Below are 461373 nucleotides of genomic sequence, written 5' to 3'. Positions count from 1 at the left end.
TTCAAATGAATAAGTTATTTACTAAAATCAAATCCACTTGGAATAAAAACAGTGAAATGACAGAGGACAAGCTTATGTCTCTACTAGCAAAAGTTGATGTCTTGATTATCGATGACTTTGGAGCGGAATTCACAGAGAAAGATAAAGAAGGCGTAACTTGGAAACAAACGAAGACAAATGAAATTGTAGATAGCCGTATAGGTAAAAGTACTTTATTTACTACTAATTTTACGATTGGTGAATTAGCAGGGATGTATGGAGAACGTGATTTTAGCCGAATGATGGAAAACGCTGAAATGCTAGAAATGCATGGGGATAATTATAGATTACGTAATTTCAAAAAGGGGGAATAAGAATGTGTGCATTATGTCATGATACAGGAATTATTCGTAAAGAAACTTATCCAGGTGTAATTGAAACGAGCGGTTGTAATTGTGAAGTGGCAATACAGCAGCAAGAAGAAAACGATAAGCGTTGGAATGCGTACTTAATTAAATTCGAGTCAATGAAACAAGAGTTGCAACGGAATAAACAACAAAAAGTAAGTTAAAAAGGGGGAGCAAGTTATGAAAAATACAGGTGTTGTAAGAAAAGTGGACGAGCTAGGGCGAGTAGTAATTCCAGTTGAGTTACGTAGAACTTTGGGTATTGCTGAAGGGACAGCGTTAGACTTTCATGTTGACGGGGAAAACATCGTTTTAAGAAAACCAGAAAAGTCATGTTTTGTAACGGGTGAAGTTTCTGAATCAAACATAGGGTTGCTAGATGGTCGGATGTTTTTAAGTAAGGAAGGTGCAAGTAAGTTGCTGGGCGTCATTGAGAAGAGTGGGATTGTAAATGCCTAAACAACTCAATATTTTCGATGTAGAACCGGAAATTTGTCAGTTCGATGTAATGAAAGCAAATGTAAAAAGAGGAACTGGACGCACTACATACGCTGATGTACGCGTTCATGTTCCTAAAAATGCAAAATGTACAGATGAGTTACCACGTAAAACGAAGCCAGATGAACGTTATGAATTATTTGAACAATACGCAATGGCAATTTGGCGATATGAGCGATCAATTGATAGTTCGTGTAATTGGGAAACAGCCGAGGAATTATGCAAGGCAGCACGAGATAAAAAGGAAGATATTCCAGTAAGGATTTATTTAGGCAGTGGATTCAAGCCAGATGTCGTTCAGTACATGGAGTGAGCAAAAGGGAGAGGGACATATGAAAAAAATAGAAATTGATGTTAGTAGCAACAAACTATTAATAGTGAAGGACGGAAATGTTACAGCAGTTAATCCACCAATGAGCGGATTTGGTGAGCAAGTTGCGGTTTGGGTAAACGGTAAAGTTGATCGTGTGGATACTAAGTTTACTGAAAAGATAAAATAATCATTTTTAGAAAGTAGGTTCGCTTATGAGTGTAGCAAGAAATCATGAAGCGATGAAGGAATCACGTTTAAAAATATACATCGCTTTAGAAGAAGCTAACTTCATTTGGGATGAAAGAGATGTAGTACGTTTTCGTGAAATGTGGAGTCAAGGTATGAGCTTGCCAAAGATGGCAAAAGCGTTAAGGAGACACCAAGCGGAAGTTGCGCTTCTTGTAATAGATCAGGCTGATAAGTATTTAATTGAAAATCGTCCGATAGGATTAGGTATTTGCTAAATAGGAAGGGGAAATCAAAATGAAATCAATGAAAAACGGTGTTTTGGAAGTGACTAAATTAATTAGTAAATCAAAGGAAGGACAAGCTGTAATGAACGACAATCAAATTTGTGAATTAGATCAATATCAAGAAGCGGCATTACGTACATGGAATACAAATCAGGATTTTGGTGGACGTGTTTTAAATGCAGCATTAGGACTTTCGGGAGAAGCTGGTGAGGTCGCTGATATTGTAAAAAAAGCTATTTTCCACGGTCATGGATTTGATCCGGCTCATTGTCCAGGAGAAGAAGAAGGGAATACGCATAAAATCGCTTTAGAGTTGGGAGACATCTTGTACTACATTTCGATCATGTCCCACGAAATGGGATATACCTTAGAAGATATCGCTCAAATGAATATTGTGAAATTAGCTAAAAGATATCCGGATGGTTTTAGTAGAGAAGCAAGTCAAGCACGTGTAGATGTAAAGTAAGACAAAATTTGAATTTTGTAGAGAAATGAGGGGTAGAGATGGGTAACGGGTTAACAGGGTGGCTTTCTCCAGACGGCGTATTCCTTGTTTGTCAATACGGAGAGCATTATCAAACAGCATACGAACTTCTTAGTTCAGATGATCATCTAAAGAAAGAACGTGTTCGATTAAATTACGAAAGAGGAACAGTTGTACATCAAACGGAGGTATTGAAAGAATTACTATGGATACCTATGGGAGTTCCGAAATGGGGACCACAACCAAATATGGATTATATATTTATATCGTATTTAGGGAGAACTGATAAACAAGAAAAATGGTTATCAGAGCATTATGATGAATTGTCGGAAACACAACAAAAAATGGTGGATGAGTATAACGATGATTTAGCATTCAATAAGAAGCATGGTATAGGGTGAAACAAAACTTAACAAAAGCGTTATTTTAATCGAAAAGGGGAATGGATATGAATCTTTCAGAAGCCTTAAAGAAACGTGATGCACTCAAGAAAAGGGCTGAAGATATTGAAGCGTGGATTTTACATCAGAAGTGGACAGAAAAATCAGTTCCTTGGTATGAGGTAGATAGAGCAATACAAAATGTAACATGTGATATCTATGAAAAATATAACGAGTTAGATGAAAAAATTGAAGAAGCGATAAAAGACATAGAAATTTAAACAAAATAGTTATTTTGTGTTAATCAAAAAAATAGAGAGCTCTTTTTAAAGAGCTCTTGACCAAAAGTGATCTTGAATATGAATACGCACAATATTGTATGCGTGCTATTCAGGTAGGTGCAAATTTAAAACAAAATTCTTATTGTATGAGCAAAAATAAAAGAACCCGTTTGTTATAAACGGATTCTTCCCACAAGGTGTGCAAGAAATTCAAGGTAACTGGACCAGAGCTACCTGTGGAATTCCTTGTGATAATACTGTATGCAAAGGAATCAATAAGGTTAATGAAATTTAAACAAAATCTTTATTTGAAAGTAAATAAAAAAGAGCACACATGTAAGTGTGCTTCTAGACTAAAAGGTTTGAACGTATGGACTGGAGTGCCCTACACAATAATATATGCTTGTCTGATTAAAAGGTGAAAAAAATTATATAAAATCGTTATTTCATAGTAAGTAAAAAGGAGCACACATATAAGCGTGCTCTTAGATTAGAAAGGTAAGAATCTTATGAGTGGAGATTCTTCATACAATAACATATGCTTGTCCAGTTTAAATGTGAAAAGTTTTTAATGAAAACGCTATTTTAGTAGAACCCCCTTTTTAAAAGGCCTGTTGTGAGGGTAGGCCTTTTTAAAAAATTAAGGGTAAAGTTTTACATGGAGATACATTATATATTACTAGATTTAATTCATAAATCCTGTATCTAAAAAACTTATGTATTTAACAAAAACTTCACTTTGTAGAAAAATGCCCAGAGTAAAACGAGCACTTGTTCCAGAGTGCTCGCTTAAAAAGCATTCCATGTATTGGTTATGTTTGTAAATCATGAACCAGTAAATGACTGAAAAATAAGGTTCAAGATAGTTTATTCACTTTAGAGTAAATGGGTACCTGTACGGAAAAAAGAGCAGCTAGCAAAAGCTAACTGCTCCAAACAGGGATGTAACTTTAGATATATGTATAGTATCGACGAAATATTGAGTTTTATTCAGGAGGGAGAGAAGTAGGCCATTAACATGAAGATGTGCCAATTCATATCCTGTAAGTACTAAATTAATGACGGGGTAGATTGAGAATGGATGATCCGATTAAGGAGATAGTTGGTGCTTGGTTTGTTGCAGTAGGAACAATTATTGCTGCGATTGGGAGTACACCTTTAAAAAGATTGAATAGCGAATTAAGAAAAGACTTGAACATATGGGGGAATGTATTACAGGCAACGGGGAATGGTCTGGAAGCTGATGGACAAGGAGAAATATCCCTTGAATTGATTGGGAACGAAATCCAATCAATTGGTAATGTAACGGTTCTAACAGGACTCATTATAGAATTTGAAGATGAAACACAAAAAAAATTAGTGATTGCAGGAAATTGGATACAAGCATTAGGTGGTGTTACATCAATAGGTGGGGAAATAGAGGATAGTTCCAATATAGATGAATCGTATAACATTGTCGGGAATGTGTTACAAGCGACTGGTAATTCATTACAGGCAATAGGCGGAATTGATGAATTGAAAGCTAGTCGGGATAAAGTGGAGGGAATTTCGGAAGGCGATGATGAGGATGGACAGCTTATAGTGATTACGGGGAGTTGGGTCCAAGCGGTCGGTTCAGTAGTTTCATTAATCGGTCAAATAAGAGAAGAAAGCCAAGAGATAGAGGGAAATAATTCATAGAAAACCTAATAAAATAATCCTTTTAATAGAAAGCGAGGTTAGGATAATGACTAATTTAAAGAAAAGAAAAATTAGAAAAGCTATCGCGCGTCGCACAAAGGCAGTAGAGAAATATCAAGTTGATAACGCTTGGAGAAATATTTTTGTGAAAGCTGGAATAATAAAATAACAGTACTGGAGGGATAGAAAATGAATGGTAAACAGTTTTTCGGAATGTATTTGGCTCTTTACTTAATCATCATGTTTGTGACCTTTAGTAATGCGAAAAGCTTCATACAAGCTGGAATTATTATGGTACTTGTAATTTTGATTTCAGAAGTTGATCATAGATATGGATTTTATAAGGGAAGCAAGAAAGCTAAAAGCAAACAAATATAGTCCGGCTAGAAAACTAGAGGACACCAATTCATTAAAGCAGCAATAAAAGCTGTTTTAGGAATAGGTGTCCTTTTTATTTTGAAAAGGGAGATGGGGAAATGAAGGGGTTAAAGGATCAGTTACGTGAATGGAAAAAGCAATCGAATCAAGCAAAAAAGAAAAAGAAGAAAAAACGAAAAGAGAAATTTAGCACTCGTGAAATTGAGGATTTAATGGGGATGCATAGACCTTGTTATGAACGTAGACGTGGAGCAATAAGACAAAAGTAATTTAAAAATAAAAAGGAGTGGTCTTACATGACTAAACAATTATCTTTCTTACCAAAAATTGATAGAACAGCGACACAAGAGGAATTAGAAGGTGTGTTGGAAAGCGTACGTATACATAGACAATTTGGGATGATGCGTAAAGAAATGAAAGTCACTCCTTCTTATGAAATACGTGAGCATGGTCCTACACATACCGTTGGAAAACCATTAGAAGATGTTGCTCTAGCAAATATCCAACAAAGTAAACGAGAAGAGTGGCTTGAAAGAATGTCAGTACGTATAGATCAGTTTCTAAATCGATTAGGGAACGGACGTGCAGGAAGCATTCAAAGAGATATTATTTATAAACGTTATTTAGAAGAAGAGGACGTATGTGATTACATGGTTTATAACGAAATAGGGATGTCAGAACGTACTTATCGACGTTGGAAGTCTAAAGCGTTTTATAAGCTTGCTTTTGCACTTGGATTAGAAGTTTACGAGACAGAAGAAACGGGAGGTAATGAATAATGAATTTTGTTCAACCGATACGTGATCCGGAGCAAATACAGCAGTTAAAAGATTATTTTAAGGAAAAGAGCTTACGTAATTACATTCTCTTCATTATGGGAATCAATACAGGCCTGAGAATCTCGGACATTTTGAAATTGAAGGTAGGAGATGTCAAAGGTAGTCATATATCTATGAGAGAAAAGAAAACAGGGAAACAGAAACGAATACAAATTACTGCAGCATTGAAAAGAGAACTTAAATGGTTTATTGAAGAAAGAGAAGACAATGAGTATTTATTACAAAGCAGACAAGGTAGGAATCGCCCAATCGGTCGCAGTATGGCATATAAGATATTAAGTGGAGCAGCGGCAGATTTTGGGCTAGATGAAATAGGAACACATACACTGAGAAAGACGTACGGGTATCATATGTACATGCAAACGAAAAACATAGCATTACTTATGGAGATATTCAATCACTCGTCAGAGAAGGTCACGTTACGTTATATAGGTGTAAACCAAGATGCAATGGATAAAGCAATGACTAGATTTAAAATTTAATCATTGCTTATCTCTTTTTAAATCTAGAGTTATTGCAGCATTTTGGAAAAAACTACGCTAAGAGTTTGCAAGGTTTTATACAGTTCCAGTAACAAACAAGAACCCTAAAAATGTGCTAGGATAGGAATGTATAGAAAAATGCATAGATCCATAGAACAAAAAAAGAAGGTTCCTTGGTGAGCGTGCGGTTTCCTCTTTTCATTGATACCGATAATGAGACGTTATGTTAACTCGATGTGAATAGATTATACAATCTAAAAAACGCGATATATGTCTTTTTCTAAATGGTATAATGAAGAAAAAGTTATTTATTTCCCTCTTTTTGATATACAGTCTGTTTGGTTGTAATCAAAATCATCAAAATATGGTTATAAATAAAAAGAAAACAAAGGAGAAGATTCATATGTCTAATACATCTCAAAATCAAAAAATGGATGAGAATGAGTTCTGGAAAATTATTGATATGTTTGATTGGGATCATGAAGGTGATGACGAAACAGTTTTGGAAGAGGCGGTAAACTATTTAAGTAAAAGTTCCAACGAAGATATATTTGCTTTTGAGGACATACTCTCGAAATTGCTTTACGATTTGGACGGTATTGAATATGCAAAGAACATTGGTGAGTATGCTTATGTAGACGAAGAAGAATTTTTCTCCGTAGACAACTTTTTGTATGCAAGATGTGTGGTTGTAGCAAATGGACGGAACTTCTATTACGAAGTGTTACAGAGTCCTGAGGAAATGCCACAGGACATAGAGTTTGAATCCTTATTGGGTGTAGCTAGAGAAGCATATGAACAGAAAAATGACGAAGAATTTGATTATATGCCAAAGTTTGATTATGAAACATATAGCAATAAAGGCAAATGGAGAGAATAAATTCCTAAACTTGAACAAATACATACAAACCTGAACTTCCGCTAACGAAAATTATGTAAATAAGCTGTCCACATGGGCAGCTTATTTTATTTTTCCGCATAGCGTAGGTTGTTTTGCAAAATGTTGGTGGTATCCCTATACAGTTACTCATAATTTTCGTACTGTGTAACTCGAAAGAGAAAGTTAAATGAAACCATTGATACCAAGGGACTCAGCGAAGGGATCAGTTACACACAATATAAGATATGGGTAAGTCAATACTATTAATTCAATAGTTTGATTTGTTAGAATTGAATGGTAAGGAGGTGATGAAATGACGTCATATATTGTGAAAAACTTATTTGTAAATGGATTAGATAGAGAGATTCAATTTGATAGAGCTTACTTATATGTACATGAAGTCGGTGGTTTTATAAGTTGGAGTTTGGAAGTTAATGGAGTGGAACAAATTGATATTTTTGTCCAAGCGAAAAGGAACAAAGAGCGCTTGAACATCAATTTCTCTACTGAGTACATGAATGGATTATCAGGTAATGTAACGGTCTTAAATGATTCTGTTGAATTAAAAGGAACGGGCAGATTAAATGGATTTAATGACTAGTAAAATAAGTGGCAGAGTCATGGCCGTTTTTTGGCAGTAAATGTGCCGGTTGTTTTGGAATTGACGTGATATATTTGTATTGTGAGAAGTGGCGGAAAACACAACTCACTATGTTGTTCTTAAATTTCTAAACGGTTCATAAAGACGGGTGCATAAAATCCGAAACCAGCAGATGGTAATGATTGAATGATACCGTTATTAGGGAGGGCTTTTGCTCTTCTTCCAGTTACTTAATGAAATTATATATATTAGGTGATTGGAAGAAGTTTAAAACTTCACGTACCAGATTCTATATCTAAAACACTCCAAATGTATTCATAAATTAGATTAAGGAAATGGACGGGATGACAAATGTTGAATCAAGTATTTAATATGGATTGTTTAGAAGGTATGAAGATGATTCCAGATAAAAGTGTAGATATGATTTTATGCGATCTACCTTATGGGACGACAGCGTGTAAGTGGGATAGTATTATTCCTTTTGATTTATTATGGAAACAGTACGAAAGAATAATAAAAGATAATGGGGCGATCTTATTAACAGCAAGTCAGCCATTTACAACTAAGCTGATTGCTTCAAATATGAAATTGTTTCGTTATGAGTGGATCTGGAAAAAAGGAAATCACGTAACAGGATTTCCAAATGCAAATAGAATGCCGCTAAAGAATCACGAAAATGTTCTGGTATTCTATAAAAAGTTACCTAAGTATTATCCGCAAGATTTGATTTTATTGGATAAACCGATCCAAAAGAAACAAATAAGAAACATGAAGGTATTAGGTAAAAGGAATAATGAATCTTTAAATAATGTATATGTAAAGAAATATACTAACTATCCAAAATCAGTTATTGATTTTCCACGTGACAGTAAAACGTTTCATCCTACACAAAAGCCTGTAGCTTTATTTGAATACTTAATCAAGACCTATACAAAAGAAGGAGAAACAGTATTAGACAATTGTATGGGTAGTTTTACAACTGCTATAGCGTGTATTAATACTAATCGTAATTACATTGGTTTTGAGATGGATGAAGAATATTGGAAGTTAGGTAACGAAAGAGTTAATACACATATCGAATCATTAAAGCACTCGTAAAGGGTGCTTTTTATTTTGGTGAAGGAGTGAGGACAAATGAAACTAAATAAACCAGAACAAACAGTGGTTGTCGGTCATTTAATCAACAATGTTATTGGAATGGAATTAGTAAAGCAACACATTGATCCACAGAAATTAGAAAAGGCTGTAGCTTTACATAATGAGATCAATGATGATATGACACCAAAACAAACAAGAGAATCGCTTATTAGTGTACTGGATAAGGCGATAGATGAATTCTTAGAGAGTAAGGAGTGAAGATAAATGGACAGCATTTTAAACGGTAAGATTGCTGCACTTGGTCTTATGTCTATTGATAAGAAAGCATATATCAGATACCTTAAACCATATGAGAAAGTATACAAGAAGGCTGGGATTGATGTTAATCGATTCAAGTATTACAAATTGTATGGAGAGAAGCACATGCTTTACTCTGTGGAATATCTCATGCAAACACCGATAAAAGATTTATTGGAAAGAGATAGAGGGAATCAAATGCATTGGGTAAAGACAGATGAATGAATATAAAACAAAACAACAGAAGCGTAAGTTCTATGACAGTGGTGAATGGAAGAGTATACGTGAACAAGTAAAGAAGAGAGACAACTATGAATGCCAAGAGTGTAAGCGCAATGGTAGTGTTTGTGTGGACACCAATGAATACAGTGAGAGTGCCAAGCGTAAGAAGATACAACTTGTTGTCCATCATATAAAAGAACTCGAGCATCATCCAGAACTTGCATTAGAAATAGATAACTTAGAAACAGTCTGTGTGGATTGCCATAATAAAGAACATGGTAGAGTGTTTGTTAAAAAGATAAACAAATGGGAAAACGATGAAAAGTGGTAAAAATGATTCGATAATAATACCCCCCGGTTCGAGAATTGGGCTTTTTTTTCGTCTAAGGGGCACCGGAGGAGGGGGTTAACTGTCAGGTTTTTTTCGAAAATACGCGCGTAAGGGGGGGTGGGTAGATGGCTGTTAGTATTGTAAGGTTAAAGGAACAGTTAATGAATAGTATTGATACGACAGATTTAGTTGAAGTTGAAAAGGTGGAACGTTATATTGATCTAGTTAAAGCATTTCGAAAAATTAATAAAACGATAACTAAAGAAGGGGAATCTGTAACAATCAAAAATGGAACCCAAGTTTTCGTTAAGGCCCACCCTCTTATAAGTGAGAGGAATAAAATTAACAGTTCTTTAATTGCGTTAGGGAGAGATATAAAGTTTGTTGTTAAGAATACTATCCCTGATACAGGATATAACAAAAGTGATCTTACATGATTAAGCAAAAATATGTAGAAGAATATATTGAACTTTATCGAAGTGGGAAAGTGAAGTTCAATAAAGAAAGAGAACTGTTAATTGGATATCTAGAAAAATACGTTCTAAATAGAGACGATTTGTATTTTGATGATGAAATGATTGAGGATTGTATTAACTTCGGTGAGAAGTGGTATTTTCCGATGCAACCATTTCAAAAATTCTTAATAGCATTCGTCTTTTTGTTTTATAAGAAAAATGGACGTGTATTTTATCGTAAATTCCTATGGATGTTAGGGCGTGGCGGCGGTAAAAATGGTCTGATTTCTGTTATTATTCATTTTTTAATTAGTGAATTACATGGCATTCCAGAGTATAACATTTCAGTTGTTGCGAATAGTGAAGAACAGGCGAAAACAAGCCCTGATGAAGTTCATAAATGTGTGAAGAAGAATGAGGTCTTGAAGAGGGCCTTTAAAACAACGTTAACTCAAACGGTTTCAAAGGCTACTGAAAGTGTACTGAAGTTTAGGACTTCAAACGGTGATACAAAAGATGGTTTGCGTGATGGTGCTGTAGTATTTGATGAAATACATCAATACGAAAGTAATAAAGATGTCCGTGTTCATATCAGTGGTTTAGGGAAAAAGAAAAACCCACGTGAATTTTACATTGGTACAGATGGATATGTTCGTGACGGTTTCTTAGATAAGCAAAAAGAAAAGGCAATGAAGGTATTGAACGGTGAAGCACGTCCGAATGCTGTCTTTCCTTTTATCTGTAAATTGAATGATGAAAACGAAGTGGATGATATTGATAATTGGGAACTTGCTAATCCTATGTTATCTAAACCATTGAGCGAATATGCTGAGGGGTTACTTGAAACTATAAAAGAAGAATACGAAGATTTGGAAGATGACCCAAGTAATAGAGAAGAATTCATGACAAAACGAATGAATTTACCTGTTACAGATTTAGAAAGGTCAGTTGCAAAATGGGAAGAGATTGCGGCAACTAATCGCGAATTGCCAGATTTACAAGGTCATGAATGTATCGGCGCACTTGATTATGCAAGTATTCGTGATTTCGCAGCATGTGGATTACTTTTTAGAAGTAAGGGTGATTATTTATGGAAATCTCATTCGTATGCTAGAAAGGAATTCGTTGATAAATATTATAGTTATTCCAAAAAGCATGATGCTGAAATTGCAGGTAAGAAAAAGTTTGCACCAATTAGAGAATGGGAAGAGCAAGGCCTTCTGACAGTTGTGGAAGGAGAAACAATTGATCCGCATACCATCGTTGCTTGGTTCGTTGAAATGCGAAATTATTATGATATCAAAAAAATCATAATGGATAATTATCGTGCGGACTTACTAAGAACACTTTTTGAGGATGCTGGATTTGAAGTTGAAGTAATTAGAAATCCGAGAGCTATTCATGGTTTGCTTGCTCCTAGAATTGAAGTTGCATTTGCACATCGCCAAATTGTATTTGGTGATAATCCAATAATGCGTTGGTATACCAATAATGTACTCGTTGTTATTAAAAAAGATGGAAATAAAATGTATGAGAAGAAAGAACCAGTTCGCAGAAAAACAGATGGATTCCAGGCATTTGTACATGCTATGTATCGAGCGGATGAGGTAAGAGAAACAGATGTTGGTGCAGCGCTAGACTTGCTGAATGCATTGAACTTCTAAGAAGGGGGTGAAGGGGAAATATGAGTTGGTTGTCGGATGTACTTGGTAAAAATAAAGAGATTAATATGATGCTAAATGATTTTGATTTCTTTGGTATTGAAACGAATCAAAGAGCGTATTTAAAAAAGGTAGCATTAGAAACTTGTATTAATTTTATTGCTCGAACCGTTTCGTTGTCTGAATTTCGGATGATGAAAAAGGATACACGTCAATATAATGATTGGCATTACTTATTGAATATTAGGCCCAATACAGATCAAAGCGCAGCTGATTTTTGGCAAGATTTTGTGTATAAATTGATTCTTGATAATGAAGTGTTGGCAATTCTTACAGATCAAAATGATTTACTCATTGCTGATCATTTTGATCGTGTTGAATATGCAGTATATCCTGATGTGTTTAAAAATGTAACCGTAAAGGATTATACATTCCAAAGGTCATTTCAAATGGACGAGGTTATTTACATTACTTATAACAATGAAGAATTGACAAAATTTATGAGTGGAATATTCAAGGATTACACTCAACTTTTTAGTCGTATGATTGAGACAAATATGTTTTCTAATCAAATACGTGCAACTGCCGAGATGGAATCCGCACAGAATTTGGAGGGGGAAAACCTTACTAAATTACAAAGCTTTATGGATAAATTGTTTGGGGCGTTTCGGAAAAACGCTTTTGCAATCGTTCCAAAAATAAAAGGTTTTAACTATACGGAAATTGCCGATGGTTCAAATAATGGAAGGTCTGTAGAGGAACTATCAAAATTAAAAAAAGATTTAATAGATCATGTGGCTAATATTTTAGGTATTCCTACGGCATTAGTTCGTGGTGATATGGGAGACTACGAAACATCAATTAAAGCCTATATAAAGTTCTGTATTAGTCCTCTAATTAAAAAGATTGAAGATGAATTAAATGCGAAATTAATTGAAAAAAAGAATTTCCTATTAGGAGAAAAAATTGAAGTAACTGGTGTGAAAGAGAAAGATATTATAGATCATGCTGAAGCTGTTGATAAATTAGTAGCAAGTGGTGCATTCACTAGAAATGAGGTGAGGAAGTTGTTTGGTGCTGAACGCTCTAATAATCCAGAACTAGACGAATTTGTAATTACGAAGAATTATCAATCTGCAAATTCAATTGAAGGAGGTGATAAGAATGAAAAATAAAATACAACATATTCCTTATCAGTTTTCTAATGCAGTTAATCCAGAAAATGATGAGCACGAAATGGTGTTATCAGGTTATATCGGTAGTAGCAGTTGGTGGTACGATGCTATTAGTGCTGAAAGTGTAAGAAGCGCTTTGAAAGAAGTTAGAGCATCTACAGTTAAAATTAAATTAAACAGTGGTGGTGGCGATGCCGATCAAGGTGTTGAGATTTATAATTACTTAAAGGACTTAGATAAAAAAGTCATTGTGGAAGTTACATCACTAGCAGCTTCTGCTGCATCGATTATTGCAATGGCTGCTGACGAGATTGTTATGCGCACAGGCTCACGAATGATGATTCATGAAGCGTCAACAATAGCTTATGGAAACAAGCAGGATATTCAAAAAACATTGAATGCACTCGAAGCGTATGATGAGTCGATAGTTTCAATTTATCAGCAAAAAACAGGTAAAAGTCGTGAAGAGATTACAGATTTATTAGAAGCTGAAACGTGGTTTACTGCTGAACAAGCAGTACAAGAAGGTTTTGCTGACAAAGTAGAATTTGATAATCGAGAAAGTGATAGTGGTATTACTGATGAACAGTTGGAACAGATTATTAATAGGGTAACGAATAACTTACAACAAAATATGAATTTATCAAATAAACCTAATCCAGAACCACCACATTTACAAGTGGAGGGCAATCAAAAACGGAAAAGGTTTTTTTAATTCTCAAAAATTAGGAGGAAACAATTATGGTTATGAAAATTAAAGGTACAATGGAAAACTTTGAAGCGAAAAAACAAGCATATATGAATCTGGTGAAAGCGGAAGATACAAAAATGGAGGATTTATCTGCAGCATTTGATGATATGTTTGATACTCTTGTAACGGATTTATCAGAAAAAATTTCAGCACAAGCACGTATCGAAGCGCAAGACGCTCAAATTTTGACGTCACGTGGACAAAACGTTTTAACGTCTGAAGAACGTAAATTCTTTAATGCAGTTGTACAAGATGGGGGATTTAAGGATGATTCAATTCTTCCATATACTACACAAGAACGTGTATTTGAAGATTTAGTAACTGAACATCCATTACTTGAAGCAATTGGAATGCAAGATTTAGGAGCAGTAACGAAGTTTATTTATTCTGACGCAACAAAAGCGTATGCATGGGGAGAATTATTCGGTGATATTAGAGGACAAATAAATGCAGCCTTTAGAGAAGAACAAATTGGACAACTTAAATTAACTGCATTTAGCGCTGTTCCAAATGACATGCTTGAATTAGGTCCAGTATGGGTTGAGCGTTACGTTCGAACATTATTAGTAGAAAGTTATTCTGTTGGTTTAGAGTTTGGCTTTGTAAATGGTGGCGGATCAGTAGCGCATCAACCAGTAGGTTTAATGAAAGATGTAAATGCAACTACAGGCGCAGTTACTGATAAAAAATCATCCGGCACATTAACATTTGCTCCTTCTGAAAATGGTGAAGTAATTGCTGGTGAGCTTTATGAAGTAGTAAAAGCTTTATCTGTTGATGGAAAAGGAAAATCTCGTAAAGTGTTAAATAAAATTGTGATGGTTGTCAATCCTGTAGATGCAATTGGTGTACAAGCACGTAACACAATTCAAACTGCTAATGGCCAATGGGTAATGGCATTACCTTATAACATTCAAACTGTTGAATCTGAAGAAGTTCCAGTTGGAAAAGCGTTATTCTTTGTGAAAGGACAATATATCGCAGCAATAGCAGGTGGATACAAACTTAAAAAGTTTGACCAAACATTAGCGATTGAAGATGCTACGCTTTATACAATCAAACAGTTTGCTAATGGTAAACCAAAAGATAATAAAGCGGCTCTTGTTTATGATTTAAAAATTTCTTTTACACCACCAACTCCACCAGCAACTAAATAAGGAATGATGTGAATGGATAAGGTAATTTCAAATGAAATATTACAGCAATTCAAAGATAGGATGCGATTAGGTGATGATGAAGATGACAACCTGAGACGCATCCTATTTGCATCCAATGAAGATTTAACTAGGGTTTGTGGTAATTACAATCTTAATATTGACGAGGTGTTCAAGGAATTAGTCTTTGAACGTTCTCGTTATGTTTATAACGATGCCTTAGAGTATTTCGATAAGAACTTTTTAAGCCAGATTAATAGTTTAAGCATTGGAAAAGCTTTAGAAGAAATTAAGTTGGACGGTGATTAATATGCGTCCTTTTCAGTATAAAAAACCATTAAATACAGGTGATTTCAGGAATCGAATTAGCATTGAACAACCTGTAGTAATAAAAGATGAATTAAACCAAGTAATCGAAACATCTTGGCAAGAATTAAAGAAAGCCTGGTCAATGATAAAAACGGTGAAAGGTTCCGAGTACATTGAAGCTTCGGCTTCACAAGCTACACGAGTTTATCGTTTTGTGATTCCTTATACTTCTGATATTACAGAATTAATGCGAATTAAAATGAAGGATCGTATCTTTGACATTATCGAACCGCCAATGAATGATGATGAAATGTATCAAACATTGACTATTATCGCAAAGGAGCATGTTTAATATGAACGATTTTACGAGTGAACTTGCTAGAGAATTACAAAGATATGCAAATGTTGTGGAAGAAGATTTGGAAAATGAAATCGATGAAGTAGCAGATATTGCTGTAAGTAAATTGAGGCAAAGTGGTCCTAAAAAAACAGGTGCTTATCGTAAAGGGTGGCGTAAGAAAAAAGAGGGAAATGGCGTTGTTCTTCATAATACAAAAGGGCAATTAACACATCTCTTAGAAAATGGGCATGCGAAAGTCGGTGGAGGTCGAGTGCCAGCACAAGTGCATATTCGCCCAGTTGAAGAATATGTAATCGATGAATTACCAAGACGTATGGAAAGAGTGATTCAACAATGACATTAGGTGAATTAACAAAAATCCTTGAAGCTACAGGTTATCCTGTGGCTTATTCTCATTTTACAGCAACACCGACCAAGCCGGTTCCAGCGCCACCTTATATTTGTATCCTTGTTGATGGATCAGCAAATTTAATGGCTGATAATAAGGTGTATCACAAGATAGACGATGCAAATATTGAACTTTACACAACTAAAAAAGATTTAGTTGCAGAAGCAAAACTTGAAAAAGTCCTAGACGATCATGAGATTCCTTATGACTCGTACGGGACTTTTATTGAATCTGAAAAAATGTATCAAAAAATATATGAAACGAGGTTGTTGTAAATGAATGAAAACAAGGTAACATTCGGTTTGAAAAATGTACATTACGTGCCATTTGATATTAAAGATTTCTTAGTTACATTTGGGACACCAATTCCATTACCTGGTGGAGTGGAACTAACATTTGAGCCACGTGGTGATTTAATTGAATTCTATGCAGATGACATGCTTTATTACGCGGCAAGTAATAATCAGGGTTACGATGGAACATTAAGTATTGCTACTATCCCAGAAAAATTTGCTATTGATGCACTCGGTGAAGAATTAGACGAAACGGATGGTGTATTAAATGAATTGGCTGATGCAAAAGGGAAACCGTTCGCATTATTATTTGAGTTTGATGGTGATGTCAATGCAACTCGACATGTTATGTATAACTGTTCAGCAAGTCGTCCAACACTTGCATCTAAAACAAAAACAAGTTCAGCTGAACCAAATACAAATGAACTGAAGTTTGTTTCTAGTCCAATTGTTTTAGCGCCAGGGGGAAGACCTATGGTTAAAACGAAAACGACTGCTAAAACAACGCAAGCAATTTATAACGACTGGTACAAAAAAGTATATGTAAAAACACCAGCAACACCAAAAGGAGCGTAATAGTAAATGGAAAAGACAATTACAATAGACGGAAAACAAGTCCGATTAAAAAGTACAGCAGCTACTGTTAAACGATATAAAGCGCAATTCAGACGTGATTTATTTGCTGATATGTTTAAGTTAGGGATTTTGTCTCCTTCAAATCCTCAAGAGGGTTCACTAGCCACTATTGATTTAGCAAATGCAGATTTAAGTAAGTTAGATTTTGAAGTTGTTTATGATTTAGTTTGGCTATACGCGAAAACAGCAAATCCAGAAATTGCTGAGCCGATTACATGGTTAGACGGTTTTGATGAATTCCCTATTTCAGAGATTATTCCGGAAATTATGGATATGATTCAAAGTACGATGGGCGCAAAAAAAAAATAAAGAAAAGTAATGGAGAGCAAGGAACGTTCAGTGATGAAGAATTAACCACTGACACGTTCCTTGCTCTTTGTTATAAGGCGAAATTAACGCATTGGGATTTAGAAGTTATGACAATTGGTGATTGTTTTGATTACATTGCTGAATTTGCTGAAATGGAGAAACCAGATAAAGACAAAACTCGTAAAGCGAACCAAAAAGACTTCGATACATTCTAAGAAAGGGGTGAGATGATGGCAGGAGGAAGAATTAAAGGGATTACAATTTCTATAGATGGAGAAACTACGGGTCTTCAAAATGCCTTGAAAGATGTAAATAAACAAAGTGATTCTTTGGCTAAAGAGTTAAAAGATGTTGAGCGTTTATTAAAATTTGATCCAGGTAATGTTGAAGCGCTTGCTCAAAAACAACAGTTACTCACACAACAAATAGACAATACAACGCAGAAATTAGATAAGTTAAAGGCAGCAGAACAACAAGTGCAAGCCCAATTTCAAAACGGTAAAATTTCTGAAGAACAATATCGTGCTTTTCGACGTGAAATTGAATTTACAGAAGGATCTCTTAATGGACTGAAAAATAAACTTGGAAATATGAAGGCTGAACAAGATAATGTAGCGAGTTCCACAAGGCAATTAGAAACATTGTTTAGCGCGACTGGGAAAAGTGTTGATGATTTTGCAGGAGCATTAGGGAATCGTCTTGTGAATGCAATTAAAAGCGGCACAGCAACAAGTAGACAATTAGACCAAGCAATTGGTCTTATTGGTCGTGAGGCGTTAGGAGCGGAAGGCGACATTGAAAAATTACAGCGAGCGCTACGGTCTGTAGATTCTGGTAATTCTATTCAACAAGTACGAAATGAATTAAGGGACTTACAGCAAGAAGCTGGGAGAACTGAGAAAAAGTTTGAAGGATTAAAAATAGGGTTGGAAAATGTCATTGGTGGTATGGCAGCTGGTGGCGGTATTGCTAGTGCAGTTGAAAAAGCAATGGATATGTCAAAATTGAAAACTAAGATTGATATCACTTTTGATGTTCCAGAGTCTTCGAAAAAATCAGTGGAAGAAGCTATTAGGGGCGTTAGTACTTATGGTATTGACGCTGAAGAAGCATTAGAAGGTGTTCGCAGACAATGGGCATTAAATAAGGATGCTTCGGATGAAACAAATGCCGCTGTGGTTAAAGGGGCAGCGACTATTGCAGCATCCTATGCTGGAATTGATTTTAATGAACTTATACAAGAAACCAATGAGATTGGTGCAACGTTAGGTATTACTAACGAGGAAGCATTGGGGCTAGTTAATACATTATTAAAAACAGGATTTCCACCAGAACAATTAGATATTATCGCTGAATATGGGGATCAAATGATTCAAGCTGGATTTTCGGCTAAAGAAGTCCAAGGAATTATGTCAGCAGGGGTAGATACTAAGAGTTGGAATATCGATAACCTATTAGATGGTGTGAAAGAAGGACGTATCAAAATGGCTGAGTTTGGTGCGGGTGTAGATAAATCTATGCAAGAGGTTTTAGATAAAACAAAGATTTCGGCGGATCAGTTTGGAAAATGGGGCCAAGCTATCGCTCAAGGTGGCGAAGGTGGACAAAAAGCGATGCTTGAAGCCACGAAAGCTTTAGCTGGTGTTGAAAATGCAACAGACAGAAATGCACTTGGCACGAAGATGTTCGGTACTCTTTGGGAAGACCAAGGAAAGAAAATCATCGACACTATTTTGAAAGCAGAAGGAAAACAAGTTGATTTAAAAAAAGGGGTAGAGGATTTACATGGTGCTACTTCTAAAATAGATGCAAGCCCAGCAGTTAAGTTTCAAAAAGCAATGCAAGATTTACAAGTAGCTCTCAAACCAGTTCTAAGTGTTATAGCTGATGTTGTTGCTAAAATTGCGGATTGGATTTCTAATAACCCAAAGTTAGCAGCTACATTAGCAGCTATAGCGGTAGCTATAGGTGTAATTTCAGGAGCATTTATGGCTTTAGCGCCAATAGTTGTTGTCATAAAGGGTATAGGATTGGCCATGACGGGATGGATTGCTCTCATTCCAATAATAGTAGCGGCTGTTGTCGCTTTAGGGGTAGTTATTTATCAAAATTGGGATTCTATAACGAAATGGACCATTGATGCCTGGAATGCAATTGGAGAATTCTTAGTAGGAATATGGGACGGGATTGTGCAATGGGCAAGTGAAGCGTGGAATAGTATTAGTGAATCTACATCAGAAGCTTGGAACTCAATTAAAGAATATTTAATAGAGCTATGGAATGGAATAACGGAGTCATTAACTGAAACATGGAACACAGTGGTTGAAGCTACTCAGGAAACATGGAATTCAATCATTGAATATTTGACTGGGATTTGGAATGAGGTAGTTGAGACGTTGTCAGAAGTTTGGATTAGTATCAGCCAAACCACTTCGGAAGTGTGGACAGCGATTAGTGAGTTTTTCATTAGCACCTGGAATGGACTAGTTGCTTTTATAACTCCTGTACTACAAGGAATTGCTGATTTCTTTTCTATGATTTGGAATGGAATTTCAACAGTTATTCAAACCGTATGGAATTTCATTACTCAATATTTACAAGCAATTTGGACAGCAATTCTATACTTTGCTACTCCAATTTTTGAATCTATACGAGAGTTTTTAGCTTCGATATGGGAAACTATTAAGCAAAAAGCTATAGCGGTGTGGGATGCACTTGCAAATTTCTTAACGACTTGTTGGAGTGGAATAGTTTCAATTGCGACAACAGTATTTGATTGGATTAAAAATACAATTACAACTGTTTGGAATGCAATCAGTTCAGCAACAATGACTGTATGGAATGCAGTGAAAAACTTCTTGCAATCATGCTGGAACGGACTAGTTTCTTTTGTGGTACCAATTTTTAATTCGATAAAAGGATGGATTATAAATACATGGACCACGATTAGTTCTACAACAAGTACGGTATGGAATGCTGTAACAAACTACTTATCTAGTTTATGGAGTTCAATCGTTTCTATAGCAAGGGCTATTTTTAACAACATTAAAGAGGCTATTTCAACAGTTTGGAATATGATTAGTAGTACTAGTGTCAGCGTATGGAATGGCATTAAATCTACTCTTGTGAGTATTTGGGAAGGGATTAAATATACAGCAGCATCAGTCTGGCGTGGATTGATGGATGCAATTATGACACCCGTAAATTGGGTGACAAGGGCTGTTATTGGCGCGTTCGAAGGTATGCAATCAGCTATACTCGCTGTGTGGAGTGGCATTAAAAGTGGTATAAAAGCAGCCATCAACGGACTTATTTATATGATAAATAAGTTCATTTATGCATTTAATACACCAGCACAATTATTAAATCGAATCCCTGGTGTGAGTGCTCCTACGATTCCATATGTTCCAATGCTTGCTAAAGGTGGAAAGCCTGTAGGTGATGGTTCATTTATTACCGGAGAAGCCGGACCAGAATTATTTACTAAGAAAGGTAATTCCATTACGGTTACACCTTTATCATCAAAAGAAAAATCGCTTGGTATAACAGGAACAATGAATCAATTGATGGGGGATATGAGTCGTATGATGGCTAGTTCTATGAGTCAGTTGTCAGGGCTAAAGACTGTTATGAGTGGTGTATATGGAAATATGTCAAATAGTAGACAAGCTATGACCAGCGGCGTTGCAAATCAAGTATTCAATTACTCTCCTGGATCATCCGGTGATAATAGGGTACCAATGCAGGGTGGCGACTTAGTAGTTGAAGTTCCTGTTGTTTTAGATGGTCGAGATGTGGCACGCGGTACTTATCGCTATACAACCGAATATCAAGAAAGAGAAACAAAAAGAAACGCAGACTTTTAGGTTTGGGTTTCTTTTATTTTATAAAGAAATGAGGTGTCAAAATGAGCTCTTTCAAATTTAACAATGAACGTAAAAGGTATATCCAAATTGCAAAAGGTTGGAAAAGACCAACTTGGGCACCATTGAAACGGAATTTTCTAAGTACCCCAGGATATCCAGGGGCAAGATTATTAAATACACAAACAGAAATGCGTGTTTTATCAATTCCTGTAGGGATTATAGTTCCTGATGATGCTGATTTAGAAATGGTAAAAGAAGAAATTGCAAGTTGGTTAATAACAGATCAACCAGTAGAGCTTATTTTTGATGTAGAACCCAATAGAACATATTTAGCAGTTGTGGATGACAGTTTTGATCCAGATGAGTTTGTAACACTTGGAATAGGAACACTTAAGTTCATTTGTCCAATGCCATATAAGTTAGGTCCTGTACAAAGTAAAACCCTTGCTATTGAGAACAGTGACTTAAAGTCTAACTTTATTAACAAAGGATCTGTAGAGTCTAATCCAATTATTGATATAACTGTAGGGGCAAAGAGTCCTTTTCTGGATGTATGGAACGGGCTAGAGTACTTCAGACTTGGTTATCCAGTCCCAATACAGACGGTTGTGGTATCTAGAGAGGAACGTATTTTATGGGATGAAATGACGGACTTAGCCAAATGGACACCGTATACTCAAAAAATCGGTTATATTCAGCCCGCAGGTAGTTTTAAAGTATGGCAAGGTTACGCATTCTATGCTGAAGATTATGGTAATGGTACCGCATGGCATGGACCTGTAATGACTAGGGCAATCCCTCAAGATGCTACTGATTTTATTTTAGATTGTCAATTCACACTACAATCTACTAGGGTTGGTCAAATGGGTTCTGTAGCTGTATTTCTTCTAGGAGATAATGATGAAGTTATGACTATGCTGGATTTAACAGATTACTACAATACTATGCAAAACATCAATGGTAGAGTAGGCGTAGGTTGGATGGAATCTGAGGTCAATAAAGATAACTATAGAATCATAGAATCCACAGGTGGTATTCGTGAAGGATCGTTCAATGATTTTAGAGGTCACTTGTCAATGAAGCGTGAAGGTAACAAGTGGTCTGCTAAGGTATCTAAATACAGAGCGAATACAGAGATTGATAACGATACTGAATTAGATTATTGGATAGACATAAGCAATACATCTAAATATACAAGTATGAAGCCGAAAAAAATTGCTGTAGCAGTTACTAAATACGGAAATAATGATGCGATGGAAGTCGCGTTTGTTGAAGATGTTAAGTTTTACAAGATTAATCATTTCGATAAAGATGTAACACCTTATATTTTTGATATAGGAGATAAAATTCAAATAGACACAGAAAGATCATTAGTAACAATCAATGGAACAAATGCAATTGCACTAAAAGATATATTTAGTTCATTCCCTGTTATAAAGAGAGGGAAAAATGAAGTCATAATACGTCCAGCAAATGTAGGAATAGCAAAATTAACGTATAGGGAGCGATTTAGATGAGTACACCAAGTGGAGACTTACATGTTGTTGATTTTAAAACAAATCAAATCGTTTCAGCTATACAACCTAAGGACTATTGGAATGACAAACGGCATTGGGAAATTAAAAATAATATTGATACTCTAGAGTTTAGGGTATTTGAGAATACAGATCATGCAGCAACACTTGTACAGCAAAATTTAGTATTAAAAGAAGTACGTGGCGGTAGAATCGTTCCGTATGTCATTACAGAAACGGAAAAGGATTCTAAGGATAGATCATTAATGGTTTATGCATCTGGTGAATGGATTCAGCTTGCTAAAGCAGCAATTATAGAGCCACAAAAATTGGAAAGCAAAACATTAAAACAGTGTATGGAAATAGCTCTTAAAGGGACGAAGTGGAAAATAGGTAAAACCGAACATGACGGAGCACATTCAATGGAAATTGAAGAATTTACAAATCCATTGGATTTTCTTAAACAAATTGCCGCTTCATTTGAAATAGAAATTCAATATCGAGCTGAAGTTGTTGGTTCTAAAATTGTTGGTCGTTATGTGGATATGGTTAAGAGACGAGGGCGAGATACAAGAAAAGAAGTAACCTTTGGTAAAGATTTAATAGGAATTAAACGTATTGAGAACTCTCAAAACATTTGTACAGCCTTATTAGGTTTTGTGAAAAAAGAAAATGGAGAATTTATTACAATCTCATCCATAAATAAGGGTGTTCCTTATCTTGTGGATGATGCAGCTTATCAACGCTGGAATGAGAACGGAAAACATAAATTCGCTTTCTACACTCCACAAACAGACGACCAAAATATGTCTCCAGAAAGACTTTTAACTTTAATGAAAACGGAAATGAGAAAGCTTGTGAATGCTTCCGTTTCTTATGGAGTCGATGTACAAAATATAGCTAGAATACCTAATTTATCACATGAAGAGATCAATGAAGGAGATACAATTCGAATTATAGATGAAGGGTTTACACCTAAGTTGTATCTTGAAGCGCGAGCTATTGCTGGTGATGAATCTTTTAAAGATCCTATACAAGATAACTATGTATTTGGTGATTATCGTGAAATCGTGGATCAAAATGATGAGTTGCGAAGATTATACCAAAAGATACTCAGTTCATTGTATGACAAGGTTCCGCAGGAGTTATTTGACCAATTAAATAATAAAGTAAAGGAACAAAACAAAGACATCATTGATGCTAAAGATAAAGCTGATCAGGCTCAAAAAGAAAGCCAAACAGCAAAAGACTTGGCAGAAGCAACACAAAAATATATGAATCAAAATCTTGTAGATATTATAGAAGGAGCTAATCCACCTACTACTAATCTTAAACCTAATAAAACACTATGGCGTGATATTAGTAATGGTAAGCCTGGTATTTTAAAAATATGGACAGGTGTATCGTGGGAACCTGTTGTTCCTGATACAGCTCCATTACAGCAAAGTATTAAAGATGTTAAGAAAGATATTGAAACAGCTAAAACGGAATTAAATCAAAAGGTTCAAAGTGTGGAAGGTAAAGCGCAAGAGATAGCTGGACAAATAGTGGATGTTCAAAAGCAAGTTAATGGCAAAGTGGATCAAACATGGATTAATACACAGTTAAAAGATAAAGCCGATAAATCTGGAGTGTTTACAAAAGAGGAAATTAACAATGGTTTTATAGGGAAACAAATCTATGAAACTGATAAACAAGGGAATGTACAGAAATTCAAGGATATTAATACATCGATTGGTCAAACAAATGAAGCTCTTACACAGAAAGCGGAGAAGTCCGAATTAAAGAAAACGAATGAAGGCATGTCACAGTTGGAGCAGAAAACAAACGAGATTAAGACAACAGCTGAGGGGACGAAACAGACTCTTACAGAACTTAAAACGCAAGTAGATAATACAAAACTAGATGGACGAAATTCGCTTAAAAACTCTAATTTTTCTAGTTATATTGTTAATGATTCTATAAGTTGGGACAAATCGTTAAATGGTAATCTTCAGGCATCTGGTTGGGGAAGTGGGTATAACGGTGGTGTAGCAGATCCAACAAAAGGTTATCATGCCCATCTAGATATAACTACTTTCGGTTATCCAGTTGTAGCGTTTATTAATAAAAACAGTATTATCGGTCAAAAAAATAGATGGCTGGGTATCGCTGAAGATGTGGTTGCAGAATTTGCGAGAAATAATGTCGCGGGTAAAGAAATTACTATTAGTATGGATATTTGGTCAGATACAAAAGGTTTCCGTATAAACGGTGGGTTACATCATTTTATTGAAGGTAACACAGCACAAAGCTTTCACAGTGGTCAGTATGTGTTTAACGTAAGTGAAGTTAATAGATGGGAACGCTATACGTTTACCATGAAACTTCATGAAAAATTTGACGTTACTAAAGCTGTTAGATTGTATATATATGGTGGCGAAGGTATTGAAGGTACAGCGTATGTAAAAAACGTCAAACTTGAATTATCTAACGTTGCTACAGCATGGACACCAGCTCCAGAAGATCAAGTAACAACAATTGATTTTACTAAAAAGACGGTAGAAATTGAGACTACTATTAAAGGGATTAACACGACGGTTTCTAATATTCAAAATGAACAAGGAAAGCTTACTGAACGTGTAACGAAATCAGAGCAAACCGCAGATGGATTTAAAACTTCTATTGAATCGTTAACAAAAAAAGATACTGAAATCAGTAATAAATTAAATACGGTTGAATCCACTGTGGAAGGTACGAAGAAGACTATTTCTGATGTGCAGCAAACAACAAGTGAGCTTAAGAAAACAACAACTGAAATTAAAGAAGAAGCAGGAAAAGTCACTGAGAAGTTGAGTAGTGTGGAAAAAAAGTTTGATGATATGAAGATTGGCGGACGTAACATTCTGTTAAATACAGGTGGCACACTTAAATCTGACACAGGAACAACGGTGTCTAATATAGTAAATAAGTCATTTAAAATTGTGCCGGATGCTTTATCGATGCTACAAGGGCAGCAGTTTACTATTAGCTTTAAAGCAAGAACTATTGGATATGAAAAGGGAACACCGAATCCATGGGCTGGGGTAGAAGTGTGGATAAAGTATAAAGATGGTGAACAATTATGGCCTGGTGTTCGTTGCGAAAGTGATGTTAGCGCAAATCAAGAATGGAAAACATATTCCTTTACTTATAATCTTAAAGATAAAGCAATTGAGGTTTTCAATTCGCAAACGCTATTACGTAATGTTAAAGGCATGATCGAATTAAAAGAATGGCAAATTGAAATTGGAAATAAAGCAACAGACTATAAACCAGCAGCAGAAGATCAAGTAACAACCGATGAATTCACGAAGAAAACAACCGAAATCGAAAAAAGTGTGGATGGTGTAAAAACTACTGTATCAACTGTTCAAAAAGACCAAGGTGCAATGCAAACTACCTTGAATCAAGTTAAACAAACAACGGATTCTAATTCACAAACCATTACATCTCTATCTCAAACACAAGGCAAACAAGGAGAAATTGTACAACAAAACACGAGTGATATCACACAGTTGAATAATCAAATTAAATCCAAAGTAACAGATACTCAAATGCAAGAATATGTAGGTGGATTAGGAAGTACGAACTTACTATTTAATACTGCATTTGAAGATCGAGTAATAAACGCTACTACAGGAGCTGTAACGAGTAGAAAACCGAGTATTTCTAAATGGGGTGTCGGTCCAAACGGCAGTAACTTTACAGCTGTACCAGAAACAGCGAGAAACCATGACGGTATGAATTCCGTTAAATTAGAATCGTCCGGGCAGACAGTAGACAGAAATGCAGCGTTCTATCAATCATTACCTGTATCTCCTAACTCAGGTGATTATGTGTTATCTGCATGGTTTTACACAGATGCAGTTGCTACCATAGATAATACAGCATTTGTAATGATTGAATTTTACAATGGTTCTACTTGGGTTACGAATAAAGTCGTACAACTTGTACCATTACTGACTAATGGATCATGGAAATTTGTTAGTGTAACTATGCCATCTCCTGCATCTGGTGTTACTACGATACGTTTCGTAGTGGTTATTAGAAAAAACGGTAGACTTTGGGTATCGCAACCACAATTACAACAAGGTATTACACCTTCTAGTTTCATGGAGAATCCGAAAGACTATGCCAACTATGACCAACTTGTAGGCGAAATTGCAAAGAAAGTGGCTACTTCTGATTTTGATAGTAAAGTTTCTAAAATGGAAACAACGATCAATCAGCAATCTAACCGTATTGACTTAAAGGCAGAGAAAACGGATGTATACACCAAAACAGAAGCGAACGGTCAATTCGGAAGTAAGGCAATGGTGGAAAAGCACGAAAGCTCTATTACATTAATGTCTAATGAAATTAATTCAACAGTCAAAAAAGGCGATATTATCTCGACTATCAATCAAACAGCAGAAGCAGTTAAAATTAGTGCAGGTAAAATACAATTAGATGGAACAACAATAGCAAAGTATTTAGAAGCACAGGAACTTAAAGGTACAACCATACGTACAGACAATGGTTCTAATTATGTTCACATTCAAAAGCAATTTATACGTTTGATGGAGTCGAATTTAAATCGAATGTTTATTGGTTATTACAAAAGAGCTGTTGATAGCCAAATACAACCAACAATACTTATGCATGATGATGTGGATACATCACGTTTCCGCGATGGTACTTTAACAATATCTCAATTCCCAGTGAAAGGAGAAAATTACTATACCGGTAGCTTTGGTATTGTTAAAGGTTATGATGCGGATAAAACTCCACATTATTGCGCTAAATTAAATGTGGATACAAAAGGGGATGTATCTCTTAATGGAGATAACTATATTTATATTACTGGTAATAACGGAGTTACCCTAAGGTCTGATAAACAATTTAGCGCTTATACTAATACAATTCGTTTAGATTCTGTTAGCCACTTAGATATTCTTACTGGTGGGGCTTTGTTTATGAAAAGTAATCAGAATACAGAGGTCAATTCTGGTGGGCATACAATTATCACTTCTGGAAAAGGTATAAGTCAGTATGCAAAAAATGGATCATATTGGGTTGAAGTAGCAAACGGTGCTACCTTCACAGTATCTAATCCATCGAACGCATTTTGGGTAGACTCTGCTGGTGGAATAACATTAAAAGGTGGATCTAAATCCGTATGGATGGACAGTCAGTCTTCCATTGTATTCAACTTAAAAGGTAAAAATATGCTTGATATAGTTGCAACGCCCAACGCTGAAACAGACCTTCGATTCCAAACAGTAATGCTACGAAATGGTAACGTTGAGGGATATAAAACACTTCAAGTTAAAGATGGAACAGGGAATGCCTTTAATGCTGTTACGGCATCAGCTTTCCAAACAGCATCGAAACGTGAATACAAAACAAATATTCGTGATGTGCAGTTTAGCGCAATAGAAAAAATTATGGCACTTCAAATCCAACAATACAACTTGAAAACAGATATAGAAGACTTATATGAGAAGCGAATGAATCGTGTTGAAGGTGATCCAATCCTTACAACAAAGGATATAGAAACTCACTATGGGTGGATTGCAGATGATGAAAATACTCCTGAGTGTTTTGTTACAAAAACAAGAAATGCAGCTGAAATATATTCTTCAGTAGCAATTCAAATAAAGGCATTTCAAGAAGAAAAACAAGCTAAAGATGCTGAAATTCAAGAATTAAAAGAAGCGAATAAACAAATGAACAGTAGAATTGAAGTTTTAGAACAACTGTTACTTCAAAATTTAATTGATAAGAAACCAGAGCAGCTATAGGCTGTTTTTTATTTTGCATAAAATACGGCTTTTATAAGAAAAGCGGGACAAATAGATGTCTCTCTTTTTATTTTGAAATGAGGTGGTCAAAGTGGAAGGGTTACAAGAAGTAAGAAGTGATGTTCAAGAAATAAAGCAAGATATTAAGGACATTCGCTTAGAGATTAAAAGTTTAGAAATGCGGACAACAGGTAACGAGAAAGACATTATCAATATCAATAAGCAATTAGATAAAATTAGCGCTAATACTACCTGGATCTTGCGACTTATTGTAGGTGGAATTATAGGCGCAGCACTCACTTTCTTAATGAAAGGAGGTGGTATGTAATGTTTGAAATTACTGTAATGATTGGAATTGTAGTTGGTCTTTCACAGATTGGAAAAACAATTGGATTACAAACAAAATATGTTCCGTTACTAAATTTAACGCTTGGCATTGTGCTAGGCGTTTTATTTTTGGGCGGAGATATCAAAACAAATGTATTTCAAGGAATCATCATTGGATTGTCAGCAAGTGGATTATTTGACCACACAAAAATTATAAAAAAGGATGTTGATGCTAAATGAAAAAGACAATGAAACATATTACCTCGTTCCTTATGATTCTAGTACTTGTTGGTTCTTTTGCTACAAGTGCTTTTGCTGATAGAACGCTTATTATCCCTGATTTACCAAAACAACCATACCGTTATGGTGTAGGTGCTTATGAGGGAGTTGTAGCACATTCTACAGCAACTCCAGAAGCTCCAGCTATTAACATTCAAAAATATGAGTCTCGTACATGGAGAAATGCATTTGTTCACTATGCAGTCGATTGGGATGAAACAATCCAAATTGCTGATACAAAATACATTGCTTATGGTGGCGGTCCTGCTGCTAATAAACGATTTGTACATGTAGAGTTATGCGAAACAGCGGACTATACAAAATTCAAACGCAGCTATGACAAATACGTTAAGTTACTAGCTAAAATCTTACGTGACCGTGGGTTATCTGTAGAAAAAGGATTGTGGACACATAGCGATGTAACTCATTACCTTGGCGGTACGGATCATGAAGATCCAATTGATTACTTAAAGTCTCATGGCGTTTCAGAAGCTCAATTTAGAGCAGATGTACAACGAGCATATAATAATTCTAGTGTGGATGTTTCTGTTCCTGAGAAGCCATCTAAACCAGCGGAAGTACCAACAGCAGTAACAGACGGTATCGCCTATATTGAAGGTTACAACGTTAACTTACGTAAAGGACCAGGTACAAGCTATTCTAAGATTAGTCAATTAAACAAACCAGAATCTTATATTGTGTGGGCGGAAAAGGATGGTTGGTTAAATCTTGGTGGAGATCAGTGGATTAAGAACGATCCATCTTATGTGAAGTTTAATAAGAAAAGCACCGTAGATTCTTCTATTGTTGGAAAGCGTGTTGTCTCAAAAGTTAACAATCTACGTTTCTATGATGCTCCATCTTGGCAGGATAAAGATGTGGCTGGTTCTGTAGATGCAGGATTAGGATTCACAATTGATGCAAAAGTAAGTGTTAATGGTTCACCACAATATAAAGTTCACAATAGCAAAGGTAAAACATACTATGTAACAGCTATTGAAGCTTATGTCTATGTGAGGTAAGGTGAAAAAAGGTTCTCAGTTAAGAGAACCTTTTTATTTATCTCCAACGCCATTCTATTTCATTTGAATCAAAGTAGACGGCAGGTATTCCAATTCCCTCTAATTGATTATTTTTAGATACAAACCAATTGTTTTCATCCAATAGGATTGGATTTACATCATCTAAAGGCGGATTATTTTCATCAACCATTTTGTTAAGAAACTCTTTGAAATCAGAAATATTATTAGTGAAATTAATATTCCCATACATCCAAAAACCATCACCATTTGCATTTGAAATGTCACCTAAATGTATGTCTTTAAAGTATAGCTTCATAGCGAATATCCCTCTCATTTCTTAATGTTAAAGTATTTACTAGGAATTTCCCCTCTAATAAGGTATTCAGTATCCCTTTTAGTCCAATTTAAAGCGAGATTTTTCCAGTGATCTGTAGTTGCGGAATCTTGCTTTATTAAACGCTCTATTTGCTTAGGGCTTAAAATAGCAACATCTTTTACTTCACCTTCTCTAATCCCTTTTCTTAAAGCAGGTAAATCAATATCAATAATATTTTTACCATAATTACTTGCAACCTCAGGGTTTATCGAGAAACTAGTATAAGGACTATTATGTTTTGCTCCTCTGCGATATCCACCTAAGATATGTTCGGTTACAGTTACTTGTCGGCCCTTATACATCCCTTCTTTATTTGCTGGAATTAAGTTGCCGTTCTCACCGATATGTGGTTTACCAATACCATTTGGTCGTGTTGCTGATTTTAAGTAATCCTCTCCTCGTAAAAGATTTTTACTTTCTATTGCAGCATGCGTCATCTTAACGCCTTTTCCTACTTTAGCAATTTTACCAATGGGTGTTAGTCCGGCAACTGCCATTCCACCTGCAAAAATTCTATCCCAGGTTGACAGTTTTTCTCCGGTAGAAGGATCAACTCCATCCCAAGCTCTTCTAATATCATACTCACCAGTTAATTCACCAGTAATATCTCGAGCTAGTTTACTGCCATCAAATCCTTTTTCTTCAGAAGAGGGTTTACCACACATTGCACCTTCTTCCATTGTAACATCTTGATTATCTGTGTTGCGGAATTTTTCGGCAATGCGTTTCAAATCCTCTTCCACTTGTATAATTGAATTGATAGATGTAAAAACTTTTGGTCTCGCATCATTGAACATTTGAATGAACTGTTGATTAGAGGCCCCAATCCATTGAAAACACAAATGATCAATTTCATTACATAAATTATTATGTATAGATTCTAATGCGATTCGGGTATTACTTGCACGATTCGCAACTGCTTCTAGCATTTCAGGTGTTACTTTAATTTGAACCATTTTTCTCCTCCCTTTCCCAATTAAAATTATGAAATAAAAAGAAAAAAATGTAAATGCAGAAATTTTAGATAAATTCAAAGTCTTTATATAAACTAAAACCTGTTTAACAGCAAATGAAACCTATGTATATGTGAAGTAATTTTCTATAAAAGAATAGTTTTATAAATAAAAATATTATCTGATTCTATAAGTAGGTAATTATATCTTGAATTTCAGATTTATAAATGTTAGTGTAAATATACACCGTTTCTTATTTATCTATGAACCAGTATCTGTAGAACAAATAGATTAATTTAAAAAATCCCCTTTTGCATCCATATGCAGAAGGGGATTTTTATTTTTATGAGATTTAAAATTTACTTTTAGATAATGCTTTAAGTACGGGTTTTACAATTAAACCTATTAAACGAAATCCTTTGAATATAGAGCGTACAACCTTCATAATATACCCTCCCTAAAAAATGGTCATTCTATTTATTCATTTTATTTAAAGCTTTATCCATTTGGCGTTCGTTTGCTTGTGTAGCACTACTTGTCGCATTTTCTACACCGCGGTAGTTGTATTTAGAGTTTTGCCAGAAGTCGAAAGCGAAATCTTTTAATGGCTTTTCTGATGCATTTTTATCAACAACTTGTGATTTGAAAATATTCGTTAACATGTACTCATGGTTAGAGATATCTTTAATATAATTTTTATCTTTATATTCTTTAATAATGGCATCGCCAAACTGTTTTACTTCATCTTTAGATGGTTTGTAATCGTGAGCATATCTACTCACTTCATCAAACTTTTCATTTGGATTTTTATTACTTGATGCAACTTCTTTAATTTTTTCTTCCCATTTAGCTGTTGTTGTAACAGCTTCCTTTGTTTTATCTTTTGATTTTGGGTCGTCATTAGCAATATCGATAATCATTATGACAACAAGGATTGCAAAAATCGCAATAATACCTAGACAACCAAATTTGAAAAATTTCTTCATAAATTGTTCCCCCTAGTTAATGTTAATAACTGTATCATTATATCAAATTTCAAGGATTTCTGTATTATCTAAATAAAAACGAGCTGAATGGAAGTCCAACTCGTTTTGTCCCTTTTCCCCAGTGACGCCCCACCTTTGCCCCACTTTATAGAAAAAGATAGAAAATGATTAGAAAAGCTCATGGACTAAAACGTTGATATAGCAAGTTATTTGTAATGATAAAAAAACAAATAAAAGGGGTGCATGTATATTTAGGACAAGTATAGAAGAAATCATAAAGCCTAGTGTAGTTCAAAAAATTTAATTCTGTATGCGTTAACGGGAATAGTAAATGGGAATACATATAGGAAGAGAGTGATCGTAAACGACCACTCTCTTTTGACCACGCAGACCACATTGACCACAACTTGTACCACATTTATTATTTACTTTATGTCCATTTTGTCTAAAATAGAAAATATAGCTGGACAAAAACACACGTTTTAACACATAATGGACACAATGCTTCTTTAGAGGTGTAAAGAAAAAACATTGACAAATATAAAATGGCTAGCTATAATTTTGTTTGTTGCCTTGAGGTGATATGATATGAAATGGTCCATCCATCAATTGAATAAATTGAGAAATAAAGGATTGACATTGGATGAGATGGTAGATGTAAGTGAGCTAAAAGAGGTCGAGAAAGATATTCGTGAAATTAATCCTGTTCATGTAACGGGAAGAGTTGATTTTGGCTCCGGTAAGTTTACGTTTCATCTACATATAACTGGAAGCATGGTTTTACCATGTTCTCGCTCTTTAGTAGATGTGACATTACCATTTGACATTAAAACAACTGAGGTGTTCCAAACTTCACAAGAAGAATTTGAAACTGAAGCTGAAATTCATTGTTTAGAAGGAGAAGTACTTGACTTACTGCCCGTAATCAAGGAAAATATACTTTTGGAGATTCCAATGCAAATTTTCAGTGATGATGTTTCTGGTGGAGCACCGACGCAAGGTCAAGACTGGCAAGTGATTTCGGAAGAAGACAAAGAAAAGACTGTTGATCCAAGATTGGCAGGACTTGCAAAGTTTTTTGACAAATAATCGGAAGACTGGTTCAGGCCTTCATATGAAAATAACTATTTCTTTTAAGGAGGTGGGAAGAATGGCTGTACCTTTTAGAAGAACTTCTAAAACAGTAAAAAGAAAGCGTCGTACGCATTTCAAATTATCAGTACCTGGTATGGTAGAGTGCCCAAGCTGTGGTGAAGCGAAATTAGCTCACCGTGTATGTAAAGCATGCGGTACTTACAAAGGTAAAGAAGTAATCAGCAAGTAATTGCGGGAAAATAAACGCAGAAGATATCTTCTGCGTTTATTTTTTTTGTCTTAATCTTTAGTTGTTGTATTCTATCTTTTCTAGTAACTGCATATGCTTAATAAAAAATGCATAGGGAGGACTAGAGAAATGGCGACAACAAGACAAGATGCTTGGACTGATGATGAAGATTTGCTTCTGGCAGAAGTAGTACTCCGGCATATTCGAGAAGGTGGAACACAACTTTCTGCCTTTAAGGAAGTGGGGAAAAATTTATCTCGTACACCAGCAGCATGTGGATTTAGATGGAATTCTTACGTAAGAAAGCAATATAAAGAACGTATTGAGGAAGCGAAGCAACTTCGTAAAGTAGAAAATTATGAAGTGAAAGAGACAAAAGTGTTAGAACCTACGTCAATTACGTTGAATGATGTTATTGATTTCTTGCAAAATTATAAAGATGAAAACTCTTTAACGGTGTTGCAACAACAAGTTGAAGCATTACAAACAGAAAGAGAGCGTCTTCTGGAGCGATTATCAGTATATGAGGAAGAGTATAGAACATTGCTTGATTATATCGATCAAAAAAGAAGTGTAATGGTAGCGGAAAGAAACAATGCTCGCTCGACTGAGAAGTTAGAGAAGCTTAAGAAATAAAAAAACAGCTGTTATACAGCTGTTTTTTTTATTTCTTAAGCCGATTCTTCATTTGTAACCGCATTCAAATTTGTTTCTGGATGCCAAATATAAAAATCTCCATCAGTTACTGATACGGGGCTGAAATTTAATTTATCCCAAAAACCAGCTGAATGAATACGCGCTATCGTTTTAATAGGAAATTGGAGTTGCTTCGCATGATTTACAAGCATTTGTCCGAATCCTTGTTTTTGAAAAGTTGGTAATACTTCAAGTTTATAAAGTTCTAGGTAAGGACCTGTAATTTCGAATGGTTCTCCGCCGTTTCTTTTCATATATAGACTCATACGTGCGATTAGTGATCCGCCATAATAAATACCGTAAAATGGAGATTCACTGTCGTTTTCAATAATGTTTGCTTGCAATTCTTCCAGCATAGATAGTTCCTGGGCTCCGCACCCTTTAAATTTTTTGAATTCATCTAACGTTTTATAATTGATGAGCAAGCGCTCAACTTTTGGGAATCCCATTACATCACATCCTTTTCTTATCTCGTTGAATGCAGAAAAGTAAAAATATTTATAATAATAGTATAACTCATTTTTTTATTTTTATGAAGAAGATAGTATATTTCTTTTATTATTTTTTTGAGGATTTGCTAAACTAAGAGTATAAGCGTATTAATAGGCAGTATATACATAGTGAAAAGTGAGAGTGTATTTGTTTGGCAGAGGACAACGAAATTATAGGGTGTGCTTATGTACTTTAAAAAGATATAAAAAAGGGGGGGAGGCAAGGGCGCTTAATGTGAATCCCTTGTGTGAAAATGAAAATTGGAATTGTCGGACCAGGTGCTATTGGTCTATTGTATACATTTTATTTACAAAAAAGTAACCAAGATGTTACGTTGTTTACAAGAACAGCTAAGCAAGCTGAAGAGTTAAATGAAACAGGTGTAACTTGTATTAGAGATGGAAGATGTGAAACAGTATATCCAGCTGTTTTACCGATAGAAAGTATGGTAGCGCAAAATTTAGATTATATATTTATTGCTGTGAAGCAATATCATATAGATGACATACTACCGTTTGTGGAAGGTGCATCATCATTAATCTTTTTGCAAAACGGAATGTCGCATCTTCCAAAGATGCTGCAAATAGGGAGTGAAAATATAGCTGTTGGTATTGTAGAACATGGTGCGAAAAAAGAGGGAGGGCACATCGTTCATCATACTGGAGTAGGTGTAACGAGATTTGGAGTGGTTTGTGGCCAATCTATACATTTTAAAAAAATATTTCATTCTTTTCCGGTTGCTTATTTTCCAGTTCAAATAGAAACAGATTGGGAAGAGATTATGCGCAAAAAATTAGTAGTAAATGTATGTATCAATCCGTTGACAGCGTTATTGGGAGTTAAGAATGGTGAATTAATCACGAATCGTTTTTTTTATCAAATGATGGAGCAAGTGTTTCAGGAGGTCGCATTTCTTATTAGAGGAGAAAAAGAAATGGTATGGCAAATGGTACGAAATGTGTGTGAAGGAACGTCTCGTAATACATCCTCTATGTTAGCGGATGTAAGAGCGAATAGACAGACGGAAATTAATGCGATTGTTGGGTATGTATTAGAAGAGGCTAAGAAACAGCAACGACCAGTTCCGACACTTCAATTTTTATTTGATGCAATAAAAGGGTTAGAAACAAGAGTATAAGTGTTATTCTTTGCTTTTACGTGAAACATTGACTACAATGTGGATTGGTGAGAGAACTGGATACGAAAGGAAGAATTATATGGAGATAAAAGAAATCTCTGTTCCGCAACAAGGTGTTGTAGCGGACTATATGAACGGTAAACAAGAGATACAGTCATGTTTTGATTATATGTTAACAGAAGATGCTTTTAAACAACGTTTACATGATTTGCGTGAAAGGGAGTTTTTCCGCCAAGATTTAGTAGCGCATTTATTAGAATATAATACAAAATTACAAGCGGGAGAATCTACACTTCAAAATGTAAAAGCGCTTGGAGATGAAAATACATATGTTGTTATAGCTGGACAACAAGCGGGGTTATTAACTGGACCGCTTTATACAATTCATAAAGTTATTTCAATTTTACAGCTTGCAAAGGAAAAGGAAGAAAGTTTAGGAGTTAAAGTTGTCCCTGTCTTCTGGATTGCGGGTGAAGATCATGATATGGATGAGATTAACCATACTTTTGTAGCGAAAAATAAAAAGATGAAAAAAACTATTTTTTATGATCGTAATCCGAAAAAGGCGAGTGCTTCTGAGTCTGAACTTTCTGTTGAAGATTGTAGAAGTTGGATTGAAGAGATTTTTAAAACATACCCAGAAACAAATTTTACAAAGGATGTATTAAAATTTGTTGATGATGCTTTGAAAAAATCGAATACGTATGTAGATTTCTTTGCTCATCTTATTACGAAAATCTTTGCTAATTCTGGTTTAATCCTTGTTGATTCACATCATCCTGAATTAAGAAAGTTAGAAATTCCATTTTTTAAGCGAATTATAAGTAAGTATAAAGAGGTGCAAGAGGGGCTTCGTAATCAGCAGGAAGTAATTAAAGAACTAGGATACAAACCGATTATTGAAACGAAGTCTCATGCAGTGCATATATTCATGGAAATAGATAATGAACGAGTATTGCTTGAAGAGCATCAAGGTAAGTTTGTTGGAAAGGATGGGGCGCATTCCTTTTCATATGAAGAGTTGATTGAAGAAATGGAGAGAAATCCGGCACGTTTTAGTAATAATGTTGTAACGCGTCCTCTTATGCAAGAGTATGTATTTCCTACGCTCGCATTTATTGGAGGGCCAGGGGAATTAGCTTATTGGAGTGAATTACAACAAGTATTCCATACTGTCGGTTTTCAAATGCCACCTGTCGTTCCTCGTCTTACAATTACTTATGTGGAGAGAGATATAGCGACAGATTTATTCGATCTGCAATTGAGAGAAAGTGATCCGTTTTTAAATGATGTCGATAAACTGCGTGAAAACTGGTTGTCTAATCGAGTAGAGGAACCGATTGATGATCATTTTGAAAAGGCGAAAAAAGAAATTGCTGATATTCATATATCTTTACAGCAATTTGTAAAGAAAATAGAGCCAGGATTAGGTGCGTTTGCAGGGAAAAACGAATTGAAAATTAATGAACAAATTGAACTGCTGGAAAGAATGTTGAAAAGAAATGTTGAGAAAAAGTATGAGGTTCAGCTAAATAAATTCCGCCGTATACAATTCGCACTTCGTCCATTAGGTGCGCCGCAAGAACGTGTGTGGAATGTATGTTATTATTTAAATCAGTTTGGTTTGGATTTCGTTGATCGTGTAATGGAAAACCCTTTTTCTTGGGACGGAAAACATCATGTTATAAAACTATAAAATCTTGCTCTTTGGAGCAGGATTTTATTTTTATTCCGTTGAATTTACTGTGAAGTGATTTTTTTCTGAATTATCAATCAAAAAAATGTTGGATATGGTAATTGTGTTGGATACTTAAATATATGACAAAATAGCACAAAATGTAAACGTATTATTCGCTTTTTCGACAGTTTTTTATTTAAATTCCCGCAAAAGATGATAAAATTTAGTATATAATAAAAGAAAATAGCGATTTGTATAGTATGTTGCCTTTGTTGGTAAGTTAAATGAGTCGTTCTTTCGTATTATTTCATTCTCTAAGCGTGAAATATGTGCTTAGAGGAAGGGATACATTCAACATAATTAATTGGAAAAAGAGTAGGTGCAACAATGTTTAAACACGTAACAGTGCTTTTAAAGGAAACAGTAGACGGCTTAGATATAAAGCCAGATGGTACATATGTAGATTGTACACTGGGGGGAGGAGGACATAGTTCTTATTTATTATCCCAATTAACTGAAGGTGGAAAATTAATAGCGTTTGATCAAGATGAGATAGCGATTCAAAACGCGAAAGAAAAGTTCTCTTCATACGGTGAACAGTTTATAACAGTAAAGAGTAACTTCCGTTATTTAGCTGAAAAACTGCAAGAAATAGGTATAACAGAAGTAGACGGTATTTTATTTGATTTAGGTGTTTCATCCCCACAATTAGATACACCAGAACGAGGCTTTAGTTATCATCATGATGCACCGCTAGATATGCGGATGGATCAAGATGCCCCATTAACAGCGTATGATGTTGTAAATAGCTGGTCATATGAACAACTTGTAAGGATTTTCTTCCAATACGGTGAAGAGAAATTTTCAAAACAAATTGCAAGAAAAATTGAAGCTTATCGTGAGAATAAAGCTATTGAAACGACAGGAGAATTAGTAGAGCTAATTAAAGAAGGTATTCCGGCTCCTGCTCGTAGAACGGGTGGGCATCCTGCTAAGCGAGTGTTTCAGGCAATTCGTATAGCTGTAAATGATGAATTAAAAGTATTTGAAGAAGCATTGGAATCTGCTATTGAGGTGGTTAAGCCAGGTGGAAGGGTTAGTGTTATAACATTCCATTCATTAGAAGATCGTATTTGTAAAACAACGTTTAAGCGAAATAGTACAACGCCACAATTGCCGCCAGGATTACCGATTATTCCTGAAGAATTTAAGCCGAAATTAAAGCTTATTACAAGAAAACCGATTTTACCTTCTGATATAGAGTTAGAAGAAAATAATCGTGCGCGTTCTGCGAAGTTGAGAATCGCTGAAAAACGATAAAAGGGAGAGAGAGGTATGACTAATTTAGCTGTAAAGTACAAACAACAAGCGCAAGAAGAGGTGCAAATTCAAACGCCCCCACAGCAGATGGCTAAGCCGAAGGTTAAAGCGAAAATTACAAGAATCGAAAAACTGTTGTATGTAGCGTTTATTGGCTTTTTATTGTATGCCTGTGTCGCGTTTATTGGAAATAAAGCAGGCCTTTATCAAGTTAATGTAGAAGCAGCGACGATAGAAGAAAAAATTGTACAGCAGCAAAAAGAAAATCAAGAATTACAAGCTGAAGTAGAGAAGTTAAGTCGCTATGAACGAATCGCTGAAGTTGCAAAAAAACATGGGCTAGAAATTAATGCGAATAATGTGAAAGGCCTCAAATAAGGCAATAGGTGTGAAGGAACGATGAAGAATATGACTAAATTTCATACCAATAAGGGAGCAGGTTATTTTATGATATTTTTCCTCCTGCTCTTTTTGCTGTTATTAGCCCGATTTTTTTACATACAATCAACAGGAACAGTTCATAATCAGGATTTAGATGCACTTGCTAAACAAAAGCATAGTAAAACAGGAGTTCTTGAAGCGAACCGAGGAACCATTTATGATCAAAACGGTCATGTGTTAGCGCAAGACGCAAACTCTTACAAAATGGTAGCTGCACTAAAAGGTGCTAACTCAGTTGAGAATAAAGAAGATACTGCAAAGAAAATTGCAGGAGTACTTGGAAAAGGCGAAGAGGATATTTTAGCCACGTTAAATAAAGATAAAAGTCAAGTGGAATTTGGGAAGATAGGTAAGGGCTTGACGAAAGAAAAGAAAGAACAAATAGAAGCATTGAAATTGCCAGGGGTTTCTTTTATTACCGAAAATGCGAGAGTTTATCCAAATGGTGATTTCGCATCTTATGTTATAGGGCATGCGAAACCGAATGAAGATGGAATTGCAGTAGGTCAATTTGGATTAGAAAAAAGTTTGGATAAATATTTAGGAGCTTCAAATGGAGAGGTAGCTTATACAGGTGATCGTAGGGGGGTATCTCTTGACGGTGGGAAAGTGAATGTGAAGGCACCTAAAAATGGAGATAATGTATATTTGACAATGGATCAACGTATTCAAAGTTATTTAGAAGACGCGATGAAATCGGCGAGTCAACATTATGAGCCGGAAAGTTTAATTGGAATTGTGGCGGATCCGAAAACGGGGAAAATATTAGCAATGTCTAGTAAACCTAGTTATGATCCGAACATAGAGAATAATAAATATTTTTATAATGACGCAATTGCCAATGCATTTGAACCGGGATCAACAATGAAAATTTTCACGTTAGCGGCAGCTATTAATGAAGGTGTGTACAAAGGGCAAGATTATTATCAGTCCGGGACATATCAAGTCGGAAATAGGAAAATAAAAGATCATAACGGTGGTGCTGGTTGGGGCTCTATCACGTTTGATGAAGGGGTAGAGCGTTCTTCAAACGTAGCGTTTGCAATTTTAGGAGATCAAAAACTTGGTCCAGAACGTTTCCGAAAATATATTCATAGTTTTGGATTAGATGAAAAAACGAACATTGATTTATCAGGTGAAGGATCGAATACAATTTTATTTGATCAGCAAATACAACAAGTGACAACAGCTTTTGGACAAGGTTCCACTGTAACACCAATTCAGCTTGTACAAGCTGCAACGGCCATTGCAAATGATGGGAAAATGATGAAACCTTATGCAATTGATAAAATTGTAGATCCAATAACAGACAAAGTAAAATTAGAACATAAGCCAGAAGAAGTAGGAAAACCTGTTACAAAGGAAACAGCAGCGCAAGTAAGACAGTTATTAGAACGTGTTGTTACATCTCCGAAAGGTACAGGGACAGCTTATAAAATTGATGGATATTCAGTTGGTGGTAAAACAGGTACAGCGCAAATTCCGGATGGAAAAGGCGGCTATATGACAGGAAGACAGAATTATATATTCTCATTCTTAGGTATGGCACCAATGGACGATCCACAACTTGTTGTGTATGTAGCTGTTAAACAGCCGAAATTAAAAGATGATGAGAACGGCGCACAACCTTTAGCTGATATTTTTAAATATGTAACAAAAAATAGTTTAGAGTATTTAAAGATTAAGCCAAATGAAGTGAAAGATCCGAAAAAACATCTGAAAGAACAACAAACTACTGTTCCAGATGTAACTGGTAAAACGATGGCTGAAGCGGGGAAAGCGATTGATAAAGCAAAACTTCGTCCAATCGTACTAGGTGAAGGGAAAGTACAGCAACAAGTACCAAAAGCGACTGAACAAACATTAAAAGGCGACCGAGTCTTCTTGGTAGGAGATAAGCCTACAATGCCAAATATACAAGGATGGGCACTGCGTGATGTTATGAATTTAGCGAAGACATTACAGCTTAACTTGAAACCTTCTGGTACAGGATACGTAACAGAACAAAGTGTGGCGGAAGGAACATTATTACAACCTGGTACAGAATTAGGTGTCACACTCGTACCGCCACTCGAACCACAACAAGAAGCAGAAAAGCCGTAATGGTAAAAGAGAAGAAGTTCTAATTAAATAAGTACAAGCATATATTGGAACAAGCTAGGCGTAAGGGAGGCTTGTTCCGATATGCGTGTATCAAATGTAACAGTTAGAAAACGACTTATTTTTATACTTATATCAGGTATACTTATTTTCACTATTATCGATATTCGTCTTGGATATGTGCAATTTTTTCTTGGGAATATGTTAACGGATCGTGCGAAAGATTCATGGAGTCGTAATATTACTTTTGAACCCGAACGTGGGAAAATTTTAGACCGAAATGGTGTGGAACTTGCCACGAATAAAAGTGCTCCAACTGTCTTTGTTGTACCAAGGCAAATTGAAAAACCAGCAGAGACTGCAGAGAAGTTAGCTGCAGTATTAGGTGTGGAAAAAGATGAGATTTATAAAAGAATTACAAAAAAAGAATCGATTGTAAGGTTAGATAAAGGCGGAAGGAAAATATCACATGACAAAGCGAAAGAAGTACGAGGATTAAGTTTGAAGGGCGTGTATATCGCAGAGGATTCTATCCGGTACTATCCATTTGGAAACTTTTTATCACATGTATTAGGTTTTGCTGGTAGCGATAACCAAGGTCTTATGGGACTAGAAAAATATTATGATAAAGAGCTAAATGGAGACAAAGGTCATGTGCGTTTTTTTGCAGATGCGAAAGGGCAAAGGATGCCTAATGTTGGTGATGATTTCAAAAAACCAGAAGCCGGTTTAAATTTAGGATTAACAATCGATGCGCGTATTACAAGGATTATGGAAAGAGAAATGAATATTGCGGAGTCAACTTATAATCCAGACGGTATGATTGCAATTGCAATGAACCCTAAAAATGGTGAAATTTTAGGGATGTCTAGTCGGCCGAGTTTTGATCCAGCGGATTTTCAAAGTGTCTCTCCAGAAGTGTATAACAGAAATCTACCTGTGTGGAGTACGTATGAGCCTGGTTCAACATTTAAGATCATTACCCTAGCTGCAGCATTGAATGAAAATTTAGTAGACTTAGAGAAGGATACGTTTTATGATGATGGAGCAGCTGAAGTCGGTGGAGCTAGATTGAAATGCTGGAAAGCAGGAGGTCATGGCAGTCAAACGTTTTTAGAAGTCGTTCAAAACTCATGTAACCCGGGATTTATTGAACTTGGTGATCGCCTTGGTAAAGACCGATTATTTAAATACATTCGTAATTTTGGTTTTGGGCAGAAGACTGGGATTGACTTGCAAGGTGAAGGCAGTGGGATTTTATTTAATTTAGATAAAGTTGGTCCAGTAGAGCAAGCGACAACTTCATTCGGCCAAGGGGTTTCTGTTACACCAATTCAACAAGTAGCAGCTGTAGCGGCGGCTGTAAATGGTGGAACATTGTATCAGCCGTATATAGCTAAGGAGTTTATTGATCCGAAAAATAATCAAGTTGTTAGTAAAAAGACACCTGTTGAGAAAAGAAAAGTTATTTCCAAGGAAACTTCAGAAAAAGTTCGTTATGCATTAGAGAATGTTGTAGCGAAAGGTTCTGGTAAAGGTGCTTATATTGATGGATATCGTGTAGGTGGAAAAACGGGTACTGCTCAAAAGGTGAAAGATGGTAAATATTTAGAGAATAATTATATTGTATCTTTTATCGGATTTGCTCCAGCGGATGATCCAGAGATTGTTGTGTATGTTGCTGTTGATAATCCAAAAGGGGTTACACAGTTTGGTGGAGTGGTAGCAGCTCCAATTGTCGGGAATATCCTTCGAGATGCGCTTCCTGTTATGGGAGTGAAACCGAGAAAAGAACAAGTTGAAAAAGAATATAAATGGGGCGATACACCAACTGTGGAAGTTCCGAATTTAATTGGAATGAAAAAGAAAGATTTACAAACACAACTCGTCGATTTGCAGCTTGATATAAGTGGAGATGGAGAGAAAGTAATTAAGCAATCACCAGAAGCGGGAGCTAAAGTAAAAGAAGGCTCAAAAATTAGAATTTACTTCGGGAATTAAAGGTAACATAGTACGTTTTATGGTACAATTGGTGGAAGTGAGTTCTTTATAGAACAGTTACTTAACTTGAGACAATAAGTGTCTCAGTCATAAATAGGCCAGTAGCACTTACCTCCTTATATAGGAGGTAATGTGTTGCTTACTGAAAAAAAGATAAATAAACAATGTAGAGAGGGTTTAGTGAAATGAAGTTGCATACACTTTTATCATGTTTGCATGATTTTCCAGTTGTTCCAAAAGAAAATCCAGAAATCACATCTATAGAAGCTGATTCACGTAAAGTGAAAGAAGGAAGCTTATTTGTATGTATGAAAGGATATACGGTTGATAGCCATGATTTTGCTAAGCAAGCAGCGGCACAAGGAGCGGCTGCTATTGTTGCGGAAAGACCAATTGATGTTGACGTTCCAGTTGTACTTGTGAAAAATACTTTTCGTTCGTTAGCGGTTTTAGCTGATTATTTTTATGGTCAACCGACACACAAGTTACATTTAATCGGAATTACAGGTACAAATGGAAAGACAACAACATCGCATATTATGGATGAGATTATGCGAGCACATGGTCATAAAACAGGGCTAATTGGAACGATTAATATGAAAATCGGTGATGAAACATTTGAGGTGAAAAATACAACACCAGATGCACTAACACTTCAACAGACGTTTTCAAAAATGGTTGAACAAGGTGTGGACAGCACGGTAATGGAAGTTTCGTCACATGCGTTAGATCTTGGTCGTGTATACGGATGTGATTACGATGTAGCGGTGTTTACGAACTTAACACAAGATCATTTAGACTATCATAAAACGATGGAAGAATATAAACATGCAAAAGGGTTACTATTTGCACAGCTTGGCAATAGTTATAATCATAATCGTGAAAAGTACGCTGTGCTGAATAGCGATGATAATGTAACAGAAGAGTATATGAGAAGTACTGCAGCAACTGTTGTAACATATGGTATTGATACAACAAGTGACATTATGGCAAAAAATATCGTTATGACGAGTGGCGGAACTACATTTACCCTTGTCACACCGTATGAAAGTGTAAATGTTACGATGAAATTAATAGGTAAATTTAATGTATATAACGTACTTGCAGCAACAGCAGCAGGACTTGTTTCGGGTGTGAAATTAGAAACAATCATTGCTGTTATAAAGGAACTAGCTGGGGTTCCAGGGCGTTTTGAAGTTGTTGATGGAGGACAAAATTATACAGTTATTGTTGATTACGCACATACGCCGGATAGTTTAGAAAATGTATTAAAAACTGCAAAACAATTCGCAAAAGGTGATGTGTATTGTATCGTTGGTTGTGGTGGCGATAGGGACCGAACGAAGAGACCGATAATGGCAAGTGTTGCAACAAAATATGCAACTCATGCAATTTACACATCAGATAATCCAAGAAGTGAAGATCCAGCGGCTATTTTAGATGATATGGTACATGGTGCAAGTGGAAATAATTATGAAGTGATTATTGATAGAAAAGAAGCGATACACCATGCAATCACTAAAGTAAAAGCAGATGATATCATTATTATTGCTGGTAAGGGTCATGAAACGTATCAAATTATTGGTAAAGAAGTTCATCATTTTGATGATCGAGAAGTTGCGAAAGAAGCAATTACAGGGCGTTTAAACAACGAAGAGTAACAACGTGAGAGGAGGACTACATGTGCTTGAGCAAGGTTTATTAGTAACGGCTGGGGTAGCATTCTTAATTTCTGTTGCCCTTTCGCCATTGTTTATTCCATTTTTAAGAAAATTAAAGTTCGGACAGAGTATTCGTGATGAGGGACCAAAGTCACATCAAAAAAAATCAGGGACACCGACAATGGGTGGTATCGTCATATACGTATCTATGATGGTAACTTCACTTATTATGGCGATTAAGTTTAATTATTTAGGTGCAGAGGTTTCGTTATTACTATTAGTGACGTTTGGTTACGGATTAATCGGATTTTTAGATGACTACATAAAGGTAGTTAAGAAGAGAAATCTTGGTTTAACATCAAAACAAAAATTAGTAGGGCAGCTTGTTATTGCTATTGCATTCTTTTTAATTGGAAAAGGGCAAGCGTTCCACACATACATCATGATTTCGGGAACGGATGTTAAGTTTGAATTAGGTTGGGCGTATTTTGTACTTGTACTATTTATGCTTATTGGTGGATCAAATGCAGTTAACTTAACTGACGGTTTAGATGGTTTATTATCAGGAACAGCTGCTATTGCATTTGGAGCATTTAGTATTATTGCTGTGGCACAAGAGCAATTTGGAGTAGCGATATTCTGTATGGCAGTGGTAGGAGCTGTACTTGGATTTTTAGTATTCAATGCGAATCCAGCAAAAGTGTTTATGGGAGATACAGGTTCATTAGCTTTAGGTGGAGCCATTGCAGCTGTAGCGATTTTATTAAAACAAGAATTGCTACTTGTAATTATTGGCGGAGTATTCGTCATGGAAACTTTATCGGTTATTATTCAGGTCATTTCATTTAAAACAACAGGAAAACGTGTCTTTAAAATGAGTCCATTACACCATCATTATGAATTATGTGGTTGGTCAGAGTGGCGTGTTGTTGTGACGTTTTGGTCTGCAGGATTTTTATTAGCTGTGTTAGGAATTTATATCGGGGTGTGGATGTAATTGAAAACTGTAACTGAATTTCAAAATAAGAATATTCTTGTATTAGGCATTGCAAAAAGTGGTTATGCAGCAGCTACATTGTTACAAAAGTTAGGGGCGAATGTCATTGTAAATGACGGAAAGCCTTTAGCTGACAATGTACTTGCTGCAGAATTACAAGCAAAAGGAATGGACGTTGTATGCGGTGGCCATCCTTTAGAATTATTAGAGAGAAATATTTCTCTTGTCGTTAAAAATCCAGGAATCCCGTATTCTAATCCAATATTAGTTGCTGCGAAAGAAAAGCAAATTCCAATTGTTACGGAAGTTGAATTAGCATATCGTATTTCAAAAGCGCCATTTGTTGGAATTACAGGATCTAATGGTAAAACGACGACAACAATGCTGACATTTGAAATGTTAAAAGAAGGACAAAAGCATCCTGTTATTGCAGGGAATATAGGAACTGTAGCTTGTGAAGTAGCACAGGATGCAAAAGAAAATGAAGTTGTAGTTACAGAACTTTCATCGTTCCAATTGATGGGAGTAGAATCGTTCCAGCCTAAAATTGCAGCGTTCTTAAACTTATTTGAAGCCCACTTAGATTATCATGGGACGAAGAAGGAATATGGTTTAGCAAAAGCAAATGTTTTTAAAAACCAAACAGAAAACGATTATAGTGTAATAAACGCGGATGATGCAGATGTGATGGCTTTATCTGCGGATACTAAAGGTCAAAAAATCTTGTTTTCGACAACGAAAGAAATTGAAGATGGCGCGTGTATAAAAGATAACGCTCTTTATTTCAAAGGTGAAAAAGTTGTTGAAGTAAGCGATATCGTTTTACCTGGTCAACATAATCTAGAAAATATTTTAGCTGCGATGAGTATTGCGAAATTATTAGGTACTTCTAATGAAGCAATTACGGTCGTGTTAAAACGTTTTACGGGTGTAAAACATCGTTTAGAATATGTAACAACGATTAACAACCGTAAGTTTTATAATGACTCAAAAGCAACGAATATGTTAGCGACTGAGAAAGCACTATCTGCGTTTACACAACCGATTGTGTTACTAGCAGGTGGGCTTGACCGCGGAAATGAATTCGATGATTTAATTCCGTATTTCAAAAATGTAAAAGCGATTGTAACATTTGGACAAACAGCTCCCAAACTAGTAAGAGCGGCAGAAAAAGCGGGATTAGATATAATTGAAAGTGTCGATACTTTAGATGAAGCAGTGGTGAAAGCTTATGCTCATTCTAAAGAAGGTGATGTTGTTCTTCTTTCTCCAGCGTGTGCAAGCTGGGATCAATTTAAAACATTTGAAGAAAGAGGAGACATTTTTATACAAGCTGTGCATAAACTTATATAAAGTAAATCAAAACATCAGTAGGCTAACACCTACTGATGTTTTGTTACATAGGGCAAAAGGTTCTGCCTAAAGAGGTGGTGTTTGTGGGTAATGAAGAAAACGCCTGATTTTATGCTCATCATCGTAACACTTTCATTGTTGACAATCGGAATGATTATGGTTTATAGTGCGAGTGCAGTTTGGGCCTCTTATAAAATGGGGGACTCATTCTTTTTTGCAAAAAGACAATTACTGTTTGCGGGTCTTGGTGTAGTAGCTATGTTTTTTATTATGAAAATTGATTATTGGGTGTGGCGTACGTATTCAAAAGTAATTTTGCTAGTTTGCTTCATTCTTCTTATTCTCGTTCTTATTCCTGGAGTAGGTCTTGTTCGAGGAGGAGCACGAAGTTGGATTGGGATCGGAGCATTTTCGATTCAACCATCAGAATTTATGAAGTTTGCGATGATTATTTTCTTGGCGAAGTTTTTAGCGGAACGGCAAAAATTGATCACATCTTTTAAACGTGGTTTATTACCGGCTCTTAGTTTTGTGTTTCTTGCTTTTGGGATGATTATGTTACAGCCAGACCTTGGGACAGGAACGGTAATGGTTGGGACATGTATCATTATGATATTTATTTCGGGAGCGAGGGTCTTTCACTTTGCAATGTTTGGTTTGATTGGTGTAGCGGGATTTGTAGGATTAATTGCATCAGCACCGTATCGAATGAAACGCATTACATCATATTTAGATCCGTGGTCAGATCCGCTTGGAAGTGGATTTCAAATTATCCAATCATTACTCGCAATTGGACCTGGTGGATTATTTGGGCTTGGACTTGGACAAAGTAGACAAAAATTTCTTTATTTACCTGAACCACAAACTGACTTTATATTTGCGATCTTATCCGAGGAATTAGGTTTTATTGGTGGTTCATTTGTGTTATTATTATTTAGTCTATTATTATGGCGCGGGATTCGTATCGCATTAGGAGCGCCAGATTTATATGGTACGTTTTTAGCAGTAGGTATTGTGGCGATGATTGCGATTCAAGTAATGATTAATGTTGGTGTTGTAACAGGACTGATGCCTGTTACGGGTATTACCTTGCCGTTTTTAAGTTATGGTGGATCAAGTTTGACATTAATGTTAATGGCAGTAGGTGTATTATTAAATATAAGTCGCCATTCTCGCTACTAAACCCTGTTTATAAGACAGGGTTTTTCGTATGTGTGTAAAAATGCAATATGTATATAGAAATAAATATAATGGAAATAAGAAAAGAGAAGCGGAGGAGTTAGTAGTGCGTGTATTAGTTAGTGGTGGGGGTACTGGTGGTCATATTTATCCAGCTCTTGCTTTAATTAGAGAAATAAAAAAGTTAAATCCAGAAGCAAGATTTTTATATATTGGTACGGAAAATGGACTAGAGAGTACAATCGTTCCAAAAGCAGGTATACCATTTCAGTCTATTGTTATAAGTGGATTTAAACGAAAAATATCATTAGATAATGTGAAAACAGTAATGCGTTTTCTAAAAGGTGTACAGGATAGTAAACGATATATTCGTCGTTTTAATCCGGATATCGTAATTGGAACGGGTGGATATGTATGTGGACCAGTTGTATACGCTGCAGCCAAATTAGGTATTCCAACTATTGTACATGAACAAAATAGTGTACCAGGTGTAACGAACAAATTTTTAAGTCGTTATGTTGATAAAGTTGCTGTTTGTTTTGAAGCAGCTACAGAGCATTTTCCAGAGTCAAAAGTGGTAATGACAGGTAATCCGCGAGCATCAGAGGTAATGGATCAAAATGGAATGAAAGGGAAACGTTCAGTTGGGCTTTCTCTTCCTAAAAAGTCTGTACTTATATTTGGTGGAAGTCGTGGAGCTAGACCGATTAACGATGCCTTCGTTGAAGCAATTGAACAGTTTGGGAACAAAAGCTACGAAATACTATATGTAACAGGTGAAGTACATTATGACAAAGTGATGGAAGCCGTGAAGCAAAAAGGGAACCCGAACAATGTTATTATTAAGCCGTTCATTCATAATATGCCAGAGGTACTAACTGGTGTAGACCTTGTTGTTTCAAGGGCTGGGGCAACAACACTTGCAGAATTAACAGCGTTAGGAAAACCAAGTGTGTTAATACCGAGTCCGTACGTAACAAATAATCATCAGGAAAAGAATGCACGTTCAGTTGTTGATAAAGGAGCGGCAAAAATGTTACTTGAAAAAGATTTAACAGCTGAAACGCTTATTCGTGATATTGATGAGATTTTATTGGATGCACAAACATTACAAAATATGAAGCTAGCTGCTAAGCAACTAGGTATTCCAGATGCAGCAAATAAGCTGTATGAAGTAATGAATAAGCTTGTAAAAAAATAAAGTGAGGCTTTAATCGGTGGGGAGTGATTCTTTCTCGTTGATTATTACCTTTCACTAATCGGATGTTTACTGGCATCCCGATTCTCGCCTAACTTCTTTGTTACCGCCGAATTTTGATTTAGGAGCTGTACTGCCCGTAAATAGAGGGATAACGTTAGGTGAACGCCCTGCATATTATTGTCATAAGGAGACTTAATATGGGGGAGATTGTCTATGGAACAATTAGTAAATGAGCTTATAGAAGCAGACGTTGGTCATGTTTTAGTTAACGAGTCGTTAGCACGTTATACAACTATGAAAATAGGTGGACCAGCGGATATTTTAATTGTGCCAAAGCATGTAGCCGGTATTGAAAAAACATTACAGTTAGTAAAGCAATACAAAACGAAGTGGACTGTAATTGGGCGCGGTTCAAACCTTCTTGTATCTGATCAAGGCATAGAAGGTGTTGTTATTCGTTTAGGAGAAGGATTAGATCACTTAGAGGTCGAAAAACATAAGGTAAGAGTTGGTAGTGGATATCCTCTTATTAAATTGTCAACTTTACTTAGTCGTCAAGGGTTAGCTGGATTGGAGTTTGCAAGCGGTATTCCAGGAAGTGTCGGTGGTGCAGTATATATGAATGCAGGTGCACATAAATCGGATATATCGAGTGTATTATCGAAGGCTCTCATTCTGTTTGAAGACGGTACAATTGACTGGTTAATGAATAAAGAACTGGAGTTTTCTTATCGGGCATCTGTATTGCAAACGAAACGTCCTGGTATTGTTTTAGAGGCGGAGTTTCAATTACAGGCGGGAAAACGTGAAGAAATTGTACGTAGCATGCAAAATAATAAAGATTACCGCCGTGAAACGCAACCATGGAATCACCCGTGTGCAGGAAGTGTATTTCGGAATCCAATCCCACATTTTGCAGGAGATTTAGTAGAAAAAGCAGGGCTTCGTGGTTATAGGATTGGTGGAGCTCAAATTTCTGAAATGCATGGCAATTTTATTGTTAATACCGGGGGAGCTTCAGCGCAAGATGTATTGTCCTTAATTGAATTAATAAAACATACAATTAAGGATAAATTTGATGTAGATATGCATACAGAAGTAGAAATCATTGGAAGATAACGGTTATTCGTTCCGCTCATTATCATTTATGTTATAATAAGAAGATAAGAACGGCATGAGGAACATGCCGTTCTTTATGTTACATAGGGGGATCGTACATGAATAATAGTAAAGTGATTAAACTACAAGATCGTGTACCAAAATTGAAAAATCAAAAGAAAAAAAACAAAAAAAATGTTAATCATCGATTGATTTTATACATATCAATTTTATTTTTATTAGTGCTCTTTTTAATTTATTTTCGGTCTCCGCTTAGTAATATAAAAAAGATTAGTGTGTTTGGAAATCACTATATGACGGATGAGCAAGTAATGAAGGATTCAGGCGTGACATATGATACAAGTTATTTCCGAGTGACAGCACATAAAGCTGAAGAAAACTTAACGAAGCGAAAAGAAATTAAAGCAGTAAATGTAAAAAAACGTTTTCCAAACAAGATTGATATTCATATCGAAGAATATTTAACGATTGGTTATATAAATAAAGAGGGAAAATTACAACCGTTATTAGAAAATGGAAAAACGCTTGATGTACTACCTAATGGAAAACTTCCTGTTGCAGCACCGATTTTCGAACCTTTTAAAGAAGAGAAAATGAAGGAGTTAATCGCTGAACTAGAAAAATTAACACCAGCTATTTTAAAATCTATTTCGGAGATTCGCTATTCACCAACGAATGCGAATGAAGATCATCTTACTTTATATATGAATGAAGGTTATGAAGTGAGCACTACGATTCAAAATTTTGCAAAACGTATGGAAGCCTATCCGCTTATTTTAAAAACAATTGAGCCAGGTAAGAAGGTATTAATTGACTTAGAAGTAGGTGCATATACGAAAGAATTAGGTGCGGAAGAAAAAAAAGAATAGAATGGTAGTTTTCGTTGATTATAGCAGAAAAAACAAAACGAATGTTCTATTATATGTATACGAATTTAGAAGAATGGTTCATTTGATGAAAAATATGTAAAAATTCTTAGATTCATACTAGTATTGGTACAAGTTTCACTTTTCTATGAGTACATCTTAGTGTAGACTTATACTTGGCGGTAAACTTTACACTCGAAATAGAATTATTTCAAGATAAGCAGTTATTCATAGTTTACTGCGATATTCTTAATTGAATGCTAAATAAAAATAAGAAAAATATAGGGTTAAAAAAGGGAAACGTATAAAGACGTTGAATATTTTTCTTATAAATAGTAAAGTTGCGATTGTTGTTCCATATATTGAGTTGTATGGTATAAATAAAGAAGGAGGTGCCAAAGAATGAACAGCAATGAAATATATGTTAGTCTTGACATCGGTACATCCAATGTTAAAGTCATCATTGGTGAAATGGTTAATGACAGCTTAAACATTATTGGTGTTGGAAATGTAAAATCAAATGGTTTAAAGAAGGGATCGATAGTTGATATAGACGAGACTGTTCGATCAATTAAAAAAGCAATTGAACAAGCTGAGCGCATGGTGGGAATCCACATTGAGCAAGTTGTAGTAGGTGTCAATGCAAACCAGGTACAGCTACTTCCTTGTCACGGAGTAGTCGCTGTTTCAAATGAAGATCGTGAAATCGGGAATGAAGATGTCTTACGCGTTCTAGATGCAGCACAAGTTGTGTCAATTGCTCCAGAACGTGAGTTTATTGATGTGGTACCTCGACAGTTCATCGTAGACGGTCTTGACGAGATTAACGATCCACGCGGGATGATCGGTGTAAGATTAGAAATGGAAGGTACACTTATTACAGGCTCGAGAACTTTACTACATAACCTACTTCGTTGTGTAGAAAAAGCAGGTCTTGAAATTGTTGATATTTGTCTTCAACCTTTAGCGGCTGCAACAGTTGCTATATCTTCAGATGAAAAAAATAGAGGAGTAGCCCTTGTTGATATGGGGGGAGGATCTACAACTTTATCTATTTTTAAAGATGGAGAGTTACAAGCGACGAGCGTATTACCATTAGGTGGAGACCATATAACGAAGGATATTGCGATTGGGTTGAAAACTTCAACAGAAAATGCAGATCAAATTAAGTTGAAATATGGACATGCTTTTTATGATACAGCATCTGAAGAAGAGATGTTTACGGTTCCTATTATGGGAAGTGATCAAACAGAACAATATTCTCAGTTGGAATTATCGGATATAATAGAGGCTCGTGTAGAGGAAATTTTAATGTTTGTTCAAGATGAAGTGCGTAAGTTAGGAGTAAAGCAAGTGGCTTCTGGTTATGTACTAACTGGTGGAATTGCTTCTATGCCAGGTGTTCTTGACCTTGCATATGATATTTTACATGAAAATGTTCGTGTAGCAACTCCTGATTATATTGGTGTGCGTGAGCCCCAATATACAAGTGGAGTTGGATTAATTAAACATTCTTATCAAAAAGCTAAATTACGTGGGAAAAATGTGCAGGAAAAGCAAGAGCATTTTGAACCAGTACCAGCACCAGCACCAACGCCGGTACAACAGCAACCTGCAAAACAAAAAACTCGTAATCAAAACAATAATAATCAAAATGATGACCGCATGATGTCAAAAGTAAAACGTGTATTCCGTTATTTATGGGATTAAAATTGGACACGAAAAATGAGGTTCTAGGGGGATTTCGACATGTTAGAGTTTGATACTACTCAAGATCAATTAGCGAATATAAAAGTTATCGGTGTCGGCGGTGGCGGAAACAATGCTGTAAACCGTATGATTGAACACGGTGTACAAGGTGTAGACTTTATCGCTGTGAACACTGATGCACAAGCATTAAATCTATCAAAAGCTGAAACGAAAATGCAAATTGGTGGAAAATTAACGCGTGGACTTGGTGCAGGCGCAAACCCTGAAGTAGGGAAAAAAGCTGCAGAAGAAAGTAAAGAACAGATCCAAGAAGCACTTCGTGGTGCGGATATGGTCTTCGTAACTGCCGGTATGGGCGGTGGAACTGGAACTGGTGCAGCTCCAGTTGTTGCTCAAGTTGCAAAAGAATTAGGTGCTTTAACAGTTGGTGTTGTAACACGTCCATTTACTTTTGAAGGACGTAAGCGTGCGACGCAAGCAGCATCTGGTATTGCAGCATTTAAAGAAAATGTAGATACTCTTATTGTAATTCCAAACGATCGCTTATTAGAGATTGTTGATAAAAATACGCCAATGTTAGAAGCATTCCGTGAAGCTGATAACGTATTACGTCAAGGTGTTCAAGGTATTTCGGATTTAATTGCAACGCCAGGTTTAATTAACTTAGACTTTGCAGACGTAAAGACAATTATGTCTAATAGAGGCTCTGCTTTAATGGGTATTGGTTCTGGTAACGGGGAAAATCGTGCTGCAGAAGCTGCGAAAAAAGCGATTTCTAGTCCATTACTAGAAACATCTATTGATGGAGCTCAAGGTGTTATCATGAACATTACGGGTGGAGCTAACTTAAGCTTATATGAAGTACAAGAAGCGGCAGATATCGTAGCTTCAGCTTCAGATCCAGAAGTAAATATGATCTTCGGTTCTGTTATTAACGAAGGATTAAAAGATGATATCGTTGTAACTGTAATTGCAACTGGTTTTGATGATAGCATTGCAACTCAACCACCAAAACCAATTATTCGTCCGAATGCGAACCACACGCAACAACAGCAACAACCAGTAGCTCAACCTTCAAAACAACGTGAAGTAAAACGTGAAATGAAGCGTGAAGAGCCAGTTGTACATGAGCGTCATTCAGATTCAGATGATATCGATATTCCAGCATTTTTACGTAACCGTCGTAGACGATAAAAAAAGGAGCTTTCATGCTCCTTTTTTGTTTTTTAAATGGAAAAGACCTGCTAAGCAGGTCTTTTTTTATTTCGTATATTTCAATATATTTTGTTGGTGAAAATAAGAGTATATCATTCTATGAATTTGTACTTTTATTTTTTACCGACAGATTATGTCTAGAAATCACAAAATAACAAAAAAACACCTCCGCAAATTGACACACTTTCCTATTGGATATGCATTATACTAGTCTCAACTTGAAAAAAGAGGTGAATTGTTTGGTTGTTTACGCCGACGTTGTTTGGTTGTTAAACGCCTGCATTGATTTTCTTTTGCTTTTATTAACAGCTACCGTGTTAAAAAAGAAGATCAAAAGATGGAGGCTTGTGTTAGGGGCATTTATAGGTTCAACTATTGTTATTTTTGCCTTTACTCCTTTTGCTTCTATGATGACACATCCAATTATGAAACTACTGTACTCGTTACTTATTGTGTATACAGCATTTGGGTTTACAACATTTAGAAATTATGCACAAACTGTTTTTACTTTTTACTTTGTAACCTTTATGGTTGGCGGAGGATTAATTGGAACTCATTTCTTTTTGCAAACGAATGAAATGGTAAATGGATTGGTTCAATCTCAGTCAATTTCTTACGGCGATCCAATTAGTTGGTTATTTGTTATTTTTGGTTTTCCGGTAATTTATTATTTTTCTAAAAAGCGTATTGAAAGCGTAGAGGTCACGAAAATATACTATGACCAAATTGTGAAAGTAAAAATTCAATTAGCGGAAGAAGAACTAGAACTGGCAGGTCTTATTGACAGTGGGAACCAACTTTACGACCCATTAACAAAAACACCCGTTATGATTATGCATGTTTCATCATTAGAACATTGCTTACCATCTTGGTTAACAGAACAAATTTATTCCAAAACAGAAATTCCTCAAATACCAGAAAATGATTCTGGTTGGGCGACAAAATTACGTTTAATTCCTTTCCGTGCAGTAGGAGTAGAAAGTCAATTTTTGTGGGCAATTAAGCCTGACAGTGTGCAAGTTGATCATGAAGGTAGTTCTATTGTTGTAAACAAAGTATTAATTGGATTAAATACACAACAACTGTCTACTAATGGGGAGTATCAATGTATTGTGCATCCAAAAATGTTGATTTCACAAAAAATGGTGATCGCTTAATAATGAGAGGCGGGATAATATGATGAAATTAAAATTTTATTTAGTATACCTTTGGTATAAAGTATTGCTGAAATTAGGAATTAAGACCGATGAAATTTATTATATTGGTGGAAGTGAAGCGTTGCCACCACCGTTAACGAAAGAAGAAGAGGAAGTTCTTTTGAATAAATTGCCAAAAGGAGATCAGGCAGCAAGGTCATTACTTATTGAACGCAACTTAAGGCTCGTTGTATATATAGCAAGAAAATTTGAAAATACAGGGATAAATATTGAAGATTTAATTAGTATAGGAACAATCGGCCTTATTAAAGCGGTAAATACATTTAATCCAGAAAAGAAAATAAAATTAGCAACATATGCATCGCGTTGTATAGAAAATGAAATTTTAATGCATTTACGTCGGAATAACAAAAATCGTTCGGAAGTTTCTTTTGATGAACCGCTAAACATTGATTGGGATGGGAATGAACTATTGTTGTCTGACGTGTTAGGTACAGATGATGATATTATTACAAAAGATTTAGAAGCTACTGTAGATCGTCACCTTTTAATGAAAGCATTACACCAATTAAATGATCGTGAAAAACAAATTATGGAACTTCGGTTTGGGCTTGCTGGAGGAGAGGAAAAGACGCAAAAAGATGTGGCGGATATGCTTGGGATTTCACAGTCATACATTTCGCGTTTAGAAAAAAGAATTATAAAAAGATTACGAAAAGAATTTAATAAAATGGTGTGAAGAATAGGACCAGCCGTTATGTAGGCTGGTCTTATTCTATTTAGTTGTATTAGGAAAGATAATTTAAATGAAAAATCGTGAAAAAACCATATGCATAAAATCCCCTTCAAAGGAAATACTTTACACTGTACAGCAACTCCCGATAGGAGGGAACACTTTGACGAGAAACAAAGTAGAAATTTGCGGTGTTGATACAGCTAAACTTCCAGTATTAAAAAATGAAGAGATGCGTAAATTATTTCGTGAAATGCAAAGTGGAGAGATAAGCGCAAGAGAAAAATTAGTGAATGGAAACTTACGTCTTGTACTGAGCGTCATCCAAAGATTTAATAACAGAGGAGAATATGTTGACGATTTATTCCAAGTTGGTTGCATCGGACTTATGAAATCAATTGATAATTTTGATTTAGGCCAAAATGTAAAATTTTCAACGTATGCTGTGCCGATGATTATTGGGGAAATACGCAGATATTTGCGTGATAATAATCCGATTCGCGTATCGCGCTCATTGCGAGATATTGCGTATAAAGCTTTGCAAGTAAGAGAGAAGTTAATTGCAGAAAATTCAAAAGAACCAACAGCAATGGATATTGCAAAAGTGCTAGAAGTAACTCATGAAGAGATAGTATTTGCTTTAGATGCAATTCAAGATCCAGTTTCATTATTTGAACCGATTTATAATGATGGAGGAGATCCTATCTTTGTTATGGATCAGTTAAGTGATGAAAAACAAAAGGACGAGCAGTGGGTTGAAGAACTAGCATTGAAAGAAGGAATGAAGCGTTTAAATGATCGAGAGAAAATGATTATTAGAAAACGTTTCTTCCAAGGAAAGACACAGATGGAAGTTGCAGAAGAAATTGGGATTTCCCAAGCTCAAGTATCACGTTTAGAGAAGTCAGCCATTAAACAAATGAATAAAACGATTCAAGGATAAGGTCTCACCAATTATGGTGAGACCTTTTTATATGTAATATGGTTTGTGCTCATAGTAGGGGATTAGTGTTCATATAATGAAACTAGCATGGTGTTTCGTATAGGTGGCTTCCTGTAAATATGAGAAACAGCTTCCAATTCGTCATATAAGGGAGAGGGTAAAAATGGTGATACGAATTTCAGAGTTACAGATGAAGGATGTTATAAATATTTCAGATGGAAAAAGGATTGGGAATATTGGAGATATTGAAATTGATATGAACACAGGGCAAGTTTGTTCTGTTATTATTTCCAAACAGACACGTATGCTAGGTATTTTTGGAAAAGATGTTGAGATTGTAATTCCTTGGAAGGAAATTGTGAAAATTGGGGAGGATGTCATACTTGTAAGAGTAGATCCTGTTAATACTGTAACAGAATCAATACAAACACCGACAATTTCATAAAGAATATTACAAATTCCTCTTTTTTTTCTGTTAGGATTATGAAAAAATAAAAGTATGGTAAAATAGACAGGAAGTACCATGCTTTTTTCTGTTATTTTAATTAAAAGGAGCCGCTTTATTATGAGAGAACCATTTAAATATGTGGACGGTATACTGTATTTACAAGCGTGGAAAGAACTTGGAAACATTACTGCTGGATTTACGACAAAAGATGGTGGGATAAGTACGGGCTCCTTTCATGCGATGAATTTAGGATTACATGTGAATGATATCGTGGAGAACGTTCATGAAAACAGACGCATTTTAGCAAATAAGTTACAAAAACCATTAGAAAACTGGATTTGCTCTGAACAAGTTCATGATCATCATGTTGAAAAAGTAGGGCAACAGGAAAAAGGAAGTGGCGTTTATTTATATGAGGACGGCATTTCAAAAACAGATGGCATTTATACGAGTAATGAAGATGTTCTGTTAACGTCTTGTTACGCGGATTGTGTTCCGCTCTATTTTTATGCACCATCACATGGTATGATAGGACTTGCGCATGCTGGATGGAAAGGCACTGTACAAGAGATTGCAAAGGAAATGATTCAAAAGTGGAATGCAGAAGGTATTTCAAGTGATGAAATTCATGTTGCAATTGGACCGTCGATTGGATCTTGTTGTTATGTTGTGGATGATCGTGTATTAACAGCAGCACAGAAAGTAATTAACGGTGCTGTTCCTCATCAAAAAATTTCTGACGGGCAGTACGCAATTAATTTAAAAGAAATTAATCGTATATTATGTGTACAAGCAGGCATAAAAGAAGAGCATATTGTAATGTCATCTCTTTGTACAAGCTGTGAAGAGCAACTATTTTTCTCTCATCGTCGTGATCAAGGTAAGACAGGAAGAATGTTGAGTTTCATAGGTTTTAAGGAGGAAGGAAGCAAGTGACAGTACAAGAAAATTTAGTAATTGTAAACGAAGCTATTAAAGAATCTTGCGTTCGAGCTGGACGTTCGTTGCAAGATATTAAACTTGTTGCAGTGACAAAAACTGTAGGGATTGAAAAAACAAACGAAGTAATTGAAACTGGAATTATCGATTTAGGTGAAAATAGAAATGAAGGTTTCTTACAGAAATATGAGCATTTCGGTTCAAAAGTTAATTGGCACTTTATTGGCTCATTACAAACGAGAAAAGTAAAAGAAATCATTAATGAAATTGATTATTTACATTCGTTAGATCGTCTTTCCCTGGCGAAAGAAATTCAGAAACGTGCTGATAAGAAAGTGAAATGCTTTATTCAAGTGAAAACCTCATCTGAAGAATCGAAGCAAGGATTAGCAATAGAAGAGGTTGTTTCTTTTATTCAAAGTTTGCAAGAATTCGATAAAATTGAAGTGGTTGGACTAATGACGATGGCTCCATTTACAGAAGAAGAGGAAGAAATCAGACGCTGTTTTAAGGAATTACGTATGTTGCAAACAAAGGTGCAGGAGCTAGAGTTATTACATGCGCCATGTAAAGAATTATCAATGGGAATGTCCAACGATTACACGATTGCAATTGAAGAAGGGGCTACATATATTCGTTTGGGAACGATTTTAGTAGGAAAAGCGTAAAAGGAAGGAGAATCTTATTATGAGTTGGTCAAAAGTAAAATACTTCTTTTTTGATACACCGGAAGAAAAAGAAGCAGCTCAATATGGTTATGAAAAGGAGCAAACAGACATGAAAAAGCAGCAAGATCCACCAGAACAACAAGATGTTACGTTTCCAAAAGCGCAACCGAAGCAAAATGTTGTGAGTATTGAAACAGCAAAACAATCTTCAAAAGTTGTTTTATTAGAACCACGCACATATTCGGAAGCACAAGGGATTGCGGACCACTTAAAAGGTAGACGAGCTGTTGTAATTAATTTGCAGAGAATGTCTACTGATCAAGCGGTACGTATCGTTGACTTTTTAAGTGGTACTGTATACGCTATAGGCGGGGACATTCAAAAAATAGGACCAAAAACATTTATGTGTACACCTGAAAATGTTGATATTGTTGGTGCAATTTCAGAGTTATTCGGTGAAGAAGAAGAAACAAATATAAAGAGGTGGTAATACGCCATGACAACAGTTTTAATGGTGTTAAGTTCTGCTATCGAGATTTACTCGTGGGCACTGATTATTTACATTCTCCTATCATGGTTTCCTGGTGCAAAGGAATCATCTTTTGGAGAGTTCTTGGCGCGAATTTGTGAACCGTATTTAGAACCATTCCGCAGATTTATTCCGCCGCTTGGTATGATTGATATTTCTCCACTCGTTGCGATTTTTGCGTTAAAACTTGCTAAAAGTGGTTTGTTCAGTTTGTTCAGCTATTTCTTATAGTAAGAGGTTAAATACATGAGCATTTACGAACATTTTAGGCCTGATGAAGAGGTCTTTGTAGATAAAGTGCTGGAGTGGAAGCGAACAGCGGAGTACCATCAAGTGAAATTAACAGATTTCCTTGATCCAAGACAGCAACAAATTGTTTCTATGGTAATTGGACAAGGAGATGTCGCTGTGCAATTTGGTGGTGCAACGCCTAATGCAGAGCGTAAAAGAGCACTCATTTATCCAGACTATCTAGAATTAAATGAAGAAGAATTTCAAGTAGAAGTATTAGAAATTGACTATCCTTCCAAGTTTTATACGCTAGAACATAGGCAAATATTAGGTACATTTATGTCTCTTGGTTTAACGAGAGAAAAATGTGGTGATATTTTGCTGCAAGAAAATCGTGCCCAAATTGTAGTTGCGAAAGAAATCGTATCGTACATTGAGATGAACTTACAAGCAATAGGAAAAGTAAAAGTCTCCTTATCAGCAGTGCAAGGAGAACAAATTCTACAAATACATGAAACGTGGGGGGAGAAATCTGGAACGGTTTCTTCACTTCGTTTAGATGTTATGTTAGCTGAAATGTTACATTTATCTAGACAGAAAGTACAACCTTTCATAAAAAATGGTTTAGTAAAAGTCAATTGGAAAACAGTGGAGCAAACTTCTTATGAATGTTATCCAGGAGACGTTTTTTCTGTTAGAGGATATGGCCGAAGTAAATTATTTTCTGTAGAAGGTAGAACAAAACGCGACAAATGGAGAATTTTGTATGGTATACTAAAATGATTGGTTTTTTAGAAGGAAATCCTCCTATTTTGTCGAAGAAAAGATATAATTGAAAGAGGAAATTTAGATAACTACTTGGAGGTGGCGTTGTGCCGTTAACACCATTAGATATTCATAACAAAGAATTTGGTCGCGGATTCCGTGGCTATGATGAAGATCAAGTAAATGAGTTTCTTGATCAAATTATCAAAGATTATGAATTGGTCATTCGTGAGAAAAAAGCTTTAGAAGAAAAAGTTGCGCAGTTAGAAGGGAAGTTAGATCATTTCTCTAATATTGAAGATACGTTAAACAAATCTATCGTTGTTGCGCAAGAAGCAGCGGAAGAAGTAAAACGTAATGCGCAAAAAGAAGCGAAATTAATTGTGCGTGAAGCTGAAAAGAATGCTGATCGTATTATTAACGAAGCATTAGTAAAATCAAGAAAAGTTGCTTTTGATATTGAAGAGCTAAAGAAACAAGCGAAAGTATTCCGAACTCGTTTCCGTATGTTATTAGAAACACAGCTTGAAATGTTAAACAACGATGATTGGGATAAACTAATTGAGTTAGAAGACGAAGTAGATGAACTGTTGAAAAAAGAAGAAACAGTGTAAGCTTGACGTTTTTCTCATTATTACATATAATTTTAAACAACATATTTATTAAGAAAAACGAAGATAGGGATAAGTACCTTTTCAAACCTTATATAGCGAACTGAGGATGGTGTAAGCTCAGGATAAGGAGATAGTGGGAATATCACCCTGGAGTTCCGCGCTGAACAAATAGAGTAAGCGTAGGCGTGTATTCGCGTTAAGAATATAAAGAGGATTCTATACATATGTATATGATCTACTAGGGTGGTACCGCGGGAGACTTTCTCGTCCCTTTTTGGGATGAGAAAGTCTCTTTTTTATTCCGTTTTTTAAGTATTTCTTTTATACATGTAAGGAGGAATTGAGCATGGAGTACAAAAATACATTACTGATGCCGAAAACAGAGTTCCCAATGCGTGGGAACTTACCAAAACGTGAGCCTGCAATGCAAGAAAAATGGGCTGAAATGAATATTTACGAAAAAGTACAAGAACATACAAAAGGTCGTCCTTTATTTGTATTGCATGATGGACCTCCATATGCGAATGGTGACATTCATATGGGACATGCATTAAATAAAGTATTAAAAGACTTTATTGTTCGTTATAAATCAATGACTGGTTTTAGTACGCCATATGTTCCAGGATGGGATACGCACGGTTTACCAATTGAACAAGCTTTAACAAATAAAGGCGTAAAGCGTAAAGAAATGACAGTTGCTGAGTTCCGTAAGTTATGTGCAGAGTATGCATATGAACAAGTAGAACGTCAACGTGAACAATTTAAGCGTTTAGGTGTACGTGCAGATTGGGATAATCCATATATTACTTTAGAGCCAGCTTATGAAGCACAACAAATTAAAGTGTTTGGTGACATGGCGAAAAAAGGTTATATCTATAAAGGTCAAAAACCAGTTTACTGGTCTCCAACGAGTGAATCTGCTTTAGCAGAAGCTGAAATTGAATATCAAGATAAAAAATCAGCATCTATTTACGTAGCATTCCCTGTAAAAGATGGAAAGAATGTATTAGAAGGTGATGAAAAGTACATCATTTGGACAACAACACCTTGGACATTACCTGCAAACTTAGGTATTTCTGTTCACCCAGAGCTTGAATATAGTATTGTAAAAGTAAATGATGAGAAATATATCATTGCTTCTGAGCTGTTTGAGACAGTTGCAAAAACGTTAGAGTGGGAAAATGCTGAAGTTGTGAAAACAGTAAAAGGTAGCGAACTTGAGTACACAGTTGCAAAACATCCATTCTACGATCGTGATTCATTAGTTATGCTAGGAGATCACGTAACAACAGATGCAGGTACAGGTTGTGTTCATACAGCACCAGGACACGGGGAAGATGACTTCGTTGTTGGTAAAAAGTATGGATTAGAAGTACTTTGCCCAGTCGATGATAAAGGTGTATTAACAAATGAAGCACCTGGATTTGAAGGCTTATTCTATGATAAAGCTAACAAGCCAATTACAGAAAAATTAGAAGAAGTAGGCGCGTTACTGAAACTAACATTCATTACACATTCATACCCACATGATTGGAGAACGAAAAAACCAATTATTTTCCGTGCGACAGCACAGTGGTTTGCATCTATTGAAGCATTCCGTAAAGAATTAATAGAAGCTGTAGCGGAAACGAAATGGGTACCAGCATGGGGAGAAACTCGTCTTCATAATATGGTTCGTGACCGTGGTGACTGGTGTATTTCTCGTCAGCGTGCATGGGGTGTGCCAATTCCGGTATTCTATGCTGAGAATGGTGATCCAATTATTACGGATGAAACAATTAACCATGTAGCAGATTTATTCCGTGAACACGGTTCTAACGTATGGTTCGAGCGTGAAGCGAAAGATCTATTACCAGAAGGATTTACACATCCGGGTAGCCCAAATGGCGAATTCCGTAAAGAAACAGACATCATGGATGTATGGTTCGATTCAGGTTCTTCTCACCAAGCGGTATTAGAAGAGCGCGAAGATTTACAGCGTCCAGCTGATTTATATTTAGAAGGATCTGACCAGTATCGTGGTTGGTTTAACTCTTCATTATCAACAGCAGTTGCTGTAACAGGTAAAGCTCCATATAAAGGCGTATTAAGTCACGGTTTCGTACTAGATGGTGAAGGACGTAAAATGAGTAAGTCGATTGGAAACATCGTCGTACCGAAGAAAATTATGGATCAATTAGGCGGAGACATTTTACGCTTATGGGTATCTTCTGTTGACTATCAATCTGACGTACGTATTTCAGATGATATTTTAAAACAAGTAGCAGAAGTGTATCGTAAAATCCGTAACACATTCCGTTTCTTATTAGGAAACTTAGACGACTTTAAGCCAAGTGAAAATGCAGTAGCTGTAGCTGAACTTCGTGAAGTAGATCGTTACATGTTAGTGAAATTAAATGACTTAATTACAAAAGTTAAAGAAGCATATGAGACATACGACTTCGCTGCTGTGTATCATGCAATTCATAACTTCTGTACAATTGATTTAAGTTCATTCTACTTAGACTTTGCAAAAGACATTTTATACATTGAAGGTGCAAATCACGAAGATCGTCGTGCAATTCAAACTGTATTATATGATGTTCTTGTTGCGTTAACAAAACTTGTAACACCAATCTTACCGCATACAGCTGATGAAGTATGGCCATACATTCCAGGCGTAACAGAAGAAAGTGTACAATTAACTGATATGCCAGAAGCTGTACAATTAGATGACGCGGAAGCGTTAAAAACAAAATGGGATGCATTTATGACATTACGTGATGACGTGTTAAAAGCACTAGAAGTAGCTCGTAATGAAAAAGTAATCGGTAAGTCATTAAATGCAAGCATTACGCTATATCCAACTGCAGAAATGAAAGCTATGTTAGAGTCTATTAGCGAAGACTTAAAGCAATTATTCATCGTTTCTGAGTATAAACTTGGTGGTATGATGGATGAAGCGCCAGCAGATGCACCGAAGTATGAACATACAGCGGTTGTTGTTGCTCAAGCAACTGGTGAAACATGTGAACGTTGTTGGGTAGTTTCAGAAACAATTGGTAAAGATGCTGAACATGAAACATTATGTGAGCGTTGTGCAACAGTTGTTAAAGAAAACTATGTAAAATAATAAAAAACTGACTGCTATTCATGCAGTCAGTTTTTTTGTTGATGGCATATCAAAAAAACTTTTCAGACTCTTTCCTGTGAAGGAAAAATGTGTGTGAGGTAAGCAAATAAATTTCGGACACACTAACTGTACATTACAGCTAGGAGGAATGTACACGTGAATGAAATTTACATGGAAATAAAAGAAGAATTGCAATTGATGAGAAAAGAGTTGCAAGAGAGACTAGCTAAAGAAGTAATGCACAAATATGATGTCGAGTTCAGCCAAGAGCTTGGATATGAAATTAAGGAAGAGATAAAGAAAAAATTGCTATTACATGATATAAAAGAGGATTTAAAGGATGTAGAACGCGCATTATTTAAAATGGAAATAGACATGTACGGTATTTGTGAAGAGACGGGGAGATTAATTTCGACAAAGCAAATGAAGACAATGCCGACTGCTCGTACGATTCATGAATTCTTCTATGAAAAGGTAAATGTATGAATACGCACAACGATATTATATTACCTTTTTTTAATTTATTTTATTCTTCTATAAAGGTTCATTGTGAAAAGGTAGCAGCTATGCTAAAATTTTGAGGTACACTGTCTTTGTGGGGGAAATGAAAATGATATATTATGTAATAGCGTTATTTGTCATTGCTATCGATCAAATATCGAAGTGGTTAATTGTAAAGAACATGGAATTGGGTACGAGTATTCCGATTATCGACAATGTATTATACATAACATCACATCGAAATAGAGGCGCTGCTTGGGGTATTTTAGAAAATAAAATGTGGTTCTTCTACATTATTACAGTTGTTTTTGTAGTGTTTATCGTATTTTATATGAAAAAGTATGCGAAAACAGACAAGCTTCTAGGTATTTCGTTAGGTCTAATTTTGGGCGGGGCAATTGGTAACTTTATTGATCGTGTATTTAGACAAGAAGTAGTGGATTTCATTCACGTGTATATTTTCTCGTACAACTATCCAGTATTCAATATAGCTGATTCAGCATTATGTATTGGTGTTGTATTAATTATTATTCAAACATTATTAGAAGGCAAGAAAGCGAAGGAGTAATTGAATGAGTGAAGTAGTACAAGTAACAGTTGCAGCAGAGCAAAAAAACGAGCGAATTGATAAATTCGTTACAGGGATAAATAACGAATGGTCACGTTCACAAGTACAGCAATGGATTAAAGATGATGTTGTGACAGTGAACGGGAAAGCAGTAAAAGTGAATTATAAAGTAAAAGAAGAAGATGAAATTACAGTAACGATTCCTGAGCCAGAAGCGCTAGATATTCAACCAGAGGATTTAAATTTAGAAATTTATTATGAAGATGCAGATGTGCTTGTTGTAAATAAGCCACGTGGCATGGTTGTACATCCAGCACCAGGGCATACAAGTGGTACACTTGTAAACGGCCTTATGCACCATTGTACAGACTTATCAGGCATTAACGGTGTAATGCGTCCAGGTATCGTGCATCGTATTGATAAAGATACATCTGGACTATTAATGGTTGCTAAAAATGATATGGCACATGAATCGCTTGTAAATCAGCTTGTAGCCAAAACAGTAACGAGACGTTACAAAGCGATTGTACACGGTGTGATTCCGCATGATAAGGGAACTATCGATGCACCAATTGGTCGTGATAAGAAAGAGCGTCAAAGTATGACAGTTGATGAAAATGGTAAGAACGCTGTTACACACTTCCAAGTGTTAGAACGTTTTAAAGACTTTACACTTGTAGAATGTCGCTTAGAAACGGGACGTACGCACCAAATTCGTGTTCATATGAAATATATTGGCTATCCACTTGCAGGAGATCCGAAGTATGGTCCGAAGAAAACGTTAGATATGAATGGACAAGCACTTCATGCGGGTATTTTAGGCTTTGATCATCCTCGTACTGGTGAATATATTCAGTTTGAGGCACCGATTCCAGAAGTGTTTGAAGACGCATTAAATATTTTACGAAAATAGTATTGACAAATCATAAGAAAACTGAGATACTGACAACAGTTAAATAATGATCCTTTAACACAGCCCCGTGAGGTTGAGAAGGTAACGGTTTGAAATACTTAGGGTATGTTGTACCCTTTTTTTCAAAAGTCCTCTCGCACACGCTGAGAGGACTTTTTTTATACCATTACTCTCACGCAAGAAAAAAAGCTTGGAGGTGTAGAGCATGCAAGAGAAAGCTGTCGTTTTAGATGACCAAATGATTCGCCGCGCTTTAACACGAATTAGTCATGAAATCGTGGAACGAAATAAAGGTGTCGATAATTGTGTTCTTGTCGGAATTAAAACTCGTGGAATTTTTATTGCACAACGTTTGGCAGAACGAATTGGTCAAATTGAAGGAAAAGAAATGGAAGTTGGAGAGTTAGATATTACGTTATATCGTGATGATTTAACACTACAATCCAAAAATAAAGAACCACTTGTAAAAGGTTCTGATATCCCTGTAGATATTACGAAGAAAAAAGTTATCCTCGTTGATGACGTATTATATACAGGAAGAACAGTTCGAGCAGCAATGGATGCTCTTATGGATTTAGGTAGACCATCTCAAATTCAATTGGCGGTTCTTGTTGATAGAGGTCATCGTGAATTACCAATTCGCGCTGATTATGTAGGAAAGAACATTCCAACATCAAGTGAAGAGCGTATCGAAGTTGATTTGCAAGAGACAGATCAACAAGATCGAGTAAGCATATACGATAAGTAAAGCCCTTTTAAATGTAGTCCTGTGAGGCTGCCAAAGGGTCTTGGCTTTCATATGTCAAATTTGGCATACGAAAGTATAGGACTCTTTGTGCACAGGCACAAAGAGTTTTTTTTATTGCAAAGATTTAAACTGAAGGAGGATGTAACAATGGAACAAAAGCCAGTGTTAGACGTTAATGAAGTACCGAAACCGGGAAAATGGTTATTTTTAAGTATACAACATTTGTTCGCGATGTTTGGATCAACAGTGCTTGTTCCGTTTTTAACAGGACTGAATCCATCAGTAGCATTAATATCAAGTGGATTAGGAACGCTAGCGTTTCTTCTTATAACGAAAGGTCAAGTACCAGCATATTTAGGATCATCATTCGCCTTTATCGCACCGATTATAACAGCGAAAACGGCAGGTGGGCCGGGAGCAGCAATGCTTGGTGGTTTGCTAGCAGGGCTTGTGTACATCTTAATCTCACTCGGAATTAAGAAATCAGGATCAGAGTGGATTATGAAACTACTACCACCAATCGTAGTTGGTCCAGTAGTAATGGTAATCGGTCTAGCTTTAGCACATACAGCAGTTAACATGGCGATGAACGGTGCGGATGGCAAATACAGCTTTACACATTTTTCAGTAGCATTAGTAACATTAGCAATTACAATCATTTGCTCGATATTCGGAAGAGGATTTTTCAGTATCATACCAGTGTTACTTGGCATTATCGGCGGATATATCTTCGCTTACTTCCAAGGGCTAGTAGACTTAAAGCCGGTAGCTGAGGCAAAATGGTTTGTTGTACCAGATTTCACAGTACCATTTGTAACATACACACCAGAGTTTTCATGGAAGATTGTACTCTTGATGGTACCAGTTGCACTAGTAACAATATCAGAACATATCGGACATCAAATTGTACTTGGAAATGTTATTAAAAGAGATTTAATTGAAAAACCAGGTTTACACCGTTCGATCTTCGGTGACGGAGTAGCAACATTAATTGCATCACTAATCGGTGGGCCACCGAATACAACGTATGGTGAAAACATCGGTGTGCTAGCAATTACGAGAGCATACAGTGTATACTTATTCATCGGTTCAGCAGTATTCGCAATCATGTTCGGATTTATCGGTAAGATTTCTGCACTGATTCATTCGATCCCAACACCAGTTATGGGCGGGGTATCAATCTTACTATTCGGTGTAATCGCATCAAGCGGATTACGCATGATGGTAGATGATAAAACAGATTTAAGTGACAAACGAAACTTAATGATTGCATCAGTAATACTAGTAATCGGTATTGGTGGAGCGGTACTTCACGTAGGGGATTCATTCCAAGTCGAAGGAATGGCGCTTGCAGCAATTGTAGGTGTACTGTTAAATCTACTACTACCAGAATCAAAACAAGAAAAACATACAAAACAATCTAAGCAGATTGCTTCATAAAAATAACCTTTTAATTCAGTCCTGTGAGACGGAAAAGGGTGGCTTCTTCCTTGCACCCTAGTCTTACATGACTAGGGTGTTTTTATGCAAAGGTTGTTATAAAAATACAAAAGTGGTAACATAAAAATCAGAAAGATGAGGGATGACGATGAGCCATTTGTTAACGATGAGTGAATTATCGGAAGTAGAAATTTCAGAAATCCTAAAAGACGCAGAAGATTTTGCGAATGGAAAAGAGAGCAAAACGACAGAGCAAACTTTTGTTGCAAACTTGTTCTTTGAGAATAGTACGAGAACGAGATTTAGCTTTGAAGTTGCTGAGAAGAGATTAGGACTAGATGTTTTAAACTTTTCAGCTGATGCATCTAGCGTACAAAAAGGAGAAACTTTATACGATACGATAAGAACACTAGAATCAATCGGAACAAAAGCAGTGGTCATCCGCCATGAGCAAGATCGCTACTTCGATGAACTAAAAGATCAGGTGAATATCCCGATCTTAAACGCTGGAGATGGATGTGGAAACCACCCAACGCAGTGCCTACTCGACCTTCTTACAATTAAACAAGAGTTTGGAAGATTTGAAGGTTTGAAGATTGCAATAGTAGGAGATGTTCGTCATAGCCGAGTAGCACGTTCTAATGCAGAAGCATTAACGAAGCTTGGTGCAACAATTTACTTTGCAAGTCCAGAAGAGTGGAAAGGTGAAGACAACACATTTGGAACATACAAACCATTAGATGAACTTGTTCCAGAAGTGGATGTAATGATGTTACTCCGTGTACAACATGAGCGTCATGATCATTATGAAACAGACATTATGAAAGAATATCATGAGAAACACGGATTAACAGTAGAAAGAGAAAAGCGTATGAAAGAAGGAAGCATTATTATGCATCCAGCTCCCGTAAACCGTGATGTTGAAATTGCAAGTGAACTTGTTGAGTGTGAGCGTTCACGCATATTTAAACAAATGGAAAATGGAGTTTACGTAAGAATGGCTGTACTAAAACGCGCCTTACCAAATGTATTAGGAGGAATGAAACATGAATTACTTGTTTAAAAATGGTCGTTATATGAATGAAGAAGAAAAAATTGTAGCAACAGATCTTCTCGTACAAGACGGTAAAATCGCTAAGGTAGCAGAAAATATTACGGCAGATAATGCTGAAGTAATCGATGTGAACGGAAAGTTAATCGCACCTGGATTAGTAGATGTACACGTACATCTTCGTGAACCAGGTGGTGAACATAAAGAAACAATTGAAACAGGTACACTAGCAGCGGCAAAAGGTGGATTCACTACAATTTGTGCAATGCCAAATACACGTCCGGTACCAGATTGCAGAGAACATATGGAAGACTTGCAAAATCGTATTAAAGAAAAAGCACATGTCAACGTACTACCATACGGAGCAATTACAGTACGTCAAGCTGGTTCTGAAATGACAGATTTCGAAACATTAAAAGAACTTGGAGCATTTGCTTTCACAGATGACGGCGTAGGCGTACAAGATGCGAGCATGATGTTAGCGGCTATGAAACGTGCAGCAAAATTAGATATGGCAGTAGTTGCGCACTGTGAAGAGAATACGCTTATTAATAAAGGTTGTGTACATGAAGGGAAGTTTTCTGAGAAACACGGATTAAACGGTATCCCATCAGTATGTGAATCTGTACATATTGCAAGGGATATATTGCTTGCGGAAGCAGCAGATTGTCACTATCACGTATGTCACGTAAGTACGAAAGGTTCAGTACGTGTAATCCGTGATGCGAAACGCGCTGGAATTAAAGTAACAGCAGAAGTAACACCACATCACCTAGTGTTATGTGAAGATGATATCCCATCAGCTGATCCTAATTTTAAAATGAACCCACCGCTTCGTGGAAAAGAAGACCATGCAGCATTAATTGAAGGTTTATTAGATGGAACGATCGATATGATCGCAACTGACCATGCACCGCATACAGCGGAAGAGAAAGCACAAGGAATTGAAAGAGCACCATTCGGAATTACTGGTTTTGAAACAGCATTCCCGCTTCTATACACAAACCTTGTGAAAAAAGGAGTTATTACGCTAGAACAGTTAATTCAATATTTAACAGAAAAGCCAGCTGATACATTTGGCTTAGAAGCAGGTCGCCTGAAAGAAGGTAGAACAGCTGATATTACAATCATTGATTTAGAACAAGAAGAAGAGATTGATCCAACAACATTCTTATCAAAAGGAAAAAATACACCATTCGCAGGTTGGAAATGCCAAGGATGGCCGGTAATGACAATCGTTGGTGGTAAGATCGCATGGCAAAAGGAGAGTGCATTAGTATGAAAAGACAACTTATCTTAGAAGATGGAACAGTATTAATTGGAAAAGGTTTCGGAGGAGAAATCGAAAAGTCAGGTGAGGTTGTATTTACAACAGGAATGACTGGATATCAAGAAACATTATCTGATCCATCATATTGCGGTCAAATCGTAACATTCACGTACCCATTAATCGGAAACTACGGCATTAACCGTGACGATTTCGAATCGATTCACCCATCTGTAAATGGTTTAATCGTAAACGAGATTTGTGATCATCCATCAAACTTCCGTAATGAAATTTCGTTAAATGATTACTTAAAAGAAAGAAACATCCCGGGATTAGCAGGAATTGATACGAGAAAATTAACGAGAAAAATTCGTCAATACGGTACATTACGCGGACGCCTTTGTAACATGGATGCAGATGTAGAATACATCGTGAGCCAATTAAAAGCGACAGTATTTACAGATCACGTGAAACGCGTATCGACGAAAGATCCATACCCAAGTCCAGGACGCGGACACCGAGTTGTACTTGTAGACTTCGGAATGAAACATGGTATTTTACGAGAATTAAATAAGCGTGACTGTGATGTAATTGTAGTTCCTTACAACACAACAGCAGAAGAAATTTTACGCCTTAGCCCAGATGGAATTATGTTAAGTAACGGACCTGGGGATCCAAAAGATGTACCAGAAGCAATTGAAATGTTAAAAGACATTATCGGTAAAGTTCCTTTATTCGGAATTTGCCTAGGACATCAATTGTTCGCTCTAGCATCTGGTGCAAATACAAGTAAGTTGAAATTCGGTCACCGTGGTTTAAACCATCCAGTAAAAAATCTTGCAACTGGAAAAGTAGCAATTACATCTCAAAACCATGGTTACGCAGTAGAAGAAGAATCAGTTGAAAATACAGAGCTTGAAATTACACATGTTGCTTTAAATGATGGAACAGTAGAAGGTCTTCGTCATAAGAAGTTCCCAGCATTTACAGTACAATACCATCCAGAAGCTTCAGCAGGACCTGAAGATGCAAATGATTTATTCGAAGATTTCTTAGCAATGATTGAAAACTTCAAGAAAGAAGGGGAAGAGTTATGCCAAAACGCCTAGACATTAACACAATTTTAGTAATCGGATCAGGACCAATTGTAATTGGGCAAGCAGCGGAGTTTGACTACTCTGGTACACAAGCTTGTCAATCTCTAAGAGAAGAAGGTTACAAAGTAATCCTTGTTAACTCTAACCCAGCAACAATTATGACAGATACTGCAACAGCAGATAAAGTATATATCGAACCATTAACATTAGAATTCGTAAGCCGTATTATTCGTAAAGAACGTCCAGATGCAATCTTACCAACATTAGGTGGTCAAACAGGGTTAAATATGGCTGTTGAACTTGCGAAATCAGGCATACTTGAAGAATGCGGAGTTGAAATTTTAGGAACGAAATTATCAGCTATCGAGCAAGCGGAGGATCGCGATTTATTCCGTACATTAATGCAGGATTTAAATGAACCAATTCCATCTAGTACGATCATTCATACGCTGGAAGAAGCACATGAATTTGTAAAAGAAATTGGTTATCCAGTTATTGTTCGCCCAGCATTTACAATGGGAGGAACAGGTGGCGGAATTTGTAGTAATGAAGAAGAACTAATTGAAATCGTATCCGGTGGATTAAAACATAGTCCAGTAACACAATGTTTATTAGAAAAGAGCATTGCTGGTTGTAAGGAAATTGAATATGAAGTAATGCGTGATTCGAATGATAACGCGATTGTAGTATGTAACATGGAAAACATCGATCCAGTTGGGGTTCACACAGGTGATTCTATCGTAGTAGCACCAAGCCAAACATTAAGCGACCGTGAATATCAAATGTTACGAAACACTTCATTACGAATTATTCGTGCATTAGGAATTGAAGGTGGATGTAACGTTCAGCTTGCACTAGATCCACATAGCTTCCAATACTATGTAATCGAAGTAAACCCACGTGTAAGTCGTTCATCTGCACTAGCATCTAAAGCGACTGGATATCCAATTGCAAAATTAGCAGCGAAAATTGCAGTCGGCTTAACATTAGATGAAATCATAAACCCAGTAACACAAAAAACTTACGCTTGCTTCGAGCCAGCATTAGACTATGTTGTTTCAAAAATTCCACGCTGGCCATTTGATAAGTTTGAATCAGCAAACAGAACACTTGGTACACAAATGAAGGCAACTGGTGAAGTTATGTCAATCGGACGTAACTTAGAGCAATCATTATTAAAAGCGGTTCGTTCTTTAGAGCTTGGCATTTATCACTTAGAATTAGACCACTTAAAAGAACTTGATAAAGAAACAATGAAAAAACGCATTATTAAAGCAGACGATGAGCGACTGTTTATTGTAGCAGAAGCAATTCGTCAAGGTGTAACGAAAGAAGAAATCAACGAATGGTGTGAAATGGACTTCTTCTTCTTACAAAAAATTGAAAACATCGTAAATATGGAACGCGAAGTAAAAGTGAATGTAGGAAATATGGAAGTACTACAAGCTGCGAAAGAAATGGGCTTCAGTGATCACTACATTGCAGCTGCTTGGAACAAAACGGAGCGTGAAATTTACGATATGCGTAAAGAAAGCAATATAACTCCTGTTTATAAAATGGTAGATACTTGTGCGGCAGAGTTTGAATCTGCAACACCATACTACTACAGCACATATGGTGATGAGAATGAATCGGTGATAACAGATCGTAAGAGTGTTGTTGTACTAGGGTCTGGTCCAATCCGTATCGGTCAAGGGGTTGAGTTTGACTATGCAACAGTTCACTCTGTATGGGCAATTAAAGAAGCTGGATATGAGGCAATCATTGTTAATAACAATCCAGAAACAGTTTCAACAGACTTCAGTATTTCTGACAAATTATACTTTGAACCATTAACAATCGAAGATGTAATGCACATCATTGATTTAGAAAAACCAGAAGGCGTTATTGTTCAGTTCGGTGGACAAACGGCAATTAACTTAGCGGCGAAATTAGAGGCTCACGGTGTGAAAATCTTAGGAACATCACTTGAAGACTTAGACCGTGCAGAAGATCGTGATAAATTTGAAGCTGCTTTAACAAAACTTGGTATCCCGCAACCAGTTGGTAAAACAGCAACGACTGTAGAACAAGCGGTAGCAATCGCAGAAGAAATTGGTTATCCAGTATTAGTAAGACCATCTTACGTACTAGGTGGACGTGCGATGGAAATCGTATATCGTCAAGAAGAACTGCTGCACTACATGAAAAATGCAGTTAAAGTTCATGCAGATCACCCAGTATTAATCGACCGTTACATGGTTGGTAAAGAAATTGAAGTAGATGCAATTTCAGATGGTGAGAATGTATTCATTCCAGGTATTATGGAACATATTGAACGCGCTGGAGTTCACTCTGGTGACTCAATTGGAGTATATCCACCACAAAGTTTATCTGAAAAACTAAAAGAACAAATCATTGAACATACAATTGCACTTGGAAAAGGATTAAACATTGTTGGATTACTAAATATCCAGTTTGTAGTATTCAAAGATCAAGTGTACGTAATTGAAGTAAACCCACGTGCAAGCCGTACAGTACCGTTCTTAAGTAAAATTACAGGCGTACCGATGGCGAATGTTGCAACGAAAGTTATTTTAGGGCAAGACCTAGTAGAGCAAGGATACGGAACGGGCTATCACCCAGAAGAGAAAGAAGTATATGTAAAAGCTCCGGTATTCTCATTCGCGAAACTACGTTCAGTTGATACAACATTAGGACCTGAAATGAAATCAACAGGGGAAGTAATGGGTAAAGACTTAACGCTTGAAAAAGCATTATATAAAGGATTAGTTGCTTCAGGAATTAACATCCCAACGCACGGATCAGTAATCATTACTGTAGCGGATAAAGATAAAGAAGAGGCGATGGAAATTGCAAAACGTTTCCACGAAATCGGCTATAACTTATTAGCAACAGCTGGAACAGCACAATCATTAGAAGAGCAAAATATCCCAGTACAAGTTGTAAACAAAATTGATTCTGAAGACTACAACTTACTAGATATTATCCGTCAAGGAAAAGCACAGTTTGTAATTAACACATTAACAAAAGGTAAACAACCAGCGCGTGATGGTTTCCGCATTCGCCGTGAATCAGTAGAAAATGGTGTGGCTTGCTTAACATCACTTGATACAACAAGAGCAATCTTACGAGTATTAGAATCTATGACATTCTCAGCTCATTCAATGAAAGAAATTACGCAAACAAAGCGTCACGAGGTGGTACATGCATGATGCAAAAGCAAAATATGATCGTCGTTAATCAAAAAGAAATCGCAAAAAACATTTACGAGTTAGTGCTTCAAGGAACTTTAGTACAGCAAATGAACGAACCAGGGCAGTTTGTACACATTAAGGTAGCAGAGGGCATTGCGCCCCTTCTGCGCCGCCCGATTAGTATTTGTAATGTAGATCAAGAGAAGAACGAATTTACAATGCTATATCGTGCGGAAGGACAAGGGACAAAAACATTAGCAACTAGAAAACAAGGTGAAATGGTAGACGTACTAGGACCACTAGGACACGGTTTTCCTGTAGAAGAAGCAGAAGCTGGTCAAACAGCTTTACTAGTAGGCGGGGGGATTGGTGTACCACCACTTTATGAACTATCACAGCGCCTCGTTGCAAAAGGTGTACGTGTAATTCACATCTTAGGTTTTCAAACGAAAGATGTAGTTTTCTATGAAGAAAAATTTGCAGAACTTGGTGATACGTACGTTGCGACAGTAGATGGTACACACGGTACAAAAGGATTTGTCACAGATGTAATTGATAATTACGGAATTGACTTTGATATTCTTTATTCATGTGGTCCGTTAGCGATGCTTCGTGCATTAGAAGGACGTTACAAAGAGAAAAAAGCCTATATTTCATTAGAAGAACGTATGGGCTGCGGTATTGGAGCTTGTTTCGCATGTGTATGCCACTTACAAGAAGATCCAAGTGGACATTCTTACAAGAAGGTGTGTAGCGACGGACCAGTATTTCCAATCGGGGAGGTTGTACTATGAACAGATTGCAAGTTGAATTACCAGGATTATCATTAAAAAATCCAATTATACCGGCATCTGGATGCTTTGGATTTGGTCGTGAATATGCACAGTTTTACGATTTAAGTGTACTAGGATCAATCATGATTAAAGCGACGACAGAACAACCACGCTATGGAAATCCAACACCTCGTGTTGCTGAAACACCGGGCGGCATGTTAAATGCGATCGGACTTCAAAACCCAGGGTTAGAAAAAGTAATGAATTCTGAATTACCATGGTTAGAACAATTTGACCTTCCAATCATTGCGAACGTTGCAGGCTCACAAGCTGAGGATTATGTAGCGGTTGCAAAGGAAATTTCTAAAGCGCCTAATGTCCATGCACTAGAATTAAATATTTCTTGTCCGAACGTAAAAACAGGTGGTATCGCCTTTGGTACAAATCCTGAAATTGCTGCTGATTTAACGAAGCGAGTAAAAGAGGTTTCTGAAGTACCTGTATACGTGAAGTTGTCACCAAACGTGGCAAACATAGTGGAAATTGCAAAAGCGATTGAAAATGCAGGTGCAGATGGTTTAACGATGATTAATACATTGCTTGGTATGCGTTTAGATTTAAAAACAGCTAAACCAATTTTAGCAAACCGTACAGGCGGATTATCAGGTCCTGCGATTAAGCCAGTAGCAATTCGTATGGTACATGAAGTAAGCCAAGTGGTTAACATTCCAATTATTGGAATGGGTGGTATTGAAACAGCGGAAGATGTAATTGAATTCTTCTACGCTGGCGCAAGCGCAGTTGCAGTAGGTACAGCGAACTTTATCGATCCGTTCGTATGTCCGACAATTATTGAAGAGTTACCAGCATTACTAGATGAATTAGGATTTGATCACATTTCGGAATGTCAAGGAAGGAGCTGGAAGCAAACATGTCACAGTCGTTAATCGTTGCACTAGATTTTCCAGGGAAACAAGATGTAGAACAATTCTTGCGCCACTTTGAAGGGGAAGAGTTATTTGTCAAAGTTGGTATGGAGTTATTTTACAAAGAAGGCCCTGCAATTATTACGTACTTAAAAGAAAAAGGACATAAGATTTTTCTAGATTTAAAACTTCATGATATTCCGAATACAGTAAAAAGCGCTATGCGTAGCCTAGCTAGTCTAGATGTTGATATGGTAAATGTTCATGCTGCTGGGGGAAGCAGCATGATGAAAGCTGCGATTGAGGGATTAGAGGAAGGTAAGCAAGAAGGAAAAGAGAGACCGATTTGCATTGCAGTTACACAACTAACAAGCACTTCGGAAGCTATGATGAAAAAAGAGATCGGCATTGAGAAGACGTTAGAAGAAGCGGTTGCTCATTATGCAAAACTAACGAAAGAAAGTGGACTTGATGGCGTTGTTTGCTCAACGCTTGAAGTTCCAAAATTACGTGAAGTATGCGGAAATGAATTTGTAACAGTAACACCGGGGATTCGTCTTGCAAGCGATGATGTAAATGACCAGGTGCGCGTAGCAACACCGAAACGTGCGAGGGAACTTGGCTCAAGCTACATCGTAGTTGGACGTAGTATTACAAAAGCAGAAAATCCGCTTGAAGCGTATAAAACAGTAAAACAACAGTGGGAAGGTGTAACAGTATGAAAAAAGAAATCGCATCGCATTTATTAGAAATTGGAGCAGTATTTTTACAACCGAATGATCCATTCACATGGTCTTCAGGTATGAAATCACCAATTTATTGTGATAACCGTTTAACTTTATCTTATCCAAAAGTACGTCAAGCGATTGCAGCTGGATTAGAGGAGTTAATTAAAGAGCACTTCCCAACTGTAGAAGTTATTGCAGGAACAGCAACTGCTGGTATTGCGCACGCTGCATGGGTAAGCGATCGTATGGATTTACCAATGTGCTACGTACGTAGTAAAGCAAAAGGCCACGGTAAAGGGAATCAAATTGAAGGAAAAGCTGAAAAAGGTCAAAAAGTTGTAGTAGTAGAAGACTTAATTTCAACTGGCGGAAGTGCAATTACATGTGTAGAAGCACTTCGCGAAGCTGGCTGTGAAGTATTAGGAATCGTATCAATCTTCACATACGAGCTAGAAGCAGGAAAAGAAAAGCTAGAAGCAGCTAACGTAGCATCATATTCTTTAAGTGATTACAGTGCATTAACTGAAGTTGCAGCAGAAAAAGGTATGATCGGACAAGCTGAAACGAAAAAATTACAAGAGTGGCGTAAAAATCCAGCTAACGAAGCTTGGATCACAGCGTAACATGAAAAAAACGACCGCGGGGGAACGCGGTCGTTTTTTATATTATTGTTAAAACTTCATGTAAAGAACAGATAGTAGGAATATCGTACTTGAGTTGTGAGTTATCTCGATTTAACCATATCCCTTGCATCCCAGCTGCTGTACTATTAATCGCATCAGTCTCTAATCGATCGCCAATATAATAGCAATCTTTCATTTCAAGGTTCGATTGTAATACGGTTCTGTGAAAAATTTCAGGATCTGGTTTCGATATACCAAGTTCACTAGAAGTAAATATATATTTGAAATGTTTTAAAATGTTTAGGGCAGTTAATTTTTCGACTTGTTGTTCATAGTCACCATTACTAATGATACCTAATGAGTGACCGCCTTGCTGCAAGTTCTGTAATGTATAATGTACATCTTCAAACGCGGTCCAGTTGTTCTTATATAGTTCTATATATTGATTGAATCTATGCTGAGATTCTTTGGGTGATAGGTTTACTCCATATGTTTTAAATAAATGATACATTCGCATTACTTGTTGTTCTTGAAAAGATAATTCCCTGGATAAAAATTTGTTGAAATATTCTTCTGATAATTCATGCCAGACTTTCGTCGCCTCTAATTCATTGCCTGAAAAAATAGTATTATATATTTGAAAAAAATCTATAATACCATTTCTTTCAGCAGCCTCATAATCAAGTAAAGTTCCATCAATATCAAAGAAAATCATATTGCTGTCTCCTTGCTAACAACTATTTAGCGTTTTCAGCAACCTCATATCCTTTCACAAACAATAGCGTCATATAAGAAACGATAAACGAGAAGATGCTGTACATGCCAACCCAAAAGAAAAATTTTGGAGTAAAGGCGATAACACCTATTATTAAAAAACTAGCAAACGTTACAATCGGCATTACGTAATACGTTTTCGTTTTGCGTGTTCCAATAACAGATACGATAAAGATAAATAATGGACAAATTAATAAGACGAAAATCAATTCATTCATAGGTATGTCCCCTTTTCTAATTGCAGTAATCTGTTTCTCGTAAACGTTTTGAAATAATTACTCTCCTAATATAATTTCGCTAAGTAATAACGAATCCCTCTTGAAAACTGATAATTCATGATGAATTTTACAAGCAAAAAACGTAAGCAAGAGAACACTTGCTTACGTTATAGGATAAACATCGCAACGATCGTGGTGACAATTAAACCGATAACAACCGGTAAAAAGTTTCGGCGTGCAAGTTCAAATGGATCGACTTTACAAATCGCAGCAGCAGGAATAAGTGCCCAAGGAATTAGCGTCCCGCCCCCGGTCCATATAGCTGCAATTTGCCCGAGTGCTGTTAATGTAGCTGTTCCATGGCCAAGTGCTGTTCCAAAAAGATTGGCAATGGAACCAGCAAGTGATATACCTGAAAAACCTGATCCATCTAAGCCGGTAATGACACCAACGATGGTTAATGTCCCTGCCGATACATATTGATTTAAAGGGACAGTTTGAGATAAAGCGATGCCTAAATCGTTAATGATTCCATGTGAATCTTTCGGTAAATAGTCCCCGATAATTTTCACAAAGCCACTATCTCCTAAATAAAAGAGTGCAGCGATAGGAATAACTGGTCCGAAAATTTTAAAGCCAAATTGGAGCCCTTCTATGAAATAATCGGTCGTTTTATTCAGTCCATTACCTTTGTAGGCGATGAGAGAAATGATGATAATCATAATAACAGTTGTTCCGCCGATAAGTGCAGTTGCGTCGCTTCCTTGTAGTTGAAATTGAATCATGCAAAGGATATCAATGATATATACGATAGGGATACAAATAGCGAGCCATTTCTTTGTGCGAGGAGATAATGAAGTGAGCGTTTTAGAAGACTCAGTTGATAGAATAGATTCTTGTATAGCTAAGCCTGTATGAAACTCTTTTCGTAAGAAGAAAAAAGCGACGGAAGTTGTCACAACGCCCATAACGATAACGAGTGGAACACTTGCAGATACGACGCTGGAAACAGGGAGACCAGCAGCGTCTGCGGTTAATTTTGGTGCGCCTTGTATAACGAAGTCGCCGGATAAAGCAATCCCATGACCGAATAAGTTCATAGCAATTGCTACTCCAATTGGAGGAAGACCGACACGTACAGCAACCGGTAATAAAATAGCTCCCATTAAGGCGACAGCGGGAGAAGGCCAAAAGAAGAAAGAAATTGTCATCATCAAAAGGCCAATAATCCAGTAGGCGAGGGTAGGGGTACGGATCATCTTTGTAAATGGTGAAATCATCGTATCATTTATGCCGGTATGAACGAGTAGGTTACTCATCGATACGATAATAGAAATGATTAATATAGTTGGTAATAGCTCAGTAATGGCGTAAATAAAACTTTGAAAAATGCCGCTAACGGCAAGAGGGATAGAACTTGTAGCAGTTAATGCTAATAAAAAGATAAAAACGATACAAATAATTGTAGTATCTTTCCGGAGAATAAAAAAGGTAATAATAGTGAGTAAACAAATAACATAGAGAGCGTGTAATAGCGTTAATTCAACTCCCATAACATTCACATCCTTAGGCAATCGTGTAGTTTATTGTATGAAAGTAGGGAAAGTATGTGAGTATAAGAAACAGAAAAAAAGGTAAAATTTCATGTACTGCAATGGTAAGGATAGAAAATGGATGTTACAACACAATTAATCCTAAAAATGGAATTCAAGGAGGGCTTATGCACAAAAAAATTGGATTTTGGGGGTTTATCATATCTTGTAGTCTATTAATCATTTTAAAGCTATTTACAAACAATGAATGGATAAGTATTATACTTGTTTTCGGGTTTGTATTTATACTTTTATATAACTGGGATGGTATGAAACAATATAGTAAGAAAAGTATTGGAATTATGATAGGTATCATTGTTGTTTGCTCATTGTTCGCAGGGGTTATTTTAATAGAGGGTCAGAAACAAATGGAGAAAATGTCTATTTTTCAAGAATGGATGTCTTCTGCAAACGGTCTTTATCTTGTAATTATAGTTGTTATTTTTCTAAGAATTGTTATAAGTATAGCAAGTTACATATTAAAGGAGAAGTAGAATGGGGGAGTACGAATGAGAGAAAAAATAGGATATTATGGTGTGCTAGTTTGTTTACTATTATCAGTTATTTCAGGACAATTTCTTAACAGTGAATGGGTACCAGTTATATTATGTATAGGAGTATTGATTTTTGCTCCTATGTATCGCTGGAATGAATGGAAAGCATATAGTCGAAAAAAGAAAATGGTTTTCAGCATCGAATTTGTCATTATAATTAGTACAATTCCGTTTTTGTTATGGAAAGGAAATGAGATAATAGATGGAATTGTAATGTTTCAAGGGTGGTTGTTTATTGCGAAAATGCTATATTTAATATGCATTTTAATGTTGGTAGTGGTAGTCACTAAAATAGTAAACGAAAAGCTATTCGTTAATGAATAAAAGAAAATGCCACCTTATTCGGTGGCATTTCCTCATTTTACTGCAGGAGCTTTTTGCATCTTTTTAATTAAACGAATTTGTCCACGATGATTGATTTCATCTTCAAAAACGTGAAACCACTTAAAATAGTTATTTGCTGGTTTGTCATACCAAAAGTCTGTCGTTTTAAATAACCATTCATCAGGTAACGATTGAAAAGTCTCGATTGTTTTGGAACGTACTTCTTGTAATGTATTTATGTAAAATTCTATAGCGTTTCCTTTTATTTTCTCACGTCCAAGATCGCCTAATTCAATGCCAGGTAACCAGCGTTCTAATTCAGCCTCCGTTGGTTCACGGTCTTCAAAAGTATGAATCTGGTAGTAAAATTCAATAGCGGCCATATGGTACAATAACATGCCAATTGAATTTGTGTCCTTATCATATAAATAATCAAGTTCCTCAATTGTTAAACCTTCCACCCCTTGCATTGTTGTATAGCGAGCGTAATTCATCATGGAAACAAGATTTGAAAATTCAGGCTGTAACCCATCTATCTTATCAATTACAAAATTCAATTTAAATTCCCCCTCTTAAACGATGACTCCAGAGAAAGAATTCTATGTGCAACGAAAAACTCCTTTAAAAAAGGTCGTGATTTCAACAAGGAATAACAATTAGTTCTCGATTTGATTTTGTAATAACTTCATATCCATCTTTTGTAATGACGATATCATCTTCAATTCTACAACCGCCCCAGTTCGGAATGTAAATACCAGGTTCAACTGTAACAACCATACCTTCTTCTAAAGTAGCCGTACTTTCTTGAGATAAGCGAAGAGGTTCATGTATTTCTAACCCAAGACCGTGCCCAGTAGAGTGGCCAAAGTATTGACCGTATCCATGTTCTGTAATGTAATCCCTCGTTATATCATCGATACTTTTCGCAGTTTCTCCAGGCTTAATCGCTTCAGTCCCACGTTTTAACGCTTCTCGTACAACATTGTATATTTTTTTGAATTCTTCCGATGGTTCCCCTATTGCTACAGTACGTGTTATATCGGAACAATATCCGTCGTAAAGTGCACCGAAGTCTAATGTAACGATATCCCCTCGTTCGATTATTTTATTTGATGCAACTCCATGGGGAAGTGAAGAACGAACGCCTGAGGCTACAATGATTTGGAATGAAGAAGATGTAGCCCCTTTTTTTCGCATGAAAAATTCTAATTCATCTCGTACAGCATTTTCACTTATTCCTGGTTTTAGAAACGTAAGAATGTGGTGAAATGCTTCGTCCGCGATATTAGCTGCAATTTTCATTGTTTCTATTTCAGGCGTGTCTTTAATGATACGAATATTTTCGATAATTTCGCACACTTGAATCATTTCCGCCTGTACGTATTTTTGCAAGTTTTTATATTGTTGCAATGTCATGTTGTTTTCTTCAATTCCAAGTTTTTGAATGTTTAATTTCGATACTTGATGTGCAATTTCTTTTTCTAAATTTCCTTTATGCATAATAATTTCAGCATCTTTTATTTGTGATTTCGCTTGATCTACATAGCGGAAATCAGTGATAAAAACAGCTTGATCGGCAGAGATTAAGACGACGCCAGCGCTACCTGTAAAGCCTGTTGCATATTGACGGTTTTCTTTCTTTGTAATAAGTAACCCGTCGATTCCGTAATTATGTAGTTGTTTTTGGATGTTAGTTATTCTTATATTCATTTTAATTCCTCCTTTTTACATTAATAAAGCAAGAATTGTGCCAATATATTTATTTAGAATAAAAGAGAAGAGGGTAGCTGTGTGTCAAAAAAACTAGACGGATGTAAAATAAATATATATAAAATTTTTACAGTAAGTTTTTATGTGAATGAACAATAATGTAAACTTGCAAACAAAATCTTTTTAATTTAAGTATTATATTTTTTGTATAAATAAATTAAAAAATTGGTATAATAAGGGATTGTTACGTTTTTTTGTAGGTAAAGAGATGTAACGAAAAAATTGGGTTAAGGAATGTGAATGTATGAAGAAATTAAGTAAAGTAATGTCATTTTGTTTGGCCGCTAGTATGCTTGTTATAACGGGGTGTGAAACAAGTGAAAACAAAGTTCAAGTGAATAAAATGATTGACCAGCTTGATGAAGCGCCAGAAGTGACAGAAAAAGAAGCAAAAAAGATTGTAAGAAAGAGTGTAGATGGAATAGCAAATGCGTTTAGTGAGATGGAAAAAGAAAATGGATGGAGCCGAAATAATCCTGGGGATTTAGAGACAGCTAAAAAAGGAGTTAAAGGATTGGTTTCAGAAAAGTTTGTAGAGAATCAGCTTCCTGAATTGCTTGCTAACTTTAATAGATCGAGAGAGACTGATATGTTACCATTCCCAAATTATTTTCAAACTGAAATAAGATTTTCTTCTTCACAAGATAAAGAAAATTTAACGGTACATACATTAAGTTTAGAAGATGAAATAGGTCATGCGGCCCAAGATTGGGAATTTCATTTGGTGTATAAAGAAGGGGAATGGTTAATGGATAAATGGTCATTCGTTTTTCCTGAAGATTTAAAACTTACAAAAGAAGAAGCAAATAGAATTTTAAAAATGCCAGACGATAAGAATGTGTCATTTGTAAGTGAAGAAAATAGTGGCGATAAGAAATACATATTCAAAGATAGTAACGGATTAATTACTGTAAATGCGAAAACATCTCTTATTTCATACAATGTAGATAAAAATAGGTATGAAAAGGTAACGAAAGAAAGAAATATTCAAGAAACAGAACAAGTACAGAGAAAGGATTCGAGTGCGTATACAGGCTCAAAAGAAGAGAAACAATCGCAAAAAGAATCTTCTTCAAAGATAGATAGAGCAAATGTTTTAAGTGAATTAGCTGCTATAGATAAACAAGAAAAACATACGAATGCTATGTCAACCAATGATATAGTAAATGAAATAGAAGGAAATTATGAACTGTGGGATAATAAACTAAATGAAATTTACAGTAGATTAAAAAGTACGATGTCACCTGATGCGTTTCAGTCGTTAAAAACGAAACAAATTGCGTGGGTTAAAGAAAAAGAAAGTAAAGTTAAAGCAATTGGTACTGATACAAATAACGGAACGATGAGGCGTATAGAAGCTTCAGAAGAGAAATATAAGATGACAAAAGCAAGATGTTATGAATTAGTAAATGGGTATATGAACTAGTGTGAACGAATATAAAAAATGCGTTGCTTATAAGCAACGCATTTTTGTATTTACGCTTTTAATTTCATTACAATATCAGCATCTGGTGTTACATATACGGTTTGCTGATTGTCGTACGTAACAAAACCAAGTTTTGCACCACTCGGTTTTTTCACATGGCGTATTTTAGTGAAATCAACAGGTACAGAGCTAGACTCTTTCGCTTTACTGTAATAAGCGGCAATTTTGGCAGCTTCTAGTAAAGTTTCTTCAGCAGGCTCTAAAGAACGAATGACAACGTGAGAGCCAGGTATGTCTTTCGTATGTAACCAAATTTCATCACGGCGGGCAAACTTCGTTGTTAAATAATCATTTTGTTTATTGTTTTTACCAACGAAAATCTCTGTGCCATCACTTGCTAAATATTTATCTAATACTGGCTTAGTAGGCTTTTTCTTTGCGTTTTTCGTTTTGCGATTGCGCACATAACCTTCTTCAGCTAATTCCTCACGAATTTCTTCAATATCTTTTGAAGAAGCAGCTTCCATTTGTTGAAGTAAGCTATCAAAATAAAGAATTTCTTCATTGGTTTTTTCGATTTGTTCTTCTACAACAACAACTGAATTTTTTGCTTTTTGATACTTTTGGAAATAGCGTTGTGCATTTTCAGATGGTGTTTTTAAAGGATCTAATGTGATTTTTACAGTTCCGCCATTTTCATCGTAATAATTAACGACCTCAATATCTTTATCGCCTTTTTTCAAAGCGTACATATTAGCTGTAAGTAGCTCTCCAAATAGTTGATATTTATCTGCTTTTCCAGCATCTTGCAGTGTTTTTTCGAGTTTAATGAGTTTTTTCTCGTTTTTATTTTTTTCATTTTGCATAAAGCGTTCTAAATCATGAGCTTGTTGTTTTACACGATCGCGCTCTGCTTTTCCGAAAAAGAAACGATCAAGCAATTCACTAACAGATGAGAACGTCTTATCTTCTCCTTGCAAGTGTGCAAGAGGGAAAAGATAAAAGAATTCTTTCCCATTTGAAGTAGTCATCGCTGGTGAATATGTATGAGTTAATAATGGTTTTTGTATGGAGAAAAATGCATCCGCTAATGCTTTTTCATTTACCATACCAGCTTTTTTCACTACTTCTTTTGCGAATAACGGGGATATTCCCGTAAAGGTGCCGACAAGCTGTTTATCCATGTTTCCAGATAGAAAGTCTAGTGGTCTAATAAATTCATCATTTGTTTCAATCTGAAGTGGGTTAATTTTATGTTGTGCTGGTGGTGCAATATATTCAGCTCCAGCGTATACAGTACGATGGCGGTTTACCGCTAAAGATATGTGTTTTAAGCTATCTAAAATAACGTTTGTTTTCGTATCTACTAAGATAATGTTACTATGTCGGCCCATTATTTCGATTACTAATGTTTTTAATGATTCGTCTCCAATTTCATTCCGACTGCGAACTGTAATTTGAATAATACGTTCTAAGTCAATTTGTTCAATTTTTTCAATAAACCCACCTTCTAAATGTTTACGAAGAAGCATACAAAACATTGGCGGTATTGCTGGTGAATCGTAGTTTTGATTCGTTAAGTGCAGACGCGCATATGTAGGGTGAGACGAAAGAATTAGTTTTTGGTTCTTTCCGTTTGCTCGAATATGTAATAAAATCTCATACTTTGAAGGTTGGTATATCTTGGAAATTCTTCCTGTGTAAAGAGAATTTGTAATTTCATGTGTAATTGCTCTTGTAAATAATCCATCGAATGCCATAAATGAACACTCCTTTCTAACTAAAAGTTAATTATAGCATTTTTTTGGACGAGGCTGAATAAGCTTTCAATAGAGTATGTCTGGAATCAGGAGGTCGATGGCAGGATGAACTGGTATGGAATGCGGGCACATGAAGTGGAAGAAAGAACGAATACGAATGTAAAGGTTGGACTTACAGAGAAAGAAGCAGAAGGGCGCGTAAAGAAATTTGGTACTAATGAATTAGAAGAAGCAAAAAGGCCTTCTGCACTAATGGTATTTTTAGCACAGTTTAAAGATTTCATGGTACTCGTTTTGTTTGGAGCAACAGTTGTTTCTGCGTTTTTAGGTGAATACATTGATTCTATTGCTATTGTTGCCATTGTTATTATCAATGGTATTCTCGGATTTTTTCAAGAAAGAAAAGCTGAAAAATCATTGGAAGCTTTAAAGGAACTAGCCGCTCCACAAGTTACTGTAATGCGGAATGGAAAGTGGGTAAAAGCACCATCTAAAGCACTTGTTTTAGGTGATATTATTAAGTTTTCCAGTGGTGATCGTATTGGGGCTGATGTGCGTCTTGTTGAAGCATCAAGTTTATATATTGAAGAGTCTGCTTTGACAGGGGAGTCCGTACCTGTACAAAAGAAGGTAGAAGCATTGCAAGGGCAAGATGTTGCAATTGGTGATCAAAAAAATATGGCTTTTATGGGGACAATGATTACGCGAGGATCTGGTACAGGAGTCGTTGTAGCAACTGGTATGAATACAGCGATGGGGCAAATTGCAAATATGTTACAAAATGCAGAGCAAATGGAAACACCACTGCAAAGAAGGTTAGAACAGCTCGGAAAAATATTAATTATTGTGGCTCTTATTTTGACAGCACTCGTTGTATTAGCTGGTGTGTATCAAGGGAATGAAGTATATCATATGTTTTTAGCTGGTGTCTCTCTGGCTGTTGCGGCTATTCCAGAAGGGTTGCCGGCAATTGTTACAGTAGCTTTATCACTTGGTGTACAGCGTATGATAAAAAAGAGAGCAATTGTACGAAAGTTACCAGCCGTAGAAACGTTAGGTTGTGCTTCCGTTATATGTTCTGATAAAACGGGAACAATGACGCAAAACAAAATGATGGTAACACATATGTGGTCAGGCGGAGAATTGTGGAAAGTGACAGGGCAAGGATATGAACCTAATGGCTCTTTTATGAAAGGTGAAAAAGAAGTGAATCCAGCTAAGACAAAAGCACTTTATCAGCTACTTACATTTGGTTCACTATGTAACAATGCAAATATTATTCAAAAGAAAAAGGCGTACGTATTAGATGGAGATCCAACAGAGGGAGCGCTTGTAGCTGCAGCAATGAAAGCTGGGATAACACGTGAGGCATTGAAAGGGAAATTTGAAGTTATTCGTGAATTTCCATTTGATTCAACTCGAAAAATGATGAGTGTTATTGTACGAGATCGAGAGGGGAAAAAGTTTATTGTTACGAAGGGAGCACCGGATGTTCTTTTACAAATGAGTCAAACGATTTTATGGGGGGATAAGCAACAGCCGTTAAGTGAGCTATATAGAAAAGAAGTACAGGCGGCTATTCATAGTTTAGGTAGTCAAGCGCTTCGAACAATTGCAGTTGCGTTTAAACCTTTAAAAATAACGGATTCTATTGAACATGAAAGAGACGTTGAAAAAGATTTTATGTTAGTTGGGATACAAGGTATGATTGACCCACCAAGACCAGAAGTGGCGCAGGCGGTAAAAGAGTGTAAAGAAGCTGGTATTCGAACAGTAATGATTACAGGTGATCATAAAGTGACAGCAATGGCGATTGCTGAACAATTAGGAGTTTTGCCACCAGATGGACGCGTTGTTGAAGGAGTAGAACTCGCGAATATGGATGTGGAGGAATTGGAAAATGTTGTAGAAGATACGTATGTATTCGCTCGTGTATCACCTGAACATAAATTAAAAATTGTTAAGGCACTGCAAAATCAAGGGCATATAGTAGCGATGACAGGTGATGGAGTGAACGATGCTCCAGCTATAAAAACAGCGGATATTGGGATAGCGATGGGGATTACAGGGACAGATGTTGCAAAAGAAGCCTCTTCACTTGTTTTACTAGACGATAATTTTGCTACAATTAAGTCAGCGATTAAAGAAGGAAGAAATATATACGAGAACATACGTAAGTTCATCCGATATTTATTAGCATCAAATGTTGGAGAAATTTTAGTTATGTTATTTGCGATGTTACTTGCATTACCCCTGCCGATGGTTCCTATTCAAATTTTATGGGTGAACTTAGTTACTGATGGTTTACCAGCGATGGCATTAGGTTTGGATAAGGCTGAAGGAGATGTGATGAAGAGAACGCCGCGCCACCCGAAAGAAGGGGTATTCGCTAGAGGGCTTGCGTGGAAAATAATAAGTCGAGGTTTTTTAATTGGGGCAGTGACGTTAGTAGCGTTTATTATTGCGTATAACCAACATCCAAATGAACTGAAATATGCACAAACTGTAGCGTTCGCGACGTTGGTACTTGCTCAGCTTATTCATGTATTTGATTGTCGTAGTGAGCATTCTGTCTTTCATCGTAATCCATTTGGGAACGTGTATTTAGTAGGGGCGGTTATCATTTCATTACTACTCATGCTAGTGGTGATATATTATCCACCGTTACAACCGATTTTTAGCACAATGCCGATACAAGCAAGAGATTGGTTATTAATTGGAGGTTTGTCATCAATTCCGACTTTCTTACTAGTAGGTTCTTTATTAACAGGGAAAAAGGCGAAAAAGAAAAAGCCAATGTTATATAAGAAGGGATTAAACTTGAAATAGTCAATGTTATGAAAATGTGATATAATTTACAGAAGGTAGTAGAGCCTTGTCTCTATTACCTTTTTCATTGAGTTATTTTATGGCTTGGATGTGATAAAAATGATTTCTAGTATGACAGGGTTTGGAAGATCGAAAGTAGAAAGTGATACTTTTCAAATTACAGTAGAAATGAAATCGGTGAACCACCGTTTTTTAGAGATGAGTATTCGACTTCCTAAGCAAATGATGGTATTTGAGGACAAAATTCGTAAAATAATTGCACAGCAAGTTCGACGTGGACGCATTGAAGTGTCTATTAGTATAGCAGGTGAAGGACTTGTTGAAAGAAAATTAAGTGTGAATTGGTCACTTCTTGAGCAGTACCAATCGATGATGGAAGATATAAAAGGAAAGTTTCAATTACAAGATTCTATTACACTCGAGCAATTAATGGCAATGCCAGAAGTAACAGCAATTGAAGAAATAGAAAATGTAAATGAACATTTTGAGAACAGTTTATATGAGGCTGTTCGTCAAGCTGCTCATATGTTGAAAACGATGAGAGATGACGAAGGAGAACGATTACATAAAGATATAGCGTATCGTTTACAAGAGATTAGCAATTGTGTAAATGCAATTATTCCACATGCACCAATTGTTACACAAAAATATCGTGAACGATTAGAAAATCGCTTAAAAGAATTACATAATCAAGAGTTAGATGAACAAAGATTGCTAACAGAAGTCGCAATCTTTGCAGAGCGTTGTGATATTCATGAAGAGTTAGTTCGTTTGCAAAGTCATTTAGAGCAATTTCGTGAAACATTGCAGATTGAAGAGCCTGTTGGAAGGAAAATGGATTTCATCGTGCAAGAGATGCATAGAGAAATTAATACGATTGGTTCTAAGGCAAATGACTTAACAATTTCAAAATATGTTGTAGAAATGAAAAATAACCTTGAAAAAATTCGTGAACAAGTACAAAATATTGAGTAGCTTTCAAAAAATATATAAAGTTATACGTGGTGGAGAAATCGGATAGACTTACTAGGAGGCGCAAACTATGGCCATGCGGTTTTTAAATATTGGATACGGAAATATTGTATCTGCTCATCGAATTATTGCTATTGTAAGTCCGGAGTCAGCTCCTATTAAACGAACAGTACAAGAAGCACGCGAACATAATGCTTTGCTTGATGCTACGTATGGGAGAAAAACAAGGGCGGTTATTGTTATGGATGATGGGCATGTTGTATTAAGTCCAATTCAACCAGAGACGATTGCACATCGTTTGAATAATAAAGAAGATTTAAGTGAGGAAGGGTAGGTTTTACATATTTATGAGAAGTAGAAGAGGATTGCTCATCGTTCTTTCAGGGCCTTCTGGGGTTGGAAAAGGAACGGTTCGTAAAGAGTTGTTTAGCCATGAGGATACACGTTTTCAGTACTCTATTTCAGTAACGACACGTAAGCCGCGTGAAGGTGAAGTAGATGGTGTGGATTATTTCTTTAAAGAAAGAGAAGAATTTGAGGAAATGATTCGTAATGAAAGATTACTTGAGTGGGCTGAGTTCGTAGGTAATTATTACGGAACACCAATTGACTATGTTGAAAAAACATTACAAGAAGGAAAAGATGTATTCTTAGAAATTGAAGTGCAAGGAGCAATTCAAGTTAAGAAAGCTTTCCCAGAAGGTGTATTTATTTTCTTAGCACCTCCAAGTTTATCTGAACTAAAGAGCCGTATTGTCGGACGTGGTACAGAGACTGAAGATGTTATTGAAAATCGTTTAACTGTAGCGAAAGAAGAAATCGAGATGATGGACGCTTACGACTATGTAGTAGAAAACGATCAAGTTGAATTAGCTTGTGATAGAATTAAAGCGATTGTGGTTGGCGAACATTGCCGCCGCGAAAGGGTAGCAAAATATTATAAAGAAATGACGGAGGGTCTATAATTATGTTAAATCCATCAATTGACTCATTACTACAAAAAATCGATTCTAAGTACACATTAGTAACAGTGGCTGCAAAACGCGCACGTGAAATGCAACTTGCTAATAACTGTGTTGTAGAGCAACCTGTTTCTCATAAATGTGTAGGTAAAGCATTAGAAGAAATCGATGCAGAAGCATTAAGCTACGTACCAAGTGAAGATAAAGTAGCTGAATAAGCCTTTGCCTTCGACAAAATAAAACATAGACTTTATAATTTTCTATGTAACGGTAACAACCTATTTACAAGTAGGTTGTTATTTTTTTACGAAAGGAATGAAATATTGGTACTGACGAGCTGGGAATTCTATTTCAGTATTATAAGTTTGAAAAAGAAAGAGGACGAGTCATATGCTAAAAGGGAAAAAGATACTTCTATGTGTAACAGGAGGCATTGCGGTTTTTAAAGCAGCTGCGTTAACGAGTAAATTGACACAATCTGGCGCGATTGTAAAAGTAATGATGAGTGAGTCGGCAATGAAGTTTGTTACGCCTCTTACATTCCAAGCGCTTTCTCGCCATGATGTATATACGGATACGTTTGATGAGAAAGACTCGGCTGTTATTGCTCATATTGATTTAGCAGATTGGGCGGATGTTGTACTTGTCGCACCTGCTACTGCCAATTGTATTGGAAAGTTAGCTGGTGGTATTGCAGATGATATGATTACAACTACTCTGTTAGCTACTACAGCCCCGGTATGGATTGCGCCTGCTATGAATGTGCATATGTATGAAAATAAAATTGTTCAAAAAAATATGATGACATTGAAAACGCTAGGATATACATTTATTGAGCCTGGGGAAGGCTTTTTAGCATGTGGATATGTAGCGAAGGGACGACTAGAAGAACCTGAAGCGATTATTGCACGGTTAGAGGAAGCTTTCTCAGAACACAAACCATTGCAGGGAAAAAGAATATTAATAACTGCTGGCCCAACACGTGAAAAAGTTGATCCAGTTCGTTTTATGACGAATTTTTCTTCTGGAAAAATGGGGTATGCGATTGCAGAAGTGGCGGCGAATTTAGGCGCTGATGTTATACTCGTTTCAGGACCGACAGCATTAAATCCACCGTTACATGTAACGACAGTGCAAGTGGAATCTGCACAAGATATGTTAGAAGCAGTTCTTCAACATTATCAAAACGTAGACGTTGTCATTAAAACAGCAGCAGTTGCAGATTATCGTCCGAAATATGTTCATGATAATAAAATGAAAAAGCAAAATGGTGATGCTGTCATTGAACTCGAAAGAACGGTGGATATTTTAAAAACGTTAGGTCAGAAAAAGGATAAACAGTTACTTATCGGTTTTGCTGCTGAAACGACAAATGTAGAGGAATATGCAACGAAAAAACTACGTGAGAAAAATGCAGATATGATTGTCGCGAATGATGTAAAAGCGCAAGGAGCTGGATTTGGCACGGATACGAATATTGTAACAATGTATAGAAAAGATGGAAAAGTTATTGAGTTACCACTTTTACTGAAAAAAGAGGTAGCTCGTGAAATATTAAAGCAAATTGAAATGATGTTAGAAGATGATCGTTTATGAAATTTGCAAGTGTAATTGTTGATGTACCTGCCCGTCAGACAGATCGACCATTTGATTACATTATCCCTGAAAAATGGGAAGATATTGTACAGACAGGAATGCGTGTAGTAGTTCCGTTTGGGCCAAGGAAATTACAAGGTTTTATTATTGGGATTAAAGATTCGGTGGATGTAGAAAGTAAGAAGTTAAAGACAATCCATGAAATATTAGATGTAACACCGGTTTTAAATGATGAATTATTAAAGCTTGGATATTGGCTTACAAGTGAAACGTTATGCTACATGATTTCAGCTTTTCAAGTGATGCTTCCAACTGCGATAAAAGCAACGTATAAAAAACGTCTACAACTTTGTAAACAGGAAGAAATAGCATCTGAAATACTATATTTATTTCAGGATAAAGAAGCAATTGATTTTGAAGTAATCGAGCAGCAGCCACATTTATACCGGACTATTCAACAAGAAATTAAAAATGGTACGGTTGAAGTCGTTTATCAAGTGAAAGATAAAGTACAAAAGAAGAAGCAAAGAGTTGTTCAGCCGGAGTTGCCAGAAGATAAATTGGAATTAGCGGCATTTGAACTGAAAAGTAAAAAACAACAAGATGTACTTTATTATTTTGTGGAAAATTATAAAAGTGTACCGTTGAAAATAATTACAGAAGAGTTACAAATAACAGATGCTCCAATAAAAGCACTTGTTAAAAAGGGCTTCATTTCAGAAAAGTATGTGGAAGTATACCGAAATCCGTATGACGATGATGATTTTGAACAAACGAAACCATTTCCACTTACGGAGGAACAAAAACAAGTTATTACACCGATTTTATCATCAATTACAAATGAAACTTATAATCCATTTTTACTATATGGTGTTACAGGAAGTGGAAAGACAGAAGTATATTTACAATCTATAGCAGCAGTGCTTGAGAAAGGAAAAGAAGCTATCGTTCTTGTTCCTGAAATTGCACTAACGCCCCAAATGGTGGATCGTTTTAAAGGTAGGTTTGGCTCGCAAGTTGCAGTTCTTCATAGTGCGTTGTCTGTTGGAGAAAAGTATGACGAGTGGCGTAAGATTTTAAGAAAAGAAGTGAAAGTTGTAGTTGGTGCGCGTTCAGCCGTTTTTGCGCCTTTTGAGAATTTAGGGATTATTATTATTGATGAAGAGCATGAATCAAGTTACAAACAAGAAGATAATCCGAGGTATCATGCAAGAGATGTAGCTGTCTGGAGAGGGCAATATCATAAATGTCCTATCGTTCTTGGTAGTGCGACACCAACACTTGAATCGTTTGCAAGGGCGAAAAAAGGTGTTTATAAACTACTAACAATGGAAAGACGTATGAATGAACAAGCTTTACCAACGGTAGAGATTGTTGACATGCGAGAAGAACTTCGTGACGGGAATCGATCAATGTTTTCTAAGGCGCTGCATGAAAAAATAGCAGATCGATTAGAAAAGAAAGAACAAATGGTACTCTTTTTAAATAGAAGAGGTCATTCTACATTTGTTATGTGCCGTGATTGTGGGTATGTTGTACAATGTCCGCATTGTGATATTTCATTGACATATCATAAAATGAATCATCGTTTAAAATGTCATTATTGTAGTTACGAAGAGAATATGCCAACTGAGTGTCCAGCTTGTCAAAGTACATACATTCGTTTCTTTGGTACAGGTACACAAAAGGTAGAAGAAGAAATTACAAAACTATTTCCAGAGGCGCGAGTCATTCGAATGGATGTAGATACGACAAGTCGAAAAGGAATGCATGAAAAATTATTAAAGGCGTTTGGGGAAGAAAAAGCAGATATACTACTTGGAACACAAATGATTGCTAAAGGATTAGATTTTCCGAAAGTAACTCTTGTTGGGGTTTTAACTGCAGATACGATGCTTCACTTACCTGATTTTCGGGCAAGTGAAAAGACATATCAGTTATTGACGCAAGTAAGTGGACGAGCGGGTAGACATGAATTGCCAGGGGAAGTTGTGATTCAAACATATACGCCAGAACATTACAGTATAGAGTTAGCGAAGAACCAACAATATGATGTGTTTTTTGACCAAGAAATGCAAATGAGGCGAACAAGACAATATCCCCCATATTACTATGTTGTACTTGTAACTGTATCTCATCCTGAATTATTAAAAGCGGTGCAAGTGACGGAAAAAATTGCCTCGTATTTACGAACGCATTGCTCACAGCAAACAATGGTGTTAGGACCAGTTGCTTCAGCAATTCCAAGGATAAAAGATAGATATCGTTATCAATGCATGATAAAATACAAACGGGAACCAAACTTAAAGAACGTGCTCAAAATGGTAAATGAACATTATCAAGCAGAAATGCAAAAAGAGCTACAAATCTCAATTGATTTTAATCCAACAATGTTAATGTAGCGGAGGGAAATATGGCAGTTTTAGAAATAATCAAGCATCCAAATGAAGTGTTAGAAACACCATGCGAAAGAGTAATTAACTTTGATAAAAAGTTAGTGAAATTGTTGAAAGATATGCATGAAACAATGTTAATTGCGGACGGAGTCGGTTTAGCTGCGCCTCAAGTAGGTGTAAGCTTGCAAGTAGCGGTTGTTGATGTCGATGATGATACTGGGAAAATCGAGTTAATCAATCCATCAATATTAGAAAAACGTGGTGAACAAGTAGGTCCCGAAGGCTGTTTAAGCTTCCCGGGACTTTATGGTGAAGTAGAACGTGCCGATTATATTAAAGTAAGAGCGCAAAATCGCCGTGGGAAAGTATTTTTATTAGAAGCGGAAGGATTTTTAGCGCGTGCAATTCAACATGAAATCGATCATTTACACGGTGTTTTATTTACATCGAAAGTGACAAGATATTATGAAGAAAACGAACTAGAATAGGTGTTAAAAGGAGCGGTTTTTAAATGATAAAAGTAGTGTTTATGGGAACACCGGACTTTTCAGTGCCGGTGCTTCGTCGTCTTATTGAAGATGGCTATGAGGTAGTAGGTGTTGTGACGCAACCTGATCGTCCAGTAGGTAGAAAAAAAGTATTAACACCTACACCTGTTAAAGTTGAAGCGGAAAAACATGGTATCCCTGTGTTACAGCCGTTAAAAATTCGTGAAAAAGATGAATATGAAAAAGTATTGGCATTAGAGCCAGATTTAATTGTAACAGCTGCATTTGGTCAGATTGTACCAAATGAAATTTTAGAAGCACCGAAGTATGGATGTATTAATGTCCACGCTTCTTTACTTCCTGAACTTCGTGGTGGTGCACCAATTCATTATGCAATTATGGAAGGTAAAGAAAAAACTGGTATTACAATTATGTATATGGTAGAAAAATTGGATGCTGGTGATATCTTAACGCAAGTGGAAGTGGAAATTGAAGAGCGTGAAACGACAGGCTCATTATTTGATAAATTAAGTGAAGCTGGAGCACACCTTCTATCTAAAACAGTACCTTTATTAATTCAAGGTAAGTTAGAACCGATTAAACAAAACGAAGAAGAAGTAACGTTTGCTTACAATATAAAACGTGAACAAGAGAAAATTGATTGGACAAAAACAGGTGAGGAAGTATACAATCACATTCGCGGATTGAATCCATGGCCAGTTGCTTATACAACTTTAGCAGGACAAGTTGTTAAAGTATGGTGGGGAGAAAAAGTGCCTGTAACTGAACCGGCTGAAGCAGGTACGATTGTTGCAATCGAAGAAGATGGTTTTGTTGTAGCAACTAGTAATGAAACAGGTATTAAAATTACTGAATTGCAACCTTCTGGTAAAAAGCGTATGAGTTGTTCACAATTTTTACGTGGAACAAAACCTGAAATTGGAACGAAGTTAGGAGAAAATGCATGAGACAAAATGTTCGTGAATTAGCTCTTGATGGTTTAATTCAAGTGGAAAAAATTGGTGCATATAGCAACTTACTTTTAAATAATCTAATTGAAAAAAGTGCAATTGATAGAAAAGATATTGGTTTATTAACTGAAATTGTATATGGAACGATTCAACGTCGTGACACATTAGATTATTATTTACAGCCTTTTTTAAAAAAGAAGGTTGAGGCGTGGGTAAGGGTATTGCTTCGCTTATCTTTATATCAAATGATTTATTTAGACCGAGTGCCAGAAAGAGCGGCTATTCATGAAGCGGTTGAGATTGCAAAGCGTCGCGGGCATAAAGGAATTGCTGGTATGGTGAACGGTGTATTACGTTCGATTCAGAGAGAAGGTGTACCTTCTGTAGATGAAATCAAGGATCCAGTAGAACGTCTTGCAATTGCGACGAGTCATCCAGTTTGGCTTGTACAAGAGTGGACTTCTGCATATGGCTTAGAAACTGCAGAGAAAATGTGCGAAGTAAACATGTTACCACCTGTACCAACAGCACGTGTGAATGTTGATAAGGTAACGGTAGAAGAAGCGATTGAGTTGTTGGCAAGTGAAGGTATAGAAGCAAAACGTGGTGACTTGTCAGATGATGCAATTCAGATTGAAAGAGGAAATGTAGCGCATACAGAAGCGTTTAAAAAAGGATTTCTTTCTATTCAAGATGAAAGTTCTATGCTTGTAGCACGCGCTTTAGAACCGAATACGGGAGATGCAGTTCTTGATAGTTGTGCTGCTCCAGGCGGAAAAACAACGCATATCGCGGAACGATTAAAGGGAACTGGTAAGGTCATGTCCCTTGATTTACATGCACACAAAGTACGTTTAATTAAACAGCAAGCAGAGCGACTTGGTCTAGAAAATGTTGAAACAAAAGCGCTAGATGCTAGAAAAGTGCAAGAGCACTTTGCAAATGAAACGTTTGATAAAATATTGGTAGATGCACCGTGTTCTGGATTTGGTGTAATTAGACGTAAGCCTGATATTAAGTTAGGAAAAGATAAAGGCGATAGTGAAAGATTATCGACGATTCAACTTGCGATACTAGAAAAAATAGCACCATTATTAAAACAAGGCGGTCGTCTTGTTTATAGTACGTGCACAATTGAGAAAATAGAAAATGAACAAGTAATAGATAAATTTTTAAAAGAACATCCTGAATTTGAATGGGATACTACGATAAAAGAACGTATGCCAGAAAAATTAAGTCCGTATATTAATGAAGGTCAAGTACAAATTTTACCGCATTATTTTGCAACGGATGGCTTTTATATTGCTTGTTTAAGGAAGAAGGTGTAGCATCATGGAAACAACTGTAAGAAAACAAAAGAAAAATGTAGAAACGAAGAAACCATCAATTTACTCTTTACAACTTCATGAAATGCAAGATTGGTTAAAGGAACAAGGAGAACCGAAGTTCCGCGCTGGACAAATTTTTGACTGGCTATATAAAAAACGTGTAAAAAATTATGAGGATATGTCAAACCTTTCTAAAGGATTGCGTGATAAATTGTCGAATTCCTTTGATATTACTACTTTAAACACGTTAGTAAAACAAACGTCTTCAGATGGAACGATTAAATTCTTATTCCAATTATATGACGGATATTCTATTGAAACGGTATTAATGCGACATGAATATGGAAATTCCATTTGTGTAACAACGCAAGTTGGTTGTCGTATTGGATGTACGTTCTGTGCTTCGACACTTGGTGGACTAAAACGAAACCTAGAAGCTGGAGAAATCGTAGCGCAAGTAGTAGAAGTTCAGCGTGCGCTTGATGAAACAGAAGAACGTGTAAGTTCTCTTGTTGTTATGGGAATTGGAGAACCATTTGATAACTACGATAATTTAATGGGATTCTTACGCATCACTAACCATGAAAAAGGACTTCATATTGGTGCTAGACATATGACTGTTTCGACGAGTGGAATTATCCCGAAAATTTATAAGTTTGCTGAAGAAGAACTACAAATTAATTTTGCGATTTCATTGCATGCTCCAAACTCAGAATTACGTTCAAAGTTAATGCCGATTAACCGTGCTTATAAATTACCGGATTTAATGGAAGCTATTAAATACTATGTAAATAGAACAGGGCGCCGTATTACTTTTGAATATGGATTATTTGGAGGAGAAAATGACCAAGTTGAGCACGCTGAAGAGCTTGCTGCGCTCTTAAAAGGTGTAAAATGTCATGTAAACTTAATCCCGGTAAACTACGTACCTGAACGTGATTATGTACGTACACCACGTGAGCAAATTTTCTTGTTCGAGAAAACGTTAAAAGATCGTGGAGTGAATGTAACGATTCGCCGTGAACAAGGTCATGATATTGACGCAGCCTGCGGTCAGTTGCGTGCGAAGGAGCGCAAAGAAGAGACGAGGTGACGAGATGAAAGCCGTATTTCTATCGGATAAAGGAAAAGTTCGTCAACATAATGAAGATAGTGCAGGAGTTTTTCACAATTTAGATGGAAATGTTTTAGCGGTAGTAGCAGATGGAATGGGAGGTCATCGAGCTGGTGATGTAGCTAGCTCGATGGCCATTCAATTATTCCATGATTATTGGAAGCAAACGCATAATATGAATGAACCGAAAAAAGTAGAACAATGGTTACATACTAGTGTTGGGATTATTAATGAGCGCATATATGAATACGCTCAGCAAAATGTAGAATGTAATGGTATGGGAACAACGCTTATAATAGCTGTTTGTACACCAAGTTTTGTGACGATAGGGCATATAGGAGATAGTCGTTGCTATATGGTATCAGAAGGAGAAATGACGCTTGTAACGGAAGATCATTCGCTTGTAAATGAGCTTGTGAGACATGGTGAAATTTCAAAGGAAGATGCAGAGTATCATCCGAAAAAGAATGTGTTATTAAGAGCGCTAGGAACAGAAGAAAAAGTTGGATTAGATGTTAAAACGTTGGTGCTTGAGGAAGATGATCAATTACTTCTTTGCTCTGATGGGTTATCAAACAAAGTTTCTATTGATGATATGCAACAAATTTTACAGTTAAATGAACAGCTTGAAGGTAAAGGGCAGCGTCTCATTCAATTGGCGAATGATCGCGGTGGAGAAGATAATATCACACTTGTTCTTATTGATTATGCGGGTTCGACAAACGAAAGTAGGTGAAGTGCAACGTGCTGATTGGAAAACGCTTAAATGACCGTTATAAGCTGCTGAAAATGATTGGTGGTGGCGGAATGGCCAATGTATATTTAGCTCATGATGATATACTTGGCCGAGATGTAGCGGTAAAAATATTAAGACTCGACTACTCAAATAACGAAGAGTTTATTAAACGTTTCCATCGAGAAGCGCAGTCTGTTACAACGTTGTCGCATCCAAATATTGTGAATATGTATGATGTCGGAGAAGAAGATGGTATATATTATCTTGTCATGGAATATGTACCCGGGCAAACATTGAAGCAATACATAATTGAGCGAGGTATGTTACCTATAGGAGAAGCTCTTGATATTATGGAGCAGTTAACATCCGCCATGGCACACGCCCATCATTTTGAAATTGTGCATCGTGATATAAAGCCGCACAATATTTTAATTCGAGCTGATGGAATAATAAAAGTAACAGATTTTGGAATTGCGACAGCTACAAGTGCAACAACAATTACACATACAAATTCAGTACTGGGCTCAGTCCATTATTTATCACCAGAACAGGCACGTGGCGGGATAGCAAATAAACAATCGGATATTTATTCTCTTGGAATAGTTATGTTTGAATTGTTAACAGGAAGACAACCGTTTTCTGGCGAATCTGCTGTTGCTATAGCTTTAAAACATTTACAAAGTGAAATCCCATCACCAAAAAGATGGAATGAAAATATTCCGCAAAGTGTTGAAAATATTATATTAAAGGCAACTGCAAAAGATCCTTTCCATCGATATCAATCTGCCAATGCGATGAAGCGAGATATTGAAACTGCGCTATATCCAGAGAGGATAAATGAGCAACCATTTTACATACCAGAAGATATGGAAGCGACGAAAGCGATTCCGATTATTCAACAAGAACAATTATTTGAAAATGTAAGTGATGAAACGATTGTTTTAAAAGGGAGTAAGGTGGAAGAACCGATAAGAGCAGAAGCAGCTGAGTTAGATAAGAAGAAAAAACGGAGTAACAAGTGGCTTAAAGTTTTAATTTCAACATTTTTATTTTTAGCAATAGGAATAACATTAGCGCTTACGGTTATTCCAGGATTATTTATTCCGAAAGATGTGAAAGTTCCTGATGTGGCTGGTATGAAATACACGACAGCTGTAAATACGTTAGTAGAAAAGGGCTTTGAGGTGACGGAGCCTAATATTGTATATACAGATGATATTGAAGTTGGGGATGTAATAAAAACGGAACCTGTAGCAGGAAGAGTCGTAAAAGAAAACGCTAAAATTACTATCTATCAATCAGGTGGAAAAAAGAAAAGTAAGATGGCGAATTTCACAGGGAAAAACTTTGAGAGTGTAAAAGCTGAGTTAGAAGAAAAATATAAACAAGTTACAGTAAATTATATTGAAAATGATAAGCCGAAAGGTGAAATTGTAGAGCAAATTCCGACGCCTGATCAAATGGTTATAGAAGCGGAGCAAGAACTGAAAATCTGGGTAAGTAAAGGTCCTTATCAAATTAGACCAGGTGACTTTTCGGGGTGGACTGAAAATAGTGTAACTGGTTATTTGAATGAGAGAAAACTAACGTCAGATATAAAACGAGAGTATTCAGATTCAGTCGAAAAAGGACTTGTAATTTCGCAATTTCCAAAACCAGGTACACCATTAAAAGAGGGAGATAAAGTAACTATTATTATCTCTGATGGTCAAAAGCCTAAAGTGACTAAAACGGTAAAAGTGGACAATATCTCTATCCCATATGAGCCTGCTGTAACAGGTGAAAAAAAGCTGCAAACAATAGAAATTTATAAAGAAGACATGCAGCAAAAAATGGATAGACCGGTTGAAACGAGAACAATTACTGAATCAGCGACTATTTCTTTAGAATTTGTAATTCAAGAAGGTTCAAAGGGACACTATAAAATTGTACGAGATGGAGTAACGATTATTGATAAAGAAGTACCATATCCAACTCAATAATAGTGAAAGTCTACTTATTATTATTATTATTATTATTATTATTGCCTGTTATGCTGTCTACAAAGTGGACGGTATAGCAGGCAATAATATATGATTCAAAAAGCTAGTAAAGTGATGCAGCTGTAAATATTTTTTTGCATTTAATGGGAAATTTAATGTATATTAGCGAAAGTATATATGGTAGGTTTTGAAATCGTTATTTGGAAAATTTAAATCCATTCATTTTTAAATTCAGCATCACCTTATACAAAAAAAGGAGAATTCTATGCCAGAAGGAAAAATTATAAAAGCTTTAAGTGGGTTTTATTACGTGCAGCATGAAGAAGGGGTTACGCAATGTCGTGGGCGAGGTGTATTTAGAAAAAATAAAATTACACCACTTGTAGGAGACCAAGTTGTTTTTCAGGCAGATAATCCAACTGAAGGTTATGTGCTTGAAGTGTTTGATCGAAAAAATGAACTTGTTAGACCTCCTATTGCTAATGTCGATCAAGCGATCCTTGTGTTCTCTGCAGTAGAACCAGATTTTAATCCTGGACTGTTAGATCGATTTTTAGTGCTGATTGAATATCATAACATTAAGCCAATTATTTGTATTAGCAAGATGGATTTAGTAGATGAAAAGATGAAAGCAACTGTTGAAGCTTATGCGAATGATTATCGTGAGATGGGTTATGATGTTTTATTTACTTCTATTAATACGTCAGAAAGTATTGATATATTAAAACCATACTTAGAAAATTGTGTTTCTGTCGTTGCGGGTCAATCTGGTGTTGGGAAATCTTCAATGCTTAATGTGCTACGTCCAGAATTAGAGCTGAAAACAAATGATATTTCCTCCCATTTAGGACGCGGGAAGCATACGACAAGACACGTAGAATTAATTGCAATTGGGAGTGGACTAGTAGCAGATACACCGGGTTTTAGTTCACTAGATTTCATTGATATAGAAGTAGAAGATCTTACATATTGTTTTCCAGAGTTGAAAGAAGCGAGCCAATACTGTAAATTTAGAGGGTGTACACATCTTTCTGAACCGAAATGTGCAGTGAAAGCTGCGGTTGAAGAAGGGAAGATTACAGAATATCGCTATAAGAACTATAAACAATTCGTAGAAGAAATTAGAGAGAGAAAGCCGAGGTATTAGTTATGATTAAAATTGCACCATCGATTTTATCAGCAGATTTTTCAAAATTAGGGGAAGAGATTAAAGATGTAGAAAAGGGCGGAGCGGATTACATTCACGTTGACGTAATGGATGGACATTTCGTACCAAATATTACGATTGGACCATTAATTGTAGAAGCTATCCGTCCAATTACATCATTACCATTAGATGTACATTTAATGATTGAAAATCCTGATAACTATATCCCGACTTTCGCACAAGCGGGAGCGGATATTATTACTGTTCACGTAGAGGCGTGTCCACATCTGCATCGTACAATTCAGTTAATTAAATCTCACGGTATTAAAGCGGGTGTTGTATTAAATCCACATACGCCAGTTTCAGTGATTGAGCATGTATTAGAAGATATAGATATGGTATTACTTATGACAGTAAACCCTGGATTTGGTGGACAGAAGTTTATCCATTCTGTATTACCGAAAATTAAACAAGTTGCAGACATGGTGAAAGAGCGCAATCTAGAAGTAGAAATTGAAGTTGATGGTGGTGTAAATGCTGAAACAGCAAGACTTTGTGTGGAAGCAGGAGCAAATGTACTTGTAGCTGGATCAGCAGTATACAATCAAAAAGACCGCGGTGAAGCAATTCGCGTAATTCGTGGGTAGTGATGAACTTTTATCCTAGTAAGGTATTCATAGGATAGGGTAAAAATATGTAAAAAGGCAATCTACCGAATGGCAGATTGCCTTTTTACAATGGAAGGGGAAGAAAAAATGATTATTCATATTTTGGCAGGAGGACCTTCGGAATATTGCGCAGATTTTGCTCGATATGAGAATGAGGAAGTAGTGTGGGCTGCGGTTGATAGGGGAGTATACCGTCTATTAAAGAAAGGGATTACCCCGGCTGTTGCGTTTGGAGATTACGATTCAGTTACTGAAGAAGAATTAGTATGGATGGGACAGCAAACGAACGAATTACATATTGTTCCGCGGGAAAAAGATCAAACGGATTTAGAAATTGCAATCAACTGGGCATTAGGACAGAAGCCGGCACTAATTCGTATTTTTGGTGCTACCGGTGGAAGACTTGATCACGGTTTGGCAAATATACAAATGCTTTTAAAAGGGTTAGAAGTAGAGATAGAAATGTGTATTGTGGACAATAAAAATGAAATAACAGTTAAAAAAGTGGGTACACATATAATTGAAGAAAATAAAAATTTTCCTTATGTATCTTTTGTACCAGTTACTGAAATAGTGGAAGGGATTACATTGTTTGGTTTTAAGTACCCTCTTACTAATAAAACAATAGAGTGGGGATCAACACTTTGTATTAGTAACGAACTCGTTGAGGAAAAAGGTACTTTTTCATTTACTTCTGGCATATTAATGTTGATAAGAAGCACTGATTGAAGAAACAATTTTGCTCCTTACATCATATAGTGACCAAGTGGAGTAATGGGGATTAGGAGGGAAACCATGAGATTTTATACAATTAAGTTACCTAAATTTCTTGGTGGAATTGTTCGTGCAATGTTAAATACCTTCAAAAAAGATTAAAAAAAGCACCTATCACCGGTGCTTTTTCCATTGTTATAGTAAAAAAAGAGCCTATCGGCTCTTTTTTTTATTATTAAACACGTTCGATTTTGCCAGATTTTAATGCTCTAGCAGAAACGTAAACACGTTGAACTTTTCCGTCGATGCGTACGCGAACTTTTTGAAGGTTAGCGCCCCACTTACGTTTTGTAGCGTTCATTGCGTGAGAACGAGAGTTACCAGAACGAGCTTTTCTTCCAGTAATAGCACAAACACGAGCCATTTATATTTCCCTCCCTTGATACCTTACCATACGTAATTTTTCAATGTTAGTCTTTTATGCGATGCTAAAAACACTACTATAATTTAACACAACTAAAAAGAGAATGCAACACCGTAGAAAAAAGAAATCAAGAAAATTTACTTGACACTATATGTCAATGAAGAAAAGTTAAAATCCATAAAAATTGCTTGACATATTATAGTGGTACATGTTGTATAATAACAATGGACTATTTTGCTCATCATAAAAAAGTGTAATTTAAAACATAAAATATGAGAGTGAAAAGAAAGAACGATGGAATTTTCTTTAAAAAGATTATATGATAGTAACTAAAGTAGTCTAGCTCACTTTCACCATTTATGAAGGGGGAAACGAGATGTCAATTGAAATTAAAACGAAGTACGGTCAAATTGATATTAGTACAGATGTAATTGCAACAATTGCTGGAGGTGCCGCGGTAGATTGCTACGGTATCGTAGGTATGGCATCAAAAAATCAGTTAAAAGATGGATTAACAGACATTTTACGAAAAGAAAACTTCACTAGAGGTGTTATTGTTCGTAAAGATGAAGATGAAGTACATATTGATATGTATATTATTGTGAGCTATGGTACGAAAATTTCAGAAGTGGCACATAATGTGCAGACGAAAGTGAAATATACATTAGATCAAACTGTAGGACTAGCAGTAGATTCTGTAAACATCTACGTACAAGGAGTTAAAGTAATAAACTTGTAATGTGCATTAAGGAGGAAAATCTGTGTCAATTCAAAAAATTGATGGAAAACGTTTATCACAAATGATCATGCAAGGAGCGAATAATTTAACAAATAATGTTCAGCTTGTTGATGCATTAAACGTATTTCCAGTTCCAGATGGCGATACCGGTACAAACATGAACTTATCTATGACTTCAGGTGCGCGTGAAGTGAAAGCAAATCCTTCACAGCATGCTGGTAAAGTCGGCGTAAGTTTAGCCAAAGGATTATTAATGGGAGCTCGTGGTAACTCTGGAGTTATTCTATCTCAGTTGTTCCGTGGTTTCTCTAAATCCATTGAACAAAAAGAAGAATTAACAACAGTTGATTTTGCTGCAGCACTAGAAGCTGGAGTAGAGGCGGCTTATAAAGCGGTTATGAAACCGATTGAAGGAACGATTTTAACGGTTGCAAGAGAAACGGGTAAATATGCAGTAACAGTTGCGAAAAAACAGCGCGACTTTGTTTTGTTTATGGAAGACGTTGTGAAAGAAGCAAACGCATCGTTAAATCGTACGCCAGATTTATTACCTGTATTAAAACAAGTTGGCGTTGTAGATAGCGGTGGTAAAGGTCTTGTAGTAGTATACGAAGGATTTTTAGCTGACTTAAAAGGAGAAACGATTTCTTCTGATGCACCGACGCAAACATCTATGAATGAGATGGTACGCGCAGAACATCACCGTAGTGTACAAAGCCAATTGAGTACAGAAGATATTAAGTATGGATATTGTACGGAGTTCATGGTGAAATTAGAGGCTGAAAAGGTGAAAGAGCATAATTTCTCTGAACAAAAATTCCGTGAAGATATTAGTGTATATGGTGATTCTCTACTAGTTGTGTCTGATGATGAAATTGTAAAAGTTCATATCCACGCAGAACATCCTGGAGACGCTATGAACTACGGGCAAAAATACGGTAGTTTAATTAAGATCAAAGTAGAAAATATGCGTGAACAGCATACTGCTTTATTAGATGAACCTGCTATGGTTCCTGAACAACCAGCTCAATCGAAAGAAAAACAACCATATGGTATCGTAACTGTGGCAATGGGGTCTGGTATTAAAACTTTATTTGAGAGCATCGGCGCAACGAAAGTTATCGAAGGTGGTCAAACGATGAATCCAAGTACGGAGGATATCGTGAAGGCAATTGAAGAAGCAAATGCTGAAAAAATCATTATTTTACCGAATAACGGAAATATTGTAATGGCAGCAGAACAAGCGGCATCAGTTGTAGATCAAGAAGTTATTGTTGTTCGTTCGAAAACAGTTCCTCAAGGTATGGCAGCAATGTTAGCATTTAACCCAGTTGGAACGTTAGAAGAGAATGAAGAAAACATGCAAGAAGCTTTATCTCATGTGAAAACAGGTCAAATTACGTATGCTGTACGTGATACGGAAATTGATGGTGTAGCAATTCAAAAAGATGACTTCATGTGTATTGCAGATGGAAAAATTGTATCTACAAATGCTGAAAAAGTAGGAGCTGCGAAGCAATTACTAGAAGCGCTTATTGATGAAGATTCTGAAATCGTAACGATTCTACAAGGTGAAGATGCAACTGACGAAGAAGTAGCGGAGTTAGTTGAATTTGTAGAAGAGAAATTTGAAGATGCAGAAGTAGAAGTGCATGCTGGAAACCAACCAGTGTATTCTTTCATCTTCTCTGTAGAATAAGATAAGATTCGTTTTGAAAATAAATGGATTACTTACTTGCTAATGGATAAGAAGTAGTAATATGAAGTTTATTACTAGTTTTTATTCAAAAGGCTAGCATATTGAAGAGAGAAAAGAGCCTTGCTGCTAATAGTGAGGCTCTTTTTTACTTGTTTTATATAAGGGATTTGAGTAGTTTCTCTTAGAATGCCTATGATAGAATATATAAGGTGAAAGAGAGCGATTACAGATGCTAATTGGTACTCAAATAAAATGCAATAAAGAAAATAATGTGACGGGGTGTGAGAATCTTGAATGATGTTGTACAAGTTCCTGTTACGGATGTAAAGGGGATCGGAGGAGAAACATCTGAGTTACTACATGAGATGGGGATTTATACAGTTTCTCATCTATTAGAACATTTTCCGTACCGTTATGAAGATTATGCGATGAAAGATCTTGCTGAAGTAAAGCATGATGAACGTGTAACGGTTGAAGGGAAGGTTCATAGTGCTCCTTTGCTGCAATATTATGGTAAGAAGAAATCGCGTCTAACAGTTCGTGTTCTCGTCGGTCGTTATTTAATTACGGCGGTATGTTTTAATAGGCCTTACTATAAGCAAAAATTAACGTTAGATGAAACGGTAACGATTACTGGTAAATGGGATCAACATCGTCAAACAATTGCTGTATCAGAACTTCATTTTGGGCCAGTTGTACGTCAACAAGAAGTGGAGCCTGTTTACTCAGTAAAGGGGAAACTTACAGTAAAACAGATGCGTCGTTTTATTGCTCAAGCGTTAAAGGAATATGGAGATTCTATAGTCGAAGTGTTACCGGATGGTTTGTTAGGCCGGTATAAATTATTACCAAGATATGAAGCACTTAAGGCTTTGCATTTTCCGGTAGGACAGGAGGATTTAAAGCAAGCGCGTCGCCGTTTTGTATATGAGGAATTTTTCTTATTTCAGCTGAAAATGCAAACACTGAGGAAAATGGAGAGGGAAAATTCAAAAGGGACGAAGAAAGAGATTCCGTCAGTAGAATTACAAGAATTTATCGATGCATTGCCGTTCCCGTTAACTGGTGCGCAGCGCCGAGTTGTAGATGAAATTTTAAAAGATATGACATCTCCTTATCGGATGAACCGACTATTACAAGGTGACGTTGGTTCTGGGAAAACAGTTGTTGCTGCGATTGGCCTTTATGCATCGAAATTAGCTCATTATCAAGGTGCTTTAATGGTTCCTACAGAAATTTTAGCTGAGCAACATTATCAGTCGCTTGCTGAAACGTTTTCGCATTTTGGTATGAAGGTGGAACTGCTAACAAGTTCTGTTAAAGGTGCAAGACGCCGAGAAATTTTAGCGAAGTTAGAACAAGGAGAAATAGATATTCTTGTTGGAACGCACGCTTTAATTCAAGATGAAGTTATATTTCATAGGTTGGGTCTCGTTATTACAGATGAACAGCATCGATTTGGTGTAGCGCAGCGCCGAGTTTTACGGGAGAAAGGTGAAAGTCCAGATGTATTATTTATGACAGCGACACCAATTCCGCGTACGCTTGCAATTACTGCATTTGGAGAGATGGATGTTTCGATAATCGATGAGATGCCAGCAGGTAGAAAGGTGATTGAAACATACTGGGCAAAACATGATATGTTAGATCGCGTCCTCGGTTTTGTTGAGAAGGAAATAAAAAAAGGAAGACAGGCATACGTTATTTGTCCTCTAATTGAAGAATCTGAGAAACTTGATGTGCAAAATGCTATCGACTTACATAGTATGCTGACGCATCATTACCAAGGGAAATGCCAAGTTGGATTGATGCATGGGAGATTATCGTCTCAGGAAAAAGAAGAGATAATGGGCCAGTTTAGTGAAAATAAAGTGCAAATTCTTGTATCGACAACAGTTGTTGAGGTGGGTGTGAACGTACCGAATGCGACTGTGATGGTTATTTATGATGCAGAACGTTTCGGTTTATCGCAGCTTCATCAGCTTAGAGGGCGTGTCGGGCGTGGTAGTGAACAATCATATTGTTTATTAATAGCAGACCCTAAATCAGAAACAGGAAAAGAAAGAATGCGCATAATGACTGAAACAAATGATGGATTTGTATTGTCAGAAAAAGATTTAGAATTACGAGGTCCTGGAGATTTCTTTGGGAGTAAGCAAAGTGGCTTACCAGAATTTAAGGTTGCTGACATGGTACACGATTATCGAGCGTTAGAAACAGCAAGGCAAGATGCGGCGATACTAGTAGATTCAGAAGCATTTTGGCACAATGATCAGTACGCTGCCTTGCGTACGTATCTTGATGGGACAGGTGTGTTCCAAGGAGAGAAGCTCGATTAAAGGGAGTCAACAAAAATTTTTGTTGCATTCTACTTTTAATGATTATATACTACTGTTAGTACCTAGTCATAAAAATGGATGGTGCGGTATGAAGAAAAGAAGAAGTAAAAAAGAAAGACAAGAATTATTACAACAAACAATCGAATCAAATCCTTTTATTACGGATGAAGATTTAGCGGAAAAATTTCAAGTGAGTATACAAACAGTACGACTGGATCGTATGGAATTGTCTATTCCTGAATTAAGAGAGAGAATTAAACATGTAGCTACAAAGCAACATGAAGAAGATGTGAAATCTTTACCGTTAGAAGAGGTTGTCGGAGAAATTATTGATATTGAATTAGATAGACATGCAATCTCTATCTTTGAAGTAAAGGTAGAACATGTATTTAAAAGAAATCAAATTGCCCGTGGGCATCATCTGTTTGCGCAAGCAAACTCACTAGCTGTTGCGGTTATTGATGAAGAATTAGCTTTAACTGCAAAGTCTACCATTCGATACATTCGCCCTGTGAAATTAGGAGAGCGTGTTGTTGCAAAAGCGCGCGTTGAAGATGTAGAGAATGATAAGGGACGGACGGTTGTCAAAGTGCGTAGCTTCGTTGGAGAAGAACTTGTTTTTACAGGCACTTTTGAAATGTATCGATCTAGTAATTATAGTGAGGAAGGTAACAACTTATGAAAATCGCAATAGATGCAATGGGCGGAGATCACGCTCCAAAGGCTGTAGTATTAGGGGCAATGAAAGCTATTAAGGAATATTCTGATTTACATATTACGTTAGTAGGGAAAGAAGAGGAAATTCGTCAATATTTAACGAGTGATGAACGAATTACTATTCTTCATACAGACGAAAAAATAGAATCGACGGAGGAACCAGTAAGAGCGGTTCGTCGAAAAAAACAAGCTTCAATGGTACTTGCGGCACAGCAAGTAAAGGATGGAGAAGCAGACGCTTGTATATCCGCAGGTAGTACAGGAGCTTTAATGGCAGCTGGATTATTTGTTGTCGGTCGCATGGAAGGAATTGAGCGACCAGCTTTATCGCCTACAATGCCAACTGTAGATGGAAAAGGTTTTGTTATGTTAGATGTTGGAGCAAATGTTGATGCAAAACCAATTCATTTATATCAATATGCAGTAATGGGATCTGTTTATGCTGAGAAGGTAAGAGGAATTGAAAATCCTCGTGTTGGACTATTAAACGTTGGAACAGAGGATGGGAAAGGAAACGAGCTTTCAAAGCAAGTATTTGCAATGCTTAAGGATGCGCCAATTAATTTCGTTGGGAACGTTGAATCAAGAGATTTATTGCAAGGTGTAGCAGATGTTGTTGTATGTGATGGTTTTACAGGGAATGTAGCGTTGAAATCATTAGAAGGAACAGCACTTGCGCTATTCTCTATGTTGAAAGAACAACTAATGAGTTCGTTTACGAGCAAATTAGCAGCGGCGGTATTAAAGCCAAAACTTATGGTATTAAAAGATAAAATGGATTATTCGGAGTACGGGGGAGCTGCATTATTTGGATTGAAAGCACCTGTCATTAAGGCTCACGGTTCTTCTAATGACCAGTCGATATTTAGTGCGATTCGTCAAACGAGAGAAATGGTAGCGAAAGAAGTAATTCCTACAATTTCAAGCGTAATGGAGAAAGAGTCACTCCAATAAGAGGAGGATTTGAAATGGGAAAAATAGCATTTCTTTTTCCGGGCCAAGGTTCACAGGCAGTTGGAATGGGTAAACAATTAGCAGAGAATAATAAAGAGGTTGCAAAAGTGTTTGCAAAAGCAGATGAGGTGTTACAAGATTCACTTTCAGAAGTGATTTTTGAAGGACCGCAGGAAAAGCTTACATTAACAACAAATGCTCAACCTGCATTATTAACAACGAGTTTTGCTATTTTGACAGCTTTGAAAGAGTATGACATTACACCTGACTTTGTCGCTGGTCATAGTTTAGGTGAATATAGCGCTCTTGTAGCAGCTGGTGCATTCACTTTTGAAGATGCGGTATATGCTGTAAGGAAACGCGGGGAATATATGGAAGAAGCTGTTCCGGGCGGGGAAGGTGCAATGGCAGCTATATTAGGTGCTGACCCACATATGCTGAAACAAGTTACAGAAGAAGTAACAAGTGAAGGATATGCAGTGCAAATCGCTAATATGAATAGTACGAAGCAAATTGTAATTTCTGGAACGAAGCAAGGCGTAGAGCTTGCTTCTCAAAGAGCGAAAGAAAATGGTGCAAAGAGAGCAATTCCACTAAAAGTAAGTGGGCCATTCCATTCTTCACTTATGAAGCCGGCAGCTGAGAAGTTCAAAAGTGTTTTGAATGAAATTACAATTCATGATACGAATATTCCTGTTATTGCAAATGTTACGGCGGATGTTATTACACGTGGTGCCGACATTCAAGAAAAGTTAATCGAACAGCTTTATTCGCCTGTATTATGGTACCCGTCTATTGAATGTATGGTGAAGCAGGGAGTAGATACATTTATTGAAATTGGACCTGGAAAAGTACTTGCTGGACTTATGAAGTCAATTGATTCATCAGTAAAAGCATATGCGATATATGATGAAGAGACATTAAAAGATACCATTTCAAATTTGAGAGGAGAAAACTGATGTTAAAAGGGAAGGTAGCATTAGTAACTGGCGCTTCACGTGGAATTGGTCGCGCGATTGCGATCGATTTAGCGAAACAAGGGGCAAATGTAGTAGTAAATTATGCAGGTAATGAACAAAAAGCAAATGAAGTAGTAGATGAAATTAAGAAATTAGGTTCTGATGCGATTGCGGTAAAAGCAGATGTTGCAAATGCTGATGATGTTACAAATATGGTGAAACAAACAGTAGATACATTTGGACAAGTTGATATTCTTGTAAATAATGCTGGTGTAACAAAAGATAATTTATTAATGCGTATGAAAGAAGAAGAATGGGATACAGTTATTAATACAAACTTAAAAGGTGTATTCTTATGTACAAAAGCAGTATCTCGTTATATGATGCGTCAACGTCACGGTAGAATTATAAATATCGCTTCTGTTGTGGGTGTTATAGGAAACCCAGGGCAAGCTAATTATGTTGCTGCTAAAGCGGGTGTTATTGGATTAACAAAAACATCTGCAAAAGAGTTAGCAAGTCGAAATATTACTGTGAATGCAATTGCGCCAGGCTTTATTGCGACTGATATGACTGATGTACTAGATGAGAATATTAAAGCCGAAATGTTAAAAGTTATTCCAGCTGCTCAATTTGGTGAAGCGCAAGATATCGCGAATGCTGTAACGTTTTTTGCTTCTGATCAAAGCAAATATGTTACAGGTCAAACGTTAAATGTTGATGGCGGTATGGTAATGTAATAAAAGAATCGATTTCACCTAGTTTTTTTGGTCAATATTTAATATAATATTTGAGGGGAGGTGAATGGAATGGCAGATGTTTTAGAGCGCGTAACAAAAATCATCGTTGATCGTTTAGGAGTAGAAGAGACTGAGGTAGTACCAGCTGCAAGCTTCAAGGAAGATTTAGGAGCAGACTCCCTAGATGTAGTAGAACTTGTAATGCAATTAGAAGATGAATTCGAAATGGAAATTTCTGATGAAGATGCTGAAAAGATTGCTACTGTTGGCGATGCTGTGACTTACATAGAGAGTCATCTATAATGCTTAAGTGAAGTCCCGTTTTTTAGCGGGGCTTTCTGGCTTATATCTGGAGGGACCTATGCCGTACCGAAAATATAGAGAAAAAAAATACGAAACAAAATATCGTGAAGCATTTAAAGTGTTTCAAGAAAAGATAGGTATTACGTTTACAGATGAAAAATTATTGATTCAAGCATTTACGCATTCATCGTATGTGAATGAGCATCGAAAAAAACCGCATGAAGATAATGAGCGTCTTGAATTTCTTGGAGATGCAGTATTGGAACTTACTGTATCGCAGTATCTGTTTCAAAAATATCCGACAATGAGCGAAGGAGAGTTAACAAAACTACGTGCAGCTATTGTATGTGAGCCATCTCTTGTTCGTTTTGCGAACGAATTGTCATTTGGTAGCCTTGTTTTATTAGGAAAAGGTGAAGAAATGACAGGTGGACGTGAACGACCAGCTTTATTAGCGGATGTCTTTGAAGCGTTTATTGGTGCCCTTTATCTTGATCAAGGGTTAGAAACAGTTTGGGAATTCTTAAAAGAAATTGTATATCCGAAAATTAATGAGGGTGCTTTTTCTCATGTGATGGATTATAAGAGTCAGTTACAAGAATTGATTCAGCGTGATGGTAGTGGCAATGTTGAGTATCAAATTTTGCAAGAAAAAGGACCAGCTCACAATCGAGAATTTGTGTCACGTGTTACGTTAAATAACGTAGCTTTAGGTCTTGGTAGTGGTAAGTCGAAAAAAGAAGCAGAACAACAAGCTGCTGCAGAAGCATTGAAAAAATTAAAAGAACAACTATAAGGAATCCCCCTTTGAATGAGGGGGATTCCTTGTGCATAGAATGAAACTTTCTTTTTGTTTGTAAATAAAAAGAAGGTAAATCCGTATAATAGCTTGTTTTTGTATAGAGAACATTTATAAAGACGGAGAATAGGAGGAAGGCCTTTCGTGTTTTTAAAAAGATTAGAAATAGCAGGGTTTAAGTCTTTTGCTGAGCGTGTATCTGTTGATTTTGTCCCGGGTGTAACTTCTGTAGTAGGACCTAATGGAAGCGGGAAAAGTAATATTACTGATGCAATTCGCTGGGTACTTGGTGAACAATCTGCAAAATCATTACGTGGTGCAAAGATGGAGGATATTATTTTTGCAGGCAGTGATACGAGGAGAGCGGTTAATGTTGCTGAAGTAACAATAACTTTAAATAATGAAGATCAACGTTTACCAATTGAATACAATGAGGTGTGTGTAACACGTCGTGTATCTCGTTCAGGTGAAAGTGATTTTTATATTAATAAACAATCATGTAGATTGAAAGATATTATTGATTTATTTATGGACTCTGGTATGGGAAGAGAAGCTTTTTCAATTATTAGCCAGGGGAAAGTGGAAGAGATTTTAAGTAGTAAGTCAGAAGAGCGTCGAGGTGTATTTGAAGAAGCGGCAGGCGTACTAAAATACAAACTTCGCAAAAAGAAAGCTGAAGGAAAATTAGAAGAAACACAAGAAAACTTAAATCGTGTACAAGATATAATTCATGAATTAAGTAGTCAAGTAGAACCTTTAGAAAGACAAGCTTCTATTGCGAAAGATTATCTTGAGAATAAAGAAGAATTAGAGAAAGTAGAAGCTGCGCTTATTGTCCATGAAATTGAAGAATTGCATGAGAAATGGGAAGCACTTCGAAATCAGTTTGGGCATAATAAAAACGAAGAAGCTAAAATGTCAACGAATTTACAAAAAAGTGAAGAAGAACTTGAGGAATTACGAGGACAATTACAAGCGGTAGATGAGTCTGTAGACTCGTTGCAAGAGGTACTTCTTCTTTCTAGTAAAGAGCTAGAAAAACTAGAAGGGCAGCGCGAGTTGTTAAAAGAGAGAAAGCAAAATGCTACGACGCATTGTGCGCAACTTGAGCAGTTAATTGTTGAATTAACAGAGAAAGCTAAAATTTACGATGGTGAGATTGAGTCAAGTACAGAAGCTTTAATGCAATTTGTGAATGAAGTAAAAGAGTTGGAGCAAAAATTGCATGATAATGAGCAATTGCTTGCTACTTTTGCTGACAATTTAGAGGAACAGATTGAGAATTTAAAAGGTGACTATATTGAACTTTTAAATCAACAAGCTAGTCATCGCAATGAATTATCTATGATTGAAGAACAATCTAAACAGCAAACGTCTAAAAACGAGCGTCTAGATGAAGAGAATGCGAAATATGTAGAAATGCGTATGGAAATTACAGCGAAAAAGACGAAACTTGTAGAAAGTTACGAACAAGCGAAAGAAAAAGTAGCTGGCATTCTCTCAAACATACAGAAGACAGAGGCGGCACTTGGGAAATGTAAGACGCAGTATAGTGAAAATGAAACAAAACTATACCAAGCATACCAATTTGTGCAACAGGCACGTTCTCGAAAAGAAATGCTTGAAGAGATGCAAGAAGATTATTCTGGCTTCTATCAAGGTGTACGTGAAGTATTGAAAGCTAGAGAAAATAGGTTGCAAGGTATCGAGGGTGCTGTTGCGGAACTGTTAACGGTTCCGAAAGAATACGAAGTTGCAATGGAAATCGCTCTAGGTGCAGCGATGCAGCATATTGTTGTACAAACAGAGGAGCATGCTCGTAATGCGATTGCATTTTTAAAGCAAAATAAACATGGACGTGCAACGTTTTTACCGCAAGCTGTTATTAAAAGCAGATCGTTATCATTTGAGCAATTACGCATTGTAAATCAACACCCATCGTTTGTAGGTGTGGCGGCAGAACTTGTGCAGTACAACAATAAATATGAAAATGTAGTTTCAAATTTATTAGGTACTGTTATTGTTGCGAAAGATTTACGCGGAGCAAATGAGTTGGCGAAACAACTGCAATACCGTTATCGCATTGTAACAATTGAAGGTGACGTAGTGAATCCTGGCGGTTCTATGACTGGTGGGGCGGTAAAACAAGCGAAATCTTCTTTATTAGGACGCCAACGTGAACTGGAAGAGTGGACTCGCAAGTTAACTGATATGGAAGAAAAAACAACGAAGTTAGAAAACTTTGTTAAAGCAGTAAAACAAGAGATTCAAGAAAAAGAAGTGAAAATACGCGAACTAAGGCAAACTGTAGAAGTGGATCGTGTAGAAGAGCAGAAATTAAGAGAAGAGATTAATCGTTTAGAATTAGAAGAACATCGTATTAATGACCGCTTGTCTATTTATGATTTAGAGATTGAAGGGTTTTTACAAGATCGAGTAAAAATGCAAGGGCGTAAAGAGGAGTTAGAAGGGATTTTAGCGAATCTTCAAGCTGATATCACTGAGTTAGATAGTAAAATTGTAGCTTTAACAAAACAAAAAAGTGAGCAACATTCTTCGAAAGAAAAAGTTCAAAAAGAAATGACTGAATTAAAAGTGCTGGCAGCTGAAAAGCAACAACGCTTATCTAATCAAAAAGAAAAAGTTGAACGATTGACGAAGGAAAAAGAAGAAACGGATACGACACTTGTAAAAACGAAAGAGGATTTAGCATTCTTAAAACAAGAAATGACATCTAATTCAAGTGGTGAAGAGCAAATTACGAATATGATTGAGAAGAAAGCGTATGATCGTAATCAAACTTCAGAATTAATTCGCTCTCGTCGTGAACAACGTGTATCGTTGCAAGAGAGAGTAGAACATTTAGAACGCAATTTGAAAGAAACGACAGGTAAACATAAATATATTCTTGAAATGTTGAAAGATCAAGAAGTGAGAATAAACCGACTTGATGTAGAGTTGGAAAATAGATTACAACATTTACGTGAAACATATACGATTTCATTTGAAGCGGCGAAACTAAAATATACAATGACAATGCCTGCAGAAGATGCGCGTAAGAAAGTAAAATTAATCAAATTATCCATAGAAGAGTTAGGTACAGTGAACCTAGGGGCAATTGATGAATATGAACGTGTAGCGGAGCGTCATACATTCTTACTAGAGCAGAGAGACGATCTAGAAGAAGCGAAAACGACATTGCACCAGCTTATTACCGAAATGGATGAAGAAATGAAAAAGCGCTTTTCTACTACGTTTGAAGGCATTAGAATGGAATTTCAATCGGTATTCTCTGAATTATTTGGAGGCGGTAGAGCGGATTTAGTAATGACTAATCCAGAGGATTTACTAAATACGGGTATTGATATTGTAGCACAACCGCCAGGGAAGAAATTGCAGAACTTAGGTTTACTTTCAGGTGGAGAGCGTGCTTTAACGGCAATTGCGCTTTTATTTGGTATTTTAAAAGTGCGCCCAGTACCGTTCTGTGTACTAGATGAGGTAGAGGCCGCCCTTGATGAAGCGAATGTAGCTCGTTTTGCACAGTATTTAAAGAAATTTAGTGATGAGACGCAGTTTATTGTAATTACACATAGAAAAGGTACAATGGAAGAGTCTGATGTGTTGTACGGTGTAACAATGCAAGAATCAGGGGTATCTAAACTTGTTTCGGTTCGTTTAGATGCCGGAGAAGAACTTATTGCAAGTGAATAGGAAGGATGGGAAAGTATGAGTTTTTTTAAAAAACTAAAAGAAAAAATTTCAAAACAAACGGATACAGTAACAGAGAAATTTAAACACGGATTAGAAAAAACTAGAAATTCATTTGCGGATAAAGTGAATGATTTAGTGTATCGTTACCGTAAAGTGGACGAAGATTTCTTCGAAGAGTTAGAAGAAATCTTAATTGGTGCAGACGTTGGCGTTGCGACGGTAATGGAATTAATTGATCAATTGAAAGAAGAAGTACAACGTCGTAACATTCAAGATCCAAAAGAAGTACAAGCTGTTATTTCAGAAAAACTAGTGGGAATTTACAAAGGTGACAGCGATTTTAGTAACGAAATTAATATGCAAGAGGACCAATTAACGGTTGTTTTATTTGTTGGTGTTAACGGTGTAGGAAAAACGACAACAATTGGTAAACTGGCGCATAAGTTTAAATCAGAAGGTAAGTCAGTCCTATTGGCAGCAGGAGACACATTCCGTGCTGGGGCGATTGAACAATTAGAAGTATGGGGCGATCGTGTTGGTGTAGAAGTGATTAAACAAGGATCTGGATCTGATCCAGCGGCGGTTATGTATGACGCTGTACAAGCTGCGAAAGCACGTAAGGTAGATGTATTACTATGTGACACAGCAGGACGCTTGCAAAATAAAGTAAACTTAATGAAAGAGTTAGAGAAGGTGAAGCGTGTAATTGAGCGTGAAGTACCAGGTGCTCCTCATGAAGTATTGCTTGTTATTGATGCAACAACAGGACAAAACGGTTTAAGCCAAGCGAAAACATTCCGGGAGGCAACGAATGTAACTGGTATTGTTTTAACGAAGTTAGATGGAACTGCTAAAGGTGGTATTGTATTAGCGATTCGTAACGAAATGGATGTACCGGTGAAGTTTGTTGGATTAGGAGAGCAAATGGATGATTTGCAGCAGTTTGATCCAGAACAATATGTGTATGGTTTATTTGCGAACTTAGTAGAAACAGAAGAAGTATAAGCGAAAGAAGCGGTATTTCCGCTTCTTTTTCTATAAAAACATATGATGTTAAGAAAAAAACTTGACACTCTTTTGGACTCCATGTAAACTAATTCATGTAAAGGGAAATCACTTAACAAAGGATGATCCAACATGCTCGAAAAAACAACGAGAATGAACTATTTATTTGATTTTTATCAATCGTTGTTAACGCAAAAACAAAGAAGTTATATGTCGCTTTATTATCTAGATGATTTATCTCTTGGTGAAATTGCGGAAGAATTTGATATAAGTCGCCAAGCCGTGTATGATAACATTAAACGGACTGAAGCGATGCTTGAAGAATATGAAGAAAAATTAGTATTACTTCAAAAGTTTCAAGAGCGACAGCGACTTGTTGCAAAGCTAAAACAGCTAATCAGCGAAGAAGAGCATGTGAATGAAGAAATGAAACAAGTTGTTGAAGCTATCGAAAAATTAGATTAGGAGGGCGGCAATATGGCATTTGAAGGATTAGCCGACCGACTTCAACAGACAATGCAAAAAATCCGCGGCAAAGGAAAAGTTTCTGAAGCCGATGTGAAAGAAATGATGAGAGAAGTTCGTCTAGCTCTTTTAGAAGCAGATGTTAACTTTAAAGTAGTAAAAGATTTTGTGAAGCGTGTGTCTGAACGTGCTGTCGGACAAGATGTAATGAAAAGTTTGACACCTGGACAACAAGTAATTAAAGTTGTACAGGAAGAACTTACAGAACTTATGGGCGGAGAGCAAAGCAAAATTGCTGTTGCTAATAAGCCACCGACTGTTATTATGATGGTTGGTCTGCAAGGTGCGGGTAAAACAACGACGACAGGTAAGCTTGCGAATTTGCTTCGTAAAAAGCATAATCGTAAACCGATGCTTGTTGCAGCTGATATTTACCGTCCAGCAGCAATTAAACAGCTTGAAACATTAGGGAAGCAATTGGACATGCCTGTATTTTCTTTAGGAGATCAAGTAAGTCCTGTTGAAATTGCGAAACAAGCGATTGCAAAAGCAAAAGAAGATCATCATGATTATGTTTTAATCGATACAGCGGGTCGCCTGCATATTGATGAAGAACTAATGGATGAATTAGCGAAAGTTAAAGAAGTTGCGAAACCGGATGAAATTTTCCTTGTTGTCGATGCGATGACGGGACAAGACGCGGTAAATGTTGCACAAAGTTTCCATGAACAGTTAGGTTTAACAGGTGTTGTATTAACGAAATTAGATGGTGATACGCGCGGTGGTGCTGCATTATCTATTAAGGCTGTAACAAACACACCGATTAAATTTGCTGGTATGGGTGAAAAACTAGATGCAATTGAAGCGTTCCATCCAGAGCGTATGGCATCCCGTATTTTAGGGATGGGCGATGTCTTAACATTGATTGAAAAAGCGCAAGCTACAGTTGATGAAGAGAAAGCAAAAGAACTTGAGCAAAAAATGCGTACGCTTTCGTTTACGCTTGACGATTTCCTAGAACAACTTGGACAAGTGCGTCAACTTGGGCCGCTTGATGAATTGTTAGGAATGCTTCCTGGTGCAAATAAAATTAAAGGGCTGAAAAATGCGCAAGTTGATGAAAAACAAATTGGGCATATTGAGGCAATTATTCGTTCTATGACTAAATTAGAACGAGAACAACCGGAAATAATCAATGCTAGTCGCAAAAAGCGCATTGCCAAAGGTAGCGGTACAACTGTACAAGAAATCAATCGTCTAATCAAACAATTCGATGACATGAAAAAAATGATGAAGACGATGACTGGAATGCAAAAAGGCAAGAAAAAAGGACTAGGTGGATTGAAGTTTCCATTCATGTAAGGAAAAAAAGATGGCTCTGTTAAGAAAAAATACTTTACAAAGCAATAGTCTTTTTGCTAATATAATTATCTGTGTGAAATAAATTCGGAGGTGCTTTATAAATGGCAGTTAAAATTCGTTTAAAACGTATGGGAGCTAAAAAAACTCCTTTCTATCGTGTAGTTGTTGCAGATTCTCGTTCTCCTCGTGACGGACGTTTCATTGAGGAAATCGGAACTTACAATCCAGTTGCTCAACCAGCTGAAGTTAAGATCAACGAAGAAGCAGCATTAAAATGGTTAGGAAATGGTGCTAAACCATCTGATACAGTTCGTAACTTATTCTCTAACCAAGGTATCATGGAGAAATTCCACTTATCTAAACAAGGTAAGTAATTGAGGCAATGACTATGAAGAAGTTAGTCGAGACGATTGTCAAGCCTCTTGTCGATCATCCTGAAGATGTAAAAGTTACACAGGAACTTTACAACGGAGAGATAAAGTATCGATTAACTGTACATCCTGAGGATGTTGGAAAAGTCATTGGAAAGCAAGGGAGAGTTGCGAAAGCGATTCGAATGCTCTTGTATTCAGTGGGACATCATAATGATGAAAAAGTAACACTGGAAATTCAATAAACGTAAAAAGGGCGAGGAGTTATTCCTCTCCCTTTTTTAACATTTAAATAGAGATTGCATGTTCCATCTATGAAATGGAGATGCTTAATTTATATAGAAACCAGGGGTGACATACTATTTATGACAAAATGGTTTAACGTAGGGAAAATTGTAAATACTCATGGCGTAAGAGGAGAAATCCGTGTTATTTCTCGTACTGATTTTCCAGAAGAGCGATATAAAGTAGGAAACACACTATACATATCGAATGAGAAAGACACAGACTACCTTCCGGTGAAGGTAACTTCTCATCGCCAACATAAGACATTCGATTTATTAACATTTGAAGGATATAACAATGTAGATGAAGTAGAGAAGTTTAAAGGTTCTTTAATAAAAGTACCAGAAGAGCAGTTAGGCGAACTTGCTGAAGGTGAATACTACTATCACGAAATTATTGGTTGCAGCGTTGTAACGGAAGAAGGAGAAGCGCTAGGGACAATCAAAGAAATTCTCTCTCCTGGTGCAAATGATGTTTGGGTGATTAAACGTCCGAAGGGTCAAGATCTTTTAATTCCTTATATTGATGACGTTGTACTTCAAGTTAATATTGAAAATAAATTAGTAACCATTCATGTAATGGAAGGGTTGCTATAATGAAAATTGATATTTTAACGTTGTTCCCAGACATGTTTACCGGTGTATTTGGATCTTCTATATTAAAGAAGGCGCAAGAAAAAGAAGCGGTAAACCTTCGTGTTGTTAACTTTCGTGATTATACAACAAGTAAGCATAATAGCGTAGACGATTATCCTTACGGCGGAGGAGCTGGTATGGTGCTTACTCCTCAGCCTATTTTTGATGCTGTAGAAGATTTGACGAAAGAGACAGAGCGTAAGCCGAGAGTTGTCTTAATGTGTCCGCAGGGCGAAAGATTTACGCAGAAGAAAGCGGAAGAGCTTGCAGAGGAAGAACATTTGATCTTTGTATGTGGGCATTATGAAGGGTATGACGAACGAATTCGTGAGCATCTCGTAACGGATGAGATTTCTATTGGTGACTATGTATTAACGGGCGGAGAATTAGCTTCTATGGTTATTACTGATAGTGTTGTACGTCTCTTGCCAGGCGTGCTAGGAAATCATGCTTCACAAGTGGAGGATTCGTTTAGTACAGGTTTGTTAGAGCATCCTCATTATACACGTCCGGCTGATTTTCGTGGTATGAAGGTACCGGATGTATTAATGTCAGGGAATCATAAAAATATTGACGAATGGCGACATAAGGAATCTTTGCGCCGTACGTATACGCGTAGACCTGATTTGTTAGATGATAGAGATCTATCTAAACAAGAGAAAAAATGGCTTGAGGAAATAAAGCGAGAGCAGTAATAACTTCATATATTTGCTATTGCAACAGGCCTAGTAATATGCTATTATAACATTTGTGCTACTGAAATCAGTAGCCGTATTAACGATGTTCCGCTGTAATTTATTAAGACTTTATAAGAGCATCTGTTTAAAGGAGAGAATTTAATATGCAACAATTAATCGCAGAAATTACAAAAGGCCAATTAAAAACTGACCTTCCTTCATTCCGTCCTGGTGACACTTTACGTGTACACGTAAAAGTTGTTGAGGGAACTCGTGAAAGAATTCAGCTTTTCGAAGGTGTTGTAATTAAACGTCGTGGTGGCGGAATTAGTGAAACATTCACAGTTCGTAAGATTTCTTACGGTGTAGGTGTTGAGCGTACATTCCCAGTTCACACGCCAAGAATCGCGAAAATCGAAGTACTTCGCCGTGGTAAAGTACGTCGTGCTAAGTTATACTACTTACGTAACCTTCGCGGTAAAAAAGCACGTATTAAAGAAATTCGATAAGACATGTATGGGAGCTTGTAAATGCACAAGCTCCCTTTTTCCAATCTATATGAAATTTTGGTATAATACGAACAGCTTACATAACCGTGGAGGGGAAATGCATGAAAAAAGAGAAGAGTTCACTTTGGGAATGGATTAAAGCAATTTTGATTGCTGTTGTATTAGCTGGTGTTATTAGACAGTTTTTCTTTGCTCCAATTCTCGTAGACGGGGTATCGATGGCACCTACCTTACATGATCGTGATCGAATGATTGTGAATAAAATTGGTTATCACATTGGAGATCCAAAACGCTTTGATATTATCGTATTTCGAGCAACAGAAGATAAAGATTACATTAAGCGCATTATAGGCCTGCCAGGCGATGAAATAGAGTATCGTAATGATAAACTGTATGTTAACGGAAAGGCTTATGAGGAGCCGTATTTAGACAAGCAGAAAAAGCAAATTGCTGACGGACCGCTTACATATGATTTTAATCTTGAAGAAATGACAGGCAAGAAAACTGTTCCAAAAGATCAATTATTTGTTTTAGGTGATAATCGTCGTTTTAGTAAAGATAGCCGTTCAATCGGTACGATTTCAAAGGATCAAGTAATTGGTAAAGCCAATATGTTATATTGGCCGTTAGAAGACGCACGTATTGTGAAATAAATGAAAAAGAAGGTGGCAACATGGTAATTCAATGGTTTCCAGGGCATATGGCGAAGGCTAGACGCCAAGTAACGGAGAAATTAAAATTAATTGATGTTGTAATTGAGCTTGTAGATGCTCGATTACCATTATCATCTCGAAACCCAATGATTGATGAAATCATTACACATAAGCCGAGGCTTGTTGTTTTAAATAAAGCGGATATGGCAGATGATCGTTTAACAAAACAATGGATCGCATATTTTAAAGAAAAAGGCCATATGGCAATTTCGATTAATGCGCAAGCTGGACAAGGTATGAAAGAAATTGCAGCAGCTTGTAAAGTGCTTGTTAAAGAAAAATTTGATAAAATGGTTGCAAAAGGTATTAGACCGAGAGCGATTCGCGCATTAATTGTAGGTATACCAAATGTTGGTAAATCTACATTAATTAATAAATTGGCAAAGAAAAATATTGCTAAAACAGGAGATCGTCCAGGTGTGACAACAGCTCAACAATGGATTAAAGTTGGGAAGGAAATGGAATTGTTAGATACGCCAGGTATTCTGTGGCCTAAATTTGAAGATCAATTAGTGGGTCTTCGCTTAGCGACGACGGGTGCAATTAAAGATTCAATTTTAAATTTACAAGATGTAGCTGTTTACGCATTACGTTTTATGGAGAAACATTATCCAGAACGCTTGAAAGAACGCTACAATTTAAATGAGATTCCAGAAGATATTGTGGAATTATTCGATGCAATTGGAAAAAATAGAGGCTGCTTAATGGGCGGCGGAATGATTGATTATGATAAGACATCTGAGCTTGTACTTCGTGAGCTTCGTGGTGGCAAACTTGGAAAAATGACGTTTGAGACACCGGAAGAGTTTGCAGAGCAAGTAGAAGATGTGGAAAAAATAGAAGAAGTATAAGACGTGCGTTTGTGCGTCTTTTCTTTTTGGATACGTTTAAAAAGGAGCTTGTATAAATGCAAACAATGACGATAAAAGAAGCGGAAAATGTATTGAAAGAAATTATGAATGAAGAAGATGATCGCTTTCAACTGTTAATGAAAGATGAGCGAAAAGGCGTTCAAAAGCTCGTTTTGAAGTGGTATAAACAAAAAGAGTTAGAACAGAAAGAAAAAGAGAAGTTTTTTGAAATGTCCAAGTATGAAAATGCTTTGCGTGAAAAAGGGGTCACATATATCGCAGGTATTGATGAAGTAGGGCGCGGGCCATTGGCTGGGCCTGTTGTGACGGCAGCTGTCGTTCTTCCTGAGGATTTTTATATTCCAGGGTTAAATGACTCAAAAAAGCTGAGTGAAGCGAAACGTGAGCGTTTTTATGATGAAATAAAAGTACAAGCGATTGCAATTGGAGTTGGAATTGTATCACCGCAAGTTATTGATGAAATTAATATTTACCAAGCAACGAAACAAGCGATGTTAGATGCTGTTGCAAATTTATCTTATACACCCCAACATTTATTAATTGATGCGATGAAGCTTCCCACACCAATTCCGCAAACTTCAATTATTAAAGGTGATGCGAAAAGTGTTTCGATTTCAGCTGCATCCATTATCGCAAAAGTAACGAGAGATCGTATGATGAAAGAACTGGGAGAGAAGTATCCTGAATACGGATTTGAGCAACATATGGGATATGGCACAAAGCAACATTTAGAGGCAATTGAAGTGCATGGAGTATTAGAGGAACACCGAAAGTCATTCGCGCCAATTAAAGATATGATTCAAAAATAAGCTGTAAATATGCAGCTTATTTTTTATTTTGGCATATAAACATTACTATTTTCGAAAAAGAATAAAGCGATTTCAGTTTTCTGACACTTTATTGTAGACAGCGTGCCAATCATCTTATACAATGGCAATGTAATGTTTTTTAAACATTAAAAAACTTTTCGAGTAAAACAGGAAAACAGGGGAGGATGGGACCATGAATATCCATGAGTACCAAGGTAAGGCAGTCCTTAGAAGCTATGGGGTTAGCGTTCCGAACGGGAAGGTTGCATTTACAGTAGAAGAAGCTGTAGAAGCGGCGAAAGAATTAGGAACAGATGTATGTGTAGTGAAAGCACAAATTCACGCTGGTGGACGCGGCAAAGCTGGCGGAGTAAAAGTTGCAAAAAATTTAGATGAAGTTCGTACATATGCAGAAAGCATTTTAGGAACTACACTTGTGACACATCAAACAGGTCCTGAAGGTAAGGAAGTAAAACGCTTACTTATCGAAGAAGGTTGCGATATTAAAAAAGAATATTATGTAGGTCTAGTTTTAGATCGTGCAACTTCTCAAGTTGTTTTAATGGCTTCTGAAGAAGGCGGAACAGAAATTGAAGAAGTAGCAGAAAAAACACCTGAAAAAATCTTTAAAGAATATATTGATCCGGCAGTAGGCTTACAAGGTTTCCAAGCGCGCCGAATTGCATTTAACATCAATATTCCAAAAGAGCTTGTAGGACAAGCTGTGAAGTTTATGATGGGCTTATACCGTGCGTTTATTGAAAAAGATTGCTCTATCGCTGAGATTAACCCACTTGTTACAACAGGTGAAGGTAAAGTTATGGCACTAGATGCAAAATTAAACTTTGATTCCAATGCGTTATATCGCCATAAAGACATTTTAGAGCTTCGTGATCTTGACGAAGAAGATGCAAAAGAAATTGAAGCTTCAAAATACGACTTAAACTACATTCCTTTAGATGGAAATATCGGTTGTATGGTTAATGGTGCAGGTTTAGCGATGGCTACAATGGATATCATTAAACATTACCACGGTGACCCAGCTAACTTCTTAGATGTTGGTGGCGGTGCAACTGCTGAAAAAGTTACAGAAGCATTCAAAATTATCCTTTCTGACAAAAATGTAAAAGGTATCTTCGTTAACATTTTTGGTGGCATTATGAAGTGTGATGTTATTGCAGAAGGTGTTATTGAAGCAACGAAACAGGTAGGTCTTGAGTTACCTTTAGTTGTACGTCTTGAAGGTACAAACGTAGAACTAGGTAAGAAAATTTTAAATGAGTCTGGCTTAAATATTGTTGCAGCAGAATCTATGGCAGACGGTGCACAAAAAATTGTTTCACTAGTGGGCTAATAGAAAGCGGGGGAGAAAAATGAGCGTATTAGTTAATAAAGATACAAAAGTTATTGTTCAAGGTATTACAGGTTCTCAAGGTTTATTCCATACAAAACAAATGATTGAATACGGTACGAAAATTGTCGGTGGTGTAACGCCAGGTAAAGGTGGCACTGATATTGAAGGTGTACCAGTATTTGATACTGTAGAAGATGCAGTGAAAGCAACAGGCGCAAACGCTTCAGTTGTATACGTTCCACCCGCTTTTGCGGCTGATGCAATTATGGAAGCAGTTGATGCAGAAATTGATTTAGTAGTATGTATTACTGAAGGAATTCCTGTATTAGATATGGTAAACGTAAAGAGATATATGGCTGGTAAACATACACGTTTACTTGGACCAAACTGCCCAGGTGTTATCACGCCTGATGAATGTAAAATCGGTATTATGCCAGGATACATTCATAAAAAAGGTCATGTAGGTATCGTATCGCGCTCTGGTACTTTAACGTATGAAGCTGTACATCAGTTAACACAAGAAGGTATTGGACAATCTACTGCTGTAGGTATCGGCGGGGACCCTGTTAACGGTACAGACTTTATTGATGCGTTAAAAGCATTTAATGAAGATGAAGAAACACATGCTGTAATTATGATTGGTGAAATCGGCGGTACAGCAGAAGAAGAGGCAGCTGAATGGGTAAAAGCTAATATGACAAAACCTGTTGTAGGCTTCATTGGTGGTCAAACAGCGCCTGCTGGCAAACGTATGGGCCATGCTGGTGCAATCATTTCTGGCGGTAAAGGAACTGCTGCTGAAAAGATTAAAACAATGGAAGCTTGTGGCATTAAAGTAGCTGAAACTCCAGCAGTTATGGGAGAAACGCTAATCTCTGTTTTAAAAGAAAAAGGTTTATTTGAGACTTGCAAAAACTATTAATCTGTTGAAAAGACACCCTCTTACTTGAGGGTGTCTTTTTACACTTTTTCTGTTTACATAATAAAAATTATGGGTAAGGAGAATTGAGATGAAAAGAGAGCGATTATTACATCTTCATTACTTGCTAGCAGATTATTGGAAAGCGATGGAGAGGCTACTATATGTCGATCCAGAATTAAAGAACATATATACTTTTAACGAAAAACAAATGGAATACTACACTGGAATATCCTCGAAAAAATCTTCAGAACTAGTGAAATTTCTTCAAAGTTCAAATCTTCCGCAATATATATCTTATTTAGAGAAAAATCGTATTTTTTATATAACGATATGGGATGAAAATTATCCGCAATTATTACGTGAAATACAAGATCCTCCCTTCGTTTTATATGGAAAAGGAGAGAAAGATTTTCTCAATAAAGTAAATAAATTAGCAGTTGTTGGAACGAGAGAACCATCATTATATGGTCATGAGAGTTTGAAGTTTATTTTACACCCTTTATTAGAAAGAGAGTGGCTTATTGTCAGTGGGTTTGCAAAAGGGATAGATACAATGTCTCATGAGATTACAGTAAGGCATCATTGCCCGACTATTGCAATATTAGGGCACGGATTGTCGTTTATGTATCCGAAAGAAAATAGACATTTATATGAAATGTGGAAGGAATATATATTGTTATTGACAGAGTATCCTCCGCACTATGCACCGAAAAAATGGTATTTTCCAAAAAGGAACCGGATTGTTAGTGGTATAAGTAAAGGTGTTTTAGTTGTAGAAGCCAAATCGAGAAGTGGAACACTTATTACTGCAGACCTTGCGTTAGAGCAAAATAGAGAGGTGTTTGCGCTTCCTGGACCTATATTTATAGAGGGGGCATCGGGAACGAATCATCTTATTCAACAAGGAGCAAAATTAGTAAGAAATGCAGAAGATATCTTGGAGGAGATTTTAAATTAACCTTATATTTTTAAATTTTTATTAAACAATTATTGACAAATGGTAGATTGGCACTGTATGGTATATTCATTCTTGATTGACAAAAACAAGAGAAATCAATAAGATTAATGAAGACTTGAATCCACCTCTTAAGGAGGCACTAGCATGTCAGATTACCTCGTAATCGTGGAGTCGCCTTCTAAGGCGAAGACCATTGAGAAATATTTAGGGAAAAAATACAAAGTTGTCGCGTCTATGGGACATGTTCGCGATTTGCCAAAAAGTCAAATGGGGATAGAAGTAAAGAACAACTTCACCCCGAAGTATATTACCATTCGTGGTAAAGGTCCCGTCTTAAAGGATTTAAAATCAGCGGCGAAAAAAGCAAAGAAAGTTTATCTCGCGGCCGATCCAGACCGCGAAGGGGAAGCGATTGCTTGGCATTTAGCGAATACGTTAAATGTGGACGTTGAATCAGATTGTCGGGTTGTGTTTAATGAGATTACGAAAGATGCAATCAAAGAATCATTTAAACATCCTCGCGCAATTAATATGGATTTAGTAGATGCACAACAAGCAAGACGCATACTTGATCGTCTTGTTGGTTACAATATTAGTCCTTTATTATGGAAGAAAGTAAAAAAAGGATTAAGTGCAGGGCGTGTACAATCTGTAGCAGTTCGTTTAATCATCGAACGTGAAAAGGAAATTCAAAGCTTTGAACCTGAAGAATTCTGGACAATTAAAACAGAATTTGTAAAAGGAAAAGACACATTTGAAGCAAGTTTTTACGGTGTAGATGGTGAAAAAGTTCAATTAACGAATGAAACGCAAGTGAATGAAATAATTGAACAGATGAAAGACAATGCGTTTTCAGTTGAAAATGTAACGCGCAAAGAGCGAAAACGTAATCCTGCATTACCGTTTACAACATCTTCCTTGCAACAAGAAGCAGCACGTAAGTTAAATATGCGAGCAAAGAAAACGATGATGCTTGCACAGCAATTGTATGAAGGGATAGATCTTGGAAAACAAGGAACTGTAGGTCTTATTACGTATATGAGAACTGATTCAACACGTATCTCAGAAACAGCTCAAACAGAGGCACGTACTTACATCACTGAAGCGTATGGTACGGAATACATAGGAACAGAAAAGAAGAAAGAATCGAAAAAGTCAAATGCACAAGATGCACATGAGGCAATTCGTCCTACTTCGGTAATGAGAAAGCCAGAGGAACTGAAAAGTTTCTTAAGTCGTGATCAACTTCGATTATATAAATTGATTTGGGAGCGATTTGTTGCAAGTCAAATGGCGTCTGCTATAATGGATACTGTGACAGCGAGACTCATTAATAACAATGTTCAGTTCCGTGCAAGTGGATCGGTTGTAAAGTTCCCAGGATTTATGAAAGTGTATGTAGAGTCGAAAGATGATGGTGCGGAAGAAAAGGATAAGATGTTGCCGCCTTTAGAAGTAGGGGAAACTGTATTTTCAAAGGATTTAGAACCGAAGCAACATTTTACACAACCTCCTCCGCGCTATACAGAGGCCCGTCTAGTAAGAACACTTGAAGAACTTGGAATTGGAAGACCGTCGACTTATGTACCTACACTTGAAACGATTCAAAAACGTGGATATGTAGGTTTGGATAATAAACGCTTCGTTCCGACTGAACTTGGTGAAATAGTAATTGAACTTATTTTAGAGTTTTTCCCAGAAATTATTAACATTGAATTTACTGCCAATATGGAGCAAAGCCTTGATGAAGTAGAAGAAGGAAATGCCAATTGGGTGAAAATTGTTGATGATTTCTACGTAGGATTTGAACCGCGCTTAGAAAAAGCGGAAAAAGAAATGCGTGAAGTGGAAATTAAAGATGAGCCAGCTGGGGAAGACTGTGAATTATGCGGACATCCAATGGTCTTTAAAATGGGTAAATACGGGAAGTTTATGGCTTGTTCGAATTTCCCTGATTGTCGTAATACAAAAGCGATTGTGAAAGAAATCGGTGTAACTTGTCCGAAATGTGAAGAAGGACAAATTATTGAGCGTCGCAGTAACAAAAAGAAACGTCTTTTCTATGGATGCGGTACGTATCCAGAGTGTGACTTTGTATCTTGGGATAAGCCAATTGGTCGTAAATGTCCGAAGTGTGAAGGCATGCTTGTAGAGAAAAAGTTAAAAAAAGGCGTGCAAGTACAATGTATTTCGTGCGATTATGAAGAAGAACAACAAATGTGAGCGTAACTGCTCACATTTTTTTCGGGAAGAAAAGGAAAGGTGATATAAATGACAACACAAGTAGTAAACGTCATTGGCGCAGGTCTTGCAGGAAGTGAAGCAGCTTACCAAATTGCAAAACGTGGTGTCCAAGTTAGATTATATGAAATGAGGCCGGTAAGGCAAACACCAGCTCATCACACAGATAAATTTGCTGAATTAGTATGTAGTAACTCACTTCGTGCAAACACTTTAACAAATGCAGTTGGAGTTATTAAAGAGGAAATGCGTTTAATGGATTCTGTAATTATTCGTGCGGCAGACGAGTGCTCTGTACCAGCTGGAGGTGCTTTAGCTGTAGACCGTCATGAGTTCGCAGCTAAAGTAACAGAATACGTAAAAAACCATCCGAATGTAACTGTAGTGAACGAAGAGCTTACTGAAATTCCAGAAGGACCAACAATTATTGCAACAGGTCCACTTACATCTCCTGATCTTGCTGCACAATTAAAAGAACTAACAGGTGAAGATTATTTCTATTTCTACGATGCGGCAGCACCAATCGTAGAAAAAGACAGCATTGACATGAATAAAGTATATTTAAAATCGCGTTATGACAAAGGTGAAGCTGCATATTTAAATTGCCCAATGACAGAAGAAGAGTTTGACCGTTTTTATGAGGCTTTAATTGCTGCTGAGACAGTGCCTTTAAAAGAGTTTGAAAAAGAAATTTTCTTTGAAGGTTGTATGCCAGTAGAAGTTATGGCAAGTAGAGGGAGACAGACGCTAGTATTTGGACCTATGAAACCTGTTGGATTGGAAGATCCAAAAACAGGAAAAACGCCATATGCTGTTGTTCAGTTGCGTCAAGATGATGCAGCGGGAACTTTATACAATATCGTAGGTTTCCAAACGCATTTAAAATGGGGACCACAAAAAGAAGTGCTACAGTTAATTCCGGGACTGGAAAATGCAGAGATTGTACGTTATGGTGTAATGCATCGTAATACGTTTATTAATTCACCTAATTTGCTTCGTCCAACATATCAATATAAACAACGTGATGATTTATTCTTCGCTGGTCAAATGACTGGAGTAGAGGGATATGTTGAATCAGCAGCATCAGGATTATTAGCGGGAATTAATGCTGCACGTCTTGTGCAAGGTGAAGAGCCAGTTGTATTACCGTCAGTAACTGCAATGGGTAGCATGGCAAATTACATTACGGCAACAAATGCTAAAAACTTCCAACCGATGAATGCAAACTTCGGTCTATTTGCACCGTTAGAGAAAAAGATCAAAAAGAAAGCGGAACGAAATGAAGCATACGCAACACGAGCTTTAGAAACAATTCAAAATTTTGTAAATATTTAGTTAAATTTCTTGCAAAGGCTACTAAGTTGTGATACGATTTAGTAGCCTTTATTGAGGTGAGTTGTGTGAATGTGAAGAAATTGTTACAATTATTCGTTGGATATTTACAAATTGAAAGAAATTATTCAAAATATACAATTGCAAGTTATCAAAATGATTTAGAACATTTTGTGCAATTTATGGAGCGAGAAGGCATATCCTCTTTTTTAGACGTTACATACGCGGATGTTCGTTTGTACTTAACGACGTTGCACGATGAAAAGTTAGCCCGTAAATCTGTCGCAAGAAAAGTATCAAGCTTACGAAGTTTATATCGTTTTTTGATGCGTGAAGGTTATCGAAAAGATAATCCGTTTGCACTTGCGTCACTCCCCAAAAAAGAATTGTCAATCCCAAAGTTTTTATATGCTGAAGAGTTAGAGGAATTATTTGAAGTTTCTGACACGGGAACACCATTAGGTCAAAGGAATCAAGCTTTATTAGAGTTGATGTATGCGACTGGAATCCGTGTCAGTGAATGTGTCAATTTACAACTTACCGATATTGACTTTGCGGTGGGAACAATTTTAGTAATGGGAAAAGGAAAAAAACAAAGGTATATTCCGTTCGGAAGCTATGCGCAAGATTCTTTAATTACTTATATAGAGAATGGGAGAAAACAGTTAGTTAATAAGACTGACGAAGACTCTCGTATGGTATTTTTAAATGCGAAAGGTACACCGCTAACAAGTCGTGGAGTACGTTATGTTTTAAATGAACTCATTAAAAAGGCGTCACTGACAATGCGGATAAGTCCCCATATGTTAAGGCATACATTTGCTACACACATGTTAGATGAAGGGGCGGATTTACGTACTGTACAGGAGCTATTAGGTCATGAGAATTTGTCGACTACACAAATTTATACGCATGTATCTAAAGAAAGATTGCGTTCTGTTTACATGAAGCATCACCCGCGGGCATAAATTGCTTTAAAAGCTATAAAAACAAATAAAGGAGTTTTTTCTATGGGGAATTTCCACGCTACAACGATATTTGCAGTTCATCATAATGGAGAATGTGCAATGGCTGGAGATGGTCAGGTGACAATGGGAAATGCTGTTGTAATGAAACATACAGCTCGTAAAGTTCGCAGACTTTTCCAAGGTAAAGTTTTAGCTGGTTTTGCAGGTTCAGTTGCTGATGCATTTACTCTTTTTGAAATGTTTGAAGGGAAATTAGAAGAGTATAATGGCAACTTGCAGCGTGCTGCTGTTGAAATGGCAAAACAATGGCGTGGCGATAAAATGTTACGTCAACTAGAAGCGATGCTCATTGTCATGGATAAAACAACTATGCTTCTTGTTTCAGGTACAGGAGAAGTGATTGAACCGGATGATGGTATTTTAGCAATTGGATCTGGTGGAAATTATGCGCTTTCTGCAGGTCGTGCTTTAAAGCAATATGCAAGTGAACACTTAACAGCGAAACAAATTGCGAAAGCGAGTTTAGAGATTGCTGGTGATATTTGTGTTTATACGAATCACAACATAATTGTTGAAGAATTGTAGAATCGTAAGGGAGGCATTTTATATGCATTTACATTTTACTCCGCGCCAAATTGTGGAAAAATTAGATCAATATATCATCGGTCAAAAAGACGCAAAGAAAGCGGTTGCTGTAGCGTTGAGAAATCGATACCGTCGCAGTAAATTAGCTGAAAATTTACGTGATGAAATAGCACCTAAAAACATTTTGATGATTGGACCGACAGGTGTTGGGAAAACAGAGGTAGCACGACGAATGGCGAAACTCGTTGGAGCACCTTTTATTAAGGTTGAGGCTACAAAATTCACAGAAGTTGGATATGTGGGTAGAGATGTAGAGTCGATGGTACGTGACCTTGTGGAAACATCGGTTCGTATCGTAAAAGAAGAAATGGTAGTGAAAGTTCAAGATAAAGCAGAAGAGCAAGCGAATCAACGTCTTGTTGAAATTTTAGTACCGAGTCCGGAGAAGCAATCTGGATTTAAAAATCCATTAGAGATGCTTTTTGGGGGCGCTCAAAATTCGAGTCAAACGTCTGATACACAAGAAGATGGTGAAATCGAAAAGAAACGTCAAGATGTGGAGAGAAAGCTTGCTGCAGGGCTTCTTGAAGAAGAGATTGTATCGATTGAAGTGACTGAGCAACAGTCGTCAATGTTTGATATGTTACAAGGAACTGGCATGGAGCAAATGGGAATGAATTTCCAAGATGCGTTAGGGAGTTTTATGCCGAAAAAAACAAAAAAACGTAAACTTTCTGTAAAAGAAGCAAGAAAACTCTTGACAAATGAAGAGGCACAGCGCTTAATTGATATGGATGAAGTTACACAAGAGGCTGTTTATCGTGCTGAACAGCTCGGGATTATTTTTATCGATGAAATTGACAAAATTGCTGGTAAGCAGTCGAATAGCGTAGATGTATCACGTGAAGGTGTGCAACGTGACATTTTGCCAATTGTAGAAGGGTCGAATGTTGCGACAAAATACGGATCAGTAAAAACGGATTATATTTTATTCGTTGCAGCTGGAGCGTTCCATATGTCTAAACCGTCGGATTTAATTCCGGAATTGCAAGGGAGATTTCCGATTCGAGTAGAATTAACAAAATTATCGACAGACGATTTTGTTAAAATATTAATCGAGCCTGACAATGCGTTAATTAAACAATATATGGCATTATTAGCGACTGAAGGTATAGAAATTGAATTTTCAGACGAAGCTATTCGTAAGATTGCTGAGATTGCTTATCAAGTTAATCAGGATACAGATAATATTGGAGCAAGAAGACTTCATACGATTATGGAGAAGCTCCTTGAAGATTTATCGTTTGAAGCATCTGAAATTACGTTAGAGAAAATAACGATAACCCCTCAATACGTTGAGGAGAAATTAGCAACAATTGCTAAAAATAAAGATGTGAGCCAGTTTATTTTGTAATAGTGTCATCAGGTGACTCGCCCTAGTTTCCAAGTGATGAAAAAATATGTGAGTAACATGTAGGAGGAACTTTTGAAATGGAATTATTAGCAAAAACAAGAAAATTAAATGCGTTATTACAGAGCGCAGCAGGGAAGCCTGTAAACTTTAGAGAAATGTCTGACACAATGTGTGAAGTAATCGAAGCAAACGTATTCGTAGTTAGTCGTCGTGGTAAATTACTAGGTTATGCAATTCACCAACAAATCGAAAACGAACGCATGAAGCAAATGCTTGCAGAACGTCAATTCCCAGAAGAATATACACAAAGCTTATTCAACATTACAGAAACATCTTCAAACTTAGATGTGAACAGTGCTTACACAGCATTCCCGGTAGAAAACAGAGAATTATTTGGTCAAGGTTTAACTACAATCGTACCAATCGTTGGTGGTGGTGAGCGTCTAGGTACTTTAGTATTAGCTCGTCTTGGTCAAGAGTTCTTAGATGACGATTTAATCCTTGCTGAGTACAGCTCAACTGTTGTAGGCATGGAAATCTTACGTGAAAAAGCAGAAGAAATCGAAGAGGAAGCACGTAGTAAAGCTGTTGTTCAAATGGCGATCAGCTCATTATCTTACAGTGAGTTAGAAGCAATTGAGCATATCTTCGAAGAATTAAATGGAACAGAAGGTTTACTTGTTGCAAGTAAAATTGCTGATCGTGTAGGAATTACTCGTTCTGTAATCGTAAATGCACTACGTAAATTAGAAAGTGCTGGTGTAATTGAGTCTCGCTCTTTAGGTATGAAAGGAACATACATTAAAGTGCTAAACGACAAGTTTCTACAGGAACTTGCTAAATTAAAAACAAACTAATTTATAAAAAACTCTCCTCGATCGAGGAGAGTTTTTTTGTGCAATGGATTGATGGCGCTTGTGAAAAGTGCCATAAGCGTGTTTTCTGGGAAAACTATTAATTGTGTTTTACTTTTTTGCTTAAAAGAAATGAAGGTTGGTAATACTAGAATTCGAGTATGAACAAAGAAAGTTTTACATTGTTCGCATTTTCGACTTGATTGTAATATTTCAGTATGATATAGTAAGCAGTGGTGTCAGTACAAAGTACACACGTTTACTGATTTAAGTGTTGGTGCTACGTTTGTAGTTTCGCTTAGAGATGAAGTAAACGGAGGATATCAAAAACCATTTAGGAGGAACTATATTATGTCAGTAATTTCTATGAAGCAATTGCTTGAAGCTGGTGTTCATTTCGGACATCAAACTCGTCGTTGGAACCCAAAAATGAAGCGTTACATTTTCACAGAGCGTAACGGTATCTACATCATCGACTTACAAAAAACTGTGAAAAAAGTTGAGGAAGCTTACAGAACGATGCGCGACATCGCTGCTGAAGGTGGAGACATCTTATTCGTAGGTACTAAAAAACAAGCACAAGAAGCTATTAAAGAAGAAGCAACTCGTGCTGGTATGTACTTCGTTAACCAACGTTGGTTAGGCGGAACTTTAACAAACTTCCAAACAATCCAAAAGCGTATCAAGCGTCTTAAAGACATCGAAAGAATGCAAGAAGATGGTACTTTCGAAGTACTTCCTAAGAAAGAAGTTGTTCAACTTAAAAAAGAGTTAGAGCGTCTTGAGAAATTCTTAGGCGGTATTAAAGATATGAAAGGTCTTCCAAGTGCATTATTCGTAGTAGACCCTCGTAAAGAGCGTATTGCAGTTGCTGAAGCACGCAAATTACACATTCCAATCATCGGTATCGTTGATACAAACTGTGATCCAGACGAAATCGATCACGTTATTCCAGCAAACGATGATGCAATTCGTGCTGTAAAACTTCTTACATCTAAAATGGCAGACGCGATCCTTGAAGCAAAACAAGGTGAAGAAACTGTTACTGCGTAACAAAGTTGGAAAGGTGATAAGGGGTTCGGCCTTTTATCACCTTTTTTAAGGTATAAACACCTTTATAAAAGGTATAAATACATATTTTAGGAGGATGAAAAATATGGCAATCACTGCTCAAATGGTAAAAGAATTACGTGAAAAAACTGGCGCAGGTATGATGGACTGCAAAAAAGCTTTAACAGAAACTAACGGCGACATGGAGAAGGCAATTGACTTCTTACGCGAAAAAGGTATTGCGAAAGCTGCTAAAAAAGCAGACCGCATTGCTGCTGAAGGTTTAACTTTCATCGAAACAAACGGTAACGACGCTTTAATCTTAGAATTAAACTCTGAAACTGATTTCGTTGCGAAAAACGAAGGTTTCCAAGCACTAATTAAAGAATTAGCTGCTCACTTATTAACTAACAAACCAGCTAACGTTGAAGAAGCTATGGCTCAAACAATGGAAAACGGTAAAAACGTTGAAGAGCACATCAATGAAGCAATCGCTAAAATTGGTGAAAAACTTACACTTCGTCGTTTCGAAATCGTATCAAAAACTGATGCAGATGCATTCGGCGCTTACCTACACATGGGTGGACGCATTGGTGTATTAACAGTTCTTGAAGGTTCTACTGATGAAGCTGCTGCTAAAGATGTTGCAATGCACATCGCTGCAGTTAACCCTAAATACATCGACCGCGATGCTGTAACAGCTGAAGAAGTTGAGCATGAGCGTCAAGTATTAACACAACAAGCATTAAACGAAGGCAAGCCTGAAAAAATCGTTGCAAAAATGGTTGAAGGCCGTCTAGGCAAATTCTTCGAAGAGATTTGCTTACTTGACCAAGCATTCGTTAAAAACCCTGATATGAAAGTTCGTCAGTTCGTTGAGTCTAAAGGCGGAACATTAAAAGGATTCGTTCGCTACGCTGTTGGTGAAGGTATCGAAAAACGCGAAGACAACTTTGCTGAAGAAGTAATGAACCAAGTAAAAGGTAGTAACTAATACAGATTAGGGAACACATTGTGTTCCCTTTTTTAAAATAAAGATGTAAGCAATTGGAGGTTCATTATGAGTAAACCGAAATATAATCGTGTCGTTTTAAAGCTAAGTGGAGAAGCTTTAGCTGGAGAGCAAGGATTTGGAATTAATCCAACTGTTATTAAGTCAGTTGCAGAACAAGTAAAAGAAATTGCAGAACTTGATGTAGAGGTTGCTGTTGTTGTTGGTGGCGGTAACATTTGGCGTGGGAAAATTGGAAGTGAAATGGGCATGGATCGTGCAGGAGCAGATTACATGGGCATGTTAGCTACAGTTATGAATTCATTAGCTCTTCAAGATAGCTTGGAGAATATTGGAATCCAAACTCGTGTACAAACTTCAATTGAGATGCGTCAAGTGGCAGAGCCTTACATTCGCCGTAAAGCAGTTCGTCACTTAGAGAAAAAACGTGTTGTTATCTTTGCAGCAGGTACAGGTAATCCATACTTCTCTACAGATACAACAGCAGCATTACGTGCAGCGGAAATCGAAGCAGACGTTATTTTAATGGCAAAAAATAATGTGGATGGCGTATATAGCGCAGATCCATCTATTGACCCAACAGCTACGAAATACGAAACGCTTACTTACTTAGATGTATTAAAAGAAGGTTTAGGTGTAATGGATTCTACAGCTTCTTCTCTATGTATGGATAATGATATTCCATTAATTGTATTCTCAGTTATGGAAAAAGGTAATATTAAACGTGCCGTTTTAGGCGAAAATATTGGAACAGTTGTAAGGGGGAAATAAATATGGGACAACAAGTATTGAAGTCTTCAAATGAAAAAATGGAAAAAGCAGTTGCTGCTTATTCTCGTGAATTAGCAACAGTTCGCGCTGGTCGTGCAAGCTCGTCTGTATTAGATAAGGTACAAGTTGATTACTATGGTGCACCAACACCAGTTGTGCAATTAGCGAACATTACAGTTCCAGAAGCACGTTTACTTGTAATTCAACCTTATGATAAAACTTCTATCGGTGATATCGAAAAAGCAATTTTAAAAGCAGATTTAGGCTTAAACCCTTCTAATGATGGAACTGTAATTCGTATTGCATTCCCTGCATTAACAGAAGAGCGTCGTCGTGATCTTGTTAAAGTTGTGAAAAAATATGCTGAAGAAGCAAAAGTAGCTGTTCGTAACGTACGTCGTGACGGAAATGATGATCTTAAGAAGCTTGAAAAAGCTGGCGAGATTACAGAAGATGATTTAAGAGGATATACTGAAGATATCCAAAAAGAAACAGATAAATATATTGCAAAAGTTGACGAAATCGCAAAAAACAAAGAAAAAGAAATCATGGAAGTGTAATAGCGATAACTTCGCAAATATGACCCTCTTCTTAAGGGGGTCTTTTTACACTTTTAGGCATACGTCTGCTTGTTGGAGGGTATGAATGATGTTTAAAAACTTTCCTTTTTTTAAAGGTAAAAAGGACACATCGTTTGATCATCTCGTTGAAGAAGTGAAAAAAGGATATATCCCAGAACATATTGCCATCATTATGGATGGGAATGGAAGATGGGCAAAGAGGAGAGCAATGCCTCGTATTGCGGGACATCATGAAGGTATGCAAGTTGTAAAGAAAATTACAAAATTTGCAAGTAAACTTAATGTGAAAGTGTTAACTCTTTATGCTTTTTCAACTGAGAACTGGAAAAGACCGAAAAAGGAAGTTGATTATTTAATGAAGCTTCCAGAAGAATTTCTAGGTACATTTTTACCAGAATTGATTGAAGAAAACGTACAAGTCCGAGTAATAGGGCAAAAAGATCGTCTTCCTACGCATACACGCAGAGCGATGGAGAAAGCCATGGAAGATACGAAAGAGAATACGGGATTAATTCTTAATTTCGCGTTAAACTATGGAAGTCGAGATGAAATCGTTTCTGCTGTGCAACATATGATGAAAGATAATGAGGAAGGAAAAATTCGTTCTGAAGAGGTAAGTGAAGAAATGCTTTCCTCCTACTTAATGACGAGTTCTTTACCCGATCCAGAGTTATTAATCCGAACAAGCGGAGAGCTACGTATTAGTAATTTCATGTTATGGCAAATTGCATATTCGGAGTTTTGGTTTACAGATGTGTATTGGCCAGACTTCAAAGAAGAACATTTGCTAAATGCGATTACTGACTTTCAACATAGAGGGCGCAGATTCGGAGGCGTGTAGAAAGAGAGGGTTTGGTAGTGAAACAGAGAATTATTACTGGAGTGGTTGCTGCCGCGCTATTCATTCCCATCGTAATATACGGTGGCGTGCCTTTTACGGTTTTAGTGTATGCACTTGCTTCTATAGGTTTATATGAATTAATTCGTATGAATAAGCTTACGCTTATTTCAGTACCGACAGTTTTAGCTGCAGTATTATTGTGGATTCTTTTAATTCCAAGTAGTGCATCAGAACTGTTTACATGGATTGGATTAGGTAAATTGGAAATCACATTTGTGATTGTTTTATTACTTTTATCATATACAGTCCTTTCTAAGAATACATTTACTTTTGATAATGCTTCATTTTTACTAATGGCAACGACATATGTGGCAATGGGATTCTTATATTTAAATGAAACGAGAATATTAGGAATTAAATATGTGTTTTGTGCATTATTTGTTATATGGGCTACTGATTCAGGCGCATATTTCGTAGGAAAAGCATTGGGCAAGAGAAAATTGTGGCCAGAAATTAGTCCAAATAAAACGATTGAAGGTTCATTAGGCGGCATCGTTTGTGGAATTATTGTGGCACTTGTTTACAACGTGTTCTTCCCAGTCGAATCGAATGTAGTAATTTTAATTGTGCTGACAATTATCATTTCTATTTTTGGACAAATTGGTGATTTAGTACAATCTGCTTTTAAACGTCATTATGGCGTAAAGGATTCAGGTACAATTTTACCTGGGCATGGTGGTATATTAGATCGAACAGATAGTTGGTTATTCGTTTTACCAATTCTCTACTTCTTATTACAATACAATTAATAAATGAACGAGGGGTTGGAGTCATGAAAAACATTAGTTTATTAGGTGCAAGCGGATCAATTGGTACACAAACTTTAGATGTATTACGCTCGCACCCAGACCAATTCCGTCTCGTTGCTTTTTCTGTAGGGAAAAATATTGACTACGCAGTAAAGGTAATTCAAGAATTTTCTCCGCAAATCGTCTCTGTGCAAAGAGAGGAAGATGTTTTAAAATTACAAACTGTTTCTGGTAATACAAAAATTGTATATGGTAGTGAAGGACTTTTAGAAGTAGCATTACATCCAGATGCGGAGATTGTAGTAAATGCTGTTGTAGGTAGCGTAGGGTTGTTACCGACACTTCGTGCGATTGAGGCGAAAAAAACAATTGGAATTGCAAATAAAGAAACGTTAGTAACTGCAGGACATCTTGTAATGGAAGCAGCGCGAAAACATAATGTTTCGTTACTTCCAGTAGATAGTGAACATTCGGCTATTTTTCAATGCTTGAATGGTGAAAATGAAAAAAGAATTTCTCGTCTTATTATAACGGCTTCTGGTGGAAGTTTCCGTGATAAAACGAGAGATGAATTGCATCATGTGACCGTAGAAGATGCGCTTCGACATCCAAACTGGTCAATGGGTTCGAAAATTACAATTGATTCTGCTACAATGATGAATAAGGGACTAGAAGTAATTGAAGCACATTGGCTTTTTGGTATCCCTTATGAGCAAATCGATGTTGTTTTACATAAAGAAAGTATTATCCATTCTATGGTTGAATTTGAAGATCGTAGTGTAATGGCGCAGCTTGGTTCACCTGATATGCGAGTACCAATTCAATACGCACTTACATATCCTGATAGATTGCCTCTTTCAGACACAAAACAGTTAAACTTATGGGAAATAGGGACGTTGCATTTTGAGAAAATGGACCAAGAACGATTCCGTTGTTTACGTTTTGCGTATGAAGCTGGAAAAGCTGGTGGAAGTATGCCAGCTGTAATGAACGCAGCAAATGAAGTAGCTGTTGAAGCTTTTTTACAAAAGAGAATTGGTTTCTTAACAGTGGAAGACCTCATTGAAAAAGCAATGAACCATCACAATGTCATTGCACGTCCGAGCTTAGAGGAAATTCTGGAAATTGATGCAGCCACAAGACGGTTTGTGATGGAACAAATTTAGCAAAGGTGGTTATGGAATTGAATACAGCGATTGCCTTTATATTAATTTTCGGTGCACTCGTATTTTTCCATGAGCTAGGGCATCTATACTTCGCGAAAAGAGCAGGCATTTTATGCCGCGAGTTTGCGATTGGTTTTGGTCCGAAAATATTCTCATTTGAAAAGAATGAAACGGTGTATACGATTCGATTACTGCCTCTGGGTGGCTATGTAAGAATGGCTGGCGAGGATGCAGACACAGTTGAGTTAAAGCCAGGGAAAAAGGTTGGCCTTGTGCTAAATGAAAAAGACGAAGCTGTGAAATTAGTTTTTGATGGATATGAAAAATATCCAAATGTTCGTGTTATTGAAGTCGAACAAGCTGATTTAGAGCATAATCTAACGATTTCAGGCTATGAAGAGTATGAGGAAGAGCTTCAAACATTCCGAGTGAATGAAAAGGCTCGCATCATTACTGCTGGAGAAGAAATTCAAATTGCTCCATATAACAGGCAATTTGGCTCTAAAAAATTGGGTCAACGCGCTTTAACAATCTTTGCGGGTCCTGCAATGAACTTCATTTTAGCATTTGTTATTTTTGTGATTCTTGGATTTGTACAAGGGGTTCCTATTGACAAACCAATGGTCGGAAAAGTGATGGATAATAGTGCAGCACAGCAAGCTGGCCTGAAAGAGAATGATACAATTCAAGCGATTGATGGGAAAAACACAAGTACATGGAAAGATGTTGTTACTATTGTACGTGAAAACCCGAATAAAGAAATTACGTTACAAGTAAAGCGTGATAATGAACAGTTTAATGTGAAAGTAACGCCAACACTTGATAAAGAAGGAAAAGACGAAGTTGGTAGAATTGGTGTTTATTCTCCTGTAGAGAAAACAGTAATGGGTTCTATTAAATCAGGATTTGAACAAACGTACCAATGGACGAAACTAATTTTTGAATCTCTTGTGAAATTAGTAACTGGTCAATTTTCTATTAATGAGTTGTCAGGTCCAGTAGGAATTTATAATCTAACAGATCAAGTTGTAGATTATGGATTTACGCGTGTACTAAGTTTAGCGGCAGTTCTAAGCATTAATCTTGGTTTATTTAATTTATTACCAGTTCCTGCTTTAGATGGTGGCCGTTTATTCTTCTTCTTAATTGAAGCGTTACGAGGGAAACCAATTGACCGTCAAAAAGAAGGAATGGTTCATTTTATTGGTTTTGCATTATTAATGTTATTAATGTTAGTTGTAACATGGAATGACATTCGTAAGTTTTTCTTGTAAAATAGAATGAAACTAATAATGAAATAGAGCTCGTAGAATAAAATCCCTCACCTAATTCGAGGTGAGGGGTTTTACTGCGTGTAAGAGTAAAATGAAGAGGTGCAAATAAATGAAACAAAGTATGGTATTCAGTCCTACATTACGTGAAGTTCCAGCTGATGCTGAAATTAAGAGTCATCAATTATTACTTCGCGCAGGTTTTATGCGTCAAAATGCTTCTGGTATTTATAGTTTTCTACCATTTGGATTAAAAGTATTACACAAAGTAGAACGTATCGTTCGAGAAGAAATGGAGCGTGCAGGAGCTGTAGAATTATTAATGCCAGCTATGCAAGCTGCAGAATTATGGCAAGAATCAGGTCGTTGGTATTCATACGGATCTGAATTAATGCGTATGAAAGATCGTAACGCTCGTGAATTCGCATTAGGAGCGACACATGAGGAAGTAATTACGGATCTTGTGCGTGATGAAGTGAAATCATATAAAAAATTACCGTTAACATTATACCAAATTCAAACAAAATTCCGTGATGAGCAAAGACCTCGTTTCGGTTTATTACGTGGAAGAGAGTTTCTAATGAAAGATGCATACTCTTTCCATGCTACACAAGAGAGCTTAGATGAAGTATACGATCGCTTATATAAAGCATACTCTAACATTTTTGCTCGTTGTGGCTTGAATTTCCGTGCAGTTATTGCTGATTCTGGAGCAATGGGCGGAAAAGATACACATGAATTTATGGTATTATCTGATGTTGGTGAAGATACAATTGCATACTCTGACACATCTGATTATGCAGCAAACATCGAAATGGCTCCTGTTGTAGATACGTATACGAAGAGTGACGAAGCAGAAAAAGCTCTTGAAAAAGTAGCAACACCAGACCAAAAAGCAATTGAAGAAGTATCTGCATTCTTAAACATTGCAGCTGACAAGTGCATTAAGTCTATGGTATTTAAAGTAGATGAGAAATTAGTAGTTGTACTTGTTCGTGGTGATCACGAAGTAAACGATGTGAAAGTGAAAAATGTATACGGCGCTTCAGTTGTTGAGCTTGCTTCTCATGAAGAAGTAAAAGAATTATTAAATTGTGAAATTGGTTCATTAGGGCCGATTGGTGTAACAGGTGATATTGAAATTATTGCTGATCACGCTGTAGCATCAATTGTTAACGGATGTTCAGGAGCGAACGAAGAAGGATTCCATTATGTAAATGTAAATCCAGAACGTGACTTTAAAGTAAGTCAATATACAGATTTACGCTTCATTCAAGAAGGAGACCAATCTCCAGATGGAAACGGAACAATTCTTTTCGCACGCGGAATTGAAGTTGGTCATGTATTCAAATTAGGAACTCGTTATAGTGAAGCAATGAACGCGACATTCCTAGATGAAAACGGAAAAACACAACCACTTATTATGGGTTGTTACGGTATCGGTGTATCTCGTACAGTGGCAGCAATTGCAGAGCAGTTTAACGATGAGAACGGCTTAGTTTGGCCAAAAGCTGTAGCACCATTCCATGTGCATGTAATTCCAGTAAATATGAAATCTGATGCACAACGTGAAATGGGTGAAAATATCTACAACTCATTACAAGAACAAGGCTATGAAGTGTTATTAGACGATCGTGCAGAACGTGTAGGTGTTAAGTTTGCAGATGCAGATTTATTCGGTCTTCCAGTTCGCGTTACAGTTGGTAAAAAAGCAGACGAAGGTATTGTAGAAGTGAAAGTACGTGCTACAGGTGAGTCTGAAGAAGTAAAAGTAGAAGAACTTCAAACATATATTGCAAATATTTTAAAATAAGAAGAGGTACCTCGTAATGGGGTACCTTCTCTTTCTTTGTAAACGTATTTTGTAAAAGAAGAAGGAAGAAATCTTTCTTTGTAGTACGTTTCAATTTATAATAGCAAATGGAAGGAGAGTGCTTATGTCTTTAACAAATGAACAACAAGAGCGATTTCAAATTTTGCTCCAGCAGTTGCAAATACCAGACGACCTTATAAATCAATATTTACAAGGCGGTGGTATTGAAAGGCTCGTTATTGATAAAGCGAATAAAAGTTGGCATTTTGATTTACAAGTGCCACGTATTTTGCCTACAGAATTATATGAATTGCTAGAAACAAAGCTTAAGCAATCATTTTCTCATATTGCAAGAACAACATTTGCATTAGAAACAGAGAATAAACAATTTACAGAAGAAGAAGTAAGGGCGTATTGGCCACTTTGTACGGAACGAATTACATTTTCACCCATGTTCGCGTACTTAAAGAAGCAACTTCCGCAGGTGAATGGAGTGAAGTTGTTAATAAATGTAAATAATGAGCTGGAGTCTACTGCTTTAAAGAAAAACGTTGCGAAACCAGTGGGGGATCAATACGAAGCTTTTGGATTCCCGCGTTTCCAGTTAGACACACATATACAGCAAAATGCAGAAGAAATGCAAAAGTTTCGTGAGCAAACGCAGCAAGAAGACCGCGAGCGTGTTATACAAGCTATGGAAGAAATGGCGAAGAAGCAAGCTGAAGAAAGCAGCGTTGTGCATGAAGGACCGATTACACTCGGGTATCTTATTAAGCCGGATGAAGAGATTACACCGATGCGAGAAATTCAAGATGAAGAAAGAAGAAAAACGGTTCAAGGATATGTCTTCCATGTAGAAACAAAAGAGCTTCGTAGTGGGCGTACGTTATTAACTTTAAAAATAACGGATTATACGGATTCTATTATGATCAAAATGTTCTCGCGTGACAAAGAAGATATTCCAATGCTGCAATCCTTGAAAAAAGGAATGTGGGTGAAAGCGCGTGGTTCTGTTCAAAACGATACATTCGTTCGAGATTTAGTAATGATTGCAAATGATATTAATGAAATAACAGGGCCGTCTCGTAAAGATAAAGCGCCAGAAGGCGAAAAGCGTGTAGAACTTCATCTTCACACTCCGATGAGCCAAATGGATGCTGTTACTCCTGTTTCTAGACTTGTTGCCCAAGCTGGTAAATGGGGACATGAAGCTATTGCGGTTACAGACCATGCTGTGGCTCAGTCGTTCCCGGAGGCATATTCTGCGGGGAAAAAAGCTGGAGTTAAAGTTATATACGGTGTAGAAGCGAATTTAGTTAATGATGGTGTACCGATAGCTTATAACGAGGCGCATCGTTTACTTGCAGAGGAAACGTATGTTGTTTTCGACGTTGAGACGACAGGTTTATCAGCTGTATACGACACAGTCATTGAGTTGGCTGCCGTAAAAGTAAAGGGTGGCGAAATCATTGATCGCTTTGAATCTTTCGCAAATCCACATCAACCATTATCAGCGACGATTATTGAATTAACAGGTATTACAGATGATATGTTAACTGATGCACCAGAAGTGGACGAAGTGTTTAAAAAGTTTGAGGAATGGATGGGTGACCATACACTTGTTGCCCATAATGCAAGCTTTGATATGGGCTTTATTAACGTAGGTTTTAAAAAGGCTGGGTTAGAAAAAACGAATAACCCCGTTATTGATACGTTAGAACTTGCACGATTCTTATTCCCAGAAATGAAAAATCATCGATTAAATACGATGTGTAAAAAACTTGATATTGAATTAACGCAACATCACCGTGCGATTTATGATACAGAAGCGACGGGATATTTACTTGTGAAAATGTTGAAAGATGTAATTGAAAAGGGATTTGAATATCACGATCAATTAAATGATAGCATGGGACAAGGGGATGCGTATAAGCGTGGCCGTCCAAGTCATATGACGTTACTTGCCACATCAGATGTTGGGTTGAAAAATTTATATAAACTTGTTTCATATTCTCACCTTAATTACTTTTACCGTGTACCACGAGTACCGAGGTCACTATTAAAAAAATACCGTGAAGGAATTTTAGTAGGAACGGCTTGTGATAAAGGTGAAGTATTTGAGGCAATGATGCAAAAAGCTCCTGAAGAGGTAGAAGAAATTGCACAGTTCTATGATTACATTGAAGTAATGCCTCCAGAGGTGTTGCGTCATTTAGTAGAGCGTGAACTCGTTCGAGATGAAGGACAATTAAAAACAATTATCTCTAACTTAGTAAAACTAGGTGAGACGTTAGATAAACCAGTTGTCGCTACAGGGAACGTGCATTACTTAGATCCAGAAGATGCAATGTATCGTAAAATTTTAGTTAGTTCACAGGGCGGGGCAAATCCGTTAAATCGACATTCATTACCGCCAGTACATTTCCGTACAACTGATGAAATGCTAGAGTGTTTTTCATTTTTAGGTGAGGACAAAGCGAAAGAAGTTGTTGTAACGAATACACAAAAAGTTGCGTCATTAATTGGTGATGTTCGTCCGGTAAAAGATGATCTATATACACCGAAAATTGAGGGTGCCGATGATGAAACACGTGATATGAGTTATAAAATGGCACGCAGTATATATGGTGAAGAACTACCAGAAATTGTAGAGGCTCGCTTAGAAAAAGAATTGAAAAGTATTATTGGACATGGTTTTGCCGTTATTTATTTAATCTCACATAAGCTTGTGAAAAAATCGTTAGTCGACGGATATCTAGTAGGTTCGCGTGGTTCAGTAGGTTCATCGTTCGTTGCAACGATGATGGAAATTACAGAAGTAAACCCATTACCACCACACTATGTCTGTCCAAAATGCAAGCAATCTGAATTCTTTAATGATGGTTCGGTAGGCTCTGGTTTCGACTTACCAGATAAAGATTGTCCGACATGTAATGTGGCATATGTAAAAGATGGACATGATATCCCATTCGAAACGTTCCTTGGATTCAAAGGAGATAAGGTACCCGATATCGATTTGAACTTCTCCGGGGAATACCAACCACGTGCTCATAACTATACGAAAGTACTGTTCGGTGAAGATTATGTATACCGTGCTGGAACGATTGGTACAGTTGCGGAAAAAACAGCTTATGGATATGTAAAAGGTTATGCAAATGATCACAATTTAACAATTCGGAATGCAGAGATTGACCGCTTAGTAGCGGGATGTACAGGGGTAAAACGTACAACTGGACAGCATCCAGGTGGTATAATCGTTGTGCCAGATTACATGGATATTTTTGATTTCTCCCCAATACAGTTTCCTGCTGATTCAATTGGTGCTGAGTGGAGAACAACGCATTTTGACTTCCACTCGATTCATGATAATTTATTGAAACTTGATATACTAGGACACGATGATCCGACCGTTATTCGTATGTTACAAGATTTAAGTGGTATTGATCCGAAAACAATCCCAACGGATGATCCAGAGGTAATGAAAATTTTCTCTGGTCCAGAAACGTTAGGGGTAACGGAAGAACAAATTAACTGTAAAACAGGTACACTTGGTATCCCAGAATTCGGTACGAAATTCGTAAGACAGATGTTAGAAGAGACAAAACCAACGACATTCTCAGAATTGGTCCAAATTTCTGGGCTGTCACATGGTACTGACGTATGGCTGGGTAATGCAAATGAGTTAATTTATAACGGTACATGTACGCTGAGTGAAGTTATCGGTTGTCGTGATGACATCATGGTATATTTAATCTATCAAGGTTTAGATCCATCATTAGCCTTCAAAATCATGGAGTCGGTTCGTAAAGGTAAAGGTGTACCGGAAGAATGGGAAGATGACATGAAAGGTAATAATGTACCAGGTTGGTATATTGATTCATGTAAGAAGATTAAATATATGTTCCCTAAAGCCCATGCGGCTGCTTACGTACTTATGGCTGTGCGTATCGCATACTTTAAAGTACATTTTGCACTTTTATTCTATGCGGCATATTTTACAGTCCGTGCAGATGATTTTGATGTAGAGGCGATGGCGAAAGGTTCAGCATCCATACGTGTGAAAATTGATGAAATAGCTCAAAAAGGATTGGATGCAGCGCCGAAAGAGAAAAGTTTATTAACGGTACTAGAAATGACGCTTGAAATGTGCGAGCGTGGATACTCATTCCAAAAGGTTGATTTATACCGTTCGCATGCAACGGAATTTATTATTGATGGAGACTCATTAATCCCTCCGTTTAATGCAGTGCCTGGTCTTGGTACGAACGCAGCCTTAAGTATTGTGGAAGCGCGCAAAAATGGAGACTTCTTATCAAAAGAAGACTTACAGCAACGAAGTAAGGTTTCGAAAACAATTATTGAGTATTTAGATAGCCAAGGTTGTTTAGGAGATTTGCCGGATCAAAACCAATTATCACTGTTCTAATAGGTAGGAAAAGTCTTTGCAAATCAATATTTGCTATGGTATACTATAAACCGAGATAACCATGTCATGTATATTTTGTGAAAAAGAGAGTGGGGAAACCCACTCTTTCGTGTTACTATCTACATTTTATTCATGTAGATAGTAAAGACATTTCTGTCGTATATACATATTTTGTTACAAGTTTTACTTCTTAAATTTGGTAATACTAAGACAGATATTCCCTGCTTAACGGCAGGGGCTTTTGTTAGCTAACGAGAAAGAATAAGATAGACCGTCTTTATGAACGGGATCTTTTCTTGTAAATGGTACATGGCGGCAGGAAGGAGGCTGTTTATGGATAAGAAAGTCACAGAAGTTGTAGAAGCATTTGCGCAGCCAATCGTTGAAGAGTTAAATCTTGAACTTGTAGATGTAGAGTATGTGAAAGAAGGACAAGACTGGTTCTTACGCGTATTCATCGATTCTGAAAAGGGAGTCGACATTGAAGAATGCGGTGCGGTAAGTGAACGTTTAAGCGAAGCTTTAGATAAAGAGGATCCAATTCCTCACCTTTACTTTTTGGATGTATCATCTCCTGGAGCAGAACGCCCATTAAAGAAAGAGAAAGACTTCCAGCAAGCGGTAGGAAAACAAGTGGCAATTAAAACATATGAGCCGATTGATGGCGAAAAGATGTTTGAAGGAAAGTTACTTTCCTACGACGGTACTACAATTACACTACTATTAACAATTAAAACACGTAAAAAAGAAATCCAAATTCCAATGGATAAAGTTGCAAATGCGCGACTTGCTGTTACGTTTTAGTAAGAAGGGGGATCTTCATGAGCACTGAGTTGTTAGATGCTTTGCTCGTATTAGAGTCAGAAAAAGGTATTAGTAAAGATATTATTATTGATGCGATTGAAGCAGCGTTAATCTCTGCTTATAAACGCAATTTTAACCAAGCACAAAACGTTCGTGTGAGCTTTAACCCAGAAGTGGGAACAATTCAAGTTTTAGCACGTAAGGACGTTGTTGATAATGTGTTTGATCCACGTCTTGAAATCTCTGTAGAAGAGGCAAGACAAATTAATCCAAACTACCAAGATGGCGACGTACTAGAAATTGAAGTAACGCCAAAAGATTTTGGTCGTATTGCAGCGCAAACTGCAAAACAAGTTGTAACACAACGAGTTCGTGAAGCAGAACGTGGTGTTATTTACTCAGAATTTAGTGATCGTGAAGAAGACATTATGGTTGGTATTGTACAACGCCAAGATGCTCGTTTCATCTACGTAAGCTTAGGTAAAGTAGAAGCTTTATTACCTGTAAGTGAGCAAATGCCAAATGAGCAATATAAGCCACATGATCGTATTCGCGTATTTATTACAAAAGTAGAAAAGACAACAAAAGGACCACAAATTTACGTATCACGTACACATCCTGGTCTTTTAAAACGTTTATTCGAAATGGAAGTTCCAGAAATTTATGATGGAACTGTAGAAATTCGCTCTGTAGCGCGCGAAGCAGGAGATCGTTCTAAAATCTCTGTGCATGCAGAAAACATTGATGTTGATCCAGTTGGTTCTTGCGTAGGACCGAAAGGACAACGTGTACAACGTGTTGTAGATGAACTAAAAGGTGAAAAGATTGACATCGTTCGCTGGTCAAATGATCCAGTTGAATATGTTGCAAATGCTTTAAGCCCATCACAAGTTGTTAAAGTACTTGTAGATGAAGATGAAAAAGCAACAACTGTTGTTGTTCCAGACCACCAGCTATCATTAGCTATCGGTAAGCGTGGACAAAATGCGCGTCTTGCAGCTAAATTAACAGGCTGGAAAATTGATATTAAAAGTGAGTCTGATGCGAAACAACTTGGAATTGTAACAGAAGAAGATAGCGTAATCGCATTCGGATTCGATTCAGTTGAAGACGAAATCGAATAGAGGTGATGAGTATGAGCAATCGAAAAGTTCCGTTACGAAAATGTATCGCGACGCAAGAGATGAAATCAAAACGAGAGCTCGTTCGCATTGTTCGTTCCAAAGAGGGCGAAGTGTCTATTGATTTATCTGGAAAAAAATCAGGACGAGGTGCATATTTGTCAAAAGATAAAGAATGCATTATGCAAGCCCAAAAGAAAAACATTTTGGAACATCATCTAAAAGCGAAAATCGACAGTTCTCTGTACGAAGAGCTTCTTGAGCTTGTTGAGAAGGAGTCGAAATAAGTGTCCGATTGGAAATCGTTTTTAGGACTAGCAAATCGCGCTCGAAAAATCATTTCGGGTGAAGAACTCGTTTTAAAAGAAGTACGAAGTGGTAAAGCAAAGCTCGTATTGCTTTCTGAAGATGCGTCAGCGAACACTACTAAACGTATCACGGATAAAACGACGTACTACAACGTACCAATGAAAAAAGTCGAAAATCGACAACAATTAGGGCATGCGATTGGGAGAGACGAGCGAGTCGTTGTAGCTGTGTTAGATGAAGGCTTTGCGAAAAAGCTACGTAGCATGCTCGATACAAATTACCGGGGGTGAAGGTATGAGTAAAATTCGAGTACATGAATATGCAAAAAAAAATAATATCTCAAGTAAAGATCTTATGACAAAACTTAAAGAGATGAATATCGAGGTTTCGAATCATATGACAATGTTAGAAGATGAAGTAGTAAATAAATTAGATAATGAATATAACACTGGAGCGGAAAAACCTTCTGTTGCAGATGAGTTTGAAGTAGAAGAGAAAGTTGTTCGCAGTAAAAAGAACAGCAATAAGAAAAAGAAAAAAGGCAAAGGAAATGAAGACAAACGTCAAGATAACTTTGCTGGAAGACAACAAACGCAAATAGTAGAAACACCAGATAAAATTACTTTCTCTGGAAGCCTTACAGTAGGTGAACTTGCTAAAAAGTTAAGTAAAGAGCCATCTGAAATTATTAAAAAGCTCTTCATGCTTGGAATTATGGCAACAATTAACCAAGACTTGGATAAAGATACAATTGAGTTAATTGCTACTGATTACGGTATTGAAGTAGAAGAAGAAGTAGTTGTAAGTGAAACTGAGTTTGAAACATTCATTGATGAGCAAGATGATGAAGAAAACTTAAAAGAGCGTCCAGCTGTTGTTACGATTATGGGACACGTTGACCATGGTAAAACAACATTACTTGACTCAATTCGTAATTCAAAAGTAACTGCTGGCGAAGCGGGTGGAATTACTCAGCATATTGGTGCATACCAAGTTGAAGTAAATGATAAGAAAATTACATTCTTAGATACGCCTGGTCACGCGGCATTTACAACGATGCGTGCTCGTGGTGCGCAAGTAACTGATATTACAATCCTTGTTGTTGCAGCTGATGACGGTGTTATGCCTCAAACAGTTGAAGCGATTAGCCATGCAAAAGCAGCTGGAGTACCAATTATTGTTGCTGTGAATAAAATGGATAAACCAGCGGCGAATCCTGATCGTGTAATGCAAGAATTAACAGAATATGAATTAGTTCCAGAAGCTTGGGGCGGAGATACAATTTTCGTACCAATTTCTGCAATCCAAGGCGAGGGAATTGACAACTTGCTAGAGATGATTCTTCTTGTAAGTGAAGTAGAAGAATATAAAGCAAACCCAAATCGTTATGCAACGGGTACTGTAATTGAAGCACAGCTTGATAAAGGTAAAGGAACTATCGCGACATTATTAGTTCAAAACGGTACACTTCGAGTTGGAGATCCAATCGTTGTTGGAACTTCATTCGGACGTGTTCGTGCAATGGTAAGTGATATTGGTCGTCGTGTAAAAGTTGCTGGTCCATCAACTCCTGTTGAAATTACAGGTTTAAATGAAGTACCACAGGCTGGAGATCGTTTCATGGCATTCGCTGATGAGAAGAAAGCTCGTCAAATCGGTGAATCACGTGCACAAGAAGCGTTAGTTGCACAACGTGGTGAGAAATCTAAATTAAGCCTTGAAGATTTATTCCAACAAATCCAAGAGAGCGATGTAAAAGAAATCAACTTAATCGTAAAAGCAGACGTACAAGGTTCTGTTGAAGCGATGGCAGCGTCACTTCGTAAAATTGATGTTGAAGGCGTAAAAGTTAAAATCATTCACACTGGTGTAGGTGCGATTACAGAATCTGATATCATTTTAGCTTCTGCATCTAATGCAATTGTAATTGGATTTAACGTACGTCCGGATGTGAACGCGAAGCGTACAGCTGAATTAGAGAACGTTGATGTTCGCTTACACCGCATTATCTACAAAGTAATCGAAGAAATTGAATTAGCAATGCAAGGTATGCTGGATCCAGAATTCGAAGAAAAAGTAATCGGTCAAGCGGAAGTTCGTCAAACATTCAAGGTAACAAAAGTTGGAACAATCGCAGGTTGTTACGTAATTGACGGTAAAATTACACGCGATAGTGGCGTTCGTATTATCCGCGATGGTATCGTAATTTTTGAAGGACAACTTGATACGTTAAAACGTTTCAAAGACGACGTAAAAGAAGTTGCACAAAACTATGAGTGTGGTATTACAATTGAGAGATATAATGACCTTAAAGAAGGGGACATCATTGAAGCATACGTTATGGAAGAAGTGAAGCGATGATTGTCGCTTCACTCTCATTCGAGTGTATGATTTACGATGTGCATTCTTTAAAAGAGAAACGGGCAATTTTGCAACGAGTGCTAACTCGTGTGAAACAGCGCTATAATGTAGCTGTTTCTGAAGTTGGGCATCAAGATGTATGGCAACGTACAGAAATTGCGATTGTTTCCGTATCCTCAAATCGTGTTATCTGTGAAAAAGAAATGAATCGTGTACTGGAGTACATCGATTCATTTCCTGAAATTGAACGTACGATAACACAATTGGAATGGTATTGAATGAGGTGAAGAGTTATGAAATTACGTGCAAACCGTGTAGGCGAGCAAATGAAAAAAGAATTAGGCGACATCATTAGTCGTAAAATTAAAGACCCACGTATCGGATTTGTTACAGTAACAGATGTACAAGTGAGTGGTGATTTGCAAATTGCCAAAGTATATATTTCTGTTTTAGGTGACGAAGAACAGAAAGAAAATACGTTAAAAGGTTTAGCGAAGGCAAAAGGCTTTATTCGTTCAGAAATTGGCCAACGTATTCGTCTTCGTAAAACACCGGAAATTACCTTTGAGTTTGATGAGTCTATCGGATATGGTCATCGAATTGATACACTTTTACATGAAATTAATAAAGACGGTAAACGTGAAGAATAATGGATAGACATTTGTCTATCCATTTTTTCAATGCAAAATAAGTTTTGGATATTTACTACGAAAGAATTATGATGAGGTGAACATATATGGAAGGTGTAGTATTATTACATAAGCCAAAAGGCATGACATCACATGATTGTGTATTTAAATTAAGAAAGATATTGCGAGAAAAGAGAATTGGTCATACGGGAACATTAGACCCAGATGTAACGGGAGTATTACCACTTTGTGTGGGGAGAGCAACGAAGATTGCACAATTTTTAACAAGTGAAACGAAAACATATGAAGGTGAAGTAACATTAGGGTTTTCAACAACAACAGAAGATGCTTCTGGTGAAGTTGTGGAGAAACAAGATGTAAACCGTGTTATTACACGTAAAGAAGTAGAAGAGGTACTAGCGGAATTAACAGGCACGATTGAACAAATGCCACCAATGTTCTCAGCTGTAAAAGTAAACGGGAAAAAATTATATGAATATGCAAGAGCAGGACAAGAGGTGGAACGTCCAGTTCGTACAATTACGATTCATGAATTCGTATTACTTGATGACCGTGAAGTTTTTGAAGGAGAAAATATTTCATTCCGTTTCCGTGTAACGTGTAGTAAAGGAACATATGTAAGAACGTTAGCGGTAATGATCGGGGAGAAACTTGGTTTCCCATCACATATGTCTCACCTTGTAAGAACGGCATCTGGTGAATTTTTATTAGAAGATTGCATATCATTTGAAGAAATTGAAGAAAACGTGCAAAATGGAACAGTAGAGTCTATCTTCATTTCAATTGATGAAGCATTAAGTAAGTTTCCAAAAATGGTTGTAGATGAAAAGCAAGCAGAGAAAATCAAGAATGGTATGTTCTTAAAGAATGAATTAGAAATAACAGCACCATTTATTACAGTGTTTGATAAAAATGATCGTTGCTTAGCAATTTATGAACATCACCCGAAACATCCTGGCATGTTAAAGCCGATGAAAGTACTTGTGAATAATCAAGAACTAAAGCTATAATGAATTATTGGAAGGATTATTACAGAAAAAGGTGAATTCAAGCGTGAAACTTATTCATTTAACTCATCCACATGAACAAAATAAATTAGAATTACCACCTACTGTAATGGCATTAGGATTTTTTGATGGCATTCATTTAGGACATCAATGTGTAATTCGAACTGCGAAAAAAATAGCGGACGACCGAGGATATAAAAGTGCAGTTATGACATTTCATCCTCATCCATCTGTTGTTTTAGGGAAAAAGGATGCGCATGTGGAGTATATTACACCAATGCGTGATAAAGAAAAAATAGTCGAAAGCTTAGGAATCGATATATTATATGTGATTAAATTTGATGAATCATTTGCAGGGTTATTACCACAACAATTTGTAGATGATTATATTATTGGTTTAAATGTAAAGCATGTAGTAGCAGGGTTTGATTATTCATATGGACGTTTAGGAAAAGGAAAGATGGAGACTTTACCATTTCATGCAAGAGGGGAGTTTACACAAACTGTGATTGAAAAAGTTGAATTTCAAGAAGAGAAAGTAAGTTCTACAGCATTACGAAAGTTAATTCGAAATGGCGAAATGGAACAAATTCCATCTATTTTAGGTAGAGCCTATACTGTAGCGGGAACAGTTATACACGGCGACAAACGTGGGCGTCAAATTGGTTTTCCAACAGCTAATGTAGGTTTAAGTGATGAGTATTTATTGCCACCTGTAGGTGTTTATGCAGTGAGATTAAAAGTTCACGATGAATGGTACGATGGTGTATGTAATATTGGATATAAACCGACTTTTAAAGAAGATGGGCGCCAATTATCAATTGAAGTGCACTTATTTGAATTTAACAAAGATATATACGATCAAAATGTTACAGTAGAGTGGCATATGCGTATAAGAGAAGAGAAGAAATTCAATGGCATTGATGAGTTAGTTGAACAAATCGCAAAAGATAAGAAAACAGCACAAGAATATTTTGCGAGCGAAAAGAATATACTTGCTTTTTCAAATGAAAAGTAGTATTCTATGTTATGTACTTTATGACAACCATTGCTTGGCATTGCGACTCACCGACGCTTGCTAGGTAATTGGGGGTTTAATTAATAGGAGGTGAAATAGGATGGCTTTAACACAAGAGCGTAAAAATGAAATCATTGCACAATTTAGAACTCATGAGACTGATACTGGTTCTCCAGAGGTTCAAATTGCTGTCCTAACGGAGCAAATTAACACTCTAAACGAGCACTTACGTACTCACAAGAAAGATCATCATTCACGTCGTGGTCTATTAAAGATGGTTGGTAAACGTCGTAATTTACTAACTTACCTTCGTAATAGCGATATCACACGTTACCGTGAATTAATCACAAAGCTTGGCTTACGTCGATAGTCAAAGAAGCGGGAATATTCCCGCTTTTTTGTTAGGTAAAAATATATCTTCTACGCTTTATAGCTTACTTAATTTTAGGCAATACTAGAGGTAGAATATTGTGATATACTATCCATTTACATAGAAGAATTGAATACTTTAAATTGAGAGGGGTACTTAAATGAGTCAAGAAAAGCAAGTCTTCTCGATAGATTTAGCTGGTCGCCAGCTAACAGTTGAAACTGGTCAGCTTGCCAAACAAGCGAACGGAGCAGTATTAGTAAGATATGGCGATACAGCGGTTCTATCTACAGCAACTGCATCAAAAGAAGCTAAAAATGTAGATTTTTTCCCACTTACAGTAAACTATGAAGAGCGTTTATATGCAGTCGGAAAAATTCCTGGCGGTTTTATTAAGCGTGAAGGTCGTCCAAGTGAAAAAGCAATTTTGGCAAGTCGTTTAATCGACCGTCCAATTCGTCCGCTATTCGCAGATGGTTTCCGTAACGAAGTACAAGTTGTCAGCATTGTAATGAGTGTTGATCAGGATTGTTCTTCTGAAATGGCAGCTATGCTTGGTTCTTCATTAGCGTTATCGATTTCAGATATTCCATTTGAAGGTCCAATCGCTGGTGCGACAGTTGGTCGTATTAATGGCGAATTCGTTATTAATCCAACAGTAGAACAGCAAGAACAAAGTGATATCCACTTAGTTGTAGCTGGTACGAAAGATGCGATTAACATGGTTGAAGCAGGAGCAGATCAAGTGCCTGAAGAAACAATGTTAGAAGCAATTATGTTTGGTCATGATGAAATTAAACGTTTAATTGCATTCCAAGAAGAGATTGTACAAGCTGTAGGTAAAGAGAAATCAGAAGTGAAACTTTATGAAGTTGACGCTGATCTTAATCAAGCTGTACGTGAAATGGCTGAGAAGGATATGCATTCTGCAATTCAAGTACATGAGAAACATGCACGTGAAGATGCAATTAACGAAGTGAAAAAGCGTGTAATCGAGCATTACGAAGCTGTGGAAGCTGACGCTGATACATTAGGACAAGTAAATGAGATTTTATATAAAATTGTAAAAGAAGAAGTACGTCGTCTTATTACAGTTGAAAAAATTCGCCCAGATGGCCGTAAAGGTGACGAAATCCGTCCTTTAGCATCAGAGGTTGGTATTTTATCTCGTACACACGGTTCTGGTTTATTCACACGTGGACAAACACAAGCATTAAGTATTTGTACATTAGGTGCATTAGGCGATGTGCAAATTTTAGATGGTCTTGGTGTAGAAGAATCAAAACGCTTTATGCACCATTACAATTTCCCATCATTTAGTGTTGGTGAAACAAGACCGATGCGTGGACCAGGTCGTCGTGAAATTGGTCACGGTGCACTAGGAGAGCGCGCACTTGAGCCTGTAATTCCATCTGAAAAAGATTTCCCATACACAGTACGCCTTGTATCTGAAGTATTAGAATCAAATGGTTCTACTTCACAAGCAAGTATTTGTGGTAGTACTTTAGCAATGATGGATGCGGGTGTTCCACTTAAAGCTCCAGTTGCAGGTATTGCAATGGGTCTGGTTAAATCTGGTGAGCATTACACAATTTTATCTGATATTCAAGGTATGGAAGATCATTTAGGTGATATGGACTTTAAAGTAGCAGGTACAGCACAAGGTGTAACTGCGCTGCAAATGGACATTAAAATCGATGGTTTATCACGTGAGATTTTAGAAGAGGCATTACAACAAGCGAAAATTGGTCGTGTGCACATTCTAAATCATATGTTATCTGTTATTGCAGAGCCACGTACTGAATTATCAGCTTACGCTCCAAAGATTATTACAATGACAATCAACCCAGATAAAATCCGTGACGTTATTGGACCAAGCGGTAAACAAATCAATAAAATTATTGAAGAAACTGGCGTTAAAATTGACATCGAGCAAGATGGTACAGTATTCATTTCATCAATAAATCAAGAAATGAACGACAAAGCTAAGAAGATTATCGAAGATATCGTTCGCGAAGTACAAGTAGGTGAAATCTACGAAGGAAAAGTGAAACGTGTTGAGAAATTTGGTGCTTTCGTTGAATTATTCAGCGGTAAAGATGGATTAGTTCATATTTCTGAACTTGCACTTGAGCGTGTAGGTAAAGTAGAAGACGTTGTGAAAATCGGTGATGTAATTACAGTTAAAGTTATCGAGATTGACAAGCAAGGTCGCGTAAATCTATCTAGAAAAGTATTGCTAAAAGAAGAGCAAGAAAAAGAAGCTGCTAAAGAAGAAAACAAACAAGAGCAGCAATAAGTAAAAGCCAGTTAAACTGGCTTTTTTTGTTATGTAAAAAACATGATGTTCATATATTTTTATGTCGGTATAGGTATAGTTTTCATTATAACGCTCAAATTAACAAAGATAAGAAGAAAATGTTTTTATATAGTTAATTTGGGAGGGTTTATATGAAAGTTCGTATATTGGCATACATATGTATATTTTCTTTATATGTCAGTTTAGGCTCTTATTCTGTTTTTGCACAAGATAACTTGCATGAAGAAATTCAAAAGCATGCAAAACAGTATGAGATTGCACCTCAAAATGCGATGATTGATAAAATATGGAAGGCAACACCTGGATATAATGGAAGACAAGTGGATATTGAAGCATCGTATAATAATATGAAGAAGCTAAAGGAATTTGATCAAAAATATCTTGAATTCAAAGAAGTCTCACCGAGTGTTCATTTGGAAGATTTATCACCAGCTCCAATTTATAGAGGGCATCCAAATAAAAAGATGGTAGGATTAACAATAAATGTGGCATGGGGAAATGAGTATTTGCCTCGCATATTAGAAATCTTGAAAAAGCATGATGTGAAGGCCACTTTCTTTTTAGAAGGACGTTGGGTGAAAGAAAATTTGCGGTTTGCAAAAATGATTGTCGATGCAAAACAAGAAGTTGGAAATCACTCATACACACACCCTAATATGAAAACGTTATCGTCAGATGAAATACGAGATCAGTTACAAAAAACAAATCGAATGATAGAAGTAGCAACGAATCAAAAAGTAAGATGGTTTGCCCCGCCGAGTGGAAGCTTTCGAGATGAAGTCGTAAAGATTGCAGATGATTTTCAAATGGGAACGATTATGTGGACTGTAGATACGATTGATTGGAAGCGACCTGAGCCGGATGTACTATTGCAGAGAGTAATGAGAAAAATACATCCAGGTGCTATCATATTAATGCATCCTACTTCGTCTACAGAAGAGGCTTTAGAAACAATGATTATAAAATTGAAGGAACAAGGATATAAAGTGGGGAATATAACTGAATTACTGGATGAAAAACGTGTGGATTAAATACATTTGCATGACATTCATCCTTAAACTTGTTATCATTAAATAATAGCGTTTTATTTAGAGAAACTGGCAGTAGGAGGAAAGTTTTTGATTAAAAAATATACTTGTAAAAATGGTGTAAGAATAGTTATGGAGAATATACCAACTGTAAGATCGGTTGCAATTGGTATTTGGATCCATGCGGGATCAAGAAATGAAAATGAAAAAAATAATGGGATTTCTCACTTTTTAGAGCATATGTTCTTTAAAGGGACAGAAACACGTAGTGCACGAGAGATTGCAGAATCATTTGATAGCATTGGTGGTCAAGTGAATGCATTTACTTCAAAAGAATATACTTGTTACTATGCAAAAGTATTAGATGAGCATGCTAAATATGCTTTAGATGTTTTAGCAGATATGTTCTTTAATTCAACATTTGATGAGGAAGAACTGAAAAAAGAGAAGAATGTCGTATGTGAAGAAATTAAAATGTACGAAGATGCGCCAGATGATATTGTGCATGATATGTTAACGAAAGCAACATATGAAACGCATCCACTTGGATATCCTATTTTAGGAACAGAAGAAATGCTTAATACGTTTACAGGTGATACGTTACGTCAATATATAAAAGATCATTACACACCTGAAAATGTAGTTGTATCAGTTGCAGGAAATATTGATGAAGCATTTTTACAAACAGTGGAGCAATATTTCGGTAGTTATGAAGGAACAACAAACCGTGAACAAGTACATAGCCCAATTTTCCATTTCAATAAGGTAGCCCGTAAAAAGGAAACGGAACAAGCTCATTTATGTCTAGGATATAAAGGCTTACAAATGGGACACGAAGATATTTATAACTTAATTGTATTAAATAATGTTTTAGGCGGTAGCATGAGTAGCCGTTTATTCCAAGAAGTACGTGAGCAACGTGGATTAGCTTACTCGGTATTTTCTTACCACTCTTCTTATGAAGATACAGGTATGTTAACACTTTACGGTGGAACAGGTAGCCAACAATTAGATACACTGTATGAAACAATGCAAGAAACATTAGAGACATTGAAAAATACAGGTATTACAGAAAAAGAGCTTATGAATAGTAAAGAGCAATTAAAAGGAAACTTAATGTTAAGTTTAGAAAGTACAAATAGCCGTATGAGTCGTAACGGTAAAAATGAATTGCTTCTTCGTAAACATCGTTCACTTGATGAGATTATTGAAAGTGTAAACACTGTAACAAAAGAAAATGTGGACGGATTAATTCGCAACATGTTTACTGATGAATTCTCTGCGGCACTTATTAGTCCAGACGGAAAACTTCCAAAAGGAATAAAACTATAATCGATTTTTATGATGTATCTGATAATAACCTTCTCTCTTTTTAAATGAGAGAAGGTTATTTTTTTTATACATATAGAATAGGTACTAATTATAGACAATGCAAATGAAAAATTCAGTAGGGAGTGGAGTATGTATGCGATTAAGTGAATTAAGTGGTAAAGAGGTTGTAGATATAGAAAAAGCGGAAAAAATGGGAGTCTTAGGTTATATGGATTTAGAGATTAATGAGAAAGACGGACGAATACAAACACTTATAATACCTGTAGGGAAGTGGGGAGGTTTTAAAAAGGAACCACAAGAAGTAAGGGTGGCATGGAATCAAATAAAGAAAGTCGGACATGATATGCTTCTTTGTGATAGTATAGATCGTTCAAATTCGGAGTGAAGGATGGCCATTTTGGTCATCTTTTTTTGTATCTACATAGAAACCTGATAAATCATATGTGCATTTGGATTTTCAATCACCATAAACTCGTACATTACATATGATGTGGAGGAAAAAGAAAAAGTAGGCACTTTTCTTATAAATGACAGAAAAAGAAGGTGAATTAGGGAATGTTGACTGAGATGCATATTGCTGTCATAGGAGGAGATGCAAGGCAGCTAGAAGTAATTCGTAAGCTAGTTGAATTGGATGCGAAACTTTCTTTGATAGGGTTTGATCAGTTAGATCATGGTTTCACAGGGGCAGCAAAAGAAAGTATACAAAATTTAGATTTCACTTCTGTAGACGCAATTATTTTGCCGGTTGCAGGTACAAATGCTAAAGGAGAAGTAGATACTATTTTTTCAAATGAAAAAGTTTCAATAACGAAAGAACAAATTGAAAATACACCAGAACACTTTACTATATATTCGGGTATTGGTACACCTTACTTGGAAAATCTCGTATCTACTACGAACCGAAAACTTGTTAAATTATTTGATCGTGATGATGTGGCAATATACAATTCTATTCCAACTGTAGAAGGTACATTAATGATGGTAATTCAACATACCGACTATACAATTCATGGGTCCAATGTAATGGTTCTAGGATTTGGTAGAACAGGAATGAGTGTTGCGAGAGCATTTCAATCATTAGGAGCCCATGTCAAAGTTGGAGCAAGACGATCTGAACATATTGCACGTATTACAGAAATGATGTTTTCTCCTTTTCATATGCAAGACATAGAGAAAGAAGTAGGAAATATCGATATTGTAATCAATACAATTCCGCACCTCGTTGTAACAGCGAATGTTATTGCAAAAATGCCAGCTCATACGTTAGTGATTGATTTAGCCTCTAAACCAGGCGGTACTGACTTTAGATATGCGGAAAAAAGAGGAGTCAAAGCGTTGCTAGCACCTGGATTACCAGGTATTGTTGCTCCCAAAACGGCTGGGCAAATTTTAGCAAATGTTCTTTCTCAGTTATTAGCAGCAGATGCAATTGCAAAGGAGGAGGAAAAGAAATGAGTTTGAAGGGGAAACGAATTGGTTTCGGATTTACGGGTTCACATTGTACGTATGAGGAAGTTATGCCGCACTTAGAAAAATTAATTGCTGAAGGGGCAGAAGTACGTCCCGTTGTTTCATACACTGTTCAATCAACAAATACTAGATTTGGAGAAGGAGCAGAGTGGATTAAGAAAATTGAAGAAATAACAGGTTTTAAAGCAATTAATTCAATTGTTGGAGCAGAGCCACTTGGACCTAAAATTCCATTAGACTGCATGGTAATCGCTCCTTTAACAGGAAATTCTATGAGTAAATTTGCAAATGCAATGACAGATTCTCCAGTACTAATGGCAGCAAAAGCGACGCTAAGAAATGGCAAGCCTGTCGTATTGGCAGTTTCGACGAATGATGCTTTAGGATTAAATGGGGTAAATCTCATGCGCCTAATGGCCACAAAAAATATCTATTTCGTCCCATTCGGTCAAGATGCGCCAGAGAAAAAACCGAACTCAATGGTAGCTCGTATGGAGTTACTGGAAGATACAGTATTAGAAGCGCTGCAAGGAAAGCAATTGCAACCGGTGGTCGTAGAAAAATTCAGATATATGAATTAAAAAACGAAAAAAAACGGACAATTTTTGATGAAACCATCATTCTTACTGTAGAATATGATAAAATTAACGTTATTAAGATTAGAAGGGGTATTGTATACTCCTTCTGATTCTAAGTTATAGAAGGATTGGTATCTAGAAAGGGGCATAGTGATGGAAAAGCAAAAAACTTTTCATGTCGCTGTAGTTGGAGCAACCGGCGCAGTTGGTGAACAAATGTTAAATACTTTAGAGAAACGAGAATTTCCAATCGGGAAATTAACGTTACTTTCATCTAAACGATCTGCAGGTAAGAAACTTGTATTTAAAGGCGAAGAATTTACAGTTCAAGAGGCAACTCCTGAAAGCTTTGAAGGAGTAGATATCGCACTATTTAGTGCTGGTGGATCTGTATCGAAACAATTAGCGCCAGAAGCAGCAAAACGCGGTGCGATTGTTGTTGATAATACAAGTGCATTCCGTATGACAGAAAACGTGCCACTTGTTGTACCTGAAGTAAACGAAAACGACTTAAAAGAACATAATGGTATTATTGCAAATCCAAACTGTTCTACAATTCAAATGGTAGTAGCTCTTGAGCCAGTTCGTCAGCAATATGGTTTAAAACGAGTAATCGTTTCCACATATCAAGCTGTATCAGGTGCTGGTGCGGCAGCTATTGAAGAACTTCATGAACAATCACAAGCAATCTTAAATGGCGAAGAAGTTAAGGCAAATGTTCTTCCTGTATCAGGTGATAAGAAGCATTTCCCAATTGCTTTTAATGCGATTCCACAGATTGATAAGTTCCAAGATAATGGATTTACATTTGAAGAAATGAAAATGATTAACGAAACAAAAAAAATTATGCATATGCCTGAATTAGAAGTAGCGGCAACATGTGTACGTTTACCAGTTGTATCAGGACACTCTGAGTCTGTTTACATCGAAGTAGAAAAAGAAGGCGTAACAGTAGCAGAATTAAAGAGCTTACTTGCAAATGCGGAAGGTATTGTTCTGCAAGATAATCCAGAAGAGCAGTTATATCCAATGCCAGCTACTGCAGTAGGTAAAAACGAAGTATTCGTTGGAAGAATCCGTAAAGATTTAAATAACGATAAAGGATTCCATCTTTGGGTCGTATCTGATAACTTATTAAAAGGCGCTGCATGGAATTCTGTTCAAATTGCAGAGCGCTTAGTAAAATTACAATTAGTGTAAACGGCTAAGAGAAGGTGCAAAATATGAAAATAATTGTTCAAAAATTTGGTGGCACATCAGTACGTGATGACAATGGACGTAAGCATGCGCTTCATCATATAAAGAAATCATTAGCTGCTGGTTATAAAGTAGTTACTGTCGTATCTGCTATGGGTCGTAAAGGTGAACCATATGCAACGGATACGTTATTAAGTCTTGTAAATCAAGAGGAATCTACTATTTCTAAACGTGAGCAAGATTTATTATTATCGTGCGGAGAGTTAATCTCTGCAATTGTTTTCTCTAATATGTTGAATGAGAACGGTATAAAAGCAGCAGCATTAAATGGTGCACAAGCTGGTTTTGTAACGAATGATGACTTTACGAATGCAAAGATTATTGAAATGAATTGCGATCGTATACATGAAGAGTTAGAAAATGTAGATGTAATCGTCGTTACAGGATTCCAAGGGCAAACGAAAAAAGGTGATACGACAACACTTGGACGCGGAGGTAGTGATACTTCAGCTTCAGCATTAGGTGTTGCACTTCATGCTGAATACATCGATATATTCACTGATGTAGAAGGTGTTATGACTGCGGATCCTCGTATTGTAAAAGATGCACGTCATCTTCAAACTGTAACGTATAACGAAATTTGTAACATGGCTTATCAAGGTGCGAAAGTCGTTCATCCACGTGCAGTTGAAATTGCGATGCATGCAAAAGTGCCACTTCGTGTACGTTCTACGTATTCTGATAGTGAAGGTACGCTTATTTCAGCATATGACGGTGCTACAAGAGGTCGTGATGTAGAAGAACGTCCTGTTACAGGTATCGCCCACGTATCAAACGTAACGCAAATTAAAGTGCTTGCAAAAGAAACGGCATATGATTTGCAACAACATGTGTTTAAAGAGATGGCGAACGAAGGAATAAGTGTCGATTTAATTAATATTTCACCTACTGGTGTAGCATATACGGTGAGTGATAATGTATCAAGTCATGCAGTTAAATTATTAAAGAACCTTGGATATGAGCCAATTGTGACAGAGCATTGTGCGAAAGTATCTATCGTTGGAGCTGGAATGGCAGGATACCCAGGGGTTACTGCGAAAATCGTTACAGCTTTAGCGGAAAAAGGTATTCAAATCCTGCAATCGGCAGATAGTCATACAACAATTTGGGTTCTTGTAAAAGAAACTGATTTAGTGGAGGCTGTAAATGCATTACATAGTGCGTTTGAGCTTTCAAAAGAAAAGCAACTGGAACAATAAGGAGTGAGACCATGATAGATTTTGGGACAATTGCAACCGCGATGGTAACACCGTTTGATATAAACGGGAATATCGATTTTGCAAAGACAACGAAATTGGTAAATTATTTAATTGATAACGGTACAACAGCAATCGTGGTAGGAGGAACGACAGGAGAATCTCCTACATTAACTTCAGAAGAGAAGGTAGCTTTATATCGCCATGTCGTATCTGTTGTCGATAAAAGAGTGCCCGTAATCGCTGGAACAGGTAGCAATAATACGCATGCTTCTATTGACTTAACTAAAAAGGCAACAGAAGTTGGTGTGGATGCAGTAATGCTAGTAGCACCGTATTATAATAAGCCGAGTCAAGAAGGAATGTATCAGCATTTTAAAGCAATTGCTGAAAGTACGCCGCTTCCGGTTATGCTATATAACGTTCCAGGACGATCTATTGTACAAATCTCCGTTGATACAGTTGTTCGTTTATCAGAAATAGAAAACATTGTTGCTATTAAAGATGCCGGCGGCGATGTGTTGACAATGACAGAAATCATTGAAAAAACAGCGGAAGACTTTGCGGTATACAGCGGTGATGACGGTTTAACGTTACCGGCTATGGCAGTTGGGGCTAAAGGTATCGTTTCGGTAGCATCTCATGTTATCGGAAATGAAATGCAAGAAATGATTACAGCATTTCAAGCAGGAGAGTTTAAAAAGGCACAAAAATTACATCAATTACTTGTAAGAGTAACTGATTCGTTATTTATGGCGCCAAGTCCAACTCCAGTAAAAACAGCGTTACAAATGGTTGGATTAGATGTAGGTTCTGTACGTTTACCACTTCTTCCATTAACAGAAGAAGAAAGAGTAACGTTACAATCTGTAATGCAATCTATTCCTCGTTAATAAAAATGACCTAGTGTGAAACTAGGTCATTTTTTTATTGATATGAAAATGTTTGAATCTGTTTTAAAGTGAATCTTTTGTAAAATGATTTTAGGATCGCCTTTCTCGTCTGTATATGACCCTATAATATAGAAAACATTTTATGTTGAAAACGAGTATATTACGCTACGCGTTCTCTACTTGTTAAAGTATGATATTGTTCTTTCATTAATTTGGTTCCAACATCTTTTTCTCGATAATGGCTGTCAAATCCTGCTAAAAATTTAACCTTATTAAATTTCTATTAGATTTTGTAATTCATAGCCTTTTGTCATGTAATGCAATGTTTATAAGAAAAGGATCTTACATCTTTAATTTTGTTGAAAAGTAGTTGCTAGTACAGAAAATACTTTCGATTATGTTTTTATAGGAATTGCCTCAAATATGACGTAATCTATAAAAAAGCTTCATTTTATAAGTGTTTTTGTGCAATTCAAGAAAAAAATCTAGGAAATCCATCAAATGAAAGTAATTTAAAGTGTTTAAGTTATTTTTTCAAATAACATGGAGTATAAAAGCAGCGGAAATAAGCCATATACTTTTAGTGCTGTTCCTTTCTTTTACTTTTTCTTTCGCACGATTTAACTTGTGTTCTATTTCTTGTATCAGGTATAATATGGCTAAGTAGCTTAGTACGGGTATGCTTAGCAAAATTGGGAAAAATTATAATTTAATTAAATTTTCATATCATATCGAATAAGATATTTGATTTATATAATGAAAGAGAGGTGAAACCTGGTTTAAAAAATAAACAAGGACATGATATCGCATAACGGTAAGGACATTCGTCTTGGACGGTGAAAATATGGTGGTTGTAGAGTTTCCCCTGGTGTCTCTGCAATTTTAGTGAAATCAGTGTTTGCAAGATTTTTAAACCAGGCAACAACATGAAGAGAAAAGAGAATGAGTCTGTTAAAGTATTTGCTCTTGGTGGAGTAGGTGAAATCGGGAAAAACATGTACTGTGTTGAAATTGATTCTGAAATCTTTATCGTAGATGCGGGGTTAATGTTCCCGGGAGATGAAATGTTTGGAATTGATATCGTTATTCCTGATATTACATATTTAGTGGAAAATCAAGAGCGAGTAAAAGGTTTATTTATTACTCACGGTCATGAAGATCATATTGGTGGAATTGTGTATGTGCTTCGTAAATTATCTATTCCAGTCTATGCAACGAAATTAACAGTAGGACTTATACAAGAAAAACTTGGTGAAGCGGGCATGTTAGGCCGTGTAGACCTAAAAACAATCGATTCAAATTCAACAGTAGAGTTTAACACTACAACAGTGTCATTCTTCGGAACGACACATAGTATTCCGGATTCTGTTGGCGTTTGTTTCCATACATCAAAAGGTGCAATCGTATATACGGGAGACTTTAAATTCGATCAAACTCCAATTGGAAATAGTGGAGCAGATCTTGGGAAAATGGCGCAAATCGGAAATGAAGGTGTACTTTGCCTATTATCTGATAGTACAAATGCAGAGCGTCCGGGGTATACAGGTTCAGAAAAAGAAGTTGGTGTAGAAATTTCTAAAGTGTTCTACGGTGCAGAAGGTCGTATTATCGTTGCTTCATTTGCATCGAATGTACATCGTATTCAACAAGTATTTGATGCAGCTGCCGAAACAGGGCGAAAAGTAGCGGTAGTAGGACGTAGTATGGTGAAAGTAGTAGACATTGCAAGACGTCTTGGTTATTTAGATGTTCCAGAAGGTATGGTTATTTCATTACAAGAAGTAGACAACTTCCCAGAGAAAAAGGTAGCTATTTTAACGACAGGTAGTCAAGGTGAACCGATGGCTGCTCTATCTAGAATGGCAAAACAAGCACATAAACAAATTTCAATTCGTAAAGGTGATACTGTTATCATTGCTGCTTCGCCAATTCCGGGTAATGAAATATCTGTATCAAAAATTATTGATTTGTTATTTAGAGCTGGAGCTGAAGTTGTTTATTACGGCGAAAGAAAAGTTCACGTTTCAGGTCACGGTAGCCAAGAAGAATTAAAATTAATGTTAAATTTAATGAAACCGAAGTACTTTGTACCCGTACATGGTGAGTTTCGTATGCAAAAAGCACATGCGTATTTAGCTGAAGATGTAGGTATTACAAGAGAAAATATCTTTATCGTAGAAAAAGGTGATGTAATTGCTTTTGGTGACGATGAAGCGAACTTAGTCGGTAAAGTACAAGCTGGTAATGTTTTAATTGATGGATTAGGTGTAGGTGACGTTGGTAATATCGTTCTTCGAGATAGAAAGATGTTATCTCAAGATGGAATATTAGTAGTTGTTGTAACACTTGGTAAAGATGAAAAGAAAATTATCTCTGGTCCAGAAATCATTTCACGTGGTTTCGTATATGTTCGTGAATCAGAAGCGTTAATTGAACGATCTACAGAGATTGTACGTATGATTGTTGAGCAGTCAATTAAAGAATATTCGATTGAATGGTCAATGTTAAAACAAAATATTCGTGAATTATTAGGACAGTTCTTGTACGAAGAGACAAAGAGAAAACCTATGATTTTACCGATTATTATGGAAGTATAAAAAAGATCACCCTTATGGGTGATCTTTTTTTCTTTTTAACCCTATCGAATGAAATTTATAACTTAAGAAATAATAGTTATATACGAGTGAAAGGGGATGCGAAATGACAGAACGTGATCGATATACAAATGAAGAAAAAGAAGCTGAGCCAAAAGAAGCTGGAAAAGAGGCTTCAATAGTAGAAAAAATTCAACAGCTTGGACAGACAAATGTACCACAGATGAATGAATCACGTATTCATTGTTTAACGATTATCGGACAAGTGGAAGGTCATGTTCAATTACCGCCGCAAAATAAAACAACAAAATACGAGCATATCATTCCGCAAATTGTTGCGATTGAACAAAATCCAAAAATTGAAGGTTTGCTGTTAATATTAAATACGGTTGGAGGTGACGTTGAAGCTGGACTAGCAATTTCTGAAATGGTAGCTTCACTTTCAAAGCCAACAGTATCTTTAGTTTTAGGTGGGGGACATTCCATTGGTGTACCGATTGCTGTTTCTACTGACTATTCGTTTATTGCGGAAACTGCGACGATGACAATTCATCCGATTCGTTTAACAGGTCTTGTCATAGGTGTGCCACAAACATTTGAGTATTTGGATAAGATGCAAGAAAGAGTCATTCGTTTTGTGACGAAGCACTCGAAAGTAACAGAAGATCGTTTTAAAGAGCTTATGTTTGCGAAAGGAAATTTAACGCGAGATATTGGGACGAATGTAATTGGTGGGGATGCAGTAAAGTACGGTCTTATAGATGATGTTGGTGGTATTGGAAATGCAATTCGAAAATTAAACGAATTAATCGATGTTCGCGCGGAAGGTAGTGCAGAAGGGACAATGTTACAATGATTTTATATACAATTATGCCAGAGCAACTTGTGTATCCGGCCGATTATTCACAATGTGAAAGTCAAAAAGTTGTAAATATAAATGGTGTGGAATTAATGGTTTCTGAAGAGGAACATGGGTGTTATTCTATTGTACGTGTGCTAAGTACGGACCCACTTCACTATTTAGAGTTTGAGCCAGGTCAGAAAATAACCTTTTAGCAAAAAGAAGGATTTTGTTTAGAAGCTATGGTATAATATAAAAAACAAGACGGTTGAGCAGCCATGAGTAGGCTGCTTTCTTCTGTTTATTTAGCATTTTACAAGAAGTGTAAAAATAGAAGATATAAAGACCTGAAAAATAGAGAAAACAGACATATAAATAGAGCGTTTTTAGGAGAGCTTTACTTATATGTAGAACACGAGGTGAAGAAATGGCAAAACAAAAGCAAAGAGGGACGAAGGCAAAGGCAAGACGTACGATAAAGCCAACTTTGTATTATGAAATCGTCGGTTTAACTCTTTTTGCACTTTCGATCATTACGATTTTACAGCTAGGCGTTGTAGGGAAATCGTTTGTGTTATTTTTTCGCTTCTTCTTTGGTGAGTGGTACATAATTGGTGTGTTAGGTGTAATAGCTTTATCGGTTTCCTTTGTTATAAAACGCGGATGGCCGAACCTTTTAAATAAACGGTTAATTGGATTTTATTTAATTGTATTGGCAATATTAATGTTTAGTCATATTACATTATTTAACCTTCTTACAAAAGATGGAGCAGTGCAAAATACTTCTGTTATTGTGAGTACGAAAGATAACTTCTTTCTTGAAATGAAAAAAGGGCCAGATAGCGTTCATTTAGGTGGTGGTATGTTTGGTGCGCTTATGTTCGCGACATGTTACTTCCTATTCGACGAAGTAGGAGCCTATATCATTGGAATTATTTTAGTTATTCTCGGGGTACTCTGTATAACAAATAAACATATTGGAGAAGTGTTAGCTCCAGTTGGTAGAATTCTTAGAAGTCAATTTCAAGTGATACAAGGGGATTATAAAGATTGGAGATCCAAAAGAACGGCTGAACAAACAGAAAAGAAAAAAACAACAAGAAGTACAAGAAGCAAACGTGCTGCAGAACAAGAAGAAGTTATTGAGCCGATGGAAGAAATCCAAATTGATCCGCCAATTATTTCAAATTTCACTGAGAATTATCCTGTAAATGAAGAAGAGGGTAAACGAATTGAAGTAGAGCAAGAAGATTTGATCACTTCACCGTTTATTGAAGAGACTCCACCAATTGAAGAATCAAAGAAAAAGCGTGGAGAAAAAATTGTTGAATCGTTAGAGAGTGAAGCGCAAGCACCTCCTATGCAATTTTCAAATGTAGAAAATAAAGATTACAAGCTTCCTTCACTTGATATATTAAAATTTCCAAAGAATAAGCAAGTTACAAATGAAAACGCGGAAATTTATGAGAATGCTCGTAAATTAGAACGTACATTCCAAAGTTTCGGAGTGAAAGCGAAAGTAACCAAAGTGCATAGAGGTCCTGCAGTTACAAAATATGAAGTGTATCCTGATATGGGGGTAAAGGTAAGCAAAATTGTCAGTTTAAGTGATGATTTAGCCCTTGCTTTAGCTGCAAAGGACATTCGTATTGAGGCGCCAATTCCCGGGAAATCAGCTGTAGGGATCGAAGTTCCGAACTCAGAAGTTTCGATGGTAACGCTGAGGGAAGTTCTTGATTCTAAGGCTAATAATCATCCGGAAGAGAAGTTGTTAATTGGTCTTGGCCGAGATATTACAGGTGAAGCTGTATTAGCCCGTTTAAATAAAATGCCCCATTTACTCGTAGCTGGTGCGACAGGTAGCGGGAAAAGTGTATGTATTAATGGTATTATTGTTAGTATTTTAATGCGTGCAAAACCGCATGAAGTAAAATTAATGATGATTGACCCGAAAATGGTAGAGTTAAATGTATATAACGGTGTGCCTCATTTGTTAACGCCAGTTGTAACTGATCCGAAAAAAGCATCGCAAGCATTGAAAAAAGTTGTGAGTGAGATGGAACGTCGTTATGAATTATTTGCTCATAGTGGTACACGTAACATTGAAGGATACAATGATTATATAAAAGAACATAATAGTCAATCAGAAGCGAAACAACCCGAATTACCGTATATTGTAGTAATTGTGGACGAGTTAGCAGATTTAATGATGGTTGCTTCGTCTGATGTAGAGGATGCGATTATGCGTCTAGCGCAAATGGCTCGTGCTGCTGGTATTCATTTAATTATTGCAACGCAACGTCCGTCAGTTGACGTTATTACGGGTGTTATTAAAGCAAATATTCCATCACGTATTGCATTCGCTGTATCTTCTCAAACAGATTCTCGTACAATTCTTGACGGTGGTGGTGCAGAAAAGCTACTAGGTCGTGGCGACATGCTGTTTATACCAATTGGTGCATCGAAACCTGTACGTGTACAAGGTGCATTTTTATCAGATGATGAAGTTGAGAGAGTTGTAGAATATGTTATTGGACAGCAAAAAGCACAATATCAAGAAGATATGATTCCGCAAGATGTTCCTGATACGAAGCAGGAAGTAGAAGATGAATTATATGATGAAGCGGTTCAACTTGTAGTGGAAATGCAAACAGCATCTGTTTCTATGCTACAACGTAGGTTTAGAGTAGGTTATACGCGAGCTGCTCGTCTAATTGATGCAATGGAAATGAATGGTGTAGTAGGTCCATATGAAGGTAGTAAACCGAGAGAAGTACTCATTAATGATGTACAAGAAAAAAGTTCTTAAAAAAAGCCTAATTGTTTTTACAATTAGGCTTTTTTATATAGTGTTTTTGTTATATACTATACTCAGCAATAAAGAAAGGGCTTACATTTATAAGGTCCCTATAGAATACGAATACTTTGAGTGTGTTTTATGTGAATGTTCGATATTTAATACAGAAAAATGTTGGATTTTGTTGACACGTATGAGAGCAAGTGGTAAGATTACTTCGAAAAGAATCACTGCCTCATATAATCTTGGAGATAAGGTCCATAAGTTTCTACCTGGCAACCATGAATTGCTAGACTATGAGGGGAAAAGTGTGTAACAAAGGATGTAAAGGATCTTTGTGCCGAACTTTTTCTCGAAATGAGGAATGTTTATGGTGCAAAGTTTTTTTTATACAGTAAAGAGTGAAAATTTCATTTTAAAAAATTATTATTATTTATTCGACAATTGTGCTTATTTTTAGTGGTTAGTCATTTGTACTATGTTGTAAGTTGAAAAAAGAGAAAAGAAGTCTTACATCAGAGGTCGAATAATTGAAATGCGGGGGAGTCTTATGTCAGTAAAATCCGATAGTCGTCACCTATATTTACGGGTGATTGATCACATCAAAGAAAAAATTAAAGATGGGGCTTATAAAGAACGACAAAAGTTACCATCAGAGTTTGATTTAGCGAAAGAACTTGGCGTAAGTAGAGCGACTTTAAGGGAAGCGTTACGTATTTTAGAAGAAGAAAATGTTGTCATTCGTAGACATGGTGTAGGGACATTTGTAAATGCAAAGCCATTATTTTCTTCTGGAATAGAACAACTTTCTAGTATTACAGATATGATTTCTAGTGTGGGGAAAACACCAGGAACGATTTTTTTATCATCATCTACTACAACTTTAACAGAAGAGGAAAAAGAGAAGTTTAATAGTGAAGATGGTTTTAATGCAGTGATGATTGAACGCGTGCGTACAGCAGATGGGGAACCTGTTGTATATTGTATCGATAAACTTGCAAAAGAAATATTGCCAGATTTATCGGGTTACAATGAGGAATCATTATTAACGGTGATACATAATAACACGCATAAGCGCATAACATATGCGGTTGCTCACATTGAGCCAATTGGCTATCACCCTAAAATCTCACCAATTTTAGAATGTGAGCCTGAAACAGCACTGCTTGTATTAAAACAAATGCACTATGATCAAAATGATGAGCCAATCTTATATTCTATCAATTACTTTAGAGCTGATAAGTTTAGCTTCCACGTATTAAGAAAGCGTATGTAGGTAAGTTCCTTTTTAGGGAGGTGACAGCAAGAAGTAAGGGACAGCAGCGAAAGAATAAATAAATATATATCATTTTTGGAGGGGTTTCTAGTATGAAGAAAAAAGCAGGTCTTTTATTATCATTAACATTAGTAGCAAGTACAGTTTTAGGTGCATGTGGTAACTCGGATAAGGCAAGCAGTGACAAGAAAGACACGAAAGACTTCAAGGTTGGTATGGTAACGGATGTTGGGGGCGTTGATGACAAATCGTTCAACCAATCTTCTTGGGAAGGACTAAAAAAGTTTGGTAAAGATAATGGATTAAAGGAAAAGACAAATTATCGTTACCTACAGTCTGAAAAAGAAGCGGATTATATTCCAAACTTAAAGAAATTTTCAAAAGATAAGTATGATTTATCTTTCGGAATTGGTTATAAATTAGAAGGTGCAATTAAAGAAGTAGCAAAAGAATCTCCAAAACAACAATTTGCAATCGTTGATACTGTAGTAGATGCACCAAACGTAACGAGCATTACATTTAAAGATCATGAAGGATCATTCCTTGTAGGTGCGGTAGCAGCTATGTCAACAAAATCAAATAAAGTAGGATTTGTTGGTGGGATGAAGAGTGATTTAATTAGTAAATTCGAAAATGGATTTAAAGCGGGTGCAAAAGCAGTAAATCCAAACATTGAAATCGTATCTGAATATGCAGAAGCATTCGATAAACCTGAAAAAGGTACAGTTCTTGCATCAGCAATGTACGGTCAAGGCGTAGACGTAATTTACCATGCTGCTGGTGGTACAGGTAACGGTGTATTCACTGAAGCGAAAAACCGTAAGAAAAAAGGTGAAAATGTTTGGGTAATCGGTGTTGACCGTGACCAAAACCAAGAAGGTATGCCTGAAAACGTAACATTAACTTCAATGGTAAAACGTGTAGATATCGCTGTTGAAAAAGTAGCACAAGAAGCGAAAGACGGTAAGTTAAAAGGCGGTAAAGTAGAAGCGTTTGGTTTAAAAGATGACGGTGTTGGTATTGCAAAAACAACTGACAACGTGAAAAAAGTTAACCCTGAAATTTTAACAAAAGTAGAAGAGCTTGAAAAGAAAATTACAGACGGTGAAATTAAAGTACCAGCTACAGATAAAGAGTATAAAGAATATGAAGCTTCTCTAAAAAAATAAATAGAGAAATAGCAAAGGTTAGTTCATAGAACTAACCTTTGTATGTATAAAACTTCCGAATTGCTTAATAAGTTAATAGTGTAATAGGGAATGTTCCCTGTTAAAAGGAGGAACACAATGGAATACGTAATTGAGATGAATAACATTACGAAAGTATTCCCAGGCATTGTAGCGAATGATGATATTACGCTGCAAGTAAAGCAGGGTGAGATACATGCTTTACTTGGAGAAAATGGTGCAGGGAAATCCACATTGATGAATGTACTATTTGGTTTGTACCAACCAGAACAAGGTGAAATTAAAATTAAAGGAAAGTCTGTAAACATTACCAATCCGAATGTGGCAAATGACCTTGGTATTGGAATGGTTCATCAGCACTTTATGCTTGTTCATAATTTTACAGTTACAGAAAATATTATTCTCGGAAATGAACCGAAGAAAAAAGGGAAAATTGCTGTTGAGGAAGCTGCTAAAGAAATTCAAAAACTGTCTGAACAATACGGTTTAGCTGTAGATCCATATGCGAAAATACAGGATATTTCAGTTGGTATGCAACAGCGTGTTGAGATATTAAAAACTCTTTACCGCGGTGCAGAAATTTTAATATTTGATGAACCGACAGCTGTGTTAACACCGCAAGAAATTCATGAGCTAATTCAAATTATGAAAAAGCTTGTGCAAGAAGGAAAATCTATTGTTCTTATTACACATAAGTTGAAAGAAATTATGGAAGTTTGCGATCGTTGTACGATTATTCGTAAAGGAAAAGGAATTGGAACGGTTGACGTTGCAAATACGGATGAAAATAAACTTGCAGAATTAATGGTCGGACGTCAAGTGAATTTTAAAACAGAAAAAATAGACGCGAAACCAAAAGAAGAGGTACTTTCAATTGCAAACCTTGTTGTTCACGATGCACGTCAACTACCTGCTGTAAAAGGCCTTGACTTAACTGTTCGTGCGGGGGAAATTGTTGGGATTGCAGGGATTGATGGAAACGGACAAAGTGAATTAATAGAAGCAATTACTGGTTTACGAAAAGTTGAGTCAGGTTCTATTGCAATTAAAGGGAAAGAAATAACAAATTGGCCTGTTAGAAGAATAACAGAAGAAGGAATTGGTCATATTCCAGAAGATCGTCATAAACACGGACTCGTCCTTGATTTTTCTGTTAGAGATAATATAGTTCTGCAAACGTACTATAAGAATCCGTTTTCAAAGAAAGGGATTTTAAATTTCAGCAAAATTACAGAAAAAGCAAAGGCTCTTATTGAACAGTTTGATGTACGTACACCTAGTGAGCAAACGTTAGCACGCGCTCTATCTGGGGGAAATCAACAAAAAGCAATTATTGCACGTGAAGTAGACCGTGATCCGGATTTATTAATCGCAGCACAGCCAACGCGTGGTTTAGATGTAGGAGCAATTGAATTTATTCATAAGAGATTAATAGAGCAAAGGGATAAAGGGAAAGGTGTATTACTTTTATCACTAGAGTTAGATGAAATCTTAAATGTTAGCGATCGAATTGCTGTTATTTATGAAGGGAAAATTGTAGCAATAGTTGATGCGAAAGAAACGAATGAACAACAGCTTGGATTGTTAATGGCTGGAGGAACAAAGAAGGAGCAGGTGGGTACAAATGGCTAAAAAACTTTTAACAGAACGAACGATAAATATTTTAGTCCCAGTACTATCCGTTATTTTTGGCTTACTTGTCGGAGCGATTGTAATGCTAGTTAGTGGTTATGATCCAATTGTGGGTTATAGTGCACTTTGGACAGGGATGTTCGGCAGCGCAAGTGCGATTGGTGAAACGCTTCGTACAATGATACCGCTTATTCTTGCTGGTTTATCAGTGGCGTTTGCATTTCGTACAGGTTTATTTAATATCGGGGTAGAGGGTCAATTGCTAGTTGGTTGGCTTGCAGCGGTTTGGTTCGGTTATGCAGTTTCACTACCAGCTTTCCTTCATATTCCATTATCTATTTTATTCGCAGCATTGGTAGGAGGAATTTGGGGCTTCATTCCTGGATATTTAAAAGGAAAGTTTCAAGTTAATGAGGTTATTGTAACAATTATGATGAACTATATCGCATTATATGTAACATATGACATCATTAAGCGCTTTTTACATGAAGGTAATGATAAAACGTATGACATTAAAGAGAGTGCATCACTATCTTCAGACTGGCTTGCTTCTATTACTGATGGTTCGCGTCTTCACTGGGGAATTATTGTAGCAATATTAATTGCTATTTTAATGTGGTTCTTATTAGATCGAACAACTTTAGGCTACGAATTAAAGTCGGTAGGATTTAATCAGCATGCTTCTCAATATGCAGGTATGAAAGTTTCTCGTAATGTAGTATTCTCCATGACAATTGCTGGTGCATTTGCGGGGATTGGTGGAGCGATGGAAGGATTAGGAACATTCCAGAGTATGACAGCGATGTCTTCGTTTACAGGAGTAGGATTTGATGGGATTGCTGTAGCATTACTTGGAGGGAATAATCCGTTTGGGATAATCCTTTCAGCTTTATTATTTGGTGGTTTGAAAAGTGCTTCCCCTCAAATGAACTTTGAGGCAGATGTACCATCAGAGCTTATTAATGTAATTATTGCATGTATCATCTTCTTTGTTGCATGTAGTTATGTGTTAAGATGGGCGCTTACACGCATGAGCAAGGAGGGGAAATAAATGAGCTTTTTAGATATATTAGCCATTCTTGTGACGGGTACGTTATATACATCGGCACCTATCATTTTCACAGCACTAGGTGGTGTATTTAGTGAACGATCGGGTGTTGTAAATATCGGATTAGAAGGACTAATGCTATTTGGTGCATTTATTGGAGTTGTTACAAACTTATTAATGGGTGATACTTGGGGAACGATGACTCCGTGGATTGCGTTATTATTTGCGGCAATTGGTAGTGGATTATTTGCATTACTTCATGCGGTAGCTTCTATTACATTCCGAGCAGATCAAGTTGTAAGTGGTGTAGCAATTAACTTCTTATCTCTTGGTTTAACGGTATTTGCAATTAAGAAGATTTTTGATAAAGGGCAGACTGACTTTATTCAGTATCGTATTGAAAAGATTGATATTCCAGGCCTTTCGGATATTCCGGTTTTAGGGAAAATATTTTTCTCGAACGTACCAATAACGTCGTATATTGCCATTATTTTAGCATTCGTTGTTTGGTATGTTATTTATAAAACACCGTTCGGTCTTCGTCTACGTGCTGTTGGTGAACACCCAATGGCAGCGGATACGATGGGGATTAACGTATATAAAATGCGCTATATTGGAGTCTGTATTTCAGGAGTGTTTGCTGGAATTGGTGGAGCGATTTTTGCAATGTCAATTTCTAATAACTTCTCAGGGGCAACTATTACAGGACAAGGTTTCTTAGCTTTAGCTGCTATGATTTTTGGAAAGTGGAATCCACTAGGCGCACTAGGTGCAGCTCTATTCTTTGGTTTTGCACAATCTCTTAGTGTAACGGGCGGAACAATTCCTGTATTAGATCAAATTCCAAGTGTTTTATTAACGATATTACCATATGTATTCACAATATTAGCGCTTGTTGGTTTTGTGGGTCGTTCTGAAGCTCCGAAAGCATTAGGAACTCCTTATGAAAAAGGAAAACGATAAGTATTTTATAAGTATAAAAAAGCTCGCACATTAGTGTGGGCTTTTTTACATAGAATATATTTAATACGGAATTTTACTATGTTCCTTACATATTAAAGTTTTTAGAAAGAATCATATGTAAGCATAATAAGGGAGAAAAGTTGATTTTTTATTTCTAAAAACTGTATATTGAAGAGGAATATTCCTATATACGTAAAGGAGGGCTATAAATGAAACTAATGGAACAACAACTACATGAGTTAGGTGGTTTGCGCGTACATATTATTCCGACTGATAAATATAAAACGAATACCTTTGTATTTCGTTTTAAAGCGCCTTTAAATGAGGAGACGGTGACAGAGCGTGCCCTATTGCCATACGTATTGCAAAGTGCGACAGAAAAATTACCTTCTGTAATTCGTCTTCGTCAATATTTAGAAGAATTATACGGGTCTTCTTTAGCAGTAGATGTAAGTAAAAAAGGGGAAGACCATATTATCTCCATTTATGTAGACATTGCAAATGAAGTATATTTACATGATGCACCACCGTTATTTGAAAAAGCGCTTTCTATGTTGTCGGATATTGTGTTACATCCAGCGACGGAGGGGAACGGTTTCCTACCTTCTATCGTAGAAAGTGAAAAAAGAGCACTGTTACAGAGAATTGAAGCTACTTATGACGATAAAATGCGTTATGCAAACGAGCGTTTAATTGAAGAAATGTGCAAAGTAGAACCGTATCGTTTAAGTGCAAATGGAAAAAAAGAGAGTGTTGCTTCTATTACAAATGAAAGTCTGTATCAATATTATCAAAAGGTGTTAGCGGAAGATGAGATGGATCTATATATTATTGGTGATATTTCAGAAAACGCCGTTGATCTTGTAAGTAAGTATTTTTCTATTTCAGCTCGTCCAGTGAGAGAAAGAAATGTACTCCTTCATAGACGAAATAATGAAGAAAAAGAAGTTGTTGAAAAACAAGAATTAAAACAAAGTAAATTACACATCGGTTATCGTACATTTGTCACATATAAAGATGAAGATTATTTTGCATTGCAATTGTTCAATGGATTGTTTGGTGGTTTTTCTCATTCGAAGTTATTCGTAAATGTGCGTGAAAAAAATAGTTTAGCGTACTATGCAGCATCGCGCTTTGAAAGTCATAAAGGTTTATTATTTGTTATGTCAGGAATTGAAGCGAAAAATTATGAAAAAGCAGTTGAGATTATTAAAGAACAAATGCTTGCGATGCAAAACGGAGAGTTTTCTGAAGAAGAAATACATCAAACAAAAAGTGTCATCCAAAATCAAATATTAGAGGCGATTGATACACCGCGTGGATTTGTAGAAATGCTATATCATGGTATTATTTCAGATCGTACACGTCCAGTTAAAGAATGGCTTACAGGTATAGAAAGTGTTACAAAAGAAGAAATTGTAAAAGTTGCTAAAAATATTGAACTAGATACAATTTACTTTTTACAAGGAACGGAGGGAGAGTAAATGGAGAAAATTATTTATGAGCAATTAAAAGAAACACTCTATTATGAAAAACTTCCTAATGGATTAGATGTATATGTTTTACCGAAACAAGGATTTAATAAAACATTTGCGACGTTTACAACGAAATATGGTTCAGTAGATAATACATTTGTACCATTAGGGAAAGAAGAAATGATTCGTGTACCTGATGGGATTGCACATTTTCTTGAGCATAAATTATTTGAAAAAGAAGATCACGATGCTTTCCAATTGTTTAGTAAACAAGGAGCATCGGCAAATGCTTTTACATCCTTCACACGAACAGCTTACCTTTTTTCATGTACTTCAAACGTAGAACAAAATTTAAATACATTACTAAACTTTGTGCAAGAGCCTTATTTCTCTGAAAAAACAGTTGAAAAAGAGAAGGGGATTATTGGGCAAGAAATTCAAATGTATCAAGATAACCCAGATTGGCGTTTGTACTTTGGGTTAATTGATAGCTTGTTTGTAAAACACCCAATTAAAATTGATATTGCAGGGACAATCGAATCTATTAGTAAAATTACGAAAGATTTATTATATGAATGTTATGAAACATTTTATCATCCGAGCAATATGTTATTATTTGTTGTGGGTGCAATTGATCCAGAGAAAACAATGGATTTAGTACGTGAAAATCAAGCAAAAAAAGATTATAAAAACCAGCCAGAAATTGTGCGTTCATTTGAAGAGGAACCAAATGAGGTAAATGAAAAGAAAAAAATTATTTCAATGCCTGTGCAAACACCGAAATGTTTAGTTGGTATTAAAGCGACTAATTTAAAAGAAAAAGGGCAAGCGCTTTTAAAACAAGAAATTGCGCTTACGTTACTTTTAGATTATTTATTTGGAAAAAGTTCTGTTCATTACGAAGCTTTATATAATGAAGGGCTTATTGATGATTCATTCTCGTATGACTATACAGAAGAAAATAACTTCGGTTTTGCAATGGTTGGCGGTGATACGAAACAACCTGATGAATTGGCAGATCGTTTAAAAGATATTTTATTAAAAACAGATTATGATCAATTAGATGCGGCGGCATTAGAACGAGTGAAGAAAAAGAAAATTGGTGGTTTTTTACGCTCGTTGAATTCACCAGAATATATTGCAAATCAATTTACACGATATGCGTTTAATGAATCTAGTCTATTTGATGCATTGACTGTATTAGAAGGGCTAACCGTTCAAGACTTACAAGAAGTAGCAAAATTATTGTTATCAGAAGAAAAAATGAGTGTTTGTCAGGTGTTACCGAAAAAATAACATTTTAAAGATACCCTCATCTTATCATTAAAAAATTGTAAGATGAGGGTATTATTTAGTTGTGTGAAAAGTGAACTTGTAGAGATAAGAGAGGGAATTTATGAAAAAGTATGCGTTAGTAACTGGAGGGAGCGGAGGGATTGGCTCTGCTATTTCGAAACAATTAATTCAAGATGGATATACAGTTTATGTTCATTACAATAACAGTGAAGGAAAGGTATTGGAATTGCAGAAAGCATGGGGGGAAGTTATCCCTGTGCAAGCGAATTTGGCTTCTAGTGATGGAGCAGAGCAATTGTGGAGACAAATTGAACATCCTATTGATGTTATTGTATATGCAGCTGGGAAGAGTATTTTTGGACTAGTAACAGATGTAACAAACGATGAATTGGATTATATGGTAGAACTTCAAGTGAAGAACGTATATAAATTACTTTCAATGGCACTTCCGCCTATGATTGGGAGGAGAAGTGGTAATATTGTAATTGTTTCATCTATATGGGGACAAATAGGGGCTTCTTGTGAAGTGCTTTATTCAATGGTAAAAGGGGCGCAAAATTCATATGTGAAAGCTTTGGCGAAAGAAGTGTCTTTAAGTGGATTACGTGTGAATGCGGTAGCACCAGGAGCAATTGAAACGGAAATGTTAAGTGTTTTTTCTGAAGAAGATAAAATGGGAATTGCTGAAGATATACCATTAGGTAGAATAGGGTTACCAGAAGAAGTAGCAAAAACAGTTGCATTCCTCGTATCACCAGGAGCATCTTACATAACTGGACAAATCATCGGAGTGAATGGTGGTTGGCACTGCTAAAAATTTCTTACATAAAAAATGAATAGTTGCACAAATTAAGCATGATTTTATTACTCAATAGTGAGGTGCTTAATTATGTCAGTATTAGATAATTTTGATCAGTGGAAGAGCTTTTTAGGAGATCGTTTAGAGCAAGCGCAAGGAAAAGGTTTAGACGGCGGTGCGGTATCAGATATGGCATTTCGTGTTGGCGACTACCTTGCTAATGAAGTAGAAGGACGCAATGACCAAGAGAAATTATTAGCTGAGCTTTGGAAAGTTGCTGATGAACAGGAGCAACATACCATTGCAAACTTAATGGTTAAGTTTGTACAACATAAGTAAAAGTAGAGAGGAGATTCTCCTCTCTACTTTTTTTGTATAATAATTACACAGGATAGATTATACATTTAGCTTCCCTATTAAGGTGAAATCATATAATATAGTACGTAGGTGTAAAGTAAGCAAGGGGAGTGATCTTGGATGATTGAATGGTATTTTGAATATGAAATACATAAAAACCGACCTGGCTTGCTTGGTGACGTTTCTTCGTTAATCGGTATGCTCGGCATTAATATTGTCACAATTAATGGTGTAGATAATGCACGACGTGGGTTACTTCTTATGTGTGATAATCAAGAGCAAATCTCTAGACTTGAATCAATTTTAAATACGATGGATAACATAACGGTAACGAAATATCGTCCGCCCAAGCTAAGAGATAAGCTAGCGGTTAGGCATGGTAGGTACATACAACGAGATGCAGATGATAAGAAAACATTTCGATTTGTGCGTGATGAATTAGGCTTACTTGTAGACTTTATGGCAGAAATTATGAAAAAAGAAGGCCATAAACTAATTGGGATACGCGGAATGCCTCGTGTCGGAAAAACAGAATCCATTGTTGCTGCAAGTGTTTGTGCAAATAAAAGGTGGTTATTTGTATCATCTACTCTTATTAAGCAAACTGTTCGCAGTCAATTAATTGAAGATGAGTATAGCGATGACAATATTTTCATCCTAGATGGAATTGTGTCAACGAAGCGTGCTAACGAAAGACATTGGCAGCTCGTTCGTGAAATTATGAGATTGCCTGCAACGAAAGTTGTGGAACATCCTGATGTATTTGTGAGTCAGTCAGAATACACATTGGATGATTTTGATTATATTATCGAGTTGCGTAACGATTATGATGAAGAAATTCAATATAATTTAGTAGATGAAATTGAGCAAGGTACGCAAAATAATTTCTCTATGTTTGACTTTTAAAGAAATATTGAGGTGTTAGTAGTGACGGAATTGGGACAAAAGCTGAAAGAAGCAAGAGAAGCGAAAGGCTTGACTATTGATCAGCTGCATGAGATTACAAAAATTCAAAAACGCCACTTAGTGGCAATTGAAGAAGGCAATTATGATGTATTGCCAGGAGCTTTTTATGCGCGTGCATTCATTAAACAATACGCAGATGCGGTTGGATTAAATGGAGAGGAACTGCTTGTAGAACATCAGAGTACGATACCACAATCTGAGAAGCGTGAAGTTCCACAAGTATCAACGGGACAAAAAACACAAGAAACAATGCAAAAATCTTCATCATGGCCAATTGCAGATCACATGCCGAAAATCTTAGTTGCGTTGTTAGTAATCGCAGTTGGAGTGGTAATCTGGTTTGTGTTTCAAGCGTTAACTGGAAAAGATGATGAAAAAGTTCCGAGTGCTCAAAGTGAGAAAATTGAAGTTCAAAAAGCAAAAGATTCTCCGTTAGATACGAAGAAAGATGAAGCGAAAGCGGAAGAACCAAAAAAAGAGGAACCAAAGAAAGAAGAACCAAAGAAAGAAGAGCAACCAGCACCACCAACGGGACAGCAAGAAGTGAAAGTAGTTGGAACAACTGGTAAGGTATCTACTTTGGAAATTCATAATAATAAAACGTTAGAATTGGAAATCATAGCGAAGGGTACAAGCTATGTAGATGTTAAAGATGATGCGGGTAACGAAATTTTAAACACTACAGTACAAGGTGGTCAAACAGAAAAACGTGATGTATCAACATTAAAAGAAGTACGACTTAATATTGGAAATGCAACGAATGTTGAAGTTAAACTGAATGGCCAAGTGGTTGCTTTCCCATTGGACCCAGAAAAAGAACTTCACCAAAGATTGGTGATAAAAAACCAAGGGATAGGGCAACCTGCACAATAACAGTCATCGCTTCGATGACTTTTTTCAATGAACAAATGTTTTTGATATGATGGAGGAATAGCTGTGAATTTACCAAATAAAATTACAATATCTAGAATCTTCTTAATTCCAATTTTCATGGTAATTATGTTAGCGCCCTTTAATTGGGGTTCATACACAATTGGTGATGTTGATTTACCAATTCAACATTTAGTGGGGGCACTTATCTTTATCGTTGCTTCAGCTACAGATTGGATTGATGGACATTACGCAAGGAAGTATAATCTTGTAACGAACTTAGGAAAGTTTCTTGATCCGTTAGCTGATAAATTACTGGTTTCAGCAGCACTTATTACATTGGTAGAGATGCGATATGTACCGGCTTGGATTGTTATTGTAATTATCAGTCGTGAGTTTGCTGTAACAGGTTTACGTCTTGTACTTGCTGGAACAGGGGAAGTAGTTGCGGCAAATCAGCTAGGGAAAATTAAGACATGGACACAAATTATTGCGATTGCAGCATATTTATTACACGATGTACCTTTAAATTTAATCCATATTCCAGTTGCGGATATCTTCATATGGATTGCATTAATCTTTACTGTTATTTCAGGATGGGATTATTTCTGGAAAAATAGAGCTGCTTTTGTAAACTCAAAATAGAAGTTTATGGGGGAATTGGGATGAATGCTGAGATTATTGCGGTTGGAACTGAATTATTACTTGGACAAATTGCAAATACAAATGCCCAGTTTTTATCTGAAAAGTTGGCTTCAATTGGAATTAACGTGTACTATCATACTGTTGTTGGTGATAATAATAAGCGACTGCAAAAGGCGATTGAAGCTGCGGAAGAACGTGCTGATATCCTTATTTTTACAGGTGGATTAGGACCGACAAAAGATGATTTAACGAAAGAAACGATAGCGACTAGTTTAGATGAAAAGCTTGTGTATGATGAAAAGGCATTAGACTTAATAAGTAATTACTTTAAGCGTACAGGCCGTGAATTTACGGAGAATAATAAAAAGCAAGCGCTCGTTTTAAATGGAGCAACAGTATTTGCAAATGACCACGGTATGGCGCCGGGTATGGGGGTAAATAAGAACGGAAAAGTTTATATTTTATTACCAGGGCCGCCAAAAGAAATGAAACCAATGTATGTAAGTTACGTAGAGCCTTTTTTACGTAATTTTACAACAGGAGAAAACATTTATTCACGTGTGCTTCGTTTCTTCGGTATTGGGGAGTCCCAATTAGAGGTGAAAGTTCAAGATTTAATTGATGGACAAACAAACCCAACAATTGCCCCGCTAGCAAATGATGGAGAAGTGACATTACGTTTAACCGCTAAGCATCAAAATGTTAGCGAAGCGGAGAAACTAATTCAACATGTGGAAGATTTGATTTTAGAAAGAGTAGGAGAATTTTTCTACGGATATGACCAAGAATTTTTGCATTATAAGGCAATCGAGTTATTGAAGAGAAAAGGGTTAACTTTAGCATGTGCAGAAAGTTTAACAGGTGGTCTTTTTGGAAATCAAGTAACTGAAAATGCTGGTGTTTCTTCTGTATTTAAGGGCGGTGTCATTTGTTATCATAATGATGTGAAGCAACATGTTTTACGTGTGCCTGAAGAAGTGTTGCATACTGATGGTGCAGTTAGTAAGGAATGTGCTCGTTATCTTGCTGAAAATGTTAAGGATTTATTAAAAGCGGATATCGGAATTAGTTTCACTGGGGTAGCAGGGCCAGATGCTTCAGAACAGAAAGAGCCAGGAACAGTATTTGTTGGATTAGCGATTAAAGGTGAACAAACTGCAGTCTTTCCTCTTAATTTAAGTGGAAGTCGTCAACAAATTAGAGAACGATCAGCAAAATATGGATTTTATCATTTATATAAAAAGCTAGAAGAGATATAAGTTTCTTCTAGCTTTTTTTATAGTTAAATTCCGTATTTGTGTGATGGAAAATAAAAAAATCGAATAAATGTTCGATTTTTGTTGGCAAATTGAATTGAAAATAGGTATAATAAGATTAGCAATTCAGTTAAGGAGGAATTTTGAATGAGTGATCGTCAAGCGGCATTAGATATGGCGTTAAAACAAATAGAGAAGCAATTCGGTAAAGGTTCAATTATGAAATTAGGAGAACAAGCGGAACGTAGAATTTCTACAATTTCAAGTGGTTCTTTAGCACTTGATGTGGCGCTAGGGGTAGGCGGATACCCACGTGGCCGTATTATCGAAATTTACGGACCTGAAAGTTCAGGTAAAACGACAGTTTCATTACATGCAATTGCAGAAGTACAACGTCAAGGTGGACAAGCAGCATTCATCGATGCGGAGCACGCAATGGATCCTGTATATGCACAAAAATTAGGCGTTAACATAGATGAATTACTATTATCACAGCCTGATACAGGGGAGCAAGGATTAGAAATCGCAGAAGCACTTGTACGAAGTGGTGCGGTTGACATTATCGTAATTGACTCTGTAGCAGCTCTTGTACCGAAAGCAGAGATTGAAGGAGACATGGGTGACTCACACGTAGGTTTACAAGCACGTTTAATGTCACAAGCACTTCGTAAGCTTTCAGGAGCAATCAACAAATCAAAAACAATTGCAATCTTTATTAACCAAATTCGTGAAAAAGTTGGGGTTATGTTCGGAAACCCAGAAACAACTCCAGGTGGTCGTGCGTTGAAATTCTATTCAACTGTCCGTCTTGAAGTGCGTCGTGCGGAGCAATTAAAGCAAGGTAACGACATCGTTGGTAATAAAACAAAAGTAAAAGTAGTGAAAAATAAAGTAGCGCCACCATTCCGTGTTGCTGAAGTTGATATTATGTACGGAGAAGGTATTTCAAGAGAAGGTGAAATCTTGGATATGGCTTCTGAGCTTGATATCGTTCAAAAGAGCGGTGCTTGGTATTCTTATAATGAAGAACGTTTAGGACAAGGTCGTGAAAATTCGAAGCAATTCTTAAAAGAGAATACGGACTTAAGAGAGGAAATTGCCTTCTTTGTTCGTGATCATCACGGAATTGGTGAAGATTCTGGTGTGGAAGACACGGAAGATTCAACTCTTCAAGATTAAAAAATAAAAGACACGGGCCCCGTGTCTTTTATTTTTTTACCTTCTATTAAAGGGGTATCTATCGTAGTGGTTAAAATATTTTTTTGACTCAAATGGGATGTGTAAAGAGGAATATTCATATGTTTTAAGGGAATAAAATGGTATTTACTAAGGTTTTCCAGGATAATAAGCTATCAATTTTTCAAATTCAGATAACATTCAGGACTGAAGGTAAAGAAAGTAAAAGTAGACAACGCTTGACAATGAAAATTACGATAGATACAATGAGAATGTATATTTTTTCTTATATACGATATACTCTTCTCAAGAAGAGAAGTAATATTCGGAGTAAGGTTTAAAACTTACCGAAATAATAATATGACATTTTAATTGTGAAATGAAGAAAGTCCCTTAAAAAAGCGGGACGACGGTCTTTGCTGTATGTTGTAATTTAATGTACATGCCGACAGTCTTTTTTCATTCATAGCAAGGGGAGGTGAAATCATGAGTAGTACAGTTTGGATACTCATCTCCATTTTGCTTGCAACAACAGTCGGTGCAGTTGTTGGCTTTTTTGTTCGAAAGTCTATTGCTGAAGCGAAGATTAATGGTGCGGCTAATGAAGCGAAACGTATTCTAGACGAAGCGAATCGTGAGGCTGAAGCACTTAAGAAAGAAGCGCTTTTAGAAGCAAAGGATGAAATTCATACACTTCGTACAGAAGCTGAATTAGAAATTCGTGACCGTAGAAGCGAATTACAAAAACAAGAAAATCGTTTAATGCAAAAAGAAGAGAACCTTGATCGTAAAGACGAAACGCTCGATAAACGCGAGCAGCAGTTAGAGAAGAAAGAGGATTCTCTTGTAGCGAGACAACAACAGATTGAAGAGTTGGAAAGCAAAGTGGGAGAGTTAGTTCAAAAGCAACAAACAGAATTAGAGCGCATTTCCAATCTGACACGCGAACAAGCGAAAGCAATTATTCTTGGTAAAGTAGAAAATGAAGTTTCTCATGAAATCGCTGTTATGGTAAAAGAAAGTGAAGTTCGCGCGAAAGAAGAAGCGGATAAGAAAGCAAAAGAGATTTTATCTCTTGCAATGCAAAGATGTGCAGCTGATCATGTTGCTGAAACAACCGTTTCGGTTGTAAATCTTCCAAATGACGAAATGAAGGGACGTATTATCGGGCGTGAAGGTCGTAATATTCGTACGTTAGAAACGTTAACGGGTATTGACTTAATTATCGATGATACACCAGAGGCGGTAATCCTTTCTGGATTCGATCCAATTCGTCGTGAAACAGCTCGTATCGCTCTTGATAAACTAGTACAGGACGGACGTATTCACCCAGCGCGTATTGAAGAGATGGTCGAAAAATCAAGACGTGAAGTGGACGAGTATATTCGCGAAGTCGGAGAGCAAACAACGTTTGAAGTGGGTGTTCATGGATTACACCCAGATTTAATTAAAATTTTAGGTCGTTTAAAATACCGTACAAGTTATGGACAAAACGTCTTAAAACACTCTATGGAAGTTGCATATTTAACTGGACTTATGGCAGCAGAGCTTGGCGAGGATGAAAAACTAGCAAGACGTGCTGGTCTATTACATGATATCGGAAAAGCGATTGACCATGAAGTAGAAGGTAGCCACGTTGAAATTGGTGTTGAACTCGCAACGAAATATAAAGAGCATCCTGTAGTTATAAACAGTATCGCATCTCACCATGGTGACACAGAACCAACTTCTATCATTGCAGTTTTAGTTGCAGCAGCAGATGCTTTATCAGCTGCAAGACCGGGAGCTCGTAGTGAAACGCTTGAAAACTACATTCGTCGTCTTGAAAAGTTAGAAGAGATTTCAGAGTCTTATGAAGGCGTTGAAAAATCATTTGCAATTCAAGCAGGACGTGAAGTTCGTATTTTGGTAAAACCAGATACAATCGATGATTTAGAAGCTCATCGTTTAGCTCGTGATATCCGAAAACGTATTGAAAATGAACTGGATTACCCAGGACATATTAAAGTAACTGTTATTCGTGAAACACGTGCAGTGGAATACGCAAAATAAAGTGGTGAAACACCACTTTATTTTTTTGTGTTGGAATTGGATAAAATAAAGACAGTTAGTTATATAGCGTAAAAGTGAAACAAACTTATAATAAACATATTATAAGGAATTTCCTTAATGCTATAGCAATAAAAAATGCAGTACATAGAAAGGGTAAGACATATGAGAATATTATTTGTTGGGGATGTAGTAGGATCTCCTGGTAGAGGTATGATTCAACAATACGTACCGGCATTAAAGAAAAAATATACACCTACAGTAACAATCATTAATGGAGAAAACGCAGCAGGTGGCCGTGGGATTACAGAAAAAATATATCGAAACTTTTTAGAGTGTGGGGCGCAAGCAGTTACACTTGGAAACCATGCTTGGGATAATCGTGAAGTATTTGAATTCATAGATGATGCAAAATATCTTGCAAGACCAGCTAACTTCCCAGAAGGAACTCCAGGAAAAGGACTTATCTTTGTGAACTGTAATGGAACAGAAGTTGCAGTTATTAACTTACAAGGACGTACTTTCCTTCCTCCGATTGATTGTCCATTCCGTAAAGTGGATGAATTAATTAATATTGCGAAAAAACGTACGAATATTATCTTTGTTGATTTCCATGCGGAGACTACAAGTGAAAAACAAGCGCTAGGTTGGTATGTAGATGGACGTGCTACAGCAGTAGTAGGTACGCATACGCATGTCCCTACAGCGGATAACCGTATTTTACCAAGCGGAACGGCATATATTACAGATGTTGGGATGACAGGGCCATATGATGGAATATTAGGTATGGACCGAGAAGCGGTATTGAAGAAGTTTTTAACGAACTTACCGGTACGATTTGAAGTAACAAGTGGTAGAACGCAATTAAGTGCAGTGTTAATTGATGTGGATCCAAATACAGGAAAAGCAAAGAAAATTGAGCGCATTTTAATTAATGACGATCAACCATTTTTTGAGTAAATTTCCGTTAAATTTTAGATAAGTTATTATATTTTAATTTTTTAGAAAAATTACGGAAATTTAGCAGGAATACGCGCCATTCCTCGTGAATATAAGTTAAAGTGAAATAATTGCTAATACTTTTTAAAGAAACGAGGAGGAAACGCGGAATGGAAATATTAAAAGTTAAAGCAACGTCGGTCCCTAATTCTGTAGCTGGTGCACTTGCAGGTGTTATTCGCGAACGCGGAACAGCAGAAATTCAAGCTATTGGTGCAGGTGCATTGAACCAAGCGGTAAAGGCAGTAGCAATCGCAAGAGGATTTGTAGCGCCTAGTGGTTTGGACCTGATTTGTATCCCAGCGTTTACAGATATTATGATTGATGGCGAAGAGCGTACAGCAATAAAATTAATTGTAGAACCTCGTTAAGTTTTAAACAACCTGTTTGCAGTATGCAAACAGGTTGTTTTTATAATGGAGGACTGAAAATGAAAATTTTTGATGCTCATTGTGACGTGCTTCTTCAGTTATGGAGTGCACAAGGGAAAAGGAATTTTAACGATGATTCACAATTACATATTACATTTGAACAGTTAAAGAGAAGAAAAGGAAGTATACAATGTTTTGCTATATATGTACCAGAAACAGTGGCATATGAAAACCGATTTGAAGCAGCATTACAAATGGTAGATATTTTTTATAATGAAATTTTATCCCTACCAGGTGTAAAGTTTATTCAGACAAAAGATGATATTAACATGTTAAAACAGGACGAGGTTGGAGCGATATTAACACTAGAAGGATGCGAAGCAATTGGAAAAGAAGCAATGAAATTACGGTTGTTGTATCGCCTAGGAGTACGTTCTTTTGGACTAACATGGAATTATGCCAATCTCTTAGCTGATGGTGCGCTAGAGACACGTGGGGCGGGTTTAACGAATTTTGGTAAACAGGTTGTACAAGAACTGAATGCGCTACATGTATGGACTGATGTGTCTCATCTAAATGAAAGAAGTTTTTGGGATGTTATAGAGATTGCAAAAAATCCTATTGCTTCCCACTCAAATTGTATGAAACTTTGCGAGCACCCACGTAATTTAAACGATGAACAACTTAAAGCTCTTATAAAGAAAAATGGCATGATCGGTGTCACTTTTGTACCGCAGTTTCTAACAAGTGAAAGGCAAGCAAATATAACTGATATCATAAAACATATCGAATATATTTGCTCGCTAGGTGGAGAAAACAATATAGGGTTTGGTTCAGATTTTGATGGGATTGTAGATACGGTTGTCAATATATCTGCCTATGGAGATTATGAAAATGTCATGAATGAGCTGTATAAATACTATGCTGCATCTACTGTAGAAAGATTTTTATATGATAATTTTGTTGAACATATGAGTTTTTAAGTTTGTGGTTTAAAATTCAGAAAAATTAAAATTAATTCATTTGATTTTATTGCTTTTTTTAAGACCTAATACTAGAATGAAAAACAAAATAGCTTTATACTAAAGATTCAGGGAAATCAGAAGAGGCATAATTTGCGTCCGTTGTAGTTTATTTGCATAAAAAATGCTAAACTATTACTGTAAAAAAATACACTACAATGAATGCAGCCAAAAGGGGTGTAGGAGATGATTAGTCAACTTTCATGGAAAGTTGGAGGCCAACAAGGTGAAGGAATTGAAAGTACAGGAGAAATCTTCTGTATTGCATTAAACCGATTAGGATATTACCTATACGGTTACCGCCACTTCTCATCACGTATAAAAGGCGGCCATACAAATAATAAAATTCGTGTAAGTACAACAGAAGTACGCGCGATCTCAGATGATTTAGATATTTTAATTGCTTTTGACCAAGAAACAATTGATTTTAACTTCCACGAACTACGTCCAGGTGGAATTGTAGTTGCGGATGCAAAATTTAATCCAACAATACCCGACAATACAGATGTAAATCTATATGTGATACCGTTTACAGATATTGCTTCAGAATTAGGCACATCATTAATGAAAAACATGGTTGCTGTTGGAGCATCAAGTGCAGTATTAGGATTAGACGAAACAGCTTATTTAGATGTTGTTGAAGAAATCTTTGGTCGTAAAGGAGAGCAAGTCGTTCAAAAGAATATGGACGCAATTAAACGCGGCTCTCAATATATGAAAGAATTACTAGGTGAGAAAGTAAACATGATGCAGCTTGAAAAAGCTGATGGTAAAAAACGCATGTTTATGATTGGAAACGATGCAATCGCATTTGGTGCGGTAGCTGGTGGTGCTCGTTTTATGTCAGCATACCCAATCACACCTGCATCAGAAATTATGGAATACTTAATTAAAAAATTACCGAAAGTCGGCGGAACAGTAATCCAAACTGAGGATGAAATTGCAGCTTGTACAATGGCAATCGGCGCAAACTATGCTGGTGTTCGTACATTAACTGCATCTGCTGGTCCTGGTCTGTCATTAATGATGGAAGCAATCGGTTTAGCAGGTATTACAGAAACCCCATTAGTAATTGTTGATACACAACGTGGTGGTCCAAGTACGGGATTACCAACGAAACAAGAACAGTCTGACTTAATGGCGATGATTTACGGTACGCATGGTGAAATTCCAAAAATCGTAATGGCGCCAAGTACAGTTGAAGAAGCTTTCTATGACATTGTAGAAGCATTTAACTTATCTGAAGAATATCAAGTTCCTGTTATTTTCTTAACAGATTTACAGCTTTCGTTAGGAAAACAAACAGTAGAACCACTTAAATTAGATAAAGTGGAAATCCGTCGTGGTAAGCTTGATTTAGAAGCAGAATTACCAGAACGTGAAAATAAAGCATACTTCAAGCGTTATGAAGTAACTGAAGACGGCGTTTCGCCGCGTGTTTTACCTGGTATGAAAAATGGTGTTCACCATGTTACAGGTGTAGAACATGATGAAACTGGAAAGCCATCGGAATCAGCAATAAACCGTAAAGATCAAATGGACAAACGTTTCCGTAAAATGGAGAACTTGAAGTTTAATACCCCTGTTTATAAAAATGTTAAGCATGAAGAAGCAGATGTATTGCTTGTTGGATTTAACTCAACTCGTGGTGCGATCGAAGAGGCAATGACGCGTTTAGAACAAGAGGGTATGAAAGTAAACCATGCTCATGTGCGTTTAATTCACCCGTTCCCAACAGCTGAAATCGATCCACTTGTGAAAAAGGCGAAGCGTGTTGTAGTAGTAGAAAACAATGCAACAGGTCAACTTGCTAACATTATCAAAATGAATCTTGGTAATGGTGAGAAAATTTCTAGTCTTTTAAAATATGATGGAAACCCATTCTTGCCGAAAGAGATTTACAACGAATGCAAAAAAGGGGTTGTATTAAATGGCAACATTTAAGGACTTTCGTAACAGTGTAAAGCCAAACTGGTGCCCAGGTTGCGGAGACTTCTCAGTGCAAGCTGCAATTCAACGTGCAGCAGCTAACGTTGGCTTAAATCCAGATGAACTTGCTGTTATTTCTGGTATCGGCTGTTCAGGCCGTATTTCAGGTTATATTAATTCATATGGTGTGCATAGTATTCATGGTCGTGCCCTTCCGATTGCACAAGGTGTGAAAATGGCAAATCGTGATTTAACAGTTATCGCTTCAGGTGGTGACGGTGATGGATTTGCGATTGGTATGGGACATACAATCCATTCTATTCGTCGTAATATCGACATTACGTACATCGTAATGGATAACCAAATTTACGGATTAACAAAAGGGCAAACTTCACCACGTAGTGAAGCGGGATTTAAAACGAAAAGCACACCACAAGGTTCAATTGAACCATCACTAAATGTAATGGAAATGGCTTTAACAGCTGGTGCGACATTTGTGGCGCAAAGCTTTTCGAGTGATTTAAAAGAATTAACACAAATTATTGAAGCTGGTATTAACCATAAAGGATTTTCATTAATTAACGTATTTAGCCCATGTGTTACTTACAATAAAGTAAATACTTACGATTGGTTTAAAGAGAACTTAACGAAACTAAGCACAGTAGAGGGATATGATCCATCTAATCGCATGATGGCTATGCAAACGTTAATGGAAAATAACGGTTTAGTAACAGGTTTGATTTATCAAAATACTAAGCAACCATCATATCAAGAACTTGTTAAAGGCTATAGTGAAGAGCCTTTAGTGAAATCTGATTTAAATATGGATCAGAAAATGTTTGATGAGCTTGTTGCTGAATTTATGTAATGTAAGAAGAGGAGGTTGCCGATTTGGCAACCTTTTTTATGTGCAAAAAATATAGGGTAGTTTTATTTACTTAGAAAATTCAGAATGGTAAAATAATATGTAAATCGTTGTATGAAAATGGCAAGTTCATTGCTTATGAAATGTAAGATACTAAAGGGCCTCTGAATTGTTAAAATTGGCGAAACACGTCATACTATGGTAATGTTTATAGGGATAAAGCAATATGCTTTTGGGTAGGACAACAAGAAATGATAAAAAGGGAATGTCTATTTGCGTGGGGAAGACTTCATTCTTATGAATGATTAGATTGATTACTCAAGTTTCAAAGGACAAGTTATCTCCAAGCTATCTAACCATTTTTGAGGTGAGTCTAAGCGCATTAAAATGGACTATAGAGTGTGTATAGTTAAGGGTGAAAGGAGATTACCGATGAACGAGCAACAACGATTAGCAAGTCAACAAGCAAATTCCTCTACGAAAAAAGAAGAGAAAGATTATAGTAAATACTTTGAAAGTGTATATCAACCACCTTCCTTAAAGGATGCGAAAAAGCGCGGGAAAGAAGAAGTTAAAATTGAGCGGGATTTTGGCTTACCTGAAGAGTTTCGCAATTTTGGTACAGGCCGAAAGTTCTATATTCGTACATATGGTTGTCAAATGAATGAGCATGATACGGAAGTAATGGCAGGTATTTTCACAACACTTGGATATGAACCAACTTTTTCAACTGAAGATGCAGATGTAGTTTTATTAAACACTTGTGCCATTCGTGAAAATGCTGAAAATAAAGTGTTTGGTGAACTAGGCCATTTAAAGTCACTAAAACGAAGAAATCCGGACCTTTTAATTGGTGTATGTGGTTGTATGTCTCAAGAAGAATCTGTTGTAAATAAAATTATGCAAAAAAATCAGCATGTAGATATGGTGTTTGGAACGCATAATATTCATAGATTACCGTACATTCTAAAAGATGCGATGTTCTCGAAGGAAACGGTAGTTGAAGTTTGGTCAAAGGAAGGCGACGTAATTGAAAACCTTCCGAAAGTACGTCGTGGTGATATTAAAGCTTGGGTAAATATTATGTATGGCTGTGATAAGTTCTGTACGTATTGTATTGTACCGTATACACGAGGAAAAGAGCGAAGTAGACGTCCAGAAGATATTATCCAAGAGATTCGTCACTTAGCTGCGAATGGTTATAAAGAAATTACATTACTTGGACAGAACGTAAATGCATATGGTAAAGATTTTGAAGATGTAAAATACGGTCTTGGTGATTTAATGGACGAACTTCGTAAAGTTGATATAGCCCGTATTCGTTTTACAACGAGCCATCCACGTGATTTCGATGATCACTTAATTGAAGTACTTGGCAAAGGTGGCAACCTAGTAGAACATATCCATTTACCAGTTCAATCTGGAAGTACAGATATGTTGAAAATTATGGCGCGTAAATATTCGCGTGAGCATTATTTAGAACTTGTAAGAAAAATTAAAGAAGCAATTCCAGATGCAGTATTAACAACAGATATTATCGTTGGTTTCCCAAATGAAACAGATGAGCAATTTGAAGAAACGATGTCGTTATATCGTGAAGTAGGGTTTGATACTGCCTTTACATTCATTTATTCTCCGCGCGAAGGTACACCAGCTGCAAAAATGAAAGATAATGTACCGATGGAAGTAAAGAAAGAACGTCTTCAACGCTTAAATACACTAGTAAATACGTTGGCAATTGAAAAGAATAGTCGTTACAAAGGTCAAATTGTAGAAGTGTTAGTTGATGGGGAAAGTAAAAATAATCCAGAAGTACTTGCAGGTTATACTCGTACGAATAAACTTGTAAACTTCGTTGCTTCAAAATCTTTAATTGGTCAGCTTGTGAAAGTAAAAGTAACGGAAGCAAAAACTTGGTCTCTTAACGGGGAATTAGTTGAAGAGCCGATTGAGGTGAAATAATAGATGAAAGTATATTCGAAAGATGACATTGTTGAACAAGCGAAAGAATTAGCAAAAATGATTTCTGAAACAGAAGAGGTTGATTTTTTTAAGAAAGCAGAGGCGCAAATTCATAAAAATGAAAATGTAAAGCGCGCAATCGATGAAATTAAAGCACTGCAAAAACAAGCAGTAAACTTGCAACATTACGGGAAATGGGAAGCTTTAAAAAAGGTAGAAGCTGAAATTGATGCATTGCAAGATAAGTTAGACAGTATTCCAGTTGTACAAGAATTTAAATCTTCACAAACATATGTAAATGACTTATTACAGTTAGTTGCTAGTACAATTTCTAACAACGTAACAGATGAAATATTAATTTCAACTGGTGGCGATGTACTAAAGGGTGAAACTGGCGCAGCGGTAGAAAGTAAAAAAGGAAATTGTGGTTGTTAAAGAGATGTCATATTGACATCTCTTTTTTTTAGTTGATTAAACGTAAGTTCTTCTCAAAAAAAGAATGACACATTCCGCTATTGTCACGCATATGATTAAGTGAATAGTGATTGAGGAGGGTTACGAATGTCCGAATTTAGAGAGATTATTACAAAAGCAGTGGTTGGAAAAGGACGTAAGTATACAAAGTCAACGCATACATGTGAATCGAATAATGAACCAACAAGTATTTTAGGGTGCTGGGTAATTAACCACTCGTACGAAGCAAGAAAGAATGGGAAGCATGTGGAAATTGAAGGTTTCTATGATGTGAACACTTGGTATTCATTTGATGGAAATACAAAGACTGAAGTTGTAACAGAACGCGTGAACTACACGGACGAAGTCAGCATTGGTTATCGTGATAAAAACTTTTCTGGTGACGATTTAGAAATTATTGCTCGTGTTATTCAGCCACCAAATTGTTTAGAAGCGCTTGTATCACCAAACGGTAATAAAATTGTTGTAACTGTAGAACGTGAATTTGTAACAGAAGTAGTTGGAGAAACGAAAATTTGTGTAAGTGTAAATCCTGAAGGCTGCGTAGAATCAGATGATGATTTCCAAATTGCTGATGATGAATTTGAAGAATTAGATCCGAACTTTATCGTTGATGCAGAAGAAGAGTAATAGAAAGCTAGGGAGAAGTTCTTCCTAGCTTTTTACTTTACATAAGTGGCGCTGAATGAACATGATTCTTTATGAAATATGTTATAATGAAGATAGACTCCTGAAATAGGAGATATGGATGTCCGTGAAATGTGACATATATGAAAATTGATTACTATGTAAGAATTATGGAGGAAAAGTATGACGCAATATACCCCTATGATACAGCAATATTTAAAGGTTAAGGCAGACTATCAAGATGCCTTTTTATTTTTCCGATTAGGCGATTTTTATGAAATGTTCTTTGAAGATGCCGTTAAAGCAGCTCATGAGCTTGAGATTACATTAACGAGCCGAGATGGTGGCAGTAGTGATCGTATACCGATGTGCGGTGTACCCCATCATGCAGCTAAAAATTATATTGAACAACTTGTTGAAAAAGGATATAAAGTTGCTGTTTGTGAGCAAGTGGAAGATCCAAAAACAGCTAAAGGTGTAGTGCGCCGTGAAGTAGTACAACTAATTACGCCAGGAACGATGATGGAAGGGCGTACAATTGATGAGAAAGAAAACAACTTCTTAGCCGCATTAACACATTTTGAAGATGGATCATATGCTTTAGCTTGTAATGATTTAACGACTGGACAAAATACAGTAACGTTATTGACTGGTTCAGTAGAAGATATTTTATTGGAAGTGTATGCAACTGGTTCGAAAGAAATTGTTGTAGATTCTTCATTTTCTAAAGATGAATTAAATAAATTAACTGAAACGTTAAAAATGACAATTTCATATGAAGATGCAACGGCAATTCCTGAAGGATTAGAACATCTTGTGAAAAATGTTTCGCAAGCAAAGTTAATTAAAGCAATTGGACGCTTATTTAACTATGTGATAAGAACGCAAAAACGTTCATTAGATCATTTACAACCTGTAGAAATTTATTATACGAATCAATTTATGAAAATTGATGTGCATTCAAAGCGAAATTTAGAGCTGACGGAAACACTTCGAACGAAAGAAAAAACAGGATCATTATTATGGCTATTGGATAAAACAAAAACAGCTATGGGTGGTCGTATGTTAAAACAGTGGATGGAACGTCCACTTATTCAGAAAGAAAAAGTTGAAGAGCGTTTAGAAATGGTTGAAACATTTGTAAATGATTACTTCTTACGTGAAGATTTAAAAGAAAAATTAAAAGAAGTATATGATTTAGAACGTTTAGCAGGAAAAGTTGCATTTGGTAATGTCAATGCAAGGGACTTATTACAGTTAAGACGATCTTTACTTCAAGTGCCAGCTATTTTAGAAGCGATTAGTTTGTTAGATAATGCTTATGCAGCAAGGTTAATTCAAGGAGCGGATCCATGTGAGAGCTTAACTGAATTACTAGGAAGAAGTATTCAAGAAAACCCACCGCTTTCTATTAAAGATGGAGATATTATTAAAGACGGTTATAATGACAAGCTTGATCAATATCGTTACGTTAGTAAAAACGGAAAAACGTGGATCGCTGAGCTTGAAAAACGAGAGCGTGATATTACAGGAGTTAAATCGTTAAAAATCGGGTACAACCGTATTTTCGGCTACTACATTGAAGTGACGAAGGCGAATCTTGCAGCACTTCCAGAAGGCCGCTACGAACGAAAACAAACGCTTGCTAATGCTGAACGTTTCATTACAGATGAACTGAAAGAAAAAGAAACGTTAATTTTAGAAGCAGAAGAAAAAATTGTACAACTAGAATACGATTTATTTACAGCGCTTCGTGAAGAAGTAAAAGTATTTATTCCGAAATTACAACATTTAGCAAAAGTAATTAGTGAATTAGACGTACTGCAAAGTTTTGCGACAGTTAGTGAAGAAGAACAGTTTGTAAAACCTGTACTAACAACGAAGCGTGAAATCTTTATTAAAGATGGTCGTCATCCTGTCGTTGAAAAAGTATTGAACGGGAAATTGTATGTACCGAATGATTGTATTATGCCAGAGAAGATGGATGTCTTTTTAATTACAGGACCGAACATGTCTGGTAAAAGTACGTATATGAGACAATTAGCACTTGTAACTGTTATGTCGCAAATCGGTTGTTTCGTACCAGCAACAGAAGCAGTATTACCTGTATTTGATCAAATCTTTACGAGAATTGGTGCAGCGGATGATTTAATATCAGGTCAAAGTACATTTATGGTCGAAATGTTAGAAGCGAAAAATGCAATTGCAAACGCATCAGAAAGAAGTTTAATTTTATTCGATGAAATTGGACGAGGTACATCTACGTATGATGGTATGGCACTTGCACAAGCAATCATTGAACATATTCATGACCAAATTGGTGCAAAAACGTTATTCTCTACGCATTATCATGAATTGACTGTGTTAGAAGAGAGTTTAGATCAACTGAAAAATGTACACGTTTCAGCAATTGAAGAGAATGGAAAAGTAGTATTCCTTCATAAAATTCAAGATGGAGCAGCTGATAAAAGTTACGGAATTCACGTTGCGCAACTTGCAGAGCTTCCAGATAGCTTAATCGCCCGCGCGAAAGAAGTGTTAGCACAACTAGAAGGACAGGAAGAAATTATTATTCCAAAGCGTGTAGAAGTAAAGGTACAAGAAGTTGTTCCAGAACCTGTAGTTGTAAAAGAAGAACCGGCAGAAATACAAGAAAAGAAAGAAGAGACTGAAGAAGAGTCACAACTATCTTTCTTTGGAGGAGACCAATCTTCAAAAAAACAAGACAAGCCTGTGCTTGATCAAAAAGAAAGCGCAGTACTTGCGCAAATTAAAAAAATTGATTTACTTGATATGACACCTTTAGAAGCGATGAACGAATTGTATCGCTTACAGAAGAAGTTAAAGAAAGGATGAGTAAGTAGATGGGGAAAATTCGCAAACTCGATGACCAACTCTCTAACTTAATTGCGGCAGGGGAAGTAGTAGAGCGCCCTGCTTCAGTCGTAAAAGAACTTGTGGAAAATTCTATCGATGCGAATAGTACATCTATTGAAATCCACTTAGAAGAAGCTGGGTTATCGAAAATTCGTATCATTGATAACGGTGATGGTATTGCAGAAGAAGACTGTATCGTCGCTTTTGAACGCCATGCGACGAGTAAAATTAAAGATGAAAACGATCTGTTTCGCATAAGAACACTCGGTTTCCGCGGTGAGGCATTGCCGAGTATTGCCTCTGTTAGTGAATTAGAATTAATTACTAGCACAGGTGATGCGCCTGGTACACACCTCATAATTAAAGGTGGAGACATTATAAAACAAGAGAAAACTGCGAGCCGAAAAGGAACAGATATTACAGTACAAAACTTATTCTTTAATACACCAGCGCGTCTTAAATATATGAAAACCATTCATACGGAGCTCGGGAATATTACAGATATCGTGTATCGTATTGCAATGTCACATCCAGAAGTATCGTTAAAACTGTTTCATAATGAAAAGAAATTGCTTCATACATCAGGTAACGGTGATGTAAGACAAGTACTTGCATCGATTTACAGTATTCAAGTTGCGAAGAAGCTTGTTCCAATTAAAGCTGAATCTTTAGACTTTACAATTAAAGGCTATGTAACATTACCAGAAGTAACGAGAGCATCTCGTAATTATATGTCAACGATCGTAAATGGTCGTTACGTTCGAAACTTTGTACTAATGAAAGCAATTCAGCAAGGATACCATACATTACTGCCAGTCGGCCGGTATCCAATTGGCTTCTTATCGATTGAAATGGATCCAATGCTAGTTGACGTTAACGTACATCCAGCGAAGTTAGAGGTTCGTTTTAGTAAAGAACAAGAATTGCTAAAGCTGATCGAAGAAACATTGCAAGCTGCATTTAAAAAAATACAGCTCATTCCAGATGCAGGCGTAACAACGAAGAAAAAAGAAAAAGACGAAAGTGTGCAAGAACAGTTCCAGTTTGAGCATGCAAAGCCGAAAGAACCATCTATGCCGGACATTGTTTTACCAACTGGAATGGATGCAAAACAAGAAGAACCGCAGGCTGTGAAACAGCCACCACAACTGTGGCAACCGCCGAAACAAGAATGGCAACCACCACAGTCGCTCATAAGAGAAGAACAAAGTTGGCAACCATCTACTAAACCGATAATCGAAGAACCAATTCAAGAAGAGAAATCGTGGGACAGTAATGAAGAGGACTTTGAACTAGAGGAATTAGAAGAAGAAGTTCGGGAAATAAAAGAGATTGAAATGAACGGGAATGACTTACCACCACTTTATCCAATTGGACAAATGCATGGAACATATATTTTCGCTCAAAATGATAAAGGCTTATATATGATTGACCAGCATGCCGCGCAGGAACGTATTAATTATGAATACTTCCGTGATAAAGTAGGAAGGGTAGCGCAAGAAGTACAAGAGTTACTTGTACCGTACCGTATTGATCTATCTCTTACTGAATTTTTACGTGTCGAAGAACAGTTAGAAGAACTAAAAAAAGTCGGGCTATTTTTAGAACAATTCGGCCATCAATCCTTTATCGTCCGCTCGCATCCAACATGGTTCCCGAAAGGACAAGAAACAGAAATTATCGATGAAATGATGGAGCAAGTTGTTAAACTAAAAAAAGTTGATATTAAAAAGTTACGTGAAGAAGCAGCCATCATGATGAGCTGTAAAGCATCCATTAAAGCGAATCAATATTTAACGAACGATCAAATATTTGCCTTACTGGAGGAATTACGTACAACAACAAACCCATACACATGCCCACACGGAAGACCGATTCTTGTGCATCATTCTACTTATGAGTTGGAGAAGATGTTTAAAAGGGTTATGTAGAGTGAATAAAATTACTTTTCAAAAGGGAGCAACATTTACTGTTGCTCCCTTTTAATATGTAGATTTAATTGTTAAATGAAAATAAGGTGGAGTAATTTTGCAGTTTATTTCTTGGTTGCGTTAGCTTAAATTTATCTATGTATAAAAAAGCGCTGTATACAGCACTTTTTAAAAGGTGCATGAATTGTATCATAAAGATTTCTACATTACTAACCAAATAACTATGCATGGCCAAATGTTGCTTCTTATTTGGCTAATTGTTATAAGGATCTATACAATTATTTATTTTTATTATTATTGATTTTTTCAGTGTATAGAACTTGCTCTTTATAGTGCTTCTTAATTGGAAAGTTATGTGTACCTGTCCCGTTCTTGAATTTTTTGTCAATGGGGTTCTTTAGAGGAACTGTTGTAGTTTCAGTAAATTCATATGGGTAATTTATTTTAGATTTATCTTCAAACATGAAAATGCCTCCTTTTAGGATCTCCTAAATTCTTTACTATAACATGATATGCATATAGATATTTTTTGGACTAGTTATTTATATAGGTTAATGGAATTTAATTACATAACTACTGAAACATTTTAAAGGAAAACAATTTGAGAAAGAAATGGTATGAATAGCTGTTGGCTCTTATTGTTGTTTTTTTTGTTTGACAGCACAGTGAATTATGTATATAAATTCAATATAGATTGTTTTTATAATATGGTTTATATGGGGTTTTCCTGATAATATAATGTGGAATATTATAGTGTTATTAGGTTATTAGGAACATTTAATGCTGTTTCATAAATGAAAGGGAATTGAAAAAAAACTGAAACTTTTCTCATAAAAATTCAATCTAACTTGAAAAATGAAAGGAAAATGAAATTTTCCAAAAGATATTCTTTGTTAAGATAAAAAGCATACATACAAAAAGTATTGACATATCTTAAAAATGTATTTTCAAGATATAGTGGGGGAAAAGATGAGATTAGAAAAACAATTAATAAAAAAGATGTATTATGAAACATTCCTAATGGAGAATGAAACAAAACCAACTCTTGACGTACTTGGACAAGCTTATGTAAACGAAGAAAAAAATGAGATTTCTGATGGGTCTTATATTCGTTTTGCACAAGGTGAATTTTATTATCGTCATCAAGATTTTGAAGCAGCTATTTTTAAATGGGAGAAGGTTAGTAATGAATTAGCACCATGGGCACAAAAAAATATTGCGGATGCTTATTTCGAACTTAATCAGTTATCATTTGCTGAAAATATTTATACTTCTATTACTACTGATAATAAAATATTGATGACCGAAATTAGACTACAATTACTTTCTCTTTACATTGAGCAAAATAATTTTGACTCAGCTTTCGGTGTTATTAAAGAAGCAGTTTCTTTAAATCCTGATTATCCGAATGTCACAAAAATTGCCCGTTCCTTTTATGAGGAACAGCAAGATTTTGATAGTGCAGTAGAGCTTGCTGTGAATGAGTTAATTCGCATAGAATCGTATCCTTGGTTTGAGGTGTTAAAAGGATATATCGATAAAGGGTTTACTAAACATATTTCACCAGACTATTTTTATGATGCATTAGCTACATTAAATAATGTAGATCAAGTACAATTTACGCAAATGGTTTCATCACTCTGGAACAGTTATAAAAATGAAAAAAATTACTTATTGTGGCTTAACACAATAAATGAATTTTTCTTACATATTGAAATACATTCGTCCGATATATGGAACAAAGTTTCTGCTCTTTACGAAGAAACGTACTTTGCATTAATTCAAGGTCAATATACGCTTAGACAATTAAATGATATCATACCAAATCTGTTAGCAAATTGGTTAAAGGTAGTCAATCCATCTTATGCTGTATTTCCATCTGCAGCTGTATTGGCATGGGATGAGATTTTCCCTTCCAAAATAGATTCAGCAAATATAGAACATGCGGAAAACTTACTGTCACATTCTATTAATCATGTAAATGGCTTAGAGTACAGCTTACACCTTTTTGAATCTATTACACAATGGGCACAAAAGCACAATATAGAAATAGGTCACCGATTTAAATGGCTAGTTGACGAGCTCGCAGATTTAAGAACAAATCGTATTTTAGTAACGGGAACTTCAGGAAACGGAAAAACTACATTTATTAACTCTATATTAGGAGAAAATATATTAGAAAAATCAATTTCAAATGTAGTAGTTTTAAAAAATGATGCTCATATAGAAATAAACGCTATAACAGACTCAGCAATTACAACAACGGAAGATGTCTCTGATTACCATAATATGATGTCTCAGCACCATCAAACATATAGAGATAGAGCGTGTGTTGAATTTAAATTACCATGCAGATTTTTAAATGAAAATAAACTTACATTTGTAGTGACACCTGGCTTTAATAGGAATAACGACACTAGAGATGAGATATTCGAATATTTAAATTCTGTAGACGAATTACTATTCGTATTGAATGCGGATTCACCTTTTACTGATAAAGAACGTGACATTCTATTAAGTATTCAAGAACATACGCCAAATTTACAAATTCATTTCTTATTAAATAAAATCGATAACATTTACAGTGAAGCAGAAGTGAAAAGGGTATTACATGATACGGCAACGAGAATAAACACATATTTCCCGCATGCGAGAATTTTCCCTTATTCTTCGTTATATACAAATAGTCAACAATTAAATGATTTAACTGAGTTTATTCATTTTAACTTTAATCATAAACATATAGATGCAGAACGTACTGAAAAGTTATTATATTTCATTCGAAAAACAATTACATATCTTTTGGATAAACGTGTTGAGAAAGAAAACAATCTAGTGGATGCTATTAATTGGAATGAAGATATGCTAGTGAAACTAAACGGTAGCATTAATAACCTTACTGCATTTGAGCGGGAAAAAATTCATCTCATTACACAATCATATCGTTCAATGAAAACTGAAATTACAAATGATCTTACTGAAAATATTCCGAAGATATTAAAGAGCTGTTCTAATTTAATTAGTGAAGAAAGTGATTTCGGGCACATGGATACGGAACTAAATAAAGCAATGAATGAAAGAGTGCATAAATATTTAGAACAAACTGTATTACCTAATCTTGCTCTTTCTATGCAAAATTGGATTGCAACTTCTAATAATGAGCTTCTTCAAAGTCAAACGTATTTAGAAGAACTTAGTGAAGGGCTTAATTCACTATTTGGAGAAAATAGAATACAGTTAGAATGTGACTTTAAAGTGCTTGATGACTGGCGCAGAGATACTGACAGGATGACGACTAGAATACAAATGGATGAAGTAAATATTTTACGTCGATTTACGCCAGCACAATTTTTACTGAAAAGTGCCGGTAAATTATTTGGAGTTCTTCCTAAAAATAAATCTATGCTATATAACAAATACAAACAGTATGTAGAAAATGAAGATTATACTGAAGTAACGGCTTCTATTATGAAGAAATTTTTCTTGCAATTTGAGCTGTTTGAAAACACACAAGAGCGAGATATTAATATATTCTTTAGGAATCCATTTAACTTCTTAAAGCAAGCTGTAGAAAACACGCATTTAGAAATACAAGAAAAACAAGAGATATTACATAAGATGAAATCAAATCCTGAAATCTATCATGATTCTATCATGCTCTTTGAATTGAGATTGCGTCAATGTGAAGTAATTTTAAATATGGGTAATGATAATACCTATACGGATGTAGCTTTAGAAACAAGCGTAGAATAAAAGTAAAAGGGAGCAACTGTAATAAGTTGCTCCCTTTTTCATATATAGATTATTTTTCTGTTTCTTTAATTTTAGTTTGTACTTCGCCAGTTTTAATTTTATTGCTTTCTGAGAAGCGTAATAAATCGCCTTCAATAATTTTGTCAGACATTCGTAATTCATTTTGGGCACGTTTAATGAGGGCTTGAGCTTCTTTTTTTGGTAAATCTACAATTTCACCTGTTATACGGTCGTAGAAAGTGTTGTTTTTGTATGCATACTTATCTGTAACGAAGCTACCATCACGTAAAACAACAAAGCCAGTATATTCATCTGAAAACATATCATGGCCAAAACGAATATCATTCGTAGAATCAACACCTAATAAATTTAGAATAGTAGGTTTCATATCGATTTGTCCCGTAGGCTTTGAAATAGTTTGACCTTCTGTTTGTCCAGGAATATGAATATATAAAGGTGTACGTTGTAAATTTAAAGTATCAAATTCTGTTATTTGATCTTTTTCTAAAAACTGTGCCATTGCACGATTATGTTTTTCGGAAATACCATAATGATCACCGTATAACACAATAATAGAATCATCGTAAAGCCCCTCGGCCTTTAGACGTTCAATAAATTTTTTAATTGATTCGTCTAAGTAACGTGCTGTTACGATGTAACGATCAAATACGCCATTACCAGAGTTGTATGGTTCAATGAATTTTGTATCTTCATCATACGTAAATGGATAATGGTTTGTTAAAGTAAGGAAACGAGCATAGAATGGTTGATTAACAGTTTTTAATATATCTACTGATTGATCAAAGTATTCGATATCTTTTAATCCCCAATTTAAATTTGTTTCTGGTGTAATTTTGTAATCAAGCTCATTATAGTAACGATCATAACCAAGAGCAGAGTACATAATATTACGATTCCAAAATGTTGCGTTATTCGCATGGAATACAGAAGTGAAATAACCTTGCTGACGTAAAATTTCTGGAGTTGCAGTATAATCATTGTTACCGTGTGTGAAGAATACAGCCCCTCGATTTAATGGATACAACGACGTATCGATTAGAAATTCAGAATCGGATGTTTTCCCTTGACCAGTTTGATGGAAAAAGTTATCAAAGTAATAACTTTCATTTATGAATTCATTTAGGAATGGTGTAACTTCTTGCCCATTGACTGATGCGCCTATTAAGAAGGTTTGCAAGGATTCAAGAGTGACGACAATTACATTTTTTCCTTTCGCTGCACCAAACATATTAGGGTTTGGCTCGCTTTGGTTTGCTTTTACGTAGTTTTCAGTTTCTTGTAATTTACTACTATCAGCAAGCGCTTTTTGTGAACCGGCTTTTACTTGCAGTGTTAAGTCATATACTTGGTGAGTATATAGGCCTAAATTTTTGACAAGCATTACTCGGTCGAATGATCTCGTTAATAATTCAGGGCGCTCTTTTTCTGCAAGATGTAGATTCGCAAAGAATACACCAATTGTTAAAAGAAAGTATAACAAGCGTGTAGAATGAGTTACACGTTCGGTTTTAAAGACCAATGATTTCTTTTTTAATAAAATAAAGAAGAAAACAATGTCTACGAATGCGAGTATAATTTTGTAGTTTAATATTTCTATAATACTACCGCCTAATTGTCCAAAGTTTGAGGTTTGTCCAAGTACTGGTAATGTAACGAAATCACTATAAAAATCATAGAACATTACATTTCCAACGAGTACGATTGTTAATAAGAAATTAATACATAGCGCTATATAATTTCGCTTTTCACCAGTTGCAAATAATGCTAATCCAACAAATGCTAATGATGCGGCTAGAGGGCTAATAAACAAAATGAGCTCTTGCGTTGAAGACTCGATTTTTAAATCAAAACTGAATCGCGTAATAAGATATGTTTTTAACCATATCGCTAAAGCCATTATTATAACAAAACTTATATTTTGCATTTGTAAATTTATTTTGTTCTTCATTTTTACACCTTCTTTATATAATTTATTTAACTAAAGTTATATATTATGTTTTTATAACTATTAGAGTGTAATGAACCATTTAGACTTTGTTTTCTAAAGGGAATAATTTGAAGTATTCATATATATACAATGGGGATTTTTAAAGCGTAGTAGCATAAATATAACTCTTTTTGAGAAACGGGCAGAACAAGTCATAGTTGTAGTGAAATTGACTTATAGACATCCTACCATATTAAACACTATGATGATGTTACAAAATATCGAACAAATGAAAGTGAAAATGGATAGAGAATTTTAAAACTGTTGACATTCAATTTATTAGAATTGAATACCAACAGTTTTAAATATGTAGTTATATTACATATGTATCTTGTAAAATTCCGATTTTTTGTCGGTTAATCATTAGCCGGGAAGGATAGGGGTTTTATTAATATAATTTTACTATATGTAAGTAAAGTGTTTTGAAATTGAAAATATTTGACTGACATTTTAATGATAGAAATTAAATGTCAGATAAGTACTTTCCAACATACAGACCACTTGCAGCTGCTTGAGATAATGAATGCGTAACGCCTGAACAATCTCCAATTAAAAATAGCCCATGTATACTAGTTTCAAAATGATTATTAATTTTTATCGTAGGAGCATAGAATTTTCCATCAATTCCATATAGTAAAGTATGTTGATCAATAGGCTCTTGTATAAATTGTTCTAAACGTAATAAAAATTCTTTGAGCCCTTCAATATATAATTGAGGGATTTCTTGATTCAAATCTCCATAATCCCCCTGTAGTGTAGGCTGTATACGGCTATGTTCCATGCTGTTTTCCACCGTAGGTTGTTTCTTTAGTAAGTCCTCTAAGCGCTGTATAACAATCCGATCTCGTCCTTGGTTAATGCCTTTAATAATTGAACTTGCGTATACATTTGCTTCTTTGAGAGTAGGAAAATAGCGAGGAATAAATAAAGTGAAATTTAAATTAGAAGTGCCAGTTCCTTGTTCTCGAAAATTTTGACCGTCAGGCATAACTAAACCTTCTTCGTACTTTCGAATGATGCGTCCTTTTGGATTCATACAGTAAGTAGTTGCTATGAAATGCTTACCTTGATAAGAAAGTTTTGTTTCAAAAGTATCTTGTAATATAGAACGTAATTGATGTTCTTTCATTTCTACTCTAATTCCTAAATCTACACGTGTTTGCTCCTGAGAAATATTTAGGGAACTGCACATTTCTTTTAACCAATCGGCCCCAGAGCGCCCAGTTGCAAATACTAGTTGCTTAGTTTGAACTGTTCCTTGATTTGTCTCTATTGTAAAATGATCTTTCTGTTTCAGAATATGTTGTACATCTATATGAAATTGGATTTTAATTTTTGTCAGTAAAAATTCATAGAGCTGCTGAAAAATGTTACTGGAAAGTGTAGTACCAAGATGTCTTACTTCTGTTGTTAGCATTTGTAAACCACACGCTTCAGCTCTCTTAGTGAGACTTGAATTTTCAGTAGAATATTTTGAAACCGAACTTCCACCAAACTGACATAGAATTTCATCTACTTCAGCCATGAGTTGTATAAAACCCTCTTTACCGACTTTTTTCTCAAGTTCTCCGCCAAATCCGTTTGTATAATTAAATTTCCCTTCAGATTTGCCTAAACCACCAAACCCGAAATATTTATCACATGTAGTACAATTACACACTTTTCCTTCGTCTAAAGGACAATGGCGATCTTCTAGCCCTTTACCTTTATCAAGAATTAAAACTTTTTTGTTACTTTTAGCTAGTGAATAAGCCATAAAAATGCTACTTACTCCAGCGCCGATAATCGTAATATCATACATATTCTTCCACCTGCTAACGAATAGTTTGTTTTTTATTTTTCTAGTGTATAACAATTTTATGAAGTTAAGAAATAGCTTTTATTAATAAAGTGGGAGTTTTTGAACTTGATGCTTTATTAATTTCTACGAGTGGTGGAGTAAATACAAAAATTTTTATTTGAAAGAAGAAACAGTTTAAAAAATAACTATGTCATATGATTAATAACATCTTACATAGAAAAAAACAGACCTTTTAAGTGAAGAGGTCTGTTAATGATTTTAAATCTTATTTAGCAAACACATGATTACCAATTACTGCTACTGTTTGACGTGTCGTAATCCACTTGTCCGTTGATGTTTTTGGATTGTAGAAATAAATCCAGTCTGAATCTACTCCATTTGTGGAGATAGCCTCTTCTACAGCCATTTTTGCTTCTGCACTTGCAGGTTGATTAATTCTTCCATCTGTAATAGGAGTAAATGCATATCCGTATTTAATAGGTTCATAAATAACGCCTGTTATTGTATTTGGAAAACCTTTTGCATTTACACGATTTAGTATAACTTTGGCTACTGCTACTTTTCCTTTATAGGATTCGCCACCTGCTTCAGCGGTAACTAAGCGTGCCATTAAGTCTTTTTCTTTTTGTGAAATACTTGAGTTGATTTTTAAATGTTGTCCTGTATAAAGCTTGTTTCCGACTGTATTGTTCATTTGTTTTATAGATTGGACAGTGACATTGTAACGCTTTGCTATCGTTTCTAATGAATCTCCCGGTTGTACTTGATAAATAATTTGTTCAGAAATGTTCGCAGGCTTGGCATTTTGAGGAACAGTGATTTCATTTGATTTCACGGCCCCTGGAATATGTAACTGTTCGCCAATAAAGGTTTTATCGTTTCCTTTATTATTAGCCTGTTTAATGGATTGTATTGAAACTCCGTATTGTTTACTAATGCCCCAAAGTGTATCGTTCTTTTTTACTGTATGAATGGTAGAAGCTTCAGCTGTACTTTGACTACATACGAATGTAATTGCGGCCGCAGATAAAGGAATTATATGTTTTATTTTTAGTAATTTCATTGTAAATCCTCCTAAGAAAAAATTAAGGTGAAACGATTAAGTAATGTAGTTTGGAATGTGTATATGCGTAATATATTAATGTAAGTATATTAGCACATATAAAATAAATAATCACTATAAGTTTCATATTCGTTTAGTGTAGAGCCAGAATATGAAATATTGCATATGAAAATACATTGAAGTTCATATTTCTGATTACTATAATCTATTTAGTAGAAAGGGAATACGTTATAGAATTAATCATTATAGATTAATATAATGATTAATAATTATTAATAGGAGGATTGATGTAATGAAAATATTTCAAAAAATGTGTGCGTCAACTGTAATCATTACAACACTTTTAGGAACAGGAGGCACTATCAATAGTGTATATGCTGATTCTATAGAACAGCAGAGTAAATTAGGGATAGAACAAGAAACAGATAAGCAAATCATTGTAAAATTTAAAGCGGATTTGGATTTGCCATATGAAGATGGTATTGAAAAACGAATACAATCTCAAACGAATGATAAAGTAATAAAAGATCTTTTGACAGAATATCCAGATGTAACATTTACTCGTTTATTCACATCTGTAAGCCCAGAACAAATACAAAACCTTGAAGTGAAAGCACCTAATCATGTATCTACAAGTTTATTAAACTACTATATTCTTCAAAATCAAAATAGTGGGTATGAAGAAATAGTAGATAAGTTAAAGGCATCTTCTTTAATAGAAGATGCGTATATGAAGAAACAAGAGAAAATAATGCCACCTGAAGTGCAATCATCAAGTGTAGCTCTTAATCCTAATAACAATCCTAGATTTAAAAAACAAGGTTATCTTGAAGCAGCCCCATACGGTATTAATGCGCCTTTCGCCTGGGGAATTCAAGGCGGTAATGGAAATGGTATTACTTTTGTTGATATGGAATACGGATGGCTATTAAATCATGAGGATTTATTACATCAAAATATTGAATTAATGTCTGGAAGAAATATAAATCAGCATGTCGGTCATGGGACGTCTGTACTAGGAATTGTATCCTCTGAGGACAATGAAGTCGGGAATATTGGGATTGCGCCAAAAGCGAAAGCAAAGGTTATCTCTCAAATAAGAGATAACGGACAGTATAATACGGCTGATGCAATATTAAGCGCTGTAAATCAGTTAGAAGCTGGGGATGTTTTATTATTAGAGGCGCAAGCATCCTTTGATGGATATGGTGATAAATATTTACCTGTTGAAGTACAACCAGATATTTTTGATGCAATTCGTGCTGGTACAGATAAGGGAATTGTAATTATAGAGGCTGGAGCAAATGGGTGGAATGATTTAGATCAGTTCAAAGATAGAAAAGGTAAGCAAGTCTTAAATCGTAATAGTAAAGATTTTAAAGATTCGGGTGCAATTATGGTAGGAGCTGGCTCTTCATCTTTCCCTCATGAACGTATGTGGTTTTCGAATTATGGAAGCCGTATTGATGTGTACGGATGGGGAGAAAATGTAGATACAACTACAGCCGAGCAAAGTAGAAGTGCTGTAAATCTTTATACTTCAAGCTTTAGCGGAACATCTAGTGCCTCGCCAATTATTGCTGGGGCAGCGACTTTAGTACAAAGCATTGCTAAAGAAAATTTAGGACAACCATATAGACCAAGTGAACTAAGAGCAATATTAAGCAACCAGAGCACAGGAACAAAATCTAAAGATCCATATGCAGATAAAATTGGTGTTTTACCAGATTTGAAGTCTATACTAGTAAACTTAGGTTATGAACAAAGAAAACCAAACGGTGGGAATGAGTTACAAGTAACAGAAAATGAACCAAACAATGAGCCTAGACAGGCAAATAAAGTTAACTTTCATACACCGGTGAAAGGAACGCTACATAATAGTGATAGAGTAGATGTATTTACTTTCCAAATTGACTCACCGGAAAATATTAATATTTCTCTACTAAATGAACAAAATATCGGAATGACATGGGTACTTCATCATGAATCAGATTTAAATAACTATGTAGCATATGGTGAAAATGAAGGAAATGTAGTTAAAGGAACTTATAATGCAAAGCCAGGGAAATATTATTTATACGTCTATAAATATGAGAATAAAGATGGTTCATATGTATTGAACATAAAATAAGCAAAAGGAACTTCAGATGAAGTTCCTTTAAATTTTTCTAATTTAGTATATGTGAATGATTTTTTAACTTTACTTCTATGCAATATTTCATATTGATGAAATGTTATTTATTTTTTATGAACTAGCTTATATTATATTCAATAAGTTTGATGTAAAAACAGAAAAAGTGAGGGATAATAATGAGCAATAAGAAGTTAATTTTGAAATTATTCATATGTAGTACAATATTTATCACATTTGTATTTGCTTTACATGATAAGAGAGTAGTTGCAGCTAGCTCTGTTAATGAGCTTGAAAATTGGTCAAAATGGATGCAACCTATACCTGATAATATCCCGTTAGCACGAATTTCAATTCCAGGAACACACGATAGTGGGACGTTCAAGTTGCAAAATCCGATTAAGCAAGTGTGGGGAATGACGCAAGAATATGATTTTCGCTATCAAATGGACCATGGAGCTCGCATTTTTGATATAAGAGGACGTTTAACAGATGATAATACGATAGTTCTTCATCATGGGCCATTATATCTTTACGTAACACTGTATGAATTCATAAATGAAGCGAAACAATTTTTAAAAGATAACCCGAGTGAAACAATTATTATGTCTTTAAAAAAAGAGTATGAGGATATGAAAGGGGCAGAAGGTTCATTTAGTAGTACGTTTGAAAAAAATTATTTTGTTGATCCTATCTTTTTAAAAACAGAAGGAAATATAAAACTTGGAGATGCTCGTGGGAAAATTGTACTACTAAAAAGATATAGTGGTAGTAATGAATCTGGAGGATATAATAATTTTTATTGGCCAGATAATGAGACGTTTACCACAACTGTAAACCAAAATGTAAATGTAACAGTACAAGATAAATATAAAGTGAATTATGATGAGAAAGTAAAATCTATTAAAGATACGATGGATGAAACGATGAACAATAGCGAGGATTTAAATCATCTATATATTAATTTTACAAGCTTGTCTTCTGGTGGTACAGCATGGAATAGTCCGTATTACTATGCCTCTTATATAAATCCTGAAATTGCAAACTATATAAAACAAAAGAATCCTTTGAGAGTGGGCTGGGTAATTCAAGACTACATAAATGAAAAGTGGTCACCATTATTGTATCAAGAAGTTATAAGAGCGAATAAGTCATTAATAAAAGAATAAAGATGATGAGAGTAAGAAGCGATAAAATATATCGCTTCTTATTTCTTTTCCAATAACCAACAATAGAAATTGTACTTTTATAATAGAAAAAAATAAAAACATAAGATATAATCATACATATAAAATTTGTACCTATAAATTTTATATGTATGATTGAATTTGATTTGTTGTAATGAAATGGAGGTATATACTATGAAGTTTCCACATGATTTTTTATTCGGAGCTGCTTCAGCTTCTTATCAAGTAGAAGGTGCATGGAATGAAGATGGAAAAGGTGTTACGAATTGGGACGAGTTTTCAAAAATTCCTGGCAAAACATACAATGGAACAAATGGTGATGTAGCTGTTGATCATTATCATCGATATAAGGAAGATGTTCGCTTAATGGCTGAGATGGGATTAGAATCGTATCGTTTTTCTATTTCTTGGGCGAGAATATTGCCGACTGGAGATGGAAAGGTAAATGAAAAAGGGATTGAATTTTATAACAACTTAATTGATGAATGTTTAAAATACGGGATTGTGCCGTTTGTCACTTTATATCATTGGGATTTACCATTACCGTTAGAAAAAGATGGTGGATGGACGAATAAAAGAACAGCAGAGGCTTTCGTAAAATATGCAGAAACTTGTTTTAAGGCATTTGGTGACAGAGTTAAGCATTGGATTACTTTTAATGAGACAGTAATGTTTTGTGGATTAGGTTATTTAAAAGGTGCACATCCACCAGGAATCCAAAATGATGTTCCAAAGTATTTTCAAGCGACTCATTATGTATTTTATGCACATGCGAAAACAGTTGCGGTGTACAAGCAGCTGAAACAATATGGTGAGATTGGGATTACACATGTTTTCTTACCTGCTTATAGTGTGGATGATCAAAAAGAAAATATACAAGCAGCAAATCATGCGAATGAATATGAAACGTATTGGTATTATGATCCAATTTTAAAGGGCGAGTATCCGTCTTATGTTGTACAACAATTAAAGGAAAAAGGATGGACTCCTAATTGGACGGTTGAAGAATTAGAAATCATTAAACAAAATGCAGAAGAAAATGATTTTATTGGCTTGAATTATTATCAACCAATACGAGTAGAAAGATACGATATGGATATAAAGAGTGAGGAACATTCTCGAGAAAACTCAACGCTTGCTCCAGGTAACCCTTCTTTTGATGGTTTTTATCGAACAGTTAAAATGGATGATAAAACATATACAAAATGGGGATGGGAAATATCTCCCGAAGGTTTCTTAGAGGGATTGCATATGTTGAAAGCGCGTTACGGTGACATAAAGATGTATGTAACGGAAAATGGACTTGGTGATGAAGATCCAATCATTGACGGAGAAATTGTAGATGTTCCGAGAATTAAATTTATTGAAGCGCATTTAAAAGTAATGAAGCGTGCAATTGAAGAGGGAATTAACTTAAAAGGTTATTATGCATGGTCAGTGATTGATCTTTTAAGTTGGTTAAATGGATATAAAAAGCAATATGGCTTTATTTTTGTCGATCATAATGATAACTTAAAACGTAAGAAGAAACTTTCGTTTCATTGGTATAAATGTGTGATCGAAACGAGAGGGGAAGAGTTATAACAGATAAAAGAGTATTTTAGGAGAAAGTGTATGAGTGCAAAGTATAAACAAATTGCAGATGTGTTAGAGCAAAACATTCGAGATGGGCTTTTTAATGAAACGAAAAAACTACCTACAGAAGAAGCGTTGATGAATCGATTTGAAGTAAGCCGTAATACGATACGTAAAGTAATTAGTCAGCTTGTGAATAGAGGTTATATTTTTCAAGTGCAAGGTAGTGGCATGTTTTTACGCGAAACTTCTGTAACAGATTACATTAATTTAGGAAGTTTACGTGGATTAACGAAAAATCTTGTTTCACAAAATATTGAAACGAAAGTGTTAGAGCTGGAAGTAATAGATGCGGACGAAGAGATAGCAAAGCGGATGCAATGCGAAGCTGGAACTAGGTTGTATTTTTTGAAGCGCTTAAGAATTGTAGATGCTAAACCATTCTCTATTGAAGTAAGTTATTTCAAAAAGGATATTATTCCATATTTGAACGAAGAAATAGCATTAAGCTCTGTATACAGTTATTTCATTGAAGATTTACGATTAAATATTGGTTTTGCTGATAAAGTTATTAGTTGTGAAAAAGTAAATAAAGAAAATGCACAGCTTTTAGAATTAAATGAAGGTGATCCGGCGCTTCTTATTGAAAATACAGTGTATCTTGTAAATGGAACAATTTTTGAGTTATCTCAGTCGATGTTTCATTATGAAAAGGCGAAACTTTTAAATCGAATTAATTTTAAATGAAAAATTATCGTGTGAAAAAAGCAACTGGTCCTAAGTGATCAGTTGCTTTTTATTTTTTAAGTGGATGAGCAAAAAAACACGAAAGTGGTTGGTCCGCTTTTTGCAAACATCTATTATGATAAGAGAAGAAAGGTAGTATGTTATCAACGTTTTAAAGAGGAAGGTTTTTATGTAAGTTCTTTAATTAAAATAGATGGGTCTTAGAGAGGTGAAAAGACAATGAGTTTTGCAATTTCACTAGTCGTTATTATTGTAATTGTATCGCTATTTGGGACTGTACTAGTTGCAAGAAACGTGGAGGAGAATTACGGTAAGTCTACAAAAAGAAATGTGAAAAACTTATCTGCAATCTATATTCTTCTTCTTTTTGTTCTACTGGCCGGGGTAACATGGTATGCGGTAATGATTTGATAGTTTGTAAAAGAACTGGAAATGAGAGTATGAAGTTGGAATTTCAGAAGCTATTGAGTAATCAGAAAGAGAACCATTTTGGATATATCCATTTACGGATAAGAAAATGTGACTAATTAATACTATTTTTACGGTGAATACTGTTAGTAAAAAATGAGGATAGTTCGTTTTGAAAGGAGGAAACTAGATGGAATGGAAACCAAATCGTGCAGATAAGACACCTGTATATAAACAAATTGCTGATTATATTGAAAGAGGCATTTCTTCAGGTGAATTTCCTTCTGATAGTAAGTTACCTTCTGAGCGTATATTGGCAAAGGAATTACAGGTGAACCGGAGTACAATAGTAGCTGCGTATGAAGAATTAAAATCACTTGGAGTAGTAGAACGGCAAAAGGGAAGCGGAACACGGGTTAATACAGACATATGGGGTGTCTCACATAAACGAATACCGAACTGGGGTAGGTACGTGGAGGATGGATCGTTCTTACCTAACGTACCACTCGTTCAACAAATTCGAACGGAAACACAAAAAGATGATTTAATTAATTTAGCGAGTGGTGAACTGTCACCAGAATTAATTCCGAGTGATAGATTTCGAACAATTTTGGCGGAGAAAACATTTATGGAAAATCTCGGCTATGACCATCCACTTGGAAATGAGATGTTGAGAAAAACAATTGCAGCACATGTTCAGCAATATAAACAAATTGAAGCAGATTCAAGCTCTATTCTTATTACGTCTGGAGCACAACAGGCGCTTAATCTTATCGTTCAATGTTTATTAAAACCTGGCGATGCGATTGCGATTGAAGATCCGTCATATTGTTTTTCGCTTCCAATGTTTAAATCGGCCGGTTTAAACATATTTCATTTACCTGTTGATGAGCATGGAATGAATCCAGATGACTTAATCGATTTGCACAAAAAGCATCGCATTCGTATGGTATTTTTGAATCCAGATTATCAAAATCCAACAGGTACTGTGCTTTCATTGGCGAGACGTAAAAAAATTTTAGAACTGTCTTCTGAGTTCGGTATACCAATTGTAGAAGATGATCCGTATAGTTTAATTTCTTTTAATGGAGAAGTGAACCCGACATTAAAATCAATGGACCAAAATGGAAATGTTCTTTATATAAGTTCATTATCAAAAATTGTTGCATCAGGATTACGTATTGGATGGATAATTGGTCCTACACGTGTAATTGAGCGTTTAGCAGATGCAAAGCAACAAGTTGATTTTGGCCATAGTGTATTTACGCAGTGGGTAGCAAATCAATTTTTAGAATCAAAGGATTTTCATACACATATTACGATACTTCGTGGACAATTGAAGCAAAGAAGAGATGAATTAATTGCAGAGCTTGAAGGAACATTGGGAGACCGAGTTGAATGTTTCGTGCCAGAGGGTGGAATACATGTATGGTGTAAAGTGAAAGGAAAGTTTGATGAATATCACTTATTAGGTGAATCTATACGGAATGGTGTCGCATTTGTTCCGGGCAGTGTTTTAGGTTCGAAAAATGAATATATACGATTTACGTTTGGTAGAGCGAATATAGAACAAATTCAACTTGGAATTAAACGGTTTGCCGACACGCTAAATGAAATTTCATAATATGGATGTGTGATAGTGAAATGAGGGAAAGAAATGAAGTACGTGATGCTTTTACTTCAAGTAGGCGTGCTATATATATTTAGCTTAGTGGGTACGTGGATTCAGGAAATATTCCATCTATCAATACCGGGAAGTTTAATAGGGATGTTAATGCTGTTCCTGCTCCTTTCCACTCGCATTTTACCGTTAAAATGGTTTGAGTTAGGTGCGGAAAAGTTAATCGTATTTTTACCGTTATTTTTAATCCCTTCGACAACAGGGCTGATGGAATACGGGTCTTTTCTTTTAAGTAAGGGGAGTATTATATTCCTTTTAGTAGTTGCAAGTACTGTAGTAACTTTGATTGTTTCAGGGTATATAAGTCAATTATTAATAACAACAAAAAAATAAAATCGACAAGGTGCACGATTCAAATGGTCTTAATTATTATTACTGTAGCAATTTATTTCTTGGCGACAAAGCTATATAAAAAATTTACGTTTGCATTTACGTTACCGGTGTTAACAGTTACGGCAATTATGATTTGTTTATTTTTGATTTTTGGTATTTCTCATCATGAGTATAGGGAAAATGGAGGAGACATTCTTTCAAGCTTATTGAGCCCTGCAATTGTAGCATTAGCCATACCTCTATTTAAAGAGCGAAAGATACTTATGAAAAATTTTTTATCGATACTTATTGGAGTAGTAATAGGTATAGTGGCTGTAACGGGTATGAATGTAGTGATTGGCGGAATTTTAAATATAGATAAGGAACTTATATTAACTACTTTACCACAGTTAGCAACGATGCCTATTGCCTTATCATTAGCGGATCAAATTGGTGGTATTCCATCTATGACTTCTAGTTTTGTAGTTGTTGCAGGAATAACAGGTGCTATTATCGGACCAACAGTACTTAAGCTTTTCAGTATAACAAGTACGATTGGAAAAGGAGTTGGAATGGGCTGTGCATCACATATTATCGGTGTGAGCCGTTTAGTGAAGGAAGGCGAGAAAGAAGCGACTATCGGTTCGGTAACGATGATTGTAACTGGAATACTCATTAGTATACTAATACCGTATGGAACGAAATTTATTTTTTAAATGTAATGGAGATGATAACAATGACAACATGGTTTATAGTTACATTATTTGTTTTTGGAGCTATTAAAGTATTAGTTTCTAGCATGCCCACTTCTGTTGTAGAATCAATTATTAGTAAATTTGAATTGCATCAAAAGCTTGAGGCGGAAAATACTTCTATATCGATAGATGGAAAAAATATAGAGGGAGAAATGAAACTACAAGTTATTCATGAATTTAATGAGGCTTTGTTTTTAGATAAACATTATTTCCCGCCGCACGGAGAAGGGACACCAATAGTCATTGATACGAAGAAAGGGAATAAAGAGATTAGGTTTTCTCTATATAGCTATGAGGAACATGTTGATGTCATTAAGCAATATAAGAAGAAAGTCGTTGCCTATCGTTTACGCTCTAAAAGCCTTCAAACACTGGCACCATTAGCAATAATGGAAGAGTATGCTTAAGAAGGGACCTATAATGGTCTCTTTATTTTTTTATCCAATTATATACGTTCCAAATAAAAGAATAATAAATCATATAACCAAATAAAGAATATGTATGGTTCCAATTCGCACTATGTACAAATAAACCTAAACTTTCAGCAATCTGTTCAAAAAGGCTAGCGCAAATACCGATCGAAATAATAAATAGAATTCTAGAAACTTTAGATAATTTTTTTGAAATGTGTATAAAGATAACTGTTAAAATCGGCAGTACGAACGATGTAAAAGCTATATTAACTGAAAATGTGGATGAGAAGGGTCTAGCTGGAAAGGAATATATTTGTTTATGAACAAAAAAAGCATCTAAACAAGTTCCAATAATAGAAGAGAGAAAGATTGTAACTACTAATGCTAGAAACTCATTCTTCTTCTCGGAGGAGGACATTTTTCTTTGCGAGAATTGCGAGTTCAATTTTTTCGAGTGTTTTGCAGTAGTCTTCTGTAATTTGTCCATTTATATTTTCCTCCTTATCAACTAAGTAATTTACAACTTGCCAATCGGTAAACCAATCTTCACTGTCAACTTCTTCATGCTTCATATCTCGCCATGCATAGATGAGTGAAGGACTGTATATACGATAAGCGCCACTTCGCAACTGGCATTTCTTTATTCGGCGCTTATAAAACTCACGGGAAAAAGATTCATTTACACTTGAAAATAAATGGGGCCAGTAATCTTTCCTTGATCCTGTATGCGGATGATGTTGGGCCCAGCTTATTATTTGAGATAAAACATGTGTATCTCGAAATAATAATGAATACAATCTTTTTCCAATTAATATGCGTTCATGTAAGGAAGTGAAATGTTTCATTGTATCACCAAATAGTAATACTTTTTGTTTTTTATCATTTTCGTAGAATGGGAAAAGGATATGATTAAACTGAAAGAAATCAAAGAGTTTAAATCCAATACTATTTAGTACAGTCTTTTTAAATTGTACATTTTGAATCACTCTTTTTTCTAAGTAGTTTTGTTCATTAACAATAGTTGCAATCGCTAATGTTTTTTTGTTGCCTGTTTTCCAAAAATCGTTCCACATCGTTTCCATAAATGTAGAAACATTTAGGTGAGGGAGAAGGTGAAATAACTTTTGTGATCTCTTTACACTTTGTTCGTAAAGTAAAAATTGAGGGTATACATCTTGGAAAATAAGCCAATTCCCTCTTTCTAAAAAAGAAAAAAATATGAATTGATCTTTCTCTGATAAAATTCTCGTATATAAATCGCCCTTTAAATCAGTCATATTCCAACCGCCGTTACGTGATACCATATGCCCAAGCAGTGCCCAATGTATTTCTGGATATTGAATGTAAAATTGGTAGTATGCGCGTGTTCTTGTAACATTATTTTTATTTAGCTGTTCTGTTTGTATTTTTATTTTGTTGATGAGGAGTTGCTCTTCTTTCGTTAATTTATACATGGTATCAGAAGGAATAAGTTTGCTTTTTTGTTTCAATTCATTTTTTACATCGAATAGGGAGAGAGACAGTGCTTTGGAAGGTCCGTTATATGTATGATATGAATTGTTTCGGTCCATTCCGTTACCTCCCTTTTTCATAAATTTAAACATGATTATTGGCTATTAATCATTCTATTTATTTTATTACGAGTATAAGAAATAAATGAGCGGTGTTTTTTTACAAGGAATTTATTTATCATGCAAACAGTATAAAAAATCTTACTGTTGTGAGGTGAAATGAAAAACAGAAACTAAGTTTAATAGTTTCTGTTTTTTTATTTTGTCAATTAAATGTAACAAACGACGATTATGATTTGAATCAATTGAAAATAATTCAATAAATATTATTTAAATTGAGATGTTTCGTAGGAGGAAAAGGAATGTTAAATAAAATAATTTTAATTACTGGTGGTACAGGTTCGTGGGGGCATGAACTTATAAAACAACTATTAGAAAAATCACCGAAAGAAATTAGAGTTTTTTCAAGAAATGAAACGGTCCAGTTTGAAATGCAGCAACAGTTTATAAATGATGATAGGTTAAAATTTATTATTGGAGATATTCGTGATAAAGATCAACTAGTCTATGCTTGCCAAGGTGTACATTATGTGTTCCATCTTGCAGCTTTAAAACATGTTCCAGTATGTGAGTATTATCCTTATGAAGCTATAAAAACCAATATACATGGTACGCAAAATGTAATTGAAGCCTCTATACAGATGCAAGTTGAAAAAGTTATATATGTTTCAACGGATAAAGCAGCTGATCCATCAAATACGTATGGGATGACAAAAGCAATTGGTGAAAAATTAATGGTTCATGCGAATATACAAACGAAGAAAACAAAATTCATTTGTGTTCGTGGTGGAAATGTTTTAGGAACGAGTGGAAGTGTAGTACCGCTTTTTAAACAACAAATTAAAAGATCTTCACAAGTAGGGATTACCGATGCGAATATGACTAGATTTTTCTTAACAGTTGAAGATGCTGTTGGGTTGTTATTTAAAGCCGTATCTCAAGGTAGAGGCGGGGAAATCTTTGTTATGAAAATGCCGGCATGTAAAATAACAGATTTAGCAGAATTGTTAATTGAATATTCAGGAAAAGAAAATGTTAAGGTAAAAGAGGTAGGGATAAGACCGGGTGAAAAATTAAGTGAAATGCTTCTATCTGAGGTAGAGAGTAAAACAAGTATAAGTTTTGATCAAAATTATTTTGTGGTACTACCGACTATTCCTATTGAAGGACTTCAAGAATATTATGCTAGCTATCCGCTAGTGGATGTGAAGAGTTTTAGTTCTCAACAAGACTTGCTTGCAAAACATGAGGTGAAACAAATGCTATTAAAAGGAGGGTTTTTGCGATGAAAAAAAATGCGAGCCTTTTAATAACTGGTGCAAATGGTTTCACAGGACGCCATGCTTGCCAATATTTTTTAGAGCAGGGCTTTCATGTAATTCCTATGTTTCAAAATCGTGCACATAGAGAAAAAATTAGAAATGGTATTACTTGTAATTTAACTAATAAGAGCGAAGTAATGAAGGTAATGAAACAAATAAAGCCAGACTACGTATTGCATTTAGCAGGAAGGAATTCGGTTATAGAATCTTGGACAGCTGCTCTTGAGTATATAGAGATTAATGTAATAGGAACGTTATATTTATTAGAAGCAATTAAGCAAGAAGCCTCGCATTGTAGAACATTAGTTATAGGATCTGCTTTGCAAGCAGATAGTATGAACGAAATAAAAATTTCAAATCCATATAGTTTAAGTAAAACGATGCAAGTCATCATTGCAGAGGCTTGGGGAGGATTAATGGATTCAAATATTATCATTGCAAAGCCCTCAAACTTAATTGGTCCAGGGGAATCGAATGGCATTTGTTCGATTCTCGCAAAGAAAATGTTAGATATAGAATCAGGTAGAAGTAAATCCATTATTGAAGTAAACAGTTTGAAAGATAGTAGAGATTTTCTAGATGTACGTGATGCGATTAAAGCGTATCATGTGTTATTACGAGATGGAATAAATGGAAAACAATATAATATCGGATCAGGAGTAAAACGATCTTTATTAAATGTACTAGAACAATATAAAGAATTAACACAGCTAAATTTTTTTATAGAGGAAACAGAGAAAAATGGGAGCGACTCAAATGAGAGTTTAGCAATAGAGGAAATAAAAAGGTTAGGTTGGATCCCAGAAATTGAATTTCATCAATCATTAAAAGATGTACTTGAGTATGCGAAGTGTAGTGACATCTGCATGCAATGAAAAACAAAAAAGGGTGTAAGAAATATATGAATGATTATGAAATAATAGATAATCAAAATACGCTATTTCTTTCAATTGTTGATACGTTGGATTGGAGAGATGAAGAAGCGCATGTATTGCATCTTTATGAGGTAATACATAAATATCAAGCGTATGTAGAAGAAAAAAGGGTTAATCAAATAAAGTCAGCATTAGAGACGGAAACTAGATATGTGATTCAAATCTTTGCTCAATACGAGTGTAGTGAGTATGGAAATGATTTTTATGAACTCATTAACGATCTTTTACAAGATATAGAGGTGGAGTTAAAGATTTATATAAAAAATAATAAGTTTATTTACATTTAAAAGGTAAAGAGAAAGCTAGATTTTTAATAATAAAGGTGGGTATAAGTTATGAGCAAAACGATTCTTTTTACTGGGGGCGGTACAGCTGGACACGTTATGATTAATATTGTATTAATTCCTAAATTTATAGAGAAAGGCTGGAGAGTCGAGTATATTGGATCAAAAAATGGAATTGAAAAATCATTAGTGCAAAATGTTAAATACAATAGTGTTTCAACGGGCAAGCTTAGGAGATATTGGGATTGGGAAAATTTTAAAGATCCTTTTAAAATTATACGAGGTTGTTTACAAAGTTATAAATTAATTAAGAAAACAAAGCCTGACGTTATCTTTTCAGCAGGAGGATTTGTTTCAGTTCCTGTAGCTATAGGAGCATGGTTAAATCGTGTGCCTATAATTATACGTGAACCAGATAGCACATTAGGACTTGCCAATAAAATAGCATTACCTTTTGCTACAAAGCTATGCACAACATTTCCTCAGACAGGAGAAAATGTAAGTAATGAGAAGAAGGTTTATGTAGGACCAATTGTAAGGGAAGAAATTGAGAAGGGTAACGTATTACGAGGAAGAAGATATTGTGAATTTCAGCAAGATAAACCAGTATTATTAATTATGGGTGGGAGTCAAGGTGCTAAGTGGATAAATGATATGGTAAGGGAATGTTTAGATACAATACTATTAAACTTTAATATTATTCATATATGTGGTAAAGGAAAGGTAGACCCATCTATTGGCATGGAGGGGTATATGCAATTTGAATATATAGGCGACGAGTTGCCGCATATACTAAATATGGCAAGTGTTGTAGTTTCCAGAGCGGGTTCTACTGCTATTTCTGAATTGTTATTTTTGAAGAAACCGATGTTGCTTATCCCGTTAACTAACAGTTCCAGTAGGGGAGATCAAGTTTTAAATGCTGAATATTTTTCACGGCAAGGATATGCTGAAGTTATACTCCAAGACAGAGTAAGTACGAATACATTTATACATGCAGTAAATAAGTTGTATACAAATAAGGAGAAATATATTCAAAACATGAATGGATATAAGAAAACAAATGATGAGGGAATTCATCAAATAATAGATATAATAAATGAAGTGGTGAAGTAATAGAAATGTAAATAGAAAAACAAAAGGAAAGAAGGTATCTTCTTTCCTTTTTACTATATTTGTTCAAATTCATTATTATTTATTCTAATTAGTTATGTACTATCGGTGAATGCCGTTTTCTAATAGCTCAGTAAATGCATGAATATGAATAGGTTTACTGTAATAATAACCTTGAATAAACTGACATTTATTTTTTTGAAGGAAATTTACGTGCTCTTTTGTTTCTACACCTTCAGCAATGACAGACATTCCTAATGTATTTGCTAATGTGATGATCGTTTTAATAATTTCCATTCCATCATCACATGTTTCAGACATTGTAATAAATTCTCTCGGGATTTTTAACGTATCAATTGGATATAAAGGTAAGTAGGCTAGCGAAGAATAACCTGTACCAAAGTCGTCGATTGAGATGTGAATCCCTAAACTTTTTAGTGTACGCAGTTTTATCAATGTTTCTCGCTCATCCATCATTGCAATTCGCTCTGTTAATTCAAGATCAAGAGAGCTTGCTGGTAAACCTGTATTTGTTAAAGTAGAAGAAATAGATTTTACAAAATCCTCTTGTTCAAATTCTTTAGCAGATAAATTTACACCTATTTTTAAATGTGAATATCCGAGTGCGTGCCAACGTTTCATTTGCTTACAAGCCTGCTCTAATGTCCATTTTCCTATTGAAATAATTTGTAGTGTTTCTTCTGCAATCGGAATAAACTCGTATGGAGAAATAATACCTAATTCAGGATGATTCCACCTAATTAAAGCTTCTGCACCGATAATTTTATTAGATTCACTATCAACTTGAGGTTGATACAAAAGGAACAATTCTTCATTTTGTAGTGCGTTTGGTAAATCTTTTTCTAATCGTAATCGTCTTTCAATTTTTTTAGCGATTACATCGTCATAAATAGAGACAGAATTAAGCTCTTTTGCTTTTGCATCATACATTGCAACATTAGCGTTTTTCAGAAGTGTAGCGGTATCGATTCCGGAATGTGGATAAATAGCGATACCGATACTCAGTGATAAAGTTAATTTATGCTCATGTATGATAAATGATTTTTTCATGCATTCAAATAATTGGTTACATAATTGGAATAAGTAATCTTCGTCAGTATAGTTTTCAATTATGATTGTAAATTCATCGCCACCGATTCTTGAAAGATGAGTATGTGATGGAAGACATGATTGGAATCGCTTTGCTACTTCTTCTAATATGTAATCTCCTGACGAATGTCCAAGTGTATCGTTAATTGCTTTAAAGCGATCTAAATCTAAATATAATAATGCAAACTCGCTTTCTGTTATTTTAGCATTTTTTATAACTCTCTTTAATTTCTTATGGAAAAAGGCACGGTTCCCAATTTTCGTTACAGTGTCATGGAATGCTAAATATTTTATTTCTTCTTGCTGTTTTTTTAGTGCAGTAATATCTTTCACCATAATATAGCTTCCTGAAATTTGTCCGTCTATTATAATAGGAATGATTGTAACGTATAAAAAATAAGTAAAGCCATCTTTATATTGAGAACTAAGTTGTAAGAATGCCGATTCTTGTTGTTTCACTTTTTCTAATGCCAATGCTAGCTTATGCTTATCTTCATCTAAAATGATCGAAAAACAAGTTTCGCCTAGTAACTCATCCGTTGGTGCCCCAAGTAGTACACTCCCAGCCTTATTTACATTTAAGAATGTTCCATTTAAATCAATGGTGAAAATAGGGTCAGGATGATATTCATATAATGATTTAAACTTTTGTTGTTTTTGAGAAAGAGCCTCTGATTTATGAACTAAATCAGACGTCCGTACAGTAACTTTTTCTTCTAGTTGGGCATTAAATGCCTGTAAACGTTTTGTTAAGGAATTGTTTTGCATACGTACGATAGAATGACGAATGAGTACGAAAATAAAAGTAATACAATTCCCTGTAATGAGAGTTGAAGATGATGTTTGTTCTTTTAATGTAAACCCGATTAGTATTGCAACAGCAAGATAGGGAAATACAACTAAAGCTTTTTTTCCTATTATAGGGTTTACAATGAAATAATTTTTATGGCTATTATGATCTTCTGAAATAGAGCCAGCTATTGCAATAAGTAATATAGGTATTCTATATAAAAGACGTAATAATGTTATCGTTTCAGTTGATAAATGGTTATTTAAGTAAAAATAAATATAGTTAAAAGTTGCAGAACTTATTAATACAAAAATAAAGATATAAATTTTCCGTTTGGAATTAAAAATTGTTGGACGGAAAAAGAGACTAACACCTAGCAGTAGAAATAATAAATCTGCAATTGGGTATAAAAATGAAAGGAAAACATCCCCTAGTGAAAGAGCGAATATATTTAAATTTGGCTGATTAAATAAATACCATTCTAATGTAAATATGGAAGTAAGCACTATGCATATATCACAAATAAAGAACGCTTTTTCCCATTTATTGCATTCCTTTAAAATTTTATAGCAGAAAGCGATAAGACAGAAAAATAGAAAAAACATGTAAAATACATCAGAAATAGTAAAACGATCTATTGGAATTTCGAAGAAGCTATCTTGATATGTATATACTATTTTCCCTAATAAAAAACTACCAATTGCTATTGTAATACATATCCAAAATGGATTTGAACTGACTTTTTTAGAATATATAGAGTAAATCAGTGATACAAATGTAATGGCTTCGACGATAAGTGAAGCGAAGCGTACATCTGAATTTGAAAAATGAGTAGGGAACAGATAGAAAAACATAAAATAGATTGAATAGCATATTAATGTTCCGATTAATATACATAATTGTAAATTTTTATTTAATTTCAATGAAATCACCTTCTTTAATTATGCACTATGTTCGTTATATCTATACATAATAATATTATTTAAGAATTGTATCAGATTTCCTTATAAAAATCATGTTTATAAGGAAAGTGTTAAAGAGTATAAGTATTCTTAAAGTTGAAAAAATATTGCGGTTGATAGTATAGACTGTATCAAGACTTTAAATAGAAATTGTATATTTAGTCATCCTTTGAATTGTAAAGTTTTTTTAGTGATTTGTAAGTGGAGATGCAAAATTGCATATAAAATGATGGGGATTTTTATTTTTAGTCTGAAAATTAATATTTGTAGAAATGTTAGGAAAAGATATAAAATAAGAACGTGTATTCTTACAGAGTGGAATAGTATTGCCACTAAATAGGGAGGTTTTTTTATGATATATCGAATTAAAGATGCAGAAATATACTATGAAATTGTGGGGGAGGGTAAACCGGTCATTATCATACATGGCTGCGCTCCTGACCATAGGTTAATGATGAAATGTATGGAATCAGTATTTCAGAAATATGAAGGTTATAAGCGAATATATATTGATTTACCTGGAATGGGAAAATCGAATGCTCCAAATTGGATAAATAGTTCAAATCGTATAGTAGATGTGCTTATCACATTTATTGAGGAAATCATTTCTACTGAAAAATTTTTATTGGTAGGAGAATCATATGGAGGCTATTTAGCCAAAGGTATACTTACAAAGATGTTTGAGAGAGTTAGCGGATTATTATTAGTATGTCCTGTTGTTGTAGCGGAGCCAGAAAAAAGGATTCTTCCAGATAAACAGGTAATTGTACAAGATCAGGAATTTTTAAATACGCTCACTTCCGCAGACAGAGAGGAGTTTTGTGAGTTAGCTGTAATAGCAAATGAATATACATATAAGCGATTTAAAGAAGAAATTAAGTCTGGGTTAGATGTTGCTAATTATGAATTTATTGAAAGGTTGCAAAAGAATTACTCTCTTACTATGGATTTTCAGCATGAAAAATATGAAAATCCCGTTCTTTTACTGACTGGAAGACAAGATATATCAGTAGGTTATCAAAATATTATAGAAATTATTGAAGAATATCCAAGGGCAACATTAGCAGTGTTAGATATGGCAGGGCATAATTTACAAATTGAGCAGCCTGAATTATTTGAGAGTTTAGTAGGAGAATGGATTAGACGAACAAATCAGCACAGTTTATAAAGTATTTTAGTATTACCCCTAAGTGTTGAAATGGGATAAATGAACGTGATTTATTAACTTATCTCGCTATTTGCCGGGCAGCCCGATTAGTGAGGGCTGATTAAAGTTTCACTTTATAAAAAATTTTAAGGAGAAATTATGAGCACATATATTTATATGGTTAGACATGGTGAATCACCAAAACTAGAAGGAAATGAAAGAATGCGTGGATTAACTGAGAGGGGACATATGGATGCCCGTGGAGTAACTGACATATTAAAAGCGGAGAGGATTGATACTTTTATTTCCAGTCCTTATAATCGGGCTATGCTAACGATAGAGGAGTCAGCTAATTTCCATGAAAAAGAAATAGTAGTATATGAAAATCTTAAAGAGTGTATGTTTTCAAGTGAGGATCAGGTTATATCAGACAAGGAGGTGTATCCACTTGTACAGAAGATGTTCTCTAATCCGGACTTTGCACGAACGGAAGGAGAGTCATATGCAGATTGCCAGAGAAGAGTAGTGAAAGTATTAAAAGAAATCTTAATGGATTTTCGAGGATGCAAAATTGTAATTGGTACACATGGGCTTGTCATGACATTAATGATGAACTATTTTGATAAACAATATGGTTTTGAATTTTTAATGAATACGTCAAAACCGGATATATATAAGATGGAGTTTAAAGAAGAACAATTAATGAATGTAAAGAGATTATGGAAAGCGGAATAAAATTAGTTGCATGGATTTTGTTGTAAAAGTTACTTTTATAGCAAAGTCTTTTTTTGAATAGAAAGCATCTTTATCAACTATTTTTAGAATGTTAAATCAATAAGTAATTATTCAGTATTTGAATGAATTATTGGGAAATTGGTTTAGGGAAACAATTTTAAATGTGTCAAAACTCCAAACGTTGGATTTATATTCAATAGGAGAAAAAGATGTAGAATTTTGTCTTACAGTCCCCGTTTACTTTTCATTTCATTACATATAGGCTTTGTGGTGTAAGGGAGGACATTACCTTTACGCAAAATCTATAAGGAGGTCATTGTAATGAAACAGATTAAAAAGTTTGCGGGAGTTGCTTTAGCGGGGACGATTGGATTAAGTGGACTACTGTTTTTAGAACCAAGTGTAAGCGTTGCGGAAGCACAGCAAGTGAAAGTAGAAAATTTCAATACAATTGATGTAACGATGAATCTAAATGAATTGTATGTATTAAGTGGCAGAAGCATTGATATTCTTTCTGGAGATAAAGAAGCAATTCAGTTAAATAAATACACAATTAGTTTTAATAAACCTGGGAAGTATGTGATTAAAGTAAATGGCTGTATTTATGATGATGTATATACTTTTATTGTAAATGAGTAGTATATATTCTTAAATTGCGAGATAAAAACAGAAACACCCTATTTGCGATGAGAGTCGTAAATAGGGTGGATTTATTTGTATTAAGCTGTACTTTAAATATGTTCGCTAATTTTCTTTTTGCCATGTAAAGTATGTAAAAGTGTTTGAAACATCTTAAATGATTGCTGAAAGATTGGACTTTGAATAAAGGTGTACAGAAAAGTTACGATGAAAACAGGACCTCCTAGCATAAATCCAATAACTAGTACAATACATTCTACTATGATTCTAGCACGGCTAATAGAAAGTCCTGTTTTGTCTGAAATAGTAAGCATGAATCCATCACGGGGTCCAGCGCCAATCCCAGCCGCAACGTACATACCTCCCCCGATACCTGTAATGGCAATACCAGAAAATAAAATGAGTAAGTTTATCCATAAATAATTACTAGCGTCTGGAAGCATGTTTGATTGTAAGAAAAAGTCCATAATGGGACCGATAAGTAGTGCATTCAAAAATGTCCCCACATTTATATATTTTCGATCTACTAGTAAAGATATTAGAACGAGACATAACCCACATATGACACTCCACGTACCGATGGTCCATCCAAACTTTTGGTAGAGAGCCATATTTAAAACTTCCCAAGGGTGCAAGCCGAGAAATTTAACTTTGACTGCAAGAGCGTTTCCAAGGCCAAAGAAAATTAATCCTAAGAAAAAAAGAAAATAGCGAAAGAGAGTTAGCCTCATCTTTACAACCTCCCATATTTTATAATTATGTATGTTACCTGTTACAGTTTTAATGTACAAATATTATGTCTTTTTATCATTCGTTTAAAAGTGTTAACAATGTAAATGAAATATACATCTTCACAGTCAAAAAAGTTAAAATATTTCGTTTTAAGGATTATAATGGAGGGAGAAACATAAAAGGGAGTGAATGAACTTGAAACAAGAACTTATTGAAAGATTTACGAGATATGTAAAAATTGATACGCAATCAAATGAAGAAAGTCATACAGTACCAACAACACCAGGACAAATTGAGTTTGGTAAGTTATTAGTGGAAGAGCTAAAAGAGATTGGGTTAACAGAAGTAACGATGGATGATAATGGCTATGTAATGGCAACACTTCCAGCTAATACGGACAAGGATGTTCCTGTAATCGGATTTTTAGCCCATTTAGATACGGCAACAGACTTTACAGGGAAAAACGTCAAACCACAAATTCATGAAAATTTTGATGGTAATGCAATTACGTTAAATGAAGAGCTAAATGTTGTGTTAACACCAGAGCAGTTCCCGGAATTACCATCATATAAAGGACATACCATTATTACAACTGATGGTACAACACTGCTAGGAGCAGATGATAAAGCTGGTCTTACAGAAATTATGGTTGCAATGAACCATTTAATACATAATCCGCAAATTAAGCACGGGAAAATAAGAGTAGCATTTACACCGGATGAAGAAATTGGTCGTGGGCCAGCGCATTTTGATGTAGAAGCGTTTGGTGCATCATTCGCTTATACGATGGATGGAGGTCCATTAGGTGGTTTAGAGTATGAAAGTTTTAATGCTGCAGGTGCTAAGTTAACGTTTAACGGAACGAATACACATCCTGGAACAGCGAAAAATAAAATGCGCAATGCTACTAAACTTGCTATGGAGTTTAATGGGTATTTACCAGTAGAAGAGGCGCCAGAATATACAGAAGGCTATGAAGGATTCTATCATTTACTTTCTTTAAATGGTGATGTTGAGCAAAGTAAAGCGTATTATATTATTCGAGACTTTGATCGTGAAAATTTTGAGGCACGTAAAAATAACGTTAAAAATATTGTGAAGACTATGCAAGAAAAATATGGCGAAGATGCAGTCGTTTTAGAAATGAATGATCAATACTATAACATGCTTGAAAAAATTGAACCGGTAAGAGAAATTGTTGATATTGCATATGAAGCAATGAAAAGTTTAGACATTGAACCAAATATTCATCCGATTCGCGGAGGCACAGATGGATCACAATTATCATATATGGGATTACCGACGCCGAATATTTTCACTGGTGGTGAAAACTATCACGGTAAATTTGAGTATGTTTCGGTAGATACTATGGAAAAAGCCGTTCAAGTTATTGTGGAAATTGCAAGACGTTTTGAGGAGCAAGCTTAAAAAAGAACCAAGTAGTACGAATGTGCTACTTGGTTCTTTTAATATAGTACTCGCCACAAATAAAAAGTCGCATAAGACTCCCAATTAGCCCAGTTTGCCGCGAAATCTTTTATTTCATTTTTTGTCGGTTTATTTTCGGAACCTGTTATAAATTTAATTGCATTATGCAGACCAACATCATCAATTGGAAAAGCCGAAGGAAATCTTAAACAACGCATTAAAACATAGTTGGCAGTCCATGGTCCTATACCATGGATAGCAGTTAATTGTTTCTCAGCAACCTTTACATCTTGTGTTTGCAGTAAATCCTCTTTTGATAATTTTCTCTCTGTAATAAGCTTCGCAATACCGATTAAATATTCACATTTTCTAGTCGTCATTTTTAATTGTTGAAGATTTTCTACATGTAGATTTGCAATTGTTTCAGGTGATGGGAATATCCAATGTTTTCTACCGTCCCATTCTACATAACTTCCAAATTGCTCAACTAATCTCCTTTTTAGCGTATAAGCATATGTTAGGTTAATTTGTTGACCGATAATTCCCCAGGAAAGTGCCTCAAATAAGTCTGGAATGCCTAAAGTACGAAGGCCATAATATTGTTCAATTGGTCCTTGAAGGAGTAAATCATGTTTAGCTAATGTATAAAATGGGGCTAAATCAGTAGTTAAATCAAACCATTCTTTTACATAGTTAACTACAGCTTCACGTATCGATTTTTCAGATGTATATGGTTCTTCTAAACAACGTATTTGAATATTTCCATCTGTATTCACACTAATTTCAACTAAAGGATTTACATCTTGAACAGGGATAACTTTATAAATTTTGTTATCTTCAATATGGAACATACATTCATTGTTAGAACGTGATAGATAACGTAAATTTTCTTGGAAACAAAATTCTTTTGGAACTGCTATAGATAATGCGCTATTATATTCTGTTGTCATATGAATTCCACCTGCAACTTTTCTAATGTAAGCAATTTTTTCTTCATTTCTAATCCGCCCCTAAATCCGGTTAGTTTCCCATTCTTCCCAATAACGCGGTGACAAGGAATGGTAATAAGAAGAGGGTTAGCAGCAATAGCAGAAGCAACGGCGCGCACAGCTTTAGGTTTTTGAATTCTTTCAGCAATTTCTGTATAAGAATATGTCTTTCCATAAGGAATTTCACGTACCGTATTCCAAACAGATAATTGAAAATTAGTTCCATAAGCATCGATAGGAAATGTGAAAGTTTCTCGCTTGTTTTCTAAATACTCGATAACTTCTTGCGTATATATTTGCAAGTAATCTGGACTATGGGTCAATATATGTTGGGGCAGTTTTTTTCTAGCCCATATATTTAATTCTTCAAAGTTTTCTTCTTGTGATCCAATGAAGCATAGTCCATTTTCAGTTGCAGCAATATGAAATCGCCAATTTTTATGTGTAAGTAGCGTCCAATATATATAATTATTTTTGTAGGAATTCATTATCGTATCCCTCTTTCATTTCGTTCTTTTTTCGATATTCAGTAGGAGTAAATCCGGTTTTCTTTTTAAATAAAGTTGCGAAATACTCTGGGTTTTCTATCCCGACAGCAGTACTAATTTCTTTAATAGATTGATTTGTGTGTAAAAGGTATTCGGTTGCTTTAAGAACCCTGAATTGTTGTATATATTCTATAGGAGTTAGCCCTATTATTCTTTTGAAAGTACGCTGTAAATGAAAAGGGCTACCGTGACACATTTCCGCAAGCATGTCGAGAGTTAAGGATTCGTCATAATGCTTTTCGATATAGTCTTTAATTTGTTCTACCCACTCTTCATTAGGTAAAGTGATCCCGTTTGGCTTACAACGTTTGCACGGACGAAAGTTTTCACTTAATGCTTGCTCTGCATGATGAAAAATTCGTACATTGTTTCTATTCGGTATTCTTGATTTGCATGATGGTCTGCAAAAGATTCCAGTTGATTTCACAGCATAAAAGAATTTGCTATCATAGGAAGAATCATTATGAATAATTGCTTGCCAATACTCATTTGTTAATGTAACTCCTTCCTTGTGCATAGAACATCACCTCTGAAATTAGTATAACCTGAATAAAGTGCGTATGTATGTATTCATAAATGTAAGAGCAAGATTACAAAGGTGAAAATATGATTGTTTTCTATTTTGTGATAGCATGAAATTTGGAAATAAACATCAAGAGGAGGACTATAAATGAAGTTAATTTCATGGAATGTAAATGGTTTGCGAGCTGTTATCGCAAAAGGTGGATTTTTGGAATATCTTGAGGAATCAAGTGCTGACATATTTTGTCTACAAGAGATTAAATTACAAGAAGGACAAATTGATTTAAATCTAGAGGGATATTATACATACTGGAATTATGCTGTGAAAAAAGGATATTCAGGAACGGCTATTTTTTCAAAAAAAGAACCGCTTTCAGTTACATATGGTTTAGGCATTGAAGAGCATGATCAAGAAGGACGACTTATTACTTTAGAATTCGAAGATTTTTACATGATAACGTTATATACACCAAATTCAAAACGTGGATTAGAACGATTAGATTACAGAATGAAATGGGAAGATGATTTCAGGTCCTATATCAAACGATTAGATGAGAAAAAACCAGTTATTTTTTGTGGAGATTTAAATGTTGCTCATAAAGAAATCGATTTGAAAAATCCGAAAAGTAATCGTAAAAACCCTGGATTCTCTGATGAGGAACGAGAGAAATTTTCATGTATTTTAGAAGAAGGGTTTGTTGATACATATCGTTACCTTTATCCTGATCAAGAAGGTGCATACTCGTGGTGGTCGTATCGTATGGGTGCGAGAGCGAAAAATATCGGATGGCGTTTAGATTATTTTGTTGTTTCGGAAAGAATGAAAGACCAAATAACAGAAGCGAAAATTAATAGTGAAGTAATGGGATCTGACCATTGTCCAGTTGAATTACATATAAATTTCTAAAAAAAGAAGTATCCATCTAACATTAGGCGGATACTTCTTTTTTAATTCAGTTTGTTAAAATTTTTCAAATCTTTCTTGAAATAATTGCATATTAAATATATACTTAGTAACGATAATCATTATCAATGAAAAATATTATCAATGGATGAGGTATAAAAGAATTATAGCTTAGGGGAAGTGAACGAGAATGAGTTCTGGATAGAATTATTAATCTAATGAAATATATATGTAAGACAAGTTTCATATAGTTAAATTTTATTGAGAATATAGTTTGGAAAATTCGAGAGGAGATATATAAAGATGAATAAAAAGTTATTTACATTAGGGATGGTTACAGTTTTAAGTGTAGGTTTAGCGGCATGTAATAGTGCGGATAAAACTTCAGGCGAGCAAAAACAACAGACAAAAGCTACGGAAACGAAAAAAGATGAAAAACGAAAAATTACATATTTAGGTAAAGAATATACAGTGCCAGCAAAAGTAGATAAAATTGCGACAGCTAGTTTAGAGTCAATGGAAGATGCGGCAGTACTTGGAATTAAACCAGTTGGTGCCATTACTGTTGGTGGTAAATTACCGAAGTATCTTGAGAAAGATTTAGAAGGTGCGAAATCTGTTGGTGAGAAAATGGAACCAAATTTCGAAACATTACTTCAATTAAAACCAGACGTTATTACATCAAGTACGAAATTCCCAGCAGAAACAGCTGAAAAGTTTACGAAAGTAGCTCCTACATTCCCGGTATCACACGTTTCAACAAATTGGGAGGATAACTTAAAGTTAATGGGAGAATTAACTGGTAAAAAAGATAAAGCAGAAAAAATTATTAAAGACTACAATTCGGACGCTGAAAAAGCAAAAGCAAAACTAGGAGATAAGTTAAAAGATAAAAAAGTACTTGTCATTAGACTAAGAGCAAATGACTTATTCCTATACCCAGAAGGAGTATACTTTAACCCTGTAATTTATAAAGATCTTGGACTAACTGCTCCAGAACAACTTAAAACGGTAAAAGCACAAGAAAAAATTTCTTTAGAAAAATTAGCTGAAGTTAATCCTGATTATATCTTCTTGCAATACGAAGCAAGTGAAAATAATAAACCGAAAGTGCTAGAAGATATTGAAAATAATCCAATTTGGCAAAGTATGAACGCTGCGAAAGAAAAGAAAGTATTTGTAAATGTTGTAGACCCAATGGCACAAGGTGGTACAGCTTGGAGTAAAACAGCATTCTTAAAAGAAGCAGTGAAAAATTTATCTAAATAATACAATAAGTAAGGTGCGTTGAATGATATGCAGAAAACAAATGCAGTACCAGTAACTATATTATGTATAGCACCCATACTCATCTTATTTACAGTTATACTTTCGATTTTGTATGGGGCAAAAAGTATTGACGCTGAAACAGTGTGGAACGCATTATTTCATTTTGATTCAAGCGATGTAAATCATAATATTATTATTACTTCACGTTTACCAAGGGTAGTTGCAGCTCTTTTAGTCGGAGCATTTCTAGCCATATCAGGAGCACTTATGCAGGGGATGACAAGAAACTATCTTGCATCCCCTTCTATTATGGGTGTGACGGATGGCGCTGCCTTTGTTATTACACTTAGCATGATTTTTCTTCCGGGAATGTCATCAATTGGTATGGTTTTATGTTCAATGATTGGTTCTGCACTAGGAGCCGGTATCGTGTTTGGTTTTGGTTCGCTCCTTCAAAATGGCTTATCACCAGTTAGGTTAGCGATTATAGGAACAGTTATTGGAACATTTTTAAGTAGTGTATCGGCTGCAATGGCTTCGTATTTCCAAATTTCTCAAAATGTTAGTTTTTGGTTTAATGCAAAGTTAGATCAAGTAGATCCTAATATCATTAAAATCACGATACCGTTTGGGATAATTGGAATAATTTTAGCACTGTTAATATCAAAATCTATTACCATTCTTTCATTAGGCGAAGAGGTTTCTATTAATTTAGGGCAACGTACAAAACTAGTTAAAGCGATGGCAATTTTATCGGTAATTTTCTTAACAGGAACAGCAGTTGCTTTAGTGGGGAAAGTTGGTTTTGTAGGTTTAATTATTCCGCACATTACCCGCTTTATAATTGGGGTAGATTATAAGTGGATTTTGCCATGTGCAGGTGTTATTGGTGGCGTTTTCTTAGCGTTATGTGACGTTTTGAGTAGATTTGTAAACTATCCATTTGAAACACCTATTGGAGTCGTTACCTCTTTAATTGGAATTCCTTTCTTCCTTTATTTAATCCGTACTAGAGGAGGAGAGCGACATGCCTAAAAGTTCAAGTCAACGTTTCGGAATGACGATGGGGATTATTATATTTTTAATACTATGTGCTATTTATATTAGTTTAACAAATGGTACGTTCGATATTACGATTACAGATGTATTTAAAACACTGTTTAGAATTGATCCAGTACCAGAACATGATTTAGTTATTTTTGAGTTTCGCCTTCCGCGCATCGTAATTGCTGGATTAGTAGGATTAGGCCTTGGTGTTGCGGGTGCCGTTATTCAAGGGATTACGAGAAATGGGTTGGCGGACCCAGGTATTTTAGGCGTAAATGCCGGAGCAGGAACAGCGATTGTCATTTTTATGTTTTTCTTTCAAGGGCAATTAAAAAGCACAGACTGGGTTTCTATTATGATGATGCCAATGTTTGGTTTAGTAGGCGGATTAGGTGCAGCTATCATCATTTATCTGTTTTCTTGGAAAAACGGTAAATTAGATTCGCAGCGACTTTTATTAACAGGGATTGCAATTGGATCAGGATTTGGAGCCTTTTCTATGTACTTATCACTCAAAATGAAGTCAACTGATTTTGAAATGGCCGCAGTGTGGGTGTCTGGAAGCATATATAGTGCGAACTGGAAGTATATTGTGGCTATGTTACCATGGCTTATTATCTTAATTCCGCTTATACAAAAGAAAGCTTATTTATTAGATTTATTTCAATTGGAAGAAACGAGTATTACAAGTTTAGGTGTTTCAGTAGAAAGAGAGAAATCGATTTTACTATTAAGTAGTATCGGGCTTGTGAGCGCATGTGTTGCTGTTTCAGGGAGTATCGGTTTTATTGGCTTAATGGCACCGCATATAGCGAAAAGGCTTGTCGGTATTCAATATAAGTATATAATTCCTACGTGCGGCGTAATCGGAATGTTTCTTGTAATTGCTTCAGACTTTATTGCGAAAACAGTTTTTACACCTGTAGAGCTACCAGTTGGAATCGTTATTTCTATTGTCGGTGTACCGTATTTCTTATATTTACTTTATAAGGCGAAAGCGTAAGAGGAGGAATAAAAGTGAGTATTTTAAGTGCAAAAAATTTAGAAACAAGTTATGAAAAGCTTACAGTGTTTCGCGATTTAAATGTGGAAATACAAGAAGGAAAAGTAACGACAATTATAGGTCCAAACGGTTGCGGTAAATCGACATTGTTAAAAACAATGGGAAGAATTTTAAAACAAAAAAGCGGTAAAGTATATTTGCAAGGACAGGATTTACATACAATTCCAACGAAAGAAATTGCGAAGCAGTTAGCTTTACTCCCGCAAACTCCAATTGCACCAGGTGAACTTAAAGTGGAAGAATTAATTTCTTATGGACGCTATCCACATCGAAATAACGTAAATAAGTTAACGACAAAAGATAAAGAAATGATTGATTGGGCATTAGATATAACGAAAACTTCTGAATTTCGAACGAGACAAATTGCAAATTTATCAGGTGGCCAAAGACAGAAGGTATGGCTAGCGATGGCATTAGCACAAGAGACAGAAGTGTTGCTATTAGATGAGCCAACTACATACCTTGATATGTCTCATCAATTAGATGTATTACAAATTGTGGAGAAGTTAAATAAAGAACATAATTGTACGGTTGTTATGGTATTACATGATATTAACCATGCAGCAAGGTTTTCAGATGAAATTATTGCAATGAAGGAAGGAGAAATTGTTACAACTGGTAGCCCAGAAGAAATCATTACAAATGAAGTGTTAAAAGAAGTATTTCATATTGATGCACGTGTCATGATTGATCCGTATAACGGGGCTCCTGTTTGTTTCGGTTATGATAGCGTTGTATCTCAAGAAGAAAAAATCGAAATATATGTAACAAGTTAAAAAGGGGGGGATAGGGTGAATACTACAGTTGAAAAACAGCAGATTATAACATCTAATACAGAGCAGTGGAAAATGTATTCAAAATTAGAAGGTAAGGAATATCAAATTCATATTTCAAAGCCGAGGCAACCAGCACCGGATTCAGGATATCCTGTCATTTACGTATTAGATGGCAATGCCTTTTTTCAAACATTTCATGAAGCAGTTAAAATACAATCAGTAAGAGCGGAAAAAACCGGTGTTTCACCAGCTATTATAGTAGGAGTGGGTTATCCAATTGAAGGCGCATTTTCAGGGGAAGAAAGGTGCTATGATTTTACGCCTAGCGTAATTTCAAAAGATGCCCCTTTAAAACCAGACGGTAAACCGTGGCCTAAAACAGGAGGAGCACATAATTTCTTTACTTTTATTGAAGAAGAACTGAAACCACAAATTGAAAAGAATTTTGAGATTGATAAAGGTAAGCAAACTTTATTTGGGCATTCTTTAGGTGGCCTATTCGCTTTGCATATACTATTTACAAACTTGAATGCTTTTCAAAATTATTTTATTAGTAGTCCATCTATATGGTGGAATAATAAATCCGTTCTTGAAAAAGAAGAGAACCTTATAATTGAATTAAACAATGCTAAGTTTGAAACAGGAGTGTTCCTTACAGTTGGATCACTTGAACGAGAGCATATGGTTGTAGGTGCAAATGAATTATCAGAGCGCCTTCTCCAAGTAAACCACGATAAACTTAAATTTAAGTTTTATGAAGCTGAAGGGGAGAATCATGCATCTGTTGTGCCGACGTCTTTAAGTAAAGGATTGAGGTTTATTAGTTACGTATAGGAAAAAAGGTTATGGATAAAACATTCCATAACCTTTTTTAATATGTAGAATTGTCCTTTTCGAAAGTTTTGTTTCAACTTTTCGTCTAAAGAGACAAAAAGTTGTCACAAATCGGTCACAATTAGCATAAACATAAAATAGACGAAATGAACTTATTTCCAAAAGGCTTGGTTTATTTCAATCATGATTCGTAGAGTTGAAAAAGCATGGATTAAAAGTTCACTATATTCCCAAGGAGGTAGATCGTATGAAAACTATTCTTGCTATCGCTGGACTTATTTGGGTTTTATCGCATGGCATTCCAATTTATGAAGGAGAACAAATTCGCAGTGCTCTAAATAAAAATTTTAATGAATATCATATCATTGATCGGCAAGATAATGTTGTGACAGTTCGAGTAAATGACTGTTTTCATACGGTAACCGTTGAAGGAACTTCAGTAGTGAATGATACAAAAGTATGTGATCAGCAATAATTATATATGGAAAGAAAAATTCTCGGATTAAATATCTGAAAATTTAAATTTAAACATTATAGACGAAGAATAAGCGGGGGCGGGTAATCCCCGCTTATTCTTGTTTCACTTTATTGAATTTTGATGAGAGATATAATGATTTTTTGACAAAAAGGAAAGGGTATACTGAAAATTGAGATTAAGAAGCTAATGAGTTGTTAAGAATAATCATAAAGTGTAAATATACTCTTATGGGGTATCATGCGTAGATATTTAATGCTATAATTGGTATACTCATAAAAAACAATTGTTTTATTGGATGAAGAGAAACTTTAAGAAGGTGATAATATGGATCATAAAGAGCATGAAGCAGTAACACATAGATCAGAAAAAGAAAAAGAACAGATTATAAATAGATTAAAGAGAATTGAAGGACAGGTCCGCGGTATTCAAAACATGATTGAAAATGATCGTTATTGCGTAGATATTTTAGTGCAAATTTCAGCGATTAATGCAGCGATGAAAAAAGTAGGAATGGGCGTTCTCAAAAATCATACGAGTCATTGTGTTTCAGGAGCTATTAAAAATGGAAATGGTGACGAAGCAATTGAAGAATTAATGACAGTATTTGAACGTTTTTCAAAAGCGTAAAAACAAGCTAGTATTTAACTGGCTTGTTTTTTTGTTTACCCTCATATTGGATTTTGGTGTATTGTAGTGAAAAAGTGTGTGTAAAATAAACTTTTAGAAAATAATTGAAAAATCATGATACAAAACCATTGATTACCTTAGGGGGGTATGGTAAGATGTAATTGTGATTAACAAACAATGAATAAACAAGAGGAGGATTTTAAATGGAACAGTTAACATTACAAGTTGAAGGTATGTCTTGTGGACATTGTGTAAATGCTATCGAAAGCAGTGTGAAAGAGCTAAACGGTGTTGAACAAGTGAAGGTTCAATTAGCAGAAGGAACTGTTGAAGTTACTATCGACTCGTCTGCTGTAACATTAAAAGATATCGTTGCTGTAATCGAAGATCAAGGATACGATGTTCAATAATTATTTTTAGATATGGAAATAAATCGTACTTTAAATGAAGTACGATTTATTTTGCTAATAATTATACCTCATAAGGGTATATAGAGGTGAGAGACATGAATGAAAAAAAAGAGGCCAATCTTCAAATATCAGGAATGACATGTGCGGCATGTGCAAATAGAATTGAAAAAGGTCTAAAAAAAGTAGAAGGTGTTCATGAGGCAAATGTAAATTTTGCGCTTGAAAAAACAAAAATAATGTACGATCCAACTAAAACAAATCCGCAACAATTTAAAGAAAAAGTTGAATCATTAGGATATGGAATTGTAAGTGATAAAGCTGAATTTACTGTTTCAGGAATGACATGTGCAGCATGTGCAAATAGAGTTGAAAAGCGTTTAAATAAGTTAGATGGTGTGAACAAGGCGACAGTAAATTTTGCTTTAGAATCAGCCACAGTAGACTTTAATCCTGATGAAGTTAATGTAAATGAAATGAAGAGCGCGATTACGAAGCTAGGATATAAATTAGAAGTGAAACCAGATGATCAAGATGCATCAACTGATCATCGATTACAAGAAATTGAAAGACAAAAGAAGAAGTTTATTATTTCGTTTATTTTATCTTTCCCATTATTGTGGGCAATGGTTAGTCATTTCTCATTTACGTCATTTATTTATTTACCGGATATGTTAATGAACCCTTGGGTGCAACTAGCACTTGCAACTCCTGTTCAATTTATCATTGGTGGACAGTTTTATGTTGGGGCTTATAAAGCGTTACGCAATAAAAGTGCTAATATGGATGTTCTCGTGGCGCTTGGAACGTCGGCCGCGTACTTCTATAGTGTATATTTAAGTATTCAATCTATTGGTTCTTCGGAACATATGACAGATTTATATTTTGAAACGAGTGCGGTACTTATTACATTAATTATTTTAGGTAAATTATTTGAAGCGAAAGCAAAAGGGCGCTCATCAGAAGCAATTAAAAAATTGATGGGTTTACAAGCGAAGACAGCTACAGTTGTGCGAGATGGAACAGAAATAAAAATTTTGATTGAAGAAGTAGTAGCTGGTGATATCGTCTATGTAAAGCCTGGTGAAAAAATACCAGTAGATGGTGAGATTGTAGAAGGAAAATCAGCGATTGATGAATCGATGTTAACGGGTGAAAGTATTCCTGTTGATAAGTCAATTGGGGATGTAGTAATAGGTTCGACAATAAATAAAAATGGTTTTTTAAAAGTGAAAGCAACTAAAGTAGGCAGAGATACTGCATTAGCTCAAATCATTAAAGTAGTAGAAGAGGCACAAGGTTCAAAAGCTCCTATTCAAAGGGTAGCGGATCAAATTTCAGGTATTTTTGTACCGGTTGTAGTTGTGATTGCGATTATCACATTTGCAGTATGGATGATATTTGTTACACCTGGTGATTTTGGCGGAGCACTTGAGAAAATGATAGCAGTACTTGTTATCGCTTGTCCATGTGCATTAGGTCTTGCAACGCCTACATCTATTATGGCAGGATCAGGAAGATCGGCTGAGTATGGTATTTTATTTAAAGGTGGAGAGCATTTAGAAGCAACGCACCGATTAGATACAGTTATTCTAGATAAAACAGGTACTGTGACAAACGGAAAGCCTGTGTTAACAGATATAATTGTAGCAGATGGATTCCATGAAGAAGAAATACTACGTTTAGTAGGTGCGGCAGAAAAAAATTCTGAACACCCACTTGCAGAAGCGATTGTGGAAGGAATTAAAGAAAAGAAAATTGATATTCCAAGTTCAGAGACGTTTGAAGCGATTCCTGGATTCGGTATCGAATCAGTCGTAGAAGGAAAACAATTATTAATTGGCACACGTCGATTAATGAAGAAATTCAATATTGATATTGAAGAAGTTTCAAAATCAATGGAAGAGCTAGAACGAGAAGGAAAAACAGCAATGCTTATTGCAATCGATAAAGAATATGCTGGTATAGTTGCCGTTGCAGATACTGTGAAAGATACTTCAAAAGCAGCTATCGCAAGACTGAAAAAAATGGGTCTAGACGTTGTGATGATTACAGGAGATAATACACAAACTGCTCAGGCGATTGCAAAGCAAGTTGGTATTGATCACGTAATTGCAGAAGTATTGCCAGAAGGAAAAGCAGAAGAAGTGAAAAAACTGCAAGCAAATGGTAAGAAAGTAGCGATGGTTGGAGATGGGATAAATGATGCTCCTGCTCTTGCTACAGCGAACATTGGTATGGCAATTGGAACGGGAACGGATGTAGCGATGGAAGCAGCGGATATAACGTTAATCCGCGGTGATTTAAATAGTATTGCTGATGCGATCTTTATGAGTAAAATGACGATAAGAAATATTAAACAAAATTTATTCTGGGCATTAGCTTATAACGCGTTAGGAATTCCAATTGCGGCATTAGGCTTCTTAGCCCCTTGGGTTGCTGGAGCAGCGATGGCATTTAGTTCTGTATCCGTTGTATTAAATGCATTACGATTACAAAGAGTTAAATTAAAATCTTAAAAAGTTACATTAAGTAATTGAATAGAATTAAAGAACAATACTTTGAATAAGTATTGTTTTTTTGTTCGTATAGAAATTAAAACGATATAATAAAGAAGAATTATTGAATCGTATGTAGTAGAAAAGTTAAGAGGTAGTTTGGTAAGGAGACTTATATATGTTAAAAGATATTATAATTAGAACATTTCAGAAAGAAGATTTAAATCAAGTATTACAATTGTTCTATGAAACAGTTCATACGGTTAATGCAAAAGATTATAATGAGTTACAGCTACAAGCATGGGCACCAGATCGACTAGATAGAGAAAGCTGGTTAAAGTCTTTAGAAAAGAATATTAGTTATGTAGCGGATCATAATGGTGTGATAGTCGGATTTGGAGATTATAATGAGGATCATTACGTAGATCGTTTATTTACACATAAATATTATCAAGGGAAAAGGATAGCCTCATCCATATTACAGAAGTTAGAAAAAGAAGCAGTGAACCTAGGGCATAGGGAAATCTATACAGAAGCGAGTATTACAGCAAAACCTTTCTTTGAAAGTAAAGGTTTTATTTGCATAAAGGAACAAAAGAAACAGCATAATGGTCAGATTTTTATTAATTATGTTATGAAAAAAATATCCTTCTCATAAATGAGAAGGATATTTTTCATTATTTTACAGCTTCTTTTAGTTCTTTACCAGCTTTGAAAGCAGGTACTTTAGAAGCTGCGATTTGCATTTCTTCACCAGTTTGTGGGTTACGGCCTGTACGAGCAGCTCTTTCACGAACTTCGAATGTACCGAATCCGATAAGTTGTACTTTTTCACCAGCAGCTAAAGTGTTAGTGATTGATTCTACTACAGTTTGTACAACTACAGTAGCTTCTTTTTGAGAAATCTCAGCATTTTGTGCTACGTTTTTAATTAATTCTGTTTTGTTCATGTTTTTCACCTCATATGTAAATAATGCTATTTAAGTTGTTATTATAACGTATAAAACATTCGAGAACAAGTGTACGTACATATATTCGCAAAAAAAATGAAATTTGTAATATTTTTTAGGACATTTTATAGACATTCCATTTAAGCGGACAGAGATTTGTTCTTCATTTCAGTCTTCTCTTGATGAGAAGGTAGTTTCTTATTATAAGATATGAAGTAAGGTAGTGCTACAAATAACATACCTCCTACTAAATTTCCGAAGAAAACAAAAATGAAGTTTGGAAAATATTCGATCCAAGTTAAATGACCGGCAAAAATTGCAGCTGGGATGACAAACATATTGGCTACAACGTGTTGAAATCCAATTGCAACAAAAGTCATAACTGGGAACCAAATACCGATAATCTTTCCGATAAATTCTTTACTTCCCATACTGAGCCAAACAGCTAAACAAACGAGCCAATTACATCCGATTGCAGAAATAAATGCTTGCAATGGTGTATCTTGTAGTTTCGCTTGAGCGATAGAAATAGTTTTCGCTAAAAAAGCTCCTTCAGTTAAGCCGACGATATGACCGAAAAAATAGGCTACGAATACAGCTCCTATGAAATTGCTAAATGTAACAATAACTAAATTTCGTATGAAATAAAATAAAGTAATTTTCTTTTGGAGCCAGGCCATAGAAACTGTCATCATGTTACCAGTTACTAGTTCACCGCCTGCAAGAATAACGAGAATAAGACCAACAGGGAATACAGCAGCGCCTAGAAAACTAGAAAATGATCCCCAATATTTTGGCATTGTCCCAATAACATGAATATCGAGTAAATACCCTAATGCGATAAAAGCACCACCAAAAAAACCAAGAATTAGCATAGGGAGCAATGATAAATGAGCTTTTTTCCTTCCTGAATTCGCAGCAAGTTCCGTAATTTCTTCTGGTGTAAATACAGACATGAATAATCCCTCCGTAATAAAATGATGGAATGAATAGAAAAAATTTCAAAAATCTATGTATTATAAAAATATGTTATGACTTCTGTATAAAATTGTCAAAGTGAATAGAGAGGGAATTAAAAATTGATAACATTGTTCATGTTGTCACATGAATGTAACAATAAGGATTTAAAGTGTTTGTAGAGGTGAAAACATGAATACGAATCATGTAAAAAAAGAACGAAAAAAATCAATCATAAAGATATTTATTATTAGTTTTATAAGTATATTAATGATACCAGTAAGTTTGTATTATTATGCGACAGAAATAGAACGAAAACTAGTAACAGTTACGTGGAATGAAATAGAAGCTTCTACAATTCCTAAAGAGTTTAATAATAAAAAAATATTGCAGTTTTCAGATGTACATTTAGGGCCAGAGTTTACATTGAAGCAACTTGAACATTTGGTGGAGAAGATGAATGAAATACATCCAGATATCGTAGTTTTTACTGGAGATTTAATAGATAAATTTGGGTCTTATAGTGCGGAAAGAGAAGAAGCAAAGGCTATTTTGCAGAAAATTTACGCGCCCTTAGGGAAATATGCTGTGTTTGGGAATCATGATAGGGGCGGGGGCGGTAGTTTATTTTACAAAAAATATATGGAGGAAGCTGGTTTTTCTGTATTAGTAAATGAAGTGCAGAAAATTAAAGTGGAAAACGGCAAATATATTACAATATCAGGTTTAGATGATTTTCTATTAGGGAAGCCACAAATAGATTCAACTTTAAAAAACTTGAAACAAAATGATTTCAACATGTTATTAGTACATGAGCCGGATGTTGTAACCAAAATAAATCGTTACCCAATGGATCTTCAACTGTCAGGACATAGTCACGGAGGACAAGTCCAAATTCCTTTTGTAGGTCCATTAATTACTACCAAACTAGCTGAGAATTATGTTGAAGGTATGTATGAAGTAGAGGGGAAGAGTAAGCTGTTATATTTATATGTAAATCGTGGCATTGGGACTACTAGGATGCCTGTTAGATTTTGGAGTGTACCTGAACTTTCAGTTTTTGTATTGAAGCAAAATAGTAACTAATGTATTTAATTCCACATCATCATTCTCAATTTGATTTTGATGAACGAGATATGGTAATTTACGGTAAATGAAAACAACAATAGGTCCTATAACCTATTGTTGTTTTTTATTATTTTTGCAAGGGAAGAGTATCAAAATATGTTCTGTAATTATTAGAGAATTCAAAGTTGTTTTTTGCATCCCAATTAATAGACCAAGACATTAGGCCGCGGAATGCAGGATAGCCACTTTGGTTAGAAAGTTTATACTTTCCTCCGAACGGAACTCCTTTAATGATATAATTTAAAGCTTTTTTCATTTCAGTTGGCGAAATGTATCCACCACTTGGAGCTGCCGCTGGTGCTGCTGGAAGCCCAATCATAACTTGATCTGAGCGAAGAGCTGGGAAAATGTTATTTGGATTACCACCTACAGGAAAACCATGTAAGAGCATATCTGCCATAGCGACTTCGTAGTCTGCAGTACCTTGATTGTAGTTATTACCGTCCATTCCAACCCCGCTACCAGCGTTGTAGTGTTGAACGTGAATGTATGTTAGTTTATCTTTCACTCCGTAAATAATTGGTAAATATGCACCCCAGATACTTCCGTATGCGCTATAACCGCCTTGAACATAAGCTGTTTCAGGAGCCATGCTTAATAGAAAATCTGGACCATAATGATCTGAGATTGTTCGAATAGCTGATATAAGATTTACGATTTGGGGAGTAGTTGGATTTTTGAAATTAATGTCATTTCCGTTTAAGTAAATACCTGATTCAAGGTCAATATCTATTCCATCAAAACCGTATTTATCGATTAGAGATTGTATGGAATTAATAAAACGTTGCTTAGCGGCATTGTCAGGAAGTAAAACGACTCCATTTTGTCCTCCTATTGAAAGAACTACTTTCTTTCCTTTACTTTTTAAATAAGAAATATCTGATTTGAAGTCTGCATCTGTACCATACACAGGAGAAAATTCAACAGTGGAACGATCACCACCAGTTTCACCAAAAGATACATTGATTACATCCCATTTTGGTGAAACGTCTTTTAATTTAATAATGCCAGTACCGTTATCAAAGTTATGCCAGTATCCAACGAGTAATTTTGAACCTAAATTGTTTGCTGCTTGTGTTTGGAAAGGGGATAGCGGTAGTAGTAAGAACATTACTAAAATACAACAAAATAATTTGAACTTGTTTAACATATCAACACTCCTATACAAAAAGTTGTCTAGATGTATAATCTTGTTTATTTAATGATATCTGAAAATTCTTTCTTTTGTAAGAGGACTATAATTTTCTCAACAATTGTGTGTGGGAAAGTATTAAACCTAATGAAATAATTTTTGAAGGAGATTGAATTGTAATTGTTAAATTCAGAATATTTTGATATATTTTAACGTATAGAACAAAATCTTTCGCACAGTACTCTTACATAAATTTCAAAATTTAGTTTGGAAGGGGATGTACAAGAGTTGGATAAAAATCTAAAGAAAGATCTCAAAATACGCCACATTACAATGATCTCAATTGGCGGCGTAATAGGGGCTGGTTTGTTTGTTGGAAGTGGTGCCGTTGTACATTCGGCAGGACCTGGTTCTATCGTTTCATATGCATTAGCAGGACTTCTAGTCATTTTCGTCATGAGAATGCTAGGAGAAATGGCAGCTGTAAATCCGACAAGTGGTTCATTTGCAACGTATGCAAGAGAAGCAATTGGTCCATGGGCGGGTTATACAATAGGCTGGTTATACTGGTTTTTCTGGGTAATTGTTATTGCAATAGAAGCCACAGCAGGTGCTGGTATTATCCAATATTGGATTCCACAAATACCGCTATGGTTATTAAGTTTAATATTAACAATTTTATTAACGCTGACGAACGTTTTTTCGGTGAAATCATTTGGAGAGTTTGAATATTGGTTTTCTTTTATTAAAGTAATAAGTATTGTTTTGTTCCTTTGTCTAGGTCTTGCTGTTATTTTAGGATTTGTTCCAGGAACAGAAGCACCCGGCACTTCGAATTTAATTGGACAAGGTGGGTTTATGCCAAACGGTATAAGTTCGGTCTTGCTTGGAATTACTGTTGTTATATTTTCATTTATGGGATCAGAGATTGTAGCAGTAGCAGCTGGTGAATCTGCAGAACCTGTAAAAGCAGTAAAAACAGCAACAAACAGTGTGATTTGGCGTATTCTTGTATTTTTTATTGGGTCTATAGCGGTAGTTGTTACGCTACTGCCATGGAATTCAGCTAACATATTAAAAAGTCCATTTGTAGCTGTACTTGAACATATAGGAATACCAGCGGCAGCACAAATTATGAATTTTATCGTTTTAACAGCTGTACTTTCTTGCTTAAATTCAGGCTTATATACAAATTCAAGAATGCTTTTTTCAATGGCAGAAAGAGGAGATGCGCCAAAGTCATTTTTAAAATTGAACAGTAGTGGTGTTCCTGTTCGAGCGGTTTTATTTGGAACGTTCTTCGCTTATATTGGAGTTGTTTTTAGTTACATTTCTCCAGATAAAGTCTTTTTGTTTTTAGTGAATGCATCTGGCGGGATTGCGTTACTAGTTTATCTCGTTATTGCAGTTTCGCATTTAAAGATGCGTAAAAAAATGGGGAAAGTAGAACAAAAAAATTTGAAAGTGAAAATGTGGCTTTTTCCGTATGTAACGTATGTTACAATTGCTGCTATTATAGCAGTTTTAGTTGCGATGTTCGCAATTGATACTTTACGTTCACAAGCACTTTTAACAATGTTTGTTACAGTTCTTATCATACTTTCTTATTTTATTTTTAATAGAAATAAAAATAGCACAGTTTTGAATCCTAAAAGTAAGAATGAGGAATCTGTTCGATTCTAATTTTCTTATTTTCGAAGAGAGTTACACCCAGTCATTGCTATAAAAGAATCATATATAATCATAGAAACAAGTAATTACTATTGTCATAGTGGATATAAACTTTTTTCTTGACTTTTTATACGAAGGCGAGCAAAATGGTAAAAAAGGAAGGGGGGATGATGATGGAAGAGTACGTATTAGAGCTGTATAACCTGTTATATACGACAGAATGGCAAGATATTGTTTCGTTTCTAGGAATAGTATTTTGCATGAAAATTGTAATTGTATATATGGAAGAGCAAGGTATGTTCTATTCCTTCTCATCTCCGTTCGATGTGCAGCGCGAGCCGTTGCTAAACTATGCCAATGTGAATTACGAACAATTTCCTTTTGTAGTTTTCTTTATGATTCGATTTATTACAGCAATTGTAAAGAAGAAGGAAAGTGATGATGAAGAGTGCCACGCAACTTGTAAGGTAGCTAACGTTTTTTAAGCTAAATACAAGGAGGAGATTTATATGTGGTTTCGATTTCTTATGATTGGTTTCTTTTCATTAACAGCAATTTCATTAATGGGATATCAAGTGTCTGAAATTTTTCAAGCATATAGCGATACATTTTTTAACAAAAATTAATCGCGTTGCTATTTGAATAATAAAGCGATAAAATCCTTCTTAAGAAGTTTTATTAAGAAGGATTTTTTTCTTTGTTTTGTCTTGCTGTGTCAAACTATTGTCACATTTACACTGTGAATAATATGTTAAAATAGTGAGGTTACGTATACATACTTGAAGGAAGAGGGAGTGACCATTTTGGTGGATCAATCAACAAATCAGAAAAGCTATGCTCCTATTGTGATAACGCTTTCTGTAATTGTAAATGCGATTATTTTATTTTTGTTCTTTGGACCTGTTGGCTATGAAGGAGAAGTACATTTTGATGTAACGATTTTACCAATGTTAAACGCGATTTTTAATAGCTTTACGTTCGTATTTTTATTAGCAGCGTTATTCTCTATTATTAAAAAGAATGTGAAAATGCATCGTGGTTTCATCCTTGCAGCATTTACGACAACTTTACTATTTTGTGTGTCGTATTTATCGTATCATTACTTAGCACCGGCAACACATTTTGGAGGAGAAGGATTCATTAAATATGTGTATTTCATCATTTTAATTACACATATTATCCTAGCAGCAATTATCGTACCACTTGCATTGTTTGCACTTGTATTTGGTTTTACAAATCAATTAACACGTCACCGTAAAATTGTACGTTGGACAATGCCAATTTGGTTATATGTAAGTTTATCTGGTGTTATTGTGTACTTAATGATCTCACCTTATTATCAATAAAAGTCTCAGCCTTTAGGCTGGGGCTTTTTTGTTAAGCAAATCTTTTTGTGAAATGAAAAAAATATGGTATACAAAAGTATAGTTGCTTTTCAAATAGAAGGGATGGTAAAGAAATATGCAAAATTTTGTATTTCGTAATCCAACGAAACTTATTTTCGGTAAAGATCAATTAGAACAGTTAAAAACTGAAATTCCACAGTTTGGTAAGAAGGTTCTTCTCGTATATGGAGGAGGCAGTATTAAAAGAAACGGTATTTATGATAATGTGATTTCTATTTTAAAGGATATTAATGCAGAAGTATTTGAATTGACGGGTGTTGAACCGAATCCTCGTGTATCAACTGTAAAGAAAGGGATTCAAATTTGTAAAGATAATGGAGTCGAATTTATTTTAGCAGTTGGTGGAGGAAGTGTAATCGACTGTACGAAAGCGATTGCTGCTGGTAGTAAATATGATGGAGATGTATGGGATATTGTAACGAAAAAAGCATTTGCTAGTGAGGCATTACCATTTGGTACTGTACTTACTCTTGCTGCGACAGGTTCTGAAATGAATGCAGGCTCGGTAATTACAAATTGGGAAACGAATGAAAAGTATGGATGGGGAAGCCCAGTTACATTCCCGCAGTTTTCAATTTTAGATCCAGTTCATACTGCATCTGTGCCGAGAGATCAAACGATTTATGGTATGGTAGATATTATGTCACATGTATTAGAACAATATTTCCATCATGGAACGAATACAGAACTACAAGATCGTTATTGTGAATCTGTTTTAAAAACAGTAATTGAGACAGCTCCCAAGCTTTTAAGTGATTTAGAAAATTATGAGCATAGGGAAACAATTTTATATTGCGGAACGATGGCGTTAAATGGTATTTTAGCGATGGGAGTAAGAGGTGACTGGGCAACTCATAATATTGAACATGCAGTTTCTGCTGTTCATGATATACCGCATGGAGGCGGCTTAGCAATTCTATTCCCTAACTGGATGAAGCATGTCGTAGATGAAAATGTAAGTCGTTTTAAACAGTTCGCTATTCGTGTATTTGAAATAGAAACAGATGGAAAAACAGATAAAGAAGTGGCGTTAGAAGGAATTGAGGCACTGCGTCAATTTTGGACTTCGATTGAAGCGCCAGCAACATTAGCTGATTACGGTATTGGAGAAAATGAAATTGATATAATGGCTAATAAAGCGATGGCGTATGGTGAATTTGGTAACTTTAAAAAATTAAATAAAGATGATGTTCTAAGTATATATAAAGCTTCTTTATAAGTGAATTTAGAAAAGAAACCTATTTGATTGTTTGATCGAATAGGTTTCTTTTTTTGCTTTTTATAAATGTTTATGAATGTTTGTGATTATTTTTGATTGTTTATGGTTGATTTTTGTGACCGTTTTCATTATACTGTAATCAAAGAAGAGGTGAATAAAATGTTAACTCCTGAACGTCATCAAATGATATTGCAACTTGTAAAAGAACAGAAAGTTGTAAAATTACAGCAATTAGTTGAAAGAACAGAAAGCTCTGAGTCGACAATTCGCCGTGATTTAGCACAATTGGAAAAGCAAAGGTTATTAAAAAGAGTTCATGGTGGTGCCGCTGTTTTAACAGGAAAAGGGCAAGAACCAACGATGGTTGAAAAATCATCCAAAAACATTCAAATAAAACAACAAATTGCTAATTATGCGGCTAGCGTTGTTGAACAAGGTGATTGTATTTATTTAGATGCAGGGAGTACAACATTTGAAATGATTCCATTTTTAATCAATAAAGATGTTACTGTCGTTACGAATGGACTTATGCATATTGAAGCTTTAGTTGAAAATAATATTCGTGCGTATTTACTAGGCGGAATGATGAAGAGTAGGACGAAAGCTTTAATCGGTGCTATGGCACAGGAAAGTATGCAGAAGTATCGCTTTGATAAATGTTTTTTAGGTGCAAATGGTGTACATGAACAGCTTGGCTTTACAACGCCAGATCCAGAAGAAGCGCTCCTAAAACAAATGGCACTAACATTAGCAAACGAAGGATATTTCTTAATTGATGAAAGTAAGTTTTCAGAAGTTGCGTTTGCGAAAATTGCAAATGTTGAAGATGCAAATATTATTACAAACCATTTAGAAATTGATTTAGAAAAATATAAAAAACAAACCAATGTAATTGAGGCTGATAAACAATGATCTATACAGTTACTTTAAATCCATCTATTGATTATGTAGTGCAAGTTCCTTCTTTTAATTTAGGAACAATAAATCGAGCGGAGAAAGATATGAAGTTTCCTGGAGGAAAAGGAATTAATGTTTCTCGTGTTCTTCAGCGTTTAGGTGTTAAAAATATAGCACTTGGATTTACTGGTGGATTTACTGGTCAATTTATTAAAGAGGTATTACATGACGAAGGTGTAACAACAAACTTCGTCCAAGTGGATGAAGATACTCGCATTAATGTGAAAATAAAAGGGAAAGAAGAAACAGAATTAAATGGCCAAGGTCCTATTGTAACAAAAGAGCAGTTCGAACAGTTAATGAAAAAAATTGAGAGTATGCAACCTGGAGATTGTGTTGTACTCGCTGGGAGTGTACCGATCTCTATTCCAAGTACTTTTTACGAATCAATTGCTGCGTTTGGAGCTGAAAAAGGTATTCGTGTAGTAGTAGATGCAAGTGGAAGTGCACTGCAACATGTAATTAAAAATAAGCCATTTTTAATTAAGCCAAACCATCATGAACTTGGTGAGTTGTTTGGAGTGGAGCTTTCAACAGTAGAGGACGTTTTACCTTATGGAAGAAAATTAATTGAACAAGGTGTAAAACACGTTATCGTATCGATGGCTGGAGAGGGAGCTTTATTATTTACGGCAGAAGGTATATATGAAGCGACTGTTCCAAAAGGTGTTGTAATTAATTCAGTTGGGGCCGGAGATTCTCTTGTTGCAGGGTTTGTAGGCATATATGAACAGACAAAAGATATTGAAAAGGCATTTCAATACGGCGTTGCAACAGGGAGTGCAACAGCATTTTCAGCTGATTTATGTAAGAAGGAAAAAGTAGAAGAATTATTGTCGCAAGTAATTGTAGCTAAGCGATAGGGGGAAGCAACATATGAAAATTACAGAACTATTAAAAAGGGATACAGTCATTATGGATTTGACAGCTTCAAATAAAGAAGCTGTCATAGATGAATTAGTTGAGAAATTAAACGGGGCAAATCGTTTAAATAGTAAAACGGAATTTAAAGAAGCTATTTTAAAGCGGGAGTCCCAAAGTACGACTGGAATAGGGGAAGGTATTGCAATACCTCATGCGAAGACAAAGGCTGTTAAACAACCATCGATTTGTTTTGGTAGAAGTGTAAGCGGTATCAATTATGAGTCGCTTGATGGACAACCGGCATACTTATTCTTTATGATTGCTGCAAGTGAAGGAGCGAATAATACTCATTTAGAAACGTTGTCTCGTTTATCGACATTATTAATGGATGAAGGATTTCGCAAGCAACTATTAGAAGCGAAGGATGAAAGTGAGCTTCTTCAACTATTTGATGAAAAAGAGAATGAAAAAGAAGAAGAGATTGAAGTTGCACAACCAGAAGGAAATGAACCGTACGTACTTGCTGTTACAGCTTGCCCAACTGGAATCGCTCACACATATATGGCGGCGGATAGCTTAAAAGCAAAAGCGGCAGAGTTAGGGATAGCGATTAAAGTTGAAACAAACGGATCAACAGGTATTAAAAACGGTTTAACGAAAGAGGATATTGAACGTGCAACAGCTATTATTGTTGCGGCAGATAAACAAGTAGAAATGAATCGTTTTGCTGGTAAACATGTCATTCAAGTGCCAGTTGCTGATGGGATTCGAAAAACGGAAAAATTGCTAAATCGAGCTGTCAAACAAGATGCACCAATCTTTAAAGGTGTAAAAGAGGACGGGAAATCAGAAAGTATTGAGAGAGAAAAAGGATTAGGAATTTATAAGCATTTAATGAGCGGTGTAAGTAATATGCTTCCATTCGTTGTTGGTGGCGGGATTTTAATAGCGCTAGCATTTTCGTTTGGTGGTATAAAGGCGGAAGGTCCTTTAGCTGAATTGTTCATGTCAATTGGTGGAGGAAAAACAGGTGCGTTTTTATTCCTTGTACCAATTTTAGCTGGATTTATTGCAAGCTCTATTGCTGATCGTCCTGGTTTTATGCCTGGTGTTGTAGGTGGGTTTTTAGCGGCGAATGCGAATGCTGGATTTTTAGGTGGATTAATTGCTGGTTTCTTAGCTGGATATGTTGTTTTAGGGTTGAAAAGATTATTTTCAGGACTACCAGTACAATTAGAAGGAATTAAACCTGTATTGTTATATCCAGTCTTTGGATTATTGATTACAGGAGTTGTAATGCAAAAAGTAGTAATTCCGCCTGTAGTAGCATTAAATGAAATGTTGACAGGGTGGTTAAATGGTTTAAATGGTACGAATGCTATATTACTAGGTCTTATTTTAGGTGGTATGATGGCGATTGATATGGGTGGTCCAATTAATAAAGCGGCATTTACGTTTGGTATTGCTGCAATAGAAGCACAAAATTTTGGAGTGCACTCAGCAGTTATGGCTGGTGGTATGGTACCGCCACTTGCGATTGCATTCGCAACTACATTCTTTAAATCAAAGTTTACAGAAGCGGAACGTAAATCTGGTTTAACAAATTATATTATGGGAGCATCGTTCATTACAGAAGGTGCGATTCCGTTTGCAGCTGCAGATCCGGTTCGAGTAATCGTAAGTTGTGTTGTTGGTTCAAGTATTGCAGGTGCGTTATCTATGTTATTCCAAATTACATTACCGGCACCGCATGGTGGATTATTTGTAATAGCGTTAGTAAATAAACCGTTACTATATATTTTCTCTATATTAATTGGAACGATTGTCTCGGCTATTATGCTAGGTGTTTGGAAAAAGAAAGTTCAATAACAAATAAAAAGAGAGTAGCTTTTAGTAGCTGCTCTCTTTTTATTACAAAAAATAAGTTAACAATGGAATATTGATGTTTTTTGGTAAAAGATGTAACGAATTGTGAATTTTTTGTAACAAAAAAGTAACACTGTAATTTTTTCTGGAAAAAAGTTCTTGTGCTCGTATATGAAAAATATATGAAAACCACTGGAGATTGTATGAGAAATACATTTTATTAATATGGAAATTTATGTTACAACTCGTTAATTGTATATTACGAATGCTTTGTAATTGTGTGATTTCTAAAAATTCTAAAAATCTGTTGCTATAATGAAAATACGAAAACAAAGCAAATGGAGGCTATTCATGAAAAAATTATTAAGTATAGCAACAGCAGCAGTTTTTGGTCTTGGGATTTTTGCGGGTTCTGCTAAAGCGGAAACAATTGTAACAACAGACGTATTAAATGTTAGAGAAAACCCAAATGTAGAGTCAAAGCTTGTAGGTAAAGTGTTAAGTGGGAATACACTAGATGTTATAAATACAGAGAATGGATGGACAAAAATTAAGTTAAACGGTAAGGAAGCGTTTGTAAGTGCTGATTTTACAAAGAGCACATATTATGTAACGGCGGGCGTATTAAATGTTCGTGCTGGAGCGAATACTGATTCTGAAATTTTAGGTAAACTTAATAAAAATGATGTGATTGAAACGACGAATCAAGTTCAAAATGAATGGTTACAATTCGACTACAATGGAAAAGTCGGATATGTTCACGTGCCATTTTTAACAGGAACGGCACCTGTAATTGAAAAGAAAGAGGTTGTAGTTCAAGAAGAAGCGCCGGTTAAAAATAATACAGCAGTTAAGAATAAAGAGTATGTTAAGAGTAACGATTCTATTAAGAATGTAGAATCAAGTAAACCTGTGGTAAAAGAAAAGCCGGCTGCAAAACCAGTTGCGAAATCTACTGAAACAAGTGCGCCTACTGGTGGTCGTGAAATTACAGTAGAAGCGACGGCATATACAGCAGATCCGAGTGAGAATGGTTCGTATGGTGGTCGTGTATTAACTGCAATGGGGCATGATTTAACAGCAAATCCAAATATGAAAGTAATTGCTGTTGATCCGAAAGTAATTCCGCTTGGATCAAAAGTATGGGTAGAAGGATATGGAGAAGCGATTGCTGGAGACACTGGTGGTGCGATTAAAGGAAATCGTATTGATGTATTAGTCGGTTCAGATGGTAGTGCTAATAGCTGGGGGCGCAAATCTGTAAAAGTGAAAGTTATACAATAGGTTATCGATATTAATATAAAAAGCGGTTGCTTGAAATTATGTAAGCAGCCGCTTTTTATGGATTATTGAAAGGGATAAATAGTTTTACCTGTAATAATTTTATATGCACTGCAAAATTGTGTTTGTATATATTCTGTATTTTTATTTTCTGGATGTGATGTTGTTTCATGGAGAGTAGAATGAAAAGCCCGTAGTAAACAATTTAGGGCGAAGTATAATTCCTCTTGTGAACAATTTTGTTCTTTTGTAGAAGTAGCTAAAATGAGGTCTTTTGTCAAAGATGAAAAATTGATGGTGGATTGTTTCATAGTTAACTCATCCTCTCGAAACTATTTTTATCATGTATATGCAGAATTGGACAAACTATGTTCTTTTTTATATGTAATTTCATGTACCGAAATGAAAGAACTTGCAATCATGCCGTTAAAATTGGTAAGATTGGGTATAATCAATAGATGGAGTATATTACATAAAGAGAGTTGAATGCTATGGGAGAAGTGCAACGTGAAAAAGTTGCTGTCATCATTGGACCAACAGCTGTTGGAAAGACGAAGTTAAGTATCGATCTTGCCAAAGCGTTGAACGGTGAAATTATTAGTGGTGATTCCATGCAAATCTATCGAACGATGGATATTGGAACTGCAAAGGTAACACAAGCAGAGATGGACGGAATTCCACATTATATGGTCGATATAAAAAATCCGGAAGATTCATTTTCTGTCGCGGAATTTCAAGAACGTGTTCGCAAACATATTCGAGAAATTACAGAACGTGGTAAATTACCAATTATAGTTGGTGGGACCGGTCTTTATATACAATCTGTTTTATTCGATTATCAGTTTACAGATGATGCTGGTGATGTGATATACCGAGAGCAAATGGAAAAGTTAGCTTTAGAACGCGGTGTGGAATATGTACATAAAAAATTGCAAGAAGTAGATCCGGAAAGTGCGGAGCGTATTCATGCAAATAATGTACGACGTGTCATTCGGGCGTTAGAAATTTTCCACACGACGGGTGAAAAAATGAGTGACCAAATTGAAAAACAAGAAAAAGAGTTACTCTATGATGTTTCATTAATTGGCTTGACAATGGATCGAGAAATGCTATACGATCGCATTAACTTACGAGTGGATTTGATGATGGAACAAGGCCTATTAGAGGAAGTAGAAGGTCTGTATAATAGAGGGATACGAGATTGTCAATCTATTCAAGCGATTGGATATAAAGAAATCTATGATTATTTTGAGAATCGAGCCCCTTTAGAAGATGCGGTATCACAATTAAAGACGAATTCGCGTCGTTATGCAAAGCGTCAATTAACGTGGTTCCGTAATAAAATGGATGTCACGTGGTTTGATGTTACAGACGGTGAAAAAACGTCAGAAATTTTACGATACATAGAAGGAAAGTTACAAGTAAAGTCGAATAATAGTAAGTAGAGAAAAAGAGGAGGATTCGACATGAAGCAATCAATCAATATTCAAGATCAGTTTTTAAATCAACTCCGTAAAGAAAATACGTTTGTTACGCTGTACTTATTAAATGGTTTCCAGCTTCGTGGACTAATTAAAGGATTTGATAATTTTACAGTCCTGCTGGAAACAGAAGGTAAGCAACAGCTTATTTATAAACATGCAATTTCTACATTTGTACCACAAAAAAATGTTTCAATTGAATTAGAATAGTAATGAATTATTGTACATAACAAAAAAAGAGCGAGTTTCCTCGCTCTTTTTTTATTTGTCATAAACAATCTATGATGAAATTTAAGCGATTCTAAATACAGTAAGGCGGATGTTAGTATTTCCTGTCGCAGGGATCGTAATCTCATTAAGAGTAGATTGAACAGAAATTCTTGCACCAGCTGCTAATGTTTCGATTGTAGTAAATGAAAGTGAGTCGCCTATTAAATTTGAAGAGAAATTATCAGTTGCGACTGCTCCATTAATTGAAATTCCTACTCCGAGTGGAGCGCATCCTGGCGCAGTTGTAGAAATGGATACGCTAATTACATAAATACCACCGTTAATAACAGTAACTGTATCTGTGCCGTTGAAGATAATATTGTTTACGTTAATTGCAGTACTAAAAATAAAGTTATTAAATTGCAGTACTGTTTGCTGAATATTGTTTGTTACAACAATTGTTGCTATAGGGAAGCTAGGTCCAGTTGGCCCAGTAGGTCCGGTAGGTCCACCAGAAGGTCCAGTAGGTCCGGTAACTCCTATACCAGTAGCACCTGTGTTACCTTGAGGTCCAGTAGCACCAGTAGCACCTGTAGCACCTGTGTTACCTTGAGCACCTTGAGGTCCAGTAGCGCCGGTAGCACCTGTGTTACCTTGAACGCCTTGAGGTCCAGTGGCACCAGTAGCACCTGTGTTACCTTGAACACCTTGAGGTCCAGTAGCGCCAGTGGCACCGGTAGCACCTGTGTTACCTTGAACACCTTGAGGTCCAGTAGCACCAGTAGCGCCGGTAGCACCAGTAGCACCTGTGTTACCTTGAGCACCTTGAGGTCCAGTAGCGCCGGTAGCACCTGTGTTACCTTGAACGCCTTGAGGTCCAGTAGCGCCAGTGGCACCAGTAGCACCTGTGTTACCTTGAGCACCTTGAGGTCCAGTGGCACCAGTAGCACCTGTGTTACCTTGAGCACCTTGAGGTCCAGTAGCGCCAGTGGCACCAGTAGCACCTGTGTTACCTTGAGCACCTTGAGGTCCAGTAGCGCCGGTAGCACCTGTGTTACCTTGAACACCTTGAGGTCCAGTAGCGCCGGTAGCACCTGTGTTACCTTGAACGCCTTGAGGTCCAGTAGCGCCAGTGGTACCAGTAGCACCTGTGTTACCTTGAGCACCTTGAGGTCCAGTAGCACCTGTGTTACCTTGAACGCCTTGAGGTCCAGTAGCGCCAGTGGTACCAGTAGCACCTGTGTTACCTTGAGCACCTTGAGGTCCAGTAGCACCTGTGTTACCTTGAACGCCTTGAGGTCCAGTAGCGCCAGTGGCACCAGTAGCACCTGTGTTACCTTGAGCACCTTGAGGTCCGGTAGCGCCAGTGTTACCTTGAACGCCTTGAGGTCCAGTAGCGCCAGTGGCACCAGTAGCACCTGTGTTACCTTGAGCACCTTGAGGTCCGGTAGCGCCGGTAGCACCTGTGTTACCTTGAACGCCTTGAGGTCCAGTAGCACCTGTGTTACCTTGAGCACCTTGAGGTCCAGTAGCGCCGGTAGCACCTGTGTTACCTTGAACACCCTGAGGTCCAGTAGCGCCGGTAGCACCTGTGTTACCTTGAACACCTTGAGGTCCAGTAGCGCCGGTAGTACCTGTGTTACCTTGAACGCCTTGAGGTCCAGTAGCACCTGTGTTACCTTGAGCACCTTGAGGTCCAGTAGCGCCGGTAGCACCGGTAGCACCTGTGTTACCTTGAACGCCTTGAGGTCCAGTAGCGCCGGTAGCACCAGTAGCACCAGTAGCACCTGTGTTACCTTGAGCACCTTGAGGTCCAGTAGTGCCGGTAGCACCAGTAGCACCTGTGTTACCTTGGACGCCTTGAGGTCCAGTAGCACCTGTGTTACCTTGAGCACCTTGAGGTCCAGTAGCGCCGGTAGCACCGGTAGCACCAGTAGCACCAGTAGCACCTGTGTTACCTTGGACGCCTTGAGGTCCAGTAGCACCTGTGTTACCTTGGACGCCTTGAGGTCCAGTAGCACCTGTGTTACCTTGAGCACCTTGAGGTCCAGTAGCGCCGGTAGCACCAGTAGCACCTGTGTTACCTTGAACGCCTTGAGGTCCAGTAGCACCTGTGTTACCTTGAGCACCTGTGTTACCTTGAGCACCTTGAGGTCCAGTAGCACCTGTGTTACCTTGAACGCCTTGAGGTCCAGTGGCGCCAGTAGCACCTGTGTTACCTTGAGCACCTTGAGGTCCAGTAGCACCTGTGTTACCTTGAACGCCTTGAGGTCCAGTGGCACCAGTAGCACCTGTGTTACCTTGAGGTCCCTGAGGTCCAGTAGGTCCAGGAGGCCCGCCAGAAGGTCCGGTAGGTCCGGTAACTCCTATACCAGTAGCGCCAGTGGCACCGGTAGCACCTGTGTTACCTTGAACACCTTGAGGTCCAGTAGCACCGGTAGCGCCAGTAGCGCCCGTGTTACCTTGAGGTCCGGTAGCGCCAGTAGCGCCCGTGTTACCTCGAGGTCCAGTAGCACCAGTAGCGCCCGTAGCACCCGTGTTACCTTGAGGTCCAGTAGCGCCGGTAGCGCCCGTGTTACCTCGAGGTCCAGTGGCACCGGTAGCGCCAGTAGCGCCCGTGTTACCTCGAGGTCCGGTAGCACCAGTAGCGCCTGCTGGTCCAGTAGGTCCGGTAGGTCCTTGAATGAACGAAGCAGAATTAACTAGAGCAGTTTGTAATGCTGCTATTAATTTAAGAAGCTCTTGAAGTGTGCAAGGGTCAATTCGGAATAATTTTGTAATGTATAGTAAATAGTTAATGAGATTTTGAAGCTCAATAAATACAGCGCTTGCTACAAAGGTTGGATTTCTTAATATAGTTATTAAGTTTTTAATAATAGCTAACCCTTGTGCTTTCAGGGAGGAAGTAGCGTCTAGTGAACAAATAAATTTACTTAGTAGGTTCAATGTATCGATTAGATCTTCAATATTTTGGGGAGATGGATTTGCAAAAAGTGTTGGGATTATTTTTGTTAAATCAATAATAATCGCACGAAATGTTCTAAGTTGAGCTTTAGTAATTGGGATTGATGGAGTATTTGGGATTCGTCCAGCGCTACTTGGAAAGCATGGTTTGGAGAATTTGTTTTGATTGTCGTTATAACGAGACATTAAATCTCTCCTTTCTCACGAAAATGTGAACGAAACTCATCATAGTAGATGCAGAAATTAGTTAAATGGTCATAGTAAAATCGTTTGTTTAAAGAAAAAATAGAAAAAACGCCTTACAATAAGGCGTTTTTTCTATTTTCTGCGTATTGATAATATCGCTTTAATGAAATTTTTGATTTGAATCCAGCGAGTTTTATAATTTCTGATTCAGGAGTTTCTTTTTTTATTAAGTTTAAAATATAGGTGTTACGAAAATGTTGTCCTGAAATTCCTTTACGTAAATTGGCTCTAGCCACTTCGAGGCGAATCATTTTTTGTATAGCAATTTCCGTTAATGCCTTTGGTGCATCATTTTCATATACCCACCTGTATGTTCCACGGTTAAAATCAAATGCGACAAACAATGAATCATCACTATGATACTTAGGACGAACTGGTTCTGGGATACTTTTGTAATAATTATATAGTTGTTTTTTGTCTTCTTTTGCTAATGTAATTGTTCTTTCTACACCTGCGGTTGCTGGGATTGACAATGTGTTAGTTTCAAAGTGAACGTGATGCATTGTTAATGCTGTAAGTTCCTGTAAGGATAAACCGTAGTCGATCAATAGATTTAAAATAGCAATATTGCGATCCATTAATAAAGGGCGCACAGGAAGTTGTTTTTCTGAAAGTCCTTCTAATGAAGTGACTATATACTTTAATCTTTTTTCTTCATCAGGTGAAATGAAATCTTCGTTACGAAGTGTACGGTCTGGTTGAATAGATATTTCCATATTCTTCAATGGATTGGGAATGTTTAGAAAGTGATGCATTCTATTTAATACAGTAAATACACGATGCATCGTTTTTTCTGAGTAATGTCGATTCGTTTTTAAATCGGAAAAGTAATCTTCGTAGTCTTTTGTACAAAGTGTAGCCCATATATTACTGGAAGGGAGCTTTTTGTTTTTTTCTAACCAATGTCCGAAGTCTTCAACGTCATAAGCATAACGTTTAATAGTTGAGGGTTTTCGGCCTTTATTCAATAAAAAAATAGAAAAGGCTTGTATTGTATCATGGAATTCCGTTGTCTCCATAGTCCCACCACCTTAATTATTTCTTATATTATAGCAAACTTTTCTGAAAATAGGCATTTACAAGGGGGACAGGAATAATAATATTTGGTGAGTGGATAAAGTGAAACTATAATCAGTGGGGATTTTGTTCATCCTCTGCGATTATTAGTTGAACCAATCGGGCATTTACGGGCGGTTATCTCCCGCTTAAATACCAAGCGTTTGCTGAATGTCGAGGTGGGAGTCTTACTGCTCGCAAATAGCGGGATAAAATGAGGTGATTGTATGGAACAATCGATGCGAAAGAAAAACAACAATCAAATTAATATTGTGTTAAACCATCGAAAGAAAATTTCTTTGCCAGCCGCAGAAAATAAAACGGTAATTTCAAATGAAACTACAATTAAACATGAAATGCTGCAGAGAATTGAAGAAGAGATGGGGAAGCTTGTTGGGATGGATGATATAAAAAAGATAATAAAAGAAATATATGCTTGGATTTATGTGAATAAAAAAAGACAAGAGAAGGGATTGAAGTCTGAGAAGCAAGTGCTTCATATGCTGTTTAAAGGGAATCCGGGTACAGGGAAGACGACTGTTGCTAGAATGATAGGAAAATTGCTGTTTGAGATGAATATTCTATCGAAAGGCCACTTGGTTGAAGCTGAACGTGCTGATCTTGTAGGAGAGTACATCGGCCATACAGCTCAAAAAACAAGAGACTTAATAAAAAAAGCAATGGGGGGTATTTTGTTTATTGATGAGGCGTATTCTTTAGCTCGAGGAGGAGAGAAGGACTTTGGAAAAGAAGCAATTGATACGCTTGTAAAACATATGGAAGATAAACAACATGGTTTTGTATTGATTTTAGCTGGATATTCAAGAGAGATGAATCACTTTCTTTCATTAAATCCAGGGCTGCAATCTCGTTTTCCATTTATTATTGAATTTGCGGATTACTCGGTAAATCAGCTATTGGAAATTGGAAAGAGAATGTATGAAGATCGTGAATATCAGTTATCAAAAGAAGCTGAATGGAAATTTAGGGATCATTTACATGCGGTGAAGTATTCGTCGCAAATTACATCGTTTAGTAATGGGCGGTATGTACGGAATATTGTTGAAAAATCAATTCGTACACAGGCGATGCGGTTGTTGCAAGAAGATACGTATGATAAAAATGATTTAATTGGAATATCGAGTATGGATTTGATGCTCGAAGAGGAGACGCACAGTACATAAACTGTGCGTCTATTTTTGTGTATAAGTTCGTTTACTCTTTTTTTGCTTTTTCTTGGTGCGCTTTATGGAAGCGTTCCATTTTAGCGCTCTTTTCGTGTGCTGAATTAGGGTCGTGTCCAAATTGTTTTACTGAACTTTTTTGAGCTCCTTTATTAACGTGGTTTGTCATTTGTATTCACCTCACTTTAAAAATTAGTATAAACATTATATAAAGAAAAAATCGTTAGAAAAGAAAAACCTCTTTACGATATGTAAAGAGGTTAGATTGCTATTTATGCATTGAACGTTCTTTCGTTTCGATACGTCTGTGCGGTAAATGCCATTTGTAATGAATAGAAACCATGCGGAAGCAAACAATTAAAATGAATAAAATGTAAAGGGCCCAATCGCTAACAATAATTTGAGCGCCAATTAAGAAACCTGCTAAAATTGTCCAAAAGGCATATACTTCAGCTCGAAGAACGAGAGGTTTTCTGCGGGCTAAAAGGTCGCGAATGATACCGCCGCCGATACCAGTTAAAACAGCTGCCACGATTGTGGCACTAATTGGTAAATTTAATTTTTGAGCATATAATGCTCCTTGTACAGCAAATGCTGATAAGCCGATAGCGTCAGTGATATTTTCCCACTTTTTCCAATGTCTAATTAACTTATTTGGAAAAAGAAAAATAATAGTCATTGATAAAAGTGCGATTTGGAATAACATGTCTTGTTGCCAAAACGCGACAATCGGATAACCGATTAATAAATTACGAAGGGCACCTCCCCCAAATGCGGTTGCCATTCCTAAAATATACACCCCGAAAATATCATAATCCTCTTCCATTGCAACAATGGCTCCGCTTAGTGCGAAAGCGATTGTGCCTATGATGCTAAAAATCTCCCATGCCATGAATTTTCTCCCCCGCTAACTAGATGAAATGTGCTTCCTCTGCTATTATATTAGAAGGTTTAAATTTCGAAAAGGATGAGTGAACATATTTGATGGAAGAAAAAGAAAAAGTCATATTAGTAGGCTGTCAATTGCCGCAAGATGATGATGAAAAATTTATGCATTCCATGAAAGAGCTTGCATCACTAGCTAAGACTGCGAGAGCGGAAGTGTTAGTTTCAACAACGCAAAAACGACCAAAGTTTCATCCGGCAACTTACATAGGTAAAGGGAAATTAGAAGAGCTTACAATACTAACTGAAGAATTAGAGCCGGATGTTATTATATTTAATAATGAATTAACGCCGAGTCAAATTCGGAATTTATCCTCAGTATTAGATGCGAGAGTAATTGATCGAACGCAACTAATACTAGATATTTTTGCGCAACGTGCGAAGTCGAGGGAAGGTAAGCTTCAAGTAGAATTAGCTCAGTTGCAATATACAATGCCACGTCTTATGGGGCAAGGGTTGTCCTTATCACGTCTTGGTGGTGGTATTGGAACGAGAGGACCGGGTGAGACGAAACTTGAGACGGATCGTCGTCATATTCGATCGCGTATTGATGAAATAAAGAAACAACTTGCAGTTGTTGTGGAACACCGAAAAAGATATCGTGAGAGAAGAAAAGACAATAAAGTATTTCAAATTTCATTAATAGGCTATACAAATGCAGGGAAATCGACACTGTTTAATAGATTAACGGAAGCTAATACGTTTGAAGAAAACCTTCTGTTTGCAACACTAGACCCAACGACGAGGAAGATGCCCTTACCTTCTGGTTATACAGTATTACTAACTGATACTGTTGGTTTTATACAAGATTTACCCACTTCATTAATTGCTGCTTTTCGTTCAACACTGGAAGAAGCGGGGGAAGCAGATATTATTTTACATGTAGTTGATTCTGCGGATCCTAACTACATAGGGCATGAAAAAACAGTAAAACGATTATTATCAGAACTTGAAATTAATCATATTCCTATTATTACGTTATATAATAAAAAAGATGAATTACATCAAAACTTTATTCCGTTTCCGAAAAGTGATTTCTTAATGACTAGTGCTTTTGAAGAAAGTGATTTATTGCGTATAAAAGAAGCGATAGAAATGAAAATGAAGAAAGAAATGGATCGTTATCGAGTAGAAATCCCTCCGAGTGAAGGTAAGTTATTAACGCTTTTAAAGACGGAAACGCTATTAGCAAAGATGGAGTTTCTGGAAGATAAATTTGTATATGATTGTGCAGGGTATATTTTTACTCATTCATCGCTTAATGTGCAATTAAAGAGATTTTTAGTGGAAGAAGGAGAAAATAAAAATGTTTGATCGTTTGAAAAATGGAGAAAAAATTGCTCCAATCGTAAAAGAAGTAGAGAATCAGATTACAGAAGTACATAAACGTGCGGATGAAGTAATTGAAAGTAATCAGTTTCGTGTATTAGAAAGTTTTCGTAAACATAAAATTAGTGACTCGCATTTTATCCCGACGACAGGTTATGGTTATGATGATATTGGCCGTGATACGTTAGAAAAAGTGTATGCTGATGTATTTGGGGCGGAAGCTGGACTTGTTCGTCTGCAAATTATTTCAGGTACTCACGCTATTTCTACAGCGTTATTCGGTATTTTACGTCCAGGAGATGAGTTATTGTACATTACTGGGAAACCGTATGATACGTTAGAGGAAATCGTTGGTGTGCGTGGGAAAGGTGTAGGTTCATTTAAAGAATATAATATTGGTTACAATGCAGTTCCGCTAACTGAAGGTGGGCTTGTTGATTTTGAAGCTGTTGCAGCAGCGATTCATAGTAATACGAAAATGATCGGTATTCAGCGCTCGAAAGGTTATGCTACTCGTCCATCGTTTACTATTTCTCAAATTAAAGAGATGATCGCGTTTGTTAAAGAAATTAAACCTGATGTTGTTGTGTTTGTAGATAATTGTTATGGGGAGTTTATTGAAGAGCAAGAGCCGTGTCATGTTGGTGCAGATTTAATGGCGGGTTCGCTTATTAAAAACCCAGGCGGGGGAATTGTAAAAACTGGTGGTTACATTGTCGGTAAAGAACAGTATGTTGAAGCGTGTGCATATCGTTTAACATCTCCGGGAATTGGTGCGGAAGCTGGAGCGTCTTTATACAGTCTGCAAGAAATGTATCAAGGGTTCTTCTTAGCGCCACATGTTGCAGGACAAGCGCTGAAAGGTGCAATTTTTACAGCTGCGTTTTTAGAAAAGTTAGGAATGAACACGTCACCAGCGTGGAATGCACCAAGAACAGACTTAATTCAATCTGTTCAATTTGATGATAAAGACCGTATGGTTGCCTTCTGCCAAGCGATTCAATATGCATCTCCAATTAATTCGCATTTTACTCCGTATGCAAACTATATGCCAGGTTATGAAGATGATGTAATTATGGCGGCGGGAACATTTATTCAAGGTGCAAGTATTGAATTGTCTGCTGATGGTCCGATTAGACCACCGTATGTTGCATATGTGCAAGGTGGATTAACGTATTCGCATGTTAAAATTGCGATTTGTTCTGCGATTGATGAATTGATTGAAAAGAATTTATTAACAATTTCTTAAAGGGGAGCTGTCGATATCGGCAGCTTTTTTCGTATAAAAGTAACGATTTCTGCGATTAGAAAAAAGAATGAAAAAATTTATAAAAAATCATGTAAGAAAAGCTAACATCTATTGACACTAAACATAACATGTTATAAAATGAGAAGCAGTTAAGGCGAAGGAGGAACTGAAAAATGAAAGAAGATAGACGTTCTGCCCCGCTGTTTCCAATTGGTATTGTTATGGATTTAACACAATTGTCTGCACGTCAAATTCGCTACTATGAAGAGCATAATCTTGTTTCTCCAACCCGTACAAAGGGGAATCGTAGATTATTTTCATTTAACGATGTAGATAAGTTGTTAGAGATTAAAGATTTGTTAGATCAAGGCTTGAATATGGCTGGTATTAAGCAAGTGTTACTAATGAAAGAAAATCAAACAGAAGCAGTGAAAGTAAAAGAAGAAACGAAAGAAATTTCAAAAACTGAGCTTCGCAAAATACTTCGAGATGAATTACAACATACAGGTAGATTCAATCGAACTTCATTGCGACAAGGTGACATTTCAAGATTTTTTCACTAAAGATAACTGATTCTGAAGGCGATTAGAGGGACTAAGGAGGAATTTATAATGTCTAGATACACAAAAGAAGATATTTTCCGTTTGGCGAAAGAAGAGAATGTAAAGTATATCCGTTTACAATTTACGGACCTTTTAGGGGTAATTAAAAACGTAGAGATTCCAGTGAGACAATTAACGAAAGCTCTTGATAACAAAATGATGTTTGATGGATCTTCGATTGAAGGTTTCGTACGTATTGAAGAATCTGATATGTATTTATATCCTGATTTAGACACTTGGGTAATTTTCCCTTGGACAGCTGAAAAAGGTAAAGTAGCTCGACTAATCTGTGATATTTACAATGCAGATGGCACTCCATTTGATGGAGACCCACGTAACAACTTAAAACGTGTGTTAAAAGAAATGGAAGCTTTAGGATTTTCAGACTTCAATCTTGGACCAGAGCCAGAATTCTTCCTATTTAAGGTTGATGAAAAAGGAAATCCAACATTAGAATTAAACGATAACGGTGGATACTTCGACCTTGCGCCGATGGATCTAGGGGAAAACTGTCGTCGTGATATCGTTCTTGAACTTGAAGAAATGGGATTTGAAATTGAAGCATCTCACCATGAGGTTGCTCCAGGGCAGCATGAAATTGACTTTAAATATGCAAATGCAATTCGCTCATGTGATGACATTCAAACATTCAAACTTGTTGTAAAAACAATTGCTCGTAAACATGGTTTACACGCAACATTTATGCCGAAACCACTATACGGTGTGAACGGTTCAGGTATGCACTGTAACTTATCATTATTTAAAAATGGTGAGAACGTATTCTTTGATGCAAACGGTGACTTACAACTAAGTGATGATGCTCGTCACTTCATCGCAGGTATTTTAAAACATGCACCAGCATTTACAGCGATAGCAAATCCAACTGTAAACTCATATAAACGTCTAGTACCTGGATATGAAGCGCCTTGTTACGTAGCATGGTCTGCACAAAACCGTAGCCCGTTAGTACGTATCCCTGCATCTCGTGGTATTAGTACACGCGTAGAAGTACGTAGTGTTGACCCAGCTGCAAACCCATATTTAGTAATGGCTACATTATTAGCTGCAGGTCTTGATGGAATTAAAAACAAATTAACTCCACCAGCTGCAGTAGACCGTAACATCTATGTAATGACAAAAGAAGAGCGCGAAGAAGCAGGTATCGTTGACTTACCAGCAACATTAGCGCAAGCGTTAGTTACATTACAATCTAATGAAGTAGTATGCGGTGCACTAGGAGAACACTTACTTGAGCACTTCATCGAAGCGAAAGAGATTGAGTGGGATATCTTTAGAACACAAGTTCACCAATGGGAACGCGATCAATATATGTCTCTTTACTAAGAGGCTTGAACCCTTGATACAACTCGTATCAAGGGTTTTTTAATTCCCTATTATTACAATTTTATATGGTTGCAAAATGAAAAACAGCCACATAAAAGCCAATAATTAATAATAAGTAGTGATATCATAGAAAAACATTATCAGATAAATGTAAGTTTTATATAATTTGTGAAATGAAAAAGCCTTGATACTACGGTATCAGGGCTTTTTTAGTGAAGTTATTGGATATGTTAACTACTAGATAATGGATTGTTTTTGGTTATTTTGAATCATGTTACTAAGAAAATCTTTTCAAAAGAATTGATCTTATCTTTTTTAATCACTTGTGCTAAAACTTAATAATTCTTTACTGCCTTGTACAACGCGAGCGATGATTTTTATGTCCTCATCTGCAAGGCTATAAGTTTGTGGCTTGTGAATCAGATTATTACTCAATGATATTAACGTAATGATGCTCAGTTATAACACAGTCTTATTCAGAATTTCGTTAGTTCATTTTCTAAATTTAGGGAATAAATATAGCTTAGTACCTTGCAATAAACAATACTAAGTGGTATATTATGGATAAATCAGGTACCGTGTATTGAACAGTACTAAGATAGGGAAGGAGGATGGCACTTGAACGTTCAGTTTAAAAAAGGTGTGCTTGAACTTTGTGTATTAGCACTTGTAAAACGTAAAGATAGTTACGGTTATGAACTTGTTCAGCAAATCTCTAATAAATTTTTAATATCGGAAGGATCAGTATATCCTTTGTTACGTCGTTTGACGAAAGAAGGGTATTTTCAAACGTATTTAAAGGAATCTACGGAAGGGCCACCTCGTAAATATTATCAATTAACAGAGCGAGGGGAGACGCAATTTCATTTGTTAGTAACAGAATGGCGTGATTTTGCGAAAGGGGTACAAGAAATTATTGAAGGGGTGGAATGGGATGAGTAAAGAAGGGTTTCTTAAAGAATTATCAAGTTATCTTAGAAAGTTACCAGAGGAAGAGAGGCAAGATATTTTATTGGATTATGAAGAGCACTTTCAGTTTGGACTAGAAGAGGGGAAAACTGAATCAGAAATAATTCAGGGCCTTGGTTCTCCGAAAGTAATCGCAAAAGAGTTACTTGCGATGTATCGCTTCGATGAAATGAAAAAAAATCCATCGACTTCAAATGTGACAAGAGCTGTTATGGCAGCGATTGGACTTAGTTTGTTTAATTTTATTATTGTGTTAGGCCCGTTAGTCGCAATTGTTGCTTTTATATTTTCTTTTTGGATTGGTGGTATTGCTAGTGTAGTAACACCATTTTTCGTTATTGGAAAAGTATTTATGGGTACTTTTATATGGTTGGATCTTTTCGTTAGTATAACGTTTGTTGGAGTAGGTTTATTGTTATGTATTATCGCTTTTTATAGTACAAAGTGGTTTAAGAGATTGTGTGTACGATATGTAATATGGAACTTCAAAATGATAAAAGGAGAGTAAATGATGAAAAAACTATTTTTAATCGCTATCGCTTGTATCATTATTGGAGTAATAGGAATTTCCCAAACATATGAAAAAGCAGTACAAACTGCTGAAAAAGGCGATAAAGAAGATGTAATTAAAAACGAAACATTAAAAAATATAGAAGTTAAGTTAGATGCCGGAGATATTGTTATCCAAAAATCTCCTGATTCTTCTTTTTATGTAAAGCAATCAGGAGATGTACGTAAACAAGAGATTCGTATTGCAGAAGATGGTGACACATTAAAAATTATTGGAGAAAGAGAAAAAGGTGCTTCATTTGATTTTTCTTTTTATGATTTTAGGTTTCAAACGTCTAAATTGACTCTCCTTGTGCCTGAACGCTCTTATCAAGATGTAAAAGTAAATTCATCTGCTGGACAAATCGAAATGAGTGATGTGAAAAGTGATAGCGTAAGTGTTAGAACACTTGCTGGAGAAGTAGAGTTGAAACAAGTAACGGCTAAGAATGTGGAGGGATCGACAAAAGCTGGTGAGGTGAACTTTAAGAAGGTATTAGGGAAAGTGACCGCAAAAACAACAAGTGGGGAAATAAATATTCAAGATCATGATTCCAAGTATAATCTAGAAGCAAGTTCAACTGCGGGAGATATAGATATTACTTTATCGGAAAAACCACAAGATGCGGTAATTACTGGGCAAAGTGCTGCCGGAGATGTAACAATTTTTAATGAAGAAAATAATAACGTAACAATTGGCAATGGTAGTAAAAAGATTAGCGGTAAAACGGCTGCGGGAGATGTGACGATTGAAACTCGTTAATAAGAAATAGAATGTATGGAAATCTATCAAAATACAAAAAAGAAGATAATTACCGTATATAAATAAGGTAATTATCTTCTTTTTATTATTTTTAATGTAAATCACGATATACGCCAATTACTTTCCCGATAACTGACACTTGTTTTAAAATGATAGGTTCTAATGAAGAGTTTTCTGGTTGTAGACGGAAATGGTCTTTTTCTTTATAGAAACGTTTAACAGTTGCTTCGTTATCTTCTGTTAAAGCGACTACAATTTCACCATTATATGCAGACTGTTGTTGGCGAACAACAACTAAATCTCCATCGAAAATACCAGCTTCAATCATACTATCTCCAGAAATACGTAACATGAACACTTGGTCTGCTCCAGCAACAATACTAGCTGGAAGTGGGAAATGTTCCTCTACGCTTTCGACCGCTGTAATTGGTAAACCGGCAGTAACTTTTCCGACAATTGGAACTTGAATAACAGATTGTGTTTCCGTATCCATTCGGTCTTCACCTAAAATTTCAATGGCACGTGGTTTTGTTGGATCGCGTCGAATGTATCCTTTTTCTTCTAATCGTGATAAATGTCCGTGCACTGTAGAACTAGAAGCGAGGCCGACTGCTTGACCAATTTCACGTACGGAAGGTGGATATCCTTTTTCTTGTACTTTTAGCTTAATAAAGTCGAGAATGTCTTGCTGGCGTTTCGTTAACTTTTCCATGTTTTCTAACACCTCGTTTTCTTTCATTTTTCTTATTAATAAGTATAACATGTGAAAAAACATTCTACAAACATAAGTTCGAACAAATGGCGGATTTATGTTACACTATAGGGAAATAATAGGGAGAAAGAGGGGTTCAAAATGAATGCAATTATTTATGCACGTGTGAGTACAACGAAAGAAGCGCAAGAAACATCATTATTACGTCAAAAAGATGAATTATTGCATTTAGCTGAGCGCTATCAAATGAATGTTACTAAGGTGATTGAAGAGCAGGCTAGTGGATATACAATTGAACGTGACGGTATATTAGAGGTGCTGGATACAATTCGAGACGAACAAATTGATGTGTTACTTATACAAGATGAAACGCGCCTTGGTAGAGGAAATGCGAAGATCGCATTAATGCATTGTTTACATAAAGAAGGCATAAAAGTATATACGCATACACATAATGGTGAATTACAATTGTCGGATTCTGATTCGATGGTATTAGATATTATTGGTATCGTTGAAGAATATCAAAGAAAGATTCATAATTTGAAAATTAAACGAGGTATGCAACGTGCAGTAGAAAAAGGTTATCGTCCAGAAAATAATTTAAAAAATCGTCATTTAAGTGTAGGAAGAGAGAAAAAAGAAGTGCCAATTGAGGAAATTGTACGTTTGCGAAAAAGTGAACTCACGTTTGAAGAAATTGCAGCAACATTACGTGGATTTGGTCATAATGTTTCAAAGGCGACTGTACATCGTAGATATGTAGAGTATACGAAGCAATTGCTTGATAAAGAAGAGTAACTATTGTATGATAATAATCAGTTTTGATTAGAAGGGGGATTCGAGATGATTAATCACGAACTCGTTGAACGCATTAACTTCTTAGCGAAAAAAGCAAAAGCTGAAGGTTTAACTGAAGAAGAGCAACGTGAGCGTCAATCGCTACGTGAACAATATTTAAAAGGATTTCGTCAAAATATGTTAAACGAACTTAAAGGAATTAAAGTTGTTAACGAAGAAGGTACAGATGTTACACCGACGAAATTAAAAGCTTTAAAAAAGCAAGATAATGCAAAATTAAATTAAAAGATGGGCGAAGCCCATCTTTTTTTATTTGTAAAAATCGTTATTTAATAACTTTCCAGTTGTTATTAACTGTTGCTTCTATCGTTTTATGTTCCAATATATAATTAGCGATAAGTTCAGACATATCTGTGGGTATATCTTTTACTACCGGTTTGTTTTGAAACATAAAGAAATTTCCCCCGCCACTTGCACGATAATTATTCATTACAACTTCATATTCTTCATTCGTATTAAGAGGAGCACTGTTATGCTGTAAAGATTCTACTCTTTCACCAATTGGTTTTGAAATGTTTAATACATATGAAATCCCTTCCCACATATCATAATTATAATGTTGTGGTTTTGGTTCTATGTAGGTAGGACTTACGATGATGGATCCATCTGTTTTTAATGTGAAATAAGAAGCAGAGAGTTCAAGAGCGGCTTTTATATCAGCTCCAGTTATTCTAATTACTTTTAATGTGTTTGGATAAATATAATTAGAAACGATGTCACGCATTGTTACATGTTCCGGGAAACCTGGAGATGTATTATGGAACAAACTTGTACAAGAAATTGATACCTTAGCTATATCCATCTGTATTTTATTTATGAATTCGATAAAAGGATGATCGTGCAAACGAGTTTGCATAGCATCTGAAATTTGCATGTCCCCCTGAATGATTCCAATAGGTTGATCAAGCCACTTTTGTGTTTTCTCTTCGTAATCGGCTACCAATGAAAGTACATCTTGGTCCGCTTCAATTCCTTGTACAGATAATAATTCAGAAGAGCTCTCTTTTTTTACCCATTTACGTTTCGTTTTTTCGAATGTTACTTTTACTTTGCCGACTGAGTGTCCATTGCATCCGGTCTGTAAAATTGTTACACCGTTAGCCATTGTGTGAGAAATTTCTCGGTGTTGATGACCTGTTAGTAAAAGATCTATGCCTTCAATTTCATGGCACATTGCATATCCTTGGTTTTCACCTGTTAACACTTCAGTAGGTTCCCCGGTTTGTAAATCTTTTTCAAATCCACCGTGATAGGCTACGACTAATAAATCGGGTTTCTCATGTTCGCGAATATAAGAAACCCATTTTTTTGTAGTCTTTAATGCATCTTCAAATAGTAAATCTTTAATGTGATGGGCCTGTTCCCAATTTGGGATGTAATGTGTTGTTACCCCTAAAATAGCGATTTTTATATTGGATTCAATCTGTTTGATTAAATAAGGTTTTCCGAAATAAGGTTTGTTTATGTTTTTATCTAATATGTTTGCTGATAGGTACGGGAAGTTCGCAGTAGTCACAGCATTATTTAATATATTCATCCCGTAATTAAATTCATGATTGCCGATAATTGCAGCGTCATATTGTAAGTAATTCGCTAATAAGGACATTGGATTTTTTTTGTTTTTTTCGTATGTAACGTAATGATAAGTAAATGGTGTTCCTTGAATAAAGTCGCCATTATCAATTAAAAGAACGTTTGTATTTTGGGAACGTTCTTTTTTTATAAGAGTAGAAATTTTAGCTAAACCAAGTTCTGCTGGGGAGTTATCTTGGTAGTGAATAGGATAAACAGTGCCATGTATATCGCTTGTTAATAAGATGTTTAAAGTTACAGTTTGATTTTGTTCCAATATGACTCACCTTTTCTATTGTTATCTTCCAATTAATCATATCAAATATGTGAAGTGAATTTTGATGTGAATGTATAGAATGTGTAAAGATTCTGTAAATAACCAATTGTGTATCAAAATATGTGATATATTTCTTCATGTTTACGGAAGGTTATTTTATAACAAGAAAAATGGAGGCATTAATATGTTGAAAAAAGTTTTTGCAATGAGTACAACAGTTGTACTAGCGGCCGGATTATTAAGTGGCTGCGGGACGAAAGAGTCCAGTGCAAGTAAAAATGAAGATACGAAAAAAGGTTATGTACCAAAGACCTTAAATGTTCAATTTGTTCCTTCTCAAAATGCGGATACGTTAGAGGCAAAGGCAAAACCATTGGAAAAGCTATTAAGCGATAAATTAAATATTCCGGTAAAAGTTAGTATTTCAACGAACTACAATACAATTGTAGAAGCGATGGCATCTAAACAAGTAGATGTAGGATTTTTACCGCCAACAGCGTACGTATTAGCACATGAAAAGAAGGCTGCAAATGTAATTTTACAAGCACAACGTTTTGGAGTAGAGGATGAAACAGGAGCTCCTACAAAAGATTTAGTAGATTATTATAAATCTGAGTTTGTTGTTAAAAAAGACTCTAATATAAATAGTGTAAAAGATTTAAAAGGTAAAAAGATTGGTTATCAAGACGTAACATCATCAGCAGGGTATGTATGGCCTGCAGCTGTTCTATTAAAAGAGGGAATTGATCCGTTAAAAGATGTGAAACCTGTTACATTAAAAGGTCACGATCAGTCGCTTATTGCTCTTTTAAATGGTGACGTAGATGCAGCTGTTGTATTCCAAGATGCTCGTAATATTGTAAAAAAAGATTATCCGAATATATTCGAGCAAACGAAAATAGTGAAATTTACGGAGAAAATTCCAAACGATACGATTTCGGTACGTTCTGATTTAGATGAAGAGTGGAGCAAGAAATTACAGGATGCTTTCATTGAAATTGGAAAAAATGAGGAAGGCCGTAAAATCATTAAAGAAGTATATTCTCATGAAGGATATATTAAATCTGATGATAGTAAATTTGATATTGTTCGTGAATATGGAAAGACAGTGAAGACGCAATAATACATAGTGAAATGGCGGCTAGCTGGAAGGTGTGAGATTTCAGTTAGTTTGCCGTTTTTTAGTTATTGATAATACATTGAAAGTAGGTAAGATGTGTGATAGAGTTTCGAAATGTTTCCAAAATGTATCCGAATGGCACAAAGGGATTGAATAATATAAATTTAAAGATTCAAAAAGGTGAGTTTATTGTAATGGTCGGATTATCCGGAGCTGGAAAATCTACACTTCTCAGATCCGTAAATCGTCTTCATGAGATTACCGAAGGAGAAATCATTATTGAAGGTGAGTCTATTACTTCTGCGAAAGGAAAAGGATTAAGGCGTATGCGCCGGGATATCGGTATGATCTTCCAAAGTTTTAACCTTGTAAAGCGATCAACAGTATTAAAAAATGTATTAGCTGGTCGTGTTGGATATCATTCCACATTACGTACAACGTTAGGTTTGTTTCCGAAAGAAGATGTGGAGCTCGCATTTCAAGCGTTAAAAAGAGTGAATATTTTAGAAAAAGCATATGCGCGTGCTGATGAATTATCAGGAGGACAACAGCAACGTGTATCGATAGCTAGAGCATTGGCGCAAGAAGCAAAAATCATATTGGCAGATGAGCCTGTTGCATCGTTAGATCCACTTACGACAAAGCAAGTGCTAGATGATTTGAAAAAAATTAATGAAGATTTTGGAATCACGACAATTGTAAATTTACATTCTATTGATTTGGCTAGACAATATGCGACACGCATTATCGGATTACATGCAGGAGAAATGGTTTTTGACGGTTTAGTAGAAGAAGCAACGGATGAAAAATTTGCTGAAATTTATGGGGACGTTGCTCAGAAAAGCGAATTATTAGAGGTGGCAGTAAAATGAATGACGTGACGATATATTCAAATGAAATACCGAAGCCGCCGAGTAAATTGAAACATATGTTAACGTTTATTTTAGTTATTTTAATGCTGTGGAGTAGTAGTGTACAAGTAGATGCATCATTTTCAAAACTGGTAGACGGTTTTCCAAATATGGTAGATCTATTGAAAGAAATGGTGCCACCTGATTGGAGTTATTTTCAAGTTATTACAACAGCGATGTTAGATACAATACGTATGGCGATTATCGGGACGACCTTAGGAGCGATTTTAGCTATTCCACTTGCATTGTTTGCAGCAAGTAATGTGTTTACTAACACATTTTTATACAGTCTAGCTCGAATGATTTTAAATTTTATACGAACAATACCAGATTTATTATTGGCGGCTATTTTCGTAGCGATTTTTGGAATTGGGCCACTTCCAGGTATTTTGGCTCTTACTTTTTTTTCAATTGGACTTGTAGCGAAATTGTTGTATGAATCAATTGAATCAATTGACCCTGGCCCACTAGAAGCGATGACAGCTGTAGGGGCTACTAAGGTACAATGGATTGTTTATGGAGTCATTCCACAAGTAAAAGCACACTTTGTTTCCTATGTACTATATACATTTGAGGTGAATGTACGTGCAGCGGCTGTCCTAGGTTTAGTAGGAGCAGGTGGTATTGGACTATATTATGATCGTACACTTGGATTTTTACAATATCAACAAACTGCTTCTATAATTATCTATACCCTTATTGTTGTTTTGTTAATTGACTACATTAGTACATTGTTGCGGGAGAAACTATAATGAATAGAACGACGATGATTGTGCCAAAACCGAAGAAACCGAGTATATATCGCTGGATTATTTTAATAGCACTTACAGTTGTATATGTATGGGCCTTTTCAGGAGTACCATTAGAAGGGATAAAGGACACAGCAGGTGAAATCACGAAAGCAATTATGACAGGGATATTAAATCCAGACTGGTCGTATGTATCTTTGCCAGATGGTGAAGATTTATTACATGGATTAATTGATACGTTGGCAATTGCGATATTAGGTACATTTATTTCTGCATTTTTATCTGTTCCGTTTGCCTTTTGGGCGGCAACGAATATGAGTAGTGGAAAATTAACTTCAGGATCTGGGAAATTTGTACTTAGTTTTGTTCGTACGTTTCCTGAATTAGTTATGGCTCTTTTATTTATAAAAGCTGTTGGTCCAGGCTCTTTTGCAGGAGTATTAGCTTTAGGATTACATTCTATTGGAATGTTAGGGAAACTATATTCAGAAGGAATTGAAAACATAGATAAAGGACCGACGGAAGCGTTGCTAGCAACAGGAGCAAACCGTTTTCAAATACTTTGGTATGCAGTGTTACCACAAGTGTTACCAGATTTTCTATCGTATACGTTATACAGATTTGAAATTAATGTACGATCCGCTGCGATTTTAGGGGTTATTGGAGCGGGAGGGATTGGTACACCTTTAATTTTTGCGCTGAGTTCACGGAATTGGTCTCGTGTTGGTATTATTTTATTAGGTATTATTTTAATGGTAATTATAATTGATTTGATTTCAAGTTCGATTCGGAAACGGATTGTTTAACTTATTTGAAAAGCATCGAAGTTAGATGCTTTTTTATGTTTTTGAAAACGTATTTAAAAAAGTAAGAATAGAAGGAAATTGTATAAATATACAGATAATTCTCTTTCTTTTTAAAATAAAAATAATGAAAAAGTATGTCATATTGAATGCCCATACATTCCCGGAAACATTGATTTTTTTATAAAAAATCAAAAAAATATCAACATATTTGTCGATACATGTTGTATAATCTTGCGTGGGAAGCTATCATATAAATGTATAAAACGTTTACTAATATAAGCGAAGGGAAGAATAGCATGTCACATTCAATCGAACAACTTTCTATCAACACGATTCGCACATTATCCATCGATGCGATTGAAAAAGCAAACTCTGGTCACCCAGGAATGCCAATGGGTGCAGCACCAATGGCTTATACATTATGGACTCAATTTATGAAACACAATCCAAATAACCCAACGTGGTTTAACCGTGATCGTTTCGTATTATCTGCAGGTCATGGTTCAATGTTATTATACAGCCTACTTCACCTATCTGGTTATGATGTAACAATGGATGACTTAAAGAACTTCCGTCAATGGGGAAGCAAAACTCCAGGACATCCTGAGTACGGTCATACAGCTGGTGTAGATGCAACGACTGGTCCACTTGGACAAGGTATTGCAACTGCTGTAGGTATGGCAATGGCTGAAAGACATTTAGCTGCTAAATATAACCGTGATGCGTATAATGTAGTAGATCATTATACATACGCTATTTGTGGTGATGGAGATTTAATGGAAGGCGTTTCTGCTGAAGCATCTTCATTAGCTGCTCATTTACAATTAGGTCGCCTTGTTGTGCTTTATGATTCAAACGATATTTCATTAGATGGCGATTTAAATCGTTCATTCTCTGAAAGTGTAGAAGATCGTTACAAAGCATACGGATGGCAAGTAATCCGTGTTGAGGATGGAAACGATATTGAAGCAATCGCGAAAGCAATTGAAGAAGCGAAAGCTGACGAAAAACGCCCAACGCTAATTGAAGTAAGAACGACAATTGGTTTCGGTTCTCCAAACAAATCAGGAAAATCAGCTTCACATGGTTCTCCACTTGGTGTAGAAGAAACAAAATTAACGAAAGAAGCATATGCTTGGACTGCTGAGCAAGATTTCCACGTAGCAGAAGAGGTATACGACAACTTCCGTAAAACAGTACAAGATGTTGGTGAAACTACGCAAGCTGAGTGGAACACTATGCTAGGTGAATATGCACAAGCATACCCAGAATTAGCAAACGAATTCCAAGCAGCAATGAACGGTCAACTTCCAGAAGGTTGGGAGCAAAACTTACCAACTTATGAATTAGAATCAAAAGCAGCAACTCGTAATTCTTCTGGTGCTGTAATTAATGCAATTGCAGAGTCTGTACCATCATTCTTCGGTGGATCTGCTGACCTTGCTGGTTCTAACAAAACATACATGAATAACGAAAAAGACTTTACAAGAGATGATTACAGCGGTAAAAACATTTGGTACGGTGTACGTGAGTTCGCAATGGGTGCAGCAATGAACGGTATTGCATTACATGGCGGTTTAAAAACTTACGGTGGTACGTTCTTCGTATTCTCTGATTACTTACGTCCAGCAATTCGCCTTGCAGCATTAATGCAATTGCCAGTAACGTATGTATTCACACATGACAGTATCGCTGTTGGTGAAGATGGTCCAACACATGAACCAGTCGAGCAATTAGCAGCGCTTCGCGCAATGCCGAACGTTTCTGTTATCCGTCCAGCTGATGGTAACGAATCTGTTGCAGCTTGGAGACTGGCTTTAGAATCTACAAACAAACCAACTGCTTTAGTATTAACTCGTCAAGACCTTCCAACATTAGAAGGTGCAAAAGATGATACGTATGAAAAAGTAGCAAAAGGTGCATATGTAGTTTCTGCAAGCAAGAAAGAAACGGCTGATGTTATCTTACTTGCAACTGGATCTGAAGTAAGCCTAGCTGTTGAAGCTCAAAAAGCATTAGCAGCAGACGGTGTTGACGCAGCTGTTGTCAGCATGCCATCTATGGATCGTTTTGAAGCTCAAACTGCAGAGTACAAAGAATCTGTATTACCAAAAGCAGTAACAAAACGTTTCGCAATCGAAATGGGTGCTACATTCGGATGGCACCGTTACGTAGGTCTTGAAGGAGATGTGTTAGGTATCGATACATTCGGTGCTTCTGCTCCTGGTGAGAAGATTATGGAAGAGTATGGATTTACTGTAGAGAACGTTGTTCGTAAAGTAAAAGAAATGCTTTAATGATTTCAGAAAAATCTCTCCGGCATGGAGAGATTTTTCTATGTAAATGAGTTTTTTCGACAGAAAAAGTTTTTTATCTCTCCGCAGTCAGACAATCATTGCAAATTTTCTTATATATAATGAAGAGAAAAGGTTGTCCAGATTGGGAGGGGAAAAATGAAAACGTATGAATTGTATTTAATTCAAGAGGATATTGCGAAATCTTATTTTGGTCGTGAATATTTGTTTTTTGATTTATTTGCTCGATTTTCAGAATCTGGGTCCCTTTCGGAGAAAAAAGTGTTATATAAACAAATGATGTATATAACAAAACCATTGCAAGTAATGAAAATTCATCATAAATTAGAACAAGCTTTGCGCGTTCTTGGTAAATATGATAGAACACATCATACACATACACTTTATACGGGAGCGGAGTACGGTGAAATAATGGTGAAACCGCACTATATTCGTATGAATACCTCTGGAAATGTCTCTATGGAAACGACTTTCTTTGAGGTGTTAAGAAAGTGTGAATTAACATTTTTAGCTATGGATTATGAAAATACAAAGTACGGATGGCTGAATCCTCTAAAACAAGTACGAACATATGTGTAAAAATGTCGAATTGTATCTTGTCTTATTGAAAAGGTTTTAGTACACTGTAAGGTAGACAACATGAAGGAGGAAAATATATGCCAATTTGGTTAGGTATTCTAGTGGGCGTAGTAGCACTAGTAGCAGGCGTGGCGTTAGGATTTTTCATTGCCCGCAAATACATGATGAATTACTTACAAAAAAATCCACCAATTAACGAACAAATGTTAAAAATGATGATGATGCAAATGGGACAAAAACCTTCCCAAAAGAAAATCAATCAAATGATGAGCGCAATGAACAAGCAACAAATGAAATAAGCGCTAAAAGACACTCGCTAAGAGTGTCTTTCTTTTTGTTAGTTACAGTTTTTAAAACTTTTAAAAATTCTGTATTTTTGATAAACTGAAAACATCGCTCATTTTAAGGGAGGAGGAAAAAAATGAAAGTGTTTATGAAGTTAGCGTGGTTTTTTAAACAAGAAAAACGAGCATACATAACCGGAATTATTTTATTATTTGGCGTTGCACTTTTAGAACTTGTAGCACCAAAAGTAATTGGAATCGTTGTAGATGAAATTAATGATGGAACATTGACGACCAATAAGTTACTAAATTGGGTTGTACTATTAGTAATTGTAGGTATTACGATGTACATATTACGTTACATATGGCGTATTATGATTTTCGGGTCTTCGTTAAAATTAGCTCGCCAATTACGAAAAAATTTATATGAACATTTTACAAAGATGAGTCCATCTTTCTATCAGTCAAATCGAACAGGTGATTTAATGGCACATGCGACCAATGATATTCAAGCGATCCAGCAAACTGCTGGAGCGGGTGTTTTAACGCTTGTTGATTCATTGGCTGTTGGGGGATGTGTACTCGTAGCGATGGGTTTTACAATTAGTTGGAAGTTAACATTGTTAAGTTTAATTCCGATGCCGATTGTAGCCATTTCGACAAATTATTATGGAACATTATTACATAAAAGGTTTCATAAAGCACAGCAATCGTTTTCGGAAATTAATGATAAAGTGCAAGAGAGTATGAGTGGAATGAAAGTGATTCGATCGCTTGGACAAGAGAAAGAAGATTTGCAGGCGTTTCGAAAAAAATCAGAAGATGTTGTGCATAAAAATGTGTTAGTTGCACGTATTGATTCGTTATTTGATCCGACAATCGCTCTTATCGTTGGATTTTCTTTTTTAATTGCAGTATGTTACGGATCGGTATTAGTTGTAAGAGGTGAATTAACAGTAGGTGATCTCGTTACATTTACGACATATTTAGGTACCCTCGTTTGGCCAATGTTAGCGTTTGGATGGTTGTTCAATATTATGGAGCGTGGGCGTGCTTCATATGACCGTGTAGAAAAAATTCTTTCACAAAAATCAGATGTAGTAAATAGAGAAAATGCTGTACATACGATAGCGAGCGGTAATGTTTCGTTTGCCGTTGATTCATTTTCGTATAAGAAAAATGAACTGTTACATTTAAACGATATTCACTTTGATTTGAAGAAGGGCGAAACGCTAGGAGTTGTAGGACGTACAGGTGCAGGGAAAACGACTTTATTAAAATGTTTAATCCGTGAGTATGATCATTTTAATGGTGAATTAAAAGTTGGGGAGCGAGATATTCGAGATTTAACACTTCATGGTGTCCGTTCTGCTATTTCATATGTGCCACAAGATCATTTTTTATTTTCAGCAAGTATTGGTGAGAATATCGCCTTTGGAAAGGCGGATGCTACATATAATGAAATTACCGAAGCTGCAGATATTGCTTGTATTCATAATGATATCCTCCAATTTTCAGAAGGATATGAAACAGTAGTAGGGGAAAGAGGCGTTTCGTTATCTGGTGGTCAAAAACAGCGAATCTCTATTGCTCGTGCTTTATTAACAAATGCTGAAATTTTAATTTTGGATGATTGTTTATCAGCGGTAGATGCAAAAACAGAAGAGACAATTTTAAGTGCTTTAAAGAGGGAAAGAGCAGGGAAAACGACGATTATTACTGCACACCGATTAAGTGCAATTCAGCATGCCAATCTGATTCTTGTTGTTGATGAAGGTAGAATTGTACAAAGAGGTACACATGAGGAATTAATGAAGGAAAACGGCTGGTATAAAGAAATGTATGAAAGTCAGCAATTAGAAGCTTTAGTTGAGAAAGGAGGCGTATGATGGTAGAGAAGAAGCGAAGTGATTTAAGTAGATTGCTTTCTTATATGAAGCCATATAAAGGGTTGCTATCTTTAGCATTTATCTTTTTAGTTGGTGCGACAGTAACGGAAATGATGGGGCCTTTTTTAATTAAACAATTCCTCGATGAACACCTAGTACCGCGGGATTTTGAACGATCAGCACTCGTTACTTTATTTGTAATTTACATAGTTGCTCATTTATTAAAAGTATTATTTACGTATTTAAATCTATTGTACTTTCAGAACATTGCTTTTAAGATTGTTCAAGATATGCGAGTTGAAGTATATGAACATGTTCAAAAGCTATCATTAAGTTTCTTTGATCGTACGCCAATTGGTACGCTCGTATCTCGTATAACGAATGATACGGAAGCGATTAAAGATTTTTATGTCAGTGTATTATCAACATTTGTGAAAAATGTAGTCTTTTTAGTAGGCATTTTAATAGCGATGTTTTTATTAGATGTAAAATTAGCGTTATTTTCTCTCGTATTAATTCCGATAATGTTCGCGATTATGGTATTATATCGCCGGAAAAGTGCAGCTTTTTATTTAGAAGTACGTAATCAACTAAGCGTGTTAAATGCAAAATTGAACGAGTCCATACAAGGAATGAATATTGTTCAAGTGTTCAGACAAGAAAAACGTATGAGAAAAGAGTTTGAAGAAGTGAATAATAAACATTATAGTGCAGGGCGACGTACATTGAAGTTAGACGCATTACTTTTACGACCAGCTACGGATTTAGTACATATTGTAGCTATTGCTTTAGTACTAGGTTTATTTGGGATTGATGCTTTAAAGAGCCCTGTTGAAGTAGGAGTTTTATATGCTTTTGTTAACTATATACATCGTTTCTTCCAACCTGTAAATGAGATGATGATGAAATTGTCCTTTTTCCAACAGGCACTTGTTTCGTCATCACGTGTATTTCATTTAATGGACGAGAAAGATTTAGCACCGGTTCAAAAAGGCAATGAGAATCCTCAAGTTGTGGATGGAGATATTGAATTTAAAAATGTTACTTTTTCGTATGATGGAAAGCGTGACGTTTTAAAAAATGTATCATTTCACGTGAAACAAGGGCAAACGGTTGCTTTTGTTGGGCATACTGGTAGCGGAAAAAGTACGATTATGAATTTGTTAATGCGATTTTATAATCTTAAGTCAGGAAATATTGTAATAGACGGTGTAGATTTAGAAAAATTTGAAGAACGAGAAATTAGAAAGAAAATAGGACTCGTATTGCAAGATGCATTTTTATTTGCTGGAAATGTAAAGCAAAATATTCGTATGTATAATGAAGAAATTACGGATGAAGAAGTAAAAGAAGCTGCTCGATTTGTGCAAGCGAATACGTTTATTGAAAAGTTACCAGAGCAGTATGAAACAGAAGTAGTAGAAAGAGGTGCAGCATTTTCAAGCGGTCAACGACAATTAATTGCTTTTGCTAGAACGATAGCAACGAATCCGAAAGTATTAGTATTAGATGAAGCAACAGCTAATATCGATACAGAAACAGAAGAGGCTATTCAAACAGCGTTGCAACAAATGCGAAAAGGTAGAACGACGATAGCCATTGCGCATAGGTTATCTACAATTCAAGATGCAGATCAAATTTTTGTGATGCATGATGGAGAGATAGTAGAAAGAGGAACACATCAAGAATTACTAAGTGAGCAAGGTTTGTATTATAATATGTACTTGTTACAAAATAAAGGGAGTTTGCAAAAGGCCTTGTAAATACAAGGTCTTTTTTATTTTGTATACAAAATATATTTACTCTTTGTTTCTATAGCATAAATGTCGTGTCCTCTTATGAAATTTGTACATATTGTATGTATACGAAGTAAAAAAATTGATAGGAGATTTTATATGCAAAACAGATCGAGTTCAAATGTTACGTTTATTGATGTGTCTCATTGGGAAGGGAATATTGATTGGAATGCAGTGAAGGCATCTGGAATTCCAGCAGCGTATGCAAAAGCGACAGAAGGTGTAAATTACATTGATCCTACTTTTACTAAAAATGTACAAGCAGCCCGAAGTGCGAATGTATTAATTGGTGCATACCATTTTGCACGTCCAGAACAAAATGATGCAATTTCAGAGGCGAAATATTTTGTGAGTATATTACAAAGTAACCAGACAGACTTAATGCCAGTTCTGGATTTAGAATCACCAAAAGATCCGAGTAATAGTAATTTAACTGGTAGCGCTATATCGAATTGGGCAAGAAGCTTCATAAATTATGTGAAACAGGCTACTGGAAAAGATGTAATGTTATATACAGGAGTTTGGTATATTAATGAGTTCGGAATTAGCGGATTAAGTGATATTCCACTTTGGATTGCTAAATACTCGAGTACACCGCCTGCTGATGCTGGTGGATGGACAGCGTGGACAGCGTGGCAGTACACAGATTCTGGACAAATTTCAGGCGTAGGAAATTGTGATGTATCAGCTGCAGTTTCATTAGAAGCTTTAAAAGGGAATGGAGCAAGTGGTGGAGGGAATGTTTCTCCGCCTAATAATGCAACTCCAGTGTACGGGGTTGCTATAATTAATGGAGATAATGTGAATTTGAGAAGTGGACCATCTTTGCAGTCTAGTGTAATTCGCCAATTGAATCGTGGCGAAACATATGAAGTTTGGGGAGAACAAGATGGATGGCTTTGTTTAGGGACAAATCAGTGGGTATATAATGATCCGAGTTATATTCAGTATAAACATTATGTGGCGACTATTACTGGTGATAATGTAAATTTACGTGACGCTCCATCATTAAAAGGAAATGTTATAAGACAGTTACATCATGGTGAATCGTATCGAGTATGGAGTAAGCAAGATGGATGGCTTTGCTTAGGGACAAATCAATGGATATACTACGATCCAAGTTATATTCAGTATGGTGTACAATAGAGTGAAAATAAAAGGTGCCCCGTCAGAGGTGCCTTTTATTAAAAATATACAACTTTTACAAAGTCTATATCGAAACCATAGTATACTATAGTAGATATATTTTAAAAAAATAATAGAAAATGAAATAAAGGGGTAAAAATATGAATTATGTGCTAATAGGTGCGGTTTTAATATTATTAGCTGTAGTATTTGTGCTGTTTTATAAAAATAAACAGTTAGAATCAGAGAGTCAGCAAGTAGAATTTGAAAAGAAACAAGCAATTGAAACGTATGAAAACGAAATTGCAGCTACGGTGATAGAGCATAAAGAACAACAAAATAATTTAAAAAATATGGAACAGAAAAAATACAATGATTTACAAGTAAGTGCAAATAGAGAAATTGAAAATATGCGTATGATGAAAAATCAATTAGCTATGCAACATAGTAAAGAACGTAGTGAAATACAAAATAAACATAATAACGAAATACATATGTTTCAAAAATTAATTGCAAATTTACGAGAATATACTAAAAACGGCGCTGAAATGAATACGTACGAAACATTACATTATATGAAGCGAGGATTCATAGAGCAAGGCATCATATTAGATGCTGAAATTGAAATCATGCCGAATGTTTTTATTAAAAATAATAGTGAAATAAACGATAATCGAATCCATCATCTCATCTTGTGCAAAACTGGTATTTATCTACTTGAGACGAAAGAATGGGAAGAGAAATTAATTCATGGTTTAACGAAAGAAAATGCTGGTATATATTCATTTATGATTGATGAAATGGGTAAGTATCAACAAGAAGTTGAAAAAGAAGAGACATTTGAATATATAGTAGGTAAAGATTCGTCAACTATACAAGTGAAAAATGAAGGAAATCCAGTATATAAGGCGAAGAAACTATCTCAAATTTTATACAATTGTTTGAAAGAAATGCAAGCTAATAGTATAAAAGAAAAGGTAAAACCAGTTGTATATTTTTATAATGAAAATGGAAAAGAAATAATAGATCTTTCTAGTGAGGAAACACCTAGATTAAAAGATCGGGAGCAAATTGTAACGTTCTTCAGAAATGAAATCTTAGCAGGGAAAGTAGTATATACAGTGCAAGAATTAGAACAGATTCGAGAAATGATTAGCCGGATGAATTATATAGTGAGTTAAAAGGGGAGATCTTTCTGAACGCTATGCTACGTGGCATTTTGTATGTATATTTTTGTTTGTATATAGTAATGTACATTGTATTTATATTCGTCATTGATATGGTCCATATACCCTTAAGTGTAAGGAGCATTTTTGTAGTATTCATACCATTTGTTTTATTAGTCATGATTCAAAGGGCTATTTTATATGTTTCTAAAAATCGTAATGAAGAAAAGAAGCAAATGCTGGGGGTTTTAATAGTAGCACTCATACCATTAATAGTGTGCACTGTACAACTAAGTGTAAATGAATATACATCAAAGTTTAATCAAAATAGATGGTTAAATCATGCAGATAAGCGGGTACATATGGTAGATGATCTATTACAAAAATATAAATTAATAGGGAAATCAAATGAAGAAATTATCCAATTGTTAGGAGCTCCAACGGAAACGAGAAGTGGGGAAGAAGGAGTTACCACTTTGTATTATCTTGGGACTGAACGTGGCTTTATTCCAATAGATAGCGAACAGCTTGTTTTCCAATTTGATAGAGATGGAAAAGTCATGGAATATACGGTGCATAAAGATTAAAGAAACGTAGAGGGAAGCTATATGTTATAGCTTCTTTTTTATTTTTCAATATGTCACGGAAGGGGGATAAGGTTTTTGAGTGGAATAAGGAATGAAAGCGGAGGTGATGCATATATATAGATGCATTGGGTGATTATTAGTCCGATTGGTGAGGGGTAATAATTAATAAGTACGAACAAAAACCCCACTCATTAAAGTTTCACTTTATCATATTGTATAAATGAAAAGGAGGTAAGACGGTGAAAGCAATCCCGACTGATGTCCTGAGTAAAGAATTGATGGAAAGAGAAGGAGTTATCTCTATTACAGTAAAGGAATTTGAAAAGATAGAAGTAGCTGGAGTGGTGGTCGCTGGTCCAGCAGTTATTTTGATTAATCAAGATTAAGTACATATCATTGAAATAAAAAGCATCCATCTAGGATGCTTTTTATTTGTATGTAAGCATAAATATGATGGATAATTGTGTTACTGGAGGGAAAGTCTGTGGCAATAATTATAACAATGTTAGTAATGGGTATTTTATTAGGATTTGTTGGAGCTGGAGGAGCTGGGTTTATTATCGCGATACTCACTTTAGTATTCCAAATTCCTATTCATGTTGCTCTTGCAACATCTTTAACTGCAATGGCATTTACGACATTATCAGGTGTTGTAAGTCATTACCGTGAAGGCAATGTTGCACTTATTATAGGCGGGATTGTTGGGGGATTTGGCGCAATTGGCTCTTATATTGGTTCTAAATTTGGTTCACTTATACCAGCACATCTTCTTCATTGGTTTACAGCTGGGATGTTATTTTTATCGGCAATTTTTATGTTTATTAAATTAATTATGTTCCAAAACAAAGAGAAGTCGTCTTTATATAAACATAAAGAGTTTTCCGTGAACTACTTGTTGAAATGTGTATGCCTTGGATTAGTTACTGGAATGATGGCTGGTTCATTTGGGATTGGTTCTGCACCGTTTATTCAACTTGGATTAATGGTTCTATTGGGACTTACGATTCAGCAATCTGTAGGGACAACAATGCTTGTTATATTACCGATTGCAATTGGAGGCGGGATAGGATATAGTTCGGAAGGATATTTAGATTATATATTGTTATTGCAAGTATTGATTGGGACCATGTTAGGGGCATACATTGGCGCGAAGTTTACAAATTATGCACCGCGAACGCTTTTGAGGTTTTCGATGATTATGACACCGGTTTTAGCTGGGTGTATGCTATTGATGGAATAAAGTGAAATTATAATCAGTAGGGGGTTACTGCTTACAAATAGCGGGATAAAATTAATATAGCAAACTATTAATATATTTTACGAATGAATTATATAGGTAATTCATATTTCCCATATAAAAGGATTTGTTTTAATATTATGAGTGTAAAGTTCGAGTATTCGAAGTACTACTTGAATTATATCCCTATCCCTTTTCTAAAAATGCGAACAAGTTTTGCCCTATTCTATTCAATAGTTAATTGCATAGAAATATATTGTTCGATGACCATTATGGAACGTACATAATGGGAAAATCCCGATCCTTAAAGAGGATGCCCCTAATCTTCATGTGAAAATATGATCGGATATGAAAGCTGCCCAATTTATGGTCAGCTTTCTTTTTGTTCGAAAATTATTTCTTCTTTAATTTCTGTTTGCAATAATACAGTTTTTCCGAAGCGACGTTTGCATTCCGCGCGCACTTTTTCAAGGGCTAGTAGCTGAGTAGTGGCGGGAACTGTGACAATAGCTTGGCGAGGTTTTCGATTTTCTTCACAAAAGACACATTCCACAACATAATTAGAAATCATATTTTCATCCTTCCATTTTTAATTTCTAAGAAGGGATTGTCTATGAAGTTGATGTAACTTTTCGTCATTGTTTTATTATTTTCCTCTTTTTTTCAAGGGGAAAATAATAAAGAAGGCGAATTTTAGTAGGGGAGGGATGTTTATGGAGAGATGGATAGGTAGTGCAGCGGTATGTGTAAATGAAAAAAATGAAGTTTTAATGGTACTGCAGGGAAAAGAGGGAGAAGAAAAAAGGTGGTCTGTCCCAAGTGGAGGACTTGAAAAGGGAGAGACACTAGAAGAATGTTGTATCAGGGAAGTTTGGGAAGAAACAGGTTACAATGTGGAAGTTGTAAATAAAATATATGAAAAAGAGGGTATTACATACGGTGTTCCAGTGTATGTCCATTATTATTTTGTTAAACAAATAGGCGGTAATATGAAAATCCAAGATCCTGATGAGTTAATACATGAAATTGCTTGGAAAGGGATACATGAAGTTGAACAATTGTGTTTAGCTTTTCCAGAGGATTATGAATTGCTGTACCAATATATAAATAAAGAAGCAAGTATGTAAATACTTGCTTCTTTAATGTATCCAAGACAAGAAAAGCGGAACGATAACTAAACTAGCGCCTGCTGTTAAAAGCATGGATAAACTTGCAATTGTTCCTTCCACAGGACCGATTTCGAATGCTTTTGATGTACCGGTTCCATTTGCGCTCGTTCCTAACATAATACCTTTTGCGATTGCTGTTTTAATACGGCAAATACGTATGAGAGAAGGACCGAGCAATGCTCCTGTTAAGGCAGTTAAAACGACAAATACAGCAGTTAATTGTGACATACCACCAATCATTTCTGAAATAGCCATTGCGATTGGTGTTGTTACGATATGTGGCGCTAAACTATGTTCTAGTGATGAATCAATTTGAAAATAATTTGCTAGTAGTGCTGAAGTAATGACTGATAAAAACGAACCGACAATGACATTAAGTAAGATAGCCATTCCATGTTTCTTTAATAAATCAAAGTATTTATAGATTGGCCATGCAAAAGCAACTGTTGCGGGTTTTAATAATTCAGTTAACCAGTGACCACCAGATTCATATGTTTCATAAGGTGTATCTAATCCGAGCAATAAAGAAATTAAAATAATGGGACAGACGAGAAGAGGAGAAAGTAGACTCCAATTCCATCGTTGATACATTTTTTTTGATAGCCAATATGTGAATAGTGTTAATAGTAAACAAAGAAATCCGATCATTGCGTTGATCCTTTCCGCTTTAGTAGCAATTCTGTTAAAAGTCCTGTAACTAAGGTAACGCAAAGAGTGCTAATCATAATAATTAAAATGAGATCGATTCCATATTGTGTTAGTGTATCTCTGTAACGTATGACAGCGACTGCAGAAGGGATGAAAAATAAAATAAGTTCTTTTAATAAAAAATCTGCTCCGTCCTGTATCCATTCTTTTTTAACTAGGTTAAATTTTAATGAAATTAATAATAAAAAAATACCGATTATACTTCCTGGAACTGGGAGGTGTGCCTGTTTTGCAATCCATTCACCTGTCCAAGCGAAACAAAATAGTAATAAAATTTGTCCGCTTAACTTCCACCATTTCATACAGTAACCACCTCTTTCTTTTTTTACATAAAAATTGTAAAAAAGAATTAACAATTTCTACTATACGTTCATTCAAAATATTTGTCTAATATATAAATTATATGTTATTAATATATTAGACATATTAATCGAAAGTGAAAAGGGTGTCCAAAAATGGAATTACGGCATTTGCAATATTTTGTTGTTGTGGCAGAAGAGTTACACTTTGGACGGGCGGCTGCTCGTTTACAAATGACACAACCACCACTTAGTCAACAAATACAGCAATTAGAAAAAGAAATGGGAGTTACATTATTTTCAAGAACGAAAAGAAAGGTTGAACTAACAGAAGCAGGAGAAATGTTTTTAAAAGAAGTAAAAAAGGCGTTTGAACAAATTGAAAAAGCAGTAGAAGTTGCACAAAGTGCGCAAAGGGGAGAAGTAGGATCACTTTCAATTGGTTTTGTAGGTGCGGCGATATATGATATTTTACCATCAATTGTTAGGGAATATAGAAAAAAATTTCCGAGAGTGTCTGTTGCATTACATGAATTGTCAACACCAGATCAAGTTCATGCACTTCATGATAACCGTATCGATATTGGCTTTTTACGTCCACCAATTCCAACACAATTATTAGAATTAGAGCCAATTCAAAGGTTATCTTGCACCTTATGTTTACCAAAGGCACATCCACTTGCAGAGAAAGATGAAATACATATAGAAGATTTACGAGATGAGCCGTTTGTATTTATTACGAGACCAGTATGGCCAGCTTTGTATGATACAATTTTATCTCTTTGCAGAGAAGTTGGATTTAGTCCGCGTATTGTACAAGAAGCAACAGAGTATCAAACAGTTATGGGGCTTGTAGCAGCAGGGATTGGAATTACAGTAATACCCGTGTCGGCAAATAAGTTATATAAAACAGAAGTTGTATATAAAGAGTTATATGATTCTAATTTTGTTGCAGAAATGTCAGTGGCTTACAAAAAAATGAATAGTAATCCAGAGCTGCTAGAGTTTTTAAAAATTGCAAGAGAGAAGAAAAGAATAGAAGTAGAAGATGAGCAATAGTAGTAACAGAATATGGATTTAATTCAAATTCATAAAAGTACACCTTATTAAACAATAAAGCGGAAATGCAACTTAAGTTGCATTTCCGCTTTATTGTTCTTTTTTTAGCTCGATACTAAATAGATAAACGTGTTCATTTTCTTTTAAGAGTAGATCAATACCTGTTTCTTCATCAATGGTAGGAATGCTTACAGTTTCTTTACTGGTTTGGATTACAGCAGCTAAAGTTGTTTTTTGATTGTATTTTAAATTTTTTATAGATTGGATTGTAGTAGTTGCAGAGCTATTTACGCTTGGTGGCGCTTCTTCAGGAACAAGTGTTGAACCACCTTCAATATTCAGATACCACTGCCTTTTTTCTTGTATATCTTTATCGAATTGGAAATGTGGTGGTAAAAAAGAAAGCTTTACTTTCTTTTTTGAAAAATGTGAGGTAGCTATATTAGCAATTTCTTTTGTTTTTTTACCATTGTTATAATAATCAATTGTAGCATTTATTTCATCTTTATCATTTTTAAGAGTAACGTTATAAAACATGCTATTTCCTTCTTGAAAAGGAGTCATTTGTAAAATAGAAGCTTGCTCTTTTGTTAATTTGTATGGCTCAACAATGGCAACTTCATTGTTTTTTATTTGGCTACAACTTGTGAGTAATAATAAACACAAGATTGATAGTAATTTTATACGCATGCAATCTCCTCCTTTTTACAATTATATTCTAAATGTGATTTTTTATCATTTCGTTTTCTAGGACTAAAGACTTAGAAAAAATTCCGATTGTAGTGCGATGTTTAAAATGTCATATTTTTATACACTAGTAGTATAGAATGCGTATGTAATAAGGTAGGGGAAGAATTTTATGTCTTTATGTCGGTTAGCGAGAAAAAATATTAGAACATTTGCTACCAAAAGGATGAAGCAATTTATGTGGATTGCTATGAGTACTATGATTTTGTTTTTTATGATATCGTTACAATTTAATGAAGGAGCTATTTTGAAAGTAGGGGATGCATTTGTATTTCAAATGTATTTTTACACACTGTTTATTGTACTAATTTTCATATGTATTTTTACTACATATAAAATGATGTACTCCCTTTTGCTAGTGAGGAGAGAGGAGTTTACATCTTATGTAGCAGAAAATATAAAAAGAAAAGAAGTACTATGTTTATTATGTCAGGAGCAATTATTCATTTATGGAGCAGCATTTGTTTTCGGATTAATTAATGGGATGCTATTTTTGAAATTATTCACGGTTATCTTTATGAAAATCGCAGGGATACAAGGAGTAAATAGTGCGCCAATTACAATATATGCAGTTGTAATTATTAGTATAATTATGATGACTGTCGTTTTAATAACGATGATGCAATGTTATCGATTTGTTCGAAGTTTAAAAGATGAAAATTCGTTGCGATTAAAAGAAAGGGCATGAGAAATCATGCTTTTTTCTATTTTACACATAAAAATAATCATGTTACAGTGAAAAGACCTGACAAAGAATGGGAAGGAAAGGTTGTATAGAATGACAAATGAACAATCAATTGTAAAAGTCGATCGGTTAACGAAGCGAATCGGCTCAAAGACACTTGTACAAAATATTAGTTTTGAAGTGAAAAAAGGCGAGGTTGTCGGTTTACTCGGACCAAACGGTGCTGGAAAAACGACTTTAATGAGAATGATGGTTGGTATGATCCGTATGACAGAAGGTGAAGTATGGATTGATGGTCAATCTGTGAAACAGCAATTTGAAAAAACCGCTGCGAAAATTGGGGCGGTAATTGAGACACCCGAATTTTATCCTTTTTTGAGCGGGTATGAAAATTTAACATATTTCGGACGAATGAATGGTAATGTGACCGAAGAACGTATCGATGAAGTAGTGAAATTGTTAGGAATGGGACAAGTAATTAATCGTAAAGTAAAAGCATATTCACTCGGCATGAGACAACGTTTAGGAATCGCTCAGGCGCTTATTCACGATCCGGATGTGTTGGTACTAGATGAACCGACGAATGGATTAGACCCTAGTGGAATACATGAAATGAGAATGTACATAAAAAAAATTGCACATGAACAAGGAAAAGCTGTACTTGTATCAAGTCACTTACTTTCAGAAGTTGAATTAATGTGTGACAGAGTTATCATTATTCAGCACGGGGAATATGTGGCTACGCAAAATATTCAGCATAGCCAAAGCGAAGAGATGGAGACGATCCGTATACGTGTAGATGATGCGAATAAAGCAGCGGAAATATTAGGGCATGATGTTTTAGTAAAAGATAATGAATTACTTATTAATGTAAAAGATGAAGAAATCCCAAATGTTATTCGTACATTGCTTGAGAAAAATATTCAAGTGTATCGTGTATATGAAGAAAGAAAAACGTTAGAAGAGCAATTTTTAGAATTAACAGGGGGAAAAGATATTGTTTAATTTAGTATATAACGAACTGTATAAAATATTTAAGCGGAAGCGAACGATTATTCCATTTGCGGTTATTGCAGTATTAATAATCGGATTAGGGTGGGTTACGGTAAAGTATTTTGAACCGGAAACAAAAGGATGGAAAGTAGATTATACAGAACGTACTGTAGAAATTGAGAAAAAGCTTGGCATGAAAAAAGAAGCTATTTTAGCAGAAAAATCAGGGGATGAGCTTGTAAAAGAATACCAGCTTAAGATGAAGCATTTAGATACAGATACAGCACCGGCAAGCAGTTCTCCACTTTCTTTCATGAGAGATACAGGTTTTATCGTATTTCCAATTTTGCTCCCATTTATCCTCGTGTATGCAAGTACAATTTTTGCGAATGAATATAGCTGGGGAACATATAAATTTTTAACAATCCGTCCGGCGAGTCGATTTAAAATTTTAACAGCAAAGTTTTTAGCAATCGTTATATTTGCAGCTTTATTGTTTATATTTAATATGATTTTCTCCGCTTTATGTGGACTTGTTATTTATAAATTCCAACAGCCTGCATGGAGTGAGTTTATTTTCCAAGATGGAAATATAATAAAACAAAATATTTTTGTGGAAGCAAGTAAATATTATGTTTTATCGTGGTTACCAACGGTTGTGTATGCATCGTTTGCATTTATGATTTCTGTGTTAACGAGATCTAGTGGAGGTGCAATTGGTATTTCACTATTCCTTGCTTTATCAGGCAATATTGCGTTATTAGCAGCCACTAGATATAACTGGGCGAAATATTTATTGCCAGCAAACACAGATTTATATAGTATTTCAAAGAATGGAAGTTTTATTGATGGAGTAACATTCCCGTTTGCATCATGTATGTTACTACTGTATTTGTTCGTATTTTTATGTATTTCATATACTGTGTTTTTAAAACGTGATTTAACTTAATAAGAAAAGCCGTTCAGGGTGCTGAGATGCACTTTGAACGGCTTTTTTTATGAGAATTGTTTAAGTGCTCTTTCGGCTAGTAAAGCAAAGTATTCTGCACTTATAGGCAGTGCCTCTTCATTAATTGTAAAAGCAGGATGATGCCATTCATGTGTACCGTTCGTTCCCATAAAGACGAATGAACCTGGTATTTCCTGTTGGTAAAATGAGAAATCTTCTCCAGCCATTGACGGACTAGGCGAGATGATATTAAGATTCATCTTTGTGGCAACTTGAGTAGATAAGTCTGTAAGAGCTTTATCGTTGTGAACAGCAGGAGGACCTGAATAAAAACGGAATTTCGTTTTTACACCTAATGCATCAGATACACCTTTAATAATACGCTCCATGAGTGCTGGAATCTTTTCACGTGTTTCAGCTTGGAACGTGCGAATCGTTCCTTCTAACGTAGCTTTTTCAGGAATCACGTTCCACGTATTTCCTGCATGAATATTTGTAACACTAACAACCGCATTATGAGATGAACTTATATTTCGGCTTACAATTGTTTGCAGTGCCATCACAATTTGAGAGGATGCGACAATAGGATCTACGCCAGCATCTGGTACAGCCGCGTGTGTACCAACTCCGTGAATTTCAATTTCAAATCGATCAACTCCAGCCATCAGTGGACCATCTTTAATGCCAATTGTACCTACTGGTAAATCAGGTTTATTATGCATGCCGAAAATCGCTTGCACATTACGTAAATGTCCAGCATCAATAACTTTGCAAGCGCCATTACTACTTTCTTCAGCTGGTTGGAATATGAAGCGAACCGTTCCATTTAGGGAAGATTCTCTTTCTTTTAATAAGAAAGCAGTACCTAAAATAGCAGCTGTATGAAAATCGTGTCCACAAGCATGCATTTTCCCTCGTACTTTAGATGCATAGGACAAATGTGTTTCTTCTTGAATAGGAAGGGCATCAATATCAGCACGAACTGCTACAATTGGTCCGTTTTTATTACCAGACACTTCAGCGATAATTCCTGTTTCTAAATTGGAATCAATGATAGTAATATTTTTTTCTTCTAACCAATTTTTTATTGCTTTTGTTGTTTCGAACTCTTCATATGATAGTTCTGGATACTCATGTAAATGTCGACGGATGGAAATAAGTTTTTCTTTTAGTTGATTTGAAATAGATACCATGTAGTATGCCTTCTTTCTTCAGCAAAATATTTACCATAAGTATACAACAATAAAAGAGAGGATTCTCAAATGAAAATCCTCTCTCGTTTATCCCATAAAAGCCCGATTGGTTCAACTAATTAAAGTTTCACTTTATGCTGCGACTTTTTTATGCGTAGGATGTTTACGATAACGTCCACGCATTGCGTATGCAATTTGCGGGATTGCAATCCCAATTAATATAAGTGATACACCGAACCATTGTGAAGATAGTACAGCCTCTTTTAAAACGAATACGGACATAATTGTTGTAACTGGTAGTTCCGCTGCACCAAGAATAGTCGCTAAGCCAGAACCGATTTTTGGAATCCCGATTGTAAAGGCAATAGATGGAATGACGATACTAAATGTTCCTAATCCTAAACCGTATTTCCAAAGACCTTGAGAAATGGCACCATTAAAAATAAATGTTGGTGGGAATACAATCATGACTAAAGTTAAAGCACCAGTCATTAAGAGAACACCGCGCGGTAATGAAGGTACTTCAACAGCAACTTTTCCGCTCACGAAAATGTATGTTGCGAATGTAACAGCAGATAATAAACCTAAAATGATTCCAGTTGTATCGAAAGCACCTGCTGATTGTTCTAGTAAACCACTGGATAAAAATGTCCCTACAAGTAAGAAAATAACAGAAATAACTTTTTCTCTTGAAGGTAAAGTTTTTGTTGCGACTGCTTCAATGATAATTCCGACCCAAACGAATTGGAATAAAAGAATAATTGCAATAGAAGCTGGTACAGTTTTTAATGAAGCATAATAAAAAATTCCGGTAAAACTTGCAGATGTTCCTGCAACGAATAAAAGTAATGCTTGCTTTAAAGGAACGCGATGTCTAGAAAATAGAAGTGTAATAGCAAGCAAAATAATCCAACCGAACAAATATTGGCTGCCAATTACCTCTCCAAGTGAAAATCCTTCTGCATATGCAAGCTTAACAAAAATAGCTAAAATTCCATAACTACACGCTCCTAATAAAACTAAAAGAGAATAACGAAGCATGAAAAATTCCTCCCATCTATATGAAGTTGTTCCGTATCGAAAATATATAACTAGAGGGAAGTATACAAAATTAGAAATAAAGGGTCAAATGAAAGAAAAGTATGACATTTTATAGAATAATAATAAAAGTATGATATTTATGCATAATCTTGAAATTATTAATAGTAGAAGTATTATAAAATCAACTTTGCATTGTATAGAGACAGCATTTGAAAAAAATAATTTTTAAACAAATATGTAAATAGGCGTACTAGTAGCGTGCTAATTATTTGAGAAACTATGTTACCTTTGTTATGTTAATAACAATTAAAGGAGTTTCATAATGCATTTGAGTTTTTTCTATATAATAGAAGGAAATGAAAACGTTTTATTAGAAACTGTGAGAAAATATGTTTTTTCTTATTGCCACGTTGTAAAAGTGATTTCACGAATTGTTCATAGTATTTTTATGTGTTTTTGTTACAATATTTAGGGAGAGGAGTGGAATGATGCAAGATATTAGTATTTTTTTAGCGTTTGGCGCCGGGTTCTTATCATTTATTTCCCCATGTTGCTTACCGCTTTATCCGGCATTTTTATCGTACATAACAGGTATGTCGGTTTCTGAATTGAAAGAAGAAAATGCAATGCTTCGCAAAAGAAGTATGATACATACAGCGTTTTTCTTACTTGGATTTTCAATTATATTTATTGCAATTGGATTTGGTACAAGTTTTATTGGAGGAATCTTTACTGACTATAAAGATTTAATCAGACAGTTAGGTGGTATCTTTATCATCGTGTTCGGTTTAATTATTGTCGGAGTGTTTAAGCCGAAATTTTTAATGCAAGACCGTAAATTTACATTTAAAAATCGTCCAAGTGGCTATTTTGGATCAGTACTAATTGGATTAGCTTTTGCAGCAGGGTGGACGCCATGTACCGGACCAATTCTAGTGTCCGTAATTGGATTAGCAGCAACAAATCCAGAATCAGCAATGATATACATGATTGCTTACATACTTGGATTTGCAATCCCGTTTTTCGTACTGTCATTCTTTATTACGAAAATGTCTTGGATTAAAAGAAATAGTATGGCCTTCATGAAAGTCGGAGGATACATTATGATTGTTATGGGTGTCTTCCTATACTTTAACTGGATGACGAAAATTATCGTATATTTCTCAAGTTTATTTGGTGGTTTTACCGGTTTTTAGTATTATTCTGCGAAAATGTTGGAAATACTAACGGAAAAGCATATAATGAAAGTATATTTTGCATATAGCCACAAAAAAGGATGAGAAAATATGAACATAGTTGTTTTATCCAGTATCGTTGCTGTTTGTATGGCTGTCGGTGCGATGTTTATTCGTTTAAAAGCAGCTAAGAAACCTGCAACATTGAAAAAAATTATACTTCCACCATTTTTTATGAGTACGGGCGCATTGATGTATGTTTTTCCTGAATTTCGATTAACTCCAGCAGAAATGTTAGAAGCAATTGGTGTCGGTTTGATTTTCTCTATTTTTCTTATTAAAACATCTAAATTTGAAATTAGAGGACAAGAGATTTATTTGAAGCGTTCAAAAGCCTTTGTTTTCATATTAATTGGATTACTTGTAGTGCGGATTGTATTTAAAACATACTTAAGTCAATCTCTTGATTTAGGACAACTTAGTGGCATGTTCTTCTTACTTGCGTTTGCGATGATTGTGTCATGGAGAATTGCAATGTATCGTTCCTTTACGAAATTACAAAAGGAAATGGAAAAAGAAGATGGTTTTTATAATGAAAAAGATATGAAGCTAACTTAAAAACTGTATATGTACCAAATAAAAAGACAGCGTTAAAGGCGCTGTCTTTTTTATCGAAAATAATATGGAGTTACTTTGCGAGTAAAGATTGATAGTTAGAATAATCAATCTTTTTTTCTTGTAGTTTTTTAATTAAAAATTTATGATCACGCTTTGGTGTGGCAATGATATATCCTTTAATAATTAAGTCTTGTGTAATTTGAGAGGCATTTTCTTGTAATGCAAGTTCCCCGATTTTTCCAGCGATCTTTGATTTTGCAACATCGCGAAATAGTTCTGGAACAGGGCTTACAAGCTCTTCTAACAATTGTTTTTGTTCGTCAGCCCATAAATGTCTCGTTTTATTTATGTAGTGTTCTTCCCAATCCAAAATGGACATGCCGTCTTCTTTTGGTAATCGTTTTAAAAATTTTCTGAACATAAAGTATCCACCGATAGACATAAGCCCTAATAAAATAACCGTCCATAATACAATGAACCAACTGAACCATCCTTCGAGCAAGCATATCCCCCCTTAATGATAGCGGTTTTCTTTTATTCATATTATATACAGTGAGATTCATAGAAAGCAAGAACGCTTGGTCATTTTGACCAAGCGTTATAGTTTAAACGAAGTATAGTTGTTCAACACATAAATTATTATTATCGTCTTCAACATACTCAATAATAAGTGTGCCAACTTTACGATCTTTATCTTCAGTTGTGAAAATAGAGTAAGAAGTAAAACGTGTTTTTGATAGGCCGCTTATATGTGTAGGTAAAGAAATGTAGTCGTTATCGCGGAAGAATTCCATCAGTTCAATATCCTCAAATTCTTTTCGGTCAACTTGTTTGTTTGTATAGCGGCGTTGAAGTTGTTTTAAAGACTCATTCCAAGAAATTGCTTTTGTGTCGTATACCATTGTTCTATCTCCTTACTGTATGTAATCATTAAGAACATACGTTCTAATCTAGTATACTCTTTTTATTCGAAAAGGGAAAGCAAAAAATAATGTAAGCTTGGATTTCCAAGCTTACATTATTGATGCGTCCGTCATAATCTCTATTTTTTATTATAAGTTAGATAGGAATAAGAAACAAGATGATATATATAATGTTGAGAGTTTTGAAAATTCTGTATATTATAGGTGTACTAAAGTGTAAGGGAATGAGAGGTATGGTATACGTAATTTCACTGCAAGGGCCGATGGCTAGCGGAAAAACAACATTGGCTAAAAGGTTAGAGAGATGTGGGCTTTCGGTTATATATGAAAATCCTTATCCAATTGTAGAAAAGCGAAAGCGATTAAATTTGGATATGAATTCAAAAGAAGGGTTTATCATAAATCAAAAAATGTTTATCGAAGCAAAAATTAAGGAGTTTCAAAATGTGAAAGGTTCAGTCGTAATTTTTGATCGCGGACCAGAAGACATTGAGTTTTTTACACTCTTTTATCCAACGATTATAGGGGAAGAGTGGGATATAGAAGCTGAATTGAAAGGTGAATTATATAAATTAAGAGAATGTCGTTCAGATGCCATTTTTTATTTAGATGTGACGAAAAAGAATGTATATGATAGAAAAAATAACGATAGGACAAGAAAACGAAGTACATTTGAGGAGCAATTTAAATTAGTAGAAACGGAAAAAGATTGGTATAAAAAATTTCCTGTAACTTATTTGGATACGAATAGATTAACAGTGGACGATCTAGAGGTATATTTTATGGACTGGTTAAAGGAGAGAGGACTATGAAAAAAATACTTTTATTTGTATACCCAACATTTGCGGAGTTTGAAATAACAGTAGCAACGGCATTGCTGAAAACGAAGTATGAAATCATAACAGCGGGCTTAACAAAAGAATTGATTATAAGTGAAACTGGGTTGCAAGTGCAGCCGCATATAGAAGTAAGTGAAGTATGTGTAGATGAGTATGAGGGGATACTTATTCCAGGTGGAGAAGAAGTACAGTTGAAAGATGCAAAATCTCTTTTTTCAGTTATTCGTCAATTTCACGAACAAGAAAAATTAGTAGCTGCTATTTGTGCTGGACCGTATGCGCTAGCAAAAGCGGGCTTATTTAAGGGGATTTCTTATACTGCGACTATAGATTATCAAAAGTTCGATTGTTTTCCAATAGAAAATTTCGTGTATAAAGAAGTTGTGCAACACTCAAATATCATTACAGCACAAGGGCATGCATTTGTACCATTCGGAATAGCAATTGCCTCTTATTTTGGAGTGGCAGACGAACATAATACAGATTTTTATGGTGGTAAAGGCAATGTAGTAATGGAGAAACTTTTACGAGAAAACGTGTAAAAGCTAGCAAATGCTAGCTTTTTTCTTTTTGACATCGATAAATGGCTAACGTTTTTGGATCACGCCATATACTGTTATGAAGTGATAATTCATTTTCTACTTCTTCTTTTAGCCATACCTTCATTTCCGCGTGAAGGTATGTATTATCAGGTATATTTAGCGACGGAAACATGCTAGAAATATAGTTTACAATCGGAGTAGCATGATGAAAAACGAGAGCATTATGAATAACTGCTTCTTCAACAGTTGGAAAAACAGACTGTAATATCTCTTTACCATTTTCCAAACAAAATGGCGTGACTGAAGATGTTGTTTTCGGTAAATCAAATGCGTCTAACATGCGGTTACACATTTCAACTATACGAGGTAATGTAACGTCAGAATTTGTTGTAGCTAAAAGTGAGCCGCCAGGACGTATTACTTTATGGAATCCTTGGATTGTTTTTTCGACGTCTTTCATGTGGTATAACATATGTCTTGCGACGATCCAGTCGTAGCAATTAGCTTCGAAAGGAAGTTTACCAGCGTTACCTAGTCTCCACTCAATTATGCTATTTTTTATTGTAGCTTCAGAAAGCATCGTTTTCGATTGATCCAAACCTGTTAAATGTCCTGTATGACCGTTAGTTTGTAATAGGGAAAGGAAACTCCCGTTAGCGCACCCAACCTCTAATATTTTTTCATCTCCTTGAAGTTGTAAATGATCCATGACGACTTCATCTAAATTCACATGTTTTTCTTCATAATGTTTATGCGTATTAATACGTGTTTGTAAATGGTTACTTACGTTGTATTGGCGTTTTACATCATTCATTTTTTCACATTCCACCTTCGTGCAAAATTGCTGAATCGCATGTGTTAATACGTCGGTTTTCTTTAAACCTTCATAATGGAGTGCAGCTTCAAACCTTTCAAGTAATTTTTCTTCAATTCGAAAATGAATATCTTTTCGCTTCGTCATTGAAATCTCGCCCCTTTGCATCTGTTAGTGAGACTATAGCATGCTTGGAAAAATTGTGTAAATAATTTGTGTACACAATATGGAGGGGATGAAAAAATTGTTTGAATGTGAGTTTAAACTATTGACGATTTAAACGTTTTCATATATTCTTAAATTAAGTAATATTCAAATAATTCAAAAGAAATGAGAGAGTCACATGCTTCTTCAAGGAACACATCGAATTGGTCGTATGGCCATGCTGTTGGCACTTGCGGATGAGAATGAAAGTCCTGTATTATCCATTCCAAAAGGTTGGAAGTATTGTACGGGGAAAGTGGGTTCAATGAATTCGCAAAAGGTTGTCGCAGCAATGGAAACAGCGGCTAAAAGCAACCAAGTTATTGAAACAGACGTTTACAGAGAAACACATGCACTTTATCATGCAATTATGGAAGCTTTGTACGGAGTGACGAGAGGTCAAATTCAGTTAGCAGACGTTCTTCGTACAGTAGGACTTCGTTTTGCGATTGTGCGCGGTACACCATACGACGGAAAAAAAGAAGGCGAATGGGTTGCTGTTGCATTATATGGAACGATTGGTGCACCTGTAAAAGGATCTGAGCATGAGGCGATTGGTTTAGGAATTAATCACATATGATTTGCCCATAGTCTATTAGTTAGAAGGGGGCCTTACTTTTTTAGGACAGAAGTCTGTCTTAAAAAGATAAGGTCCCCTTTTGCCTTTTTAAGGAGGAAAAATGATGATTACGTTAACAGGACATACATTGACAGTTGAAGAAATGAAGAGGTTATTACTGGAAGGAGAAGGTGTAACAGCTTGTCCAACTAGTATGCAAAAGGTAGCGGAGTGCCGCGAAGTAGTTGAGAAAATTGTAGAGGACGGAAAAGTCGTTTACGGAATTACAACTGGATTTGGAAAGTTTAGTGATGTGCTTATCCAAAAAGATGATGTAAAGGCACTTCAGCATAATTTAATTCAGTCACATGCATGCGGGATTGGTGATCCATTCCCTGAAGAAGTATCGCGCGGAATGTTAATTTTACGAGCAAACACGATGCTTAAAGGAGTATCAGGCGTAAGGCCGCTTGTTGTAAATATGCTTCTTGAGTTTGTAAATCGTAAAATTCATCCAGTCGTTCCGCAACAAGGTTCACTTGGTGCGAGTGGAGATTTGGCACCTTTATCTCATCTTGCGCTCGTATTATTAGGCGAAGGTGAAGTGTTCTATAAGGGGAAACGCGTTCATGCAATGGTTGCTCTTACAGAAGAAGGGCTTGAGCCAATTGAACTTGAAGCGAAAGAAGGTCTTGCATTAATTAATGGTACGCAGGCGATGACAGCGCAAGGAGTTCTTTCTTATATAGAAGCAGAAGCAACGGCGTATCAAGCTGAACTAATTGCTTCGATGACAATTGAAGGGTTACAAGGCATTATTGATGCATTTGATGAAAATGTTCATAAAGCACGTGGTTATAAAGAGCAAGTGGATGTAGCAAGCAGAATTCGTGACATTCTTCATGATAGTAAGTTAACAACAAAACAAGGAGAACTACGTGTACAGGATGCCTATTCACTTCGTTGTATCCCGCAAGTACACGGTGCTTCTTGGCAAGTTTTGAATTATGTGAAAGAAAAATTAGAAATTGAAATGAATGCCGCAACAGATAATCCGCTAATCTTTGATGGCGGGGAAAAAGTAATTTCAGGTGGTAACTTCCACGGTCAACCGATTGCGTTTGCGATGGACTTCTTAAAAGTAGGAATGGCGGAACTTGCAAATATTTCGGAGCGCCGTATTGAGCGTTTAGTAAATCCGCAATTAAATGATTTACCACCATTTTTAAGTCCAGAACCAGGACTGCAGTCAGGTGCAATGATTATGCAGTATGCTGCAGCGTCACTTGTTTCTGAAAATAAAACGTTAGCACATCCGGCGAGTGTAGATTCAATTCCGTCTTCTGCTAACCAAGAAGATCATGTAAGTATGGGAACAATTGCTTCACGCCATGCTCATCAGATCATTCAAAATGCAAGACGTGTTCTTTCAATTGAGATGATTTGTGCAATGCAAGCAGCAGAATATCGTGGTATTGAAAACATGAGTACAGTGACGAAGAGCTTCTACCATCAAGGTCGTCAGCAAGTGCCATCTATTAAAAATGACCGTATATTCTCAACGGATATTGAAAATATTGCGCATTGGTTAAAAACGAATTATTCGATAAAAGAAAGATTAGATGTAAACGCAGCACTATAAAATGAGAAAAGGGAGAGATTGAAATGGAAAAAGTACAACAAACAATTCGCGCGCCAAGAGGTACTGAGTTACAAACGAAAGGGTGGGTTCAGGAGGCTGCACTTCGAATGTTAATGAACAATTTAGATCCTGAAGTTGCTGAAAAACCAGAAGAATTAGTTGTATATGGTGGAATTGGCCGTGCAGCTCGTAACTGGGAAAGCTACAATGCAATCGTAGATTCATTAAAAACGTTAGAAAGCGATGAAACGTTACTTGTTCAATCAGGAAAACCAGTTGCCATTTTTAAATCACATGAAGATGCGCCTCGCGTACTGTTAGCCAACTCAAACTTAGTACCAAAATGGGCGAACTGGGATCACTTCCGTGAACTAGAGAAAAAAGGTCTTATGATGTACGGACAAATGACAGCAGGTAGCTGGATTTACATTGGAACACAAGGAATTTTACAAGGAACATATGAAACATTTGGCGAAGCAGCTCGTCAACATTTCGATGGTTCATTAAAAGGTACATTAACACTTACTGCTGGTTTAGGTGGTATGGGTGGTGCACAACCTCTTGCTGTAACGATGAATGGCGGTGTTGTTATTGCTATTGACGTCGATAAGCGTAGCATCGATCGTCGTATTGAAAAGAGATACTGTGATATGTATACAGAATCGTTAGAAGAAGCATTAACGGTTGCAAACGAGTATAAAGAGAAGAAAGAACCAATTTCTATTGGCTTATTAGGAAATGCGGCAGAAATTTTACCAGAACTAGTGAAGCGTAATATTACGCCAGATTTAGTTACGGATCAAACATCAGCTCATGATCCATTAAACGGTTATATTCCAGTAGGCTACACATTAGAAGAAGCGGCGAAACTTCGTGAAGAAGACCCAGAACGTTACGTACAATTATCAAAAGAAAGCATGACAAAACATGTAGAAGCAATGCTTGCAATGCAAGAAAAGGGCGCAATTACATTTGATTATGGAAATAACATTCGCCAAGTTGCTTTCGATGAAGGTTTGAAAAATGCTTTCGATTTCCCAGGATTCGTTCCAGCATTTATCCGTCCATTATTCTGTGAAGGAAAAGGACCGTTCCGCTGGGTAGCACTTTCTGGTGATCCAGAAGATATCTATAAAACAGACGAAGTAATTTTACGCGAATTCGCTGACAATGAGCATTTATGTAACTGGATTCGTATGGCACGTCAACAAGTGGAGTTTCAAGGTCTTCCATCACGTATTTGTTGGTTAGGTTACGGTGAGCGCGCGAAATTTGGTCGCATTATTAATGAAATGGTGGCAAATGGTGAATTATCAGCACCAATCGTAATCGGTCGTGACCATTTAGATTGCGGATCAGTAGCATCTCCAAACCGTGAAACAGAAGCGATGAAAGATGGTAGTGATGCAGTAGCAGACTGGCCAATTTTAAATGCATTAATTAACAGTGTAAACGGTGCAAGCTGGGTATCTGTTCACCACGGTGGCGGCGTTGGTATGGGTTATTCACTTCACGCTGGAATGGTTATCGTTGCAGATGGAACAGAAGCAGCAGCAAAACGTATTGAGCGCGTATTAACTTCTGACCCTGGTATGGGTGTTGTTCGTCACGTGGATGCTGGATATGACTTAGCTGTGGAAACTGCGAAAGAAAAAGGCGTTAACATTCCAATGATGAAATAAGGAGGAGAAAACATGCTGGACACTTTACTAATAAATATTGGTCAATTACTAACAATGGATCAAGAAGATGGCTTGTTAAGACGGGAAGCGATGAACACGCTTCCTGTTATCGAAAACGGTGCGGTTGGAATTGAAAACGATGTAATTACTTTCGTTGGAACAGCGGAAGAAGCGAAAGGATTACAAGCGAAAGAAGTTATTGATTGCGGCGGGAAAATGGTTTCTCCTGGTCTTGTCGACCCGCATACTCATCTTGTATTTGGTGGATCTCGCGAAAATGAAATCGCACTAAAATTACAAGGAGTTCCGTACTTAGAAATTTTAGAACAAGGCGGAGGCATTCTTTCGACTGTAAATGCAACGAAACAAGCATCGAAAGAAGAACTTGTTCAAAAAGCGAAATTCCATTTAGACCGTATGTTATCTTTCGGAGTTACAACTGTAGAAGCGAAGAGTGGTTACGGATTAGATGATGAGACGGAATGGAAACAATTAGAGGCAACTGCACAATTACAAAAAGAGCATCCGATCGATTTAGTTTCCACATTTTTAGGTGCTCATGCAGTTCCGAAAGAATATAAAGGTAGATCGAAAGAATTTTTACAATGGATGTTAGACCTACTACCAGAAATGAAAGAGAAGCAATTAGCGGAATTCGTTGATATTTTCTGTGAAACAGGTGTGTTCTCTGTCGAAGAGTCAAAAGAGTTTTTATTAAAAGCGAAAGAGCTTGGCTTTGATGTGAAAATTCATGCAGATGAAATCGACCCTCTTGGTGGTGCGGAAGCAGCGGCAGAAATCGGTGCAGCATCAGCAGACCATTTAGTTGGCGCTTCTGATAAAGGAATTGAAATGCTTGCAAACTCTAATACAGTAGCCACTTTATTACCAGGAACAACTTTCTATTTAAATAAAGAAAGTTTTGCTCGCGGTCGTAAAATGATTGATGAAGGTGTTGCAGTTGCGTTAGCTACAGACTTTAACCCAGGTAGCTGTCCAACTGAAAATATTCAGCTTATTATGAGCATTGCGATGCTAAAACTGAAAATGACACCAGAAGAAGTTTGGAATGCTGTAACGGTTAACTCATCATATGCCATTAACCGTGGTGATGTAGCTGGGAAAATTAGAGTTGGTCGTAAGGCAGATTTAGTTTTATGGGATGCTTACAATTATGCTTACGTACCGTATCATTACGGCGTAAGTCATGTGAATACAGTATGGAAGAATGGTAATATTGCATATACAAGAGGTGAACAATCGTGGAGCACGGCCACTATTTAAAGAAAAATGCAAAGTTTATTGATCGTGAAGTGACAAAATGGAGTGAGATGATTAAAGATTGGGAGGAAGGCGTAGAAATATTCGGTGCTGCTTTAATTGGAGCACCCCTTTCTAAACCATCTATTAGTCATTCAGGAGCAAGTTTTGCTCCAAAAACAATTCGTGCGATGTTAGATGCATACAGCACATATGCAATTACAGAAGAACACGATATGAAAGAAAGTGTCTTATATGATTGCGGCGATATTACGATGCATGTGACGGATATAAAAGAAAGTCATAACCGAATTGCGAAAACAGTTGGTCATGTAACGAAAGTAAATCCGAACATGATACCAATCGTTCTTGGTGGTGACCACTCGATTAGTTTTCCGAGTATAACAGGCTTTGCAAACAGTAAAGGAAAGGTCGGGATTATTCAATTTGATGCTCATCATGATTTACGTAATTTAGATGATGGAGGCCCGTCAAATGGTACACCATTCCGTAGTTTACTAGAAAATGATGTCATTACAGGGAAACAACTTGTTCAAATTGGAATTCGTAATTTTTCTAACGCACGTACGTACCATGAATATGCAATAGAGCATGGCGTAACAGTGTATACAATGAAAGACGTACGAGAGCGAGAAATAAAAGATATTATCACGGAAAGTATTGAAGTGTTAAGAAAACAAGGTGTGACTTCTATTTATATTTCTCTTGATATGGATGTACTAGACCAAGCGTTTGCACCAGGTTGTCCAGCAATTGGGCCAGGTGGAATGGATAGTACGACTTTACTAGATGCGATTGAATTCCTTGGTAAAGAACCGCTCGTTCAAGGGATGGATATAGTAGAGATTGATCCAACTCTTGATTTCAGGGATATGACGAGTAGAGTAGCAGCGCAAGTGATTATGAGTTTTCTTTTAGCGAGGGAAATAGTTAGTAAGCAGGTTAGTATATAGACGGAAAAGTAGATCTTTATCTATGCCTTATCAAAAACACATTACTACTCAAATGTAGTAATGTGTTTTTATGTTAAAAGAGAATGAATGTGGGTGCAACCGTTAATAAAATTGCGGGTTTTTATAGTGTGTTATGTAAATTTAATTTCTTGCTTTTGAAGTATTGACGCATAAAATAATTTTATGATAAAATAAAAATTTTGCTAAAAAACTAAAAGTGTGTTAAGCTTGAGAAGGTTACCATATATGGAGGTGGATTATTTGTTTCAAATTGGCGATAACATTGTTTATCCAATGCAGGGAGCAGGTATAATTAAAGCCATAGAAGAGAAGGAAGTCTCAGGAGAAAAACAACAGTATTATGTTATAAAAATGTCGGCTAGTAATATGGAACTAATGATTCCAGCAGGGAGAATATTGAATTCGAATATACGACCAGTGACGGATATAACCGCATTAGCACACATAATGGATATTTTTCAACATGGGGAATCAGATAGATTACTTACGTGGAAACAAAGGTATAAATTGAACACTGATAAAATAAAGACGGGTAAAATGCAAGAAGGTGCTGAAGTTGTGCGCGATTTAATGCGTATACAGAAAGAAAAAGCACTTAATGCAAGCGAAAAGAAGATGTTAGATAACGCATATGAATTTTTGATTAGTGAACTGGGATTAATTGAAGGTATCACAGAAAATCAGATAAAAAGCTTTTGTTAAGGTTCATTACAAATAATGTATTATATCCCAAAAAAGATCTTGAATTTTTTGGGAACATAATTATAGAAATTTTATCATTTCAAAGACATTCAACTCTTTCAAACCACTTTTAGAGCATTACCTCTATTGTTATTACTACAATCAAATCCATTTTTATTTTTTAATTTCATTTATGAATGTTCGAAGTTTAATTGAATACTTCGATAAAATAGTTACTTGATTTTTGCAATCCTGATTCACACTGGCACGGACGAGGAGCCGTAAGGATGAAAGAGAGGTAGGGCTTTCATTGTTTTAGGTATATAAGTTATTATTTTTAGAAGAATACTGAACCATATTCACTTCTATTGATAAGGTATTTTTTATATTAAAGAGATAAACGAATTGACAGCCATATATGGTCAACAAAAAAGGTTTCCTTCTAAGGAAACCTTTTTAATATTATTTATAGTATTTTGTTTTTTTGATATTCGAATTTTTTATTGTAAAGTCGTAAAAATTGACGTTACTATCTAAAAGTAAGTATGATGCGATTATAGTAAGATTTTTTAGGGGGAAGAAAAATGACAAGTTCAAGTAATAAAGCAGCGAGTATTTATGAAGGAACAAATGTAAACGCTGGTGGATCTTTTGAAAACGTTGAAGAAACAAAGTTGTTTGATCCAATTCAAATTGGAGCTTGGTCTCTTCGTAATCGTATAGCGATGGCACCGATGACAAGATGCTTTGCAGATAATGAAACTGGAGTAGTTGGTGCTGATGTAGTGGAGTACTACAGAAAACGTGCTGCGGATGGAATTGGACTAATTATTACAGAAGGAATTGTCATTAGTCCGAGAGCAAAAGGGAACCCGGGAGTACCAGGTATTTATACACAAGAACAAATCGATTCTTGGAAACCTGTTACAGAGGCAGTACATAAAGAAGGCGGGACGATTATTGCTCAAATATGGCATGTTGGGCGTATGAGTCATCATGAAATAATTGGTGGTCAAATGCCACAAGCACCATCTGCTATCGCTGCAGAGGGAAATGTTCCACGCTTTCGTAAACCGTTTGATACGCCAGAAGCAATGACGTTAGAAGAAATACAAGAAGTAATCGGTCAATACGCACAAGCTGCGAAAAATGCGATTGAAGCTGGATTTGATGGAGTAGAAATTCACGGTGCACACGGATATTTAATCGATCAATTTACGTATGAGTTTGCGAATAAGCGAACAGATAAATATGGCGGTAATTTAAAACAAAGGTTAACGTTTATGAAAGAAGTAACGGCGGCTGTAATAGAAGCTGTTGGAGCTAATAAAACACTTCTTCGCTTCTCTGCTTTCAAAGGCGATAATCCTACTTATATGTGGGAAAACCCTGAGCTTGCAATTGAAACGTTCGTAAATATGTTCAAAGAAGTTGGATTAACGATGATCCATCCCTCAACGATGAATTATACGCAAGAGATTGCTGACGGAAAGAATTTTCATCAACTAGTAAGAAAATATTGGGATGGTACGATTGTTGGGGTTGGTAATTTAAATCCGAAAGAGGCCGAAGAAGCGTTGCAAGAAGGAACAATTGATGTAGTGGCATTCGGCAGACCGTTAATTGCTAATCCAGACTTTGTTCATCGAATTAAACATGCTGAAAGTTTAGTTGAATATGACGCGAAAGAGCATCTTGCTACGTTAGTATGAATAAAGATAAAAGGAGAGCACACCGAGTGTTCTCCTTTTATTATGGGATTTCATAGGGGGAAGCGGGATGAGTGAAACGCTACTCGTTATTATTAGTATATTACTATTTTTAATGTTGCTTTTAATCATCTTTTTTATCATTACATTTTTTATAAAAAAACGAACACATCATTCTATTTTAAAGTTACATCCGTACTTAGGAAGAATGCGCTACTTACTGGAAAAGATAGGGCCTGAATTTCGACAATATTGGTTTGATCATGATACGGATGGAAAGCCTTTCTCACGTTATGATTTTCAAAGTGTTATGTTTTTAGCGAAATATCGCTCTGAAATACTTGGTTTTGGATCAAAACGAGATTTTGAAGCTTCTGGCTATTATATTGCTAATACATTATTTCCGATATTAACTGAGGAATTAAGTGTGAATCTTTCGCAAGAGCGGGAAGGTAAAAAGTACATGATTCATAAAGAAGGGTTATTTTCAAGAAGAGAAAAATTGACAGCGGATACAACGAATCTTTGGCTGTACGAAGAAGATGATGCAATTATAGTCGGTGAAAACCGTAAATATCCGTGGAAACTACATGGCATGTTTGGAGCATCTGCGACTTCTTACGGCGCGATTGGAGAAAATTATATTTTAGCGAGTGGTTTTGGAGCGAAAATGGCAGGCGGATCGTGGATTAATACTGGTGAAGGTGGCGTTATTCCAGAACATTTACATACAGGAGCGAATATCGTTGCGCAAATTGGTCCAGGGTTATTTGGGTACCGTGATGAGGACGGTAATTTTTCAATGGGAAAATTCATGGAGAAAGCGAAAGAAAGTAATATTAGAGCATTCGAATTGAAATTTGGGCAAGGTGCTAAAATACGTGGTGGTCATCTAGAGGGACAAAAAGTAAATGAGAAAATTGCTTTTGTTCGCAACGTCCGAAAGGGAGAGACGATTAATTCACCGAATCGATTTTCATTTTTAAAGAATGCAGTGGATACACTTTGTTTTATTCAACAGTTGCAAGAAAGCGGCGGTAAACCAGTTGGAATGAAAATTGTAATTGGTCAGCAGGAGCCTTTGGAAGATTTAATAAAAACAATGAAAGAACTAAATATTTACCCAGATTTTATTACAATAGACGGTTCAGAAGGCGGATCAGGGGCAACGTATAAATCGATGGCAGATTGTATGGGACTGCCGCTTATTCCAGCATTACTTACATTTATCGATACAGCAAATTATTATGGTGTCCGTAACAAGTTTAAAGTATTTGCATCGGGTAAATTAATCACACCAGATAAAGTGGCGATTGCTTTAGCGATTGGAGCGGATGCTGTAAGTTCAGCCCGCGGATTTATGATGGCAAGCGGCTGTATTATGGCCCTTCAATGTAATTCTGGCCAATGTCCATCTGGTGTAGCCACGACGAATCCGCATTATCAAAAAGCGTTAGATCCGTATGAGAAGAAGTGGCGAGTCATGAATTATATTATTAGTATGAGATATAGTTTATTTTCATTAGCAGCGGCAGCGGGAGTGAAGAGCCCGCGCCATTTAACTAGAGAGCATATTGTGTTTAAAGACGAGGTGGGGAGAGTAGTTCCTCTTTCGGAATTGTTTCCTATAGTAAATCAAACCTAAAAGTATATTTGATATGTAAGATTTTTTAGAGGAATAATTATATTTTTGGAAAAATTAGGAGTATAATAGGGGAGTATTTTTGAAAATGACTATTTTTAGGGAGAGATTCACTTGCAGCAAGGTTCGTACAGTATTACAATTTTTTTACTCGTCATAGGGCTCGTTATATTTAGACGCATGCGCTCTATGAATCGACCAATTAATAATAAAGGAAGACGACTACTATTGCCATTATTCTTCTTATTACCAGGTTTTTCTTTATACGCAGCACCGATACAACTTGCTGGTTGGCAAATTGGTATAGCTGCTGGGATCGGACTGTTATTGTCAATTCCACTTATTATTTTAAGTGGGTATGAAGTCAGAGAAGATGGTCAAATTTATGCAAAAAAAAGTATCGCTTTTATTGCTACATTTTTAGTTATCGTTCTTTTACGTGCTTATTTTAGAAGACATTTACAAGGTCTAGATCCAAAGTCAATCGGCATTCTTTTCTACACTCTTGCGGTTTGTTATATAGTACCTTGGCGTATTGGATGCTATATGAAATTTCGTAAAGTATATGTAGAGAAAGCAAAATTTGAGACGTCAATAAGCTAAAAGTCATACATTTGTATGGCTTTTAGTTTTTAAAATTTATCGGGTAAAGGAATGAAAATAAGGTGTGAAAAAACACTCTTTAATTTTCTGAATATTATTACTTTAATTTCTTGAAAAATCATTGTAATCCACTGGGATAAAGGCGTTTATAAAGGTTTTCACATGTAATGAAAAGTGCTCGTTCACTTGAAAGAACAAAAAATGTTTGTTAAGGTAGGGAACCATAAGCGAAAACAAGAAAATAGAAAAAGTCATTTTTCGAAATTTTGAATGGCTTATGGAATAAGGGAGAGATTTGGTGAAGATTGAAATTATGGTTTCGCTTGCTATTTATATGGCAGGTATGTTGTATATCGGATATTGGTCTTATAAGAAGACATCCGATTTATCAGATTATATGTTAGGTGGAAGGGGACTCGGTCCAGCAGTTACAGCTTTATCAGCTGGTGCTTCTGACATGAGTGGTTGGATGCTAATGGGATTACCTGGTGCGATGTATGCAACAGGATTATCAAGTATATGGATTGCGATAGGTTTATTAATAGGTGCTTATGCAAACTATTTAATCATTGCCCCACGTTTACGAACGTATACAGAAGTGGCAAATGATTCAATTACGATTCCAGACTTTTTAGAGAATCGGTTTAAAGATCGTACGAAAATACTTCGTTTTGTCTCCGCTATCGTCATTTTAGTATTTTTCACATTCTATGCGTCGGCTGGTTTAGTTTCAGGTGGACGTTTGTTTGAAAATTCTTTCAACCTAGATTATAAAATTGGTTTATTTGTAACAGTGGGTGTCGTTGTTGCGTATACACTATTCGGTGGCTTTCTAGCCGTAAGCTGGACGGACTTTGTACAAGGTTGTATTATGTTTATTGCGCTTGTACTAGTGCCAATTGTTGCTTTTACGGATGTCGGTGGTGTAACAGAAACATTTAATACGATTAAACAAGTCGATGCATCGCATTTAGATATGTTTAAAGGGACCACAATACTTGGCATTATTTCATTTTTAGCATGGGGACTTGGGTATTTTGGTCAACCGCATATTATTGTCCGTTTTATGGCAATTACCTCTATTAAAGATTTAAAGACTTCTCGTAGAATCGGTATCGGTTGGATGACGATTTCAATTATAGGTGCAATGCTTACTGGTCTAATTGGTATCGCTTATTATGCTAAAAATAATGCGACATTACAAGACCCAGAAATGGTCTTTGTAACATTCTCCAATATTTTATTCCATCCGTACATTACAGGATTTTTATTATCAGCTATTTTGGCTTCGATTATGAGTAGTATTTCCTCACAATTACTTGTTATTTCAAGTGCAGTAACGGAAGACTTCTATAAAACATTTTTCCGTCGTAATGCAAGTGACAAAGAACTTGTATTTATCGGTAGATTGTCAGTATTAGTAGTAGCTATGATCGCAGTTGTTTTAGCGTATCATCCAAGTGATACAATTTTAACACTTGTAGGTTATGCTTGGGCTGGATTTGGTTCAGCGTTCGGACCAGCCATTTTATTAAGTTTATATTGGAAAAGAACGAATAAATGGGGCGTTCTTGCAGGTATGATTGTTGGTGCAGTAGTTGTTATAGCATGGGTAAAAATTCCAAGTTTAAAAGCAATTATGTATGAAATGGTACCTGGATTTTTCTGTAGTTTATTAACTGTTATCGTTGTAAGTTTATTAACGAAAGAACCCGTTAAGGCAGTTCATCGTGAATTTAATGAGATGGAAGCAATATTGGAAGAAGAAACGAAATGATTAGCGAAGAGAGTAAACGAAACTGGCGTTTACTCTCTTTTTATTTAAAATGAAAATAAGGAACTTATTGACAACTAAAAGTAAGTAACTTATAATAAATTTGAGTTCAAGTTAATTTGTACTTTGAATAAAGATTTTAAATGGAGTAAATATTTTTTAAAAACTATCTCGAATTTGAGATGAATTGACAAGCTGGAAGTTAATGTGTATTTTTATAATCGATATCTCGAATTCGAGATAAAATTATAATGACGGATTTTACTTTGTAGCATGGACAAAATGAATAATGAATTTAAATGTAAAAGAATTTTTATAATGAAATAAAAAAGGAGTGGAAGAAATGGAAAAGAAAACAATGGGAATCCATCACATTACAGCGATTGTAGGGCATCCACAAGAAAATGTAGACTTTTATGCTGGTGTATTAGGGTTACGTTTAGTGAAACAAACAGTGAATTTTGATGATCCAGGTACGTACCACCTTTATTTTGGAAATGAAGGAGGAAAACCTGGAACAATTATTACGTTTTTCCCATGGGCAGGTGCTCGTCAAGGTATTATTGGGGATGGTCAAGTAGGAATTACGTCTTACGTTGTACCAAAAGGTGCAATGGAGTTTTGGGAAAATAGATTAGAAAAATTCGATGTTTCGTATACGAAAATGACTCGTTTTGGAGAGGAGTATTTAGAATTTGATGATCCGCATGGTTTGCATATAGAATTAGTTGAAAGAGAAGCAGGCGAATTAAATAATTGGAGTTTTGGAGAAGTTACACCAGAAGTAGCAATTAAAGGGTTTGGAGGTGCTGTTCTTTTATCTGCACAGCCTCAAAAAACAGCTGAATTGTTAGAACATATTATGGGTCTTGAGAAAATTGGAGAAGAGGGTGAATTTGTTCGATTCCGTTCTTCTGCTGATATTGGAAATATTATTGATTTGAAATTATCAACAATCGGTCGTGGCCAAATGGGCGTTGGTACAGTTCATCATATAGCTTGGAGAGCGATTGACGATGCTGATCAGCTAGACTGGAAAGAGCATGTGTCGCGTTTTGGATATCACGTAACTCCTGTACAAGATCGAAATTATTTTAACGCGATTTATTTTAGAGAACATGGTGAAATCTTATTTGAAATTGCAACAGATCCTCCTGGTTTCGCTCATGATGAATCGTTAGAGACGATGGGTGAGGAATTAAAGTTACCGGAACAATATGAACAACATAGAAAACAGATTGAACAAACGCTTTTACCATTTGAAGTGAGAAATTTAGATTAAAGTGATTGAAGGGGGAACAGGATTATGATGAAACATGTTTTTCAAAAAGGAAAAGATACGTCAAAACCAGTGTTGTTATTACTTCATGGCACAGGTGGTAATGAATTAGATTTACTACCACTTGCAGAAATAATTGATCCGGAAGCGTCGGTATTAAGCGTTAGGGGAAATGTGTTAGAGAATGGGATGCGGCGTTTCTTCCGCCGATTAGCAGAGGGCATTTTTGATGAAGAGGATTTAATTTTCCGTACGAAGGAATTAAATGAATTTTTAGATGAAGCGGCTAAAGAATATAAATTCGATAGAAATAACATTGTAGCTATCGGTTATTCGAATGGGGCAAATATCGCAGCAAGCTTATTATTCCATTACGAAAATGCATTAAAAGGTGCTGTGCTTCATCACCCAATGGTACCTAGAAGAGGAATGCAATTAGCAAATTTAGCAGGGAAATCTGTGTTTATTGCTGCTGGGACAAATGACCCAATTTGTTCATCAGCAGAGTCAGAGGAATTGAAGGTACTATTAGAAAATGCAAATGCGAATGTAACAATGCATTGGGAAAATCGAGGGCATCAATTAACGATGGGTGAAGTAGAAAAAGCAAAAGAGTGGTATGACAAAGCATTTTAAAAAAAGAAGCATCTGCTAACGATTAGTAGATGCTTCTTTTTTATTTAAGACTGGATTGCGAGATGAGATGAAGAAAGTGGTAGCTCAATATCAACAATCGTACCTTTATTTAATTCGCTTGAAATGTGTAATCTACCATGATGTTCTTCAATTATTTTGTAACACATCATTAATCCTAGTCCTGTGCCTTTTTCTTTTAAACTATAAAAAGGTTCGCCTAGACGGGAGATACGATCTTCAGGAATGCCGCAACCTTCATCGATAATTCGTATTAAGATGAAATTATCCTCTAATGGTTTTGTTTGGATGAAAATATTTCCGCCATTTGGCATTGCTTCTATCGCATTTTTTAATATGTTTATAAACACTTGTTTTAATTGGTTACCGTCACATTGAATATCATATACGTAATCAAAATGATCCATGATGATATGAACGCTATGCATAATTGCAGTCGGTAAAATAAATGTAACTACCTCTTCAATTAAAGTTTGTATGTTACAAGTTTGGATAGATAATACTTGTGGCTTAGACATCGCCATAAATTGACTCGTGATGGATTCCATTTGTGAAATCTCACTTAACATAACATCGATATACCATTTCTGCTCCTCACTTATTTCAGGGAGGAGCAACGTTAGAAAACCTTTTAGAGAAGTGAGTGGATTTCGAATTTCATGGGCAATTCCAGCTGTCAGTTGTCCGACTACTGCGAGCTTCTCTGATTTTCGTAGTAACTTTTCAGTTTCTTTTAGCTCAGTAACATCTCTCCCCATCACGATAAGACCTTTGCGAGAACCATCAGGATGATAAAGCGGAACTTTTGATATACTTAAGATTAGATCGAAATCATCTCTATGTATAATAAATTCCTCGCCATGAAGAATTTGTCTTTGTTGCCATGCTAGTTCATCGATTTCTTCACAATGTAAAAAAGCTTCTCGGTATGCTTCATTATATTGAATGAGTTCGCTATCTTTTTTCCCGTGGTAAGGTACATGATGGAAATTGAAGCAAGAAAGTGCGTAATCATTTGCCTCAAGCCAGCGCCCTTCATGATCTTTAAATATAACAAACGCAGGCATGGAGTTTACTAATGTACGTAATCTCTTCTCACTTTCTTTTAGCATATTCTCAATTCTTTCTGATTTTTCAAGTGGCTTCATAATAGCATATACGCCAGTAAGACGATTTTGAACAAAAATAGGAACTAGTTTTGTCACAACATCTAATAAGAATCCATTTTTATGATAAATAGATAAGATATACTCTTGTTGATTATCCGCTTCAGTATTCTTTATATTTTGTAATACTTGCTCAGAAATATGGGCTTCTAAAATAGAGGTAATATTTTTCTGTTCTAATTCTAAAGAAGTGTAACCTAATATTCTTTCGGCAGAAGGATTTATATGTAGAATAACTCCTTCTAAATTTAATGAAATAATACTATCAGGATTGTGTTCGAACAGAGATGCGTACATTTCTGTTAATGAACGATCTTGTATATGGTTTCGCAAACGTCTAGAAATGTTCGGATGACGTTTTTTTTGAGTTGGTGAATATTTTTTACGACTCATAATAGTTCCTCCGTACAAATAGCATCTAAAAAGATTTGTCTATTCATAACTATAATATAGATGTAATGTGTATTTCTATAAAAAATGGAAGTTATAGAATAAATTTTGTTTTTTTTATTTTTTGCAAGGTGAATGCAGGATGGTAATAAGGGGAGCTTATATTGTTTTATAAACCTTTTGTAAGTTACAGACGGCTGTTTTCCGTATAACATTAGGGTAGAGGAGGGGGAGAGAAAATGAAAAATTATATTCAAGGGATTGATCACGTGCAAGTAGCTGCACCTGTAGGGTGTGAAGAAGAGGCGCGTGATTTTTATGGGAATACGATTGGTATGGAAGAAATTCCAAAGCCAGAAGAGTTGAAAAAACGAGGTGGATGTTGGTTTAAATGCGGAAATCAAGAAATCCATATTGGTGTCGAGCGGAACTTTACACCAGCTAAAAAGGCTCATCCAGCTTTTTATGTGAATGAAATTAATGAATTTAAGCAAACACTTATAGAGCAAGGTGTTAAAGTGATTGATGATTATGCACGGCCAGATGTAATTCGATTTTACGTGTCAGATCCATTTGGAAATCGAATTGAATTTATGCAAAATAAAGACTAGGTGGATTCCCACCTAGTCTTTAACTTCTTCTGAAAAGTCCTAACACTTCTACAGTTTCTGTAATATTAACGAAAGCATTCGGGTCGATTTCAGAAATTGTTAGTTTCATACTTGCTAATTCTTCACGAGAAACGACGGTCATAAGTACACGCTTTTTCTCGCTTGAATAAGCACCTTCGCCATCAAGTAACGTTATTCCACGTACAACAGTTGAAAGAAGTTGTTTTTTCATTTTTTCTGCTTCATTTGTTACAATCATAAGTGTAACTTTACGATGTTTTGTATGAACAGCATCAATTACTTTACCAGTTACATAAATTGAAAGTAAGCTTGTAAGTGCAACATCCCAGGTGAAGAAGAATCCTGCGATTATTACAACGACTGCATTTAAAATAATAAGGAATCCGCCAAGTTTAATGTCTCGCTTGCGGGATAAAAGCATACCGATAATATCAAATCCACCAGTGGATCCATTACAGTTAAAAACAAGACCAATACCAGCTCCGGCGATGACACCTCCGAAGATAGAAGATAACAATGGGTCTGTTGCTACGACTTTTACTGGAACGTAGTATAATGCAACAGATAATACAACTACAGAGACAACTGTGTTAAAAATTACTTTTTTTCCAAGACCTATGTACCCTAAAATAAGGATAGGTAAGTTTAATACAAAGTTAATAATGCCTGTGTTTACAGGGGTTACAATCCCTAAAATAATAGCAATTCCGCCAATTCCACTACTTAAAATTTTGTGGGGGATAAGGAAAAGATTAAAGGCAACCGCAATAATAATAGAACCGATAATAACACCAAGGAATCTGACCATTTCTTTCCCGTCCTTCACTGAAAAATTCATATTATTTCAAGATTATATATGATATTGAAAGTTTTGGGTAAAAACAGTTTATTTAGGTAAATTAGATTAATCAAAAGAATTTGAGTATTTTATCATTTGAAAGGGGATACAGTTGTGAAGATAAAAACATATCAACAGAAAAGCCCGTTGAAGCAAGAATGTGAGGATTCTTATTTTTTTAATAAAGAAAAAAAGATTTATGGTGTATGTGACGGTGCAACACCACTTGTCCCGTTTCGTGATGAAAAGGGACATAATGGAGCATACATCGCTTCGCATTTATTTGCAAGTTATTTTACTGCATTACGAGAGAATCATAGTTTACAATTTGCAGTTGCCAAAGCAAATGAAGCATTGCAAAGCAAAATGTTAGAATATGAAGTAGACACGAGAAAAAAAGAGCATTTGTGGTGCACATGTATCGCGGCAGTCCAAATAGTTGGTGAGAAAATTGAATATGCGCAGCTTGGGGACTGTATGATTGTCGCAACTTTTCAAAATGGAACGATGCAAGTATTAACGAAAGACACAGTTGAAGGAATTAGTAAAAGAGCAAAAAAGAAGAGGGAAGAAGATCGTAAAAAAGGGTTATCTGTACCAGAAGAATATGTTTTTCAAGATGTTCGAGAACAGTTAAAATACAATCGTTATCTTGCAAATATGCCAAATGGTTATTCAGTTGCAAATGGAATGAAAGAAGCGATACATTATTTACAACATGGTGAATTACATACAGATGAAGTGAGTGGGATTTTTATTTGTTCAGACGGGTTATTTCACCCAGATTGGTCATTAGAACAAACTGTTGCATATATAAGAAAGAATAGTATAAACGAATATATAGCAATTATTGAAGAGCTAGAAGCGGAAAAGAGAATAAGGCCAGATGATAAAACGATTATTATGATTGATTTTTAAGAGGAGGCAGTTCAAATGGAAATTAAACGTGTCAATCTAACATTTCAAGATGAATTAGTTCCTTTAGAAAAAGTAAACAAACTGATTATTCACCATACAGCTGAAGATGGATGGGACGTGTATAAAACGCATGAATTTCATCAAACTGTAAGGGGGTGGAGCGGAATTGGTTACAACTATTTTATCGAAAAGGATGGAACTGTAGTGGAAGGACGAGGTTTACATATTGGAGCGCACGCGAAAGACCATAACCGCCATACAATTGGAATATGTATGACGGGAAATTTCGATAAATACGATCCAACTCCTGCACAAGTGAATGCATTATATTCTTTATGTAAACTGTTTATGAAGCAATTTGCTATAAAGAAAGAAAATATACTCGGTCATAGAGAGTTAGAAGGAGTTAAAAAAAGCTGTCCTGGTAATCGTTTTTCTATGGTAGAGTTAAGGAAGATACTATCTTAAATATAGAGGAGTAACAACGATGATGAATATAAAAATACCAAATGATAAAAAAGAAGAACTTGTAGCACAAATTCAGCAATTTTTTATGGAAGAAGATTTAGATGAAATTGGACGTTTCCAAGCAGAGCGTTTAATAGAAGAAATGATTAAATTAGTTGGACCGTTTGCATATAATCAAGCAATTGGAGATGCAAGAAAGCTTGTAAGTGAGAAATTAACGAATATGGAAGAAGATTTATACGTGCTAGAGAAGAATGAAGGAAAATAAAAAAAGAGCCGATGGGCTCTTTTTTTATTTTTCTTTCTTGTGTTCTTTATATTCATGTACTTTTTCTTTTACATTACCAACTGTATCTTTAGCAGTGCCTTTCACCTTATCCCATTTTCCTTCAGCTTGTAATTTCTTATTGTCAGTTACTTTCCCAACAACTTCTTTTACTTCACCTTTTACCTTATCAATGGCACCTTCTACTTTTTCTTTTAAACCATGATCATGTTTAGTCATACATTTCTCCTCCTTGTAGTTTGATTAGAATTCTCTTTTCATATTGCAAGTTGAATGATGTATCTAGTAATATCGTAACAAATCTAGTTTGAATATTCAAATGATTAATAGGATAGAAAAGGATTTGTCATAAAATGTTTAAAAATGTAACGGAAGGAGAAATAAAGTAAATTATATGTCTTTTGCGATCCATATTGATTTTGTATAAGCAATTTTCATGTGGGCACGTTCCATGTTATTTTGACTGCCTCTACCGAACCTTGCTTGTCCAACTATTAAAGTACAATTGGATTCAATAGCTGTCTTAATTCGTTTTTGAATTAATGCAGTATGACAGCCTTTACGCTGAAATTCTGGCAAAGTAGCAGAAGCAGCTAATGATGCGACACCCTTATTTATATACAGGACACCAATACCAGCAGGGATATTTTGAACTTCAGCTATGAAAAAATGCCATCCTGGTTCATTGTAAAGAATTTCATTATTTTGGCGCACGCTATCTTTTGTAAAGGATGGCATATTAAATCCATGTACATAAATGTTTGCAAAAATATCAAACTCATTTTCTTTTAGTTTTCGTATTGTAATATTAGAAGGAAGAAGTGATGAACCCTCTCTCGGTATACTATACAAAGCAGTATGGAAGCTAGATTGATAAAACCCTTTTTGAGATAAGTATTGAAATAATTTAGTTGTACCTTGTGCTGGGGTAATTTCAAAACGACAAGGGATTTGTAGTGATTCATAATAAGAAATGATTGCATCAATCGCATCTGCATTTGTAATACCTTTTACCGTATTAAAAGCAGGACCAGCAATTATTTTTGATGAAAAGGCAGTGGCGCTACCGAATTTTTTCATTTGCACTTGCATTGGGTTTCCGCTTATTGTTTGTAGTCTCTCTAATCTAGAAGAGAGCATATCAATTTCTGCATTTTCAATTTCTGTTGCTATATCGAGTGTCATAACAGTAGTCATAAAATTCCTCCGTTAATAAATATATTTTATAGTACATATACGATTTTTGTTTTGAGATTCCTGTTGAAATGTGAGAGAATAAGAGGTTTTTTGGAAGGGAAATGGAAGTGAGCTGTCGAAGGGAGTGGAAACAGATTAAAGGTGGTGCTCTCATGAAACAAAAAACCGTGCAGACATGCTCTAATTGTGGTTCTCAAAACATAGGAGAAGGTGAGTTTGTCGGATATGCACAAATACGGAAAAAGGAAACGATGTTCACATCTTCACCGGTGGATGCTTATATTTGTACAGATTGCGGGAATATCCTTTCATTAAAAGTACGACATTATGAAAAGTTTAAGCAGAAGCCGTTATGATTATTGAGTAGTGACTTTATTAGAAAAGTTAATAAGAGTAATATTTTACATATATATATGAGTATGCCTCAGATAAAGAGATGAAAACATATACTGTACATAGTTCGTTATATGACACATAAAAATATATAGAAGAAATTGTGAGGCAGTAGGAGGAAGAAAAAACAGCTCCTCTTGGAATATTTCATATTTAAAACTCCTTTAAATAAAGGAGTTTTTTGTTTTTTTATAACAATAATTACCTTTAATTGTTATAAATGTTTATTAGGAGAGGGTGGTTTATTAACGCCATAATCATAGAAGAATAATAGCTAAATCGTATACAAAACCACTATATAACACATTCGCAACCGTAAGTTGACAAAGTGCAACCGCGGGAAGATAGAGATAAAGGCAATGTTTACATACAATTTAGGTAAGAAAACAAAGGGGGGACACACATATGGGATTTGGTGAAAAGCTTTTTAAATTAAGAAAAGAAAAGGGCCTTTCTCAAGAAGCATTAGCTGAAAAATTAAACACAACAAGGCAAGCGGTTAGTAAATGGGAAAACGGTCAAGGTTTTCCTGAAACTGAAAAGTTAATAATGATTGGAAATGTATTTGAAGTATCACTTGACTATTTATTAAAAGAAACTGCTGAGCAAAGTAACGAAAAGGAAAATAGTTATTATGTAAGTAAGGAAATGGCAGAAGGGTATGTAGTGTATGGACAAAAAATTTCTAAATATATTGCATTAGGATTTAGCTTGCTTATTTTATCTACAATACCGTACTTATTATTTAAAGAAAATGCAACAATGTCTACGTTTCTTGTCATTATCATTGCAGTGCTTGGAATCGGAGCAATGATGGCACCTGTAACGATAGAAGAGAGTCGATACAATGTATTGAAAAAGGAAGAACTACTATTTGATCAAAACTTTCTAAAAGAATTGACCAAAAGATATGCGACTATTAAGAAGAAGTATACGGCAGTAGTGATCGTTGGATTTTGTTTTATTGCAGCAGGAGCGATACCGTTTTTATTTGAGAAAAAACGAATTACTTCAGGAGAACTCGTACAGTATTATCCTTATTGTGTTGTACTTATTGCTATTGGAGTTTATCTTTTTGTTCGTGTGTTAGGGGTGTTAGAGACGTATCGGATTTTAGTAGAAAATAAGGAATACAGTAATCGTTTTATTTTTAAATTGAAAAAGAAAGTAAGGAAAATGGTAGATAGTTTATAAAAAATAAAAAACATGTTTCGAATCAATGTATTCAAAACATGTTTTTTATCGTTCTGAATTATTTCCAAAGAAATAATTCAGAAAATACAGAAAAATATCGTAATCATTTGTAGAAGTCTGTTATAATAAACGGAAAATGAAAACGTTTTAAAGGGGGACATAACCAATATGATGATGAATGTACCGCTAACAATTAGTTCTATGATGGAAAGAGCAGAAAAGTTATTCTCAAAGAAAGAAATTGTTTCTCGCACACATGATACCATTACGACATTAACGTATAAGCAGCTAGGAGAAAGGACGAGAAGACTTTCTAGTGCGTTAAAAAAGCTTGGGATTAAGGAAGGCGAACGTGTAGGAACGTTAGCGTGGAATCATCATCGACATGTGGAGGCGTATTTTGCTATTCCTGGTATTGCTTCCGTTTTACACACAATTAATATTCGTTTATCTCCTCAACATATTTCATACATTATTCAGCACGCAGAAGACCGAATTGTACTTATAGATGAAGATCTCGTACCGCTTGTTGAAAATATTCAATCACAATTATCAACTGTACAAGCTTACATTATTATGACTGATAAAGATGAACTCCCGAACACTACGCTGAAGCCTGTATATCATTATGAAAAGCTATTAGAAGAAGGCGATCCCAATTTCCAATTTGTAAAAGATATTGATGAAAATACACCAGCTGGTATGTGTTATACGTCAGCGACTACAGGAAATCCGAAAGGTGTTGTATATACGCATCGTAGTACTGTATTACACTGTATGGCACTCGGTTTAGCTGATACAGCTGCTTTATCGGAAAGTGATGCAGCAATGGCAATCGTCCCGATGTTTCATGTGAACGCTTGGGGACTTCCTTTTGCAGCTACTTGGTTTGGATCAAAACAAGTTCTTCCAGGACCGATGTTTACGCCAAAAATTTTATTAGAAATGATCCAATCTGAAAAAGTGACGTTAGCTGCCGGTGTGCCGACAATTTGGCTTGGTGTATTACAAGAGTTAGAAAATAATAGTTACGATTTATCTAGTATGACGAGAATACTATGCGGTGGTGCAGCTGCACCGAAAAGTGTTATTAAAGCATTTGAACAGAAACATAATGTTCCGTTCATACATGCATATGGTATGACTGAAACGAGTCCACTCGTAACACTTGCACGTTTAAAAAGTTATGAAACGGAATTATCGTATGAAGAGCAACTAGAAATTCGCTCCAAACAAGGATATCTTGTACCTGGTGTCGAGATGAAAGTAGTCGGTACAAATGGTGAAGTGAAGTGGGATGGTACTGAGATGGGAGAATTATGTTTACGAGCACCTTGGATCGCTGAAAGCTATTATAACGATGATCGTACTGTCGAAGGGTTTCGCGATGGATGGTTATATACTGGTGATGTTGTCACAGTGGATGAGGAAGGTTGCGTGAAAATTGTTGACCGTACGAAGGATGTTATTAAAAGCGGGGGAGAATGGATTTCTTCGGTCGATCTTGAAAATGCTTTAATGGCACATGATGCTATATTTGAAGCGGCTGTCGTTGCAGTTCCTCACCCTCAGTGGCAAGAGCGACCAATTGCCTGCGTTGTTCAAAAGAAAAATAGTACGGTTACAAAAGAAGAAATATATGAGTTTTTAAAACCACAGTTTGCGAAGTGGTGGTTGCCAGACGATATTGTCTTTATGGAAGAAATACCGAAAACATCTGTTGGGAAGTTTTTAAAACAGGCGCTTCGGAAAGAACTGGAGCATTTGCATAGAGAGAAATAAGTGAACTTCTGTTTGTAAACTCTAATACATTAACGGTTGACAAAAGAGGAGTGGAAAGATAATATAATTTTTGTGATATGTTATCTAAGAAAAATTTTAAGTTTACAAATAGGAGAAGCAAATATGAATACAAAAAACTTAGTTTTCGTCGCTTTATTTAGTTCTATTATGGGAGTGTTAGGGTTAATACCTCCGATTGCTCTTTCTATTACACCAGTTCCAATTACATTGCAATCACTCGGTGTTATGCTTGCGGGTGGGTTGTTAGGATCACGTCTAGGTGCGTTAAGTCAGCTTATTTTCTTACTTATTGTAGGAGTTGGAGCACCATTGCTTGCTGGTGGACGCGGTGGCCTTGGTGTATTTGTTGGACCAAGTGCAGGATATTTACTTGGTTACATCATTGGGGCGTTTGTTATTGGTTATTTAATTGAGCGTTTACGTGAAGTTTCTATTATAAAAGTATTATGTATTAATATAATTGGTGGTATTTTCGTAGTTTATGTATTTGGTGTTACTGTACAAGCGTTCTTAATGGAAGTTTCTGTATGGGAGACAATGAAAGTGAGTGCTGTGTTTTTACCAGGGGATTGTATAAAAGCAATTATTGCGGCAGTTCTCGTAACAAAATTACATCGTTCATTGAAACATATTATTACGCCCGCTTTAAAGAATGGAAAATATACAAATGCGGGATGATAAAGGGAAGAAACACGTTAATTGCGTGTTTCTTTTTATTATTATTGTAAAGAAAGGACGTCTCATATGGGGATTACAAAAGAATATAAAAAGCATGCCTCTTTACAACCAAATAAAATAGCGATAAAGGAAAATGATAGAGTTTTAACATATAAAGAGTGGTTTGAATCAGTTTGTAAAGTAGCAAGCTGGTTAAATGAAAAAAAATCGAAGAATAAAACGATAGCAATCCTATTAGAAAATCGTATAGAGTTTTTACAACTATTTTCTGGTGCCGCTATGGCCGGGTGGGTTTGTGTTCCGTTAGATATAAAGTGGAAACAAGATGAGCTCAGAGAAAGAATTGAAATTAGTAATCCGGATATGATTGTGACAGAACGATATAAGGTGAAGGATCTATTGGATGAAGAAGGAAGAGTAATTGAAATTGATGAGTGGAAAAGAATGATAGAGAAATATCTTCCTACATATTCCACTGTAGAAAGTGTACAACATGCTCCTTTTTATATGGGATTTACATCAGGATCAACAGGAACAGCAAAAGCATTTTTACGTGCACAACAATCGTGGGTTCATAGTTTTGATTGTAATGTACATGATTTTCATATGAAAAGGGAGGATTCGATTTTAATAGCTGGGACGCTCGTTCATTCTCTTTTCTTATACGGGGCAATAAGTGCATTATATGTAGGACAAACAGTGCACATTATGAGAAAGTTCTTTCCAAATCAAGTATTAGATAAGTTAGAAACTGAAAATGTATCAGTTATGTATACAGTTCCGACAATGCTTGAATCTTTATATAAAGAAAGTAGATTAATAGAAAATAAAGTGAAAATTATTTCGTCAGGAGCGAAATGGGAAGCTGAAGCGAAAGAAAAAATAAAGAATATATTTCCTTATGCGAAAAGATATGAATTTTATGGTGCATCAGAGTTAAGTTTTGTAACAGCACTAGTCGATGCAGAAAGCGAAAGAAGGCCAAATTCAGTAGGAAAACCTTGTCATAATGTGCAAGTTCGAATATGTAATGAAGCAGGCGAAGAAGTACAAAAAGGTGAAATAGGAACTGTTTATGTGAAAAGTGATCAGTTTTTTATGGGATACATAATAGATGGGGTTTTAACACGGGAGTTGAATGCAGAAGGTTGGATGACAGTGCGAGATGTAGGCTATGAAGATGAAGAAGGCTTTATATATATTGTTGGTAGAGAGAAGAATATGATTTTATTTGGAGGAATCAATATTTATCCAGAAGAAATAGAAAGTGTATTACATGAACACCCAGCTGTTGATGAAATAGTTGTAATTGGTGTGAAAGATAGTTACTGGGGTGAAAAGCCCGTCGCGATCGTAAAAGGAAGTGCTACGAAACAACAATTAAAGAGTTTTTGCTTACAGAGATTATCCTCTTTTAAAATACCGAAAGAATGGCATTTTGTAGATGGAATACCTTATACAAATAGTGGGAAAATCGCTCGTATGGAAGCAAAAAGTATGATTGAAAACCGGGAGAAAATATATGAATAGAGCAGTTATTGTAGAGGCGAAAAGAACACCTATTGGTAAGAAGAATGGGATGTTAAAAGAGTATGAAGTTCAGCAATTAACAACGCCGCTTCTTACGTTTTTAAGTAAAGGGATTGAGAGGGAAATAGATGATGTCATATTAGGTAATGTTGTTGGGCCAGGAGGGAATGTTGCGAGACTATCTGCTTTAGAGGTGGGACTTGGCTATCATATTCCTGGTGTAACGATTGATCGGCAATGTGGTTCTGGTTTAGAAGCAATTCGAACTGCGTGTCATCTCATTCAAGGCGGGGCAGGTAAGTGTTATATCGCCGGGGGAGTAGAGAGTACAAGTACGTCACCTTTTCAAAAAAGAGCAAGATTTTCACCTGAAACAATTGGTGATCCTGACATGGGAGTAGCGGCTGAATATGTTGCGGAGCGTTATAATATAACGAGAGAAATGCAAGACGAGTATGCTTGTCTTAGTTATAAGCGGACACTGCAAGCGTTAGAAAAAGGATATATACATGATGAAATATTTTCTTTTAATGGATTATTAGATGAATCTATAAAGCCAGAAATGAATTATGAACGAATCATTAAAAGAACAAAGCCCGCATTTTTACAAAATGGAACAGTAACGGCAGGTAATTCGTGCGGTGTAAATGATGGGGCATGTGCTGTTCTTGTAATGGAAGAGGGACAAGCCCGAAAGTTAGGATACAAGCCTGTACTTCGTTTCGTTCGTAGTGCTGTAGTGGGAGTGGATCCCAAGCTTCCAGGGACTGGTCCGATATTTGCGGTGAACAAATTATTAAACGAAATGAATGTAAAAGTAGAGGACATCGATTATTTTGAAATAAATGAAGCATTCGCCTCAAAAGTTGTTGCTTGCGCAAAAGAGTTACAAATTCCGTACGAAAAAGTAAATGTAAATGGTGGAGCAATTGCGCTCGGTCATCCGTACGGTGCATCTGGTGCTATGCTTGTAACACGTTTGTTTTATCAGGCACAAAGAGAGTCTATGAAATATGGAATTGCTACATTAGGAATTGGAGGCGGGATAGGGATTGCGCTATTATTTGAGAAAGTAGAAGACTAGCGAGGTAACTAGTTTTCTACTTTTTGAGGAACATAAATATTGCTACCAGGCTTCGCTTTCATTTCGTTCCAAGCAGCAATCGCATCAGCTTTTGCTTTCCCTTTATTATTTGGATCTTCGAAAAAGTCACGAGTAAAGCGATTGTATTCAAATTGTGTACCGATAGTTGTTTTGTATGTAGGGTCTTTTTTTCGTTCGTTTTCTTCATGCCAAAAAGCTATCGCGTCTTCATATGTTTTTCCAACATTCTCTTTGAAAAATTTTTGAAGAGCTACTGTAAAGCGGAAGTTTGTTCCGATTTTTTCTTTGAAAAAAGCACGAACATCTTCGCTACAGCGGTGATTGTTAGTAATAATCGTTTGAAGAGAAAGGTCTTTATAGGATAGGGAAGCTTTACTCACCTTTTGAACAGAGCTGTTTTTTAATATTTTACCAGTAGTTAAATAATGTGAGATACGCTCGGTTATTTCGATCTTAGAGCCACTAGCTGGCAACCCATTCTCACGACAAAATGTTTGGAGTTCTGCTTTTAACCAATAATAGTTTTGGAAATCTTCAAGTGATATAGACTTTGTTAAAGTTGGACGCATGAATGTAACAACTACTTTCTTCCATAATTTTCTTCAATTATAAAACGTATGTTCTTTTTATGGAAGGGTTAATTTGTAAATATAATGGGAAGAGGAGATTACATATGGAAAATGTAATGCAAGTTCGAGTTACGGGAATTTTAATTGAAGATGAAAAAGTATTGCTAGTAAAGCAAAAAGTTGCTAATAGGAATTGGTCTTTACCTGGAGGAAGAGTGGAGAATGGTGAAATGTTAGAAGAGGCGATGATTAGAGAAATGAGAGAAGAAACGGGATTAGAAGTTAAAATTAAGAAGCTACTCTATGTTTGTGATAAACCGGATGCCAGTCCATCTTTATTACATATTACATTTCTACTTGAAAAGCTTACAGGGGAAATTATGTTACCCTCTAATGAATTTGATCATAATCCAATTCATGATGTGCAAATGGTGCCGATTAAAGATTTAAGTCATTATGGTTTTTCGGAAACTTTTATAACTCTTATAAGTGAAGGTTTTTCAAATGCAGGGAGTTACCAAGGATTGAAACAAAATATTGGTTTGTAAGTATAGAGTAAGGATAGCTGTTAGCTATCCTTACTAAAAATGCTTTACACCGCCGACTGTAAAGAAGAAACAAGCTGATTTAAAAATTCATCTCCGCTCATAATTGCTTTCCCGCCACCGCGAGCACTCTTCTTATTTCCGCCACCTTTTCCTTCGATTGTAGGAAGAGCGTCTTTTAAAAGAGCATTCATATCGAGTGATACTGATTTTCCGCAAGCGAGAATACATTGTAGTTTGTCATCATTTTCGATGACGAAATACGTAATTGCATGCTCTTGTTGTTCTGTAATAATAGCGGAAAGCTTTGCGATTTCTTGCATAGAACGATTTGTAAATACTTTAGAAATAAGTATGTCAGCATGAATTTTTATAGGCTGTAGAAGTAGTTCATTTGCCTCTGCAAATAATAATTTTTCATTCATTGTTTGTATTGCTTTTTCGTTTTCTTTTTGAGAAGTAAGCAGTTGCGCCACTTTTGCTGGAATATCAGTTTCGCTACTGTTTAATTGTTTAGAAACATCTTTCATAATTTGTTGCTGTTGTTCCATTAATTTAAGTGTACGCCAACCAGCGATAAACGTTAAGCGTATACCACCTTTATTGCGCTCCCATCCTAGTACTTGAATAGGACCAACTTCACCAGTTCGTTTCGGATGCGTTCCACCACAGCCGTTGTAGTCAAAGTTTTCGATAATAACAACCCGTATATTTTCTGTCATAGTCGGTTCTTTACGAAGGGGCAACGTTTTCGCTTCTTCTAAGTTCATCCACTGGATGCGGATTGGATGGTTTTCAAAAACAATTTTGTTTGCAATTTGTATTGCTTTTTCAACCGTTTCTGCATGAAGATTTTCTGTTTCTAAATCAATTGTTACTGTTTCTTTACCAAGATGGAATCCAATTGTAGGCATGTTAAAATGGTCCCAAAAAGCAGCAGATAAAATGTGCTGAGCTGCATGTTGTTGCATATGATCAAAACGGCGCTCCCAATTGATTTTACCTTCTACGTCTTCTGTATGTAATTGTTCTGCAATGTAGTGACGAATTTCTCCGTTTATCTCTTCTACATTGATATCATTTAATGTACCAGTATCATATGGTTGTCCGCCACCTGTCGGATAAAATGCTGTTTCATTCAAAATAACGTATAAGTTACCGTCTTTATCATAATCTTGCTTTATAATTTTAGTAGTAAAGTCCTGCTTATAAGCGTCAGTGTAATATAATTTGTGCTCCAATTTTCTTTCTCCTCTCGCATTAACTAGTTTCATTGTAATGCAATTGAAATTAGTTTCCTAATATTTCAGAAGAAAGAAACTATTTTTAGAATTTTCTTGCTATAATAAGGGAAAGAAAATGCGGGGGTGGAATAAATATGTTATATGAAAACGGCGTAGGTAAACTGCTTAGTTTAAGTAGAAATATTTCCGAATTATATCGAGAATTAAACGAAATGACCCGGATTTTAACGGATTGTAATCGAGAAAGTGTGAAGTTTGATCGATTATATGTAAAAGAGTTACTTTGGAAGAAAGAAGATGTAATAGAGAAATATGACCAGCTACTTGTACAACTTTGTATTAACGAATGCTTTGATCTAAAAAGTGTCATTACAGGGGAATATAAGTATACATATGAAGAAGTAGAAAACATAGTTTTACAATTTAATGAAAAGTATAATGTCGCAATCTTAATTAAAGATGTGTGTAAAGAATTACAGTTCACATATGGAATTGATATGGACATAACGAGAACAACTCGGGTATCAACAGCTCAAGTATAGAAAAAGGAAAAGAAAGCAGATCCTTTGCTTTCTTTTTTTTGTGAAAATAGAGAGAGTAGGTTTAACGATGAAGGGGAAGTTACAGCATATTCATCCGCTTGGAATGAGTATTATTTTAGGGACATTGTTTGCTAGGTTTGCAACTTCAATGAGTATCCCTTTTTTAGCGATTTATTTAACGACTGTTAAAGGTGTATCAGCTGGAATGACTGGTGCTATTATCGGAACGAGTGCACTTGTTGGTGTTTTTGCTAGTTTTATCGGAGGGAATTTATCAGATCGATTTGGCCGGAAAACGATTATGCTCTGGTCCATGATCGTTTGGATTTTTGTGTTTATAGGTTTTTCACTTGCGGATCATGTTTTAAGTTTCTTTTTATTAAACGCTTTAAATGGATTATGTAGGTCGTTTTTTGAGCCAACATCAAGAGCATTATTATCAGATTTAACAAAGCCTGAGTATCGGTTACTCGTCTATAATTTACGATACGGTGCAATAAATGTTGGAGTTGCAATTGGACCAATTGTTGGATTACAGATTGGAAGTGCAAAATCAACAATTCCTTTTTTAGTAGCAGCTGGGGTATATATTCTATATACAGCTATATTAGCGTTCCAATTTAAGAAGTATCCAATGGAAAAAAAGAAATTGAGTAAAGAAAAACCTGTTACAATGCTAAATGCAATACGTATATTGCGAAAAGATATAGTATTTTTAGTTGCTTTAGTCGGTATTATTTTGAGTAATTGCGGTTTTTCACATTTAACGACGACAGTATCTCAATATTTTGCAAATGCACATATATTTGAGGATGGGGTGAAGCTATTCTCATATATGCTCGCTTTAAATGCAATTGTTGTAGTGATGATCCAATACCCTGTTATTCAAATGTGCAAAAAGTATACACCGTTAACATCAATTATGGTTGGGACTTTATTTGTGAGCGGGGGATTATTTGGCTTTGGAATAGTAGAATCTATGCTAGGTGCTGCCGTTTGTACAATTATTTTTACAATTGGAGAAGTCTTAATGTTTTCGATGACGGATGTATTTATTGATGATATTGCTGTTGCGCATCTAAAAGGAACATACTTCGGTGCGATGGGCTTTTCGGGAATTGGAGCAGTAATAGGTCCGTGGTTCGGAGGAGTACTTCTCGATTACTACGGGTACCAAAATGGGTTTGCGGTATTTTCAGCGCTAGCTATATTTTCAACTGTGGCATTTCCTGTGCTTTTAGTTACAAAAGGTTTATCGAAAAAAAGATATGATAGAAATTCTAATATAGAAATGCATGCGAAATAACATAAGCCCCAGTAACCAACTGGGGCTTAGTTTGAATTATATTAACTCTTAATTTGAAAAAAGAACTTTTTTTTCATGCTTATCAGCAACTTCATTTTTGGAAATATGAATGGCTAAAAATCCGTTTTCTAAGCAGGCTAGCATCTTTTTATAAATGATAGTAGTAGGTAAAGGGATTGTTCGTTGTAAGGAAATGTTTTTATGAAGTATGCATATAGCTAGGCCTGTCTCTAACTTTTTAATGAGTACATTTTGTTCCGTGACATTTTGTACATCTGTTTCCAAAATATATTCTTCTTCGGTTTCGCAAAGATCGATGTGAATTTGATTTGGAAAGCTAAAGTTACTATAAGAATCGGAACAAAATTGATCCATCCATTCTTCGAAACCATCAACATGAAAAAGACAATTCTTCTTTTTCTTGCCCATGTAAGACACCCTCCGTAAAATATCAATTCATATCATGTTATGCATGAATGAATTAGGGGTGAAGAATAAATGGAAAAATATAAACATTGTATGTGGAAAAGATAGCTAGTGTGCACTTTTTGTTTTACATATCATGATGCGCATGATGTTTTTGGCGTGAATGGTTACGGTTTTTTACTTTATGAGATCCGCTTAATGGTTCAGGTTGTCCTTTTTTTTCTTTCGCTTCACGATTGTTTTTTCCCATTGTATATGACACCTCCTCTTTCTTTTTAGAATGAGAGAAGTTGACGATTTTATACGAGAATGTTTTTAGAAAAAAAGGTAAAGATAAAGGGGACTAACAATTATAGAAAGGGGATTATATAATGCCATATCATAAAGATAAGCAACAAGCCTTTCAAGCGGCACAGCAAGGAGTTACACAAGCAGAAAATGCATTTAATAATATTGTGAAAAATGACCCTAACTACGGTCATGATTTAAAAGAGTTACGCCAAGAGGTCCAGGAAGCATATGAACAAATTCAAAATGCACTAGAGGTAGCTTCAGAAACACAACGTCCACAACTTGAGCAATATGAAAATAATCTCCAAAATATAATGCGAAATGTAGATCAATTAGAAAAGTAAATGAGGTTGTTGTTTATTCGACAACCTTGCTGCTTTAGTGAACGTTATGCTAAAACAGAAAATTTTTCTATTAGTTTTTTCTTTGCTATGTGCAGTACATATATTTCAAGTGGAAAAAGTGGAAGCGAAAATGTTGCTCAGAAAAGAGTTAGAACCAACTGGTTATGTAACATGGGAAGTACCTAATAATGAAAAAATTATTGCAATTACATTTGATGATGGGCCAGATCCAACGTATACACCACAAGTTTTAGATTTATTACGTCAATATAAGGCGGAAGCGACATTTTTTATGATTGGATTTCGAGTTCAGCGTAATCCATATTTAGTGAAGCAAGTGTTAAAAGAGGGACATGAAATTGGAAATCATACGATGAATCATTTGTACGCAAGTAATTCGTCAGATGAAAAATTAGAAAATGATATTTTAGATGGAAAGAAATTTTTTGAAAAATGGGTGAAAGAACCTTTGCTATTCCGTCCTCCTGGCGGATATATTAACGATGCTGTATTTAAAACAGCGAAAGAGGCTGGCTATCAAACCGTTCTATGGTCGTGGCATCAAGACCCGCGTGATTGGGCAAATCCAGGGGTTGAATCCATTGTAAATCATGTAGTGAAAAATGCTAAAAGTGGCGATATTGTATTGTTACATGATGGAGGGAATGATCGTAGTCAAACGGTAGCAGCGCTAGCAAAAATTTTACCTGAGCTGAAAAAACAGGGCTATCGATTTGTAACGGTTTCGGAATTACTACGTTATAAACATTAGAAGAAATCCCAAAAGGAAAATAGACCTTTTGGGATTTTTCTTTACTGGTTCTTTTTACGTTTCTTATTATTTTGTCGCTCTGCTGGAGTTAAAGGCTCGTTTGCAAATTCTTCATTGTAACCAGTTCCTTGTCCTTGTGCAGATGCAGCATTCATTCCTGAAATAGTATGATTTGCTTTTCTTTTACCCATTTTATTTCACCTCTATAACATTTTTTGTATGTTGAATGATGAGCAGTTCATAGTATGTATGAACTGTAAGTAAACCGCTGATAGAGCACTTTACTTTATGATAATAGTATTCATAAGGAGCATGAAAGCTATTCAAATTTAGAAACATAAAGAAAACTTATGATAATCTATAAGTTTCTTATTATTTACTTATTTAGAAAGTTGTAATAAGATATTATCGTAAGGTATTGAAAAGTTTGTCTACATTTTATATTCAGACAACTTAGTCACGTTTAACAGGGGGGAAACATAATGGTCAAACATAATCCATTTCAATCACGTGCAACTTTTGAAGTAGATGGAAAAACGTATCATTATTATGATTTGAAAGCGCTTGAAAATGCAGGGGTTGGCAACGTATCTCAATTACCATATTCCGTGAAAGTTTTACTTGAATCAGTACTTCGTCAAGTAGACGGACGTGTAATCACAGAAGAGCATGTTACAAATTTAGCGAAATGGGGAACGAAAGATGTGCAAGATATCGATGTTCCATTTAAACCATCTCGTGTAATTTTACAAGATTTCACTGGTGTTCCAGCTGTTGTTGATTTGGCTTCGCTTCGTAAAGCAATGGCAGACATGGGTGGGGATCCTGACAAAATTAATCCTGAAATTACTGTAGACCTTGTAATTGACCACTCTGTACAGGTTGATAGAGCGGGTACGGCAGACGCGCTTGCATTCAACATGGACTTAGAGTTTAAACGTAATGAAGAACGTTATAAATTTTTAAGCTGGGCACAAAAATCATTTGATAACTACCGTGCAGTTCCACCAGCTACAGGCATTGTACACCAAGTAAACCTTGAATATTTAGCACCAGTTGTTCATGCTGTGAAAAATGCTGAAGGTGACTTAGTTGCATACCCAGATTCATTAGTTGGAACAGACTCACATACAACAATGATTAACGGTATCGGCGTTCTTGGATGGGGCGTTGGTGGTATTGAAGCAGAAGCAGGAATGCTTGGACAGCCTTCATACTTCCCAGTACCTGAAGTAATCGGTGTGAAATTAACTGGTACACTTCCAAGTGGTACTACAGCAACAGACGTTGCATTAAAAGTAACACAAGTATTACGTCAAAAAGGTGTAGTTGGTAAATTTGTTGAGTTCTTCGGTAATGGACTAAAGAGCATGCCTTTAGCTGACCGTGCAACAATTTCAAATATGGCACCAGAATACGGCGCAACTTGTGGGTTCTTCCCAATCGATGATATTTCATTAGAATACTTACGTTTAACAGGTAGAGATGAAGAGCAAATTCGTATTGTTGAAGAATACTGTAAAGCGAACGGTTTATTCTATACAGCAGACAGTAAAGATCCAATCTACACTGATCTGGTTGAAATTGATTTAAATACAATTGAATCTAACCTTTCTGGACCGAAACGCCCACAAGATTTAATTCCACTTTCAGATATGAAAGATGCGTTCCACAAAGCTGTTGTAGCACCAGTTGGAACACAAGGACTTGGATTTAATGAGCAAGAGTTCGATAAAGAAGTGAAGGTTACATTAGAAGATAAAGAAGTAACGATGAAAACAGGTGCAATTGCAATCGCTGCAATTACAAGCTGTACAAATACATCAAACCCATATGTATTAATTGGGGCAGGTCTAGTTGCGAAGAAAGCAATTGAAAAAGGACTTGTAGTACCTGAGTACGTAAAAACATCATTAGCACCAGGATCTAAAGTTGTTACAGAGTACTTAGATAAGTCTGGTTTAACAACATATTTAGATCAATTAGGTTTCCAAACAGTTGGTTACGGCTGTACGACTTGTATCGGTAACTCTGGTCCATTAGCGCCAGAATTAGAAGAAGCAATCGCAGCAAACGACTTATTAGTAACATCTGTTTTATCTGGTAACCGTAACTTTGAAGGTCGTATTCATCCACTTGTAAAAGCAAACTACTTAGCATCACCACCACTTGTTGTGGCATATGCACTTGCAGGTACTGTTGATATTGACCTGAAAAATGATGAAATCGGTAAGGATGCAAATGGCAATGCTGTTTACTTCAACGATATTTGGCCATCAGCTAAAGAAATTGAAGATGTAGTTCAAAGCGTTGTTACATCTGAACTATTCAAGAAAGAATATGCACAAGTATTTAATAGCAATGAGCGTTGGAATGAAATCCAAACTTCAAACGAAGCTTTATATACTTGGGATAATAATTCAACATACATCCAAAACCCACCATTCTTTGAAGGGTTATCTAAAGAGCCAGGTGAAGTTGAAACGTTATCAGGTTTACGCATAGTTGGTAAATTTGGTGATTCTGTAACGACAGACCACATTTCACCAGCAGGTTCAATTGGTAAGCACACACCAGCTGGACGCTACTTATTAGAAAACGGCGTACAACCAGTTGACTTTAACTCTTACGGTTCTCGTCGTGGTAACCATGAAGTTATGATGCGTGGTACATTTGCAAACATCCGTATTAAAAACCAAATCGCACCAGGAACAGAGGGCGGATATACAACATATTGGCCAACTGGTGAAGTAACATCAATCTATGATGCTGCTATGAAATATAAAGAAGATGGAACAGGTCTTCTAGTTGTTGCTGGTAAAGATTACGGTATGGGAAGTTCACGTGACTGGGCTGCGAAAGGTACTAACTTATTAGGTATTAAAGCAGTAATCGCAGAAAGCTTCGAACGTATTCACCGCAGTAACTTAGTGTTAATGGGTGTATTACCACTTCAATTTAAAGATGGCGAAAGTGCTGAAACATTAGGCCTTGTTGGTAACGAGTCATTTGAAATTCAAATCGACAAATCAGTTAGACCACGCGATCTTGTAAAAGTAGTTGCAACTGATTTAGATGGCAACGAAAAACAATTTGAAGTAGTAGCTCGTTTCGATAGTGAAGTAGAAATTGACTACTACCGTCACGGTGGTATTCTGCAAATGGTTCTTCGTGAGAAAATCGAAGAGTCAAAAGTGTCGAACTAAATAATTGAAATGAAAAATAAGGAAGCTAACAATAGTTAGCTTCCTTATTTTATGGAAAGGGATGAAACCATATGGTTTCATCCCTTTCTTTTTACTACGAAAAGTGGAGGGAACGTCATGAAAGAATATAAAAGAATATTGTTGCCGTTACGAAAAGAGAAAATATTAGTAATGGCATCTGTATGTAGTGGGATAATTGCTGCCATTTTAAACTTATCATGCCCAATTTTCATGGGATTAATTGTAGACAATCTTATTCAAAGGGAGCTAAAAGGTGCGTATTTATATATAGCTTTGTTTGCGGGTATTCGCTTTTTAATGTGGACGAACAATCTTTTATTTGATTATATAAGCTCAAAAGCGAGTCAACGTATATTACAAACGAAACGTATAGAATTATTGCGTCACTATTTCTCATTACCGTTTGAAGAGAGTGAGAAGATTAAGCAAGGGGAGTTAGAAACTTTGGTCGTATCTGATATTCCGAACTGGGTCAGATTATATGGTTCTATATTAATAGAGTATATACACGCTATTGCCCAATTTATTGGAGCTTTCATAGCACTACAACATATAGATATACAGTTTATATTGTGGGTAACTCCGTTTTTATTTTTAAGTGCAATTGTTCCAATACTGATGGGAGGAAAGGTAAGGGGTATTGCAAGCATTGCTCAAAAAAATCAATCGAGTGTTGTAGAGGTGGTATCACAGTTTGTAAAGGGTATACAAGATTTACGTAGTTTACAAAAAGAAAAATGGGCCATTCGCTTATTTAAGGGAGTAACGGCACAATCTTATAAATCGGAAGTAAAGAAGACGATGATGCAACACTGCATTGGAGTAGTTGGAACAGTGATTGAAACAGGAGCATATATCGTTGTTCTCATTGTAGGTGCAAAAAAAATAATGAAAGGGGAAATGGAAGTTGGTTCGCTTGTTGCAGTGTTAGCTACAATTGAAATGCTCTTTTTCCCTGTCCGTTATGTGGGCGATTTATTAATGATGGCACAAGTTGCAGTCGCTTCGGCAAGTAGAGTTTTTTCCTTTTTAGATAAACGAGTGGCAAATAGTAATGTAGAAAGAGCGATGGGGATGACGATAACAAATGCTTCCTTTCAGGAGAATGATGAAAAGAAATGCAGAATTCATAATATTGATTTGCAAATTAATCCTGGTGAACTCGTTATGATTGTAGGAGAAAGTGGTGCAGGAAAAACAACGCTTTTAAAATTAATGACAGGTTTGTATAAACCATCTAACGGTAGTGTTGTTTATTATGGTCAAAAGGCTCGAATGACTACAGTGTGGCAAGAACCACGTTTTTTCCGAACGACGGTAACAGAGAATATGTATTTCGGGGAAGAGGGTTTAGAAAATCAGTTAGAAAAAAATAGTGAACTTATAAATGCAACGCCGATTATTAGAGGGTTACCTGAAGGGAGTCAAACTGTGCTACATAAAAGCGGTGAAGAGTTTTCAGGAGGCGAAAGAAAACGTCTTGCATTATTACGAGCAATTGGTTCAAATCCGAATCTTATTATTTTAGATGAACCGACTGCGGGGTTAGATCCGAGTAATCAAGAAACTATTTGGAATATGATTGAAGGACTAGGAAGAGATGTAACGAGAATTGTGGCAACACATGATGTAGAGAAAGTGATACTAGCGGATCGTGTTGTCATAATGAGAGAAGGAAGTATTGTTGCATGTGGAAGTCCTGAAAAATTAATAAATAGTCATTCATTTTGAAAGAGATGTGAATAAAGATAAGAGCAGTGACCTTATCTTTATTCAACATCATTTATTTGATATTGGATAGATTCTGAATGATTTAGATCTACGTTAAAAGTAGCAGTCATAAGGAAAGTTGCAATTCCAAGGATTAAGAAAAGGACGAATGAGACTAGAGAGATGTAAAGACAAATACGCCCTACGTTCTTTTTTTCAAGATCGTTACTAAAGAGTGAAATGATCCATGTAATAATACCGATTGGGTATAAAAGAAAACTAAGAATATATAATGTTATTTTTTCGAATGAATTCATAAAAAATCCCCCTTTTGTTGAAGTTTATATAAGTACGAAAGTAAAAAGGTGAATGGGCCCATAAGAAGATAAACAACACTTCATCTGTTTTTCTAATTATATGATAAAAAGGAAAAAATTACACTTTAAATAAGAATATTCTAATTATTTCGACTCTGAATATTTCCAAGCTTGTCCGTATAAGCTAAAATAAGGTATATAGTATTTTGATGAATGTGTTAAAAGAAGATAATACGTTAGGGTGATATAAAATGTGGCGGAAGCTTACGATTATTGTAGTGTTACTTTGTTTAGCGGGATATACAGCTTATGAACAGTTTGGTAATAAAGAGCAGGCGGTAAAAGTGAAGCAAGAAAAAAGTGAAGCTGCGATGAAAGAGATTATCGCAAGGAATGGTATTGAAATAGGGAAGAGTGCGCCAGACTTCGAATTAACGAAGTTAGATGAAACGAATGTAAAGCTATCAGATTTAAAAGGAAAGAAAGTGATTTTAAACTTTTGGGCAACGTGGTGTGGACCTTGCCAACAAGAAATGCCGGATATGGAGGCTTTCTATAAAGAACATAAAGAAAACGTAGAAATTTTAGCAATCAACTATACGCCTTCAGAAAAAGGTGGGGGGGCAGAAAAGGTAAGCAATTTTGCTAAAGAAAAAGGAATTACTTTTCCTATTTTATTGGACAAGAACATTGATGTGACAACAGCGTATAAAGTAATTACGATTCCAACTTCGTATTTTATAGATACAAAAGGTGTCATTCAAGATAAGTTTATTGGGCCGATGACGCAAAAAGAGATGGAGAAAAGGGTTGCTAAATTAAAATAATGGTGAAAAGGTAGAGATGGAGAGTTCCCATTTCTGCCTTTTCTTTTTCAAGTAGTAATAACTTCATGATATGATGTAAGAAATATAATCGTTTAGAGATAAAGGAGTGTATGGAGTGGGGAATGTATCCTTACCGTTAGATTATGTTGTAATTGATTTTGAAACAACAGGATTTAACCCTTATAATGATAAAATTATTCAAGTTGCAGCGGTGAAATATCGTAATCATGAACTCGTAGATCAATTTGTTTCATACGTGAATCCAGAGCGGCCAATTCCGGACCGAATAACGAGTTTAACCGGTATTACCAATTATCGTGTTTCAGATGCACCGACGATTGAAGAGGTATTACCTTTATTTTTAGCATTTTTACATACAAATGTTATTGTGGCCCATAATGCTTCTTTTGATATGCGCTTTTTGAAAAGTAATGTAAATATGCTAGGGCTACCTGAACCTAAAAATAAAGTAATTGATACTGTATTTTTAGCGAAGAAATACATGAAGCATGCGCCTAATCATAAACTTGAAACGTTAAAGCGAATGCTTGGCATTCGTTTAAGCTCTCATAATGCATTTGACGATTGCGTTACGTGTGCTGCTGTTTATCAAAAGTGTGCAGCTATTGAAGAAGAAGGACAGAGAAAAGTAAATAAGGTCTCACTTGATGAAATCGTAGTATACGAAGCGGTGAAAGAAATGCTTGCACGTAATAAACGTAATGTAGAATGGTTACGTTGTATGAATGTAGGAAGTTATTTAGATATAAAAGCTTTTTATCCAGTTATGAGAGTAAAGGTAAAAGGGCGAAAGAAATATATATTAACAGAGATATTAGAAGATGATGTGAAAGAAATATGTACAAGCTTAAAATGTGAACCAGCGTTAAAAAGTGAAGTTGGTAATACGAGAATTATGCTTAATAGCTTAGAGGATGTTATGAAATTAGAAAGTTATATTTTAGAACAGTATGATTTTGTATTACAGGCGCTTCATGATTATAAAGAAAATGAAATGAATGCAGATGAAAAGTTGAAAGAGTATTTAAATATTATGGTATAAAAAACTCCGTGTGCAATATATTGTACACGGAGTTTTTTAGGAGTACTAAAACATAAAATTTTCTTACAAATCTGATTAAAGAGTTTTTCGTTTGCTCATACTATGTAATAAGAAAGCGAAGGAGAGAGGGTGAACAACATGAGAAGAAGTCGCCGTAAATCGTTTGAAGAACTTGTAAATGAAAATAAACAACAATTATTAAGCGATCGTGATGCAATTGATCGCATTGAAGAGCGCATTGAAAAACGTTATGAAATGAAACTTTTTAAGCAAGCTGAATAATTCTTAACACTAGTACGATACTAGTGTTAAGGAGGCGATAGTAATGGGTAATCCGAAAAAAAATTCAAAAGACTTTGCACCAAATCATATTGGAACACAATCGAAAAAAGCTGGTGGAAATAAAGGAAAGCAAATGCAAGATCAAACAGGTAAACAACCGATTGTTGATAACGGTTAAAAAGGAGAATGTTATCATTCTTCTTTTTTGTGAGGAAATGAAAGATGAGTTTTTAGCAGTAATATGAAAAAAAGGGCTGACTTTTGTCAGCCTTTTTTTGTAATCGTAAAATTTTCAACGAGTAAACGCCAATTTTGTGGGAATGGTAAACCGATTTTCCAGTAACTAATACCGCCTATACCTTGTTCTTTCATTAAATTGAATTTACTTTGAACAGACCGTGAATCTTCAAACCAAACTTCGTGTTGCACGCCGTTTTCATCAAAATAATTAAAATGAGGAGCTTGGGCTGTGAAATCATAACGAATAGGAACATTATATTTACGAGCTAGTGCAACAGCTGCGACAGAGCTAATTGCTTTTGCGGGTGGATTTCCTTGTTTAAATGGAAGCTTCCAATCAAACCCGTATAAATTTTGCCCCATCATAATTTTTTGTGGAGGCATTTGAGATTTTGCATATTGAAGTACTTCTTTCACTGGACCGATAGGAGAAATCGCCATCGGTGGACCGCCTTGCCATCCCCAGTCATATGTCATAATGACGACGAAATCAACAATTTGCCCTTGCGCTTTATAATCGTGAGCTTCGAAAAATTTTCCCTTTTGATTTGAACTTGTTTTCGGTACGAGAGTTGTGCTCAATGTATACCCGCTAGGTAAGCGTGTTTTTACATTTCGTAAAAAGCGATTATACGCCTCGCGGTCTTCAGGTGCTACACTCTCGAAATCGAAATGAATGTCTCGCATGCCATATTTTTCAGCTGTTTGCAAAATGTTAGTAATAAATTTGTTTTGAATCGTTGCGTCGCGTAAAATAACTGATGTTAGATCGGCACTGAAATTACCATTTTCAATATTTGTAATAACGAGCATAGGGATTGTTTTACCTTGCGTTGCAATATTAGCGATTTTAGCTGTTTCAGTAGGTTCTTTTAATGTGCCATCTCTTTTTGCCTCAAAACTAAAATAAGCTAAGTATGTTAAGAATGGATTGATGGCACGTGTAGCATTAACTAAACTCTCTTTAATCGGTATAGTTGAAGGTTGTAAATAAGCGATGGATTCTACAGCTCGTTTTGTACCTTTTGGTACGTATAATTGTTGTCCGACATGGAGAATAGATTTTAAAGATAAATTATTCACTTTAGCTAAACTAGCGAGGGGGACATTATATGTTTGAGAAATTCGATATAGGCTGTCACCAGGCTGTACATAATAATTATTCCCTTTCGTATTAACGATAAGTGCCTGACCAACAACGAGTGTTTCAGCTGGATTTAATCCATTGTCTTTTACTATTTCGTCAGGTGTTGATCCATATTTTGATGCCAAGCTATATACGCTATCACCACTACGAACAGTTACAATTTGAATCATATGCTGGCTCCTTTCGGGAAAAGATTCACTATTTTTATTTTATTTTTGATGTCACTGTATTATGATTAAATGTATGCAAGGTAGCAGAAGTGAAAGAAGGCGAATATACATATGTTTGTAGCAGAGCATGAAGTTGAAATCCGTTATGCGGAAACAGATCAAATGGGTGTTGTTTACCATTCAAACTACTTAGTGTGGCTTGAGTTAGGTCGCACGAAACTTATACAAGATTTAGGTTTTTCATATGTTGAAATGGAGAAAGAAGGAATTATTTCTCCTGTGTTAGATTTACAAATTTCATACCGTAAAGCGATGCGTTACGGAGAAAAAGCAATCGTAAAAACATGGGTAGATACTGTGAGCCCACTTCGCGTTGTATATGGATATGAAATATATAATGGTGATGGTGAACTTTGTATTACTGCAAGTACAACGAATATTTGTGCGAAAAAAGAAGGGTTCCGCCCTGTATCATTTAAAAAGTTATATCCTGAGTGGTATGCGAAATATGAGGAAATTAAGAAAAAATAAAAAAGCGTGGCAGAAGCCACGCTTTTTTATTTTTCATAATTAAATTGTGGGAAGTCGTCACCTTCGTTAAGTGTAACAGATAAATTATGTCCATCGAAGAACCATTCATCATCGCCTTCAATAAAGAAGTTAATACCTTCTTCTTGAATTTGAACAGCAGGATGTGCAGGATCATCTTTACGAATACCTAAAGAAAGTCCTTTTTGCACAGTACTGCAACCACCGTATTGTACGAAAAAGCGTAGTGTTTCATTTGATTGTAAGTTTAATTCATTTTTATACCATTGTGCTGCTTCTTTTGTTACGGAAAGATTCATGTATAGTTCCTCCAAATTATGTTGCTTTTCTTTAGTATAAAAAATAACGCAAAAAGACGCTATTAATATGCTTCACGTTTTCTTTTTGCGTTATGTGGGTTACGATCTTATTTTTGCTTTTTTGAAAAGTTTGCTTTTGGTTCAGTTTTATTTATAATTCGTCCGATATTTGCACGGTGTTTATAAATAACCATACCTGCTAATAAACACATCGCAATAATGAAGATTTTATCCCCGCTAACAATGGATGCAATAACAGCAACAACTGCTGTTACCATAGAAGAAAGTGATACGTATCTTGTTGTAAATAAAAGGGTGAAAAATACAACAGCCAATATTGCAAAAACAACTGGTGAATAGCATAATAGCACCCCAGCAGAAGTTGCAACTGCTTTACCACCACGGAATTTCGCGAAGATCGGGTAGACATGTCCAAGAACAGCCGCTAACCCGAACCATAGTGGGTGAATATCTAATCCGAAAATCATTGGTAGACTTGTTGCTAATGTCCCTTTTAAAATGTCAGCAATTGTAACGGTAAAACCTGCTTTTTTCCCTAATGTACGGAATGTGTTTGTTCCGCCTAGATTACCGCTCCCGTGCTCACGAATATCGATTCCGTAGCCAATTTTTCCAACAACTAGTGCAAATGGAATCGAGCCAAGCAAGTAGGCAACGATAAATAAAAGATATGTAGTAACCATAAGTTCAGTCTCCTTTATTCAAATGTGTTGATAAAGGGTAAAAAGAGTTTTTCCCGTATATTGTACCATACATTTGTAAAGAGCACATTTCTTTTTTGTAAATGAAAAATTCATTATTTCGTGAAAAAAATTTCACAGTAATGTTACATTTCTCACAGAAACAGCAAGACTATATGTAGTAACATTTTAATCAAAAGACAACAATATATTGGTGGAGGGTTATAAATGTTACAAAATAATACACGTGGAGAAGAATTAATGAAAGTGTTCGAGACGATAGTCCACGGCAATGAACAAGATTTAATGCAAGAAAATGCAAATGTAGACGGCCGCTCTCCAATGGGTGTAATGGGAACGTTCGCATCTGAGAGTGCAAAATATTATGCTGTTGAGAATTTATTGTCAGATCAAGTGAAAAAAGCGATAAATGAAAATATATTATATCCACATGATTTAGATTTTTATGCGACAGGAACGACGACTTGTTCGCAAATTCCGTTAGCGCAAATGCTTGCTAACGGTTTTCATACTGGACATGGACATATGAGACAACCACAAGACATTAAAAGTGCATTGGCTCTTTCGTCTATTATTTTTCAAGCGAATCAAAATATGCAGCATGGCGGTCAATCGTTTGCACTCTTTGATATTGATTTAGCACCTTATGTACGAAAAACAATTGAGAGACATAAAAAACGATTACAATCATATCCGCTTACGAAAGAACAAATAGAAGAATTTGCATGGAAAGAAACGGAAAATGATACGTATCAAGCGTGTGAGGCTTTCGTTCATAATTCGAATAGTATGCATAGTAGGGGCGGAGGACAAGTACCGTTTATTTCTATTAATTACGGAACAGATACATCAAAAGAAGGGAGAATGTTAATTAAACAACTATTAAAAGCGACACAAGCTGGACTTGGTAAAGGAGAGACACCAATTTTTCCGATTCAAATTTTCAAGATGAAAAAAGGTGTGAATTTTGAAGAAAGTGATCCGAATTACGATTTATTTGAATTAGCATTAGAGACAACTGCAGAGCGATTATTCCCTAACTTTTCATTTTTAGATGCTCCGTTTAATGCAGTGCATTATGATGGAAGACCAGAAAGTGAAGTATGTTACATGGGATGTCGTACCCGTGTTATGTCTAATATACATGGAGAAGAAACAGCGATTGGTAGAGGGAATTTATCATTTACGTCTATCAATTTAGTGAAATTAGCGTTAATTAGTGGTTCAAAAGAAGCATTTTTTGAAGCGCTAAACTACTATTTAGATTTAGGAATTAAGCAGCTATTAGAAAGATTTGCGTATCAATGTACGAAGCGAGCAAGAGATTTTCAGTTTTTATATTCACAAGGTGTATGGCGTGGTGGAGAAACATTGCATCCTGAAGACTCCGTAGCCTCGATTTTAAAACAAGGGACGTTAAGTGTTGGTTTTATCGGTCTTGCGGAATGTTTAGTAGCCTTAACAGGAAAGCATCATGGGGAAGATGAAGAATCATGGAAACTTGGGTACGAAATTATTTCCTTTATGAGAGATAGAATGGATAAAGCGACAGAAGAACATCAACTGAATTTCTCGATAATTGCAACTCCAGCAGAAGGATTATCAGGAAAGTTTGTGAAAAAAGATAGAGAAGAATTTGGCGAGATTAGCGGTATAACGAACCATAATTACTATACGAATTCATTCCATATTCCAGTTTATTATAACATTCAAGCGATAAATAAAATCCGTTTAGAAGGCCCGTTCCATGCTCTCTGTAATGGAGGACACATTACGTATATTGAACTGGACGGAGCAGCGATGCATAACAAAAAGGCATTAAAACAAATTGTACAAGCCATGGCAGAACATGGCGTTGGATACGGTTCAATTAATCATCCTGTTGACCGTTGTAAGTGCTGTAGTTATCACGGGGTTATTGGAAATGAATGTCCAAGTTGCGGGAATGAAGATGAGGCTAATATAGAAAGAATTCGCCGTATAACAGGCTATCTTGTAGGAGATATGTCGAAGTGGAATAGTGCGAAACGTAGTGAAGAGATAGATCGGGTGAAACATAAATGAAAGTGATGAATATTATTCATGATAGTGTAGTAGATGGAGAAGGATTGCGGACAGTCGTGTTTTTTGCGGGCTGTCCGCATCGTTGCGTTGGTTGCCACAATCCGAAATCGTGGAATATTTGCAACGGAATGGAAATGACAGTAGAAGAAATTGTGAAAGAGATTGCAAGTAATCCATTAACTGATGTAACATTTTCAGGTGGAGATCCATTTTTTCAAGCTGCTGAAGTGAAAAAGGTAGCAAAAATCGTGAAAGATTTGAAAAAAAACCTATGGATGTATACAGGCTATACGTTAGAAGAGATACAGAGTTCTCAAAATAATGATATGATAGAGTTGTTACATTATGGGGATGTTTTAGTCGATGGAAGGTTTGAAATTGAGAAAAAAGATTTAACACTTCCATTTCGCGGAAGCTCCAATCAACGTATTATTCGATTGAAAGAGTAAAAAGGCGGGATAGATTATATGAATAAAACAGTATTGCTTGTTGAAGATGAAAGAAGATTACGTGAAATTGTTAGTGATTATTTTCGTAATGAAGGCTTTGAAGTAATCGAAGCAGAAGATGGGAAAAAAGCGTTAGAGTTATTTGCAGAGCATGAAATTGATTTAATTATGTTAGATATTATGTTACCGGAAATAGATGGATGGTCTGTTTGTAGACGAATTAGAAAAGAATCAGCAGTACCAATTATTATGTTGACAGCGCGTTCGGATGAGGATGATACATTGCTAGGTTTCGAATTAGGTGCAGACGAGTATGTAACGAAACCATTTAGCCCGAAAGTATTAGTAGCTCGTGCAAAGACGTTATTGAAACGTGCGGATGGTGCGGTAGGAGTAGCGGAAGAAAATGCTATGTCTTTAGCTGGAATAGAAGTGAATCGTCTATCTAGAACTGTTTTAGTAGATGGAGAAGAAATTATATTGACACATAAAGAATTTGAACTTCTTGTGTATTTAATGGAGAACAAAGGAATTGTGTTATCACGTCAACATTTATTAGACCAGTTATGGGGATATGACTATTACGGTGATGACCGAACGGTTGATACCCATATTAAAAAACTTCGAAATAAGTTAGGAGATAAAGCGAAGCATATCGGTACTGTTATTCGAGTTGGTTATAAATTTGAAGAATAATCTAGAACGATTTGTGTAATTTAGCCTAGGAAAATGGCAATTTTATACTCTCTTTTGAAGGTAGAATGTACAAAAAATACTTTTCTTGTCTACAATGTTAGATAGGAGTATTTTTTTAATTGGATTTCACGATGAGTTCACAAGAAGGACACAAAACGTGACTATACTGAAAATACGAATTCACCAGAGAGGGGAAATAAAACATGGGATATTACGACGGACCAAATTTAAATGAAGAGCATAGTGAAACGAGAGAAGTGAGAAAATCAGGTAGTAAAAAAGGCTATTTCTTCACAGGTTTAGTGGGAGCTGTAGTCGGAGCGGTTTCGATTAGTTTTGCAGCACCATATATGCCATGGGCTCAAAATAATGGAGCACCAGTATCATCATTTAGTTCGGATTCAAAAGTAGAAGGTACTGTAGTTCCTGTTGTAAATAAAGCGAAAAATGAAACTGATTTACCTGGTATGATTGAAGGAGCGAAAGACGTTGTTGTAGGTGTTATTAATATGCAGCAAAGTGTTGATCCATTTGCAATGCAACCGACAGGTCAAGAACAACAAGCTGGTTCAGGATCAGGTGTTATTTATAAAAAAGCAGGAAATAAAGCATATATTGTAACAAACAACCACGTAGTAGATGGTGCAAATAAACTTGCTGTAAAACTAAGTGATGGTAAAAAGGTAGATGCAAAGTTAGTAGGGAAAGATCCTTGGTTAGATTTAGCTGTTGTTGAAATTGACGGCTCTAATGTGAATAAAGTTGCAACTTTAGGTGACTCAAGTAAAATCCGTGCGGGTGAAAAAGCAATTGCAATCGGTAACCCACTAGGATTTGATGGAAGTGTAACGGAAGGCATTATTAGTAGTAAAGAACGTGAAATTCCAGTTGATATTGATGGCGATAAACGACCAGATTGGCAAGCACAAGTTATTCAAACAGATGCAGCGATTAACCCAGGTAATAGTGGTGGTGCATTATTTAACCAAAATGGTGAAATAATTGGGATTAATTCAAGTAAAATTGCACAGCAAGAAGTTGAAGGAATTGGATTTGCTATTCCAATTAATATCGCAAAGCCAGTTATTGAATCACTTGAAAAAGACGGAGTGGTAAAACGTCCAGCTCTTGGAGTAGGTGTCGTTTCGTTAGAAGATGTGCAAGCTTATGCAGTCAATCAATTGAAAGTACCGAAAGAAGTAACGAATGGTGTTGTATTAGGTAAAATTTACCCAATATCACCGGCAGAAAAAGCTGGTTTAGAGCAATATGATATTGTAGTAGCATTAGATGATCAAAAAGTAGAAAACTCACTTCAATTCCGTAAATATTTATATGAAAAGAAAAAAGTAGGCGAGAAAGTAGAAGTTACATTCTACCGTAACGGTCAAAAAATGACGAAATCGGCTACTTTAGCAGATAATTCAGCTACAAAGAATCAATAATCGAAATAAAAGAAAGTCTCTTTCATATTGAAAGAGACTTTCTTTATCGGCTATACTAAAGGAATAGGAGGGATTAATTATGACAATTGAAAACCCAACTCGTACGGAAATTGGTGAAGTGTTAAAGAAAAGCAAAACAATTGCGGTTGTTGGATTATCAGATAAGCCAGAACGTACATCGTATATGGTTTCAAAAGCAATGCAAGATGCTGGATACCGTATTATTCCAGTTAATCCAACAGTAGATGAGGTGCTTGGAGAAAAGGCAGTTTCTTCACTAAAGGATATTAAGGAACACGTTGACATAGTAAATGTATTTCGTCGCTCAGAGTTTTTAATGGGTGTTGCAAAAGAATTTGTAGAGATTGATGCAGATGTTTTTTGGGCACAATTAGGAGTACAAGATGAAGATACATATAAACTTTTAAAAGAAAAAGACTATACTGTAATAATGGATCGTTGTATTAAAGTAGAACATGCGATGACAAAATAGTATAGATTTAAAAGTAGAAAGATTGATTCAGCCCTCATTATAGATAAGTAGGGCCGATGAACGAGGTGTTCATCATGAGATTTTTTAAAGGCTGTTTTTGGGGATTGTTATTTGTAATCCCATTTTGGATCTTGATCATTTGGATCATAATAAAGGTTTGGAATGTGTAATCTTGGAATACATATCCATTTCTCGTTGACAAACGATTATTTTTCTGAAATAGTAGCCTAGAGGAATCCTTGTGAGAAAACAAGGATTTTTCTATTGAAGATGGTATATAAAAGAGATAAGATAACTTGCCAAAACTATAGTCGAGGCGTTATTCTATAATAGAAACATATGTTCTGATTTTGGATTAGGAAAGGGGCAAGGAGTTTGGCGAAGCATCAGTTCCAATATAATGAAGATGCGATTCAAGTGTTAGAAGGACTTGAAGCCGTTCGAAAACGCCCGGGTATGTATATCGGGAGTACGGATAGCCGTGGATTGCATCATTTAGTATATGAAATAGTAGATAACTCCGTTGACGAAGCGTTAGCGGGATTTGGCGACGAAATTTCAGTCGTAATACATAAAGATAATAGTATTAGCGTTATAGATAAAGGGCGAGGAATGCCTACGGGAATGCATAAACTTGGGAAACCTACACCTGAAGTTATTTTAACTGTACTTCATGCAGGTGGTAAGTTTGGTCAAGGTGGCTATAAAACGAGTGGTGGTTTACACGGTGTTGGGGCATCAGTTGTAAACGCTTTGTCAGAATGGTTAGTAGTAACAATTAAACGTGATGGTAACATTTATGAACAACGCTTTGAAAATGGTGGCGTTCCTGCAACGACGTTAGAGAAAATCGGGAAAACAAAAGAGTCTGGTACGACAATGCACTTCAAACCAGATACAACGATTTTCAGCACGACAAATTACAATTATGAAACATTATGCGAGAGATTACGTGAATCTGCATTCTTATTAAAAGGAATGAAAATCTCGATAAAAGACGAACGTAATGATTTAGAAGATATATTTCATTATGAAACAGGAATCGAAGCTTTCGTTTCATATTTAAACGAAGAAAAAGATTCAATTCACCCGGTTGTATATTTCACTGGTGAACAAAACGGGATTGAAGCAGAACTAGCATTCCAGTTTAATGATGGTTACTCAGAAAATATTCTTTCGTTTGTAAATAACGTACGTACAAAAGATGGTGGAACACACGAAGCTGGATTTAAAACAGCAATGACGCGTGTGTTCAATGAGTATGCTCGTAAAGTTTCATTATTAAAAGAAAAAGATAAAAATTTAGAAGGTACAGATATTCGTGAAGGTGTAGCGGCTATCGTTTCTGTACGTGTACCAGAAGAAGTACTTCAGTTTGAAGGACAAACGAAAGGGAAACTTGGTACAAGTGAAGCTCGTTCTTCTATTGATGCCATTGTCTCAGAGCATTTAGCTTACTTTTTAGAGGAAAACCCGGATGTAGCTACACTTCTTGTGAGAAAGGCAGTTAAAGCAGCGCAAGCACGTGAGGCTGCTCGTAAAGCGAGAGAAGAAGCACGTAGTGGTAAGAAGAAGAAAAAATCAGAAGGTACGTTAAGCGGGAAGTTAACACCTGCACAATCACGTAATCCTCAGAAAAACGAATTGTATTTAGTAGAGGGTGACTCTGCTGGTGGTTCAGCGAAACAAGGACGAGACCGTCGTTTCCAGGCCGTATTACCATTACGTGGTAAAGTAATTAATACAGAGAAAGCAAAGCTTGCTGATATCTTTAAAAATGAAGAGATTAATACAATCATTTATGCGATTGGCGGCGGTGTAGGAAATGAATTTGATGTTGAAGATATTAACTACGATAAAGTTGTAATTATGACCGATGCCGATACGGATGGAGCTCATATTCAAGTATTGTTATTAACGTTCTTCTACAGATATATGAAGCCACTTATCGAAGCGGGTAAAGTGTTTATCGCACTCCCTCCTTTATACAAAGTAAGTAAAGGAAAAGGTAAGAGTGAAGTAATTGAATACGCTTGGTCAGATGAGGAATTAGACGGTGTAACGAAAAAAGTTGGAAAAGGCTATATGTTACAACGTTATAAAGGGCTTGGTGAAATGAATGCGGATCAATTATGGGAAACAACAATGAATCCTGAAACGCGTACATTAATTCGCGTGAAAATTGATGATGCAGCAAGAGCAGAGCGTCGCGTTACAACATTAATGGGCGATAAAGTAGAACCGCGCCGTAAATGGATTGAACGTAATGTACAGTTTGGTATGCAAGAAGAAGGAAATATTTTAGAAAATGAAATGATTATGGAGACGGAGGTGGAATAACATGCAAGCAGAGAAGTTTCATGACCTCCCGCTTGAAGACGTGTTAGGTGATCGCTTTGCACGTTATAGTAAATATATTATTCAAGATCGTGCACTTCCAGATGCACGTGATGGCTTAAAGCCAGTACAAAGACGTATTTTATATTCTATGTATGTAGAAGGTAATGTACATGATAAAGCGTTTCGTAAATCAGCTAAAACAGTAGGTAATGTTATCGGTAATTATCATCCACATGGAGATTCCTCTGTATATGAAGCAATGGTACGCTTAAGCCAAACTTGGAAAGTACGTAATGTTTTAGTTGAAATGCATGGTAATAACGGTAGTGTTGATGGGGACCCAGCGGCAGCAATGCGTTATACGGAAGCTCGTTTATCACCAATCGCATCTGAATTATTACGTGATCTTGATAAAGAAACAGTTGAATTCGTGTCAAACTTTGATGATACGAGTGAAGAACCAGTTGTATTACCAGCAGCGTTCCCGAATTTATTAGTGAACGGATCTACAGGGATTTCCGCTGGTTATGCAACAGAAATTCCTCCGCATCATCTTGGAGAAGTTATTGATGCTACAATGATGCGTATTGATAAGCCAAATAGTACTGTTGATGATTTATTAACAGTTATGAAAGGACCAGATTTCCCAACAGGCGGTATTATTCAAGGGATTGATGGTATTAAAAAGGCGTATGAAACAGGTAAAGGTAAAATTATTATTCGTGGAAAAGCAGAAGTTGAAACAGTGCGCGGTGGGAAACAACAAATTGTAATCACTGAAATTCCTTACGAAGTGAATAAGGCAAACCTTGTAAAGAAAATGGATGAATTACGTCTAGATAAAAAGTTAGATGGTATTGCTGAAGTGCGTGATGAGACAGATCGTACTGGTTTACGAATTGTTGTTGAATTAAAGAAAGAAGCAAACGCCGAAGGTATTTTAAATTATTTATATAAAAATACAGATTTACAAATTCCATATAACTTTAATATGGTAGCGATTAATAATCGTCGTCCAACACTTATGACATTACCAAAAATTTTGGATGCTTATATTGGACATCAAAAAGAGGTTATTACGAGACGTTCGCAATATGAATTAAGAAAAGCAGAAAATCGTCAACATATTGTAGAAGGTTTAAAGAAAGCATTATCGATTTTAGATCAAGTAATCGAGACAATTCGAGCTTCAAAAGATAAACGTAATGCGAAAGATAATTTAAGTGCAAAATTTGGCTTTACAGAAGCACAGGCGGAAGCAATTGTTTCCTTGCAATTATATCGCTTAACGAATACAGACATTACGGCGTTACAAGAAGAAGCAGATGAGCTTAATAAGAAAATTCTAGAGCTACAGTCAATTTTACAAAGTGAAAAAAGATTACTTCAAGTCATTAAAACTGATTTGAAGAGAGTTAAGAAAACATATAGTGATGATCGCCGTGCTATTATTGAAGAACAAATTGAAGAAATTAAAATAGACGTAGAAGTGATGATTCCACAAGAAGATGTCATCGTTACTGTAACGAAAGAAGGATATGTGAAACGTACTGGATGGCGCTCACATAATGCATCAAACGGCAAAGACTTCGGTATGAAAGAGGGTGACATCTTACTTGAACGATTCGATACGAATACGACTGAAACAGTTCTTTTATTCACAAGTAAAGGGAACTATATATATCTTCCAGTATACGAAATGCCAGATATTCGTTGGAAAGATTTAGGTCAGCACGTTGCAAATATCGTTTCACTCGACCGAGATGAAACGATCATTTGGGCAACGGTTGTACCGAACTTTGAGGAAGAAAAACGATTTATCGTATTTGTAACACGAAATGGTATGATAAAGAAAACAGAATTAAATCAATATAAAGTTCAGCGTTATTCAAGGGCATTCGTTGCTGTAAACTTGAAAAAAGATGATGAAGTTGTCGATATATTTGCGACAGATGGAACGAGTGATATCGTTCTTGCTACACATGGTGCATATGCACTTATTTTCCATGAAGATGAAGTAAGTCCAGTCGGTGTAAGAGCTGCTGGTGTGAAAGCAATTAATTTAAAAGAAGATGACTATGTCGCTTCTGGTAAACCGTTAAATGGTGATAAAGATCAACTTATTCTCGTAACGCAGCGTGGTGCTGTAAAACGTCTAAAAGCATCAGAAATTGAAAAATCAACGAGGGCGAAGCGAGGCCTTGTTATTTTCAAAGAGTTAAAACGTAATCCGTACCGCATTGTCGGTATTGAAATTGTTCGGGACGATGAATTAGTTTACATGAAGACAGAGAAAAACATTGTAGAAGAGATTGATCCGAAAGCGTATCGAAATAAAGACCGGTATAGTAATGGTAGCCTAGTGCTAGATGTAAATGATACTGGTGAAGTAGTAGAAACGTGGACGAAGAAAAGACCAGAATAAAGAGGGCATCTTGCTATGAATAGTAGCAAGATGCTTTTTTCTAGGCAATTTATTATGTAAATAATAATAATCTTGTTATAATAACTGAATGAAATCGTTCTCATAAAGTTCAACTAATCGGGCTTTAACAAGCAGTTGATTCCTCACCTAATTCCTTAGCTTTCACTGAATTTTGGGTTAGGAATCTTACTGCTCGTTAAAGCGGCACAAATGGAGGGGCAACATGAAAAAAATAGGTGTAGGGATTGTAGGATTTGGTTTTTCTAGTACGACATTTCATATCCCACTATTACAAACAATAGAAGAATATGATATTCGTGCTGTATTATCCTCAAAAGAAGAGGTAGTAAAAGAAACATTACCAAACGCTAATGTTGTTAGTACAATTGATGAATTGGTGAAGCGAGCTGATGTTGACTTAGTTGTTATTACATCACCTAATACAACTCATTTTCCATATGTAAAAGAAGCAATTTTAAACGGTAAGCATGTTGTTGTAGAAAAACCATTTGTTGTCTCAATTGAAGAGGGGGAAGAGCTTATTTCATTAGCAGAGCAGCATAATGTAATGTTAAGCGTATATCATAATCGTCGTTTTGATAATGATTTCTTAACAATTAAGAAATTGTTAGGAGAAAACAGAGTAGGGAATGTATACGCATATGAATCAAATTTTGATCGTTTCCGTCCACATGTACGTGATCGATGGAGAGAAAAAAATCTACCAGGTTCCGGTATATTATACGATTTAGGATCGCATTTAATTGACCAAGCGTTATCAATATTCGGGAAACCAGATGCGATAAGTGCAGATGTAATAAAACAACGACCAGGTGCAGAGGTGGATGATTATTTCCATATAGTACTTCATTACGGAGTTAAACGTGTCATTTTACGTAGCAGCAGTTATGTGAAAAAAGCTGGACCGCATTTTATAGTGCATGGAGAGAAAGGTTCTATCGTGAAGTACGGTATGGATTCGCAGGAAGAGCAATTAAAAAATGGAATGAAGCCAGGCGATAACGGTTATGGGGTAGACGATGAAGAGAATTTTGCTACGTTAGAAACAGAAGAAAGCCTAGAGCGTATTCCAACAGAAGTCGGTTGTTATGACAATTATTATAAAGGTGTACGAGATAGTATATTAAATGGTGAGAAACTACCTGTAACAGCAAAAGAAGGTTTAGATGTTATTAAATTGATTCAATTAGCGATTGAAAGTAGTGAAAAGGGTAGAGTCATTTCTATAAAATAAAAAAGACACGAAATTCGTGTCTTTTTTATTAGGAATATGTGAATATGATTAATTATTTAGTTTAGTCGTTTATCATACATTAATTGGATTTGTATGCCATAAGGATCTTCAATAATACCATATGCTTCACTAAATATATTTTTTTCTAGCGGAGAGATTATTTTCACATGCTCATCGGAAATTAAATTATTATAAAACGTTTGTATCTCTTCTAAATTAGCGCTTTGAATGCAAAGTGACATGTTATTTCCAACGTTATAAAGTTCATTAAGCTTCATTGTATCTTCCGCTATCATTAGCTTTGTATTCCCAATTTGTAAAACAGAGTGAGCAATATGATCTTTATTTTCACTTGTAATTTTAAAAGAACTATCTCTTTTCGCCAGTTCTTCATACGTAACAATCATTAACTTTTTGGCTTCTAAATTACGTATATAAAAATTAATCGCCTCCTTTGCTTGCCCATTCATTGAAAGAAAAATAGCTATTTCTAATGTCATAAATATATAACTCCTTTATTAGTTGATAATTATAATATAGATTAAAAAGGTTTCAATACATGATACCTTTTTGGGAGGGAAATATGAAAAAAACTGAACGAATAAATGACATGCTTATTTTCTTAAATAATAAAAGATATTTTAATTTAAAAGATTTAATGGCTAGATATGATATTTCTAAAAGTACCGCGTTGCGAGATATTCAATCATTGGAAGAAATAGGTGTACCCATATATTCTGAACTAGGTAGAAATGGAAGTTATAAAATTATAGAAAATAGTGTGTTATCGCCAATTTATTTTAGTGTGGATGAAATGTATGCGCTATACTTTTCAATTCTTACGCTAAATGGATACAAGACAAAACCATTTAATGTAGAAAGTATTGCACTTGAAAATAAATTTAAACATGTATTACCTGATAATGTGAGTAAAAATATTTCAATCATGGAACGAACGCTTTCCTTTGAAGTAACAAATCATAGTAATTTTAGTCCATTCTTAAAAGAAATTTTACAGGGAATTTTTGCTGAGCGAGTTTATCATTTAACATATTTAAAAAAAGGTGAGGAGCAAGCATTGGTTGCCCAATTTATTCGATTAGAATCTAAATTTGGCCAGTGGTATGCTAAAATCTTTAATTTTGAGACAAATAATGTTCAAATAATTAGATGTGATAAAATTCTTTCTATTGTGGAAACGAGCAATATTAATCCAAAAAATCTTGAAGAATTATTAAGTTATCTTACTACTTTTCACAGAAAGCCTGATGCAATTGATTTTAGCGTAATTGTTAATCAAAAAGGAAAGGATATTTTTGATAAAGAGAATTATCCTTCCATGAGGATGCAAAAGGAAAATGAAAATTACATTATAACAGGCTATTTTAACAAGCAAGAATTTGATTTTATTTCAAATTACTTTCTGAATTTCGGTGAAACGATTATCTCAATTCAGCCTGTTATGCTAAAAGAGTTAATCTATAATAAGGTGTTATCTATAAAGCAGCATTTAACCTTTTTAAGATAAAGTTAGTTTTAGTCATTTTTTGATATGAAAAAGCCCTTGCGATTTAAATATCCAAAGGGCTTTTTGGTGATTCTATTTGTTCTTTAGAAAAATTATTTTTCTGGGACGGAGAGTCCATAAAAGAACATCGTAACGATATCTTGTATATGTTTTTCGCGATCTCCTTCAAGAAGTTGTGCCCCAAAATCATCACCTAATTTAGTAAACATTTGAATGTAAAGTAACATCATTTCTTTAGTAAGGTGTGGATTAATTTCGTTTTTGCGCTGAGCTTGTTCTAATATTTCTAAATACCAGGGCAGGATTTTTTCATTTTGATAACTATAAATAAACTTACGGAGTTCTTCGTCCCTTTGCATCATTTGTAGTAACATATCAGGTTGAAATAACCCGCCAGTATTCATTTTTCTTACAATCATTTTTTGCATCATATCATGAAAAGGTAATTTTTCTTCTGCAAGCTCTTTATAATATTGAAATTCAGATATGATAAATTCTTGTATAAGCTCCCTAAATAACGCATCTTTACTTCCGAAATGATTATAAATTGTAACTTGAGAAACGTTTGCTTCTTTTGCGATATGTTCTATTTTCACTTCATTAAATCCACGTTCTGAAAATAATACGAATGCTGCTTCTTTAATGGCACGCTTTTTCTTTTCTTTTACTCTTTCAAAGCCGTTCAATGCAATCACCTCACTTAAAATATACAAGAAAAAATAATGGAAAACAATAATTTTGAAATATGGACTAATAAATATTTCAAAAAGTTGTTGCGAATATGGAAGATGAGGAGTACAATAATTTTGAAATATCACATATTCAATATTTCAAAAAAATGAGGTGGAATTATGATTTCAGTTCAAGATGTCACAAAACAGTTTTCGAATGGAAAAGGTTTGTTTCATATTACATTTGATGTAAAAGAGGGAGAAGTATTTGGTTATTTAGGACCGAATGGTGCCGGAAAATCAACGACGATTCGTAATTTAATGGGATTTATAAAACCGACAGCTGGTAAAGCGACAATTTTTGGATTAGATTGTTGGAATGAAGCAGCGAAAATTCAAAGGGAAGTTGGTTATCTACCGGGTGAAATTTCTTTTATTGAAGGAATGAACGGATTAGAGTTTTTAAAATTAATGCAGGGAATGCGTGGATTAAAGGATACGAAAAGACGAGATGAACTGATAGAGCGTCTGCAATTTGATGTGAAAACACCGATTCGCAAAATGTCTAAAGGAATGAAGCAAAAAGTAGGGATAGTCGCTGCATTTATGCACGATCCAGAGGTGTTAATTTTAGATGAACCAACATCTGGACTTGATCCACTTATGCAACAAGTGTTTATAGATTTAATATTAGAGGAAAAGCAAAGAGGAAAAACAATCCTAATGTCATCACATATTTTTACTGAAATTGAGAGAACTTGTGACAGAGTAGCTATTATTAAAGATGGTCGACTCGTAACGGTTGAAAATATTCACGATTTACAAAGTATGAGAAGACAGGTGATAGATGTAACAGTATCATCACAAGAAGAGATTGAGTCCCTTATAAAGTGTAATTTGCAATTTGAAGCGGTAAAAGGTAGAGAGGCATCTATCATTGTACAAGGAAACTATCAAACTGTTTTACAAACACTTTCAAACTATAATGTAACGGCACTTCAAACGAGAGCGATGGATTTAGAACATTTATTTATGCATTATTACGATAAGAAAGAAGGGGTAACGCATGAATAAGCAATTGTTTTTAGCTAGTTTGAAAGAAACACAAAAAAGTATTTTGAGTTATGCGTGTGGTGCGGCTTTATATTTGTGGTTATTAATTTGGATATTCCCGTCAATGGTATCAGCGAAAGGGCTAAATGAATTAATAGCTGCCATGCCTGATAGTGTGAAAAAAATCGTTGGTATGGAAAGTCCGATTCAAAACGTAATGGATTTTCTAGCGGGCGAATACTATAGTCTATTGTTTATTATCATTTTAACAATTTTTTGCGTAACAGTTGCGACACATTTAATTGCTCGTCATGTAGATAAAGGAGCAATGGCATACTTGCTAGCAACACCTGTATCTAGAGTGCAAATTGCTATTACACAAGCTGCTGTTCTCATATTGGGACTTCTGATTATTGTATCTGTTACGTATGTAGCTGGGTTAGTAGGTGCAGAATGGTTTTTACAAGATAATAACTTAAATAAAGAATTATTTTTGAAGATAAATGTAGTCGGAGGGCTCATATTTTTAGTCGTTAGTGCGTATTCATTTTTCTTTTCTTGTATATGTAATGACGAAAGAAAAGCACTAAGTTATTCAGCGAGTTTAACTATCTTATTTTTCGTATTGGATATGGTAGGGAAGTTAAGTGATAAGTTAGAGTGGATGAGAAATATATCATTATTTACGCTATTTCGTCCGAAAGAAATTGCTGAAGGAACGTATAATATATGGCCTGTAAGTATAGGGTTAACTGCCGGAGCACTTTGTATTTTCATAGTAGCAATTGTAGTGTTTAAGAAGAGGGATTTACCGTTATAAAGTAGAAAGTCCACTAGAAAGTGGGCTTTTTTTATTTGTAAATTAAAACTAGTATGTTTATCGCATAACACTTATAAAGGATATTTATCTTTTTAATTAAGAAAATATTCAAAAAAATGAACCTTTTTCTAGGTTCATACGTCTAATACATGTAAAGTTAAATTGGAAGTGATAAAGTGAGGATGAAACAGGAGGAGCAATTGTGAAAGTAATCCCTTTATATAAAATGATTATAAAAGAAGAAACGGATGTTTCTTTGGCGAAAAAAGGTAATCATGAAGCCTTTATAGCGCTTATGCATACAGAAAAAGTGAAGATGTATCGAATAGCAAAGGCGATGTTACGTGATGAGACAAATATAGAGGATGCGATACAGACAACAATTTTAAAGGCCTATGAAAATATAAAAAAATTAAAAAAAGAAGAATTTTTTCAAACTTGGTTAATTCGAATACTAATAAATGAGTGTAACAATATTATTAGAGCGTATAAAAATGTAATTGTGACAGAAGAGAATGATTACAATATGAGTGCGTGTGATCAGTATGAAGATATAGATTTGTGTAATGCGATTCAATCGTTACATGAAGAATTAAGAGCTGTTACGGTGCTTTATTATTATGAAGATATGAATCAAGAGAGTATAGCAAAGCTGTTAGAAATACCGAAAGGAACAGTGAAATCAAGATTGTCACGCGCGAGGGAACAACTACAAAAACGATTAAAGATGGAATAGGGGGTGTAAAGGATGGATAATGAAAAATTATTTGATGAGAAATTAAAAAAGAGAATAAAAGATGAAAATGTTATAGTACCTCCAGAGTTAAATGAAAAAATTAATGGCACGCTACATAATCTTAAGGTAAAAAAGAAGAGTTACAAAATTCATATGATGATAATTAGTGCAGCGGTTTGTATACTTTCAGTGGTATCTATGTCTGAGTTTTCTATACAAAGTTTTGCGCAAAATGGTGGAGTATTTGAATATGTAAAGAAAAAAGCGTTTTCTGATTTTGAAAATGAAGAAGAAATAAAATCGAATGTACATTATCCAGATAAAGAAAAGATTCATCAAAAAATGCTAGATTCTATTGATTATTTTAAAAATATTTCAGGACAATTTGAGGAATATTCTAGCTCATCAAGAATTGCTACAACATATAAGTATGCGATTGATACGGAGAAACAAAGAGGTATCTCTTCGAAAGAAGATAAACTAGCCAAAAAACGAACAATTATATATAACGAGGGGAAGAAAAAAGAGTTTGATGATGAGAAGTATACCTATAAAGAGACAAAATGGAACCCGAAAGAAAGAAACAATGAACTATTAAAATTAAATCCTACGGAAAGGTTAGTGAGAAAATCAGATGAGAAAAAGCGATATGATGATGAATATATAGGGCTAGCTAAATATAGTATTCAATCAGAATTCGCAGATTTGTTAATTCGATATAAAGATTGGAATTATAAAGAAACGAAATATCTTGGATTAGATTGTTACAAAATTGAAGGAGTCATCAACATAGAGATGCCTGTTAGCACCTCTGAAGATTTAAGAGGGAAATTCGAAATGGTTGTGGAGAAAAATACAGGGATTATGTTGAAATTTCTTAGTTTTCAAGAAGGCTTGATTCAATATTCAGTTACGACTGAATGGATACAAATAGATAAGGGATTGAAAGAAAGTATGTTTCAAAAGGATAGCGCTAAATATGAAAGAATGAAAAACATATTGGATGAATAGAAACAGGAGGAGAGTAAATGGAGAATCATTCAACTTTAAGAGAAGAGAAAAATAAGCAAAAATATAAAAAGAAAACGATAATAAGTTTACTACTGGCGGTATTACTATTTGGTGGAATTGGCTATGGAGCCTATGTATATATGAAAACTTCTAGTCTCGTACAAAAATCTAATTTGAATTTAGCACGAGGTGAAAAATCCAATTTACGTGAGAAATCTGTAAAGCCAATTGCAAATCATGTTTCACTTTTAATTATGGGAATTGATGAAAATCAAGAACGACAAAAGGAATATAATGGTGCATTTCATACAGATGCATTATTGTTAGCGACTTTTAATAAAGACGATAAAACAGTGAAATTAACGAGCATACCGCGTGATACATATACATATGTTCCAGTTGAAAAGAAAAAAGATAAAATAACCCATGCATATGGAAGTGGTTTCGTTAAAAATGGTAGAGATGGAGGACCGCAAGCTTCTGTGGAAGCGGTAGAAAAATTGTTACAGGTGCCCGTTGATTATTTTGTGAAATTTAATTTTGGTTCCTTTACTAAAATTGTTGATGGGTTAGATGGTATTGAAGTGGATGTCCCGGTTGAATTTACGGAGCAAAATAGTAAAGATGAACCTGATGCGATTCATTTGAAAAAAGGATTACAAAAATTAAATGGGGAAGAAGCACTTGCACTAGCAAGAACGCGCCATATTGATAGTGATGCAATGAGAGGACAGCGCCAACAACTTGTTATTGAAGCGATTTTAAGTAAATTAAAAAGTGTGGGATCGATTACGAAGCTAGAAAAAATAGTTGAGGCGGTTGATAGTGATTTTAAAACAAATTTAGTAATGGATGATATTTTATCTTTTTATAAATACGGTTTAAACGGTTCAGTTGAAAAAATACAATTAGCTGGTGATGATTTATACTTACCTAATGGCCCAAACGGGCAACGTGTATATTATTATAACCCTAATAAAAAAGATCTACAGAGTTTGAGTAATACTCTTAGAACACATCTAGGGTTAAGTGAAAAGCAAATTGAGGAGAATTAAAGCAGACGAAATGTCTGCTTTTTTATTTTTGTAGAAAAGAGGTTTGTTACGATATACATTATTTATTAACAATAATTTACAAGTTTGTTTATAGTGAAGGGATATAAAGACTATTAAATCAATACATAGAATTCCATGAGGTATAGTGTTTCGAAAGGTTAAGGAATTTTTATGAATATTACTGTAAAAAAATAATTTTTTAAAAATTTTCAATAATAACACTTTACAAAACTCAAAAAATTAGTAGAATAATAGTTAATAAGAATCTTCTGATAAATATATAAAGAGAAACAGAATTATCAGAAAATTCTTAAGTGAGAGCGTTAAGAATTAGGGAGGGTACAGAAAGTGAAAAAGAAAAAAATGAAAAAACTAACAGCGGTTGTAGTACCAGTTTTAGCAATGAGTATGGCATTAACAGCATGTTCTACATCAGGTGGAGATAAGAAGACAAGCACAAATTCTAGCTCTGGTGGAGATAGTAAATCAGAAGGAAAATTAGCAGCAAAACAAGTACTAAATCGTACTGAAACAAATGAGATTCCAACAATGGATACTTCTAAAAATACAGATACATTAGGTTCTCAAATTTTAGGGAACACAATGGAAGGTTTATATCGATTAGATAAAGATAACAAACCAATCCCAGCTGCTGCAGAATCAAGCACGAAGAGTGAGGATGGTAAAAAATATACATTTAAATTACGTAAAGATGCAAAATGGTCAAATGGTGATCCTGTAACAGCGAAAGATTTCGTATATGCATGGCAACGCCTATTAGATCCAAAAACAGCTGCTGAGTATGCATTTATCGCATTCCCAATTAAAAATGCAGAAGCGGTGAATAAAGGTGAAAAACCTGTAACAGAACTAGGAGTAAAGGCAGTAGATGATACTACTTTAGAAGTTGAATTAGAACAAGCAGTACCATACTTCTTAAACTTAGTAGCATTCCCATCGTACTATCCGTTAAATGAGAAGTTTGTAAAAGAAAAAGGGGATAAATACGGTTTAGAGTCTGATACAACAGTATATAATGGACCGTTTGTTCTAACTGATTGGAAGCATGAGCAAGGCTGGAAATTAAAGAAAAATGATCAATATTGGGATAAAAAGACTGTAAAACTAGATGAGATTAATTATAGTGTTGTAAAAGAACCAGCAACACGTGTGAATTTATATGATAGTGGTCAAATTGATGTTGCTTTATTAACGGGAGAGTTTGTTGATAAGTATAGAAATAATAAGGAAGAGTTTGGGACTTATTCACAAGTAAGTACTTACTTTATTCGTATGAACCAAAAACGTGGTGGACAAGATACACCATTAAAGAGTCAAAAATTACGTGAAGCAATTGCCTACTCTATTGATAAGAAAAATTTAGCAAATGTTATTTTAAATGATGGATCTAAACCAGCAGACTTCTTAGTACCGAAAGGATTAGCAACTGGACCAGACGGTAAAGACTTCCAAGAAACATTTAAAAACGGTATCAAACCAGATGCGAAAAAAGCAGCTGCTGCATGGGAAGCAGCGAAAAAAGAACTTGGAAAAGATCAAGTTACAATTGAGCTATTAAACTATGATACTGGTAATGCGAAAAAAGTTGGGGAATATGTAAAAGATCAAATCGAGAAGAATTTAAAAGGTGTAACAGTTAATATTAAACTTCAGCCGTTCAAGCAAAAACTAAAATTAGAAACAGAGCAAGATTATGATATTTCATATGGCGGTTGGAATCCAGATTATGCGGATCCAATGACATTCTTAGATATGTTTGAGTCTAAACATTCTCATAACCAAATGAGCTTCTCTGATCAGAAATATGATGAAATGATTAAAAAAGCTGGTGGAGAATTAATGGGCGATGCGAAGAAACGTTGGGAAGAGCTAGGACAAGCTGAGAAATTACTTCTTGAGAAAGATGTAGCAATTGTGCCTTTATACCAACGTGGTGATGCATATGTTCAAAAACCAAATGCAAAAGGCATCGTTCACCATAACATTAGCCCAGAGTATAGCTTCAAGTGGACATATATGACTGAAAAAGATGGAAAATAATTTTTAAACAGTGATGCTATATTTAAGTGGATGTATACAAGTTTCTTAGCTTATTTTGTAGTGAGAATCTCGTTAGCCACAATAGAAAGATAAAATGATAGAGCATTCCAAAAGTAGATTATTTACTTTTGGAATGCTCTTTTTATTATGAGATTACATGTAAATAAATCGATAGATGTAAGGAAGAATTTGTATCATGACAATTGTAAAAAATACGTTTTACTATAATAAAAAAATAATTTTTAGAATATTTTAAAAATAACTTTACAAAAGCGGAAAAATTAGTAGAATATTAATTAATAAGAATTTTCTGATAACTAGTTATTAGAAAGTCTATCAAAAATGGTTTCGTACATATAATTGGGGAGGGTACAAAAATGAAGAAAAAGATGAAAAAGTTCACGGCGGTTGTAGCGCCAGTTTTAGCAATGAGTATGGCGTTGACAGCGTGTTCTGGATCTGGTGGGGAGAAGAAATCAACTACGACGTCTAGTGGTGGTGGGGAAGAGAAAAAAGCTGAAATTAAATATGCAGCGAAACAAGTATTAAATCGTACAGAAAATCAAGAAATTCCGACGATGGATGTTTCAAAATCTACTGATACATTAGGTTCTCAAATTTTAGGGAACACAATGGAAGGTTTATATCGATTAGATAAAGATAATAAGCCAATCCCAGCTGTGGCAGAATCTAGTACGAAAAGCGAGGATGGCAAAAAATATACATTTAAACTACGTAAAGATGCAAAATGGTCAAACGGTGATCCTGTAACAGCGAAAGATTTCGTATACGGATGGCAGCGCTTACTCGATAAAAATACAGCTGCAGAATATGCGTTTATCGCTTTCTATATTAAAAATGCAGAAGCAATTAATAAAGGTGAAAAACCTCTAACAGATTTAGGAGCAAAAGCGGTAGATGATTATACACTAGAAGTAGAATTAGAAAAGCCAGTACCGTATTTCTTGAATTTAATGGCATTCCCATCGTACTATCCTTTAAATGAAAAGTTCGTAAAAGAAAAAGGAGATAAGTTCGGTTTAGAAGCAGATACAACGTTGTATAACGGACCGTTCGTTATGGCGTCATGGAAACATGAACAAGGATGGCAATTAAAGAAAAATGATCAGTATTGGGATAAAAAGACTGTGAAATTAGAAGAAATTAACTATAGTGTAGTAAAAGAAGTTGCGACGAAAGTAAACTTATATGATACAGGATCAATTGATTTTACACTATTATCAGGAGAATTTGTTGATAAATATAAATCGAACAAAGAGGAGTACGGTGAGTATTCAGAAGCAAGTACATTCTTCTTACGTTTAAATCAAAAGCGTAACGGACAAGATACACCGTTAAAGAGCAAAAAACTACGTGAAGCAATCGCATTATCAATTGATAAAAAAGGTTTAGCGAACGTTATTTTAAATAACGGTTCAAAAGCAACAGATCAATTAGTACCAAAAGGGCTTGCGACAGGGCCTGACGGTAAAGATTACCAAGATACATTTAAAAATGGTCTAAAATATGATCCGAAAAAAGGTGCAGCAGCTTGGGAAGCAGCGAAAAAAGAACTTGGAAAAGATCAAGTGACAATTGAACTACTAAGCTATGATGATGGAACTGCGAAAAAAATTGCTGACTATTTTAAAGATCAAATTGAGAAAAACTTAAAAGGTGTAACGGTTAACACGAAAATTCAGCCGTTCAAACAAAAACTGAAATTAGAGTCAGCGCAAGATTATGAAGTTTCATTTGCAGGTTGGAGCCCAGATTATTCGGATCCAATGACGTTTATTGATATGTTTGAATCGAAGAGCCCATATAACCAAATGAGTTATTCGAATCCAAAATATGATGAAATGGTAGCGAAAGCAGGTAATGAATTATTGTCTGATCCGAAGAAGCGTTGGGAAACGTTAGGAAAAGCAGAGAAATTGTTCCTTGAAGAAGATGCAGGATTAATTCCTTTATATCAAACAGGTAGAGCGTATGTAATGAAACCGAATGTTAAAGGAATTGTGAAACATAACATCAGTCCAGAATATAGCTTTAAGTGGGCTTATGTAACGGAAGGGAAATAATAAAAAAGAGCGTTTTAAAGGTAGATAAATGACTTTTAGAACGCTCTTTTACTATTAAATTAAATAGAGAAGAATAAGAAAAGTGGTACTTACATATAGTAGATGTGGGAGAATTCGTATAGTAGTAATAGATTGTTATTGAAGTAAATAAATTAATTATTATGAATGTTTTTAAAAATACTTTACAATTCGAGAAAAATTAGTAGAATGATAATTAGTAATAATTTTCTGATAATTTAAATTAGAAATCTCTCAAAGTTAGTTTCGTACATATAATTGGGGAGGGTACAAGAATGAAGAAAAAGATGAAAAAGTTTACGGCGGTTGTAGCGCCAGTATTAGCAATGAGTGTGGTGTTAACAGCATGTTCTGGATCTTCTGGTGGGGAGAAGAAAACGACTACGACGTCTAATAGTGGCGGGGAAGAGAAAAAATCCGATATTAAATATGCGGCACAGCAAGTAATGAATCGTACAGAAACGAATGAAATTCCGACGATGGATACTTCTAAAAATACAGATACGTTAGGTTCTCAAATTTTAGGAAACACGATGGAAGGGTTATATCGTCTAGATAAAGATAACAAGCCAATTCCAGCGGCGGCAGAATCTAGTACGAAAAGCGAGGATGGCAAAAAATATACATTCAAATTACGAAAAGATGCAAAATGGTCAAACGGTGATCCTGTAACAGCGAAAGATTTCGTATTTGCATGGCAACGTCTAGTAGATCCAAAAACAGCTGCTGAGTATGCGTTTATTGCTTACTATCTTAAAAATGCAGAGGCAATAAATCAAGGGAAAGCAGAAGTTTCTACATTAGGTGTAAAAGCGGTAGATGATTATACGCTGGAAGTTGAACTAGAGAGACCAGTACCATATTTCTTAAATTTAATGGCATTCGCGTCATACTATCCATTAAATGAAAAGTTCGTAAAAGAAAAAGGAGATAAATACGGTTTAGAGTCTGATACGACAGTTTATAATGGACCGTTTGTACTTACTGATTGGAAGCATGAACAAGGTTGGAAATTAAAGAAAAATGATCAGTATTGGGATAAAAAGACTGTAAAACTAGAAGAAATCAACTATAGTGTAGTAAAAGAACCAGCTACAAGAGTAAATTTATATGATACAGGTGCGATTGATTTTACACTTTTATCAGGTGAATTTGTTGATAAGTATAGAAATAATAAAGAAGAGTTTGGTGCATATTCAGAAACAAGTACGTTTTACTTGCGTCTAAATCAAAAACGTGGTGGGCAAGATACACCGTTAAAGAGTAAAAAATTACGTGAAGCAATTGCATTATCAATCGATAAGAAAGCTTTAACGAATGTCATTTTAAATGATGGTTCAAAACCAGTGGATTATTTAGTACCAAAAGGTTTAGCAGCTGGACCAGATGGTAAAGATTTCGCAGAAACGTTTAAAAATGGTTTAAAACAAGACTCTAAAAAGGCAGCAGCAGCCTGGGAAGCTGCGAAAAAAGAACTTGGAAAAGATCAAGTGACAATAGAGCTATTAAATTATGATACTGGTAATGCGAAAAAGGTTGGGGAGTATGTAAAAGATCAAATTGAAAAGAATTTAAAGGGTGTAACAGTAAATATTAAACTTCAGCCATTTAAGCAAAAACTAAAATTAGAATCAGACCAAGATTATGATTTCTCATATGGCGGCTGGAATCCAGATTATGCGGATCCAATGACATATCTTGATATGTTTGAAACGAAAAATTCACAGAATCAGATGAGCTATTCAAATTCAAAATATGATGACATTATTAATAAAAGTAAGACGGAATGGATGGCTGATGCAAAAAAACGTTGGACAGAGCTAGGGAAAGCAGAAAAACTGTTACTTGAAGAAGATGTAGCGCTCGTACCTTTATATCAAAGTGGTAGATCGTATGTTATGAAACCAAATGTAAAGGGAATTGTAAAACATAATATTAGTCCGGAATATAGTTTCAAATGGGCGTATGTAGAAGAGAAATAATAAAGTGAAATTTTAACCAGTGGGGATTTTTCCTCATTCCCCTGTGAAAGAAAAGAGCATTTTCAAGTTGCGGTATCGCACTTGAAAATGCTTTTTTTCTATGCACGATTTTTTTCTGGATGAATATATGTATTATAGAAAACTTGAAGGAGAGTCCTATGAAACGAAACACATACATCGATTTCCTAGCTTATTACGGAATAGGAAGTGCTCATCCTGGTGGTTTTACGTTAACAAAACAATTGTTAGCACAACTGCCTTTTAAATATGGAGCGAATGTCCTTGAGATAGGTTGCGGTACGGGGAAAACAGCGGCATATATGACAAGGGAATTTGGTTATAAAGTAACAACTGTTGAAAAGAATGAAATTATGATTCAAAAGGCAAAAGATAGATGGTTGTTTGAAGGGTTAGATATACAATTAATTGAAGGAAGTGTAGAGCAATTACCTTGTTTGAATAACTCATTTGAGTTCGTACTTGGAGAATCAATCATCGCTTTTACAGAGAAAGAAAGGGTTATCTCGGAGTGTTACCGTGTATTACAGCAGGACGGTAAGCTTGTTGTCATTGAAATGATTATTGATAGGCACATTGATAAGGGTGAGGAAGAAAAAATCGCCCAATTATATGGCATGAAAGAACTATTAACTGAGAATGAGTGGGTACAATTATTTCAGAAAGCAAATTTTAAAAGAATTACAATTGCTGGCGGTGGCACGATTGCAGAAACGATCTCTGGTTATGTAGAAGAGCCAGAGTGGAATGTATCCTCACATATTCCGAATGAGTTATATGAGGCGTGGGTACAGCATGAAAATGTACGGCTTATGTACCAACACATTTTAGGGCATCGTATTTTTATATGTGAAAAATAAAGAGAAAGAGTTGGCTAAAGGTAGTCAACTCTTTACTATGTTAAATGAAAAATAATGCAGCTAATGTAATTCCGAAGATGAAACCAAATCCGAGTTCAACACCCCAGCCACAACCGCCGCCACCCCAGCCGCCGCCACCACAACTACCGCAACCACGGCCACCACATCCGCAACTGCTGAATCCACCACCGCATCCAAATCCGCAACTATCACATCTGCTAAGGCCGCCGCAAAGGTCACAACCACCGTTTGCATAAGCATCATAGTATCCGAATCCTGAATCAAAAGATGAGCGCTGTTGCACCGGTTCGATCCATACAGAGTTTTTTGTCAAATCGATTATTTTACCTAAATGTATACGGCCATCACGGTCTTCAATCCGAACAACCTTTCCGAAATAACGTCGGCATGTATCATAACATTTTTGTCTATGCATGTTCTTTCCTCCTTCCGCATTACAGTAATACGATATGTAAGGGGGACAAGTGCGGCTTGTACGAATGCCCTATCTATCATAATTGTTGTAGGAAAGGGGAAATATAAGAAGAGGATATATAAGGAGGAAAAGGCATGAAATCTACAGATCAGTTTCAGACATACGAAGTACCGTGGGAAGAATTTATTGAAGCGTTGCGAGAGGAAATGAAGAAGCAAGTAGGGGCAGATATTATTGATACAGTAGTTTGCAATTTAGAAGATGGTTTTGAAGTGTATACATATGTGCAGGGAGATTTAGATTTTGAATATAAGGAAGCGCTTGAGAGAAAATACGGAAGTGATGCGAAGACACCTAATGTGTTAACGATAATGTTATTAGCTAGTATTTATCATACAAGTGAAGAGAATATACGCTTGCATGCGGATAATAAAGAGAATCCGATTGTTGAAGTGTATGTAAAGCAATGAAACACGCTGTGAAAGGCGTGTTTTTTAATTGTATGATAAAATGTTAGAAAATTAAGAAAGAAGGTGATGAGTTGGGAATTAAACATCTTAATTTAACAGTTGCAGATGTAGTAGCTGCAAGAGAGTTTTTAGAAAAGTATTTTGGCTTAACTTGTAGTGGAACAAGGGGGAATGCCTTTGCAGTTATGCGTGATAATGATGGATTTATACTAACTTTAATGAAAGGAAAAGAAGTTCAGTATCCAAAAACATTTCATGTAGGATTTCCACAAGAAAGTGAAGAACAAGTAGATAAGATAAATCAAAGATTGAAGGAAGATGGATTTTTGGTCGAGCCTCCTAAGCAAGCCCATGCGTATACGTTTTACGTTGAAGCACCCGGTGGATTTAAAATAGAAGTGATGTGTTAAGTTAAAAATCAAACTTTTTGTTATGTGTTTTTAAAATAAAAAGTAGGAAAAGTCTGTTTTAAGCGTGGAGCTTAAACAGGCTTTTTTACTTATATAATTGGATAGAGAATGCTAGAAGGAATATTACCAAGTGTATAATCTATTTACATAATAAAGTTATGGTGGGTTAGTTGTCCTAAAATACAAGTCATATATCTTGTTTCCTCTCATAAATTTAAACATAGGAATTTGTCTACAAAGGTGGCGAAGCCTCATCATGAAAATCCGAATTTGTGCCACGTTCATGTTGTTTCTATTTATATGTTTACCTTTATCAGCTTTTGCAAAAGGAGAGGAGGCAAAGGAAAGGGTCGTTTCACTTGTATATGACGATTCGGGCAGCATGAGAAATAACGATCGCTGGAAATATGCCAATTATGCTTTGCAAAGTTTAGTTGCGCTATTAGATGAAAAAGATAAATTTTCTTACGTTCCAATGAGTAAGCCGAATGATCCATTAAACATTTCGTTAACGAAGGATAAAAGGCAAACAGAAATTGAGGGAATTGGAGCGTGGAAAACGTATTTAAATACTCCATTTAGCGCGGTAGAAACGGCGATGCAATCTATAAAAAAGGAAGCAGATATAGATGGAAAACGTGAATTTTGGCTTATTGTATTAACTGACGGGGCATTTAATGATTTAGAGAAAGATAAGGTTGGCGGAAAAGAACAAATTTTGCAGAAATTAGCCCAGTTTAAGAAAGAAATGGATGCAAAAAAAATATCGTTACACCCAGTCTTAATTACGATGGAAGAAGATTTAGGACAACAAGAAAAAGAACAATTAAACACGTTCAAAGAAATATGGAAGAAAGAGATAAATGGTGTTACGATGCCGTCAAGCGGAGAAGATGGCATTGTAAAAAGTGTAAATCAAGTGGCAGCATTAGTTGCAAATCGTGATCCATTCTCCTCTGTTGAATCGATTGTAAAAACGAAAGTAGTGGGGAAAAGAGTAGAGATTACAACACCGTTTCCATTAAAGCGTATGACGCTTGTACGACAATCGCCTTCTCTGCCCGATTATCAGGTCACACAAATTTCTAAACCATTACAATTACAATCTTCTTTTTCCATACATGCACCAGGAGAAGCAAAATTGTTCGGAAATATAGTTCATATAAGTACGGAAAATCAGGAAGTTATTAAACCAGGAACTTATACGATAGAAGTGGACCAGGACATTGAGAAAGAAGGACTACAAGTACTAGTTGAACCAGCGCTTAATTATACGGTTTCTACTTATGACAAAGATGATAGTAGTCAAAAAAATGTGGAGGAAATGTACGAAGGTGTTACTGCTGTTATTGAAGCAAAGCCTACGGAGTTGCCAGTTCAGTCTTCTTACTTTCAGGCAGAAGTAGAAATAGACGGAAAACAATATCCGATGAAGTGGGACGATAAGAGGCATGTGTTTTATTACGAAACTAAGCTTGGTAAAGGGTTAGTACGCGGGAAAGTTCATATGAATATAAAGGGGTTTTATAGACAGACGAAAGAATTTAAAATTGAAACAGCTGAGAAACCGAAATTATCACTTCAAACTGTTACAAAAGATTATGAAGAAAAAGTGACAAATTTAGAGAATAGTAAACCATTTGTTTTGCAGCCACAGTTAGATGGTAAGCCGATGACAGAAGAAGCTGTAAAAAAACTATTAAAATCTACTGGTGTCACATCTAAACAATCAATCAATTATGAAATAAAGCAACATGGAAATCAAATCTATGTTTATCCTCGTCCCTATTACTCCGACACATTTAATTTTACAGATACCGGCACCGTAGAAGCTACCATCGTAATGCAGGATTCAAAGTTACAAGAAGTAAAGAAGAACATAACATTCCATATTCAAGATGCTCCGTTGTATGAAAAATATGCGCTTATTTTTAAGTTTGTCATTCCTATCACTTTATTACTGCTAGTAGTAGGAATCATTGTTTTAGGATGGATTGTTCGGCCAAGATTTCACCGGAAAGCACTACTGTATTATGAATGGGATCAAGAGGTAGCGAAAGATTGGCTATATCAATCTGAGCCAGAATTACTTCGAAATAAATGGTGGAACCATTATTTTGGTATCCCATTTAGAGCAGAAAGAAAAACTGTGCAATCCGTTACATTTATAGCGAAGAAAGGTTCGAAATCTGTCTTTGTAGCGAAAGAATCACAAGTAGTTGGAATGATTATTGATGGGATGTTTATAACAAAAGATGAAGTAGGAGTGGAACATAAGACACTATATCCAAATGAACTTTTACTAATTGATAGAGGATATGGTAAGGAGATTTACAAGTATGAATGTGAATAGTAGATAGGGATAAGACGGGGATGGAGTATTGATTCTCTTTCCCTTTTTTCAAACAAGCAAGAATAGGAAGGTGGTTCACATGACATTACAAGTTCCAACAATATTAATTGGTTTAGGTGGAATCGGTAGTACTGTGACGCATCAAATATATGAAAAATTGCCTGAAGAGCGCCGGAAAAAGGTAGCAATGCACGTATTTGATACAGATGTGAATACATTAAGTAAATTTGATCATATTCGAAAGTTTAAGACACAAACAAGTTCTAGTAAAACGCCTAGGGAGTATATTGCGGGAGATCCAACGATCCCAGAGTGGTTTCCGATGGATCCGACTATACTTGATAAGCCATTAACAGAAGGAGCAGGACAGTTACGCGTCATTTCACGTTTAGCGTTACGTGCTGCGATGAAAGAAGATAAATTGACGTCTTTTTGGCAAGAAATCGAGAAAATTTTTCCGGTTACAAGTGATCAAACGGAATATGGTGTGCGTGTCATTATAGTAACATCACTAGCAGGCGGAACAGGTTCAGGGATGTTTCTGCAAATTGCATTATATTTACGTGAAATGCTTCGGAAGAAATTGCAGCATCATAACATTTTAATACGCGGTGCGTTTTTAATGCCGGATGTTTTAGTAAAGACGAGAACGGTTAGTGCGAAAGAATTTGAAACGGTGCAAGCAAATGGCTATGCATCGTTAAAAGAATTACATGCTATTACGCTCGGTTCTACTGGAGAATTGTCAAAACGCGGTGGTGTAACAATTGAATTAGAGTATCGCCCTGATCAAGTAGATGAAGACGGAAGAACGAATCATACAATTAAACAACATCATTTACCGTACAATTATTGTTTCTTATACGATTACGAAAATCTACATGGACACCATTTACACAATTTATCAGACTATATGGAACAGATGGCAAATACAATTTATTTACAGTTATTTAGCCCGATGTCTACAAGTCATTTTGCACAGGAAGACAATCAAATTCAGCAATTAGCAGAATCAAGTGGAAAAGGACGATATTGCGGGGCAGGAACGGCAAAACTCATTTATCCATATGAGCATGTGTTAAAATATTGTGCTTTAAAATGGGCGGTGCAAGGTTTAGATGAATCGTGGCTGCATTTAGATCAACTGTTTCAAGAGAAGAAGCAAAGATACGACCAAGATGTAAAACGTGGGATGCAGCGTGAAAAGCCGGAGAGAGGTAAAAGTTATTTAGAGGACTTGGAGCATCTTGCTACCCGTCCAGAGCAAGCTCATATTTTCTATAGACAAATGTACAATGAAACACGTGAAGGAGCAGAGGGTGGTAAGCTCGGAGTTGCGAAATCAAAACTGTTTTTAGAAGCTGTAGAAAGTTATGTACAACGAACGGTGCAAAAAGATGAGGAATTAAATCGTCTGCAACATGAGTGTAAAATTTCAGCTGCGAAACTGAAAATGATGGAACAAATGAAAGGTGAAGTGGCAAGAGTGGATCATGCGGTTCGTTTATATGCGTATGCGATTCCGAGCCGTGTACATGAACATGTAACGACACTTTTATATGACATGATTGAATCAGATCGCTTTTCACCAAGTGGTTCTGAAGGGCAGTCCTATCAATTAAATACATGGTTTTTAAAGAAAACAGATCCAGTTCACCCAGTAGCAGCACGTTTTATGTTATATGAAATTCGAAAACAGTTAGTAGAAAAAATGAATCGATTACATGAAAATAATGAACAAAAGCGTAATGTAATTCAAAACTACGATAAAAAATTTAATGTAGGTAATATCGATGGCACGGTAACGGCTGTACGCCGAGTAGAAATTGCTCAACAACAAGGCTGGTTCGGAAAAATGATTAATAATCAGCAACGTTTATTCAAAAGAGAATTTGAAGACATCGTAACGCAATATGTACACAAATTAAATGAATATCGAAAAGAAATGCTATTAGAACTTGTGTATCAATCGCTATATCAGGCAGTTAATAAAATGATTCAATATTGGGAAAGATTTTTTGATAATTTACATGAAACACGTGAAAATTTATTGTTTGAAATCCAAAAGCGCAGTAAGGAATTTGAAGGGAAAACAAACCCGACGAATGTTTATGTATTAGCAGAGGAACAGCTGCAAGAAAAGATATGGCAAGATATGCAGCAACATTTAAATTTAGGTGTACTACCGAAAGATATATCAGCGGAAATTTATATGAGTTTGTATGGGGAATATTGTCGTGATGCGAAAACAGAAGAGATTCAGTCGAAAAAGGTAGAGGATTTCTATCGCGAACATATACTGAGCTATTGTTATGACGAACTGCAAGTACGCTATCGTGATAAATTAGAATTGAATATTATTGAAGCGTTGCGAAAAGAAGCAGATTATAAGAAACGTGATCGCGATGAATACGTGCGTGAAAAAATTGAAGACCTGTTCCATTTAGCAAGTCCATTCATTCCGAAAGTTGCTCATCATAGGGAATTACAATATTGGGGTATACATCCTTCTTTAAAGAAAGAGCTACAAGAGGAATTGATTCAAGAAATGTTTAAAGAAAAAGATACAGTACACGAAGCCTTTTCGCCATTTGAAGTGATCTGTTATCGAGCACATTATGGCTTATCGCTGCAAGATTTTCCTAAATTATCATCAGGACATATTTCAAACGGATTTATGAATGATAAAGGGGACTATTTCCAATCGTATTATCGCCGTGTAAACAAATTAAATAGTAAAAAATCTAGTTTAACGCCGCATTTAGATAAGTATTGGCACTTACCAGCCTTTATGCCAGATTTGAATGCGACTCAAACAAAATTAGATTATGATAAATGTAATCGTGCATTACTATACGCATATATGTATCGCTGGATTAGTTTAGTTGCTGTTGATGGACAGTTTGTGTATCAATATAACGGTGTGGGACGTAGCTTTTTAATTCAGTCGATGGGAAAAAATATTTCAAGCGAAAGTTATAAATTACACAGAGCATTGCTTCATAATCCGTTTATTTATGAAAATATCTTGTCACGATTTGAAGAAGAGCAAGAAAAGGCGATGATACAAGGTGGACATTTATATACACATCCGTTCGTATTAGGAGCCCAAGATGTAAGATGGCTTAGAAAAGAACATGTCCACAATCTTTTAGACATGATTTTAATGTATGACCGTGAAGCGAAGTATGATCCGACGTTAGAAGAAACATCAGATGAATTATTAAGACTATTCCTTGATGAAATCGAGTTGTATTTCCAGAACTATTACGGTACAGGTGCTGATATGGTTGCAAAGAAAGAGAAAGAAATGTTTATTAAACAATTGTGGGATCGCTCGCATGCGAAAGGATATGTAGATCCAAATAGTGCTCCGTATAAAAAATGGCAAAATTTATTAAGTATTCAAGATGAAGAAGAAACGCCAAAAACGAATGTATAATGAATGAAAAGGGAATCCTTAAAAGTGGCAATACAACTTTAGAAAAGAGGGATTCTGATGCCGTTTTTAGGAAGTGTATATCAAATATTTGGGTTATATCCGGAACTTTATTATGGGGTGATTTCAGCAGAGTTGCAAGAGGAAGCTCGGAAGGAGCATCTTGAAAATAGTAGTGCAGAAGCTGAAGTGGAAGAATAAAAAAAGTGCAGATGAAAATCTGCACTTTTTTGTTAGTATTAAAATGGTGAAATAACCTCAAATGAATTATTATTTTTAAATAATAATTCATTTTCATTACATACAATTTTCATTACATACAATTTTCATTACATTGTATGTAATGAAAATTGTATGAAAATCAATGTAATAAAATACATATGAATATTAAGGTGGAAAACAACAATGTTTTTAAGAAAATAATTATGTATAAAAATAACATTTGATACATAATCAACCGATTATTTTTGAGTGATTTATTATTGACAATATAATTAATTGTATGATAAATTCAATCAGCATTCTTAATGGTTTTTTGGTAGGGTTAATATTTCGAAAATTCAATACGGTATAAATAGATTAAATTTTCTGTTTTTTTATGAGTTGGGTTACTAAGTCTATAGGGGAAGTGAACTATGTATATTTTTATTTTTAAAATAGAACAGTAATAAAGAATGTAACAAGTAAGAGATAAACTTGAAAAAGAGGTTTCAAAGAATGAGTCTTTTCATAAAGAAAGCAATGGATGAAGAAAAGAAAAAAGTATTGAATCAAACTTTAGGAGCGATTGATTTAACTCTTTTAGGTATTGGAGCAATTATTGGTACAGGTATTTTCGTATTAACTGGTATTGTAGCAGCGAAACATGCTGGTCCGGCGATTGTATTATCTTTTGTATTAGCGGCAATTATATGTGCATGTGTAGCTTTCTGTTATGCTGAATTTGCATCTACAGTTCCAGTTTCGGGAAGTGTATATTCATATACATATATGACACTAGGTGAGATTTTTGCATTTATAGTTGGCTGGTGTGTTATGCTGGAGTATTTATTAGCGACTTCTGCGGTTGCAGCAGGCTGGTCAGCATATTTTCAGTCATTGCTACTAGGTTTTAATATTCACATTCCTACGGTTTTTGCTTCGGCACCAGGAATGGGGAAGGGTGGAATCATTGATTTACCAGCAGTTCTTATTATTTTAGTTGTTACATTTTTATTAAGCCGTGGTGCAAAAGAAAGTGCACGAATTAATAATATAATGGTTATTATTAAACTGGCTGTTATTGTAGGATTTATTGTTGTAGGGACACAATATGTAAGACCAGAGAATTGGCAACCATTTCTACCGTTTGGTTTTCACGGTGTGGTAGGGGGCGCTGCTACTGTATTTTTTGCTTTTTTAGGATTTGATGCAGTTGCAACAGCCGCAGAGGAAGTGAAGCGTCCACAACGTAACGTGCCAATTGGGCTACTTGTTTCCTTGTTCATTTGTACCGTTCTATATGTAGGTGTTTCATTCGTGCTAACTGGAATGGTTCCGTTTACGGAATTAAATGTTGCTGATCCGGTTGCATATGCGTTGCGCACTGTAGGAGAAGATAGAATTGCTGGGTTGTTATCGGTGGGAGCGATAGCGGGGCTAACAACAGTTCTGTTAGTAGCTATGTTTGCATTTGTTCGTGTATCTTACTCGATGAGTCGAGATGGACTGTTACCAAAAAGACTTTCAAGTGTCCATAAACGTTTACAAACTCCATTTTTTAATACGTGGGTTACAGGTATACTAGCAGCTTTATTAGCGGGATTAGTGGATTTGAATTTATTAGCTAATTTAGTGAATATGGGAACGATAACAGCATTTGTGTTTGTATCTATAGCTGTCATTGTATTAAGAAAGACGCATCCTGATATGAAGAGGCCATTCCGTGCCCCTCTAGTACCTTTTTTACCTATCGTTTCAATAGTAAGTTGTATATATTTGGCTTTGAACCTTTCTAAGCTTACTTTAATTAGTTTTGTGGCATGGATTATAATAGGCGTTTTCATATATTTTGTATATGCTAAAAAACATAGTAATGTTAGAAATGGAAATAGAGTATAGTCCATTGAAATAATACTTGTAATGGAAATGAAAACACGCTACTTATTCATATAAGAATAAGTAGCGTGTTTTTTCTATTTAATAATCCCATTTTCTAAAATTTTAATAGTTGGTGCCACTTTCACATTAGCTTTTGAAAAGGAACTTGGCCAATCATCTTCAACTTGTTTCCATTCTTCATATTGAAACGCTCTCGCATAATCACCAAATCCGAATGGATCAAGCTGCTGTTTTTGAATTTTGTGGATTAAATCGTTTAAATCATTGTTTAGTTGTTTTGTAATAAGAGAAGTTAATTTTTTTCTATCATTTTCTATATCCATGTTGAATGTAAGTTCAGATACGGCAATTTTTAAATCCATTTTAATATTAAATTTGAAGCGGTTATCGCTATAGTCTGTACCGATATCATGACTCATACTAAGAACATTTATTGTTATAAAATCGTCGCCTTTTGTATCTTTTAGATGGCTATTACTTTCAACTAAATTAGAGGGGATTTTCATTGTAAGTGAAACGGGTATATTAGCTTTCTTTTGCACCATAAGAAGAAGGGCACTTTCGTAGCGATTTAAAGACATCTTATAAGTTCCACGAGAGGTTAATAGTGCCGAACCGGTAACAATAACATCTTTCTTCCCTTTTTTTATTTCTGAAATAGCAGGAGTTACGCCTTTATTAAAAGTTTGTCTATGAAATTCATGGAATGTCGTAAACACGGTCCGATTGTATAGTTTGTTCGTATTAATTAAATCTGTTAAATATTCAGGAAGAGCAGGCTTATCTTTGAAATTATTATATATAACAGAAGAAATGGGTCCATCTACTGCAACCATGCGCATATTCCCTGTATTTTTAGGGTCGCGATACCAAACATCCAGATAAGGCATAGCTCCTTCTTGTTTTAAAAAATTCGTGCTAAACAATATAAGCTGTAACTTTTCTGTGGACACTAAACCGCTGCTTGAACTGTTAAACGTATCTTTTGCTTCTCGGGGTGTATGTACTTTCGCTTCATGAATTTCGTACTTTTTCTCTACATCTTCATTGAAAATAGGATTTACGTGATACACAATTAATTTTCCTTTTGCTTTTGCGTCAAAACCGTAAATTAATGAGATGGATTGTTTTTCTAAATCAAGCCGATCTTCACAACCTGCTAAAAAAATTATGAGAAAACAAAATATAATAAAATGAATAAAGCGTCTCATTTAAACTTTTCTCCTTTTCCAATGCTGATAAAGTGTCATGTATAAGAGAAATACAACTGGGAATAGAAAAACGATAAAATAACTAGCGGTTCCCCAAAATTCCCGCAACGCACTTATCTGATAAGAAGAAGGGATATAAAATAATAAGATGAAAATACACCCGAATAATAAAAAATAAATAGGTAATGAACTGCCTTTTTTGTTAAGTAATTGATTAATGCCATCTGAAGCAGTAAAAATATAAGGAATACAGGAATCAAAAATAATAAAGAGATAAAATGACAAAAAGATAATTTCAAACCGCTCAAGAAATGAGAAGTGAAACGGTGTAACAAGAGAAAGAGTCGGCCATAAAAACTTTGTTATACCATCTGGACTAAAATAAATAAAAGAAACGAACGTGATTTGAAGATAAATAAATAACGTAATCAAATTTGCAATAACAATTCCTTTTTTTGCAGATGCTTTGTTAGTTAAATAAGGATAAAGGACAAACGCAAACTCGAATCCGAGAAACGCAATGATAGTTGATTTTACGGTGTTTATAATTGGTAGCCATCCTTCCTTGATGAGAGGAAGAAGATATATAAAATGCCCATCTTTAAGAGGAATAAATAATAATAATGGCATCCAAAGTGTAAAGATGACAGTGAAAACAGCAAAACGACTAATAATAAGTGCTCCTTTACATGCAAGCATAAGCATTGGAATAGATAGCAAAATCATAATTAAAGACATAGGAGATCTAGGTAAAATCCAAATATGAATAACGTATAAGAGGGAAAAAATTAAGGAAACAGCTGCGAGTACAGCATATAAAATCCAAAAAATCATTACTACTCTTCCTAGCCATTTTCCAAGATAGCGTATCAGCACATCAAGTAAAGTATATCCTGGATGTTTTTCCATGATTTTTACAATACATAGACTGACTAAAGTAGTAATGACACATCCGATAATAATAGACATCCAGCCATCTGTATTCGCTCCTTGTGCAACTTCACGCGGAAGTGTAAGTACGCCGAATCCGACTTGAACACCACTAATCGTTAAAATGTATTGAAATAAAGTAATCTCCCTCTTTGCACGTTTTGTCACTAATTCTCCTCCTTTTCTTCAACATCTCTTTGCCGGTTATCTTGTTTTAATTGTAGAGATAGTGGCCGTTTCTTCATAATTTTCCATGGGAAACGTATAAGGGTATCTTTTAAATCCGAAGCATATGACGGAGAAAAAGGACTACCATATGGTACACCAAGTGATTCCATAGAAAGAATATGGATGATAATGATTGCCATTCCAACCATAATTCCAATGACGCCAAATAAAGAGGCGGCTATCATCATTGGGAATCGAAGAAGCCGAATTCCTGCTGACATTTCTAAGTTAGGAATAATGAAGGAGGCAACCGCAGTAATTGATACGACGATAACCATAACGTTACTCACAATCCCAGCTTGAACCGCAGCTTGTCCAATTACAATTCCTCCTACGACGCCGATTGTTTGTCCAACAGGCCCAGGAAGCCGAATCGCTGCTTCTCGGAGCATTTCGAGAACTAATTCCATTAATAAAGCTTCTAATATGGGAGGAAAAGGAATTTTGGCTCGGGATTCTCCAATCGTTAACAACAATTTGAGCGGAATCACTTCATAATGGAAGGAAATCATAGCAATATAAAGAGCAGGAGCAAATATTGCAATAAATAGCCCAGTGAAACGAAGGAGTCGTATAAAAGATGGAATCATAGGTCTGAAGCTGTAATCATCTATCGTCTGAAAAAAGGATGAAAAGGTCATCGGTCCTATTAATACGCCTGGTGAGCGATCTACAACAACAGCAATTCGCCCATTCAAAATATGATGTGCCGTTGTGTCAGGACGTTCAGTGATAGACAATTGTGGGAAGAGAGTATAGGAATTATCTTCAACAAATCCTTCTAATTCACCGGTAGTAAGAATAGCATCTACTTTGATTGATTCAATGCGGCATGCCATATCTTGTACAACATCTTCGTTTGCAACATCTGCAAGATAAAGTAAAAAAACTTTAGAGGTTGCTCGTTCGCCAACAGTGAATTCCTTCACTTTTAATTCGCGATTTGGAATATAGCGACGAATAAGTGCGATACTATCACTTGCCACTTCATTAAATCCTTCGTGTGAGCTTTTTATGGAAGTCTCTGTTGTAGGTTCTTCAATACTCCTTTTTGGCGCCGCTTGCGTATCTAGTTCTAAAGCTGATAATTGCCCGTTTATAAATAAAATACTTTTGCCATGTAAGAGAGATTGCTCAATGTCTATCCACTTCTGAACTTTTTTAATATTCCCTATAGAAACAGAAGATTCCCAAAAATCATCTTCATTCCATTCTTTAAATAAGAGAGGACGAAGAATATCTACATTAATAACAGTTTTATCTACAAGTCCTTCCATATATATAAGAGCAGCTTCTTTTCCGTTTTTTAACGGGAAAGTGCGTGTAATTAATTCTGGAATACCACTAAATAATTTGGATAAGTGTTTAAGATTAAGCGGCATGGAGGAAGAAATTTCTTTATTTAATACAGTTTCAGATTGCTCATGTGTAGAGAAAGATTTTTCGCCCCCTATCCATTTTCGAAAAGATCCCATATATTCACCTTATTCCTCGTTGAACTTTATATGGGTTATTATGGATAGTTACATACAGACATATGCGCAGTTTAAAATTTATATTGTATATTTGTACATTTAACGCTATAATTATAGTGTTAAAGATGGAATCGTGATATGACCTGTTATGAATCTATCGTTTTATTTATGAATAAATGGATTGGTATTTTAGCAAGATGTGCTAATAAACTACTCCACCATGATGATAGCGTGCCCAAAATGTGGTGCGTATATTTTCGTGGTGGAGTTTTTTTATTCTCAAAAAGGGGGAAAGACCATGAATGACAACATGGTTCATATTACAATTGACGGAAAAAAGTATACAGCGGAGCCTGGTTCAACGATATTGGGTGTTATTAATGAGAACGGGATTGAACATCCGCAAATTTGTTACGTGCCGGAAGTAGATCCTATTCAAACATGTGACACTTGTATTGTAGAAGTTGACGGAAAGTTAATGCGTTCTTGTTCGACGATAGCAACGGAAGGTATGAACGTTGAGCGTGCTTCTGTTCGCGCAAAAGAAGCACAAACAGAGGCGATGGATCGGTTACTAGAAAATCATTTATTATACTGTACAGTATGTGACAACAACAATGGGAACTGTAAACTGCATAATACAGCAGAATTAATGGAAATTGAACATCAAAAATATCCTTATGAACCGAAAGTAGATGTAAGTGAAGTTGATATGACGCATCCGTTTTATCGCTATGACCCTAATCAATGTATTGCATGCGGTCAATGCGTTGAGGTGTGTCAAAACTTACAAGTAAATGAAACGTTATCGATAGACTGGGAAGCGGAACGCCCACGAGTTATTTGGGATGAAGGAGTAAATATTAATGATTCTTCATGCGTTAGCTGTGGTCAATGTGTAACGATTTGCCCTTGTAACGCTTTAATGGAGAAAACGATGCTCGGTGAAGCTGGATTTATGACGGGATTAAAACCAGATATTCTTGAACCGATGGTAGATTTAATTAAAGAAGTTGAGCCTGGATATAGCGGTATTTTTGCGGTATCAGAAGTGGAAGCGGCCATGCGTGATACTCGTACGAAGAAAACGAAAACAGTATGTACATTTTGTGGTGTAGGTTGTTCGTTTGAAGTGTGGACGAAGGGGCGTAAAATCCTTAAAGTACAGCCATCTTCAGATGCACCAGTTAACGCAATTTCCACTTGTGTAAAAGGGAAATTTGGTTGGGATTTCGTAAATTCTAAAGAACGAATTACAAAACCTTTAATTCGTAAAAATGGAACGTTTGTTGAATCTACATGGGAAGAAGCGCTGAATGTAGTTGCAAATAAATTAGGTACTATTAAAGAAGAGTACGGTAAAGGTTCTATCGGATTTATTTCTTCCTCTAAAATTACAAATGAAGATAATTATGTAATTCAAAAATTAGCTCGACAAGTATTTGGAACGAATAATATTGATAACTGCTCACGTTATTGCCAATCACCAGCAACGGATGGTTTGTTCCGTACAATTGGTATGGGCGGTGATGCAGGAACGATTAAAGATATTGCGCAATCTGGTCTTGTTATTATTGTAGGATGTAATCCGACAGAAGGTCATCCTGTTTTAGCTACACGTATTAAACGTGCACATAAATTACACGGACAAAAGTTAATTGTAGCTGATCTTCGTAAAACAGAAATGGCAGAGCGATCAGATGTCTTTATTAGTCCAAAACAAGGAACAGATCAAGTTTGGTTAATGGCTGTTACAAAATATATGATTGATCGAGGTTGGCATGATCAGGAATTTATTAATGAGAATGTAAACTTCTTTGAAGATTTCAAAGAAAGTCTAGAAGAATATACACTTGCATATGCAGAAGAAGTAACAGGTATTTCAAAAGAAACACTTATTCAAATGGCTGAAATGATTCGTGATGCAGATGGTACATGTATCCTTTGGGGTATGGGGGTAACGCAAAATACAGGTGGTTCTGATACTTCCGCTGCAATTTCAAACTTACTTCTTGCAACAGGGAACTATCGTCGTCCAGGAGCAGGTGCATACCCACTTCGAGGTCACAATAACGTACAAGGTGCTTGTGATATGGGTACTTTACCAGGATGGCTTCCAGGATATCAGCACGTTACTAACGAAATGGAACGTGCGAAATTTGAAACTGCTTACGGAGTGAAAATTGATAGTGAACCAGGTCTTAATAATATTGAAATGCTTCACGCAATTGACGAAGGAAAAATGAAAGCAATGTATCTTGTCGGAGAAGATATGGCTCTTGTAGATTCTAATGCAAATCATGTACATGAAGTGTTGTCGAGCCTTGATTTCTTCGTTGTGCAAGATGTTTTCCTTTCTAAAACTGCTCAATATGCAGATGTTGTATTACCAGCAGCGCCATCTCTTGAGAAAGAAGGTACTTTCACAAATACAGAGCGCCGTGTCCAAAGATTATATCAAGTTCTTCCTACGCTAGGAGATGCGAAACCAGACTGGTGGATCGTCCAGGAGGTTGCGAATAAACTAGGGGCAAACTGGAATTATAGCCACCCAAGTGAAATCTTTGCTGAAATGGCAAGTTTATCACCATTATTCTCGCAAGCGAACTATGAAGTGCTTGAAGGATGGAACAGTTTCCATTGGGGAAGTTTTGATGGAACCAATACACCACTTCTGTTCCAAGATGGATTTAACTTCCCAGATAAAAAAGCTCGTTTTGCGATTGCTGACTGGGTACGTCCAGCTGAATTTCCAGCTGAGTTCGACCTTCACATTAACAACGGTCGTATGCTTGAGCATTTCCATGAAGGGAATATGACAAATAAATCAACAGGTATTCAAACGAAAGTACCTGGTGTTTTCGTTGAAGTCTCTCCAGACCTTGCAAAAGAACGTGGCGTAAAAACAGGTTCGTTAGTTCGTCTTGTCTCTCCTTTTGGAGCATTAAAATTACGTGCACTCGTTACAGATCGTGTAAAAGCGAATGAGTTATATTTACCGATGAACTCTACAGATAACGAAACGGCAATTAATTTCTTAACAGGTCCTGCTGTGGATGTACGTACGAATACACCTGCGTATAAACAAACGAAAGTGCGTATGGAAGTGTTAGAAGTTGATGGCGAAAATCCGATGCCAAAAGCGAACCCACGCAATAAAAAACGTCACCCTCAAGCTGGAATTGAGGTACATCGTAAGTGGGCACGTCCAGGGTATGTGCATTTAACGGATAAGTAGGAGGAGAAAACTATGGCTGCACCTATAAAAATGATTCAAAAACAAGAATTAACTGAGGAAGAAATAAAACAGCAAAAATTAGATGATTTAAAGGAGCTTTTAACAAATAATGAAGAAGCTCTAAATCAGATGTTTAATATAGTAGGGGAATTAAATGACATTGGAATGCTAGAAGCTGCAAATTCTATGCTGAAAGCGAAAGAACCAATTGCAAAGATTGTTCTAGGTCAAGTAACTCGTGAGCCTGTTACAAATTTAATTAATAATATGATGGGTGCTGCAGGTGCGTTAACTGAACTTGACCCAGAACTTACGAAAAAGCTTATAGGTAGTTTATTAGTCGGGCTAGAAGAAGGTAATGAACATCTAGAAAGTAATAAAAAAGTAGGGGTATTCGATCTTATGAAAGTATTGAAAGACCCAGATATTAACCGCGCTATCGGGTTTGGGCTTCATTTCTTAAAAGGAATGGGGAAAGGGTTAAAAGACGAATAAACTTCATGAAGTGAACCTTTCCGCCCAAATATTTGTAGGAAATAGTTTGGGCGGAAGGCTCATTTTGGTAAAATATATAATAAAGTAAAATGAGGCTTTTGGGAGGTATAATTGTATGTCAAAAAAAGTACATGAATTTAATGATATGATCCGAAAACTTCGAAAGGAACTTTTCGGAAAAGGACCAGAACGAATTCATACTGTTTTTGCGGAAAATATGGCTATAGCGACTCTTTATGGAAACTTAACACCTACTGAAAAATTTATTTCAAGTACGATGGACGGTGCGGAAATGGTTCATATGGCTAGAACGAAAATGATTCAAGAAGTGTATGCTGCGAATTCCCGTGAACATTTGGAGGAACTTGTTGGAGCAAAATTAGTGAATTTGTTTTCAGATATGAAAGTAGAAGAAGATATTGCAGTTTCGGTATTTGTTTTCGATAAAAATATAACGTGAGAGAAGGATACTGATCGTGAAACCGATACAGGTAGAAAGAGAAATCTTTCGTTATGAACAAGGGGCGTTTAAGCATATAGAGGACAGCATTGTAACAGAGTTTCCTGTCACCATTAAAATGAACGGACAGGAGTTTGTTACAATGGTTAGTACTCCAGAATATATAGAAGATATGGTAATAGGCTTCTTGGCGTCTGAAGGAATCATTCGGAAGTATGAAGATATTGATAGCATATGGATGCAGGAGAAAGAAGGATTTGTACATGTAACAACGACAAAAGTAAATCCGTATTATGAACAAATGCAAAATAAACGATATATTACGTCTTGTTGTGGTATGAGTAGGCAAGGGTTTGTTTTTGCTAATGATGCACTAAGTGCAAAAAAAATGAAGGGTGTCCATGTACAGGTTGCGGCAGAGGATTGTTTTCGGTTAATGAAAGAAATGCAGCAATCTGCGGATACGTTTCATCATACTGGCGGGGTTCATAATGCAGCTTTATGTGATGTGAATGGTATTATTTTAAGCCGAATGGATATTGGTAGGCATAATGCACTAGACAAAATTTACGGTTATTGTTTAAGAAACGATATTTCTATAAAAGATAAAATCATTGTTTTTAGTGGTCGTATTTCTTCGGAAATATTATTGAAAGTTGCAAAAATCGGTTGTGAAATTATACTATCAAAATCAGCTCCAACTGAGTTAGCTTTGCAACTAGCGGAAGATTTAGGTATTACGACAATAGGGTTTATTCGTAATCACTCCTTAAATGTATATACCCATCCAGAACGTGTTTTAAATATAAAATAAAAGTGAGGCAATGAAGATGAAATCAGTTACATTAGACAAGTTGCAACGTCCGTTAAAGGATTTACGTATTTCAGTTACTGATCGCTGTAATTTTCGCTGCCGATATTGTATGCCAGAAGAAATATTTGGTCCTGATTACTCGTTTTTGTCTAATGATAAAATTTTATCTTTTGATGAAATTGAAAGGATAACACGTATTTTTGTTTCTTTAGGTGTAAGAAAGTTACGAATTACGGGCGGAGAACCGTTACTTCGAAGAGGTCTTCCAAAGCTTATTGAGCGCCTTAATAAAATTGATGGTGTAGAAGATATCGGTTTAACAACCAATGGATCGTTACTTAAAAAGTTTGCTCCTGATTTATATAAGGCGGGACTATCACGTGTAACAGTTAGCTTAGATTCCTTGGAAGAAGATCGGTTTTTCTATTTAAATGGTAATAGGAGCAAAGTGCAAAGGGTTCTGGAAGGAATACAGGCTGCTGCTGAAGTTGGTATGAAAATTAAAATAAATATGGTCGTTCAAAAAGGGAAAAATGAACAAGATATTTTGCAGATGGCGCAATACTTTAAAGAAAATAAGCATATTCTTCGGTTTATTGAGTATATGGATGTTGGGAATTATAATGGCTGGGAGTTAGGTGAAGTTATTTCCAAACAAGAAATAGTAGATACGATTCATCAAGTTATGCCGTTAGAACGGATAGAAGCAAATTATTCTGGTGAAGTGGCTACTAGGTATCGTTATATAGGAAGCGATGAGGAAATAGGTATTATTTCATCAGTAACAGATTCTTTTTGCTCATCATGTACGAGAGCTCGTATTTCTGCAGAAGGAAAATTATATACTTGCTTATTTGCTTCTAAAGGAAATGATTTAAGAGAATTGCTTCGTTCTGAACATACAGATGAGGACATTACAGATGTAGTACGCGATATATGGAATAATAGGGAAGATCGTTATTCAGATGAACGCTTAAATCATACAAATAAGAAAGCAATACCTAAAATTGAAATGTCACATATCGGTGGTTAATATATAAAGCTAGCTTCATAGTGAAAAATGGAAAATTTACAAGAGTTGTGGATTTTCTATTTTATAGTAAAAGTGATGATTGATATCTCTGTAAAAGATGTGCAGAGAAATTAAGCAGCATTCAAAAACCTTTATTTGAGGAGGTTTTTTGAAGCTGCTTTTTTATTTGGAGAAAATGGAGGAATGGGTAATGGCATTTCATAAGCCGGAACAAATTGCTGAGCTTGTCATTGAGGCCGGTGTTCAAAAAGTAAGACAGACATTGCCAGCGATGCTTATTCTCGGTTTTTTAGGAGGAGCGTTTATTGCGATAGGTTTTTTACTTAACATTCGAGTTTTAGGGAATTTACCTGAGCGCTGGGGAAGTCTAGTGAATGTTTTAGGAGGAGCAGTATTTCCTGTTGGACTCATGCTCGTAGTATTAGCAGGAGGAGAATTAATTACGGGAAATATGATGTCACTGTCTATGGCGCTTTATGCAAAGAAAATTACATTGATAAGTGTACTGAATAACTGGGTTTGGATTACTCTCATGAATTTTATTGGGGCAATTTTCGTTGCGTATTGCTTTGGGCATCTTGGCGGATTAACAGAGGGAGAGTATTTAAATAAAACGGTAGCGATAGCGGAAGGGAAGTTACATGAATCATTTGGGAGAACTTTAATTTTAGCAATTGGTTGTAATTGGCTCGTTTGTCTTGCTCTTTGGCTCGCTTACGGGACGAGTGATTTTGTCGGAAAAATCATCGGAATTTGGATTCCAATTATGGCATTTGTAGTGATTGGATTTCAGCAAGTAGTAGCAAATATGTTTGTCATTTCCGCTGTTATTTTTGCTGGTCATCTAACGTGGATGGATTTGGCTAAAAATTTTGTTCCTGTTTTTATCGGAAATGTAATTGGAGGAGCTGGGTTTGTTGGTTTTGCTTACTTTGCTTGTTATCAGAAACAACATTCTAATATGAAATAGAGTTCTTGAGAGGAAGGGTATGTAATGGCTGATCGGTATTCACGACAACAGTTGTTCAAACCAATTGGGAGTAAAGGACAAGAAAAAATTCGAAATAAACATGTGTTAATTGTAGGGGCAGGCGCATTAGGAAGTGCAAGTGCCGAAAGTTTCGTACGTGCAGGTGTTGGCAAGTTGACGATTATTGATCGTGACTACGTTGAATGGAGTAATTTACAAAGGCAACAATTGTACTCTGAACAAGATGCGAGAGAGAAAATGCCGAAAGCAATTGCTGCAAAAAATCGGTTAGAACAAATTAATTCGGAAGTACAAATACATGCTTTCGTAATGGATGCAACTTCAGAAAATATGGAAGGTCTATTAAAAAATGTAGATGTAATCATTGATGCAACAGATAATTTTGATATTCGATTTGTAATAAATGATTTATCACAAAAACATAATATTCCTTGGGTATATGGTTCTTGCGTTGGATCGTATGGTATGAGTTATACAATTATTCCGCAAGAGACACCGTGTTTACATTGTATGCTGAAAAATATTCCTGTTACAGGTGTGACATGTGATACCGCTGGAATTATTAGCCCGACTGTTCAAATCGTCGCAGCATATCAAGTGGCAGAAGCACTCAAAATTTTAGTGGAAGATTTCTCAGCAATTAGAAAAACATTTTTCATGTTTGATATATGGAGTAATCAAAATCATTTTATAAAATTAGGGAAAATAAAAACAGACACTTGTCTCTCATGCGGTTTGAATCGAACTTATCCTTATTTATCATACGAAAATCAAACGAAAGCAGCTGTTTTATGCGGAAGAAATACAGTTCAAATTAGAACAGTAGACAATAGGAAATACAATTTTGATGATATAGAAAAAGTATTACAAAAACTGGGGAAAGTAGATCGGAATCCGTATTTACTATCTTGCCAATTCGATGATTACCGCGTGGTTGTTTTTCGAGATGGTCGTGTTTTTATTCATGGTACAAATGATATTTCGAAAGCGAAACAACTATATTATCGCGTATTCGGTTAATAGAGAGGGTGTCAACAATGGAAAGAAGAGTGCCAATTACGGTTGAAGAAGCTGTTCGTAAAGTGATAGGACTTGCTGATAAAGGCTTAAAGGAGCTATTACCAATTGAATTAGCTTATGGACGTATATTAGCAGAGGATTTAGTAGCTGACCATGATGTACCGTCATTTAATCGTTCGCCGTATGACGGATTTGCTATTCGAGCAGAAGATACTAATTTAGCAAGTTATGAAACGCCAATTGTATTTGAAGTAGTGGGTGAAATTGGTGCAGGATCGCTATTCCATGAGAAAGTAGGTCCGTTTCAAGCAGTTCGAATTATGACGGGAGCACAAATTCCGAATAAGTGTGATGCGGTTGTTATGTTAGAGCTGACTCGTCAATATGAGAAGAATGGCAACAATTATATGGAAGTGAAGCGATCATTCAAAACGGGCGACAATATTTCTTTTCAAGGTGAAGATGCTCGTAAAGGAACGGTTCTTGCAAAGAAAGGATCGTACATTAATCCAGGTATTTCAGCTCTTCTTGCTACATTCGGTTATAGTGAAGTGCCAGTTGCGAGAAAGCCTGTAATTGGACTGTTAGCGACTGGGAGTGAATTGCTTGATGTCGATGATTCATTACAGCCAGGGAAAATCCGAAACAGTAATACGTATATGATATTGTCTCAAATTCGAAGAGCGGGCGGCAGAGTAAAATATTTTGGGAGGTTTAGTGATGATTTTAATACGTGTTTTACAGCTGTGAAAGAAGCGCTTGGCCAAGTAGATATGTTAATTACAACGGGCGGTGTATCTGTAGGAGATTATGATTATTTACCAGCTATTTACGAAAAGTTAGGTGCATCTGTTCTTTTTAATAAAGTTGCAATGCGACCAGGAAGTGTTACGACTGTAGCACAATTAAATGGCAAGTTATTATTTGGTTTATCAGGAAATCCATCAGCTTGTTACGTAGGGTTTGAATTATTCGTAAGACCGTGTATTCGGACGTATATGTTTAGTGAAAAAGTACATTTAAAAAGAGAAAAAGCGTTATTAGGAGAAGATTTTCTAAAACCGAATCCATTTACAAGATTTGTACGAGCAAAATTGCAATATGATGAGGGGAAATTAATCGCTTATCCATCAGGGTTTGATAAATCTAGCTCAGTTTCTTCATTGGCAGAATCAAATGCGTTTATCGTATTGCCGGGCGGGACAAGAGGATATAAAAAAGATATGTTTGTTGATGTTCTATTATTAGAAGATAACGAAGGTAGTGAATGGCCTTGGACATTTCATAAAGTGAGAGGTGGTTCTAATGAGACAAGCGCTATTTGAAATTGTAGATAATCCGATTTTAGTTGAAGAAGTAACGAATAAAGTCGCAAGAAGGGAAGCAGGTGCGATTACAACATTCATTGGTACGGTGAGAGAATTAACAAAAGGAAAACGAACGCTACATTTAGAGTATGAAGCATATAAACCGATGGCAGTAAAACAACTTATGAGAATTGGTGAAGAGATTAGTGAAAGATGGCCGGATGCAAAAGTAGCAATTACGCACCGTGTAGGGCGGCTAGAAATAATGGATATTGCGGTAGTCATTGCAGTTTCATCACCGCATCGTAAAGTAGCTTATGAAGCGAATGAGTACGCGATTGAACGTATAAAACGAATTGTTCCAATTTGGAAAAAAGAATTTTGGGAAGATGGAACGATGTGGATTGGAGATCAACTTGAAAACACACCATATCCAGAAGGAAAACCAAAGAAGGAAGAATGAGAAAATGATTACAATTTTATTATTTGCAAATCTGCGTGAGGAAGTTGGATCGGATCGATTAGTAATTTCAGAAAAGCAAGAAATGACAGTGCAGCAATTAAAAGAATGGCTCAAAGTCAGCTATTGTTTACAATCGCTGGATAAAGTGATGGTGGCTGTTAATGAGGAGTTTGTAATGAATGAAGAGATGATAAAGGCTGGAGATATAGTCGCATTAATCCCGCCCGTTAGCGGCGGGTAATAAGCTTTTTCACCAGATGAAGCGCCAAGAAGATGTTGTATATAAATTAGAATAAGAGAAGGGATGAGTTCCATGCTTACTCAAGAACAAATAATGAATGCATTAAAACATGTAGAGGACCCAGAGTTACACAAAAGTGTTGTAGAATTAAATATGGTTAGAAATGTACAAATGAACGGAACAGAGGTTAAACTTGAAGTAGTACTAACAATCCAAGGTTGTCCGTTAAAAGCAAAAATTCAACAAGATATTGAAGAATCACTTCACGCAATTGGTGCTTCTAAAGTGGATGTAACATTTGGTTCTATGACACAAGAAGAACGTGCAGCTTTAACAGAGAAGTTAAAGAAAAATACTAGAACAGAAACTGGTATGCCGAGTATGCTTCGCCCGGAGTCAGGAGTACGTTTTATTACTGTAACGAGCGGAAAAGGCGGAGTTGGAAAATCAACGGTGACAATTAATCTTGCAACTGCACTAGCTCGTATGGGGAAAAAAGTGGGGATATTAGATGCGGATATATATGGTTTTAGTATTCCAGCTATGATGGAAACGAATACGAAACCAACGATGATTGATCAAACGGCAATTCCAGTCATTAGTCACGGTGTTAAAATCATGTCGATGGGATTTTTTACAGAAGGAAATAACCCAGTTATGTGGCGCGGTCCGATGCTAAATAAATGGATTCAAAATTTCCTTGCGAATACGCACTGGGGAGAATTAGATTATTTATTACTTGATTTACCACCAGGTACAGGAGATGTTGCGATTGATGTTGCAGCGATGATTCCGCAAGCGAAAGAAATAATTGTTACAACTCCGCACAATGTAGCTTCATTCGTTGCTTCAAGAGTCGGTGTAATGGCAAAGCATACGAAACACGAGATTTTAGGTATTGTGGAAAACATGGCTTATTATGAAGAACAAGATGGATCGAAAAATTATCTGTTCGGAAAAGGCGGCGGCGAAATGTTAGCAGAACAATTGCAAACAGAAGTGATTGCGCAAATACCTTTTGCAAAACGAGAAGAAAATAACGGTTCATCTGTATATGATGAAGACTCTCTTGTAGGAGAAGTGTTTACATCGTTAGCGGAGGATATTATTTATAAAGGATAGAGGGGGAAGTTTAGTATGGCGTGTAATATAGATCATTCTATTGAAGATGTAATGAATAAGCTCGAAAGTCAAAAGAATTCTTTACCTGAAGGGATCTTTAAAGAGTTAAAGAGTTTTTTACAAGGTAATCATTCGCAGAAATTATTAAATGATATTTTTCACCTTCTAAAAAAGTATGATTTAGTCAGTGAGGAAGAACGAGAGACGAGAAACGCACAATTATTGCACATTTTGAATTAAGTACTTTTTGGCTTTAGAATTTTTTCAGAAGGGGTGAATGTGATGGATATGAAAAAGATGATTGAAACGATAGAAGTAACTAGAGTGACTGACGAGGAATTATCGATTTCGAATTTACATCCAAAGCTTGTGAAGTTGTATAGTCAAAAAGATAGTACAGAGTATACGAAGCTATTAAAATATATTTTATCATTATCCGTGCAGTTGAAGCTGAATCTCGTATTGAAATATTTTGGTGTGCGTCCGATTGTTGCTGCAGACGAGCGTATGCAATTTCAAGAGATATTTAAATGCTTAGCTAAGAAAGATGAGAATGGGGAATGGTTTCTAAATTTGGTTTCTTTATATGTAGGGCTAATTGTAGTTCTTCATTTTGAGGAGAAAGTGATTGAGAGCAGTTTTTTTGATGATATGGTAGTGGGTGAATGTAATGAAATATAAGATTCTGCTCATAACATTTTTCTATTTAAATGCTTTAATTGCGATTTTAGTTGGTTTTGTAAATATGAAGGTAACTAATTAAGAAAAAGGAATGAAACTAGTTTGATAAAAAGAGTTCTTCAGTTGTTTCCGGCGTTTTTTCGTGTTACCATTAAGCGAATTTTTCATAAGGAGAGAAAGCGATGAAATGGATTTATTTTCTTATTATTAACGTTATAGCTTTTAGCCTTATGGGGCTTGATAAACGAAAAGCAAAGAAGAAACAGTGGAGAACGCCAGAAAGTACGCTGTTTTTATCAGCGGCAGCTGGGGGAGCAGTTGGAGCTTGGATTGGTATGTATATGTTTCATCATAAAACTCATAAAAAGAAATTTGTTTTCGGCATACCGTTACTTGTTGTAATAACGGTATGTTTATTATTCGTTGTATGAGAAATGTCGAAAGAAATGCAGATTGATTATTGGTAAAGTGAGCATGTGAGACCGTATAATGGAGAAAAAATGAGAAGAGGAGAAAAAGGAAGATGGGGAGTCAATCAGCAGAGCAAAAAAAAGGGATACTATATGCGGCTGGTGCTTATACGATGTGGGGAATTCTACCGATTTATTGGAAATGGGTTGAGGAAGTTCCAGCAGATGAAATATTAGCACACCGCATCGTTTGGGCGTTTGTTTTTATGTTACTTGTATTAGGTGTTACGAAGAGGTTTCGCCAGTTTATTGGGGAATTTGTGAATCTTTTTAAACGACCTAAATTATTAATGTCATTAACAATAGCTTCAGTCTTGATTAGCGGAAACTGGTTTGTTTACATATGGGCCGTTAATCATAATCATGTTATTGAAGCGAGTCTTGGCTATTATATTAATCCGCTTATTAGTATTTTACTTGGTACAGTCGTTTTAAAGGAAAAGTTAAACTTTTGGCAATATGTTGCAGTTGGTTTAGCAGGAGTAGGGGTTGTCATTTTAACAGTACGTTTCGGATCTATTCCGTGGGTTTCTCTTTCACTTGCCTTTTCATTTGGATTATACGGATTAACGAAAAAACTATTAAATTATGATGCTACAATTGGACTTACGATGGAAACCATGTTAGTGACGCCGTTTGCGATCATTTATCTTGTTATGACAGGAGCACATGGTTTCGGCTCATTTGGATCTATTTCAATGTTATCAACGTTACTTTTAATAGGAGCAGGTACTGTAACGGCATTACCACTATTTTATTTTGCAAAAGGAGCACAACTTATTCCGCTTTATATGGTGGGATTTTTACAATATATTGCGCCAACAATTAGCTTAATTTTAGGTGTATTTGTATTTGGTGAACATTTCACATCCACACATATGATTGCATTTTTCTGTATATGGGTTGCTTTATTTGTATTCTCGGTAGCGAAGACAAAGTTCTTAGTGCAGAAACAACCGAAATTTATAAAAAATAAATCAGCAAAAGTATCATAATGCGTAGTATTTTCTACGCATTTTTCTTTATACTGATACTATATAGGATTTCCATCATAGCTAGTAGGGAGCTGAGAACGTGGAAACAATTTTACATAATGATCCGCTTATGGCCGCTGTAATTTCATGGTTTTTAGCACAATTAACGAAAGTAGTCTTTAAATTAATCAAAACGGGTGAATTTGATTTTGCAAAGTTTTTTGCTTCAGGTGGGATGCCAAGTTCTCATGCTTCAACAGTGACAGCACTTGCTACAGGAGTTGGGGTAGTAGAAGGTGTGGAAAGCTCGATGTTTGCGGTTGCTACTATTTTTGCCATTATTGTTATGTATGATGCTTCAGGAGTAAGGCTTGCAGTAAGTAAACAAGCAAAAATATTGAATGAGTTTTTTCACGGTAGAGAAACAGAATATAAGAAGTTAAATGAACTTGTTGGGCATACACCGTATGAAGTAGTAGTTGGTGCTTTATTAGGGATTATTGTCGGAGTAGGATATTGTTTATGAGCGGAACATTTTATATGTTCTGCTTTTCTTTGTTTTTATACATATTCAGCTACCTTTTTGAATATCGTTATACGGATTTCGAAAGGGTGGGTGAGTAACTTGTTATTATATGAAAAAGTGCATGAAGAAATAGCGAGAAGAACAACTGCACTTCAAACAATGCAACGGCAAGATGGTACGTGGCAGTTTTGTTTTGAAGGAGCGCCACTAACAGATTGTCATATGATTTTTTTATTAAAATTATTAGGTAGAGATAAAGAGATAGAACCGTTTGTAAAAAGATTAGCATCACTTCAAACAAATGAAGGAACATGGAAATTGTATGAAGATGAAATGGGTGGTAATTTATCTGCTACAATTCAATCTTATGCTGCCTTACTTGCATCGGAAAAATATACAAAAGAAGATGCGAATATGAAGCGAGCGGAAATGTTTATAAATGAGCGCGGGGGGGTAGCGCGTGCTCATTTTATGACGAAGTTTTTATTAGCAATTCATGGAGAATATGAATACCCTTCTCTCTTTCATTTGCCAACACCAATTATGTTTCTGCAGAATGATTCCCCTCTCAGTATTTTTGAACTGAGTAGCTCAGCACGTATTCATTTAATTCCGATGATGTTGTGTTTAAATAAAAGATTTCGAGTAGAGAAAAAGTTATTGCCAAATTTAAATCATATTGCAGGCGGGGGCGGAGGATGGTTTCGGGAGGACCGATCTCCGGTTTTTCAAACATTATTAAGTGACGTGAAGAAAATTATAACGTATCCACTTTCTTTGCATCATAAAGGATATGAGGAAGTAGAACGTTTTATGAAAGAGCGTATTGATGAAAATGGAACATTATATAGTTACGCAACTGCCTCGTTTTATATGATTTATGCTTTACTTGCATTAGGACATTCTATTCAATCACCAATTATTCAGAAGGCTATAACGGGAATCACATCTTATATATGGAAGATGGCGAGAGGGAGCCATTTGCAAAACTCTCCGTCAACTATATGGGATACAGCTTTACTCAGTTATGCTTTGCAAGAAGCTCAAGTTCCGAAAGCAAGTAAAGTGATTCAAAATGCATCAGCGTATTTACTAAGAAAACAGCAAACAAAGAAAGTAGATTGGAGTGTACATGCACCGGATCTCTGCCCAGGTGGTTGGGGCTTTTCGGATGTGAATACGACGATTCCAGATATTGATGATACAACTGCTACGTTAAGAGCATTGGCGCGAAGTAGAGGGAACGAAAATGTAGACAATGCTTGGAAGCGAGCGGTTAATTGGGTTAAAGGATTGCAAAATAATGATGGTGGTTGGGGGGCTTTTGAAAAAGGGGTAACGAGCCGTATATTAGCAAATTTACCAATCGAAAATGCAAGTGATATGATTACAGATCCTTCTACACCAGATATTACAGGAAGAGTGTTAGAATTTTTCGGGACGTATACGCAAAATCAATTGCCCGAGAAACAAAAACAAAGTGCGATAAATTGGTTAATGAATGTACAAGAGGAAAATGGATCGTGGTATGGGAAATGGGGAATTTGTTATATATATGGTACGTGGGCAGTGTTGACGGGTTTACGGTCACTCGGAATACCATCTAGCGATCCATCATTGAAACGAGCAGCTTTATGGCTTGAACATATACAGCATGAAGATGGTGGCTGGGGAGAATCTTGCCAAAGTAGTGTGGAAAAAAGATTTGTTACTTTGCCATTTAGTACACCATCCCAAACAGCATGGGCGTTAGATGCCCTCATTTCTTACTATGATAAAGAAACGCCAGTCATTCGCAAAGGTATTTCATATTTGCTCTCCAACCCTTATGTAAATGAAAAATATCCTACTGGAACAGGCTTGCCAGGTGGGTTTTATATTCGTTATCATAGTTATGCTCATATATATCCGTTGCTTACTTTGGCTCATTATGCAAAAAAATATAGAAAATAAACCGAGAGATGTCTCTCGGTTTATTTTGTTGGGTAGTAGGTCCCTTTTGAAAAGAATAAGGTTGTGATGTACCTTATTTTTCGGTTGATTGGCGTTTTTGACGTGCATCAGCGGCATTTGCACGTGCGTTTGCTTCTAAGTCATTGTGGTCAGCGAGTTCGCGAGAGAACTCAACATCAATGCCATCAGTTGCTTTGCTTTGTTTGAAATTCTTTTTGTTCATTCGACATAATCTCCTTGCACTTTATGCGACGTTGCAAAGTTAGTTTGACACAAATAGACTTTTTTATACAAAGAGGAATTGAAAAGCAAAAAGCCGAAATATACAGTATAAGTAATAGAAATGGGGGATAGGAATGGAGTTTTTAAATGGGAAAACAGCTGTTGTAACAGGAGCTGCACAGGGAATTGGAAAAGAGATTGCAAGGGTTTATGCAAAACTAGGGGCGAAAGTATTAATTAGCGATGTAAATGAAGAGAATCTACAAAAAACGACACGTGAGTTATCAGATGAAGGATATGAAGTGTGCTCATATCGATGTGATGTGAGTAATCAAAATGAAGCGAAGTCGTTAATTGAATATGCGGTTCAAAAATTCGGTACATTACATATTTTGGTGAATAACGCCGGGATTACAAGAGATGCAATGTTACATAAAATGGAGAAGTCTGCTTGGGAACAAGTATTACAAGTGAACTTAACTGGTGTTTTTTATTGTATGCAACCAGCGCTTCTTTACATGAGACAACAAGGGTATGGACGCATTATTAATATATCTTCAATTAGTAGAGAAGGAAACATAGGTCAAGCAAATTATGCGGCTACAAAGGCAGGAGTTGTCGGTTTAACGAAAACAGCAGCGAAAGAAGTTGGAAGCTTCGGTATTACTTGTAATGCGATTTGTCCGGGTTTTATGGATACAGATATGACAAAAACGATACCAGATAAAGTGAAAGAAAAGATGGTTGGTGCTATTCCAGTTGGTAGAATTGGAACGCCAGAAGATATTGCGAACGCAGCAGCTTTTTTAGCATCAGAATACGCATCTTATATTACAGGTGAAGTATTAAATGTGAGCGGAGGACTGCAAGTTTAAAGGAATACATAATGAAAAGAACCTGACCAGGTAGGTCAGGTTCTTTCTCATTAATTTAAGTTAAGCCAAACGCTCTTTACTTCTGTATAGTTATTTAATGCGTAAGATCCCATTTCACGGCCAAGACCAGATTGTTTAAATCCTCCAAATGGAGATGCTGCATCAAAGACGTTATAACAGTTTACCCATACTGTACCTGCACGTACTTTACTTGCAACATAGTGTGCTGTTTTAACATTTTCTGTCCACACACCAGCCGCTAAGCCGAATTGTGATTTATTTGCACGTTCAATTACTTCATCAATATCGTTAAACGGTATTGCAGAAATAACTGGACCGAAAATTTCTTCTTTTGCGATCGTCATTTCATCATTTACGTCAGCGAATACTGTAGGAGAAACGAAGTAGCCTTGATCGAATGGATTACTTCCTCCGCATAGTACTTCAGCTCCTTCTTCAATCCCTTTTTCAATGTAGCCCATTACACGTTTTTGTTGTTCTTCAGAAACGAGAGGACCAATTGTTGTTTCAGGGTTAAGACCGACACCTTGATTTAGTTTTTTAGAATAGAGGACGAGATCAGCCATGACATTATCATACATTTTCTTCGGAACAAATAAGCGTGACCCAGCAGAGCATACTTGTCCTTGGTTAAACATAACACCAGAAAGTGCACCAGGAATCGCGCGAGATAAATCAGCATCTGGCAAGATGATATTTGGTGATTTACCGCCTAATTCAAGTGTAACGCGTTTTAATGATTCGGATGCTTGTCGCATAATTTGTTTACCGACAGGAGTAGAACCGGTAAATGCAATTTTATCAACGAGTGGATGATTAACGAGAGCTTGTCCAGCTGATTCACCGAATCCAGGTACGATATTAATAACACCTTTCGGGAATCCAGCTTCTTCAATTAATTCAGCTAAGTATAGAGCAGATAGTGGAGTTTGTTCTGCAGGTTTTAAAACGATTGTACATCCTGTAGCAAGCGCTGCTCCCATTTTCCACATTGCCATAAGAAGCGGGAAGTTCCAAGGGATAATTTGACCAACGACACCAACAGCTTCATGGCGTGTATAGTTAAAGTAATCACCGGAAACAGGAATTGTTTGACCAACGATTTTCGTAGCCCATCCAGCGTAATAGCGCATATGCTCAATTGCAAGTGGTATGTCTGCTGCCATTGTTTCACGGATTGGTTTTCCGTTATCTAATGTTTCGAGCTGTGCAAGCTCTTCTTTATGTTCTTCCATTAGATCAGCTAACTTGTACATGAGACGGCTTCGCTCAGCAGTGCTCATACGAGACCAAGGACCTTCGTCAAAAGCCATACGAGCTGCGACTACAGCTTTATGAATATCTTCGCGACCAGCTTCAGAAACGACGGCAAGTGTTTCACCAGTTGCTGGGTTAGGTGTTTTAAACGTTTTACCGGAAGCGCTTTCAATGAAAGATCCATTCACATATAACTTTTTTGTACCTTGAAGAAACTTTTCTACCTTTTCATGAAGATTTACAGCTAGTTGACTCATTGTATAACCCCCTTGAAAATATAATGTAAACGCAGTACGAGACGGCGCTTATTCCGAAATCAAGGATGTGGAAACTAGATGGAAAGCCTCTAATTAAAATCATAATTAATAAATACTGAAAATTCAAATTTCATTTGTGTTACAATTGTAAAAAATATGTAATGTAAGAGAAGCTTCTATATGATTATAAAAAATCCTGCTTGTTTTTGCTTTCTAGTAGGAAAAACTAGAAGAACAATGGTACAATAATACATCGTGAGAGGAGGGGGAAAAATGAAAGATTATCATGATGATCCACGCTTTCGAATAGCCCATAGAGAAGCGTTAATTGGTCTTGGACTTGCTATTATTAATTTTATAATATGGTACGGATTTGCTTATGGGCTTGGTAGTAAAGATCCGAGTGAATATACATATGTATTAGGTTTTCCCGCATGGTTTTTTTATAGCTGTATCGTTGGATTTATCGTTATGGTTATTTTACTTAGTTTAGTTGTTCGTTTTGTATTTCAAGATATTTCACTCGATGAGGAAGAAAAAAGTGAGGAATAATAGATGAATTGGTATGTAATCATTCCAATGATAATTTCGTTTATCGTTGTATTTTTAATTGGTGTATATGCTTCAAGACGCGTGCAAGCAACAGCACATAATAAATTTTTACAAGAATATTTTCTTGGTGGGCGTGAGTTAGGCGGTTTATTATTAGCGATGACAATGATTGCTACGTACGGTAGTGCAAGTAGCTTTATTGGTGGTCCCGGTATTGCTTACAATATGGGGCTTGGATGGGTACTATTATCTGCGATTCAAGTTGTAACAGGATATATCGTTTTAACGGTTATCGGTAAAAAGTTTGCAATTATTGCTAGGAAGATGGAAGCAATTACTCTTATCGATTATTTAAAAGGAAGATACAATAATAAAGCAGTTGTTATACTCTCTGCGTTATGTATTATTATCTTTTTATTTTCAGCGACAGTAGCCCAGTGGGTCGGCGGTGGACGATTAATCGAGTCACTAACGGGTCTATCGTATACAACAGCACTATTTTTATTTACTTTTTCTGTACTTGTGTACGTATTAATTGGTGGATTTCGTGCAGTCGCGCTATCAGATACATTATTAGGAATCATTATGTTAGTTGGAACGACAATCATTTTAATTGCTACTGTCATTGCTGGTGGTGGAATTGAAAAGATTATGCAGGAACTTGTTCAAATTAATCCAAATTTAATTACACCATTCGGAGCAGATGGCAGTTTAACGAAATCATATGTTACATCATTTTGGATTTTAATTGGAATTGGCGTTGTAGGTTTACCGCAAATTAGTGTGCGTGCCATGTCTTATAAAAATTCAAAAGCTATGCACCAAGCTTTAATAATTGGAACAGTTGTCGTTGGTACAATTATGATTGGTATGCATTTAACAGGTGTATTTGCAAGAGTAGTACTTCCAGGTATAACGGTACCAGATAAAGTAATGCCGCTACTCGCGATGGAAGTGTTGCCACCTTGGTTAGCTGGAGTTTTCTTAGCTGCACCAATGGCGGCGATTATGTCTACAGTAAACTCTTTATTATTACTTGTAAGCTCGTCAATTATTAAAGATATATACGTAAATTACATAAATAAAGATGCAGCAGACAGTACGATAAAAAAAGGAAGTTTGTGGATTACTGGTATTGTAGGGCTACTCGTTTATGCAGCGGCGATTAAACCACCAGATTTTTTAATATGGCTAAATTTATTTTCTTTCGGTGGATTAGAAGCAGCATTCATTTGGCCAATCGTATTAGGGTTATATTGGAGAAAAGGAAATGCTACAGGAGCGCTTGCTTCCATTTTCGTTGGAGTAGGTTCATATATGTGTATTCATCTTTTCTATCCAAATCCGTTCGGTATACATACAGTTGTCTTCCCAATTTGTTTTGCGTTTATCGCTTATGTTATTGGAAGTATGAGTGCTGTAAAAAAAACAGTATAGGTTAGCTGAAGAACGTAGTCCTTATAAGACTGCGTTTTTTCGTATGAATTTGTTCTTTTTTATTCTGTATATCCACGTTTATTCATAAATTAATAACAACTGAGGGGATGGAGTTGAGGTCGATGAAAAAAGTGTTATTTTTAGGAGACCCAGGCATTGATGACTCTTTAGCAATTATGTATGGATTGTTGCATCCTGATATTGATATTGTTGGAGTAGTAACGGGATATGGAAATGTAACACAAGAAAAGGCGACAAGTAATGCCGCATATTTATTACAAATGGCAGGACGGGAAGATATACCTGTTATTAATGGTGCGAAAATTCCTTTATCCGGAGATGTTACAACGTATTATCCAGAAATTCATGGGGCAGACGGTTTAGGGCCAATTAAACCTCCAAAAACTTTTTCGCCAAATATAAAGCCTTTTTGTGCATTTTTTGATCTTCTTGAAAAATATAAAGGGGAATTAATAATAGTCGATGCTGGTAGATCAACAACACTAGCGACGGCATTTATTTTAGAAAAGCCGATGATGAAGTATGTGAAAGAATATTATATAATGGGCGGTGCTTTCTTAATGCCTGGCAATGTAACACCAGTCGCAGAGGCGAATTTTCATGGTGATCCGATTGCGTCGCAATTAGTTATGCAAAATGCTAAAAATGTGACATTAGTACCACTTAACGTTACATCTGAAGCAATTATTACGCCGGAAATGGTAAAATATATTACGAAACACTCTAAAACGAGTTTTAATAAGTTAATCGAGCCGATATTTACGTATTATTATAAAGCTTATAGAAAGTTAAATCCGAAAATAAAAGGAAGCCCAGTACATGACGTCGTTACAATGATGGTTGCGGCAAATCCATCTCTTTTAGACTATGTATATCGTCGTGTCGATGTAGATACAGCTGGAATTGCAAAAGGAGAGAGTATTGCTGATTTTCGGCCTCAACCTGATGCAAAAGCATTAAAAAATTGGGTGCGAATTGGTTGGTCGTTACATTATAAAAAGTTTCTTGAGGATTTTGTGAAATTTATGACGTAGACATAATAGGAGCATACAAGTTAAAATAATGGAGATGGTTATTTAAATGACCATCTCCATTATTTTGTTTTTTAAATGATAAATAGAGAAGAGTTACACAATAGGAGAGGAATTTTACTTGAAAAAAACTATAGTATGCGCAGTAATTGTGGGTATTTTTGTTTTGCTAATATCGGGTAACTTTTTAGTGAAAAAAGTGTGGAGTTCAAATAATGATGATGCACAGTATATTGCATCTTTTATTGAAGAACATAAAGATGAAAAAAATAGTGCGCTTCTAGTAAAGAGAAATGATAAAGTTGTTTATTCTGTAAACCCAAATGTTGTATTGCCAGTTGCAAGTACGATGAAATTAATTGTGGCGCTTGAATATACGAAACAAGTTACTGAAGGGAAAATTGATTCGTCTAGTTTCGTGTCGATTAACGATGTGAATCGCTATTATGTGCCGAATACAGATGGTGGTGCACAAGATAGATGGCAAAAGTATTTGGAGAAGACGGGCAAGATAACTGAAGGAGCGGTTTCTTTAGAAGAAGTGGCAAAAGGAATGGTTAAGTTTAGTTCGAATGCAAATGCTGAATACTTAATGGAATTGTTAGGATTAGACAACATCAATCGAAATTTACAAAGTTTATCACTTCCTGCACATCAACCACTATTTCCAATCGTTTCATCTTTGTATATCCCGGGATATTTGCATAAAGAATTACATGTTCCAAAATATAAAATAGAGAAAAAGTTAAAAGAAATGTCTCAAGAGCAATATCGTGAATATTCGATGATTATTCATGAACGCTTAAAGAAGAAGGGACCATTATTACAGAAGGAAATTCCGCTTTATTTAGAGGAACGTTACGACAAAATTTGGTCAGATAGATTACCAGCAGCTTCTGCAAATGATTATATGGTATTACTTCAAAAGGCAAACCATAAAGGTGGCTTGACAGAAGCTGAAGAAAAAGTGTGGGCAAATATCGTTGAAACAGACATGAGTGCCAAGAAATACCGTAAAACATTTAGACATGCTGGGCAAAAGAATGGTTACACACCATGGACGGTTACAAAAGCAGTTTACGCTATGGATAAACATGGAAACTGTACAGAGATTGTGTTTTTGGCGAATAATTTAAATGAAGACGATAGTGCAGAAATACGGAAACATTTAGCAAACTTACATTTCCAAGTGTTGCAAAGTGATAAGTATGATGCGACTTTTATTAAATAAACTCGGTGCAGAGAGCGCCGAGTTTATTTTTATGTACAGGCACTTTTTTTCTATCAACGGGTATGATGGGTAGTAATACTTAGGTGAGAGGGGAAAAGGTGATGAAACAGAGTAAGGAAGAGTTTATAAAGAGTGAAGGCGCTGATTTCCCTGGAAAAACATATGTGGATTGTGTATTACAACATGTATTTGATTTTCAACGAAATTACTTATTGAAAGATATGTTTCAAGTGCATAAAGCACATATTACGATGCTGACTGAAGAAAGTTTAATGAAAATAGAAGAAGCTAAAGTTATATTAAACGCACTTAGAAAAGTAGAGCGAATACCAAAAGATAAATTGGTATATACAGAGCGGCATGAAGACCTCTTTTTTTTAATCGAACATTTAATTTCTCAAGAAGCGAAATGCGATTTTGTAAGTAATATGCATATTGGTAGAAGTAGAAATGATATGGGTGTAACGATGTATCGCATGAGTTTAAGGCGGTATATATTACGATTAATGGAACGTTATTTGCTATTGCAAGAAAGTGTACTGCAACTTGCTGATGATCATAAGGAAACGATCATGCCAGCTTATACACATACACAACCGGCACAGCCAACAACATTTGGTCATTATACTTTAGCAATTTATGATACGATGCAAAGAGATTTAGAACGAATGAAAAAAACGTACCAGCTTTTAAATCAGTCTCCAATGGGGGCGGCTGCACTCTCTACAACAAGTTTCCCGATTAAACGAGAACGAGTTGCTCATCTACTTGGATTTACAACTGTAATTGAGAACTCATATGATGCTGTTGCCGGAGCGGATTATTTATTAGAAGTTAGCTCGCTACTTATGGTAATGATGACGAATACGAGTAGATGGATTCATGACTTTTTGTTGTTAGCAACGAAAGAATATGACGGTATTACTGTTGCAAAGCCATATGTACAAATTAGTAGTATTATGCCGCAAAAACGAAATCCGGTTTCAATTGAACACGCTCGTGCAATTACGAGTAGTGCTTTAGGAGAAGCATTTACAGTATTTCAAATGATTCATAATACACCATTTGGTGATATTGTTGATACGGAAGATGACTTGCAGCCATATTTATATAAAGGGATTGAAAAGGCGATTCGTGTTTTTTGTATGATGAATGCAGTGATCCTAACGATGAAAGTAGAAGAAGAAACGTTAAAAAGTCGTTCCTATAAACATGCAATAACGATAACGGATTTCGCTGATGTTTTAACGAAAAATTATGAAATTCCATTTCGGCATGCTCATCATGCAGCAAGTGCTATTGCAAATATGTCATTGGAGCAGAAAAAAGAACTACATGAATTACACTTCAAAGAGATAAATATGTACTTGCAAGAACATTTTAAAATAAATTTATTAGAAAAAGAGTGGAAAGAAATTATATCGCCAGAAGCTTTTATTCAAAAAAGAAATGTATACGGTGGACCGAGTAAAAAAGAAATGAAGCGTATGATTAAAAATCGAAAAGAGTCCTTTCGAAAAGAAGAAGATGTATTTGAAAAGGAAAAACAGAGAATTTTACAAGCTGAAAATGCCTTGAATACATTAGCTTTGAATATTATTGAATCGTAAAAGAGGGATTTAATGAATTAATCGCCAATACTTAATTAAAATATAAATAGAGAGAAGAGATTGTCGATGATTCAATTACATGTATATGAAGAGATTTTTCATTTTAAAGAAGATGTTACACCATTTCTAGAAAAGAATGAGCAGGAAAACAATCTCATATTAGGTGTATTACAAATGGTTCAAGAACCGATATTTATGGGGATAGCGAAACAAGGAGAAGACATTGCGGTTGTATTTCTGCAAACAGAAGAGAAGAAACAAATCATTGTTGCAACTTCTGAAATTTCGGGAGTAGCTATTGAGGAACTTGCAAAAGAGTTAACGAAAGTATATCCGGATATTCCTGGCTTGATCGGTAATAAGAAAATTGTACAGAAATTAGCGGAAGAGATTGCGGTATTAGAAAATAAGAAAATGAATGTTGCAATGGAGCAAGGTGTGTATGAGCTGAACAGAGTAAAGAAGAAGTGTAATGCGAACGGACTTTTCCGGGCGGTAAATAATGATGAATTACCATTAATAGAACAGTGGATATATCAATTTTGTGAAGACGTAAAGCTTCCTACTACGAAAGAAGAAGCAAAACAAACTGCGCATACATTAATAACTACAAATCGACTGTTTGGTTTGGAAGTAGATAGGAAACTTGTTTCTGTAGCTGCAAAAACGAGACCAACGAAAAATAATATAACAGTTAATTTCGTATACACGCCGAAAGAAGCAAGGAAAAAGGGATACGCATCTAATTGTGTAGCGGCACTTAGTCAACGTATGTTAGATGAAGGGTACAAGACAACTACGTTATATACTGATTTAGCGAATCCGATATCGAATAAAATTTATCAAGAAATTGGTTATGAGCAAATTGCGGAGTCTGTGCTTATATTTTTAGAGAAGTAAAACAAAAAGGTGTGCAATTTTAGCACACCTTTTTGTTATTCATCAATTCTAATAATCTCGCCTTGAGGGAAGTCCTCAGTTTCTAGTAAGTTACGAATAGCTTTCGCAACATATTCAGGTGGTAATAGTTTTCCTTCTTCTTTTAATGCAATGAAGCGGTCCAAATTTATGAAATCTTCTTTATTTGTTTCACGAATTTGTGATTGCATATTAGTATCAACAACACCAGGTGCAAAAGCGACGATTTTTACTGGATATTCTTTTTCTACTTCTTCAGTTGCTACGCACTGTGTAAACATATTTACACCAGCTTTCGTTGTACAATAAGCGCCCCAGCCAAAGTAAGGGTTTTTTCCTGCACCAGATGAAATGTTAATAACGCGTTTATCTACTTTCCAGTCTTTCGTATGTTTCATAAATGTAGATGTAAGAATCATAGGTGCAAGTAAATTAATGTGAACGTTCGTAATGAATTGTTCACTTTCAGCTTTTTCAATTGGCTTCATAGGTGCAACTGTACCCGCATTATTAATTAAATGAATAGAGGATACATTGTCTTTTTTAATAGATGAAATGATCTCTTTAAAGTTAGTTTCTAAGTTATGTACATCTTGAAGATCTAGGGAATGAAAAATGCAATTGCTGTTATATTGCTCTGCAAGTTTTGTAAGCTCTTTATTTTCTCTTCTAGAAATAGAGATGACAGTTGTATTTTTTTCTAATAATTGCGTAGCGATTGACTCACCTAAACCTTGTGAAGTTCCTGTTATGATAACGTAGCGCATAGTTTTATAAACCCCTCTCATATGTGCGGAATTTTGTTGGACAACGTACATTGTATAGTTTGTCTACATTTTATAGTATAGAGCACTTTTTACTATAATTGAAATGAGATGATTGTGTGCCTTTTATAAATAGGTTTACGACAACAGTACCTGGTGCCGTCACGTTTACTGGGAATACGCTGGGACTTAGCCCTACATCACCTGCACCAGGTAATATTTTTGGTACACTTGCTGTGTTTACGACAGTAAATACAGCATTGCAAGTACCAGGGTTCCCAGCAGGGACAACAGATGAATGGCAATTGAATTCTTCAAGTGCAATTTTAAATCTTCCAGCGGGAAGCAGTGTATTATATGCAGAATTAGTTTGGGCTGGTACTTTCCGGACTGATACGGAAGATGTGTTACCATTTTTAAATGATAACATTACATTTACAACGCCAGCAGGGACGTTTTCTGTTACGCCAGATCCTGCTACCGCGCAGCAAGGTTCAGTAGGAAATCAGTTTTATTATGCTCGCTCTGCCAATGTAACAAATCTTGTTAGTGCAGGTGGAGCAGGCACATATACAACGGGTGCTGTGCCAGCTGCAAGAACTTCAGCCGACCCAACAATCAGTCGTTCAGCTGGATGGACGCTTGAGGTTGTGTATCAAAATGCAAGTTTACCACTTCGAAATTTGTCAGTATATGCAGGTCAAGAAATTATCGATGCTTCATCCCCGCCAGTTGATGCTACAATTTCAGGTTTTGCTACGCCGGCAACAGGAGCTGTTACAGGAAGAGTGCTCGTAACTGCTCAAGAAGGTGATTCTAACATTGTTGGAGATCAACTTCGCTTTGGGCCGAATGCAAATGCTACAGTTGCATTATTCGGACCGAGAAATCCTGCGAATAATTTCTTTCAGTCACAAATTTGTAATGATAGTGGAAATTTAGATACGAGCGGCACGTTTGGAGATTTGAATCAGCCGTTAGGGGTAGCTTTGGCCGTCCGAAGACAAGGGTGGGATATTACGAATGTAGATGCCTCCTCATCTTTAGTAAACAGTCAAACATCAGCAACGGTTCGATTTGTTACAAATGGAGATGGATACGCAGCAGCTGGTTTTGGTGTTCAAATTGATGCAACAGGTCCAATTATTAATCCTGTTAAATCAGTTAATAGAACAGTCGCGGGGGTAGGGGATACTCTCACTTATACAATTACGGTCCCAAATACAGGAACAGGAAGTGCAGAAAACGTTGTATTACGTGATAGTATTCCGAACGGAACGACGTTTGTTGCAGGTAGTGTTACGGTAGGGGGAGTAACACAGCCGAATGCAAACCCTGCTAATGGAATTAATTTAGGTACAATCCCAAATAACACGCAAAGAATTGTTACATTTCAAGTTCGAATAACATCATTCCCGAATCCCAATCCTATTTTAAATCGTGCAATGGTGTCATATCAATTCCGTCCCTTCGTTGGTAGTCCTCCTATTACAAGTACGTCTTCTTCAAACACAGTACAAACGACAGTGAACCAAGCAACTATTAGTATGCAAAAATCTGTAGATTTACAGACGGCAACACTTAATGATGTATTAACGTACACAGTTAATGTCACAAATAATGGAAACGTCACTGCGAACAATGTTATTTTTGTTGATAGTATCCCTGCTGGAACAACATTTGTCGCAAATAGCGTTACGGTAAATGGAGTAGCGCGTCCAGGAGCGAATCCAGCAAGTAGTATTAATCTTGGAAGTATTAATGCATCGCAAACGACTGTAGTGCGCTTTCAAGTTCGAGTAACATCGAACCCTCTTGTCAATCCAATTCCAAACCGTGCGAGTGTAACATTTAACTTTACTCCAGTGCCTGGTCAACAACCAGTTTCAGGGCAAGCGACAAGTAATACTGTAGTTACGACAATTAATATAGCTGATATAACAACGAGAAAAACAGTGGATAAAGCTTTTGCAACGGTTAACGACGTTCTTACGTACACGGTAACAATTCAAAATACAGGAAATGTACTTGCAACGAACGTTATTTTTCAAGATCCGATCCCAATTGGAACGACATTTATCGCAAATAGTGTGACTGTGGATGGGGTTTCACAACCTGGGGTAAATCCAGCGACTGGGTTTACAGTAGCTAATATATCTCCTGGCGGAAGTAGGACTGTTACATTTCAAGTACGAGTAACATCTACACCATCGGGAGGTACGATTGCGAATCGCGGAAATGTATCTGCTAATTTCGTCGTTATTCCGAATCAGCCACCGATAACAATTAATAGACAAACGAATACAGTTGTGACACAAGTTAATACAGGCGGTTTAAATGTAATAAAAGAAGTAAATACAACGCAAGCGGCGGTAGGGGATACTTTAACGTACACAATTGCCGTCCAAAATACAGGGAATGTTCCGTTAACAAATGTATTTTTCCAAGACCCTATTTCTTCTGCTGTTTCATTTGTTGCAAATTCTGTAACAATTAATGGAGTACAGCAAAGTGGACTAAATCCGAATACAGGATTCTCTCTTCCGAATATTCCTGCGGCTCAAACGGTTGTAGTCACATTTGACGTAGTAATTGTACAGAATCCAGAAAATGAAGATATTTTAAATCAAGCAAATGTAACAGCAAGCTTTCAAGTGAATCCGAATGAACCACCAGTAACAATCAATGTACCGAGTAATGTTGTGAATACGACAGTACAATCAGGAAACTTTGAAGTTGTGAAAGCAGTCAATACGGATGTTGCAACAGTAGGGGATATTTTAGTATATACAATAGAAGTCATAAATGCAGGTAGTGTACCAGCTACGAATGTATTTTTCCAAGATTCAATTCCCCAAGGGACATTATTTATTGAAAATAGTGTAGTTGTGAATGGTGTTTTACAAGAAGGGGCAGATCCAGAACTTGGATTCCCATTAAATAATTTGCCTACTGGCGCCAGTGTTATTGTTACATTTGAAGTATTAATTGATGAAATTCCCCAAGGAAATAATGTTGTAAATAATGCGAATGTAACTGGAGATTTCCTTGTAAATCCAACAGAGCCGCCGATTACTGTAACAGTACCAAGTAATACTGTTATGACGATCGTGAATTCTTCAGGGTTAAATGTAATGAAAAGTGTAAGTGCTACTGAAGCCGGTGTAGGAGATACGTTAACGTATACAGTTCGTATACAAAATAGTGGAACGGTGACAGCGACAAATGTATCATTCCTTGATCCGATTCCAGTTGGAACCACTTTTGTAGCGAATAGTGTAACAATAAACGGGGCACCTCAACCAGGTTTAAACCCGACAACTGGATTTCCACTTGCTAATATTCCAGTAGGAGGAATGGTGACGGTCACTTTTCAAGTGACAATCACGAGTGTACCACAAAATAGAGTTCTTCCGAATAATGCGAATGTCACTGCTGATTTCCAAGTAAGTCCTCTCCAGCCACCAATTACAATTGTAACGATTAGTAATATTGTTGTGACGCGAGTGAATGTAGGATCACTTAATGTAATGAAGAGTGTAAATACACTACAAGCCGGTGTAGGAGATACGTTAACGTATACGATTCTTATTCAAAATACAGGAACTGTTCCTGCAACGAATATTGTTTTTCAAGATCCAATTCCGTCTGGTACTGCCTTTGTAGCAAATAGTGTGACGATAAATGGAGTCGTACAGCAAGGCACGGATCCTATGCTAGGTTTCCCGGTACCAAATATTCCGGTCGGGCAAACGGCTACGATTACGTTTCAAGTTACAGTGACGAGTGTTCCGAGCGGTGGAAATATAAGAAACCAATCGAACGTTACTGCAAGTTTTCTTATAAACCCAGCAAACCCTCCAATAACGACTGTTACAAATAGTAATTTTGTAGTGACGCAAGTAAACACAGCACAGTTAAATATACAAAAATCTTCATCTGTACAACAAGCAGCACTTGGAGAAACTTACACGTATTCTGTTGTCATTCGAAATAACGGTACAGTAACAGCAACGAATGTCTCTTTCCTTGATCCAATTGCTTTAGAAACAACTTTTGTAGCAAATAGTGTAACGATAAATGGAACGCCACAACCTGGATTTGACCCAAATGTTGGTTTCCCGCTTCCTAATATTGCAGCTGGAACATCATTGACAGTAACGTTCCAAGTTACGGTAGTTGCACCGTCTACACGTGGAGCAGTATTAAATACAGCATCTGCTACAGCCACTTTCTTATTAAATCCTTTACAGCCACCTGTAACAACAACGAATTCAAGTAATACAACGGTAGTTACAATACCGTTACCTCCTCCTGGTGAAGTAACTGCAACAAAAACAGTTGATGTTGCAACTGGGGCCGTTGGGGATGTATTAACGTATACTGTGCTCATTTCAAACGTAGGAATTATCCCTGTTACAGATGTGTTCTTCCAAGATGTCATACCAGAAGGAACGACGTTTGTTGACAATAGTGTAACGATAGGTGGAGTGCAGCAACTTGGTTTAAATCCAGAAATAGGATTTACAGTTACTCCATTATTAATCGCTGGTGGAAGTATTGAGATCACATTCCAAGTGACGATTACAGAAATTCCAGATAATGAAGTCATATTAAATGATGCAGATGTTACATTTACTTCACAACCAAATCCGCAGGAACCACCGATTACGGAAACGATATTAACAAATTTAGTCGTTACGACAATTAATATAGCTTTTATTTTTCCATTGAAACTAGTAGATAAAGAAGTAGCGACGGTGGGAGAAATATTAACGTATGATGTATTGATTTTTAATTTCGGAACAGTGCCAGCGACGAATGTTCAATTTATCGATACTACTTCCGCGGGTGTAGCATTTGTACCAGGAAGTGTGAGCATAAACGGGGTACCAGCACCAGGATTAGATCCTTTCATTGGTTTTACAGTTCCAGATATACCTGTCGATGATTTTGTACTTGTCACATATCAGGAAGTGGTTACAAGCATACCAGAAGGTGGAACGATTGTTAATTTTGTAGACGTTACAGCTACATTTGCTGTAAGTGAAACAGAACCCCCTATTACGGAAACAACGACAAGTAATACGACATTAACAGAAATCAATGAGCCTGGTTTGAATGTTTTAAAATCAGTGAGTCAGCCGGTTGTTGCAGTAGGCGATACAATCACATATACAACAGTAGTTCAAAATACAGGAACAGTGCCAGCAACGAATGTTCAATATAGTGATGTATTACCTTCCTCTATAGCATTCGTGCCGAACAGTGTAACGATAGATGGTGTGTTACAACCTGGATTCAATCCGAATAACGGATTCCCGCTTCCAGATATAAATCCAGGTGAAAGTGTAGAAGTCATCTTCCAAGTAACCGTTGTTAGTGCGCCATCAAACGGAACAATTGCCAATACGGCAAATGTAACTGGAAGTTTTGTATTAGTACCAGGAGAACCACCAGTTATAGTAACAGAGCCGAGCAATACAACACTTACAACTGTAAATAGAGGGCAATTTAATGTTATTAAACAAGTAAATAGGGTTGCTACTCTCGTTGGAGATATATTAACGTATACGGTTCAAATAACAAATACAGGAACAGTAACAGCTAATGCTGTTCAGTTTGTTGATACCATTTCAGCAGGAGCGTCATTTGTACCAAATAGTGTAACGATAAATGGAGCCCCGCAACCAAACTTAAATCCGATTACTGGATTTGGAGTTGGAGATATCCCAGTTGGTGAAACAGTTATAGTGACGTTTCAAGCGACAGTTACAAACATCCCGTCATCAGGAACAATTACGAACGTTGCAAATATAACAGGAAGCTTTACTTTAGTGCCAGGAGAACCACCAGTTGTAGTAACAGAGCCGAGTAATACGACGATAACTAGAGTGAATAGAGGACGATTCAGCGTTATAAAATCTGTAAATAAAGAAGCGACACGATTAGGAGATACGTTAACGTATAGTGTGCAAGTTACAAATACGGGAACGGTAACAGCAACGAATGTTCAGTTTATCGATGTTCCATCACCTAGTTTAGAATTCGTTCCTGGAAGTGTACAAATAAATGGGATTCCGCAAGTAGGTTTAGATCCATTTGTAGGCTTTGCATTGCCTGATCTTGCAGTAGGGGATAGTGTATTAATTACATTTGAAGTAAATGTAATCGCAGTTCCGCCTTCTAGTAGCATTATGAATACAGCAAGAGTAACGGGTGATTTCGAATTGATTCCAGGAGAACCTCCGTCTACAATTACAAATTCAAGTAATACGACGGTTACGCCGGTAAATAGAGGCAGCTTAGATATGCTAAAAGAAGTAGACCATTCAGTTGTTGGTGTAGGAGAAACGGTAACGTATACTGTTCGTATATTAAATACTGGTACTGCTGATGCAATGAATGTTCAATTTATCGATGTGCTATCTCAGGAAGCTGATTTCGTTCCAAATAGTGTAACGATAAATGGGGTTCCGCAACCGGGGTTAAATCCGCAGATTGGATTTACGATACCTGATATACCAGTTGGTGAGACGGCACTTGTAACATATGAAGCTACGATTACAAGTTTTCCGGATGGTGGTACAGTAGTGAACGTTGCTGGGGCGTTAGCAGAATATATTTTAGTACCAGGGGAGCCGCCAGTTACAGTGATGGATACAAGCAATACAGTTATAGTGACGGTAAATACTGCAATCTTATTTGTTGCAAAAGGAGCAAACTTTGAAGTAGCAATGATAGGGGATGTTGTCACTTACGGAATCGCTGTTATAAATGATAGTACAGTCCCTGTGACCAATATTGTGTTAACAGATATCATTGATCCGAATACGCTATTTATAAATGGTACGGTAACGGTAAATGATGTACCTTTTCCATTTGCTAATCCGAATACTGGTATTCCGTTAGGTGATTTTCAGCCAAATGATGCAGCAATTATTAATTTCCAAGTTGTAATAATAGGAGGGCAAGTAAATAATTTAGTTACAAATACTGCTACAGCGAATGGGCTTGCAACTGTAAATCCGAATGAGCCGCCAGTAGTAGTTGAAGGTGATAGTAATACAGTTGTTATCCCGTTTATTCCTCAAAATGTCTCAACGACAGTCGTAAAAACGGCAGATTTACAGGTAGCAACAATTGGAGATGTCATTACGTTTACGACAGTCATCACAAATACGGGTGATACTGTAATGCAAAATATTCGTTTTCAAGATATGTTAGATAGTAGTGTTCGATTTGTTCCTGGAAGTGTAACGGTTGATAATACGCCAGTGCCGAATGTAAGCCCGGCAGTAGGGTTTCTTATCGGAAGTTTAAATCCTGGTGAAGCAAGGACAGTTTCGTTCCAAGTAGCAGTACAGAGCGCGCCAAATGGTTCAGGAAATTATATAAATCAAGCGAGTATTCGTTTTGAACATCAAGTAGGCACAGTATTGCCACCTGTTACACAAATAGTAGAAAGTAACATAGTTGTCATTCCATTTGTTCCAACGATTGAACAAATTTGCGAAACAAACTTTAATTGCTTAGATAAGATTCCATTTCAATGTTCTCCGTGTAATCATTTGCATGGACATAAAAAATAAAAACAGAAAGAGCATCCTGAAAAATAATTGGATGCTCTTTTTGTTTTAATCATATAGATTCATTTTCGGGCGAGGTGAAAAATTCGTCGATTTTGTCGGAGAGTAGTAATGGAATGGCTCCTTTTATAACAGAAATGTCCCAGTCCCACCATGCGAGATTCTCTAGTTTGTCAATCGTTTCTTGTGGGAAACGATATCGAACAAATTTTGCAGGATTACCAGCTACAATTGCATACGGGGGTACGTCTTTTGTAACAACGCTCCTGGCGCCGATAATGGCCCCGTTACCAATTGTAACGCCAGATAAAATACAGGATTGATAACCAATCCATACATCATTGCCGACTACGATATCACCTTTTGAAGAAGGGTGACCAGTAATATGTGCTCCTTCATCAAAAAGTGCATTAAATGGATAAGTCGTTATCCAGTCTGCGCGATGTTCACCGCCAAGTATGAAAACGACTTCTTCTGCTAATGAACAAAACTTACCTATTTTTAATTTTGTTTCATCGTTCCAAGAAAAAATGGTTGGCCCTACTTTACTATAAGTATAATCACCAATATCATATTTATTATATTCAGGTTTTTGATTTAAATATAACATGCTTCTTCAGCCTCCTTTCTCAATTAAGCGATACGTATGGAATATTATATGCAAGATGTAGTAATGTGAACTGTATTAATAGGTGAAATGAACAAAAGGGAGTGGGATGTATGCGATACGAAATGGGTTTATATAATAAACCGTTTCAGTCAATTCAATCAGGGAAAAAAGTATATGAAGTACGCCTATACGATAAAAAACGTCAACTAATAAACAAAGACGATGAAATCGTATTTACGAATCTTACGACAACAGAAATGATGACGGTAAAAGTAACGGAAATAAAGCGATACGAGAGCTTTAAATCTATGTATGAACAAATTGATAAAAAATTATTGGATTGTGAAAATGATAGTTTAGAGGAAATGTTAGAAAGTACATACAAAATATATACGAAAGAACAAGAAAAAGAGTGGGGAACAGTTGCGATTCGTATTGAGGTAATAAAATGATAAGAAATCGCGGGGCGGCTATTATTGTACAGGAAGGGAAAATCGCTCTTATAAAACGTATTCGAGAAGAGGAAATATATTATGTTTTTCCTGGCGGAGGGATTGAGGAAGGTGAAACGCCTGAAGAGGCAACGAAAAGAGAGATATACGAAGAATTAGGGCTACATATAAAAGTGAAGCACCTTATTGCAAAGGTAAAATATAAAGGAAATGAATATTATTATGGTGCCTATATTACAGGTGGAGTGTTCGGAAGTGGAACAGCTGAGGAATTTCAGCGGGAAGGTAAAGGAAGTTATATTCCGTTATGGCTACCGATAAACGAGTTGGAAAAAGTGAATATAAAATCTTATGAAGTGGTCGGAAATATATTTAATCATTATAAAATATAACGTCTGACAACATACAAAAAAAACCATTGACATAGGCTTCTGATTTAAGTATTGTATTCGAGTATGTTTATAATCAGGAGGTTTATATGAGCAATCAAACTACTACACATCATGTGAAAATGACAACAGCGGATCCATCTGGAATTGGTCTATTTGGATTAGCGATGGTAACACTTGTAGCATCATCTCAAAAGTTAGGCTTAACAGATGGCGTTTCACTTGTATTACCATGGGCAATCTTTTTAGGAGGATTTGCACAAATCTTTGCTTGCATTCACGATGCAAAGCATAACAATACATTCGGTACGACAGCATTTGGTGCGTACGGCCTATTTTGGTTAGGTGTTGGAATGACTTGGTTAATTCAACTTGGAGTATTTGGCGAAAAATTAGCACAAGTTGCAGATTCAAAACAGCTTGGTGTAGCCTTTATCGGATATTTGATTTTCACAATCTTTATGACGATTGGTGCAATGGAAACACATAAAGTATTATTTATGATCTTCGTCCTTATTGATTTCTTATTTATTGGTCTTTCATTAAGTACTTTAGGTGTTATGCCGCACGCAATGCATAATTTAGCAGCATATTCTGAACTTCTTATTTCATTATTATCTTTCTATGGTTCAGCAGCAGCAGTGTTAAACACACACTTCGGAAAAGTTGTTTTACCAGTAGGGAAGCCTTTTGGTATTTTTAAAAAGTAATAAAAAAGCACAGATGATTGTATAGTCATCTGTGCTTTTTTTTATTTATTCCTCTATTTGTGGGCTGTCTGAAAAATCCTGATTGGTGAGGGCTCATTAAAGTTTCACTTTATTTGAAATAAGTAATGTGAAATGTAAATAAAAGTAGAAAAAAATCAATTGAAATTGATTCTCATTATTAATATAATGAGAATGAGAATCATTTATTGTTAGAGGGGGATGCCAAAGTGGCAAAAATTTTAATAGCTTATGCAAGTATGTCAGGAAATACAGAGAGTATTGCTGATTTAATTAAAGTTAGTTTAGATGCTTTTGATCATGAAGTAGTATTGCAAGAGATGGAAGGCATGGATGCTGAAGAATTATTAGCTTATGATGGAATCATTTTAGGATCTTATACGTGGGGCGATGGTGAATTACCATTTGAAGCAGAAGATTTTCATGAGGACTTAGAAAATATAGATTTAGCTGGGAAAAAGGTAGCGGTATTCGGATCAGGTGATACGGCGTATGAACTGTTTTGTGAAGCGGTAACGATATTTGAAGAACGCCTTGTAGAACGAGGTGCAGAGCTTGTACAAGAAGGGCTGAAAATTGAATTAGCTCCAGAAGATCAAGAGGATGTTGAAAAATGCAGTAATTTTGCAATTGCATTTGCTGAGAAGTTCTAAGAATGGGAGTGTCAACGTGGAGACGATGTTAAGTGCAACTGCTATTACAAAGTTAAGAGATGGAAAACTGTTGTTAGCTACTACATATAATGGCTTATTTGTTGAACAAGACGGAGAATGGAAACGAATTTTAAATGGTTTTCAAAAACGAATTAGGGATTTACATAGCGAAGATAATGTAGTTTATGGTGTAGGTGACGAAGGGATTTTTATTCGTAGTATGAATGGTGGAGAGAACTGGACAATTCAGCGTTTTCCAACAAAAGCAACAAGTTGGAATGTATGTAGCAATGTACAAGGAACTGTTGTTGCTCATGGAGAAAAAACGCTGTATCTTTCTAATAATTTCGGTTCGACATGGGAGACTATTCATCCGTTTCTTGAGTATGGCAGTGCGGCGCCGTCTATTCGATCATTATTTTTATATAAACATTACTTATTTATTGGTACGAAAATACATGCTAAGTATGGTGGTGTTTGGCTCTTTGATTTGAAGACACGTAAATTAAAGAGGATTAAAATTACGATGAATCAAATGATTTCTGCGTTGACTTTACACAATTCTTATTTAGTAGCGGCAAGTGGATCGTGCAAGGGAGTTAGCGGGAATATTTCTTATTGTAAAATAGATGACAGTATTGCGAGTGAAAAAATATATTGGCATACATGTCAAAGTGAGCAGAAAGCAAGTAGTTATTTAGACTTAAGTGTAGACCAACATGTCTTATATACAACTTCAACACAAAATAAGGCGGGTATTAGTAGTGTGTGCCGTGTACTTCTTGACGAAGGTATTGTTACAGTATGTGATTCAGTTAAAGGGCACGGATGGCGCATTGTTAATCAAAAAGATGGTTATGTAGTAGCTGGATCAGGTGAATTAAAAGCAATGCAGTGGGAACAAAAAATAATTTAAGAAAAAACTTTACTTTTATTATATTGATATGATATAGTATGTTTAAACCATTTTACTTTTAATAATATAGAGATTTAAATGAGCTGTAACTTCCGAGGAGGATAGCAATGTTAAATCTCCTCAGGGGTTGCAGTTTTTTAATATCTGGCTTATTATTGTAAGGTGGTTGAAAATGAATATGTACATATAGGTACATTGTAGGAGGATTTTTTTCATGCAAAACGGTAAAGTAAAATGGTTTAACTCAGAAAAAGGTTTCGGTTTCATCGAAGTTGAAGGCGGAGAAGACGTATTCGTTCATTTCTCAGCTATCCAAGGCGAAGGCTTCAAAACTTTAGAAGAAGGTCAAGAAGTTACTTTCGAAGTAGAACAAGGTAACCGTGGACCTCAAGCTACTAACGTAAACAAGAAGTAATTTTTGAAAAAAGAAGGGCTCGCCCTTCTTTTTTTTTGCATTTTTATAGATATCCTCCTACTTACATATCATAACAAGACTGAATTTTCATTTATTTATTCGTAGTATTTTTGTATAAAGTACATGAATAAATAAATACTGAAAATAAAGTGTTTGTGTGAAAAGGAATTTAGAAAGAGGTAAATAAATTGAAAAACGCTACACATTTCATTGTGTTTGATATTGAGAGGAATTTCAGACCGTATAAATCAGAAGATCCGTCAGAAATAGTTGATATCGGAGCTGTAAAAATAGAAATAGGTACAATGAAGATAATTGAAGAATTTTCGGAGTTAGTAAAACCAAGTGCACGATTAACTCGTCATACAACAAAATTAACCGGTATTACGAAGAAAGATTTAATGGATGTAGAAAAATTCCCTCAAATTATAGAGAAATTTATTCAGTTCATCGGAGAAGATTCTATATTTGTTTCATGGGGAAAAGAAGATTATCGCTTTCTATCTCATGATTGTACATTACATGGTGTTGAATGCCCCATTATAGAAAAAGAAAGTAGAATTGATTTGCAAAAATTTGTTTTCCAAGCATATGAGGAATTGTTTGAACATACGCCAAGTTTACAATTTGCGATAGAACAGCTCGCTTTAACGTGGGAAGGGAAACAGCACCGTGCTTTAGCAGATGCCGAAAATACAGCAAATATACTTCTTAAAGTGTATAGCGAGAGAGATATTAATAAGCGATACAAAAGACATGGTGAACTTGAACTTGTAAAGAACGGGAAACTAACGGAAAAAGCGAAAAAAAAGATGCGAAAATGGGTGTTTAAAGAACTAAAGAAAAATACAGAACGCCCTTTTGAATGGAGTACATTTGAAAGTAGTGACACGTGGGAAAGTATAACGGAAAGATATTATATAAGTGAAAATACAGTAGAACTCCTGAAAAAACATTTTCGTACGGCAGTGAGAAAAGCGGAACGACAGATTAGGTATTTGGCTGAGATGGAGGAGAATGTAGAGGTTAAATGATATTCTCCTCTATTTCTAGCTACATAAATTAAAATTCATCGTATTAAATAGCGATTAATTTGTTGCTGTAATTGAGCAGTCATTATTGCTTTGAAATTTAGGGCGTTAGTTAGAATGTTAATCTGTTGAGGAGTAGTTAATTTTTCAAATCCTTTTGCATGTGCAAAGAAATGTTGTAGGAATTTTTTCTTCTCTTCAGTTAACCTTTTATGATTTCCTATTGGAAGACCTGCGCATTTATATAAAAATTGTTTAGTATTACTTTTTAACTTTAAATCACTAATCCAATTCATAGTTTTTTCAGTGGTATGGCTGTTTATGTAGTTTTTTGGAACGGTTACTTTATAATTGTAATCCCGTAAATCATTTTTAGTAAAACCTGTCTGCTTTAAAATTTGTAATAGAGGGAAATGATTTTCCTCAAGTTTATTTAAAATAAATTGTCTATTGGTTTTATTAGAATCGCCTTTGTTATGAAGTCTACGAAGTATTTTGAGGTATTGTGAAGATTTTTCTGTAAAATCTTCAATAATACAGGGGATTTGTTTTATATGTGGATTATTAGTTATGAAATTGTAACAATCGTATTTTCCAACTAAAATGTATTCATCTTTTAGAGGATGCTTTTCGACTGGTAAGAGTAAATCAAATATATCAAGATATTCAATAGTACTGTTCATTTTTTTAGAATAAGATTTTGTAATGTGTGGATTATACAATAGATTTATTTTTTCAATAGGAATCATGCTAATTTCAGTTAAAGAATGAGGACTATGGTAAATGATCATATGTATTTACCTCCTTAAATCAAATATATAGCGTTAGAAAGTTGTCTTATGATAGCAATAGGAAAATACGTGATTAATGTGAAAGATCCTACCTCTTTTATAGAGGTAGGATCTTTTGCAGTTGTTCTATTCAATTCCTTCTGGACTATAGCTATATTGCTGCTTATTCTCAATCCGCTCAATCACATCTTGCAGCTCATCCGGCTTCAGGAATTCAATAGGAGAGAAGCCTTTCTCAAACGTAAGTGTATCAGCCTCAATCATTAATACGTATCGGTCATTTACCTTCGCAATATGTATTTGATCCCCGAAATCAGCAAGCAAAGCCTTCACAGAGATATGATCTGCTTTTAGTTTTAATTCCACTTCAGGAGCGTGCTCGACGATTTGAGCGGTAGCTTCCATTACTTCTTCGGTTGAAAATTGTTCCATAATTTCCCGCTTCGGACTAGCAGCCCATACTTCCATCGCTTGGTCGAATTGTTCGCGTTCTTCCGTACCTTCTTCAAATACATCTTCAATTTGGTCGTATACCATGTCCATTACTTGTGTTTTCATAATTTCAGGCATAGAGCGTTCATATTCGACGAATTTTAAGAAGTCTTCAAAGTAGCGGGCATGTGATGCTTGGTGTATTTTTAGTTCGCCTACTTCAACCATACCTTCTTCAGGCATGTATGGGTATTGGATAGATTTCATATTCTTTGTTGTGATGGCCATTTCAACGTTACGAATCAGTGTTGATTCATCAGAAATAGAAGCAACCTTTGGTTCGAAGTCGCATTTCATTACGAATACAAATGGATCATCAAAGTATTTGCGTAGTTTTGCCTGAGCAATTAAAAATACACCACCGCGTACAGCGCTTGTGTCAAGATATGTATAAACGAGAGGTTCGCTCATATCTTTAAAGTTGTCCTTTGTTTCTGCAAAGCGAATACGATTAAAAAGGTTGTAATGAGGGTTTGAATCAAGTTCGTGCCCTTCCTCTACAATAAAGCGACCAATCTTTGTTGGGGCTTGTTCTGTTTTTGCATGACGTTCTACTTTTCGCTTCGATATTTTTAATAACTCACCATTCAAAAATTCTTTTAAGGAGCTATCTTCATATTCTTCAGCGTCTAAAGTTTGAAAATGTTTGTAGCGTTTATCAACTGCTTCACCTTTTCCTTCTACTTGTACAACATAAAAGGAAAGATAATTTATTTCAAAATCCATATTTATCACCTTGTTTCATTTCATTAACTCTTATCAGTATAGAGATGGAAAAAACTTTCGTCAATTTATATAAGGAAGGGGGAGCCCCTTCCTTATATAATTTTTATTTTCTTGATTAAAATCCGTCTTCTAATGCTGCGAATGGAATGTTTAGTCTGTTTTCTACTGTACGTAAACGTTGGTTTAAGCGGTTTAGTCTACGTGTATGGCGCTCAACTGTATTTTCTAGTTGACGTACTCTTTGTTCAAGCTCATTTACGCGTCTTTCTAATTGACGATTTCCAGTGCCAGGAAAAGAGATTGGAAGTTGGAATTGTCTATTTTGGTCATATGGATTCGTTTGCTCTGCTTGATCTATATTAGATTGATATTGTGCTTGTAAGTCATACTGTGGTTGTTGGTACGCATATTGATTATATGGATCATATGGATTGTAGGGATACATAATAACATCCTCCATTTCTTTAAAATAGGTTGAATTCACCATAATGTATGTGCAAAAGCGGAGCGGTGGCACGGCAAATACCTATTTATGTTGACGGGATTTCTCTTTATCCCGCATTAACGGGCAGTAAGACCCCACTGATTAAAGTTTCACTTTATAAAAAATAGCTTGAGGGTTTTTGATTTGTATTTCTTTTGCTTGATGGTATATACTGGATAAAAGAGAGAGTTTACATAAAAGTTACAATTCTATCAAACTCAAACTTTTATGTAAATATGTATAGACATTTATAAAAGAAAAGAGTAATTTATATAGAGTGAAAAATAACTTGTAACATTTTATAAACATATTGTAAAATGATTGTAACAAAACATACATAAAAATGAAATAAATACATAATAGTGATGTTGGGGAAAGGGAGAGAGTATATTGTTCCGTAAAGTAAAGGGTATATTAGTTGGGGTGTTATGTGTAGCTGTAGTGAGTGGCTGTGGTGCAAAAGTAAGTGATGTTGCATTGGTAAGTGATATTGGTGGGCACACTGTAGAGGCTAAAGCAGAAGTGCAGGATACTATTAGTTTAGTTGATGGTCGAACTGGTACTGAAGTGAAAAAATTAGATTTATCTGGTTTAGGCTATTTTGAAGATGAAGCGAAATTTAAAAAGTCTGTAACAAAGGTTGTTGGTGAGGTTGGAAAAAGCGTCGACAAAAAAATGGTTCCTTCACGTATAGCACCTGATGGAAGTTGGCAAGAAGGAAAACCTTCTTATGAATTAATGGAAAAAGAATTAGTAGATAAATTGTTAAACGTTGGTATGTGGGATGCTACGTATCAGTTGCCGATTGTGGAGAAAAAACCAGTCGCAACATTAAGTGATGCGCAAGGAAATGGTACGGTAATTGGTAGATATGAAACGAACTTAGGTGGTTCAACAGGTGGCCGTATTGAGAATATTCGTTTGTCAGCAGCGAGCATAAATGGAGTTGTGTTAGCAAAAGGAGACCGTTTCTCTTTTAATTCTTTAATCGGTGATACAACACCAGATAAAGGATATCAATTAGGGAAAGAAATAGTTGATGGTAAATTAGTAGATGGATATGGCGGTGGTGTTTGTCAAACATCTTCAACTTTATACAATGCAGCAGATCAAGCTGGCCTGAAAATGGTGGAGAGAACTACACATTCTAAAACGGTAGGTTATGTTCCACAAGGAAGAGATGCTACAATTGCATATCCATATTTAGATTTAGTATTTGAAAATACGAATGATGCACCTGTGAAGCTTTATATGGGCATTCAGGGTGGAAAGCTAGTTGCTGAAGTACATAAAATGAGATAAGAGTTATAAAGCCCCCTTTTCTGAAAGTTAGAAAAGGGGGCATTTTATTATGAAAATAAAAATGTATGTAAATTCTGACTTTTCTTATTTACATAGGATGATTTTAGTTGTATCCTTCATAGTAACGGTTATATGTAATGGGAAAATATAGGGATAAGGAGATGAGGTTATTCATGGTACAAATTCATCCGAAAACACGTATTGGTCATGTTGAATTTAAAGTGAAAGATTTAGAGCGTCAAATTTCTTTTTATGAGAATGTTGTAGGATTAGAGGTAATTAAGCAAGAGGGGAATAAAGCATATTTATCTGGAAAAGGTGGAAAAAACGCGTTACTTGTTCTTGAAAAGATAGAGGACGGGGTACTGCAAGAACCGCGTACGACTGGTATATATCATGTAGCCTTTTTAGTTCCGACTCGTGAAGCTTTTGCTTCTGCGCTATTTGGGGTTCTTCGTAATAAGAATGTAATTGACAGCCCGGCTGAGCAAGAAGGGCGTTATACATATTCAAATGAAATTTTACCAATTTCAAGGTTTAATAGTGCAAGTGATCATACATATAGCGAAGCTTATTATTTGCAAGATTTAGAGGGGAATGGTATTGAAATTTATGCAGACCGACCGCGCGATCAATGGGGAGAAGGGCCAGGAGGAAGTACACCACTTGATTTAAAAGAATTGGCAACACTCGTTGATTATGAGTTTGATGGTTTGCCTGCTAATACTGTCGTTGGGCATGTACATTTACGAATAGCTGATGTAGAGAAATCACATGAATTTTATGTGGAAACAGTAGGTTTTGAAGTACAGCAGCGTGAAGAGGATTGCTTATTTATTTCAGCAGGGGGATATCATCACCATATTGGTGCAAATACGTGGAACGGAGTAAACAATCCACACCCACCAGTACATGCAACTGGACTAAAGGTATATGCGATTGTACTACCGCATAAAGAAGCGTTAGATGAAGTGAAAGAAAGATTAATAGAAAAACAACATGAAATAAATGAAACTACAAATGGGTTTGCGGTAGTAGATCCAAGTGGTATTACAGTGCAGTTTGAAATAGAAACAGTGTAAAAGAAGCGAGAAAGTGTATAATCACTTTCTTGCTTCTTTTTGATACGTAATCCAAGTAGCACAAGGGTTAAAAGGGAAGGATTTTAATAGTTCCATTGCATATATACTAGTTGAATCGAATTCACCTTGAATGAAAGAATAGCCGTGTTTATTTGCATACATAATTTGTTCGAAAACGAGAATTTTTAGTAATGGTAAATTGTCTGTAGTGTGAGTTCCGCACCATCCTAGTTCTAACGTATCATCCTTTTCCGATGTATGGAGGAAAGAGTACCCAATAATTTCGTTCTCTTCACTTATAATTAGAAAGCTCCCATCTAGTAACACGTCATCAGCTAAGATCTTTTCTTTCCAAGTTTCGAGAGGATATAGAGCAACGGGATTTGCTAAGTGGGTTTGCTCGTAAATGCCTTTTACTAAGTAGGCTAGTTTTTCTAGTAAGTTATTATTAGATAAGATGTTTGATAAAGTTTGTAAATGATAATTTGAATTAGGAACTATATCGATAGGAACTATTTTTTGTAAGTCTAATATTGGCATATATGTTCTTCGGATTTCAATAAACTTATTTTGTTCATAATAAGTTTTTAAATGAGCTGACGTTTCCCATATAGAAGTTTGGAATGGTAAATTAAATTGTTCTCGTTTTTGAATCTCAGTAAATAAGAATTGTTCAATACGTAGCTCTGAATAGAAAGGGTTCGTGTATATTCGAAAGTATGTGCAGTATGGATGGAAGCTACTGTTCCAGGTGAGAAAGATGCCTACTACATCTTTTTTATAGCAGGCAACATACGCACATTTTGTTTTACTATCTCGTAATAAGTTAAATAGATAAGAGTCTTCATTATATAAATCAATAAGTTGTTTTACTTTTAGCTCGTTACTTCTACTATATTTCTCTATAATAAGATTATTTTCATTAGATGGCTTCTTCATAGCTCAATCCAAAATCTTCTTACTACATTTCCATCTTCCTCAGTGAAATCATCATCACGAATCCCGCCGTTATGTAAAATCGTTTTTTCAGAAGCGGTATTTACTGCGTCGCAAACGACAAGTACTTTCGTGATGTCTAATTCCTTCGTTTTTTCTAATGATAATGCTAGTAACTTCGTAGCATAACCTTTTCTTCTTTCAGAAGGGCGAATGCCATAACCGATATGACCGCCAGCGTTAAATAAATGTTCGGTTAAACTATGACGTATATTAACAGCTCCCACAATTTTATTTTCATCTGTAACAAGCCAATATGTAGAATCTGGTACCCAAGTTTCAGGGATATTTATTCCGTTATGCGCATCGAGAAGTTCTTGAACCATAGCTGGGAAGTTGGCAGGATTTTTTGTGATAACCCACGGGATCATTGTTTCACCGCTATCTTTCCATTCGTTATAGAAATCTAAGTATTCTTCTTGTAAATCAGTAGTAGGTGTAAGTAATGAGACGTTCATTGTTAGTAAGCTCCTTTAGTTATGTAGTTTTTATAAAAAATTATGAAACAAAGTGAAAGCGTTTTCCAAAATTTCTCAACCTAATTTCATGCAATCCACCTTTGGTTTTTTAGAAAATTAGTGAAGGTTTAAAATTAGGAGTTATTTATTTTATGTTAATATTTAAAATATTAACATAAAACAGTCGGAGTATTAAGTGTATTTTATTGGTATTCTTTCATGTTGATAAATGGATGTTTGTGATAATTTTTGTTTTATCTATCTATAATGAATGAAAGGGGGAAGTGCCCGTGAGTGTAGATTTTGATTTTATTATACGAATCGGTGTTGCTGGCTTGTTAGGAGCAATGATTGGTATTGAAAGAGAAATTCGATCGAAAGAAGCTGGATTAAAGACTCATTTCCTCGTAGCGGTAGGAAGTGCGTTAATAATGGTTGTTTCGAAATATGCCTTTTCAGATATTGTGTATGAAGAGCATACGTCTCTAGACCCAAGTCGGATTGCGGCACAAGTCGTTAGTGGAGTTGGTTTTTTAGGTGCAGGCACAATTATTATTCAAAAGCAGGCGGTGAAAGGATTAACGACCGCGGCTGGTTTATGGGCTACTGCCGGTATAGGATTAGCAATTGGAGCGGGAATGTATGTAGTAGGCATTGGAGCGACGATTCTCGTTTTAATTGGTTTAGAAATTGTCAGTCGTATTTTTAAGGTGCAATTTTTATTTCCACAAAATATAACAGTGCAAATGTTTGTAAATAAACATGAAGCGGTACAACAAATATTAGAAACACTACAAGTGAAAGGCATCCCAATACTCTCATATGAGGTGGAAGCTTCACAGCAAGGTACAGAAACTGTTTATAAGGTAGGGATGCAACTGAAAAATATATCGTCAGAAGAAAAGAATGAGTTTATTCAGCATATGCAAACATTACCGGAAGTTACGTTTATAAAGTTAAAATCATAGTGTTGAAAACGAGGATAGATGTAGCGGGAATTTTGCTATTATCTATCTTTTTTGATATAAAATGCACGGAAAGTCAAGCGTTAATTTTACATGAAATGAATATATGTGTGAACGTTACCTTATTTTTTCTCAATACAGGACAAAAAGTAAAAATAGTAAAATAATGGAGCGGGACACTAAAAATGTAAGGTAGGGGAGAGCATGAAAGGCTATTCAAAGAAAATGTTAATAGGGGTAAGTTTTGCTAGTTTAATGTTAGGGAGTTTTCAAGGGGTCAGTTTGGCAGAAGATACTAAGGGAGAGCAAGTTTCTTATCGAAATGTGCTCAAAATGGAGCCAGTCGGTGTACAACTACCAGTACAAGAATTAGCTCATTCATCGAAAGTGCTCGAAAGCAAGTCTTTTGAGAAAAGGCTACAATTTGCCGATTTATCACAAAGACCACCTGAGGTGAAAAAAGAAAGTAAGCAATTAGCTGTAGCGAAAACTTATACAATTGCTGAATTAAATCAATTAAGCAATCAGCAGTTAGTAGATTTACTTGTAACAATTGATTGGGAGCAAATTACGGGGCTATTTCAGTTTAATACAGACAGTCTAGCATTCTATCAAAATGATAGTAGGATGCAGGCGATTATTGATAAATTGAAGCAGCAAGGACAAGCCTATACGAAGGATGATTCAAAAGGGATTGAGACATTAGTGGAGGTATTACGTTCAGGATTTTATTTAGGATTTTATAATTCGGAACTTAGTAAATTAAATGAACGGAGTTATCATGATAAATGCTTACCTGCATTAAAAGCGATAGCTAACAATTCAAATTTCAAGCTGGGTACATTAGAGCAAAATAGAGTGGTATCATCATATGGAAAGTTAATAGGAAACGCTTCGAGTGATGTGGAAACGATAACATCAGCTGCAAAAATTTTTAAACAATATAATGATAATTTTTCTACATTAGTAGATAATCTTTCAGCTGGAAATGCTATTTACGATATTATGCAAGGTGTTGATTACGACATTCAATCGTATTTGTACGATACGAGGAAAGCACCGAAAGATACAGTATGGTATCAGAAAATAGATAGTTATATTAATGAACTAAGTCGTTTTGCATTAATGGGAACGATTACAGCAAAAAACGGTTGGCTTATTAATAATGGCATTTATTATACAGGTAGACTCGGTACGTTCCATAGTACAGGAACGAAAGGGTTACAAGTTGTAACAGATGCGATGAAAATTTATCCGTATTTAGGGGAGCAATATTTCGTAGCTGCTGAGCAAATCGCAACGAATTATGGCGGAAAAGATGCAAATGGTAAAGTGGTGAATTTAGATCAAATAAGAGAAGATGGAAAGAAAAAATATTTGCCAAAAACGTATACGTTTGATGATGGGGCAATTGTTTTAAAAGCTGGAGATAAAGTGACAGAAGAAAAAGTAAAACGTTTATATTGGGCGGCAAAAGAAGTGAAGGCACAATTCCATCGTACGGTTGAAAGTGATCAACCTTTAGAAAAAGGAAATCCTGATGATGTACTAACGATGGTTATTTATAATAGCCCAGCAGAATATCAATTTAATCGTCAATTGTACGGTTATGAAACGAATAACGGTGGTCTTTATATAGAAGGAACAGGTACGTTCTTTACTTATGAGCGTACGCCAGAAGAAAGTATTTATAGTTTAGAAGAATTATTCAGACACGAGTTCACGCATTATTTACAAGGTAGATATGAAGTACCAGGGTTATGGGGACAAGGGAAAATATATGAAAATGAAAGATTATCTTGGTTTGAAGAAGGGAATGCTGAATTTTTTGCAGGGGCAACGAGAACGGATAATGTTGTACCGAGAAAGAGTATTATAGGAGGATTATCTTCAAATCCAGCAGAGCGTTATACGGCAGAGCGAACGTTAAATGCAAAGTATGGAACGTGGGATTTCTATAATTATTCCTTTGCTTTACAATCGTATATGTACAATAAGAGATATGATATGTTCGATAAAATACATGATCTTATTAGGGAAAATGATGTAACAGCATATGATGCATATCGCTCTACATTAAGTAAAGATGCGAATTTAAATAAAGAATATCAAGATTATATGCAAATGCTAGTTGATAATCGTGAGAAATATAATGTGCCATTAGTATCAGACGATTATTTAGCGAATCATGTATGGAAGCCAGTTTCAGATATTGCGGCAGAAATCACAGCGGAAGCAAAATTGAAAAATGTATCAGTAAAGAAAAATAAATCACAGTTCTTTAATACATTCACACTACAAGGAACATATACAGGAACCGCAGCAAAAGGAGAATATGAAGATTGGAAAACAATTACACAAAACGTTAATGATACGTTAAAACGTTTAAGTGCAAAGGAATGGACAGGCTATAAAACAGTAACAGCATACTTCGTAAATTATCGCGTGAATGCATCAGGACAATTTGAATATGATGTTGTGTTCCACGGTATTAATACAGAAGAAGGTGCAGAGAATAAAGCACCAGTTGCAGTTATAAACGGTCCGTATAGTGGAAATGTAAATGAAGCAATTTCATTTAAAAGCGACGGATCAAAAGATGAAGACGGGAAAATTACTTCGTATAAATGGGAGTTTGGTGATGGAGCAGTAAGTAATGAGCAAAATCCAACTCACGTATATACAAAAGAAGGAACGTATACGACGAAATTAACGGTAACAGACGATAAAGGAGCAACTAATACTGCTACAGCGACTGTAACTGTTCAAAAGAAAGAAGATAACAGTGTAGAAAAAGAACCGAATAACTCATTCCAAACAGCAAACAAACTGCAGTTAAATCAAGTTTTACGTGCTAGTTTAGGAAATGGCGATACAAGTGACTTCTTTGAAATTAATGTGGAGACTGCTAAAAATCTTCAAATTAACGTAACGAATGAAAATAATATCGGAATGAACTGGGTACTTTATTCTGAAGCAGATTTAAATAATTATGTTACGTATGCTCAGCAACAAGGGAATAAACTAGTAGGTAGTTACTACACGTATCCAGGGAAGTATTATTTACATGTGTATCAGTATGGTGGTGGAACAGGGAATTATACGGTGGAAGTGAAGTACTAAAAGAGGAATTGTCTTTTTCAATGAATGGCACAAGGTCTGTACTTTAATGGAAAAACAACTGTAGGAAATGTCTATAATGATAATAACAAATTAAGTGTCGAGAGATGTTATATTTACATTAAACCAATCTAATTAGTAAATGAGATAAAGTCGATGAACTAGTATTTCATCACGATGTAAGAAAAGTTATAAATATTAAGTGTTTTTAATTGAATTAAACTAAAGGATCAGAGTATATCTGTAACAATAGATAAGCTCTGATCCTTATTATTTTTAATTAATACACATGAATTTAAGATAATTAATAAGTAAGCTAGCGCTAGCGGGATTCTTAAAATTCATTTATGTAATTAACTAAACAGAAAATTTTTATCGCATTAGTAAGGGATACTAATAGAAAAGCGTGTCCCTTTACCTAAGTTACTCTCTATCTCTATATCTCCGTTTAATTCTTTAATAATACTATAAGCAATCATAGTACCAAGCCCAGTTCCTTTTTCTGTTGTTGAATAGAATGGCAAAGCAATTCGTTTTATTTGTTGAGATGACATCCCAATTCCTGAATCAATAATATCAATTATGATATTTCCTTTTACTTTTTGTATATTTATTTGTAATAATCCACCATTTTTCATAGCCTCAATTCCGTTTTGGATGATGTTGTTTAGACAGAGTTTGAATTTTTCGGGGTCCCCATTTATATAAAAGGAATCTGTACTATTTTGTTTGATTTCAACTTTGTATGATAGAGCGAGTGGTGAAATAGTATCTTTCACCTGATTTAAAATGTGATTAATATCTATTTTCTCTTTTAGGGTGTTCTGTGGTTTGGTTAAAGATAAATAGTTATTAATAGTAGATTGTATTTGCTGCATTTCAATTAACATGATTTCTAAGTATTGATCCTGAGATAGCTTAGAGGCATGTTTTTCATTTAATAATTGAGTGAATCCATGTACCGTGGTTAGTGGATTGTGGATTTCGTGTGCAATTGACGCTGCTAGTTCGCTAGCTATATAAAATTTTTCAGCCCGTTGTAGCTTTTCTTTCATTTTATATTTCTCGATCATTCCCTCTATTAAATAAACTGATAATAATACTGTGAAAATATTAATGATTATGTAATTTAATAAAAATTCTATGAGAGTAGAGTCTATTTTCCCTCCTGTATGTATTTGAGTTACAATACCGCAAATAGAAAGTGAAGTTGTACATACTAAAATAAGGAGTAAGCTTAATAATACTTTTTTTTCTTTAACATACATAGGTAATAAGTAACGAAAGAGCATTGTTATACCAAAAATAATAGTGAAGATAATAAATGATGGAAGAACGCCATTTCCGCCTAAGTAAAACCGATAAGAAAGATATAAAATTCCTATAAAAACAATGTTTTTTGTATTTCCATATAGAAAAACTAATATTATAGGAATAAAACGTAAATCATAAATAAATCCCACATGTAAATGAAAAGGAAAAGTCATACAAAAAATAATAGCAATGGAGGAAAGGATAGAAAATAATATATTATTACATGTTGTTTTTTCTTTAAACTCTAGCCAAAATACGTGATAGCTAAGGATACAAATTATTATAATAAAGGTATTTAATAAAAGAGTAGAAATTCCCATAGTTTTGCATCTCCAATAGTTTGTAAGTAGAATTATGTATGAGTTGGACATAGATGTTTAGTATTAGTAGACTTTTTATCTAAAAAAGGAAGGGTACTTGAAAAATGCTGTTATATTACTCGTATTAAAATTGATAAGGAAAATAGAAAAAATCTATTTAAATTTATGTACATATGAAATTATAAACTAACTTTTGTATAGGTAAAATTGGGATTGAGTTACTGATAAAATAAGGTTTTTTAAGTATGAATATTCTGTAAAAATGATATACATGGTGACTCCTGTTTTGTAGCCTTCGTTATATTAACATGGAATATATCAAATTACAAAGTGAAATTTTAGAAAAATTTTATTAGTACATTTTATCTGAAATAGAAATGCTATTTATGTGAGTATTTTGGTACTTACTCGTATAAAACTTTGTTAGAAAAAGACTTTAAAATTCACATGTTTTTTATGAAGCGTAATATTGTAGCTTTATCTATGTGGGTTTCTCAATAACTATTAAGGTGAAAAGTTAAGATATATAGGTTTATAGATATGAATTATTACATAAAAACGTACTTGGAAAAGGATGTATGATGGTAATAGAATACAAACATCAAGGGGGAACTTAAAATGAAGTTAAATAAACTAGTGCTTAGTTGTGGAGTAATTTCAGCATTAACACTTGGTGTGTTAGGGAATAATACTTATGCTGAAGAAGTACACAAAACGAATGATCCAATTCATGTAGTTGAACATGTTTCTGCAGACTTATTATTAACCCAAACAATGGATTATAGTGGCGAGGCTGAAACTTCTTTCGTATATGATGGGAGTACTGACTTAAGCTTCTCTATGAAAAATAATGGTCAAAATACAATGGGATATAGTGTAAAAGGTCCAAATACAGAGCTAATTGTTGGTGGTTATATAAAACCTGGAGAACAACAAATTAATGTTACAAATGTACGGAATGCTTTATCTCCATTACCGAATGGAACATATAAAATTTACGTTTCAAATGATGATGGTTCTAAGGGGCAATTCCAAGTTTCAGTAAGATCTATGAATTAAATTTAAAACGCTTTGCTTTTAAGTTAATTTAATCTTTACTTATTGGAAAGAAGCTAAATTGAATTGAGAATTACCGATAAAAATGAAAACGAGCACCTTATCTAATTGTGAGAGGGTGTTCGTTTTTTGCTATTAAACAGAAAACAATTATAAATACATTTTGATATTTCCATTGCTAACCTACTAGATTGTGTCAACGAGAGAATGTCTACTATAAAAGATATCAAAATAAAGATGATGTAACATTCCGCTAAATTATATGGGGAAATAGAAAAACCACTCTTATATGAGTGGTTTTTAGTAATTATTTTTAGGTTATACATTTAAAATTAGGCTAAGTTATAGAAATAATAAACATTTAATCCGTTGTTATTATTTTGGTTCTGGATAATGATTGTAGTATGAGATTCTAATAAATTCTTGGTAGACATTTGTTAATTTGGCATCTCTAAGAGCATCGTTGAATTTTTGCATACGTACACTCCCTTGAGCGTAGCCTCCACCTGGAGTATAAGGGTTTCTTGCTTCAAAGTCATCCAAAAATACTTTTAATTTTTTATAGTCTTGAGATTGATAGAAAGCCACGGCCTCTTCAGGAGTGACATCAAAGTAAGAGGATGACGTTGAGTTATAAGAAGCTGCTTGAGCAGTAGGTGCCTCTAGCATAGTTGCAGCTCCACCGAACATAGTAAGCGCCATAGAAGATACAATAATTTTTTTTAACATAATAAAACCTCCATGTAGAATATTGGATTAACAGTAACCCTGTAATCATTGTAGTTACATTGAAAATGATTATCAAATGCAATGTTGCATAATGTATCCCGCTATTTGTGGGCAGTAAGACTCACGCCCAAAAATTCAATGAAAGTAAAGAAGTTAGATGGGGATCGAGCTGAATAAAGTTTTACTTTATTCTTTAAATGAGGAGTCACCCTTATATCTCAATGAAGGAGCGTAATAGAGAATTAATAGATTAAAAGAGGTGTATAAATTATTCGGATTAACCAGAAAATGAAAAGGCTATTTTTAATAGGGGGAAAGCTTAATAACTGAAGTGAAGGAATTGCTATTTATATATTTAACATACATATTTGTCTTTTAACTTGTAGGCGTGTTTTAGAATTTGTATATAGTAAATTCGTTAAAAAACTTGATAAATAATAAAATGTGTAAATTTTTTGACTATTTCATTAAAATTATTTAATATTTGTAATTTATTGTTTTATAATGATAATCGGGTCGATCGTGAATGTTTTAGATATTGCGATATATACTCGGATTAATTTATTCTAGGGAGGTTACAAAATTGGGTAAGAGAGTCATTATAAGAGTTTTTACATTATTATCAGTACTGGCATTATTCCTTAATGTATTTTTACCTAGGGCTAGTGCAGAGGTTATGACGCATGAGAAATATTCAATGGACTGGAGTTATAGTAATAGTCTAGGTAAGTACATTCGCACTGAAATGATTAAAAATTCAAGTGGTCAAATTGCTTATTGCTTAACTCTTGGATTAAAATCACCAAATGGTGAAGATCTTCCTGAAATGGGGAAAACAGATAATGTAGTATATAGAGTCTTATTAAATGGTTTCCCACAAAAAAGTGCTGAACAGCTGGGAGTAGCTAATAAAAATGAAGCGCATTATGCAACGCAACTTGCGGTTTGGAATGCATTAGGTCAACTCGATGTAAATGAATTAAAACATGAGAATAAAAATGTTGAAAAAGCAGCTAAGGCTATTATTAGTAATGCTAATAATAGTGAAGAGACTCAAGATGTTTTTATGAATGTGATTCCTGCTGAAAAGCAAAAAGCAGAATTAAAGGGTGAATTCTTCGAAACAAATCTATATTCAGTACAAACAAATGCTAAGAGTGGTTCTTATAAGGTAGTAGCGAAAAATGCACCTAATGGAGTTAGAATTGTTAGTGAAAATGGAGAAGTGAAAGATCAGCTTTCAGTTGGAGAAAAATTTCGTATCCAAATTCCTAAGAATACAAAAACGGGTGAATTTAATTTAAGTGTAGCTGCTAATTTAACTAAAGTTCAAGCAATTGCTTACCGTGGTACGGATACTGTTCAGAACGCTACAGTACTATTAGAAAGAAATGAAGAAAAGCTTAGTAGTGATCTTGCAGTAAATTGGGAAGCAGCTGGTTCTTTAAAAATTAAAAAGGTTGGAGAAAATGGAGAAGTTTTAGCTGGTGCAGTATTTGAGGTCTTTAATGCAAATAATGAATCAGTTGGAAAAATCACGACTGGTGCTGATGGTATGGCAGAATTAAACAACTTACCAATTGGTATTTACACATTAAAAGAAATTAAAGCACCAACAGGCTATGTTTCAGATGATAAACCACAAACTATTGAAGTTAAGACAGGAGAAACAGGAGCTGTCCAAATAGTAAATAACAAAGTAAAAGGTAACATCGAAATTAAAAAGCTCAGTGATTCAGGAAAGGTTTTACCAAATGTTGAATTCACAGTCTTTACTGAAGATGGAAAAGAAGTGCAAAAAGTAGTAACAAAAGAAAATGGAATTGCAAACGTTGAAGGTCTTACGTATGGTAAGTATTATTTCTTAGAGACAAAAACACCTAATGGATATATTGGAAATAAAACAAAGTATCCTTTTGAAATTAAAGAGCACAATAAAACACTTACTTTTACAGTGGAAAATACCGAGGTGAAAGGTAGTGTAAAATTACTAAAAGTAGATAATGAAGATATTAGCAAAAAATTAGAAGGTGCAGTATTTGAATTGAAAGATGAAAGTGGAAAAGTAGTTGGGGAATATAAGACAGATAAAAATGGCGAGATTAACGTCAAAGATTTAGCGTATGGTAAATATTCATTTGTAGAAAAGGCTTCTCCACATGGTTACGTTCTTGTTAAAGAACCAATTATGTTCGAAATAAAGGAACATGGGAAGATTATTGAGTTATTGGCAGTTAATCATCTTATCAAAGGTGATCTAGAAATTACAAAGGTAGATGTAGCTGATGGAAATAACAAGCTTCCAAATGCAGAATTTACGATTTATAACGAAGCAGGAAAAGAAGTAGTAAAAGGAAAAACAGACGATAAAGGAATCGCTAAATTTGAAAAATTACCATTTGGAAAATACACATATAAAGAAACTGTTGCGCCAAAAGGTTATGTATTAAATGAAGAAACGTTCTCTTTTGAAATTAAAGAGAATGGTCAAATCATTAAACACATTGTCAAAGATGAAAAGATTCCTTCAATAAAAACAACAGCTACTGATAAAACAGATGGTACAAAAGAAATACACACGTCTAAGTCTGTAACAATCCAAGATAAAGTGGAATACAAAGACCTACAAGTAGGTAAAGAATACACTTTAAAAGGTAAATTAATGAATAAAGAGACTAATAAACCATTAGTTGTAAATGGTAAAGAAGTAACAGCTGAAACGAAGTTTACACCAAAAGAAGCAAATGGCTCTATTACATTAGACTTCACATTTGATGCAACTGGTTTAGAAGAAAAAGAGGTAGTAGTATTCGAAGAGTTATTGAAAGAAGGAAAAATTGTTACAACACATGCTGATATCAATGATAAAGGTCAAACAGTTAAGTTCGTTAAGCCATCAGTAAAAACGACAGCAACAAACAAAGCTGATGGTGGAAAAGAGATTCATTCAAAGGATTCTATCACTATTCAAGACAAAGTGGAGTATACTAACTTAGTTGTAGGTAAAGAGTACACTGTAAAAGGTAAACTAATGAATAAAGCTATTAACAAACCATTATTAATTGATGGAAAAGAAGTAACAGCTGAAACGAAGTTTACTGCAAAAGAAAAGAACGGTTTTGTAACATTAGACTTTACTTTTGTTGGTGCTGAACAGCAAGGAAGAGAAGTAGTCGTGTTTGAAGACTTATTACATGAAGGTCAAGTAATTGCAACACATGCTGACATTAACGATGTAGGTCAAACAGTTCGATTTGTAGAACCTTCTATTAAAACGACAGCAACAAACAAAGCTGATGGTTCTAAAGAGTTAGACGCTTCTAAATCTGTAACAATCCAAGATAAAGTGGAATACAAAGACTTAATCGTGGGTAAAGAGTATGTTGTAAAAGGTAAACTGATGGATAAAGCAACAAACAAGCCATTATTAGTTGATGGAAAAGAAGTAACAGTAGAATCTAAGTTTATTGCTAAAGAGAAGAATGGTTCTATCACACTAGATTTCACATTTAATGCTTCTGCATTACAAGGTAAAGAAGTAGTAGTATTTGAAGAACTGTATCAAGATAATATATTAGTAGCTATTCACGCTGAAATTGAAGATAAGGAACAAACAGTGAAATTTAAAGAGGTAAAGCCGGAACAACCTAAACCAGAACAGCCAAATTCAGATAAAAATACTCCAACACCAGAGCAGCCTAACGAGCAAGTAAAAGAACAACCACAACCTAAGCAAGAAATTCAATCTAAAATTGGATGGTTACCGCAAACAGGTACTAATCTTACAAGTTGGATCTCTATGGCTGCAGGCGCATTACTGTTAATTGTTGGTGGAGTGATTTTCTTAAAACGTAAAAATGCATAGAAATTAAAAAATAAGCACATCTGTTTTTATAACAAGATGTGCTTATTTTTATCATTTTAGCCAAGAAGACTCCTATATTCAAGCGTGAATGGCATTTAAAATAGCAAATTTATTTGTAGTAAATAATACATAATTTTGTTTTACTGTTTTAATTAAAATACGGTCTGTTGTCCCATAAGCTGTTCCAATACGTATGACATCTACTTCTTCAACACCAGCATAGGTAGCATCTTCGGTAATCTCAATCACATCACGTAATGGAATTGTAATCTCCGCCAATTGCCATGAAATAATTAACTCTTCATTTGTTTTTTTTACATTAATGCCTAGCATTATACCAAGACCCTTCAATAATAATACGCTACACTTCTAATCTTATTATATAAATTTTTAGATTTTTTATCTATATGTAGGAATAGAATTTATTTATATTTGTGAGCATCTTAATGATGTCAAACAAATAGAAGGATATACAGTCTTTCTATTAAGAAATATGGTAAGAACAAAAGTTCGCTTCAAATTAATATGAATTTGATATGGTTGAGATATTATGAACGAGAAATAGTAAGAGTTGCAGGAAGGAAATGAATAATGAGACTTAAATTAGTAGGAATTTTCATTTGTGTAATTATGATGTTAGGTATCTTTATAATTTACACCAATCAATCTATTGGTAAAGAACCAGATAAGACGAACTATGAATCTCGTGAAAACTCCATAAATAAAGAGAAAGATAGTAGAGGAAAAGGGCAATCAAAATACAATGAAAGTTCTTTTGCTAGTATACAGGCTGTAGTTAATAAGGAATATGGATTACCCGAAGACTATAAACCAGAGGATTTTGTTGTACCAAATGTACCATTCTCATTTAGTGGAACGGTAGAAAAGAGCCACCTCCGTAAAGAGGCGGCAGAAGCACTGGAAAAGTTATTTGATTTAGCAAAGCAGGAGGGGATTCAGTTAAATGCTGTTTCGGGATTTCGTTCCTATGACTATCAACAACGATTGTATACAAACAATGTGAAAAGAAAAGGACAAGAGCATACGGATCGCTTCTCGGCAAAACCAGGACATAGCGAACATCAAACAGGGTTAACAATGGACGTTTCTTCTAAAAGTGCGAACAATGAACTAGAGTTATCCTTTGCTAATACGAAGGAAGGAAAATGGCTGAAAGAAAACGCGCATCGCGCAGGGTTTATCATTCGTTACCCTAAGGGAAAGGAAAGTATTACAGGTTATGCATATGAACCTTGGCATATTCGCTATGTAGGAGATATTGCTGAAAATATATATAAACAAAAGCAGACTTTAGAAGAATACATGAATCTATGAAAATAGAATTGAAGAATTAAACTGGCTATCAATAGACGTGAGATTGTAAAAGGCAGGGGATATAAATTAAGGTGTTTTTTAATTTTTTTGGTGAAGAGGGAAGGTCTCCCTCTTCTTTTTTCATTCCTTGTAAAATTTGAGGATGTCTTAAGGGAATGAAAAGATGGATTGTGTGAATTTATTAATATAGGCTACTTTAGGTGACTTCTAGAGATGTTTTTTGAGGGAATACAATGTTATAAGTTTGTAGTATTCATTGCAGCAATTGACTATATTATAGGAGCATTCACGTTGGAATATAACAGAGAATTATAGAGTAAAGTAGGATTCAAAAGCATTGTTAAAAATGTTGGTGTTATAAGTTATTTTCCTATCAAAATAATTAGTCTTTTTTCAAAATTTAAGGTTGTTATTTTATTATATCTAGTAACTATTTATATTATTTAATAATTACTTTGTTTACTATTAAGGTGGTTATCTTACAAAATTGTAAGGTTATTTTAATTGACACTCGTATGTATAAGTAACTATACTGGTTACACAATATTGGTGAGTATATTTAATAATCTCTATCTATAAGTGTATGTCCGAGGATTATTTTTGGAGTAATAGTTCGATTTTAAATTCGTTATACGATATATAGCGATATAAATAACGTGATCTATTCTTTATTCAAAGTCGTATTATTTAAAGATTAATTATAAATGATATATTTACCAAATTGTAATAAATTGATAGAGGTGTTACATTTTGAAATATAAATTAATTGCTACAGGAATTCTTGCTGGAAGTCTATTATCCTACTCATCTAATACATTTGCAAATACTCATAAGTTCCCAGATGTTCCTGCATGGGCGGACAAATCCGTTAATTATTTAGTTGATAAACAGGTATTGAATGGCTATCCAGACGGAACTTTCGGTTCAAATGACTCATTAGACAGAGCTTCGGCTACAAAAATTATGACAAAAGTTTTAGGTATACAAATTGACTCTAATGCAAAACCATCATTTACAGATTCACAAAACCACTGGGCTACTCCGTATATTGCTGCTGCTGAAAAAGCTGGTATTGTTAAAGGTGAGGGTAATGGAATCTTCAATCCATCCGGAAAAGTAACTCGCGCTGCTATGGCTACGATGCTAGTAAATGCATATAAACTACAAAGCACATCAAATCATAACGAGCAGGTTAAATTTGAAGATTTAAAAGGGCATTGGGGAGAAAAATATGCCAATATTTTAATCGGTTTGAAAATTTCCAATGGTACTGAGAACGGTTGGCAACCAAATAGATTTATAACACGTGCTGAAGCTGCTCAACTTACTGCAAAAACAGATATGATGCAACATCGTCCAAAAAACCCATTAGAAAGTAAAACAATCATTATTGATCCTGGACATGGTGGCGAAGATCCTGGGAAATCCACAAAGGGATTACCTGAAAGTAAGATTGTACTAGACACTTCTTTACGTCTACAACAATTACTTGAAAAGCATACACCATTTACAGTTTTATTAACTCGTCAATCTGATAATAGACCAGGACATGATCAAAAAAGTTCTTTACAGGAACGTGTTAAATTTGCTAAGAAAAATCAGGGTAATATCTTTATAAGCGTACATGCAAATGCTTTTAATGGTAATGCAAAAGGGACAGAAACATATTACTATAAATCTTCTAAATCCGAAAAAACAAATCCTCATGTGGAAGAAAGTCGCGTTTTAGCAGAAAAAATTCAAACACGTTTAGTAGAGGCACTTCAAACACGAGACAGAGGAGTTAAACATGGAGACCTTCATGTTATAAGAGAAAATGACATGCCAGCTGTGTTGACGGAACTGGCGTTTATAGATAATGGTATTGATTACAGTAAATTATCTACGGAAAATGGCAGACAAATTGCAGCAGAAGCCATTTATGAAGGAATTTTAGATTATTATGAATGGAAAGGAAATAATGTATCTGAATATAGGCTGTAATAAGTAATTGAAAATATAGTAATTCTCGAAATGAAGAATTCTATAATTTTTTTGTATTTTTTTAAACAACAATTTTAAATTTGTATTTAAAATTGTTGTTTAAATCGTTACTTTATGTTTTAATAATATTGATAATAGTTATCAATAATAGTGAGAGGAAGATTAGTGAAACATGTGTTTTTAGTTAGTGTCATAAAGTTAATGAATTTCTATATTGTATGGCTATGAATCTATCTCTATTTTTGTGAACTAGAAATAATATATTTATATCTTTTAAATGTTTAAGAAGGAGTGGCTGTCTGTATGAAAAAAGCAAAAGAAATAGCTAAATGCGTTGCGGTAGCGTCCGTTATTATGTCTGGATCATTTGGTTTACAAGCAACATCTGCATTTGCAGAGTCTAAAGGAACTGTAGAAAATCTTCAAAATGGTGGGAAGGTCTATAATAGTTTTAAAACTACTTATGACATGAAGCAAAATATCAAAAATTCAATAAAGGTTTCTTTTATTGAGGATCCTTACGCAGATAAAAAGATTGCAATTGTTACCACCGATGGTAGTAATATAGATGCTAAATATACAATTAGTAGCGGATACTATAACGCAGGTTTAAAATGGCCATCAGCCTATCATACTGAAGCAGAAATAACAAGTGGTGATAGTGCTCAATTCCATAAAGCTGCCCCAGTTAATACAATGACTTCAGCAAAGGTCACTTCTGAGGTAGGGTATACACTTGGTGGAAGTGTTAAAGTAGGAGTAAATGATAAAGGGCCAAATGCCGATGCAAGTATCACAGGTAGCTTTGCTTGGAAAGAAAGTGTATCTTATGATCAAGTAGATTATAAAACGGTATTGGAGACTCACACAGATAAAAAATTAAATTGGAAAGTAGGATTCCAATCATTTAATTTCCCAGAGTGGGGAATTTATAATCGTGATTCATTCAATACTTTCTATGGTAATCAACTATTTATGAAATCACGTAGTTATAATGAAGGAACGAATAATTTTGTTTCAAAAGATACAGTACCAGCTTTAACAGGATATGGTTTTTCTCCAAACGTAGTAGCGGTTATTACTGCTGATAAAACAGAAACTACATCAGATTTAAAAATAACAAATCGTAGAATTTCAGATCAGTACAATATCGAATGGGTAAGTTCAAAATGGTGGGGAACAAATAATAAAGATACATATAATGAATTCTTTACGAACCACTATAAATTAGACTGGAAAAACCATCAAGTTACTCTTGATAAACAAAAAGCCCTTGAAGAACAAATGAATAGTATCAACAGTGTGAATGATAAACTTAACAAAGGAAAAGGGAAATTATCTCTTTCAATGAATGGAAATCAACTCCAAGCTACGTCTAGCAATGCTGGTTATGGTATCAGTTACGAAGATAAAAATTGGGGTATCTTTGTAAATGGTGAAAAGGTCTATACTTTTAATGAAAAATCAACTGTAGGCAATATATCTAATGATATTAACAAATTAAACATTAAAGGACCTTATATCGAGATTAAACAGATTTAGTCAGAAAATGATGGACGATTGATGGACAATTATCTCATCAAGATACGAGTACGCTAGTTTATTTTAAATTTGTATAATGTAACGAAAGGACCAGATCTTATTTATTTTATAGATAAGATCTGGTCCTTATTACTTTTTTGTTTGCACACGAAGTTAAGATAACATTAGATGTTTTTTGTCCAGACTTTCACTCGATTAGAAAAGAGCATAAAGTATTTGAAAGCTATTGATGCTACGCAAGGGGATATTGTTTAAAGTAATCAGAACTTCATCGGTTGTTAAGTTACCACTTTAAATATATAATTAAATTTCATTAAAAAGATACTCTATTCAAAGTCCTTATTGGGTTTTTGAAGTGAAATATATACTATTTGAGGTGTGTGAAATGGGGAAATCTCGAGAGCAGACGATGGAAAATATCTTAAAGGCTGCTAAGAAAAAATTTGGAGAGCGTGGCTACGAAGGTACGAGCATACAAGAAATTGCAAAAGAAGCGAAAGTGAATGTTGCTATGGCCTCTTACTATTTTAATGGGAAAGAAAACCTATATTATGAGGTGTTTAAGAAATATGGTCTTGCTAATGAGCTACCCAATTTTCTTGAGAAGAATCAATTTGATCCTATCAATGCCCTTAGAGAATATTTAACGGTTTTTACTACACATATAAAAGAGAACCCTGAAATTGGATCATTGGCATATGAGGAGATTATTAAGGAAAGTGCACGATTAGAAAAGATTAAACCGTATTTCATAGGTAATTTTGAACAGTTAAAAGAAATATTACAGGAGGGTGAAAAGCAAGGAGTTTTTCATTTCTTCTCTATAAATCATACGATACATTGGATCACTTCTATTGTTTTATTTCCAAAGTTTAAAAAGTTTATTGATTCTTTAGGCCCAAATGAAACGAATGATACAAATCATGAATGGATGCCAGAAGACTTAGTGAATAGGATTGTTACTGCATTAACAGATAAACCTAACGTGTAAATTATTCAGTGTATATGAATTCTATTATTACTATTTAAAGCCTAATTTCTCAATGTATTGTAGAGAAATTAGGCTTTTTTCAACACGTCATTAAAGTATTTATAATTCAATGACTCAATTTGCTGATTATATTTTCAAGTATTCGTTTTGAGCTACATAGATATAGTTTTTGTTGCAACTGTTTGTTGAAATGCTTTATCATGCTCAACAATAACCATTGTGGGATTAAATTGTTGAATAAGCTCTTCGATTTGCATACGGGAATAGATATCTATAAAATTTAGTGGTTCATCCCATATATATATATGAGCTTTTTCACATAAGCTTTTAGCGATAAGCAGTTTTTTCTTTTGTCCACCAGAATAATGAGATATATCTTTCTCAAATTGAATTCGGTCAAAGTCCATCTTACGTAGGATGGATTTAAATAAGGTCTCATCAATCTTGTGCTGTTCAATAAAGTCTGATAGCGATCCCTTTAAATGAGAAGTATCTTGTTGGACATAGGAAATGATGAGTCCTGTACCTAAAATAACTAAGCCTGTATGCTGTATCGGATGTCCTAGAATTAGTTTTAGGATACTACTTTTTCCGCTCCCATTCGTTCCATCAAGTACAATTCGGTCACCTTGTTCAACTATGAAGCTAATCGAATCATTCACAATTTGGTCATCGTACTTAACGGACACATCAACCAAAGTAATCAATTCATTTGATTTAAATTGTAATTGTTCCAATTTTAAGGACTCAGTTTTCTCCACATTTTTTAGTAATTTTGACTTTTCTTCAATAGCTTTTTGTTGTCTTGATTCAAGGTTTTTTGCTCTTTTCATCATCTTGGCTGCTTTATGACCTACAAACCCCTTATCCAACTTAGAGCCTGAATTCCTCGTTCCATTTTTTGAAGCTTCCACATCATGAGACCAACTTGCTGAACGCTTGGAAGACTGTTTTAATCTCCCTATGTCTTTTTGTAGACGCTCATTTGTAGCCTCTTCGTGCTCTTGCTGTCTATCAAAATTTAACTTCCAAGAAGAATAGTTACCACTCTGAACTTCAATATTTGCTCTATTTATAGATAGGATATGGTCAACGCACCCATCTAAAAAGATTCTGTCATGTGAAATTAAAATAAATCCTTTTTTCTTCCTTAGATAATCAGAGACTATCTTTCGTGCATCAGTATCTAAGTGATTTGTTGGTTCATCAATTAATAGGAATTGGCCCTCATTTAAAAACAGTGCAGCAAGCAACACCTTTGTTTGTTCCCCATTTGATAATGTTTTAAATGGTCTGTATATGACCTCAGCATCAACATTTAAATAGGATATCTCACGCAGAAATTCCCAATCTTCTGCTTGGGGACAAATTTCTTCAAGGATTTCATAAGTGAATTTGTTCTTATCTGCAACAGAGTAGGGGAAGTAATTGAATTCTACCGAAGCAAGGATTTTCCCACCATACTCATAATTCCCTAACAATAAATTAAAGAATGTCGTTTTACCTCGTCCGTTTCTACCGATAAATCCTAGCTTCCAATCCGTATCTATTTGGAAGTTTACACTTTCAAAAATATTATCAAAGCTACCTGGGTATGAAAAAGTTAAATCTTGGACTTTTATCATTGACATAATAATTCCTCCTTTATATATCGAAACGTTTCATATAAAGTCGGAACATCCATCCATTTTTTAATTGCTCTATATAAGTTTGATGGATATTAACGACTTATATAGAGCATTACATGTGTAACAATAGTGTCTGAAGTACTCATTTTTCTCGCTCCTTTATTTGTTAGGTACATTTAACAATTAATAAGTTCCAACTAACATAAACGGGAATAAAAAAATCCCCCAATTGTAATCGGAAGGATTAGTCTTTCGTCTATACTTAATAAGTACTTATTAATCATTTGAATCATGACAAATAAAGTATGAACTGAATTTTAAAAATGGATAGACTAACCCTATATTTTGTAGTTTGAAGTTATAAAATTCAACTTAAAATATAAATTAGTTAATCATTATTCATCCATCATTCCTTTCATAATTCTATTTTTAGAGTAACATTCTTTTTAGAGAGATGCAATATCAGCTTCAGCTTCACCTAATCCTAGATTATTTATAATTCTTTGAGTAAGGAGGAAATATGAAATTGACATCAATCTAAGTTGTAACTATAATTGTTACAGTTAGTTTCGAAAACTAATTCGAATTTCTATGTTAAAGATAGTATATTTTCATTCCTTTTTAAGTGTGACAGTTAGCAACTAACTATAATTCAATAGAGGATTAGATTTTATCTCATATTTAAAGAGTAGATAAGTTATACAATCCAAATTTACGATGCACAAATACTTGAAAAACTACATTTTTTAACTGATCCTTTTTGGAATCCTCAGTATTGAAAATTGTAAACATCTACAAAAAGTTAATAAGACTGTTGTATGTAGAAAGAAATCTTTTAAAAAGGTCATAATATGGATAATAGGTAGCACACATTTTAATTAGTAGGAGTTGTGCTACTATCAAGACATTTCTTAATAAAAGTATAGAAAAAACTCAAGAAGGTGAGTCCATTGCGTAAATATGCATATGTGCAATTTTATGTATTGATATTGGCTTTAATAGCTTATATAAGCTTTTGCTGTATATTTTTATTTGTTCTTCCGAATCATTATTTCGTATCAGATTTTAATATCCGGCTATCATCTTTAGTCGTTGAAACTACTGTATTTATCTCATTACTGTATTCTATATTATCCAGAAAAATTAAGTTAGGAGTATTCTGGATTTGCATAATTATTGCGATAGGGTGTTTCCTGATAGGAAATTTCATATCTGCTTTTCAAGTACTTAATGTAGAATTACCAATACAAAATTTTAATATCTCTGATATATTTTTGGTGTTTTTCTTATTTTTCTTTCTCTTTGCGTTTTTTTATAAAATTATGATGGAATGTAACAAATGGGAGAGAGCGTATTTACTTTGTGATTTATGCATTGTTGTTACTGCTATTTTTACATTAGAGTGGTACCTATTTAATAAACCTTCCGCAAATATCTTATTCTTTTCAATTGGAGATGTTTTTCTTTCATTTATTTTTCCGATTATAGATTTATTGCTTCTATTACTTGGAGTTACACTAATCTTTCGACCTGCTATTTTCAATGCAAAAAGTAAATTGTTTATTTTTATCTTAGTATTAACTGGATTGGCTATTACGGACTACTTATATTTTTACTTACAAGATGATTTGTCAGATCGTTCAGTTATATTATTAAGGTGTTTGTATAGAGTTTTCCTATTATTTATCGCTATTGCTGCTACAATCCCAAAGAATACTTCTTCTAAAAGAAATTATTTTATTGTCAATCCGAAATTTGGAAGGGAACTTCTTGTCATATTTCCTTATCTTGCAGTTGCAGTCTTAATTGGCTTTACTTTGAAAGAACAAACTTCTTCAGCTACATTGATTACGGGAAATTGTATTGCTTTTGTATTTGTACTGATTCGTCATACAATTGTACGAATGCAAAACAAAGATTTAACCGAGACCTTAAAAGTGTTTAATAATCAATTAGAACAAACAGTATCTCAAAGAACAAGGGATTTAATAAACAAATCTAATGATTTGGTAAAAAATCAAGAGAAATTTAAGTCTTTATATGAGTATCATCCAGATCCTATTTTAACGATTGATTCAAATGGTATCGTATTAAATATAAACCAGGCTGGAAGTATGTTATTAGGAAAAGAAAGTGCTGCATTAATAGGGAAAGAGTGCTTCTCTATTTTTTTAGATGAAGATAAATCTGAATTGGAATCGGCTATAAAGAAAGGGAAACGATGTAGTTCATCTTCGTTACAGTTACGTGTGAAAAATAACAATGAGAAGGATATTCTCTTTTGGTATGTCACTATAGTTCCTATTATGATAGAAGGACAAACCTTTGGGAGTTATGTAATGGTAAAAGACATAACGAGGATGAAACAACAACAGGATGAGATAAATTATCTTGCGTTCCATGATACGGTGACGGAGATTGGAAATCGTATATTCTTCCAACAAGAATTAGATAGATCCATTAAGCGTGCACAAAAAACACAGGATAAGTTCGGGCTCCTGTATATTGATTTAAATCGCTTTAAGACCATTAATGATACATTGGGTCATTCGATTGGTGACAGAGTTTTAAAAGAAGTTGCCAAACGTTTTAGGACATGTCTGTCACCGACTATTCCTCTAGCAAGAATAGGTGGAGATGAGTTTGCAATCATTGTCCATAACCAAACAGAGCAACAGCTATTGGATTTGTGTAAAACTCTATTTCGTATAACTGAAGAACCATTCGTAGTAAATCAGCATAGTTTTTACTTATCTCTTAGTATAGGAATAGCAGTGTATCCATTTGGAGGAATAAATACTACTACACTTTTACAACACGCTGATATCGCTATGTATAGCGCAAAGGAAAAAGGTAACAATGCTGTTTGTATGTATGACGAGACATTATCACAAAAAGTAACTCGTCGATTACGATTAGAACAGGATTTACCAAATGCAATTGAAAATAATGAGTTATTTTTATTGTATCAACCACAAATTGATAGTAAGGCAGGTAAGGTTATTGGTGCAGAGGCTTTAATACGCTGGCAACATCCAGAGCTTGGGCTGATTTCTCCTTTTGAGTTTATACCTATCGCAGAAGAAACGGCGCAGATTATTTCAATTGGGAAGTGGACGTTACAGAAAGCGTGTCGACAACTGAAAGAATGGCATTCTGCGGGCTATTCAAATCTAAAGATGGGGATAAATTTATCAGCTATAGAGTTTGAACAGAAAGATTTTGTTCAAACAATGATATCTACCATAGAAGAGATAGGAGTACCTGCTAATTCAATTGATTTGGAATTAACAGAGCGAATAGCAATGGTAGATGAAAAAGAAACCTTATCGAAGTTAAAAGTATTAAAATCATATGGTGTACATTTATCAATTGACGATTTTGGTACAGGTTATTCTTCACTAGCGTATCTGCCTCTTTATCCAATTGATATTTTGAAAATTCCAAGAGAATTTGTTAATAGGATCGGAATTTCTACTGATGGAGATGAAATTATACAAACCATTATTTCACTTGCTCATACTTTAAACATGAAAGTGATAGCAGAAGGGGTGGAAACGAAGGAACAATTAACAGTGTTACAACGTAATGGATGTTATCTAATTCAAGGCTATTACTACAGTAAACCTGTAAATGAAGATGAATTTATCGATTTTTTAAGTACAATGCAAAATGAATAAGTGAAAAATCAGTATCTGTATAAAGTAAAGTGAAAAGACGTTCTATCCATATGGATTTGAACGTCTTTCTTATGTTTATTTTCAGTAGTTATGCAGCAAGGTTTCAGCCTTTGAAAGTAAAATACGTATCTATATTCCTTGTATTTTGGGCTAATGGGATATGAGGTGAAAATTGCTTCTTGTGAAAACGCATTAGGGACAGCTTGTATATTCTTAAAGCAATTTGAAAAAGGATTAGCAGTTTGTATGGAATTAGGAAATGAAGAGTATGTATATCATTTCAATATTTTACATTCTCTTAATGAATATGAAGCAATTAAACTCTTAGAAGAAGTGAAAAAAGTGTTTCTTATTTCGAAAAGCAAGGTTTATGGGATTTCGTAGAAGAATATGCAGATCTAAAAAAGGAAGAAATTATACAATAATCACATGCTATCATTTTTAATAGCTAATTAACAAAGGGACTCCAATTATGGAGTCCCTTTGTTAATGGGGTAATGCTCTGGTTTATCTAATTATAACAATATTTGTAAAAAATGCGAAGGGGTCCTAGTTTGGAGGGGGAATTATTTAATCTTTTTTATTTAATAAAAGGGATAATATTTAGTTATCTTCGCTTCTTAATTATGTTTTCTATCACAATTTGAAGTGAATTTCATTTAATCTTATTTATTTTATAGGAATTATAAGGTATACTAAAAATAGGTGCGAAATGTACCATTTGAAAAAGAGTGAATTGCAAAAAGGAATCCGTAAAGGATTCCTTTTTTGTTTCTTTGAAAATGAAGCAATGTTCTAATTATCCCTTTCATTTCTATGAATGCGCTGCGATCTTATAAACTAAAAAAGAATTTTTGGGAAATTGCCATATTCCTGTAACAAAACAAAGGTATGTTATGTGTGTTAAATATAAAGAGAAAGAAGGAAAAGTTGTGAAAAAAATTTTGCCAATTGTTGCGTTATTAGGCATGATGAGTTTCGGAGTACAGGAAATGAATGTAAGAGCTGATACATACCACAAAGGCGATTCAAAAATTAGTTTTTGGGATTCGAAAAGAAAGGGTACTAATTTCATGAATAGTACGTCATTACCTGAAAACTATAAAAGTGCAAAAGAAGCTAATATTGAATATGTACGTTTAGCACCTGATAAATGGGCAAAAGATAAAGATTTTCTATTTGAGGATAAACCAGATACTTCTGGAAAGGATTTTCTGATAGGTAATGCAGATAACTATCAGGGATTAGTAAAGGAGGATTTAGAAAAATTAAAGGCGGATTTAGATGCCGCACAATCACAAGGAATGAAAGTTGTTCTTACAATGTTATCCTTACCTGGTGATCGATGGCGCCAATTTAATAATAACAAGAATGACGACAGAATATGGGAGGAAGAGAAGTATCAAGAACAAGCAAGTCAATTTTGGAAGGATCTTGCTTTGGAATTAAAAGATCACCCCGCGGTGGTTGGTTATAATATTATAAATGAACCACATCCAGAAACAGTTAAAAATAATAGATATAATGATTTTTGGACGGAAGATTATGAGAAATGGTATGCAAAAGTGAAGGGAACGACAGCGGATTTAAACAGATTTTATCAAAAAGTAATCAATTCCATTCGTGAAGTAGACCAAGAAACACCGATTATTTTAGATTCAGGTTTATATGCTACTCCATGGGCCTTTAAATATTTAAAACCAGTAAATGATAAAAAAACCCTATATGCATTTCATATGTATGAACCATATGAATTAACGAGTCAAGGTGAAAAACAAAATAAGGAGTATCAATATCCAGGATTAGTAAAAGTAGGAGATTTAGAGAAACCTGTAATGTGGAATAAGCAGGGATTAGAGCAATTTTTGAAGCCAATCCAACAATGGTCTAAGAAAAATCATGTATCATCTAATCGAATTATTGCAGAGGAGTTTGGAATTAACCGTACTGTTCCAGGAGCTACCCAATACATGCAAGATCTTATTTCTATCTTCAACCAAAAAGGTTGGCATAAATCATTCTATGCATTTCGTGAAGACACATGGACAGGGATGGATTATGAATTGGGAACAGGAAAAATAAAATGGGATGAAGAGGGTAAACCGATGCGTCAAGATAATTCACTCTGGGATGTAATAAAAAAAGATTTACAAACGCGTAAATAGTTTAGAATATTAGGCCTAAGGACTAAATGTAAGCATCTAATTCAAATAGAATTAGATGCTTTTTATTTCGAAAAAAGGTGGAGTTGAATTAAGGATTCCATCTTTTCTTTTGCATAAAGAGTACCAATCAGGTTTATTTACAACGAAAAATAAGATTTTTAGAGAATAGCTTAGAAAAAAATTGTGGAGGTTCAAACAAATGTGGTCACAATTGTTTAAACCTTTAAAGTAAATAAGTTTTATGAATTTTTTGTGAGATTCCAACCCTTAAATGTTGAAAAATATTTACTGATTTCTCCAATTGGGTGTATTTCTCCAATTAGATGGGAGTTTAGAATACAGAATCAAAACATAATAGGCTGTTATCGATGAGTTTATCGTAAAGTTGTTATTTAATGTGTCATCAAATAACATTTATATACAATAATAAATAAAGAAAAGGAGATATTTATGAAAAAATATAGAGTAATAGACACAACTTAAATAGTATGAATAGTTTAGATTGTAAAAACATGAAGAAGAAAACAAAAAATCCTTAAGAGTACTAAGGAAAAATGAGGGAGATAATATGGGGAATAATTCAAAACATAAAACTAGAAAAATACTTGCAGCTACTGCTACAGTAACTATGCTTGCGACTGGAATGATTTCTTCATCAGATGTCTTTGCGGAGCAAAAGGAGCAGCAAAAAAATTTATCGACATCACTGCAAAGTGAAAAGTCAGTTAAATCAGAAAATATAACATTTACAGTCCCAGGAAAAGGAGATGTTGAGGTACTAAAACAACAGGAAAGAAAAAGTATGGCATTTAGTCCATATGAACCAACTGGTTTATATGCAAAACCAAATGAACAAATAACGATTAATGTAGAAGGTAATCAAGATATTCAGGTATATATTGGAACGTATTCGTATGATGCTTCTTGGAGAGAAGATTCTAAGATAAAATCATTTACATTAAAACCTGGTGTAAACACAATCCAATCTCCAAATGGGGGGCTGATTTATTTTTATAATAAACAGCAAGGTAGTACCATTCGAACAACAATCACAACAGGTGGAACGACTACGCCTTTCTTTGAACTAGGAAAGCATACGAAACAAGATTTAATAAACATGCTGGACCAATATCCTAATGCACATGCAGTGGAGTTAAAAGGCGAACGTGTATTAATTACGGCCAGCCCTGCACGTGTTAAGAAATATTTGTTGGGTTCTAATACAGATCCTGTACAACTCTTAAAAAAGATGGATGAAGCTACTCGAATTCAAGACAAAGTAGCTGGATTATCTGAAGAACAAGTAGATAAACATTATGTTCATTACGTAGAAGAAAATCATTCTCCTGATTATTATATGTATGCAACTTCTTATCGAACAGCATATGTAGGAGATGCAATCCAATACGTGTTAGATATTAATAAATTTATAACAGATGGCTGGGGCCCTTGGCATGAGGCAGGACATTTGAGACAACAATCGCCCTGGAAGTTTTATAATATGACAGAAGTACAAAATAATATATACAGCCTTTCTGTAGAAAAAGCATTTAATCAACCATCCAACTTAGAGAAAAGTGGAATTTATCCAAAAGCATTTCAATATTTAGAACAAGTGAATAAAAATTATGATGAAATTAGCGATGTTTTTGTAAAGCTTGTTATGCTTTGGCAACTACAGTTAGCGTATGGAGAGGATTTTTATCCTAAATTGCATCAATTGTATAGAGACATGCCTTCAAGTGAACTTCCACAAACTGATGAAAATAAAAAACAATTATTTATGATTTCAGCATCAAAAGTAGCCAAACAAAATTTGATTCCTTTCTTTGAGAAGTGGGGATTACGTCCAAATAACGATACCATTCAAAAGGTAGCTGCATTAGGATATCCAATTTTAACAGCAGAGATTTGGAAGGGTACGGATTCTAATCCAATTAAACCAGATATGCCTGATGTAAATAATATTTTAGAAGGAAACCAGTTTGCATGGTCGCTGAAAGGGATTGGAGATTTTGAATTCGCAAAAGTAAATTTAAATAAATCAACAGAAGAAATGCAAATTGATCTAAAAGCAGGTGTACCACATAACTACTTTGATAGTACATATGCAAGTATTAAAGTGCAAAACACATCAGGTAAAGTAGTATATAACAAGGAGTTTTATGGGAATAAACAGCAAAATGCTGGAACACAAAAAGTTTCAGTAAAGACCGGCGATTTTATTGAGCTTACACATTTAGAAGGCGGAGAGAGGGCAACATTAATAAATTTAGATAATAATAAACGTGAAAGTCTTGATAAAAAAGTAATGTATGAAGTTACAAAGGATGGCCTGAAAAAAGTAAATCAAATTGTTAATCCGAAACCAGATACAGAAGCTCCCACACAGCCACAAGGATTATATGCAAACAATCTTACTTCTAACAGTGTAGAGCTAAAATGGAATCCTTCTACAGATAATATAGGTGTAAAAGAATATCAG

The 461373-nt window shown here is 35.6% G+C and carries 439 protein-coding genes, 1 riboswitch and 1 other annotated feature (2 of these 441 only partly in view); of the genes, 366 read left to right on the top strand and 73 right to left on the bottom strand.

The features are described from left to right. From MHH27_RS20155 to MHH27_RS19970, 38 genes are all read left to right on the top strand, one after another. Positions 1 to 353, top strand: the 3' portion of a protein-coding gene (locus MHH27_RS20155; RefSeq protein WP_340943869.1) for an ATP-binding protein. Its footprint begins 511 nt before the window's first position; 353 of the gene's 864 nt are visible here — the last part of the coding sequence; its start codon lies beyond the left edge, outside the window; the stop codon is at positions 351 to 353. Positions 354 to 355: 2 nt separating this feature from the next. Beyond that, complete coding sequence (locus MHH27_RS20150) at positions 356 to 550, top strand: hypothetical protein (RefSeq protein ID WP_340943866.1); 195 nt, start codon at positions 356 to 358, stop codon at positions 548 to 550. A gap of 16 nt (positions 551 to 566) precedes the next feature. Continuing rightward, complete coding sequence (locus tag MHH27_RS20145; RefSeq protein WP_097846489.1) at positions 567 to 845, top strand: AbrB/MazE/SpoVT family DNA-binding domain-containing protein; 279 nt, start codon at positions 567 to 569, stop codon at positions 843 to 845. Continuing rightward, the gene (locus MHH27_RS20140; protein WP_097846488.1) at positions 838 to 1197 is read left to right on the top strand and encodes a cell division protein SepF; all 360 of its coding nucleotides are present in this window, start codon (positions 838 to 840) and stop codon (positions 1195 to 1197) included. Before MHH27_RS20145 ends, MHH27_RS20140 begins: the two co-directional genes overlap by 8 nt. Before the next feature lie 19 nt (positions 1198 to 1216). Continuing rightward, positions 1217 to 1384 (top strand): DUF3954 domain-containing protein, encoded by a 168-nt coding sequence (locus MHH27_RS20135; protein ID WP_000717826.1) that lies wholly within the window; start codon positions 1217 to 1219, stop codon positions 1382 to 1384. Between the two features lie 25 nt (positions 1385 to 1409). Next, positions 1410 to 1661: a hypothetical protein gene (locus MHH27_RS20130; protein ID WP_000109490.1), complete on the top strand. Its 252-nt coding sequence runs from the start codon at positions 1410 to 1412 to the stop codon at positions 1659 to 1661. Positions 1662 to 1680: 19 nt separating this feature from the next. Then, positions 1681 to 2136, top strand: coding sequence for a nucleoside triphosphate pyrophosphohydrolase family protein (locus MHH27_RS20125; protein WP_340943862.1), 456 nt, complete (start codon positions 1681 to 1683; stop codon positions 2134 to 2136). 38 nt (positions 2137 to 2174) lie between these two features. Then, positions 2175 to 2555, top strand: a complete 381-nt coding sequence (locus MHH27_RS20120; protein WP_340943860.1) for a hypothetical protein — start codon at positions 2175 to 2177, stop codon at positions 2553 to 2555. Positions 2556 to 2602: 47 nt separating this feature from the next. After that, entirely contained in the window at positions 2603 to 2815 is a 213-nt protein-coding gene (locus MHH27_RS20115; RefSeq protein WP_340943858.1) for a hypothetical protein, read from the top strand. Positions 2816 to 3892: 1077 nt separating this feature from the next. Next, positions 3893 to 4495: a DUF6944 family repetitive protein gene (locus tag MHH27_RS20110; RefSeq protein WP_340943856.1), complete on the top strand. Its 603-nt coding sequence runs from the start codon at positions 3893 to 3895 to the stop codon at positions 4493 to 4495. Positions 4496 to 4541: 46 nt separating this feature from the next. Then, a complete protein-coding gene (locus MHH27_RS20105; RefSeq protein WP_000183173.1) occupies positions 4542 to 4664 on the top strand; it encodes a DUF3983 domain-containing protein in 123 nt (40 codons plus the stop codon). 20 nt (positions 4665 to 4684) lie between these two features. Next, positions 4685 to 4873, top strand: a complete 189-nt coding sequence (locus tag MHH27_RS20100; protein ID WP_078400816.1) for a hypothetical protein — start codon at positions 4685 to 4687, stop codon at positions 4871 to 4873. 98 nt (positions 4874 to 4971) lie between these two features. After that, positions 4972 to 5142, top strand: coding sequence for a hypothetical protein (locus tag MHH27_RS20095; protein WP_000677276.1), 171 nt, complete (start codon positions 4972 to 4974; stop codon positions 5140 to 5142). Between the two features lie 27 nt (positions 5143 to 5169). After that, positions 5170 to 5652 (top strand): ArpU family phage packaging/lysis transcriptional regulator, encoded by a 483-nt coding sequence (locus MHH27_RS20090; protein WP_000166182.1) that lies wholly within the window; start codon positions 5170 to 5172, stop codon positions 5650 to 5652. Further along, the gene (locus tag MHH27_RS20085) at positions 5652 to 6194 is read left to right on the top strand and encodes a site-specific integrase (RefSeq protein WP_016124635.1); all 543 of its coding nucleotides are present in this window, start codon (positions 5652 to 5654) and stop codon (positions 6192 to 6194) included. Before MHH27_RS20090 ends, MHH27_RS20085 begins: the two co-directional genes overlap by 1 nt. 403 nt (positions 6195 to 6597) lie before the next feature. Beyond that, entirely contained in the window at positions 6598 to 7074 is a 477-nt protein-coding gene (locus tag MHH27_RS20080) for a DUF4240 domain-containing protein (RefSeq protein ID WP_097919180.1), read from the top strand. A gap of 313 nt (positions 7075 to 7387) precedes the next feature. Next, positions 7388 to 7675, top strand: a complete 288-nt coding sequence (locus tag MHH27_RS20075; protein WP_098292231.1) for a hypothetical protein — start codon at positions 7388 to 7390, stop codon at positions 7673 to 7675. 351 nt (positions 7676 to 8026) lie between these two features. Then, positions 8027 to 8773, top strand: coding sequence for a DNA-methyltransferase (locus MHH27_RS20070; RefSeq protein ID WP_340943851.1), 747 nt, complete (start codon positions 8027 to 8029; stop codon positions 8771 to 8773). A gap of 36 nt (positions 8774 to 8809) precedes the next feature. After that, positions 8810 to 9031 carry a hypothetical protein gene (locus tag MHH27_RS20065; protein ID WP_340943849.1) on the top strand — a complete coding sequence of 74 codons (222 nt, stop codon included), beginning with the start codon at positions 8810 to 8812 and terminating at the stop codon, positions 9029 to 9031. A gap of 6 nt (positions 9032 to 9037) precedes the next feature. After that, entirely contained in the window at positions 9038 to 9295 is a 258-nt protein-coding gene (locus tag MHH27_RS20060) for a hydrolase (RefSeq protein ID WP_340943847.1), read from the top strand. Further along, positions 9288 to 9623, top strand: a complete 336-nt coding sequence (locus MHH27_RS20055) for an HNH endonuclease (protein ID WP_340943844.1) — start codon at positions 9288 to 9290, stop codon at positions 9621 to 9623. Before MHH27_RS20060 ends, MHH27_RS20055 begins: the two co-directional genes overlap by 8 nt. A 125-nt stretch (positions 9624 to 9748) precedes the next feature. Further along, a complete protein-coding gene (locus MHH27_RS20050) occupies positions 9749 to 10060 on the top strand; it encodes a P27 family phage terminase small subunit (protein ID WP_016125621.1) in 312 nt (103 codons plus the stop codon). After that, positions 10057 to 11742 carry a terminase large subunit domain-containing protein gene (locus MHH27_RS20045; RefSeq protein WP_016125622.1) on the top strand — a complete coding sequence of 562 codons (1686 nt, stop codon included), beginning with the start codon at positions 10057 to 10059 and terminating at the stop codon, positions 11740 to 11742. Before MHH27_RS20050 ends, MHH27_RS20045 begins: the two co-directional genes overlap by 4 nt. 20 nt (positions 11743 to 11762) lie before the next feature. Beyond that, the gene (locus MHH27_RS20040) at positions 11763 to 12914 is read left to right on the top strand and encodes a phage portal protein (RefSeq protein WP_046392743.1); all 1152 of its coding nucleotides are present in this window, start codon (positions 11763 to 11765) and stop codon (positions 12912 to 12914) included. Beyond that, positions 12904 to 13629, top strand: coding sequence for a head maturation protease, ClpP-related (locus tag MHH27_RS20035; protein WP_000791073.1), 726 nt, complete (start codon positions 12904 to 12906; stop codon positions 13627 to 13629). Before MHH27_RS20040 ends, MHH27_RS20035 begins: the two co-directional genes overlap by 11 nt. A gap of 32 nt (positions 13630 to 13661) precedes the next feature. Next, positions 13662 to 14822, top strand: a complete 1161-nt coding sequence (locus MHH27_RS20030) for a phage major capsid protein (protein WP_374058638.1) — start codon at positions 13662 to 13664, stop codon at positions 14820 to 14822. A 12-nt stretch (positions 14823 to 14834) separates the two neighbouring features. Next, positions 14835 to 15128 (top strand): hypothetical protein, encoded by a 294-nt coding sequence (locus tag MHH27_RS20025; RefSeq protein ID WP_016125626.1) that lies wholly within the window; start codon positions 14835 to 14837, stop codon positions 15126 to 15128. A gap of 1 nt (position 15129) precedes the next feature. Next, entirely contained in the window at positions 15130 to 15480 is a 351-nt protein-coding gene (locus tag MHH27_RS20020; protein WP_340944807.1) for a phage head closure protein, read from the top strand. Between the two features lies 1 nt (position 15481). Beyond that, positions 15482 to 15826: an HK97 gp10 family phage protein gene (locus MHH27_RS20015; protein ID WP_340943842.1), complete on the top strand. Its 345-nt coding sequence runs from the start codon at positions 15482 to 15484 to the stop codon at positions 15824 to 15826. Further along, entirely contained in the window at positions 15823 to 16152 is a 330-nt protein-coding gene (locus MHH27_RS20010; RefSeq protein WP_197235267.1) for a hypothetical protein, read from the top strand. The genes MHH27_RS20015 and MHH27_RS20010 overlap by 4 nt, the downstream gene beginning before the upstream one ends. Further along, entirely contained in the window at positions 16153 to 16746 is a 594-nt protein-coding gene (locus MHH27_RS20005; protein WP_086402589.1) for a major tail protein, read from the top strand. A 6-nt stretch (positions 16747 to 16752) separates the two neighbouring features. Next, on the top strand, positions 16753 to 17115 hold the full coding sequence (locus MHH27_RS20000) for a hypothetical protein (protein ID WP_000415930.1): 363 nt from the start codon (positions 16753 to 16755) through the stop codon (positions 17113 to 17115). Positions 17116 to 17342: 227 nt separating this feature from the next. Next, a complete protein-coding gene (locus MHH27_RS19995) occupies positions 17343 to 20981 on the top strand; it encodes a phage tail protein (RefSeq protein WP_340943836.1) in 3639 nt (1212 codons plus the stop codon). A gap of 41 nt (positions 20982 to 21022) precedes the next feature. After that, positions 21023 to 22498: a distal tail protein Dit gene (locus tag MHH27_RS19990; protein WP_340943833.1), complete on the top strand. Its 1476-nt coding sequence runs from the start codon at positions 21023 to 21025 to the stop codon at positions 22496 to 22498. Further along, entirely contained in the window at positions 22495 to 28299 is a 5805-nt protein-coding gene (locus MHH27_RS19985) for a phage tail spike protein (RefSeq protein ID WP_340943830.1), read from the top strand. Before MHH27_RS19990 ends, MHH27_RS19985 begins: the two co-directional genes overlap by 4 nt. Before the next feature lie 91 nt (positions 28300 to 28390). Then, positions 28391 to 28627 (top strand): hemolysin XhlA family protein, encoded by a 237-nt coding sequence (locus MHH27_RS19980; protein WP_000398737.1) that lies wholly within the window; start codon positions 28391 to 28393, stop codon positions 28625 to 28627. Next, positions 28627 to 28866, top strand: a complete 240-nt coding sequence (locus tag MHH27_RS19975) for a hypothetical protein (protein WP_000461724.1) — start codon at positions 28627 to 28629, stop codon at positions 28864 to 28866. The genes MHH27_RS19980 and MHH27_RS19975 overlap by 1 nt, the downstream gene beginning before the upstream one ends. Further along, positions 28863 to 29927 carry an N-acetylmuramoyl-L-alanine amidase gene (locus MHH27_RS19970; RefSeq protein ID WP_340943827.1) on the top strand — a complete coding sequence of 355 codons (1065 nt, stop codon included), beginning with the start codon at positions 28863 to 28865 and terminating at the stop codon, positions 29925 to 29927. Before MHH27_RS19975 ends, MHH27_RS19970 begins: the two co-directional genes overlap by 4 nt. A gap of 37 nt (positions 29928 to 29964) precedes the next feature. On the opposite strand, the gene MHH27_RS19965 is transcribed toward MHH27_RS19970, so the two are convergent. The 3 genes from MHH27_RS19965 to MHH27_RS19955 all read right to left on the bottom strand — a co-directional run bounded on the left by MHH27_RS19965 (position 29965) and on the right by MHH27_RS19955 (position 32242). Beyond that, the gene (locus MHH27_RS19965; RefSeq protein ID WP_071723819.1) at positions 29965 to 30243 is read right to left on the bottom strand and encodes a hypothetical protein; all 279 of its coding nucleotides are present in this window, start codon (positions 30241 to 30243) and stop codon (positions 29965 to 29967) included. 14 nt (positions 30244 to 30257) lie between these two features. Beyond that, on the bottom strand, positions 30258 to 31259 hold the full coding sequence (locus tag MHH27_RS19960; RefSeq protein ID WP_340943823.1) for a WXG100 family type VII secretion target: 1002 nt from the start codon (positions 31257 to 31259) through the stop codon (positions 30258 to 30260). Positions 31260 to 31729: 470 nt separating this feature from the next. After that, the gene (locus MHH27_RS19955; RefSeq protein ID WP_098213870.1) at positions 31730 to 32242 is read right to left on the bottom strand and encodes a hypothetical protein; all 513 of its coding nucleotides are present in this window, start codon (positions 32240 to 32242) and stop codon (positions 31730 to 31732) included. A gap of 588 nt (positions 32243 to 32830) precedes the next feature. On the opposite strand from MHH27_RS19955, the gene MHH27_RS19950 reads away from it, so the two are divergent. The 3 genes from MHH27_RS19950 to MHH27_RS19940 all read left to right on the top strand — a co-directional run bounded on the left by MHH27_RS19950 (position 32831) and on the right by MHH27_RS19940 (position 34202). Further along, positions 32831 to 33331, top strand: coding sequence for a YceD family protein (locus MHH27_RS19950; RefSeq protein ID WP_000872146.1), 501 nt, complete (start codon positions 32831 to 32833; stop codon positions 33329 to 33331). A 61-nt stretch (positions 33332 to 33392) separates the two neighbouring features. Further along, positions 33393 to 33566, top strand: a complete 174-nt coding sequence (gene rpmF, locus MHH27_RS19945; protein ID WP_001984764.1) for a 50S ribosomal protein L32 — start codon at positions 33393 to 33395, stop codon at positions 33564 to 33566. A 129-nt stretch (positions 33567 to 33695) separates the two neighbouring features. Further along, a complete protein-coding gene (locus tag MHH27_RS19940; RefSeq protein ID WP_340943816.1) occupies positions 33696 to 34202 on the top strand; it encodes an RsfA family transcriptional regulator in 507 nt (168 codons plus the stop codon). A gap of 35 nt (positions 34203 to 34237) precedes the next feature. Here the strand turns inward: MHH27_RS19940 and MHH27_RS19935 are convergent, their stop codons facing one another. Next, positions 34238 to 34711, bottom strand: a complete 474-nt coding sequence (locus MHH27_RS19935) for an N-acetyltransferase (RefSeq protein ID WP_000506690.1) — start codon at positions 34709 to 34711, stop codon at positions 34238 to 34240. A 296-nt stretch (positions 34712 to 35007) separates the two neighbouring features. Here MHH27_RS19935 and panE point away from each other — a divergent pair, with 296 nt between their 5' ends. The 39 genes from panE to pyrE all read left to right on the top strand — a co-directional run bounded on the left by panE (position 35008) and on the right by pyrE (position 78704). Then, a complete protein-coding gene (gene panE, locus MHH27_RS19930; RefSeq protein ID WP_065229348.1) occupies positions 35008 to 35892 on the top strand; it encodes a 2-dehydropantoate 2-reductase in 885 nt (294 codons plus the stop codon). 79 nt (positions 35893 to 35971) lie between these two features. After that, a complete protein-coding gene (bshC, locus tag MHH27_RS19925; RefSeq protein WP_097924699.1) occupies positions 35972 to 37588 on the top strand; it encodes a bacillithiol biosynthesis cysteine-adding enzyme BshC in 1617 nt (538 codons plus the stop codon). 369 nt (positions 37589 to 37957) lie between these two features. Next, positions 37958 to 38890, top strand: a complete 933-nt coding sequence (gene rsmH / locus MHH27_RS19920) for a 16S rRNA (cytosine(1402)-N(4))-methyltransferase RsmH (RefSeq protein WP_097924697.1) — start codon at positions 37958 to 37960, stop codon at positions 38888 to 38890. Between the two features lie 15 nt (positions 38891 to 38905). Then, positions 38906 to 39268, top strand: coding sequence for a cell division protein FtsL (gene ftsL / locus MHH27_RS19915; protein ID WP_000182804.1), 363 nt, complete (start codon positions 38906 to 38908; stop codon positions 39266 to 39268). Between the two features lie 30 nt (positions 39269 to 39298). Then, on the top strand, positions 39299 to 41434 hold the full coding sequence (locus MHH27_RS19910) for a penicillin-binding protein (protein WP_435051922.1): 2136 nt from the start codon (positions 39299 to 39301) through the stop codon (positions 41432 to 41434). An 81-nt stretch (positions 41435 to 41515) separates the two neighbouring features. Further along, entirely contained in the window at positions 41516 to 43432 is a 1917-nt protein-coding gene (locus MHH27_RS19905; protein WP_001266235.1) for a stage V sporulation protein D, read from the top strand. Between the two features lie 185 nt (positions 43433 to 43617). Then, on the top strand, positions 43618 to 45093 hold the full coding sequence (gene murE / locus MHH27_RS19900; RefSeq protein WP_097924695.1) for a UDP-N-acetylmuramoyl-L-alanyl-D-glutamate--2,6-diaminopimelate ligase: 1476 nt from the start codon (positions 43618 to 43620) through the stop codon (positions 45091 to 45093). A 22-nt stretch (positions 45094 to 45115) separates the two neighbouring features. Then, positions 45116 to 46090 carry a phospho-N-acetylmuramoyl-pentapeptide-transferase gene (mraY, locus tag MHH27_RS19895; protein ID WP_340943811.1) on the top strand — a complete coding sequence of 325 codons (975 nt, stop codon included), beginning with the start codon at positions 45116 to 45118 and terminating at the stop codon, positions 46088 to 46090. Then, a complete protein-coding gene (gene murD / locus MHH27_RS19890) occupies positions 46091 to 47443 on the top strand; it encodes a UDP-N-acetylmuramoyl-L-alanine--D-glutamate ligase (RefSeq protein WP_000860103.1) in 1353 nt (450 codons plus the stop codon). It abuts the gene before it with no gap. Between the two features lie 90 nt (positions 47444 to 47533). Continuing rightward, a complete protein-coding gene (spoVE, locus tag MHH27_RS19885) occupies positions 47534 to 48625 on the top strand; it encodes a stage V sporulation protein E (RefSeq protein ID WP_000753524.1) in 1092 nt (363 codons plus the stop codon). A gap of 103 nt (positions 48626 to 48728) precedes the next feature. Next, positions 48729 to 49823, top strand: a complete 1095-nt coding sequence (murG, locus tag MHH27_RS19880) for an undecaprenyldiphospho-muramoylpentapeptide beta-N-acetylglucosaminyltransferase (RefSeq protein ID WP_024927913.1) — start codon at positions 48729 to 48731, stop codon at positions 49821 to 49823. Between the two features lie 213 nt (positions 49824 to 50036). Then, positions 50037 to 50942 carry a UDP-N-acetylmuramate dehydrogenase gene (gene murB, locus MHH27_RS19875; RefSeq protein WP_090977174.1) on the top strand — a complete coding sequence of 302 codons (906 nt, stop codon included), beginning with the start codon at positions 50037 to 50039 and terminating at the stop codon, positions 50940 to 50942. A gap of 98 nt (positions 50943 to 51040) precedes the next feature. Beyond that, positions 51041 to 51811 carry a cell division protein DivIB gene (gene divIB, locus MHH27_RS19870; RefSeq protein ID WP_001065789.1) on the top strand — a complete coding sequence of 257 codons (771 nt, stop codon included), beginning with the start codon at positions 51041 to 51043 and terminating at the stop codon, positions 51809 to 51811. A 399-nt stretch (positions 51812 to 52210) separates the two neighbouring features. Next, positions 52211 to 53518 carry a cell division protein FtsA gene (ftsA, locus tag MHH27_RS19865; RefSeq protein ID WP_001087557.1) on the top strand — a complete coding sequence of 436 codons (1308 nt, stop codon included), beginning with the start codon at positions 52211 to 52213 and terminating at the stop codon, positions 53516 to 53518. A gap of 39 nt (positions 53519 to 53557) precedes the next feature. Continuing rightward, the gene (gene ftsZ / locus MHH27_RS19860; RefSeq protein ID WP_000888984.1) at positions 53558 to 54712 is read left to right on the top strand and encodes a cell division protein FtsZ; all 1155 of its coding nucleotides are present in this window, start codon (positions 53558 to 53560) and stop codon (positions 54710 to 54712) included. A gap of 260 nt (positions 54713 to 54972) precedes the next feature. Continuing rightward, on the top strand, positions 54973 to 55890 hold the full coding sequence (spoIIGA, locus tag MHH27_RS19855) for a sigma-E processing peptidase SpoIIGA (RefSeq protein WP_141553450.1): 918 nt from the start codon (positions 54973 to 54975) through the stop codon (positions 55888 to 55890). Positions 55891 to 55909: 19 nt separating this feature from the next. Then, on the top strand, positions 55910 to 56629 hold the full coding sequence (gene sigE / locus MHH27_RS19850; RefSeq protein ID WP_000976948.1) for an RNA polymerase sporulation sigma factor SigE: 720 nt from the start codon (positions 55910 to 55912) through the stop codon (positions 56627 to 56629). 157 nt (positions 56630 to 56786) lie between these two features. Further along, entirely contained in the window at positions 56787 to 57566 is a 780-nt protein-coding gene (gene sigG, locus MHH27_RS19845; RefSeq protein WP_000197755.1) for an RNA polymerase sporulation sigma factor SigG, read from the top strand. Positions 57567 to 57729: 163 nt separating this feature from the next. After that, a complete protein-coding gene (locus MHH27_RS19840; RefSeq protein WP_000236749.1) occupies positions 57730 to 58011 on the top strand; it encodes a YlmC/YmxH family sporulation protein in 282 nt (93 codons plus the stop codon). Between the two features lie 120 nt (positions 58012 to 58131). Beyond that, complete coding sequence (pgeF, locus tag MHH27_RS19835) at positions 58132 to 58950, top strand: peptidoglycan editing factor PgeF (RefSeq protein WP_090977176.1); 819 nt, start codon at positions 58132 to 58134, stop codon at positions 58948 to 58950. After that, the gene (locus MHH27_RS19830; RefSeq protein ID WP_000218011.1) at positions 58947 to 59621 is read left to right on the top strand and encodes a YggS family pyridoxal phosphate-dependent enzyme; all 675 of its coding nucleotides are present in this window, start codon (positions 58947 to 58949) and stop codon (positions 59619 to 59621) included. The genes pgeF and MHH27_RS19830 overlap by 4 nt, the downstream gene beginning before the upstream one ends. 19 nt (positions 59622 to 59640) lie before the next feature. After that, positions 59641 to 60111, top strand: coding sequence for a cell division protein SepF (locus tag MHH27_RS19825; RefSeq protein WP_000119129.1), 471 nt, complete (start codon positions 59641 to 59643; stop codon positions 60109 to 60111). A 6-nt stretch (positions 60112 to 60117) separates the two neighbouring features. Continuing rightward, complete coding sequence (locus MHH27_RS19820; protein ID WP_000214324.1) at positions 60118 to 60381, top strand: YggT family protein; 264 nt, start codon at positions 60118 to 60120, stop codon at positions 60379 to 60381. A 15-nt stretch (positions 60382 to 60396) separates the two neighbouring features. Continuing rightward, positions 60397 to 61164, top strand: a complete 768-nt coding sequence (locus MHH27_RS19815; protein WP_000029713.1) for a YlmH family RNA-binding protein — start codon at positions 60397 to 60399, stop codon at positions 61162 to 61164. Positions 61165 to 61253: 89 nt separating this feature from the next. Beyond that, positions 61254 to 61760 (top strand): septum site-determining protein DivIVA, encoded by a 507-nt coding sequence (gene divIVA / locus MHH27_RS19810; protein WP_001131611.1) that lies wholly within the window; start codon positions 61254 to 61256, stop codon positions 61758 to 61760. 51 nt (positions 61761 to 61811) lie between these two features. Next, positions 61812 to 62035: a binding site (T-box leader), on the top strand. A 71-nt stretch (positions 62036 to 62106) separates the two neighbouring features. Then, complete coding sequence (gene ileS2 / locus MHH27_RS19805) at positions 62107 to 64872, top strand: isoleucine--tRNA ligase (protein ID WP_340943805.1); 2766 nt, start codon at positions 62107 to 62109, stop codon at positions 64870 to 64872. Between the two features lie 156 nt (positions 64873 to 65028). Next, positions 65029 to 65358 carry a molecular chaperone DnaK gene (locus MHH27_RS19800; protein WP_001002956.1) on the top strand — a complete coding sequence of 110 codons (330 nt, stop codon included), beginning with the start codon at positions 65029 to 65031 and terminating at the stop codon, positions 65356 to 65358. A 124-nt stretch (positions 65359 to 65482) separates the two neighbouring features. Beyond that, positions 65483 to 65941, top strand: a complete 459-nt coding sequence (lspA, locus tag MHH27_RS19795) for a lipoprotein signal peptidase LspA (RefSeq protein ID WP_000642180.1) — start codon at positions 65483 to 65485, stop codon at positions 65939 to 65941. A 4-nt stretch (positions 65942 to 65945) separates the two neighbouring features. Further along, positions 65946 to 66854, top strand: a complete 909-nt coding sequence (locus MHH27_RS19790) for an RluA family pseudouridine synthase (RefSeq protein WP_000005832.1) — start codon at positions 65946 to 65948, stop codon at positions 66852 to 66854. A 205-nt stretch (positions 66855 to 67059) separates the two neighbouring features. Next, positions 67060 to 67602, top strand: a complete 543-nt coding sequence (pyrR, locus tag MHH27_RS19785) for a bifunctional pyrimidine operon transcriptional regulator/uracil phosphoribosyltransferase (protein ID WP_001156491.1) — start codon at positions 67060 to 67062, stop codon at positions 67600 to 67602. Positions 67603 to 67749: 147 nt separating this feature from the next. Continuing rightward, on the top strand, positions 67750 to 69042 hold the full coding sequence (gene uraA / locus MHH27_RS19780; RefSeq protein WP_000435927.1) for a uracil permease: 1293 nt from the start codon (positions 67750 to 67752) through the stop codon (positions 69040 to 69042). A gap of 148 nt (positions 69043 to 69190) precedes the next feature. Next, entirely contained in the window at positions 69191 to 70105 is a 915-nt protein-coding gene (gene pyrB / locus MHH27_RS19775; protein WP_000018860.1) for an aspartate carbamoyltransferase, read from the top strand. Further along, positions 70089 to 71375 carry a dihydroorotase gene (gene pyrC, locus MHH27_RS19770; RefSeq protein ID WP_340943802.1) on the top strand — a complete coding sequence of 429 codons (1287 nt, stop codon included), beginning with the start codon at positions 70089 to 70091 and terminating at the stop codon, positions 71373 to 71375. The genes pyrB and pyrC overlap by 17 nt, the downstream gene beginning before the upstream one ends. Then, the gene (locus tag MHH27_RS19765; RefSeq protein WP_000828670.1) at positions 71372 to 72469 is read left to right on the top strand and encodes a carbamoyl phosphate synthase small subunit; all 1098 of its coding nucleotides are present in this window, start codon (positions 71372 to 71374) and stop codon (positions 72467 to 72469) included. Before pyrC ends, MHH27_RS19765 begins: the two co-directional genes overlap by 4 nt. Continuing rightward, positions 72454 to 75672 (top strand): carbamoyl-phosphate synthase large subunit, encoded by a 3219-nt coding sequence (gene carB / locus MHH27_RS19760; RefSeq protein WP_340943801.1) that lies wholly within the window; start codon positions 72454 to 72456, stop codon positions 75670 to 75672. Before MHH27_RS19765 ends, carB begins: the two co-directional genes overlap by 16 nt. After that, positions 75669 to 76448: a dihydroorotate oxidase B electron transfer subunit gene (gene pyrK / locus MHH27_RS19755; RefSeq protein ID WP_000983359.1), complete on the top strand. Its 780-nt coding sequence runs from the start codon at positions 75669 to 75671 to the stop codon at positions 76446 to 76448. The genes carB and pyrK overlap by 4 nt, the downstream gene beginning before the upstream one ends. After that, a complete protein-coding gene (gene pyrD / locus MHH27_RS19750; RefSeq protein WP_258131846.1) occupies positions 76445 to 77374 on the top strand; it encodes a dihydroorotate oxidase B catalytic subunit in 930 nt (309 codons plus the stop codon). Before pyrK ends, pyrD begins: the two co-directional genes overlap by 4 nt. Next, on the top strand, positions 77359 to 78075 hold the full coding sequence (pyrF, locus tag MHH27_RS19745; RefSeq protein ID WP_000083496.1) for an orotidine-5'-phosphate decarboxylase: 717 nt from the start codon (positions 77359 to 77361) through the stop codon (positions 78073 to 78075). Before pyrD ends, pyrF begins: the two co-directional genes overlap by 16 nt. Further along, on the top strand, positions 78072 to 78704 hold the full coding sequence (gene pyrE, locus MHH27_RS19740; RefSeq protein WP_000711449.1) for an orotate phosphoribosyltransferase: 633 nt from the start codon (positions 78072 to 78074) through the stop codon (positions 78702 to 78704). The genes pyrF and pyrE overlap by 4 nt, the downstream gene beginning before the upstream one ends. A gap of 37 nt (positions 78705 to 78741) precedes the next feature. On the opposite strand, the gene MHH27_RS19735 is transcribed toward pyrE, so the two are convergent. The 3 genes from MHH27_RS19735 to MHH27_RS19725 form a co-directional block, all read right to left on the bottom strand. After that, positions 78742 to 79419, bottom strand: coding sequence for an HAD family hydrolase (locus tag MHH27_RS19735; RefSeq protein ID WP_016512380.1), 678 nt, complete (start codon positions 79417 to 79419; stop codon positions 78742 to 78744). A 22-nt stretch (positions 79420 to 79441) separates the two neighbouring features. Beyond that, on the bottom strand, positions 79442 to 79696 hold the full coding sequence (locus MHH27_RS19730; protein WP_001003915.1) for a YbeF family protein: 255 nt from the start codon (positions 79694 to 79696) through the stop codon (positions 79442 to 79444). A gap of 167 nt (positions 79697 to 79863) precedes the next feature. Next, positions 79864 to 81249, bottom strand: coding sequence for a hypothetical protein (locus tag MHH27_RS19725; RefSeq protein WP_016512381.1), 1386 nt, complete (start codon positions 81247 to 81249; stop codon positions 79864 to 79866). Positions 81250 to 81350: 101 nt separating this feature from the next. Between MHH27_RS19725 and MHH27_RS19720 the strand changes: the two genes are divergently transcribed. Continuing rightward, positions 81351 to 81782, top strand: coding sequence for a YoqO family protein (locus MHH27_RS19720; protein WP_340943794.1), 432 nt, complete (start codon positions 81351 to 81353; stop codon positions 81780 to 81782). A gap of 15 nt (positions 81783 to 81797) precedes the next feature. Next, positions 81798 to 82166: a YoqO family protein gene (locus MHH27_RS19715; protein WP_002181188.1), complete on the top strand. Its 369-nt coding sequence runs from the start codon at positions 81798 to 81800 to the stop codon at positions 82164 to 82166. A 32-nt stretch (positions 82167 to 82198) separates the two neighbouring features. On the opposite strand, the gene MHH27_RS19710 is transcribed toward MHH27_RS19715, so the two are convergent. Continuing rightward, complete coding sequence (locus MHH27_RS19710) at positions 82199 to 82723, bottom strand: DinB family protein (RefSeq protein ID WP_097924686.1); 525 nt, start codon at positions 82721 to 82723, stop codon at positions 82199 to 82201. A gap of 82 nt (positions 82724 to 82805) precedes the next feature. Further along, positions 82806 to 83876 (bottom strand): M24 family metallopeptidase, encoded by a 1071-nt coding sequence (locus MHH27_RS19705; protein ID WP_001026209.1) that lies wholly within the window; start codon positions 83874 to 83876, stop codon positions 82806 to 82808. Between the two features lie 304 nt (positions 83877 to 84180). Here MHH27_RS19705 and MHH27_RS19700 point away from each other — a divergent pair, with 304 nt between their 5' ends. Next, positions 84181 to 85362 (top strand): lysozyme inhibitor LprI family protein, encoded by a 1182-nt coding sequence (locus MHH27_RS19700; protein WP_340943791.1) that lies wholly within the window; start codon positions 84181 to 84183, stop codon positions 85360 to 85362. A gap of 50 nt (positions 85363 to 85412) precedes the next feature. On the opposite strand, the gene MHH27_RS19695 is transcribed toward MHH27_RS19700, so the two are convergent. Then, positions 85413 to 87122 (bottom strand): Rqc2 family fibronectin-binding protein, encoded by a 1710-nt coding sequence (locus tag MHH27_RS19695; RefSeq protein WP_340943790.1) that lies wholly within the window; start codon positions 87120 to 87122, stop codon positions 85413 to 85415. A gap of 105 nt (positions 87123 to 87227) precedes the next feature. Here MHH27_RS19695 and MHH27_RS19690 point away from each other — a divergent pair, with 105 nt between their 5' ends. From MHH27_RS19690 to spoVM, 17 genes are all read left to right on the top strand, one after another. Beyond that, entirely contained in the window at positions 87228 to 89951 is a 2724-nt protein-coding gene (locus tag MHH27_RS19690) for a calcium-translocating P-type ATPase, SERCA-type (RefSeq protein ID WP_097924682.1), read from the top strand. 99 nt (positions 89952 to 90050) lie between these two features. Continuing rightward, entirely contained in the window at positions 90051 to 90926 is an 876-nt protein-coding gene (locus MHH27_RS19685; protein WP_000625865.1) for a YicC/YloC family endoribonuclease, read from the top strand. Positions 90927 to 90993: 67 nt separating this feature from the next. Beyond that, positions 90994 to 91257, top strand: a complete 264-nt coding sequence (gene remA / locus MHH27_RS19680) for an extracellular matrix/biofilm regulator RemA (RefSeq protein ID WP_001251456.1) — start codon at positions 90994 to 90996, stop codon at positions 91255 to 91257. 13 nt (positions 91258 to 91270) lie between these two features. Further along, a complete protein-coding gene (gmk, locus tag MHH27_RS19675; RefSeq protein WP_001257742.1) occupies positions 91271 to 91888 on the top strand; it encodes a guanylate kinase in 618 nt (205 codons plus the stop codon). A gap of 2 nt (positions 91889 to 91890) precedes the next feature. Continuing rightward, the gene (rpoZ, locus tag MHH27_RS19670; protein WP_000933961.1) at positions 91891 to 92103 is read left to right on the top strand and encodes a DNA-directed RNA polymerase subunit omega; all 213 of its coding nucleotides are present in this window, start codon (positions 91891 to 91893) and stop codon (positions 92101 to 92103) included. Between the two features lie 172 nt (positions 92104 to 92275). Then, positions 92276 to 93481, top strand: coding sequence for a bifunctional phosphopantothenoylcysteine decarboxylase/phosphopantothenate--cysteine ligase CoaBC (gene coaBC / locus MHH27_RS19665; protein WP_000911748.1), 1206 nt, complete (start codon positions 92276 to 92278; stop codon positions 93479 to 93481). Next, on the top strand, positions 93478 to 95883 hold the full coding sequence (gene priA / locus MHH27_RS19660; protein WP_090977185.1) for a primosomal protein N': 2406 nt from the start codon (positions 93478 to 93480) through the stop codon (positions 95881 to 95883). The genes coaBC and priA overlap by 4 nt, the downstream gene beginning before the upstream one ends. Positions 95884 to 95894: 11 nt before the next feature. Further along, on the top strand, positions 95895 to 96365 hold the full coding sequence (gene def, locus MHH27_RS19655) for a peptide deformylase (protein WP_000279455.1): 471 nt from the start codon (positions 95895 to 95897) through the stop codon (positions 96363 to 96365). A 23-nt stretch (positions 96366 to 96388) separates the two neighbouring features. Then, a complete protein-coding gene (gene fmt, locus MHH27_RS19650) occupies positions 96389 to 97333 on the top strand; it encodes a methionyl-tRNA formyltransferase (RefSeq protein WP_090977186.1) in 945 nt (314 codons plus the stop codon). After that, on the top strand, positions 97330 to 98664 hold the full coding sequence (gene rsmB, locus MHH27_RS19645) for a 16S rRNA (cytosine(967)-C(5))-methyltransferase RsmB (RefSeq protein WP_340943785.1): 1335 nt from the start codon (positions 97330 to 97332) through the stop codon (positions 98662 to 98664). Before fmt ends, rsmB begins: the two co-directional genes overlap by 4 nt. Positions 98665 to 98668: 4 nt before the next feature. Further along, a complete protein-coding gene (rlmN, locus tag MHH27_RS19640) occupies positions 98669 to 99757 on the top strand; it encodes a 23S rRNA (adenine(2503)-C(2))-methyltransferase RlmN (protein WP_000450550.1) in 1089 nt (362 codons plus the stop codon). A gap of 4 nt (positions 99758 to 99761) precedes the next feature. Continuing rightward, complete coding sequence (locus MHH27_RS19635; RefSeq protein WP_000648708.1) at positions 99762 to 100514, top strand: Stp1/IreP family PP2C-type Ser/Thr phosphatase; 753 nt, start codon at positions 99762 to 99764, stop codon at positions 100512 to 100514. A gap of 8 nt (positions 100515 to 100522) precedes the next feature. Further along, positions 100523 to 102496, top strand: a complete 1974-nt coding sequence (pknB, locus tag MHH27_RS19630; RefSeq protein ID WP_340943783.1) for a Stk1 family PASTA domain-containing Ser/Thr kinase — start codon at positions 100523 to 100525, stop codon at positions 102494 to 102496. Between the two features lie 265 nt (positions 102497 to 102761). After that, entirely contained in the window at positions 102762 to 103643 is an 882-nt protein-coding gene (rsgA, locus tag MHH27_RS19625; protein ID WP_001113932.1) for a ribosome small subunit-dependent GTPase A, read from the top strand. A 2-nt stretch (positions 103644 to 103645) separates the two neighbouring features. Next, positions 103646 to 104290, top strand: coding sequence for a ribulose-phosphate 3-epimerase (rpe, locus tag MHH27_RS19620; RefSeq protein ID WP_000589974.1), 645 nt, complete (start codon positions 103646 to 103648; stop codon positions 104288 to 104290). 69 nt (positions 104291 to 104359) lie between these two features. Beyond that, positions 104360 to 105040 carry a thiamine diphosphokinase gene (locus tag MHH27_RS19615; protein WP_000752665.1) on the top strand — a complete coding sequence of 227 codons (681 nt, stop codon included), beginning with the start codon at positions 104360 to 104362 and terminating at the stop codon, positions 105038 to 105040. 66 nt (positions 105041 to 105106) lie between these two features. Then, positions 105107 to 105187, top strand: a complete 81-nt coding sequence (spoVM, locus tag MHH27_RS19610; protein WP_001213599.1) for a stage V sporulation protein SpoVM — start codon at positions 105107 to 105109, stop codon at positions 105185 to 105187. Between the two features lie 73 nt (positions 105188 to 105260). Here spoVM and rpmB read toward each other — a convergent pair whose 3' ends face one another. Beyond that, positions 105261 to 105449 (bottom strand): 50S ribosomal protein L28, encoded by a 189-nt coding sequence (gene rpmB, locus MHH27_RS19605; protein ID WP_000124776.1) that lies wholly within the window; start codon positions 105447 to 105449, stop codon positions 105261 to 105263. A 376-nt stretch (positions 105450 to 105825) separates the two neighbouring features. Between rpmB and MHH27_RS19600 the strand changes: the two genes are divergently transcribed. The 88 genes from MHH27_RS19600 to mutL all read left to right on the top strand — a co-directional run bounded on the left by MHH27_RS19600 (position 105826) and on the right by mutL (position 204484). Beyond that, entirely contained in the window at positions 105826 to 106188 is a 363-nt protein-coding gene (locus MHH27_RS19600) for an Asp23/Gls24 family envelope stress response protein (protein WP_000021109.1), read from the top strand. A gap of 22 nt (positions 106189 to 106210) precedes the next feature. Next, on the top strand, positions 106211 to 107887 hold the full coding sequence (locus tag MHH27_RS19595) for a DAK2 domain-containing protein (protein ID WP_000027131.1): 1677 nt from the start codon (positions 106211 to 106213) through the stop codon (positions 107885 to 107887). Positions 107888 to 108177: 290 nt separating this feature from the next. Further along, a complete protein-coding gene (gene recG / locus MHH27_RS19590) occupies positions 108178 to 110226 on the top strand; it encodes an ATP-dependent DNA helicase RecG (RefSeq protein WP_001000823.1) in 2049 nt (682 codons plus the stop codon). Between the two features lie 88 nt (positions 110227 to 110314). After that, complete coding sequence (gene fapR / locus MHH27_RS19585) at positions 110315 to 110908, top strand: transcription factor FapR (protein WP_000747349.1); 594 nt, start codon at positions 110315 to 110317, stop codon at positions 110906 to 110908. Continuing rightward, a complete protein-coding gene (gene plsX / locus MHH27_RS19580) occupies positions 110905 to 111897 on the top strand; it encodes a phosphate acyltransferase PlsX (RefSeq protein ID WP_000684100.1) in 993 nt (330 codons plus the stop codon). Before fapR ends, plsX begins: the two co-directional genes overlap by 4 nt. 14 nt (positions 111898 to 111911) lie before the next feature. Beyond that, positions 111912 to 112856 carry an ACP S-malonyltransferase gene (fabD, locus tag MHH27_RS19575; protein WP_340943779.1) on the top strand — a complete coding sequence of 315 codons (945 nt, stop codon included), beginning with the start codon at positions 111912 to 111914 and terminating at the stop codon, positions 112854 to 112856. After that, the gene (gene fabG, locus MHH27_RS19570) at positions 112856 to 113596 is read left to right on the top strand and encodes a 3-oxoacyl-[acyl-carrier-protein] reductase (RefSeq protein ID WP_000911769.1); all 741 of its coding nucleotides are present in this window, start codon (positions 112856 to 112858) and stop codon (positions 113594 to 113596) included. The genes fabD and fabG (MHH27_RS19570) overlap by 1 nt, the downstream gene beginning before the upstream one ends. Positions 113597 to 113665: 69 nt before the next feature. Next, on the top strand, positions 113666 to 113899 hold the full coding sequence (gene acpP, locus MHH27_RS19565) for an acyl carrier protein (RefSeq protein ID WP_000786062.1): 234 nt from the start codon (positions 113666 to 113668) through the stop codon (positions 113897 to 113899). Between the two features lie 58 nt (positions 113900 to 113957). Beyond that, complete coding sequence (rncS, locus tag MHH27_RS19560) at positions 113958 to 114695, top strand: ribonuclease III (protein WP_001146875.1); 738 nt, start codon at positions 113958 to 113960, stop codon at positions 114693 to 114695. A gap of 147 nt (positions 114696 to 114842) precedes the next feature. Then, positions 114843 to 118412: a chromosome segregation protein SMC gene (gene smc, locus MHH27_RS19555; RefSeq protein WP_075717457.1), complete on the top strand. Its 3570-nt coding sequence runs from the start codon at positions 114843 to 114845 to the stop codon at positions 118410 to 118412. Between the two features lie 15 nt (positions 118413 to 118427). Next, positions 118428 to 119417, top strand: a complete 990-nt coding sequence (ftsY, locus tag MHH27_RS19550) for a signal recognition particle-docking protein FtsY (RefSeq protein ID WP_000007642.1) — start codon at positions 118428 to 118430, stop codon at positions 119415 to 119417. A gap of 132 nt (positions 119418 to 119549) precedes the next feature. Continuing rightward, positions 119550 to 119882 (top strand): putative DNA-binding protein, encoded by a 333-nt coding sequence (locus MHH27_RS19545; protein ID WP_340943777.1) that lies wholly within the window; start codon positions 119550 to 119552, stop codon positions 119880 to 119882. A 12-nt stretch (positions 119883 to 119894) separates the two neighbouring features. After that, positions 119895 to 121244, top strand: coding sequence for a signal recognition particle protein (gene ffh / locus MHH27_RS19540; RefSeq protein WP_000863460.1), 1350 nt, complete (start codon positions 119895 to 119897; stop codon positions 121242 to 121244). A 101-nt stretch (positions 121245 to 121345) separates the two neighbouring features. Next, entirely contained in the window at positions 121346 to 121618 is a 273-nt protein-coding gene (gene rpsP / locus MHH27_RS19535; RefSeq protein WP_000268750.1) for a 30S ribosomal protein S16, read from the top strand. 14 nt (positions 121619 to 121632) lie between these two features. After that, positions 121633 to 121860 carry a KH domain-containing protein gene (locus tag MHH27_RS19530; RefSeq protein WP_000737399.1) on the top strand — a complete coding sequence of 76 codons (228 nt, stop codon included), beginning with the start codon at positions 121633 to 121635 and terminating at the stop codon, positions 121858 to 121860. Between the two features lie 120 nt (positions 121861 to 121980). Beyond that, positions 121981 to 122496 (top strand): ribosome maturation factor RimM, encoded by a 516-nt coding sequence (gene rimM, locus MHH27_RS19525; protein ID WP_000170272.1) that lies wholly within the window; start codon positions 121981 to 121983, stop codon positions 122494 to 122496. Next, complete coding sequence (gene trmD, locus MHH27_RS19520) at positions 122496 to 123230, top strand: tRNA (guanosine(37)-N1)-methyltransferase TrmD (protein WP_000686899.1); 735 nt, start codon at positions 122496 to 122498, stop codon at positions 123228 to 123230. The genes rimM and trmD overlap by 1 nt, the downstream gene beginning before the upstream one ends. A 146-nt stretch (positions 123231 to 123376) precedes the next feature. Then, the gene (rplS, locus tag MHH27_RS19515; RefSeq protein ID WP_001186516.1) at positions 123377 to 123721 is read left to right on the top strand and encodes a 50S ribosomal protein L19; all 345 of its coding nucleotides are present in this window, start codon (positions 123377 to 123379) and stop codon (positions 123719 to 123721) included. A gap of 101 nt (positions 123722 to 123822) precedes the next feature. Continuing rightward, the gene (lepB, locus tag MHH27_RS19510; protein WP_000711852.1) at positions 123823 to 124374 is read left to right on the top strand and encodes a signal peptidase I; all 552 of its coding nucleotides are present in this window, start codon (positions 123823 to 123825) and stop codon (positions 124372 to 124374) included. 20 nt (positions 124375 to 124394) lie between these two features. Then, on the top strand, positions 124395 to 125285 hold the full coding sequence (gene ylqF, locus MHH27_RS19505; RefSeq protein ID WP_000236702.1) for a ribosome biogenesis GTPase YlqF: 891 nt from the start codon (positions 124395 to 124397) through the stop codon (positions 125283 to 125285). Between the two features lie 56 nt (positions 125286 to 125341). Beyond that, positions 125342 to 126115 carry a ribonuclease HII gene (locus MHH27_RS19500; protein WP_001194269.1) on the top strand — a complete coding sequence of 258 codons (774 nt, stop codon included), beginning with the start codon at positions 125342 to 125344 and terminating at the stop codon, positions 126113 to 126115. A 193-nt stretch (positions 126116 to 126308) separates the two neighbouring features. Continuing rightward, entirely contained in the window at positions 126309 to 127469 is a 1161-nt protein-coding gene (gene sucC / locus MHH27_RS19495) for an ADP-forming succinate--CoA ligase subunit beta (RefSeq protein ID WP_001020790.1), read from the top strand. 19 nt (positions 127470 to 127488) lie between these two features. Next, the gene (sucD, locus tag MHH27_RS19490) at positions 127489 to 128391 is read left to right on the top strand and encodes a succinate--CoA ligase subunit alpha (RefSeq protein ID WP_000115178.1); all 903 of its coding nucleotides are present in this window, start codon (positions 127489 to 127491) and stop codon (positions 128389 to 128391) included. An 88-nt stretch (positions 128392 to 128479) separates the two neighbouring features. Further along, positions 128480 to 129349, top strand: coding sequence for a DNA-processing protein DprA (gene dprA / locus MHH27_RS19485; protein ID WP_000818046.1), 870 nt, complete (start codon positions 128480 to 128482; stop codon positions 129347 to 129349). A 144-nt stretch (positions 129350 to 129493) separates the two neighbouring features. Beyond that, the gene (gene topA, locus MHH27_RS19480; RefSeq protein ID WP_001286955.1) at positions 129494 to 131572 is read left to right on the top strand and encodes a type I DNA topoisomerase; all 2079 of its coding nucleotides are present in this window, start codon (positions 129494 to 129496) and stop codon (positions 131570 to 131572) included. Between the two features lie 48 nt (positions 131573 to 131620). Continuing rightward, complete coding sequence (gene trmFO, locus MHH27_RS19475) at positions 131621 to 132925, top strand: FADH(2)-oxidizing methylenetetrahydrofolate--tRNA-(uracil(54)-C(5))-methyltransferase TrmFO (RefSeq protein WP_000213006.1); 1305 nt, start codon at positions 131621 to 131623, stop codon at positions 132923 to 132925. Positions 132926 to 132990: 65 nt separating this feature from the next. Then, positions 132991 to 133890, top strand: a complete 900-nt coding sequence (xerC, locus tag MHH27_RS19470; protein ID WP_001101245.1) for a tyrosine recombinase XerC — start codon at positions 132991 to 132993, stop codon at positions 133888 to 133890. Positions 133891 to 133932: 42 nt separating this feature from the next. Then, positions 133933 to 134475 (top strand): ATP-dependent protease proteolytic subunit HslV, encoded by a 543-nt coding sequence (gene hslV / locus MHH27_RS19465; RefSeq protein WP_000526274.1) that lies wholly within the window; start codon positions 133933 to 133935, stop codon positions 134473 to 134475. Positions 134476 to 134497: 22 nt separating this feature from the next. Next, complete coding sequence (gene hslU / locus MHH27_RS19460; protein WP_000550085.1) at positions 134498 to 135889, top strand: ATP-dependent protease ATPase subunit HslU; 1392 nt, start codon at positions 134498 to 134500, stop codon at positions 135887 to 135889. A gap of 77 nt (positions 135890 to 135966) precedes the next feature. Beyond that, positions 135967 to 136746: a GTP-sensing pleiotropic transcriptional regulator CodY gene (gene codY / locus MHH27_RS19455; RefSeq protein WP_000421290.1), complete on the top strand. Its 780-nt coding sequence runs from the start codon at positions 135967 to 135969 to the stop codon at positions 136744 to 136746. Positions 136747 to 137094: 348 nt separating this feature from the next. After that, positions 137095 to 137796 (top strand): 30S ribosomal protein S2, encoded by a 702-nt coding sequence (gene rpsB / locus MHH27_RS19450; RefSeq protein WP_000111485.1) that lies wholly within the window; start codon positions 137095 to 137097, stop codon positions 137794 to 137796. Positions 137797 to 137899: 103 nt separating this feature from the next. Beyond that, positions 137900 to 138787, top strand: coding sequence for a translation elongation factor Ts (tsf, locus tag MHH27_RS19445; protein ID WP_001018577.1), 888 nt, complete (start codon positions 137900 to 137902; stop codon positions 138785 to 138787). Positions 138788 to 138853: 66 nt separating this feature from the next. Continuing rightward, a complete protein-coding gene (gene pyrH, locus MHH27_RS19440) occupies positions 138854 to 139576 on the top strand; it encodes a UMP kinase (RefSeq protein ID WP_000042669.1) in 723 nt (240 codons plus the stop codon). Positions 139577 to 139578: 2 nt separating this feature from the next. Beyond that, positions 139579 to 140136 (top strand): ribosome recycling factor, encoded by a 558-nt coding sequence (gene frr, locus MHH27_RS19435; RefSeq protein ID WP_000531505.1) that lies wholly within the window; start codon positions 139579 to 139581, stop codon positions 140134 to 140136. An 85-nt stretch (positions 140137 to 140221) separates the two neighbouring features. Beyond that, a complete protein-coding gene (gene uppS / locus MHH27_RS19430) occupies positions 140222 to 140998 on the top strand; it encodes an isoprenyl transferase (RefSeq protein WP_000971296.1) in 777 nt (258 codons plus the stop codon). A 17-nt stretch (positions 140999 to 141015) separates the two neighbouring features. Next, positions 141016 to 141807, top strand: a complete 792-nt coding sequence (gene cdsA / locus MHH27_RS19425) for a phosphatidate cytidylyltransferase (protein ID WP_000813592.1) — start codon at positions 141016 to 141018, stop codon at positions 141805 to 141807. A 23-nt stretch (positions 141808 to 141830) separates the two neighbouring features. Next, complete coding sequence (gene dxr, locus MHH27_RS19420; RefSeq protein WP_000790379.1) at positions 141831 to 142973, top strand: 1-deoxy-D-xylulose-5-phosphate reductoisomerase; 1143 nt, start codon at positions 141831 to 141833, stop codon at positions 142971 to 142973. A 17-nt stretch (positions 142974 to 142990) separates the two neighbouring features. Further along, positions 142991 to 144247 (top strand): RIP metalloprotease RseP, encoded by a 1257-nt coding sequence (gene rseP, locus MHH27_RS19415; protein ID WP_001090233.1) that lies wholly within the window; start codon positions 142991 to 142993, stop codon positions 144245 to 144247. 109 nt (positions 144248 to 144356) lie between these two features. Beyond that, positions 144357 to 146057: a proline--tRNA ligase gene (locus tag MHH27_RS19410; protein ID WP_090977191.1), complete on the top strand. Its 1701-nt coding sequence runs from the start codon at positions 144357 to 144359 to the stop codon at positions 146055 to 146057. A gap of 124 nt (positions 146058 to 146181) precedes the next feature. Then, positions 146182 to 150483 carry a PolC-type DNA polymerase III gene (locus tag MHH27_RS19405; protein WP_053563760.1) on the top strand — a complete coding sequence of 1434 codons (4302 nt, stop codon included), beginning with the start codon at positions 146182 to 146184 and terminating at the stop codon, positions 150481 to 150483. A gap of 333 nt (positions 150484 to 150816) precedes the next feature. Then, positions 150817 to 151287, top strand: a complete 471-nt coding sequence (gene rimP, locus MHH27_RS19400; RefSeq protein WP_000359095.1) for a ribosome maturation factor RimP — start codon at positions 150817 to 150819, stop codon at positions 151285 to 151287. A gap of 17 nt (positions 151288 to 151304) precedes the next feature. After that, complete coding sequence (gene nusA, locus MHH27_RS19395) at positions 151305 to 152411, top strand: transcription termination factor NusA (protein WP_000102598.1); 1107 nt, start codon at positions 151305 to 151307, stop codon at positions 152409 to 152411. A gap of 11 nt (positions 152412 to 152422) precedes the next feature. Further along, positions 152423 to 152695, top strand: coding sequence for an RNase P modulator RnpM (gene rnpM / locus MHH27_RS19390; RefSeq protein WP_000071125.1), 273 nt, complete (start codon positions 152423 to 152425; stop codon positions 152693 to 152695). Beyond that, positions 152696 to 153007 (top strand): YlxQ family RNA-binding protein, encoded by a 312-nt coding sequence (locus MHH27_RS19385; protein WP_001286522.1) that lies wholly within the window; start codon positions 152696 to 152698, stop codon positions 153005 to 153007. A gap of 4 nt (positions 153008 to 153011) precedes the next feature. Next, a complete protein-coding gene (gene infB / locus MHH27_RS19380; RefSeq protein WP_000036347.1) occupies positions 153012 to 155078 on the top strand; it encodes a translation initiation factor IF-2 in 2067 nt (688 codons plus the stop codon). After that, entirely contained in the window at positions 155075 to 155356 is a 282-nt protein-coding gene (locus tag MHH27_RS19375; protein WP_000634349.1) for a DUF503 domain-containing protein, read from the top strand. The genes infB and MHH27_RS19375 overlap by 4 nt, the downstream gene beginning before the upstream one ends. A gap of 15 nt (positions 155357 to 155371) precedes the next feature. Next, positions 155372 to 155728: a 30S ribosome-binding factor RbfA gene (rbfA, locus tag MHH27_RS19370; RefSeq protein WP_000776437.1), complete on the top strand. Its 357-nt coding sequence runs from the start codon at positions 155372 to 155374 to the stop codon at positions 155726 to 155728. Between the two features lie 86 nt (positions 155729 to 155814). Continuing rightward, the gene (gene truB, locus MHH27_RS19365) at positions 155815 to 156738 is read left to right on the top strand and encodes a tRNA pseudouridine(55) synthase TruB (RefSeq protein ID WP_000399362.1); all 924 of its coding nucleotides are present in this window, start codon (positions 155815 to 155817) and stop codon (positions 156736 to 156738) included. Positions 156739 to 156781: 43 nt separating this feature from the next. After that, on the top strand, positions 156782 to 157753 hold the full coding sequence (ribF, locus tag MHH27_RS19360) for a bifunctional riboflavin kinase/FAD synthetase (RefSeq protein ID WP_098507929.1): 972 nt from the start codon (positions 156782 to 156784) through the stop codon (positions 157751 to 157753). A gap of 100 nt (positions 157754 to 157853) precedes the next feature. Then, on the top strand, positions 157854 to 158123 hold the full coding sequence (gene rpsO, locus MHH27_RS19355; protein ID WP_001229392.1) for a 30S ribosomal protein S15: 270 nt from the start codon (positions 157854 to 157856) through the stop codon (positions 158121 to 158123). Positions 158124 to 158283: 160 nt separating this feature from the next. After that, a complete protein-coding gene (gene pnp, locus MHH27_RS19350; RefSeq protein ID WP_097924678.1) occupies positions 158284 to 160422 on the top strand; it encodes a polyribonucleotide nucleotidyltransferase in 2139 nt (712 codons plus the stop codon). 152 nt (positions 160423 to 160574) lie between these two features. Beyond that, positions 160575 to 161474 (top strand): polysaccharide deacetylase family protein, encoded by a 900-nt coding sequence (locus MHH27_RS19345; protein WP_090977196.1) that lies wholly within the window; start codon positions 160575 to 160577, stop codon positions 161472 to 161474. Between the two features lie 87 nt (positions 161475 to 161561). Continuing rightward, complete coding sequence (locus tag MHH27_RS19340; protein ID WP_340943767.1) at positions 161562 to 162803, top strand: M16 family metallopeptidase; 1242 nt, start codon at positions 161562 to 161564, stop codon at positions 162801 to 162803. 133 nt (positions 162804 to 162936) lie between these two features. Beyond that, on the top strand, positions 162937 to 163188 hold the full coding sequence (locus tag MHH27_RS19335) for a YlmC/YmxH family sporulation protein (protein WP_090977198.1): 252 nt from the start codon (positions 162937 to 162939) through the stop codon (positions 163186 to 163188). A gap of 170 nt (positions 163189 to 163358) precedes the next feature. Next, positions 163359 to 164261 carry a dipicolinic acid synthetase subunit A gene (dpaA, locus tag MHH27_RS19330; protein ID WP_000954735.1) on the top strand — a complete coding sequence of 301 codons (903 nt, stop codon included), beginning with the start codon at positions 163359 to 163361 and terminating at the stop codon, positions 164259 to 164261. Then, positions 164258 to 164857 (top strand): dipicolinate synthase subunit B, encoded by a 600-nt coding sequence (dpaB, locus tag MHH27_RS19325; protein ID WP_000053596.1) that lies wholly within the window; start codon positions 164258 to 164260, stop codon positions 164855 to 164857. Before dpaA ends, dpaB begins: the two co-directional genes overlap by 4 nt. A gap of 150 nt (positions 164858 to 165007) precedes the next feature. Continuing rightward, positions 165008 to 166054: an aspartate-semialdehyde dehydrogenase gene (gene asd, locus MHH27_RS19320; protein WP_000414846.1), complete on the top strand. Its 1047-nt coding sequence runs from the start codon at positions 165008 to 165010 to the stop codon at positions 166052 to 166054. 23 nt (positions 166055 to 166077) lie between these two features. Further along, a complete protein-coding gene (gene dapG / locus MHH27_RS19315) occupies positions 166078 to 167310 on the top strand; it encodes an aspartate kinase (RefSeq protein ID WP_000692450.1) in 1233 nt (410 codons plus the stop codon). An 11-nt stretch (positions 167311 to 167321) separates the two neighbouring features. Continuing rightward, entirely contained in the window at positions 167322 to 168200 is an 879-nt protein-coding gene (dapA, locus tag MHH27_RS19310) for a 4-hydroxy-tetrahydrodipicolinate synthase (protein ID WP_340943763.1), read from the top strand. Between the two features lie 926 nt (positions 168201 to 169126). Continuing rightward, positions 169127 to 170797, top strand: coding sequence for a ribonuclease J (locus tag MHH27_RS19305; protein ID WP_000823089.1), 1671 nt, complete (start codon positions 169127 to 169129; stop codon positions 170795 to 170797). A gap of 103 nt (positions 170798 to 170900) precedes the next feature. After that, the gene (gene tepA / locus MHH27_RS19300) at positions 170901 to 171650 is read left to right on the top strand and encodes a translocation-enhancing protein TepA (protein ID WP_000139807.1); all 750 of its coding nucleotides are present in this window, start codon (positions 170901 to 170903) and stop codon (positions 171648 to 171650) included. Beyond that, positions 171647 to 171850 carry a YlzJ-like family protein gene (locus tag MHH27_RS19295; RefSeq protein ID WP_000605020.1) on the top strand — a complete coding sequence of 68 codons (204 nt, stop codon included), beginning with the start codon at positions 171647 to 171649 and terminating at the stop codon, positions 171848 to 171850. Before tepA ends, MHH27_RS19295 begins: the two co-directional genes overlap by 4 nt. Positions 171851 to 172062: 212 nt before the next feature. Then, complete coding sequence (locus MHH27_RS19290; RefSeq protein ID WP_090977222.1) at positions 172063 to 174444, top strand: DNA translocase FtsK; 2382 nt, start codon at positions 172063 to 172065, stop codon at positions 174442 to 174444. A gap of 203 nt (positions 174445 to 174647) precedes the next feature. Next, positions 174648 to 174749, top strand: a riboswitch (purine riboswitch). A gap of 233 nt (positions 174750 to 174982) precedes the next feature. Then, positions 174983 to 175708 (top strand): GntR family transcriptional regulator, encoded by a 726-nt coding sequence (locus MHH27_RS19285; RefSeq protein ID WP_000114182.1) that lies wholly within the window; start codon positions 174983 to 174985, stop codon positions 175706 to 175708. 92 nt (positions 175709 to 175800) lie between these two features. Then, positions 175801 to 176877, top strand: a complete 1077-nt coding sequence (locus MHH27_RS19280; protein WP_000725773.1) for a BMP family lipoprotein — start codon at positions 175801 to 175803, stop codon at positions 176875 to 176877. Positions 176878 to 176994: 117 nt separating this feature from the next. After that, entirely contained in the window at positions 176995 to 178527 is a 1533-nt protein-coding gene (locus MHH27_RS19275) for an ABC transporter ATP-binding protein (protein WP_000456925.1), read from the top strand. Beyond that, complete coding sequence (locus MHH27_RS19270; protein ID WP_001085255.1) at positions 178520 to 179578, top strand: ABC transporter permease; 1059 nt, start codon at positions 178520 to 178522, stop codon at positions 179576 to 179578. The genes MHH27_RS19275 and MHH27_RS19270 overlap by 8 nt, the downstream gene beginning before the upstream one ends. Next, positions 179579 to 180538: an ABC transporter permease gene (locus MHH27_RS19265; RefSeq protein ID WP_000008857.1), complete on the top strand. Its 960-nt coding sequence runs from the start codon at positions 179579 to 179581 to the stop codon at positions 180536 to 180538. It abuts the gene before it with no gap. Positions 180539 to 180747: 209 nt separating this feature from the next. Next, entirely contained in the window at positions 180748 to 182022 is a 1275-nt protein-coding gene (gene yfmF / locus MHH27_RS19260; RefSeq protein WP_086388052.1) for an EF-P 5-aminopentanol modification-associated protein YfmF, read from the top strand. Beyond that, a complete protein-coding gene (gene yfmH, locus MHH27_RS19255; protein WP_000411277.1) occupies positions 182023 to 183309 on the top strand; it encodes an EF-P 5-aminopentanol modification-associated protein YfmH in 1287 nt (428 codons plus the stop codon). A gap of 100 nt (positions 183310 to 183409) precedes the next feature. Next, positions 183410 to 184123 carry an elongation factor P 5-aminopentanone reductase gene (ymfI, locus tag MHH27_RS19250; protein ID WP_000759626.1) on the top strand — a complete coding sequence of 238 codons (714 nt, stop codon included), beginning with the start codon at positions 183410 to 183412 and terminating at the stop codon, positions 184121 to 184123. Between the two features lie 75 nt (positions 184124 to 184198). Continuing rightward, positions 184199 to 184447, top strand: a complete 249-nt coding sequence (locus MHH27_RS19245) for a DUF3243 domain-containing protein (protein ID WP_000114444.1) — start codon at positions 184199 to 184201, stop codon at positions 184445 to 184447. A gap of 138 nt (positions 184448 to 184585) precedes the next feature. Continuing rightward, the gene (locus MHH27_RS19240) at positions 184586 to 185371 is read left to right on the top strand and encodes a DUF3388 domain-containing protein (RefSeq protein WP_000574107.1); all 786 of its coding nucleotides are present in this window, start codon (positions 184586 to 184588) and stop codon (positions 185369 to 185371) included. A 21-nt stretch (positions 185372 to 185392) separates the two neighbouring features. Beyond that, positions 185393 to 186304 (top strand): helix-turn-helix domain-containing protein, encoded by a 912-nt coding sequence (locus MHH27_RS19235; RefSeq protein ID WP_000137474.1) that lies wholly within the window; start codon positions 185393 to 185395, stop codon positions 186302 to 186304. A gap of 63 nt (positions 186305 to 186367) precedes the next feature. Further along, a complete protein-coding gene (gene pgsA / locus MHH27_RS19230; protein WP_001052977.1) occupies positions 186368 to 186946 on the top strand; it encodes a CDP-diacylglycerol--glycerol-3-phosphate 3-phosphatidyltransferase in 579 nt (192 codons plus the stop codon). Between the two features lie 20 nt (positions 186947 to 186966). Continuing rightward, on the top strand, positions 186967 to 188205 hold the full coding sequence (locus MHH27_RS19225) for a competence/damage-inducible protein A (protein WP_065229238.1): 1239 nt from the start codon (positions 186967 to 186969) through the stop codon (positions 188203 to 188205). Positions 188206 to 188349: 144 nt separating this feature from the next. Then, positions 188350 to 189381 carry a recombinase RecA gene (recA, locus tag MHH27_RS19220; RefSeq protein ID WP_001283854.1) on the top strand — a complete coding sequence of 344 codons (1032 nt, stop codon included), beginning with the start codon at positions 188350 to 188352 and terminating at the stop codon, positions 189379 to 189381. A 483-nt stretch (positions 189382 to 189864) separates the two neighbouring features. Continuing rightward, positions 189865 to 191430, top strand: a complete 1566-nt coding sequence (gene rny / locus MHH27_RS19215; RefSeq protein WP_000099769.1) for a ribonuclease Y — start codon at positions 189865 to 189867, stop codon at positions 191428 to 191430. Between the two features lie 162 nt (positions 191431 to 191592). Further along, the gene (locus MHH27_RS19210) at positions 191593 to 192387 is read left to right on the top strand and encodes a TIGR00282 family metallophosphoesterase (protein WP_001221097.1); all 795 of its coding nucleotides are present in this window, start codon (positions 191593 to 191595) and stop codon (positions 192385 to 192387) included. A gap of 149 nt (positions 192388 to 192536) precedes the next feature. Further along, positions 192537 to 192797, top strand: a complete 261-nt coding sequence (gene spoVS / locus MHH27_RS19205) for a stage V sporulation protein SpoVS (protein WP_000404341.1) — start codon at positions 192537 to 192539, stop codon at positions 192795 to 192797. A 59-nt stretch (positions 192798 to 192856) separates the two neighbouring features. Then, positions 192857 to 193780 carry a dipeptidase gene (locus MHH27_RS19200; protein WP_098235814.1) on the top strand — a complete coding sequence of 308 codons (924 nt, stop codon included), beginning with the start codon at positions 192857 to 192859 and terminating at the stop codon, positions 193778 to 193780. Between the two features lie 225 nt (positions 193781 to 194005). After that, the gene (locus MHH27_RS19195) at positions 194006 to 195763 is read left to right on the top strand and encodes a 2-oxoacid:acceptor oxidoreductase subunit alpha (RefSeq protein ID WP_097822629.1); all 1758 of its coding nucleotides are present in this window, start codon (positions 194006 to 194008) and stop codon (positions 195761 to 195763) included. Further along, the gene (locus tag MHH27_RS19190) at positions 195750 to 196616 is read left to right on the top strand and encodes a 2-oxoacid:ferredoxin oxidoreductase subunit beta (RefSeq protein WP_000190155.1); all 867 of its coding nucleotides are present in this window, start codon (positions 195750 to 195752) and stop codon (positions 196614 to 196616) included. The genes MHH27_RS19195 and MHH27_RS19190 overlap by 14 nt, the downstream gene beginning before the upstream one ends. Positions 196617 to 197045: 429 nt before the next feature. Further along, positions 197046 to 198575: a tRNA (N6-isopentenyl adenosine(37)-C2)-methylthiotransferase MiaB gene (miaB, locus tag MHH27_RS19185; protein ID WP_001005393.1), complete on the top strand. Its 1530-nt coding sequence runs from the start codon at positions 197046 to 197048 to the stop codon at positions 198573 to 198575. A 3-nt stretch (positions 198576 to 198578) separates the two neighbouring features. Next, positions 198579 to 199010 (top strand): RicAFT regulatory complex protein RicA family protein, encoded by a 432-nt coding sequence (locus MHH27_RS19180; protein WP_000870460.1) that lies wholly within the window; start codon positions 198579 to 198581, stop codon positions 199008 to 199010. 126 nt (positions 199011 to 199136) lie between these two features. Beyond that, positions 199137 to 199679, top strand: coding sequence for an outer spore coat protein CotE (cotE, locus tag MHH27_RS19175; RefSeq protein WP_001288799.1), 543 nt, complete (start codon positions 199137 to 199139; stop codon positions 199677 to 199679). A gap of 180 nt (positions 199680 to 199859) precedes the next feature. Next, positions 199860 to 202532 (top strand): DNA mismatch repair protein MutS, encoded by a 2673-nt coding sequence (mutS, locus tag MHH27_RS19170; protein WP_000195993.1) that lies wholly within the window; start codon positions 199860 to 199862, stop codon positions 202530 to 202532. Positions 202533 to 202540: 8 nt separating this feature from the next. After that, the gene (mutL, locus tag MHH27_RS19165) at positions 202541 to 204484 is read left to right on the top strand and encodes a DNA mismatch repair endonuclease MutL (RefSeq protein WP_097822628.1); all 1944 of its coding nucleotides are present in this window, start codon (positions 202541 to 202543) and stop codon (positions 204482 to 204484) included. A 278-nt stretch (positions 204485 to 204762) separates the two neighbouring features. On the opposite strand, the gene MHH27_RS19160 is transcribed toward mutL, so the two are convergent. Then, positions 204763 to 204948 (bottom strand): hypothetical protein, encoded by a 186-nt coding sequence (locus MHH27_RS19160; RefSeq protein WP_000461138.1) that lies wholly within the window; start codon positions 204946 to 204948, stop codon positions 204763 to 204765. 505 nt (positions 204949 to 205453) lie between these two features. On the opposite strand from MHH27_RS19160, the gene MHH27_RS19155 reads away from it, so the two are divergent. Next, positions 205454 to 208237 carry a dynamin family protein gene (locus tag MHH27_RS19155; RefSeq protein WP_097913826.1) on the top strand — a complete coding sequence of 928 codons (2784 nt, stop codon included), beginning with the start codon at positions 205454 to 205456 and terminating at the stop codon, positions 208235 to 208237. Positions 208238 to 208286: 49 nt separating this feature from the next. Here MHH27_RS19155 and MHH27_RS19150 read toward each other — a convergent pair whose 3' ends face one another. The 3 genes from MHH27_RS19150 to MHH27_RS19140 form a co-directional block, all read right to left on the bottom strand. Further along, positions 208287 to 210206, bottom strand: a complete 1920-nt coding sequence (locus MHH27_RS19150) for an LTA synthase family protein (protein WP_097822626.1) — start codon at positions 210204 to 210206, stop codon at positions 208287 to 208289. A 502-nt stretch (positions 210207 to 210708) separates the two neighbouring features. After that, positions 210709 to 212046 carry an NAD(P)/FAD-dependent oxidoreductase gene (locus tag MHH27_RS19145; RefSeq protein WP_340943749.1) on the bottom strand — a complete coding sequence of 446 codons (1338 nt, stop codon included), beginning with the start codon at positions 212044 to 212046 and terminating at the stop codon, positions 210709 to 210711. Positions 212047 to 212311: 265 nt separating this feature from the next. Then, positions 212312 to 213109, bottom strand: a complete 798-nt coding sequence (locus MHH27_RS19140) for a cell wall hydrolase (RefSeq protein ID WP_340943746.1) — start codon at positions 213107 to 213109, stop codon at positions 212312 to 212314. 292 nt (positions 213110 to 213401) lie between these two features. On the opposite strand from MHH27_RS19140, the gene MHH27_RS19135 reads away from it, so the two are divergent. From MHH27_RS19135 to MHH27_RS19095, 9 genes are all read left to right on the top strand, one after another. After that, the gene (locus tag MHH27_RS19135; protein WP_000689201.1) at positions 213402 to 215240 is read left to right on the top strand and encodes a S8 family peptidase; all 1839 of its coding nucleotides are present in this window, start codon (positions 213402 to 213404) and stop codon (positions 215238 to 215240) included. Positions 215241 to 215419: 179 nt separating this feature from the next. Beyond that, on the top strand, positions 215420 to 216409 hold the full coding sequence (gene plcA, locus MHH27_RS19130; RefSeq protein ID WP_098235817.1) for a phosphatidylinositol diacylglycerol-lyase: 990 nt from the start codon (positions 215420 to 215422) through the stop codon (positions 216407 to 216409). 192 nt (positions 216410 to 216601) lie between these two features. Beyond that, positions 216602 to 218011, top strand: a complete 1410-nt coding sequence (locus MHH27_RS19125) for a glycoside hydrolase family 1 protein (RefSeq protein ID WP_000671627.1) — start codon at positions 216602 to 216604, stop codon at positions 218009 to 218011. Between the two features lie 30 nt (positions 218012 to 218041). After that, positions 218042 to 218749, top strand: a complete 708-nt coding sequence (locus tag MHH27_RS19120) for a GntR family transcriptional regulator (protein ID WP_001274912.1) — start codon at positions 218042 to 218044, stop codon at positions 218747 to 218749. Between the two features lie 219 nt (positions 218750 to 218968). After that, positions 218969 to 219160: a hypothetical protein gene (locus MHH27_RS19115; RefSeq protein WP_000006458.1), complete on the top strand. Its 192-nt coding sequence runs from the start codon at positions 218969 to 218971 to the stop codon at positions 219158 to 219160. A gap of 187 nt (positions 219161 to 219347) precedes the next feature. Continuing rightward, entirely contained in the window at positions 219348 to 220781 is a 1434-nt protein-coding gene (gene pdxR / locus MHH27_RS19110; protein ID WP_000454956.1) for a MocR-like pyridoxine biosynthesis transcription factor PdxR, read from the top strand. A 33-nt stretch (positions 220782 to 220814) separates the two neighbouring features. Further along, positions 220815 to 221171, top strand: a complete 357-nt coding sequence (locus MHH27_RS19105) for a CidA/LrgA family holin-like protein (protein ID WP_000878380.1) — start codon at positions 220815 to 220817, stop codon at positions 221169 to 221171. 23 nt (positions 221172 to 221194) lie between these two features. Further along, the gene (locus tag MHH27_RS19100; RefSeq protein WP_074625419.1) at positions 221195 to 221866 is read left to right on the top strand and encodes an LrgB family protein; all 672 of its coding nucleotides are present in this window, start codon (positions 221195 to 221197) and stop codon (positions 221864 to 221866) included. A 20-nt stretch (positions 221867 to 221886) separates the two neighbouring features. After that, positions 221887 to 222312: a YfmQ family protein gene (locus tag MHH27_RS19095; RefSeq protein ID WP_000214633.1), complete on the top strand. Its 426-nt coding sequence runs from the start codon at positions 221887 to 221889 to the stop codon at positions 222310 to 222312. Between the two features lie 22 nt (positions 222313 to 222334). On the opposite strand, the gene MHH27_RS19090 is transcribed toward MHH27_RS19095, so the two are convergent. Both MHH27_RS19090 and MHH27_RS19085 read right to left on the bottom strand, forming a co-directional pair. Next, positions 222335 to 222736: a CBO0543 family protein gene (locus MHH27_RS19090; RefSeq protein ID WP_071713493.1), complete on the bottom strand. Its 402-nt coding sequence runs from the start codon at positions 222734 to 222736 to the stop codon at positions 222335 to 222337. Then, entirely contained in the window at positions 222711 to 223889 is a 1179-nt protein-coding gene (locus tag MHH27_RS19085; protein WP_340943739.1) for a DUF2515 domain-containing protein, read from the bottom strand. The genes MHH27_RS19090 and MHH27_RS19085 overlap by 26 nt, the downstream gene beginning before the upstream one ends. Before the next feature lie 302 nt (positions 223890 to 224191). On the opposite strand from MHH27_RS19085, the gene MHH27_RS19080 reads away from it, so the two are divergent. From MHH27_RS19080 to MHH27_RS19065, 4 genes are read left to right on the top strand one after another with little or no spacing between them, the layout of a single operon-like run. Then, the gene (locus MHH27_RS19080) at positions 224192 to 225178 is read left to right on the top strand and encodes a UDP-N-acetylglucosamine 4,6-dehydratase family protein (RefSeq protein ID WP_090977238.1); all 987 of its coding nucleotides are present in this window, start codon (positions 224192 to 224194) and stop codon (positions 225176 to 225178) included. Beyond that, complete coding sequence (locus tag MHH27_RS19075) at positions 225175 to 226086, top strand: NAD-dependent epimerase/dehydratase family protein (protein WP_088025022.1); 912 nt, start codon at positions 225175 to 225177, stop codon at positions 226084 to 226086. Before MHH27_RS19080 ends, MHH27_RS19075 begins: the two co-directional genes overlap by 4 nt. After that, positions 226083 to 226433 carry a DUF6572 domain-containing protein gene (locus MHH27_RS19070; protein ID WP_098841862.1) on the top strand — a complete coding sequence of 117 codons (351 nt, stop codon included), beginning with the start codon at positions 226083 to 226085 and terminating at the stop codon, positions 226431 to 226433. Before MHH27_RS19075 ends, MHH27_RS19070 begins: the two co-directional genes overlap by 4 nt. Before the next feature lie 48 nt (positions 226434 to 226481). Beyond that, a complete protein-coding gene (locus MHH27_RS19065; protein ID WP_053563777.1) occupies positions 226482 to 227546 on the top strand; it encodes an undecaprenyldiphospho-muramoylpentapeptide beta-N-acetylglucosaminyltransferase in 1065 nt (354 codons plus the stop codon). 99 nt (positions 227547 to 227645) lie between these two features. On the opposite strand, the gene MHH27_RS19060 is transcribed toward MHH27_RS19065, so the two are convergent. Further along, positions 227646 to 230366 carry a sensor domain-containing protein gene (locus MHH27_RS19060; RefSeq protein ID WP_065229227.1) on the bottom strand — a complete coding sequence of 907 codons (2721 nt, stop codon included), beginning with the start codon at positions 230364 to 230366 and terminating at the stop codon, positions 227646 to 227648. Positions 230367 to 230757: 391 nt separating this feature from the next. On the opposite strand from MHH27_RS19060, the gene MHH27_RS19055 reads away from it, so the two are divergent. From MHH27_RS19055 to MHH27_RS19045, 3 genes are all read left to right on the top strand, one after another. Then, positions 230758 to 231573, top strand: a complete 816-nt coding sequence (locus tag MHH27_RS19055; RefSeq protein ID WP_098841861.1) for an alpha/beta fold hydrolase — start codon at positions 230758 to 230760, stop codon at positions 231571 to 231573. A 138-nt stretch (positions 231574 to 231711) separates the two neighbouring features. Continuing rightward, complete coding sequence (locus tag MHH27_RS19050; RefSeq protein ID WP_053563780.1) at positions 231712 to 232287, top strand: histidine phosphatase family protein; 576 nt, start codon at positions 231712 to 231714, stop codon at positions 232285 to 232287. 321 nt (positions 232288 to 232608) lie between these two features. Further along, positions 232609 to 232926, top strand: a complete 318-nt coding sequence (locus MHH27_RS19045) for a hypothetical protein (protein WP_000809495.1) — start codon at positions 232609 to 232611, stop codon at positions 232924 to 232926. A gap of 92 nt (positions 232927 to 233018) precedes the next feature. On the opposite strand, the gene MHH27_RS19040 is transcribed toward MHH27_RS19045, so the two are convergent. After that, the gene (locus MHH27_RS19040; RefSeq protein ID WP_001241256.1) at positions 233019 to 233657 is read right to left on the bottom strand and encodes a YczE/YyaS/YitT family protein; all 639 of its coding nucleotides are present in this window, start codon (positions 233655 to 233657) and stop codon (positions 233019 to 233021) included. Between the two features lie 196 nt (positions 233658 to 233853). Between MHH27_RS19040 and pepT the strand changes: the two genes are divergently transcribed. After that, positions 233854 to 235086 (top strand): peptidase T, encoded by a 1233-nt coding sequence (gene pepT / locus MHH27_RS19035; RefSeq protein ID WP_000807014.1) that lies wholly within the window; start codon positions 233854 to 233856, stop codon positions 235084 to 235086. A gap of 38 nt (positions 235087 to 235124) precedes the next feature. On the opposite strand, the gene MHH27_RS19030 is transcribed toward pepT, so the two are convergent. Genes MHH27_RS19030 through MHH27_RS19020 form a run of 3 tightly spaced genes read right to left on the bottom strand, consistent with a single transcriptional unit; the run spans position 235125 to position 237140 of the window. After that, a complete protein-coding gene (locus MHH27_RS19030) occupies positions 235125 to 236036 on the bottom strand; it encodes a DNA glycosylase (protein ID WP_023522808.1) in 912 nt (303 codons plus the stop codon). Continuing rightward, complete coding sequence (locus MHH27_RS19025) at positions 236033 to 236563, bottom strand: methylated-DNA--[protein]-cysteine S-methyltransferase (protein WP_086422898.1); 531 nt, start codon at positions 236561 to 236563, stop codon at positions 236033 to 236035. The genes MHH27_RS19030 and MHH27_RS19025 overlap by 4 nt, the downstream gene beginning before the upstream one ends. Further along, positions 236544 to 237140: a bifunctional transcriptional activator/DNA repair enzyme AdaA gene (locus tag MHH27_RS19020; protein ID WP_065222997.1), complete on the bottom strand. Its 597-nt coding sequence runs from the start codon at positions 237138 to 237140 to the stop codon at positions 236544 to 236546. Before MHH27_RS19020 ends, MHH27_RS19025 begins: the two co-directional genes overlap by 20 nt. Before the next feature lie 153 nt (positions 237141 to 237293). On the opposite strand from MHH27_RS19020, the gene MHH27_RS19015 reads away from it, so the two are divergent. The 11 genes from MHH27_RS19015 to MHH27_RS18965 all read left to right on the top strand — a co-directional run bounded on the left by MHH27_RS19015 (position 237294) and on the right by MHH27_RS18965 (position 247706). Beyond that, on the top strand, positions 237294 to 238052 hold the full coding sequence (locus MHH27_RS19015) for an exodeoxyribonuclease III (RefSeq protein WP_016512427.1): 759 nt from the start codon (positions 237294 to 237296) through the stop codon (positions 238050 to 238052). A gap of 300 nt (positions 238053 to 238352) precedes the next feature. Continuing rightward, positions 238353 to 239318 (top strand): iron-hydroxamate ABC transporter substrate-binding protein, encoded by a 966-nt coding sequence (locus MHH27_RS19010; RefSeq protein ID WP_001035498.1) that lies wholly within the window; start codon positions 238353 to 238355, stop codon positions 239316 to 239318. A gap of 27 nt (positions 239319 to 239345) precedes the next feature. Further along, positions 239346 to 240353, top strand: coding sequence for a FecCD family ABC transporter permease (locus MHH27_RS19005; protein ID WP_001173064.1), 1008 nt, complete (start codon positions 239346 to 239348; stop codon positions 240351 to 240353). Next, positions 240346 to 241368: a FecCD family ABC transporter permease gene (locus tag MHH27_RS19000; RefSeq protein ID WP_340943726.1), complete on the top strand. Its 1023-nt coding sequence runs from the start codon at positions 240346 to 240348 to the stop codon at positions 241366 to 241368. Before MHH27_RS19005 ends, MHH27_RS19000 begins: the two co-directional genes overlap by 8 nt. Positions 241369 to 241382: 14 nt before the next feature. After that, a complete protein-coding gene (locus MHH27_RS18995) occupies positions 241383 to 242204 on the top strand; it encodes an ABC transporter ATP-binding protein (protein WP_000025764.1) in 822 nt (273 codons plus the stop codon). 15 nt (positions 242205 to 242219) lie between these two features. Then, positions 242220 to 243038, top strand: a complete 819-nt coding sequence (locus MHH27_RS18990; RefSeq protein ID WP_001098701.1) for an alpha/beta hydrolase — start codon at positions 242220 to 242222, stop codon at positions 243036 to 243038. A 247-nt stretch (positions 243039 to 243285) separates the two neighbouring features. Then, complete coding sequence (locus tag MHH27_RS18985; RefSeq protein ID WP_000849103.1) at positions 243286 to 243513, top strand: hypothetical protein; 228 nt, start codon at positions 243286 to 243288, stop codon at positions 243511 to 243513. Between the two features lie 327 nt (positions 243514 to 243840). Continuing rightward, on the top strand, positions 243841 to 244143 hold the full coding sequence (locus MHH27_RS18980; RefSeq protein ID WP_000349637.1) for a metal-sensing transcriptional repressor: 303 nt from the start codon (positions 243841 to 243843) through the stop codon (positions 244141 to 244143). Between the two features lie 203 nt (positions 244144 to 244346). Further along, positions 244347 to 244553: a copper chaperone CopZ gene (gene copZ / locus MHH27_RS18975; protein ID WP_000436973.1), complete on the top strand. Its 207-nt coding sequence runs from the start codon at positions 244347 to 244349 to the stop codon at positions 244551 to 244553. A gap of 95 nt (positions 244554 to 244648) precedes the next feature. Next, on the top strand, positions 244649 to 247069 hold the full coding sequence (locus MHH27_RS18970) for a heavy metal translocating P-type ATPase (RefSeq protein WP_001003176.1): 2421 nt from the start codon (positions 244649 to 244651) through the stop codon (positions 247067 to 247069). Positions 247070 to 247226: 157 nt separating this feature from the next. Continuing rightward, complete coding sequence (locus MHH27_RS18965) at positions 247227 to 247706, top strand: GNAT family N-acetyltransferase (protein WP_000910164.1); 480 nt, start codon at positions 247227 to 247229, stop codon at positions 247704 to 247706. Positions 247707 to 247725: 19 nt separating this feature from the next. Here the strand turns inward: MHH27_RS18965 and MHH27_RS18960 are convergent, their stop codons facing one another. Continuing rightward, positions 247726 to 247998 (bottom strand): HU family DNA-binding protein, encoded by a 273-nt coding sequence (locus tag MHH27_RS18960; protein ID WP_001043904.1) that lies wholly within the window; start codon positions 247996 to 247998, stop codon positions 247726 to 247728. Positions 247999 to 248138: 140 nt separating this feature from the next. After that, positions 248139 to 248954 (bottom strand): formate/nitrite transporter family protein, encoded by an 816-nt coding sequence (locus MHH27_RS18955; RefSeq protein WP_000110543.1) that lies wholly within the window; start codon positions 248952 to 248954, stop codon positions 248139 to 248141. Between the two features lie 193 nt (positions 248955 to 249147). Here MHH27_RS18955 and MHH27_RS18950 point away from each other — a divergent pair, with 193 nt between their 5' ends. After that, entirely contained in the window at positions 249148 to 250041 is an 894-nt protein-coding gene (locus tag MHH27_RS18950) for a metallophosphoesterase (protein WP_001095330.1), read from the top strand. Positions 250042 to 250150: 109 nt separating this feature from the next. On the opposite strand, the gene MHH27_RS18945 is transcribed toward MHH27_RS18950, so the two are convergent. Next, positions 250151 to 251233, bottom strand: a complete 1083-nt coding sequence (locus MHH27_RS18945; RefSeq protein ID WP_098256760.1) for a chitinase — start codon at positions 251231 to 251233, stop codon at positions 250151 to 250153. Between the two features lie 270 nt (positions 251234 to 251503). On the opposite strand from MHH27_RS18945, the gene gabP reads away from it, so the two are divergent. The 8 genes from gabP (at position 251504) to entD (ending at position 260482) form a co-directional block, all read left to right on the top strand. After that, a complete protein-coding gene (gene gabP / locus MHH27_RS18940) occupies positions 251504 to 252898 on the top strand; it encodes a GABA permease (RefSeq protein ID WP_044307334.1) in 1395 nt (464 codons plus the stop codon). Between the two features lie 134 nt (positions 252899 to 253032). Beyond that, entirely contained in the window at positions 253033 to 253371 is a 339-nt protein-coding gene (locus MHH27_RS18935) for a hypothetical protein (protein ID WP_003271231.1), read from the top strand. 318 nt (positions 253372 to 253689) lie between these two features. Continuing rightward, positions 253690 to 254232: a DUF420 domain-containing protein gene (locus MHH27_RS18930; protein WP_000228315.1), complete on the top strand. Its 543-nt coding sequence runs from the start codon at positions 253690 to 253692 to the stop codon at positions 254230 to 254232. Between the two features lie 115 nt (positions 254233 to 254347). Continuing rightward, the gene (locus MHH27_RS18925) at positions 254348 to 255511 is read left to right on the top strand and encodes an iron-containing alcohol dehydrogenase (protein WP_001179068.1); all 1164 of its coding nucleotides are present in this window, start codon (positions 254348 to 254350) and stop codon (positions 255509 to 255511) included. A gap of 159 nt (positions 255512 to 255670) precedes the next feature. After that, positions 255671 to 256423 carry a DeoR/GlpR family DNA-binding transcription regulator gene (locus tag MHH27_RS18920; protein ID WP_000957288.1) on the top strand — a complete coding sequence of 251 codons (753 nt, stop codon included), beginning with the start codon at positions 255671 to 255673 and terminating at the stop codon, positions 256421 to 256423. Continuing rightward, entirely contained in the window at positions 256420 to 257331 is a 912-nt protein-coding gene (pfkB, locus tag MHH27_RS18915; protein WP_340943718.1) for a 1-phosphofructokinase, read from the top strand. Before MHH27_RS18920 ends, pfkB begins: the two co-directional genes overlap by 4 nt. 13 nt (positions 257332 to 257344) lie before the next feature. Then, entirely contained in the window at positions 257345 to 259201 is a 1857-nt protein-coding gene (locus MHH27_RS18910; protein WP_016512432.1) for a PTS fructose transporter subunit IIABC, read from the top strand. A 348-nt stretch (positions 259202 to 259549) separates the two neighbouring features. After that, the gene (gene entD, locus MHH27_RS18905) at positions 259550 to 260482 is read left to right on the top strand and encodes a cell wall-binding protein EntD (RefSeq protein ID WP_016512433.1); all 933 of its coding nucleotides are present in this window, start codon (positions 259550 to 259552) and stop codon (positions 260480 to 260482) included. Positions 260483 to 260544: 62 nt separating this feature from the next. Here entD and MHH27_RS18900 read toward each other — a convergent pair whose 3' ends face one another. Then, positions 260545 to 260790 carry a hypothetical protein gene (locus MHH27_RS18900; RefSeq protein WP_000814431.1) on the bottom strand — a complete coding sequence of 82 codons (246 nt, stop codon included), beginning with the start codon at positions 260788 to 260790 and terminating at the stop codon, positions 260545 to 260547. Positions 260791 to 260970: 180 nt separating this feature from the next. On the opposite strand from MHH27_RS18900, the gene miaA reads away from it, so the two are divergent. After that, positions 260971 to 261924: a tRNA (adenosine(37)-N6)-dimethylallyltransferase MiaA gene (miaA, locus tag MHH27_RS18895; RefSeq protein WP_000504953.1), complete on the top strand. Its 954-nt coding sequence runs from the start codon at positions 260971 to 260973 to the stop codon at positions 261922 to 261924. A gap of 21 nt (positions 261925 to 261945) precedes the next feature. Further along, positions 261946 to 262170 carry an RNA chaperone Hfq gene (hfq, locus tag MHH27_RS18890; RefSeq protein ID WP_000813896.1) on the top strand — a complete coding sequence of 75 codons (225 nt, stop codon included), beginning with the start codon at positions 261946 to 261948 and terminating at the stop codon, positions 262168 to 262170. 81 nt (positions 262171 to 262251) lie between these two features. On the opposite strand, the gene MHH27_RS18885 is transcribed toward hfq, so the two are convergent. Together MHH27_RS18885 and MHH27_RS18880 are read right to left on the bottom strand one after the other, a co-directional pair. Then, positions 262252 to 265320: a Gly-Xaa-Xaa repeat protein gene (locus tag MHH27_RS18885; protein WP_340943714.1), complete on the bottom strand. Its 3069-nt coding sequence runs from the start codon at positions 265318 to 265320 to the stop codon at positions 262252 to 262254. 113 nt (positions 265321 to 265433) lie between these two features. Continuing rightward, complete coding sequence (locus MHH27_RS18880; RefSeq protein WP_098235285.1) at positions 265434 to 266399, bottom strand: tyrosine-type recombinase/integrase; 966 nt, start codon at positions 266397 to 266399, stop codon at positions 265434 to 265436. 264 nt (positions 266400 to 266663) lie between these two features. On the opposite strand from MHH27_RS18880, the gene spoVK reads away from it, so the two are divergent. Next, positions 266664 to 267620 (top strand): stage V sporulation protein K, encoded by a 957-nt coding sequence (spoVK, locus tag MHH27_RS18875; RefSeq protein WP_000438177.1) that lies wholly within the window; start codon positions 266664 to 266666, stop codon positions 267618 to 267620. Between the two features lie 31 nt (positions 267621 to 267651). On the opposite strand, the gene MHH27_RS18870 is transcribed toward spoVK, so the two are convergent. Then, complete coding sequence (locus MHH27_RS18870) at positions 267652 to 267789, bottom strand: hypothetical protein (RefSeq protein ID WP_176543114.1); 138 nt, start codon at positions 267787 to 267789, stop codon at positions 267652 to 267654. Between the two features lie 99 nt (positions 267790 to 267888). Continuing rightward, on the bottom strand, positions 267889 to 268512 hold the full coding sequence (locus MHH27_RS18865) for a trimeric intracellular cation channel family protein (RefSeq protein WP_000312267.1): 624 nt from the start codon (positions 268510 to 268512) through the stop codon (positions 267889 to 267891). Between the two features lie 92 nt (positions 268513 to 268604). Between MHH27_RS18865 and hflX the strand changes: the two genes are divergently transcribed. The 7 genes from hflX to MHH27_RS18830 all read left to right on the top strand — a co-directional run bounded on the left by hflX (position 268605) and on the right by MHH27_RS18830 (position 275370). Further along, positions 268605 to 269879, top strand: a complete 1275-nt coding sequence (hflX, locus tag MHH27_RS18860) for a GTPase HflX (RefSeq protein WP_141548289.1) — start codon at positions 268605 to 268607, stop codon at positions 269877 to 269879. Then, positions 269872 to 271143, top strand: a complete 1272-nt coding sequence (locus MHH27_RS18855; RefSeq protein ID WP_098250916.1) for a methionine gamma-lyase family protein — start codon at positions 269872 to 269874, stop codon at positions 271141 to 271143. Before hflX ends, MHH27_RS18855 begins: the two co-directional genes overlap by 8 nt. A gap of 173 nt (positions 271144 to 271316) precedes the next feature. Continuing rightward, positions 271317 to 271706 carry a transcriptional repressor GlnR gene (gene glnR, locus MHH27_RS18850; protein WP_000656783.1) on the top strand — a complete coding sequence of 130 codons (390 nt, stop codon included), beginning with the start codon at positions 271317 to 271319 and terminating at the stop codon, positions 271704 to 271706. Positions 271707 to 271754: 48 nt separating this feature from the next. Then, on the top strand, positions 271755 to 273089 hold the full coding sequence (gene glnA, locus MHH27_RS18845; protein ID WP_000092763.1) for a type I glutamate--ammonia ligase: 1335 nt from the start codon (positions 271755 to 271757) through the stop codon (positions 273087 to 273089). 618 nt (positions 273090 to 273707) lie between these two features. Further along, the gene (locus MHH27_RS18840; RefSeq protein WP_001102632.1) at positions 273708 to 274031 is read left to right on the top strand and encodes a PadR family transcriptional regulator; all 324 of its coding nucleotides are present in this window, start codon (positions 273708 to 273710) and stop codon (positions 274029 to 274031) included. Continuing rightward, positions 274024 to 274566, top strand: coding sequence for a DUF1700 domain-containing protein (locus MHH27_RS18835; RefSeq protein WP_000031386.1), 543 nt, complete (start codon positions 274024 to 274026; stop codon positions 274564 to 274566). Before MHH27_RS18840 ends, MHH27_RS18835 begins: the two co-directional genes overlap by 8 nt. Then, positions 274567 to 275370: a DUF4097 family beta strand repeat-containing protein gene (locus MHH27_RS18830; RefSeq protein WP_001986547.1), complete on the top strand. Its 804-nt coding sequence runs from the start codon at positions 274567 to 274569 to the stop codon at positions 275368 to 275370. Between the two features lie 91 nt (positions 275371 to 275461). Here MHH27_RS18830 and lexA read toward each other — a convergent pair whose 3' ends face one another. Then, positions 275462 to 276082, bottom strand: coding sequence for a transcriptional repressor LexA (gene lexA, locus MHH27_RS18825; RefSeq protein WP_000413738.1), 621 nt, complete (start codon positions 276080 to 276082; stop codon positions 275462 to 275464). Between the two features lie 141 nt (positions 276083 to 276223). Here lexA and MHH27_RS18820 point away from each other — a divergent pair, with 141 nt between their 5' ends. Beyond that, a complete protein-coding gene (locus MHH27_RS18820; RefSeq protein ID WP_000991471.1) occupies positions 276224 to 276880 on the top strand; it encodes a YneB family resolvase-like protein in 657 nt (218 codons plus the stop codon). A 45-nt stretch (positions 276881 to 276925) separates the two neighbouring features. Continuing rightward, positions 276926 to 277165 (top strand): DUF896 domain-containing protein, encoded by a 240-nt coding sequence (locus tag MHH27_RS18815; RefSeq protein WP_000607015.1) that lies wholly within the window; start codon positions 276926 to 276928, stop codon positions 277163 to 277165. A gap of 40 nt (positions 277166 to 277205) precedes the next feature. Here MHH27_RS18815 and MHH27_RS18810 read toward each other — a convergent pair whose 3' ends face one another. Next, positions 277206 to 278789: a bifunctional metallophosphatase/5'-nucleotidase gene (locus tag MHH27_RS18810; protein ID WP_090977337.1), complete on the bottom strand. Its 1584-nt coding sequence runs from the start codon at positions 278787 to 278789 to the stop codon at positions 277206 to 277208. A gap of 184 nt (positions 278790 to 278973) precedes the next feature. Between MHH27_RS18810 and MHH27_RS18805 the strand changes: the two genes are divergently transcribed. The 14 genes from MHH27_RS18805 (at position 278974) to MHH27_RS18740 (ending at position 293356) form a co-directional block, all read left to right on the top strand. Beyond that, complete coding sequence (locus MHH27_RS18805; RefSeq protein ID WP_000915066.1) at positions 278974 to 279912, top strand: phosphate/phosphite/phosphonate ABC transporter substrate-binding protein; 939 nt, start codon at positions 278974 to 278976, stop codon at positions 279910 to 279912. 95 nt (positions 279913 to 280007) lie between these two features. Continuing rightward, positions 280008 to 280781, top strand: a complete 774-nt coding sequence (gene phnC / locus MHH27_RS18800) for a phosphonate ABC transporter ATP-binding protein (protein WP_098235288.1) — start codon at positions 280008 to 280010, stop codon at positions 280779 to 280781. Beyond that, positions 280778 to 281572 carry a phosphonate ABC transporter, permease protein PhnE gene (gene phnE / locus MHH27_RS18795; RefSeq protein ID WP_001000774.1) on the top strand — a complete coding sequence of 265 codons (795 nt, stop codon included), beginning with the start codon at positions 280778 to 280780 and terminating at the stop codon, positions 281570 to 281572. Before phnC ends, phnE (MHH27_RS18795) begins: the two co-directional genes overlap by 4 nt. Further along, positions 281572 to 282375 (top strand): phosphonate ABC transporter, permease protein PhnE, encoded by an 804-nt coding sequence (phnE, locus tag MHH27_RS18790; RefSeq protein WP_001082388.1) that lies wholly within the window; start codon positions 281572 to 281574, stop codon positions 282373 to 282375. The genes phnE (MHH27_RS18795) and phnE (MHH27_RS18790) overlap by 1 nt, the downstream gene beginning before the upstream one ends. 296 nt (positions 282376 to 282671) lie before the next feature. Next, positions 282672 to 284672 carry a transketolase gene (tkt, locus tag MHH27_RS18785; RefSeq protein WP_098235289.1) on the top strand — a complete coding sequence of 667 codons (2001 nt, stop codon included), beginning with the start codon at positions 282672 to 282674 and terminating at the stop codon, positions 284670 to 284672. A 156-nt stretch (positions 284673 to 284828) separates the two neighbouring features. Next, positions 284829 to 285269 (top strand): sporulation inhibitor of replication protein SirA, encoded by a 441-nt coding sequence (gene sirA, locus MHH27_RS18780; protein ID WP_000860652.1) that lies wholly within the window; start codon positions 284829 to 284831, stop codon positions 285267 to 285269. Positions 285270 to 285346: 77 nt separating this feature from the next. Next, positions 285347 to 285568 carry a YneF family protein gene (locus MHH27_RS18775; protein ID WP_001123317.1) on the top strand — a complete coding sequence of 74 codons (222 nt, stop codon included), beginning with the start codon at positions 285347 to 285349 and terminating at the stop codon, positions 285566 to 285568. A 122-nt stretch (positions 285569 to 285690) separates the two neighbouring features. Continuing rightward, the gene (locus tag MHH27_RS18770) at positions 285691 to 287442 is read left to right on the top strand and encodes an ABC transporter ATP-binding protein (RefSeq protein ID WP_340943702.1); all 1752 of its coding nucleotides are present in this window, start codon (positions 285691 to 285693) and stop codon (positions 287440 to 287442) included. Then, on the top strand, positions 287442 to 289205 hold the full coding sequence (locus MHH27_RS18765; protein ID WP_000229518.1) for an ABC transporter ATP-binding protein: 1764 nt from the start codon (positions 287442 to 287444) through the stop codon (positions 289203 to 289205). The genes MHH27_RS18770 and MHH27_RS18765 overlap by 1 nt, the downstream gene beginning before the upstream one ends. 132 nt (positions 289206 to 289337) lie before the next feature. Next, a complete protein-coding gene (locus tag MHH27_RS18760; protein WP_090977339.1) occupies positions 289338 to 290384 on the top strand; it encodes a GH25 family lysozyme in 1047 nt (348 codons plus the stop codon). A 140-nt stretch (positions 290385 to 290524) separates the two neighbouring features. After that, positions 290525 to 291544 (top strand): NERD domain-containing protein, encoded by a 1020-nt coding sequence (locus tag MHH27_RS18755; RefSeq protein ID WP_053563805.1) that lies wholly within the window; start codon positions 290525 to 290527, stop codon positions 291542 to 291544. Positions 291545 to 291567: 23 nt separating this feature from the next. Then, positions 291568 to 292116 (top strand): hypothetical protein, encoded by a 549-nt coding sequence (locus tag MHH27_RS18750; protein ID WP_065484986.1) that lies wholly within the window; start codon positions 291568 to 291570, stop codon positions 292114 to 292116. Positions 292117 to 292355: 239 nt separating this feature from the next. Continuing rightward, on the top strand, positions 292356 to 292502 hold the full coding sequence (locus MHH27_RS18745) for a BC1881 family protein (RefSeq protein WP_000644411.1): 147 nt from the start codon (positions 292356 to 292358) through the stop codon (positions 292500 to 292502). 98 nt (positions 292503 to 292600) lie between these two features. Further along, positions 292601 to 293356: a sulfite exporter TauE/SafE family protein gene (locus tag MHH27_RS18740; RefSeq protein WP_000974667.1), complete on the top strand. Its 756-nt coding sequence runs from the start codon at positions 292601 to 292603 to the stop codon at positions 293354 to 293356. A gap of 367 nt (positions 293357 to 293723) precedes the next feature. Here MHH27_RS18740 and MHH27_RS18735 read toward each other — a convergent pair whose 3' ends face one another. After that, entirely contained in the window at positions 293724 to 293924 is a 201-nt protein-coding gene (locus MHH27_RS18735; RefSeq protein WP_000625226.1) for a DUF3903 domain-containing protein, read from the bottom strand. A 142-nt stretch (positions 293925 to 294066) separates the two neighbouring features. Here MHH27_RS18735 and MHH27_RS18730 point away from each other — a divergent pair, with 142 nt between their 5' ends. Further along, positions 294067 to 294480: an NUDIX hydrolase gene (locus MHH27_RS18730; protein WP_053563807.1), complete on the top strand. Its 414-nt coding sequence runs from the start codon at positions 294067 to 294069 to the stop codon at positions 294478 to 294480. Positions 294481 to 294492: 12 nt separating this feature from the next. Here the strand turns inward: MHH27_RS18730 and MHH27_RS18725 are convergent, their stop codons facing one another. Together MHH27_RS18725 and MHH27_RS18720 are read right to left on the bottom strand one after the other, a co-directional pair. After that, a complete protein-coding gene (locus tag MHH27_RS18725; protein ID WP_053563808.1) occupies positions 294493 to 295170 on the bottom strand; it encodes an LrgB family protein in 678 nt (225 codons plus the stop codon). Next, the gene (locus MHH27_RS18720; protein ID WP_000872365.1) at positions 295167 to 295532 is read right to left on the bottom strand and encodes a CidA/LrgA family holin-like protein; all 366 of its coding nucleotides are present in this window, start codon (positions 295530 to 295532) and stop codon (positions 295167 to 295169) included. Before MHH27_RS18720 ends, MHH27_RS18725 begins: the two co-directional genes overlap by 4 nt. A 153-nt stretch (positions 295533 to 295685) precedes the next feature. Here MHH27_RS18720 and alsR point away from each other — a divergent pair, with 153 nt between their 5' ends. Then, positions 295686 to 296588: an acetoin biosynthesis transcriptional regulator AlsR gene (alsR, locus tag MHH27_RS18715; RefSeq protein ID WP_000423235.1), complete on the top strand. Its 903-nt coding sequence runs from the start codon at positions 295686 to 295688 to the stop codon at positions 296586 to 296588. A gap of 90 nt (positions 296589 to 296678) precedes the next feature. On the opposite strand, the gene MHH27_RS18710 is transcribed toward alsR, so the two are convergent. Then, the gene (locus tag MHH27_RS18710) at positions 296679 to 297278 is read right to left on the bottom strand and encodes a histidine kinase (protein WP_098235290.1); all 600 of its coding nucleotides are present in this window, start codon (positions 297276 to 297278) and stop codon (positions 296679 to 296681) included. Between the two features lie 169 nt (positions 297279 to 297447). Between MHH27_RS18710 and MHH27_RS18705 the strand changes: the two genes are divergently transcribed. From MHH27_RS18705 to MHH27_RS18695, 3 genes are all read left to right on the top strand, one after another. Then, the gene (locus MHH27_RS18705) at positions 297448 to 298023 is read left to right on the top strand and encodes a hypothetical protein (RefSeq protein WP_000050626.1); all 576 of its coding nucleotides are present in this window, start codon (positions 297448 to 297450) and stop codon (positions 298021 to 298023) included. 90 nt (positions 298024 to 298113) lie between these two features. Further along, complete coding sequence (locus tag MHH27_RS18700) at positions 298114 to 299025, top strand: ABC transporter ATP-binding protein (protein ID WP_053563810.1); 912 nt, start codon at positions 298114 to 298116, stop codon at positions 299023 to 299025. Beyond that, a complete protein-coding gene (locus tag MHH27_RS18695) occupies positions 299018 to 299962 on the top strand; it encodes an ABC transporter permease (RefSeq protein ID WP_000482759.1) in 945 nt (314 codons plus the stop codon). The genes MHH27_RS18700 and MHH27_RS18695 overlap by 8 nt, the downstream gene beginning before the upstream one ends. A 47-nt stretch (positions 299963 to 300009) precedes the next feature. Here MHH27_RS18695 and MHH27_RS18690 read toward each other — a convergent pair whose 3' ends face one another. Both MHH27_RS18690 and MHH27_RS18685 read right to left on the bottom strand, forming a co-directional pair. Continuing rightward, a complete protein-coding gene (locus MHH27_RS18690) occupies positions 300010 to 301155 on the bottom strand; it encodes a M20 peptidase aminoacylase family protein (protein ID WP_340943697.1) in 1146 nt (381 codons plus the stop codon). Positions 301156 to 301287: 132 nt separating this feature from the next. Next, positions 301288 to 302196: an EamA family transporter gene (locus tag MHH27_RS18685; RefSeq protein WP_000947044.1), complete on the bottom strand. Its 909-nt coding sequence runs from the start codon at positions 302194 to 302196 to the stop codon at positions 301288 to 301290. 322 nt (positions 302197 to 302518) lie between these two features. Between MHH27_RS18685 and MHH27_RS18680 the strand changes: the two genes are divergently transcribed. The 3 genes from MHH27_RS18680 to MHH27_RS18670 all read left to right on the top strand — a co-directional run bounded on the left by MHH27_RS18680 (position 302519) and on the right by MHH27_RS18670 (position 303989). Beyond that, positions 302519 to 302668 (top strand): hypothetical protein, encoded by a 150-nt coding sequence (locus tag MHH27_RS18680; protein WP_002152557.1) that lies wholly within the window; start codon positions 302519 to 302521, stop codon positions 302666 to 302668. 16 nt (positions 302669 to 302684) lie between these two features. Beyond that, entirely contained in the window at positions 302685 to 303392 is a 708-nt protein-coding gene (ccdA, locus tag MHH27_RS18675) for a cytochrome c-type biogenesis protein CcdA (protein WP_001152676.1), read from the top strand. A 90-nt stretch (positions 303393 to 303482) separates the two neighbouring features. Further along, positions 303483 to 303989 (top strand): CcdC family protein, encoded by a 507-nt coding sequence (locus MHH27_RS18670; RefSeq protein ID WP_001028640.1) that lies wholly within the window; start codon positions 303483 to 303485, stop codon positions 303987 to 303989. Between the two features lie 70 nt (positions 303990 to 304059). On the opposite strand, the gene MHH27_RS18665 is transcribed toward MHH27_RS18670, so the two are convergent. Together MHH27_RS18665 and MHH27_RS18660 are read right to left on the bottom strand one after the other, a co-directional pair. Further along, the gene (locus MHH27_RS18665) at positions 304060 to 304491 is read right to left on the bottom strand and encodes a DUF2621 domain-containing protein (RefSeq protein WP_000889371.1); all 432 of its coding nucleotides are present in this window, start codon (positions 304489 to 304491) and stop codon (positions 304060 to 304062) included. A 103-nt stretch (positions 304492 to 304594) separates the two neighbouring features. Further along, a complete protein-coding gene (locus MHH27_RS18660) occupies positions 304595 to 304891 on the bottom strand; it encodes a hypothetical protein (protein ID WP_000262400.1) in 297 nt (98 codons plus the stop codon). A 245-nt stretch (positions 304892 to 305136) separates the two neighbouring features. Here MHH27_RS18660 and MHH27_RS18655 point away from each other — a divergent pair, with 245 nt between their 5' ends. Both MHH27_RS18655 and MHH27_RS18650 read left to right on the top strand, forming a co-directional pair. After that, entirely contained in the window at positions 305137 to 305724 is a 588-nt protein-coding gene (locus MHH27_RS18655; RefSeq protein WP_100910068.1) for an AAA family ATPase, read from the top strand. Beyond that, the gene (locus MHH27_RS18650) at positions 305721 to 306293 is read left to right on the top strand and encodes a DJ-1/PfpI family protein (RefSeq protein ID WP_090977357.1); all 573 of its coding nucleotides are present in this window, start codon (positions 305721 to 305723) and stop codon (positions 306291 to 306293) included. The genes MHH27_RS18655 and MHH27_RS18650 overlap by 4 nt, the downstream gene beginning before the upstream one ends. 13 nt (positions 306294 to 306306) lie before the next feature. Here MHH27_RS18650 and MHH27_RS18645 read toward each other — a convergent pair whose 3' ends face one another. Then, positions 306307 to 307254 (bottom strand): class I SAM-dependent methyltransferase, encoded by a 948-nt coding sequence (locus tag MHH27_RS18645; protein ID WP_340943692.1) that lies wholly within the window; start codon positions 307252 to 307254, stop codon positions 306307 to 306309. Between the two features lie 196 nt (positions 307255 to 307450). Here MHH27_RS18645 and hutP point away from each other — a divergent pair, with 196 nt between their 5' ends. The 12 genes from hutP to MHH27_RS18585 all read left to right on the top strand — a co-directional run bounded on the left by hutP (position 307451) and on the right by MHH27_RS18585 (position 321773). Continuing rightward, positions 307451 to 307891 (top strand): hut operon transcriptional regulator HutP, encoded by a 441-nt coding sequence (gene hutP, locus MHH27_RS18640; protein WP_000926516.1) that lies wholly within the window; start codon positions 307451 to 307453, stop codon positions 307889 to 307891. Positions 307892 to 307994: 103 nt separating this feature from the next. Then, the gene (gene hutH / locus MHH27_RS18635; protein ID WP_100910069.1) at positions 307995 to 309512 is read left to right on the top strand and encodes a histidine ammonia-lyase; all 1518 of its coding nucleotides are present in this window, start codon (positions 307995 to 307997) and stop codon (positions 309510 to 309512) included. 23 nt (positions 309513 to 309535) lie between these two features. Further along, positions 309536 to 311194 carry a urocanate hydratase gene (hutU, locus tag MHH27_RS18630; RefSeq protein WP_065229204.1) on the top strand — a complete coding sequence of 553 codons (1659 nt, stop codon included), beginning with the start codon at positions 309536 to 309538 and terminating at the stop codon, positions 311192 to 311194. A gap of 12 nt (positions 311195 to 311206) precedes the next feature. Then, entirely contained in the window at positions 311207 to 312478 is a 1272-nt protein-coding gene (gene hutI / locus MHH27_RS18625; RefSeq protein WP_071714694.1) for an imidazolonepropionase, read from the top strand. Next, positions 312457 to 313428 carry a formimidoylglutamase gene (gene hutG / locus MHH27_RS18620; RefSeq protein ID WP_016512447.1) on the top strand — a complete coding sequence of 324 codons (972 nt, stop codon included), beginning with the start codon at positions 312457 to 312459 and terminating at the stop codon, positions 313426 to 313428. The genes hutI and hutG overlap by 22 nt, the downstream gene beginning before the upstream one ends. Before the next feature lie 261 nt (positions 313429 to 313689). After that, positions 313690 to 314151, top strand: coding sequence for a CarD family transcriptional regulator (locus MHH27_RS18615; RefSeq protein WP_014482101.1), 462 nt, complete (start codon positions 313690 to 313692; stop codon positions 314149 to 314151). Between the two features lie 563 nt (positions 314152 to 314714). Next, positions 314715 to 315842 carry an alkene reductase gene (locus tag MHH27_RS18610; RefSeq protein ID WP_000204598.1) on the top strand — a complete coding sequence of 376 codons (1128 nt, stop codon included), beginning with the start codon at positions 314715 to 314717 and terminating at the stop codon, positions 315840 to 315842. A gap of 67 nt (positions 315843 to 315909) precedes the next feature. Further along, positions 315910 to 317484 carry an FMN-binding glutamate synthase family protein gene (locus tag MHH27_RS18605; protein ID WP_000005147.1) on the top strand — a complete coding sequence of 525 codons (1575 nt, stop codon included), beginning with the start codon at positions 315910 to 315912 and terminating at the stop codon, positions 317482 to 317484. A gap of 111 nt (positions 317485 to 317595) precedes the next feature. Next, positions 317596 to 318084 (top strand): cytochrome c biogenesis protein CcdC, encoded by a 489-nt coding sequence (locus MHH27_RS18600; RefSeq protein ID WP_001183922.1) that lies wholly within the window; start codon positions 317596 to 317598, stop codon positions 318082 to 318084. Between the two features lie 298 nt (positions 318085 to 318382). Continuing rightward, positions 318383 to 319861 carry a sodium/proline symporter PutP gene (gene putP, locus MHH27_RS18595; protein ID WP_139213270.1) on the top strand — a complete coding sequence of 493 codons (1479 nt, stop codon included), beginning with the start codon at positions 318383 to 318385 and terminating at the stop codon, positions 319859 to 319861. A 340-nt stretch (positions 319862 to 320201) separates the two neighbouring features. Then, positions 320202 to 321140: a ring-cleaving dioxygenase gene (locus MHH27_RS18590; RefSeq protein ID WP_000412726.1), complete on the top strand. Its 939-nt coding sequence runs from the start codon at positions 320202 to 320204 to the stop codon at positions 321138 to 321140. Positions 321141 to 321164: 24 nt separating this feature from the next. Then, positions 321165 to 321773 carry an alpha/beta hydrolase gene (locus MHH27_RS18585; protein WP_340943686.1) on the top strand — a complete coding sequence of 203 codons (609 nt, stop codon included), beginning with the start codon at positions 321165 to 321167 and terminating at the stop codon, positions 321771 to 321773. Positions 321774 to 321817: 44 nt separating this feature from the next. Here MHH27_RS18585 and MHH27_RS18580 read toward each other — a convergent pair whose 3' ends face one another. Continuing rightward, on the bottom strand, positions 321818 to 323350 hold the full coding sequence (locus MHH27_RS18580; RefSeq protein ID WP_000087652.1) for a BA3702 family sensor histidine kinase: 1533 nt from the start codon (positions 323348 to 323350) through the stop codon (positions 321818 to 321820). Positions 323351 to 323586: 236 nt separating this feature from the next. On the opposite strand from MHH27_RS18580, the gene MHH27_RS18575 reads away from it, so the two are divergent. Next, positions 323587 to 323958: a VOC family protein gene (locus tag MHH27_RS18575; protein WP_000800772.1), complete on the top strand. Its 372-nt coding sequence runs from the start codon at positions 323587 to 323589 to the stop codon at positions 323956 to 323958. Positions 323959 to 323977: 19 nt separating this feature from the next. Here the strand turns inward: MHH27_RS18575 and MHH27_RS18570 are convergent, their stop codons facing one another. Beyond that, positions 323978 to 324787, bottom strand: a complete 810-nt coding sequence (locus tag MHH27_RS18570) for a YitT family protein (RefSeq protein WP_000251344.1) — start codon at positions 324785 to 324787, stop codon at positions 323978 to 323980. A 126-nt stretch (positions 324788 to 324913) separates the two neighbouring features. On the opposite strand from MHH27_RS18570, the gene MHH27_RS18565 reads away from it, so the two are divergent. The 3 genes from MHH27_RS18565 to MHH27_RS18555 are packed head-to-tail and all read left to right on the top strand — an operon-like array spanning position 324914 to position 326471. Then, positions 324914 to 325735 carry a protein phosphatase 2C domain-containing protein gene (locus MHH27_RS18565; protein WP_139213271.1) on the top strand — a complete coding sequence of 274 codons (822 nt, stop codon included), beginning with the start codon at positions 324914 to 324916 and terminating at the stop codon, positions 325733 to 325735. Between the two features lie 15 nt (positions 325736 to 325750). Further along, the gene (locus MHH27_RS18560) at positions 325751 to 326203 is read left to right on the top strand and encodes a peptidoglycan recognition protein family protein (RefSeq protein WP_090977373.1); all 453 of its coding nucleotides are present in this window, start codon (positions 325751 to 325753) and stop codon (positions 326201 to 326203) included. A 19-nt stretch (positions 326204 to 326222) separates the two neighbouring features. Continuing rightward, on the top strand, positions 326223 to 326471 hold the full coding sequence (locus MHH27_RS18555; RefSeq protein WP_000981066.1) for a DUF2164 domain-containing protein: 249 nt from the start codon (positions 326223 to 326225) through the stop codon (positions 326469 to 326471). A 24-nt stretch (positions 326472 to 326495) separates the two neighbouring features. Here MHH27_RS18555 and MHH27_RS18550 read toward each other — a convergent pair whose 3' ends face one another. Next, positions 326496 to 326708: a CsbD family protein gene (locus tag MHH27_RS18550; protein ID WP_000160410.1), complete on the bottom strand. Its 213-nt coding sequence runs from the start codon at positions 326706 to 326708 to the stop codon at positions 326496 to 326498. A gap of 171 nt (positions 326709 to 326879) precedes the next feature. After that, complete coding sequence (locus tag MHH27_RS18545) at positions 326880 to 327686, bottom strand: GNAT family N-acetyltransferase (protein WP_340943683.1); 807 nt, start codon at positions 327684 to 327686, stop codon at positions 326880 to 326882. 152 nt (positions 327687 to 327838) lie between these two features. On the opposite strand from MHH27_RS18545, the gene MHH27_RS18540 reads away from it, so the two are divergent. The 6 genes from MHH27_RS18540 to MHH27_RS18515 all read left to right on the top strand — a co-directional run bounded on the left by MHH27_RS18540 (position 327839) and on the right by MHH27_RS18515 (position 334368). After that, positions 327839 to 328042 carry a hypothetical protein gene (locus MHH27_RS18540; RefSeq protein WP_033693195.1) on the top strand — a complete coding sequence of 68 codons (204 nt, stop codon included), beginning with the start codon at positions 327839 to 327841 and terminating at the stop codon, positions 328040 to 328042. Positions 328043 to 328484: 442 nt separating this feature from the next. Then, on the top strand, positions 328485 to 329273 hold the full coding sequence (locus MHH27_RS18535) for a helix-turn-helix domain-containing protein (protein ID WP_090977375.1): 789 nt from the start codon (positions 328485 to 328487) through the stop codon (positions 329271 to 329273). A 168-nt stretch (positions 329274 to 329441) separates the two neighbouring features. Next, positions 329442 to 331055, top strand: coding sequence for a long-chain fatty acid--CoA ligase (locus MHH27_RS18530; protein ID WP_090977377.1), 1614 nt, complete (start codon positions 329442 to 329444; stop codon positions 331053 to 331055). Positions 331056 to 331178: 123 nt separating this feature from the next. After that, positions 331179 to 331754 (top strand): biotin transporter BioY, encoded by a 576-nt coding sequence (locus MHH27_RS18525; protein ID WP_090977379.1) that lies wholly within the window; start codon positions 331179 to 331181, stop codon positions 331752 to 331754. A 66-nt stretch (positions 331755 to 331820) separates the two neighbouring features. Next, complete coding sequence (locus MHH27_RS18520) at positions 331821 to 333284, top strand: acyl-CoA synthetase (RefSeq protein ID WP_090977381.1); 1464 nt, start codon at positions 331821 to 331823, stop codon at positions 333282 to 333284. Next, the gene (locus MHH27_RS18515; protein WP_001078010.1) at positions 333277 to 334368 is read left to right on the top strand and encodes an acetyl-CoA C-acyltransferase; all 1092 of its coding nucleotides are present in this window, start codon (positions 333277 to 333279) and stop codon (positions 334366 to 334368) included. The genes MHH27_RS18520 and MHH27_RS18515 overlap by 8 nt, the downstream gene beginning before the upstream one ends. An 8-nt stretch (positions 334369 to 334376) precedes the next feature. Here the strand turns inward: MHH27_RS18515 and MHH27_RS18510 are convergent, their stop codons facing one another. After that, positions 334377 to 334958, bottom strand: a complete 582-nt coding sequence (locus tag MHH27_RS18510; RefSeq protein ID WP_001247912.1) for a DUF6434 domain-containing protein — start codon at positions 334956 to 334958, stop codon at positions 334377 to 334379. 104 nt (positions 334959 to 335062) lie between these two features. On the opposite strand from MHH27_RS18510, the gene MHH27_RS18505 reads away from it, so the two are divergent. Beyond that, positions 335063 to 335506, top strand: a complete 444-nt coding sequence (locus MHH27_RS18505) for an NUDIX hydrolase (RefSeq protein WP_000432571.1) — start codon at positions 335063 to 335065, stop codon at positions 335504 to 335506. 44 nt (positions 335507 to 335550) lie between these two features. On the opposite strand, the gene MHH27_RS18500 is transcribed toward MHH27_RS18505, so the two are convergent. After that, positions 335551 to 336744, bottom strand: coding sequence for an alanyl-tRNA editing protein (locus MHH27_RS18500; protein ID WP_340943675.1), 1194 nt, complete (start codon positions 336742 to 336744; stop codon positions 335551 to 335553). Between the two features lie 137 nt (positions 336745 to 336881). On the opposite strand from MHH27_RS18500, the gene MHH27_RS18495 reads away from it, so the two are divergent. After that, a complete protein-coding gene (locus tag MHH27_RS18495) occupies positions 336882 to 337289 on the top strand; it encodes a hypothetical protein (protein ID WP_258132100.1) in 408 nt (135 codons plus the stop codon). Between the two features lie 67 nt (positions 337290 to 337356). Then, on the top strand, positions 337357 to 338595 hold the full coding sequence (locus MHH27_RS18490) for an MDR family MFS transporter (RefSeq protein WP_090977385.1): 1239 nt from the start codon (positions 337357 to 337359) through the stop codon (positions 338593 to 338595). Positions 338596 to 338643: 48 nt separating this feature from the next. Here MHH27_RS18490 and MHH27_RS18485 read toward each other — a convergent pair whose 3' ends face one another. Together MHH27_RS18485 and MHH27_RS18480 are read right to left on the bottom strand one after the other, a co-directional pair. After that, positions 338644 to 339024, bottom strand: coding sequence for an Hsp20/alpha crystallin family protein (locus MHH27_RS18485; RefSeq protein ID WP_000516758.1), 381 nt, complete (start codon positions 339022 to 339024; stop codon positions 338644 to 338646). 124 nt (positions 339025 to 339148) lie between these two features. After that, on the bottom strand, positions 339149 to 339271 hold the full coding sequence (locus MHH27_RS18480) for a small acid-soluble spore protein P (protein ID WP_000517649.1): 123 nt from the start codon (positions 339269 to 339271) through the stop codon (positions 339149 to 339151). Positions 339272 to 339392: 121 nt separating this feature from the next. On the opposite strand from MHH27_RS18480, the gene MHH27_RS18475 reads away from it, so the two are divergent. Both MHH27_RS18475 and pdaB read left to right on the top strand, forming a co-directional pair. Further along, a complete protein-coding gene (locus MHH27_RS18475; RefSeq protein ID WP_001146295.1) occupies positions 339393 to 339656 on the top strand; it encodes a hypothetical protein in 264 nt (87 codons plus the stop codon). Positions 339657 to 339702: 46 nt separating this feature from the next. Beyond that, complete coding sequence (gene pdaB, locus MHH27_RS18470) at positions 339703 to 340428, top strand: polysaccharide deacetylase family sporulation protein PdaB (RefSeq protein WP_061665781.1); 726 nt, start codon at positions 339703 to 339705, stop codon at positions 340426 to 340428. A gap of 41 nt (positions 340429 to 340469) precedes the next feature. Here the strand turns inward: pdaB and sspO are convergent, their stop codons facing one another. Continuing rightward, positions 340470 to 340619, bottom strand: a complete 150-nt coding sequence (gene sspO, locus MHH27_RS18465) for an acid-soluble spore protein SspO (protein ID WP_000518057.1) — start codon at positions 340617 to 340619, stop codon at positions 340470 to 340472. A gap of 291 nt (positions 340620 to 340910) precedes the next feature. Between sspO and acnA the strand changes: the two genes are divergently transcribed. Next, positions 340911 to 343634, top strand: coding sequence for an aconitate hydratase AcnA (gene acnA, locus MHH27_RS18460; protein WP_098250925.1), 2724 nt, complete (start codon positions 340911 to 340913; stop codon positions 343632 to 343634). Between the two features lie 117 nt (positions 343635 to 343751). Continuing rightward, on the top strand, positions 343752 to 345386 hold the full coding sequence (locus MHH27_RS18455; RefSeq protein WP_340943665.1) for an ABC transporter ATP-binding protein: 1635 nt from the start codon (positions 343752 to 343754) through the stop codon (positions 345384 to 345386). A gap of 38 nt (positions 345387 to 345424) precedes the next feature. Here the strand turns inward: MHH27_RS18455 and MHH27_RS18450 are convergent, their stop codons facing one another. Beyond that, positions 345425 to 345682, bottom strand: coding sequence for a hypothetical protein (locus tag MHH27_RS18450; RefSeq protein WP_069356075.1), 258 nt, complete (start codon positions 345680 to 345682; stop codon positions 345425 to 345427). Positions 345683 to 345933: 251 nt separating this feature from the next. Between MHH27_RS18450 and MHH27_RS18445 the strand changes: the two genes are divergently transcribed. The 4 genes from MHH27_RS18445 (at position 345934) to sspN (ending at position 348032) form a co-directional block, all read left to right on the top strand. Next, positions 345934 to 346509 (top strand): redoxin domain-containing protein, encoded by a 576-nt coding sequence (locus tag MHH27_RS18445; protein ID WP_340943662.1) that lies wholly within the window; start codon positions 345934 to 345936, stop codon positions 346507 to 346509. Between the two features lie 115 nt (positions 346510 to 346624). Next, positions 346625 to 347572, top strand: coding sequence for a 3'-5' exonuclease (locus MHH27_RS18440; protein WP_098235305.1), 948 nt, complete (start codon positions 346625 to 346627; stop codon positions 347570 to 347572). A gap of 138 nt (positions 347573 to 347710) precedes the next feature. Further along, positions 347711 to 347854, top strand: a complete 144-nt coding sequence (locus MHH27_RS18435) for an FbpB family small basic protein (RefSeq protein WP_001254699.1) — start codon at positions 347711 to 347713, stop codon at positions 347852 to 347854. 43 nt (positions 347855 to 347897) lie between these two features. Continuing rightward, positions 347898 to 348032, top strand: coding sequence for an acid-soluble spore protein SspN (sspN, locus tag MHH27_RS18430; RefSeq protein WP_000527987.1), 135 nt, complete (start codon positions 347898 to 347900; stop codon positions 348030 to 348032). A gap of 86 nt (positions 348033 to 348118) precedes the next feature. On the opposite strand, the gene MHH27_RS18425 is transcribed toward sspN, so the two are convergent. Further along, complete coding sequence (locus MHH27_RS18425; RefSeq protein WP_000614855.1) at positions 348119 to 349411, bottom strand: glycosyl hydrolase family 18 protein; 1293 nt, start codon at positions 349409 to 349411, stop codon at positions 348119 to 348121. A gap of 111 nt (positions 349412 to 349522) precedes the next feature. On the opposite strand from MHH27_RS18425, the gene MHH27_RS18420 reads away from it, so the two are divergent. After that, entirely contained in the window at positions 349523 to 349942 is a 420-nt protein-coding gene (locus MHH27_RS18420) for an acyl-CoA thioesterase (RefSeq protein ID WP_000495812.1), read from the top strand. 26 nt (positions 349943 to 349968) lie between these two features. Here MHH27_RS18420 and MHH27_RS18415 read toward each other — a convergent pair whose 3' ends face one another. Continuing rightward, complete coding sequence (locus MHH27_RS18415; protein WP_001054453.1) at positions 349969 to 350259, bottom strand: HesB/YadR/YfhF family protein; 291 nt, start codon at positions 350257 to 350259, stop codon at positions 349969 to 349971. 107 nt (positions 350260 to 350366) lie between these two features. After that, positions 350367 to 350963, bottom strand: coding sequence for a glycerol-3-phosphate 1-O-acyltransferase PlsY (gene plsY / locus MHH27_RS18410; protein ID WP_000258974.1), 597 nt, complete (start codon positions 350961 to 350963; stop codon positions 350367 to 350369). Between the two features lie 225 nt (positions 350964 to 351188). On the opposite strand from plsY, the gene MHH27_RS18405 reads away from it, so the two are divergent. From MHH27_RS18405 to MHH27_RS18370, 8 genes are all read left to right on the top strand, one after another. After that, complete coding sequence (locus MHH27_RS18405; protein ID WP_098235306.1) at positions 351189 to 353045, top strand: anaerobic ribonucleoside triphosphate reductase; 1857 nt, start codon at positions 351189 to 351191, stop codon at positions 353043 to 353045. Next, complete coding sequence (gene nrdG, locus MHH27_RS18400; RefSeq protein WP_098235307.1) at positions 353042 to 353494, top strand: anaerobic ribonucleoside-triphosphate reductase activating protein; 453 nt, start codon at positions 353042 to 353044, stop codon at positions 353492 to 353494. Before MHH27_RS18405 ends, nrdG begins: the two co-directional genes overlap by 4 nt. Before the next feature lie 18 nt (positions 353495 to 353512). Next, positions 353513 to 354190, top strand: coding sequence for a response regulator transcription factor (locus MHH27_RS18395; RefSeq protein WP_001044679.1), 678 nt, complete (start codon positions 353513 to 353515; stop codon positions 354188 to 354190). Positions 354191 to 354393: 203 nt separating this feature from the next. Next, entirely contained in the window at positions 354394 to 355635 is a 1242-nt protein-coding gene (locus MHH27_RS18390; RefSeq protein WP_000542643.1) for a S1C family serine protease, read from the top strand. A 79-nt stretch (positions 355636 to 355714) separates the two neighbouring features. Beyond that, on the top strand, positions 355715 to 356128 hold the full coding sequence (locus MHH27_RS18385) for a CoA-binding protein (protein WP_000151392.1): 414 nt from the start codon (positions 355715 to 355717) through the stop codon (positions 356126 to 356128). Between the two features lie 375 nt (positions 356129 to 356503). Next, on the top strand, positions 356504 to 358468 hold the full coding sequence (gene parE / locus MHH27_RS18380) for a DNA topoisomerase IV subunit B (RefSeq protein WP_001062197.1): 1965 nt from the start codon (positions 356504 to 356506) through the stop codon (positions 358466 to 358468). 1 nt (position 358469) lies between these two features. Continuing rightward, positions 358470 to 360893, top strand: a complete 2424-nt coding sequence (parC, locus tag MHH27_RS18375; protein ID WP_001147467.1) for a DNA topoisomerase IV subunit A — start codon at positions 358470 to 358472, stop codon at positions 360891 to 360893. Positions 360894 to 361116: 223 nt separating this feature from the next. After that, entirely contained in the window at positions 361117 to 362148 is a 1032-nt protein-coding gene (locus tag MHH27_RS18370) for an oxidoreductase (protein WP_090977393.1), read from the top strand. Between the two features lie 56 nt (positions 362149 to 362204). On the opposite strand, the gene MHH27_RS18365 is transcribed toward MHH27_RS18370, so the two are convergent. Beyond that, positions 362205 to 362648: a VOC family protein gene (locus MHH27_RS18365; RefSeq protein ID WP_090977395.1), complete on the bottom strand. Its 444-nt coding sequence runs from the start codon at positions 362646 to 362648 to the stop codon at positions 362205 to 362207. Positions 362649 to 362707: 59 nt separating this feature from the next. On the opposite strand from MHH27_RS18365, the gene MHH27_RS18360 reads away from it, so the two are divergent. After that, positions 362708 to 363676 (top strand): helix-turn-helix transcriptional regulator, encoded by a 969-nt coding sequence (locus tag MHH27_RS18360; RefSeq protein WP_089171584.1) that lies wholly within the window; start codon positions 362708 to 362710, stop codon positions 363674 to 363676. Between the two features lie 92 nt (positions 363677 to 363768). On the opposite strand, the gene MHH27_RS18355 is transcribed toward MHH27_RS18360, so the two are convergent. After that, positions 363769 to 364371: a TetR/AcrR family transcriptional regulator gene (locus tag MHH27_RS18355; protein ID WP_003291871.1), complete on the bottom strand. Its 603-nt coding sequence runs from the start codon at positions 364369 to 364371 to the stop codon at positions 363769 to 363771. 156 nt (positions 364372 to 364527) lie between these two features. On the opposite strand from MHH27_RS18355, the gene MHH27_RS18350 reads away from it, so the two are divergent. From MHH27_RS18350 to MHH27_RS18310, 9 genes are all read left to right on the top strand, one after another. Continuing rightward, positions 364528 to 365421, top strand: coding sequence for an ABC transporter ATP-binding protein (locus MHH27_RS18350; RefSeq protein WP_023522720.1), 894 nt, complete (start codon positions 364528 to 364530; stop codon positions 365419 to 365421). Further along, entirely contained in the window at positions 365414 to 366220 is an 807-nt protein-coding gene (locus MHH27_RS18345) for an ABC transporter permease subunit (RefSeq protein WP_090977396.1), read from the top strand. Before MHH27_RS18350 ends, MHH27_RS18345 begins: the two co-directional genes overlap by 8 nt. 202 nt (positions 366221 to 366422) lie before the next feature. Further along, positions 366423 to 366956 (top strand): RNA polymerase sigma factor, encoded by a 534-nt coding sequence (locus MHH27_RS18340; protein ID WP_023522718.1) that lies wholly within the window; start codon positions 366423 to 366425, stop codon positions 366954 to 366956. A gap of 12 nt (positions 366957 to 366968) precedes the next feature. Continuing rightward, positions 366969 to 367967: an anti-sigma factor gene (locus tag MHH27_RS18335; RefSeq protein ID WP_090977398.1), complete on the top strand. Its 999-nt coding sequence runs from the start codon at positions 366969 to 366971 to the stop codon at positions 367965 to 367967. A 17-nt stretch (positions 367968 to 367984) separates the two neighbouring features. After that, entirely contained in the window at positions 367985 to 369022 is a 1038-nt protein-coding gene (locus MHH27_RS18330; protein ID WP_340943656.1) for an LCP family protein, read from the top strand. Positions 369023 to 369370: 348 nt separating this feature from the next. After that, entirely contained in the window at positions 369371 to 371083 is a 1713-nt protein-coding gene (locus MHH27_RS18325; protein ID WP_110497357.1) for a peptide ABC transporter substrate-binding protein, read from the top strand. Positions 371084 to 371460: 377 nt separating this feature from the next. Continuing rightward, positions 371461 to 373167, top strand: a complete 1707-nt coding sequence (locus tag MHH27_RS18320; protein WP_000728442.1) for a peptide ABC transporter substrate-binding protein — start codon at positions 371461 to 371463, stop codon at positions 373165 to 373167. A gap of 293 nt (positions 373168 to 373460) precedes the next feature. Continuing rightward, a complete protein-coding gene (locus tag MHH27_RS18315; RefSeq protein WP_340943653.1) occupies positions 373461 to 375167 on the top strand; it encodes a peptide ABC transporter substrate-binding protein in 1707 nt (568 codons plus the stop codon). Positions 375168 to 375325: 158 nt separating this feature from the next. Further along, positions 375326 to 376045: a class I SAM-dependent methyltransferase gene (locus MHH27_RS18310; RefSeq protein WP_000828255.1), complete on the top strand. Its 720-nt coding sequence runs from the start codon at positions 375326 to 375328 to the stop codon at positions 376043 to 376045. Positions 376046 to 376085: 40 nt separating this feature from the next. On the opposite strand, the gene MHH27_RS18305 is transcribed toward MHH27_RS18310, so the two are convergent. Continuing rightward, the gene (locus MHH27_RS18305) at positions 376086 to 376481 is read right to left on the bottom strand and encodes a hypothetical protein (protein ID WP_097924266.1); all 396 of its coding nucleotides are present in this window, start codon (positions 376479 to 376481) and stop codon (positions 376086 to 376088) included. A 134-nt stretch (positions 376482 to 376615) separates the two neighbouring features. Here MHH27_RS18305 and MHH27_RS18300 point away from each other — a divergent pair, with 134 nt between their 5' ends. The 6 genes from MHH27_RS18300 (at position 376616) to MHH27_RS18275 (ending at position 385253) form a co-directional block, all read left to right on the top strand. Next, positions 376616 to 376951, top strand: a complete 336-nt coding sequence (locus tag MHH27_RS18300; RefSeq protein ID WP_000842898.1) for a hypothetical protein — start codon at positions 376616 to 376618, stop codon at positions 376949 to 376951. Positions 376952 to 377022: 71 nt separating this feature from the next. After that, a complete protein-coding gene (locus MHH27_RS18295; RefSeq protein ID WP_000511516.1) occupies positions 377023 to 377361 on the top strand; it encodes a VOC family protein in 339 nt (112 codons plus the stop codon). Between the two features lie 256 nt (positions 377362 to 377617). Further along, positions 377618 to 379714, top strand: a complete 2097-nt coding sequence (locus MHH27_RS18290) for a vWA domain-containing protein (RefSeq protein ID WP_340943648.1) — start codon at positions 377618 to 377620, stop codon at positions 379712 to 379714. Between the two features lie 79 nt (positions 379715 to 379793). Next, a complete protein-coding gene (locus MHH27_RS18285) occupies positions 379794 to 383156 on the top strand; it encodes a tubulin-like doman-containing protein (protein ID WP_000175110.1) in 3363 nt (1120 codons plus the stop codon). 57 nt (positions 383157 to 383213) lie between these two features. Continuing rightward, the gene (locus MHH27_RS18280) at positions 383214 to 383354 is read left to right on the top strand and encodes a phosphonate ABC transporter permease (protein WP_327641377.1); all 141 of its coding nucleotides are present in this window, start codon (positions 383214 to 383216) and stop codon (positions 383352 to 383354) included. Between the two features lie 516 nt (positions 383355 to 383870). Beyond that, a complete protein-coding gene (locus MHH27_RS18275; protein ID WP_000051664.1) occupies positions 383871 to 385253 on the top strand; it encodes an APC family permease in 1383 nt (460 codons plus the stop codon). 74 nt (positions 385254 to 385327) lie between these two features. Here MHH27_RS18275 and MHH27_RS18270 read toward each other — a convergent pair whose 3' ends face one another. The 3 genes from MHH27_RS18270 to MHH27_RS18260 are packed head-to-tail and all read right to left on the bottom strand — an operon-like array spanning position 385328 to position 389097. Beyond that, a complete protein-coding gene (locus tag MHH27_RS18270; RefSeq protein ID WP_071714656.1) occupies positions 385328 to 386464 on the bottom strand; it encodes a Ger(x)C family spore germination protein in 1137 nt (378 codons plus the stop codon). Continuing rightward, positions 386465 to 387562: an endospore germination permease gene (locus tag MHH27_RS18265; protein WP_097924261.1), complete on the bottom strand. Its 1098-nt coding sequence runs from the start codon at positions 387560 to 387562 to the stop codon at positions 386465 to 386467. Continuing rightward, positions 387562 to 389097, bottom strand: coding sequence for a spore germination protein (locus tag MHH27_RS18260; RefSeq protein ID WP_098235308.1), 1536 nt, complete (start codon positions 389095 to 389097; stop codon positions 387562 to 387564). The genes MHH27_RS18265 and MHH27_RS18260 overlap by 1 nt, the downstream gene beginning before the upstream one ends. A 298-nt stretch (positions 389098 to 389395) precedes the next feature. Here MHH27_RS18260 and fdhF point away from each other — a divergent pair, with 298 nt between their 5' ends. The 17 genes from fdhF to MHH27_RS18175 all read left to right on the top strand — a co-directional run bounded on the left by fdhF (position 389396) and on the right by MHH27_RS18175 (position 404885). Then, positions 389396 to 392335, top strand: a complete 2940-nt coding sequence (fdhF, locus tag MHH27_RS18255; RefSeq protein ID WP_071731381.1) for a formate dehydrogenase subunit alpha — start codon at positions 389396 to 389398, stop codon at positions 392333 to 392335. A gap of 12 nt (positions 392336 to 392347) precedes the next feature. Then, positions 392348 to 392830 (top strand): DUF1641 domain-containing protein, encoded by a 483-nt coding sequence (locus MHH27_RS18250; RefSeq protein WP_000729897.1) that lies wholly within the window; start codon positions 392348 to 392350, stop codon positions 392828 to 392830. 115 nt (positions 392831 to 392945) lie between these two features. Continuing rightward, positions 392946 to 393290 carry a DUF2294 domain-containing protein gene (locus MHH27_RS18245; RefSeq protein ID WP_000039582.1) on the top strand — a complete coding sequence of 115 codons (345 nt, stop codon included), beginning with the start codon at positions 392946 to 392948 and terminating at the stop codon, positions 393288 to 393290. Positions 393291 to 393306: 16 nt separating this feature from the next. Further along, positions 393307 to 394104, top strand: coding sequence for a formate dehydrogenase accessory sulfurtransferase FdhD (fdhD, locus tag MHH27_RS18240; protein ID WP_063548306.1), 798 nt, complete (start codon positions 393307 to 393309; stop codon positions 394102 to 394104). Positions 394105 to 394120: 16 nt separating this feature from the next. Next, complete coding sequence (gene moaA / locus MHH27_RS18235; RefSeq protein WP_000844119.1) at positions 394121 to 395137, top strand: GTP 3',8-cyclase MoaA; 1017 nt, start codon at positions 394121 to 394123, stop codon at positions 395135 to 395137. Between the two features lie 190 nt (positions 395138 to 395327). Further along, positions 395328 to 396107, top strand: coding sequence for a formate/nitrite transporter family protein (locus tag MHH27_RS18230; RefSeq protein WP_000863998.1), 780 nt, complete (start codon positions 395328 to 395330; stop codon positions 396105 to 396107). A 24-nt stretch (positions 396108 to 396131) separates the two neighbouring features. Beyond that, positions 396132 to 397148 (top strand): molybdopterin-synthase adenylyltransferase MoeB, encoded by a 1017-nt coding sequence (locus tag MHH27_RS18225; RefSeq protein WP_000785264.1) that lies wholly within the window; start codon positions 396132 to 396134, stop codon positions 397146 to 397148. Positions 397149 to 397165: 17 nt separating this feature from the next. Next, positions 397166 to 398473 (top strand): molybdopterin molybdotransferase MoeA, encoded by a 1308-nt coding sequence (locus MHH27_RS18220; RefSeq protein ID WP_340943636.1) that lies wholly within the window; start codon positions 397166 to 397168, stop codon positions 398471 to 398473. Then, positions 398454 to 398918 carry a molybdopterin synthase catalytic subunit MoaE gene (gene moaE, locus MHH27_RS18215; protein ID WP_001248111.1) on the top strand — a complete coding sequence of 155 codons (465 nt, stop codon included), beginning with the start codon at positions 398454 to 398456 and terminating at the stop codon, positions 398916 to 398918. The genes MHH27_RS18220 and moaE overlap by 20 nt, the downstream gene beginning before the upstream one ends. A gap of 4 nt (positions 398919 to 398922) precedes the next feature. Continuing rightward, a complete protein-coding gene (gene moaD / locus MHH27_RS18210) occupies positions 398923 to 399159 on the top strand; it encodes a molybdopterin converting factor subunit 1 (protein WP_000628502.1) in 237 nt (78 codons plus the stop codon). A gap of 72 nt (positions 399160 to 399231) precedes the next feature. Continuing rightward, complete coding sequence (locus MHH27_RS18205) at positions 399232 to 400281, top strand: P-loop NTPase (protein ID WP_090977420.1); 1050 nt, start codon at positions 399232 to 399234, stop codon at positions 400279 to 400281. 15 nt (positions 400282 to 400296) lie between these two features. Further along, entirely contained in the window at positions 400297 to 400521 is a 225-nt protein-coding gene (locus MHH27_RS18200) for a hypothetical protein (protein WP_000752378.1), read from the top strand. Between the two features lie 42 nt (positions 400522 to 400563). Then, positions 400564 to 400962 carry a hypothetical protein gene (locus MHH27_RS18195; protein ID WP_000367304.1) on the top strand — a complete coding sequence of 133 codons (399 nt, stop codon included), beginning with the start codon at positions 400564 to 400566 and terminating at the stop codon, positions 400960 to 400962. A gap of 182 nt (positions 400963 to 401144) precedes the next feature. After that, positions 401145 to 401393 carry a DUF1294 domain-containing protein gene (locus tag MHH27_RS18190; RefSeq protein ID WP_000871349.1) on the top strand — a complete coding sequence of 83 codons (249 nt, stop codon included), beginning with the start codon at positions 401145 to 401147 and terminating at the stop codon, positions 401391 to 401393. A gap of 92 nt (positions 401394 to 401485) precedes the next feature. Further along, positions 401486 to 402427: an EamA family transporter RarD gene (gene rarD / locus MHH27_RS18185; protein WP_090977424.1), complete on the top strand. Its 942-nt coding sequence runs from the start codon at positions 401486 to 401488 to the stop codon at positions 402425 to 402427. Positions 402428 to 402506: 79 nt separating this feature from the next. Then, entirely contained in the window at positions 402507 to 402932 is a 426-nt protein-coding gene (locus MHH27_RS18180) for a divergent PAP2 family protein (RefSeq protein WP_090977426.1), read from the top strand. 99 nt (positions 402933 to 403031) lie between these two features. Further along, on the top strand, positions 403032 to 404885 hold the full coding sequence (locus tag MHH27_RS18175; protein ID WP_098250937.1) for a terpene cyclase/mutase family protein: 1854 nt from the start codon (positions 403032 to 403034) through the stop codon (positions 404883 to 404885). Positions 404886 to 404958: 73 nt separating this feature from the next. On the opposite strand, the gene MHH27_RS18170 is transcribed toward MHH27_RS18175, so the two are convergent. Beyond that, positions 404959 to 405108: a YfhD family protein gene (locus MHH27_RS18170; RefSeq protein WP_001035815.1), complete on the bottom strand. Its 150-nt coding sequence runs from the start codon at positions 405106 to 405108 to the stop codon at positions 404959 to 404961. A gap of 133 nt (positions 405109 to 405241) precedes the next feature. Here MHH27_RS18170 and fabG (MHH27_RS18165) point away from each other — a divergent pair, with 133 nt between their 5' ends. Next, complete coding sequence (gene fabG, locus MHH27_RS18165; RefSeq protein WP_000395038.1) at positions 405242 to 405982, top strand: 3-oxoacyl-ACP reductase FabG; 741 nt, start codon at positions 405242 to 405244, stop codon at positions 405980 to 405982. A 50-nt stretch (positions 405983 to 406032) separates the two neighbouring features. On the opposite strand, the gene dhaS is transcribed toward fabG (MHH27_RS18165), so the two are convergent. Then, a complete protein-coding gene (dhaS, locus tag MHH27_RS18160; RefSeq protein ID WP_000080279.1) occupies positions 406033 to 407517 on the bottom strand; it encodes an aldehyde dehydrogenase DhaS in 1485 nt (494 codons plus the stop codon). Positions 407518 to 407790: 273 nt separating this feature from the next. Here dhaS and MHH27_RS18155 point away from each other — a divergent pair, with 273 nt between their 5' ends. From MHH27_RS18155 to MHH27_RS18130, 6 genes are all read left to right on the top strand, one after another. Beyond that, positions 407791 to 408069, top strand: a complete 279-nt coding sequence (locus MHH27_RS18155; RefSeq protein ID WP_000656237.1) for a YhdT family protein — start codon at positions 407791 to 407793, stop codon at positions 408067 to 408069. Between the two features lie 3 nt (positions 408070 to 408072). Then, positions 408073 to 409506, top strand: a complete 1434-nt coding sequence (panF, locus tag MHH27_RS18150; RefSeq protein WP_001104824.1) for a sodium/pantothenate symporter — start codon at positions 408073 to 408075, stop codon at positions 409504 to 409506. Between the two features lie 122 nt (positions 409507 to 409628). After that, entirely contained in the window at positions 409629 to 410561 is a 933-nt protein-coding gene (locus MHH27_RS18145) for a nucleoside hydrolase (protein WP_000756465.1), read from the top strand. Between the two features lie 118 nt (positions 410562 to 410679). After that, positions 410680 to 411789: a serine hydrolase gene (locus MHH27_RS18140; RefSeq protein ID WP_090977429.1), complete on the top strand. Its 1110-nt coding sequence runs from the start codon at positions 410680 to 410682 to the stop codon at positions 411787 to 411789. Positions 411790 to 411890: 101 nt separating this feature from the next. Then, positions 411891 to 413399 carry an argininosuccinate lyase gene (argH, locus tag MHH27_RS18135; protein WP_340943628.1) on the top strand — a complete coding sequence of 503 codons (1509 nt, stop codon included), beginning with the start codon at positions 411891 to 411893 and terminating at the stop codon, positions 413397 to 413399. 66 nt (positions 413400 to 413465) lie between these two features. Then, positions 413466 to 414299, top strand: a complete 834-nt coding sequence (locus MHH27_RS18130) for a GNAT family N-acetyltransferase (RefSeq protein ID WP_000615371.1) — start codon at positions 413466 to 413468, stop codon at positions 414297 to 414299. Positions 414300 to 414334: 35 nt separating this feature from the next. Here MHH27_RS18130 and MHH27_RS18125 read toward each other — a convergent pair whose 3' ends face one another. After that, a complete protein-coding gene (locus MHH27_RS18125) occupies positions 414335 to 415084 on the bottom strand; it encodes a (S)-benzoin forming benzil reductase (protein ID WP_090977434.1) in 750 nt (249 codons plus the stop codon). Positions 415085 to 415200: 116 nt separating this feature from the next. Here MHH27_RS18125 and MHH27_RS18120 point away from each other — a divergent pair, with 116 nt between their 5' ends. After that, positions 415201 to 422673 (top strand): DUF11 domain-containing protein, encoded by a 7473-nt coding sequence (locus tag MHH27_RS18120; RefSeq protein ID WP_340943626.1) that lies wholly within the window; start codon positions 415201 to 415203, stop codon positions 422671 to 422673. A gap of 49 nt (positions 422674 to 422722) precedes the next feature. Here MHH27_RS18120 and MHH27_RS18115 read toward each other — a convergent pair whose 3' ends face one another. Then, the gene (locus MHH27_RS18115) at positions 422723 to 423280 is read right to left on the bottom strand and encodes a CatB-related O-acetyltransferase (RefSeq protein ID WP_000966308.1); all 558 of its coding nucleotides are present in this window, start codon (positions 423278 to 423280) and stop codon (positions 422723 to 422725) included. A 110-nt stretch (positions 423281 to 423390) separates the two neighbouring features. On the opposite strand from MHH27_RS18115, the gene MHH27_RS18110 reads away from it, so the two are divergent. The 7 genes from MHH27_RS18110 (at position 423391) to MHH27_RS18080 (ending at position 427867) form a co-directional block, all read left to right on the top strand. After that, a complete protein-coding gene (locus MHH27_RS18110) occupies positions 423391 to 423732 on the top strand; it encodes an ASCH domain-containing protein (RefSeq protein WP_001268359.1) in 342 nt (113 codons plus the stop codon). After that, positions 423729 to 424124 carry an NUDIX hydrolase gene (locus MHH27_RS18105; RefSeq protein WP_340943621.1) on the top strand — a complete coding sequence of 132 codons (396 nt, stop codon included), beginning with the start codon at positions 423729 to 423731 and terminating at the stop codon, positions 424122 to 424124. Before MHH27_RS18110 ends, MHH27_RS18105 begins: the two co-directional genes overlap by 4 nt. Positions 424125 to 424210: 86 nt before the next feature. Continuing rightward, positions 424211 to 424831, top strand: a complete 621-nt coding sequence (locus MHH27_RS18100) for an acetate uptake transporter (protein WP_000070945.1) — start codon at positions 424211 to 424213, stop codon at positions 424829 to 424831. Between the two features lie 227 nt (positions 424832 to 425058). After that, entirely contained in the window at positions 425059 to 425502 is a 444-nt protein-coding gene (locus MHH27_RS18095) for a flavodoxin (RefSeq protein ID WP_001062759.1), read from the top strand. 16 nt (positions 425503 to 425518) lie between these two features. Further along, complete coding sequence (locus MHH27_RS18090) at positions 425519 to 426418, top strand: WD40/YVTN/BNR-like repeat-containing protein (protein ID WP_000449497.1); 900 nt, start codon at positions 425519 to 425521, stop codon at positions 426416 to 426418. Between the two features lie 214 nt (positions 426419 to 426632). Beyond that, complete coding sequence (gene cspB / locus MHH27_RS18085) at positions 426633 to 426833, top strand: cold shock-like protein CspB (RefSeq protein WP_001179150.1); 201 nt, start codon at positions 426633 to 426635, stop codon at positions 426831 to 426833. A 188-nt stretch (positions 426834 to 427021) separates the two neighbouring features. Further along, on the top strand, positions 427022 to 427867 hold the full coding sequence (locus tag MHH27_RS18080; RefSeq protein ID WP_090977440.1) for an exonuclease: 846 nt from the start codon (positions 427022 to 427024) through the stop codon (positions 427865 to 427867). A 35-nt stretch (positions 427868 to 427902) separates the two neighbouring features. Here the strand turns inward: MHH27_RS18080 and MHH27_RS18075 are convergent, their stop codons facing one another. From MHH27_RS18075 to MHH27_RS18065, 3 genes are all read right to left on the bottom strand, one after another. After that, positions 427903 to 428655 (bottom strand): hypothetical protein, encoded by a 753-nt coding sequence (locus tag MHH27_RS18075; protein ID WP_098235317.1) that lies wholly within the window; start codon positions 428653 to 428655, stop codon positions 427903 to 427905. Between the two features lie 126 nt (positions 428656 to 428781). After that, a complete protein-coding gene (locus tag MHH27_RS18070; protein WP_000345036.1) occupies positions 428782 to 429873 on the bottom strand; it encodes a DUF3900 domain-containing protein in 1092 nt (363 codons plus the stop codon). Between the two features lie 115 nt (positions 429874 to 429988). Next, positions 429989 to 430318, bottom strand: coding sequence for a hypothetical protein (locus tag MHH27_RS18065; RefSeq protein ID WP_000283707.1), 330 nt, complete (start codon positions 430316 to 430318; stop codon positions 429989 to 429991). 429 nt (positions 430319 to 430747) lie between these two features. Here MHH27_RS18065 and MHH27_RS18060 point away from each other — a divergent pair, with 429 nt between their 5' ends. Both MHH27_RS18060 and MHH27_RS18055 read left to right on the top strand, forming a co-directional pair. Then, entirely contained in the window at positions 430748 to 431659 is a 912-nt protein-coding gene (locus tag MHH27_RS18060) for a VanW family protein (RefSeq protein WP_000488980.1), read from the top strand. A gap of 173 nt (positions 431660 to 431832) precedes the next feature. Then, positions 431833 to 432741, top strand: coding sequence for a VOC family protein (locus MHH27_RS18055; RefSeq protein ID WP_000249882.1), 909 nt, complete (start codon positions 431833 to 431835; stop codon positions 432739 to 432741). A 21-nt stretch (positions 432742 to 432762) separates the two neighbouring features. Here MHH27_RS18055 and MHH27_RS18050 read toward each other — a convergent pair whose 3' ends face one another. Together MHH27_RS18050 and MHH27_RS18045 are read right to left on the bottom strand one after the other, a co-directional pair. Continuing rightward, positions 432763 to 433680, bottom strand: a complete 918-nt coding sequence (locus MHH27_RS18050) for a GNAT family acetyltransferase (RefSeq protein ID WP_258131407.1) — start codon at positions 433678 to 433680, stop codon at positions 432763 to 432765. Further along, positions 433677 to 434195, bottom strand: a complete 519-nt coding sequence (locus MHH27_RS18045; protein ID WP_089171556.1) for a GNAT family N-acetyltransferase — start codon at positions 434193 to 434195, stop codon at positions 433677 to 433679. The genes MHH27_RS18050 and MHH27_RS18045 overlap by 4 nt, the downstream gene beginning before the upstream one ends. A gap of 290 nt (positions 434196 to 434485) precedes the next feature. Here MHH27_RS18045 and MHH27_RS18040 point away from each other — a divergent pair, with 290 nt between their 5' ends. Then, positions 434486 to 435163 (top strand): MgtC/SapB family protein, encoded by a 678-nt coding sequence (locus MHH27_RS18040; RefSeq protein WP_000109730.1) that lies wholly within the window; start codon positions 434486 to 434488, stop codon positions 435161 to 435163. A 201-nt stretch (positions 435164 to 435364) separates the two neighbouring features. Beyond that, on the top strand, positions 435365 to 438283 hold the full coding sequence (gene colA, locus MHH27_RS18035; protein ID WP_340943612.1) for a collagenase ColA: 2919 nt from the start codon (positions 435365 to 435367) through the stop codon (positions 438281 to 438283). Positions 438284 to 438660: 377 nt separating this feature from the next. On the opposite strand, the gene MHH27_RS18030 is transcribed toward colA, so the two are convergent. Continuing rightward, on the bottom strand, positions 438661 to 439914 hold the full coding sequence (locus MHH27_RS18030) for a sensor histidine kinase (protein ID WP_063548274.1): 1254 nt from the start codon (positions 439912 to 439914) through the stop codon (positions 438661 to 438663). A 618-nt stretch (positions 439915 to 440532) separates the two neighbouring features. Between MHH27_RS18030 and MHH27_RS18025 the strand changes: the two genes are divergently transcribed. Continuing rightward, entirely contained in the window at positions 440533 to 440973 is a 441-nt protein-coding gene (locus tag MHH27_RS18025) for a hypothetical protein (RefSeq protein WP_071714644.1), read from the top strand. Between the two features lie 372 nt (positions 440974 to 441345). On the opposite strand, the gene MHH27_RS18020 is transcribed toward MHH27_RS18025, so the two are convergent. Beyond that, complete coding sequence (locus MHH27_RS18020) at positions 441346 to 441699, bottom strand: hypothetical protein (RefSeq protein WP_000913814.1); 354 nt, start codon at positions 441697 to 441699, stop codon at positions 441346 to 441348. Between the two features lie 583 nt (positions 441700 to 442282). Here MHH27_RS18020 and MHH27_RS18015 point away from each other — a divergent pair. Next, on the top strand, positions 442283 to 445564 hold the full coding sequence (locus tag MHH27_RS18015; RefSeq protein WP_097924246.1) for a VaFE repeat-containing surface-anchored protein: 3282 nt from the start codon (positions 442283 to 442285) through the stop codon (positions 445562 to 445564). Between the two features lie 78 nt (positions 445565 to 445642). Here MHH27_RS18015 and MHH27_RS18010 read toward each other — a convergent pair whose 3' ends face one another. Beyond that, on the bottom strand, positions 445643 to 445897 hold the full coding sequence (locus MHH27_RS18010) for a SunI/YnzG family protein (RefSeq protein WP_000900689.1): 255 nt from the start codon (positions 445895 to 445897) through the stop codon (positions 445643 to 445645). Between the two features lie 258 nt (positions 445898 to 446155). Between MHH27_RS18010 and MHH27_RS18005 the strand changes: the two genes are divergently transcribed. The 4 genes from MHH27_RS18005 to hlyIIR all read left to right on the top strand — a co-directional run bounded on the left by MHH27_RS18005 (position 446156) and on the right by hlyIIR (position 451415). Then, entirely contained in the window at positions 446156 to 446899 is a 744-nt protein-coding gene (locus MHH27_RS18005; protein ID WP_098235320.1) for a M15 family metallopeptidase, read from the top strand. A gap of 750 nt (positions 446900 to 447649) precedes the next feature. Continuing rightward, entirely contained in the window at positions 447650 to 448882 is a 1233-nt protein-coding gene (locus MHH27_RS18000) for an N-acetylmuramoyl-L-alanine amidase (RefSeq protein WP_000875659.1), read from the top strand. A gap of 303 nt (positions 448883 to 449185) precedes the next feature. Next, positions 449186 to 450424 carry a hemolysin II HlyII gene (hlyII, locus tag MHH27_RS17995; RefSeq protein ID WP_340943604.1) on the top strand — a complete coding sequence of 413 codons (1239 nt, stop codon included), beginning with the start codon at positions 449186 to 449188 and terminating at the stop codon, positions 450422 to 450424. Positions 450425 to 450809: 385 nt separating this feature from the next. After that, positions 450810 to 451415: a hemolysin II regulator HlyIIR gene (gene hlyIIR / locus MHH27_RS17990; RefSeq protein ID WP_016080734.1), complete on the top strand. Its 606-nt coding sequence runs from the start codon at positions 450810 to 450812 to the stop codon at positions 451413 to 451415. Positions 451416 to 451567: 152 nt separating this feature from the next. On the opposite strand, the gene MHH27_RS17985 is transcribed toward hlyIIR, so the two are convergent. Continuing rightward, positions 451568 to 453046 (bottom strand): Lsa family ABC-F type ribosomal protection protein, encoded by a 1479-nt coding sequence (locus MHH27_RS17985; RefSeq protein WP_000061792.1) that lies wholly within the window; start codon positions 453044 to 453046, stop codon positions 451568 to 451570. A 947-nt stretch (positions 453047 to 453993) separates the two neighbouring features. On the opposite strand from MHH27_RS17985, the gene MHH27_RS17980 reads away from it, so the two are divergent. The 4 genes from MHH27_RS17980 to MHH27_RS17965 all read left to right on the top strand — a co-directional run. Beyond that, positions 453994 to 456723 carry a sensor domain-containing protein gene (locus MHH27_RS17980; RefSeq protein WP_340943600.1) on the top strand — a complete coding sequence of 910 codons (2730 nt, stop codon included), beginning with the start codon at positions 453994 to 453996 and terminating at the stop codon, positions 456721 to 456723. A gap of 153 nt (positions 456724 to 456876) precedes the next feature. Continuing rightward, a complete protein-coding gene (locus tag MHH27_RS17975) occupies positions 456877 to 457107 on the top strand; it encodes an aspartate phosphatase (protein WP_340943598.1) in 231 nt (76 codons plus the stop codon). Positions 457108 to 457619: 512 nt separating this feature from the next. Continuing rightward, on the top strand, positions 457620 to 458888 hold the full coding sequence (locus MHH27_RS17970) for a glycoside hydrolase family 5 protein (protein WP_090977453.1): 1269 nt from the start codon (positions 457620 to 457622) through the stop codon (positions 458886 to 458888). Positions 458889 to 459456: 568 nt separating this feature from the next. Then, on the top strand, positions 459457 to 461373 hold the 5' portion of the coding sequence (locus MHH27_RS17965) for a M60 family metallopeptidase (protein ID WP_340943596.1). The gene runs 324 nt beyond the window's last position; the window shows 1917 of its 2241 coding nt (coding positions 1–1917); its start codon is at positions 459457 to 459459; the stop codon falls past the right edge of the window.

It is taken from the genome of Bacillus sp. FSL L8-0152 (assembly GCF_038006365.1).
GTDB classification, from domain to species: domain Bacteria; phylum Bacillota; class Bacilli; order Bacillales; family Bacillaceae_G; genus Bacillus_A; species Bacillus_A cereus.
This window is presented reverse-complemented; position numbering and strand designations above follow the sequence as displayed.

Bases quoted from the DNA above. Each gene is read 5' to 3' on its own strand.
- MHH27_RS20150 (WP_340943866.1), top strand. From the start codon at position 356: ATGTGTGCATTATGTCATGATACAGGAATTATTCGTAAAGAAACTTAT.
- MHH27_RS20145 (WP_097846489.1), top strand. From the start codon at position 567: ATGAAAAATACAGGTGTTGTAAGAAAAGTGGACGAGCTAGGGCGAGTA.
- MHH27_RS20140 (WP_097846488.1), top strand. From the start codon at position 838: ATGCCTAAACAACTCAATATTTTCGATGTAGAACCGGAAATTTGTCAG.
- MHH27_RS20135 (WP_000717826.1), top strand. From the start codon at position 1,217: ATGAAAAAAATAGAAATTGATGTTAGTAGCAACAAACTATTAATAGTG.
- MHH27_RS20130 (WP_000109490.1), top strand. From the start codon at position 1,410: ATGAGTGTAGCAAGAAATCATGAAGCGATGAAGGAATCACGTTTAAAA.
- MHH27_RS20125 (WP_340943862.1), top strand. From the start codon at position 1,681: ATGAAATCAATGAAAAACGGTGTTTTGGAAGTGACTAAATTAATTAGT.
- MHH27_RS20120 (WP_340943860.1), top strand. From the start codon at position 2,175: ATGGGTAACGGGTTAACAGGGTGGCTTTCTCCAGACGGCGTATTCCTT.
- MHH27_RS20115 (WP_340943858.1), top strand. From the start codon at position 2,603: ATGAATCTTTCAGAAGCCTTAAAGAAACGTGATGCACTCAAGAAAAGG.
- MHH27_RS20110 (WP_340943856.1), top strand. From the start codon at position 3,893: ATGGATGATCCGATTAAGGAGATAGTTGGTGCTTGGTTTGTTGCAGTA.
- MHH27_RS20105 (WP_000183173.1), top strand. From the start codon at position 4,542: ATGACTAATTTAAAGAAAAGAAAAATTAGAAAAGCTATCGCGCGTCGC.
- MHH27_RS20100 (WP_078400816.1), top strand. From the start codon at position 4,685: ATGAATGGTAAACAGTTTTTCGGAATGTATTTGGCTCTTTACTTAATC.
- MHH27_RS20095 (WP_000677276.1), top strand. From the start codon at position 4,972: ATGAAGGGGTTAAAGGATCAGTTACGTGAATGGAAAAAGCAATCGAAT.
- MHH27_RS20090 (WP_000166182.1), top strand. From the start codon at position 5,170: ATGACTAAACAATTATCTTTCTTACCAAAAATTGATAGAACAGCGACA.
- MHH27_RS20085 (WP_016124635.1), top strand. From the start codon at position 5,652: ATGAATTTTGTTCAACCGATACGTGATCCGGAGCAAATACAGCAGTTA.
- MHH27_RS20080 (WP_097919180.1), top strand. From the start codon at position 6,598: ATGTCTAATACATCTCAAAATCAAAAAATGGATGAGAATGAGTTCTGG.
- MHH27_RS20075 (WP_098292231.1), top strand. From the start codon at position 7,388: ATGACGTCATATATTGTGAAAAACTTATTTGTAAATGGATTAGATAGA.
- MHH27_RS20070 (WP_340943851.1), top strand. From the start codon at position 8,027: ATGTTGAATCAAGTATTTAATATGGATTGTTTAGAAGGTATGAAGATG.
- MHH27_RS20065 (WP_340943849.1), top strand. From the start codon at position 8,810: ATGAAACTAAATAAACCAGAACAAACAGTGGTTGTCGGTCATTTAATC.
- MHH27_RS20060 (WP_340943847.1), top strand. From the start codon at position 9,038: ATGGACAGCATTTTAAACGGTAAGATTGCTGCACTTGGTCTTATGTCT.
- MHH27_RS20055 (WP_340943844.1), top strand. From the start codon at position 9,288: ATGAATGAATATAAAACAAAACAACAGAAGCGTAAGTTCTATGACAGT.
- MHH27_RS20050 (WP_016125621.1), top strand. From the start codon at position 9,749: ATGGCTGTTAGTATTGTAAGGTTAAAGGAACAGTTAATGAATAGTATT.
- MHH27_RS20045 (WP_016125622.1), top strand. From the start codon at position 10,057: ATGATTAAGCAAAAATATGTAGAAGAATATATTGAACTTTATCGAAGT.
- MHH27_RS20040 (WP_046392743.1), top strand. From the start codon at position 11,763: ATGAGTTGGTTGTCGGATGTACTTGGTAAAAATAAAGAGATTAATATG.
- MHH27_RS20035 (WP_000791073.1), top strand. From the start codon at position 12,904: ATGAAAAATAAAATACAACATATTCCTTATCAGTTTTCTAATGCAGTT.
- MHH27_RS20030 (WP_374058638.1), top strand. From the start codon at position 13,662: ATGAAAATTAAAGGTACAATGGAAAACTTTGAAGCGAAAAAACAAGCA.
- MHH27_RS20025 (WP_016125626.1), top strand. From the start codon at position 14,835: ATGGATAAGGTAATTTCAAATGAAATATTACAGCAATTCAAAGATAGG.
- MHH27_RS20020 (WP_340944807.1), top strand. From the start codon at position 15,130: ATGCGTCCTTTTCAGTATAAAAAACCATTAAATACAGGTGATTTCAGG.
- MHH27_RS20015 (WP_340943842.1), top strand. From the start codon at position 15,482: ATGAACGATTTTACGAGTGAACTTGCTAGAGAATTACAAAGATATGCA.
- MHH27_RS20010 (WP_197235267.1), top strand. From the start codon at position 15,823: ATGACATTAGGTGAATTAACAAAAATCCTTGAAGCTACAGGTTATCCT.
- MHH27_RS20005 (WP_086402589.1), top strand. From the start codon at position 16,153: ATGAATGAAAACAAGGTAACATTCGGTTTGAAAAATGTACATTACGTG.
- MHH27_RS20000 (WP_000415930.1), top strand. From the start codon at position 16,753: ATGGAAAAGACAATTACAATAGACGGAAAACAAGTCCGATTAAAAAGT.
- MHH27_RS19995 (WP_340943836.1), top strand. From the start codon at position 17,343: ATGATGGCAGGAGGAAGAATTAAAGGGATTACAATTTCTATAGATGGA.
- MHH27_RS19990 (WP_340943833.1), top strand. From the start codon at position 21,023: ATGAGCTCTTTCAAATTTAACAATGAACGTAAAAGGTATATCCAAATT.
- MHH27_RS19985 (WP_340943830.1), top strand. From the start codon at position 22,495: ATGAGTACACCAAGTGGAGACTTACATGTTGTTGATTTTAAAACAAAT.
- MHH27_RS19975 (WP_000461724.1), top strand. From the start codon at position 28,627: ATGTTTGAAATTACTGTAATGATTGGAATTGTAGTTGGTCTTTCACAG.
- MHH27_RS19970 (WP_340943827.1), top strand. From the start codon at position 28,863: ATGAAAAAGACAATGAAACATATTACCTCGTTCCTTATGATTCTAGTA.
- MHH27_RS19965 (WP_071723819.1), bottom strand. From the start codon at position 30,243: ATGAAGCTATACTTTAAAGACATACATTTAGGTGACATTTCAAATGCA.
- MHH27_RS19960 (WP_340943823.1), bottom strand. From the start codon at position 31,259: ATGGTTCAAATTAAAGTAACACCTGAAATGCTAGAAGCAGTTGCGAAT.
- MHH27_RS19955 (WP_098213870.1), bottom strand. From the start codon at position 32,242: ATGAAGAAATTTTTCAAATTTGGTTGTCTAGGTATTATTGCGATTTTT.
- MHH27_RS19950 (WP_000872146.1), top strand. From the start codon at position 32,831: ATGAAATGGTCCATCCATCAATTGAATAAATTGAGAAATAAAGGATTG.
- rpmF (WP_001984764.1), top strand. From the start codon at position 33,393: ATGGCTGTACCTTTTAGAAGAACTTCTAAAACAGTAAAAAGAAAGCGT.
- MHH27_RS19940 (WP_340943816.1), top strand. From the start codon at position 33,696: ATGGCGACAACAAGACAAGATGCTTGGACTGATGATGAAGATTTGCTT.
- MHH27_RS19935 (WP_000506690.1), bottom strand. From the start codon at position 34,711: ATGGGATTCCCAAAAGTTGAGCGCTTGCTCATCAATTATAAAACGTTA.
- panE (WP_065229348.1), top strand. From the start codon at position 35,008: ATGAAAATTGGAATTGTCGGACCAGGTGCTATTGGTCTATTGTATACA.
- bshC (WP_097924699.1), top strand. From the start codon at position 35,972: ATGGAGATAAAAGAAATCTCTGTTCCGCAACAAGGTGTTGTAGCGGAC.
- rsmH (WP_097924697.1), top strand. From the start codon at position 37,958: ATGTTTAAACACGTAACAGTGCTTTTAAAGGAAACAGTAGACGGCTTA.
- ftsL (WP_000182804.1), top strand. From the start codon at position 38,906: ATGACTAATTTAGCTGTAAAGTACAAACAACAAGCGCAAGAAGAGGTG.
- MHH27_RS19910 (WP_435051922.1), top strand. From the start codon at position 39,299: ATGACTAAATTTCATACCAATAAGGGAGCAGGTTATTTTATGATATTT.
- MHH27_RS19905 (WP_001266235.1), top strand. From the start codon at position 41,516: ATGCGTGTATCAAATGTAACAGTTAGAAAACGACTTATTTTTATACTT.
- murE (WP_097924695.1), top strand. From the start codon at position 43,618: ATGAAGTTGCATACACTTTTATCATGTTTGCATGATTTTCCAGTTGTT.
- spoVE (WP_000753524.1), top strand. From the start codon at position 47,534: ATGAAGAAAACGCCTGATTTTATGCTCATCATCGTAACACTTTCATTG.
- murB (WP_090977174.1), top strand. From the start codon at position 50,037: ATGGAACAATTAGTAAATGAGCTTATAGAAGCAGACGTTGGTCATGTT.
- divIB (WP_001065789.1), top strand. From the start codon at position 51,041: ATGAATAATAGTAAAGTGATTAAACTACAAGATCGTGTACCAAAATTG.
- ftsA (WP_001087557.1), top strand. From the start codon at position 52,211: ATGAACAGCAATGAAATATATGTTAGTCTTGACATCGGTACATCCAAT.
- ftsZ (WP_000888984.1), top strand. From the start codon at position 53,558: ATGTTAGAGTTTGATACTACTCAAGATCAATTAGCGAATATAAAAGTT.
- sigE (WP_000976948.1), top strand. From the start codon at position 55,910: ATGATGAAATTAAAATTTTATTTAGTATACCTTTGGTATAAAGTATTG.
- MHH27_RS19840 (WP_000236749.1), top strand. From the start codon at position 57,730: ATGGTGATACGAATTTCAGAGTTACAGATGAAGGATGTTATAAATATT.
- pgeF (WP_090977176.1), top strand. From the start codon at position 58,132: ATGAGAGAACCATTTAAATATGTGGACGGTATACTGTATTTACAAGCG.
- MHH27_RS19825 (WP_000119129.1), top strand. From the start codon at position 59,641: ATGAGTTGGTCAAAAGTAAAATACTTCTTTTTTGATACACCGGAAGAA.
- MHH27_RS19820 (WP_000214324.1), top strand. From the start codon at position 60,118: ATGACAACAGTTTTAATGGTGTTAAGTTCTGCTATCGAGATTTACTCG.
- MHH27_RS19815 (WP_000029713.1), top strand. From the start codon at position 60,397: ATGAGCATTTACGAACATTTTAGGCCTGATGAAGAGGTCTTTGTAGAT.
- ileS2 (WP_340943805.1), top strand. From the start codon at position 62,107: ATGGAGTACAAAAATACATTACTGATGCCGAAAACAGAGTTCCCAATG.
- lspA (WP_000642180.1), top strand. From the start codon at position 65,483: ATGATATATTATGTAATAGCGTTATTTGTCATTGCTATCGATCAAATA.
- MHH27_RS19790 (WP_000005832.1), top strand. From the start codon at position 65,946: ATGAGTGAAGTAGTACAAGTAACAGTTGCAGCAGAGCAAAAAAACGAG.
- pyrR (WP_001156491.1), top strand. From the start codon at position 67,060: ATGCAAGAGAAAGCTGTCGTTTTAGATGACCAAATGATTCGCCGCGCT.
- uraA (WP_000435927.1), top strand. From the start codon at position 67,750: ATGGAACAAAAGCCAGTGTTAGACGTTAATGAAGTACCGAAACCGGGA.
- pyrB (WP_000018860.1), top strand. From the start codon at position 69,191: ATGAGCCATTTGTTAACGATGAGTGAATTATCGGAAGTAGAAATTTCA.
- pyrC (WP_340943802.1), top strand. From the start codon at position 70,089: ATGAATTACTTGTTTAAAAATGGTCGTTATATGAATGAAGAAGAAAAA.
- MHH27_RS19765 (WP_000828670.1), top strand. From the start codon at position 71,372: ATGAAAAGACAACTTATCTTAGAAGATGGAACAGTATTAATTGGAAAA.
- carB (WP_340943801.1), top strand. From the start codon at position 72,454: ATGCCAAAACGCCTAGACATTAACACAATTTTAGTAATCGGATCAGGA.
- pyrK (WP_000983359.1), top strand. From the start codon at position 75,669: ATGATGCAAAAGCAAAATATGATCGTCGTTAATCAAAAAGAAATCGCA.
- pyrD (WP_258131846.1), top strand. From the start codon at position 76,445: ATGAACAGATTGCAAGTTGAATTACCAGGATTATCATTAAAAAATCCA.
- pyrF (WP_000083496.1), top strand. From the start codon at position 77,359: ATGTCACAGTCGTTAATCGTTGCACTAGATTTTCCAGGGAAACAAGAT.
- pyrE (WP_000711449.1), top strand. From the start codon at position 78,072: ATGAAAAAAGAAATCGCATCGCATTTATTAGAAATTGGAGCAGTATTT.
- MHH27_RS19735 (WP_016512380.1), bottom strand. From the start codon at position 79,419: ATGATTTTCTTTGATATTGATGGAACTTTACTTGATTATGAGGCTGCT.
- MHH27_RS19730 (WP_001003915.1), bottom strand. From the start codon at position 79,696: ATGAATGAATTGATTTTCGTCTTATTAATTTGTCCATTATTTATCTTT.
- MHH27_RS19725 (WP_016512381.1), bottom strand. From the start codon at position 81,249: ATGGGAGTTGAATTAACGCTATTACACGCTCTCTATGTTATTTGTTTA.
- MHH27_RS19720 (WP_340943794.1), top strand. From the start codon at position 81,351: ATGGTAAGGATAGAAAATGGATGTTACAACACAATTAATCCTAAAAAT.
- MHH27_RS19715 (WP_002181188.1), top strand. From the start codon at position 81,798: ATGAGAGAAAAAATAGGATATTATGGTGTGCTAGTTTGTTTACTATTA.
- MHH27_RS19705 (WP_001026209.1), bottom strand. From the start codon at position 83,876: ATGAATATAAGAATAACTAACATCCAAAAACAACTACATAATTACGGA.
- MHH27_RS19700 (WP_340943791.1), top strand. From the start codon at position 84,181: ATGAAGAAATTAAGTAAAGTAATGTCATTTTGTTTGGCCGCTAGTATG.
- MHH27_RS19695 (WP_340943790.1), bottom strand. From the start codon at position 87,122: ATGGCATTCGATGGATTATTTACAAGAGCAATTACACATGAAATTACA.
- MHH27_RS19690 (WP_097924682.1), top strand. From the start codon at position 87,228: ATGAACTGGTATGGAATGCGGGCACATGAAGTGGAAGAAAGAACGAAT.
- MHH27_RS19685 (WP_000625865.1), top strand. From the start codon at position 90,051: ATGATTTCTAGTATGACAGGGTTTGGAAGATCGAAAGTAGAAAGTGAT.
- remA (WP_001251456.1), top strand. From the start codon at position 90,994: ATGGCCATGCGGTTTTTAAATATTGGATACGGAAATATTGTATCTGCT.
- gmk (WP_001257742.1), top strand. From the start codon at position 91,271: ATGAGAAGTAGAAGAGGATTGCTCATCGTTCTTTCAGGGCCTTCTGGG.
- rpoZ (WP_000933961.1), top strand. From the start codon at position 91,891: ATGTTAAATCCATCAATTGACTCATTACTACAAAAAATCGATTCTAAG.
- coaBC (WP_000911748.1), top strand. From the start codon at position 92,276: ATGCTAAAAGGGAAAAAGATACTTCTATGTGTAACAGGAGGCATTGCG.
- priA (WP_090977185.1), top strand. From the start codon at position 93,478: ATGAAATTTGCAAGTGTAATTGTTGATGTACCTGCCCGTCAGACAGAT.
- def (WP_000279455.1), top strand. From the start codon at position 95,895: ATGGCAGTTTTAGAAATAATCAAGCATCCAAATGAAGTGTTAGAAACA.
- fmt (WP_090977186.1), top strand. From the start codon at position 96,389: ATGATAAAAGTAGTGTTTATGGGAACACCGGACTTTTCAGTGCCGGTG.
- rsmB (WP_340943785.1), top strand. From the start codon at position 97,330: ATGAGACAAAATGTTCGTGAATTAGCTCTTGATGGTTTAATTCAAGTG.
- rlmN (WP_000450550.1), top strand. From the start codon at position 98,669: ATGGAAACAACTGTAAGAAAACAAAAGAAAAATGTAGAAACGAAGAAA.
- MHH27_RS19635 (WP_000648708.1), top strand. From the start codon at position 99,762: ATGAAAGCCGTATTTCTATCGGATAAAGGAAAAGTTCGTCAACATAAT.
- rsgA (WP_001113932.1), top strand. From the start codon at position 102,762: ATGCCAGAAGGAAAAATTATAAAAGCTTTAAGTGGGTTTTATTACGTG.
- rpe (WP_000589974.1), top strand. From the start codon at position 103,646: ATGATTAAAATTGCACCATCGATTTTATCAGCAGATTTTTCAAAATTA.
- MHH27_RS19615 (WP_000752665.1), top strand. From the start codon at position 104,360: ATGGCAGATTGCCTTTTTACAATGGAAGGGGAAGAAAAAATGATTATT.
- spoVM (WP_001213599.1), top strand. From the start codon at position 105,107: ATGAGATTTTATACAATTAAGTTACCTAAATTTCTTGGTGGAATTGTT.
- rpmB (WP_000124776.1), bottom strand. From the start codon at position 105,449: ATGGCTCGTGTTTGTGCTATTACTGGAAGAAAAGCTCGTTCTGGTAAC.
- MHH27_RS19600 (WP_000021109.1), top strand. From the start codon at position 105,826: ATGTCAATTGAAATTAAAACGAAGTACGGTCAAATTGATATTAGTACA.
- fapR (WP_000747349.1), top strand. From the start codon at position 110,315: ATGAAGAAAAGAAGAAGTAAAAAAGAAAGACAAGAATTATTACAACAA.
- plsX (WP_000684100.1), top strand. From the start codon at position 110,905: ATGAAAATCGCAATAGATGCAATGGGCGGAGATCACGCTCCAAAGGCT.
- fabD (WP_340943779.1), top strand. From the start codon at position 111,912: ATGGGAAAAATAGCATTTCTTTTTCCGGGCCAAGGTTCACAGGCAGTT.
- fabG (WP_000911769.1), top strand. From the start codon at position 112,856: ATGTTAAAAGGGAAGGTAGCATTAGTAACTGGCGCTTCACGTGGAATT.
- acpP (WP_000786062.1), top strand. From the start codon at position 113,666: ATGGCAGATGTTTTAGAGCGCGTAACAAAAATCATCGTTGATCGTTTA.
- rncS (WP_001146875.1), top strand. From the start codon at position 113,958: ATGCCGTACCGAAAATATAGAGAAAAAAAATACGAAACAAAATATCGT.
- ftsY (WP_000007642.1), top strand. From the start codon at position 118,428: ATGAGTTTTTTTAAAAAACTAAAAGAAAAAATTTCAAAACAAACGGAT.
- MHH27_RS19545 (WP_340943777.1), top strand. From the start codon at position 119,550: ATGCTCGAAAAAACAACGAGAATGAACTATTTATTTGATTTTTATCAA.
- ffh (WP_000863460.1), top strand. From the start codon at position 119,895: ATGGCATTTGAAGGATTAGCCGACCGACTTCAACAGACAATGCAAAAA.
- rpsP (WP_000268750.1), top strand. From the start codon at position 121,346: ATGGCAGTTAAAATTCGTTTAAAACGTATGGGAGCTAAAAAAACTCCT.
- MHH27_RS19530 (WP_000737399.1), top strand. From the start codon at position 121,633: ATGAAGAAGTTAGTCGAGACGATTGTCAAGCCTCTTGTCGATCATCCT.
- rimM (WP_000170272.1), top strand. From the start codon at position 121,981: ATGACAAAATGGTTTAACGTAGGGAAAATTGTAAATACTCATGGCGTA.
- trmD (WP_000686899.1), top strand. From the start codon at position 122,496: ATGAAAATTGATATTTTAACGTTGTTCCCAGACATGTTTACCGGTGTA.
- rplS (WP_001186516.1), top strand. From the start codon at position 123,377: ATGCAACAATTAATCGCAGAAATTACAAAAGGCCAATTAAAAACTGAC.
- lepB (WP_000711852.1), top strand. From the start codon at position 123,823: ATGAAAAAAGAGAAGAGTTCACTTTGGGAATGGATTAAAGCAATTTTG.
- ylqF (WP_000236702.1), top strand. From the start codon at position 124,395: ATGGTAATTCAATGGTTTCCAGGGCATATGGCGAAGGCTAGACGCCAA.
- MHH27_RS19500 (WP_001194269.1), top strand. From the start codon at position 125,342: ATGCAAACAATGACGATAAAAGAAGCGGAAAATGTATTGAAAGAAATT.
- sucC (WP_001020790.1), top strand. From the start codon at position 126,309: ATGAATATCCATGAGTACCAAGGTAAGGCAGTCCTTAGAAGCTATGGG.
- sucD (WP_000115178.1), top strand. From the start codon at position 127,489: ATGAGCGTATTAGTTAATAAAGATACAAAAGTTATTGTTCAAGGTATT.
- dprA (WP_000818046.1), top strand. From the start codon at position 128,480: ATGAAAAGAGAGCGATTATTACATCTTCATTACTTGCTAGCAGATTAT.
- topA (WP_001286955.1), top strand. From the start codon at position 129,494: ATGTCAGATTACCTCGTAATCGTGGAGTCGCCTTCTAAGGCGAAGACC.
- trmFO (WP_000213006.1), top strand. From the start codon at position 131,621: ATGACAACACAAGTAGTAAACGTCATTGGCGCAGGTCTTGCAGGAAGT.
- hslV (WP_000526274.1), top strand. From the start codon at position 133,933: ATGGGGAATTTCCACGCTACAACGATATTTGCAGTTCATCATAATGGA.
- hslU (WP_000550085.1), top strand. From the start codon at position 134,498: ATGCATTTACATTTTACTCCGCGCCAAATTGTGGAAAAATTAGATCAA.
- codY (WP_000421290.1), top strand. From the start codon at position 135,967: ATGGAATTATTAGCAAAAACAAGAAAATTAAATGCGTTATTACAGAGC.
- rpsB (WP_000111485.1), top strand. From the start codon at position 137,095: ATGTCAGTAATTTCTATGAAGCAATTGCTTGAAGCTGGTGTTCATTTC.
- tsf (WP_001018577.1), top strand. From the start codon at position 137,900: ATGGCAATCACTGCTCAAATGGTAAAAGAATTACGTGAAAAAACTGGC.
- pyrH (WP_000042669.1), top strand. From the start codon at position 138,854: ATGAGTAAACCGAAATATAATCGTGTCGTTTTAAAGCTAAGTGGAGAA.
- frr (WP_000531505.1), top strand. From the start codon at position 139,579: ATGGGACAACAAGTATTGAAGTCTTCAAATGAAAAAATGGAAAAAGCA.
- uppS (WP_000971296.1), top strand. From the start codon at position 140,222: ATGATGTTTAAAAACTTTCCTTTTTTTAAAGGTAAAAAGGACACATCG.
- dxr (WP_000790379.1), top strand. From the start codon at position 141,831: ATGAAAAACATTAGTTTATTAGGTGCAAGCGGATCAATTGGTACACAA.
- MHH27_RS19410 (WP_090977191.1), top strand. From the start codon at position 144,357: ATGAAACAAAGTATGGTATTCAGTCCTACATTACGTGAAGTTCCAGCT.
- MHH27_RS19405 (WP_053563760.1), top strand. From the start codon at position 146,182: ATGTCTTTAACAAATGAACAACAAGAGCGATTTCAAATTTTGCTCCAG.
- rimP (WP_000359095.1), top strand. From the start codon at position 150,817: ATGGATAAGAAAGTCACAGAAGTTGTAGAAGCATTTGCGCAGCCAATC.
- nusA (WP_000102598.1), top strand. From the start codon at position 151,305: ATGAGCACTGAGTTGTTAGATGCTTTGCTCGTATTAGAGTCAGAAAAA.
- rnpM (WP_000071125.1), top strand. From the start codon at position 152,423: ATGAGCAATCGAAAAGTTCCGTTACGAAAATGTATCGCGACGCAAGAG.
- infB (WP_000036347.1), top strand. From the start codon at position 153,012: ATGAGTAAAATTCGAGTACATGAATATGCAAAAAAAAATAATATCTCA.
- MHH27_RS19375 (WP_000634349.1), top strand. From the start codon at position 155,075: ATGATTGTCGCTTCACTCTCATTCGAGTGTATGATTTACGATGTGCAT.
- rbfA (WP_000776437.1), top strand. From the start codon at position 155,372: ATGAAATTACGTGCAAACCGTGTAGGCGAGCAAATGAAAAAAGAATTA.
- truB (WP_000399362.1), top strand. From the start codon at position 155,815: ATGGAAGGTGTAGTATTATTACATAAGCCAAAAGGCATGACATCACAT.
- rpsO (WP_001229392.1), top strand. From the start codon at position 157,854: ATGGCTTTAACACAAGAGCGTAAAAATGAAATCATTGCACAATTTAGA.
- pnp (WP_097924678.1), top strand. From the start codon at position 158,284: ATGAGTCAAGAAAAGCAAGTCTTCTCGATAGATTTAGCTGGTCGCCAG.
- MHH27_RS19345 (WP_090977196.1), top strand. From the start codon at position 160,575: ATGAAAGTTCGTATATTGGCATACATATGTATATTTTCTTTATATGTC.
- MHH27_RS19335 (WP_090977198.1), top strand. From the start codon at position 162,937: ATGCGATTAAGTGAATTAAGTGGTAAAGAGGTTGTAGATATAGAAAAA.
- dpaA (WP_000954735.1), top strand. From the start codon at position 163,359: ATGTTGACTGAGATGCATATTGCTGTCATAGGAGGAGATGCAAGGCAG.
- dpaB (WP_000053596.1), top strand. From the start codon at position 164,258: ATGAGTTTGAAGGGGAAACGAATTGGTTTCGGATTTACGGGTTCACAT.
- asd (WP_000414846.1), top strand. From the start codon at position 165,008: ATGGAAAAGCAAAAAACTTTTCATGTCGCTGTAGTTGGAGCAACCGGC.
- dapG (WP_000692450.1), top strand. From the start codon at position 166,078: ATGAAAATAATTGTTCAAAAATTTGGTGGCACATCAGTACGTGATGAC.
- dapA (WP_340943763.1), top strand. From the start codon at position 167,322: ATGATAGATTTTGGGACAATTGCAACCGCGATGGTAACACCGTTTGAT.
- MHH27_RS19305 (WP_000823089.1), top strand. From the start codon at position 169,127: ATGAAGAGAAAAGAGAATGAGTCTGTTAAAGTATTTGCTCTTGGTGGA.
- tepA (WP_000139807.1), top strand. From the start codon at position 170,901: ATGACAGAACGTGATCGATATACAAATGAAGAAAAAGAAGCTGAGCCA.
- MHH27_RS19295 (WP_000605020.1), top strand. From the start codon at position 171,647: ATGATTTTATATACAATTATGCCAGAGCAACTTGTGTATCCGGCCGAT.
- MHH27_RS19290 (WP_090977222.1), top strand. From the start codon at position 172,063: ATGGCAAAACAAAAGCAAAGAGGGACGAAGGCAAAGGCAAGACGTACG.
- MHH27_RS19285 (WP_000114182.1), top strand. From the start codon at position 174,983: ATGTCAGTAAAATCCGATAGTCGTCACCTATATTTACGGGTGATTGAT.
- MHH27_RS19280 (WP_000725773.1), top strand. From the start codon at position 175,801: ATGAAGAAAAAAGCAGGTCTTTTATTATCATTAACATTAGTAGCAAGT.
- MHH27_RS19275 (WP_000456925.1), top strand. From the start codon at position 176,995: ATGGAATACGTAATTGAGATGAATAACATTACGAAAGTATTCCCAGGC.
- MHH27_RS19270 (WP_001085255.1), top strand. From the start codon at position 178,520: ATGGCTAAAAAACTTTTAACAGAACGAACGATAAATATTTTAGTCCCA.
- MHH27_RS19265 (WP_000008857.1), top strand. From the start codon at position 179,579: ATGAGCTTTTTAGATATATTAGCCATTCTTGTGACGGGTACGTTATAT.
- yfmF (WP_086388052.1), top strand. From the start codon at position 180,748: ATGAAACTAATGGAACAACAACTACATGAGTTAGGTGGTTTGCGCGTA.
- yfmH (WP_000411277.1), top strand. From the start codon at position 182,023: ATGGAGAAAATTATTTATGAGCAATTAAAAGAAACACTCTATTATGAA.
- ymfI (WP_000759626.1), top strand. From the start codon at position 183,410: ATGAAAAAGTATGCGTTAGTAACTGGAGGGAGCGGAGGGATTGGCTCT.
- MHH27_RS19245 (WP_000114444.1), top strand. From the start codon at position 184,199: ATGTCAGTATTAGATAATTTTGATCAGTGGAAGAGCTTTTTAGGAGAT.
- MHH27_RS19240 (WP_000574107.1), top strand. From the start codon at position 184,586: ATGATTGAATGGTATTTTGAATATGAAATACATAAAAACCGACCTGGC.
- MHH27_RS19225 (WP_065229238.1), top strand. From the start codon at position 186,967: ATGAATGCTGAGATTATTGCGGTTGGAACTGAATTATTACTTGGACAA.
- recA (WP_001283854.1), top strand. From the start codon at position 188,350: ATGAGTGATCGTCAAGCGGCATTAGATATGGCGTTAAAACAAATAGAG.
- rny (WP_000099769.1), top strand. From the start codon at position 189,865: ATGAGTAGTACAGTTTGGATACTCATCTCCATTTTGCTTGCAACAACA.
- MHH27_RS19210 (WP_001221097.1), top strand. From the start codon at position 191,593: ATGAGAATATTATTTGTTGGGGATGTAGTAGGATCTCCTGGTAGAGGT.
- spoVS (WP_000404341.1), top strand. From the start codon at position 192,537: ATGGAAATATTAAAAGTTAAAGCAACGTCGGTCCCTAATTCTGTAGCT.
- MHH27_RS19200 (WP_098235814.1), top strand. From the start codon at position 192,857: ATGAAAATTTTTGATGCTCATTGTGACGTGCTTCTTCAGTTATGGAGT.
- MHH27_RS19195 (WP_097822629.1), top strand. From the start codon at position 194,006: ATGATTAGTCAACTTTCATGGAAAGTTGGAGGCCAACAAGGTGAAGGA.
- MHH27_RS19190 (WP_000190155.1), top strand. From the start codon at position 195,750: ATGGCAACATTTAAGGACTTTCGTAACAGTGTAAAGCCAAACTGGTGC.
- miaB (WP_001005393.1), top strand. From the start codon at position 197,046: ATGAACGAGCAACAACGATTAGCAAGTCAACAAGCAAATTCCTCTACG.
- MHH27_RS19180 (WP_000870460.1), top strand. From the start codon at position 198,579: ATGAAAGTATATTCGAAAGATGACATTGTTGAACAAGCGAAAGAATTA.
- cotE (WP_001288799.1), top strand. From the start codon at position 199,137: ATGTCCGAATTTAGAGAGATTATTACAAAAGCAGTGGTTGGAAAAGGA.
- mutS (WP_000195993.1), top strand. From the start codon at position 199,860: ATGACGCAATATACCCCTATGATACAGCAATATTTAAAGGTTAAGGCA.
- mutL (WP_097822628.1), top strand. From the start codon at position 202,541: ATGGGGAAAATTCGCAAACTCGATGACCAACTCTCTAACTTAATTGCG.
- MHH27_RS19160 (WP_000461138.1), bottom strand. From the start codon at position 204,948: ATGTTTGAAGATAAATCTAAAATAAATTACCCATATGAATTTACTGAA.
- MHH27_RS19155 (WP_097913826.1), top strand. From the start codon at position 205,454: ATGAGATTAGAAAAACAATTAATAAAAAAGATGTATTATGAAACATTC.
- MHH27_RS19150 (WP_097822626.1), bottom strand. From the start codon at position 210,206: ATGAAGAACAAAATAAATTTACAAATGCAAAATATAAGTTTTGTTATA.
- MHH27_RS19145 (WP_340943749.1), bottom strand. From the start codon at position 212,046: ATGTATGATATTACGATTATCGGCGCTGGAGTAAGTAGCATTTTTATG.
- MHH27_RS19140 (WP_340943746.1), bottom strand. From the start codon at position 213,109: ATGAAATTACTAAAAATAAAACATATAATTCCTTTATCTGCGGCCGCA.
- MHH27_RS19135 (WP_000689201.1), top strand. From the start codon at position 213,402: ATGAAAATATTTCAAAAAATGTGTGCGTCAACTGTAATCATTACAACA.
- plcA (WP_098235817.1), top strand. From the start codon at position 215,420: ATGAGCAATAAGAAGTTAATTTTGAAATTATTCATATGTAGTACAATA.
- MHH27_RS19125 (WP_000671627.1), top strand. From the start codon at position 216,602: ATGAAGTTTCCACATGATTTTTTATTCGGAGCTGCTTCAGCTTCTTAT.
- MHH27_RS19120 (WP_001274912.1), top strand. From the start codon at position 218,042: ATGAGTGCAAAGTATAAACAAATTGCAGATGTGTTAGAGCAAAACATT.
- MHH27_RS19115 (WP_000006458.1), top strand. From the start codon at position 218,969: ATGAGTTTTGCAATTTCACTAGTCGTTATTATTGTAATTGTATCGCTA.
- pdxR (WP_000454956.1), top strand. From the start codon at position 219,348: ATGGAATGGAAACCAAATCGTGCAGATAAGACACCTGTATATAAACAA.
- MHH27_RS19105 (WP_000878380.1), top strand. From the start codon at position 220,815: ATGAAGTACGTGATGCTTTTACTTCAAGTAGGCGTGCTATATATATTT.
- MHH27_RS19100 (WP_074625419.1), top strand. From the start codon at position 221,195: ATGGTCTTAATTATTATTACTGTAGCAATTTATTTCTTGGCGACAAAG.
- MHH27_RS19095 (WP_000214633.1), top strand. From the start codon at position 221,887: ATGACAACATGGTTTATAGTTACATTATTTGTTTTTGGAGCTATTAAA.
- MHH27_RS19090 (WP_071713493.1), bottom strand. From the start codon at position 222,736: ATGTCCTCCTCCGAGAAGAAGAATGAGTTTCTAGCATTAGTAGTTACA.
- MHH27_RS19085 (WP_340943739.1), bottom strand. From the start codon at position 223,889: ATGGACCGAAACAATTCATATCATACATATAACGGACCTTCCAAAGCA.
- MHH27_RS19080 (WP_090977238.1), top strand. From the start codon at position 224,192: ATGTTAAATAAAATAATTTTAATTACTGGTGGTACAGGTTCGTGGGGG.
- MHH27_RS19075 (WP_088025022.1), top strand. From the start codon at position 225,175: ATGAAAAAAAATGCGAGCCTTTTAATAACTGGTGCAAATGGTTTCACA.
- MHH27_RS19070 (WP_098841862.1), top strand. From the start codon at position 226,083: ATGAAAAACAAAAAAGGGTGTAAGAAATATATGAATGATTATGAAATA.
- MHH27_RS19065 (WP_053563777.1), top strand. From the start codon at position 226,482: ATGAGCAAAACGATTCTTTTTACTGGGGGCGGTACAGCTGGACACGTT.
- MHH27_RS19055 (WP_098841861.1), top strand. From the start codon at position 230,758: ATGATATATCGAATTAAAGATGCAGAAATATACTATGAAATTGTGGGG.
- MHH27_RS19050 (WP_053563780.1), top strand. From the start codon at position 231,712: ATGAGCACATATATTTATATGGTTAGACATGGTGAATCACCAAAACTA.
- MHH27_RS19045 (WP_000809495.1), top strand. From the start codon at position 232,609: ATGAAACAGATTAAAAAGTTTGCGGGAGTTGCTTTAGCGGGGACGATT.
- MHH27_RS19040 (WP_001241256.1), bottom strand. From the start codon at position 233,657: ATGAGGCTAACTCTCTTTCGCTATTTTCTTTTTTTCTTAGGATTAATT.
- MHH27_RS19030 (WP_023522808.1), bottom strand. From the start codon at position 236,036: ATGACAACAGAATATAATAGCGCATTATCTATAGCAGTTCCAAAAGAA.
- MHH27_RS19025 (WP_086422898.1), bottom strand. From the start codon at position 236,563: ATGAATTCCTACAAAAATAATTATATATATTGGACGCTACTTACACAT.
- MHH27_RS19020 (WP_065222997.1), bottom strand. From the start codon at position 237,140: ATGCACAAGGAAGGAGTTACATTAACAAATGAGTATTGGCAAGCAATT.
- MHH27_RS19015 (WP_016512427.1), top strand. From the start codon at position 237,294: ATGAAGTTAATTTCATGGAATGTAAATGGTTTGCGAGCTGTTATCGCA.
- MHH27_RS19010 (WP_001035498.1), top strand. From the start codon at position 238,353: ATGAATAAAAAGTTATTTACATTAGGGATGGTTACAGTTTTAAGTGTA.
- MHH27_RS19005 (WP_001173064.1), top strand. From the start codon at position 239,346: ATGCAGAAAACAAATGCAGTACCAGTAACTATATTATGTATAGCACCC.
- MHH27_RS19000 (WP_340943726.1), top strand. From the start codon at position 240,346: ATGCCTAAAAGTTCAAGTCAACGTTTCGGAATGACGATGGGGATTATT.
- MHH27_RS18985 (WP_000849103.1), top strand. From the start codon at position 243,286: ATGAAAACTATTCTTGCTATCGCTGGACTTATTTGGGTTTTATCGCAT.
- MHH27_RS18980 (WP_000349637.1), top strand. From the start codon at position 243,841: ATGGATCATAAAGAGCATGAAGCAGTAACACATAGATCAGAAAAAGAA.
- copZ (WP_000436973.1), top strand. From the start codon at position 244,347: ATGGAACAGTTAACATTACAAGTTGAAGGTATGTCTTGTGGACATTGT.
- MHH27_RS18970 (WP_001003176.1), top strand. From the start codon at position 244,649: ATGAATGAAAAAAAAGAGGCCAATCTTCAAATATCAGGAATGACATGT.
- MHH27_RS18965 (WP_000910164.1), top strand. From the start codon at position 247,227: ATGTTAAAAGATATTATAATTAGAACATTTCAGAAAGAAGATTTAAAT.
- MHH27_RS18960 (WP_001043904.1), bottom strand. From the start codon at position 247,998: ATGAACAAAACAGAATTAATTAAAAACGTAGCACAAAATGCTGAGATT.
- MHH27_RS18955 (WP_000110543.1), bottom strand. From the start codon at position 248,954: ATGTCTGTATTTACACCAGAAGAAATTACGGAACTTGCTGCGAATTCA.
- MHH27_RS18950 (WP_001095330.1), top strand. From the start codon at position 249,148: ATGAATACGAATCATGTAAAAAAAGAACGAAAAAAATCAATCATAAAG.
- MHH27_RS18945 (WP_098256760.1), bottom strand. From the start codon at position 251,233: ATGTTAAACAAGTTCAAATTATTTTGTTGTATTTTAGTAATGTTCTTA.
- MHH27_RS18935 (WP_003271231.1), top strand. From the start codon at position 253,033: ATGGTAAAAAAGGAAGGGGGGATGATGATGGAAGAGTACGTATTAGAG.
- MHH27_RS18925 (WP_001179068.1), top strand. From the start codon at position 254,348: ATGCAAAATTTTGTATTTCGTAATCCAACGAAACTTATTTTCGGTAAA.
- MHH27_RS18920 (WP_000957288.1), top strand. From the start codon at position 255,671: ATGTTAACTCCTGAACGTCATCAAATGATATTGCAACTTGTAAAAGAA.
- pfkB (WP_340943718.1), top strand. From the start codon at position 256,420: ATGATCTATACAGTTACTTTAAATCCATCTATTGATTATGTAGTGCAA.
- MHH27_RS18910 (WP_016512432.1), top strand. From the start codon at position 257,345: ATGAAAATTACAGAACTATTAAAAAGGGATACAGTCATTATGGATTTG.
- entD (WP_016512433.1), top strand. From the start codon at position 259,550: ATGAAAAAATTATTAAGTATAGCAACAGCAGCAGTTTTTGGTCTTGGG.
- MHH27_RS18900 (WP_000814431.1), bottom strand. From the start codon at position 260,790: ATGAAACAATCCACCATCAATTTTTCATCTTTGACAAAAGACCTCATT.
- miaA (WP_000504953.1), top strand. From the start codon at position 260,971: ATGGGAGAAGTGCAACGTGAAAAAGTTGCTGTCATCATTGGACCAACA.
- hfq (WP_000813896.1), top strand. From the start codon at position 261,946: ATGAAGCAATCAATCAATATTCAAGATCAGTTTTTAAATCAACTCCGT.
- MHH27_RS18885 (WP_340943714.1), bottom strand. From the start codon at position 265,320: ATGTCTCGTTATAACGACAATCAAAACAAATTCTCCAAACCATGCTTT.
- MHH27_RS18880 (WP_098235285.1), bottom strand. From the start codon at position 266,399: ATGGAGACAACGGAATTCCATGATACAATACAAGCCTTTTCTATTTTT.
- spoVK (WP_000438177.1), top strand. From the start codon at position 266,664: ATGGAACAATCGATGCGAAAGAAAAACAACAATCAAATTAATATTGTG.
- MHH27_RS18870 (WP_176543114.1), bottom strand. From the start codon at position 267,789: ATGACAAACCACGTTAATAAAGGAGCTCAAAAAAGTTCAGTAAAACAA.
- MHH27_RS18865 (WP_000312267.1), bottom strand. From the start codon at position 268,512: ATGGCATGGGAGATTTTTAGCATCATAGGCACAATCGCTTTCGCACTA.
- hflX (WP_141548289.1), top strand. From the start codon at position 268,605: ATGGAAGAAAAAGAAAAAGTCATATTAGTAGGCTGTCAATTGCCGCAA.
- MHH27_RS18855 (WP_098250916.1), top strand. From the start codon at position 269,872: ATGTTTGATCGTTTGAAAAATGGAGAAAAAATTGCTCCAATCGTAAAA.
- glnR (WP_000656783.1), top strand. From the start codon at position 271,317: ATGAAAGAAGATAGACGTTCTGCCCCGCTGTTTCCAATTGGTATTGTT.
- glnA (WP_000092763.1), top strand. From the start codon at position 271,755: ATGTCTAGATACACAAAAGAAGATATTTTCCGTTTGGCGAAAGAAGAG.
- MHH27_RS18835 (WP_000031386.1), top strand. From the start codon at position 274,024: ATGAGTAAAGAAGGGTTTCTTAAAGAATTATCAAGTTATCTTAGAAAG.
- MHH27_RS18830 (WP_001986547.1), top strand. From the start codon at position 274,567: ATGATGAAAAAACTATTTTTAATCGCTATCGCTTGTATCATTATTGGA.
- lexA (WP_000413738.1), bottom strand. From the start codon at position 276,082: ATGGAAAAGTTAACGAAACGCCAGCAAGACATTCTCGACTTTATTAAG.
- MHH27_RS18820 (WP_000991471.1), top strand. From the start codon at position 276,224: ATGAATGCAATTATTTATGCACGTGTGAGTACAACGAAAGAAGCGCAA.
- MHH27_RS18815 (WP_000607015.1), top strand. From the start codon at position 276,926: ATGATTAATCACGAACTCGTTGAACGCATTAACTTCTTAGCGAAAAAA.
- MHH27_RS18805 (WP_000915066.1), top strand. From the start codon at position 278,974: ATGTTGAAAAAAGTTTTTGCAATGAGTACAACAGTTGTACTAGCGGCC.
- phnE (WP_001000774.1), top strand. From the start codon at position 280,778: ATGAATGACGTGACGATATATTCAAATGAAATACCGAAGCCGCCGAGT.
- phnE (WP_001082388.1), top strand. From the start codon at position 281,572: ATGAATAGAACGACGATGATTGTGCCAAAACCGAAGAAACCGAGTATA.
- tkt (WP_098235289.1), top strand. From the start codon at position 282,672: ATGTCACATTCAATCGAACAACTTTCTATCAACACGATTCGCACATTA.
- sirA (WP_000860652.1), top strand. From the start codon at position 284,829: ATGAAAACGTATGAATTGTATTTAATTCAAGAGGATATTGCGAAATCT.
- MHH27_RS18775 (WP_001123317.1), top strand. From the start codon at position 285,347: ATGCCAATTTGGTTAGGTATTCTAGTGGGCGTAGTAGCACTAGTAGCA.
- MHH27_RS18770 (WP_340943702.1), top strand. From the start codon at position 285,691: ATGAAAGTGTTTATGAAGTTAGCGTGGTTTTTTAAACAAGAAAAACGA.
- MHH27_RS18765 (WP_000229518.1), top strand. From the start codon at position 287,442: ATGGTAGAGAAGAAGCGAAGTGATTTAAGTAGATTGCTTTCTTATATG.
- MHH27_RS18760 (WP_090977339.1), top strand. From the start codon at position 289,338: ATGCAAAACAGATCGAGTTCAAATGTTACGTTTATTGATGTGTCTCAT.
- MHH27_RS18755 (WP_053563805.1), top strand. From the start codon at position 290,525: ATGAATTATGTGCTAATAGGTGCGGTTTTAATATTATTAGCTGTAGTA.
- MHH27_RS18750 (WP_065484986.1), top strand. From the start codon at position 291,568: ATGCTACGTGGCATTTTGTATGTATATTTTTGTTTGTATATAGTAATG.
- MHH27_RS18735 (WP_000625226.1), bottom strand. From the start codon at position 293,924: ATGATTTCTAATTATGTTGTGGAATGTGTCTTTTGTGAAGAAAATCGA.
- MHH27_RS18730 (WP_053563807.1), top strand. From the start codon at position 294,067: ATGGAGAGATGGATAGGTAGTGCAGCGGTATGTGTAAATGAAAAAAAT.
- MHH27_RS18725 (WP_053563808.1), bottom strand. From the start codon at position 295,170: ATGATCGGATTTCTTTGTTTACTATTAACACTATTCACATATTGGCTA.
- MHH27_RS18720 (WP_000872365.1), bottom strand. From the start codon at position 295,532: ATGAAATGGTGGAAGTTAAGCGGACAAATTTTATTACTATTTTGTTTC.
- alsR (WP_000423235.1), top strand. From the start codon at position 295,686: ATGGAATTACGGCATTTGCAATATTTTGTTGTTGTGGCAGAAGAGTTA.
- MHH27_RS18710 (WP_098235290.1), bottom strand. From the start codon at position 297,278: ATGCGTATAAAATTACTATCAATCTTGTGTTTATTATTACTCACAAGT.
- MHH27_RS18705 (WP_000050626.1), top strand. From the start codon at position 297,448: ATGTCTTTATGTCGGTTAGCGAGAAAAAATATTAGAACATTTGCTACC.
- MHH27_RS18700 (WP_053563810.1), top strand. From the start codon at position 298,114: ATGACAAATGAACAATCAATTGTAAAAGTCGATCGGTTAACGAAGCGA.
- MHH27_RS18690 (WP_340943697.1), bottom strand. From the start codon at position 301,155: ATGGTATCTATTTCAAATCAACTAAAAGAAAAACTTATTTCCATCCGT.
- MHH27_RS18685 (WP_000947044.1), bottom strand. From the start codon at position 302,196: ATGCTTCGTTATTCTCTTTTAGTTTTATTAGGAGCGTGTAGTTATGGA.
- MHH27_RS18680 (WP_002152557.1), top strand. From the start codon at position 302,519: ATGCATTTGAGTTTTTTCTATATAATAGAAGGAAATGAAAACGTTTTA.
- ccdA (WP_001152676.1), top strand. From the start codon at position 302,685: ATGCAAGATATTAGTATTTTTTTAGCGTTTGGCGCCGGGTTCTTATCA.
- MHH27_RS18670 (WP_001028640.1), top strand. From the start codon at position 303,483: ATGAACATAGTTGTTTTATCCAGTATCGTTGCTGTTTGTATGGCTGTC.
- MHH27_RS18660 (WP_000262400.1), bottom strand. From the start codon at position 304,891: ATGGTATACGACACAAAAGCAATTTCTTGGAATGAGTCTTTAAAACAA.
- MHH27_RS18655 (WP_100910068.1), top strand. From the start codon at position 305,137: ATGAGAGGTATGGTATACGTAATTTCACTGCAAGGGCCGATGGCTAGC.
- MHH27_RS18650 (WP_090977357.1), top strand. From the start codon at position 305,721: ATGAAAAAAATACTTTTATTTGTATACCCAACATTTGCGGAGTTTGAA.
- MHH27_RS18645 (WP_340943692.1), bottom strand. From the start codon at position 307,254: ATGACGAAGCGAAAAGATATTCATTTTCGAATTGAAGAAAAATTACTT.
- hutP (WP_000926516.1), top strand. From the start codon at position 307,451: ATGCTTCTTCAAGGAACACATCGAATTGGTCGTATGGCCATGCTGTTG.
- hutH (WP_100910069.1), top strand. From the start codon at position 307,995: ATGATTACGTTAACAGGACATACATTGACAGTTGAAGAAATGAAGAGG.
- hutU (WP_065229204.1), top strand. From the start codon at position 309,536: ATGGAAAAAGTACAACAAACAATTCGCGCGCCAAGAGGTACTGAGTTA.
- hutI (WP_071714694.1), top strand. From the start codon at position 311,207: ATGCTGGACACTTTACTAATAAATATTGGTCAATTACTAACAATGGAT.
- MHH27_RS18610 (WP_000204598.1), top strand. From the start codon at position 314,715: ATGACAAGTTCAAGTAATAAAGCAGCGAGTATTTATGAAGGAACAAAT.
- MHH27_RS18605 (WP_000005147.1), top strand. From the start codon at position 315,910: ATGAGTGAAACGCTACTCGTTATTATTAGTATATTACTATTTTTAATG.
- MHH27_RS18590 (WP_000412726.1), top strand. From the start codon at position 320,202: ATGGAAAAGAAAACAATGGGAATCCATCACATTACAGCGATTGTAGGG.
- MHH27_RS18585 (WP_340943686.1), top strand. From the start codon at position 321,165: ATGATGAAACATGTTTTTCAAAAAGGAAAAGATACGTCAAAACCAGTG.
- MHH27_RS18580 (WP_000087652.1), bottom strand. From the start codon at position 323,350: ATGAGTCGTAAAAAATATTCACCAACTCAAAAAAAACGTCATCCGAAC.
- MHH27_RS18575 (WP_000800772.1), top strand. From the start codon at position 323,587: ATGAAAAATTATATTCAAGGGATTGATCACGTGCAAGTAGCTGCACCT.
- MHH27_RS18570 (WP_000251344.1), bottom strand. From the start codon at position 324,787: ATGGTCAGATTCCTTGGTGTTATTATCGGTTCTATTATTATTGCGGTT.
- MHH27_RS18560 (WP_090977373.1), top strand. From the start codon at position 325,751: ATGGAAATTAAACGTGTCAATCTAACATTTCAAGATGAATTAGTTCCT.
- MHH27_RS18555 (WP_000981066.1), top strand. From the start codon at position 326,223: ATGATGAATATAAAAATACCAAATGATAAAAAAGAAGAACTTGTAGCA.
- MHH27_RS18550 (WP_000160410.1), bottom strand. From the start codon at position 326,708: ATGACTAAACATGATCATGGTTTAAAAGAAAAAGTAGAAGGTGCCATT.
- MHH27_RS18545 (WP_340943683.1), bottom strand. From the start codon at position 327,686: ATGACTACTGTTATGACACTCGATATAGCAACAGAAATTGAAAATGCA.
- MHH27_RS18540 (WP_033693195.1), top strand. From the start codon at position 327,839: ATGAAACAAAAAACCGTGCAGACATGCTCTAATTGTGGTTCTCAAAAC.
- MHH27_RS18535 (WP_090977375.1), top strand. From the start codon at position 328,485: ATGGGATTTGGTGAAAAGCTTTTTAAATTAAGAAAAGAAAAGGGCCTT.
- MHH27_RS18530 (WP_090977377.1), top strand. From the start codon at position 329,442: ATGATGATGAATGTACCGCTAACAATTAGTTCTATGATGGAAAGAGCA.
- MHH27_RS18525 (WP_090977379.1), top strand. From the start codon at position 331,179: ATGAATACAAAAAACTTAGTTTTCGTCGCTTTATTTAGTTCTATTATG.
- MHH27_RS18520 (WP_090977381.1), top strand. From the start codon at position 331,821: ATGGGGATTACAAAAGAATATAAAAAGCATGCCTCTTTACAACCAAAT.
- MHH27_RS18515 (WP_001078010.1), top strand. From the start codon at position 333,277: ATGAATAGAGCAGTTATTGTAGAGGCGAAAAGAACACCTATTGGTAAG.
- MHH27_RS18510 (WP_001247912.1), bottom strand. From the start codon at position 334,958: ATGCGTCCAACTTTAACAAAGTCTATATCACTTGAAGATTTCCAAAAC.
- MHH27_RS18505 (WP_000432571.1), top strand. From the start codon at position 335,063: ATGGAAAATGTAATGCAAGTTCGAGTTACGGGAATTTTAATTGAAGAT.
- MHH27_RS18495 (WP_258132100.1), top strand. From the start codon at position 336,882: ATGTTATATGAAAACGGCGTAGGTAAACTGCTTAGTTTAAGTAGAAAT.
- MHH27_RS18490 (WP_090977385.1), top strand. From the start codon at position 337,357: ATGAAGGGGAAGTTACAGCATATTCATCCGCTTGGAATGAGTATTATT.
- MHH27_RS18485 (WP_000516758.1), bottom strand. From the start codon at position 339,024: ATGGGCAAGAAAAAGAAGAATTGTCTTTTTCATGTTGATGGTTTCGAA.
- MHH27_RS18480 (WP_000517649.1), bottom strand. From the start codon at position 339,271: ATGGGAAAAAACAATCGTGAAGCGAAAGAAAAAAAAGGACAACCTGAA.
- MHH27_RS18475 (WP_001146295.1), top strand. From the start codon at position 339,393: ATGCCATATCATAAAGATAAGCAACAAGCCTTTCAAGCGGCACAGCAA.
- pdaB (WP_061665781.1), top strand. From the start codon at position 339,703: ATGCTAAAACAGAAAATTTTTCTATTAGTTTTTTCTTTGCTATGTGCA.
- sspO (WP_000518057.1), bottom strand. From the start codon at position 340,619: ATGGGTAAAAGAAAAGCAAATCATACTATTTCAGGAATGAATGCTGCA.
- acnA (WP_098250925.1), top strand. From the start codon at position 340,911: ATGGTCAAACATAATCCATTTCAATCACGTGCAACTTTTGAAGTAGAT.
- MHH27_RS18455 (WP_340943665.1), top strand. From the start codon at position 343,752: ATGAAAGAATATAAAAGAATATTGTTGCCGTTACGAAAAGAGAAAATA.
- MHH27_RS18450 (WP_069356075.1), bottom strand. From the start codon at position 345,682: ATGAATTCATTCGAAAAAATAACATTATATATTCTTAGTTTTCTTTTA.
- MHH27_RS18445 (WP_340943662.1), top strand. From the start codon at position 345,934: ATGTGGCGGAAGCTTACGATTATTGTAGTGTTACTTTGTTTAGCGGGA.
- MHH27_RS18435 (WP_001254699.1), top strand. From the start codon at position 347,711: ATGAGAAGAAGTCGCCGTAAATCGTTTGAAGAACTTGTAAATGAAAAT.
- sspN (WP_000527987.1), top strand. From the start codon at position 347,898: ATGGGTAATCCGAAAAAAAATTCAAAAGACTTTGCACCAAATCATATT.
- MHH27_RS18425 (WP_000614855.1), bottom strand. From the start codon at position 349,411: ATGATTCAAATTGTAACTGTTCGTAGTGGTGATAGCGTATATAGCTTG.
- MHH27_RS18420 (WP_000495812.1), top strand. From the start codon at position 349,523: ATGTTTGTAGCAGAGCATGAAGTTGAAATCCGTTATGCGGAAACAGAT.
- MHH27_RS18415 (WP_001054453.1), bottom strand. From the start codon at position 350,259: ATGAATCTTTCCGTAACAAAAGAAGCAGCACAATGGTATAAAAATGAA.
- plsY (WP_000258974.1), bottom strand. From the start codon at position 350,963: ATGGTTACTACATATCTTTTATTTATCGTTGCCTACTTGCTTGGCTCG.
- MHH27_RS18405 (WP_098235306.1), top strand. From the start codon at position 351,189: ATGTTACAAAATAATACACGTGGAGAAGAATTAATGAAAGTGTTCGAG.
- nrdG (WP_098235307.1), top strand. From the start codon at position 353,042: ATGAAAGTGATGAATATTATTCATGATAGTGTAGTAGATGGAGAAGGA.
- MHH27_RS18395 (WP_001044679.1), top strand. From the start codon at position 353,513: ATGAATAAAACAGTATTGCTTGTTGAAGATGAAAGAAGATTACGTGAA.
- MHH27_RS18390 (WP_000542643.1), top strand. From the start codon at position 354,394: ATGGGATATTACGACGGACCAAATTTAAATGAAGAGCATAGTGAAACG.
- MHH27_RS18385 (WP_000151392.1), top strand. From the start codon at position 355,715: ATGACAATTGAAAACCCAACTCGTACGGAAATTGGTGAAGTGTTAAAG.
- parC (WP_001147467.1), top strand. From the start codon at position 358,470: ATGCAAGCAGAGAAGTTTCATGACCTCCCGCTTGAAGACGTGTTAGGT.
- MHH27_RS18370 (WP_090977393.1), top strand. From the start codon at position 361,117: ATGAAAAAAATAGGTGTAGGGATTGTAGGATTTGGTTTTTCTAGTACG.
- MHH27_RS18365 (WP_090977395.1), bottom strand. From the start codon at position 362,648: ATGACATTAGAAATAGCTATTTTTCTTTCAATGAATGGGCAAGCAAAG.
- MHH27_RS18360 (WP_089171584.1), top strand. From the start codon at position 362,708: ATGATACCTTTTTGGGAGGGAAATATGAAAAAAACTGAACGAATAAAT.
- MHH27_RS18350 (WP_023522720.1), top strand. From the start codon at position 364,528: ATGATTTCAGTTCAAGATGTCACAAAACAGTTTTCGAATGGAAAAGGT.
- MHH27_RS18345 (WP_090977396.1), top strand. From the start codon at position 365,414: ATGAATAAGCAATTGTTTTTAGCTAGTTTGAAAGAAACACAAAAAAGT.
- MHH27_RS18335 (WP_090977398.1), top strand. From the start codon at position 366,969: ATGGATAATGAAAAATTATTTGATGAGAAATTAAAAAAGAGAATAAAA.
- MHH27_RS18330 (WP_340943656.1), top strand. From the start codon at position 367,985: ATGGAGAATCATTCAACTTTAAGAGAAGAGAAAAATAAGCAAAAATAT.
- MHH27_RS18320 (WP_000728442.1), top strand. From the start codon at position 371,461: ATGAAGAAAAAGATGAAAAAGTTCACGGCGGTTGTAGCGCCAGTTTTA.
- MHH27_RS18315 (WP_340943653.1), top strand. From the start codon at position 373,461: ATGAAGAAAAAGATGAAAAAGTTTACGGCGGTTGTAGCGCCAGTATTA.
- MHH27_RS18310 (WP_000828255.1), top strand. From the start codon at position 375,326: ATGAAACGAAACACATACATCGATTTCCTAGCTTATTACGGAATAGGA.
- MHH27_RS18305 (WP_097924266.1), bottom strand. From the start codon at position 376,481: ATGCATAGACAAAAATGTTATGATACATGCCGACGTTATTTCGGAAAG.
- MHH27_RS18300 (WP_000842898.1), top strand. From the start codon at position 376,616: ATGAAATCTACAGATCAGTTTCAGACATACGAAGTACCGTGGGAAGAA.
- MHH27_RS18290 (WP_340943648.1), top strand. From the start codon at position 377,618: ATGAAAATCCGAATTTGTGCCACGTTCATGTTGTTTCTATTTATATGT.
- MHH27_RS18285 (WP_000175110.1), top strand. From the start codon at position 379,794: ATGACATTACAAGTTCCAACAATATTAATTGGTTTAGGTGGAATCGGT.
- MHH27_RS18280 (WP_327641377.1), top strand. From the start codon at position 383,214: ATGCCGTTTTTAGGAAGTGTATATCAAATATTTGGGTTATATCCGGAA.
- MHH27_RS18275 (WP_000051664.1), top strand. From the start codon at position 383,871: ATGAGTCTTTTCATAAAGAAAGCAATGGATGAAGAAAAGAAAAAAGTA.
- MHH27_RS18270 (WP_071714656.1), bottom strand. From the start codon at position 386,464: ATGAGACGCTTTATTCATTTTATTATATTTTGTTTTCTCATAATTTTT.
- MHH27_RS18260 (WP_098235308.1), bottom strand. From the start codon at position 389,097: ATGGGATCTTTTCGAAAATGGATAGGGGGCGAAAAATCTTTCTCTACA.
- fdhF (WP_071731381.1), top strand. From the start codon at position 389,396: ATGAATGACAACATGGTTCATATTACAATTGACGGAAAAAAGTATACA.
- MHH27_RS18250 (WP_000729897.1), top strand. From the start codon at position 392,348: ATGGCTGCACCTATAAAAATGATTCAAAAACAAGAATTAACTGAGGAA.
- MHH27_RS18245 (WP_000039582.1), top strand. From the start codon at position 392,946: ATGTCAAAAAAAGTACATGAATTTAATGATATGATCCGAAAACTTCGA.
- moaA (WP_000844119.1), top strand. From the start codon at position 394,121: ATGAAATCAGTTACATTAGACAAGTTGCAACGTCCGTTAAAGGATTTA.
- MHH27_RS18230 (WP_000863998.1), top strand. From the start codon at position 395,328: ATGGCATTTCATAAGCCGGAACAAATTGCTGAGCTTGTCATTGAGGCC.
- MHH27_RS18225 (WP_000785264.1), top strand. From the start codon at position 396,132: ATGGCTGATCGGTATTCACGACAACAGTTGTTCAAACCAATTGGGAGT.
- MHH27_RS18220 (WP_340943636.1), top strand. From the start codon at position 397,166: ATGGAAAGAAGAGTGCCAATTACGGTTGAAGAAGCTGTTCGTAAAGTG.
- moaE (WP_001248111.1), top strand. From the start codon at position 398,454: ATGAGACAAGCGCTATTTGAAATTGTAGATAATCCGATTTTAGTTGAA.
- moaD (WP_000628502.1), top strand. From the start codon at position 398,923: ATGATTACAATTTTATTATTTGCAAATCTGCGTGAGGAAGTTGGATCG.
- MHH27_RS18205 (WP_090977420.1), top strand. From the start codon at position 399,232: ATGCTTACTCAAGAACAAATAATGAATGCATTAAAACATGTAGAGGAC.
- MHH27_RS18200 (WP_000752378.1), top strand. From the start codon at position 400,297: ATGGCGTGTAATATAGATCATTCTATTGAAGATGTAATGAATAAGCTC.
- MHH27_RS18195 (WP_000367304.1), top strand. From the start codon at position 400,564: ATGGATATGAAAAAGATGATTGAAACGATAGAAGTAACTAGAGTGACT.
- MHH27_RS18190 (WP_000871349.1), top strand. From the start codon at position 401,145: ATGAAATGGATTTATTTTCTTATTATTAACGTTATAGCTTTTAGCCTT.
- rarD (WP_090977424.1), top strand. From the start codon at position 401,486: ATGGGGAGTCAATCAGCAGAGCAAAAAAAAGGGATACTATATGCGGCT.
- MHH27_RS18170 (WP_001035815.1), bottom strand. From the start codon at position 405,108: ATGAACAAAAAGAATTTCAAACAAAGCAAAGCAACTGATGGCATTGAT.
- fabG (WP_000395038.1), top strand. From the start codon at position 405,242: ATGGAGTTTTTAAATGGGAAAACAGCTGTTGTAACAGGAGCTGCACAG.
- dhaS (WP_000080279.1), bottom strand. From the start codon at position 407,517: ATGAGTCAACTAGCTGTAAATCTTCATGAAAAGGTAGAAAAGTTTCTT.
- MHH27_RS18155 (WP_000656237.1), top strand. From the start codon at position 407,791: ATGAAAGATTATCATGATGATCCACGCTTTCGAATAGCCCATAGAGAA.
- panF (WP_001104824.1), top strand. From the start codon at position 408,073: ATGAATTGGTATGTAATCATTCCAATGATAATTTCGTTTATCGTTGTA.
- MHH27_RS18145 (WP_000756465.1), top strand. From the start codon at position 409,629: ATGAAAAAAGTGTTATTTTTAGGAGACCCAGGCATTGATGACTCTTTA.
- argH (WP_340943628.1), top strand. From the start codon at position 411,891: ATGAAACAGAGTAAGGAAGAGTTTATAAAGAGTGAAGGCGCTGATTTC.
- MHH27_RS18130 (WP_000615371.1), top strand. From the start codon at position 413,466: ATGATTCAATTACATGTATATGAAGAGATTTTTCATTTTAAAGAAGAT.
- MHH27_RS18125 (WP_090977434.1), bottom strand. From the start codon at position 415,084: ATGCGCTACGTTATCATAACAGGAACTTCACAAGGTTTAGGTGAGTCA.
- MHH27_RS18115 (WP_000966308.1), bottom strand. From the start codon at position 423,280: ATGTTATATTTAAATCAAAAACCTGAATATAATAAATATGATATTGGT.
- MHH27_RS18110 (WP_001268359.1), top strand. From the start codon at position 423,391: ATGCGATACGAAATGGGTTTATATAATAAACCGTTTCAGTCAATTCAA.
- MHH27_RS18105 (WP_340943621.1), top strand. From the start codon at position 423,729: ATGATAAGAAATCGCGGGGCGGCTATTATTGTACAGGAAGGGAAAATC.
- MHH27_RS18100 (WP_000070945.1), top strand. From the start codon at position 424,211: ATGAGCAATCAAACTACTACACATCATGTGAAAATGACAACAGCGGAT.
- cspB (WP_001179150.1), top strand. From the start codon at position 426,633: ATGCAAAACGGTAAAGTAAAATGGTTTAACTCAGAAAAAGGTTTCGGT.
- MHH27_RS18075 (WP_098235317.1), bottom strand. From the start codon at position 428,655: ATGATCATTTACCATAGTCCTCATTCTTTAACTGAAATTAGCATGATT.
- MHH27_RS18070 (WP_000345036.1), bottom strand. From the start codon at position 429,873: ATGGATTTTGAAATAAATTATCTTTCCTTTTATGTTGTACAAGTAGAA.
- MHH27_RS18065 (WP_000283707.1), bottom strand. From the start codon at position 430,318: ATGTATCCCTACAATCCATATGATCCATATAATCAATATGCGTACCAA.
- MHH27_RS18055 (WP_000249882.1), top strand. From the start codon at position 431,833: ATGGTACAAATTCATCCGAAAACACGTATTGGTCATGTTGAATTTAAA.
- MHH27_RS18050 (WP_258131407.1), bottom strand. From the start codon at position 433,680: ATGAAGAAGCCATCTAATGAAAATAATCTTATTATAGAGAAATATAGT.
- MHH27_RS18045 (WP_089171556.1), bottom strand. From the start codon at position 434,195: ATGAACGTCTCATTACTTACACCTACTACTGATTTACAAGAAGAATAC.
- colA (WP_340943612.1), top strand. From the start codon at position 435,365: ATGAAAGGCTATTCAAAGAAAATGTTAATAGGGGTAAGTTTTGCTAGT.
- MHH27_RS18030 (WP_063548274.1), bottom strand. From the start codon at position 439,914: ATGGGAATTTCTACTCTTTTATTAAATACCTTTATTATAATAATTTGT.
- MHH27_RS18025 (WP_071714644.1), top strand. From the start codon at position 440,533: ATGAAGTTAAATAAACTAGTGCTTAGTTGTGGAGTAATTTCAGCATTA.
- MHH27_RS18020 (WP_000913814.1), bottom strand. From the start codon at position 441,699: ATGTTAAAAAAAATTATTGTATCTTCTATGGCGCTTACTATGTTCGGT.
- MHH27_RS18010 (WP_000900689.1), bottom strand. From the start codon at position 445,897: ATGCTAGGCATTAATGTAAAAAAAACAAATGAAGAGTTAATTATTTCA.
- MHH27_RS18005 (WP_098235320.1), top strand. From the start codon at position 446,156: ATGAGACTTAAATTAGTAGGAATTTTCATTTGTGTAATTATGATGTTA.
- hlyII (WP_340943604.1), top strand. From the start codon at position 449,186: ATGAAAAAAGCAAAAGAAATAGCTAAATGCGTTGCGGTAGCGTCCGTT.
- hlyIIR (WP_016080734.1), top strand. From the start codon at position 450,810: ATGGGGAAATCTCGAGAGCAGACGATGGAAAATATCTTAAAGGCTGCT.
- MHH27_RS17985 (WP_000061792.1), bottom strand. From the start codon at position 453,046: ATGTCAATGATAAAAGTCCAAGATTTAACTTTTTCATACCCAGGTAGC.
- MHH27_RS17975 (WP_340943598.1), top strand. From the start codon at position 456,877: ATGGGATATGAGGTGAAAATTGCTTCTTGTGAAAACGCATTAGGGACA.
- MHH27_RS17970 (WP_090977453.1), top strand. From the start codon at position 457,620: ATGTGTGTTAAATATAAAGAGAAAGAAGGAAAAGTTGTGAAAAAAATT.